General features: G+C 68.1%; 361 protein-coding genes, 2 pseudogenes and 1 riboswitch. Of the genes and pseudogenes, 214 read left to right on the forward strand and 149 right to left on the reverse strand.

All coding sequences use genetic code 11. The features are described from left to right. The first annotated feature begins 18 nt into the window (after window positions 1-18). The 5 genes from IAI58_RS18780 to IAI58_RS18800 are packed head-to-tail and all read left to right on the forward strand — an operon-like array spanning window position 19 to window position 5849. Window positions 19-612, forward strand: a complete 594-nt coding sequence (locus IAI58_RS18780; RefSeq protein ID WP_207447687.1) for a QcrA and Rieske domain-containing protein — start codon at window positions 19-21, stop codon at window positions 610-612. A 60-nt stretch (window positions 613-672) separates the two neighbouring features. Beyond that, entirely contained in the window at window positions 673-2487 is a 1815-nt protein-coding gene (locus tag IAI58_RS18785; protein ID WP_207447688.1) for a methanol/ethanol family PQQ-dependent dehydrogenase, read from the forward strand. Window positions 2488-2534: 47 nt separating this feature from the next. Continuing rightward, complete coding sequence (locus tag IAI58_RS18790; protein WP_207447689.1) at window positions 2535-2990, forward strand: (2Fe-2S)-binding protein; 456 nt, start codon at window positions 2535-2537, stop codon at window positions 2988-2990. Between the two features lies 1 nt (window position 2991). Then, window positions 2992-5280: a xanthine dehydrogenase family protein molybdopterin-binding subunit gene (locus IAI58_RS18795; protein ID WP_207447690.1), complete on the forward strand. Its 2289-nt coding sequence runs from the start codon at window positions 2992-2994 to the stop codon at window positions 5278-5280. An 11-nt stretch (window positions 5281-5291) separates the two neighbouring features. Continuing rightward, window positions 5292-5849 (forward strand): LolA-like protein, encoded by a 558-nt coding sequence (locus tag IAI58_RS18800; RefSeq protein WP_207447691.1) that lies wholly within the window; start codon window positions 5292-5294, stop codon window positions 5847-5849. 192 nt (window positions 5850-6041) lie between these two features. Here the strand turns inward: IAI58_RS18800 and IAI58_RS18805 are convergent, their stop codons facing one another. Beyond that, entirely contained in the window at window positions 6042-6632 is a 591-nt protein-coding gene (locus tag IAI58_RS18805; RefSeq protein WP_207447692.1) for a TetR/AcrR family transcriptional regulator, read from the reverse strand. Window positions 6633-6706: 74 nt separating this feature from the next. Here IAI58_RS18805 and bdcA point away from each other — a divergent pair, with 74 nt between their 5' ends. Beyond that, complete coding sequence (gene bdcA / locus IAI58_RS18810) at window positions 6707-7420, forward strand: SDR family oxidoreductase (protein WP_207447694.1); 714 nt, start codon at window positions 6707-6709, stop codon at window positions 7418-7420. Between the two features lie 260 nt (window positions 7421-7680). Here bdcA and IAI58_RS18815 read toward each other — a convergent pair whose 3' ends face one another. Then, the gene (locus IAI58_RS18815) at window positions 7681-8688 is read right to left on the reverse strand and encodes a hypothetical protein (RefSeq protein WP_207447696.1); all 1008 of its coding nucleotides are present in this window, start codon (window positions 8686-8688) and stop codon (window positions 7681-7683) included. Window positions 8689-8778: 90 nt separating this feature from the next. Here IAI58_RS18815 and IAI58_RS18820 point away from each other — a divergent pair, with 90 nt between their 5' ends. Continuing rightward, window positions 8779-9396 carry a TetR/AcrR family transcriptional regulator gene (locus IAI58_RS18820; RefSeq protein WP_207447698.1) on the forward strand — a complete coding sequence of 206 codons (618 nt, stop codon included), beginning with the start codon at window positions 8779-8781 and terminating at the stop codon, window positions 9394-9396. Between the two features lie 50 nt (window positions 9397-9446). Here the strand turns inward: IAI58_RS18820 and IAI58_RS18825 are convergent, their stop codons facing one another. Continuing rightward, window positions 9447-10196 (reverse strand): SDR family oxidoreductase, encoded by a 750-nt coding sequence (locus IAI58_RS18825; RefSeq protein WP_207447700.1) that lies wholly within the window; start codon window positions 10194-10196, stop codon window positions 9447-9449. 96 nt (window positions 10197-10292) lie between these two features. Between IAI58_RS18825 and IAI58_RS18830 the strand changes: the two genes are divergently transcribed. Further along, complete coding sequence (locus tag IAI58_RS18830) at window positions 10293-11192, forward strand: AraC family transcriptional regulator (RefSeq protein ID WP_207447701.1); 900 nt, start codon at window positions 10293-10295, stop codon at window positions 11190-11192. Window positions 11193-11235: 43 nt separating this feature from the next. Here the strand turns inward: IAI58_RS18830 and IAI58_RS18835 are convergent, their stop codons facing one another. From IAI58_RS18835 to IAI58_RS18880, 10 genes are all read right to left on the reverse strand, one after another. Continuing rightward, entirely contained in the window at window positions 11236-11652 is a 417-nt protein-coding gene (locus tag IAI58_RS18835; protein WP_207447703.1) for a Rieske (2Fe-2S) protein, read from the reverse strand. Beyond that, window positions 11652-12758 carry an amidohydrolase family protein gene (locus IAI58_RS18840; protein ID WP_207447705.1) on the reverse strand — a complete coding sequence of 369 codons (1107 nt, stop codon included), beginning with the start codon at window positions 12756-12758 and terminating at the stop codon, window positions 11652-11654. The genes IAI58_RS18835 and IAI58_RS18840 overlap by 1 nt, the downstream gene beginning before the upstream one ends. Then, window positions 12755-13831: an amidohydrolase family protein gene (locus IAI58_RS18845; RefSeq protein WP_207447707.1), complete on the reverse strand. Its 1077-nt coding sequence runs from the start codon at window positions 13829-13831 to the stop codon at window positions 12755-12757. Before IAI58_RS18845 ends, IAI58_RS18840 begins: the two co-directional genes overlap by 4 nt. Beyond that, window positions 13828-15090 (reverse strand): MGH1-like glycoside hydrolase domain-containing protein, encoded by a 1263-nt coding sequence (locus IAI58_RS18850; RefSeq protein ID WP_207447708.1) that lies wholly within the window; start codon window positions 15088-15090, stop codon window positions 13828-13830. The genes IAI58_RS18845 and IAI58_RS18850 overlap by 4 nt, the downstream gene beginning before the upstream one ends. Further along, on the reverse strand, window positions 15087-16145 hold the full coding sequence (locus IAI58_RS18855) for an ABC transporter ATP-binding protein (RefSeq protein ID WP_207447709.1): 1059 nt from the start codon (window positions 16143-16145) through the stop codon (window positions 15087-15089). The genes IAI58_RS18850 and IAI58_RS18855 overlap by 4 nt, the downstream gene beginning before the upstream one ends. Window positions 16146-16154: 9 nt before the next feature. Next, the gene (locus tag IAI58_RS18860; protein WP_207447710.1) at window positions 16155-16964 is read right to left on the reverse strand and encodes a carbohydrate ABC transporter permease; all 810 of its coding nucleotides are present in this window, start codon (window positions 16962-16964) and stop codon (window positions 16155-16157) included. Continuing rightward, window positions 16961-17809, reverse strand: a complete 849-nt coding sequence (locus tag IAI58_RS18865) for a carbohydrate ABC transporter permease (protein WP_207447711.1) — start codon at window positions 17807-17809, stop codon at window positions 16961-16963. The genes IAI58_RS18860 and IAI58_RS18865 overlap by 4 nt, the downstream gene beginning before the upstream one ends. Before the next feature lie 6 nt (window positions 17810-17815). Beyond that, a complete protein-coding gene (locus IAI58_RS18870) occupies window positions 17816-19126 on the reverse strand; it encodes an ABC transporter substrate-binding protein (protein WP_207447712.1) in 1311 nt (436 codons plus the stop codon). Further along, complete coding sequence (locus IAI58_RS18875; protein WP_207447713.1) at window positions 19101-20183, reverse strand: substrate-binding domain-containing protein; 1083 nt, start codon at window positions 20181-20183, stop codon at window positions 19101-19103. The genes IAI58_RS18870 and IAI58_RS18875 overlap by 26 nt, the downstream gene beginning before the upstream one ends. Window positions 20184-20410: 227 nt before the next feature. Continuing rightward, entirely contained in the window at window positions 20411-21349 is a 939-nt protein-coding gene (locus IAI58_RS18880; RefSeq protein ID WP_207447714.1) for a LysR family transcriptional regulator, read from the reverse strand. Between the two features lie 214 nt (window positions 21350-21563). On the opposite strand from IAI58_RS18880, the gene IAI58_RS18885 reads away from it, so the two are divergent. The 9 genes from IAI58_RS18885 to IAI58_RS18925 all read left to right on the forward strand — a co-directional run bounded on the left by IAI58_RS18885 (window position 21564) and on the right by IAI58_RS18925 (window position 34282). Next, window positions 21564-22415, forward strand: coding sequence for an alpha/beta fold hydrolase (locus IAI58_RS18885; protein WP_207447858.1), 852 nt, complete (start codon window positions 21564-21566; stop codon window positions 22413-22415). 541 nt (window positions 22416-22956) lie between these two features. Then, on the forward strand, window positions 22957-24120 hold the full coding sequence (locus IAI58_RS18890) for a glycosyltransferase family 4 protein (protein WP_208776189.1): 1164 nt from the start codon (window positions 22957-22959) through the stop codon (window positions 24118-24120). Window positions 24121-24167: 47 nt separating this feature from the next. Further along, window positions 24168-25802: a glycosyltransferase family 2 protein gene (locus IAI58_RS18895; protein WP_207447717.1), complete on the forward strand. Its 1635-nt coding sequence runs from the start codon at window positions 24168-24170 to the stop codon at window positions 25800-25802. 191 nt (window positions 25803-25993) lie between these two features. Next, the gene (locus IAI58_RS18900; RefSeq protein ID WP_207447719.1) at window positions 25994-26974 is read left to right on the forward strand and encodes a UDP-glucuronic acid decarboxylase family protein; all 981 of its coding nucleotides are present in this window, start codon (window positions 25994-25996) and stop codon (window positions 26972-26974) included. A 344-nt stretch (window positions 26975-27318) separates the two neighbouring features. Further along, complete coding sequence (locus IAI58_RS18905) at window positions 27319-29841, forward strand: heavy metal translocating P-type ATPase (protein ID WP_207447721.1); 2523 nt, start codon at window positions 27319-27321, stop codon at window positions 29839-29841. A gap of 127 nt (window positions 29842-29968) precedes the next feature. After that, entirely contained in the window at window positions 29969-31471 is a 1503-nt protein-coding gene (locus tag IAI58_RS18910; RefSeq protein WP_207447723.1) for a UbiA family prenyltransferase, read from the forward strand. A 12-nt stretch (window positions 31472-31483) separates the two neighbouring features. Continuing rightward, window positions 31484-31855 (forward strand): DMT family transporter, encoded by a 372-nt coding sequence (locus tag IAI58_RS18915; protein WP_207447725.1) that lies wholly within the window; start codon window positions 31484-31486, stop codon window positions 31853-31855. After that, window positions 31839-33533, forward strand: a complete 1695-nt coding sequence (locus IAI58_RS18920) for a DUF6798 domain-containing protein (protein WP_207447727.1) — start codon at window positions 31839-31841, stop codon at window positions 33531-33533. Before IAI58_RS18915 ends, IAI58_RS18920 begins: the two co-directional genes overlap by 17 nt. Before the next feature lie 23 nt (window positions 33534-33556). Next, window positions 33557-34282: an FkbM family methyltransferase gene (locus IAI58_RS18925; RefSeq protein ID WP_207447729.1), complete on the forward strand. Its 726-nt coding sequence runs from the start codon at window positions 33557-33559 to the stop codon at window positions 34280-34282. A gap of 11 nt (window positions 34283-34293) precedes the next feature. Here IAI58_RS18925 and IAI58_RS18930 read toward each other — a convergent pair whose 3' ends face one another. Then, on the reverse strand, window positions 34294-35202 hold the full coding sequence (locus IAI58_RS18930) for an acetamidase/formamidase family protein (protein ID WP_207447731.1): 909 nt from the start codon (window positions 35200-35202) through the stop codon (window positions 34294-34296). Between the two features lie 196 nt (window positions 35203-35398). On the opposite strand from IAI58_RS18930, the gene IAI58_RS18935 reads away from it, so the two are divergent. Next, entirely contained in the window at window positions 35399-36397 is a 999-nt protein-coding gene (locus IAI58_RS18935) for a Bug family tripartite tricarboxylate transporter substrate binding protein (RefSeq protein ID WP_207447732.1), read from the forward strand. Window positions 36398-36421: 24 nt separating this feature from the next. Here the strand turns inward: IAI58_RS18935 and IAI58_RS18940 are convergent, their stop codons facing one another. The 3 genes from IAI58_RS18940 to IAI58_RS18950 all read right to left on the reverse strand — a co-directional run bounded on the left by IAI58_RS18940 (window position 36422) and on the right by IAI58_RS18950 (window position 37985). Beyond that, on the reverse strand, window positions 36422-36820 hold the full coding sequence (locus IAI58_RS18940) for a septal ring lytic transglycosylase RlpA family protein (protein WP_237182445.1): 399 nt from the start codon (window positions 36818-36820) through the stop codon (window positions 36422-36424). Window positions 36821-36982: 162 nt separating this feature from the next. Next, on the reverse strand, window positions 36983-37231 hold the full coding sequence (locus IAI58_RS18945) for a hypothetical protein (protein WP_207447733.1): 249 nt from the start codon (window positions 37229-37231) through the stop codon (window positions 36983-36985). Window positions 37232-37319: 88 nt separating this feature from the next. Further along, window positions 37320-37985, reverse strand: a complete 666-nt coding sequence (locus tag IAI58_RS18950) for a GntR family transcriptional regulator (protein ID WP_237182458.1) — start codon at window positions 37983-37985, stop codon at window positions 37320-37322. A 225-nt stretch (window positions 37986-38210) separates the two neighbouring features. Here IAI58_RS18950 and IAI58_RS18955 point away from each other — a divergent pair, with 225 nt between their 5' ends. The 3 genes from IAI58_RS18955 to IAI58_RS18965 all read left to right on the forward strand — a co-directional run bounded on the left by IAI58_RS18955 (window position 38211) and on the right by IAI58_RS18965 (window position 42707). Then, window positions 38211-39824 carry an ABC transporter substrate-binding protein gene (locus IAI58_RS18955; protein WP_207447735.1) on the forward strand — a complete coding sequence of 538 codons (1614 nt, stop codon included), beginning with the start codon at window positions 38211-38213 and terminating at the stop codon, window positions 39822-39824. Then, a complete protein-coding gene (locus IAI58_RS18960) occupies window positions 39821-41521 on the forward strand; it encodes a gamma-glutamyltransferase family protein (protein ID WP_207447736.1) in 1701 nt (566 codons plus the stop codon). Before IAI58_RS18955 ends, IAI58_RS18960 begins: the two co-directional genes overlap by 4 nt. Before the next feature lie 67 nt (window positions 41522-41588). Continuing rightward, the gene (locus IAI58_RS18965) at window positions 41589-42707 is read left to right on the forward strand and encodes a glycosyltransferase (RefSeq protein ID WP_207447737.1); all 1119 of its coding nucleotides are present in this window, start codon (window positions 41589-41591) and stop codon (window positions 42705-42707) included. Here IAI58_RS18965 and IAI58_RS18970 read toward each other — a convergent pair. Then, complete coding sequence (locus IAI58_RS18970) at window positions 42662-43756, reverse strand: radical SAM/SPASM domain-containing protein (RefSeq protein ID WP_207447739.1); 1095 nt, start codon at window positions 43754-43756, stop codon at window positions 42662-42664. The two genes, IAI58_RS18965 and IAI58_RS18970, sit on opposite strands and share 46 nt — an antisense overlap. On the opposite strand from IAI58_RS18970, the gene IAI58_RS23345 reads away from it, so the two are divergent. Together IAI58_RS23345 and IAI58_RS18975 are read left to right on the forward strand one after the other, a co-directional pair. Continuing rightward, complete coding sequence (locus IAI58_RS23345) at window positions 43743-43877, forward strand: hypothetical protein (protein WP_272874845.1); 135 nt, start codon at window positions 43743-43745, stop codon at window positions 43875-43877. The two genes, IAI58_RS18970 and IAI58_RS23345, sit on opposite strands and share 14 nt — an antisense overlap. A 245-nt stretch (window positions 43878-44122) precedes the next feature. Then, the gene (locus IAI58_RS18975) at window positions 44123-44797 is read left to right on the forward strand and encodes an MBL fold metallo-hydrolase (protein ID WP_207447741.1); all 675 of its coding nucleotides are present in this window, start codon (window positions 44123-44125) and stop codon (window positions 44795-44797) included. A gap of 56 nt (window positions 44798-44853) precedes the next feature. On the opposite strand, the gene IAI58_RS18980 is transcribed toward IAI58_RS18975, so the two are convergent. The 5 genes from IAI58_RS18980 to IAI58_RS19000 all read right to left on the reverse strand — a co-directional run bounded on the left by IAI58_RS18980 (window position 44854) and on the right by IAI58_RS19000 (window position 51459). Continuing rightward, the gene (locus IAI58_RS18980) at window positions 44854-45303 is read right to left on the reverse strand and encodes a GNAT family N-acetyltransferase (RefSeq protein ID WP_207447744.1); all 450 of its coding nucleotides are present in this window, start codon (window positions 45301-45303) and stop codon (window positions 44854-44856) included. A 155-nt stretch (window positions 45304-45458) separates the two neighbouring features. Continuing rightward, complete coding sequence (locus IAI58_RS18985; protein WP_207447745.1) at window positions 45459-46175, reverse strand: metal-dependent hydrolase; 717 nt, start codon at window positions 46173-46175, stop codon at window positions 45459-45461. A 107-nt stretch (window positions 46176-46282) separates the two neighbouring features. Continuing rightward, window positions 46283-48463 (reverse strand): N,N-dimethylformamidase beta subunit family domain-containing protein, encoded by a 2181-nt coding sequence (locus IAI58_RS18990; RefSeq protein ID WP_237182446.1) that lies wholly within the window; start codon window positions 48461-48463, stop codon window positions 46283-46285. After that, window positions 48460-50052 carry an ABC transporter substrate-binding protein gene (locus IAI58_RS18995; protein ID WP_207447746.1) on the reverse strand — a complete coding sequence of 531 codons (1593 nt, stop codon included), beginning with the start codon at window positions 50050-50052 and terminating at the stop codon, window positions 48460-48462. The genes IAI58_RS18990 and IAI58_RS18995 overlap by 4 nt, the downstream gene beginning before the upstream one ends. 24 nt (window positions 50053-50076) lie before the next feature. Next, window positions 50077-51459 (reverse strand): aminotransferase family protein, encoded by a 1383-nt coding sequence (locus IAI58_RS19000; RefSeq protein WP_207447747.1) that lies wholly within the window; start codon window positions 51457-51459, stop codon window positions 50077-50079. 138 nt (window positions 51460-51597) lie between these two features. Between IAI58_RS19000 and IAI58_RS19005 the strand changes: the two genes are divergently transcribed. The 7 genes from IAI58_RS19005 to IAI58_RS19035 all read left to right on the forward strand — a co-directional run bounded on the left by IAI58_RS19005 (window position 51598) and on the right by IAI58_RS19035 (window position 57272). Next, window positions 51598-52362 carry a TetR/AcrR family transcriptional regulator C-terminal domain-containing protein gene (locus IAI58_RS19005; RefSeq protein WP_207447748.1) on the forward strand — a complete coding sequence of 255 codons (765 nt, stop codon included), beginning with the start codon at window positions 51598-51600 and terminating at the stop codon, window positions 52360-52362. A gap of 37 nt (window positions 52363-52399) precedes the next feature. Next, window positions 52400-52930 (forward strand): MbcA/ParS/Xre antitoxin family protein, encoded by a 531-nt coding sequence (locus IAI58_RS19010; RefSeq protein WP_207447749.1) that lies wholly within the window; start codon window positions 52400-52402, stop codon window positions 52928-52930. After that, window positions 52927-53601: an RES family NAD+ phosphorylase gene (locus IAI58_RS19015; RefSeq protein WP_207447750.1), complete on the forward strand. Its 675-nt coding sequence runs from the start codon at window positions 52927-52929 to the stop codon at window positions 53599-53601. The genes IAI58_RS19010 and IAI58_RS19015 overlap by 4 nt, the downstream gene beginning before the upstream one ends. A 69-nt stretch (window positions 53602-53670) precedes the next feature. Further along, window positions 53671-53869, forward strand: a riboswitch (cobalamin riboswitch). A gap of 149 nt (window positions 53870-54018) precedes the next feature. Beyond that, window positions 54019-55029 (forward strand): ABC transporter substrate-binding protein, encoded by a 1011-nt coding sequence (locus IAI58_RS19020; protein ID WP_208776272.1) that lies wholly within the window; start codon window positions 54019-54021, stop codon window positions 55027-55029. A gap of 17 nt (window positions 55030-55046) precedes the next feature. Further along, on the forward strand, window positions 55047-56075 hold the full coding sequence (locus IAI58_RS19025) for a FecCD family ABC transporter permease (RefSeq protein ID WP_208776271.1): 1029 nt from the start codon (window positions 55047-55049) through the stop codon (window positions 56073-56075). Continuing rightward, window positions 56072-56836 (forward strand): ABC transporter ATP-binding protein, encoded by a 765-nt coding sequence (locus tag IAI58_RS19030; protein WP_207447755.1) that lies wholly within the window; start codon window positions 56072-56074, stop codon window positions 56834-56836. Before IAI58_RS19025 ends, IAI58_RS19030 begins: the two co-directional genes overlap by 4 nt. Window positions 56837-56840: 4 nt before the next feature. After that, the gene (locus tag IAI58_RS19035) at window positions 56841-57272 is read left to right on the forward strand and encodes a pseudoazurin (RefSeq protein ID WP_208776190.1); all 432 of its coding nucleotides are present in this window, start codon (window positions 56841-56843) and stop codon (window positions 57270-57272) included. A gap of 5 nt (window positions 57273-57277) precedes the next feature. On the opposite strand, the gene IAI58_RS19040 is transcribed toward IAI58_RS19035, so the two are convergent. Beyond that, entirely contained in the window at window positions 57278-58057 is a 780-nt protein-coding gene (locus tag IAI58_RS19040) for a class I SAM-dependent methyltransferase (RefSeq protein WP_207447760.1), read from the reverse strand. 160 nt (window positions 58058-58217) lie between these two features. Between IAI58_RS19040 and IAI58_RS19045 the strand changes: the two genes are divergently transcribed. Then, the gene (locus IAI58_RS19045; protein WP_207447762.1) at window positions 58218-58889 is read left to right on the forward strand and encodes a hypothetical protein; all 672 of its coding nucleotides are present in this window, start codon (window positions 58218-58220) and stop codon (window positions 58887-58889) included. 272 nt (window positions 58890-59161) lie between these two features. On the opposite strand, the gene IAI58_RS19050 is transcribed toward IAI58_RS19045, so the two are convergent. The 4 genes from IAI58_RS19050 to IAI58_RS19065 all read right to left on the reverse strand — a co-directional run bounded on the left by IAI58_RS19050 (window position 59162) and on the right by IAI58_RS19065 (window position 63540). Then, on the reverse strand, window positions 59162-60286 hold the full coding sequence (locus tag IAI58_RS19050) for a ShET2/EspL2 family type III secretion system effector toxin (protein WP_208776273.1): 1125 nt from the start codon (window positions 60284-60286) through the stop codon (window positions 59162-59164). Window positions 60287-60328: 42 nt separating this feature from the next. Then, complete coding sequence (locus IAI58_RS19055; RefSeq protein ID WP_208775912.1) at window positions 60329-61135, reverse strand: IS5 family transposase; 807 nt, start codon at window positions 61133-61135, stop codon at window positions 60329-60331. A 522-nt stretch (window positions 61136-61657) separates the two neighbouring features. After that, window positions 61658-62872: an MFS transporter gene (locus IAI58_RS19060; RefSeq protein ID WP_207447766.1), complete on the reverse strand. Its 1215-nt coding sequence runs from the start codon at window positions 62870-62872 to the stop codon at window positions 61658-61660. After that, entirely contained in the window at window positions 62869-63540 is a 672-nt protein-coding gene (locus tag IAI58_RS19065) for a nitroreductase (protein ID WP_208776191.1), read from the reverse strand. The genes IAI58_RS19060 and IAI58_RS19065 overlap by 4 nt, the downstream gene beginning before the upstream one ends. A gap of 359 nt (window positions 63541-63899) precedes the next feature. Here IAI58_RS19065 and IAI58_RS19070 point away from each other — a divergent pair, with 359 nt between their 5' ends. The 8 genes from IAI58_RS19070 to IAI58_RS19105 all read left to right on the forward strand — a co-directional run bounded on the left by IAI58_RS19070 (window position 63900) and on the right by IAI58_RS19105 (window position 71373). Further along, the gene (locus IAI58_RS19070; RefSeq protein ID WP_207447768.1) at window positions 63900-65594 is read left to right on the forward strand and encodes an outer membrane protein assembly factor BamB family protein; all 1695 of its coding nucleotides are present in this window, start codon (window positions 63900-63902) and stop codon (window positions 65592-65594) included. Next, entirely contained in the window at window positions 65591-66127 is a 537-nt protein-coding gene (locus IAI58_RS19075; RefSeq protein WP_207447770.1) for a c-type cytochrome, read from the forward strand. Before IAI58_RS19070 ends, IAI58_RS19075 begins: the two co-directional genes overlap by 4 nt. Next, the gene (coxB, locus tag IAI58_RS19080) at window positions 66124-67122 is read left to right on the forward strand and encodes a cytochrome c oxidase subunit II (RefSeq protein ID WP_207447772.1); all 999 of its coding nucleotides are present in this window, start codon (window positions 66124-66126) and stop codon (window positions 67120-67122) included. The genes IAI58_RS19075 and coxB overlap by 4 nt, the downstream gene beginning before the upstream one ends. Beyond that, window positions 67119-69032, forward strand: coding sequence for a cytochrome c oxidase subunit I (gene ctaD, locus IAI58_RS19085; RefSeq protein ID WP_207447774.1), 1914 nt, complete (start codon window positions 67119-67121; stop codon window positions 69030-69032). Before coxB ends, ctaD begins: the two co-directional genes overlap by 4 nt. Beyond that, window positions 69029-69631, forward strand: a complete 603-nt coding sequence (locus IAI58_RS19090) for a cytochrome c oxidase subunit 3 (protein ID WP_208776192.1) — start codon at window positions 69029-69031, stop codon at window positions 69629-69631. The genes ctaD and IAI58_RS19090 overlap by 4 nt, the downstream gene beginning before the upstream one ends. Continuing rightward, on the forward strand, window positions 69628-69951 hold the full coding sequence (locus IAI58_RS19095; protein WP_207447776.1) for a hypothetical protein: 324 nt from the start codon (window positions 69628-69630) through the stop codon (window positions 69949-69951). Before IAI58_RS19090 ends, IAI58_RS19095 begins: the two co-directional genes overlap by 4 nt. Beyond that, window positions 69939-70844 (forward strand): cytochrome c oxidase assembly protein, encoded by a 906-nt coding sequence (locus IAI58_RS19100; protein ID WP_207447778.1) that lies wholly within the window; start codon window positions 69939-69941, stop codon window positions 70842-70844. The genes IAI58_RS19095 and IAI58_RS19100 overlap by 13 nt, the downstream gene beginning before the upstream one ends. A gap of 199 nt (window positions 70845-71043) precedes the next feature. Continuing rightward, the gene (locus tag IAI58_RS19105; RefSeq protein ID WP_419555862.1) at window positions 71044-71373 is read left to right on the forward strand and encodes a c-type cytochrome; all 330 of its coding nucleotides are present in this window, start codon (window positions 71044-71046) and stop codon (window positions 71371-71373) included. 281 nt (window positions 71374-71654) lie between these two features. Here IAI58_RS19105 and IAI58_RS19110 read toward each other — a convergent pair whose 3' ends face one another. The 4 genes from IAI58_RS19110 to IAI58_RS19125 form a co-directional block, all read right to left on the reverse strand. Beyond that, the gene (locus IAI58_RS19110) at window positions 71655-72692 is read right to left on the reverse strand and encodes an IS110 family RNA-guided transposase (RefSeq protein ID WP_207447782.1); all 1038 of its coding nucleotides are present in this window, start codon (window positions 72690-72692) and stop codon (window positions 71655-71657) included. Between the two features lie 276 nt (window positions 72693-72968). After that, the gene (gene alaE, locus IAI58_RS19115) at window positions 72969-73412 is read right to left on the reverse strand and encodes an L-alanine exporter AlaE (RefSeq protein ID WP_207447784.1); all 444 of its coding nucleotides are present in this window, start codon (window positions 73410-73412) and stop codon (window positions 72969-72971) included. A gap of 7 nt (window positions 73413-73419) precedes the next feature. After that, window positions 73420-74346, reverse strand: coding sequence for a cytochrome c (locus tag IAI58_RS19120; protein WP_208776193.1), 927 nt, complete (start codon window positions 74344-74346; stop codon window positions 73420-73422). Window positions 74347-75410: 1064 nt separating this feature from the next. Beyond that, window positions 75411-75770, reverse strand: coding sequence for an SDR family oxidoreductase (locus IAI58_RS19125; RefSeq protein WP_237182957.1), 360 nt, complete (start codon window positions 75768-75770; stop codon window positions 75411-75413). A 158-nt stretch (window positions 75771-75928) separates the two neighbouring features. Here IAI58_RS19125 and IAI58_RS19130 point away from each other — a divergent pair, with 158 nt between their 5' ends. Continuing rightward, the gene (locus IAI58_RS19130) at window positions 75929-77062 is read left to right on the forward strand and encodes a site-specific integrase (protein ID WP_208776194.1); all 1134 of its coding nucleotides are present in this window, start codon (window positions 75929-75931) and stop codon (window positions 77060-77062) included. Here IAI58_RS19130 and IAI58_RS19135 read toward each other — a convergent pair. The 4 genes from IAI58_RS19135 to IAI58_RS19150 are packed head-to-tail and all read right to left on the reverse strand — an operon-like array spanning window position 77041 to window position 79398. Further along, window positions 77041-77376: a hypothetical protein gene (locus IAI58_RS19135; protein WP_208776195.1), complete on the reverse strand. Its 336-nt coding sequence runs from the start codon at window positions 77374-77376 to the stop codon at window positions 77041-77043. The genes IAI58_RS19130 and IAI58_RS19135 overlap by 22 nt on opposite strands. Further along, a complete protein-coding gene (locus IAI58_RS19140; protein WP_237182958.1) occupies window positions 77354-77581 on the reverse strand; it encodes a hypothetical protein in 228 nt (75 codons plus the stop codon). Before IAI58_RS19140 ends, IAI58_RS19135 begins: the two co-directional genes overlap by 23 nt. Before the next feature lie 2 nt (window positions 77582-77583). Beyond that, window positions 77584-78537, reverse strand: coding sequence for an AAA family ATPase (locus IAI58_RS19145; RefSeq protein WP_208776196.1), 954 nt, complete (start codon window positions 78535-78537; stop codon window positions 77584-77586). A gap of 9 nt (window positions 78538-78546) precedes the next feature. After that, complete coding sequence (locus IAI58_RS19150; protein WP_208776197.1) at window positions 78547-79398, reverse strand: PD-(D/E)XK nuclease-like domain-containing protein; 852 nt, start codon at window positions 79396-79398, stop codon at window positions 78547-78549. A gap of 141 nt (window positions 79399-79539) precedes the next feature. Here IAI58_RS19150 and IAI58_RS19155 point away from each other — a divergent pair, with 141 nt between their 5' ends. Both IAI58_RS19155 and IAI58_RS19160 read left to right on the forward strand, forming a co-directional pair. Further along, entirely contained in the window at window positions 79540-80949 is a 1410-nt protein-coding gene (locus IAI58_RS19155; RefSeq protein WP_272877195.1) for a DEAD/DEAH box helicase, read from the forward strand. A gap of 84 nt (window positions 80950-81033) precedes the next feature. After that, complete coding sequence (locus IAI58_RS19160; protein ID WP_208776199.1) at window positions 81034-81417, forward strand: VRR-NUC domain-containing protein; 384 nt, start codon at window positions 81034-81036, stop codon at window positions 81415-81417. Window positions 81418-81544: 127 nt separating this feature from the next. Here IAI58_RS19160 and IAI58_RS19165 read toward each other — a convergent pair whose 3' ends face one another. The 12 genes from IAI58_RS19165 to IAI58_RS19220 all read right to left on the reverse strand — a co-directional run bounded on the left by IAI58_RS19165 (window position 81545) and on the right by IAI58_RS19220 (window position 85820). Beyond that, window positions 81545-81889 carry a hypothetical protein gene (locus IAI58_RS19165; RefSeq protein ID WP_208776200.1) on the reverse strand — a complete coding sequence of 115 codons (345 nt, stop codon included), beginning with the start codon at window positions 81887-81889 and terminating at the stop codon, window positions 81545-81547. Window positions 81890-81912: 23 nt separating this feature from the next. Then, window positions 81913-82146 carry a hypothetical protein gene (locus IAI58_RS19170; protein WP_208776201.1) on the reverse strand — a complete coding sequence of 78 codons (234 nt, stop codon included), beginning with the start codon at window positions 82144-82146 and terminating at the stop codon, window positions 81913-81915. Between the two features lie 3 nt (window positions 82147-82149). After that, window positions 82150-82479 carry a hypothetical protein gene (locus IAI58_RS19175; RefSeq protein ID WP_208776202.1) on the reverse strand — a complete coding sequence of 110 codons (330 nt, stop codon included), beginning with the start codon at window positions 82477-82479 and terminating at the stop codon, window positions 82150-82152. Between the two features lie 10 nt (window positions 82480-82489). Continuing rightward, window positions 82490-82789: a hypothetical protein gene (locus tag IAI58_RS19180; RefSeq protein ID WP_208776203.1), complete on the reverse strand. Its 300-nt coding sequence runs from the start codon at window positions 82787-82789 to the stop codon at window positions 82490-82492. A 14-nt stretch (window positions 82790-82803) separates the two neighbouring features. Then, complete coding sequence (locus IAI58_RS19185) at window positions 82804-83022, reverse strand: hypothetical protein (protein WP_208776204.1); 219 nt, start codon at window positions 83020-83022, stop codon at window positions 82804-82806. Window positions 83023-83133: 111 nt separating this feature from the next. Continuing rightward, window positions 83134-83670 carry a hypothetical protein gene (locus IAI58_RS19190; RefSeq protein ID WP_208776205.1) on the reverse strand — a complete coding sequence of 179 codons (537 nt, stop codon included), beginning with the start codon at window positions 83668-83670 and terminating at the stop codon, window positions 83134-83136. Between the two features lie 240 nt (window positions 83671-83910). Continuing rightward, window positions 83911-84141 (reverse strand): hypothetical protein, encoded by a 231-nt coding sequence (locus tag IAI58_RS19195; RefSeq protein ID WP_208776206.1) that lies wholly within the window; start codon window positions 84139-84141, stop codon window positions 83911-83913. A gap of 297 nt (window positions 84142-84438) precedes the next feature. Further along, the gene (locus tag IAI58_RS19200; protein ID WP_208776207.1) at window positions 84439-84777 is read right to left on the reverse strand and encodes a hypothetical protein; all 339 of its coding nucleotides are present in this window, start codon (window positions 84775-84777) and stop codon (window positions 84439-84441) included. Beyond that, window positions 84774-85067, reverse strand: coding sequence for a hypothetical protein (locus tag IAI58_RS19205; protein WP_208776208.1), 294 nt, complete (start codon window positions 85065-85067; stop codon window positions 84774-84776). The genes IAI58_RS19200 and IAI58_RS19205 overlap by 4 nt, the downstream gene beginning before the upstream one ends. Further along, a complete protein-coding gene (locus IAI58_RS19210; RefSeq protein ID WP_208776209.1) occupies window positions 85064-85348 on the reverse strand; it encodes a hypothetical protein in 285 nt (94 codons plus the stop codon). The genes IAI58_RS19205 and IAI58_RS19210 overlap by 4 nt, the downstream gene beginning before the upstream one ends. Before the next feature lie 8 nt (window positions 85349-85356). Further along, window positions 85357-85530 (reverse strand): hypothetical protein, encoded by a 174-nt coding sequence (locus IAI58_RS19215; protein ID WP_208776210.1) that lies wholly within the window; start codon window positions 85528-85530, stop codon window positions 85357-85359. Then, window positions 85527-85820 (reverse strand): hypothetical protein, encoded by a 294-nt coding sequence (locus IAI58_RS19220; RefSeq protein WP_208776211.1) that lies wholly within the window; start codon window positions 85818-85820, stop codon window positions 85527-85529. Before IAI58_RS19220 ends, IAI58_RS19215 begins: the two co-directional genes overlap by 4 nt. A gap of 128 nt (window positions 85821-85948) precedes the next feature. Here IAI58_RS19220 and IAI58_RS19225 point away from each other — a divergent pair, with 128 nt between their 5' ends. The 36 genes and pseudogenes from IAI58_RS19225 to IAI58_RS19395 all read left to right on the forward strand — a co-directional run bounded on the left by IAI58_RS19225 (window position 85949) and on the right by IAI58_RS19395 (window position 114153). Then, on the forward strand, window positions 85949-86161 hold the full coding sequence (locus IAI58_RS19225) for a hypothetical protein (RefSeq protein WP_208776212.1): 213 nt from the start codon (window positions 85949-85951) through the stop codon (window positions 86159-86161). After that, window positions 86158-88446, forward strand: a complete 2289-nt coding sequence (locus IAI58_RS19230; protein WP_208776213.1) for a VapE domain-containing protein — start codon at window positions 86158-86160, stop codon at window positions 88444-88446. Before IAI58_RS19225 ends, IAI58_RS19230 begins: the two co-directional genes overlap by 4 nt. Window positions 88447-88777: 331 nt before the next feature. After that, complete coding sequence (locus IAI58_RS19235) at window positions 88778-89155, forward strand: Mor transcription activator family protein (protein ID WP_208776214.1); 378 nt, start codon at window positions 88778-88780, stop codon at window positions 89153-89155. Window positions 89156-89268: 113 nt separating this feature from the next. Beyond that, window positions 89269-89559 (forward strand): hypothetical protein, encoded by a 291-nt coding sequence (locus IAI58_RS19240; protein WP_208776215.1) that lies wholly within the window; start codon window positions 89269-89271, stop codon window positions 89557-89559. Beyond that, window positions 89556-90008: a lysozyme gene (locus IAI58_RS19245; protein ID WP_208776216.1), complete on the forward strand. Its 453-nt coding sequence runs from the start codon at window positions 89556-89558 to the stop codon at window positions 90006-90008. Before IAI58_RS19240 ends, IAI58_RS19245 begins: the two co-directional genes overlap by 4 nt. Continuing rightward, the gene (locus tag IAI58_RS19250) at window positions 90005-90415 is read left to right on the forward strand and encodes a hypothetical protein (protein WP_208776217.1); all 411 of its coding nucleotides are present in this window, start codon (window positions 90005-90007) and stop codon (window positions 90413-90415) included. Before IAI58_RS19245 ends, IAI58_RS19250 begins: the two co-directional genes overlap by 4 nt. Further along, on the forward strand, window positions 90345-90590 hold the full coding sequence (locus IAI58_RS23550) for a hypothetical protein (protein WP_419555863.1): 246 nt from the start codon (window positions 90345-90347) through the stop codon (window positions 90588-90590). The genes IAI58_RS19250 and IAI58_RS23550 overlap by 71 nt, the downstream gene beginning before the upstream one ends. A gap of 98 nt (window positions 90591-90688) precedes the next feature. Beyond that, window positions 90689-91934, forward strand: a pseudogene (locus tag IAI58_RS19255) (site-specific DNA-methyltransferase). A gap of 85 nt (window positions 91935-92019) precedes the next feature. After that, window positions 92020-92550, forward strand: a complete 531-nt coding sequence (locus IAI58_RS19260) for a terminase small subunit (protein WP_208776218.1) — start codon at window positions 92020-92022, stop codon at window positions 92548-92550. After that, window positions 92516-94477: a phage terminase large subunit family protein gene (locus tag IAI58_RS19265; protein ID WP_208776219.1), complete on the forward strand. Its 1962-nt coding sequence runs from the start codon at window positions 92516-92518 to the stop codon at window positions 94475-94477. Before IAI58_RS19260 ends, IAI58_RS19265 begins: the two co-directional genes overlap by 35 nt. Window positions 94478-94520: 43 nt before the next feature. Next, window positions 94521-95015, forward strand: a complete 495-nt coding sequence (locus IAI58_RS19270) for a hypothetical protein (RefSeq protein ID WP_237182959.1) — start codon at window positions 94521-94523, stop codon at window positions 95013-95015. Continuing rightward, window positions 95015-96571, forward strand: coding sequence for a phage portal protein (locus tag IAI58_RS19275; RefSeq protein WP_208776221.1), 1557 nt, complete (start codon window positions 95015-95017; stop codon window positions 96569-96571). The genes IAI58_RS19270 and IAI58_RS19275 overlap by 1 nt, the downstream gene beginning before the upstream one ends. Further along, window positions 96571-96960, forward strand: coding sequence for a hypothetical protein (locus IAI58_RS19280; RefSeq protein WP_208776222.1), 390 nt, complete (start codon window positions 96571-96573; stop codon window positions 96958-96960). The genes IAI58_RS19275 and IAI58_RS19280 overlap by 1 nt, the downstream gene beginning before the upstream one ends. Next, window positions 96957-97202 carry a hypothetical protein gene (locus tag IAI58_RS19285; RefSeq protein WP_208776223.1) on the forward strand — a complete coding sequence of 82 codons (246 nt, stop codon included), beginning with the start codon at window positions 96957-96959 and terminating at the stop codon, window positions 97200-97202. The genes IAI58_RS19280 and IAI58_RS19285 overlap by 4 nt, the downstream gene beginning before the upstream one ends. Beyond that, a complete protein-coding gene (locus IAI58_RS19290; RefSeq protein WP_208776224.1) occupies window positions 97202-98377 on the forward strand; it encodes a hypothetical protein in 1176 nt (391 codons plus the stop codon). Before IAI58_RS19285 ends, IAI58_RS19290 begins: the two co-directional genes overlap by 1 nt. Before the next feature lie 62 nt (window positions 98378-98439). After that, on the forward strand, window positions 98440-99123 hold the full coding sequence (locus IAI58_RS19295; RefSeq protein ID WP_208776225.1) for a phage tail protein: 684 nt from the start codon (window positions 98440-98442) through the stop codon (window positions 99121-99123). A gap of 26 nt (window positions 99124-99149) precedes the next feature. After that, entirely contained in the window at window positions 99150-99656 is a 507-nt protein-coding gene (locus IAI58_RS19300; protein WP_208776226.1) for a hypothetical protein, read from the forward strand. Then, entirely contained in the window at window positions 99653-100138 is a 486-nt protein-coding gene (locus IAI58_RS19305; RefSeq protein WP_208776227.1) for a DUF7338 family protein, read from the forward strand. Before IAI58_RS19300 ends, IAI58_RS19305 begins: the two co-directional genes overlap by 4 nt. A gap of 132 nt (window positions 100139-100270) precedes the next feature. Next, complete coding sequence (locus tag IAI58_RS19310) at window positions 100271-102136, forward strand: phage major capsid protein (protein WP_208776228.1); 1866 nt, start codon at window positions 100271-100273, stop codon at window positions 102134-102136. Between the two features lie 62 nt (window positions 102137-102198). Then, a complete protein-coding gene (locus IAI58_RS19315) occupies window positions 102199-102534 on the forward strand; it encodes a hypothetical protein (RefSeq protein WP_208776229.1) in 336 nt (111 codons plus the stop codon). A 1-nt stretch (window position 102535) separates the two neighbouring features. Then, window positions 102536-102853: a head-tail joining protein gene (locus IAI58_RS19320; RefSeq protein WP_208776230.1), complete on the forward strand. Its 318-nt coding sequence runs from the start codon at window positions 102536-102538 to the stop codon at window positions 102851-102853. A 1-nt stretch (window position 102854) separates the two neighbouring features. Further along, a complete protein-coding gene (locus tag IAI58_RS19325; RefSeq protein WP_208776231.1) occupies window positions 102855-103424 on the forward strand; it encodes a hypothetical protein in 570 nt (189 codons plus the stop codon). Beyond that, window positions 103421-103987 (forward strand): hypothetical protein, encoded by a 567-nt coding sequence (locus IAI58_RS19330; RefSeq protein WP_208776232.1) that lies wholly within the window; start codon window positions 103421-103423, stop codon window positions 103985-103987. Before IAI58_RS19325 ends, IAI58_RS19330 begins: the two co-directional genes overlap by 4 nt. Continuing rightward, window positions 103959-104588 carry a phage baseplate assembly protein V gene (locus IAI58_RS19335; RefSeq protein WP_208776233.1) on the forward strand — a complete coding sequence of 210 codons (630 nt, stop codon included), beginning with the start codon at window positions 103959-103961 and terminating at the stop codon, window positions 104586-104588. Before IAI58_RS19330 ends, IAI58_RS19335 begins: the two co-directional genes overlap by 29 nt. 49 nt (window positions 104589-104637) lie before the next feature. Beyond that, window positions 104638-104976, forward strand: coding sequence for a GPW/gp25 family protein (locus IAI58_RS19340; protein WP_208776234.1), 339 nt, complete (start codon window positions 104638-104640; stop codon window positions 104974-104976). Beyond that, the gene (locus IAI58_RS19345; RefSeq protein WP_208776235.1) at window positions 104977-105876 is read left to right on the forward strand and encodes a baseplate assembly protein; all 900 of its coding nucleotides are present in this window, start codon (window positions 104977-104979) and stop codon (window positions 105874-105876) included. Continuing rightward, window positions 105869-106414 (forward strand): phage tail protein I, encoded by a 546-nt coding sequence (locus tag IAI58_RS19350; RefSeq protein ID WP_208776236.1) that lies wholly within the window; start codon window positions 105869-105871, stop codon window positions 106412-106414. Before IAI58_RS19345 ends, IAI58_RS19350 begins: the two co-directional genes overlap by 8 nt. 2 nt (window positions 106415-106416) lie before the next feature. Beyond that, the gene (locus tag IAI58_RS19355) at window positions 106417-107277 is read left to right on the forward strand and encodes a hypothetical protein (protein WP_208776237.1); all 861 of its coding nucleotides are present in this window, start codon (window positions 106417-106419) and stop codon (window positions 107275-107277) included. Next, window positions 107268-107660: a tail fiber assembly protein gene (locus IAI58_RS19360; protein ID WP_208776238.1), complete on the forward strand. Its 393-nt coding sequence runs from the start codon at window positions 107268-107270 to the stop codon at window positions 107658-107660. Before IAI58_RS19355 ends, IAI58_RS19360 begins: the two co-directional genes overlap by 10 nt. Before the next feature lie 69 nt (window positions 107661-107729). Continuing rightward, a complete protein-coding gene (locus IAI58_RS19365) occupies window positions 107730-108941 on the forward strand; it encodes a phage tail sheath C-terminal domain-containing protein (RefSeq protein ID WP_208776239.1) in 1212 nt (403 codons plus the stop codon). Beyond that, window positions 108941-109447, forward strand: a complete 507-nt coding sequence (locus tag IAI58_RS19370; RefSeq protein ID WP_208776240.1) for a phage major tail tube protein — start codon at window positions 108941-108943, stop codon at window positions 109445-109447. The genes IAI58_RS19365 and IAI58_RS19370 overlap by 1 nt, the downstream gene beginning before the upstream one ends. 67 nt (window positions 109448-109514) lie before the next feature. Then, window positions 109515-109766 (forward strand): phage tail assembly protein, encoded by a 252-nt coding sequence (locus tag IAI58_RS19375; protein WP_208776241.1) that lies wholly within the window; start codon window positions 109515-109517, stop codon window positions 109764-109766. A gap of 120 nt (window positions 109767-109886) precedes the next feature. Continuing rightward, on the forward strand, window positions 109887-111977 hold the full coding sequence (locus IAI58_RS19380) for a phage tail tape measure protein (protein WP_208776242.1): 2091 nt from the start codon (window positions 109887-109889) through the stop codon (window positions 111975-111977). Window positions 111978-111986: 9 nt separating this feature from the next. Then, window positions 111987-112922: a phage tail protein gene (locus tag IAI58_RS19385; protein WP_237182960.1), complete on the forward strand. Its 936-nt coding sequence runs from the start codon at window positions 111987-111989 to the stop codon at window positions 112920-112922. Beyond that, window positions 112919-113131, forward strand: a complete 213-nt coding sequence (locus IAI58_RS19390) for a tail protein X (RefSeq protein ID WP_208776243.1) — start codon at window positions 112919-112921, stop codon at window positions 113129-113131. Before IAI58_RS19385 ends, IAI58_RS19390 begins: the two co-directional genes overlap by 4 nt. After that, window positions 113122-114153: a phage late control D family protein gene (locus IAI58_RS19395; protein WP_208776244.1), complete on the forward strand. Its 1032-nt coding sequence runs from the start codon at window positions 113122-113124 to the stop codon at window positions 114151-114153. Before IAI58_RS19390 ends, IAI58_RS19395 begins: the two co-directional genes overlap by 10 nt. Here the strand turns inward: IAI58_RS19395 and IAI58_RS19400 are convergent. From IAI58_RS19400 to IAI58_RS19410, 3 genes are all read right to left on the reverse strand, one after another. Then, on the reverse strand, window positions 114146-114661 hold the full coding sequence (locus IAI58_RS19400) for an SDR family NAD(P)-dependent oxidoreductase (RefSeq protein ID WP_237182961.1): 516 nt from the start codon (window positions 114659-114661) through the stop codon (window positions 114146-114148). The genes IAI58_RS19395 and IAI58_RS19400 overlap by 8 nt on opposite strands. 126 nt (window positions 114662-114787) lie before the next feature. Next, the gene (locus IAI58_RS19405) at window positions 114788-115795 is read right to left on the reverse strand and encodes a replication protein RepA (protein WP_207447786.1); all 1008 of its coding nucleotides are present in this window, start codon (window positions 115793-115795) and stop codon (window positions 114788-114790) included. Between the two features lie 727 nt (window positions 115796-116522). Then, entirely contained in the window at window positions 116523-117587 is a 1065-nt protein-coding gene (locus IAI58_RS19410) for an FUSC family protein (RefSeq protein ID WP_207447787.1), read from the reverse strand. 900 nt (window positions 117588-118487) lie between these two features. On the opposite strand from IAI58_RS19410, the gene IAI58_RS19415 reads away from it, so the two are divergent. From IAI58_RS19415 to IAI58_RS19470, 12 genes are all read left to right on the forward strand, one after another. Beyond that, a complete protein-coding gene (locus tag IAI58_RS19415; protein WP_207447788.1) occupies window positions 118488-118790 on the forward strand; it encodes an urease subunit gamma in 303 nt (100 codons plus the stop codon). A gap of 20 nt (window positions 118791-118810) precedes the next feature. Continuing rightward, window positions 118811-119263 (forward strand): urease subunit beta, encoded by a 453-nt coding sequence (locus tag IAI58_RS19420; protein WP_207447789.1) that lies wholly within the window; start codon window positions 118811-118813, stop codon window positions 119261-119263. Window positions 119264-119296: 33 nt separating this feature from the next. Next, on the forward strand, window positions 119297-121015 hold the full coding sequence (locus IAI58_RS19425; RefSeq protein ID WP_207447790.1) for an urease subunit alpha: 1719 nt from the start codon (window positions 119297-119299) through the stop codon (window positions 121013-121015). A 62-nt stretch (window positions 121016-121077) separates the two neighbouring features. Further along, entirely contained in the window at window positions 121078-121461 is a 384-nt protein-coding gene (locus tag IAI58_RS19430; RefSeq protein WP_207447791.1) for a fluoride efflux transporter FluC, read from the forward strand. Between the two features lie 9 nt (window positions 121462-121470). Beyond that, window positions 121471-121854 (forward strand): CrcB family protein, encoded by a 384-nt coding sequence (locus IAI58_RS19435; protein ID WP_207447793.1) that lies wholly within the window; start codon window positions 121471-121473, stop codon window positions 121852-121854. Between the two features lie 22 nt (window positions 121855-121876). After that, window positions 121877-122533: an urease accessory protein UreE gene (locus IAI58_RS19440; protein WP_207447795.1), complete on the forward strand. Its 657-nt coding sequence runs from the start codon at window positions 121877-121879 to the stop codon at window positions 122531-122533. A gap of 41 nt (window positions 122534-122574) precedes the next feature. Further along, window positions 122575-123255 (forward strand): urease accessory protein UreF, encoded by a 681-nt coding sequence (locus tag IAI58_RS19445; protein WP_208776245.1) that lies wholly within the window; start codon window positions 122575-122577, stop codon window positions 123253-123255. A gap of 27 nt (window positions 123256-123282) precedes the next feature. Next, entirely contained in the window at window positions 123283-123930 is a 648-nt protein-coding gene (gene ureG / locus IAI58_RS19450; protein WP_207447799.1) for an urease accessory protein UreG, read from the forward strand. A gap of 4 nt (window positions 123931-123934) precedes the next feature. Continuing rightward, entirely contained in the window at window positions 123935-124870 is a 936-nt protein-coding gene (locus tag IAI58_RS19455) for an urease accessory protein UreD (protein ID WP_207447801.1), read from the forward strand. Between the two features lie 15 nt (window positions 124871-124885). Continuing rightward, complete coding sequence (yut, locus tag IAI58_RS19460; RefSeq protein WP_207447803.1) at window positions 124886-125908, forward strand: urea transporter; 1023 nt, start codon at window positions 124886-124888, stop codon at window positions 125906-125908. A gap of 163 nt (window positions 125909-126071) precedes the next feature. After that, window positions 126072-127313: an ammonium transporter gene (locus tag IAI58_RS19465; RefSeq protein ID WP_207447805.1), complete on the forward strand. Its 1242-nt coding sequence runs from the start codon at window positions 126072-126074 to the stop codon at window positions 127311-127313. Window positions 127314-127433: 120 nt separating this feature from the next. Then, window positions 127434-128672 (forward strand): ArsB/NhaD family transporter, encoded by a 1239-nt coding sequence (locus tag IAI58_RS19470; protein ID WP_207447807.1) that lies wholly within the window; start codon window positions 127434-127436, stop codon window positions 128670-128672. 60 nt (window positions 128673-128732) lie between these two features. Here the strand turns inward: IAI58_RS19470 and nikR are convergent, their stop codons facing one another. Further along, window positions 128733-129206, reverse strand: a complete 474-nt coding sequence (gene nikR / locus IAI58_RS19475; RefSeq protein ID WP_208776246.1) for a nickel-responsive transcriptional regulator NikR — start codon at window positions 129204-129206, stop codon at window positions 128733-128735. 173 nt (window positions 129207-129379) lie between these two features. On the opposite strand from nikR, the gene IAI58_RS19480 reads away from it, so the two are divergent. From IAI58_RS19480 to IAI58_RS19500, 5 genes are read left to right on the forward strand one after another with little or no spacing between them, the layout of a single operon-like run. Continuing rightward, window positions 129380-130132 (forward strand): DUF4198 domain-containing protein, encoded by a 753-nt coding sequence (locus IAI58_RS19480; RefSeq protein WP_419555864.1) that lies wholly within the window; start codon window positions 129380-129382, stop codon window positions 130130-130132. A gap of 6 nt (window positions 130133-130138) precedes the next feature. Next, the gene (gene cbiM / locus IAI58_RS19485) at window positions 130139-130753 is read left to right on the forward strand and encodes a cobalt transporter CbiM (protein WP_207447812.1); all 615 of its coding nucleotides are present in this window, start codon (window positions 130139-130141) and stop codon (window positions 130751-130753) included. Then, window positions 130750-131301 carry a hypothetical protein gene (locus IAI58_RS19490; protein WP_207447814.1) on the forward strand — a complete coding sequence of 184 codons (552 nt, stop codon included), beginning with the start codon at window positions 130750-130752 and terminating at the stop codon, window positions 131299-131301. The genes cbiM and IAI58_RS19490 overlap by 4 nt, the downstream gene beginning before the upstream one ends. Then, window positions 131298-132011 (forward strand): cobalt ECF transporter T component CbiQ, encoded by a 714-nt coding sequence (gene cbiQ, locus IAI58_RS19495; RefSeq protein WP_207447816.1) that lies wholly within the window; start codon window positions 131298-131300, stop codon window positions 132009-132011. Before IAI58_RS19490 ends, cbiQ begins: the two co-directional genes overlap by 4 nt. Further along, entirely contained in the window at window positions 132008-132709 is a 702-nt protein-coding gene (locus IAI58_RS19500; protein WP_207447818.1) for an energy-coupling factor ABC transporter ATP-binding protein, read from the forward strand. Before cbiQ ends, IAI58_RS19500 begins: the two co-directional genes overlap by 4 nt. A gap of 16 nt (window positions 132710-132725) precedes the next feature. On the opposite strand, the gene IAI58_RS19505 is transcribed toward IAI58_RS19500, so the two are convergent. Genes IAI58_RS19505 through IAI58_RS19515 form a run of 3 tightly spaced genes read right to left on the reverse strand, consistent with a single transcriptional unit; the run spans window position 132726 to window position 136520 of the window. Beyond that, a complete protein-coding gene (locus tag IAI58_RS19505; RefSeq protein WP_207447820.1) occupies window positions 132726-134975 on the reverse strand; it encodes a xanthine dehydrogenase family protein molybdopterin-binding subunit in 2250 nt (749 codons plus the stop codon). Then, window positions 134968-136026 carry an FAD binding domain-containing protein gene (locus tag IAI58_RS19510; protein ID WP_207447822.1) on the reverse strand — a complete coding sequence of 353 codons (1059 nt, stop codon included), beginning with the start codon at window positions 136024-136026 and terminating at the stop codon, window positions 134968-134970. The genes IAI58_RS19505 and IAI58_RS19510 overlap by 8 nt, the downstream gene beginning before the upstream one ends. Then, window positions 136023-136520, reverse strand: a complete 498-nt coding sequence (locus IAI58_RS19515) for a (2Fe-2S)-binding protein (protein ID WP_207447824.1) — start codon at window positions 136518-136520, stop codon at window positions 136023-136025. Before IAI58_RS19515 ends, IAI58_RS19510 begins: the two co-directional genes overlap by 4 nt. A gap of 242 nt (window positions 136521-136762) precedes the next feature. On the opposite strand from IAI58_RS19515, the gene IAI58_RS19520 reads away from it, so the two are divergent. Next, complete coding sequence (locus IAI58_RS19520; protein ID WP_207447826.1) at window positions 136763-137320, forward strand: TetR/AcrR family transcriptional regulator; 558 nt, start codon at window positions 136763-136765, stop codon at window positions 137318-137320. 24 nt (window positions 137321-137344) lie between these two features. On the opposite strand, the gene IAI58_RS19525 is transcribed toward IAI58_RS19520, so the two are convergent. Next, entirely contained in the window at window positions 137345-138913 is a 1569-nt protein-coding gene (locus tag IAI58_RS19525) for a hypothetical protein (RefSeq protein ID WP_207447828.1), read from the reverse strand. Window positions 138914-139285: 372 nt separating this feature from the next. On the opposite strand from IAI58_RS19525, the gene pqqA reads away from it, so the two are divergent. The 4 genes from pqqA to IAI58_RS19545 all read left to right on the forward strand — a co-directional run bounded on the left by pqqA (window position 139286) and on the right by IAI58_RS19545 (window position 142337). Continuing rightward, window positions 139286-139363, forward strand: coding sequence for a pyrroloquinoline quinone precursor peptide PqqA (pqqA, locus tag IAI58_RS23555; protein WP_408906205.1), 78 nt, complete (start codon window positions 139286-139288; stop codon window positions 139361-139363). A gap of 100 nt (window positions 139364-139463) precedes the next feature. Beyond that, on the forward strand, window positions 139464-140570 hold the full coding sequence (pqqE, locus tag IAI58_RS19535; RefSeq protein WP_207447833.1) for a pyrroloquinoline quinone biosynthesis protein PqqE: 1107 nt from the start codon (window positions 139464-139466) through the stop codon (window positions 140568-140570). Between the two features lie 25 nt (window positions 140571-140595). Then, entirely contained in the window at window positions 140596-141513 is a 918-nt protein-coding gene (locus IAI58_RS19540; RefSeq protein WP_207447835.1) for a quinoprotein relay system zinc metallohydrolase 2, read from the forward strand. 5 nt (window positions 141514-141518) lie between these two features. Then, on the forward strand, window positions 141519-142337 hold the full coding sequence (locus IAI58_RS19545; protein WP_207447836.1) for a quinoprotein dehydrogenase-associated SoxYZ-like carrier: 819 nt from the start codon (window positions 141519-141521) through the stop codon (window positions 142335-142337). Window positions 142338-142355: 18 nt separating this feature from the next. On the opposite strand, the gene IAI58_RS19550 is transcribed toward IAI58_RS19545, so the two are convergent. Next, window positions 142356-142847, reverse strand: coding sequence for a DUF3280 domain-containing protein (locus tag IAI58_RS19550; RefSeq protein ID WP_207447837.1), 492 nt, complete (start codon window positions 142845-142847; stop codon window positions 142356-142358). A gap of 116 nt (window positions 142848-142963) precedes the next feature. Between IAI58_RS19550 and IAI58_RS19555 the strand changes: the two genes are divergently transcribed. The 5 genes from IAI58_RS19555 to IAI58_RS19575 are packed head-to-tail and all read left to right on the forward strand — an operon-like array spanning window position 142964 to window position 147381. After that, window positions 142964-144154: an ABC transporter substrate-binding protein gene (locus IAI58_RS19555; RefSeq protein ID WP_237182448.1), complete on the forward strand. Its 1191-nt coding sequence runs from the start codon at window positions 142964-142966 to the stop codon at window positions 144152-144154. After that, complete coding sequence (locus IAI58_RS19560) at window positions 144139-145116, forward strand: PQQ-dependent catabolism-associated beta-propeller protein (protein WP_207447838.1); 978 nt, start codon at window positions 144139-144141, stop codon at window positions 145114-145116. The genes IAI58_RS19555 and IAI58_RS19560 overlap by 16 nt, the downstream gene beginning before the upstream one ends. Before the next feature lie 59 nt (window positions 145117-145175). Then, window positions 145176-145916: an ATP-binding cassette domain-containing protein gene (locus IAI58_RS19565; RefSeq protein WP_208776278.1), complete on the forward strand. Its 741-nt coding sequence runs from the start codon at window positions 145176-145178 to the stop codon at window positions 145914-145916. After that, window positions 145913-146734, forward strand: coding sequence for an ABC transporter permease (locus IAI58_RS19570; protein ID WP_207447839.1), 822 nt, complete (start codon window positions 145913-145915; stop codon window positions 146732-146734). The genes IAI58_RS19565 and IAI58_RS19570 overlap by 4 nt, the downstream gene beginning before the upstream one ends. After that, window positions 146731-147381 carry a hypothetical protein gene (locus tag IAI58_RS19575; RefSeq protein ID WP_208776248.1) on the forward strand — a complete coding sequence of 217 codons (651 nt, stop codon included), beginning with the start codon at window positions 146731-146733 and terminating at the stop codon, window positions 147379-147381. Before IAI58_RS19570 ends, IAI58_RS19575 begins: the two co-directional genes overlap by 4 nt. 18 nt (window positions 147382-147399) lie before the next feature. Here the strand turns inward: IAI58_RS19575 and IAI58_RS19580 are convergent, their stop codons facing one another. The 5 genes from IAI58_RS19580 to IAI58_RS19600 all read right to left on the reverse strand — a co-directional run bounded on the left by IAI58_RS19580 (window position 147400) and on the right by IAI58_RS19600 (window position 151533). Continuing rightward, on the reverse strand, window positions 147400-147945 hold the full coding sequence (locus IAI58_RS19580; protein ID WP_207447841.1) for a rhodanese-like domain-containing protein: 546 nt from the start codon (window positions 147943-147945) through the stop codon (window positions 147400-147402). Continuing rightward, window positions 147942-148769, reverse strand: a complete 828-nt coding sequence (locus IAI58_RS19585) for a substrate-binding domain-containing protein (RefSeq protein ID WP_207447842.1) — start codon at window positions 148767-148769, stop codon at window positions 147942-147944. Before IAI58_RS19585 ends, IAI58_RS19580 begins: the two co-directional genes overlap by 4 nt. 2 nt (window positions 148770-148771) lie before the next feature. After that, complete coding sequence (locus tag IAI58_RS19590; RefSeq protein ID WP_207447843.1) at window positions 148772-149182, reverse strand: c-type cytochrome; 411 nt, start codon at window positions 149180-149182, stop codon at window positions 148772-148774. Between the two features lie 104 nt (window positions 149183-149286). Further along, the gene (locus tag IAI58_RS19595) at window positions 149287-151071 is read right to left on the reverse strand and encodes a methanol/ethanol family PQQ-dependent dehydrogenase (RefSeq protein WP_207447845.1); all 1785 of its coding nucleotides are present in this window, start codon (window positions 151069-151071) and stop codon (window positions 149287-149289) included. A gap of 258 nt (window positions 151072-151329) precedes the next feature. Beyond that, window positions 151330-151533: a hypothetical protein gene (locus tag IAI58_RS19600; RefSeq protein WP_207447847.1), complete on the reverse strand. Its 204-nt coding sequence runs from the start codon at window positions 151531-151533 to the stop codon at window positions 151330-151332. Between the two features lie 160 nt (window positions 151534-151693). Here IAI58_RS19600 and IAI58_RS19605 point away from each other — a divergent pair, with 160 nt between their 5' ends. Then, on the forward strand, window positions 151694-152368 hold the full coding sequence (locus IAI58_RS19605; protein ID WP_207447849.1) for a hypothetical protein: 675 nt from the start codon (window positions 151694-151696) through the stop codon (window positions 152366-152368). Continuing rightward, complete coding sequence (locus IAI58_RS19610) at window positions 152365-152700, forward strand: hypothetical protein (protein ID WP_207447851.1); 336 nt, start codon at window positions 152365-152367, stop codon at window positions 152698-152700. Before IAI58_RS19605 ends, IAI58_RS19610 begins: the two co-directional genes overlap by 4 nt. A 60-nt stretch (window positions 152701-152760) precedes the next feature. Here IAI58_RS19610 and IAI58_RS19615 read toward each other — a convergent pair whose 3' ends face one another. From IAI58_RS19615 to IAI58_RS19640, 6 genes are all read right to left on the reverse strand, one after another. Then, entirely contained in the window at window positions 152761-153156 is a 396-nt protein-coding gene (locus IAI58_RS19615) for a c-type cytochrome (protein WP_237182450.1), read from the reverse strand. Window positions 153157-153240: 84 nt separating this feature from the next. Further along, a complete protein-coding gene (gene pqqD / locus IAI58_RS19620; protein WP_207447853.1) occupies window positions 153241-153522 on the reverse strand; it encodes a pyrroloquinoline quinone biosynthesis peptide chaperone PqqD in 282 nt (93 codons plus the stop codon). Beyond that, window positions 153519-156290 carry a formate dehydrogenase subunit alpha gene (fdhF, locus tag IAI58_RS19625; RefSeq protein ID WP_207447855.1) on the reverse strand — a complete coding sequence of 924 codons (2772 nt, stop codon included), beginning with the start codon at window positions 156288-156290 and terminating at the stop codon, window positions 153519-153521. Before fdhF ends, pqqD begins: the two co-directional genes overlap by 4 nt. Beyond that, complete coding sequence (locus tag IAI58_RS19630; RefSeq protein WP_207447857.1) at window positions 156287-157999, reverse strand: NAD(P)H-dependent oxidoreductase subunit E; 1713 nt, start codon at window positions 157997-157999, stop codon at window positions 156287-156289. The genes fdhF and IAI58_RS19630 overlap by 4 nt, the downstream gene beginning before the upstream one ends. 25 nt (window positions 158000-158024) lie before the next feature. Further along, window positions 158025-159134: an S-(hydroxymethyl)glutathione dehydrogenase/class III alcohol dehydrogenase gene (locus tag IAI58_RS19635; RefSeq protein ID WP_207451586.1), complete on the reverse strand. Its 1110-nt coding sequence runs from the start codon at window positions 159132-159134 to the stop codon at window positions 158025-158027. Between the two features lie 135 nt (window positions 159135-159269). Continuing rightward, entirely contained in the window at window positions 159270-159665 is a 396-nt protein-coding gene (locus IAI58_RS19640) for a hypothetical protein (protein WP_207446108.1), read from the reverse strand. Window positions 159666-160028: 363 nt separating this feature from the next. On the opposite strand from IAI58_RS19640, the gene gfa reads away from it, so the two are divergent. Next, on the forward strand, window positions 160029-160607 hold the full coding sequence (gene gfa / locus IAI58_RS19645; RefSeq protein WP_207446109.1) for an S-(hydroxymethyl)glutathione synthase: 579 nt from the start codon (window positions 160029-160031) through the stop codon (window positions 160605-160607). Window positions 160608-160680: 73 nt separating this feature from the next. Here gfa and IAI58_RS19650 read toward each other — a convergent pair whose 3' ends face one another. From IAI58_RS19650 to IAI58_RS19665, 4 genes are all read right to left on the reverse strand, one after another. Next, entirely contained in the window at window positions 160681-161133 is a 453-nt protein-coding gene (locus IAI58_RS19650) for a cupredoxin domain-containing protein (RefSeq protein ID WP_207446110.1), read from the reverse strand. A 68-nt stretch (window positions 161134-161201) separates the two neighbouring features. Further along, window positions 161202-161951 (reverse strand): ABC transporter ATP-binding protein, encoded by a 750-nt coding sequence (locus IAI58_RS19655; RefSeq protein WP_237182963.1) that lies wholly within the window; start codon window positions 161949-161951, stop codon window positions 161202-161204. Continuing rightward, complete coding sequence (locus tag IAI58_RS19660; protein WP_208776280.1) at window positions 161938-162672, reverse strand: ABC transporter permease; 735 nt, start codon at window positions 162670-162672, stop codon at window positions 161938-161940. Before IAI58_RS19660 ends, IAI58_RS19655 begins: the two co-directional genes overlap by 14 nt. Before the next feature lie 68 nt (window positions 162673-162740). Beyond that, a complete protein-coding gene (locus IAI58_RS19665) occupies window positions 162741-163727 on the reverse strand; it encodes an ABC transporter substrate-binding protein (protein ID WP_207446112.1) in 987 nt (328 codons plus the stop codon). 201 nt (window positions 163728-163928) lie between these two features. Between IAI58_RS19665 and pqqB the strand changes: the two genes are divergently transcribed. Continuing rightward, entirely contained in the window at window positions 163929-164858 is a 930-nt protein-coding gene (pqqB, locus tag IAI58_RS19670; protein ID WP_207446113.1) for a pyrroloquinoline quinone biosynthesis protein PqqB, read from the forward strand. Then, entirely contained in the window at window positions 164855-165598 is a 744-nt protein-coding gene (pqqC, locus tag IAI58_RS19675; protein ID WP_207446114.1) for a pyrroloquinoline-quinone synthase PqqC, read from the forward strand. Before pqqB ends, pqqC begins: the two co-directional genes overlap by 4 nt. Window positions 165599-165613: 15 nt before the next feature. On the opposite strand, the gene IAI58_RS19680 is transcribed toward pqqC, so the two are convergent. Next, a complete protein-coding gene (locus IAI58_RS19680; protein ID WP_419555861.1) occupies window positions 165614-166498 on the reverse strand; it encodes a beta-keto acid cleavage family enzyme in 885 nt (294 codons plus the stop codon). 127 nt (window positions 166499-166625) lie between these two features. On the opposite strand from IAI58_RS19680, the gene IAI58_RS19685 reads away from it, so the two are divergent. Beyond that, window positions 166626-167399 (forward strand): SDR family NAD(P)-dependent oxidoreductase, encoded by a 774-nt coding sequence (locus tag IAI58_RS19685; protein WP_207446116.1) that lies wholly within the window; start codon window positions 166626-166628, stop codon window positions 167397-167399. Window positions 167400-167418: 19 nt separating this feature from the next. Here the strand turns inward: IAI58_RS19685 and IAI58_RS19690 are convergent, their stop codons facing one another. The 6 genes from IAI58_RS19690 to IAI58_RS19715 form a co-directional block, all read right to left on the reverse strand. After that, entirely contained in the window at window positions 167419-167859 is a 441-nt protein-coding gene (locus IAI58_RS19690) for a nuclear transport factor 2 family protein (RefSeq protein ID WP_208776249.1), read from the reverse strand. Further along, the gene (locus tag IAI58_RS19695; protein ID WP_207446118.1) at window positions 167856-168833 is read right to left on the reverse strand and encodes an NAD(P)-dependent oxidoreductase; all 978 of its coding nucleotides are present in this window, start codon (window positions 168831-168833) and stop codon (window positions 167856-167858) included. Before IAI58_RS19695 ends, IAI58_RS19690 begins: the two co-directional genes overlap by 4 nt. A gap of 25 nt (window positions 168834-168858) precedes the next feature. Then, window positions 168859-169842, reverse strand: a complete 984-nt coding sequence (locus IAI58_RS19700; protein ID WP_207446119.1) for a Bug family tripartite tricarboxylate transporter substrate binding protein — start codon at window positions 169840-169842, stop codon at window positions 168859-168861. 27 nt (window positions 169843-169869) lie between these two features. Then, window positions 169870-170691: an amidohydrolase family protein gene (locus IAI58_RS19705; protein ID WP_207446120.1), complete on the reverse strand. Its 822-nt coding sequence runs from the start codon at window positions 170689-170691 to the stop codon at window positions 169870-169872. Continuing rightward, entirely contained in the window at window positions 170688-171692 is a 1005-nt protein-coding gene (locus IAI58_RS19710) for a Bug family tripartite tricarboxylate transporter substrate binding protein (protein ID WP_207446127.1), read from the reverse strand. The genes IAI58_RS19705 and IAI58_RS19710 overlap by 4 nt, the downstream gene beginning before the upstream one ends. Window positions 171693-171842: 150 nt before the next feature. Further along, a complete protein-coding gene (locus IAI58_RS19715; RefSeq protein WP_207446129.1) occupies window positions 171843-172754 on the reverse strand; it encodes a cupin domain-containing protein in 912 nt (303 codons plus the stop codon). A gap of 270 nt (window positions 172755-173024) precedes the next feature. On the opposite strand from IAI58_RS19715, the gene IAI58_RS19720 reads away from it, so the two are divergent. From IAI58_RS19720 to IAI58_RS19760, 9 genes are all read left to right on the forward strand, one after another. Then, entirely contained in the window at window positions 173025-174041 is a 1017-nt protein-coding gene (locus IAI58_RS19720) for an NAD(P)H-quinone oxidoreductase (RefSeq protein WP_208776281.1), read from the forward strand. Window positions 174042-174061: 20 nt separating this feature from the next. Next, a complete protein-coding gene (locus IAI58_RS19725; RefSeq protein WP_207446133.1) occupies window positions 174062-174826 on the forward strand; it encodes a helix-turn-helix domain-containing protein in 765 nt (254 codons plus the stop codon). 113 nt (window positions 174827-174939) lie between these two features. Next, a complete protein-coding gene (locus tag IAI58_RS19730; protein WP_208776250.1) occupies window positions 174940-175797 on the forward strand; it encodes an amidohydrolase family protein in 858 nt (285 codons plus the stop codon). A gap of 5 nt (window positions 175798-175802) precedes the next feature. Then, window positions 175803-176627 carry an amidohydrolase family protein gene (locus IAI58_RS19735; protein WP_207446135.1) on the forward strand — a complete coding sequence of 275 codons (825 nt, stop codon included), beginning with the start codon at window positions 175803-175805 and terminating at the stop codon, window positions 176625-176627. Between the two features lie 23 nt (window positions 176628-176650). After that, window positions 176651-177601 carry a tripartite tricarboxylate transporter substrate binding protein gene (locus IAI58_RS19740; protein ID WP_207446137.1) on the forward strand — a complete coding sequence of 317 codons (951 nt, stop codon included), beginning with the start codon at window positions 176651-176653 and terminating at the stop codon, window positions 177599-177601. A 38-nt stretch (window positions 177602-177639) separates the two neighbouring features. After that, window positions 177640-178425, forward strand: coding sequence for an HpcH/HpaI aldolase family protein (locus tag IAI58_RS19745; protein WP_207446139.1), 786 nt, complete (start codon window positions 177640-177642; stop codon window positions 178423-178425). Window positions 178426-178439: 14 nt separating this feature from the next. Continuing rightward, window positions 178440-179348: a DUF6282 family protein gene (locus IAI58_RS19750; RefSeq protein ID WP_207446141.1), complete on the forward strand. Its 909-nt coding sequence runs from the start codon at window positions 178440-178442 to the stop codon at window positions 179346-179348. 20 nt (window positions 179349-179368) lie between these two features. Beyond that, complete coding sequence (locus IAI58_RS19755; protein WP_208776251.1) at window positions 179369-180352, forward strand: Bug family tripartite tricarboxylate transporter substrate binding protein; 984 nt, start codon at window positions 179369-179371, stop codon at window positions 180350-180352. Continuing rightward, the gene (locus IAI58_RS19760; RefSeq protein ID WP_207446144.1) at window positions 180349-181731 is read left to right on the forward strand and encodes an MmgE/PrpD family protein; all 1383 of its coding nucleotides are present in this window, start codon (window positions 180349-180351) and stop codon (window positions 181729-181731) included. Before IAI58_RS19755 ends, IAI58_RS19760 begins: the two co-directional genes overlap by 4 nt. A 48-nt stretch (window positions 181732-181779) precedes the next feature. Here the strand turns inward: IAI58_RS19760 and IAI58_RS19765 are convergent, their stop codons facing one another. Then, on the reverse strand, window positions 181780-182844 hold the full coding sequence (locus IAI58_RS19765) for a mandelate racemase/muconate lactonizing enzyme family protein (RefSeq protein ID WP_207446146.1): 1065 nt from the start codon (window positions 182842-182844) through the stop codon (window positions 181780-181782). Window positions 182845-182860: 16 nt separating this feature from the next. Further along, window positions 182861-183820: a tripartite tricarboxylate transporter substrate binding protein gene (locus IAI58_RS19770; RefSeq protein ID WP_207446148.1), complete on the reverse strand. Its 960-nt coding sequence runs from the start codon at window positions 183818-183820 to the stop codon at window positions 182861-182863. Between the two features lie 200 nt (window positions 183821-184020). Between IAI58_RS19770 and IAI58_RS19775 the strand changes: the two genes are divergently transcribed. After that, on the forward strand, window positions 184021-184749 hold the full coding sequence (locus IAI58_RS19775; protein ID WP_208776252.1) for a 5-formyltetrahydrofolate cyclo-ligase: 729 nt from the start codon (window positions 184021-184023) through the stop codon (window positions 184747-184749). Here the strand turns inward: IAI58_RS19775 and IAI58_RS19780 are convergent. Then, window positions 184721-185722: an NAD(P)-dependent oxidoreductase gene (locus IAI58_RS19780; RefSeq protein WP_207446156.1), complete on the reverse strand. Its 1002-nt coding sequence runs from the start codon at window positions 185720-185722 to the stop codon at window positions 184721-184723. The two genes, IAI58_RS19775 and IAI58_RS19780, sit on opposite strands and share 29 nt — an antisense overlap. 137 nt (window positions 185723-185859) lie before the next feature. On the opposite strand from IAI58_RS19780, the gene IAI58_RS19785 reads away from it, so the two are divergent. From IAI58_RS19785 to IAI58_RS19805, 5 genes are all read left to right on the forward strand, one after another. Next, a complete protein-coding gene (locus IAI58_RS19785) occupies window positions 185860-186318 on the forward strand; it encodes a MarR family winged helix-turn-helix transcriptional regulator (protein ID WP_207446165.1) in 459 nt (152 codons plus the stop codon). After that, entirely contained in the window at window positions 186315-188237 is a 1923-nt protein-coding gene (locus IAI58_RS19790) for an FUSC family protein (protein ID WP_207446170.1), read from the forward strand. The genes IAI58_RS19785 and IAI58_RS19790 overlap by 4 nt, the downstream gene beginning before the upstream one ends. Window positions 188238-188325: 88 nt before the next feature. Next, on the forward strand, window positions 188326-189717 hold the full coding sequence (locus tag IAI58_RS19795) for an aminotransferase-like domain-containing protein (protein WP_207446171.1): 1392 nt from the start codon (window positions 188326-188328) through the stop codon (window positions 189715-189717). A 118-nt stretch (window positions 189718-189835) separates the two neighbouring features. Continuing rightward, on the forward strand, window positions 189836-190270 hold the full coding sequence (locus tag IAI58_RS19800; RefSeq protein WP_207446172.1) for a DUF983 domain-containing protein: 435 nt from the start codon (window positions 189836-189838) through the stop codon (window positions 190268-190270). A gap of 412 nt (window positions 190271-190682) precedes the next feature. Beyond that, on the forward strand, window positions 190683-193115 hold the full coding sequence (locus IAI58_RS19805) for a recombinase (RefSeq protein ID WP_207446173.1): 2433 nt from the start codon (window positions 190683-190685) through the stop codon (window positions 193113-193115). Window positions 193116-193158: 43 nt separating this feature from the next. Here IAI58_RS19805 and IAI58_RS19810 read toward each other — a convergent pair whose 3' ends face one another. Then, on the reverse strand, window positions 193159-193782 hold the full coding sequence (locus IAI58_RS19810; protein WP_207446174.1) for a TetR/AcrR family transcriptional regulator: 624 nt from the start codon (window positions 193780-193782) through the stop codon (window positions 193159-193161). A gap of 118 nt (window positions 193783-193900) precedes the next feature. Between IAI58_RS19810 and IAI58_RS19815 the strand changes: the two genes are divergently transcribed. Together IAI58_RS19815 and IAI58_RS19820 are read left to right on the forward strand one after the other, a co-directional pair. Continuing rightward, a complete protein-coding gene (locus tag IAI58_RS19815) occupies window positions 193901-195115 on the forward strand; it encodes an efflux RND transporter periplasmic adaptor subunit (protein ID WP_207446175.1) in 1215 nt (404 codons plus the stop codon). Window positions 195116-195121: 6 nt separating this feature from the next. After that, window positions 195122-198262: an efflux RND transporter permease subunit gene (locus IAI58_RS19820; RefSeq protein ID WP_207446177.1), complete on the forward strand. Its 3141-nt coding sequence runs from the start codon at window positions 195122-195124 to the stop codon at window positions 198260-198262. 49 nt (window positions 198263-198311) lie between these two features. Here the strand turns inward: IAI58_RS19820 and IAI58_RS19825 are convergent, their stop codons facing one another. Together IAI58_RS19825 and IAI58_RS19830 are read right to left on the reverse strand one after the other, a co-directional pair. After that, window positions 198312-198692: a rhodanese-like domain-containing protein gene (locus IAI58_RS19825; protein WP_207446178.1), complete on the reverse strand. Its 381-nt coding sequence runs from the start codon at window positions 198690-198692 to the stop codon at window positions 198312-198314. A 39-nt stretch (window positions 198693-198731) separates the two neighbouring features. Then, complete coding sequence (locus IAI58_RS19830; protein ID WP_207446179.1) at window positions 198732-198905, reverse strand: hypothetical protein; 174 nt, start codon at window positions 198903-198905, stop codon at window positions 198732-198734. A 169-nt stretch (window positions 198906-199074) separates the two neighbouring features. Here IAI58_RS19830 and IAI58_RS19835 point away from each other — a divergent pair, with 169 nt between their 5' ends. Beyond that, window positions 199075-200190 carry an ABC transporter substrate-binding protein gene (locus IAI58_RS19835; RefSeq protein WP_207446180.1) on the forward strand — a complete coding sequence of 372 codons (1116 nt, stop codon included), beginning with the start codon at window positions 199075-199077 and terminating at the stop codon, window positions 200188-200190. Window positions 200191-200239: 49 nt separating this feature from the next. Here the strand turns inward: IAI58_RS19835 and IAI58_RS19840 are convergent, their stop codons facing one another. The 11 genes from IAI58_RS19840 to IAI58_RS19890 form a co-directional block, all read right to left on the reverse strand. Next, entirely contained in the window at window positions 200240-200530 is a 291-nt protein-coding gene (locus tag IAI58_RS19840; RefSeq protein WP_207446181.1) for a DUF1330 domain-containing protein, read from the reverse strand. 77 nt (window positions 200531-200607) lie between these two features. After that, a complete protein-coding gene (locus IAI58_RS19845) occupies window positions 200608-202026 on the reverse strand; it encodes an Nramp family divalent metal transporter (protein ID WP_207446187.1) in 1419 nt (472 codons plus the stop codon). 136 nt (window positions 202027-202162) lie between these two features. Continuing rightward, complete coding sequence (locus IAI58_RS19850; RefSeq protein WP_237182964.1) at window positions 202163-202972, reverse strand: alpha/beta hydrolase; 810 nt, start codon at window positions 202970-202972, stop codon at window positions 202163-202165. Next, window positions 202965-203726 carry a 2,3-dihydro-2,3-dihydroxybenzoate dehydrogenase gene (locus tag IAI58_RS19855; protein WP_207446191.1) on the reverse strand — a complete coding sequence of 254 codons (762 nt, stop codon included), beginning with the start codon at window positions 203724-203726 and terminating at the stop codon, window positions 202965-202967. The genes IAI58_RS19850 and IAI58_RS19855 overlap by 8 nt, the downstream gene beginning before the upstream one ends. Further along, on the reverse strand, window positions 203726-207592 hold the full coding sequence (locus tag IAI58_RS19860; protein ID WP_208776282.1) for a non-ribosomal peptide synthetase: 3867 nt from the start codon (window positions 207590-207592) through the stop codon (window positions 203726-203728). Before IAI58_RS19860 ends, IAI58_RS19855 begins: the two co-directional genes overlap by 1 nt. A 22-nt stretch (window positions 207593-207614) precedes the next feature. Beyond that, the gene (locus tag IAI58_RS19865; protein ID WP_207446195.1) at window positions 207615-207851 is read right to left on the reverse strand and encodes a phosphopantetheine-binding protein; all 237 of its coding nucleotides are present in this window, start codon (window positions 207849-207851) and stop codon (window positions 207615-207617) included. Beyond that, on the reverse strand, window positions 207851-208495 hold the full coding sequence (locus tag IAI58_RS19870) for an isochorismatase family protein (protein ID WP_207446196.1): 645 nt from the start codon (window positions 208493-208495) through the stop codon (window positions 207851-207853). The genes IAI58_RS19865 and IAI58_RS19870 overlap by 1 nt, the downstream gene beginning before the upstream one ends. A 35-nt stretch (window positions 208496-208530) precedes the next feature. Next, complete coding sequence (locus IAI58_RS19875) at window positions 208531-210153, reverse strand: (2,3-dihydroxybenzoyl)adenylate synthase (protein ID WP_336512351.1); 1623 nt, start codon at window positions 210151-210153, stop codon at window positions 208531-208533. Further along, complete coding sequence (locus IAI58_RS19880) at window positions 210150-211292, reverse strand: isochorismate synthase (RefSeq protein ID WP_207446427.1); 1143 nt, start codon at window positions 211290-211292, stop codon at window positions 210150-210152. The genes IAI58_RS19875 and IAI58_RS19880 overlap by 4 nt, the downstream gene beginning before the upstream one ends. Window positions 211293-211336: 44 nt before the next feature. Then, window positions 211337-212449, reverse strand: coding sequence for a YncE family protein (locus IAI58_RS19885; RefSeq protein ID WP_207446200.1), 1113 nt, complete (start codon window positions 212447-212449; stop codon window positions 211337-211339). A gap of 257 nt (window positions 212450-212706) precedes the next feature. Next, window positions 212707-214161 (reverse strand): amino acid permease, encoded by a 1455-nt coding sequence (locus tag IAI58_RS19890; RefSeq protein WP_207446202.1) that lies wholly within the window; start codon window positions 214159-214161, stop codon window positions 212707-212709. Between the two features lie 229 nt (window positions 214162-214390). Between IAI58_RS19890 and IAI58_RS19895 the strand changes: the two genes are divergently transcribed. Then, complete coding sequence (locus IAI58_RS19895) at window positions 214391-215020, forward strand: TetR/AcrR family transcriptional regulator (RefSeq protein ID WP_207446204.1); 630 nt, start codon at window positions 214391-214393, stop codon at window positions 215018-215020. Between the two features lie 168 nt (window positions 215021-215188). Here the strand turns inward: IAI58_RS19895 and IAI58_RS19900 are convergent, their stop codons facing one another. From IAI58_RS19900 to IAI58_RS19910, 3 genes are read right to left on the reverse strand one after another with little or no spacing between them, the layout of a single operon-like run. Beyond that, window positions 215189-216019 carry a sugar phosphate isomerase/epimerase family protein gene (locus IAI58_RS19900; protein WP_207446206.1) on the reverse strand — a complete coding sequence of 277 codons (831 nt, stop codon included), beginning with the start codon at window positions 216017-216019 and terminating at the stop codon, window positions 215189-215191. Window positions 216020-216046: 27 nt separating this feature from the next. Next, on the reverse strand, window positions 216047-216847 hold the full coding sequence (locus IAI58_RS19905) for an enoyl-CoA hydratase (RefSeq protein WP_207446208.1): 801 nt from the start codon (window positions 216845-216847) through the stop codon (window positions 216047-216049). Window positions 216848-216850: 3 nt separating this feature from the next. Next, entirely contained in the window at window positions 216851-218038 is a 1188-nt protein-coding gene (locus IAI58_RS19910) for a CaiB/BaiF CoA transferase family protein (protein ID WP_207446209.1), read from the reverse strand. Window positions 218039-218145: 107 nt separating this feature from the next. Here IAI58_RS19910 and IAI58_RS19915 point away from each other — a divergent pair, with 107 nt between their 5' ends. From IAI58_RS19915 to IAI58_RS19950, 8 genes are all read left to right on the forward strand, one after another. Continuing rightward, the gene (locus IAI58_RS19915) at window positions 218146-218892 is read left to right on the forward strand and encodes a GntR family transcriptional regulator (protein WP_207446210.1); all 747 of its coding nucleotides are present in this window, start codon (window positions 218146-218148) and stop codon (window positions 218890-218892) included. A gap of 55 nt (window positions 218893-218947) precedes the next feature. Further along, on the forward strand, window positions 218948-219892 hold the full coding sequence (locus tag IAI58_RS19920; RefSeq protein WP_207446211.1) for a tripartite tricarboxylate transporter substrate binding protein: 945 nt from the start codon (window positions 218948-218950) through the stop codon (window positions 219890-219892). Further along, on the forward strand, window positions 219889-220371 hold the full coding sequence (locus tag IAI58_RS19925) for a tripartite tricarboxylate transporter TctB family protein (RefSeq protein ID WP_207446212.1): 483 nt from the start codon (window positions 219889-219891) through the stop codon (window positions 220369-220371). Before IAI58_RS19920 ends, IAI58_RS19925 begins: the two co-directional genes overlap by 4 nt. 14 nt (window positions 220372-220385) lie before the next feature. Beyond that, on the forward strand, window positions 220386-221888 hold the full coding sequence (locus IAI58_RS19930; protein WP_207446213.1) for a tripartite tricarboxylate transporter permease: 1503 nt from the start codon (window positions 220386-220388) through the stop codon (window positions 221886-221888). Window positions 221889-222021: 133 nt separating this feature from the next. After that, window positions 222022-223188: a hypothetical protein gene (locus tag IAI58_RS19935; protein WP_207446214.1), complete on the forward strand. Its 1167-nt coding sequence runs from the start codon at window positions 222022-222024 to the stop codon at window positions 223186-223188. A gap of 295 nt (window positions 223189-223483) precedes the next feature. Then, window positions 223484-224779: an MFS transporter gene (locus IAI58_RS19940; RefSeq protein ID WP_207446216.1), complete on the forward strand. Its 1296-nt coding sequence runs from the start codon at window positions 223484-223486 to the stop codon at window positions 224777-224779. A gap of 20 nt (window positions 224780-224799) precedes the next feature. Next, the gene (locus IAI58_RS19945) at window positions 224800-225714 is read left to right on the forward strand and encodes a polysaccharide deacetylase family protein (protein ID WP_207446218.1); all 915 of its coding nucleotides are present in this window, start codon (window positions 224800-224802) and stop codon (window positions 225712-225714) included. Continuing rightward, window positions 225692-226465, forward strand: coding sequence for an SDR family NAD(P)-dependent oxidoreductase (locus tag IAI58_RS19950; RefSeq protein ID WP_237182327.1), 774 nt, complete (start codon window positions 225692-225694; stop codon window positions 226463-226465). Before IAI58_RS19945 ends, IAI58_RS19950 begins: the two co-directional genes overlap by 23 nt. A gap of 236 nt (window positions 226466-226701) precedes the next feature. On the opposite strand, the gene IAI58_RS19955 is transcribed toward IAI58_RS19950, so the two are convergent. Beyond that, a complete protein-coding gene (locus tag IAI58_RS19955) occupies window positions 226702-227013 on the reverse strand; it encodes a hypothetical protein (protein ID WP_207446220.1) in 312 nt (103 codons plus the stop codon). A gap of 307 nt (window positions 227014-227320) precedes the next feature. Between IAI58_RS19955 and IAI58_RS19960 the strand changes: the two genes are divergently transcribed. The 8 genes from IAI58_RS19960 to IAI58_RS19995 all read left to right on the forward strand — a co-directional run bounded on the left by IAI58_RS19960 (window position 227321) and on the right by IAI58_RS19995 (window position 237720). Beyond that, entirely contained in the window at window positions 227321-228388 is a 1068-nt protein-coding gene (locus IAI58_RS19960; protein ID WP_208776253.1) for an ABC transporter ATP-binding protein, read from the forward strand. After that, complete coding sequence (locus IAI58_RS19965; protein ID WP_207446223.1) at window positions 228385-230463, forward strand: hydantoinase/oxoprolinase family protein; 2079 nt, start codon at window positions 228385-228387, stop codon at window positions 230461-230463. The genes IAI58_RS19960 and IAI58_RS19965 overlap by 4 nt, the downstream gene beginning before the upstream one ends. Further along, entirely contained in the window at window positions 230460-232457 is a 1998-nt protein-coding gene (locus IAI58_RS19970) for a hydantoinase B/oxoprolinase family protein (protein ID WP_207446225.1), read from the forward strand. Before IAI58_RS19965 ends, IAI58_RS19970 begins: the two co-directional genes overlap by 4 nt. 4 nt (window positions 232458-232461) lie before the next feature. Continuing rightward, on the forward strand, window positions 232462-233502 hold the full coding sequence (locus IAI58_RS19975; protein WP_207446227.1) for an extracellular solute-binding protein: 1041 nt from the start codon (window positions 232462-232464) through the stop codon (window positions 233500-233502). Next, a complete protein-coding gene (locus IAI58_RS19980; RefSeq protein ID WP_207446229.1) occupies window positions 233502-234320 on the forward strand; it encodes an ABC transporter permease in 819 nt (272 codons plus the stop codon). The genes IAI58_RS19975 and IAI58_RS19980 overlap by 1 nt, the downstream gene beginning before the upstream one ends. Next, entirely contained in the window at window positions 234320-235120 is an 801-nt protein-coding gene (locus IAI58_RS19985; protein ID WP_207446231.1) for an ABC transporter permease, read from the forward strand. The genes IAI58_RS19980 and IAI58_RS19985 overlap by 1 nt, the downstream gene beginning before the upstream one ends. Next, window positions 235117-236409, forward strand: a complete 1293-nt coding sequence (locus tag IAI58_RS19990) for an NAD(P)/FAD-dependent oxidoreductase (RefSeq protein WP_207446232.1) — start codon at window positions 235117-235119, stop codon at window positions 236407-236409. The genes IAI58_RS19985 and IAI58_RS19990 overlap by 4 nt, the downstream gene beginning before the upstream one ends. 105 nt (window positions 236410-236514) lie before the next feature. After that, window positions 236515-237720: an MFS transporter gene (locus tag IAI58_RS19995; RefSeq protein WP_237182965.1), complete on the forward strand. Its 1206-nt coding sequence runs from the start codon at window positions 236515-236517 to the stop codon at window positions 237718-237720. Window positions 237721-237761: 41 nt separating this feature from the next. On the opposite strand, the gene mnhG is transcribed toward IAI58_RS19995, so the two are convergent. The 7 genes from mnhG to IAI58_RS20030 all read right to left on the reverse strand — a co-directional run bounded on the left by mnhG (window position 237762) and on the right by IAI58_RS20030 (window position 244254). Then, entirely contained in the window at window positions 237762-238127 is a 366-nt protein-coding gene (gene mnhG / locus IAI58_RS20000) for a monovalent cation/H(+) antiporter subunit G (protein ID WP_207446233.1), read from the reverse strand. After that, window positions 238124-238405 carry a K+/H+ antiporter subunit F gene (locus tag IAI58_RS20005; protein WP_207446234.1) on the reverse strand — a complete coding sequence of 94 codons (282 nt, stop codon included), beginning with the start codon at window positions 238403-238405 and terminating at the stop codon, window positions 238124-238126. The genes mnhG and IAI58_RS20005 overlap by 4 nt, the downstream gene beginning before the upstream one ends. Beyond that, window positions 238402-238887 carry a Na+/H+ antiporter subunit E gene (locus tag IAI58_RS20010; protein WP_207446235.1) on the reverse strand — a complete coding sequence of 162 codons (486 nt, stop codon included), beginning with the start codon at window positions 238885-238887 and terminating at the stop codon, window positions 238402-238404. The genes IAI58_RS20005 and IAI58_RS20010 overlap by 4 nt, the downstream gene beginning before the upstream one ends. Then, entirely contained in the window at window positions 238884-240482 is a 1599-nt protein-coding gene (locus IAI58_RS20015) for a monovalent cation/H+ antiporter subunit D (RefSeq protein ID WP_207446433.1), read from the reverse strand. Before IAI58_RS20015 ends, IAI58_RS20010 begins: the two co-directional genes overlap by 4 nt. An 8-nt stretch (window positions 240483-240490) precedes the next feature. Beyond that, window positions 240491-240835 (reverse strand): Na+/H+ antiporter subunit C, encoded by a 345-nt coding sequence (locus tag IAI58_RS20020; RefSeq protein ID WP_207446236.1) that lies wholly within the window; start codon window positions 240833-240835, stop codon window positions 240491-240493. Continuing rightward, on the reverse strand, window positions 240835-243711 hold the full coding sequence (locus IAI58_RS20025) for a monovalent cation/H+ antiporter subunit A (RefSeq protein WP_207446237.1): 2877 nt from the start codon (window positions 243709-243711) through the stop codon (window positions 240835-240837). Before IAI58_RS20025 ends, IAI58_RS20020 begins: the two co-directional genes overlap by 1 nt. Window positions 243712-243789: 78 nt before the next feature. Next, window positions 243790-244254 (reverse strand): PTS sugar transporter subunit IIA, encoded by a 465-nt coding sequence (locus IAI58_RS20030; protein WP_207446239.1) that lies wholly within the window; start codon window positions 244252-244254, stop codon window positions 243790-243792. 559 nt (window positions 244255-244813) lie between these two features. Here IAI58_RS20030 and IAI58_RS20035 point away from each other — a divergent pair. The 6 genes from IAI58_RS20035 to IAI58_RS20060 all read left to right on the forward strand — a co-directional run bounded on the left by IAI58_RS20035 (window position 244814) and on the right by IAI58_RS20060 (window position 251352). Beyond that, window positions 244814-245884 (forward strand): ABC transporter substrate-binding protein, encoded by a 1071-nt coding sequence (locus IAI58_RS20035; protein WP_207446240.1) that lies wholly within the window; start codon window positions 244814-244816, stop codon window positions 245882-245884. A gap of 88 nt (window positions 245885-245972) precedes the next feature. Continuing rightward, window positions 245973-246812: an ABC transporter permease gene (locus IAI58_RS20040; RefSeq protein WP_207446241.1), complete on the forward strand. Its 840-nt coding sequence runs from the start codon at window positions 245973-245975 to the stop codon at window positions 246810-246812. Continuing rightward, complete coding sequence (locus IAI58_RS20045) at window positions 246809-247597, forward strand: ABC transporter permease (protein WP_207446242.1); 789 nt, start codon at window positions 246809-246811, stop codon at window positions 247595-247597. Before IAI58_RS20040 ends, IAI58_RS20045 begins: the two co-directional genes overlap by 4 nt. 3 nt (window positions 247598-247600) lie before the next feature. Beyond that, on the forward strand, window positions 247601-248671 hold the full coding sequence (locus IAI58_RS20050) for an ABC transporter ATP-binding protein (RefSeq protein WP_207446243.1): 1071 nt from the start codon (window positions 247601-247603) through the stop codon (window positions 248669-248671). 25 nt (window positions 248672-248696) lie between these two features. Further along, entirely contained in the window at window positions 248697-250055 is a 1359-nt protein-coding gene (locus IAI58_RS20055; RefSeq protein ID WP_207446244.1) for an LLM class flavin-dependent oxidoreductase, read from the forward strand. An 82-nt stretch (window positions 250056-250137) separates the two neighbouring features. After that, a complete protein-coding gene (locus IAI58_RS20060) occupies window positions 250138-251352 on the forward strand; it encodes an MFS transporter (protein ID WP_207446245.1) in 1215 nt (404 codons plus the stop codon). Window positions 251353-251364: 12 nt separating this feature from the next. Here IAI58_RS20060 and IAI58_RS20065 read toward each other — a convergent pair whose 3' ends face one another. Genes IAI58_RS20065 through IAI58_RS20080 form a run of 4 tightly spaced genes read right to left on the reverse strand, consistent with a single transcriptional unit; the run spans window position 251365 to window position 256854 of the window. Next, the gene (locus IAI58_RS20065) at window positions 251365-252291 is read right to left on the reverse strand and encodes a CobW family GTP-binding protein (RefSeq protein WP_207446247.1); all 927 of its coding nucleotides are present in this window, start codon (window positions 252289-252291) and stop codon (window positions 251365-251367) included. Then, entirely contained in the window at window positions 252291-253772 is a 1482-nt protein-coding gene (locus IAI58_RS20070) for an amidohydrolase family protein (protein WP_207446249.1), read from the reverse strand. Before IAI58_RS20070 ends, IAI58_RS20065 begins: the two co-directional genes overlap by 1 nt. 5 nt (window positions 253773-253777) lie before the next feature. Next, window positions 253778-255367 carry an ABC transporter substrate-binding protein gene (locus IAI58_RS20075; protein WP_207446251.1) on the reverse strand — a complete coding sequence of 530 codons (1590 nt, stop codon included), beginning with the start codon at window positions 255365-255367 and terminating at the stop codon, window positions 253778-253780. An 11-nt stretch (window positions 255368-255378) separates the two neighbouring features. Further along, complete coding sequence (locus IAI58_RS20080) at window positions 255379-256854, reverse strand: M81 family metallopeptidase (protein WP_208776255.1); 1476 nt, start codon at window positions 256852-256854, stop codon at window positions 255379-255381. Between the two features lie 82 nt (window positions 256855-256936). Here IAI58_RS20080 and IAI58_RS20085 point away from each other — a divergent pair, with 82 nt between their 5' ends. Then, window positions 256937-257605 carry a helix-turn-helix domain-containing protein gene (locus tag IAI58_RS20085; RefSeq protein ID WP_207446253.1) on the forward strand — a complete coding sequence of 223 codons (669 nt, stop codon included), beginning with the start codon at window positions 256937-256939 and terminating at the stop codon, window positions 257603-257605. A gap of 118 nt (window positions 257606-257723) precedes the next feature. On the opposite strand, the gene IAI58_RS20090 is transcribed toward IAI58_RS20085, so the two are convergent. Continuing rightward, complete coding sequence (locus tag IAI58_RS20090; protein WP_207446255.1) at window positions 257724-258227, reverse strand: MarR family winged helix-turn-helix transcriptional regulator; 504 nt, start codon at window positions 258225-258227, stop codon at window positions 257724-257726. A gap of 89 nt (window positions 258228-258316) precedes the next feature. Here IAI58_RS20090 and hmgA point away from each other — a divergent pair, with 89 nt between their 5' ends. From hmgA to IAI58_RS20130, 8 genes are all read left to right on the forward strand, one after another. Next, complete coding sequence (gene hmgA / locus IAI58_RS20095; RefSeq protein WP_207446257.1) at window positions 258317-259672, forward strand: homogentisate 1,2-dioxygenase; 1356 nt, start codon at window positions 258317-258319, stop codon at window positions 259670-259672. Window positions 259673-259684: 12 nt separating this feature from the next. After that, entirely contained in the window at window positions 259685-261019 is a 1335-nt protein-coding gene (fahA, locus tag IAI58_RS20100; RefSeq protein WP_237182328.1) for a fumarylacetoacetase, read from the forward strand. 60 nt (window positions 261020-261079) lie between these two features. Beyond that, window positions 261080-261712, forward strand: coding sequence for a maleylacetoacetate isomerase (gene maiA, locus IAI58_RS20105; protein WP_207446439.1), 633 nt, complete (start codon window positions 261080-261082; stop codon window positions 261710-261712). Window positions 261713-261786: 74 nt separating this feature from the next. After that, window positions 261787-263487: an FAD-dependent oxidoreductase gene (locus IAI58_RS20110; RefSeq protein WP_207446259.1), complete on the forward strand. Its 1701-nt coding sequence runs from the start codon at window positions 261787-261789 to the stop codon at window positions 263485-263487. A 7-nt stretch (window positions 263488-263494) separates the two neighbouring features. Beyond that, complete coding sequence (locus IAI58_RS20115) at window positions 263495-263722, forward strand: DUF2783 domain-containing protein (protein ID WP_207446261.1); 228 nt, start codon at window positions 263495-263497, stop codon at window positions 263720-263722. 37 nt (window positions 263723-263759) lie between these two features. Continuing rightward, window positions 263760-264740: an MBL fold metallo-hydrolase gene (locus tag IAI58_RS20120; protein ID WP_207446263.1), complete on the forward strand. Its 981-nt coding sequence runs from the start codon at window positions 263760-263762 to the stop codon at window positions 264738-264740. 202 nt (window positions 264741-264942) lie between these two features. Continuing rightward, the gene (locus IAI58_RS20125) at window positions 264943-265935 is read left to right on the forward strand and encodes a Bug family tripartite tricarboxylate transporter substrate binding protein (protein ID WP_207446264.1); all 993 of its coding nucleotides are present in this window, start codon (window positions 264943-264945) and stop codon (window positions 265933-265935) included. A gap of 107 nt (window positions 265936-266042) precedes the next feature. Continuing rightward, window positions 266043-266915 (forward strand): IclR family transcriptional regulator, encoded by an 873-nt coding sequence (locus IAI58_RS20130; RefSeq protein WP_207446265.1) that lies wholly within the window; start codon window positions 266043-266045, stop codon window positions 266913-266915. Here IAI58_RS20130 and IAI58_RS20135 read toward each other — a convergent pair. From IAI58_RS20135 to IAI58_RS20150, 4 genes are read right to left on the reverse strand one after another with little or no spacing between them, the layout of a single operon-like run. Continuing rightward, window positions 266839-267552 (reverse strand): ABC transporter ATP-binding protein, encoded by a 714-nt coding sequence (locus IAI58_RS20135; RefSeq protein WP_208776287.1) that lies wholly within the window; start codon window positions 267550-267552, stop codon window positions 266839-266841. The genes IAI58_RS20130 and IAI58_RS20135 overlap by 77 nt on opposite strands. 5 nt (window positions 267553-267557) lie before the next feature. Then, entirely contained in the window at window positions 267558-269369 is a 1812-nt protein-coding gene (locus IAI58_RS20140) for a branched-chain amino acid ABC transporter ATP-binding protein/permease (RefSeq protein ID WP_207446267.1), read from the reverse strand. A gap of 5 nt (window positions 269370-269374) precedes the next feature. Next, complete coding sequence (locus IAI58_RS20145) at window positions 269375-270304, reverse strand: branched-chain amino acid ABC transporter permease (RefSeq protein ID WP_207446268.1); 930 nt, start codon at window positions 270302-270304, stop codon at window positions 269375-269377. 60 nt (window positions 270305-270364) lie between these two features. Next, window positions 270365-271582, reverse strand: coding sequence for an ABC transporter substrate-binding protein (locus IAI58_RS20150; RefSeq protein ID WP_207446269.1), 1218 nt, complete (start codon window positions 271580-271582; stop codon window positions 270365-270367). A 316-nt stretch (window positions 271583-271898) separates the two neighbouring features. On the opposite strand from IAI58_RS20150, the gene IAI58_RS20155 reads away from it, so the two are divergent. From IAI58_RS20155 to IAI58_RS20170, 4 genes are read left to right on the forward strand one after another with little or no spacing between them, the layout of a single operon-like run. Further along, on the forward strand, window positions 271899-272648 hold the full coding sequence (locus IAI58_RS20155) for an SDR family NAD(P)-dependent oxidoreductase (RefSeq protein WP_207446270.1): 750 nt from the start codon (window positions 271899-271901) through the stop codon (window positions 272646-272648). A gap of 5 nt (window positions 272649-272653) precedes the next feature. Then, window positions 272654-273334, forward strand: coding sequence for an EthD domain-containing protein (locus IAI58_RS20160; RefSeq protein ID WP_207446272.1), 681 nt, complete (start codon window positions 272654-272656; stop codon window positions 273332-273334). Further along, complete coding sequence (locus tag IAI58_RS20165; protein WP_207446273.1) at window positions 273331-273840, forward strand: oxidoreductase; 510 nt, start codon at window positions 273331-273333, stop codon at window positions 273838-273840. The genes IAI58_RS20160 and IAI58_RS20165 overlap by 4 nt, the downstream gene beginning before the upstream one ends. Next, window positions 273837-275579, forward strand: a complete 1743-nt coding sequence (locus tag IAI58_RS20170) for an FAD-dependent oxidoreductase (protein ID WP_207446274.1) — start codon at window positions 273837-273839, stop codon at window positions 275577-275579. Before IAI58_RS20165 ends, IAI58_RS20170 begins: the two co-directional genes overlap by 4 nt. A gap of 367 nt (window positions 275580-275946) precedes the next feature. On the opposite strand, the gene IAI58_RS20175 is transcribed toward IAI58_RS20170, so the two are convergent. Next, entirely contained in the window at window positions 275947-276372 is a 426-nt protein-coding gene (locus tag IAI58_RS20175) for a hypothetical protein (RefSeq protein WP_207446275.1), read from the reverse strand. Window positions 276373-276525: 153 nt separating this feature from the next. Here IAI58_RS20175 and IAI58_RS20180 point away from each other — a divergent pair, with 153 nt between their 5' ends. The 14 genes and pseudogenes from IAI58_RS20180 to IAI58_RS20240 all read left to right on the forward strand — a co-directional run bounded on the left by IAI58_RS20180 (window position 276526) and on the right by IAI58_RS20240 (window position 288668). Continuing rightward, window positions 276526-277191: an MBL fold metallo-hydrolase gene (locus IAI58_RS20180; RefSeq protein WP_207446276.1), complete on the forward strand. Its 666-nt coding sequence runs from the start codon at window positions 276526-276528 to the stop codon at window positions 277189-277191. Window positions 277192-277816: 625 nt separating this feature from the next. Then, a pseudogene (locus IAI58_RS23560) lies at window positions 277817-278002 on the forward strand (hypothetical protein); the annotation flags it as partial. A gap of 103 nt (window positions 278003-278105) precedes the next feature. Next, complete coding sequence (locus IAI58_RS23565) at window positions 278106-278432, forward strand: hypothetical protein (RefSeq protein WP_408906194.1); 327 nt, start codon at window positions 278106-278108, stop codon at window positions 278430-278432. A gap of 132 nt (window positions 278433-278564) precedes the next feature. Beyond that, window positions 278565-279908, forward strand: a complete 1344-nt coding sequence (locus IAI58_RS20190) for an amidase (RefSeq protein ID WP_207446277.1) — start codon at window positions 278565-278567, stop codon at window positions 279906-279908. Further along, on the forward strand, window positions 279905-280129 hold the full coding sequence (locus IAI58_RS20195) for a hypothetical protein (RefSeq protein ID WP_207446282.1): 225 nt from the start codon (window positions 279905-279907) through the stop codon (window positions 280127-280129). Before IAI58_RS20190 ends, IAI58_RS20195 begins: the two co-directional genes overlap by 4 nt. Then, complete coding sequence (locus IAI58_RS20200) at window positions 280119-281693, forward strand: ABC transporter substrate-binding protein (RefSeq protein WP_207446284.1); 1575 nt, start codon at window positions 280119-280121, stop codon at window positions 281691-281693. The genes IAI58_RS20195 and IAI58_RS20200 overlap by 11 nt, the downstream gene beginning before the upstream one ends. 3 nt (window positions 281694-281696) lie before the next feature. After that, complete coding sequence (locus IAI58_RS20205; RefSeq protein WP_207446286.1) at window positions 281697-282635, forward strand: ABC transporter permease; 939 nt, start codon at window positions 281697-281699, stop codon at window positions 282633-282635. A gap of 32 nt (window positions 282636-282667) precedes the next feature. Further along, window positions 282668-283528 carry an ABC transporter permease gene (locus IAI58_RS20210; protein ID WP_237182967.1) on the forward strand — a complete coding sequence of 287 codons (861 nt, stop codon included), beginning with the start codon at window positions 282668-282670 and terminating at the stop codon, window positions 283526-283528. Next, window positions 283528-284529, forward strand: a complete 1002-nt coding sequence (locus IAI58_RS20215; RefSeq protein WP_207446290.1) for an ABC transporter ATP-binding protein — start codon at window positions 283528-283530, stop codon at window positions 284527-284529. The genes IAI58_RS20210 and IAI58_RS20215 overlap by 1 nt, the downstream gene beginning before the upstream one ends. Further along, window positions 284526-285599 (forward strand): ABC transporter ATP-binding protein, encoded by a 1074-nt coding sequence (locus tag IAI58_RS20220; protein WP_207446291.1) that lies wholly within the window; start codon window positions 284526-284528, stop codon window positions 285597-285599. Before IAI58_RS20215 ends, IAI58_RS20220 begins: the two co-directional genes overlap by 4 nt. Window position 285600: 1 nt before the next feature. After that, entirely contained in the window at window positions 285601-286251 is a 651-nt protein-coding gene (locus tag IAI58_RS20225) for an isochorismatase family protein (RefSeq protein WP_207446292.1), read from the forward strand. A gap of 2 nt (window positions 286252-286253) precedes the next feature. After that, window positions 286254-287051: a glutaredoxin domain-containing protein gene (locus IAI58_RS20230; protein ID WP_207446294.1), complete on the forward strand. Its 798-nt coding sequence runs from the start codon at window positions 286254-286256 to the stop codon at window positions 287049-287051. A 10-nt stretch (window positions 287052-287061) separates the two neighbouring features. After that, window positions 287062-287283, forward strand: coding sequence for an AtzG-like protein (locus IAI58_RS20235; protein ID WP_207446296.1), 222 nt, complete (start codon window positions 287062-287064; stop codon window positions 287281-287283). Then, window positions 287280-288668: an amidase gene (locus tag IAI58_RS20240; protein ID WP_207446297.1), complete on the forward strand. Its 1389-nt coding sequence runs from the start codon at window positions 287280-287282 to the stop codon at window positions 288666-288668. Before IAI58_RS20235 ends, IAI58_RS20240 begins: the two co-directional genes overlap by 4 nt. 292 nt (window positions 288669-288960) lie before the next feature. On the opposite strand, the gene IAI58_RS20245 is transcribed toward IAI58_RS20240, so the two are convergent. Both IAI58_RS20245 and IAI58_RS20250 read right to left on the reverse strand, forming a co-directional pair. Beyond that, entirely contained in the window at window positions 288961-289674 is a 714-nt protein-coding gene (locus IAI58_RS20245; protein ID WP_207446300.1) for an aspartate/glutamate racemase family protein, read from the reverse strand. Window positions 289675-289806: 132 nt separating this feature from the next. Continuing rightward, complete coding sequence (locus IAI58_RS20250) at window positions 289807-290277, reverse strand: cupin domain-containing protein (protein WP_237182329.1); 471 nt, start codon at window positions 290275-290277, stop codon at window positions 289807-289809. A 219-nt stretch (window positions 290278-290496) separates the two neighbouring features. Here IAI58_RS20250 and IAI58_RS20255 point away from each other — a divergent pair, with 219 nt between their 5' ends. The 13 genes from IAI58_RS20255 (at window position 290497) to IAI58_RS20315 (ending at window position 304845) form a co-directional block, all read left to right on the forward strand. Continuing rightward, window positions 290497-291735 carry an aminotransferase-like domain-containing protein gene (locus IAI58_RS20255; RefSeq protein ID WP_207446302.1) on the forward strand — a complete coding sequence of 413 codons (1239 nt, stop codon included), beginning with the start codon at window positions 290497-290499 and terminating at the stop codon, window positions 291733-291735. Between the two features lie 17 nt (window positions 291736-291752). Beyond that, window positions 291753-292880 (forward strand): MFS transporter, encoded by a 1128-nt coding sequence (locus IAI58_RS20260; protein WP_207446304.1) that lies wholly within the window; start codon window positions 291753-291755, stop codon window positions 292878-292880. 143 nt (window positions 292881-293023) lie between these two features. Next, window positions 293024-294517, forward strand: coding sequence for an aminotransferase-like domain-containing protein (locus IAI58_RS20265; protein WP_207446306.1), 1494 nt, complete (start codon window positions 293024-293026; stop codon window positions 294515-294517). A gap of 70 nt (window positions 294518-294587) precedes the next feature. After that, on the forward strand, window positions 294588-297044 hold the full coding sequence (locus IAI58_RS20270; RefSeq protein ID WP_207446308.1) for a zinc-dependent metalloprotease: 2457 nt from the start codon (window positions 294588-294590) through the stop codon (window positions 297042-297044). Window positions 297045-297288: 244 nt separating this feature from the next. Next, complete coding sequence (locus IAI58_RS20275) at window positions 297289-298167, forward strand: polysaccharide deacetylase family protein (RefSeq protein ID WP_237182968.1); 879 nt, start codon at window positions 297289-297291, stop codon at window positions 298165-298167. Continuing rightward, window positions 298164-299060, forward strand: coding sequence for a branched-chain amino acid ABC transporter permease (locus tag IAI58_RS20280; protein ID WP_207446311.1), 897 nt, complete (start codon window positions 298164-298166; stop codon window positions 299058-299060). Before IAI58_RS20275 ends, IAI58_RS20280 begins: the two co-directional genes overlap by 4 nt. Window positions 299061-299063: 3 nt before the next feature. After that, the gene (locus IAI58_RS20285; protein WP_207446313.1) at window positions 299064-299903 is read left to right on the forward strand and encodes a branched-chain amino acid ABC transporter permease; all 840 of its coding nucleotides are present in this window, start codon (window positions 299064-299066) and stop codon (window positions 299901-299903) included. Continuing rightward, window positions 299900-300679 (forward strand): ABC transporter ATP-binding protein, encoded by a 780-nt coding sequence (locus tag IAI58_RS20290; protein ID WP_237182330.1) that lies wholly within the window; start codon window positions 299900-299902, stop codon window positions 300677-300679. Before IAI58_RS20285 ends, IAI58_RS20290 begins: the two co-directional genes overlap by 4 nt. Continuing rightward, window positions 300669-301379 (forward strand): ABC transporter ATP-binding protein, encoded by a 711-nt coding sequence (locus tag IAI58_RS20295; protein ID WP_207446315.1) that lies wholly within the window; start codon window positions 300669-300671, stop codon window positions 301377-301379. The genes IAI58_RS20290 and IAI58_RS20295 overlap by 11 nt, the downstream gene beginning before the upstream one ends. Before the next feature lie 26 nt (window positions 301380-301405). Continuing rightward, window positions 301406-302602: an ABC transporter substrate-binding protein gene (locus IAI58_RS20300; RefSeq protein WP_207446317.1), complete on the forward strand. Its 1197-nt coding sequence runs from the start codon at window positions 301406-301408 to the stop codon at window positions 302600-302602. 5 nt (window positions 302603-302607) lie between these two features. Then, window positions 302608-303402 (forward strand): SDR family NAD(P)-dependent oxidoreductase, encoded by a 795-nt coding sequence (locus IAI58_RS20305; protein ID WP_207446318.1) that lies wholly within the window; start codon window positions 302608-302610, stop codon window positions 303400-303402. Between the two features lie 27 nt (window positions 303403-303429). Beyond that, a complete protein-coding gene (locus IAI58_RS20310; protein ID WP_207446319.1) occupies window positions 303430-304341 on the forward strand; it encodes an MBL fold metallo-hydrolase in 912 nt (303 codons plus the stop codon). 60 nt (window positions 304342-304401) lie between these two features. Further along, window positions 304402-304845 (forward strand): SRPBCC family protein, encoded by a 444-nt coding sequence (locus tag IAI58_RS20315; protein ID WP_207446320.1) that lies wholly within the window; start codon window positions 304402-304404, stop codon window positions 304843-304845. A gap of 9 nt (window positions 304846-304854) precedes the next feature. Here the strand turns inward: IAI58_RS20315 and IAI58_RS20320 are convergent, their stop codons facing one another. Continuing rightward, complete coding sequence (locus IAI58_RS20320; protein ID WP_207446321.1) at window positions 304855-305772, reverse strand: LysR family transcriptional regulator; 918 nt, start codon at window positions 305770-305772, stop codon at window positions 304855-304857. Between the two features lie 220 nt (window positions 305773-305992). Here IAI58_RS20320 and IAI58_RS20325 point away from each other — a divergent pair, with 220 nt between their 5' ends. After that, window positions 305993-307201, forward strand: a complete 1209-nt coding sequence (locus tag IAI58_RS20325; protein WP_237182972.1) for a CaiB/BaiF CoA transferase family protein — start codon at window positions 305993-305995, stop codon at window positions 307199-307201. Here the strand turns inward: IAI58_RS20325 and IAI58_RS20330 are convergent. Both IAI58_RS20330 and IAI58_RS20335 read right to left on the reverse strand, forming a co-directional pair. Next, on the reverse strand, window positions 307198-307965 hold the full coding sequence (locus IAI58_RS20330; protein WP_207446322.1) for an SDR family NAD(P)-dependent oxidoreductase: 768 nt from the start codon (window positions 307963-307965) through the stop codon (window positions 307198-307200). The two genes, IAI58_RS20325 and IAI58_RS20330, sit on opposite strands and share 4 nt — an antisense overlap. Window positions 307966-308048: 83 nt before the next feature. Next, on the reverse strand, window positions 308049-309629 hold the full coding sequence (locus tag IAI58_RS20335; RefSeq protein ID WP_207446323.1) for an HWE histidine kinase domain-containing protein: 1581 nt from the start codon (window positions 309627-309629) through the stop codon (window positions 308049-308051). A gap of 391 nt (window positions 309630-310020) precedes the next feature. On the opposite strand from IAI58_RS20335, the gene IAI58_RS20340 reads away from it, so the two are divergent. Next, window positions 310021-311505, forward strand: a complete 1485-nt coding sequence (locus IAI58_RS20340; RefSeq protein ID WP_207446324.1) for an ABC transporter substrate-binding protein — start codon at window positions 310021-310023, stop codon at window positions 311503-311505. Between the two features lie 99 nt (window positions 311506-311604). Beyond that, complete coding sequence (locus IAI58_RS20345) at window positions 311605-312651, forward strand: ketopantoate reductase family protein (protein WP_207446326.1); 1047 nt, start codon at window positions 311605-311607, stop codon at window positions 312649-312651. Here the strand turns inward: IAI58_RS20345 and IAI58_RS20350 are convergent. From IAI58_RS20350 to pcaDC, 4 genes are read right to left on the reverse strand one after another with little or no spacing between them, the layout of a single operon-like run. After that, window positions 312648-314012 carry a class-II fumarase/aspartase family protein gene (locus IAI58_RS20350; RefSeq protein WP_207446328.1) on the reverse strand — a complete coding sequence of 455 codons (1365 nt, stop codon included), beginning with the start codon at window positions 314010-314012 and terminating at the stop codon, window positions 312648-312650. The genes IAI58_RS20345 and IAI58_RS20350 overlap by 4 nt on opposite strands. Window positions 314013-314054: 42 nt before the next feature. Beyond that, window positions 314055-314651 carry a protocatechuate 3,4-dioxygenase subunit alpha gene (gene pcaG / locus IAI58_RS20355; protein WP_207446337.1) on the reverse strand — a complete coding sequence of 199 codons (597 nt, stop codon included), beginning with the start codon at window positions 314649-314651 and terminating at the stop codon, window positions 314055-314057. Then, window positions 314644-315357, reverse strand: coding sequence for a protocatechuate 3,4-dioxygenase subunit beta (gene pcaH, locus IAI58_RS20360; RefSeq protein WP_207446447.1), 714 nt, complete (start codon window positions 315355-315357; stop codon window positions 314644-314646). Before pcaH ends, pcaG begins: the two co-directional genes overlap by 8 nt. Before the next feature lie 5 nt (window positions 315358-315362). After that, window positions 315363-316517 (reverse strand): bifunctional 3-oxoadipate enol-lactonase/4-carboxymuconolactone decarboxylase PcaDC, encoded by a 1155-nt coding sequence (gene pcaDC / locus IAI58_RS20365; RefSeq protein ID WP_207446339.1) that lies wholly within the window; start codon window positions 316515-316517, stop codon window positions 315363-315365. A 386-nt stretch (window positions 316518-316903) separates the two neighbouring features. Here pcaDC and IAI58_RS20370 point away from each other — a divergent pair, with 386 nt between their 5' ends. Then, window positions 316904-318499, forward strand: a complete 1596-nt coding sequence (locus tag IAI58_RS20370) for a catalase (RefSeq protein ID WP_207446341.1) — start codon at window positions 316904-316906, stop codon at window positions 318497-318499. Window positions 318500-318549: 50 nt separating this feature from the next. Here IAI58_RS20370 and IAI58_RS20375 read toward each other — a convergent pair whose 3' ends face one another. The 3 genes from IAI58_RS20375 to IAI58_RS20385 are packed head-to-tail and all read right to left on the reverse strand — an operon-like array spanning window position 318550 to window position 321054. Continuing rightward, window positions 318550-319344, reverse strand: coding sequence for a segregation and condensation protein A (locus IAI58_RS20375; protein ID WP_207446342.1), 795 nt, complete (start codon window positions 319342-319344; stop codon window positions 318550-318552). Between the two features lie 5 nt (window positions 319345-319349). Beyond that, window positions 319350-320009, reverse strand: a complete 660-nt coding sequence (locus IAI58_RS20380) for a hypothetical protein (RefSeq protein WP_207446344.1) — start codon at window positions 320007-320009, stop codon at window positions 319350-319352. A 16-nt stretch (window positions 320010-320025) separates the two neighbouring features. After that, window positions 320026-321054 carry a site-specific integrase gene (locus tag IAI58_RS20385; protein WP_207446346.1) on the reverse strand — a complete coding sequence of 343 codons (1029 nt, stop codon included), beginning with the start codon at window positions 321052-321054 and terminating at the stop codon, window positions 320026-320028. Window positions 321055-321322: 268 nt separating this feature from the next. On the opposite strand from IAI58_RS20385, the gene IAI58_RS20390 reads away from it, so the two are divergent. Beyond that, entirely contained in the window at window positions 321323-322330 is a 1008-nt protein-coding gene (locus tag IAI58_RS20390; RefSeq protein WP_207446348.1) for an NAD(P)H-quinone oxidoreductase, read from the forward strand. Between the two features lie 31 nt (window positions 322331-322361). Here IAI58_RS20390 and IAI58_RS20395 read toward each other — a convergent pair whose 3' ends face one another. Together IAI58_RS20395 and IAI58_RS20400 are read right to left on the reverse strand one after the other, a co-directional pair. After that, entirely contained in the window at window positions 322362-322892 is a 531-nt protein-coding gene (locus IAI58_RS20395; RefSeq protein WP_207446349.1) for a gamma carbonic anhydrase family protein, read from the reverse strand. A 97-nt stretch (window positions 322893-322989) separates the two neighbouring features. Continuing rightward, complete coding sequence (locus IAI58_RS20400) at window positions 322990-324717, reverse strand: IlvD/Edd family dehydratase (RefSeq protein WP_207446350.1); 1728 nt, start codon at window positions 324715-324717, stop codon at window positions 322990-322992. A gap of 180 nt (window positions 324718-324897) precedes the next feature. On the opposite strand from IAI58_RS20400, the gene IAI58_RS20405 reads away from it, so the two are divergent. The 7 genes from IAI58_RS20405 to arfA all read left to right on the forward strand — a co-directional run bounded on the left by IAI58_RS20405 (window position 324898) and on the right by arfA (window position 333242). Further along, a complete protein-coding gene (locus IAI58_RS20405; RefSeq protein ID WP_207446351.1) occupies window positions 324898-325839 on the forward strand; it encodes an ArsR/SmtB family transcription factor in 942 nt (313 codons plus the stop codon). A 116-nt stretch (window positions 325840-325955) separates the two neighbouring features. After that, a complete protein-coding gene (locus IAI58_RS20410) occupies window positions 325956-327842 on the forward strand; it encodes an ABC transporter substrate-binding protein (RefSeq protein ID WP_207446352.1) in 1887 nt (628 codons plus the stop codon). 61 nt (window positions 327843-327903) lie between these two features. Next, complete coding sequence (locus tag IAI58_RS20415; protein WP_207446353.1) at window positions 327904-328908, forward strand: ABC transporter permease; 1005 nt, start codon at window positions 327904-327906, stop codon at window positions 328906-328908. Window positions 328909-328911: 3 nt separating this feature from the next. Further along, on the forward strand, window positions 328912-329772 hold the full coding sequence (locus IAI58_RS20420) for an ABC transporter permease (RefSeq protein WP_207446360.1): 861 nt from the start codon (window positions 328912-328914) through the stop codon (window positions 329770-329772). Further along, on the forward strand, window positions 329772-330809 hold the full coding sequence (locus IAI58_RS20425) for an ABC transporter ATP-binding protein (protein WP_207446362.1): 1038 nt from the start codon (window positions 329772-329774) through the stop codon (window positions 330807-330809). The genes IAI58_RS20420 and IAI58_RS20425 overlap by 1 nt, the downstream gene beginning before the upstream one ends. Then, window positions 330806-331666 carry an ABC transporter ATP-binding protein gene (locus IAI58_RS20430; protein ID WP_207446364.1) on the forward strand — a complete coding sequence of 287 codons (861 nt, stop codon included), beginning with the start codon at window positions 330806-330808 and terminating at the stop codon, window positions 331664-331666. The genes IAI58_RS20425 and IAI58_RS20430 overlap by 4 nt, the downstream gene beginning before the upstream one ends. Window positions 331667-331709: 43 nt before the next feature. Beyond that, window positions 331710-333242, forward strand: a complete 1533-nt coding sequence (gene arfA, locus IAI58_RS20435) for an arabinosylfuranosidase ArfA (protein ID WP_237182332.1) — start codon at window positions 331710-331712, stop codon at window positions 333240-333242. Window positions 333243-333257: 15 nt separating this feature from the next. Here the strand turns inward: arfA and IAI58_RS20440 are convergent, their stop codons facing one another. The 4 genes from IAI58_RS20440 to IAI58_RS20455 form a co-directional block, all read right to left on the reverse strand. Further along, the gene (locus IAI58_RS20440) at window positions 333258-334775 is read right to left on the reverse strand and encodes a tripartite tricarboxylate transporter permease (RefSeq protein WP_207446372.1); all 1518 of its coding nucleotides are present in this window, start codon (window positions 334773-334775) and stop codon (window positions 333258-333260) included. Between the two features lie 16 nt (window positions 334776-334791). Beyond that, window positions 334792-335313, reverse strand: a complete 522-nt coding sequence (locus IAI58_RS20445) for a tripartite tricarboxylate transporter TctB family protein (RefSeq protein ID WP_207446374.1) — start codon at window positions 335311-335313, stop codon at window positions 334792-334794. Window positions 335314-335347: 34 nt separating this feature from the next. After that, window positions 335348-336349 carry a Bug family tripartite tricarboxylate transporter substrate binding protein gene (locus IAI58_RS20450; RefSeq protein WP_207446376.1) on the reverse strand — a complete coding sequence of 334 codons (1002 nt, stop codon included), beginning with the start codon at window positions 336347-336349 and terminating at the stop codon, window positions 335348-335350. An 83-nt stretch (window positions 336350-336432) separates the two neighbouring features. After that, window positions 336433-337494, reverse strand: coding sequence for a 4-hydroxythreonine-4-phosphate dehydrogenase PdxA (locus IAI58_RS20455; RefSeq protein WP_208776260.1), 1062 nt, complete (start codon window positions 337492-337494; stop codon window positions 336433-336435). Window positions 337495-337622: 128 nt separating this feature from the next. On the opposite strand from IAI58_RS20455, the gene IAI58_RS20460 reads away from it, so the two are divergent. Together IAI58_RS20460 and IAI58_RS20465 are read left to right on the forward strand one after the other, a co-directional pair. Beyond that, window positions 337623-338321 (forward strand): GntR family transcriptional regulator, encoded by a 699-nt coding sequence (locus IAI58_RS20460; protein ID WP_207446378.1) that lies wholly within the window; start codon window positions 337623-337625, stop codon window positions 338319-338321. Between the two features lie 42 nt (window positions 338322-338363). Further along, window positions 338364-339743 (forward strand): homoserine dehydrogenase, encoded by a 1380-nt coding sequence (locus tag IAI58_RS20465; protein ID WP_207446380.1) that lies wholly within the window; start codon window positions 338364-338366, stop codon window positions 339741-339743. 418 nt (window positions 339744-340161) lie between these two features. Here IAI58_RS20465 and IAI58_RS20470 read toward each other — a convergent pair whose 3' ends face one another. Both IAI58_RS20470 and IAI58_RS20475 read right to left on the reverse strand, forming a co-directional pair. Continuing rightward, window positions 340162-342981 carry a cation-translocating P-type ATPase gene (locus IAI58_RS20470; RefSeq protein WP_207446382.1) on the reverse strand — a complete coding sequence of 940 codons (2820 nt, stop codon included), beginning with the start codon at window positions 342979-342981 and terminating at the stop codon, window positions 340162-340164. A 198-nt stretch (window positions 342982-343179) separates the two neighbouring features. Next, a complete protein-coding gene (locus IAI58_RS20475) occupies window positions 343180-344016 on the reverse strand; it encodes a universal stress protein (protein WP_207446384.1) in 837 nt (278 codons plus the stop codon). Window positions 344017-344504: 488 nt separating this feature from the next. On the opposite strand from IAI58_RS20475, the gene IAI58_RS20480 reads away from it, so the two are divergent. After that, on the forward strand, window positions 344505-345929 hold the full coding sequence (locus tag IAI58_RS20480) for a DASS family sodium-coupled anion symporter (RefSeq protein WP_237182969.1): 1425 nt from the start codon (window positions 344505-344507) through the stop codon (window positions 345927-345929). Continuing rightward, window positions 345929-346879, forward strand: a complete 951-nt coding sequence (locus IAI58_RS20485; protein ID WP_207446390.1) for a lactate/malate family dehydrogenase — start codon at window positions 345929-345931, stop codon at window positions 346877-346879. Before IAI58_RS20480 ends, IAI58_RS20485 begins: the two co-directional genes overlap by 1 nt. A 53-nt stretch (window positions 346880-346932) precedes the next feature. Here IAI58_RS20485 and glk read toward each other — a convergent pair whose 3' ends face one another. Next, window positions 346933-347859, reverse strand: a complete 927-nt coding sequence (gene glk / locus IAI58_RS20490; protein WP_237182334.1) for a glucokinase — start codon at window positions 347857-347859, stop codon at window positions 346933-346935. 2 nt (window positions 347860-347861) lie between these two features. Beyond that, complete coding sequence (locus IAI58_RS20495) at window positions 347862-348824, reverse strand: 1-phosphofructokinase family hexose kinase (protein WP_207446392.1); 963 nt, start codon at window positions 348822-348824, stop codon at window positions 347862-347864. A gap of 653 nt (window positions 348825-349477) precedes the next feature. On the opposite strand from IAI58_RS20495, the gene IAI58_RS20500 reads away from it, so the two are divergent. Continuing rightward, window positions 349478-352222, forward strand: coding sequence for a nitrate/nitrite transporter (locus IAI58_RS20500; RefSeq protein ID WP_207446394.1), 2745 nt, complete (start codon window positions 349478-349480; stop codon window positions 352220-352222). A 285-nt stretch (window positions 352223-352507) separates the two neighbouring features. Here IAI58_RS20500 and IAI58_RS20505 read toward each other — a convergent pair whose 3' ends face one another. The 10 genes from IAI58_RS20505 to IAI58_RS20550 all read right to left on the reverse strand — a co-directional run bounded on the left by IAI58_RS20505 (window position 352508) and on the right by IAI58_RS20550 (window position 366544). After that, window positions 352508-353386 (reverse strand): peptidylprolyl isomerase, encoded by an 879-nt coding sequence (locus IAI58_RS20505; protein WP_207446396.1) that lies wholly within the window; start codon window positions 353384-353386, stop codon window positions 352508-352510. Then, complete coding sequence (locus tag IAI58_RS20510; RefSeq protein WP_207446398.1) at window positions 353383-353943, reverse strand: fused DSP-PTPase phosphatase/NAD kinase-like protein; 561 nt, start codon at window positions 353941-353943, stop codon at window positions 353383-353385. Before IAI58_RS20510 ends, IAI58_RS20505 begins: the two co-directional genes overlap by 4 nt. Beyond that, window positions 353943-354647: a respiratory nitrate reductase subunit gamma gene (gene narI, locus IAI58_RS20515; RefSeq protein WP_207446399.1), complete on the reverse strand. Its 705-nt coding sequence runs from the start codon at window positions 354645-354647 to the stop codon at window positions 353943-353945. The genes IAI58_RS20510 and narI overlap by 1 nt, the downstream gene beginning before the upstream one ends. A gap of 11 nt (window positions 354648-354658) precedes the next feature. Beyond that, on the reverse strand, window positions 354659-355372 hold the full coding sequence (gene narJ / locus IAI58_RS20520) for a nitrate reductase molybdenum cofactor assembly chaperone (protein WP_208776261.1): 714 nt from the start codon (window positions 355370-355372) through the stop codon (window positions 354659-354661). Between the two features lie 4 nt (window positions 355373-355376). Next, window positions 355377-356906 carry a nitrate reductase subunit beta gene (narH, locus tag IAI58_RS20525; RefSeq protein ID WP_207446401.1) on the reverse strand — a complete coding sequence of 510 codons (1530 nt, stop codon included), beginning with the start codon at window positions 356904-356906 and terminating at the stop codon, window positions 355377-355379. Continuing rightward, window positions 356903-360646 carry a nitrate reductase subunit alpha gene (locus IAI58_RS20530; protein ID WP_207446402.1) on the reverse strand — a complete coding sequence of 1248 codons (3744 nt, stop codon included), beginning with the start codon at window positions 360644-360646 and terminating at the stop codon, window positions 356903-356905. Before IAI58_RS20530 ends, narH begins: the two co-directional genes overlap by 4 nt. A gap of 132 nt (window positions 360647-360778) precedes the next feature. Continuing rightward, window positions 360779-361477, reverse strand: a complete 699-nt coding sequence (locus IAI58_RS20535; RefSeq protein WP_207446403.1) for a Crp/Fnr family transcriptional regulator — start codon at window positions 361475-361477, stop codon at window positions 360779-360781. A 116-nt stretch (window positions 361478-361593) separates the two neighbouring features. Beyond that, window positions 361594-362706, reverse strand: a complete 1113-nt coding sequence (locus tag IAI58_RS20540) for an ABC transporter permease (RefSeq protein ID WP_207446404.1) — start codon at window positions 362704-362706, stop codon at window positions 361594-361596. A gap of 2 nt (window positions 362707-362708) precedes the next feature. Then, window positions 362709-365477 carry a ribosome-associated ATPase/putative transporter RbbA gene (rbbA, locus tag IAI58_RS20545; protein WP_208776262.1) on the reverse strand — a complete coding sequence of 923 codons (2769 nt, stop codon included), beginning with the start codon at window positions 365475-365477 and terminating at the stop codon, window positions 362709-362711. Next, window positions 365474-366544, reverse strand: a complete 1071-nt coding sequence (locus tag IAI58_RS20550; protein ID WP_207446406.1) for an HlyD family secretion protein — start codon at window positions 366542-366544, stop codon at window positions 365474-365476. Before IAI58_RS20550 ends, rbbA begins: the two co-directional genes overlap by 4 nt. Before the next feature lie 607 nt (window positions 366545-367151). Between IAI58_RS20550 and IAI58_RS20555 the strand changes: the two genes are divergently transcribed. From IAI58_RS20555 to repC, 5 genes are all read left to right on the forward strand, one after another. Continuing rightward, a complete protein-coding gene (locus IAI58_RS20555; protein ID WP_207446408.1) occupies window positions 367152-368069 on the forward strand; it encodes an MBL fold metallo-hydrolase in 918 nt (305 codons plus the stop codon). A 326-nt stretch (window positions 368070-368395) separates the two neighbouring features. Beyond that, on the forward strand, window positions 368396-369925 hold the full coding sequence (locus IAI58_RS20560; protein ID WP_207446409.1) for an acetyl-CoA hydrolase/transferase family protein: 1530 nt from the start codon (window positions 368396-368398) through the stop codon (window positions 369923-369925). A 283-nt stretch (window positions 369926-370208) separates the two neighbouring features. Next, entirely contained in the window at window positions 370209-370958 is a 750-nt protein-coding gene (locus IAI58_RS20565; protein ID WP_207446410.1) for an SDR family NAD(P)-dependent oxidoreductase, read from the forward strand. Window positions 370959-371624: 666 nt separating this feature from the next. Continuing rightward, the gene (locus IAI58_RS20570) at window positions 371625-372578 is read left to right on the forward strand and encodes a replication initiator protein A (protein WP_207446411.1); all 954 of its coding nucleotides are present in this window, start codon (window positions 371625-371627) and stop codon (window positions 372576-372578) included. A 108-nt stretch (window positions 372579-372686) separates the two neighbouring features. Then, window positions 372687-374085: plasmid replication protein RepC (gene repC / locus IAI58_RS20575; RefSeq protein ID WP_208776263.1), on the forward strand; the 1399-nt coding region annotated here is incomplete at its 3' end.

Raw genomic sequence — 374085 nt, forward strand, 5'->3', positions numbered from 1 at the left:
TGTGACGAAGCCGGGCCTTTGGCCGAGGAGGAGCGGGTTACGGCAGGTTATTCCAGTAAAAGGCGAGGTCTTCTCTCCGGGTCGGCCGGGCTGGTCATTGGCGGGCTGGGCCGGCGGGCGGCCGCGCAGGAGCAATCCCCCGCCGCGCGCGCGCGGCCCGAGAAGGGCGACAGGCTGGTCTTTGTCTCCGGGAAGAAGGCGGGACAGACGATCCAGCTCAGCGACATCACGCAGGGCGATCCGCAGGTGCTGGCCTGGGCGATGGAGCCCGGGACAGGCGTCATCCGCAATGCCTCGCGCCTCAACCAGGTCCTCCTGCTGAGGGTGGAGCCTTCGGAACTTCAGGAAGAGACCCGCGGGCGCTCGGCGGAGGGCGTGGTGGCCTATTCGGCCATCTGTACTCATGCGCAATGCGCGGTGACGGAGTGGCGCCAGACGAAGAGTGCGCTGCATTGCCCGTGTCACGCTTCCGAGTTCGACCCCTTCGCCGGCGGCAAGGTGGTGGGAGGGCCAGCCCTGCGAGCCCTTCCGGCCCTGCCGCTTGGTCTGGAGGGCGACCTGCTGGTCGTTGCCGGCCGGTTCACAGGGCGGGTTGGCTTCTCGCAAAGCTGAAGCCGGCCCTCCGCCTCAAACAACAAACTCGCCTGGCCAGGTGAGGAAGGAAGAAAAGTGATGAGGAAGCAGTTCAGGACGGCGTTGCTTGGCGCGGTCGCCGGCATCACGCTTTCCGCAGGCGCCTGGGCGCAGCAGTCGCAAGGCGGCGCCACGCCGGTCACGCCGGTGCCCGCGCCGTCGGAGCGGTCCGGGACGCAGCAGGCGCGGCCTGCGCGGCCCTACAACCCCGTGACCGACCAGCGCCTGCAATCTCCCGAACCGCGTAACTGGCTGATGTACCGCCGGACCTATGACGGCCAGGGTTTCAGCCCGCTCGACCAGATCAATGCCGGGAACGTGCAGGATCTGGTGCCGGTCTGGACTTATTCGACAGGCGTGCTGGAAGGGCACCAGTCGCCGCCCATCGTCAATGACGGCATCATGTTCATCACCACGCCACAGGCGCAGGTGATCGCCCTGGACGTGAAGACAGGCGACCAGATCTGGAACTACAAGCGGCAGTTGCCGGAAGACCTGACGCAGCTCCACCCGACCAATCGCGGCGTCGCGCTCTATGGCGACCGGGTCTATCTCGCGACCGTGGATGCCTATCTGGTGGCGCTGGATGCGAAGACAGGCACCGAGATCTGGGCGAAGAAGGTCGAGGATTACCAGAAAGGCCATTACATGACGCTGGCGCCGCTGGTCGCCCGCGGCAAGGTGATGGTCGGCGGCTCCGGCGGCGAGTTCGGCGTGCGCGGCTACATCGCGGCCTTTGACGCGGGTACCGGAGAGGAAGCCTGGCGCACCTACACCGTGCCCGGCCCGGGCGAGCCAGGCCATGATACCTGGCAGAGCGGGTGGGAAACCGGCGGCGCCCCGGTATGGCTGACAGGGCACTACGACCCGCAGCTCAACCTGGCCTATTGGGGCACGGGCAATGCCGCGCCCTGGATGGGCGATGCCAGGCCCGGCGACAATCTTCACACCAGTTCGGTTCTCGCCCTGAACCCCGACGATGGCAAGATCCGCGCCCATCATCAGTACCACTGGAACGACAGCTGGGACTGGGATGAGGTCAGCGCACCCATCCTGATGGATGTGGAACGCGGCGGACGCACCATTCCCGCCCTCGTGCATCCCGCGCGCAATGGCTATCTCTGGACCCTCGAACGGGCGCCGGACCGCATCGGCTTCCTCTCCGGCGTGCCCTTCGTGCAGCAGGATGTCTTCGCGAGCCTGGACCCCAAGACGGGGCGCCCGACCTATAATCAGGCGCGCAAGCCGCGCCTGGAGCAGCGCGTGGAATTCTGCCCCTCGCTCTGGGGTGGCAAGGACTGGCCGCCGGCGGCCTACAGCCCGCAGACGCGCCTGGTCTACATCCCGGCCAATGAAAATCTCTGCGGCTCGCTCAGCGGGCACCGCATGGACTACGTGCCGGGGCAGCTCTTCCTGGGGGCGGGCATCGAGGATATCGGCATGTCCCTCCGGCCGAACGCCCCTCATATCGGCGAGCTTCAGGCCTGGGACATGGCGACGAACCGCAAGGTGTGGTCGCATCCTTTCCCGAATTCCCAGCTCTGGGGACCGGTCCTGGCGACAGGCGGTGGCCTGGTCTTCACCGGCGGCACCAATGACCGGATGTTCCGCGCTTTCGACGCGAAGACGGGGCAGCAGCTCTGGCAGATCCGTACCAATTCCGGCGTCACGGGCGTGCCGACCTCCTTCGAGGTGGACGGGACCCAGTACATCGCCGTCCAGTCCGGTTGGGGCGTCGACGCGCAGCGCATGCAGGAGAAGCTCTTCGAGATCGATCCGGTGCGCTTCCGCCGGGATGTGCCGCAGGGCGGCGTCGTCTGGGTTTTCGCTCTGAAGCAGCGGGCTCAGCAATAGGCCTGTCTTCCCGTCAATGGCCAGCAGAGCAGAAGGAGTTCGCGACGATGGTGACGCTTCAAATCAACGGTGAAAGCCGCTCCTACGACGGCGATCCCGCCATGCCCCTGTTGTGGTACCTGCGCGATATCCTGGCCTTGACGGGAACCAAGTTCGGCTGCGGGCAGGCGCTGTGCGGCGCCTGTACCGTGCATGTGAATGGCGAGGCCACGCGGTCCTGCCAGACCGCGATGGGCGACCTGGAAGGCGGTGCCGTCCTCACCGTCGAGGGCCTCAGCCCCGACGGAAGCCATCCGCTGCAGCGCGCATGGCGTGCCATGGGGGTGCCGCAATGCGGCTACTGCCAGACCGGGCAGATCATGCAGGCCGCGGCGCTGCTGAAGACCACGCCCAACCCGACGGACGAGGACATCGACACCGCGATGTCCGGCAATATCTGCCGGTGCGGCACCTATCAGCGCATCCGGGCGGCCATCAAGGCCGCCGCCCAGGGGGAGGTGTGACATGGCCATCTCCATCATCGCCAAGGCCAGCCGCCGCGACATCCTCAGAGGCGCCCTGGCCGCGGGCGGGCTCGTCCTCGCCCTCCGCATCCTTCCCGCCAGGGCGGTCGAGGCGCCGGAGCCGAAATTCGGCGCCGATGCCATGCCGCATGGCACGACCAACGATCCGCTGGCCTTTGTTTCCATCGCCCCCGACGGCAGCGTGACCATCATCTGCCATCGCTCGGAGATGGGCCAGGGTGTCCGCACCAGCATGCCCATGATCGTGGCGGATGAGCTGGAAGCTGACTGGGCACGGGTGAAGGTCGCCCAGGCACCGGGCGACGAGCCGCGCTTCGGCAACCAGGACACGGATGGCTCGCGCAGCACGCGGCACTTCCTGCTGCCGATGCGCGAATGCGGCGCCGCGGCGCGCATGATGCTGGAAAGCGCGGCCGCGGCCCGCTGGGGCGTGCCCGTCGGCGAGGTCGAGGCACGCGACCACCAGGTCCTGCACCGCCCGACCGGCCGCAGCTTCGGCTATGGCGATCTGGCGCAGCAGGCCGCGGCCCTGCCGGTGCCGAAGCGGGAGGATCTGCGGCTGAAGGAGGCTTCGGCCTTCCGCTACATCGGCAAGGGCGGGCTGCCGCTGGTCGATGGCTTCGATATCACCACCGGCCGCGCCATATATGGCCAGGACATCGTCCTGCCGGAGATGCTGTTCGCCGTCATCGCGCGGCCGCCGGTCTTCGGCGGGAAAGTGACCTCGGTGGATGACAGCGAGGCGCTGAAGGTGCCTGGCGTGGTGCGGGTCGTGCAGGTGGAGGGCACGCCGCCTCCGGCGAAGTTCCAGCCTCTCGGCGGCGTCGCCGTCATCGCGCGCAACACCTGGGCGGCGATGCAGGGGCGTGAGGCGCTGAAGATCACCTGGGATGACGGGCCGAACCGCTCCTATGACAGCACCACCTATGGCGAGAACCTGCGCCAGGTCGTGCGCCAGCCGGCCCGGCGGGTACGCGACGAGGGCGAGTTCAGCGATGCCATGGAGAAGGCGGACCGCAAGATCGAGGCCGAGTATTTCTCGCCGCATCTGGCGCATGCCCCCATGGAGCCGCCCGCGGCGGTGGTCCGCATCGCCGATGGCAAGGCGGAGATCTGGGCGCCGGCGCAGAGCCCCTATTCGGTCAGGGGCGAGGTGGCGAAGCGGCTCGAACTCAAGGAGGAGGATGTCACCGTCAACGTGACGCTGCTGGGCGGCGGCTTCGGGCGCAAGTCGAAATGCGACTTCGCCATCGAGGCCGCGCTGCTGTCGAGGGAGATGGGCGGCGCGCCGGTGAAGGTGGTCTGGACCCGCGAGGACGACATCCGGAACGGCTACTACCACACGGTGCAGGCCGACCACCTGGAAGCCGGGCTGGATGCGAATGGCAAGGCCACGGCCTGGATGCAGCGCAGTGCCTTCCCCACCATTCTCTCGATCTTCGCGCCCGACCCGAAGCAGGGCGGGGCCTTCGAGATCGGCATGGGCCTGGTCGATACCCCCTTCGACATTCCCAACCTCCGGCTGGAGAATGGCGAGGCGGCGGCGCATACGCGGATCGGGTGGTTCCGCTCCGTGCTGAACATCCCGCATGTCTTCGCGATGCAGTCCTTCGCTGCCGAGTTGGCGCATGCCGTCGGCCGGGATCCGAAGGACTATCTGCTCGAACTGATCGGGCCGCCCCGCATCGTGGAATTCACGGGACAGACGCAATACTGGAACTACAACGAGGACCCGCGCCTCTACCCCGTGGATGCCGGCCGCCTCCGGCGCGTGGTGGAACTCGCGGCCAAGGAAGCCGGCTGGGGCCGCCCGCTGCCGCCACGGCATGGGCTTGGCATCGCGGTGCACCGCAGCTTCGTCACCTATGTCGCCACGGTGGTGGAGGCGGCGGTGGATGAGCGCGGCAATCTCTCCGTGCCGCGGGTGGATATGGCGGTGGATTGCGGCTTCACGGTCAATCCGGAACGCGTCCGCGCGCAGATGGAAGGTGCCTGCGTCATGGGCATGAGCCTCGCGACCAAGAGTGCCATCACCTATGCCGAGGGCCGCGTGGAGCAATCGAACTTCCACGACTACGAGGTGTCGCGCATGGACGATGCGCCGCGCGAGGTGCGTGTGCATATCGTGCCGGCGGGCCTGGAGGTGCCTCCGGGCGGGGTCGGGGAGCCGGGGCTGCCGCCTTTCGCCCCGGCCCTGTGCAACGCCATCTTCGCCGCGACCGGCAAGCGTATCCGCCAGCTGCCGATCGGCGAGCAGCTGCGCACGTGAGGAAGCAGGGAATGGGACAGCCAGGATGGATGGCCGGGATGGCGCTGCTCGCCGGCCTGGCCATGCTTCCCCCCGCGGCGGTGGCCGCGGGGGATGAAGCGGCGACGGGCGAGGCTGCCTGCGGCGCCATCGCCCGCGCCGTGCACGAGATCGGCGCGGCGCGGCAGTTCCACTCGCGCATGGTCGCGCGCACGCCCGGCCGGCGGCGCCCGGTGGAGCAGGAGCGCTTCGTGCTGGGCGACGTGGTCTATGCCAATTCGCCCGGGGCGGGCCGCTGGATCAAGCTGCCCCTCACGGAAGCTGACCGCGATGCCCTGGAGGCCAGCTTCCTGGCCCATCCGCTGCAGAATTGCCGCGAGGAAGGCCGCCAGGACCTCGATGGCACGGCGGTCCGGCTCTTCAGCTACCAGCAGACCCTGCCTCGGGACGCGGGCGAGAGCGTCGCGCTGGGCCGCATCTGGATCGCCGAGGCGGATGGCCGGCCGCGCCGCTACGAGGGCCGGCATGGCGAGGTCAGCGTTCTGATGCTGTTCGACTACGAGAACATCGCCCCGCCTTTCAGGCAGTAGGGCGATCCGCGCCGAGTTGGCCTGGCCTGCCACGGATGGCGGGCCGGGCCAGTGGTGGCCGCCTTCCTGACACAGCTACCATTCTCCGGCCATTCCAGGACCGCGACCCGGAAGAGGGTTGAGCGACCAGGCGATCGGCTTGGCGGCAACTGCCGGATGGCCATCCGGCGGGCATGCCGGCCCGCGCCGTGCTCAGCCGGGAAACGCCTGGGCGATGGCCTGGCCTGCGAGCCGCGCGGTGGCCAGGAGGCGGTTCAGGTCATGCCCGCCGCGGGCCTTGGCGGAAAGGCCGGTCATGGTGGTGCTGACGAAATCCGTCAGGCGCTCGGCCTCCTCCGGATGGCGGGCGGCGATGTAGCGGCGGATCATGTCCTCCGCCGCCGCATGGAAGGCGCGGGAGGCCTCACGCGCCTCGGGGTCGTTGCAGCGGGTGCCTTCCAGCACGAGGCAGCCGGCGGCGGCGGGATTGGCGGCGTAGCGGCGGGCGGCCTCCTCCAGCAGCGCCGCGAGGGCTTCGGCCACGGGGCGATCGGGGCGCAGGAGGTCGGAAAGGGGAATGGCCTCGGCGCCCGCATAGCGGTCGAGGACGCGGGCGTAGAGGCCGGCCTTGTTGCCAAAGGCGGCGTAGAAGCTGGGCGGATTGATGCCCAGGGCTTCGGTGACCTCCGCGACGCTGACGGCATCATAGCCGCGGGCGTGGAAGAGGCCCTGGGCGATGGCGACCGCCTGGTCCGGGTCGAAGCGACGGGGGCGGCCACGGGGCCGTGGTTTATTTGTAGTCACTGATACAAAATGCCTTGACCAAGCCTTCCTTGAGTTTATGTAGTGAATCCTAATTTAATTCTCAAGGAGGGCCTATGGCCGCGTTTCAGGGAAAATCCGTTCTGGTGCTGGGCGGCAGCCGGGGAATCGGGGCGGCGATCGTGCGGCGCTTCGCGGCGGAAGGCGCGTCGGTGAGCTTCACCTATGCCGGGTCGCGTGAGGCGGCGGAGCAGCTCGCGGCCGAGACGGGCAGCAGGGCGGTGATGACCGACAGCGCGGACCGGGACGCGGTGATCGCGCGGGTGCGCGAGAGCGGGCCGCTCGACGTGCTGGTGGTGAATGCCGGGATCGCCCTTTTCGGTGATGCCCTGGAACTCGATCCGGACGCGATGGACCGGCTGATCCGGATCAATGTCCATGCCCCCTACCATGCCTCGGTCGAGGCGGCACGGCGGATGCCGGAGGGCGGGCGGATCATCGTCATCGGCTCCGTGAACGGGGACCGGATGCCCGTCCCGGGGATGGCGGCCTATGCGCTGAGCAAATCCGCCCTGCAGGGAATGGCGCGCGGGCTGGCGCGGGATTTCGGGCCGCGCGGCATCACGATCAACATCGTGCAGCCCGGGCCGATCGACACCGATGCCAATCCGGCGGAGGGGCCGATGAAGGACCTGATGCACAGCTTCATGGCCATCAAGCGCCATGGACGCCCCGAGGAAGTGGCGGGGATGGTGGCCTGGCTGGCCGGGCCGGAAGCCGGCTTCGTGACCGGCGCGATGCACACGATCGACGGCGCATTCGGCGCCTAGCATCAGGGGCCTGAAGCCGTCGGGACCGCGGCGGTTGGAACGGGGCGGGATGCCGTGGCGGCCGCCCCGCGAGGACCGGCGCCGGCCCCCATGGGTCAAGCCGCGGCACTCCGGCCCCGGCCTGATCTCTCCCCGATCCGCCCGCCGGGGCTAATGCGAGGGAAAGCGCCTCCTCAGCCAGGAGATGGCCAGGCGGTTCAGCTCCTCCGGCTTCTCTTCGGGGGTCCCATCTGTCCTGGGCGCCGTCGGAATGAACGGCATCACCGCGCCTCCAGCTCCAGAACCTCGCCCCCGGATTCCCTGAGGCGGGCGAAATACGCGCCGGAATCGAGCAGCTGGTGCGGGAAGTAGAGCCCGGCGGGGGTCGCCGGACGGCCATCGAGCCCTGTCAGCCGTTCCAGGATCATGGCGACCCCGAGGCCGGTCAGAGGCGCCGCTCCCCCGCGATGGACGACCGCGTGGCGGGTGCGAAGGGCGCGGCCCCCATGATCCTCGCCGGCGAGTTCGATGATGATCTCGGTCGAGACCGGCTCGCCACGGCGGCGGGTGGAACTGACGCCGGTCGCGATATTGAACTGGACGTCCGGCGCGCCGGTCGCTGTCGCCAGCCCGGCGACGTCGATGGAGGAGAAGCCGCCGGCCTCCATCCTGGTGCCGTCGGCGGCGTCGAACCAGGTCTTGGCATCGTCGCCGCCGCGCCAGAGATAGCCGCCGCCACGGCGCGTCAGGGCAGCGGGCAGGGTCCTGCTCAGGCGCTCGAAATCCTCGGCGACCGCCGGGCCGCCGGTATCCTGCTCATCGACCAGCGCGCCGATGACAATGCTGTCGACACGGCGGAAGGCCCTGGCGAGTTCGAGCGCGGGAACGGTCGTGGCGCCCACGAGCCATTCATAGCCAAGGACAACCGGCGCCGCGTCCGGCTTATGCATGTAGGTCGCGATTTCCGGGGCCATCTCGTGGATGCCGGAGGAGATGCTGATATGCGGCACCCCGCGCGCATGCGCGTAGCGGAGCCCGGCGAGCCTCTCGTCCCAGAACAGGACGGCGACGGCACTGATGGGCCGCCCGCCGAGGCCGAGGTCATCGGCGGTCAGGTTGATCGCCACGCCCTCGGCGCCGCCGGCCTCTGCCGCGGCCCTGCGGGCTTTGGCGAGGTCGCGGCCGCCGATCAGCAGCGGCAGATCCGGGTGGGCGGCCCGCAGGCACCGCGTCGTCCAACGACCGATGGCGCCGGAGCCGCCCATGAGCAGGATCGGAGCGGATGACATTGCTAGGCTTCCTCGCCTGGGATTACGAACTTACTTCCGGTAGGTAAACCCATTAACCTACTTTTGGTAGGTTAAAAGGCGCACGATACAGTGAGACCCAGTGAGCGAGAGGCAGCCCGGCGTCCGGCTTCGCGCAGGCTCTCGAAGGCCGAGCGGCGGAGCCAGCTGCTCGAAACGGCGCTTCTGATCGTCCGGGAAGAGGGCGCGGACCGGCTGACGCTGGGGCACCTGGCCGCGCGGGCCGGTGTTTCCAAACCAGTGGCCTATGATCACTTCGACACGCGGTCGGGCCTGCTGATCGAGCTCTACAGATGGATTGACCTGGAGCGCGTGAACGCGTTCCGGAACGCGATGGCCAGCGGCGAGCGGAGCCTCGATGAATGCGTCAGAGCCCTGGCGGCCGCCTATATCCATTGTGCCGCCGACAAGACGGACGAGTTCCACGCCGTGGGCGCCGCCCTGGCGGGCAGCGAGGAGAAATCCGCGGTTTTTCAGGAGTTGCTCAACCACTCCGTCCAGATGTTCATAGCGGTGCTGACGCCGCACAACACCCTGCCGGCCGATGAGCTGGAGCGCCGCTGCATCGGCCTCGTCGGCGCGGGCGAGGCGCTCTCGGCCGCGCTGGTGCGTGGCCAGTTCAGCGAGGCCCAGGCGGTCGGGGTATTCGCGTCGCTGATCAAGGGCGGATTGCTCACACCCCCGGGATGACAGGCCATGGCGGCAGCTATGACGATGACCCCGGCCGCGCCGGAACCTTGTCAGCGCGCCCGGGCCAGGGCGACGGCATCGGCGCCGGCGGGGAAGCGGAGCTGGCCGGTGCTGTCATGGACGGCCGCCCATACCGCCTCGGCCACGTCGGTTTCTCGTGTCGTCATCGCCGGCATCGCGAAAGCCGCAAGGATCGGCCGCGCGAATTCGGCATAGTCACCCGGAAGGAGCGCCTCGACCGGAAGGATGGCATTCGCGCCGAACCGGGTCGTCGGCGCATAGCCGGGTTGGACGAGCTTCACCTTGACACCGAAGCAAGCAAGCTCGTGGACAAGCGAGCCGGAGAATCCCTCGACCGCCTGCTTGGACGCGGTATATGCGGCGGCGAGCGGAAATTCCCCGAGCGTCACGCTTGATGTCACGTTGACGATCATGCCCGATCCGCGCTCCCGCATCCGCGGGATGATGGCCTGGCACATCGCCATGACGCCGATCGTATTGGTCTCGAAGAGTTGCCGGACCAGCGACATCGGCATCGCCTCGAAGGCGCCTATCCCGCCCACGCCGGCATTGTTGACCAGGACATCGACGGCGCCGACGGCCTCGACCAGCGCCGCGATGCTCCCTGCCTCCGTGACGTCCAGCGGCAGCACCCGCAGCCGGCCGGTATCCTTCCCGAAGACATCGGGGTCGGGTCGCCGCATGGCGGCAATCACATCCCAGCCGTTCCGGAGGAAATGTTCCACGGTCGCCTTGCCGTAGCCTGACGAGGTGCCGGTGATGAGGATGGACTGGGCCATTGGCTTTCTCCTGCCGTCTGATGGCTGGAGCATAGACGGGCCGGAATGGACGCTACATAATCCGGAGTCCAGAACCATTGATGGATCGTCCAGAACATGGACCCCCTGAGCGACATGATCGGCTTGCTGCGCCCCACGGCCGCCGTCGCGAAGCCGATTTCCGCCCGCGGCCGCTGGGGCGTCCGGTACCAGGCCCACGACGCGCCCGGGTTCACGATCGTGATGAACGGGCAGGCCTGGCTCACGCTCGATGGAAGGGAACCTCTCCAGCTCGGACAAGGCGACTTCATCCTGCTGCCGTCCACGCCCGCCTTCACCCTCAGCCATGCGCCGGGGGCTGCCTGCGTGCCGCTGGAGCCGCGGGATGAAGCGGTCCGCCATGGCGAGCAGGACGGCGCCCCCGACTTCCTCGCTCTCGGCGGCAGCTTCGCGTTCGAACGTGTGAACTCGTCCCTGTTGCTCGCCCTGCTGCCCGATCTCATCCACATCCCGGCTTCCGAGGGGCGGGCCACGCGGCTTGGCCGCCTCATCGAGCTGCTTTCCGAGGAATGCGCCGGCGATCATCCGGGCCGGGAGCTGATCATCGGCCGCATGCTCGAAGTGCTGCTTGTCGAGGCGCTGCGATGGCGGGGCAGCGAAACCCGATCGGCACCGACCGGCCTTTTCACCGGCCTGCGGGACCCCGCGCTCGCCCGGGCCCTTCAGGCTCTGCATGCCGATGTGCGCGCGAACTGGACTGTCGCCGGTCTCGCCAGGATCGCCGGTATGTCCAGATCCGGTTTCTCCGCGCGTTTCACCGAGAGCTTGGGATGCGCGCCGATCGAGTATCTGGCGCGATGGTGGATGGCGATCGCGAAGGATGCCCTCTCGAGCGGGAGGAAATCGCTGGACCAGATCGCGGAGGAGATCGGCTACGAATCCGCGAGCGCATTCAGCACCGCCTTCCGGAAGCGCCTTGGCTGCCCGCCCGGCCGCTTCGCGCGCGACAGGGCCTGACCTTCCGGCCGCGATGTCGGAAGCCGTGGCGCGGCAGCGGCGCCTAGAGATCGATGACGATGTAATCCTGCTCGACGGCCACAGGGAAGGTTTCCGCCCGCAGCACGGGCTCCTCCACCAGGGCCGCGCCGCTGACGGCGCCGACCGGATAGGCCCTGGTGCGGATGCGCTGCGGCTCGGCGCGGGACTGGCCGGTGCGGATGTCGAATTCCCAGCCATGCCAGGGGCAGCGCAGGATCTCGCCCGGGCGGGTATAGCGGTATTCGCCGGGCGCGGTGGCTTCCACCAGCCCGGAGGTGGTGCCCCGGCACAATTCGCCGCCCTGATGCGGGCAGCGGTTCAGCAGCCCGAAGAATTCGCCGCCCAGATTGAAGATGGCGATCTTCTTGCCCGCCACCTCCGCCAGCATCCGCCCGCCCGGCGGCACCGCCGAGACCGGCGCCACGACATGCCGCGGCATCAGCCTTGCCCGTAGAGCTTGAGGGCATTGCGGAGGAAGAGATCCTGCCGCGCATCCTCGCCCAGCCGTACCGGCAGGCTCCATTCCGGGTCGTCGTAATCCCAGTGCGGATAATCGGTGGCGAAGAGCAGGCGGTCGATGCCGATCCATTCGATCACGTCATGCAGGTGGCGGCGCTTCTCCGGCTCCTCCATCGGCTGGGTGGTGAGCCAGACATGCTGGCGGATCACCTCCGAGGGCGGCCGCGTCAGATGCGGCACTTCCTCCCGCAGCCGGGCCCAGGTCTTGTCCAGCCGCCAGGCGAGGGAGGGCAGCCAGGCGAAGCCGGCCTCGATCAGCACCAGCTTCAGGCCGGGGAAGCGCTCGAAGACGCCCTCGACCACCATGCTGGTCAGCAACGCCTGGCAGCACTGCGCATGGCCGACCATTTCCTCGATATAGTAGGAAGGCCAGCCGCCGGCGGTGACGGGGTAGCCGCCATAGCCGAAGGCATGCACGCCGATGGGCAGTCCCGCGCGTTCTGCGGCGGCATAGAGCGGCCAGTAGCGCCGCTGCCCCAGCGGCTCGGCGGTGCGGCTGAGCAGCATGACCTGCACGAAATCCTTGTGCCCGGCCCAGTGTTCGATCTCGGCCGCCGCCGCGTGCCCGTCCTCATAGGGGACGAGGATGGAGCCTTTCAGGCGGGAATCCCTGCTCGTCCATTCATCCACCTGCCACTGGTTCAGCGCGCGGCAGAGGGCGGCGCTGAAATCCAGGTTCTGCGCCGCGCCGGCGGCGGGGGCGATGACGTTCAGGATGCCCAGGGCAACGTTGTTGGGGTCGAGATGCTGTCGCTGCATGAAGCCGAGATCGCTGCCCGGCCGCCCGCCCGGTGGCCAGGCATCGATGCGCGCCGCATCCGGCTGGCCCTTGGGATAGGCCGGGCCGGACTGGTAGCCATGGCGCGGCAGCATGCCGAACTGCTCCATGTGCCGCTGCCAGCGCCGCGGCAGCCAGGGCAGGATATCCTTCGCCTGCATCAGGCAGGGATGGATGTCGCAATCGGCGATGGCGGGCCTGGTGGCACCCGGCGCGGCGCTGCCGGCCTCTTGCAGGTCCAGGCTCATGACGCGATGGCCTCCCTCAGCCGTGGATAGGTCGCCAGCGGATTCTCCACGGTGATCCGGCGTATCAGCTCCGGCGGCAGCGTGGCGGGCAGCGCGGCGTTTCCATCAAACTGCCAATGTGGGTAATCGGTCGAGAACAACAGCAGTTCCTCCGATCCCATATGCTCGATCACCTTCAGCAGGTCGGCGGCCTCGGGCGGGCCATCCACGGGCTGAAGGGTGAAGCGCGCCTGCTCCCGGATGATGGCGCTGGGGGAGCGGTCCACCCAGGGGATCTCCATCCGCAGGCCGCGCCAGTATTTTTCGAGGCGCCACAGGAAGGCCGGCAGCCAGGTGAAGCCGGATTCGATCATCACCACGCGCAGCGCGGGGAATTTCGAAAAGACCCCCTCGCAGACCAGGCTGGTCAGCTGCGTCTGCATGCCCTGCGCCTGATCGACGTAATCCTCCGTGTGATAGGAGGGCCAGCCGACCGGCGTGATGGGATGGCGGTAGGAACCGCCGGCATGGATGCCGATGGGCAGGCCATGGCGCTCGGCGGCGGCATAGATGGGCCAGAGGCTGCGCCTGCCCAGCGGCACGTCGCCCTGCGCCGGCAGCAGCACCTGCACGAAGCGGCGGTCGGCGGCGCGGCGCTCGATCTCGGCCGCCGCCATCTCCGGGTTCTGCACCGGCACGAGGATGGAGGCGCGCAGGCGCGGCTCCTGGTCCAGCCATTCCGCCGCAAGCCAGTCATTGACGGCGGTGGCATAGGCGGCGGCCATATCCTCGCTGAACAGCACCTGCACGCCGTAGAGGCAGTTGCAGATGGCGAGGCGCAGCCCGAAGCCATCCAGCGCCTGCGCCCGCAACTGCCCGAGGTCGCTGCCGGGCTTGCGGCCTTCCGGCAGCCGCCAGTCCGGCCGCGCGGTCAGCGGCGAGTTGCGGGGGTAGGTGATCGTCTCCAGGTCATGCACGCCGCGTTGCACCACCATGTCCCGCCATTGCGGCGGCAGGTAGGGCAGCAGCGCCGCCGGGCCTGGCACGGCGGGGTGGATGTCGCAGTCGATGGCGCCGGCGGTCATGGCATTCATGGCGCCTCCTCCGCCAGCAGCAGGTCGATGGCGGCGGTCCAGGAGAAGGTGCCGCCGCCGATGCCCTGGCCGGTGGTGGGGTCGAAATACTCGCTGAAGCCCTCGCGCCCGATCAGCGCGCGGGTATCGGCGCGGATGCGCGCGGCCTGGGCCGCCCGGCCCGCATCGGCAAAGCCCTCGGCGATCATCCAGTTCACCACGGCCCAGATCGGGCCGCGCCAGTAGCGCAGCGGCTCGAACATCGGATGCGCCGGGTCGGTGGAGGGCACGGCGAAGCGCACCCGCGCCAGCCAGTCCTCCAGCGTCGCAGCGAGTTGCTCCGCATGGCGATGGACGCCGCCAAACAGCGGCAGAAAGCCGGCGGAGGTGCTGGCGGGCAGGATCTCCCCACCGACCAGGTCGCGGGAGCGGTAGATGCCCGCGGCTTTCTGCCACAGGGTCTCGATGGCGGGTTCGGCGCGGGCGAGGCGGGTCTCAATGGCGGCGCGGTCGGCGGCGCTGCCGAAGCGGGCGGCGAGGGCCAGCAGGTCGCGCTCGGCGCGGGCCAGGATGGCATTGGTGCCGACATCCGCCACCCGGAAGGGCGAGGCCCGCAGCATCCGCGCCGCATCCCATCCCTCGGCCCGGAAGAGGTCCACGAGATGAATGAAGCGCTGGTAGTCGATGGCGCGCGGGCGGAAGGCGGGGTCAATATGCGCGGTGTCCCGGCGGCGGATCTCCGAGGTGGTCTCGGTCGGCACCCGGTCCAGGATGCTGTCCCAGGCCGGGCTGTTGTCCATGCCGGTTTCCCAGGGATGCAGGGTGGCGACCAGCCCGGTGCGACCGGGGTCGCGCGCCTCGGCCCACCAGCGATGGCTGGCCAGCAGCCTGGGGTAGATGGCGGCGGCCTCCGCCTCAGCCGCCGCGCGGTCGCTGGCGCGGTCCAGCAGGCGGCGGGTGGCGGTGGCCAGCACCGGCGGCTGGGTGATGCCGGAGGTCGGCGGATCGCGGCGCACGCCCCAGACCTCGGGGCCGGGGAAGTAATCGTCTGACGGCGCGTGGAAGACGATCTGCGGCACCAGCCCGTCCTCCCACTGGCCTTCCAGCAGCCGGTGGATCTCCCGCCAGGCGCGCGGCTCGTCGAAGATCCCCCAGCCCATGGCGACGAAGGCGGAGTCCCAGTTCCACTGGAAGGGGTAGAGCCGGTCGGTCGGCACGGTATAGCCGCCGCGGTCATTGGTCCGCAGCACGGCCTGTGCTGCCTGCAGGCGCTCGCTCATGCGCGACTCTCCAGCGCCACACCCTTGGCGGCGTCCATCCAGTTGAGGCGGTCCAGGTTGGGCCGCAGGTGCAGCACCTGCCCGGGCTGGGGCAGGGCGCCATCGGCGTAGGGCACCACCACGCGCATCAGCTGGCCCTCGGTGGTGCCGGTCAGCAGCAGGTGGGAACCCAGCGGCTCGGCCACGCGCAGCTCGAAGGCGAATCCATCCCGCGGCGTGGCGGGCTGCAGGTCCTCGGCGCGCAGGCCCAGCACCACCTCGGCGGCAGGGGCGGGCGCCGGCAGCGTCAGGCCACCCAGCGCGACCTGCCCGCCGCGCACCGGCAGACGCAGGAAGTTCATCGGCGGGCTGCCGACGAAGCCGCCGACAAAGCGGGTGCGCGGGCGGTGATAGATCTCGGAAGCGCCGCCGATCTGCTCGATCACGCCGCCATGCATCACGGCGATGCGGTCGGCCAGGCCCATGGCCTCGGTCTGGTCATGCGTCACGTAGATGGTGGTGGTGCCGGAGGCCGCCAGCACCGCCTTCAGCTCCGCCCGCATCTCCAGCCGCAGCAGGGCATCGAGGTTGGAGAGCGGCTCGTCCATCAGCAGCACCGCCGGCTCCACCGCCAGGGCGCGGGCCACCGCCACGCGCTGCCGCTGGCCGCCGGAAAGCTGCGCCGGGTAGCGGGCCAGCAGCGGTTCGATATGCAGCAGCGATGCCGCGCGCTCCACCTGCCGCTGCATGCGCGCCTTGTCGGCGCCCGCCATCCGCAGGCCGAAGGCGATGTTCTCGGCCACCGTCAGGTGCGGAAAGACCGCGTAGTTCTGGAAGACCATGGCGAGGCCCCGCTTGCGCGGCGGCAGGGCCGAGACATCGCGCCCGCCGATCAGCACGCGCCCGCCGCTCTGCGCCTCGAGCCCCGCGATGATGCGCAGCAGGGTGGTCTTGCCGCAGCCGGAAGGGCCGAGCAGCGCCAGGAACTCGCCGTCATGCACTTCGAGGCTGATTTCCTCCAGCGCGCGGGTGGCGCCGAAGGCTTTCTGGATTCGGTCGATGGTGATGTTTGCCACGCGGCCAGCCTATCGGTTGCCGATGCCCCACATCGCGAAAAGGCGACGCCGGACCAGGAAGATGAAGATGACGGAAGGAACGATCAGGATCATCCCGCCCGCGAACTGCACATGCAGCGGCGATTCCGAGAGCACCGAGAGCAGATAGGCCGTCAGTGTCCGGTGCCGCACCGTGAGGACCGAGGCCGCGAAGACCTCGTTCCAGGAGAGCACGAAGGCAAAGATGCTGGCGGCGGCGATGCCCGGCAGCGCCAGCGGCAGCACCACGCGCAGGAAGCCGGTGAAGCGGGAGCAGCCGAAGACCCAGGCCGCTTCCTCCAGTTCCGCCGGGATGCCCTGGAAGAGGCTGGCGCAGACCAGCGTGGCGAAGGGCACCGCCAGCACCGCATGCAGCAGCGCGACGCCGAAGGGCGTGTCGTAGAGGCCGAGACGAATAAAACTGACCGTCAGCGGCAGGGCCAGGATGGCCACGGGAAAGGCCCGCGTCATCAGGATCAGCAGCCGGTAGCTGCCGGCGCCCGGAAAGCGGAAGCGCGCCAGGGCATAGCCGGCGGGCACGCCCAGCAGCAGGGCCAGCACCATGCACATGGCCGCCGCCTGCACGCTGACCCATGTGGCGCGCCAGACGCCGTCGATGGCCAGGAAGGCGCCGACCGTATCCAGCGAAAGCCCGAGCGGCAGGAAGGGCTTCGGCCATTGCGAGACGATCTCCCGCCCGCCGAAGGCGCCCAGCGCCAGCAGGTAGATCGGCACCAGCGTCCAGGCGCAGAGCACGGCCACGCCGCACCAGAGCAGCCCGCGCCGCCAGACGGGGGTCATGCCCGCTGCTCCGCCGGCACGCGCAGCGCCACCAGATAGAGCAGCGTCGCCGCGACCGAGATCACCATGACCAGCACCGCATAGCTGGCGGCCACGCCATAATCCTGGTTGCCGTACTGCCAGTTGAAGGCCTCGCTGACCAGCACGGGGAAGTTGCGGCCGCCGAGGGCGAGGGCCATGGCGAACATCTCGAAGGCCAGCACGGTGCGCAGGATCAGCGCGGTCTGCAGGCTGGGCCGCAGAAGCGGCAGGGTGATGCGCCAGAAGCGCTGCCAGGGGGAGGCGCCGAAGACCTCCGCCGCTTCCTCGTATTCCTTCGGCAGCAGCTGCACTCCGGCCAGCAGGATGACGAAGACGATGGCGGTCGCGCGCCACAATTCGGCGACGATGATGCCGGCCAGCAGCACCATCGGCGTCTCATAGGTCAGCCAGGCCTCCGGGCCGCTGATCACGCCGAGCTTGAAGAGCAGCGTGTTCAGCCAGCCCTGGTCGGTCAGGATGGCCAGCCAGACCAGCCCCGCCGCGAGGTCGGAGATGCCGAGCGGGATGGACCAGACCCAGAGGATGATATCCCGCCCCTTCCTCACATGCCGCAGCATCATGGTCATGCCGAGCGCCAGCATGCATTGCAGCGGCACGACGATCAGCACCACCGAGAAGGTATTGACCACGGCGTCCTGGAAATTCAGGTCATCCGCCATGCGGTGCCAGTTGCCGAGGGACCAGGTGCCGCCCTCCTGGAAGGCCAGCAGGGCGGTCTGCGCCAGCGGCACCACGAAGAGCACGCCGAGGAACAGCACGGAAGGCAGGACCAGCAGATAGGGCAGGGCCCCGGCGCGGCGCATGGGCTGTCACTCGACCGGGCAGGGACCGTCGCTGCGGGCATCCGGTGCCCAGCAGGAAGCCTTGGTATCCGCGATGATGCGCTTCATGGCCCCGGCCTGGCGGTCCAGCACGGCCCGCGGCGGCTCGCCCCGCAGCACCACGCGCTGGAAGGTATCCATGAAGAGCTTGTCGAACTCACCCCCGCGCTGGTCGAGCCCGACCGGCAGGGCACTGACCAGGGAATCCGGCGCCGCGCCCATCTTCGCGACGGCATCGGCGGCCAGCCGCAGGCCGGGGTCGAGGTCAGCGGGCATCTCCACCTGCACGACCGGGAAGAAGGCCACGGCCTTCAGCGTCTCGATCTGCACGGCCGGGCGCGTGAGGTATTCGATTAGCTTCGCGGCCTCGGCGGCGGCTGGCGCGCCATTGGCGATGGAAAGTCCGGCCACCACGGGCATCCAGCCCCGCCCCTTCGGACCGGCGGGGGCGGGGAAGGCCACGAAGTCATCGGGCTTGCGGCTCAGCGCATCCATCAGCCGCGCCACATGGTCGAAGGCGATCCAGACATCGCCGGAGAGCAGCGGCTCCTGCATGAAGCCGTAATTGGTGGAATTCGGGTTCACGAACTTCCAGAGTTCGCGGAACTGCGTCCACATCTGCTCGGCCTCCGGCGAACGGAAGCTGCGCACCACGCCGCCGGTGAAGGAGGGATAGAGATAGCCCTCGAAGAAGCGCGGCATCAGCCCGGTGGGGCCGGCGGGGAAGCCCAGCATGCGCCGGCCGGTCTTCTCCTGGACATTGGCGGCCCATTGCCGGAGCTGATCATAGGTCAGCGCATTGATGTCGGCGCCGGCGGGCAGGAAGGGCAGCGCCTGCTTATTGGCCACCATGATGTAGGTGGCCTGCATCCACGGGATATAGAGCTGCTGGCCGCCGCCCAGCTTGCCCGCCTCCAGCATCGACGGGTTGATCTGGCGGTTGGTCAGGCTGCCCAGCACGTCATCCAGCGGCGCCAGATTTTTGGTGCCGGCCAGCGGCAGCAATTCCCCATGCAGGCCGCCGATCAGGCTGCTGACGACCTTGCCGCCCTGCGCCTCGGCCCGCACATGCACGCCGAGCTGCGGTGGCTGCTCGGTCACGAAACTGGTCGGCACGGGCGCGCCCGCCAGGATCTGCGTCCGCATCTTCTGCGCCGATTCGATCGGGCGCAGCTGCGTGGACAGGAAGACCAGTTCCTGCGCGCTGGCGGGCGCGGGCGCCCATGCGGCGGCGGTGCCGAGCAGGAGGCCGGCGAGCGCGGTGGCAAAACCTCTACGGGATGATGGGACCTTTGCCATGCAGGGTTTCCTCCGGTTGATGCCGGCTTGGTCGCCGGTCCTTGGATACGGGTTCAGGCGCCGGGCCGTCGGAGGCCCGGACGATCAGCCGCGCCTGCCGCAGCTCGGCCATGCCGGCCGGGCTGGCGCCGCGCAGCAGTTCCAGAAGCATTTCCACCATCCGCAGCGCGCTGCGCTCGACATCGGGGTCGAAGGTGGTCAGGGGCGGGTCGGTATAGGTGGCGACCGGCAGGTTGTCGTAGCCGATGACGGCAAGGTCGTGGCCCACCTTCAGGCCGGCCCGTGCCGCCGCCCGCAGCGCGCCCACGGCCAGCCGGTCGGTGGCGCAGAGCAGCGCGCTGGGGGCGCGGCCGGCGTCGATCATGCCCTGCAGCAGGCGGAAGCCGTTCTCCTCCGTCGGTTCGGCCTCGGCCACGGGGCCGGGGGAGAGGCCTGCCTCGGCCATCGCATTCTCGAAGCCACGGGCGCGGTGATGCCCGAAGCTGTAGAGACGGGGCGCGCCCAGCAGCCCGATGCGGCGATGGCCCGCGGCGATCAGCCGCCGCGTGGCCAGCCGGAAGGCACCTTCGCCATCGACATCGACATGGGCATGCGGCCGCGCTTCCTCCGTGCGGCCATGCAGCACGAAAGGCATGCGGGAATCCAGCAGGTAGCCGACGCGAGGGTCCTGGCGGCGGGCCCGGGCCAGGATCACGGCATCGACGCGGCGGTTCTCCACCAGCTGGCGGTAGAAGGCCTGCTCCTCCTCACCGACGCGGGCGGTGCCGACGATCAGGTCGAGCCCGGCGGCAGCCAGCTTGGGCCCGATGGCGCCCAGCAGGCGCAGGAAGAAGGCATCCTCCAGCTGCCCTGGCCCGGTGGGCAGCACGACGCCCACGGCATCGCTGGTGCCGCCGCGCAGCCGGCGGGCGGCGGCATTGGGGCGGTAGCCCAGCCGGTCCGCCTCCGCGCGCACCCGCTCCCGCGTCTCGGCCGAGACATCGCTGAAGCCGCCCAGGGCACGGGAGACCGTGGTGACCGAGATATTCAGGCCCTGGGCGATCCGGCGCAGCGACATGGCCGAAACCGTGATCCAAAACGTTTCGGGTGTCAAAGCCCGAAATCTCGCGCCGGGCCTGCCCCTTGCGGCAGCGCGACGCCGGGCCCGCGCATGATCGCACGGGCGGCCGAAATCTGATCGAGAGGCAGGAAAGCCTCTTACCCGCCGGGCAATGGACCGGCATCCAGGCGCATGCAGTGGGCTTCCCGGCAGCGGAGCCCGGCCATCCTGCGGTCCGGCTGCGCCTATTCCTCAGCCGTGGGCAGCCAGTCCACGACCGCCGCGACCTGCGTCAGTTCCCGTCGCAGGATGGGCACGGCATGGTCCACGAAACCGCGCACCGGCGACCAGGGCCGCGGGTTCGGCCGGAAGATCATGTTCACCGGGACCGCTTCCGGCTCATACGGGGTGAGCACGCGCCGCAGCCGGTCCGCCGACAACAGCTCCGCCACCTGATAGGACAGCGCGCGCATCAGGCCCTGCCCCCGGAGCGCCGCGTCGAGCCCCGCGCCGACACTCGTGATGGAGAGCCGCGTGTGCACCTGTATCGACCGCGTCCGCGCGCCGCCGGGCTTCTGCCGGAACGTCCAGAGTTCGCGGTTCCCGTCCGGGTTCACCCCGATGCAGCGATGGCCGGAAAGCTCCGCCGGCTCCCGGGGCGGACCATGACGGGCGAGATAGGCGGGCGAGGCACATACGACCTGCCGCACCTCGCCGAGCCTCACCGCGACCAGGCCGCTGTCGTGCAGATGCGCCAGCCGGATGGCGAGGTCGATGCCTTCGCCCATCATGTCGACCATGCGGTTCAGCAGCAGTGCCCGCGCCTGCACCTCGGGATGCCGTTCGAGGAATGATTCCAGCACCGGCGCCACCTTCAGCCGGCCGAAGAGCTCCGGCGCGGTCAATACCAGCGTGCCGCCGATGGCCTTCGCCGCCTGTCCCTCCCGGGCCTCGGCGAGCCGGGCCAGGACGTCACGCCAGATCGCGGCGTGCCGCTCGCCGGCCTCGGTCAGGCGCAGGCCGCGCGTGGAGCGCAGCAGCAGCGTCTCCCCCGCAGATGCCTCCAGGAGGGCGATGGCGCGCGTGGCCGCCGCCGCCGACCGGCCGAGCCGCCGCGCGGCGGCGGCGAGTGAGCCTTCGTCGATGGCGGCGACCGCCAGCTCCATCGCGTCAAGCCGGTCCATGGTTTCAGATCCTGAAATCGAGCAGGTCATCCAACGCGCATTCAGCCGTCTCGTGCAAGTCACTACCCTGGCTCAACAGCAACGAGGTGACGCCATGAACCAGACGAGTTCAGCGCTTCAGCGCCGCAGGCTGTTGCTCTCCCTGGCGGCGGCCCCGGCCCTGGCGCCTTTCGCGCCGGCTGCCGCCCGCCCGGCATCAACAACGGAGACAAGCATGTTCGACATCCACTACCGCACCCGACAGATCGGCCCCGTGGAAGTCTTCTACCGCGAGGCGGGAGCGGCCGATGCGCCGGTCATCCTGCTGCTGCACGGCTTCCCGACGAGCAGCCACATGTTCCGCGATCTGATCCCGCTGCTCGCCGACCGCTACCGGGTGATCGCGCCGGACCTGCCCGGCTTCGGCCTGACCAGGGCGCCGGGACGTGAAAGCTTCGACTACAGCTTCGACAACCTGGCCAAGGTCATCGGCCAGTTCACCGACGCGATGGGCCTGGGGCGCTATGCGCTCTATGTCTTCGATTACGGCGCGCCGACCGGATTGCGGCTGGCGATGGCGCGGCCCGAGCGGGTGAGCGCGATCATCTCTCAGAACGGCAACGCCTATCTTGAGGGGCTGAGCACGGAGTGGGATGCCTGGCAGGCTTATTGGCGCGAGCCGACGGAGGACAACCGCGCCCGCTGCCGTGCCGCGCTGACCGACGAATTCATCCGCTCCCAGTATGAGCAGGGCGCGCCGGCGGGGCGTGTCGCTCCCGATGGCTACACGCTCGACCAGTTCTTCATGCACCGCGCCGCAGCAGCCGATATCCAGCTCGACCTCATCCTGAGCTACCGGACGAATGTGGCGCTCTATCCCGCCTTCCAGGGCTACTTCCGGCAGCACCAGCCGCCGCTGCTGGCGGTCTGGGGCAAGAACGATCCGTACTTCCTCCCCGCGGGGGCAGAAGCGTTCAGGCGGGACCTGCCGAAGGCGGAGGTGCATCTGCTCGACACCGGGCACTTCGCCCTGGAAACGCATCACCGGGAGATCGCCGGCATCATCCGCCGCTTCCTGCCAGCCTGACGAACGGCCTCCTCGTCGCCCGGCGGCGAGGACAGGCACCGGCGTCGCGCGGCTCACGGCCCCGAAGGCGTGCAGGCCGGTACAGCCGTGTTCCGGAACGGAACAGATCCACTCGGCAGGCATGTCGGCGCTCCCGGCCCTCTGGGTGGATCAGCAGATTCTCCGTTCCGGCGCGCAGCTTCCCGGACCCTGCCGCATGCCGCGCCGGTCCCCGTCCTTCCCAGGACAACCAGCCGATCCAGCCGGGCATCGCTCCGGTGCGGAATGGCCCGACGGCCGCAGCCCCGGCCGCCAGGCGCCGCACGGAGAGCGCAGGTCGTGCATCCAGCGATACCCGGATCAGAGAGAACCTCACGACTACGTTATTCAACGATCGCAATTTCGTGTTGAGTTCGAAACTAACTCCACTATAAAAACCACAAGAGTATCTTTTTCCGAGAATATTCACGGTGCGAAGAACGCCGCCGGGAAAGTTGCGGGCAATGAATCGTTATTAAGACGGCTGGCGCGAAGCGTCAGCCAGAGCGTATGCGGGGGAAATGTGGAGCAGCCGGAGCAGCGTATCAGGGTCGCGGTTGCCTGCTCCGGGCTAGGGCATGTCCAGCGTGGTATCGAGTCCTGGGCACGGGATCTGGGCGCCGCGCTGGATCAGCGCCGCGCTTCCGTCGAAGCGACCCTTTTCGCCGGTGCTCCGCTGGAGCGGGCACTCGATGTCTTCTGCTGGCGCCGCTCGGGCCACGCGGCAAGGCTCGCGGCGCATACACTGGCTTCGCTCGGCGGCTGGCGCTTCGGCATGGGCTCCACCTACGAGGTCGAGCAGACATCATTCGCCCTTGGCCTCATCCGGCACATCCGCACCGGGTTCGACATTCTCCATGTGCAGGACGTGGCCGTCGCGAAGTTCTTCGACCGCGCCCACGCGCTTGGCCTGTCCCGCCCGCGGGTCCTGTTCGCGAATGGAACCGGCGAAGGCCCGGAGGTGCTAGGCCGGTTCCGCTATCTCCAGCATCTCACGCCCCGGGCATTCGAATCCTGGGCCCCCGCGAAGCCTGCCCCGCAGCGCAGCTACATGGTCCCGAATTTCGTGAAGGTGGCGCAATTCGCCTCCGGCAGCCGGCAGCAGGCGCGCGAGCGGCTTGGCATCGATCCGGATGCCACCGTGGTCCTGTGCTGCGCGGCCATCCGGAAGAAGCATAAACGCATCGACTGCCTGATCCGGGAATTCGCCGATGCCCGCCGCCTCACAAACGAGAAGCTGGTCCTCGTCATGGCCGGCGGGCGCGAGACGGATACTCCCGAACTGATCAGCCTCGCAAAAGAGCTTCTGGACGATTCCGTCAGGATCTTCGTCAGCCTCCCAAGAGAAGAGATGGGCGGCCTCTACGCCGCATCCGACATCTTCGTCCTGCCATCGCTGTTCGAACTCTTCGGCATCGTGCTGATCGAGGCCATGGCAAGCGGGCTTCCCATCCTGTGCCATGATACGCCGGATTTCCGTTACGTGGCCGGTGAGGGGGCGCTTTACAGGGACCTCTCGGTGCCGGGGGGAATCAGGGACGGAATCCTGGACATGCTGCGGCCGGAGTATCGCGCGGCCCTGGCCGACCGGGCAAAGCGGCACATACGGCAGACTTTCGACGAGGAGGTCGTCGTGCCCCAGATCATCCAGATGTACCAGGATGTCGTCAGAGAAAGGCAGGAATGATGCCCGGCGCGCCCCATTCCATGGATGAACCCGCCGGGGATATGAGCGTGAGCGTCGTCATCCCCGCCTTCAACAGCGCGAATACGCTGGGACGGACAATCAGAAGCGTATTGTCCCAGACGGTGCCGCCGCTCGAAATCATCGTTGTCGATGACGGCTCCGCCGATGACACCGCCGCCGTCGCAGCGGCTTTCGGGCCTTGCGTACGTGTCATCCGAAAGCTGAATGGGGGGCCGGCATCGGCCAGGAACCTTGGCGTAAGCCATGCGCGCGGCCGTTGGATCGCCTTTCTTGACGCTGACGACCAATGGGGGCCGGCGAAACTCGAGAGGCAGCTGCCGTATACGATCCCGGACGATGTCGGTCTGGTGCACACGCTGATTGACGACCGCGCGGATGTCCCGGAAGTCCTGGACTTCGATCTTCTGTGGAGGCGGAACTGGATCGCGAACTCGACGGTCCTCATCCGCCGGGACGTGTTCCTGGCGCTGGGGGGGTTCGATGAGGCGCGGGAGCTCATCTCTGTTGAAGATTATAACCTCTGGGTCCGGCTGGCCGCATCCGGCTGGAAGATCGTGCTGTGCCCTGAGATCCTGACGGATTACACGCGCGGCGTCGGAATCTCTTCCAACATGCTGCGGTTCTTCGATGCGTCTCTCTATAACGCCAGAGCCCTGTCGGACAGGCTTTCGCTTTCCCCAACCACGCTGAAGCACAAACTGGCGGAGATATGCCTCGACTTTGGCAAAGGCGCGATCTACCGGCGCGATATGCCTATGGCAAGAAAGTTCATCATTCGTTCGATGAAGTTCTACTGCACGAAATCCGCTGTTTTCCATTTCGGCGCGGCGCTGATGCCCGCCGTCGTCCTCGACCTCCGCAGAGTCATGTTACGTCTCGTGCAGGGTGACCGACCTGTCCAGAAGATCAGGATCGTCCAGGTCACGGCGACCGCCGCATACGGGACGGGCTGCCGTTCCCTTTCGCCTGAGAATCAGGATGATGTCGTGGCGCTGTTCAACGAGCTGGCGCAGCATCTGGTCAGATCCCGCCCCTCCTTGTTCGGGCAGGATGTCAGGATCCGCGATGCGATCTCCAGGATAGCCTGGGACGGGTATCTGGACCCCAGGAAGCTGAGGCGGAAGCTACGCTATTCCGACCGCAGCGCCTGGCTGTCCCTCGAATCGACGGAGATTGGCTATCTCTGCCTGAGATTGCTTTCCGCCGTCGTCAGGGAGTCTGCTTCCGTGGCAGATCAGCCCATAGGGGTGGGCGCATTGCAGATGACGGTTGCCGAGAGGTCCCGCCTCATGGTGCTGAGGGAGCGCCTGGGGACTTCCGATGAGGCAGAGAAAGCGTATCAGCTGGCGGTCATGATCTGCCAACGCCGCGCATCGGCTCGCATCTCCTCCTCCGTCAGCATCAACGATGCCTCTGCCGCGTTGCTCAGGGACATCATCCGCGATATCCGCCATGCGCTGAAGGATATCCGCTTTGATTTCGGCAATGCGGATGCACTTTATCTGTGGAAGCTCGCAGAGGAAATTTCCCAGAAGAAGGCCTATCTGTGGATTGATGCTCTTCTCCTCGCCGATCAGCTGGGCCGGGCAGGTCTGCAGAACGAAGTTCCCGCGAAGCTCGTTCCCGACAGGGCCATCCACGCCGCCCAGGCCGCCGGCTAGTGCATAAGCCACCAGCGCGGGCAGGCCCGGAATCCCGGTTGTCCGGGCAGTTCATGATCCCGTGGAACCGGGGAACCCCGAAGGCTGCCGGAGCATGCCGGCAGGGCCTGAGTCGCGCTAGCGCAGAGCATCGGCCGGAACTCGAGTTGGTTTGATGAAGTCTGCTGGTTCTCTTCAAACAGGAGACGACAATGCATCTTGAAAAGCGGGTTCTGGTGACGGGCGGCGCCGGTTTCCTGGGCTCCCATTTATGCGAACGGCTGATCGCGGACGGCGCCCATGTCATCTGCGCGGATAATTTCTTCACCGGGGCGCATCACAATATCGAAGCCATTCGAGACCATCCCCGTTTCGAGCTGATCCGGCACGATGTCTGCTTTCCGCTCTATGTGGAATGCGATGAGATCTACAATCTCGCTTGCCCCGCCTCGCCGATCCATTACCAGCGTGATCCGGTACAGACGACCAAGACCAGCGTCTCCGGCGCCATCAATATGCTGGGCCTGGCCAAGCGCGTGAAGGCCAGGATCTTCCAGGCTTCAACTTCGGAAGTCTATGGAGATCCGCATGTGCATCCGCAGCCCGAGAACTACTGGGGTAACGTCAACCCCATCGGGTTCCGGTCCTGTTACGACGAGGGCAAGCGATGCGCCGAGACATTGTTCTTCGACTACCGGCGCCAGCACAATCTCCGCATCAAGGTGGCCCGGATCTTCAATACCTATGGCCCCCGCATGCACCCGAATGACGGGCGCGTGGTCTCCAGCTTCATTGTCCAGGCGCTGATCGGCAAGGACATCACCGTCTTCGGCGATGGCAGCCAGACACGTTCCTTCTGCTACGTGGACGACCTGATCGAAGGCTTCGTTCGCCTGATGCAAACGCCGGACGATGTCACGGGGCCCATCAACATGGGAAATCCCGGGGAGTTCACCATCACTGAACTGGCCCAGGAGGTCATCAGGATGACCAATTCCTCTTCGAGGATCGTGTATCAGTCCTTGCCCCATGACGACCCGAAGCAGCGCCGCCCGGACATCGAGAAGGCGCAGCGGGTGCTGGGATGGGAGCCCGAGGTCGACCTGCGGGCGGGCCTGGAGAAGACGATCGCCTATTTCGAGAAGTTGCTGACCAGCGGCCGGGTCAAGGAGATCATCGGCTACCCAATGTGACGGGGGCTTCCCTGACCCGGTTCTTCGCGCCGGGCCCTGTCTTTCAGGCCAGGAGCCGGTGTGGAAGGCCAGGGCGGCGACCGCCGGATGGTCGTCGCCCGTTGCCGCCACGCTACGCATGCCGGGCCCGGCCATATCCTCCAGCCCGATCGCCGGGATGCCTGAGACAGGCTGGAATTGCGCGGGCATATCCTTGAACGTGGCGATACGCACCAACGCATCGGCGCGCCTTCGGCATCCGCGGAGCAAGGACCGTTCCGGTGCCGCACCTTCCTTTCAGGGAGGGCCGTCCCTATCTGCGAATGCGGTCACAGGACCACGACAGCCGCAGAGGAGTGTCGCGGATGGACGAGCATCACCCTGGCGTGCGTCCCGGTGAGCGCCCGCCGGCCGGGGGAGAGCAGGCCCTGGTTCACGATCCCGTCTGCGGCATGACGGTCGATCCTGCCAGGACGCCGCACCATGCCCGGTATCACGACACCACCTTCCATTTCTGCTCGGCGGGCTGCAAGGCGAAGTTCGAGGCCGACCCGGACCGGTACCTCACGGCAAAGGAACCGGCCGCGCCCGGGGCGCCGCAAAGCGCGACGGTTTATACCTGCCCCATGCATCCGGAGGTCCGCCAGCAGGGGCCGGGCAAATGCCCCATCTGCGGCATGACCCTGAAGCCGCTGGCGGCGGGCGCCGGGGCCGTGCCGGTCCGGCAGCCAGCGGCGCAGGCCGCCGCCCCGCCCAGGGCCGCGCGGGCGGGGGCGGTCTACACCTGCCCCATGCATCCGGAGATCCGCCAGCAGGGGCCGGGCAGCTGCCCCATCTGCGGCATGGCGCTGGAGCCGCTGGAGGTCACGGCCGAGGCCGCCCCCAACGAGGAACTCGCCGATATGAGCCGGCGGTTCTGGATCGGCCTCGTGCTGACCGTGCCGATCGTCATCCTGGACATGGGCGCGCATATCCCCGGCCTCGGCCTGGACCATCTGGTGCCGCCTCGGGTCTCCGCCTGGGTCCAGTTCCTGCTCGGCACGCCGGTCGTGCTCTGGGCGGGCTGGCCATTCTTCGTGCGGGGATGGCAGTCGTTCAGGAACCGCAGCCTGAACATGTTCAGCCTGATCTCCCTCGGCGCCGGCGCGGCTTATTTCTACAGCCTGGTCGCGATCTTCGCGCCCGGTATCTTCCCGGAGGGATTCCGCGGTCGCGACGGCACCGTCGCCGTCTATTTCGAGGCGGCGGCCGTCATCACCGTGCTGGTCCTGTTCGGGCAGGTCCTGGAACTCCGGGCCCGCGAGCGGACCGGGGGCGCCATCCGCGCCCTGCTGAACATGGCGCCCAAGACGGCGCGGCGCATCCGCGCCGACGGCTCCGACGAGGAAGTCCCGCTGGGCGAGGTACATGCCGGCGACCGGCTGCGAATCCGGCCGGGAGACAGCGTGCCCGTGGATGGCGAGGTGCTGGAGGGAAGCGGCGCCGTGGATGAATCCATGGTCACCGGCGAATCCCTGCCCGTGGAGAAGGGGCCCGGCTCCCGCGTCGTCGGCGGCACCGTGAACGGCACGGGCGCGCTGGTGATGCGGGCGGATAAGGTCGGCTCCGACACCATGCTCTCGCGCATCGTGGCGATGGTGGCCGAGGCGCAGCGCAGCCGGGCGCCGATCCAGCGCCTGGCCGATACGGTGGCCGGCTACTTCGTCCCCGCCATCATCGCCGTCGCGGTCCTGGCCTTCGTCGCCTGGGCCATCTGGGGCCCGCCGCCCGCGCTCTCCTACGGGCTGATCGCGGCCGTCTCGGTGCTCATCATCGCCTGCCCCTGCGCGCTCGGCCTCGCCACGCCCATGAGCATCATGGTGGGCGTCGGCAAGGGCGCGACGGGCGGCGTGCTCATCAAGAACGCCGAGGCGCTCGAACACATGGAGAAGGTGGACACGCTGGTCGTGGACAAGACCGGCACCCTGACCGAGGGCAGGCCCAAGGTCACGGCCGTGGTCCCGGCGCCCGGCTTCACAGAGGCCGAGGTGCTGCCGCTCGCCGCCATGCTGGAACGCTCCAGCGAGCACCCGCTGGCCGCCGCGGTCGTGGCCGCCGCCAAGGAGCGCGGCATGGCCCTCGGCGAGCCCGCCGGCTTCGCCTCCGCCACGGGCAAGGGCGTGACCGGCACGGTGGAGGGCCGCCGGGTGGCGCTGGGCAATGCGCGGCTGATGCAGGAGCTGGGGGTGGAGCCCGGCGACCTCGCCACCCGGGCCGAGGAGTTCCGGCGCGAGGGCGGCACGGCGCTGTTCCTGGCCGTGGACGGCAGGCCGGGCGGGCTCATCGTCGTGGCGGACCCCGTCAAGCAGACCACGCCGGCCGCGCTGGAGAGCCTGCGCGCCAGCGGCATCCATATCGTCATGCTGACAGGCGACAACAGCACGACGGCGGAGGCCGTGGCCCGCAGGCTCGGCATCGCGGAGTTCCACGGGGATGTCCTGCCCGAGGACAAGCACCGCATCGTCCGGGAGCTTCGCGCCAGGGGCAAGGTCGTCGCCATGGCCGGGGATGGCGTGAACGACGCCCCGGCGCTGGCGGAGGCCGATGTCGGCATCGCCATGGGCACCGGGACGGATGTCGCCATGCAGAGCGCGGGCGTGACGCTGGTGAAGGGCGACCTCGCGGGCATCGCCCGGGCGCGGACCCTGTCGCATGCGGTGATGCGGAACATCCGGCAGAACCTGTTCTTCGCCTTCATCTACAACGCCGCCGGGGTGCCGCTGGCGGCGGGGGTGCTCTATCCCGTTCTGGGCATCCTGCTCAGCCCCGTCGTCGCGGCCATGGCCATGGCCTTGAGCTCGGTCTCCGTGATCGGCAACGCGCTGCGGCTGAGGGCCATCCGCCTCTAGGATCGGCCGCGGCAGGCGGGGCTCCCGCCGGCCGGCCCCTGGCAGGCCGGAGCAAAGGCTCGGCCGAAAATTGCGCTGTCAGAAGAAACATGGTCACATCGAGGCTCAGGAGTAGAATGAGGATAGCGTGCAGAGCCGCCATGCAGACGCCGAGACGCCAGTCGCTTCCGCCCCACAGGACCTGGCCGATATCGCGCCGTCCTGCCCGCTCTGTGTGGATCTCGACGGGACGCTGACGCCATCCGACACGCTGGTGGAGGGCCTGCTGGCGCTACTGGCCAGCAGGCACCTGCCCTGGGCCCTGCATGGCCTGCTGACGGGCGGGCGCGCGCTGCTGAAGCAGCGGGTGGCGGAAGCCACGCTGATGGATGCCACCCTGCTGCCCTACAACACCAGCCTGCTTACCTACCTGCAGGAGGAGAAGCGGCGGGGCCGCCAGCTCGTGCTGGTGACCGCCGCCGATATCAGCGTGGCACGCGGCGTGGCCGAGCATCACGCCGGGCTGTTCGACGAGGTCATGGCTTCAGACGGCCGGCGCAACCTCAAGGGGGAGGCCAAGGCTCAGGCGCTGGTCGAGCGGTTCGGCGCCGGGAACTTCGCCTATATCGGCAATGACGCGACGGATGTGGCCATCTGGCGCGTCGCCCAGGCCGGCATCCTGGTCAATGCCAGCCGCCGCACCGCCGCCGCCGCGCGGCGGGCGACGCGGGTGGAGGCCGAGTTCAAGCGGGACATGCCGGTGCCGCTGGCGCTGCTGCGGGCCATGCGGCCGCACCAATGGGCCAAGAACCTGCTGGTCATCGTGCCGGTCTTCACCGCCCATGCCGCCCTGGACCCCGCGAGCTGGATGGCCGCGCTGCTGGCCTTCGTGGCCTTCTGCGCGACGGCCTCCGGCATCTACCTCTTCAACGACCTGACCGACCTGGCCGCCGACCGGCGTCACCCGCGCAAGCGGATGCGCCCCTTCGCCAGCGGCGCGGTGCCGCTGACCACCGGCTTCCTGACGGGGGCCGCGCTGCTGGCCATCGGGCTGCTGCTGGCCGCGGCGGCGGGGGCATTGCTGGTGCTGCTGCTCTATGCGGTGCTCTCGGTCGCCTATTCCATGAAGCTGAAGGAGCTGCCGCTGGTGGACGTCTTCGTCCTGGCGGCGCTCTATACCCTGCGTATCGTGGCGGGCGGCGAGGCCACCGGCCACATCATCTCCCTCTGGCTGATCTGCTTCTCCAGCTTCCTGTTCCTGAGCCTGGCCCTGGTGAAGCGGGTGGAGGAGCTGCAATCGGCGGCGGAACGCGGCAAGGGCGCGCTCTCGCGCCGCGGCTACACGCCGGCCGACCTGCCCATCCTCCGTGGCTTCGGCTGTGCCTCCGCCTTCTCGGCCAGCCTCGTCCTGGCGTTGTTCGTGCAGGCGGAGGCGATGCAGGCGCAGCGCTACGCCTCCCCCGCGCTGCTCTGGGCCCTGGTGCCGCTGATGCTGTTCTGGCAGTGCCGGCTCTGGCTGTCAGCCGCGCGCGGCTACATGCATGACGACCCCATCATCTACGCGGCGCGGGACTGGGTCTCCTGGCTGGTCGCGCTCTGCGTCTTCCTGGTGCTCACCGCCGCCAAGTCGGTCACTTGGTTCGCGCCCTAGCGGTCGGCCGGCATGACCCCATCCACCCTGGCGCTCATCCTGGTGAGCGTCACGATGTCCGCGGCGGCGCAGGTGCTGCTCAAGTTCGGCGTGCAGGCGGCCCGGCCGGCGCCGGGGATGGAGCTGCCCATGCTGGCGGCGCTGTTCCGCACGCTCTTCCATCCCCTGGTACTGGGGGGCCTCGCGCTCTACGGCCTCGGGGCCGTGCTCTGGATCGGGGCGCTGGGCCGCACGGAACTGTCCAAGGCCTATCCCTTCGTCAGCCTCGGCTTCGTGCTGACCGCCGCCGCCGGCGCGCTGCTCTTCCATGAGACGCTGAGCATGCTCCGGGTCTCCGGCATCGCCCTCATCGTGATCGGAGTGATTCTTGTCGCCCAAAGCTGAGAGCGCCACCGGGTCCTGGCTCCTGGCGCATCCGTTGCTGCTGGCGGTCCTGGCGGCGGCGGTGTCAGTCGGCCTGCAAGGCTTCGCCTTCGGCATCAACAACAACGTCTTCCACATCCCCATCGTGCTGGGATACGGCCAGCTCGGCCAGTTCGCCGGCGACCCCTTCATCCAGTCGCTGGGCCGCTTCGTCTCGCCCGTCTACCTCGCCCTGGGGCTGGTGGCGGATGAGCGGAACATCCAGGGCCTCTTCCTGGCCTGCCACGTCCTGACGCGCGTGCTGACCTTCCTGGCGCTCATCCTCATCGTCACTGCATCGGGCGTGCGGGGTGGCTGGCGCCTGCTGCTGGCCGTCGCCGCGCTGGTGCTGGCCAGGGGGCTCTACGGCGTCTCCCCGATGGGGGAGGGCGGGATGCTGCCGGACTACTTCACCCATAGCGAGCTGTCCGGCGCCTTCGCCCTGCTGACGGTCGCCGCGCTGCTGCGGGGGCGGCTGGTGCTGGCCGCCGGACTGGCCGGCATCGCCTTTGCGCTGAATGCCTTCATCGGCGTCTGGATGCTGGTGCCGGTGGGGCTGGGCCTGCTGGCGCCCTGGGCGGGGTGGGACGGGCCGCGCCCGCAGCCGCGCCCCTGGCTGCGGCAGCTTCTCCTGGCCGCCCTGGCCTTTTCCGTGCCGGCCCTCCCGGTCGCGGTCTGGGTGCTCCGCTCCACCGCCGGGGACGCGGCCGTCGCGCCCTTCGACTACCGCGAATATCTCTACTTCTACTTCGGCAAGCATTTCTTCATGCAGGCATCGAGCACCAGGGAGATCCTGCAGTCCGGCACCGCCGTGCTGGCGGGCCTCGCCGCGCTGCTGGTGCTGCCGAACTGGCGCAGGGCCCTGCTGCCCCTGGCCGGGCTGCTGCTGGTGCTGGGGGCGGGGGCAGTGGCCGGTATCTTCGCCAACTCGCGCTTCATCCTCAACCTGCACCTCATCCGCGCCGACAGCCTGCTCATCATGCTGTCCGGGGCCTATGTGGCCGCCGCCACGGCCCGGCTGGCGCAGCCCGCCTGGAACTGGCGCGGCATCGCCGCCCTGCTGTCCCTGGCCGGGCTGCTCAGCGGCCTCTGGGCCCTCAGCGCGGTGGCCCTGGCGAACGCCTGGCTGGCCGGGGCACGGGCGGCGGCGCCGGGCGCCCCGGCGGGGCGGGCCATCCCGGCGCTTTGCCTCGCCTTGCTGGCGGCAGCGGCGATCCTGAACGGCGCCGCCCTGCGGAAGGAGCTCGCCGCCGATGCCATCCCGCGCGAGGCGGATCTAGAGGGCATGATGCCCCGGGCCCCGGAATGGCTGGAGATGCAACTCTGGGCCCGGCAGAATACCCCGGCCGAGGCGCGCTTCCTGGTGCCGTCCTGGCCCAGCGGCTTCCGCATCGGTGCCCAACGGTCGGTCTGGGTGGACTTCAAGCAGGGTGCCACCGCCATGTGGGCACCCGACACCTATGCCGGCTGGCGCCAGCGCGTGGACGAGATCAACCGCCTGCGGAGCCTGCCGGAGCGCTGCGCCTATGCCCGCACCCGTGGCCTCGACTACGTCATCATCGACCTTCGCCCGGGCCGGGCACCGGCGCTGGAGGGAAGCCCGGCGGTGCCGCTGCACGCGAACCGCCTCTTCCGCGCCTATGCCGCGGCCTCCTGCTAGTGGCGGGGCAGGGGGCGGCCGGCATGGATGAACTCGGCTTCCTGACGGCGCTGCACCGTCCCGGCACCCTGGTCGATGCCGGCGCGCATGACGGGTTGCTGGCCCTGCCGCTGGCCCGGCTCCCCGGCGCCTCCGTCCTGGCCTTCGAGCCGCTTCCCGCCGCCTTCGCCCGCCTCGCCGCCGCCTGCGCGGGCATCGACGCCATCACGCCCATCCCCCAGGCGCTGGGCGATGCGCCCGGCCGGCTGGCCCTCTCCGTGCCGGTCGTGGAGGGGGAGCGGCAGGAGCAATGGGCCTCCCTCGTCAAGACCTTCCAGGGCCATGGCCCACATGTCCGGGCCGAGACGATCGAGGTGCCGGTCGTCACGCTGGACAGTTTCGGGCTGGCGGACCTGACGGCCATGAAGATCGACGCGGAAGGCGCGGAATACGAGGTGCTGCGGGGCGCGCGCGACACGCTGCGGCGCTGCCGCCCCGTCCTGACGCTGGAGCTGGAGGAGCGGCACCGGGAAGGCTCCACCTGGGCGGTGCCCGCCTTCCTGGACGCGCTGGACTATGCCACCTGCTTCGTGCTGGACGGGCAGTGGTGGCCGGCCACGGCGCTGGACCGCGCGACGATGCAGCGGGCCAGCCCCGATCCCTCGGACTACGCGGCCTCCGACCCCTATGTCTTCAATTTCTTCGCCTGGCCGCGGGAGCGGGAGGCGGAGGTCCGCCAGGCCCTGCCGATGATCCGGCCGAGGGCCTGAGCGCCCGGCGCCTACCGCTTCGTCAGCCAGCGCTTGGCGATGCGGCAGGCGACGGTATAGGCGGGGTTGAAGACATTGCCGACATCGTAGCGGACGACCTGTCCCATCAGGTGGCTGGCGGCCCGCGCGTCCAGGCCGTAATCCTCGCCCAGCCAGTGCATCATCTCGGTGGTGGCGTGCTGCAGGGCCTGGTCCAGCGGCCGGGCATTGCCGATGGTGAAGATGTCCTCCGCCGTCTCGCCGCGCGGCCAGGTGATCTTCCGCTTCAGCACCCGGAAGGTGACCTCCATCTCGAAGGAGGTCTCGATGCCCGTGCCGACGATCTCGCCGTCGCCCTGGCAGGCATGGCCGTCGCCCAGGTAGAAGAGCGCGCCCGGCACCGAGACCGGGAACCAGGCCGTCGTCCCAGGCGCGAAGAGCCGGTAGTCCATGTTGCCGCCATTCTGCGCGCTGGTGGCCGTGGACAGCGCCTGGCCACCCGCCGGGGCCACCCCGAAGCAGCCGATCATGGGCTGCAGCGGCGGCGCGAAATCCTCCAGCCCCGGCGCGGGCTCCTGCAACCGCACGACGCCGGCCCCGGTGTCGATGTCCCAGACGGAACGCTGCGAGGGCGGGCGCTCCAGGATCGCCGCGGGGTCCAGCACCGTGAGGGCGAGGGGCGAATAGGTCCAGCCGGTCGAGCGGCTCGGCGTCAGGCGGTTGATCTCCACGGCCAGGGTATCGCCGGGCTCGGCGCCCTCGATGAAGAAGGGGCCGGTCATCGGGTTCGGGCGGCTGGCGACGGCGACCTCCCGCGCATCGAGGCCCGAGGCGTCGATGGTGTCGGTCACGACCGTATCCCCGTCGGCGACGCGCAGGCACGGTTCGGCGGTGCCGATGGCGTTGTGGTAGCGGGTGGGGCGGAAACGATGCGTGGCCATGGGCGCTCTCCGGGACATCTCAGTGCCGCCGGTGGGCCGTCCGATGAGCCACGCCGCAGCTGCCGGTCACGCTAGGAAGCGCGTCGATCAGGGTCAAGCCCGCCCATGGTGGCCGCCGGTGCCGGGCGATGCAGCAATGAATTGACCCCGCAACAGAACACTCGCGATACTGCCGCGACAAAAGGGAGGAGCGCCAATGAAGCGCCGAGGTATCATCGCGTCAGCCGCGGGGCTGATGCTGAGCCCGCTTGTCACCGCCCCGCGCCCGGCCGGCGCGCAGCAGGCTTCATCCTGGCCGAACCAGCCCCTGCGCCTGATCGTTCCCTTCGCCGCCGGCGGGCCCACGGATGTCGCGGCGCGCTTCCTCGCCGAGGACCTCGGCAAGGTCCTGCCCCAGCGCAGCCTCGTGGAGAACCGCACCGGCGCGGGCGTGGTCGTCGGCACCGAATTCGTCGCCAAGGCGCCGAAGGACGGCCACACGCTGCTCTACACCACCATCGCGCATTCCGTGCTCCGCCCGCTCTTCCCGCAATTGCCCTTCGACCCCGTGAAGGACTTCGCGCCCGCCGCGCTGATCGGCCAGGTGCCGATGGTCCTCTTCGTCAACAAGGACCTGCCGGCCAGGAACCTCCAGGAACTGATCGCGCTGTTCCGCGACAATCCCGGCAAGTATTCCTACGCCTCATCCGGCATCGGCGGCGCCGTGCACCTGGCCTCGGAACTCTTCCTCAGCATGGCCGGCGACCTGAAGGTGCAGCACGTCCCCTATCGCGGCAGCTCGGCGGCCATGCCGGACCTGCTGAGCGGCAATGTCGCCATGCTGATCGATGTCGGCACGGGCGCCATGCCCTATGCCGAGCGGGGCGAGCTGCGGGTTCTCGGTCTCGGCGCGCCGGAGCGCTCCCCGGTGGCCCCGGACGTGCCGACGATCCACGAGGCCGGGGTGCCGGGCTACGAGGCCTATAGCTGGCACATGCTGATGGCCCCGGCCGGCACGCCGCAGCCGGTCGTCGCGGCCCTGAACGCGGCGGTGAACAAGGTGACGGGGCAGGAGGCCTTCCAGCGGCGCCTGCTGGACATGGCGCTCCAGGTGCGGCCGAGCAGCACGCCGGCGGAATGCAGTGCCTTCCTGGACACCGAGACGCAGAAATGGGAGCCCGTCCTCCGCCGCGTCGGGATGTCGGGCCAGGGCTGAGGGGGAGGGGACCGGCGGGCCCCCTTATCCGGGTTCGCCGCGCGGAATCCGCAGCGGCGTGATCTCGACCATGGCGGTCCCCTGCTCGCGCATGCCGAGCTGGGACGCCGTGTGCGGGCTGACATCGAGCACGCGGCTGCGCGTGCGGGGGCCGCGATCCTGGATCACCACGAGCGCCGTGCGGCCATTCTCCAGGTTCCTCACCCTGGCCTCGGTCCCCAGGGGCAGGGTGCGGCTGGCCGCCGAATTGGAGAAGCGGTTGAAGGGCTTGCCATTGGCCATCCGGCGCCCATGGAACTGCCTGCCGTAGAAGGAAGCGCGGCCGCGCTGTGGCCGCAGGTGATGGCCTGGTGCTTCCTGCGCCCGGACGGCCTGGCCCTGGCGCGGCTCCTTCGTTGCGGCCGGTGTACTGAATGCGCTCATGCCGATCATGAGGCAGAATGCGGCGGTAAAAGCCATTCGCATCGCGCTGTCCCCCATCGCTCAGGCCATGGCGTGAGATCTGCGGCAGATGACCACCATGGCCGAGGCGCCGCGCGGCCGGTCCGGCCCGCGTCGCCCTCGTGAAATGCCGGGCCGCCGGAACTAGGCCTGCGGCCTCTGCATGCCCGGCGTCCGGGATGTCGCGGCGGAAGCCGCCGCGGCCTGCCATTGCCGCTGCACCTCCTCATTGACGGAGGCGGCGGACTGGCCGGGCTGCACCACCACCGTCGCGCCGTTCAGGCTGAAGCGGTAGGGCCGCTGATGCCGGTCAGCCTTGTCGACACAGCGGGCAATGACGTGCGGAAGATAATCGTCGAGTCGGGTAGGATAGTCCTCAATCTCGTCCGCCATCTCGGCACTCCCCCAAAGAATGGTGTCATGGAGATGGAACATATGGCCGCGGGTGTCCCATCACATCCTCCGGCGCGCCGGCCTGGCTTCAGGGCGGCGCGGCCCAGCCCGCCGGGCGCAGCGCGATGACGCTGCGGATGTGGTAGCGCATCTCCGCCGCGGCGATGGCGGCATCGCCACGGCCGATGGCATCGACGATGCGCCCGTGCTCCTCCGCCACCCGCCCGCTCCAGTAGGGGCGGCGCTGCTCCATGCCGCGCACCAGGCAGGCCTTGTCGTGCAGGGTCTCCAGCTGCCGCAGCAGGGCACGGTTGCCCGCCGCGTGGCCGATGCGGAGGTGGAACGCACCATCGAGGTCGTTGAAGGCATCGAGGTCCCCGCGCGCCAGCGCCGCCCGCTGCGCGCGGATCAGCGCCTCCAGATCGGCGGCGCAGCCGGGCTCGCGCCGCACCGCCAGGGTCACGGCCATGCATTCCAGCGCCTCGCGCAGCTCGCAGAATTCGCGCACCTCCTCCCCGGTCAGGCGGATGACGCGGTAGAAACGGCCGAAGCGCTCCACCAGCCCGTCCCGCAGCAGGCGCTGCAAGGCCTCCCGCACCGGGGTGCGGCTGACACCGAAACGATGCCCCAGAGCGACCTCCTGCAACTGGGTGCCGGGGGGCAGGCGCAGGGAGGTGATCTCCGCCCGGATGGCGGCGTGGAGGTCCGGGCAGCGCGTGGCCGTGACATCCGGGAAGGCAGCCTCGTCATCCATGGTGGTCACCGGTTTCGGTATGCTGAAATAGAAGGCAGGCGATTGCCGGGGATAGAGGCATCGCGGGTTTCCGGAAGCTATTTGCCGGAGATTGCCGCCTTGCGCCAGCGCCGCAATCGCGATGTATACTGAACCCTAAATCAACGAATTGATGTAGGGGGGCTCCGCATGATCAAGGCTTGGTCTGGCACCGGAATATCCGGTCAGGGTGGCACGGCCACGGGCATGGCCCTTCCCGCACCCCGCCGGCGGGCGGTCCGCCGCCTGGCCCTGATGGCGGCCACCTGCCTGGGCCTCCTGGCCGGGGCGGGCGCCCAGGCGCAGAACCTGCGGGTGGGCGTGCAGGCGCCCTTCGGCATCGACCCGCATTTCCTCTTCGTCGGCCCCAACATGGCGGCGGCGCGCCATATCTATGACAGCCTGATCAACCGCGACCCGGAAAGCCGCTTCGTGCCGGGCATCGTGGAAAGCTGGAAGCCGCTGGACGAGACCACCTGGGAGCTGAAGCTGCGGCAGGGCGTCACCTTCCATGACGGCAGCCCCTTCACCGCCGAGGACGTGGCCTTCAGCATCGCCCGCGTGCCGGAGGTGCCGAACAACCCCGGCCCCTACAGCTCCAATCTCCGCACCATCACCGGCGTGCAGGTGGTGGACCCCTATACCGTCCGCATCAGCACCGACCGCCCCAACCCGACGCTGATGGGGCAGCTGACCAATATCTTCATCGTCTCGAAGAAGGCGGCGGAAGGGGCCAGCACAACGGATTTCACCTCTGGCAAGGCCGCCATCGGCACCGGCCCCTTCCGGCTGGAGCAGTTCCGGAACTCGGAGGGCATGTCCCTCGCGCGCAACGAGAAGTTCTGGGGCGAGAAGGCCGCTTATGCCAAGGTGGACCTCCGCGTCATCGGCAATGACGCCGCGCGGATCGCAGCCCTCCTCTCCGGCGATGTCGATCTCATCGAGGATGTCTCTCCCACCGATGCCGCGCGGCTGGAGAAGGACAGCCGGGTGCGCGTGTTCAAGCGCAATTCCGACCGCATCATGTTCCTGATCCCGCATGTGGGGGCGGAGAAGCTGGCGCTGCTGACGAAGCCCGACGGCAGCCCGCTCGACGTCAATCCGCTGCGCGACCTGCGGGTGCGGCGGGCGCTCTCCCTGGCGCTGGACCGGCAGGCCCTGGCCGAGCGCGGCATGGACGGGCAGGCGATCGCGACCCTGCAGATGGTGCCGGAGCAGTTCGGCGCCTATGACCCCAGCCTGGCCGTGCCGGCCGCCGACCCGGAGGGCGCGCGCCGCCTGCTGGCGGAGGCCGGCTACCCCGAGGGCTTCGGCCTGACCGTCGGCTGCACCAACAACCGCTTCGTCAATGACGCGCGGGTCTGCCAGGTGGTCGGCCAGATGCTGGCCCGCGCCGGCTTGCAGGCCAAGGTGGAAACCCAGCCCAGCAGCGTCTTCTTCCCGCGCACGGTCTACGGCAAGAACGACCTGCCGCTGATGCTCTACGGCCTCTCGCTCTCCTCCTCGCGCGATGCCAGCTACATCCTCTCCACCGCCGTCCACAGCCGGAATGTCGAGCAGGCCTTCGGCCAGGGCAACCGTGGCAGCTTCAGCGATGCCGAGATGGACCGCATCATCAACGACGCCATCACCCGCATGGATGACGGGCGGGAGGAGGCGCTGCGCCAGGCCATGCGCGCGGCGCTGGAGAAGATGCCGATCATCCCGCTCTACAACCAGGTGACCATCGCCGCGGCCGCGCCGGGCGTGGTCTATACCCCCCGCATGGATGAGCAATTGGTCGCCTATCACGCGCGCCCGGCGAAGGGGGCGGGCCAGTGAGCACCCGCCCGCTCATCTCCGGTCCCCGCCATGCCGTCAGCGCCGGGCACTACCTCGCGGCCAGCGCGGGGCTGGCGATTCTGGAAGCCGGCGGCAATGCCATCGATGCCGGCGTCGCGGCCGGCATGGTGCTGGGCGTCGTGCAGCCGGATATCGTCAATATCGGCGGCGTCGCGCCCATCCTGATCCGCCGCGCGGATGGGCGAATGGAAAGCATCGCTGGCCTCGGCCACTGGCCGAAGTCGCTGCCGCCCGACCTCTTCATGCGCGAGCATGGCGGGAAGATGCCGCGCGGCGTGCTGCGCACCGTGGTGCCCGCCGCGCTGGATGCCTGGATCACGGCGCTGGAGCGGCATGGGCGGCTGGGCTTCGCGCAGGTGGCGGAACCCGCCATCCGCTTCGCGCGGGAGGGCTACCGCGTCTACAAGCTGCTGGCCGACAGCATCGCCGAGCATGCGAAGGACTATGCGAGCTGGCCGAGCAATGCCGCGATCTTCCTGCCAGGCGGCCAGCCGCCGCCGGAAGGGGCGCTGTTCCGCCAGCCCGACCTGGCGGCCATGCTGCAGTTCATGGCCGACGAGGACCGGCGCGCCGCCGCGACCGGCGGGCGGGAGGCGGGCCTCGCCGCCGCGCATGACGCCTTCTACAAGGGCGATATCGCCAGGGTCATCGTGGACTTCATCCAGGGCGAGGGCGGCTTCCTCTCGGCCGAGGACATGGCCGGCTTCCGCTCCCGGCTGGAGCCGGTGGTGATGCGGGAATGGCGCGGCCACCAGGTCTGCACCTCCGGCCCCTGGTGCCAGGGCCCGGCGCTGCTGGAGGCGCTGCTGCTGATGGAGCGCGCGGGCTTCGACGGCCTCGCGCATAACAGCGCGGACTACCTGCACCTGACGGCCGAATGCCTGAAGGTCGCCATGGCCGACCGCGAATACCATTTCGCCGACCCCGCCTTCACCGATGTGCCGCTGGAGGCCCTGCTGGGCGAGGCGCATCTCGCCGCCCGCCTCGCCGGCATCGACCGGCAGCGCGCCCATCCCGGCATGCCGGAGCCGCTGCTGGGCCCCGGCACCATCCTGCCGCCGCCCAGCCAGCGGCCGCTGCCGGCCATCGAGCCCGATACCTCCTACGTCGCCGTGGTGGATGCAGAGGGGAATGCCTTCTCCGCCACGCCCTCCGACGGCACCTATAACGGCCCGATCATCCCGGGGCTCGGCATCATCGCCTCCGGCCGCGGCACGCAGTCCCGCCCGGACCCCGCGCATCCCTGCGGCGTCGGGCCGGGTAAGCGGCCCCGGCTGACGCCCAACCCGGCCATGGTGGTGAAGCGCGACGGCGGCGTCATGCCCTTCGGCACGCCGGGCGGCGATGTGCAGGTGCAGGCGATGCTGCAGGTGCTGCTGAACCACCTGCATTTCGGCATGGACCTGCAGGAGGCGATCGAGGCGCCGCGCGTCGCCACCTATTCCTTCCCCTCCTCCTTCGCGCCCTATGACTATTTCCCGGCGCGGCTGGCGGTGGAATCCCGCATCCCCGCCACGGTGCGGGAGGCACTCCGCGCGCGGGGTCATGACATCAAGGACTGGCCGGACTGGACCTGGCTGGCCGGCAGCGTGGAGGCCGTGAGCAGCGACCCCGCGACGGGCCTGCGCCTCGCGGGCGCCGACCCGCGCCGCCCGGCCTATGCCGTGGCGATGTGAGGCGGGGCCGTGTGCGGGCGGGAGGCCGCCCGGCCCCCAGTGACGCCCGGCGGGCGGATATGGCGCCATGACCGCGGTGACGCATCTGCTGAGCGGATTGCAGATCGGCGGGCTGGAGCGGGCCGCGCTGCGCCTGGCCGGCGCCGGCCTCCGGCGCGCGCAGCGGCACGAGATGCTGCTCTACGACACGGGCTTCCGCTCCGCCGCGCTCGACTTCGACCCGGGGCCCGTGCCCACGCATCTCCTGCCCCGTGGTCCCGGCGTCGACCTGCGCTTCGCATGGCGCCTTGCGCGGCATCTGCGGGCACGGGGCAGCGAGGTGGTGCACGCGCATAATGATACCGCGCTGTTCTACGCCGTCCTGGCCACGCGGCTTCTCGCGGGTCGCCGCCCACGCGTCGTCGGGACCTTCCATTCCTGGCCCGCGCGCGGGTCGTGGAAGGCCCGCGCGCTGAACCGCGCCGTCGCGCCGGCCGCGTCGGTGGTGGCCGTCTCCCGGGAACTGGCCAGCCGCCTGACCCGCACGGGATGGCTGCGCCGCTGCGGCGTCATCCGCAACGGCATCGCACTGGAGCAGCGGAGCGGAACGCAGGCGGAGCGGATGTGGCGGCGGGAACTCGGTATCCCCGATCAGGCCGTCCTGGTCGGCCATGTCGGCCGCATGGACCCGGTCAAGCGCCATGCCGACCTGCTCCGGGCCGCCGAACTTCTGCGGCCGGGCCACCCGGAGGTCATGTTCCTGCTGGTGGGGCGCGGCGCCCTGGAGGGGGAGATCCATGCCAGGGCGGCGGGCCTGCCGAATATCCGCATCCTGCCCCAGGTCACGGATATTCCCGGCCTGCTGCGGAGCCTCGACATCTTCGTGCTCTGCTCCGCGCATGAAGGCGCGCCGCTCGCGCTGCTGGAAGCCATGGCGGCCGGGCTGCCCCTGGTCGCCACCCGCGTCGGCGGCATCCCGGAGATGCTGGGGGAGGCGGCGCCCGCCGGCCTGCTCGTGCCGCCCGCCGATCCCGCCACGCTGGCGCGGGAGATCGCCGCCCTGGCCCGAAGCCCGGAGCGGCGCGCGGCGCTCGGCCGCGCCGCCGCCGGGCGCGCGGCGGAGTTCTCCTTCGAGGCCGAGTGGTCGGCCTATGCCGCGCTCTATGCCGGGGCGCCGGCCGGCGCCGATCCGGGCGGGTTGGCATAATTCAGACGGCTGGGCAGGTGCTTCTGGATGCGCCCGTCCCGCTCGCAATGGCAATTCGGGCAGTTGAGCTTGAAGGCATCCCGCGCGGCGGATTTGTGCTCCGGCGTGAAGAGCATCTCGCGCAGCGGCCGCTCCCGGATATTCCCGAGCCTGAAGGTCACGTAGCAGAGCTGCACCGTGCCATCGGCGCCGATCCAGAGGAGGTTCTTCACATCGCAGGGGATCCGCATATCCGGGCCCTTCAGCAGCCAGTCCGGGATGGAATGGATGCTTGGCAGGCTTTCACGGACGCGGCGGGGATGCTGCTGCTTGAGCCGGCTGAGCTCGCGCACGAAATCCTCCAGCATCTCCCGGTGCTCGGGCATGAAGTTCAGCCCGCCCTCGTTGCCATCGGTGAAATAGGGCAGGGAGTAGTGCACGAGGTCCGTGTGGAAGCTCATGTCGAAGCGCTGCGCGAAATCCCAGGCCGCATGCAGCGCCGGCAGGTTGCAGGTCGGCCGCATCACCAGGTAGTTCAATTGCAGGGACAGGGCCGATCCGTAGCGCGCCCGCGCATAGGAGAGGCCTTCCTCAAGCCGCCGGAAGCGGTCCTTGCGGTTGACGTAGTTGTCGTAATCCTCCCCGGTGCCATAGAAGCCGATGGTGATGTTGCGCAGCCCCGCCTCGAACAGGGCGTCGATCTTCTGGCGGAGCAGGGTGCCGTTGGTGGTGACATAGGTCGCCATCCCCAGCTGGAGGGAATGGCGCACCATTTCCGGCAGGTCGCGGTGCAGCAGGGGCTCGCCGCCATAGAGGCGGACCAGCTCCACGCCGCTGTCCCTGGCATCCGACAGCGTCTGCCGCACTTCCTCCAGCGTCAGGTGCTCGCCGGGCATGAAGTCACGCCCATAGCGGCAGCCGGTGCAGCGGAGGTTGCAATGGGCGGTGACGGCGATGGTGAGGCGGCGGGGGCGGGGCTGGATGACGGAAGGCAGGACCTGCCCGACGGTGTGTTCCAGCAGCCCCAGCCCCTGTTCCGCCTGGCGGAGCCCTTGCTTGACGGCGGGCATGGAGGCGGCGCCCGACCGCGCCGCCGAACGCATTCTGTCGATGACCTGCCTGAAGGGCGCGATCCGCCCCTGGGCCAGTGTGGTGTCGCCCGCCATTATTCCGGTATTCCCCTATCAGTAGGCATAAGACCGTTGCATATTGCCAACGATAAGGGTGCGCGAAACCAACCTGGGGTTGAGTAACGGTTACGTTAACACTCCTTCTGCGTTTCCTGGAGCCATTGTCCGGCCGGTGTAAGGCCTGGAGCCGCGGCGGCGGCATCCTCCCCCGGCGCCGCTGGCGGATGATCCTGTCGCCAGGCCAGGGAAAATCGGGATAATGGCGGCCGCGTTCCTCGATGAGAGGGCGCCGGAGAATCACGCCGCATGAACATCACCTTCTACGCCCATGCGAGCTTCCGGCTGGAGACGCCGGAGGTGAGCATCGTCACCGACCCCTATACGCCCGGGGTTTCCGGCTTCTCCCCCATCGATGAGGCGGCCGACCTCGTCATCATGAGTTCCGCGACCGACCGCTTCCACTCGGACCCCAGCCATGTGCGGGGCGAGCCCCTCGTGGTGAATGCGCTGCTGGACGTGCCGGAGGAGGGGACCACCATACGCGGCGTGCCCATCCGCGCCTTCCCCACCAGCGAGAGCCTGACCTTCGACTACGGCCGGGACCCCGATGCCAATGCGATGTATCTCCTCACGGTCGGCGGCGTGCGGGTGCTGCACATGGGCGATGTCGGCAATCCCGTCGCCCCCGCCGTGCTGAAATCCCTGGCCGGGCAGGTGGATGTGCTGCTGGCCCTGGCCGGCGCCCATGCCACCATCGCGCTGGAGGATCTGGACGAGATGATCGCGGCCATCGATCCGCGCATCGTCATCCCCATGCATTACTGGCATCCGCGCGGCGTGCTGGGGATCGAGCCGGTGGAACGGTTCCTGGAGCGGCAGCCGGAGGAGGCGGTCATCCGCCACGGCGCCACCACCCTGACGGTCGAGCCCGGCCAACTGCCGGAGAGCCGGCGGATCATCGTGCTGGACCAGGCCCGCTAGGGTGACGATCCAATAAGGGCTGGAATGGGTGGAGAGCGGACATCGCTGCGTCGCCTCTATGAGATCACCCAGCGATACAGGACGTCCGGCTCACCTTCCTCATTCCTGGAACCATCAGTTTCCCTCACGGCAACGAAGCCGCGCCGTTCATAGAACCGGCGTGCAGCGTTGTTGCGCTGGAATGTCCAGAGTAGCAGGCTGTCAGCCTTTGACTTCGCGACTTCGAGAAGAGCGGTACCGATGCCCTTACCCTGCGCACCTGGCAGAACGTAGAACTGGTCAATCCAGTCTTGGCGGAACGCGATTATGCCCACCAGAGTGTCGTTCTCGAGTGCGCCCCAGACCGAGCATCCCGGGAACACGCGTTGTCGATAAAACCATCGATCTTCAGCAGGAGTGTGAAGCCCTGTCAGCCAAGGCAAGCGTTCGTCGAACGATGCTCGGTGGACATTGGCAGCGGCGTCCATCTCGTCCAATCCGAGTTGCCGCAACTGGACCCGTTTCATAGGCAGGTTCCCTGAGCGCAGGATCTACTCCCTACGTACGTCAGTGAATGACCGCAAAGGGTCGATAGCAGTCGCCGCCAATCGGGTTTTCACCCAATGGCATCGCCGTCATCCGGTCAGGCGTTTCCACCTGACCGGCGCCGGCCCTGGTCCGCTCAGCCCGGCAGGGTCACGGGCTGGTTCTTCTCCGGCAGCAGCACGCGGGCGCGCTGGTCGCCCATGGCTTCCATGAAGGCGTCGGGCGACTGCTGCAGCGGCGGGAAGGTGCCGAAGTGGCAGGGGATGACGGTCCGCGCCTGCGGCAGGAAGCGGTTCACCGCCATCGCCGCCACACGGGGTCCCATGGTGAAGCGGTCGCCGATCGGGGTGATGACGACGTCGGGCGCGTAGATCTCACCGATCAGCGCCATGTCGGAGAAGATGTCGGTATCGCCCATGTGATAGACGGTGGGCTCCCCCGCCGCCTTGGGCGTCACCACCACGCCGTTCGGCAGGCCCAGCGCCTGCGACACGCCCGCCTCGTCGATCTGGCCGGAGGAATGGAAGGCGATGGTGAGGGCCACGGAGAATTCCCCCAGGTCCACGGCGCCGCCGGTATTCAGGGCCTCCATCCGCTCCAGCCCGTGGCGGGCCAGCCACATGCAGAGGTCGAAATTCGCCACCACCGGCGCGCCGGTGCGGCGGGAGATGGCGACGGCATCCCCCACATGGTCCGCATGCCCATGCGTCAGCACGACATGCGTCACGCCGGCGGCGGCAGCTTCCGCATCGCCGGTGAAGGACGGGTTCCCGGTGAGGAAAGGGTCGATCAGCACGACGGACTGGCCGAATTCCAGGCGATAGGCCGAATGGCCGAACCAGGTCAGTTTCATGGGCTGGCTGCTCCAGATCGTGGGCGGCGCGGGCGGCGCCACGCGCGGCGTCCGATACTAGCCGATATGGCGGCCGCCTTCAGCCCCGGCGTCCCCGCCCCGCCCGGTCAGAGCCCGGCGAAGCGGCGCACCACATTCTCCAGCATCCGGGAGACGGGGCCGTCGAAGGCCGTGCCGTTCCACAGGCTGCCGCAGAAGGTGATGGAGCCGACGGCGAAGACCGCGCCGCCGCCCGGAAGCTCGAAGATGATGATCTCCGCCCGCTTCAGCGCCTCCGGGCTTTCCCCCGTGACGGTCGCGATATGGGAGAGCAGCTCCTCCGGCACCGTGACGAAGGAGGCCGGCGGCTGCTCGGACCGCGCCAGGATCACGGTTCCCGGCGGTGTGCCCAGGCGCGGGTCGGCGCGGTCCAGCTCGAACCCCGCCGCGCCGCCGCCGGAGAGCCCGTAATCGCCGATGACCTCGGGCACGCCTTCGAAGATCCAGGCATGGCGGGGGTCCTCGGAGGCTGGCAGGCGGCGGTAGAAGGTGCCCTCGAACAATCCCTGCGCGCTGAAGCCGAGGCCGACCAGCGCCTGGGGCGGCCGGCGGTTGCGCCGCCACAGCCCGCCCAGCGCGCCGTCGAGCTGGTGGTAGTATTCGCCGGCCTCCGCCGCCCAGGCGCGGATTCCGCCCTCGGCGCGGCGGATCTCGATGACATGCGGACGGGCGGGGTCGCGCGCGATGCGCCAGTAGAAGCCGTTGCCGCCGAGGTAGCACAGCTTGCCGCCATGGTCCCGGTAGTCCGTCAGCGCATCCAGCATCCGCCCCGTGTGATACTCGGGGTGGGAGCCGGTCAGGACGGTGCGGTAGGGGGAGAGCAGGGCCTCGCCCTCGTCGTCCAGATCCTCGTCGGTGACGATGTCGAATGGGATGCCGCGCGCTTCCAGCCAGGCGAGCAGGTGGGAATCGGCGGGATAGTGCCGCAGGCCCGAGCCCTTCGCGTCGTTGAAGGTCAGAAAGCCCGGCCGCATCGTCAGGATCGGCCGCAGCCGGGAGGAGAGCGAGATGCCGCTGCCATCGGGGTGGCAGTTATAGGTGGAATGGCCGAATGCCGTAACGTCGTCGGGATTGTAGGGATAGGCGCCCCAGGCGGCGACGCGCTCCCTGTAGGCGGCATCGGCATTGCCGCGCGCGTGGTTGGCATAGGCCTGGTAGGTGAAGGTGGAGGCCAGGAAGGCGACCGGCGCATGCGGCCCCTCGCGGCGCGGCAGGATGTAGAAGGGCAGCCAGTCCTCGCCATCCTCGCAGGTGAGGTGGAAGGCATAGGCGCCGCTGCGCATCTCCTCCGGCACCTCGAAGGCGAAGGAGGGCGCCCAGCCGCAGTCGCTGAGGTCATCCGCGTGGAAATGGATGGCCGCATATTCGGCGGGGGCGTGGCGCCAGCAGGTTTCCGCCCCCGTCCAGGTGGCGCCGACCACCCCGCGCGTGGGGAGGTTGACCAGGCTGCCATGCAGCGCATCGGGGCCGGTATCCGTGACCTGCTCGGTCATGATGCCGATCGAGAAGTCCCAGCGGGCGCGCAGGCTTTCCGCCGGGGCGGGAAGGCGGAGGGGGTCTGGCCAGGCCTCGATGAAACCCGCCACCACCAGCGGGTCCTCGATCTTGCCGGTGAAATGGTCCCGGGGCGGCGCCGCATCGCGCGCGGCGAAGCTGATGGCGGCGACGGGCGCGGCCTTCCCCGCCGGGGTCTGTGCCGTGACGGCCGCGCCGCCCGGCTCGCCCAGCGGCGCCTGCCCCAGCACCGCCCGCCCCGTGGCCGGGTCATGCGACAGCCAGAGGCGGTACCAGACGGCCGCCCGCAAGGGGGCCTCCGTCCGCAGCCGGGTGACGGTGCCGCCGAAGGCGATCTCGGCCTCGGCCCCTTCCGCCCCGGCACGGATCACGATGCCATCCGCCCCGCCCCCGGCGGCCAGGACGGTGGCCGCGGGCAGTTCCGCCAGCAACTGCACCAGCACGGCCCAGCAGCGGGCCTGCCCGGCCTCCAGATGCGGACCACCCCGCACCAGCCCCCAGGAGCCCAGCCGCACGGGCTGGTGCCGGCCTTCGAAGCGGTGGTCGAAGGCCCCGGGCACGGGCCGCAGGTCCAGGCCCGGCCCCGCCGGGTTGGGATCGGCCGAGACCACCCGCACCACCCGCGCGCGGCAGGGGCCGGGGCGGCGCAGGCTGACATGCGCGGTGATCTTCTCGCCCGGGCGGCGGGAGAGACGGTCGAGATAGCCCGTGACGGGCGGCAGCATCCCCGTCATGCCCGGCGCAGGTTCCAGGGCACGGGGCGCGGTCCTTCCAGCACCCCCGTCAGCGACTTGCGATAGGCGGTGCGGATGAAGAACTGCCCGAGCGGCACGGTGGGCACGTCGCGGAAGGCAAGCTGCTGCATCTCGTCGCCGATCCGCATGCGCTCCTCCTCCGTCGGGACGGAGAGCCAGCGTTCGTTCATGGCTTCCATCTCCTTGCTCTCATACCAGCCGGTCCAGCCGCCATCGCCCTGGCCGCGGATCAGCGGGTTCTGGCCGGGCGTGACGATGCCCATGCCGCTCCACCAGACCGGGAAGATGTTCCATCCGCCCTCCGTGGGCGGCTTGCGCTGGACGATGCGGCCGAGGACGCTGCCCCAGTCCATCGAGACCAGCTCGGTATCGAAGCCGATGCGGGTCAGCAGGTCATGCGCGATCAGCCCGAAGGGCGCGATGGAGGCGAAGTCGGATGGGTTGAGGAGGATCACCTTCTCCCCCGCATAGCCGCTTTCCTTCAGCAGCGCGCGGGCACGGTCCAGATTCGCCTCCGCCATCGGGTTGGGCGAGGAGGCGCGGCCATAGGGCGTGGTGCAGGGGAAGAAGGAGTGGCAGACGTTGTAGGCCGTCTCGTCGCTGTTCGTCACCGCGCCCATGAAGTCGGGCTGGTCGATGGCGGCGAGCACGGCCTGCCGCGCCTTCACGTTGTTGAAGGGCGGATGCAGATGGTTGAAGCGCAGCACGCCCATGTAGCCGGCCGGGTCGCCATTCGCGATGGCGATGTCGCGGTTGCGGCGCAGCAGCGGGATCAGGTCGGCGCCCACCTGCTCCCACCAGTCCACCTCGCCGGCCTGGAGGGCGGCGGCGGCGGTCGCCTGGTCCGGCATCATCACCCATTCGACGCGGTCGAAATGCACGACCTTGCCGCCGGAGGTCCATTCCGGCGCCTCCTGCCGGGGCACATAGCGGTCGAACTTCCGGTAGGCGGCGCGGCTGCCGGGGACGAATTCATCGGCGGCGAAGCGATAGGGGCCGGAGCCGATGATCTCGGTGAAGGGCTTCGTGGCTTCGGTATTGCCGATGCGCTCCGGCATGATGAAGGCCGGGCATGTGCCGGCCTTGGCCAGCGCGTCCAGCAGCAGCGGGAAGGGGCGGGAGAGCTGGATGACCAGCGTGCGGTCGTCCGGCGTCTTCCATTCGGCGACGGCATTGCCCAGCGTGCGGCCGAAGGTGTCGCGGCTGCACCAGCGGCGCAGGCTGGCGGCGCAGTCGCGGGAGCGCACCGGCTCCCCGTCATGGAAGAACAGGCCCTCGCGCAGGCGGATGGTCCAGGTCAGGCCGTCGTCGGAGGTCGTGTGCCCCTCGGCCATCTGCGGCTTCACGCGCATCTGCGCGTCGATGCCGTAGAGCGTGTCATAGACATAGTAGCTGTGGTTCACGGCTACGCCGGCGAGCGAGGCGACGGGGTCCGTGATGGAGAGCGCGGCCTGCGGCACGAAGCGCAGCACGCGCGGGTCGGTGCGCTGGGCGCGCGAGAGGGATGGCGCCGCGAGCGTGGCACCCCCGAGCAGGAGCGCGCCGCGGCGCGTGATCGTCTGACGCATAGCCTGTTCCCTTGTCTGGTTGGACTAGCGGATTACGCCGTCGGCGCGCAGCTCGGATGCATAGTCATCCAGAACGGCGCTGAGTTTCCCTGCGAGAATGTCGACCTCTTCCGCCGTGATGGTCAATGGCGGAGACACCATCAGCCAGTCGCCATAGGCCCCGCGCGAGGTGCGGCGGCAGTAGAGCGCCAGCCCGCGCCGCAGGGCGAGCTGTTTCACCCGCTCCGGCGCCACCTTCTCCAGCGGGATCATCTGCCTGGTCTGCCGGTCCGCGACCAGCTCCACGGCCATCAGCAGGCCCTGGCCGCGCACATCGCCGATGATGGGGCTTTCCGCTGCCAGCGCATCCAGCCGCTGCCGCAGCAATGCGCCCATCCGGGCGGCATTGCCGACCAGGTCGGCCTCCTCGATCTCCCGCAGCACCGCCGCGCCCACGGCGCAGCTCATCACATGCGCGTTGTAGGTGAAGCCATGCATGAAGCCGCCGGATTCGGCCAGCACCCGCACCATCTCGGCGGAGACCAGGGCGGCGCCCAGCGGCGCGTAGCCGGCGGAAAGTCCCTTGGCCAGCACGGCGATGTCGGGCCGCGCATCCGGCCAGTGGTCGGCGGCCAGGAAGCGGCCGGTGCGCCCGGCGCCGCTCATCACCTCGTCGAAGATCAGCTTCACGCCATGGCGCGTGCAGATCTCCCGCACCGCTGCGTAATAGGAATCCGGTGCCACCAGCGCGCCGGTCGCGAGGCCGCCGACCGGCTCCATGATGAAGGCCAGCACCGTCTCAGGCCCCTCGCGCAGGATGGCTTCCTCCAGCGCGGCGGCACAGGCGCGGGCATGGCTTTCCACGGTGTGGTTGGGCGGCAGGCGGTAGCTCAGCGGCGCCGGCACGCGCGGCACCGCACGCATCATCGGCCCGAAGACCTCATGCGCGTGCTCATCGCCGGAGACGGAGAGGGCGCCGAGCGTATTGCCGTGATAGCCCGGCTGCCGCCCGATCACCTTCCAGCGCGAGGCCTCGCCGGTCGCGACGGCATATTGGCGCGCGAATTTGATGGCGCTTTCCACCGCCTCCGACCCGCCGGAGACGATGAAGGCGCGGTCGAGGCCCGGCCCCGCGAGGCGGCCGAGGCGCTCGGCGAATTCCAGGTTGGCCTCGCTCTCGAACTGGCTGGGATAGGCGAAGACCGCCTTGCGAGCCTGCGCCTCCATCGCCGCGAGGATGCGCGGATGGCCGTGGCCGAGATTGCTCGCGACCGGGCCGGAGGAGGCGTCGAGATAGCGGTTGCCATCGGTGTCGATCAGCCAGATGCCCTCGCCCCGCGCGATGCGTGGCAGGCGGGGCGCGCCGGGCGGCCGCGTGAAGGCCTGCAGGCCGAAGCCGATCTCTGGAGAAGTCCGCGCGGCGTCCATGGAAGTCCGTCCCCCAATCCTGCTCCGGTCCACGTTGAGTTGATCGCAGTCTTGAGCACCGCGCAAGAGACTTCCTCGCGGGCTGTGCTTTTGATATGAACCCGTCAGCGCGTGGGACTTCGGAAGGTCAGGAACCGCTTGGCACAGAAGCCTGGACCACGGTCCCGCCCCGCCCGCGCGGCGCCGGTTGCCGTGGGGCTGAGCCGCGAGGCGATCCTGGCCGCGGCCCTCGACGAGATCGACAGCAAGGGCCTGGCCGGCTTCAGCCTCCGTGGCCTGGCGCGGTCGCTCGGCGTCAATGGCAGCGTGATCGTCTGGCATGTCGGCAACCGCGACACCGTAATCGCGGAAGTCGTCAGGCTGGTGCTGCGGGACAGCGTGCCGCCCCGCCTGCCCGGACAATCCTGGCAGGACTGGCTGCGGAGCCTCTTCTCCCGCTTTCGCGACGCGGTGCGGCGCCACCCCAACACGGCGCCGCTGATCGGGGCCGATACCGTCGCCAACCTCCGCCCCGACCTCGCCCTGGTCGAGGCCGTGCTCTCCGTGCTGGTGGAGGCGGGGGTGCCGGATGAGCGCCTCTGCGAGACCTACAACGCGATCCAGGCGGCGCTCGTCGGCTTCGTGACGCAGGAGCTGGCGCGGATGCCGACGGAGGACCTGCCCTCCTGGCAGTCCAGCATCCAGGCCAATCTGGCGACGGTGGACACCGCGCGCTTTCCCCATGTCGCCCGGCTCCTGCCGCGCCTGACGAACCGTGCCTTCGTCCTGCGCTGGCAGAATGGCGCGGCCGCGCCGATGGACAGCAGCTTCGAGACCTTCGTGGACCTCATCCTGGCGGGGCTGGAGGCGTCGCTCCCCCGCGCGGGCAACCGGGGCGCCACGGGGGCGTTGACAAAGTCCTGATTTGGGCATAGTCCAGATGCGGATGAAGGAGGCAGTCATGCCGAGGGCTCTCGATGCCGTGCGCCGGCCCGTCGACCAGGGGCCCGGCCGCCTGGACCGGAGCCGCTTCCTGCCGGAGAACCGGCGGCGCCTGAGCGCGCCGGCGATGCGGACCTTCCTGGCCATCGCCGATCTCTGGGGGCTCGATGAGGCCCATCGCCTCCTGATCCTCGGCTGCCCCGCCCGCTCGACCTTCCATAAATGGGCCAAGACGGCGCGGGAGCATGGCGACCTCACCCTGGATGTGGACACCCTGACCCGCATCTCCGCGATCTTCGGCATCCACCAGGCCCTGGGCGTCCTGCACGGCACGGAGCGGGACGGGATCGCCTGGCTGCGGACCCCCCACCGCGCCACCCTCTTCGGCGGCAGGCCGCCGATCGACCTCGTCACCAGCGGCACGCAGGACGGGCTCATGGCCGTCCGGCGCTTCCTCGACGCCGCGCGGGGCGGCATCTACATGGAGCCGGTGGAGGCCCTGGACCGGAATTTCCGCCCCTACCGGGACGAGGACCTCGTCATCTCTTGAGCGACGTCTTCTCGGCGGCGCCGTCCCCCTCCCACCGGCTGATCCCCTCCCGCTTCCCGCCCATCGGGCTCTTCGACACCGTGGCCACGGCCGCCGATGCCGAGGCGGTCATGGAACTCGCGGGCTGGACCAATGACCGCCTGGTGGAGGAGCGCCTGTGGCGGCTCCCTCAGGAGGAATGGGTCTATGGGCGGGCGAATTCCAGCGTCGTGATGGCGTCCTTCCTGCACGTCCCGCCCGGGGGGGCGCGCTTCAACGGCCCGGATCTCGGCGCCTGGTATGCCGCGGCCGCACTGCCGACGGCGGCCTTCGAGGTCGCCCACCACCTGCGCCGCGAGGCCGTGGCGACCGGCGCCGCCGTGCTGGAGCGCGACTACCGCGCCTATACGGCCGGGCTCGCGGGCTCCTACCTCGATATCCGTGGCCAGCAGGCGGAGCGGGCCGGCGCCTACGACCCCGCCAGCTACGCCGCCTCGCAGGCGCTGGGGGAGGGCATCCGCGCCTCCGGCGGCGCGGGCATCATCTATAACAGTGTGCGGCACGCCGGCGGCGTCAACATCGCCGCCCTCCGGCCGCGCAACATCCTCCGCGTCACCCAGGCCGACCACTGGCGCCTGAGCGTCGAGGCCGCGTCCCCCCGCATCCGGCTCGCGAGGCTGGGCGGGCGGTGAGGCGATGCGGCCGCGTGACGGCTGCCTGAAACCCGCATGCCCCAGGCGCTTGCCACCTCTCCACCGCTCCTCTAGAGGATGGGCGCCGGTTTCCGAGAGGAACTAACAGGGAATCCGCCCGAGGCCCGTGAGGGCCGAGGAAACGGAACTGCCCCCGCAACTGTAGGCGGCGAGCCCGATCCGAACACGCCACTGGGAGCCATCCCGGGAAGGCCGGATGGAGCGTTGACCCGCCAGTCAGGAGACCTGCCGGCTTGTGCAACTGACTGACCGGCGGGGTGTCCGGGGAGGATGTCGATGTTCTGTTCGCACCGCATGTCATGGCGGTCCGCTTTCGCGCGCCAGCGCCGCCGCAGGCCTGCGCCATGGCCTCTCCATCTCCGGCCGTCATCCCTGGCCGGACATGGAAGAATGACCATGATGCTGTCGCGCCTCGCCCTCCTGGTGGCGGGCCTCGGCCTGCCGCTCTCCGCCGCCTGGGCGGAGCCCACGCGCTATCCCCTGACGGTGGAGAATTGCGGCCACACGCTGCGCTTCGAGGCCGCGCCGCACAACGTCGTCACCATCGGCCAGTCCGCGACCGAGATCCTCTATGCCCTGGGCGCGGGCGACCGCATGGCCGGCACGGCGCTGTGGTTCAACGACGTGCTGCCGGAGTTCCGCGCGCAGAACGACAGGGTTCCGCGCCTGGACAACAACGCCCCCAGCTTCGAATCCGTCATCAACAAGCGCCCGGGTCTGGTGGCCACGCAGTTCGAGTGGATGATCGGCCCGCAGGGCGTGGTCGGCACGCGCGAGCAGTTCCATGAGCTCGGCGCGGCCACCTACATCATGCCCGCCGACTGCGAGGGCAAGAACAACCTGGTGGGCGCCGACGGCACCCGCACCGCGCCCTTCAGCACGGAGGCGCTCTACAAGGGCATCGCGCAGCTCGCGGAGATCTTCGACCGGCAGGACCGGGGCGCGGCGCTGGTGGCCGGGCTGCGGAAGCGGGAGGAAGCGGCGGTCGCGCGCGCGAAGTCGCTGAACCTGCCGGATGCCTCGGCGGTCTTCTGGTTCTCCTCCGCCGACCTGGACCTGGACCCCTATATGGCGGGCCAGAAGGGCATCCCGGGCTACATGATGCGCACGCTCGGCCTGCGGAACGTGGTGCAGTCGGATGAGGAATGGCCGACCGTGGGGTGGGAGACCATCGCCCGCGCCAACCCCTCCGTCATCGTCATCGCCCGCATGGACCGCCGCCGCTTCCCGGCCGATGACTTCGAGAAGAAGCTGGCCTTCCTGAAGTCCGACCCGGTGACGCGGGAGATGGAGGCGGTGAGGAACAACCGCATCGTCATCATCGACGCCCATGCCATGCAGGCCACCATCCGCCTGGTGGACGGGCTGGAGGCGCTGACCGAAGCCATGGCCAAGCTGCGCCCGTGACTGCCGGGCTCGCTCGCCTGCTGGGCAGGCTGGCATTGCACGGCGCCTGGATCGCGGCGGTGCTCGCCGCCGCCATCCTCGCCGGCATCTGCATCGGCGAGACGGCGATCCCCCCCGGCGTGGTCTTCCAGGCACTGGCCAACAAGCTGTTCGGCGCCGGCTATCCCCTCGACCGGATCGACGAGGGCATCGTCTGGAACTACCGGCTGACGCGCGCCATCGTCGCGGCCTGCTGCGGCGCGGGGCTGGCGGTCTCGGGCGTCATCCTGCAGGCGCTGCTGCGGAACGCGCTGGCCGATCCCTATCTGCTGGGCATCTCCGCCGGCGCCTCCACCGGCGCGGTGCTGGTGACGGTGGCAGGGCTGGGGGCGGGGGCGGTGTCGCTTTCCCTCGGCGCCTTCGGCGGCTCGCTGGCCGCCTTCCTGCTGGTGGCCCTGCTGGCCCATGCCTCGGGCGGCGGGGTGGGGCTGCGCGGGGCCGGGCAGATCGTGCTGGCGGGCATCGCCGGTTCCCAGCTCTTCAACGCATTGACGGCCTTCATCATCACCCGCTCCGCCAGTGCCGAGCAGGCGCGCGGCATCATGTTCTGGCTGCTCGGCAACCTCAGCGGCGCGCGCTGGGACAATGTGGGCATGGCGGTGCCGGTGGCACTGGCTGTCACGCTCATCTGCCTGTGGCAGGCGCGGGCGCTGGATGCCTTCACCTTCGGCACGGATTCCGCCATCTCCCTCGGCGTGCCGGTGCGGCGGGTACAGGCGCTGCTGATCCTCGCCGCCTCCCTGGCCACGGCGGTGATGGTCAGCATCGTCGGCTCCATCGGCTTCGTCGGGCTGGTGGTGCCGCATGCGGCGCGCTTCATCACGGGCGTGCGGCATGTCCGGCTGGTGCCGGCGGCGGCGCTGATGGGCGCCATCTTCCTGATCGCGGCGGATGTCATCTCGCGCATCGCCGTGAAGGGGCAGGTGCTGCCGATCGGCGTCATCACCGCGCTGGTGGGCGCGCCGGTCTTCGCGCTGATCCTGGTGCGGCGGAGGCCGGCCCGATGAGGCTCCGCGCGGAGAATCTCAGCTCGTCGGCGCGCGGCGTGCCCATCCTGCGCGGGGTCAGCCTGGAGGTGGCGGCGGGAGAGACGCTGGGGCTGATCGGCCCCAACGGCTCCGGCAAGTCCACGCTGATGCGCCTGCTCTCCGGCGTGCTGAAGCCCGATGGCGGCGAGGTGCATCTGGACGCCCAGCCCATGGCGCGGATGACCCGGCGGCGGGTGGCGCAACTGCTGGCCCTGGTGGAGCAGCAGGCGGAGACCGCCGACCGCATCACGGTGCGCGACGCGGTGGAGCTGGGGCGCACGCCCTGGCTGTCCGCGCTGCGGCCCTGGTCGGCCGAGGACGACGCCATCGTGGCGGAGGCCCTGGCGGTGGTGGAGATGTCCGGCTTCGCCGGGCGCGACTGGGCGACGCTCTCGGGCGGGGAACGCCAGCGCGTGCATATCGCCCGCGCGCTGGCGCAGCGCCCGCGCATCCTGCTGCTGGACGAGCCGACCAACCACCTCGACATCCACCACCAGCTCGCCATCCTGCGGCTGGTCGCGGAACTGCCGGTGACCACCGTCATCGCGCTGCACGACCTCAACCAGGCCATGGGCTGCGACCGGCTGGGCGTGCTGCACCGTGGCCGGCTGGTCGCGGCCGGCCTGCCGCGCGAGGTGCTGACGCCGGACCTGCTGCGCGACGTCTTCGGCGTCCGCGCCTCCTTCCTCACCGATCCCGCCGATGGCGCGCGGATCATCCGCTTCCACGCGGTATCCTGAAAGAATGCCGATGCGACTGCTGCTTCTGCCCCTGCTGCTCCTCGCCACGACCGCGCATGCCGAGGTGCATGAGGTGAGGATGCTGAACCGCAATGCCACCGGCGGGATGGTCTACGAGCCGGACTACCTGCGCCTGCAACCCGGCGACCGCGTGAAGTTCGTCGCCACGCATGTGACGCATAACGCCGCCACCATCCCGGCGATGCTGCCGGAGGGCGCCGCGCCCTTCAAAACCCGCATCAACGAGGAAATCGAGATCGCCTTCGATGCCCCCGGCTTCTATGGCATCCAGTGCATCCCGCACTACGCCATGGGCATGGTGATGCTGGTGCAGGTGGGGGACCGGCCCGCCGATGCCGCCGTCATCCCCGCGACGCTGCCGGCGCGCGTGAAGCAGCGCTTTGGCGAGATCATCGCCCGCGCCATGGCGGAGTAGCGCCCTCAGCCACCGCCCGCGGGCCTGGCGCAGGACAGCACGAAGCTGTTCCAGATGCCGACGCGCAGCTTCTGCCGCAGCGGCGCGCCCCGCCGCTGTGCCGCGTGCGGGCCGCGCGGGCGCTCCAGACGGAAATCGGTGAAGCCTGCTTCCTCCAGCATCCGGCGCAGCGGCTCCGGCCGCAGGCCGTCGCGGAAGAAGACCTGCCGCTGGATGGCCTCATGCGCCGCCATGTCCACCGCCGGCCCCGTGGCGCCCTGGCGCGCGGCCAGCCAGTCGGACAGCATGAGCCGGAGGCGCCCGGTGCGGGAGAGCCGTACATAGTCGCCATCCGCGATCACCACGCGCCCGCCGGGGCGCAGCACCCGGTACCAGTCCCGGAAGGCCGCCGCCGGGTCCACCAATGTCCAGACCAGATGGCGGCTGACCACGGCGTCGTAATGGTTGTCCGGCTCTCGCGTCTCCTCGGCATCGCCCAGGAAGAGGCGCAGCCCCGGCGCGCCGGCATGCTTGGCGCGGGCGCGCAGCAGCATGGCCTCGGTCAGATCCAGACCCGTCACCTCGCAGCCCATGCCCAGCAGCACGCGGGTGACTTCCCCGGTGCCGAAGGCGAGTTCCAGCACGCGCCGGGCATCGGCGCCCATATGGGCGCGCAGCAGCGCGGCCCAGGCATCGCGCTCCCCGGCGGTCTTCATGCCGTGGCCGGGGGAGAGGTCGAAGGTCTCGGCGCGGCGGGTCCAGTATTCCCGGATCTCGTCCTTCAGGGTGAAGTTGGCGCCTTGCATGGGGCAGGACATCCCCTGGTGGCCGGCGCCTGTCAATCCACAGCCCGCGCCTGCGCTTCTATCGCGGAATGCAACTTACATGACTTGATTTTGCGTTACGCGTTAAATACGACTGGAGGGGCGCTCCTCGCTTATGAGGCGTAGAACGGATACCTCTCCCATGAAGAAGCTGGCTGGTGCAGCCCTCGCGGTTCTCTCACTTGGCGCGGCCATGCCGGCCCAGGCGCAGAATCCGCTGTCGGGCGTGAATCTGGAACTGGGCGTGACGGGCGGCACGCTGGGCATCGGCCCGGAACTGAACATCAAGCCGCAGTCATGGCCCCTGGGCCTCCGCCTGAACTACACCACCTTCGATTTCGACCGTGACTTCAGCGTCAACGGGGTCAACTACAACGGCACGCTGGACCTCTCCTCCTTCGGCGCCACGCTGGACTTCTATCCTTTCCGGACCGGCTTCCGGGTGAGCGCGGGCCTTCGCTACAGCGATGACTCGGTCGACCTGACGGGCCACACGGAACGGAACTTCCGCTACAAGGGCACCACCATCGCGGGCTCCGATCTCGGCACGCTGTATGGCGATGTCACCTACAACAAGATCAAGCCCTATCTCGGCCTGGGCTACACCTATGCCTTCCTGGGCGGCCGCCTGCCGGTGTCGCTCGATGTCGGCGCCACCTATCTCGGCAACCCGGATGTCAATCTGCGTGCCGATGCCGGTGCTCCGGCGATTGCCGCCGCCTATGTGGAGAGCAAGCGCCACGACCTGGAGCGCAAGATGGACAACTACAAGTTCTATCCGGTAATCCAGCTTTCCATCGCCTACCGCTTCTGACATACCGCTTCTGACACGGGGCACGGGAAAGCCTGGCGGGTCATCCTGGCGGGCCTTCCGCGCGTCATCCTCACCTGCCGCCGGCTTCCCCGGCCTCGGGCTGTCCCGGCGCCGCCGGAGGTCGCATATTGCCCGGCATGCTTCCTGACTGGACGAACCCCTTGCCGTGACCACCACCGCGCGGCACCCGCGCATGGCGAACCGGATGATCACCGAGGCACCAGCCGCCTTGCCTATCCGGCTGTTCAGCGAGGGCTGTCAGCCTACACAGATTAGTGTGCCAAATCCAAAATCGCGCTTGCTATGTGGAACCTCGGGTCGGACGAGTTTTGCGCGTGCCGATTTGCCTTGGGAAATGCCGTTTCTATCCCGTCCTTGATACTTTCCGGCCACGCATTGAAAATCGCCTTGACCACTTCGACATATGCGATGTCCGCTGTATCGAGTGCTTTCAACAAAAGATTACCCGGTGTTGCGTGCGCAGCTGTCAAGAGGGTAATTTTTTCTTCGTCGTTGAAGCCTAGATTTTTCAAAGCCTTTAGATATTCCACAAAAACTTTAGAATTCCCTGACTGCGCGGCAAAACTCAGTCCTGAGGAAGATCGGTTCATCAGCCGGTCGACCGTGGTACGAGGGACTTCAAGTTCCGCCAGGATCTTGGCACAGGCGGCCACGGCTTCAGCCTGATTATGTACCAGTGCCTCGTAAAGCATCTCTCGTTCTGCCAGATCAGCGAATTTTCCGTTGCGATCATTCTCATCGAGGGTTCTCCAGCGCCCGCCGATGTCCTGGATCAGGGATGGATAGCCGTCGGACAGGGCACGCGCGAAGATCGTTTCGTCGCTCTCTTCGAGAAGGTATTTTTTGTCCGGGCATTCCAGGGCAACATCGCTGATCGCGTTGATAAGCTTGCACCCGACATTGGGGTCTGTTGCAGTCAGGTTTGCCCAATCGGGAAAGAAGCTGCTGAGATTCTTCTTCAGCAGCACATCTGCGGTCTTTACTTTGATAAAATTATCATCGTTGGTGATGTTCGGATCGTAAGTGGTGATGAAGATCGGCCCGCCGGCATTGCTGATGTCCACCGAGACGGCCATGACGTGCGTCCCGGTGGTCAACAGGATCTTGGTGTATAGGTGTCCTTTCTTTTGCATCGTGTGGACCAGATCACACATGTAGTCCCCGATGCGATCTTCCGACATGAGTTTCCTCAGTGGATGCGCCGATCGAGCCATGTACTGGTAGAATTCCTTTTCGTCTTTATCGAAGGTGGATTCACCATCGGCGCTCTGTCCGTTGAAGTGCTTCGCAATCGATTCGGTGGATGACGCGACGTTCTTGAGGAATTCTTCTGCGCCTAAATTCAGGTAGGATACAGCAAGAGTCCTGCAAGTAATTGCTTCACCATCTGTTGTTTCAGCCTTGCCATTTAGAGGTTGTTATGGACCTGCGGCCAGTTGAGCAGCCTGCTTGAGCATGATGCACGTGAAGGCGACGAGGTGCAGGTCGGCAAGGGTGCTGGCATAGCGCTCATAGTCCTTCACCAAACGGCGGAAGCGAGTAGCCCAAGCAAAGGAGCGTTCCACCACCCAGCGTCGCGGCAGCAGCACAAAGCCGCGCTTGGCCTCCGGCAGCTTGATCACCTCCAACTCGATGCCATGCGCCTTGGCAGCGTCGGCCGCCTTCTGGCCGGTATAGCCCTGGTCGACATAGGCCAGATCGACGCTCTGGCCCGTCGAGGCCTGCACGGCTTGGGCAAGCCGCCCAACCTCAGCGCGGTCGTCGGCACTGGCAGGCGTAACGTGCAGCGCCAGCAGATGCCCCAGCGTGTCCACCGCCAGGTGCAGCTTGGAACCCTTCTTGCGCTTGGCGCCATCGTAGCCCGCCCGCTCGCCGCTCTCTGGCGTGGAGCGCAAGGTCCGGCTGTCCAGGATGGCAGCGGTGGGCTGCGCCTTCCGTCCGGCAGCTAGCCGCAGCACGGTGCGGAGGTCCTCGGCCAGTGCCTCGAAGCAGCCTGCCGTCAGCCAGCGCTGCGTCTGCTGGTACACCGCCGCCCAGGGTGGCAGGTCATTCGGCATCCAGCGCCAGGGCGCGCCGGTCTTCACCACGTAGCGCAAGCCGTTGAACACTTCGCGCAGGGGATGCTCCCGCTGCCCAGCCTGCTCCGGCAAGAGCGTCAGATAGGGCGCGACCAGCGCCCATTCTTCATCAGATACATCGGATGGATACGGCTTGCGGGAACTCATGCCCCGCAACCTGGTCGTTACCAGCCCAGAGGTCCATAACAACCTCTAGGTTTACCATCTCCGCCGGGCTCCATCCACTCCTCCATTTATGCCGGTCGCTGTTATCCCGGGCGGCGCCCCGGCCCTCAGGCTGGGCCGACTGCCCGCCGTCGGCTGGAGCATGATCCGGCCCGGTATCGTGATCCGCGGATGGGCCTGGCTGTAAATCTGCTGGATGCGCCGGCGGTGCGTCCCTGTGCGTGACATCATCCGGATCAGCGGCGTCATCCACCGTTCCCGGAATTTCCATCGGCTGGGTTGCAAGCGGCTGCAAATCGATCAACGGCTGCGATTCCCCTGAATCTCCGGCATCATCCGGCCCTTTTTTGCCGATGCAGCAGGCTTCCTGAAACCAGGCGGCAAAAGGGATACCCAGAATCTCACTGATCCTCGTTTGTCGAGGACCCAGCTAGCAGACCATCCGCGGCGGGCGGGTATGCGGAATGGTGATGCCGCGAATGCCTCCCCGCGCGCCGCCTGCTCTCAGGCCGGGACGAGGCGCGCGCGGCTGCGCAGCAGCAGCATCGCCACGATCAGCACATTCGCCGCGTTCCAGACCATGCCGTTCAGGAAGGCGGCGGCATAGCTGCCCGTGGCGTCGAAGATGACGCCGGAGAGCCAGCCGCCCAGCGCCATGCCAACCAGCGTCGCCGTCAGCACGATGCCCACCCGCGTCCCGATCTCGGAGGCCGGGAAGTTCTCCCGCACGATAACGGCATAGGAGGGCACGATGCCGCCCTGCACCAGCCCGAAGAGCGCCGAGAGCATGTAGAGCGAGGCCAGCCCGTCGAAGAACAGGAACAGCGACAGCGACATCCCCTGCAGCACCGCCCCCAGCATCAGCGTCCGCAGCCCGCCGATGCGGTCGGCAAGCAGGCCCGAGGCGAGGCGGGAGACGATGCCGCAGGCCAGCATCAGGGACAGCATCTCCGCCCCCCGCGCCACGCCGTAGCCGAGGTCGCCGCAATAGGCGACGATATGCACCTGCGGCATCGCCATGGCGACGCAGCAGGCCACCCCGGCCGTGGAGAGGATGAGCGTCAGCCCGTTGCGCGAGAGGCCGAGCGGCCTGGCCTGGCCCTCGTCGCCCGCCAGCCTGCCGCCCTGCGAGCCTGGCGCCCGCGCGCGCAGCAACAGTGCCAGCGGCAGCATCGTCACCAGCAGGATGGCGCCGATGGCGACATGGGCCATGCGCCATCCATAGGCTCCCATCAGCCAGGTCAGGATGGGCGGCCAGACGGCGCCCGCCAGGTAGTTGCCGGAGGCCGCCAGGGCCACCGCGATCCCGCGCCGCCGCCGGAACCAGAGCGATGCATCGGCCACCAGCGGCGAGAAGGAGGCGGAGGCGCCGAACATGCCGATCAACAGCCCCTGCGCCAGGGTGAAGACGGTGAGGCTCGGCGCCATCCCCGCCAGCACATAGCCGGCGCAGAGCACCAGGATCGCGCCGAGCAGCGGCTTCATGACGCCGAAGCGGTCCGTGAGGCGCCCCATCAGGATTCCGCCCGCGCCGAAGCCGAGCATGGTGATCGTATAGGGCAGGGACGCCGCGCCGCGCGTGACGCCGAATTCGGCCTGCACGGCCGGCAGCGCCACGATGACGGACCACATCCCCGCCCCGCCGAGCGTGGAGAGCGCGACGATGGCGCAGAGGCGGATCCAGGCGGCGCGGGAATCCAGCAGCTGCTCGCCGGTCATGCCGCGGACCCGAAGCGCACGAAATCGGACAAGGGCGCGCGTTCCGTCTCCAGGCGGTTGGCAGGCTCCTCCGGGTCCGCCCGGCCGAGCGCCATGCCGCAGACGAGGACCTCGCCCTCCGGGATGCCGAGATGGGCACGCAGCACGTCATGGTGCTCGCAGAAGGCCGCCTGCGGGCAGGTATCCAGCCCGAAGCCACGGGCCGCGAGCATGATGGATTGCAGGAACATCCCGTAGTCGAGCCAGGAGCCCTGTTCCAGGTCGCGGTCGATGGTGAAGACCAGCCCGACCGGCGCGCCGAAGAAGTCGAAGTTGCGCGCGCGCTGCGCCTGCCCGGCGGCATGGTCGCCCCTGGCGACGCCGGCCAGCGCATAGAGGTCCCAGCCCACCTTGCGGCGGCGCGAGAGGTAGGGCTCACGCCAGTTGCGGGGGTAGTACTGGTATTCGCGCGGCGGCATGGCGCCCGCGGCATTGGCCGCGCGCAGGGCGGCGGAAAGCCGCGCCTTCTCCTCGCCCTGCGTGACCCGCACCTTCCAGGGCTGGATATTGGAGCCGGAGGGCGCCCGCGCCGCGATGGTCAGGATGGCCTCGATGGTGGCGCGCGGCACGGGGTCGGGCAGGAAGCCGCGCAGGCTGCGGCGCGTGGCCATCGCCTCGAATACGTCCATGCCCGGCGTTCCCCTCCAGAGATGAGCGTCCCGTCACAGGCACGCGGTAGCAGTCTGGCCCAGGGATGGGGGGCGCGCCAGATGGGGGCGGCGGGCCGGGCGCGGTAATTCCTGCGCGACCCGTATGCAGCCATGGCCAAGCCTGCGCGTTGACTCCGCGCAACCGGACTGAGGGGGGACGCTGTGGGGGTGCTGATCGAGCAAGCCGGCGGCTGCATCCGCGGCGGCGTTCTGGAGCCTCCAGAGCACGCCATTCCACCCGCCTGACGGAAGCGGATGCCCCGCCGCCGTCAATTCCGGCCGGGACGGCCATGAACCTCCCGGCCGCACCGCCGGCCTCCGGGGCTGGAAGGCCCGGCGTGGCGCGCCGGGACCTGCTCGGCTGCCTCGGCCTCGCGCTGGCGGCGCGGGGCGGGACGGCGGCGGGCCAGGGCCTGCCCGGTGCGACTGCCATGCTGACGCCGGAGAATGTCGGCGCCCTCCGGCCCGCCTTCACCTTCCGCACGGACCAGCCCGGCAGGCCCGTTGCCGCGCCGCTGGTCGCCGGGAACCGGCTGTTCCTGCTGACGCCCTTCCCGCACAGCCTCTATGCCATCGACCTCGCGCCCGGCGACCCCGTGGCCTGGCAGTACAGGCCGGAGGTGGATGGCCGTGCCGCCGGTCTGGCGGAAGGGGCCGGGCAGGGCGGCATGACCCTGATCGATGGCATGCTCTACCTGAACACGCTCGACGGCCGCAGCATCGCCCTCGACGCGGCGAGCGGCGCGGTGGCCTGGACGGCGCGGGTGGCCGACCCGGCGCGGGGCGAGACCCTCGCCGCCGCGCCGCTGGTGGCCGGCGGGCGCGTGTTCCTGGGCAATGCGGGGGACCGCTTCGGCGCGCGCGGATGGATCGCGGCGCTGGACCGGGCCACCGGGCGATTGCTCTGGCGGCGCCACAGCACCGGGCCGGACGCGGAGGTCGGCATCGGCCCGGATTTCCGCCCCACCGACCCGGCGGATGCGGCGGCGGAGCGGGGCACCGCCACCTGGCCGCCCGCTGCTTGGCAGCATGGCGGCGGCGGCGTCTCCGGCCCCATCCTCTGGGACGCGGATTCCGGCCTGATCTTCCATGGCACCGGCGCCCCGGCCCCCTGGAACCCCGAGCAGCGCCAGGGCGACAACCGCTGGACCTCCGGCCTCTTCGCGCGGGACGCCGCGACCGGCGCCGCCCGCTGGTTCGTGCCGCTGAACCCGCATGACCTCTACGGGCTGGGCGGGCAGGCGCCGGCCCTGCTGCTGGACCGTCCCTGGCAGGGCACCCCGCGCCGCCTGCTGGCGCATCCCGGCGCCAATGGCCATCTCTATGTGCTGGACCGGGAGAAAGGGGAGATCCTCTCCGCCGAACCCTTCGTGCCGGTGAATGCCACGGCGGGCGTGGAGCTGCGGACCGGCGCGCTGTCCCGCAACCCGGAGAAGGGAATCCGGCGCGGCGGCACCACGCGGCACATCTGCCCGGCCAGCCCCGGCGCGGTCACGGGCGCCTCCGCCTTCCTGGCCTCCACCGGCCTCCTCTACATCCCGGCCCGCCGCCTCTGCATGGACATGGAGGCGCGGAACGCCAACTTCATGCCGGGCACAGGCTTCACTGGCGCCAATCTGCGCGCCCGGCCCGATGGCGAGGCCCCTCCCGGCCTGCTGGTGGCCTGGGAGCCGGAAGGCGCGCGCCCGGCCTGGACGGCGCAGGAACCCTTTCCGCTGGAGGCGGATGTGCTGGCCACCGAGGGCGGGCTGGTCTTCCACGGCACGCCGGACGGGCTGCTGAAGGCGCGCGATGCCCGGACCGGCGCGGAGCTCTGGCGCTTCCAGGCGGATGCACCGGTCACCAGCCGGCCGCTGGCCTTCACCGGGCCGGACGGGCGGCCCTGGCTGGCGGTGCTGGCGGGGTCGGACCAGCCGGCGGCGGAGACCGACATGCGCGACGCGACGGCGGCGGGCGGCCTGGCCAATGTGCTGCAGCGCCTGCCGCCGCCGCGCGACCCGGCCGTCACCCTGCATGTGTTCCGGCTGCCATGACGCGGCATCTCGCCTGGGCGCTGGCCCTGCTCTCCCTGGCCGGCTGCAAGCGGGAGGCACGGCAGACGCGGCTGGACCCGCCGGTGGCCGAGGCGCTGGACCAGGTGCGCGTCATGCCCAATGGCATCAGCGGCCGGCCCGCCCCGGTGATCGCGGCCATGGGCGAGCCCTATGACGGCAATGCCTACCAGATCGCGCAGGGCAAGCGGCTCTATGAATGGTTCAACTGCCAGGGCTGCCACGCCGATGGCGGCGGCGCCTCCGGCCCCGCGCTGATGAATGGCTGGTGGCGCTATGGGCCGGACCCCGTCTCCGTCTTCCTCTCCATCCGCGACGGGCGGCCCAACGGCATGCCCGCCTTCCGGGACCGGCTGACCACGGAGCAGATCTGGCAGCTCACCGGTTATGTCCGGATGCTCGGCACCACCTCCATCAGCCTCGCGGCCCCAGGCCGCAACGACGCCATGCAGTCCCGCCCGGCCGAGAACCGCGCCCCCGCCATGCTGCCGCCCGGCCCGCCCCCGAGCCGATGACGACGCACCGCATCCCGCGCGCGATCGCCTCCCTGGCGCCGCTCCTGTCCTGCGCCGGCTGCTCGGGCTGGCAATCCGTCCTGGCGCCCGGGGCCGATGCGGCGCAGCGGCTGGACGGGCTTTTCTGGCTCTTCACCATCACCTGCGCCGCCGTCTGGGCAGCCGTCATGCTGGTGCTGGCCGCGGCCCTCTGGCGCCGCCGCAGGCAGGAGGACCGGCGGGCGGAAGGGCGCGCGGGATTCTTCGTCGGCGCGGCGGTCGCGGCCACGGTCCTGATCGTCTCGGGCCTGACGCTGGCGAGCTACTTCACCACGCGTGGCATCGCGGCGGACCCGCCCGATGCGCTGGTGGTGCGCCTGCGCGGCTACCAGTGGTGGTGGGAAGTCACCTATGCGGACCCCGCGCCGGACCGTGCCTTCGTCACGGCCAACGAGCTGCGCCTGCCGCTGGGCCGCCCGGTGCGGCTGGAACTGGCGGCGGCGGATGTCATCCATTCCTTCTGGGTGCCCAACCTGGCCGGCAAGCAGGACATGATTCCCGGACGCGACAATACGCTGGTCTTCACGCCGCACCAGGCTGGCACCTTCCGCGCCCAATGCGCCGAGTTCTGCGGCCTGCAGCATGCCCGGATGGCGCTGCGCGTGGTGGTCGAGCCGCCCGAGGCCTTCGAGCGCTGGCGCGAGACCCAGCTCGCCGAGGCCACACCGCCCCGCACGCCCGAGGAAGAGGCCGGCCGGCGCGTGCTGGAGGAGAAGGCCTGCGCCGCCTGCCATACCGTGCGCGGCACCGCCGCCGCCGGCACGCTGGGGCCCGACCTGACGCATGTGGGCGGGCGGCAGACCATCGCGGCGGGCATGCTGCCCACCACGCGCGGCAGCCTGGCGGCCTGGATCGCCGACCCGCAGACCATCAAGCCCGGCAACAACATGCCGATGGTGCCGCTGACGGCCGGGGAGCTGCATGCCGTCTCCGCCTATCTGACGAGCCTGAAATGACGGCGGTGGAGGAGGACCGCGACCTGCGCGACAGCGCCATCGGCCCGGCGCAGCTGGAGGAGCGGCTGGCGCATACCTGGCGCACGCCCGGCGGGCTGCGGGGCATCTTCTCCGCCGTCGATCACAAGATCATCGGCCGCCGCTACATCATCACCGCCTTCGCCTTCCTGGTGCTGGGCGGCGTGCTGGCCCTGCTGATGCGCCTGCAACTGGCGCGGCCCGAGGCGCGTGTGCTCTCGCCCGACCTGTACAACCAGATCTTCACCATCCACGGCGCGAACATGATGTTCCTCTTCGCCGTGCCGGTGATGGAGGCCATGGCCGTCTACCTGCTGCCGCTGATGATCGGCACGCGCAACATCGCCTTCCCCCGCCTCGGCGCCTTCTCCTACTGGGTCTATCTCTTCGGCGGCATCATGCTCTGGGGCGCCTTCATCCTGCAGGCGGGGCCGGATGTCGGGTGGTTCGCCTATGTGCCGCTCTCCGGCCCGCAATTCGCCGCCGGCAAGCGCGCCGATATCTGGGCGCAGATGATCACCTTCACCGAGATCTCGGCGCTGGCCGTGGCGGTGGAGATCGTGGTGACCGTGCTGAAGCAGCGCGCGCCGGGCATGTCGCTGGACCGCATCCCGCTGCTGGTCTGGGCGCTGCTGGTGACGGCCTTCATGATCATCATGGCCATGCCGGCGGTGGTGACGGCCAGCTCCATGCTGATCCTGGACCGGCTGGTGGGCACGCATTTCTTCAACCCGGCCGAGGGCGGGGACGTGCTGCTGTGGCAGCACCTCTTCTGGTTCTTCGGCCATCCGGAGGTCTACATCATCTTCATCCCGGCGGTGGGCATGATCTCCTCCATGCTGCCGGCCTTCGTGCGGCGGCCGGTCTTCGGCTACTTGCCGCTGGTGATGGCGCTGCTGTCGATGGGGCTGCTCGCCTTCGGGCTCTGGGTGCACCACATGTTCACCACCGGCCTGCCGCGGCTGGGGGAGAGCTTCTTCACCGCCTCCTCCATGGCCATCGCCGTGCCGGCGGGGGTGCAGGTCTTCTGCTGGCTGGCCACCATCTGGCTCGGGCGCCCGGTCTTCCGCGTGCCTTTCCTGTTCATCCTGGCCTTCTTCTTCACCTTCGTGCTGGGTGGGCTGACCGGCGTGATGGTGGCCTCCGTGCCGCTCGATACCCAGGTGCACGACACCTATTTCGTCGTCGCCCATTTCCACTACGTGCTGGTGGGCGGCGCCGTCTTCCCGCTGCTGGGCGGCGTCTACTACTGGTTCCCCAAGATCACGGGCCGGATGATGAGCGAGCGCATCGGCCGCTGGGTGGTGGCGCTGCTGTTCCTGGGCTTCAACTTCACCTTCTTCCCCATGCATATCCTGGGGCTGCAGGGCATGACGCGGCGCATCTACACCTACCCGGCCGAGATGGGCTGGGGCGGCATGAACCTCTTCGTCAGCCTGATGTCGGTGGTGCTGGCGGCGGGCTTCCTGTTGTTCTTCATCGATGCCTTCCGCGCGGCCCGCCACGGCCCGCCGGCCGGCGACAACCCCTGGGACGCGCCGACGCTGGAATGGGCCACCTCCTCCCCCCCGCCGCCCTACAACTTCGCCCGCATCCCCGTCGTCACCGGCCCCAGCCCCCTCTGGGACGAGCGGGAGGCGCTGCCGGTGGCCGAGGGCCTCAGCATCCACCGGCGGGAGCTGCTGATCACCAGCATGGGAGAGGCGAGGCCCGAGGCGCGGGAGACCTCGCCGCAGAATTCGGTCTGGCCCTTCTGGGCCGCCGTGGCCACCAGCCTGCTGCTGGTCGGTTCCATCTTCACGCCCTGGGCGGTGGTCTGGGGCGCCATCCCCGTGGCCGTGGCGCTGATCGGCTGGTTCTGGCCGCGCGGCACGCCGGAGGATGATGCATGAGGCACAGGGTCGTCGCCGATCTCTCCGCCCTGCCGCTGCACGGCTCCGGCAGCGCCAGCGTGACATGGTGGGGCACGCTGGCCTTCATGCTGATCGAGGGCACGGGCTTCGCGCTCGTCATCGCCGTCTATCTCTACCTCGCCAGCATCGCGCCGCACTGGCCCATCGGCGCGCCGCCGCCGGACCCCTGGCCCGGCACCATCCTCCTGCTGATCCTGTTGGCCAGCGTTGTGCCGAACCGGATGGTCTCCCGCTGGGCGGAGCGGGAAGACCTGCGGCGCGTGCGGATCGGGATGGTCGTCATGTCAGTGGTCGGGCTGCTGCCGCTGGTGGTCCGCATCTATGAATTCGGCGCGCTGAACGTCTCCTGGGACAGCAATGCCTATGGCTCCATCCTCTGGGTGCTGCTGGGGCTGCATACCGCGCATATCCTGACCGACGTGGCCGATACGCTGGTGCTCTGCGCCGTCATGTTCACCCGCCATGGCGACAACAAGCGCCGCTTCGGCGATGTGCGGGACAATGCGCTCTACTGGTATTTCGTGGTGCTGACCTGGCTGCCGATCTATGCCTGCATCTACCTGGTGCCACGGCTATGAACGACCAGGCCCGCCTGCCGCGCCGCCTGCTGCCCTGGGCGGGCTTCCTCCCGGGGCCGGTGGCCTGGCTGGTGAACACGCAGCTCGGCCAGATCCTGCCCTATGCGGAATGCGGCGGCGGCTTCCGCGCCAGCATCCTGGTCTCCTTCCTCGGCGCCGGGCTTTCCCTGCTGGGCGCCTTCCTCTCCTGGCGCGGCGCGCAGCCGCCGGGCGCCTCCCGCTTCGTCGGCGGGGTGGGGGCATGCTTCGGCCTCGTCATCGCCTTCGCGCTGCTGTTGCAGGGGGCCGCCGCCATGGTGCTGAGCGGATGCGAGCGCTGACGCGCCTCCTCCCCACGCTGCTGCTGCTGTCGCTGCCCGCGTCCGCATGGGCGCATGGTGGCCATGACCATGGCGAGGTGCCGCGCTGGACCTTCGACCCCTGGGTTTCCGGGCCGCTGCTGGCCTCGCTGCTGCTCTATCTCGGCGGCACGCTGCGGCTGTGGCGCCATGCCGGCTTCGGCCGAGGCATCGGCCTGGCGCGGCTGGCCGCCTATCTGGCGGGGTGGCTCTCCCTGGCCGGGGCGCTGCTGTCGCCGCTGCACTGGTTCGGGGAGCGCCTCTTCACCCTGCACATGGTGGAGCATGAGATCGTCATGGCCGTGGCGGCGCCGCTGCTGGTCCTGGCGCGGCCGGGCGGCGCCTTTGCCTGGGCGCTGCCGGCGCGGCTGCGGCGGCCGGTCTGGCGGGCGGGACGGGCATGGCCGCTGCGCCACGCCTGGCTGCTGCTCTCCGCCCCGCTGGCGGCGACGGTGCTGCACGGCCTGGCCATCTGGGTCTGGCATGTGCCGGTGCTGTTCGACGCGACGGTGCAGCATGTGGGCGTGCACCGGCTGCAACACCTCAGCTTCCTCCTCTCCGCCCTGCTGTTCTGGTGGGCGCTGCTGCGGCGGTGCCAGCCCGGCGAGGCCGCCATCCACACCGTGCTGACCATGATGCATACGGGGCTGCTCGGCACCATCATGACCTTCGCGCCCCGCGTGCTCTACAGCGCGCAGACCGCCCGCTCCGGCCTCTGGGGGCTGACGCCGCTGGAGGACCAGCAACTGGCCGGGCTGATCATGTGGGTGCCGGCGGGCACCGTCTATGCCGGCGCCGCGCTGGCCTTCCTGGCATTGTGGATCCGCCGCTCGGGCCGGGCATGGAGGGCAGGCGATGCGCCCGGTGCCCTCTAGGCGCGCGTTGCGGGGATTGCTGGCGCTGCTGCTGGGCTGGGCGGCCTGGCGGGCGGACGGGGTGTCGCGCGCCGTCCGGGGCAAGGATGGGGCCGGGGTTGCGGCGGAGCCCCGGCCCGCCCCGCCGCGCCTGCCGCTGCGGGGCATGGTGGCGGCGGCGGCCCTGCTCCTGGTCCTCGGCCTGCTGGGCCTGGGCGGCATGGCGCTGCAGCAGCAGCGGGAGCGCGAGGAGGTGGCGAAGGCCATGACGGGCGGCGACCCGGCCCGCGCGCCCGCGCTGCTGACGCGCTATGGCTGCGGCGGCTGCCACGCCATTCCCGGCGTGCCGGGCGCCGATGGCCGCGTCGCCGCGCCGCTGGCGGGGCTGCGGGAGCGTGTCTTCATCGGCGGCGTGCTGCGCAACACGCCGGAGAACCTGGTGCGCTGGATCGTCGACCCCCGCGCCGCCTCGCCCCGCACCGCCATGCCGGCCACCGGCATCACCGGGGCCGAGGCACGGGATGTCGCGGCCTATCTCTATGCCCGCTGATGTCCTAACTCCGTAGTTCCTCCCGATCCCTACCTGAACCATTTGGACCCCTTCTGTCATTGGGCGGTGGATGGTCAACGCAGATGTCGTCCGGTCGCGGATCTTGCTTCTGTTCGTGGTCTGCGCGGTGGCAGCCACAGGAGGCGGTCCGATGCGAGGGAAGGGCCAATCTCGAATGCGGCGTCACCCAGGAGGTGCAGCCAGGTGTCCAGCGGCCTGCTTCCACCGTCGTCCGCGAACGGACGAACTCTGCGTTTCAATGAGCTGGGTTTCCGGGTTGATCAGCCCTCCATGGCCGCAGCCGGGGCGCCGGAGCGGAAGTCGCTTTCGCTGACCCACATCCGGTGCAGGATGCCAGCCAGCTTGCGAGCCAGCGCCACCTTGGCCCGCTTGGTGCCGCGGCGTTGTGCCAGCCGCATGCCCCAGGCCTTCAGCGCCGACCAGCGGGCAACCCGCGTCAGCAGCACATGCGCTGCCTCGAACAGGGCCACCCTGGCGGCAGGGTCACCTGCTTTGCTGATGGCACCGACCCGATCTGTTTCACCAGACTGGTAGCGTCTTGGCGTCAGCCCGAGAAAGGCACCCACCGAGCGGGAGGAGCGGAACCGTCCCGGATCGTCGATGGTGCTGCGATAGGTCAACGCCACAATGGCGCCCACCCCCGGCACGGTCATCAGCCGCCGGCAGACCGGATCCTCCCGCGCGGCGTTACGGACCTGCCGGTCCAGGCTGGCCAGCTGCTCACGCAGCGCCTCCCGCGCCTGCAGCAGCGGAGCAAAGATCGTGGGCAGGCTCGGATGTCCCTCGATCAAGGCTCTGACCGCATCGGCCCAGCGGGCCCGCAGGAGGGGCGGCATGCGCAAGCCAAAGCCTCGCAGCAGGCCGCGCACACTGTTCTCCAGGTCCCGCAGCTGGCGGATCAGGGTTTCCCGGGCGCTGATCCGCGCCCGCTGCTCGCGCGCGCTCACCGCCTTTACATGCACCGGGCGGAACCAGCCCATCCGCAGCAGATGCGCCAGGCCACGCGCATCGTTGCGGTCAGTCTTCACCGTCATGGCCGAGAGCGCCTTGTGCGCTTGCCTGGTCTCCATCAGCACGGCCTCGATGCCGTGCCCGGCCAGGCCGCGGACCAGCCATTCCGACATTGGGCCTGCCTCCAGGCCCACCCGCTCGAGCCCATCGGCGTAGCCGCGCAGGAACTCCGCCAAAGCATCGGGGCAGGTCGCCACCTCGACCTCGCGAAGCAGATGGCCCTCATGGTCCATCACGCAAACCGCGGTCTTGTTCAGTGACACATCCAGTGCAGCATAGAGCCTCATGGTGCGATCTCCTTTGGACGGGTAGGGCCGATATCTTGGCCCAGGAAGCTGCCCAATGACCGCATCTCTAAAGACCCTCCCCAACGGCCTTTCCACAAATCCTGAGCCTCTGATCCTACTGGAATCACGATTTACGCCCGGGAGGTTTTTAGAGGCGTCCAGATGGCGCGAAGCTGGCCGCAGGCGCAGGCCGCGATGCGGGTCCGCATGGCACATTCCCCTGGCTGGCATCCGCCGGGAGGTTAGCACAGGATCGCCGGGGAATGGCCACCGCCGCTATCCGACCCGGTCCACGCCGAGGAACTTCCTGCACCACATCAGGAAGACTCCATAGGGGCGCCCGGTCAGGGCCAGGAGAAGCAGGATGGAGCCGGCGGCCATGGATATCTGCTGGAGGCTGGCCCCGTTCCAGGCGAGGATCGCCGCATACAGCGGAACCTGGAACGACAGGTTGGCCAGGGTGTCTATCAGGACGGCCCTGCACGGCTCTGTGCCATTCCGGGCCAGGAGCCTGAAGAGCCAGTCCCGGTAGATCCCGTAGGGCCGTCCCGTCAGCAGCGCCACGGGTATCGCGGCGGCGCGGACCCTGGCGCTCTGCTCGAATGTCAGCCCGGCGATGACGATCTCCACGAAGGCGCCGACGGCGACCGAGAACACCACCAGGGCGAAGGTATCCGCGAGGTAGCGCCTCACCTCCCGTCGTGCCCCGGCGGCCGGCATGGTGCCCTTAGCCTTCCGGGCCGGGTGTGGGGCGCGACGGGAGGCTGCGGATGAAGCGGGTGATGGCGCGCCGGTCCTCCTCCGGCAGGGCCGACATGTTCCGCACCACATCCTCCATGGAGGAGCGCACCACGCGCAGGTCCGGCGTGCGGCCGGTGGTCAGCAGCTCGACGAGCTGATCCTCGGACCAGCCGCCGATGGCATGGGGCGTGATATTGGGCACGAAGCCCGTGCCTTCCTGGTCCGGCCCGCCCGCGAAGCGCCGGGAGGATTTGACGGCATAGAGCAGGTTCCGGGTGGAATGGCACTCCGCGCAATGCGCCAGTGTCTCGACCAGATACCGCCCGCGGTTCCAGAGGGCATCGCGCGACGGGTCATCCGCGACCGGGCCCTGCTCCAGGAAGAGCAGCTTCCAGAAGCCGACGCCGCGGCGGATGGTCAGCGGGAAGGGCAGGTCATGCGCGGGCGTCCGCCCGGCGACCGGCGGCAGGCTTCGCAGATAGGCCATGAGGTCGCGCAGATCCTCCGGCCGCATATGCGCGTAGCCGACATAGGGAAGGGCGGGATAGTAGTGCTGGCCGTCTGGCGAGACGCCGGATACCAGGGCATTCGCGAGGTCGAGGCCCCGCCAGCGGCCGATGCCGTCCTCAGGATCGGGCGAGATGTTCGGCGGGTAGAAATTGCCGAAGGGCGAGCCGAGCGCCAGGCCGCCACCCAGGCGCAGCCGGTCCGGCTGGCCCGGCGTGGCATGGCAGGAGGCGCATTGCCCGGCATCGAAGACCAGCTTGCCGCGCGCCGCGTCGCCATTCTCGAAGCGCGGCGCATCCGCCCCGCTGAAGGCCGGGCGGGGCGCGGAGAGGATCCAGGCCAGCCCGGCGGCGGCGACCATGCCCAGGAGGGCGAGCCAGCGGATGCCATGCCGTGACCAGCGCATTCTCCCTCTCGTGCTCCTCCGGTTGCGGGCTCCCCGGCCGGGAAGCAACAGCTCCGCCGTTGGGGTAACTCGGCCAAGGGCGTCGCGATGCGGGCGCGAGGGAAAGTGGACCATTGTTGATCTGCGGAGCGTCACGCCCCCCTCTGGCCCGGGCCGTTGGCTGCTATCCCCGTTTCACGTGTAAGCCATGACAATGGTGCGGCCATATCGTCCTCGAAGGACCAACCGGAGAAACCGCGCCGGATGCAACAGAGAATGGCCAGTGGGGCGCTTCCCTTGCCGAAAAGCGGTCAGCCCTTGGCGGAGTTCAACATCGCGCCGCCCCTGGCTACAGCCTTCCTGCCATAGTCATCCGGCGACAAACGCCTTGATGAGCACGGCTGCCGTCAGCGCGCAGACAACGGAGGTTAGCGCAAGGGAAACTGCCGTCATCCACTTCAAGGCGGCTATCTTCAATTGCAGGTTTGCCAGCCTAGACTCCGATCTGCCTGATGTCAGCGCCATGATTCATGCTCCCTCTTCCGATCCAGGAATGCGCCAGTATCGGCTGGAGGGTCAGACACACGGCGCTGCTCTCTCCGGGAGCGCCGCCTTCCCGAAGGCCGCCTCGCCGCAGCATTGCTGCCCCGCAAGCATATTATCTAAGCCTCATATCCTTGCGGAGATGTATCGGACGCATAATCGGCAGGCCGCCCGCGATCACGCAAGCCGGGGTGACATAGCCGCTGCGGGAGCGATCGAGAGCTGCGCGCAGATTTCGCTCCCCGTGACCTCGCTCTTTTCTGGGCCCGCCACCTCGTGGGCAGCGCGAATATGGGTGCCGTTGGGAAAGGCTGTGGCGGGCGCCATGCCACTGCACCAGATCCAGCAGCCGCTCCGGGTTCGGCCAGGATGCTGCGCCACCTCATGCCGTTCTGGTGCCGGCAAAGGATGCCCTCATAGCCAGGCACGGTCCTTTGGCGGCACCTCCCGATCAGCGGCTCCCACACTGCCCGGGCCGCATCCACAGGACGCTGACCGTCATTGCCCAGGAGATGGCAGCAGCCGTTAAGCTCTGCCGGGCCTCAGACCACCGGGCTGCGGCCGCCATCGACATTGATGGCCGTGCCGGCGATGTAGCCGCCTGCATCGCTGGCCAGGAACAGGGCCGTCGCGGCGAATTCCTCCGGCCGGCCGATGCGGCCGAGCGGCACGGGCCTGCCGGCCTCGGCCTTCCATTCCTCGAAGCTCAGCCCGCGCGGATCGGCGGCATGGCGCCGCACCCACTGGTCGCTCTCGATGATGCCGACCAGCAGCGCATTGACCAGGATGCCGTGGGGCGCGCCCTCATTGGCCATGACCTTGGTCAGCGCCATGCCGGCGGCACGCGAGACCGCCGTCGGCGCGCCCTCGGCCGGCGGTGCCTTCGCCCCGGTGTTCAGCACGTTGATGATGCGCCCATATCGTCGCTACCGTCACGAGACATCACGGCAGACCACTTCGCATAGCAAAATCAATCATTTAGTTGACAGGCGGTCGTGTCGGCATCACACCAAACCACCCCCGATCACGCGACAATCAGCCACAGGACGGTCATAAGTTCATGAAGATCAGGATCACGCGCAAGGCCATCGCCGCCATGCAGTCACCGGAATCCGGGCAGGCATGGCTGTTCGATTCGGAACTCCCCGGCTTCGCTGTTCTCTGCCAAGCGTCCGGGCGAAAGTCCTACATCTGCCGCTACAGAGCGCCGTCCGGGGCGGTGCGCAAAAAGACCATCGCGCTCTGCGTGGAGATGACGCCGGACGAGGCTCGGGAGATGGCGCGGGAAATGATGGTAACTGCTCGGCGCGGGCACGACCCCGTGCAAGAGCGCAGCATCGTCACTGTCGCCCATCTGGCCGAGCGGTTCATGGCCGAGCAAGAGAAGAGGCTCAAGCCGAACTCGCTCAGGATGTACCGAACGCAATTGAAGATCATCCTCGCGCGCCTCGGCTCCATGCGCGTCGTGGATGTCCGGCGCGGGGATATCCAGCGGCTCCAGTCAAGCATGGCGCACACGCCATACAGCGCAAACCGTGCGCTGGAGATACTCCGCCAGGCATTCGCGCTCGCGGAACAATGGAGCATCAAAAGCGAGGGCACGAACCCGTGCAAGGGTGTCAGCCCGTTTCAGGAAAAGCCGCGCAACAGAACGCTGACAAGGGAGGAAGTCACGCGACTATGGGACGTTCTCGGGAAAGGCTACTCCGGCTCTAACCTCTTCAAGCTCCTGCTGCTGACCGGATGCAGAGTGAACGAAATCCGGCTCGCAAAGTGGAGCTGTGTTGATTTTGAAAACTGTCTGCTGCGCCTTCCTGACAGCAAGACAGGCTCGCGCACAGTCGTTCTCACGCCGCCAGCCATGGAGCTGATCCGCAGCCTGCCGCGCCGATCCGATTACGTCGTCTGCGGCGTCATAGGGGAAAAAGTCGGGGACATTTTCTTGCAATGGTCAAGGATCAGGAAGGCCGCCGCGCTGGATGATGTGCGCGTGCACGATCTGCGCCACACGGTCGGGAGCCTCGCACACCGTGCCGGGCTGAGCGTTCGGGAAATTGCTGACCTTCTGGGGCACAGGCGGCTTTCAACGACCGACAGGTACATAAATAGCGCGGACGCGCACAAGGCGGCATCCGCGCGGGTGTGGGGTGATGCACTTATCGAGATGATCGGTCAGAAGGGCGGATCGTCGTAACTGCCTTGCTGAGCGGGCGCCGGGTGCGGTGCAGGCCGTGCCTGAGCCTGCTGGGGCGCGGCGCGGCGCGGGGACTCAAAGCCGTCCCCGCTCTGCTTCGGCTCAAACAGCGCCAAAAAGGCATTCTCGTTGATCTTCCCCGAGTAGTCCGGCACGCCTGCCGGATTGAACCACCGGGCGATAGAGAGGAACTGGCGACCGTCATCTGTCTGGAAGACCGCGCCCACGTTCTGGTAGCGGCGCTTCTCGTTGCCGTCCCTGTCGGTGTATTTGCTGACGACGGCGCACACATCAAAAATTTTTCTGCTGGTCATTTTTTCCCTTTTGCTGTTGCGAATTGAAGAGCGTCTGCTCGTATTCCTTGACCTTCTCGAGCGGGTAGATCACCCGCCCGCCGAGCTTCATGTATGCGGGGCCTTGCCCTTTGAAGCGCCAGTTATTAAGCGTCTCCACGGTGATGGCCTCGCCCCAGCGCTCGGCAAGCTGTGCCGGTGTCAAAAATTCCTGAGTTTTTTCCAAAGTTACACTCCTAGAACTTGCTTATTCAAATCGTCTACCTGCGCGTCGGTGCTCTGGGCGCGCTGCGCATCATATGCTGCGGCGGCTTCCTTCAGCTCCTCGATGAAGGCCGCATCGAGCCGGGCCGTGATCGACTGCGGGATCTCGCGCCAGGCTTGCCGCATCCCCTCGACGCCTCGCTCGGTGCTCGTGCGCAAGACGTTCTTCGCGTGCTCTACTTCGGGATCGAGCGCCTTTGCGCCGTCAACCCATGCGCGGAGCGCTGCGCCGTCTGCGGGCGTGAGATAGCCCTTCTCACGTCCGAGGATGCCCCGGATCTCTGCGGGGCACTTGAGCACCTGCTGCTCTTTGCCTTCGGCCCACATCATGAGGCTGGCCGTCATCTCGAACATGAAGTTTTTTTCGCAAATCGGCTGCACGCCGAGCGGCACCACGACCTGCTTGCCATGCTCGTCTTTCTGGATGCTGACTTTCTCGCGGGCGCGGATGCACACGATGACGTGCATGTCGCACTGGAGCAGTGCCGTGAGGAAGCGCTTGTGCTCGGCCTTTGCGCGTTTCCAATCGGGGAAACGGGAGCTCGTATTCGTGGCGATCTCTTCGCATCCACCCGGCCCTTCCCATTCATGCGTCACGCTGTCGATGACCAGCACCTCGACCCCGGCCTTCTGGAACTCGAGGATGGCGTCGATGTACCGCTGCGGGCTGAAAGGCGCGTACAGGTCGCCAATGAGGAAGCGCTGGATCTCGCCCTGGTCGTTCCTCAGGCAGTCGGCATAGAGGCTTCCGCGCCGGTTCTCGGTGTCGATGAAGCCGATCTTGGAGGCATCGTAATTCGCGAGGCCGTAGGCCATCTGGAGCGCTGTGTAGGTTTTGCCCGAGCCGGAAATGCCCGAGATGCCGATGACGAGGCGCGCACCTTCGCGCTCTGCTTTTCTGATCGTAAGAACTGACATATTTTCTCCTTAAGCTGCCTGCCGATTAGTGAACCACGCCGGGAGCGCCAGCGGCGCAATCGCGTCGCCATAGCCCGGCCACCGGTCCTCGCGCTTGCACTGCGCGAACTTGTCCAGATCCGCGCGGGCTTCATGTGCTCCCGTCTCATAGGCGGCCTGTTCGAGGACATAGACGCCGACCGCGAACGGCGGCTTTTTCTCCACGGCCACGAAGACAAATCCCTTCGGGCGCTCGTACCCTTCTGGAGCAAGGCCCGCATCGAAGACGTGCCGCAGTCCCTCGAGGTACCAAGGCGCCTGCACGTAATACCGATAGTTCACGACCGACCGCGCGAAGCCTTCCGGGCTCGCGTCCTCGGTTGTCTTCAGGTCAACGATGATGCCGTCCCTACGCCAGAAGTCTGGGCGGCACTTGCACAGCTCCCCTGAGATCGTGTCCTGCCAGTAGGCTGACATCTCGGCCTTACCCTCCGCACTCAGCAGGGCATGGGCGGCGGGGTGCGCGTGGACGCTGGCGGCGATCGCACGCACAAGCTCGGCGGTGTCCTCGGTGATGATCTCGGCGCCCGCGTGCTCCTCGCAGAACTGCGCCCATGCTTCCTTGCCCGCCTTCGTGCGACGATCGACGTGCGGCGCGACCGCGTACAGGCGCTCGTATTCCTTCGGCTCGAGCACCAGAGCGTGGACGGCAGTGCCGACCTTCATGGCTTCCGTGGGCGCTTCCGGTTCGCCCACGAGTGCGGCCTTGGCGTGCAGCGGCGACTTATGGATGAGGTCGAGCAGCCCCTTATTGATTCCGGGACCGTGGTGGTATTCCGGATTTGAGAGCGTTGTATAGACGCCCGGTTTAATTTCCTGCATGGTTTCTCCTGAGTAATGTCATCGAAGCGCGATGACTGGTAACGCTAACAAGTTACCGCAGACGATTATACAACATTCCGAATGCGTTAGAATTACCGCCAGTGATTTAGAATTACTTGGTTCAATTTACAGGGTGAAATAATGACACTTACACTTCGACCATATCAGGAGGATGTGATCGAGCGCACACGGGCGGCGATGCGCCACGCGCGGCGCGTCCTGCTCCAGATGCCGACCGGAGCAGGCAAGACCGCAGTGGCGGCTTTTATGACGGGAGAATCAGCTCGTCGCGGGCATCGCGTCTGGTTCGTCTGCCACCGGCAGGAGCTCGTCGCTCAAACATCCGGAACCTTTGACGCAGTGGGCATTCCGCACTCGCTCGTTACGCCCGCCGCCCCGCTCGATGCAAGCGCGGCAGTTCAGGTGTGCAGCGTCCAAACGCTCAAGAACCGGCTCGACCGACTGCCCGCGCCCGAGCTCATCGTCTGGGACGAATGCCACCACCTCGGCGCAGCCGGATGGGCGGCCATTCAGGCGGCTTACCCGCAGGCGTGGCATGTCGGGCTGTCGGCCACGCCATGCCGCCTCGACGGCAAGGGCCTGCGCGACCACTTCGATGATCTGGTGCTCGGGCCGTCGTGTGCCTGGCTGATCGAGCACGGCTACCTGTCGCAGTACCGCGCCTACGCGCCTTCGGCTCCAGACATGACAGGCGTCAAGCGGATCCACGGCGACTATGCACGCGGCGAGACCGAGGCAGCCATGTCGCACTCGCATCTGACGGGCGACGCCATCACGCATTGGCTCAAGCTCGCAGGCGGGCGCCGGTCGGTCGGGTTCGCTGTGACTGTGAAGCACTCGCAGGCGCTCGCCGAAGCCTTCTGTGCGCAAGGCATCCCGGCGGCGCATCTGGACGGTGGAACTCCGCGCGAAGAGCGAGCGCGTATCATTCGCGACTTCGCGGACGGGAAGATTCAGGTGCTCTTCAACGTGGATCTGTTCGGCGAGGGCTTCGATCTGTCGGCCATCGCAGGGCGCCCCGTCACGATCGACTGCGTGCTCCTGCTCCGGCCCACGCAATCTCTGGCGCTCCACCTCCAGCAGGTCGGGCGGGCGCTGCGCCCGGCTGAAGGCAAGACAGCCATCATCCTCGACCATGCCGGGAACATCCAGCGCCACGGCCTTCCGGACGATCCTCAGGAATGGAGCCTAGATGGAGCAAAGAAACGCGCGAAGGCCGCGAACGACAACGACCCGCAGGCTCCAGTGACCTGCGAGCAGTGCTTCGGACAGATCAAACGCCCGGCTCCAGAGCGCTGCCCATACTGCGGCGCGGAGCTGCCGCGACAGGTGCGCGAGATCGAAGTGCAGGCTGGCGAGCTCAAAGAGATCACAGAAGCAGATCGCAAGCGGATGCGCCAGCAGCGCGCCTGGGAGCAGGCTCAATGCGAGAGTCTGCAAGACCTCATCAACCTCGCCCGAAAGCGCGGATACAAGAGCCCGCAGGGCTGGGCGTGGCACGTTTTCTCGCAGCGGAGGCGGGCGGCATGATCGAGCTGGCGCGGGCGGTTTTTATAATGCTCGGCATCGTAGCCTTCGCCTACTGGCTGGCGGGGCTGATTCTCCTTTGAGGACATGATGAAAGAGCACGGCATTCAAAACGCCATCCGCAACGCGCTCGCAGGGCACTGCCTGGCCTTCCGCGCGAATGTCGGGCAGGCGTGGACTGGCGAGCCGCACCGGCTGCCGAATGGGGACTTGCTTCTGAAAAACCCCCGCCCATTCAGCACGGGACTGCCGACCGGATTCTCTGACCTTTTCGGGCTGGTGCCGGTGCAGGTGCGGCCTGAGCACATCGGGCAAGTCTGGGCGCGGTTCTTCGCGCTTGAAGTTAAGAGTCCGACCGGACGGCTGCGCGATCAGCAGGAAGCCTTCCTGCGCGCGGTGCGCCAGAACGGCGGGCTGGCGGGCGTCGCGCGGTCGGAAGATGACGCGCGGAAGATCGTGCTAGACTCATGAGTGATGCCAGTGCAAGTGGCGGATAACCCCCCGCGCAGTCTCCCCCCGTGCGGGTTTTTTGTTATCCAAATAAAAAGCCCCGCAAGGTTCACACCATGCGGGGCGGTCTTTTTTTGTCTGCGATTTGTCACTCCGGCAGATATGCCCATTCCTTCGCGTGTTTAGCCTGGTCGAAGAAAAAGTCGAAAGAAACATCTCCACAGATAATTCCGCAATGTGGAGAGTTGTCATATCTTGTGATAAGTGGCTTTCTCTCCAAAGGTCTTTCCGTTACAGGATGCCATTCCAAAACGCTGAAGCGCATTTGCCCTTGCTTTGCTTCAAAAAATTTCGCTTTCACAATCCGCCGAAGGTTGTCTATTTCAGTCAATTGAGGTAAACGATTTGCTAAAGCAAGCGACGAAAGAAGAAAAAGCGCCCCCTTGATCTTTTCGACTGTTTCAATGTCGAATACAACTACTTCTTTGCTCATACTGTTTGCTCCTACAATATCTGCTACACGTTGAACTTCGCCAGAGCCTCAAAGAGCTTCTGATTCTCCGGGGTGGCGTCCTCGAGCATAACCCGTTGCTGCCACTTCTGGAGCTGCTCGATCGGCAGCACGCGCAGCTCATACCGCGCGCGGGCGTCGATGCACCGCTGGATGAACTTCGACCCTCCAAACTCATCGAGCTGGCGCTTCTGCTCGGGCGTCATGCTGACTGTGACTCTGATCGCCTTTGCCGTCATTTCCTAGTCCTCCCAACCGTTCCGCTCGAAATCCTCCTCACGCTGCGCGTCGCTCGTGGCGGTAATCACGAAGCCGGCGGCCTGCCCCTTCGGCGTGCCCAGCTCGCGGCAGTCATCCATGAGCCGCGAGAAAAAAGGCATCGTGACGGCCAGCTCTTCGTACTGCTTGAGCGCTTCGGAATAGGCCTGCAATTCATCGCAATAGCGCTTCTGGTGGCTGCTCAGGCAAGCGCGGTAAATGCCGACTCGGATCATCTCGCTGTCCATCGGATGACGCTCGATGCGCTCGATCTCTGCGGCGATGCGCTTGCGGATGCTTTCTGTTCTTGCCATGTCTGTCCCCTCAGTTTGCATAAGCGTCGAGAATCTTGCTGATCTTTGCCGCATCCTGCTTGCGTGCCAGGCGGACGAAATCGCCGGTCTTGCCGCCGCGCGGAGCGTCGTTCCCGGTAACGGTCGGGATGCCGAAGTACGCGCAGATTTCAGGAGCGAGAGCACCGTATGTGCTGGTCGAATTCTGAATGTAGCGGCCTCTGCCGATAACGTGCGTCGGGCGGATTTCGCCACACTTGGCGAGAACGATCAGGGCGGTGCGGACGGTGGCCGTGAGTTTGCCGTTCTTAGTGAAGATAGTCAGTGTCATTTCGTTTCTCCTGGTTAGAGCGCCTTGTCCAGCGCCTCCTCGATGGCCGTATACGCCTCCTCGATGGCGGGAATGTCATCATCGCCCAGCCCCATATACTTGAGCGCTTCGCCGTCCTGCAGTGCGTAGATCGCTTGCTGGAGCTGTTCGGCGGTTGCCTCTTCGAGGTGGTGCGACGGCAGGCAGTCGATGTTCTCAAGAATCATCTGAGCGTTGATGCTGAGCTTCGTCATTTTTGTTTCTCCTCGGGTGGACCCCGTTGTTTATCTATGAGCGTATTTTACATAAAAATGGCGCGGATTACATAAAACCGCGCTCGAATTACATAAAACTCTTGATGCCGATCAAAGCCTTGCCGACCGGACCTGCAAGACCTTCCGCTCCAGCGCGTCCATGTCCACGCTCATGCGCTGATAGCCCTTTCCATCCGTGACGATCTTCACGCCGTGGAAAACATCCAGCAGCCAGGCGGGCTCGTGCTCGAACTCGAAGCGGATCACCTCGCCGATTTGCGCGAAGCCGTCCCGCAGCGTGACGATCTCGGATGCGTAGGCCGTGTAGCAGCCTGTCTCTCTGGAGCGCCGGTAGAGCGCACCGAATGCGTCCTGCGTCTCGCGCCAGACCTTATCGACCTCAAGGATGAACTCCTGCGGGATGTGATGCCCCAGATGCAGCAGTGCCGTCCCGAGGTTCAGGTAGTCCCGCATCATCGCCACGTCCTGCTGGCACAGCGTTCCGCGAGGAAGTTTCACCTCAACGATGAGCTCGATGTTCGTGAAAATCTCGGTCAGGTCGTCCTTTGTCCGCTGGGGCAGGAATTGCGCGTACTGAGGGCGATGGCGGGGCACGTATCGCTTGCGGGGTTTCTTACTGGTCGGCATTAGTTTCTCCTCATTTTGCCTTCTAAAAAATCTCGAAAATACTTGAGCTTTTCGAGCTGCTCATTTTTGTTCGCGCCAGATAACTGGCTCTTCTTCGGGCAGTCGTGGTGCAGGTAGAGCGGCCACTGCTGGAGCGTCGGGCATCCGCACTTCGTGGGCGTCATCCCCGCCGCGCATACCGCATAGCCCACAGCCGCCCATCGCCGATTGAGCTTTGTGCTCAGATCGAGGTGTCTGCACTCAGCGCACTTCATGATGCTCCACTGCCCTGGCTGCGTTGTTCGGGTTGTCGTATTTCAGGCCGACACCAATCCCGAAAATAATTGTCAGCGCCACAAGGAAGACCTGCCAGCCGGGCGAGATGCTCGACTTGAGCACGAGCCAAACCACCGCGACCGTCGCCGCGAACCGCGCGACCACGAAGACGATAATCATCACCAGCTCAAGGGCATTCACCATGTCGCTGTTCATCGGTACACCTCCCCGGCAATAGGCCGCCACGCGATGACAGGTGTACCCTCTGGTGCGGCGGCGGTCGTGAATGTTTTGCCGTTCCAGATTGCGGTTGCAACCCTGATCCGGCGGTTCTCGTCGCGGAACTTCACGAAAAAGCGACCGCGCTTTGCTGGCAGGCAGTCCGTAATCCACTCGCTTGCCATGCTCACCACTCCGTCACCAAAATGATCGCGCCCAGCACACGATCAAGGCAGAGCAGGATGAACAGGCAGGCCAGCAGCGTGCCGCCCCATGGTTCTGTGTTATGCGTCCTCATGGGGTTGCCTCCTCCTCCGCCTTTGCGATCCGCGCGAGCTGGCGGTCGGCCTTCGCGATCATCACGCGCGAGAACTCGCGCCCGACGGCTGTCGGCATCTCGTCAACGATCTGCTGGAGCACGAGCGCGATGTCGGCCATCTCTTCGAGCATCTGCGCCTTGCGTTCATCTGACGGAAGGGCGGCGAAACGCGCGTAGGCGGCAGCGTACTCTGCCGATTCCTCCGCGAGCTTCAAAAGCTGAAAATCGCGCCCGTAGTAGTCCATGATCTTCCCGGCCTTGAGCGTGAGGTCTACGTCCTCCTCGCGCGTCAGAAATTTGTAAACGATGGTCATTTGGTGCTTCCTACAAAAAGGTCATTCGGAACGGGGATGTCGAACGCCCACGCGATGACCTCTTCGAACGCATAGCTATGGTTGTTAGAGTCCGTGAACCTATTGAACAGACGGCTAAACCACAGGTGCTTGATGACGTGGCCGCCGTCCGCATCCTCGAGGATGACCATGACGTCGCAGGACTTGGTCGGCACGTTTTCCCACACGACGTCGATGTCCTCCGGTCCCGTACGAATGCGTCTCGGCTTGTGCCAGATCACGTAGATCGGCTGCACAAAATCGTTTGTCATTTCACAGTCTCCCTGAAATCGTCGATGATGAGCGTCTCTGCTTCATCTTGCACCAGTGCGTCGAATGCCTCTTTGGCGCGGAGCTTGCGCTCTGCGATCTGCATGATCTGATCGGCGGCGAGCTGCGTGAACTCGCGCAGCAGCAGTGCGTCTGCGTATTTCCGAAGGTAGCTGCGGCGTTCGATGTCTCCGATTGCGTTGCTGAGGCCAACCTTAAGAATCTCGTCGCTGATGTTCTTTTTTGCCTGATCCATGATCCTGGCTACAAATTGCTGATCCATAATTCCCCCTATTTCATGAGCACAGTGCCGTCTGGCAGTCCTGCCCGCTCGATGAAGAGCACCGTCTCCAGCTCGTCGCGCTGGGACTCAGACAGCCACCAGAGCGCTGGTGCCGTGGCGATCATGTAGATTGCCGTTGCGGTCGCGATGATGATCGCGGCCAGTCGGATGAGGTTCGTCATTTCATTTCCTCCAGCAAAAGCTCTGTCACGACCCGGCTGCCGTAGTCGCCGAGCTCGGCCTTCTTGAAAAAATCGCCGAGGCCGGAGCCGCAGACCCACGCCACGCTCACGCGGTCGTAGCCACAGCGCTCCAGCCTGTCGGCGGCGTTGTAAAGTGCGCATGCCGCATCGACCTGCGCGGAGGAGAGCTCGCGCTTCGCGCCGTGGCGCTTGGACTCACCGGAATGCCCGAGCTTGCGCATCTTCGCGCGCAGTGCCGCGACGAGCATCTTTGTTTCAAAGGTTTTCATACTGACTCCTGTGTACTCCCGAATGTAAACGGGCAGTTACTCAGGATTATACACAGTTATTTGGTTTTTGCTTACCAAGGTAAAGCAAACATGGTACACTGCGCTCATCTGTACTCAAGGGACAAGTCATGTCAGGAAAGGAACGACGCGAAGAATTGCGGCGGCTCATGCGCCTGTACGGCCTCACGCCGTGCGATGTCGCCCGCATTCTCGATGCCACAGAGACCTCGGTACGCATCTGGCTCTGCAACAACCCGGCGCGGGACATCACGCCCCGCAATCTTCGACTGCTCCAGGCCGAGCTGCGGCTGCGGGAGATCGAAAAAAGGGAGGCCGCATGACTCCCATCAAACGAATGTACGACGCCGCCGAAGTGCGGAATATTCTCCGATACCTCGATCCCAACTGCGACCGCGAGACATGGGCGCGCGTGGCGATGGCGGTGAAATCTGAGCTCGGACAGGCTGGCCTCGACGTCTTTGACGACTGGAGCCAGATGGGCAGCAACTACAGCCGCGCCGATTGCCGCGACACATATAAGAGCGTCAAAGAGTCCGGCGGCGTCACCATTGGCACGCTGATCTTCGAGGCCAAGCGCAACGGCTACCAGATCGACGGCGATAGTGTCCCAGAAATCGACCCTAATGAGGCATTCCGCAGGGAGCAGGAGCGCCTTGCTGCCGAGGCCGCACGCAAGCGCGCCCAGCACGCCGCAGAGGGCCTTGCCGCCCGCTTCTGGGACGCTGGTGTGCCTTGCGACGTGCACCCCTACCTGACATCCAAGGCCGTCCGCTCCCACGGCCTGCGTGCCGGTGCATTTCCGCACGTGGGCGATGACGGCGAGATCTACGCCACGGAGCCCGGCGCTCTTCTGGTGCCCATCTGCGACGCAAAGACCGACCGCGTGACGAGCCTTCAGGGCATCTACGTGCGCGACGGCTCGATCCAGAAGCGCTACCTCAAGGACGGGCGCAAGAAGGGCGGCTGCTACATCATCGGCCAGCCGCCGAGCGATGCGGGCGGCATCCTCGCCTTTGCCGAAGGCTACGCCACGGGCGCGACCGTGCACGAGCTGACCGGCTGGTGCGTCTGCGTGTGCTTCGACGCGGCGAATGTTCCTACTGTCGCGGATGCCATGCGCAAGCGCTTCCCCTCGGCGTCCCTGATCTTCTGCGCCGACAACGACCGCGCCAACCCGAAGAACCCCGGCGTCACCTACGCCAGCCAGGCCGCAGGCAAGACGCGCGGGTGCGTCGTCGTCCCCGAGTTTCCTGAGACGGATAAGGCCGGATCGGACTTCAACGACCTCGCGGCCAGCGTCAGCCCGGACGAGGCCAAGCGCCAGCTCCTCGACAATCCGATCACATCCCCGGCGCCCGCAAACGACAACATCGACTACTTCACGCCGCTGCCATTCATCAACGGCAAGGGCAAGCCGCTCAACACGATCGAAAATCTCGAGGAAATATGCCGCAGGCTCGGCTACCAGATCCGCTACAACCTCATCACGAAAGAGGAAGAGATCCTCATCGCGGGCGAGCGCTACTCCGTGGACAACGCCTCGAATGCGTCCTACGCCAAGCTCGAGAGCCAGTGCGCGCGGTTCGAATTCTCGACCGACAAGCTGACCTCATTCCTTACCTACCTCGCCGATCGCAACCCCTACAACCCGGTGGCCGAGTGGATCGAGAGCAAGCCCTGGGACGGCCAGAGCCGCCTCCAAGACCTCTACGACACCATCCAGCCCGTGCACCCGACTATGCTGTCGGATGGCCGCAAGCTCCATGAAGTCCTGATCCTGCGCTGGCTGATCTCTGCCGTGGCGGCGGCCTTCTCGCCCACTGGCGTATCAGCGCACGGCATTCTGGTGCTTCAAGGCGCGCAGTACATGGGCAAGACGATGTGGTTCAAGCGCCTCGCGCCGGAGAGCATGGGCGTGGTGCAGGACGGCCTCATGCTGCGGCCCGACGACCGCGACAGCATCAAGCAAGTCTGTTCCTTCTGGCTCGTTGAGCTGGGCGAGCTCGATGCCACCTTCCGCAAGGCCGACATTGCCGCACTCAAGAGCTTCATCACCCGCAAGCAGGACGTGCTGCGCCTTGCCTACGCCCGGCGCGAGTCCAAATTCCCGCGTCGCACGGTGTTCTTCGGATCGGTGAACCCGCACGAGTTCCTGCGCGATGCGACCGGCAACAGGCGCTACTGGACGATCGAGTGCGCTTCGATCGACTGCAACCACAACGTAGAGATGCAGCAGCTCTGGGCCGAGGTGCTGACGCTCTACCGCAAGGGCGTCCCCTACTACCTCCTGCCGGAAGAGATGGAAGCGCTCAACGCATATAACGAGTCCTTCCAAGTGATCGACCCGATCGAGCAGCGCCTCCAGTCGCTCGACTGGAAGGCACCCTCTGAGTCGTGGCAGTGGCATTCCGCGACGGAGATCCTCGACGCGCTCGGCGTGGTTCACTACGGCATCCCCGAGGCGACCAAGGCCGCGACCATCATCCGGCGCATGAATGGCAACCGGGGCAAGAAGTCAAACGGGCGCCGGGTGCTCCTGTGCCCGCCGCTGGACCGGGCTTCAACGTCCCAGCCGGAGGGCTCGGGCGAGGATGAACCGTTCTGAAATCGACACGGCAGGGACACCTCAGGGACACCTCAGGGACACCTTCGGATAGGGGGTGTCCCTATTTTTTATCCTGCAAGCCTTTGATTTTTCGGGGCTTTTGTACCAGCAGGGACACCTAGGGACACCTATTAGTATGAAATGGATAAAAAAAGGAAAAGACGGCTGTAGGGGAATATAGGGGAGCTATATGGGATTTTGCGTCCCTGACGGCCCTAGGTGTCCCTGTCCCTGCCGGTTTTGCGACCTAAACATCTGATATGATTCAACAAATTCGCAAAAGGGACGCAGGGACACCTACCGCAGGGTGTCCCTGTCTGGAGCAAGGGACATGCAAAACCATCCGCTGCCGCGATCGGCTCAGGACATCGCGGACATTATCGGGCGCCATGCGGCGCTCTACCTGATCGGTCGGCTGCCGACCTGTTTCTCTGGAGCGCCACGGCACAAGAGCCATCGGGTGATCCTGTACGTGCCGAAAAAGCTCCGGCCCGATCATCCGCTCGTTCGCATCCTCGGCTGGAACCTCGCGACCAAGCTGGTGCGCGCTTACGGCGGCGAGATGAAGTACGTCGCAAACTGCCGTGATGTCTATCTGGCGTACCGCAATACTCAGATACGCAGAATGATCCGCGAGGGTGATCCGGTGCCCGAAGTGGCAAAGCTCTTCGGCATCACGGCCAATCAGATCCAGAACATAATCCACTAGGGGATATTGCTCTGGCTCGTGGGCATACTGACCTCACGAGCAACACAAACAAAAACACGGAAATGGAACCAGCAGTTACCGCAGCGGCATCCGCGAGCGCCTTGCAGGACTTCATGACGCTCATCGGCGTCGGCGGCCTTGGCGGCTTGGGGATCAGCCTTCTCTATCGCTTCATGGTGCGGAAGATGTCCGAGGAGAGTACGGCGCAGTCAAAGACCGAAGCCGAGCGCGACATCATCGACCACATGAGGCAGGAGATTGACCGCCTACAGGAACAGAACACGAAGTTTTTGGACAAGATCACGTCGCTGCAATCGCAAATCATCGAAGTGCAGCGTGAGAACGCCGACCTGCGGAGGCAGATCAGTGATCTGAAGATCCAAGTCAAAGGTGCATCAAAATGAAAATCAGTTCTGACGGGCTCGACCTGATCGAGCGTTTTGAAGGCTTCCGATCGCACCCCTACCGCGACGCTGTTGGCGTCTGGACGATCGGCTACGGCTGCACGCAGTACCTCGATGGCCGTAAGGTGACCGGGAATGACAGGCCGATCACGCACACGCAGGCCGAGGAACTACTCGAGGATCTGTGCAATCGCGTCTACGGTCCGGGCGTCGAGCGGCTCGTGAAGATCGAGATCGATCAGGATAAATTCGATGCGCTCGTGTCGTTCGCCTACAACCTCGGCCTTGCCAACCTCGCCACCAGCACCCTGCTACGCAAGCTCAACAGCGGCGACATCGTGGGCGCGTCGTATGAGTTCCCGAAGTGGAGCCGCGCTGGCGGGAAGGTGCTCCTCGGCCTCGTGCGCAGGCGTAACGCCGAGATGCTACGCTTTCTGGGGCAAGCATGATCCCGATCCCAAAGACCCCCGCCCTCGCCCTCGCTGGCGCGCTGGCGGCAGTTTCCATACTCGCGGGCACGTACTGGGCGGGCTCGCGCTCCGGAGCTGAGGACGCTCACGCGAAATGCCAGGCGCTCATCGCCGAGCGAGACCGGGCGGCGGCGCACGCCCTCGAGGCCGCCATAGCCGACCGCGATGCCCGCACCAGTGAAGCCCTCGCAATAGAGCGCAAGCATCTGGACGAGCAAACCGCGATTGCGAGGCGTTATGAGCAGTTATCTAAAAAGGCCGCAACTGTTGGCGGCTCTATGTGTCGCGTTGATCCTGAGCTCGTGCGCGTCTGGCGTGAAGCCAATCGCAGAGCCATTGACGCTCAAACCAATCGTGCCGGAAGCGCTGCTGAAAAGCTGCGATGACTTGCCAGAGCTCGAGGGCGATACGCTCGGGGCTATGGTGCAAAACCACATCGAGAGCGCAAGGCGCTTCTACGAGTGCAAAGACAGACACGAGAAGCTGAGCGAGGCAGTCAGAACGTGGACGCAAGGCCCCCGTGGGGGCAGCGGAAGCAAGCCCGGTACCCCCGGTATCTAGGTACTTTCTCGGGGGTCATGACGGCGGGGCGCAAAGCCTCGCGGCGATTGCGTTCTGCGTGGCCTAAAATTTCAGTTTCACTTCACGGAGATCCAAGCATGGAAACGCCCGATATTGGGGCTCTGGAGCAAGTAAAACCCTCCGACCTCATCCCCTATGCCCGCAACGCCAGAACTCACACAGAAGAGCAAGTCGCGCAGATTGCAGCCAGCATCCGCGAGTTTGGGTTCACGAACCCCATCCTGATCGACAACGACAACCGGATCATCGCAGGGCATGGCCGCGTGAAGGCTGCTCTACTTCTGGGGTTGGCCGAGGTTCCTTGCCTCCGGCTATCGCATCTCACTGAAACGCAGATCAAGGCTTACGTGATCGCCGACAACCGTCTGGCACTCAATGCCGGATGGGATGAGGAATTGCTGGCGCTCGAAATTGGCGAGCTGAAGGCTGCCGGGTTTGATCTTGAGCTGACCGGTTTCACGGACGAAGAGCTCGAGGAGCTGACGCTTGGCGATGATCCAGAAGGTGGACTGACCGACCCGGACGAAGTGCCCGAGCAACCGAAATACCCGAAGTCGAAAAGGGGGGACGTCTGGACGCTCGGGAACCATCGGCTGATGTGTGGGGACAGCACATCGCAGGAAGATATGAAGAGGCTGTCGGAAGAAGGGGAGGGGGGGGGCAATGACCCTGGTTGACCTCTATCTATCCGACCCGCCCTACAACGTGAACTACACAGGAAAAACAAAGGATGCACTCACGATCGAAAACGACCTCCAGAGCGACGATGCTTTTCGGCGTTTCTTGGTTGATGCGTTTTCGGCAGCCGATTCAGTGCTGAAACCAGGCGCGGCGTTTTACATCTGGCACGCCGACACGGAAGGTTTCAATTTCAGAGGCGCGTGCCGCGATGTGGGCTGGCAGGTGCGCGAGTGCCTCGTCTGGGCGAAAGACTCTTTCGTTCTGGGGCGGCAGGACTACCACTGGCGGCATGAGCCGTGCCTGTACGGATGGAAGGACGGAGCGTCGCACTCGTGGTACTCGGATCGCAAACAATCAACCGTGCTCGAGTTCGCAAGGCCCCAAAGGAACGGGGAGCACCCGACCATGAAACCGGTCGAGCTGTTCCGCTACATTATGGGCAACAGCTCGAAGAAGGGCGATACCGTTCTGGATTCTTTTGGGGGTTCAGGCACAACGCTGATCGCCGCTGAGGAACTCGGTCGCAAGGCTCTGGTGATGGAACTTGACCCGATCTACTGCGATGTAATCATTCAGCGTTGGCAGAACTTCACTGGAAAAAAAGCTGTTCGCCACGACGGCGCGACATTTGATTCGGTGTAGAATGCTTTTGCGGGCGTGACCCAGCATCCGAGAGCTGTCCCGCAGCTCGGCGAATGAACGGAACTGCCCCGGAGCCCGCACCACAATGCAAGGTAAGATCGTCACCTATCCAGTAAGCACCATCGCCAAGCTGCTCATGCTGAGCGAGCGGCAGGTGTACAACCTCGTCAATGAAAACGTCATCCCGCGAGCAGAAACGGGGCGATACGAACTTGCTCCAGCGGTGCAAGGCTATATCCGGTACCTACGCGACCGGAGCATCCGCAATCTTGAAAATGCAGACGAAGGCGCAACCGACTACCGCTCAGAGAAGGCCCGGCTGACGAAGGCGCAGGCTGATCTTGCAGAGATCCAGCTTGCCAAGGCTCGCGGCGATGTCGCTCCAGTGGATCAGGTCGAGCGTGCTGTGTCGAAGGCGTTTGCCGAGGTGCGCGCTGGCATGAGGAACGTGCCGAGCCGTGTGGTGTCCCAGCTCATCGGCGAGACTGACGAGCGCCGGTTCAAGGCAGTGCTGCTGAGCGAAATCGACGGGGCATTGGCGGCACTGGCCGAGGCGAACGTGCTGGCACCCGAAGACGATCATGACGACGACGCAGACGACGCAGCAGACGAGTGAGCTGCATGAGGGGCTGATCCGCGCGATACAGCGGAGCTTTCAACTGCTGCGCCCGCCGCCGGACATGCTGCCGAGCGAGTGGGCCGAGCAGAATGTCAGCATTCCATTGGGCAACGCTGTGCCCGGCCCTTACCGGCTGGCGAATGCTCCCTACCAGCGCGAGCCGATGGACATGTTCGCCGACCCGGACTGCTACCGGGTGACGCTGCAATGGGGCGCGCAGGTCGGCAAGACTCTTCTGGCGCTCTGCGTGCAGGCGTACAGCATCGCGGTCTCGCCGCGCTCCCAGATCATGATGCAGCCGAGCCAGGGCGACGTGCAGACGTGGCTCGAGACGAAATTCAGCCCACTGGTGGACGCGAATGAAGGCTTACGGAACCTGATCGCGAAGCCTCGCGGCAGGGACGGCGTGAACAATCAGCGCATGAAGTCCTATCCGGGCGGCTTCATGATGCTGAGCTGGTCCGGCAGTCCGAAGACCATGCGCGGACGCTCTGCGCCCCTGATCGTGGTCGATGAGGTGGACGGGTACGAGGCCACGCAGGAAGGCCATCCGGTGCAACTGCTCTGGCAGCGTGCGGCGACCTTCGGCGACCAGAGGATGCTCTACGAGATCAGCACGCCGACCATCAAGGGCGAGAGCTACATCGAGAGGGCATTCGAGGCCGGGGATCAGCGGCGCTTCTATGTCGTGTGTCCTCACTGCGGCCACCACCAGACGCTCAGATGGGAGCAGGTCGTCTGGGACGGCAAGGCAAAGCCCGAGGGCGAGCAGAGGCCGGAAACTGCCGCGTACGTTTGCGAAGAGTGCGGCGTGCTGCTGAACGACGGCGAACGCATTGCGATGATCCGCGATGCGGAACGGCAGGGCGCCGGGTGGAAGGCGGCAAAGCCATTCAAGGGCCATGCGTCCTACCACCTGAACGAGCTCTATAGCACATTCAGGCGGCTCCGCGACATCGTGCAGAGCTACCTCGACAAGCTGGCGCAGAACGACCTGCAAACATTCGTCAATGTGAGCCTCGCGGAGACCTACGAGGAACAGGGCGAGCAGGCCGACCCAGACAAGCTGGCGACGCGCGCAGAGGACTGGGGCGCTCCGGTGCCAGCGGGTGGCCTCGTGCTCACGGCTGGCGTGGACATGCAGAAAGACCGCCTCGAGGTTGAGATCGTGGCGTGGGGCATGGGCGAGGAATCTTGGAGCATCGACTATGAGGTGCTCTGGGGCGATCCCTTGCAAGGCGATGTGTGGGATGAGCTCGAGGAATTACTCAGCTCGACCTGGCTGCACGAGTCCGGGGCGCAGATGTCCGTCACGGCGGCCTGCGTGGACACGGGCGGCACGGGCGGCGACACGCAGGCGGCATACGACTGGCTGCGCGGCAAGACCGGGCGCAGGATCTTCGGCATCAAGGGCATCGCGGGCTGGGGGCGTCCGATCGTCGCCAGTCCCTCGAGGAAACAGAGCGGGAAGACCGCGCGAAAGGTCGATCTGTTCCTCGTGGGCGTGGACGAAGCGAAGCTCGTGGTGATGCGGCGGCTTGCCGTCCAGAAGCACGGGCCGGGGTTCTGCCACGTGCCTAAGAGCAGGGATGCCGAATGGTATGCGCAAATTACGGCTGAAAAGCTGGTGACGAAATACGTGAAGGGGTTTCCGGTACGCGAGTGGCACAAGACGCGCCCCAGAAACGAGGCGCTGGACTGCCGCGTGTATGCGCTGGCCGCGCTCAAGATCGTCAACCCGAGTTTCAAACGGGCGGCTCAACGTCTGGGGCAGATGGACAAACAGCCAGCGCCCGCGCCAGCGCCGGAGCCTGTCGAGCAAATGCCACTAATAGACAGGCGATCGTCGCTTGGCGAAACTCCGAAGATAAAGCGCTCCCGCGCCCTGCGTCCGAAGCGGGGCGGCTGGGTGTCGAACTGGTGATAATGACATGGGATTTCCAACGAAACTTACGGCGGGGCTGTCGATGCGCGCCGATGTGGTGCTGACGGCTTACCCCGCTCCAGATTGGACGCTCAAGGCGATCCTGCGCGGGCCGTCTGCGATCGACCTGACCGCCGATCCGAACGGCAGAGCGCATCGGTTCTCGGCGCCCGCATCCGCGACGGCAAAATGGGAGCCGGGGCGCTACGCTCTGAGCCTGCGTGCCGAGCGCGACGGCGAAGTCCTCGAGGTCGATACTGGGACGATCGAGATCCGCCCAGACATCGAGGCCGCAGCCGCCGGAGATGTGGACGCGCGCAGCCATGTGCAGCGTGTGCTCGATGCGATTGAAGCGGTGATCGAGAAACGGGCCACGCTCGACCAAGAGCGCTACACGATCAACAACCGCGAGCTGTGGCGCACTCCGATCGAGGATCTGCTCAAGCTGCGGAACTTCTACAAGTCCGAGCTGCGCCGGATCAACGCGCAGAAGAGCGGGCGGCTATTCGATCAGACTGTCAGAATCAGGTTTAGATAATGTTCGGATTCTTCAAACGGAAAAAGGAAGAGACGCCGCCGCAGCCGACGCCTGAGCCTGCAAAGCGACGCTACACGCGCATCGCGCGACGCAGCATGGACGGCGCCCGGATGGACCGGCTCACGGCTGACTGGATCAGCTCGCCGCTGACCGCCGACCAGATCATCCAGACGAAGCAGAGGGTGCTCGTGGCCCGGTCGCGCGACCAGGCATTGAACAATGATTACGCAAAAGCCTTCGTTCGGATGGCCGCGCAGAACATTGTCGGCAGCAAGGGCATCGTGCTTCAGGCGCAGAGCAAGGATCAGAACGGCCAGCTCGACACGCTTGCGAATGAGGCGATCGAAGCGGCCTTTGCCGATTGGAGCAAGCGCGAGCACTGCGACGTGTCCGGTCGGCAGTCGTTCCGCGCGATTCAGGCTTCCTGCGTGAGCAGTGCGGCGATCAATGGCGAGTTCATGGTGCGTAAGATCTTCGGCAGGGAAGCCGGGGACTATAGCTTCGCGCTCCAGATCCTCGACCCGCAGCGCTGCAATCCGGACTACAACAGATTCGACCTTGCGGGCGGCAACTACATCCGCGCGGGCATCGAGTTCAACAAGTACGGTCGCCCGGTCGCGTTCCATTTCACGGTCGGCTCGGAAGCCGATGCGTACTACGACTACGCCTATGCTGGCAATTCGTTCATGCGCATTCCTGCCGATGAGATCATCCACGGCTTCGTGCCTGAGATGGTCGGCCAGAAGCGCGGCCTGCCGTGGTTCAGCGCGGGGCTGTATAGGCTGAAGAATCTCGCGGGGTTCGAGGACGCTGCAATCGTGAATGCCCGCGTGGGCGCGTCCAAGATGGGCGTGATCCAGTGGCGTGACGGACACGGCCCGGACCTGTCCGATGACGAGCTCGCGGACTTCGAGATGACCGCCGAGCCGGGAGAGTTCCCGGTGATGCCGGAGGGCGCCGAGCTGAAGGAATGGGCGCCCACGTTCCCGTCTGGCGAGTTCGCCACGTTCTCCAAGGCGATGCTCCGGGGGATCAGCGCGGGGCTTGGCGTGCTCTACAACAACCTGGCTTCAGACCTTGAGGGCGTGAACTACTCGAGCATCCGGCAGGGGACGCTCGATGAGCGTGAGCACTGGAAAGACCTGCAAGAGTGGCTCGTGGAGTCGCTCATGCAGCCGGTTTTCGACTCGTGGATCAAGCGTGCGCTCCTTCTGGGGCGCATCACGGTCAAGGGCCGACCGCTCAAGCCCGAGCGGATCGACCGCTACAGCGTGGTGGCATGGCAGCCGAGGCGCTGGGCGTGGATCGACCCGCAGGCGGATGTGCAGGCTTCGATCAGCGCGAAGAATGCGCTGCTCCAGTCGCCCGGCCAGATCATCCGCGATCAGGGCAAAGACCCGGCGACCGTCTGGCGCGAAGTGGCGCGGGACATCGAAGAGATGCGCGCCGCAGGCATCCCGGAGGCATTCATTCAGGCCGCGATTTTCGACAAGAATTTGCAGGCCGCCGTCATGGCACAGACCGCCGATAAGATGGGCGAGACGGGGGGCAAGTAATGGCTGCTGGGCTTTATGACATCATCATCGAACAGGGCGCTGACTGGCGCCTTGCTGCCGAGTGGCGCGACAAGCACGACGATGCCGTGAACCTGTCCGGGTGTACGGCTCGGATGCAAATCCGCGAGAACTACTCTGCAAAAGGCGCTGTTCTGGAACTCTCGACCGACAATGGACTCATCACGCTCGAAGGTGCGAGCGGGATTTTCCGTGTGCGCGTCCCTGCGACCATGACCGAAGGGCTGCGCGCGCCCGCGACAAAGCTCACGTGGATGGACGGCAAGCTCATTTGGCGGCTCGTGTACGACCTCGAGATTGTGGACGACCAGGGGGCAGTAACTCGGCTCATGCAGGGCGCGTGTCTGTTCGTGCCGGAGGTGACGAGATGACAGACAAGATCATGATTTTGGAAAACTCGACCGCAGAGATCGCGATTCTGGAAGATACGACCGCCGGGAGCATCCGAGTCACCGAGGACACAGGACGCGATCCGGCTGCAATCGTGCCGGGCGGCATTGACGGTTACTCTGTGAAGATCACCGCCCCGAAGCCAGGCGATCTGATTACGTTCAACAGCGGGCAGTTCGTGAACGTTCCGCGCGAGACTATTACCGATGGAGGCAACATCTAATGGCAAACACTATCCGCATCAAGCGCCGGGCTTCTACTGGCGCTGCTGGCGCTCCGGCATCGCTGGCGAATGCCGAGCTGGCATTCAACGAACGCGACAATATTCTTTACTACGGCTGGGGCACTGGCGGCGAAGGTGGCACTGCCACGCAGGTCATTCCTATCGGCGGACACGGTTTTGCCTTCGCGATTTCCGACATTCCGCTCACGCCGATCAGCGCTTTTGCCGCGCCGAACCAAGCTGTGGACTTCGCAGGCCAGCGGCTCACAGGGCTGGGCGCGCCGGTTGCGGCAGGCGACGCGGCGACAAAGCGCTACGTAGATAGCGCTGTGCAAGGCTTGCGTCCGAAAGAGGCCGCACGCGCTGGCACCACGGAGGCGCTGAATGCGCTTGCCGGGCTCCAGACGATTGACGGCGTGACGCTGGCCGAGGGCGACAGGGTGCTCGTGATGCACCAGGCTGTCGCTTCCCAGAACGGCATCTACATCGCGAGCGCAAGCGCATGGGAGCGCACGGAAGACGCCGACACTTGGGACGATCTCGTGAGCGCCTTCATCTTCGTGGAGGAAGGCACGCAGAACGGGGACAACGGCTATCTGTGCTCCATCGACAAGGGCGGCACGCTCGGCACGGATGCCGTGACCTTCGTGCAGTTCTCGGGCGCTGGACAGATCGACGCGGGGGACGGACTTGCGAAGACCGGCAACCGCCTCGACATTCAGGTGGGCACTGGCATCGAGATCAAGAACGACGGCGTGGGACTGTCCGGGCAGGCGTACTTCCTGCACACGCTCGCATCGAACGGGTTTGTCGTGCGTCTGGAGCAGAACGGACAGGGACGCTTTGCCGCGCGCATGATTACGAAATCGGGCAATGGCATCAGCGTCGCGTGCGGGAATGGGATCGATGGCAATCCGACGATCTCGCTGGCCTCGGCCTTGCAGGCTATCGGCGCGCTCACTGCGGCGGCTGACCGCATCGCGTACTTTACCGCCGGGGACGCTGCTGCACTCGCAACCCTGACCGCCTACGGCCGCAGCCTGATCGCGGCGGCGGACGCTGCGGCGGCTCGCACTGTTCTGGGGCTCGGCACGATGGCCGTCCAGAACGCCAACAACGTGGACATCACGGGAGGCACTATCGCGGGCACGACAATCGACTGCGGCGAGTTCTGACGCGTGCAGATAAAATTCAGCCGGGGCAGATGCCTCGGCTTTTTTTTAGGGAGTAGATACTCATGGGAAATATCGTGCAGGTGAAGCGCTCCAGCGTGGCCGGGAAGGTTCCGCTGGCTGCGGATTTGGAGGTCGGCGAGATTGCAGTGAACCTCGCGGACGGAAAGATTTTCACGAAAGACGGATCAGGGAACATCCTCGAGCTGGGACTAGCGAACTGCGTCCGATTCGATACTGCTCAAGAGCTGACTGACGCTCAAAAGAAACAGGCAAGATCGAATATTGACGCGGCCTCTGACGATACAGCCCCTGTTGGCAGTTATATCTATTTTGCAGGTAGTTTCGTTCCCGACCATTATCTGCTCTGCAATGGCGCGGCAGTTTCCCGTACTGATTACGCTGATCTTTATGCCGTAATCGGGAATACTTATGGAGCAGGGGACGGCAGTACAACTTTCAATTTGCCGAATGCCATCGACAAATTCCTTGAGGGTTCGGGAACGAGCGGAACGGAAATTGCCGCCGGACTTCCCGACATTACGGGCTATATCGGCGGTGTTATGCGAGTTCATTATCCGTCTGGCGCTGTAAAGCAGGACACGACCTTTAATAATTTCGCAAACACGGGCACTCAAGGCGGTCAGGAGGTCAGTCTCAAGGCATCGAATTTAGATGCCATTTTTGGGAACTCTGCGACAGTCCAGCCCCCTGCATTGACTGCATTGCCCTGCATCCGTTATGAATAGGTGAAAATATGATTAAAACTGTTTATTTGTTCGACAAAGACGGTTTTTTTAATGGCACTTCTGTAGCCCAAACCGATCCCAAAACGGGCAAACTGTTGATGCCTGAAAATGCCACGGAAACCGCTCCAAAAAATAAGGTCGGATATTTTTCAAAATGGGACGGCGAAAAGTGGGTGTTTGTCGAAATGCCGAATACCGCCGAGGATTGCGTGAAACTCGGCGCTGTTTCTCACGCATCTCAGACTTATCACGACTACGCCCTGAGAGGGCTTTTTCAGGCGCTTACCAAGGATTCTGAAACGCACGAAATCAAGCGTGGGGACGATCTTTCTTGGAGCGTTGTCCGAAAGCCTGAAAAAAGTGCAGAAGAGGAAAAGCAAAACCGCATCGCGGAACTCAAGCAAAAACTCGCTGAGACGGACTACGTCGCCATCAAAATAGCCGAAGGCGCGGCCACGAAGGAAGGGTACGCTGATGTCATAGCTCAGCGAGAGATCTGGCGCGTGGAGATCCGCGCACTGGAGGAAGCATGATCTATCTGAAATGGTTTCTCTGCCTGCCCGTGTTCTTCGCGAGCACGCTTTTCGCATACATCATGGCGCCGATTGCCGTGCTGGCCCGTAGGGAGTACTCGCTCAAGGGCACCTGCTTCTGGTGGATCACCACACCGAACACCGACCTGCGCGGTGACCCGGATCATCAGGAACGCTGGTACCACCTCAACTGCTACCTCCAGTTCCTGACGTGGATCTGGAGGAACCCCGCTGTGAATTTCCAGCGGGAGACGCTGGGCGTTCATGTTGAGCCCACGGACAATCACGTCGTGGACGGCAACTGGCAGTACGTCAAGCGCGATGGGAAAACTACTGCGTGGATGTACTACTTGGTCAAGCCTTACGGCAAGACCGGCAAGGGCTTGCGCGTGCTTCTCGGCTGGAAGGTGTGGGATGCTCACGTTAAAGACCCCCTGCAGATGACCTGCAGGATCACGCTGTGGAAAACAGTCGAGGTATAATCCTCCTGTTTCTCCTCGCTTATCTTCGCTGATTCCTCCGGTGCCTTCGCCGGAGGTTTTTTTTAATTCCACTATTTGAATGCCGCCCGGTCCGGCGTGAGAATCGGCAAAACTTCACCGATTAAAACCGAAATGACCATCATTCAGGAAATTCGCGCCCATGACGGCGGCAGGGCTTACCGCACTGCCGAGTTTGGCGCTGTGGACGCCGACAAGCGCACGGTCGAGCTGGCCTTCTCCAGTGAGTCCGAGGTGCGCCGCTGGTTCGGCGTAGAAATTCTCTCTCACGCCCCGGAGGCGGTAGTGCTCGACCGAATGCAGGACGGCGCTGCTCTTCTTCTGGAACACGACACCGACAAGCAGATCGGCGTTGTCGAGAGCGTGAGCATTGATTCTGACCGCCGGGGGCGGGCAGTCGTGCGCTTTGGTAGAAGCGCGCTGGCCGAGGAGGTTTTTCAGGACGTTCAGGACGGCATCCGCCGCCATGTCTCCGTCGGGTATCTCATCCACGAGATTGAGAAGACCGGGGAGCGCGATGGCGAGGATATCTTCACTGTGACGCGCTGGGAGCCCTTTGAGGTCTCTCTTGTGTCGGTTCCTGCCGACACTTCCGTGGGCGTGGGCCGGAAGCTCGATGCCGAAGGAAAAAAGGAAACTCATCAACCCGAAAAAACAGAGGTTAACATGACCGAAAAAACTGAAATCCCCGCCGCCTCAGTGGATCACACCGCCGAGATCCGCAAGGCCGCCGAAGCCGAGCGCGCCCGCACCCGCTCCATCCTCGAGATGGGCGAGAAGTATCAGGCCGACGATCTGGCACGCGATGCCGTCAAGGATGGCCTGAGCGTCGCCGACTTCCAGCGCTCCCTGCTCGACCACGTGAACAGCCGCGTGCAGAAGCCGCTTGCCGACCAGGCTAAGGCCACCGACATCGGCATGACCGACAAGGAAGCTCGCAACTTCTCGCTGGTGAAGGTGATCCGCGCTCTGACCGAGCCGACCGACCGCCGTGCGCAGCAGGACGCCGCCTTCGAGTTCGAGGCTTCCCGCGCTGCCGCCGACAAGCTCGGCAAGAACACCGACCGCTTCGTGATCCCGTCCGATGTGCTGACCCGTGCGATCAACACCTCCAAGACTGGCACGAATGCCGGTGACACTGGCGGCTACAGCATCGCCACGGATCTGCTCGCGCAGAGCTTCATCGACATCCTGCGCAATCGCGCCACGATCATGCAGCTCGGCACGCCGATCGGCGGGCTGGTCGGCAACATCGACATTCCGAAGCAGGTTGCCGCTGCCCAGGGCTACTGGATCGGCGAGGACGCTGACGCGGTTGAGTCTAATTTGGAACTCGGCCAGATCAGCATGACGCCGAAGACCGTGGCCGCCTACAGCGAGATCACCCGCAAGCTGCTCAAGCAGTCCAGCCTCGACATCGAAGCGCTGGTGCGTGCCGACCTCGCAAAGGCTCTCGCCCTGACGATCGACAAGGCGGGCTACTACGGCACCGGCTCCAGCGCTCAGCCGACCGGCATTGCCAATGCCACCGGCATCAACGCCGTGGCCTTCGCTGCGGATGTTCCGACCTTCGCAGAGCTGGTGCAGATGGAAACCGAGATCGCGGTTGACAACGCCGACGTGCGCAGCATGGCCTACGTCTTCGGCGCTGGCATGCGCGGTTCCTTCAAGACCGCTCTGAAGTTCTCCGGCCTGCCCGGCACCATCTGGGAGGACGGCGGCACTGTGAACGGCTATCGCACTGAGATCACCAACCAGATCGAAGCGGGCGATGTGTTCATGGGCAACTTCAACGATTTGCTGATCGGCATGTGGGGCGGCCTCGAGCTCATGGTCGATCCCTACTCCAACAGCAAGAAGGGACGCCTCCGCGTGGTCGTCTTCCAAGACGTGGACTTCGCGCTCCGTCGCGTCGAGTCCTTCTGCCTCGGTCGCAAGCCTGCGACTCAGGCGGCTGGCGGCGAAGGCGAAGGCTCTTGAGCTGACTAGTCCGTAAAATGATGGGGCGCACTTCGCGCCCCATTTTCTTAGGAGATAGATCAATGTCTGATCCTGTTCTGCTCCGGGTGCTGCACCCGTTTGTGGTCGCTGGCGAGATCGCCGCAGAGGGCGAGATTGTCGAGGTGACGTTCAGCGAAGCCAAGGATTTGCTCTACCGAGGCAAGGCCGAGCTCGTGGACGCCGCCGAGCCGGGCTTCCTCGCGGACGAAGATCCGATCGAGCCGGTGGCCGAGGCGACCGGGGAGCGTCCCTTCGAGGTCGTGGAGCCGGGCGAGAAAACGGGCGAGACGACCATCGACGGACAACCCGCAGATGTGATCGAGCCTCAGCCTGCATCGCCTCGCGGCAAGCGCGGGCGCCGACCCAGCCGGAGGTAACATGCCGACCTACGCATGGGAAAACCTCGACGAGTTCCTGAGTGCTGGGCCGGGCGAGTTCGCAGTACCCGTGACCGTGCGCCTCCAAGGTGGTGGCGTGCGGACGTTCCTCGGGATCTTCGATGAGCCGTATTTGAACGCCGAGACGGGCGAGTATGAGCTCGATACCGAGCGGCCCCGCGTGACCTGCAAGGAGGCCGATGTACTCGGCGTCCTGCGCGGGGACAAGGTGGACATCGGCGGGCGCACCTACGATGTGCTCACGAGCGCCCAGCCGGACGGCACGGGCCTCGCCATTCTGGAACTGTCGAGGCAGTGACATGGCGGGCTACACGGTCGAGGACTTTGGCGCGGAGGACATCGAGGCGCTGGCGCTCGAGCTGGGGCTCACCGAGCGGCAGGTGCGTGCGGCATACAGCCGGGCGCTCCGGCGCACAGCCGTCACGCTGCGCACCAAGGCGCAGAGGGGACTCAAGTCCGAGTTCGGCGTGCGCAAGATCCGCTTTCTGCGCAAGCGACTCAAGTATCTCGGCTTCCGCAAGCTCGATGCCGGGGGCGGCACTGCCCGTCTCTGGTTCGGCCTGAACGATGTGCCAGTGAGCGCACTGACTGGCTCAAAGCGCAAGACTGCGCAGGGGGCGGTGTTCTCAGGCAAGGCTGGCTCCGTGGCCTTCAAGGGCGGCTTCATCCGGGACTCGCAGCGCGGCTTCGGGCGCACGATCTTCATGCGCGAGGGCAGGGCTCGCCTGCCGCTGAAAGAGGCTGAGGTGCCGATCCACGAGCGCGCCGAGCAATTCGTCGAAGATCAGATATTCACGGACATCATTGAGACTTTTTGGCACCACTTCATGAGCGACATGAAGGCGCGTGCCAAAGGATTCGGATCATGAATGCGAAGACAGAAGTGACGATCGAGCAGGTGCACAGCGCAATCGTCGAGCGCATCAAGGCGGCATTCCCTGCGCTAAAGACAGTTGAGGCGTATCGGCAGGATCGAAAATCTCTGCTCGTACCAGCATGCCTGGTTAACCTGATGGAGATGGAGGTCGAGCCGGAGGACGATCCCGGCACGGAACAGCTCGCGGTGACGGCTCACTTCGAGGCCGTGCTCGTGATCCACTTCCGGCAAGGCGACAAAAACCCGAAGCTCGAGATCCGCAAGCTGGCCGCAGCCGTGGCGCAGTTCGTGCACAAGAACCGCTGGGGGCTGCCTGTCAGTCCTGCCGAGGTCGAGGCGATCAGCGAAGACGGCTTTGATCCGGAGCTCGACCAGTTCGAGGCGTGGCGCGTCGAGTGGCGGCAAGTGCTCCATCTGGGCGAGTCGTGCTGGGACGGTGAGGGCATCGTCCCGCAGAGGATCTTCCTCGGAATCGCGCCTAACATCGGGGCGGCACATGAGCAGGACTACTTTGAGGTGACGAAGGATGAGCGACTACTTCAACGCAGAGAATGAGCGCCTGCTCGCTGGGGCGATCCGGCTGGGCGTTGTCTCAGCGCTCGATGAGGCGAATGCCCGCGTACGAGTGAAGGCCGCAGGCTATGAGACTGACTGGCTGCCGTGGCTGACCGCCAGAGCCGGGGCCACGCGCTCGTGGAGCGCCCCGAGGCCGGGCGAGCAGGTTGTTCTGCTCTGTCCCTATGGCGACCCCGCGCAGGGCGTGGTGCTGCCAGGCATCTACCAGAACGACCACCCGGCGCCCGCAGCGTCAAAGGATATCGAGGCGGTGGTGTTCCCGGACGGCACGCGGTGCGAGTACGACAGCTCCGCGAACAAGCTCCAGATTGACGTGGCAGGAGCGGCGCAGGTGATCGTCAACTGCAAACAGGCGACTCTGAACACCGAGACGGCGGCAATCAACGCATCGACCAGTGCGACGATCACGACCCCGGAAGCCAAGATCGCGGCGGCGGCAACCGAGATCACCGGCAGCCTGAAGGTCGGCAATGGCCTGACCGTGATCGGAACGTGCACGAACAACGGCGTGGACTTCGGCAGCACCCACGTCCACGGCGGCGTGGATCGCGGCACGGATCTGACAGACCCGCCACAATAAATGCCACTAAGAGACGGCCCAGCACTGCCGGGCCGATAATCCAAAGATCATGATCGGAACCAGTGCACAAAACGGCAAGCAACTCGAGGGCATCGACCACCTGCGGCAGAGCGTGCGGGACATCCTCACGACCCCGCTGGGGACGCGCGTTATGCGCCGCGAGTACGGGAGCAGGCTCTACCAGCTCGTGGACGCGCCTTTGAACAGGGCCACGATCGTGGAGCTGTACGCGGCCACAATCGAGGCTCTCGAACGCTGGGAGCCGCGAATCAAGGTCTCGCAGGTCTCGCTCGCGCGCGCGACGGCTGGCGGCGTGAGCCTGTCGATCACTGGGACTTATCTGCCGGACGGGCGCGAGATCACCCTCGACGGCATTGAGGTGCGATGAATGGCAAACGTATATGTAAATGTTGACCTCTCGCAGTTGCCGCCGCCTGCGGTTGTCGAAGAGCTCGACTATGAGCAGATTTTGGCGGCGATGCTTGCCGACCTGCAAGCGCGCGATCCGTCCTTTTCTGCGCTGGTCGAATCTGATCCGGCCTACAAGATCCTCGAGGTGGCAGCCTATCGCGAGATGCTCGTGCGCCAGCGCGTGAACGACGCAGCCAAGGCCGTGATGATTGCCTTCGCGCAGGGCGCCGACCTCGATCATCTGGGCGCAAACTACGACGTGCGGCGCCTTGTCATCACGCCCGCCGACCCGGACGCCATTCCTCCGGTCGAGGCCGTCTATGAGAGCGATGACGACTTCCGCAACAGGATCGTGCTCTCGCTCGAGGGCTACACGACCGCAGGCAGCCGAGGCTCGTACCAGTTCCACGCGCTCAGTGCCTCGGGCGACGTGAAAGACGTTGCCGTGGACTCCGACACGCCCGGCACCGTGCAGGTCGCCGTTCTCTCGCGCACTGGCACGGGCGTGGCTCCAGAAGAGACGCTCGAGGCGGTCGAGGAATCGCTCACAGGCGAGGTGCGGCGTCCGCTGTGTGATACGGTTGTCGTACAGAGCGCGACGATCGTACCCTACGCGATCACAGCAAGCCTCACGCTGTTTCCCGGCGTCGGTCAAGCCGAGGTGCTGGCGGCGGCGCAGGCGGCTGCGGAGGCTTACGCGGCAGAACAGCACCGACTGGGGCGCGACATCACGCGCTCGGGGCTGTTCGCGGCACTCCACCAAGAGGGCGTGCAGAACGTGGATTTGGCCGCTCCGGCGTCCGACATCGTGATCGCGTGGGATGAGGCTCCGAACTGCGTGGGCATTTCTCTCGAGATTGAGGGCACTGATGAGTAAGGATCTGCTTCCGTCCAGCGCATCCAGCCATGAGCGTGCGTTGTCGCTCGCGACCGCGCGGACTGGCGAGGTCGCCACGCCCCTGCGCTCTGTCTGGGACGCCGACACCTGCCCGGCTGAGCTTCTGCCGTGGCTCGCGTGGGCATTCGGAGTGGACGAATGGGATGCGGGCTGGCCAGAGGAAGCGAAACGCGAGACGATCCGCACGGCCATTCTGGTGCAGCAGCGTAAAGGCACTATCTGGTCGATCAAGCGCGCCATCTCTGCGGCAGGCTACGGCGACAGCTCGCTTGTCGAAGGCGAGGACGCGATCCCGGCAGAGCATACTGTGCCGTGGCCACAAGAGACGCACTGGGCGCTGTATGCCTTCACGCTCACTCGCCCGATCAGCAATGCTCAGGCCGCGCAGGTGCGTCGCATTCTGTCGCTGGTCGCTCCGGCGCGGTGCCATCTGGTGGCGCTCAACTTCGAGCAGGCATCTCACCTGTACAACAATCGTATTACGTATAACGGCGACTACAACCATGGGGTGGCTTAGTCATGGCATTCCTTCCTGAAACCGAAACTTACGATGAAGGCGTGTACCTCATCGAGACGACCGATCCGGTTGTCGGCGGCGTCGATGGCATCTCGAACAAGCCGCAGCGGAACCTCGCGAACCGCACGAAATACCTGAAGAAGCACGTGGACGATCTGGAGCAGCTGAAGGCTCCGCTCGACACACCGCTCTTCTCAGGCGAACCCAAAGCGCCGACGCCTGACACGGCAGACGAAACAACGAAGCTCGCCACGACGCTTTTTGTGAAGCGCCGCATTGCGCAGCAAGCGACGCCCGCAGCGCACAAGGGCTCGCGGGGCGTTGCTGAGCACGCGCTCGTGGCGCCAAACACGCTTGAGGGCGAAGGCGAAGCCGGTTTCATGTCTCCGGCAGACAAGGCGAAGCTCGACGGCATCCTTGCCGGGGCAGGTGTGATTGATGTCGAGGGAGCGCAGGGCAATGTGACCCTAGACTCGCTGGCGAGCTTCGCGCGCTCCCTTCAGGGAAACGGCTACCAGTGCTTTCCCGGCGGTCTCATGATCCAGTGGTGCACGAAAGACATCATCGTGCCGGACATCCCGGAAGGGGCTAAAAGCGCCGAAAAAGTTTTTGCTCAGGCGACGTGGCCGCTGGCCTTCAATACGCTGTTGATGGCGATGGTGTCTCACTCGGAAGTAATGCCTGCTGGATCGGATGTCACGATTGAGGCGGGCGAGATGCTTTACGGAATTCGGTCGCAATCTGTGACAACGGTTGTCGCGGCTTTCACTCGCATGGTTGGATCAAACAACGTCGCGACCAAGAGCACAGACGACAATGAAGTCACGCGCGTGCACTTCTTTGGCATTGGGAGATGGAAGTGATGAAATACGCTGCAAGCACGGGCGGGTTTTACGATCCCGCCATTCACAAGAAAATCCCTGCTGGAGCAGTGGAAATCACAGATAAAAAGTATCGGGAACTGCTCGCCGGGCAATCCGCTGGCAAGCTGATCCAGTCGGACGCTCAAGGCCGCCCTGTACTGGTCGATCCTCCCGACCCCGCGCCGACGCCAGAGCAACTGGCAGAGCTCGTCCGCACCAAGCGGAATGCACTGCTCACGGCCTGCGACTGGACATCACTGCCCGATGCTCCGCTCACCGAGGAACAGCGCGCGGCATGGCGCGCGTACCGCCAAGCGCTGCGCGACGTGACAGATCAGCCGGGCTTCCCGGCGGATGTCGTGTGGCCGACGCCTCCGGCCTGAATTCCACTATTTGAAGCACCTCCGACCTCTGGAGCAGAATCATCGAAAATCCTTTTTGAGGACTGACACATGCCTGAATCTTTCCTTCATGGCGTTGAGGTAATCGAGATCGACAGCGGCTCCCGCCCGATCGAGACTGTAGCCTCCAGCGTCATCGGTATCGTCGGCACGGCTCCCTGCGCCGATGCTGACGCCTTCCCGCTCAACACTCCCGTGCTCATCGCAGGCTCTCGCCGCGAGGCCGCCAAGCTGCTCGCTGTTCCCGGCGAGGATGACGGCACGCTCCCCGGCGCGCTGGATTCGATCTTTGACCAGGCTGGCGCCGTGGTCGTTGTCGTGCGCGTCGCAGTCGGACAGGACGACGCAGAAACGATCGCCAACGTGATCGGCGGTGTGGATAGCACGACTGGAGCCTATCAGGGCGTGCACGCTCTGCTCGCTGCCGAGTCCGTGCTGGGCGTCACGCCGCGCATCCTGCTCGCCCCCGGATTCACGCACCAGCGCCCCGCTTCCCCGACTGAGGAAGGCGCCTACACGGCCAATCCGGTCGTGGCAGAGCTGATCGGCATCGCCGAACGCCTGCGCGCCACGATCATCGCGGACGGTCCGAACACGACCGACGCCGCCGCGCTGACTTATGCAGAGGACTTCGGCTCCAGCCGCGTGTATGTGGTTGATCCGTGGGTGCTCAAGACCGACGACACGGGCGCCGTGGTGTCCGCTCCCCCGTCTCCCTGCGTCGCTGGCCTGATCGCCAAAAGCGACAACGAGCGCGGGTTCTGGTGGTCGCCGTCCAATCAGACGATCAACGGCATCGTGGGCACGACCCGCGCCGTGGACTTCGCACTCGGCGACGCAGCCTGCCGCGCGAACCTGCTCAACGCAGGGAACGTGGCGACGATCATCCGCCAGGACGGCTACCGGCTCTGGGGCAACCGCACGCTGGCATCCGATCAGAAGTGGATGTACCTCTCGGTGCGACGCACTGCCGACATCATCAACGACAGCCTGCTCCGCGCGCATCTCTGGGCGGTCGATCGCAACATCACCAAGACCTACGTCAAGGATGTGCTCGAGGGCGTGAACGCCTATCTGCGGCATCTGGTGACGATCGGCGCGATCATCGGCGGCCAGTGCTGGGCAGATCCCGAGCTCAACACTCCCGACCAGATCGCACAGGGCAAGGTGTATTTCGACTTCGATTTCTCTGCCGCCTACCCGGCTGAGCACATCACCTTCCGCTCTCATCTGGTGAACGATTATCTTGAGGAGATCTTCTGATGGCCGCTCGTGACGTAAGAAAGAACATCAACCTCTTCGTCGATGGTCGCGGATACGCAGGCCAAATCGAAGAGTTCAACCCGCCGAAGCTGACGCTCCAGACGGAGGAATTCCGTGCCGGTGGCATGGATGCCCCGATTGAGCTCACGATGGGAATGGAGAAGCTCGAGTGCGATTTTTCGCTGGTTTCCTACGACCGCGATGTGCTCTCGCTGTTCGGCGTGGCCGAAGGCGCGCAGGTTCCCTTCGTGGCCCGCGAGGCACTCGAGAGCTTCGACGGCACGGTGACGCCTGTCGTGCACACGATGCGCGGCAAGATCCGCGAAATTGATCCGGGCACCAGCAAGGCAGGCGACAAGCCGAGCCTCAAGGTGACTGTCGCACTCACCTACTACAAGCTCGAACACGGCGGCAAGGTCGTGCACGAGATCGACGTGGAAAACATGGTGCGCACCATCAACGGCACGGATGCACTCGCGGCAATTCGTGGAGCAATCGGCCTGTAGAATCTGGCCGTGTGCCAACCAACAGCCCGGCCCACACAGCCGGGCATTTTTTTAGAAGGATCAAATCATGATCGAGGGATCTGTAAGCATCGAACTGAGCCGCCCGCTCGACATCTCTGGGGCGAAGGTTTCCGTGCTCCAGATGAGGGAGCCGACCGTTGAGGATCAGCTCGTGGCTGACAAGATGGGCGGGGACAACCGGCAGACGGAAATCGTCCTGTTTGCGAACCTCTGCGGCGTCACGCCGGACGACATCAAGCACATGAGCCTGCGCGATTACCGAAAGGTCCAGCAGGCATTCATGGGTTTTATCAACTGACCAGCAACGCCGTGAGGCAGGGAGCACTAGCACTTGCCTCATACACGGGCTGGTCGGCAAAAGAGATCATGAGCATGAGCACGAGCCGCTTTATCTGGTGGCTCGAAGGACTGCCGAAAAATGGCTGACAAAAAATTCTCCGCACTAGTCACGATCGGCGGCACTGTCGCCAGTTCCTTGCTGTCTTCGATCGGGCAGACGCAGGGCAAGGTGCGCGACCTCGGCGCGGAACTGCGCGAGCTCAAAGCGCGCCAGTCAGATCTGGGGAAGGCCATGAGCCAGAACCCCGGAAGCGGCATCGAAGAAGCGACAAGGCAATACGCCGAGCTGGGGCAGCAGATCGACCGCACCCGCACCAAGATCGAGCGCCTCCGCACCGCGCAGGATCGCTTGGCGCGCGGCAAGGCCATGATGGCGAGCGGCAGCATCATGATCGGCTCGGCGATGGCAAGCGCGGCCACCCTCGGCGCCCCAGTCATGCAGGCTGCCGAATTCGAGACGGCCATGCTCGGCGTCGCCAAGCAGGTCGAGGGCGCGAGGGACGAGAACGGCAAGCTCACCGACGTGTACTACAACATGCGCGGCGAGATCCAGAAGCTCGCGCGCGAGATCCCGACCGCCACCAACGACATCGCGGACATGGTCGCGGCTGGCGCCAGAATGGGCGTGGCGCGGGATGAGCTGATCGGGTTCACGCGAACCGCCGCAATGATGAGCGCCGCATTCGAGCTCCCTGCCGGGGAACTCGCGGACCAGATGGGCAAGATCGCCGGGCTGTTCAAAATCCCGATCCCTCAGATCGGGCGGCTCGCCGACACCATCAACTACCTAGACGATAACGCGATCAGCAAGGGCGGCGACATCATCGACTTCCTGACGCGCACGGGTGGCGTCGCGGGCTCGATCAAGATCACCGGGCAGCAGATGGCCGCCCTCGGTTCGACCTTGCTGACATTGGGCGAGAAGTCCAGCACGGCATCAACAGCCACGAGCGCGATGCTCCAGAAGCTCGCCGCCGCAGACAAGGGCACCAAGAAATTCAAGCAGGCCATGAAGGACATTGGCCTCTCGGTTTCTGCGGTGCAGAAGGGGATGCAGACCGATGCGCAGGGCACGGTGCTCAAGGTGCTCGAGGCCGTCCAGAAATTGCCGAGCACCAAGCGCCTCGGCATCCTGACCGACCTCTTTGGACTGGAGCACTCCGACACCATTGCCAAGCTAGTCTCAGGCATCGGGGAGTACCGCAAGCAGATTGAATGGGCGACCAGTGACGCCTCGCGCGGCTCGATGGAAAAGGAATTCTCCGCACTGCTCCAGACGACAAACGCGCAGTGGCAGATCACGAAGAACACGATCAGCGAGCTGTCGGTTAACATCGGCAGCGTCCTCCTGCCGACCTTGAACAGCATCCTCGGCGTGATCCGGGATGTGACGACCGCGCTTGCGTCCTTCACGAAAGAGCACCCGATCCTGACCGGCGTGGTGGCAGACTTCGCGGGCGGCGCGATCGGACTGGTGGCGGCGCTCGGCGCTGCAAAACTCGCGATCGGCGCGTGCACTTATGCTGTTGGCGGCCTGACGACCGCCATGCTCGCCAATCCTGTCGGGATGATCGTGGCGGCAGTCGTTGCGCTCGGTTTCGCCGCGTATGAGGTCTACAAGCACTGGGACACCATCAAGGCGTATCTGTCCGAGACTTGGGAAACGATCAAGAAGAACGTCGGCGCGGCATGGGACTCGATCACGTCCGGCGTGACCGTTGTCGTGGATAAGGTCAAGGGCGCATGGGACGGCTTCAAGACGTGGTTCTCGTCCCTCTGGGACAGCATCGTCGCAAGCGTCCTCGAGAAGATCCAGCCCGTTATTGACTTCGTGCGCGATCCCATCGGCACGATCAAGACCGGAGTCGGCAACTTAGTCGGCGGCGCGGTTGACAAGCTGCGCAGCCTGCCCGGCTTCGGGAACATGCCGCCGCGCAAGCCCGCCGAGACGAGGCAGGCAGCCGCAGAGCGGAACGCCGCAGCCGTGCCAGCGCTGCCGGGACTCGCGAGCCGGTATGGCACGACCAACAACACTCAGAACATCAACGTCAACGTGCAGCAGCAGCCGGGACAGTCCGCGAGCGAGCTGGCCGACGCGATCGTGCGCCGGATGCAGAACGATCAGCGCCGACGCTCTGGGGCGCTCATGTTCGACCCGGCTGCGGGCTAGGAGGTTTTTATGCTTGAATACATCTTCGGGCGGCCTGTGATGATGCAGCTCGGCCCGTTCCAGTTCGGCATCTCGACCGCCGCGTACCAAGAGCTCACGCGCTCGACCGAGTGGCGCTGGGCGTCGCAGGATCGCTACCTGAGCACGCCTGTCAACCAGTACACGGGCAAGGGCGCGGACACGATGACGCTGCCGGGCGTGATCTATCCCGAGTATCGCGGAGGCTTCGGGCAGGTGGACGCGATGCGCGACGCAGCCGAGAAGCACGAGCCGCTCACGCTCATCGCAGGGGACGGCTCTGCTCTGGGGCAGTGGATCATCACGCGCGTGGAGGAGAAGCAATCGACCTTCGCAAGCGAGGGCAAGCCGCGCCGGATCGAGTTCACGCTCAACCTGCGACACTGCGAGGAGTCCAGGCAGAAGGCATCCGCGCTCGACGCTGTTGCAAGTGCCGCGTCCGGATCTGTCTCGATCCCGAGCCAGGCGACCGGGGCCGTGGCGCAGGTGAAGGGGCTCGCGTCCTCTGTGTCGTCCGCAGTGAAGTCCGTGACCGGCACGCTCCAGAGTGCGGCCAGCACGGCGCAGACGGCCCTCGCGCCCTATGTCGCGATCGCCAAGGATGTGCAGGGCGGGATCACTCGCGCGGTCGAGGTCGCTGCGGACATGAAGGCCGAGGCGAACCGGGCGCTCGCGGTGATGGGCGTCCGGCCACTCGAGGCGACCGCGCTCAGCTCCGCGCGGGCGATGGTGAACAGGGCAGGGACGTGCCTCACGCGCGTGAACAGCGCGAGCACCCTGCTGCGTGGCGCGGCTGACCGTCTGGGGCAGGACGCTCCGGCGCAGGCCGTGGCAGCCGTCCAGAAGGCCGAGGCGGCAGTGCAAAAGGTCGGCGCAATCTGCCGCGAGACTTACGCAAAGGCGACCAAGATCACGGAGGCATCATGAGCACGATCTACAAGACGAAAGAGGGGGACGTTCTCGATGCGGTGGCTTTTAAGTTTTATGGCTCGACTGATCACCGGGTGGTCGAGCAGATTCTCGAAGCAAACAGGGGGCTCGCGGACTACGGCGAAGAGCTCCCGGCTGGCCTTGAAGTCGTGCTGCCCGAAATCGAGACGCCCGCGCAGAAGGAAGGGGTGCGCTTATGGTCGTAAATGACTTTCGGCTGATCGCCAACAGCGCGGACATCACCGCGATCATTCGCGAGCGCCTGGTGTCCCTCCGGTGCTCGGACTCTGCCGGGTTCGATAGTGACTCCATTGAGATCGTCCTCGCAGACCACGACCCCGATCATCCGATCGAACTGCCGCCTACTGGCGCGGAGCTGGAGCTCTTCCTCGGGACAGGCTCCACGGCGCAACGGATGGGCCTGTACGTTGTCGATGAGGTCGAGCTGGCAGGATGGCCCGGCACTCTCACGATCCGGGCCAAGGCGGCCCCATTTGAGGAATCTAAGCAGGGCAAGAGCCAGCTCCAGACGCAGAAGACCCGCACGTGGACGGCTGGCACGAAACTCGTGGATGTGGTGCGCAAGATCGCCGCAGAGCACAGCCTAACGCCTGTCATCGCGTCCTCGCTCAACAAGATCACGCTGCCGATGATGGCTCAGACCGATGAGTCTGATATCTCGTTCCTCACGCGCGTGGCCCGCCGATACGATGCTGTGTGCAAGCCTGCGGACGGCAAGCTGATCCTGACCCGCCACGGCGAGGGCAAGACCGCATCGGGCGCCGAGATCCCGGCAGTGACGATCCGGGCGCAGGACGTGACCACATTCTCCTGCACGACCTCGAGGCGCGAGGACTCCGGCACGGTGGTGGCCTACTGGCACGAGACGAAGGCAGGCAAGCGCAACGAGGTTAAGGTCGGCTCGGGCGAGCCAGTGAAGCGCCTGAAGATGTACTTTCCGTCCCAGCAGACGGCCCTCGATGCCGCGACCTCAGAGCTGCGCCGCCGGGAGCGCGGGGGCACTCGTTTGTCCATCCGGATGCCCGGCAATCCGGCGGTGTTCGCCGAGGCCCCCATCGCCCTCGAGGGCTTCCGGGACGGTGTGGATGAGCGCTGGATCTGCTCGCGAGTGGAGCACACGCTCGACGCTGGCGGGTTCGTCACCAGCATCGAGGCAGAGCAGCCGAACGCCGAGGACGCGCCGAACGTAGAAACCGCAGTCACATAGCAGTCACAAAAAGCCAGCACCACGAAAGTGCAACGAAAAATCCCCCGCAAGCTACTGGAATCGCGGGGGGTTTTCGTTTTCGGTGGAGACATGCGCAAAGAGCGCTGGTGATGCGCCCCCAGCGCCGCTCCGCCATGCCCCCCCAGGCGAGGCGGGAGAGGCGGATGGCGGCGAAGAGCTTCAGGTCGAGGTCCTGCTGCCACATCGTGTCGGTGACGGAGGGGAAGGGGGCGCGCTGGCTGGTGCCGGCGTTGTTGACCAGGATGTCGATCCGCCCGAGCGCCGCGCCGGCCTCGCGGAAGGCGGCCTCGCAGCCCTCGGCGGTCGCGATATCGGCCTGGACCGGCACGGCCCCGGTGGCCGAGGCCGCCTGGCGCAGGGCGGCCTCCCCCCGCGCCACGATGGCGACCCTGGCGCCGGCCTCGGTGAAGGCGCGCGCCATGGCGAGGCCGAGGCCTTTGGAGCCGCCGGTGATCAGGGCGGTGCGGTTCTCGAGGGAAAGCTGCATGGGTTGTCCTTCGGGGCTGGAGAATGATGCGGCCGGCCCCCGGTAAAGATCAGTGCCATGCCGGGCTGGCGACACTGATCTTTACCGGGATCGGCGGCCAGCGCCCGCCCGGGCGCCGGCTGATCTTTATCGGGTGTGCGGGTCTGGCCGCCCTGGCTGATCTTTGTCGGGGCCGCCGGCCGCCAGGCGCGGCGCGCCCTTCACGCCGCCCGCCGCGTGCAGGCGTGGCGCGACAGGCGGGCGGGAGGGCTTGAGGACGAGGCCGTTCGGCCCCTCCGTGACCTGCGCCTCGGGGTAGACGCCCATGGCCAGTTGCAGCACACCCCGAAAATGGGCGCGGAAATGGTCCTGGCGGGCCACCGCGCGCCCGAACTGCTGGTGCAGCGCGCGCCAGGAGACAGGCGTGTCCTCCTTCAGCGCGTGAAGCCGGTAGGCCAGCCAGCAATAGACATCCAGCGCCATGCTGTTATTGGCGATCTGCCGGACTGCCGCTTCCTCGACCGGCACGGGATGCGTCCGCAGCTGGTCGTAGAAGCTCTGGGACAGCGTCGCGGTCTCGATGAACAGCGATCCCTGGCCATTCGGCGCCTCATCCTCGGCATCCACGAACATGGAGGTGTCGAGGATATTCTGGTTCACCAGCCCGGTGCGGCCGCCCTGGCGGATCTGGAAGGACATGCGGCAGCGGGAAATGCGCTCCGCCTGGTCCCGCACCACCTGCATCGCCTTGCCGCCGATCGGGATTTCCAGCCGCCGCAGCCAGGCATGCAGCGTCCGCCCCAGCTCCACCTCCCGGCTGCTCGTCCGCAGGGCCTCGGATTGCAGGTAGAGCAGGATCAGCCGCGCGCGCGAGCCATAGGGGACGCCCACCGGCACCGGCAGGCCGTCGGCCGAGGGACGGTGTCCCGGGGAGACGACCAGCGTCACCCGGTCCGTCTGCACCTGCCAGGCCTGTTCATCGGGCAGCCGGCGGTGGGGCAGGGCGCTTTGTGCCCAGCCGCTGTAGAGATAGCCGATCTCGGTATCCTCGGAGGCCAGGTATCCGGCTGCGGCTTCCACCACGTCGCGCGGCAATTCGCTGCGGAGTGCGGCTTCCTTGCCATGCTCCCGGATGAGACGATGAACTTCGCCCATAGCAGCCCGCCTGTCCTGTGCGGCCGCCGGTTCCGCGACCTGTTCCGGAACCTGCCCGATTGGCGGCGCCATCGCAGCCTGATCTCTGTCGGGCCTTGCTAGAAGGCTATTAGCATCTTGATACTATGACCCCGGCAAAGATCAGGGGAATATCATTAACCCGCTGATTTCATTTACCGTCCCCCTCCCGCCATTCTCCGGAAGAGATCAGCCGCCTCCCGGTAAAGATCAGCCTCCCTGTGGATGGGGGCAGGACCGGGAGCGGCGGCGGCGCTTGCCGGGACTCGGCGGCACCGGCGGCAACCGCATCCCGACAAAGATCAGCGCCGCCGGGAGGGCGCAGGCGATATCCGCGCCTTCGCCAACCGGAACAGGTCAGCCATCGCGGCACCTCCAGCCACCATCGGTCCAGCGGGATCAAGGCGCGGACAACGGCCCAGGCACCCTGAGCCAGAGGCCGTTATGAACCTGCGGCCTGCCTGAGCATGATGCATGCGAAGGCGACGACCCAGGCCGGCAAGAGTGCTGCCGTAACGCATTGGGGCACCCATGTCGGAAAAGGCACGACCAGCGCCCGTTCGCCGCCGGAAATGCCAGAAGGGCAGGGCTTGCAGGCACTCATGGCCCGCAGCCCGATCGTTGCCAGCTGAGAGGTCCGTAACAACCTCCGGCCTGCAGAACCTTGAACTGACGCTTGCGCGTGAGCGCTGCCGAAGCGGGCAAGACCTCAGGACAAGGCCCAACGCAGGATCCGCTGCGCGGCAGCATTCACATAGAGGGCGCCGACCGAGATTGCGCAGCCTATGGAAATGTCAATCAGGCGGTCTGCCGGGGCGTGCGAAGGATGGCCTGAGAGATGAGCAACCAACTGCAGCAGCAAGACGATGAAGACAGCCATGGCGGCGAAACCGAGCGAACCTCTTCGCTGCTGCACCGGCCAGCGGATGATCGCGGCAACCGTCATTCCAAAGAAAAGGGCGGAAGGTGATTCAAAGAGCGCTCCATAGATCCAGGCCACAGCCACGCCGAGCAGCGTCCCGGTGAACAGGTTCCTCGCCGTTCGCCGGCTTGCCTCTGCATCAGCGTGAAGGACAAGGATCACGGCAAGGATAGACCAGTTGAGGTGCTCGAGCCCCAGCGATCTTGCGAGGAGGTAGGACCCGGCGACCGTAAGCCCGGTAATGGAAGCGAACACCAGGCGCTCTGCCTGCTTCTCTCTCAGGGCGGCGGTGATTTGCTCGAGCTTCGGGCCAGCCGCGGGGCGCCATATTCCTGTTGCGGCATCCCAGGACACCGAAAGCACCCAGCCAAAGAGCGCGCATCCGCCGACCACGGTTATGTCGAACATATGCACAGGGGAATAGAGAGCGGCGATGGTGACGGCCAAGCAAAGGAAACGCGAGGCCGTGGCGACGCTGGGGTGAATCCCTTCGCCAATACCATACAACATGGCGGTGCCGCCGAGCGCGAGGGCCGTCAGCTCCGGGCTTCCATTCGCCAGCGTGCCGATGCCGGCGCCCGCGAGCACTATGAGGGCGGAAGCAATGAAGTTCGGCACGCGTTCAAGCGCTGTGCCCCCGGTGTCAAGCATGTAGCTCAGAATGCAGGTTAGAATGGCATAGGCGATCCAGCCACTGGCCCCGAGCGTGAGCCCTACGACAATGGGCGCCATCAGAGCGAGGGTAAAGCGGACAGACCTTCCGAGCATGCCGTCTCCATGCCAGAACGTCAGCGGCGGGTCGGGCGGAAGCGATGTCGTCCCTGTTTGCTTCTCGCTCAGAACAGCCTCCACTCTCGTCGGCTCGCTGCGGTCGATTACGCCGCCGCCGCCGCTGTAAGTCTTAGCACGCGAGCACAGGTAGCGCGCGTTGAACTAAGTGTATGAAGTCCATGTTTGCCGGGGCAGATGTAAAGAGGCCAGGCCGATCCATCCGGATCAGAAGGATGAGACTGCACCTTGCCGCGCCGCAATGCATCTTGAGACCGTAGGAAACTTCGCAGATCTCCACGGGAACCATAAGGTGTGCAGTTAGATACTTCTGGCTGCCGTGGTGCTGTCGCCTGGCAATCCGGCTTCCTGGTTCAGGTGTTACAGAAGGCCGTTTTCTTCACGGGTAAGATCAGGGATGTACTTTCTGCCTGAGGTGTCCTTCCGATGTCAGGAAAATCCCCGGCGGCGTTATCCAGCGCTGCACGGCCGTAGCAGAGGATCAGCTTCGATCAGATGCATGACAGTCTGATGGATCCTTGTCGTTGCCATCTGGAAGAAAGGAGAATCCTTGCCAAAGACTCTCCGGGCACGCAGAGGTGTGGCGTGACAGTCGCCCATGCCGACGGACAACAGGCCAAATTTCCTCAAGCCAGGGCTTCCTTCTTTATCCATGAAATGTGCGGCGGCATGAGAACCAGCCAGCCATGACACTTACGAAAAAGAAACAATTTATAGTTACCGCTATCAGAATGAATCTCTTGGCGCGTTCATCCATACAGATTTATATGTCGTCCAGGACGTTTACCTAAAAGGAGATTGTTCCGCAGCACCAAAAGATTCGGCAGAGGCTCTCCGGAGCGATGATGCAAGCTCGGAGCAGGCAGGTAGCACAGCTGCGTTTCTAATAAGTAAAGTCTCCGAAATCGATCGGGCACATGCTGAACGGTTGCCGCTGGTCAGCAGGCCATGAGGAGGTCGCTAATGCATTTTACACCGCGAGAAATCGATAAGCTCATGATCTACATGGTCGCCCTTATCGCGCAGAAGCGCAAGGATGCGGGGCTGAAGCTCAACCATCCGGAAACGGTATCGCTCATCTCGGCTGCCGCGCTCGACGGTGCGCGTGCCGGCAAGACCGTTGAGGAGGTCATGGAACTGGCTGGGAAGGCGCTCACGCGAAACGACGTCATGGAAGGCGTCGCGGAAATGATCCCGTATGTCCAGCTGGAGGCCGTGTTCACCGACGGCAGCCGCCTCGTCACTGTCCACAATCCCGTCAAGTAGCGGCGATCGAAGGAATCATCATGAGCAAGGACCAGAACAAGCGGCCACCAGAAGCTTCCGTGCCTGACAAGGGCGGCAGAAAGGCCCCGGTTGGCGGACTCGTCCTCGGTGACGGTGACATTGAGATCAATGCCGGCTATCCAACGACCACGCTGAAGGTCCGGAATACCGGCGACCGGCCAGTTCAGGTCGGCTCCCATTTCCATTTCTTCGAGGTGAACTCGTCCCTCGAATTCGATCGCCAGCAGGCCTTTGGCAAGCGGCTCAATATTCCCGCGACTACCGCTCTGCGCTTTGAGCCGGGCGATGAAAAGGAAGTTGTGCTCGTTCCCTATCAAGGCAAGCAGCGCGTGTTTGGCTTCAACGGCCTCGTCAATGGCTGGGCCGGTGACGAAAGCTACAATGATTACCGGCCACGCCTGACGGACGCTCTCGAGAAGGCGAAGCGCTACGGCTTCAAGAGCAAGTCGTGATGAGCCGCAACAATCAGGGAACGGGGATCTGAAATGGCCAAGCTCTCAAGGCAGCAATACTCGGATCTGTATGGTCCCACGACCGGCGATAAGATTCGTCTTGGTGACACCGACCTCTATGTGGAGATCGAGCAAGATCTCCGTGTCTATGGTGAGGAGGCTGTCTATGGCGGCGGTAAGACGCTGCGCGACGGGATGGGGTTTGACAATGAACTCACCAGCGCCGCCGGCTCACCCGATCTTATCATAACCAGTGTCACCATCATCGATGCCAAGCTCGGTATCATCAAGGCCGATGTCGGCATCAAAAACGGTCTGATCTGCGGCATTGGGAAGGCAGGCAACCCCTCGGTCATGACGGGGGTGACGAATGGCCTCGCGCTCGGGCCTGGTGTCGACGCCATATCAGGTGAGCATCTTATCCTGACGGCGGGTGGCATTGATGCACATGTCCACTTCATCTCGCCGCAGCAGGCCCAGGCCGCTTTGTCCAACGGCGTCACGACGCTGCTGGGCGGCGGCGTCGGTCCCACCGACGGCACCAACGGCACCACCATCACGCCGGGCACATGGAACATCGAGCAGATGCTGCGCTCGTTCGATGGCTGGCCAGTGAATGCAGGTGTGCTTGGCAAAGGAAACTCCTCCTCGCCTGTCCCGGTGGAAGAGCAGATCTTTGCCGGGGCGATGGGTCTCAAGATCCACGAGGACTGGGGCAGCACGCCAGCCGCCATCCGCTCGACGCTCACAGTCGCCGACATTCATGACGTCCAGGTCTGTATCCATACCGATACCCTGAATGAGTCAGGCTTCGTCGAGAACACTATCGCGGCGTTTGAAGGCCGCACGATCCACACCTACCATACCGAAGGTGCGGGCGGTGGCCATGCGCCAGACATCATCCGCGTCGCGGGTCTGTCGAACGTTATCCCCAGCTCGACCAATCCAACTCTTCCCTTCGGCATCAATTCCCAGGCCGAATTGTTCGACATGACAATGATTTGTCACAATTTGAGCCCGAAGATCCCCACCGACGTCGCCTTTGCCGAGAGCCGCGTTCGTGTCGAGACGATTGCCGCGGAGAATGTCCTGCATGACCTGGGAGCGATCTCCATCATCTCCAGCGACAGCCAGGCGATGGGACGGGTTGGTGAGAACTGGACCCGCGTTGTCCAGCTTGCCGACCTCATGAAGCAGCGTCGTGGCGCCTATCCGGGCGACACCTCTGATAACGACAATCAACGTGTCCTTCGCTTCGCCGCGAAGATTACCATCAACCCGGCCATCGCGATGGGCGTGTCGCATGTGATCGGCTCGGTGGAAGTCGGCAAGATGGCGGATCTCGTCCTCTGGGAGCCGGCCTTCTTTGGCGCCAAGCCGAAGATGGTAATAAAAGGCGGGATGATCTCCTGGGCATTGATGGGTGACCCGAATGCGTCCCTGCCCACACCGCAGCCGGTGATCTATCGTCCGATGTTCGGCGCAATGGGCTCAGCATTGCCCAGGACCCGGATGACCTTTACCTCACATGCGGCTTTCGAGCACGGCATTGTGGACCGCTACGAACTGAAATCGCAGGTGGTGCCGGTCTACGGCACGCGCACTCTTACAAAGAGTTCGATGATCCGCAACTCCGCCCTGCCAAAGATCGAGGTCAATCCCGAAACATTTGCCGTCATGGTTGATGGCACGCATGCCACGATCGAACCGGCCAAGCGTCTTCCTCTCGCTCAGCTTCATTTCTTCAGCTGAATATCCAGATAAACTTCGACTGGTGATGCGTTTTCACACAACATTCCAGCGGTCCTCAGGTGATGGAAGCAATCGATATCCTGTGGGTCGGACTAGGAGGCGGTATCGGATCGCTGCTGCGCTGGCAGATCGGTCGGGTTATCGACAAACGCATCACCACGCCGTTCAAGTTCGGCACCTTCTTTATCAATGTATCAGGCGCCTTCATCATCGCGTACATTTCCACGATGCTCGCATTGGGGTGGGAGCATCGCTATGGCAGCGTGATCTCCTCCCTTGTGCTGACAGGTGTGCTTGGTGGCTATACCACGTTCAGCACCATGCAACTCGACGCGGTACAGATGACAACCGCACACCGCCATGGGCTCGCGGTCATCTATCTCGTGACCTCCGTGTGCGCCGGCCTTTTGGCTGCCGCGGCAGGCGTGGCCCTCGCAAGAACATAGGAGGCGTCATTGTGGCAGTCAGCAGCAATCGTCTTTGCGGGCGGCGGGCTTGGCGCGATTGCCCGCGAGCTCTTCATGCTCATGCTGGGACGCTACAGCACGGCCTTTCCAGTCGATATCTTCATGGCGAATATCCTTGCCTCCTTTCTTCTGGGGATGGTTTTCGGACTTCATCGGGCACGCCGCGCGTCGGACAGTGCCAATCTGCTGATCGCGACAGGCTTCTGCGGTGGGATGTCCACATTCTCGAGCTTCGTGTTCGGGGCCTTTTCAGAGATGACCACGCCTGGTCGGCTTTTCCTGTCGATCCTCTACATCATCGCCAGTCTCGTCGTCGGCTACGGCGCCGCATGGATCGGCCTTCGCAGCGTGACGCGGAAGCGCCCTTCCTGAAGCCGATGTTCTGGAGGAACATATGATTCTTGTTGAGAGAACGCTCGGCAACCTCCGTGATTCTGTATGGCAGGAACGGGCGAAGTCTGCCGATGTCGACCTTCTGGTGCTCGAACAATGGGAAGCTCCCAAGAGCCGCCTGCGCAAGGAAAGTAAGGGTGGTGTGGAACTTGCCATCTCGCTGCCGCGATCCGAACATCTACATGATGGCGATGTGCTGTATTACGACGAGGCCGCGAAGGTTATCGTCGCTGCGCGGATTTCGCTGAAAGATGTCCTGGTGATCGAGCTCGAAGACATCGGGAAGCTGACACCGGATGAGATCCTGCGCGTCAGCTTTGAACTTGGCCATGGTCTCGGCAATCAGCACTGGCCGGCGGTGATCAAGGGAACGACCGTCTATGTTCCGCTTTCGGTGGACCAGAAGGTAATGGCCTCGGTCATGCGGACCCATGCTTTCGAACATGTAAGAACCCGCTTTGCGCCGGGTGCGGAGATCGCGGCCAAGCTGGACGCGCGGGAAGTGAGGTTGCTCTTTGCCGGAGCCGACGCGACGCCGCATCACCATCATGGCACCGGTGCGTCAGGTCATGCAGATGGCGGAGACCACCATCACGCAAACGAGCACGATGGCCATCATGACCATTCCCACGGCCACGCACATTCTTCGGTGAAATGATGGACGAGGGAGGCATGGGAAGGCACGGCATTCCATCGGGCATGGTGCATCTGGCGCGCCTGCTTCAGTTCTCGGACTCGACCTTGCCGATAGGATCTTTCGCTTTCTCAAATGGCCTTGAATCGGCGTTGCAGACACGTATCGTCACCGACCCGGAAAGCCTCTTGGACTATGTTACCCTCATCCTGCGCCAGACGGCGCGGATGGATGGGATTGCCTTGCTCCATGCTCATCGTTCTGCGCGCTCCGGCCGTTATGACGAGGTCCTCCAGGCCGATGGCGAGCTTTACTGCCGGCGCGTGGGTGAGGAGCAACAACTGATGCTCACCCGTGTCGGCAAGAAGTTCGCCGAGTTGGTGCTGAGCATCTTACCATCGCCGACGCTCGGACGCTGGCTCACCGACATCAAAGCTGGCGCAACGCCGGGCTGCCTTCCGGTCGGCCAGGGAGTCGCCCTGGCCCATATGGGCGTCGACGAGGTTGAGGCCTTCGTCATGCACCAATACGGCATCGCCTCCATGATCCTGAGCGCCGCGCTGCGGTTGATGCGGATCGACCATGTCGGCACGCAACGGATCCTCTTCGCAGCCCAGGCGCGTGTCGAAGGAGATTACCTGGCGGTGCGCGACCTTTCGCTTGATGAAATGGCGTCCTTTTCGCCGGTCTTCGATGTCCTCGTCGCACACCATACGACTACCCATGTCCGCCTGTTCATGAACTGAACAGGGCACCGGCAAAGGAAGCGGCCCATGAAAAAGATCACGCGCATCGGTATTGGCGGCCCGGTCGGCTCCGGTAAGACCGCCGTCATTGAGGCCATAACGCCACGGCTCATCGAGCTTGGAATCAAACCCTTGATCATCACCAATGACGTGGTGACGACGGAGGATGCCAAACAGGTTCGCCGCACCCTGAACGGCATCCTGATCGAGGAGAAGATCGTCGGGGTCGAGACAGGTGCCTGCCCGCATACCGCTGTTCGTGAGGACCCCTCAATGAACATCGCGGCGGTCGAGGAACTCGAGAGCAAGTATCCGGACAGCGACCTGATTCTGATCGAGTCCGGGGGCGATAACCTCACCTTGACCTTTAGCCCTGCTCTGGCGGATTTCTATATCTATGTGATCGATGTCGCGGCAGGGGACAAGATCCCGCGCAAGAACGGTGCCGGGGTTTGCCAGTCCGATATTCTCGTTATCAACAAGAAGGATCTCGCTCCTTATGTCGGCGCGAGCCTGGAGGTCATGGAGCGGGATTCGAAGCTGATGCGCGGGACGAAGCCGTTCATCTTCACGAATTGCAAGACCGGGGAAGGTATAGACGAGCTGATCCGCCTTATATTGGACATGGCGCTTTTCGACGTGAAGGTGAAGTCATCCGTGGCAGCGGGTGCCTGACACCATGGCGCTACACGAGCAACTCGATCTCCTCGACGCCGCGCGCGAATTGCGCGGCTTCAAATCCGAGCCGGCGCAGATGCGCGCCGCAGCGCCCGGAAAGGTCGGAGAGCTCCGCCTTGGCTTCTGCCTGCGTGACGGACGTTCTGTCCTGCATGACCTCTATCGCGTGACGCCGCTGCTCGTGCAGCAGGCGCTCTACTGGGATGAGGCGATGCCGGAGCTGCCGATCTGCTCGATCATATCGGTCGGCGGCGGCATTCTCCAGGGCGACCGCTACAAGATCGACATCCATCTCGGCGAGGGAGCCTGCGCTCATGTCACCTCGCAAAGCGCCAATCGTGTCCATCGGATGGACGCGAACTACGCCTCCCAGCATCAGACCGTAACGCTGGAGAGCGGGGCCTATCTCGAGTATCTGCCGGACTTCACCATCGCCTATCGTGGCTCGCGCTTCATCAACCGCACCGACATCGTTCTCGCGGAAGACGCCACCCTGCTATACGGGGAAATGATGCTGGCCGGGCGCAAGCATCATCACGCGGATGAACGCTTCGGCCTCGATCTCCTCTCCATCTCGGTCACGGTCCGCCGGCCCGACGGCCGTAAGCTCTTTGCCGAGAAGATCCTGATCGAGAAGGACGATCCGACGGTGGATTATCCGGCCGTGATGCGGGGCTACGACGCCTTCGCCAACATCATGTGCCTGACGCCGCCGGCGATCGCCAGCCGCATCAAGGAGCGGTTCGAGACCCAGTTCCCGTTCGAAGCGCCGCGGGCGATCGCGGGTGTCTGCCGTCTGCCCAACGACGCCGGACTCATGCTGCGGGCAGTGGGCATGGAAACCTATGACCTGCGGAAGGAAGTGCGTCGTTTCTGGCGCATCGTCCGTGAGGAAGCGCGTGGAAGAACCTTGCCGGATGAGTTCCTGTGGCGCTGAACCGTGGAGGCATGCATGTCCAAGGAAAAGCCAAATTTTGTGGTGGAGGCGCTGCGCGGCACGAGCCAGGTCTTCTTCATGGAGAACGCCCTGACCGGGGTGCTGTTCTTCGTGGCGATGGCCTACGCCTCCTACGCATCAGGCGTATGGGCGACGACCATCGGCGCGGCTGTCGGGGTCGTGGTGGCCACTCTCACCGCCAGGCTCTTGGAGTGTACCGATGACGCGATCCGGTCCGGCCTCTACGGTTTCAACGGCGTGCTTGTCGGCGCTGCATTGCCGACCTTCATCGCCGCCTCGCCTGAGCTTTGGGTTCTTGTTGTTGTGGGCTCGGCGGCCAGTACCGTCGTCACCGCCGCCTTCAGCGCGACACTGACGTCCAGATGGGAGATCCCCGGTTCGACCGGCCCCTTCGTCCTCACCGGCTGGTTGCTGCTGGCAGGCGCCTATTCCTTCGGTGGGCTCCGGGTCACCGGAGACTCGCCGAGGCTCGCCAGTGACTATGTGCAGGGTCTTTCCTCCATGCCGGCGCCGATCGAGCTCATGGAGATCTTCTTCCGCAACATCGGCCAGGTTTATCTCCTTGGCAGCTGGATCAGCGGCGTCATCATCCTTCTCGGTGTCTTCATAGCCTCGGTGCGAGCGGGTTTTGCCGCGGCCGCAGGGTCGATCATTGCCATGGTCGTGGCGATCGGCATGGGCGCCAATCCGTCGGCGGTGAGCCAGGGACTCTACGGCTTCAGTCCGGTCCTGACCGCGATGGCGGTCGGTGTCATCTTCCTGCAGCCGACGACGAAGGTTCTCATCTATGCGCTGCTGGCGACGGTGGTGACCGTGTTCGTTCAAGGCGCATTCGATGTCATCATGGCGCCCATGGGCCTGCCATCCTTCACGGCCCCCTATGTGCTGACGATGTACCTGTTCATTGCTCCGAAGAAGAACCTGGCTCCGCACCCGCACGAGACCGTTGCTACCCACCTGGTGCTTCATCCAGCCCATGTGGCGACGGTCCGGGGAACAGCGCGCCCTGCCGCGTGATAAAGGGCTTCCGGAACGGGGTCGGGGCCGCCGGCCGCCCCGTTCAGGGCTGGCGGGACGTGCCTCGCATCGGGTCCGCCAGCCCTGGCTTGTCTGAACGATAGCCGTTCCTGTCAACTCGGATCCGGTTGCGGTGGCACCGGCGCATGATGAGAGAGAAGCCATGCAAACTATCAATGCAGGCGACACCGCCTTCATCCTCCTGTGCACGGCGCTCGTGTGCATGATGACCCCGGCACTGGCCTTGTTCTACGGTGGCCTTGTGAAGCAGCGAGACATGCTGTCGATCATGATCCAGAACTTCGTCTGTATAGGCGTGGTCGGGCTGATCTGGGTGTTCGGCGGCTTCAGCCTGGTCTTCGGGCCTGACATCGGCGGCGTCATCGGCAGCATCGTGCCCTATTTCGGCATGTACCATGTTGGCATCGACCCGCATCCATCCATCGCGCCGAACATCCCCTTCATCATGGTATTCGCCTATCAGATGATGTTCGCCATCATCACGCCGGCACTGATGACGGGCGCATTCGTCGGAAGGTTTCGCTTCGGCGCATATCTGATCTTCATCGCCGCCTGGACCATCCTGATCTACCTGCCGGCCGCACATTGGATCTGGGGCGGCGGCTTCCTGGCCAGTCTCGGCGTTGTCGATTTTGCCGGTGGCATCGTGATCCACACGACGGCGGGCTTCTCCGCCCTCACGACGGCGGCCTTTCTCGGCAAGCGCAAGCTCGCCCCGGGCGAGAGCGAGTCCGCGCCAGCCAGCCTGCCACTGGTCGCTCTGGGCGCGGGCCTGCTGTGGTTCGGGTGGTTCGGCTTCAATGCCGGCGGTGCTTACGCCGCCGATGCGCTGGCGGCCTATGCCTTCACCAACACCATGCTGGCGGGCTCCATCGCCATGCTCGTCTGGATGTTCTGGGAATGGCGGGAGAGCGGCCGTCCGTCCTTCTCCGGTGTGCTGGTCGGCGCCGTGGCCGGCCTCGCCACCATTACCCCGGCCTCGGGTTATGTCGAACCCATGGCCGCGCTTGTCATCGGCGCGGTCGGCGCGACCGTCTGCTACTACGCCAAATACGTCCAGAGGGCGCTGCGGATTGATGATTCCCTGGAAGTCTGGAGGGCGCATGGCGTCGGTGGCATGACAGGGGCGATACTGATCGGCGTCCTTGCCAGCTCGCACATCAACCAGGTGTCGGCGGGCGCTCACCAGCTGGGCATCCAGATCCTCGCTGTGGCCATCGTCGCGGCCTACTCCTGCGTCATCACCTACGTCCTCCTGAAGGTGCTGGACGCGATGAATGTGCTTCGTGTGCCCGAGGAGATTCAGGAACGGGGCCTCGACGCCCCCCTCTACGGCGAGCACGCTTACAACCTCTGGAACATGGATCACGACGAGACGAAGTGAGTTGAAGGTGGCAAACCTGCCTTCACCGCCGGCGCCGCCTGTCCGCCCGCGCCGGCGGTGGATGGGCTCCCGCGCAGGGTTTCCTGTGCCGTCGCGCCCCTGTCTGCGGGTCGTCGGCGAATGGAGCTGACGCTCGCCATATTCTTCCTGGTCTACGTGGCCATGGGCGTGGGCCATCTGCCGGGCTTTCGCCTCCACAGGACCGGGGCGGCTTTGGTCGGCGCGATGCTGCTGATAGCGCTGGGCAGGATTTCGCCAGCGGCCGCCTGGGGGGCGATCGACTACAATGTCATCGGCCTCCTGTTCGGGCTCATGATCGTGTCCTCCGCATTCGGTGTCGCCGGCTTCTACGACTGGACGGCAAGGAAGGTCGGCGCGGTGAAGGTGGGGCCGAAGGCACTGCTCGCCATCTTCATCGCGGTTTCCGGCATCTTGTCGGCGGTGCTCACCAATGATGTGGTCTCTGCCGCCATGACGGGGGTCTTGTGCGCGATATGCCTGGCGCGGCGCCTCAATCCCATTCCATTCCTGCTGGGCTTCTGTTTCGCCGCCAATGTCGGATCGGCTGCGACCCTGATCGGCAGTCCCAAGAGCATGATCGTGGCCGAGACTCTGGAAGTCTCCTTCACAGGATTCACGGCCCTCACCGCACCCCCTTCGATCCTTGGCCTTGTTCTGGCCTGGCTTGTGCTGGTCATCATCTATCGCGGCAAGTGGAGCCTTCCGGCGGCCCCGCCGAAAGCCGCCGTGGATACCGCCGTCGTCCCGGTCGCGCTGGACCGGACCGAGACCATCAAAGCCGCCATTGTCGTTGCCGCCGTGATCATGGCTTTCGTGTTCACGGACTGGCCGCGCATGCTGATCGCGCTTCTGGCCGCAAGCTTTCTGCTCGTCAGCCGCCGTGTTGATTCGGACAAGGTCCTCGGGGCGGTCGACGGTTCCCTGCTGCTGCTGCTGATCGGCCTTTTCATCGTCAACGCCGCGCTGGGCGCCACCGGCCTGCCGGAGAAGCTGGTGAACTGGGTGGCCTCGGCCGGGCTCGATCTGCACGACCCCGTGGCTGTGCTCGTCGTCATCGCCGTGCTCTGCAACATCGTTGGGGCGACGCCCGCCGTGATGCTGGCACTGCCCTTTCTCTCCGGCGGGGAGAATCCCGAGCTCCTTGGCGCGGCCGTTGCGTTGGGTGCGAGCTTTTCCGCCAACGCTCTGCTCTTCGGCAGCCTTGCAGGGATCATTGTCGCGGAGGAGGGGCGTCGGCGCGGGGTCATCATCGGCTTCGGAGAATTCACCAGGGCAGGCGCGCTGCTTGCGTTCCTGTGCCTGCTTCTCGCGGCCGGGTGGCTCCACTATCTGCGGTGAGGCAGGCGGCGCCCCTGGCCCGGCCTGCCAGTCTGCTCACGGTGCCGGGAAGCACCTCCACTAGAACCCGCTTTTGATCCGTGGATGCGTGTGTTCATGCGCTGCCCCAGGCCCATGGCGGTGGTGGACGGCGCTCTCCGCCACCGGAATGAGGCTCAGGGCGCCGTGCATGACGCCACGCTCCAGGAAGAGTGCTTCGGCATAGGAGGAGATATCGGCGACATGGCCGCGCATGACGGTGACGTCGATCGACGTCGTATGATCCAGCGGAACAGAGAGCGCCGAAACCGTCTGGTCGTGGCGCTCCAGCCGCCCTTGCGGCACACGCGCGGCGAGGCTGCGGACCGATTGATCGATGGCGCAGCTCACGACACCGAAGCAGTGAGCCCCGGCCGGGCCCGCCGCACGGGAGGACAGGCCGCGCCGGACCAGATCGCGGATCGCCTCGGAGCGGCTGGAGGTACCGGATAACCGCATATGTGTGTCCAGCTCCCCGGCCAGGTCATCGTCCATGGATATCGTTATCCGCTGCATGCGGGTCCTCCGCTGGAACGCCTGAAACCGGACCATCATACCGGCGGCGGAAACGAGCCGTCGATGAGCATCCATTTCAGCTTGTCGGATTTCTACGGCGGGGAGTATGATTTTTCGGCACCTAATTCTTAACGGGTATTGGTATGGCCTTGGAACTTCGCGCGGCTCCTCTCGTGCTTGGGCTCTTGGCATCGCCGATTTTGGCTTCACCTTCGCAGGCACATTTCCAGGAGATCATCCCTTCCTCGGATGTTCTTCCCGAAGGTGGCGCCGTGACCGTGGACATGGTGTTCACCCACCCGGTCGAAGGCGGCCCCGTGATGGACATGGCCAGGCCCGCCCAGGCGGGCGTCCTGCTGGCCGGCAGGAAGACCGACATGACGGACCGTCTCGTCATGAAGGTGGCCGGCGGCAAGAGCGCCTGGAGCTTCACCCATGATCTGCCCGAACCGGGGGCCGCGATCTTCTACGTGGCGCCAAGGCCCTACTGGGAAGCGGCGGAGGGAAAATACATCGTCCATTATGCCAAGGTGATCGTCGACAGCTACGCTTCCGGCGAAGGCTGGGACGCGCTGGTCGGACTGCCGGTGGAAATCCGTCCGTTGACCCGGCCGACCGGTCTGTGGACGGGCAATCTGTTCTCGGGCGTCGTGCTGAAGGGCGGCAAGCCTGTTCCCTCTGCCGAGATCGAGGTGGAGTTCATCAATGACGGCACGGTGAAGACGCCGAATGATGCCTTCGTCACCCAGGTCGTGAAGGCCGATGCCAACGGCACCTTCACCTACGCCATGCCGCGCGCGGGATGGTGGGGCTTCGCGGCGCTGCTGGAGGGTGACGAGCCGATGACCTCGCCCGAGGGCAAACAGGCGCCGGTCGAGAATGGCGCGCTGATCTGGGTGAAGGCCACCGACATGGGCGGGAAGTAGTGGCCGATGGCACATATCCCGGACGGCATCCTTTCCGCGCCGGTCCTGATTGGCGGCGGGGTGGCCGCGGCCGCCGGGGTGGCGCTCGGGCTGAAGCGGCTCGATGACCGGTTGATTCCGCGCGCGGCGATCCTGGCTGCGGCTCTGTTCGCCGGGTCGCTGATCGCCATCCCCGTCGGTCCGTCCAGCGTGCACCTGCTGTTGTCGGGCCTGATGGGAATCATGCTGGGCACGGCCATCTTTCCCGCCGTGCTCGTCGCGCTGCTGCTCCAGGCGCTGCTCTTCGGGTTCGGCGGGCTGACGACGCTGGGCGTCAATACCGTGAACATCGCGCTTCCCGGCCTGCTGGCAGGCATGGTCCTGGGGCCGTTGATCCGCTCGACCGGGAGCCCCGGGCTGCGCCTCCTGGCCGGAATGCTGACGGGGATGCTGCCGGTGATCGGGACAGGGGCCCTGGTCGCGCTGGCGCTGTGGCTGTCATCGAGCGACTACACGCCGGTCGCCAGCGTCGTGGCCGCCACCTACCTGCCGCTCGCCATCGGCGAGGCTTTCGTCACGGCGGCGGCCGTCGCCTTCCTGGCCCGCGTCCAGCCGGATGCCATGAGGCCCGTCGCCCCGTGAGGCGCCTCGTCTTCCCGGCCCTGGCCTTCGTCGCGTGGATGGGGACGGCTCAGGCGCACAAGCTCAAGGTCTTCGCGACGGTCGAGGGCGGCGTGGTGAGGGGCTATGCCTTCTTCATCGGCGGTGGCCGCGCCGCGGCTACGCCATGGATCGCGCATGGTGCCACGGGTGGCGAGATCGCCAGCGGAGAGACGGATGCCGAGGGCCGGTTCGACTTCAGGGCGCCGCCGCCGGCATCGGAGGTGACCGTCACGGTCGACACGCGTGAAGGCCATATCGCCTCGGCCTCCCTGCCCGCGGCACGGTTCGGCGGGGCCGCGCCGGCCGGCGGCACCTCCGATCCTGCCGCGGACGGGCGGCCCGCCGCCGTGACGCAGCAGCCGGTCGCCGTGATGGTGGAGGAGGCCGTCCAGCACCAGCTGACCCCGCTGATGGAGCGCATCGAGCAGCTGGACGCGCGGCTGCGCTTCACCGACATGGTCTCCGGGGTCTTCCTGATCCTCGGCCTCGCGGGCATGGCGATCTGGGCCCGTGGTCGCCGCAGATGACATGGCCGCGGGATCTGCGCCTGAGGATCGTCGCGGCCTTCGCGGTGGTCGGCTGCCTCTCGCAGCTCAGGTCGCTGCCCGTCGCGGCCGGCGCGTTCGCGGCCGTCATGGTCTTCGCCTGGCTGCACCGGTCCGGCCAGCCTTCCTGGCGCCGGCTGCTGCACCTGGAGGGCTTCCTGCTGCTGCTGTTCGTGACGCTTCCCTTCAGCGTCGCGGGGCCGCCGCTCTTCAGCCTCGGCCCCTTCGCCGCGAGCCTCGAAGGCGTGTCGCGGGCGGCGCTCATCGCCTGCAAGGTCTCGGCCTCCGTGCTGGTCATTGTGACGATGCTGCGCGAGGACGAGCCGGTCCGGCTGGGGGCGGCCCTGCGCGGCCTCCATGTGCCGGAGCCAGCCGTGCGGCTTTTCATGCTGACCGCGCGCTACCTCGGCCTGATCCGTGGCGAGGCGCAGCGCCTGCATGACGCGATGCGGATGCGCGGCTTCCGGCCGGGCGGGAACCGGCATACCTGGCGCAGCTACGGCAACCTGCTCGGCATGCTGCTGGTCCGCGCGCTCGCCCGCGCGCAGAGGGTCGAGGAGGCGATGTTGTGCCGTGGCTATGACGGGCGCTTCCCCCGTGTCGCGCAGCCTCCTCCGGCTGCCGGGGACTGGATGGGCTTCACCCTCATCCTCGCCTTCGGCATCGCCGTCATCCTGACGGACCGGCTATGAGCGAGCTTCTGGCCCTTGAGGATGTGAGCGTGAGCCGGGACGGCGCAAGGGTGCTCAGCCATGCGAGCCTCAGCCTCTCATCGGGGGAGCGGCTGGCGATCATCGGCCCGAACGGGGCGGGCAAGACGACATTGCTGCGGACGCTCATGGGCCTGGAGCGCGGCGTCGAGGGGCGAGTCCGGCTGTTCGGGACGGAATGCCGCGACGAGCACGGCTTCCGTTCCCTGCGCCCGCGCATCGGCTACCTCTTCCAGGACAGCGACGACCAGCTCTTCTGCCCGACCGTGATCGAGGATGTCGCCTTCGGCCCGCTGAATCTCGGCTGCACGCAGGCGGAGGCGCTCGGCCGGGCCGCGGATGTCCTGGCCCGGCTCGGCATCGGCGCGCTCGCGCCGCGCATCAGCCACCGGTTGTCGGGCGGCGAGAAGCGCCTGGTCTGCCTCGCCGGCCTGCTGGCGATGAAGCCCGAGGTGCTGATCCTCGACGAGCCCACCAACGGCGTCGACACCGAGAACGGCCACCGGCTGCGCGCGGCGCTGCGCGGCTTTCCCGGCGCCATGCTGCTGGTGTCGCATGACGACGGCTTCATCGCGGAGCTGGCGACGCGGGCGATGGCGATCCGCGATGGCATGCTCTTCCCCGCCGCCATTCACGCGCACCGGCATCTGCACAGCCACCCGCATATCCATCCCGCCTAGGACCACGCCCGGAGAATCAGGATGGCATGCCCATCAGCGCCTCCATGGCGATCGGGAAGCGGCGCGCGCGGATGCCCGTCGCGTGCCAGACCGCATTGGCCACCGCGCCCGCCGAACCGGTGATGCCGATCTCGCCCACGCCCTTGATACCCAGCGCATTCACATGCGGGTCGTGTTCCTCCACCAGGATGGCTTCGAGGGAAGGGATGTCGGCGTTCACGGGCACATGATACTCGGCGAGGTTGGCGTTCATCACCCGGCCCGAGCGCCGGTCCGGCACGGCCTGCTCGTGCAGCGCGAAGGAGATGCCCCAGATCATGCCGCCGTAATACTGGCTGCGGACCAGGCGCGGGTTGATGATGGTGCCGGCCGCGAAGGCACCCACCAGGCGCGTCGCCCGGATCTGGCCGAGGTCGGGATCGACCTTCACCTCGGCGAAGACCGCGCCATGGGCATGGGTCGCGTAGTGCTCCTGCACGGCGGGGTCCATGGCGCCGCTGCCGCGCCCCTCGATCTCCTCCAGCCCGGCCCGGGCCAGGATGTCGGCATAGCTTTCGCCCCGGCTTTCGTCGTCGCGCCGCAGCAGCCGGCCGCCGCGCGCCAGGACACCGGCATTGCCGGCGCCGAAGAGGGGGGAGCGGCTGTCCTCCATCGCCAGTGCGGCCAGCTTCGCGACGGCATCCTCGCCGGCGGCGCGCAGGGCGGTGCCGGCCGTCGCGGTCTGGGCTGATCCGCCGGCGATGCCGGCATCCGGCTGGCTGGAGTTGCCGGCGCGGAACTCCAGTTGGCCGATCTCCAGCCCCAGGCTGTCCGCCGCGATCTGGGCGAGCGCGGTCCAGGCGCCCTGGCCCATGTCATGCGCGCCGGTCTCCGCCAGGCCGCTGCCGTCCCGCCGCAGCACGACCCTTGCCTGGCCCTGGAACATGATGGCGGGGAAGGTGGCCGTGCCCATGCCCCAGCCCACCAGCAGCCCGTTCTCGTCCCGCATCTGCCGCGGCGCGAGGGGACGGCCCTGCCAGCCGAAGCGCGCCGCGCCCTGGGCATAGCATTCCCGCAGCGCCTTGGAGGAGAAGGGCTTGCCGGAGATCGGCTCCACCTCCGCGTAGTTCCTCAGGCGGAACTCCAGCGGGTCCATGCCGAGGGCCTGCGCCATCTCGTCGATCGCGCTCTCCAGCGCGATGCTGCCGCTCGCCTCACCCGGGGCCCGCATGAAGTTCGGGGTGCCCGTATCCAGCCGCACCGCCTCGGTGGTCGTGGCGATGGCGGGGCTGGCATAGAGGGTGTGCGTGGGCTGGCCGGCGGGCTCGAAGAAGTCGTCGAAGCGGCTGCTGGCCGTGCGGACATGATGATGGATGGCGGTCAGCGCCCCCTGCCGGTCGGTGCCGAGGCGCAGCGTCTGCCGCGTCGGCCCCCGGTGCCCCACCGGGCCGTACATCTGCTCGCGGCGCAGGACCAGCTTCACGGGGCGGCCGGCCAGGCGGGCCGCCAGGATGCCGAGAACCTGCGGTCCGGACATCAGGCCCTTGGAGCCGAAGCCGCCGCCGAGGAAGGGGCTGCGGATCTCGATATTCCCGGGCGGGATGCCGAAGAGCCCGGCGATCCGCTCCTGCGCCCAGATGAGGCCCTGGCTGGGCGTGTCCAGGGAGAGGCGGTCACCATCCCAGGCCGCGACGGTGGCATGCGGCTCCATGGCGTTGTGATACTGCGCGGGGGTCTCGTAGGTCGCCTCGATCCTGGTGCCGGCCGCGGCCAGTCCGGCCTCGACATCGCCGTGCCGTGCCTCCGCCGGCATGCCGGGGCCGATAGCGGCCGGGATGAAGGCCCCGTCGCCGTCCAGCCCGGTGCGGACCGGCTCGGCCTCGTAGCGCGGCGCGAGCAGCGTGGCGCCCTCGGTCGCCGCTTCCAGCGTCTCGGCGATCACGACGGCGATGGGCTGCCCCGCGTAGCGCACCCGGTCGTTCTGCAGCAGGTCGAGCCGGAAGGCCAAAGGGCTTGTCTTCTCGTCCGGGTCCTGCGCCAGCGCGGGCCGGTTGTCCGGGGTCATCACCGCGACCACGCCGGGATGCGCGCTGGCGGCGGCGAGGTCGAGCGCGGCCACGCGCCCACGGGCGATGCTGCTGACGGCCAGCACGGCATGCAGCAGGCCGGGCGGGTTGTTGTCGGCGGCGTAGCGGGCCTGGCCGGTGACCTTCAGCGGGCCGTCGCGGCGCGTGATGGGCTGACCGATACTGGCGCCCTGCCGGGCATGGGGGATGCTCTCAGGCATGGAGCGGGCCTCCGGGAATGGGGGCGAAGGGGGAGGCGGGAAGGGCGGGCAGGCGCTCTTGCGTCCCGGCGGCGGCCAGGGCCAGCGCGCGGGCGACGATGCGGCGTGCCAGCTCGATCTTGAAGCCATTGTCGCCGGAGGGCCTCGCATCCGCGAGCGCGGCCTCCGCCGCCTGGCGGAAGGCCGCCGCATCGGGCCGGGCACCGGCCAGCACGGCCTCGGCGGCATGGGCGCGCCAGGGCTTCGCGGCGACGCCGCCGAGCGCGAGCCGCGCCTCTTCGATCACGCCGTCCCGCATCCGCAGGCAGGCGGCGGCGGAGACGACGGCGAAGGCGTAGGAGGTGCGCTCGCGCAGCTTGACGTAGCGGGCATGCGCGGCGAAGCCATCCGCCCCGGCTGGAAGGCGGAGGCCGAGGACCAGTTCACCGGAGGCGAGGATGCTCTCCCGCTCCGGCGTCTCTCCGGGCAGCAGGTGGAAATCCTCCAGCGCCACCTCCCTCCGCCCGGCCTGGCCCTCGATCTCCACGACGGCGCCGAGGGCGGCGAGAGGGACGCAGAAATCGGAGGGATGGGTGGCGATGCAGTGCTCGCTCCAGCCCAGCACGGCATGCAGGCGGTTCTCGCCCTCCCGCGCGTCGCAGCCGGCGCCGGGGTCGCGTTTGTTGCAGGCGCTGGCGGGGTCGTAGAAATAGGCGCAGCGCGTGCGTTGCAGCAGATTGCCGGCGGCGGTCGCGGCGTTGCGGAGCTGCGCGGAGGCGCCGGAGAGCAGCGCCTCGGCCACCGCCGGGAAGCGCCGGCTGAAGGAGGGGTCGTGCGCGAGGTCGGCATTGCGGACGCGCGCGCCGATGCGGAGTCCGCCATCCGGCATCGCCTCGATCCGGTCGAGGCCGGGCAGGCGGCTGACATCGACCAGCCGCGCGGGCCGGAGGATGCCGCCCTTCATCAGGTCCAGCAGGTTGGTGCCGGCGGCCAGATAGGCGCTGCCCGGCAGGGCGGCGGCTGCGACGGCTTCCGCGACCGTCGATGGCCGCACATAGTCGAAGCGGTTCATGGCGCTTCCTCCAGGCCGGACCGGCCCATGCCTCGCTGGGCTTCCAGCACGGCCTCGGTGATGCCCTTGTAGGCGCCGCAGCGGCAGAGATTGCCGCTCATGCCCTCCCGCACCCGCTCCGGCTCGTCGCCGGCCTGACCCTCGGTGATCAGGCCCAGCGCGCTCATGATCTGGCCGGGCGTGCAGAAGCCGCACTGGAAGGCGTCATGCTCCACGAAGGCGGCCTGCAGGGGATGCAGGGTGCCGTCCTGCGCCAGGCCCTCGATCGTCAGCAGCTCGGCGCCGTCATAGCTGACCGCCAGGGCCAGGCAGGAATTGACGCGCCGCCCGTCGAGCATGACCGTGCAGGCGCCGCACTGGCCGCGGTCGCAGCCCTTCTTGGTGCCCGGCAGATCCAGGCGTTCGCGCAGCAGGTCGAGCAGCGTGACCCTCGGATCATCCAGCTCGATCCTCCTCGGCACGCCGTTGACAGTGAGGGTGATGGACAGACTCATGCGGACCTCCGATGAGAGCTGTTTCAGGGAAGATCTGTCCCGCAGGGCGGCGGGTGCCGGTGACGGCCGGTGATGCCGTCTCCGGGTCGTCATGGGACAGGGTTGACGTCACTGCGTTGAGACAGCGTACACCGAGGCGGATCTGTGCCGCGCCGATGCCGTAGAGGAAAGAATATGGAGGGGGCCTCCGTTTACAAGAGAAAAATGAAGGCCTGGTTGCAATGACCGGTCAGCAGGCCAGGATGGCGCGGAAGCCGCGGGCGGATGCGCTGCGGAACCGGGGGAAGGTGCTGGAGGCCGCCAAGGCGGTCTTCAGCCAGGGTGGCGCGGATGCGAGCCTTGAGGCCGTGGCGCGGAAGGCCGGAGTCGGCATCGGCACGCTGTACCGGCACTTCCCGACCCGGGAGGCATTGTTCGAGGCGGTGTACCGGCGCGAGGTCGAGCAGCTGGTCGAACTGGCCGGGGCGCTGAAGGAAGCCGGCAACCCGACCGAGGCGCTGCGGCAATGGCTGCGGGCGAATGTGGAATTCGTCGCCACGAAGAAGGGCATGGTGGCGGCGCTCGCGCTGGCCACGAAAGGCCCCCCCGACCTCATGGCCTGTTCCTTCGACCGGCTCACGAGAGCGGTGGGCGAGCTGCTCCGGCGCGCGGCCGAGGCCGGCGAGATCCGCGCGGATATCGGCCCGGAGGAGGTGATCCGCGCCCTGATCGGCATCTGCTACGCCCAGGACCGGCCGGACTGGCAGGTGGGTGTCCTGCGCCTGGTGGATGTCCTGGTGGACGGGCTGCGCCGTCCATGAAGGCCGCGCGGTGGGCGGCGCCTTTCAGACCGGCCTGAAGTCCAGCTCGACGACGCTGACCGCCGTGGGCGGGAAGCGCCACCTGATCGTGCGCCCCGGTCCCAGCGGTCTCTCCCGCGGGGTGAACACATCCGGCTGGTCCTGCGTCACGGCCTGCCGCGGGTTCTCCGGCGCGATCTCCAGGACACGGCCGCCGCTGATGATGCCGCCATCGACTGTGAAAGCCGCTTCCGCAGCCGTGTCGAAGCTGAGATTGGCGACGTGCAGGAAGATCCTGTTCCCGGTCCGGCTGGCCACCATGTCGAGATCCGCCGGCCCTCCGCTGGCCGCGACCGCCTGATCCCCGTTGTGCCGGCCAAACAGGCGCATGACGGAGCCGGCGGGCGTCAGGTAGCTCACGCCGCGCGGCACCTGCAGCCGCACGGCGGCCACGGTCCAGCGGGTGCCGTTGAAATCGGCGGCCGTGGCGATCTTCACCCGGGCGCCGTGCCGCTGATAGGTGTTCAGCGCACGGGCATGATAGGCACCCGTGAGCCATTCCCCGAGGATCGGATTGGCGTTGTGCGGGGTGAGGCTCAGATGTCCCTCCGTCACGGCGATGCCGGTCCGCGTGCCCTGCGCGGCGATGACATCCTCGAGTTCCGCGAGCCGCGCCTCGATTCCCCCGGACATCTCGATCAGTTCCGCCCAGGCCCGCGCCGGATCATCCTGATAGGCCCGGCCGCGCAGGATCGTGTCCCGCCGGGGCGGGAGCTGCTGCATCATGTGGATGGCGATGTAATCGAGGTGCTCGCCCGCCTGGCGCAGCATGTCCCCCGCCCAGAGCGAGGGGTCGTCGCTGCGGCCGCGATCGCCCCAGCCGATCAACCGGATGGATGGATCGCGGGCCCGCATCTCCCGCGCGAAGGAAATGGTATGCGCGATGGCCTGGCTCTTCGTGAAGCCCGCGTCGCCATAGGAGGTCTCGTTGCCGATCTGCCACAGCCTGACGTCAAAGGGCGCCGCGGCGCCGTCACGGCGGCGCGCCGGGTCGTCGGGGTCATTGCAGTAGGAGACCCAGTCCGCCGCCTCGCGCGCATCGCCGGTGCGGTCGCCTTCCCGCATCCGCGCGTAGCGCTGATGCCCGTCGCTCAGGAAGTTGACGCTCAGGATGGGTGCGGCATTCACGCGCCGGCAGAGATCGACGAATTCGGCGGTGCCCACGCGGTTGGTTTCCCAGCCGCCCCATTGATAATTCCGCATCGGCCGCCGGGCCGCGACCGGACCGACCGCCTCCCGCCAGCGGTAATAGCGGCTCAGCAGGCCGCCCCAGCGGATCGCGCCCGGCGCCAGGTCCCGCACGGTCTCGATGAAGTCGCGGCGCCAGTCATCGGCATCGTCATCCCAGCTTGCCGCGACGGAGCCGTCGGTCACGCCCAGTGGCTCCATGAACTGCATGTGGAGGTAAGGCGAGATCGGGAAGAGCGGGGCGGGGTCGATGCGGACGAGGCCGGGCAGCGGCTGCGCCAGAGCCTCCCTGCCCGATGCCAGGCCCGCGCCGCCGGCCATGCCGGAAAAGGCCGCTGGAAGCTGCCGGCGCGTGATCTTCATCATCTGCCGCCCCTGTTACACGGATGAAGGCCAAAACTGGGAAGATCCCGGTGGCCGGGAAGGGATGCTCATGTCAGCCAGGAAAGGCTGGACGCCATAGTCCTCGCCGGCCGCCACCCGCCATAACGTCGTTGTGACCGCCCTGCCAAAGCTGCGCCCGCTGCCTGGAATCATGCGGAACATTGCCGAAGTTACGCCTTTCTCAGGGGCTTACAGCCGACTCAGTAACAGGATCGCTCCGCCCCGGCCGGGAGAAGGCAGGGTCCCCTGAAGGGATCGGCCGCCGGGCCGCAGGAGGGCGTTGACTTCCAGCAGGCCCAGGCCGAAATTCATCATGCCAGGAGAACGAGCTTGGCAATCAAGGAGGACGTGAAAATGGCCTGGAAAAAGCCTCGTGTCGTCGAAGTTTGCCTTGGCATGGAGATCAACTGCTACGAGGGCGCCGAGGTTTAGGACCTCCCGCCACCATGCGGACCCGTGCTGCTTCAGCGGCCACGCCGGCAGCACGGGTCAGGCCGCGGCATATCTGCTCCAGGGGTGAAGGTGAACGGCGATGACCTCGGCGCCCAGTCCTCCGCTCGGACTTCTGGCGGAGCTTACGCATCGCTGCCCCTTGCGCTGTCCCTATTGCTCCAACCCCCTCGAACTCGAACAGGCCGCGCAGGAACTGTCCACGGCCGAATGGGCCCGTGTCTTCGAGGAGGCCGCCGCGCTCGGCGTCCTGCAACTGCATCTGTCAGGGGGCGAACCGGCCACCCGGCGTGACCTTGAGGCCATTGTCGCCCATGCCGCCAGCGCCGGCCTCTATACCAACCTCATCACGTCAGGCGTGTCGCTCGATGCCCGGCGCCTGGGCGCGCTCGCGGAAGCCGGGCTGGATCACGTGCAGCTCTCGGTGCAGGCCGCCGATGCCGCCACGGCCGACCGCATCGGCGGGATGCCCGGCGGCCATGCCCGCAAGCTCGCCTTCGCGGCATTGGTGCGGCAGGCCGGCCTGCCCCTGACGGTGAATGCGGTGCTGCACCGCCAGAACCTGGATGCCATGCCGGCGATCATCGATCTCGCGCTGGAGCTCGGCGCGGGGCGGCTGGAACTGGCGCATGTGCAGTATCATGGCTGGGCCTATGAGAACCGCGCGGCGCTGCTGCCCAGCCGGGCTCAGCTCGACACCGCCAATGCCATCATCGCGGCCGCGCGCCCGGCGCTGCGGGGGCGGATGCAGATCGACGATGTCGCCCCCGACTATCACGCGCGGCGCCCGAAGGCCTGCATGGGCGGCTGGGGCAGTTCCGTTCTGGTGGTGACGCCTTCGGGGAATGTATTGCCCTGCCACGCCGCCGCCGGCCTTCCGGGCTTCGAGTTCCCCAATGTGCGGAGCACCCCGCTGCGGGCCATCTGGCAGGATTCCGAGGCCTTCAACCGCTTCCGTGGCACCGCCTGGATGCCCGAGCCCTGCCGTGGCTGCGAGCGGCGGGAGCAGGACTGGGGGGGCTGCCGCTGCCAGGCTTTCGCGCTGACGGGCGATGCGGCGGCCACGGACCCGGCCTGCGCGCTCTCGCCCCATCACGCGATGATGGAGGCCGCGCTGGAGGAAGCCGCGGCCAGTGACGACGCCTTCCGGTATCGCGAGATGCGCCGGCAGCCGGCGCCCGCCAGCTAGCCCGATGCGGTGGGACCGGCGGACCATGCTGCTCGGTCTTGCCGCCCAGGCCTTGCCCATCCGCCCGGCGGCCGCGGGACCGGCACCAGGCCCGGATGACTGCGTGGAGGTGGCGCCAGGCCTCTGGGTGATGCCGGGCCGGATGGAGGAAGCCAGTCCCGGCAACCTAAATACCATCGCCAATACCGGCTTTATCTGCGGGGCGAAGGCGACAGCCGTGATCGATCCGGGCGGCAGCCTCGCGCATGGGCAGTTGCTGCGCCAGGCCATCGAGGCGCGTGGCGCGCCGCCGGTACGCCACCTCGTGCTGACGCATGTGCATCCCGACCACATCATGGGCGCCGAGGCTTTCGCCGACCTCGCGCCGGAAGTGATCGGCCATGCACGCCTTCCCGAATCCCTGTCGCAGCGCGGCGCCTATTACACGGCGATGCTGGAGCGCGAGATGGGCAGCGGCGCGGCCGGCAGCGGCGTCCTGGTGCCGACGCGGCTGGTCGAGGATCACGTGGAACTCGATCTCGGTGGGCGCCGGCTGGAGCTGTGCGCGCATCCGCCCGCCCATACCGACCATGACCTCAGCCTCCGCGATGACGCCACCGGCACGCTGTGGCTCTCCGACCTCCTCTTCGTCGACCGCATTCCCGCGCTCGACGGGGATCTCCTGGGATGGCTGCGTGTCCTTGACGCGCTGCGAGAGGAGGCAGCGCCGCTTGCCGTGCCGGGCCATGGCCCCCCGGCGGTGCCATGGCCACAGGCCGCCGCCCCGCTTCATGGCTATCTGACCGCGCTGCGCGACGGCGTGCGCGGCGCCATCGCCGCCGGCACCGGGCTGGCCGAGGCACCGGAGCGTGTCGCCGTGGAAGCCGCGCGGCACTGGCAGCTGGCCGACCGGTATCACGGCCGCAATGTCACCGCCGCCTATCGTCAACTGGAATGGGAGTGAAGCCGATGCCGTCGCTGTCCCGCCGCCCCATCCTGGGCTTCGCCGCCGCCGCCGCCCTGGCGGGCGCATGGCCGGCCCGGGCCCAGGACGAACCCCGCCGTGCCGAACGCTGGAAGGATCTGCGCGGCCTGCTCTTCGGCGACCGCCCGGTGGAGGAAGCCGGCGAAGCCATCACGCTGACCGCGCCTTACCGCGCCCTCGATGCCGGCGCGGTGCCGGTCTCCATCGCCATGTCGCCATCCCTGGCGCCGCTGGTGAGCAGCGTCAGCCTGATCATCGACGAGAATCCCTCGCCGCTGGCGGCGGTGTTCCGCGCCAGCCAAGCCGGCGGGCTGCGTCTGGTCTCCACCCGGATCCGCGTCGATGCCTACACTTTCCTGCGCGCCGTGGCGGAAACCACGGATGGCCGCCTGCTTCTGGCGCAGCGCTTCATCAAGGCGGCTGGCGGCTGCTCCGCCCCCATGAGCAGCGACCTGCGCGCCGCGCGGGAGCGGATGGGGCGCGCCCGCTTCAGCCTGCCGGAAGGGCCGCCGGCGCCGCAGCACGCCGTGCCGGTGGAGGTGGCGCTGAGCCATCCCAATACCTCGGGCCTGCAGATCGATCAGGTCAGCCGGCTTTCGATCCCGGCCGAGTTCGTGCGGCATCTGCGCGTCAGCTACGGCGGCGCCGTCGTCCTGGATGTCGAGAGCGACATCTCCATCTCGGAGAATCCGACATTCGGCTTCATGCTCGCCGGCGAGCCGAACGGCGAATTGCTGCTGGAGGCGGAGGATAATCGCGACCGCCGCTTCACCGGCCGCTGGAAGGTGCTGCCCTCGGGCTGAGGGTATCGGCGCGCCACGCTACCTCGGCGCGCCCTCCCTGTCCGTCGCGACCAGTATCCTGTTCCGCAGCAGCCAGCGCATCGCCCTCTGCCAGCTTTCATCGGTGTTGTTGCGGAAGTCGGCGGTCCAGCTGCCGCGCACCGTGCCGGAGGGCACCTCGCGCAGTGTCAGCGTCATCTTGAGGATCAGGTTGCTGACCTTGTGCACCAGGCCGGTCATGACGAGGTCGGCACCCTGCTGCTGCGCCGCAGTCAACTCGCATCCATTGCATGGGCCATCCGGCAGTGGCGGCGCCGGAATCACCCTGTAGCGGCCGGATGCGGCGAGGCTTTCGCGCATTTCCGCCGCCAGCCAGTGCAGCCGCGCATCCTGTTCCGGCAGTGCCGGAATGCCGGAGGTGTCGTAAAGCTCAAGATCATAGACAATGACCGCAGGCGGATCGGCCGCCCGCGCCGGATGCGCCGGTGCGAGCCCGGCGAGCAGCAGCAGAAGCGTGATCCGTCGCCACATCTTGGGTCCTCCGTACAACGGAATGATTGATGACCTGGAAAGAGGAGTGCAAGATCAATCGAAAGAAGCCGGCCGCGTCGTGATGCGACGGCCGGCCGGAACCGGGAGGATCTGGCTTGACGGCAGTTCGCGCCCTTGCGGCGGTGCTTGTGCCATTGCTTGTCGCCCAGCCGGCGGCAGGCGCGGAGACAACGCTGCAGATCGGCTATCTGAGCCTGTCCATGGCGCGTCAGATGCCCAACAGCTTCCTGGACCCGCCGCCGAACGACGAAGGGGTGCAGGGCGCGCGCCTCGGCATCGCCGACAACGCCACCACCGGCCGCTTCACCGGTCAGCGCTTCGAATTGCAGGAGAAGCGCGTCAGCGATGCCGAGGCCGTCGGCCCGGCGCTGCGGGAACTGGCCGCCGCCGGCGTCAGGCTCGTCGTCGTCGATCTTCCGGCGGCGCAGCTGCTGGAAGCGGCCGACATGCCGGAAGCACGCGGCATGACCCTGTTCAATACGCGGGCACCGGATGATGCCCTGCGCAACGAGAGCTGCCGGCGCAACCTGCTGCACCTGCTGCCGTCCCGTGCGATGCTCGCGGATTCGCTGGCGCAATTCCTGTCGGCGCGCCGCTGGCGCAACATCTTCCTGATCGTCGGGCCGGCCGAGGGCGACAAGCTCTATGCCGAGGCCGTCCGCCGTTCCGCGCGCAAGTTCCAGCTGCGAATCGTCGCCGACAAGCCCTGGACTTACGATCCCGGCGCCCGGCGCGTGGATACCGGCCATTACGGCGCCGCGGCCGAGGTGGCCCGCTTCACGCAGGGCGCCGCCGCGCATGACGTGGTGGTGGTGGCGGATGAGGCCGGCGACTGGGGCGATGAGATCGTCTTCCGCACCACCGAGCCGCGCCCGGTGGCCGGCACGCAGGGGCTGACGCCGACGAACTGGGCACGGCCCCACGAGCAATGGGGCGCGACCCAGTTGCAGCGCCGCTTCCGCGCCCGCGCGGAGCGCTGGATGCTGCCGGTCGACCATTCCGCCTGGCTCGCGATGCGGGCCATCGGGGAGGGGGCCACGCGAAGCCGCTCCACCGATCCCGAGACGGTCGTGGCACGGATCCGCGCGCCCGGCTTCGATCTGGCGGGCTTCAAGGGCGTTCCGCTCTCCTTCCGCGACTGGGACGGGCAACTGCGTCAGCCGGTGCTGCTGGCGGATGAGCGCGCGCTGGTATCCGTTTCGCCACAGCCGGGGTTCCAGCACCAGTTTTCGGAACTCGATACCCTCGGAACAGACAAGCCGGAGACACAATGCCGATTTCCCTGACCCCCTGGTGCGGTGCCATCCTGACGGTGTCGCTGATGCTCGCCGCGCCCCTTCGCGCCGAGACCATCCTCGTCTCCAACGAGAAGGATAACAGCATCACGGTGATCGATGGCGCCACGCTGGAAGTGACGCGCACCGTGCCGGTGGGGGAGCGGCCCCGTGGCATCGCGCTCTCGCCCGATGGGCGGGTGCTCTATGTCTGCGTCGGCGACAGCGACCGGATCGACGTCATCGACCTCGAAACCTGGCGCGTGGTGCAGCACCTGCCGAGCGGCTCCGACCCCGAGTTGCTGGCGGTGCACCCGGATGGCCGCCGCCTCTATGTCGCCAATGAGGATGATAACCTCGTCACCGTCGTCGATGTCGAGCAGCGCGCGGTGCTGACCGAGATCCCGGTGGGGGTCGAGCCGGAGGGGATGGGGCTGAGCCCGGACGGCCGCTTCCTGGTCAATACCTCCGAGACCACCAATATGGCCCATGTCATCGACACCAACAGCGGCGAGATCATCGCCAATGTGGTGGTCGGCTCGCGCCCCCGCGCCGCGGTCTGGGAGGCGGATGGGAAGCGCTTCTGGGTCTCGGCCGAGATCGGCGGCACCCTCACCATCGTCAATGCGGCGGATCATGCGGTGGCCGGCACGGTCGAGTTCAGCGTGCCGGGCGTGCCGCGTGAGGCGGTGCAGCCGGTCGGCATGGTCTTCTCGGCCGATGGCAAGACGCTCTATGTCGCGCTCGGCCCCGCCAACCGCGTCGCCATGGTGGATGCGAAGAGCCTGGAGGTGCAGCGCTACCTGCTCGTCGGCCAGCGGGTCTGGAACCTGGCGCTGTCGCCGGACGGCAAGCGGGCCTACACCACCAACGGCGTCAGCAACGATATCTCGATCATCGATGTCGCCGCCAACCGGGTGGTGCGTTCCGTGCCGGTCGGCCGCTCGCCCTGGGGTATCGTGGCGCGGCCATGACCGTCGCCACGCCTCCCGGGCCGCCGCAACCTGCGCCCGGCTCGGGCGGCGAGATGGCGATGCCGGCGCTGGAGGTCGCCGGCCTGTCGCATGCCTATGGCAAGCGGCGCGTGCTGCATGAGGTCTCGCTGCGCGTCATGCCCGGCGAGTTCACCGTGCTGCTTGGGCCGAATGGTGCGGGCAAGAGCACGCTCTTCGCGCTGATCACCCGCCTCTTCGACGCGCGCCAGGGAGCCATCCGCATCTTCGGCGCAGAGCTCCGGCGCCAGCCTGGCCTGGCGCTCTCCCAGCTTGGCGTGGTGTTCCAGCAGCCGACGCTCGACCCCGATCTCAGCCTGCGCCAGAACCTCGCCTACAGCGCCGCGCTGCACGGCATCGGGCGGGCGGAGGCGCGGGCACGGGCGCGCGTGGAACTCGCACGGGTCGGACTCGAAGAGCGGGCGGATGACGTGGTGCGGAGCCTGTCGGGCGGGCAGCGCCGCCGGGTCGAGATCGCCCGCGCATTGCTGCCCCGGCCGCGCCTGCTGCTGCTGGACGAGCCGACGGTGGGCCTGGATGCCGCCAGCCGCGCCTTCGTGCTCGGCCATGTCAGGACATTGTGCCAGGAGGATGGGCTGGCCGTGCTCTGGGCGACCCATCTGATCGATGAGGTGGATGCGGCGTCCCGCGTGGTCGTGCTGCATGACGGCCGCGTGCGCGCCTGCGGGACGGTGCCCGAGATCCTCGCGGCCGGTGGTGCCGGCACGCTGCGCGAGGCTTTCGCGCGCCTGACGGACGAGAATGGGGAGATGGCGCCATGACCGGCCAGGTTCTGCTCCGCTACCTGCGCTGCCTCGACGGCATCGTGCGGCGGGAGGCATTGCGCTTCGTCAACCAGCGCGGGCGCTTCCTCTCGGCCCTGGTGCGCCCGCTGGTCTGGCTGGTGATCTTCGCCTCGGGCTTCCGCTTCGTCCTCGGCGTCTCGATCGTTCCTCCCTACGACACCTACGTCATGTACGAGGAATATGTGGTGCCCGGACTCTGCGCGATGATCCTGCTGTTCCAGTCGATGCAGAGCAGCCTCTCCATGGTCTATGACCGCGAGATGGGCAGCATGCGGATGTTGCTGACCAGTCCGCTGCCGCGCTGGTGGCTGCTCGGCTGTAGGCTGCTGGCCGCGGTCCTGGTCGGCGTGCTGCAGGTCTATGTGTTTCTCGCCATCGCCTGGTTCTGGGAGGTCCGGCCGCCGCCGCTCGGCTATCTGCTGGTGCTGCCGGCGCTGGTCGCGGCGGGCATGATGCTGGGCGCGCTGGGGCTGCTGCTCTCCGCGCGCATCCGGCAGCTGGAGAATTTCGCGGGCGTGATGAACTTCGTGATCTTCCCGATGTTCTTCGCCTCATCGGCGCTTTATCCATTGTGGCGCGTGAAGGAGGCTAACCTGACTCTGTGGTATATCTGCGAGGCCAATCCCTTCACCCATGCGGTGGAGCTGATCCGCTTCGCCCTCTATGGCCGCTTCGACCCCGTCTCGGCGGCGGTGGTGGGTGCGGCGCTTCTGGTATTCGGGGCTCTCGCGGTCATGGCTTACGACCCGGCGCATGGCGCCATCGCGCGCCGCGGCGCACCGGCGGCGGCATGATGGCCCGCTTCCTCACCGCAGGCGCCGTCCTGCTGGCCCTGGCCACCGGCGCCGGCACCGCGATGGCGGCAGGCCCGGGCACGGACCCGGACTGGCCCTGCGTGCAACGGCTGGTGCCGGAGCTGAGCGCGGCCGCCGTGTGGTCCGGGCCGCCGCCGCCGCAGGGCGACGGCTGGCGGCAGGTGCCCGAGGTCGCCGATCTGGTGGCCCGCATCACGCCCATGGCGGTCGGGGAAGCCGCCGGGGTGCGGTCGATCCTTGACTTCGCGGCGCCGCTCGATGCCGGGGCGCGCCGGCAGATGCTGCCGCTGGCCCTCTCGGGGACCCTGGCCGGGACCAACCAGGTGCGAAGCCAGGTGATCGAACGCATCAAGGCCTTCGCCCGGCGCCAGCGGGGGCTGGCGGAGATGGTGCAGCGCCTGACGGAGCAGCTCGACGTCTCAGATCAGGAAGGGGCGGGACAGGCGGCGGCGGGCGAGGCCAAGGCCCGCCACGCCGAGCTGGAGCAGCGCGTTTTCTTCGCCACCAAGACCTTCCAGGATACCGAACGCACCTTGCGCTACATCTGCGAGGTTCCCGTGCGGCTGGAGGCGCGCTTCGGCGCCTATGCGCGGGCGCTGGAGGGGGCCTTGCCGCCGCCGCCCTGAGCAGACGGCCGCCCCCGCTCAGGGCGCGCCGGGTGCCGGGTGCAGCGCCTCCGTGGGCAGGCCGGCGGCCTCCCAGCCATCGGTCCCCTCGGCGTACCAGTACACGGCGCGCCAGCCCCATGCCGCCACGCGCCGGGCGGCGTTCCAGCTCATCCAGCATTCCGCGAGGCAGTAGAAGACGATGGGGCTGTCCTGGTCGCCCCCGGTGGCCGCCACGACATTGTCGCGCAGCCAGGCCTCCTGCGCCGACGAGATCCGGCCCCGGCCAACCTCCGGCAACCAGATGCTGCCGGGTATCCCGAGCCTCGGCGGCGGCCGCCAGAGGGTTTCGGCGGGCAGGCCCGCCGGGCGGCGCGCGGCTGGCAGCACGTCGAACCACCTTGCCCGGCCGCTGCGCCAGAGCGCCGCCGCCGCCATGGTGTCCAGCGTGATGGCGCCGGGCGCCGAAGGCGGGGTGGGCGCCCGGTAGTCATCCATGCGGTAGCCATCGGGCACCGCCACCTCCGCGGCCCCCACCGGAAGCGCCAGGGTGAGCAGCAGCGCCGCGAGGGCCGCGTATCTCACGGCGTGACGGTGCTGATGCGCCCACTGGCGTCGAGCAGCGGCACGCCGAATTCCCGCAGCACCGCCGTGATCTCGCCCTGGCGGTCGCGAATGGCGGCATTGATGCGGCGCCGCCACTGCGGCTCGTTGCCGCGCACCCCCATGGTGATGCGGTAATCCATGCGCGACGCGCCGGGCGCGCTGGGCAGGGCCCGCATTGTCAGGGGCAGATGCTGCACATGGATCTGATAGCCGGCGATCGGCCCCCAGATCAGTGCCACGTCAAGCTCGCCCGCGGCCAGGTCGCGCAGCATCTGCGTTGCCGGCGCCTCAGCCCTGGTATCGACCATCAGGGCATAGGAACGGGTGCGGTCCAGCAATCCGGACCGCAGCAGGAGATCGACCGGCGGCGTGCGCGCGACGACCCCGAAGCGCAATGCGCGCTGCGCCGGGTCCGCGAAATCCTCCGGCGGGGGAGGGCGGTCGTTGCGGAACACGGCGACATAGGTGGTGTGGTAATAAGGATTGGTATTCTGCATCACCTCATCGCTGGCGACGGTGCCCATCACGAGGTCGCAGCGGCGCAGGCCGAGGGTATTGCGGACGAAGCCCTGCACCTGCGGAAAGAAGATGCTGCGCACGGGCAGGCCCAGCGCATCGCCCAGGATCTGCGCGATGCGGTTCTCGAATCCCTCGCCCCTGTCATTGGAGAAGGGCAGGTTCGCGGGGTCGGCGCAGACGCGCAACTCCTCCTGCGGTACAAGCTCGCCGGTCTGGGCGCGGGCCGCCATCGGCGGAAGCGCCGCCGCCAGAGCGAACAGGATGAGCCAGATGCCGGCCCGCATCCTCAATTGGCCATCCGCTGCGGCCGGCCCCGGCCCAGCGCGCCGTCGGAGCGCGCTTTCAGGTAGCCGTAGATATCTTCTATATAGAGGACCACATCCTCGACCTGACCGAAGGGCGGCATGACATTCTGCTGTGACGTGGTCACGTTCTGCCTGCCGTTGATCACCACTTCGCTGAACTGCTCATGCGTCAGGTGCTTCAGCGATTCGAGCAGGTTGGGGGCGAAGCTGCTGCCGGCGCCATCCTGGCCGTGGCAGCGCTCGCAGGAATTTCCGTAGCGGCGGTAGCCGTTATAGGTGGCCCGGTCCACGCGACCGTCCTCGATCTTGTAGGGCGCCTCCTCAGGCGCCGCGGCGGGTTGCTGTGCGGCGGCGGGAAGGCCGGCAACGCAGCAAACCGCTGCGGCGAGCACTCGTAAAAACCTCATACGTGGCGTCTCCATCCGGTTCCGGAACGCAACGGGCCGGCCCTGCTGGAGCCGGCCCGTGTCACTGTCAGGCGCTTGGCGGCCTGTTGTCAGTCTGGCAGCGCGAAGACGGTCAGCACGCCGCCGAGCTGGGTGTAGTTGGACAGCGACCTGTAGGCGCCGACGGCACCCAGGCCTTCCTGGTCGCCCTGCAGGCCGGCAGCCATACCGATGCCAGCCCAGCCACCGACGCCGGAGAGCACGCCGATGTACTGCTTGCCGTTATGGGTATAGGTATTGACGTTGCCGATGATGCCGGAGGGGGTGCGGTAGCTGAACAGCTCCTTCCCGTCGCGGCTGTCGACAGCCTTCAGGTGGCCTTCCAGCGTGCCGTAGAAGACAATGTCCCCCGCGGTAGCCAATGCGCCCGACCAGACGGAGAAGCGTTCCGGCTTGGACCAGACGATCTTTCCGGTGCCGGCGTCCCAGGCGATGAAGTTGCCCATGTGGTCCGCGCCCTTCGGCGGGAACATGGACACGGTGGCGCCGACATAGGGCTGGCCGGCGGTGTAGGACACGCGGAACGGCTCGTAATCCATGCAGACATGGTTGGTCGGCACGTAGAAGATGTTCGTGCGTGGCGAGAAGGCGGCCGGCTGCTGGTCCTTCGTGCCCAATGCTGCCGGGCAGATGTTCTGCGTGTTCTCGTCCTCGCCGCCCTGGCGGGTGGAGTATTCACGCACGACCTGCGGACGGCCGGTCGCCATATCGACCTTGGTGGCCCAGTTCACCGCCGGGTCGAACTTCTCGGCCACCAGCAGCTCACCGGTTTCCCGGTTCAGGGTATAGGCGAAGCCGTTGCGGTCGAAATGCACCAGCGCCTTCACGGGCTGGCCGCGCACCGGGATGTCGGCGAGGATCATCTCGTTGACGCCGTCATAGTCCCATTCGTCATGCGGCGTCATCTGATAGACCCAGCGCGCCATGCCGGTATCGGCATCGCGGGCGAAGATGGTCATCGACCACCGGTTGTCGCCGGGGCGCTGCACCGGGTTCCAGGTGCCGGGATTGCCGGTGCCGTAATAGACGAGGTTCAGCTCGGGGTCATAGGAATACCAGCCCCAGGTCGTGCCGCCGCCGATCTTCCACTGGTCGCCTTCCCAGCTTTGGAGCGAGCTGTTCGCGCCGATCGGCTTTCCCAGATGCGTGGTTTTCTGAGGGTCGACCAGCAGCTCGTTATCAGGGCCCACCGAGTAGCCGCGCCAGGCCATCGAGCCGTCTTTGAGGTTATAGGCCGTGATATGGCCGCGCACGCCGAACTCGCCGCCGCTGATGCCGACGAGCACCTTGTCGCCGAAGACCATCGGCGCGGCGGTCATGCTCTCGCCCTTGCCGGGATCGCCGTTGACGACGCTCCAGACCACGTTGCCGGTCTTGGCGTCCAGCGCCACCAGCTTCGCATCGGCCTGCGCCAGCAGGATCTTGCCGTCACCATAGGCGACGCCGCGGTTGACGGTGTCGCAGCACATGACAGCGATGACGCTGGGGTCCTGCGTGGGCTCGTAGCGCCAGATGACGCGGCCCGGCTCCTTCAGGTCGAGGGCGATGACGCGGTTGGGGAAGGGCGTGTTGATATACATCACGTCGCCCAGCACCAGGGGCCCGCCCTCATGCCCGCGCAGGACACCGGTGGAGAAGCTCCAGGTGGCCTGCAGCTTTCCCACGTTGTCGCGGTTGATCTGGTTGAGTTCGCTATAGCGGTGGTTGGCGTAATTGCCGGTTGGCATGACCCACTGGTTGGGATCACGCTGTAGCCTGAGCAGCTCCTCATTGGCGCTGGCACCGCCGATGCAAAGCCCAAGCAACGCTGTTGAGACAGCGATTATCCTGAACATGACCGCCCTTCCGTTCTTGCCGGCCACCAACAAGTGCCGTCCGGCTCTTCTTCTCAGGATTGGGCGATCAGTGCTCCGCGGCAGATGGCATGGTCACCCGCGCGTTGAGCCGGATTGTTCGCCCGGTAGAATGCTATTGCGGTTTTCCCCGTAGCAGCAACTATAAATTCGTGTGCTGGGCTGTTCTGACCGTTGCTTGATCTGCATCCGGATTTCGCCTCGCGTTATTCCCTCGTGGAAGCAGCGATGTCCGTCAGATCAGATGGGCGTCTGCCGTGCCTCCGCCGGCTGGCAGCGCCATTTCGCGACGCGGTAGGCGGGGTGCTGCTCGGCCCATTTCGCGACCTGGAACTGTGCCTGCGTCATGCAGGCCAGCAGGGACGGGCCGGCGAATTCCGGCCATTCCTCCCGGCAGGAGTTCGGGGAGGACAGCAGGCAGACTGTCAGTACCAGTTCGATCATCGTCGCGCGCCTTCACGGAGGAATGAGTGGCCTGGATCCGGGGCCGGGCGGGGTGGCATCCCGCAATGCCGGATTGTGCATGCCGGTCCGAAGATCCTTATAACAATAAGGCTGAGCAGGAAGATGCGGAGTCTCGGCACCGCAACGGGAGGAACACATCATGGTGCAGATCAGCCGCCGGGCGGTCATGCTGCTGGGGATGCTGCTGGGGCCGCCGCTGGCGCATGCGGCGGAGGCGCCGCCGCCGCTGAGCCCGGCCCAGATCGCCTTGTTCGAGACGCCGCATCTGGCCCGCATCACGGACCCGCTCAGGCTCGACTACACCTTCCGCCGTGAGGAGGCCGGGCACCCGGCGGTCACGGACCAGATCTCGCTGGATATCCGCCGTATCCGCGATGATGGCCGCCACGATGTCTACGCGGATTTCCTGACGGGAGAGCGGCACATCGCCTATCCTCCCGCCATGGGCTTCCTGGGAAATCCCCTGCTGATCTTCGCCCTCGACCGGGACACCCGTGAATTGTCGGCCGCGACGGGAGGATCGCGGAACTGGTTCCGCGGGCGCTTCCGCGCCGCGCTGCTGGACGGGGCCACGCTGCGGCAGGGCCCGGTGGCCGCTGCCGGGCAGCCTGCGCCGGTCGAGGCCACGACGGTGGAGGTGACGCCGTTCCAGAACGAGAAGCGCGCGGGCCGGTTCCAGTCGCTGCGCTATGTCTTCATCCTGTCCGAGGCCGTTCCGGGCGGCATCGTGGAAATACGGAGCGCGGTCCCGGACGGGCCCGATGGACCGGCCATCACGGAAAGCATCACCTTCAGCGGCGCTCGCGCGCCATGAGGGCGGCCCGCGTCATCCTCGCCGCCCTCCTGCTGCTTCCGGCGGCGGCCCTGGCCAACGACTACCCGACCGCCGTGCGCGCCGATTACGTGCTGGGCTGCATGGCCTCGAACGGCAATACGCGGCTTGCGCTGGAGAAATGCGCGTGCGCGATCGATGCCATCGCCGAGCAGCTCCCCTTCTCCCATTATGAGCAGGCCGAGACGGCGCTTCGCATGCAGGCGGTCCCGATGGGCGAGCGGGGCGCCATCTTCCGCGATCCGCCGGAGGTCCGCCGCGCCGTGGAGGCATTGCGGCAGGCCCAGGCGGAAGCGACACTCCGCTGCTTCTAGCGGACAGGGCCCGGTCAGGCCGGATCACCTGACCGGGCCGGGCGGAAGGGAGAGGCCTTCCTACTTCAAGGTGCCGAGATAGGCGATCACGTCACTCCTCTGCTTGGCATCCTTAAGCCCGGCATAGATCATGCGTGCGCCCGGGATATAGCCGCGCGGGTCCGTCAGATAGCTGTCCAGCGTGGCGGCGTCCCAGGTCTTGTCGGACTCCTTCATGGCGGGGGAGTAGTTGAACTTCGGCACTTGCGCCGCATGGCTGCCGAATACTCCCGCCAGGCTGGGGCCGACCTTGTTCTGTCCGGCCTGCGCTGAATGGCAGGCGCCGCACTGGCGGGTGAAAACGGTCTTTCCTGCCTCCGCGTCGCCGGCCTGTGCCTCCTGCGCGGAGGCCGAAGCGGCAGCCAGCAAGACGAATGTCAGCATCATCGGCCCAGTGAAGCCCAGCACACTCCGCATCCCGTCATTCTCCTCTCTTTTGTCCTGCCGTTGCAGTGGCAGGCTTGAACTTATCGTGCCGCATCCTGTTCGCCGGGCGCGGCGTCATGCCAGGACGACAACCCCCTTGTCCGAAAGCTCCTGCAGCAGGGGCAGGATATCGGCCTCGATGACCGCCTGCGGCGCGGCGTAGCGGGCGGCAAGCTCCTCGGCGATCTGCGTCACGCTGCGGGTGCCGTCGAGCAGGCGCAGCACCTCGAGCGCCGTCTGGTCCGGGACGAACATCCGCTCCGGCGCCAGGACCACCCAGCGATCGCGGGCGGTATCGTGCCGCAGCCTCGACCCACGTCCGAGGCGCAGCCGGCTCTGCGGTTCCAGGGCCGTCATGACGCGGCCTCGGCGGGGACCGGCCGGCCGACCCGCACCGCGCAGAACTTGAATTCCGGGATCTTGCCGAAGGGGTCGAGCGCCGGGTTGGTCAGCAGGTTGGCCGCCGCCTCGGCATAGCAGAAGGGCAGGAACACCATGCCCGCGGGAACGTCGCGGTCCGCGCGGATCTTCAGTTCCACCGCGCCGCGCCGCGTCTCCAGCCGCACGCGCTCGCCGGCGCCGAGATCCAGCCGGCGCAGGTCGGTGGGCGAGAGCAGCGCCACGGCCTCAGGCTCCAGCAGGTCCAGCACATCGGAGCGGCGGGTCATGGAGCCGGTGTGCCAGTGCTCCAGCACCCGCCCGGTGGAAAGAACCATGGGGTATTCGGCATCCGGCACTTCGTCGGGCGGCACGATATGCGCGGGGACCAGGCGGGCGCGCCCGCTGTCGGTCGGGAAGCCCCTGGCGAAGAGGATCTCATTGCCGGGCTTGTCGGGCGAATCAACGGGATAGGTCACCGCGCCTTCGCGCTCCAGCCGTTCCCAGGTGATATTGGCGAAGGATGGCATGATCTGCGCCATCTCCGCGAAGACCGCTGCCGGCCCCGCATAATCCCAGTCGAGGCCCAGGCGGCGGGCCATCTCCTGGATGATCCACCAGTCCTGCCGCGCCTGCCCCGGCAGCGGCACCACCGGGCGGGCAAGCTGCACGCGGCGGTCGGTATTGGTGAAGCTGCCGGACTTCTCGGCGAAGGCCGAGGCGGGCAGCACCACATCGGCATGGAAGGCGGTCTCGGTCAGGAAGAGGTCCTGCACCACGAGATGGTCGAGCTTCGCCAGGGCCTCGCGCGCATGTCGCAGGTCCGGGTCGGACATCGCGGGGTTCTCGCCCTCGATATACATGCCGCGGATGGTGCCGGCATGGATGGCGTTCATGATCTCCACCACCGTCAGCCCCGGCTCCGGGTCCAGTGTCGCGCCCCAGAAACGCTCGAAGGCGGTGCGGATCTCCGGCTTCGCCACCGGCTGGTAATCCGGCAGCACCATCGGGATCAGCCCGGCATCGGATGCGCCCTGCACGTTGTTCTGCCCGCGCAGCGGGTGCAGCCCGGTGCCGGGCCGGCCGATCTGCCCGGTGATCAGAGCCAGCGCGATCAGGCAGCGGGAATTGTCGGTGCCATGCACATGCTGGCTGATGCCCATGCCCCAGAAGATGATCGCGGTGCGCGCGCGGGCATAGAGCCGCGCCACCTCGCGCAGCGTGGCGGCGGGGACGCCGCAGACCGCCTCCATCCGCTCCGGCGGGAAATCCCGGATGCGCTCGCGCAATTCGGCGAAGCCCTCGGTATGGGCATCGACATACTGGCGGTCGTACAATTCCTCCTCGATGATTGTGTGCAGCAGCGCGTTCAGCAGCGCGACGTCGCTGCCCGGACGGAAGGCCAGATGATGGGCCGCGTGGCGGGAGAGCTGCTGGCGGCGCGGATCGATCACCACCAGCCTGGCGCCCCGCTGCTTCACCGCATTCTTGATGAAGGTGGCCGCGACCGGGTGGTTCACCGTGGGGTTGGCGCCGATCACCACGATCACCTCGGCCTCCAGCGCGGCGGCGAAGGGCGCCGTCACCGCGGCCGAGTTCAGCCCTTCCATCAGCGCGGCGACGGAGGAAGCGTGGCAAAGCCGCGTGCAGTGATCGACATTGTTGCTGCCGAAGCCCGTGCGGACCAGCTTCTGGAAGAGATAGGCTTCCTCGTTCGATCCCTTGGCCGAGCCGAATCCGGCCAGGGACTTCGGCCCATGCGTATCCCGCAGCCGGGCCAGACCGCCTGCGGCCAACTCCAGTGCTTCTTCCCAGCTCGCCTCGCGGAAATGGGTCCAGGGATTGGCGGGGTCCACCTGGTCTTCAGCGTGCTTTGGCACCTCCGCACGGCGGATCAGCGGCTTCGTCAGCCGGTGCGGGTGCTGCGCGTAGTCGAAGCCGAAGCGCCCCTTGACGCAGAGCCGGTTGTGGTTGGCCGGCCCGTCGCGGCCCTCGGCATAGACGATGCGGTCGTCCTTCACCTGATAGGTGACCTGGCAGCCGACGCCGCAATAGGGACAGAGCGAATCCACGCTGCGGTCAGGCCAGACCTTGCGAACCTGCTGCTCATCCAGATAGGCGGCGGGCATCAGCGCGCCGGTCGGGCAGGCCTGCACGCATTCGCCACAGGCGACGCAGGTGGAGGCGCCCATCGGGTCGTCGAAATCGAAGACCACCTTGGCGGCGGCATTGCGTTCCGCCATGCCGATGACGTCATTGGCCTGCACCTCGCGGCAGGCGCGGACGCAGAGGTTGCACTGGATGCAGGCGTCGAGATTGACGCGCATCGCCGGATGGCTGGCATCGGGCGCCCAGCGCGGCACGGCCGGGAAGCGGCTCTCCACCACCTCCATGCGGTCCGCCCAATCCCAGAGGCGGGAACTCGGGTCCGGCGAGGCCGAACGCGCCGGCTGGTCCGCCAGCAGCAGTTCCATCACCATCCGGCGGGCACGCCCGGCGCGTTCGCTGGCGCTGCGCACCTTCATCCCCGGCGTCGGCTTGCGCATGCAGGAAGGGGCGAGGACACGCTCCCCCTCGATCTCCACCATGCAGGCGCGGCAATTGCCGTCGGGCCGGTAGCCCGGCTCGGGCCTGTGGCAGAGATGCGGGATCTCGGTGCCGAGGCGCCGCGCCGCTTCCCAGAGCGTCTCGCCCGGCATGGCCTCGACCATCGTTCCGTCCAGTTCGAAGGCAATGGCCTCGCTCATGCGGGATGCCCCTCCTTGCCGGCGATCTCCGGGAAATGCCGCAGCAGGCTGAGCAGCGGGTTACTCGCCGCCTGGCCAAGGCCGCAGATCGAGGCCTCGCGCATCACCTCCGACAATTCCTGCAGCAGCGCGGTGTCCCATTCCTCCCGCTCCATCAACATTCGCGCCTTCTGCGTGCCGATGCGGCAGGGCGTGCACTGGCCGCAGCTTTCATCCTCGAAGAAGCGCATCACGTTCAGCGCGGCCGCCCGCAGGTCATCGGCCTGCGACAGCACGATCACCGCGGCCGAGCCGATGAAGCAGCCATGCGGCTCCAACGTGCCGAAATCCAGCGGCAGGTCGGCCAGCGAGGCCGGCAGAATGCCACCGGAGGCGCCGCCCGGCAGGAAGGCCAGGAGTTCATGCCCTTCCGCCATCCCGCCGCAATATTCCTCCACGAGTTCGCTCAGCGTGATGCCGGCGGGCGCCAGCTTCACGCCCGGTTCGCGCACGCGGCCGGAGACGGAGAAGGAGCGCAGCCCCTTGCCGCCGTGCCGTCCCTGTCCGGCCCACCAGTCCGGCCCGCGCTCCAGGATGTCGCGCACCCAGTAGAGCGTCTCGACATTGTTGATCAGCGTGGGGCGGCCGAAGAGACCGCGCTGGAAGGGGAAGGGCGGCTTGTGCCGGGGCAGGCCGCGCTTTCCTTCCAGGCTTTCCAGCAGCGCCGATTCCTCGCCGCAGATATAGGCGCCGGCACCGCGCCGCATGTGCAGCGCCGGGCCGCCCGGCGGCAGCTTCGCGATCTCACGCGCCAGGATCTCGCGCGCCAGCGGGTATTCGTCGCGCAGATAGATGAAGACCTCATCCGCCTCCACCACATGCGCGGCGATCAGCGTGCCTTCCAGGAAGCGATGCGGATCGGTGTTGAGGTAGTGGCGGTCCTTGAAGGTTCCGGGCTCCCCCTCGTCGCCATTCACCGCCATCAGGCGTGGCCCGGGTTGCTCGCGCACCGCGCGCCACTTGCGCCCGGTCGGGAAGCCAGCGCCGCCGAGGCCGCGCAGCCCGCCATGTTCCAGCGCCGCGATCACCGCCTCGGCCTCCAGCCCGCCCGCGCGCAGGCGCTCGAGCAGCCGGTAGCCGCCGGCGGCGCGATAGCGGTCCAGATCGACGTAATCGGCCATGTGTGGGTGGATATCGCCCTGGTGGATTGCCTCAAGCACCGCTTCCGGCCGGGCGTGATGCAGGAAGTGGTGGCCGACCTCCACCACCGGCGCCTGGTCGCAGAGGCCGAGGCAGGGCGCGCGCACCACCCGCGCCCCCGGTCCGACCCTGCCGTCCAGCGCCTCATGCAGCGCGGCGGCACCATGCATGGCGCAGGTGAGGCTGTCGCAGACACGGACCGTCAGCGGCGGCAAGGGCGGCATGCCTTCCTTCACCACGTCGAAATGCGCGTAGAAGGTGGCGACCTCATAGACCTCCGCGTAGGAGAGTTGCAGCGCCTCGGCCAGCGCCGCCAGCAGATCGGCCGGAATCTGTCCATGCCGGTCCTGGATGCGGTGCAGATACTCGATCAGCAGGTCGCGGTGACGCGGGCTGTCGCCCAGCAGCGCCTCGACCGCCTCCCGTGCCTCCAGCCCCGCCTGCCGCCCCTTCGGCAGGGCACGCGCCTGCCGCCGGCCGGAGCCAGGGTGCTCCGGCCGCCGCAAAGATCCTGTCACGGCCTCTCCCATCTCAGACGCTCCGTCAGTCCCAGTCTTAGTAGATGACGACGCCGCGGATGCTCTCGCCGCGGGTCATGAGGTCGAAGCCCTCGTTGATCTGCTCGAGCGGCATGGTGTGGGTGATCAGGTCGTCGATGTTGATCTTGCCGTCCATATACCAGTCGACGATCTTCGGCACGTCGGTGCGGCCGCGCGCGCCGCCGAAGGCCGAGCCGATCCAGCGCCGCCCCGTCACCAGCTGGAAGGGCCGCGTGCTGATCTCCTTGCCCGCCTCGGCCACGCCGATGATGGTCGAGACGCCCCAGCCCTTGTGGCAGCATTCCAGCGCCTGGCGCATCAGCGTGGTATTGCCGACGCATTCGAAGGAATAATCCGCGCCGCCTCCGGTCAGCTCCACCAGATGGCCGACCAGGTCGCCCTGGATCTCCTTCGGGTTGACGAAGTGGGTCATGCCGAACCTGCGCGCCATCGCCTCGCGCCCGGGGTTGATGTCGACGCCGACGATCATGTTGGCGCCCACCATCCTGGCACCCTGGATGACGTTCAGGCCGATGCCGCCCAGGCCGAACACCACCACATTGGCGCCAGCCTCCACCTTGGCCGTGAAGATCACCGCGCCGATGCCGGTGGTGACGCCGCAGCCGATGTAGCAGACTTTGTCGAAGGGCGCGTCCTCGCGGATCTTGGCCACCGCGATCTCCGGCAGCACCGTGTAGTTCGAGAAGGTGCTGGTGCCCATGTAGTGGTGCAGCGGCTTGCCGTTGCAGGAGAAGCGGCTGGTGCCGTCCGGCATCTGCCCGCGCCCCTGCGTGACGCGGATCTTCTGGCACAGGTTGGTCTTGCGGCTCAGGCAGTAGTCGCATTCCCGGCATTCCGGCGTGTAGAGCGGAATGACATGGTCGCCCTTGCGCAGGCTCTTCACGCCCGGGCCGACATCGACCACCACGCCCGCGCCCTCATGCCCGAGGATGGCCGGGAAGATCCCCTCCGGATCGGCACCCGAGAGCGTATACTTGTCGGTGTGGCACAGCCCGGTGGCCTTCACCTCCACCAGCACCTCGCCCTCCCGCGGCCCTTCCAGGTCCACTTCCTCGATCGAAAGCGGCTGGCCCGCCTCCCAGGCAACCGCGGCGCGTGTCTTCATTGCTGCGCTTCCTCCCTCTACCCGTTCTTGACCGTCAACCGGAGCCCGCCGGAATCCCGCGGACTGTATCCTTTGCCCGGGACAGGGCCCGGGGCCTCGCGGCATGGCCCCACCAGGGCCATGCCGCATGGTCGCTCATCGTGCCGGACTGCCCGTTCCCGAGGAAGGGGGCTGAGCGGTGGTGGATGGCAATTGCGGCGGCGGGGCCCCGCCTGTCGCCGCCTCGCCGGCCGAATTCCGTTGCGCGCCACTCATCGCCGCGCCGGAGCCCAGGTTGCCCTCCGGCCTTCTGGTGGCCGGCGTCTCGCTCGCGCCAGGGGGGCGGGGGCTGTGGGTCGGGGGCGCCGGCTGCGCCGCGGTGCCCGTATTCGCCGTCCCGGAGGATTGCTTCTGGGCATCGTTCATCGTGCTGCCGGATTGCAGATTGCCATCCGTCCTGCCGGGGGAGCCCTGGGGCGCCTGCGCCAGGCAGACCGCTGGCAGGGCGAGGAGCGAGACAAGCAGGGCAAGGCCCGTCGCTGTGGTCTTCATGTGCATCCTCCTGTTTATTGGAGAGCGTCCTGACGCCCTCTCTGTCAGCTTCAAGATAGAATGCCGGACAGTGGAAAGGCCAAGGTTAACGTCACGAAGGGGCGATGGATCGCGTCATGCTGATAATGCATACGGAAGATGAAGGTTAGAAAACTTTCATGTAACCTATTGCACTGCGGCAAAAGCGCTCGGCCCCGGGGGAAGTCTCCGGCCGCCGGCACGCCGCGAACCGACACGGATTACGCTTTACCGCCTCCCGGCATTTGTCCCATGCTTACGAGACAATTCCAAAACGAATCGTCAGGCGTGCCCGTTGCTGAGCGAGACTCAGAAACAGGCCGGGAAACCGGCAGGGAGAAAAGAATGTCCGAGACAATCAAGATCCACCCCTTGATAGACCAGGGGCTCAAGCCGGCTTCGCCGCAGTTTGCCGGCGGGACGCTGGTCTGTCACTGCAGGGAGCGACCGGTCAAGGTCAGGGTCTCCTGCCAGGTGGCGCATGACCATGCCTGCGGTTGCACGAAATGCTGGAAGCCGGCGGGGGCGGTTTTCTCCGTTGTCGCGGTGGTGCCGCGCGACAAACTCGAGGTCATCGAGAATGGCGACAAGCTGGCGATCGTCGACAACACAGCCGCGATCCAGCGTTATGCCTGCACCGCCTGCGGCGTCCATATGTATGGCAGGATCGAGAACAAGAACCACCCGTTCTACGGGCTCGATTTCATCCATCCCGAACTTTTCGAGGAATCCGGCTGGGCGCCGCCGGAATTCGCGGCCTTCGTCTCCTCGGTCATCGAGTCCGGCTACAAACCCGAACGCATGGGGGCGCTGCGTGCCCGCCTCAAGGAACTGGGGCTGGAGCCTTATGACTGCCTCTCGCCGCCGTTGATGGACGCCATCGCGGCGCATGGCGTCAAGGCGGCCGACGTACCGCCGCCCTGATCCACGACAGGGCCGGACGGGCGGCCCGCATGGCCGCCCGTCTTCAAAGCCACGTCTTCAAAGCTGCATGGATCTACTCGACGATCAGCGTGCCGGTCATGCCACGCTCCTCCAGCCCCCGCACGCGGAAGGTGAAGTTCCCTGTCCGCACGGGCACGAAGTAGACCTCGACCTCTCCCACATCGTCGAAATCCAGCTCCTCCAGCACGCTGGTCTTGATCTCCGTCTTGCCGACCACGACCTGGCGGATCCAGACATTGCGCCAGAATTCCGGTGCCACGAAGTTGTATTCGCGCCGGCCCGCGGCGGCGATGCGCCAGCGGTAGTAGCGGCCCGTTTCCAGCCGGTATTCGCGCTGAGAGAGAGTGAAGTCATCCTCACCCGAGCCCATCACCAGTGGCTCCAGCCGCTGCGGCCGGGTGGCCAGGTCGCCACGCGCCAGTGCAGGCTGGCTTCCCAATGTTCCCGCGCAGGCCATGGCAAGGCCCGCAGCCACCAGTGATCTGCGGTTCAGGCGTGTCGTCATTGCTGTGCTTCCTCCCGGCGCGGGTGTTTTTGTTGCATGTCCAGCATGGTGCTGTCTCATGCCCACGCTCAAGCACAAACATCCGTGTTCTGGCCGACAGGCTCCGGAAAGCGCCGCGACAGCTCGGCGCGCAGCATGTCCAGGCCGCCGGCATGGTCTTTCCGGTTCTCCAGCACTCCGCGCAGGGAATGGGGCGGGCGTCCGAGCACGGCGATTCGATCGGCCAGCGCCAGCGCATCCTCCAGTTGATGAGTCACCAGAACCGTGGTGATGCCGCGCTCCGCGATCACCTCGCCCAGCAGCGCCCGCAGCCGCACCGCCGTGGCCTCGTCCAGGGAAACCAGGGGCTCGTCCAGCACCAGCAATTCGGGGTCCACCACCAGGGCCCGCGCCAGGGCCGCGCGCCGCGCCATGCCGAGCGACAGCTCGCCGGGGAAGCGGCTGCCCCAGCCACCCAGCCCGACGCGCTCCAGCAGGGGCGCCACCTGTGCGGACGGCCGCCCCGCCGCCTCGGCCGCGAGCCGCAGATTGGCTTCGATGCTGCGCCAGGGCAGGAGGCGCGGCTCCTGGAACACCACGCCCAGGCGTTGCGGCCGCTGCCGTACCTCCCCCTCGAAAGCGGTGTCGAGGCCAAGAAGGATCCGCAGCGCCGTGGTCTTGCCGCAGCCGGAAGGGCCCAGCACGGCGGTGACGCTGCCAGCGGGGAATTCGAGGCGCAGGTCGCGCAGCGCCTCCGTGTCCGGATGCCCGGCGCGGCGATACCGCTTGCTGCGGATATCCAGGGTCAGCGGGGCGGGCTGCAAGTCAGGCAAGGCCACGCCAGGCCCGTGCTCGCCGTTCCGCCGGGCGCATCACGCCGGCCTCGATAGCCAGCATGACCGCCGCGAAAGCGAGGGCATAGGCCAGCAGCCCGGCCACGTCGAAGACCTGGAAGCGCAGGTTCATCTCGAAGCCGACCCCGCTGGGGCGGCCCAGCAGCTCGGCGACCAGCACGATCTTCCAGGCCGTGGCCAGTCCCGCCCGCGCCGCCGCCGCCAGATAGGGATGGAGCTGCGGCAGCATGACATCCCGCCAGCGGGCCATCAGGCCGAAGCGGTAGGCCTGCGCCATCTCATCCAGCCCCGGCTCCATCGCCCGCGCGCCTTCCCGCAGCGTCACGGCCACGGCCGGCAGCTTGACCAGGGCGACGGCGATCACGGTGGCCGCCTCGGTTTGGCCGAACCAGATATAGGCCAGCAGGATCACGACCAGCGCCGGAAGATTGAGGAGCAGCACGAGCCAGAAATCCCCGGCGGCATCCGCGAGGCGCGAGCGCCCCATGAGGATGCCGATCGCGCTGCCCGCCACCATGGCCAGCAGGAAGGCCGCCATGACGCGCGCCAGCGTGGCCCCGAGCGCCTGCGGCAGGCTGCCATCCGCCATGGCCGCCGCCGCGGCGCGCAGCACGGTCAGGGGGTCCGGCAGGGCGCGGTCCGCCGCCCATGCGGCAATCACCCACCACAGCAGCAGGAAACAGGCGGCGGAGCCCAGGCGGATCAGCAGCGCCCCGTGGTCCGGCGCCGATGTCCGGATGGCCGGGAGGGGCTGGACCCCCGTCGCGCCCTGCGTCATGGCGGCGCGCCGGCGGGGCGGTAGAAGCTGCCCTCCGGCAGTGTCATGGCCTGGCCGACCAGGCGCGGGCCGCCCAGTTCCGCCACGATGGCGTAGAGGCGCCTGGCATCCTCCTCCTCCGCCGCGACAGGCCGCTGCGGGATGCCGGCGCGGAAGTGGTCGCGCAGCCGCAGGAACATCGCTTCGGAATCCGCCTGCATCTGGGGCCGCAGCGCCTGCCACTCGGCATCGTCGTCGCGCATGATGGCCTTGGCCCGGGCCGAGGCACGCAGCAGGCCATCCAGCGCGGGGCGGTTGGCCGCGGCCCAGCGTTCATCGAAGACATATCCCAGCATGGCCACCGGCCCGGCGGCGCCGAGTTCCTGTTCGACCTGCTCGATCGCCAGCAATGTGCGGGCGCCCCCGGCTTCCAGCCGCGCGGCGAAGTTCCAGAAGACCAGCGCCGCATCCAGCCGCCCGCGCAGCAGCTGTTCCGCCAGCAGCGGCGGCGCGCCATAGACCGGCTCGACTTCCGCCGGCAGGTCGATCCCGTCGCGGCGGGCGCGGGCGACGAGCAGCAGCCAGGCCTTGTCGAGCGGCCCCCCGGATACGCCGACGCGGCGGCCGCGCAGGCCGGCGATATCGGTGATGGAGGAGCCGGCCGGCACCATGACGGAGCCGATGCTGCTGGAGAAGGGCGTGAATTGCAGCGGCTGATTCTCGGCGCGCTGGCGCGCGACCCAGAGCCAGTCGCTGACGATGACATCGGCCGAACCCGCCAGCAGCGCCACGCGGCCGGCCTCATTCGAGGCGAGGGGGACCTGCTGGATGCTGATACCCTCCGCCGCCGCCAGCCCATGCCGCGCGATGGTATCCAGTTCCCAGGCCAGGGTGCCGAAGCGGAGAGTGCCTACCCGCAGGGCGCCGGCGCTCTCGGCGCGGCCGGGATGCGGCGCCGCGCTGGCGAGGCCGGCCAGCGCGAGCAAAGTCCTTCGGGCCAGCACGCAAGCATCCTCCCTTTGGATCTCTTCTTGATGCCGAGACTAGCGCGTCCCGCGAGCGATCTGGAAGGGCGCTTCTTCACCAGCGGCATGCCGGCGATTTCCCCGGCGGGAATCCATTTCCGCCTTTGCGGCGCCACTCCGCCGTTGATAGCCTCGCCTGCCTCTGGCGAGCGGAGCTTCCGTCTGAATGACGTGTTTGCCATGATTCATGCGGTGGTCCTTGGCGCTGCGGCGGGCGGCGGTTTCCCGCAATGGAATTCCAACACGGCGGCATGCCGGCGCGCGCGGGCCGGGGATCCGGCGGCGGCGGCGCGCAGCCAGGCCTCGCTGGCGGTCAGTGCCGATGGCGCGTCCTGGTATCTGCTGAACGCCTCGCCGGACCTGCGCCAGCAGATCAACGCCACGCCCTGCCTGCATCCACGGGAAGGCCTCCGCTCCACGCCGATCGCCGGCGTGCTGCTGACGGGCGGCGAGGTCGATACCGTGGCGGGCCTCCTGACCCTGCGGGAGCGGCAGGCCCTGCGGCTGGTGGCCAGCGATGCGGTGCATGACCTGCTGGATGCCAATCCGATCTTCGAGGCCCTGTCCCGCGATGTGGTGCCGCGCCAGCGCGTGCCGCTGCGCCAGTGGTTTCCCCTGCTGGACGCCGGGGGCGGGCCGACGGGCCTGACGGCCATGCTCTTCCCCGTGCCCGGCAAGGTGCCGCTCTACCTGGAGCCCGCCGCCGGCGGCGCCCTGGCGCTGGAGGAAGAGGATGGCGGCACCGTGGGGGTGGCGCTGGAAGCAGGGGGACGGCGGATCTTCTACATCCCCGGCTGCGCCGCCATGACGCCGGCGCTGGAGGAACTGCTGCGCGGTGCCGAGCTGGTCTTTTTCGACGGCACCCTGTGGCGGGATGACGAGATGATCCTGGCGGGTCTCGGCCCCAAGACCGGCCAGCGCATGGGCCACATGTCCGTCAGCGGCGCCGGCGGCACGATGGCCGCCTTCGCCGGGCTGGACGTAGAACGGAAGATCCTGATCCACATGAACAATTCGAACCCCGTGCTGCTGGACGGCTCGCCCGAGCGCGCCGAGGCCGAGGCCGCCGGATGGCAGGTCGCCTTCGACGGCATGGAGGTGCGGCTGTGAGCGCGGCGCTTCTCTCCCCCGACGCGCTGGAAGCCGCCCTGCGGCAGATCGGCGCGGAGCGTTACCACAACCTGCACCCCTTCCACCGCGCGCTGCATGACGGCCGCCTGACGCGGCAGCAGGTGCAGGCCTGGGCGCTGAACCGCTACTATTACCAGAGCCGCATTCCCGCCAAGGACGCCTATCTGGTCGCGCGCCTGCCGGACCCGGCCCTGCGCCGGTTGTGGCGCAGCCGGATCGAGGACCATGACGGCGACATCCAGCCCGAAGGCGCGGAGCAGAACGGCGGCATCGCGCGCTGGCTGAAGCTGACTGATGGCCTGGGGCTGGACCGGGACTACGTGATCTCCACCGCCGGCATCCTGCCGGGCACGCGCCATGCGGTGGATGCCTATGTCAACTTCGTCCGCGACCGCCCGATCCTGGAGGCCATCGCCTCCTCCCTGACCGAGATGTTCTCGCCCAACATCATCAGCGAGAGGGTCTCCGGCATGTTGCGGCATTACGACTTCGTCACGCCGGAGACCCTCGCCTATTTCACGCCGCGCCTGACCCAGGCCCCGAAGGATGTCGCCTTCGCGCTGGACTACGTGAAGGAGCACGCCCGCACCGCCGAGCAGCAGGAGGCGGTGCTGGAGGCGCTCCGCTTCAAATGCGGGGTGCTCTGGGCGCAGCTGGACGCGCTGGACTACGCCTATGTCTCCCCAGGGAATGTCCCGCCCGGCGCCTGGAGGCCCTGACGGCGGCGCGCGCCGTCACGCCGAGGGCCGCAGGCCGAGGATGCGCCGCGCCTCGGCCGCCGTCGCCACCTGCCCGCCCAGGGAATCGATGATGGCCGCCGCCTTGGCGACCAGGGCGGCGTTGTCGGGGGCGAGCACGCCCTTCCTGATATAGACATTGTCCTCCAGCCCCACCCGAACATGCCCGCCCAGCAGCCAGGCCTGGGCCAGCATCGGATATTCCCACCGCCCCACGCCGAAGCCGCTCCACTTCGCCCCCGGCGGCAGGAGGGAGGCGAGATAGGACATCGTCGCCGGGCTGGCGGAGGCGCCGTATTTCACGCCCAGCACAAGCTGGAAGAAGGGGTCCGGTCCCAGCGTGCCATCGGCCAGCAGGTCCCTGGCCAGGTGGATGTCGCCGCTGTCGAAGCATTCCAGCTCCGGCAGCGTCCCGGCCTCGCGAATCAGCTTCGCCATGACGCGGAGGTTGTCCGGCGTGTTGATGACGACGGAGGAGCCGGAATACATCGTGTTGAAATCGAGGCTGCACATATCCGGGCGCAGCGCCACGACATGCTCCACCCGCTGCGCCGGCGGCATCAGCGTGGTTCCGGGCGCGGCGAGTTTGGGGTCCTCGGGGCTGGGGACGAAGCGCTGGCCGGGGCCGGTGGTCAGGTTGATGATCACCTCCGCATTGCTGTCGCGGATGCGCTCCACGGTTTCACGATAATGCTCCAGCTCCATGGAAGGCCGGCCATCGGGGTAGCGGACATGGATATGGACGATGGCCGCGCCGGCCTTCGCCGCATCGAGACAGGCTCTGGAAATCTCCTCTGGCGTGCAGGGAAGCTCCGGATGATGCGCGCGCGTGGTGATATTGCCGGTGACGGCGCAGGAGATGATGGTGGGCATGGTCCGCACTCTCTGTTCAATGGAAGGTTCGGCAGTGTCACGCGGCGCGTGATCCGCTATCACCGCGTGGTGATTCCGCTGCTGGTGAGCCTGGAAGAGTTCCGCATCACGCAGCAAGAAGAAAGGGGAAACGGGAATGAGCGATCTCAGGGAAGGGGGCCTCGGGCCCTATGGACTCGATGGCCGCGTCGCCGTCGTCACGGGCGGCAGCAGCGGTGTCGGCGCGGCTTCCGCCCGGCGCCTGGCGGAACTGGGTGCCACGATCGTCATCGGCTACAACAGTGGCCGTGACCGCGCGGAGGCACTGGCGGCGGAACTGCCCGGCAGCGGTCATTTCCCGCTCCACCTCCCCATGACCGACAGCGCCGCCATCCGCGCCGGTGCCGCGGAGGTGGAAGCGAGGCTTGGCCGTGCCGATATCCTCGTCAATTCCGCAGGAACCACGCGCGCCGTGCCGCATGCGGATCTCGACGCCATGGACGACGAAAGCTTCGACCGCATCCTCATCACCAATGTGCGCGGCCCTTTCTCCACCATCCGCGCCTTCGCGCCGCTGCTCAAGCGGAGCGGGGACGCGGTGGTGGTGAATATCTCCTCCCTTGCCGCCGTGAACGGGCTTGGCAGCAGCATCGCCTATTGCGCCTCCAAGGCGGCGCTCGACACCATGGCGATGTCGCTCGCGCGGGTGCTGGGGCCGGAGATCCGGGTCATCGGCATCTCGCCGGCCGGGGTGGATACCCAATTCGTCCCTGGCCGCAGCCGGGAAGCCTTGCTGAAGCAGGCATCCCTCTCGCCGCTGAAAACCGTCTGTCAGGCGGATGACGTGGCGCTCGCGGTCGTCGCGGCGGTCACGCATCTCCGCCTCTCAACCGGCTGCACGCTGCTGGTGGATGGGGGCCGCCACCTCTGAGCGGGGGCGGCCCATAGCCTCAGCCCGAGGTGGGCCGCGAACCCTTGAACAGCGGGGAGGTGGTGCGGGAGGCGTAGCGCCAGCGCCCATCCGCCCCCCGCACGCATTCATCCCTGACGGCGCCGATCAGGATCGGCGGCTCCGACATCAGCGGCGGGACGCCGTCATCCGCGTAGAGGCACATGGTCCATTCCGCCGTCGCGTGATCGGCATCCCTGACGGTGACATGGAAGTTATGGATCAGGTGCCGGGCCACGCGCGGGCCGCGCGACTCGCGTTCCGCATAGAAGCCGCGGATCTCCTCCCGGCCCCGCCGCGACTTGTGGCTGGTGGTATAAACGCCATCCTCGGTGAAGTATTCATGGGCGTGGCGCCCCCAGTCCGTATCGACGTCATGCCAGAAGGCGATGTTCAGCGCCTCCAGCTCCTGCCGGATGCGGAGTTCGTCAATGGCCATCATGCTGTCCCTGTTGCCTCAAGATAGTCCGTGAATTTCGCGGGATCGACCAGCTCGCCTTCCCGCAGCCCCCGCAATGCCGCATCCACCATGGCGATGCGGGCCTCCCGCGTGCTGGCGCCGGCATGGGGGGTGGAGAGCAGGTTGGGATGGCGCAGCAGCCGGTCGTTGTCGGGCGGTTCATGCGCGAAGACATCGAGGCAGGCCGCCACCAGCTTCCCGCTCTCCAGCCGCTCCAGCAGCGCCTCCTCGTTCACGATGCCGCCACGGCAGGTATTGACCAGCACGCAGTCCGGCCGCAGCCGCGCCAGCGTCGCGGCGTCATAGAGATCCTCCGTCGCAGGGGAGCGGGGGATGTGCAGCGACAGCACCTCCGACCGCTCCAGCAATTCGGCGAAGGAAACCGGCGTGATGTCATGTTCCCTGTAGAAATCAGGATAGTCTCGGATGTCATGGGTGATGATGGTGCAGCCGAAGGGCTGGAGCAGGCGCACCACCTCCTTGCCGATATGTCCGCAGCCATGCAGGCCGACGACGCGGCCCGTCAGGCTCCGGCCGACGCGGGTGCGCGGCCTCTCGCCATTCCGCATGGCCAGGCTGAGCGGCGCGACCCAGCGCAGCCCGGCGATCATGAAGCACAGCGCGAGTTCCGCGACCGCGAGGCGGTTGACGCCCGGCGTGAAGCCCAGCCGCACGCCGTGGCGCTGGCAGGCCGCGAGATCCACCGTGTTCAGCCCGACGCCGAAGATGCCGATGTCGCGGATATGCGGCAGGGCGCGCAGGACGCGGTCATTGACCACGTCGCCGCCCATGATGGCGCCGTCGCAATCCGCCAGGAAGGCGATGATCTCCTCCTCGGTCATCCTGTGGCGGATGTCCTCGTTGAACTTCGCCTGCGGATACTCGGCGAGGATACGTTCGCGCAGATAGGGCACGCTGCCGATCGCGCCATTCGTCACGCCGGGGCGGCGGAGCATGGCTGGCCTTGTCTCCGGCATCAGCTCACTCGACCGAGATATTGGCGGCCTTGATGACCGGCCGCCATAGCTCGACCTCCGCCGTCATGCGGCGCGTCAGGTCGGCCGCCGTGCCACCGAGCGGCGTGAGGCCGAGATTCGGCAGCAATGCCTTCGTCTCCTCCAGCGCCAGATAGGCATTGCTCTCGGCGTTCAGGCGGCTGACGATCTCCGCCGGCATCTTCGCGGGGCCGAGCAGGGAGATCCAGCCGGTGGCCTGGTAATCCGCCACGCCCTGCGCCTGCACCGGCGGCGTGTCCGGCAGCTGCGGGATCGCCTGGGTCGCCGTGACGCCGAGGGCCTTCAGCGCGCCGGTCTCGATATGCGGCAGATAGGTGGTGACGAGGTCGAGCGCCATGTCGACCGAGCCGGCCAGCAGGTCGTTGGTCAGCGGCGCCGAGCCGCGATAGGGGATGACATTGAGCTGGATGCCCGTGCGGTACATCAGCAGCTCCACCGCCAGATGCGCGACGGCGCCCAGCGGCGGCGTTCCGCAATTCACCTTGCCCGGATTCTTTTTGGCATAGGCGATCAGCTCCTGCACCGTGCTGTAGGGCATGTCCTTCCGCGCCGCGATGACGATCGGCAGTTCCGCGAGCAGGGCGACCGGCGTCAGATCCGTATTGGGATCGAAGGGCATCGAGCGGTAGAGCAGCGTGTTGTTGGTGATCGGCGCATTGGTCGTCACCATCAGCGTGTAGCCATCCGGCGCCGCGCGCGCGACCATCGCCGCGCCGATATTGCCATTGGCGCCGGAGCGGTTGTCCACGACCGCGGGATGGCCGAGGCGATCCCCGAGATAGCGCGAGAGCCCGCGCGCCAGCACGTCGGTGGAGCCGCCCGCCGGCCAGGGGACGATGACGGTCGCCGGGCGGCTGGGCCAGGTTTCCGCGCGGGCAGGGCGCGCCGCCGCCGCGAGGCCCGCGCCGATGGCGAGGCCGCCCAGGCCGCGCCGTGTGATGCTGGACATGATCCGTTTCCTTCTGGTTCTTCTTGGTCAGGCGCCGAAATACAGCCGCATCGGCGTGTCGCCGGTGATCAGCCGGCGCGTCGCCGCATCGGGCACCCAGTCATGCAGGTCGGCGATCGTCTGGGCGTAGCTCACCTGGTTCTCGAAGGCGGCGAAGGGCCAGTCGCTGCCCCAGACCAGCCGCTCCCCGCCGGAGACGCGCAGCAGCGCCCGCGCGTAATTCCGCGCCGCCTCCGGCGAGGGCATGCGGAAGCCGCCGGACAGCTTCACCCAGGTGCGCCCGCGTTCCACCGCCGCCAGCAGCGCCTTGAAGCCGGGGCAGTCGATGCCGAGGCGCTCGTCGGGCTTGCCGAAATGGTCGATCACCAGCTTCACGCCGGCATCCTCCATCGCGTTGATCACCTCCGGCAGCGCCGCGCCGCTGGCGAGCGTGTGGACATGCCAGTCCAGGTCACGCACCCGCCGCAGCAACAGCCTGTATTCGGGTGAGCGGAGGTCCGGCGGGTTCGGCACCCGGCGGAAGAACAGGCGGATGCCGACGATGCCATCGGCCTTCATGCGCTCCAGCGTGTACATATCCGTCTCCGGCAGCACGAAGGCGGTGCCGCGCAGCCGTGGATTCCGGCGCATGGAGCGGATGACATAGTCGTTGTACTGGCCATGGAGGCTGGCGGCCGCGATGACGCCGTAGCCGATGCCATGCTGGTCCATCAGGGCGATGAACTGCTCGGCCGTGGCATCCTCCGGCGGGTGGTGCCAGGCCCAGGGGGTGAGGGGCATGTCGCGGGTGTAGAGATGGAAATGCGCGTCCACGAGCGGCGTGTCGGCGGCCTGGGTCGAAACGGTCATTCGCGAGGAATTCCTGCCTGCTCCACGATGCTTTTCCACAGCGGCACCTCGGCGCGCATCCGGCTCGCCAGCGCCTCCGGCCCGTCCAGCAGCGTCTCCGCGCCCAGTTCCGTCATGCGCTCCGCCAGCACGGAATCCCGGCGCAGCGGCGCCAGCTCCCGCATCAGGCTGGCGACGACCCCGACCGGCAGGTCGCGCGGGCCGAACAGGCCGAACCAGAGCTGGATGCCGTCGTAATCCGGCACCTCCTCCACCATGGCGGCGGCATCGGGCGCGAGCGTGGCCCGCTGGCGCCCGGCATTCGCCAGCACGCGCATCCGGCCTGCCCGCAGATGCGGGATGGCCTCGACCGGGCTGAGGAAGGCGGAATCCGTCTCTCCGCTCAGCAGCGCCGTGGCCGAGGGGGCGGAGCCGCGATAGGGCACATGCAGCAGGTCCAGCCCCGCGCGCGCGCGCAGCAGCTCGCCCGCCAGGTGGACGGTGGTGCCGACGCCGGAGGAGCCGAAGCTGACCCGGCCCGGCTGGGCGCGCGCGCGGACCAGGAAACTCCGCAGGTCACGGAAGGGACTGTCGGCACGGACCAGCAGCAGGATGGGCGCGGCTGCGGTCATGGTGATGGGCGTGAGGTCCGTCAGCGGGTCGAAGCCGGGGTCGCGCTGCAGCGCGGGAAGGATGGCCACGGCCGAGGTGCTGTGCAGCAGCGTATGCCCGTCCGTGGCCTGCGCGACGGTGCGGATGCCGAGGGCGCCGCCGGCGCCCGAGCGGTTCTCCACCACGAAGGACCTGCCGAGGTGGCGCGTCAGGTGGTCCGCGATGATGCGCGCCGGGATATCGGCGGTGCCGCCGGGCGCGAAGGGAACGATGATGCGCGCGTTCTGGCCCGGCCAGCCCTGCTGCGCGGCGGCGGGCGCCGCGAGGAGGCCGAGACCCGCCGCCGCCAGGGCGTGGCGGCGCGTCAGGACAGGGGGGCGATGGATGGCTGATACGCGGCCGAGCGGCATGACTTCCCTCCGCGGCACATTGTTCCCGTGCCGTGACGGTCCAGCCTAACGGCGGCGCGGGCGCCATCCAGCATTTCGGCGCCGCGTTCCGCAGGGCGGAATGCAGCGCCGTTCCGGCGGCAGGGCGGCGGCACGCGCCGCCCGGATCGTTCAGGCCCCGTCGGGCATGGGGTAGTCGTCGGCGTTCAGCACCCAGCCCGGCTTCTTCGAGAAATCCAGGCGCGGCGGGCAGAAGATGTCGACGAGCTGGTTCAGCCCGGCGGCCTGGGCGCGGGTGGTGTGGATGGCGGGCGGCGGGATCACGGCCACGGAAGGCGAGCCGCAGAATTCATGCTCGTCCTCCCGCCAATGGTTCATGTTCGGCGTCCAGGGCCAGCGCAGGTCGTGGATGAAGTCGCCGTCCAGGGCCAGCGAGCACTGCTCGAAATCCTCGTGGTGATGCGGGGAAAGCTTCGTGGTGTCGCGCGGGCCGTGCCGGGGGTCGAGGTAGTTCACCATGAAGGTGGAGCCACGGAAGATGCGGCCGAACCGCCCTGGCTCCACCGCCACGTCCAGCCCGTAGCGCCGGATGCGGTAGCCATCCTTCGGCGCCGGCCATGCCTCCAGCGGCGGGATCAGCGGGTTCGGCGTCGCATAGGCGGCGTTGTTCGGGCAGCGGGCGACGAGATCCTCGGCCCGTGTCGTGAAGAGGCGAACGATGCGGCCCGCGCCGCGGATCTCGATGCTGCTGTCGCCGGGCGGGATGAAGACCACCGCATGGCCCGCGCAGTCCTGCCGCTCCCCGCCGGCGGTGACGATGGCGGAGGTGGCGGCATCCGGCAGCAGCAGCACATACTCATCGGGCTGGCCCTGGCGCGTGAAGCGGGCGCCGTCGCTGGCCATGGTGTAGGCGACGACGAAGTTCTGGCCCCGCGCGTGCCAGGTGCTGCCCTCCGGGCCATCCTCCTGCGGCGGCGTCTCGTAGAACTTCACGTAGCTGGATGGCGAGTAGCCGCCCGCCGGCACGGCATGGCCGGTGCGGGAGGGCGCGAGCGCGGCGCGCGGGTCCGACTTGTCATACATCGGCGGAGGTCTCCTTCATCTGCATCCTGTCCCGCGCGTCAGGCCGGCCGGCGCGGCGCCCTGGCCCACGGCGGATGCGGCCGTGGAAAGGACCCTGGTGGCCTCCCGGAAGGCCGTCTCCCCGATGTTAGCGGCGGCCCTGCCGGCGGCGCGGCAATTCTGGCCCCATTCCGCTATGCGGAACGCACGCCCGCCCCGCGCGACCCGCCCCCCGCCAGGGTGCTAGGAGGGCGGCGGATGGCCGTTGGCGGGAGCAGAGCCGGGATGCAGATGACAGTGGTGGAGATCCGCGGCCAGGGTGGACCGGAGGTGCTGCATCTCGCGCAGCGGCCGGTGCCGGACTGCGGGCCGGGGGAGGTGCTGGTGCGGGTTGCCGCGGCCGGGGTCAACCGGCCGGATGTGCAGCAGCGCAAGGGCCTCTATCCGCCCCCGGCCGGCGTGACGGATATCCCAGGGCTGGACGTGGCGGGGGTGGTCAGCGCCGTGGGGCCGGATGTCGCCTGGCCGCGTGTCGGCGACGCCGTCTGCGCGCTGGTCGCGGGCGGGGGCTATGCCGAGTTCTGCCTGGTGCCGGCGCCGCAATGCATGCCCGTCCCGCGCGGCTTCACCTTCGCCCAGGCCGCGACCCTGCCGGAAGTCTTCTTCACCGCCTGGAACAACGTCATCTGGCTGGGGCGGCTGGCGGAGGGGGAGACGCTGCTGGTGCAGGGGGGCACCAGCGGCGTCGGCCTCGCCGCCATGCAGATCGGCAGGCACCTGCGGGACGCGACGGTGCTGGCCACCAGCAGCTCCGCCGCCAAGCGGGCGGTCTGCCTGGAGATGGGCGCGGATGCCGTGGTCGACTACCGCGACGCCGACTGGCCGGAGCAGGTACGCGCGCTGACGGACGGGCGCGGCGTGGATGTCATCCTGGACGGGCAGGGGGGCGACTACACGCCGCTGGAACTGGGGCTGCTGGCGCCGGATGGGCGGCTGGTGCTGATTGCCAGCCACCGCGCGCCGAAGGCCGAGATCAGCACGCGCGAGATCTATATCCGCCGGCTGACCCTGACGGGATCGACGCTGCGCGCGCGCCCCGTGGCCTATAAGGGCCGCATCGCGCGGGAACTGGTGGAGCAGGTCTGGCCGCTGCTGGAGGCGGGGCGCATCCGCACGCATATCTGCGGCGTGCATCCGCTGGCGGAGGCCGCGGCCGCCCATGCCGTGCTTGACGCCAATGAGCAGATCGGCAAACTGGTGCTGACCGTTTCCGACCTCGCGGAAACCGTGCCGGAACCGCCCTCCTGAGCGACCCGCCTGTCCAGTCCGTGCTGCGCGCCCTGTCGATCCTGAAGGAATTGAACAGGCAGCAGAACACCACGGTCGATCAACTGCACCGCACCACCGCCCTGCCGAAGCCGACCATCATGCGGCTTCTGGGCACGCTGGCGGCGGCGGGGCTGGTGACGAAGGCGGAGCGGGGCCTCGGATACCAGGTCACCTCGGATGTGCTCTCGCTCAGCGCCGGCTTCCACGGCGGGCCGCTGGTGGCGGAGGCGGGGCGCCCCTGGGCGGTGGACCTGACGCGCCGCCTGCGCTGGCCGGCGGCGATCACGGTGCCCGTGCACGGGCGCGTCGCCGTCAGCGTCAGCACCGTGGCGGACAGCGCCGTCTCGCCCTTCCATGCCACGGTGGGCGTCAGCTTCAGCATGGTGACGCGCGCGGTGGGCCGCGCCTACCTCGCCTTCTGCCCGGATTCCGAGCGGCGCATCCTGATGCGGATGCTCGCCGCCTCCAGCGACCCGGAGGATAACCCTCCCAACCTCACCCGCGTGGTGCAGGCGATGATCACCACCGTCCGGCGCCAGGGCTATGCGGAGCGCGACCCGAATGTGGAGCCGCGTTCCTCCAATACCGTCGCGGTGCCGATCCGCCTGGGCGAGACGGTGGCCGGCACCATCGGCCTCAGCTATTTCCGCTCGGCCGTCAGCCACGCCGTGCTGGTGGGCGAGCTGGTGCCCGCGCTGAACAAGGCAAGCCAGGAAATCACCGTCTCCATGGAGCGGTTGCAGCGGGATCGCGCCGGCAACTGACGGCGCTTCGCGTGCCCCCCCCGGCGTTCCGCGATGCGGAATGGCCGCATTTATCCCTCCGGCGCCGGCCGCCCCTCCCTTACCGTCAACGGCACCAGAGGGAAGGGAATGCGATGCCCGATCAGCATCAGGCCGCGCCGCATCTGACGGGCTTCGTTCCGCCACGCCATGCCTGCGACGCGCACTGCCATGTCTTCGGGCCAGGCGAGCGTTTCCCTTATGCCGCGAGCCGCCGCTACACGCCGGAAGACAAGCCCAAGGAAGTCCTCGCCGCGCTGCACGACCGCCTGGGGCTGGAGCGCGCGGTGCTCGTGCAGGCGAGCTGCCACGGCACCGACAACCGCGCCATGATGGACGCGCTGCGTTCCGATCCCGCGCGCTATCGCGGTGTCGCCATGATCGACGACGAGACGCCGGATGCCGAGCTGATGGCGATGCACGAGGCCGGCGTGCGTGGCATCCGCTTCAACTTCATCAAGAGCCTGGGCGGCGGCCCCGGCCTGGACGTGGTGCATCGCGCCGCCGGCCGCGTGCGCGGCATGGGCTGGCATGTCGTGCTGCACCTGCAGGGCGATGGCGTGCGGGAGATGGAGGAGACCATCCGCGCGCTGCGGATGCCAGTGGTGATCGACCATATGGGCCGTGTCGATCCGGCGCAGGGGGTGGAGGGCGCATCCTTCCGCGCCCTGCTGGCGCTGCTGCGGGAGGATGAGCGGATCTGGGTGAAGCTGAGCGGCGCCGAGCGCATGGTGCCCGCCCCCTTCACCGCGGCGCTGCCCTTCGCCCATGCGCTGCTGCGGGCGGCGCCGGACCGCGTGCTCTGGGGCACCGACTTCCCGCATCCCAATCTGGCGGTGCCGGTGGAGGAGACGGAGCTGCTGGACCTGGTGCCGCTGATCGCCCCGCGCGCGGAGGACCGGCAGCGCCTGCTGGTAGAAAATCCCGCTGCTCTCTATGGCTTTGAGGACTGACCGCCATGCCGGCCGTTGACAGCCACGCCCATGCCTTCGATCTCTCGCGCCAGGGTTGGGGCGGGGACCGGGGCTTCGACATCCTGCCGAATGAACTCGGCACCGCGCCGCAGTTCCTGCATCTGCTCTCCTGCCACGGCTTCACCCATGGCGTGCTGATCAATCCGCTCGGCGGCTATGGCGCCAACAACACCTATATGCTGGAGGCCATCGCCGCCAGCGGGGGCAGGCTGAAGGGCGTGGCGCTGCTGCCGGATGGCACGCCGGAGGCGGAGATCCGCCGGATGGTGGAAGGCGGCATCACCGGCATCCGCTTCAACCTGGACTTCCCGACCAGCCCGCCGCTGCTGGGGCCCGCCGGGGAACGCGCCCTGGCCCAGGCGCGCGAGGCCGGCTGGATCGTGCAGGTCCACTACCACCACGGGGATTCCATCATCGCGGCCCTGCCGGTGCTGCGCGCCGCCCGCCTGCCGGTGGTCATCGACCATTGCGGCAGGCCGGACCTCGCGGAAGGCCCGGGGCAGGCCGGCTTCCAGGCCCTGCTGGATTTCGGCCGGAACAGCGATGCGGTGATCAAGCTCTCCGGCGCCTTCCGCCTCACCAGAACGGGATCGCCTTATACCGATACCGACCCCTATGTCGCGGCGCTGATCGAGGCCTTCACGCTGGACCGCTGCATCTGGGGTTCCGACTGGCCCTTCCTGCGGGCGAAGGAACGCACGGATTACGGCGCGCTGCTGGCCGCGCTGCACCGCGTCGTCCCGGATGCGGCGGGGCGGGAGAAGATCCTCTGGACCAATCCGTCACGGCTCTTCGGCTTCACGGCCTGAAAAGAACCACGGGGAATACGACCATGCTCATCTCCCGGCGTGGCGCCTTGATGGCCGGCGGGTCCGTCATGATGGTGCGCGCGGCGCGGGCGCAGTCCTGGCCCGACCGCCCGATCCGCGTGATCGTGCCCTATGCCGCCGGCGGCGCCGACCAGTTCATCCGGCCCTTGCAGGACGGCATGACGCAGGCCCTGGGGCAGGCCATCGTCATCGAATCCGCGCCCGGCGGGGGCGGGGCGCTGGGCGCCAACCGCGTCCGCACCGCGCCGCCCGACGGCCATACGCTGCTCTTCGCCGGCACGGGCGCGCTGACCGCGGTACCGAGGTTGCAGAAGCTGGGCTATTCCATCGCGGATTTCGCGCCGATCGCCAATCTCATCGCCATCCCCTACGTGCTGGCGGCGCGGCGGGATGCCGCCTTCACGGATATGGCCAGCTTCCTGAAGGCCGCCAAGGCGAGGCCGGAGGGGCTGACCTATGGCACGCCCGGCACCGGCAGCACGCCGCATCTGATCGCCGAGGCCATGGCCAAGGCCGCCGGCATCCGGATGCTGCATGTGCCCTATTCCGGCATCGCCACGGCCGCCGTCGCGCTGCTGGCGGGGGATATCGACCTGGTGATGGGCGCCCCCGGCAATATCATGCCGCTGATGGAGCGCGGGGTGCGCCCGCTGGCGCAGACCGGCGCCGCCCGTATCGCACCGCTGCCGGAGCTGCCGACGCTGCGCGAGGCAGGGCTGCCGGTCGAGCTGGTCACGCGCTTCGGCTTCTTCGCGCCCCGGCACACCGATGCCGCGATTCTCGACCGCCTCGCCCGGCTCGTGCTGACCGGCGCCGCCGGCCCCGCCTATGTCGAGGCCATGCACCGTGGCTTCAACGAGGTGGAGCCGCTGGACCGCGCCCGGTTCCAGGCCTTCCTGGAAGCCGAGGACAAGGCGACGGCGCAATGGCTCCAGGCACTGGACCTGGGTTGAGGCCCGATGAACCACCATTCGCTCCAGGGAGCCATGTGATGCCACCCTCGCCACCTGACGGCAGTTTCCGCGCCCGCCTCGCCCGCCGCGACGTGCTGGTCGGCAGCTTCATCAAGACGCCGACGCTGCACAGCACCGAGATCCTCGGCGCGATGGGCTTCGATTTCGTCGTGATCGACGAGGAGCATTCGCCCTTCGACCGGCAGGCGACCGATGCGGCGCTCTTCGCGGCCAGGGCCACCGGCGCCGCCGGGCTGGTGCGGGTGCCGAGCCCGGCGCCGCATCACCTGCTCTCCGTCCTCGATTGCGGGGCGACGGGCGTGCTGGTGCCGCATGTCGCCAGCGCCGCGCTGGCCGCCCAGGTCGCCGCCGCCTGCCGCTACCGTGGTGGACGGCGCGGCTATTCCGGCTCTGTCCGCGCCGCCGGCTATGGCGGCGGCAGGATGTGGGACTACGTGGACAGCGCCGATGCCGCGACCACCGTAGTCGCGCAGATCGAGGACCCGGAGGCGCTGGACGAGATCGATGCCATCGCGGCCACCGACGGGATCGACGCGCTCTTCATCGGCCGTGGCGACCTGACCGCCGCGATGGGCGCGCCGACCAACGACGCCCCGCCGATCCGCGAGGCCGTGGACCGCATCGCCGCCGCCGCGAAGCGCGCGGGCAAGCCGGTCATGGTCTTCGTCGGCGGCATGCAGGAAGCGAGCTGGCTGCACGGCATAGGCGCCAGCGCCTTCGTCTATTCATCCGACCAGGGGTTCATGAAGCAGGCCGCGTCCAAGGCGCTGGCGGAGCTGCGTGGCCTTCCTTCCCAAGCCTGACAGGACATATCCGAATGACCACCGAAGCCGATCCGGCCCTCGTGCAGTCGCTGATGCAGGGTGCGATCGACCTGCATTGCCACAGCGGCCCTTCCGTCATGGCCCGCGCGGTGAACCATGAGCAGGCGCTGGAACAGGCGGCCGAGGCCGGGATGCGCGCCGTGCTGTTCAAGGACCACTACTATCCCACCGGTCCCTTCGTGGATGTGCTGAAGGAATCCGGCAAGGCCACCAGGGCGGAGCCCGTCGGCAGCATCGTGCTGAACAACGCCGTCGGCGGCATCAATCCCTTCGCCGTGGAGCCGGCGCTGAAATGCGGTGCGAAGGTGGTGTGGATGCCCACCGTCTCCGCCGCCAATCATATCCGCGAGGGGCACCGCAAGTCGCTGTTGCCGACCAAGAGCAAGATGCTCAAGCAGGTCGGGCTCTCGGCGGTGGATGCGCGGGGCGAGCTGCTGGACAATGTGAAGCAGGTGCTGGACATCATCGCCGAGCATGATGCCGTCCTCTCCTGCGGCCACCTGCATATCAGCGAGGTCTGGCCGCTCTTCGACGAGGCGAAGAAGCGCGGCGTCACCCGCCTGCTGGTCAACCACCCCAGCTACACCGTCGGCGCCACGCTGTCCGACGTGAAGGAGCTGGTGAGCATGGGCGCATGGATCGAGCATTCGATCTGCATGTTCATCCCCAACCGCATGAAGGTCTATGACGAGGACTTCCTGAAGGCGCTGATCGAGGCGGCCGGGGTGGATCGCACCTTCTTCGGCTCCGATCTCGGCCAGACCAACGCGCCATTGCCGGTCGAGGGCTTCCGGCAGATCATCGGCCTCTGCCTCTCGCTCGGCTATAGCGAGGATGATATCCGCAAGATGGTCGGCACCAATGCCGCGCAGCTCGCGGGCATCGGCGCCAATCAGGGCTGATCCAGGATCGATAGGGAAGAATGACGATGGTCGGGTCCCGTCCTCCCAGCCGCAGGCAGGTGCTGTTTGCCGCCGGACTGCTGCCGCTCGGCTTGGCGGGGCCGGCGCGGGCCGCCTGGCCCGACAGGCCCTTGCGCCTGATCGTCGCCTATCCGCCCGGCGGCACGGGCGACCTGGTGGGACGGCTGGTCGCGGAGGGGCTTGGTGCCCGCATCGGCGGCACGGTGGTGGTGGAGAATCAGGCCGGCGCGGGGGGGGTCATCGCCGCCCGCGCGGTCAGCCGCGCGGCGCCGGACGGCTATACGCTGCTGCTGGCGGGAAATGCCATCTTCGCCATCCAGCCGCATCTCACCGATGTCGGCTTCGATCCGCTGAAGGGCTTCAGCCCCATCGCCAATGTCAGCGAATCCCAGCGCGTGCTGGCCGTCCGCAACAACCTGCCGGCCACCACCCTGGCCGAGCTGGTGGCCTTTGGGAAGCAGAACCCGGGCAAGCTCAATTTCGGTTCCGCCGGCATCGGGTCGAGCCTGCATGTGATGACGGAGATGTTCCTGCGGGAGGCCGGGGTCCAGGCGGTGCATGTGCCCTTCCGGGGTTCGGCGCCCGGCGTGCAGGCGCTGCTCTCCGGCGATATCGACTTCATGATCGACACGGCGGTCATCCAATACGTGCTGCAGGGCAAGCTGCGCGCCCTCGCTTCCGTCGCCGACCGCCGGCTGCCGCAACTGCCCGAGCTTCCGACGCTCGCGGAACAGGGATATCCCAAGGTCCGCACCTCCGGCTGGCAGGCGGTGCTGGGTCCGCCGGGTATGCCGGCGGAACTCATCGACACCCTCGCCGGGCATATCGAGGCGATGCAGAAGGACCCCACCTTCCTCGCGGGCCTCGAACGCCTCAACGCCGTGCCCAGCTTCCGTGGCCCCGCGCAGTTCAACACCGACCTCGCGGAGGATTACCGCCAGTTCGGGGAGATCATCCGCGGCACCGGAATCCGCGCGGAATGAGGTCCGATGGCCTCAACGCGGCGGCCGCCCGCTGGGCCGCCGGCCTGACGCTGGACGTCGTGCCGCCGGAGGTGGTGGAGAGCATGCGCCTCCGCATCCTCGACCTCATCGGCGTCATGCTGGCGGCGAAGCCGCTGCCGCTGGTGGCCGCCGCGACGCGCGCGGCCGTGGCGGCGGACCCCGGCGGCGGCGCGGCCATCCTGGGCGATGCCACGCCGGTCTCGCCCATGGCGGCCAGCTTCGTGAACGGCGTGATGTCGGCCGTGCTGGAATATGACGACACGCATATCGAGAGCTTCATCCACCCGAACGCGCCCGTGGTCGCCGTGGCCTTCCCGGAAGCGCAGCGCCGGCGCCTGCCGGGCCGCCTGCTGCTGGAAGCGGCGCTGGCGGGCAGCGAGCTGACCTGCCGTCTCGGCCAGATCACGCCGGTGCGGCTGCATACGCTGGGCTTCCATCCCACGGCCGTCTTCGGCGTCTTCGGCGGGGCCTATGCGCTGGGCAGGCTGCGCGGGCTGGCGGCGCCGGTGATCGCGGATGCCATCGGCGCGGCGGGCAGCCTCTCCGCCGGGCTCAATGCCTCCTTCGAGGATGGCAGTTCCACCAAGATGATGCATGTCGGCTTCGCCGCGACCGGCGCTCTGCGCGCCGTGGCCCTGGCGGAGCAGGGGATCTCCGGTCCCGCGCCGGTCTTCGAGGGCCGCTTCGGCTGGTTCCGCAGCCATGTCCAGGGCCGCGACGACCTGCGCTTCGGCGCGCTGCTCGACGGCCTGGGCGAGACCTGGGAGGTGTTGAACGTCGCCTCCAAGCTCTATCCCTGCGCCTTCACCATGATGCCGCATATCGAGGCCGCGCTGGCCCTGCGGGCGCGTCACGACATCCGGCCGGAGCAGATCGAGGGCGTGACCTGCCTGATCGGCAGGCGATCCTTCGCCACCATGTGCGAGCCGGTGGAGGACAAGCGCCGCCCCTCCACCACCTGGCACGGGCGGATCAGCCTGCAGCACACGGTGGCCGAGGCACTGGTGCGCGGCCGCATGGACAAGGACGCCTATGCTGAGGAGAGCCTGCGCGACCCCGTGATCAACGCCATCGCCGACAAGGTGGAGTATCGGGACGATCCGGCGACGGATGCGCTGCGTTCCGGCGGCACGGTGCGGCTGCGCCTGCGCGACGGGCGCAAGGTGGAGCACCGCATCGACGACATGCGCGGCACCCGCCGCAACCCGCTGACGCGCGAGGATGTGGTGGCGAAGTTCCAGGCCAATGTGCGGGACGTCCTGCGGCCGGATGTCGCGGAGCGCGCGGCCGAGCAGATCCTGCGGCTGGACCGGCTGGAGGACAGCGCCGTGCTCTTCGATGCGCTGGGCGGGCGTTAGGCCGGGGAGGGGAAACCCCGGCCTTCCGGCTGCCGCGCGGCCCCGGCCTCAGGCGTAGGCCACGCCGCAGCCTGGCCCCGGCGGCACCTCGATCACGCCATCCTGGATCGGCAGCGGCGTGAAGGGGTCGTCGAGGATGTGGTCGTGTTCCGACAGCTCGCAGGCGAAGGGAAGCTGGCGCAGCGAGGCGGCGGCATGGGCGGAGGCCGCCTGCAACAGGGCGGGACCGAAGGCCGCGCCCATGCGCGCGGTGATCTGCCCGGCCTCCAGCAGCCGTGCCGCCGTGACGAAGTTCCGCACGCCGCCGAGCTTGGTCAGCTTGAGGTTGACGACATCCGCGACGCGGCCCTCCACCACCCGCAGGGCATCGGCCACGCTCTCCACCGTCTCATCGGCCTCGATCGGCACGGGCAGGCTGCGCGTGACGAGCGCGAGCCCCGCCCAGTCCGCCGCCGGCACGGGCTGCTCGACCAGGGCGATGTCATGCCGCTCCAGCTGCCGCCAGGCCGCGATGAAGCCCTTGGCGCTGTAGGACTGGTTCGGGTCCAGGGTCAGCGTCGTCCGCTCGCCGGCGGCCGCGCGCACTTCCGCCACGCGGCGCGCATCCAGTTCCGCCTCGCCGGAGAGTTTCAGCTTCAGCGTCCGGTAGCCTTTCGCCACCAGCCCCGCCGCCGCCGCGGCCATCTCCGCCGGCTGCTTGATCGGCAGGATGCGGGACTGCGGGATGCGGTCGCGGAACCGCCCGCCCATCAGCGCCGAGAGCGGCAGGCCCGACCGGCGCGCCAGCAGGTCGTGCAGCGCCATGTCGATCGCCGCCTTGACGGAGCGGTTGCCCGCCAGGGCCGTCTCGACCAGATCGAGGATGGCGGCGAGATCCGCCGGGTCCCGCCCCAGCAGCAGCGGGCGCAGGAAATGCAGCGCCGCCTCCGCCCCCGCGCCATGGGTCGTGATGGCGGGGATGGCATGGGCATAGCCGAGGCCGGTGACGCCGTCCTCGTCGGTCAGCACCAGCACCCAGCCCCGGAGTTCCGGTACCGTGGCGCGGGCGAAGCTCCAGTTCGCATCCGCCTGCCGCTGGGTGCAGGGGCGCAGCTCGGCCGAGATGATGGGCATGGACGGTCCTCCCTCGTTACTGCGACCGGATGCCGAGTTCCTGGATCAGCCGCGCCTGCAACTGGTCCTCCTCGGCCAGGGCCTGGGCGAATTGCGCGCGGTCCATCAGCAGGACCTCGTTGTAGGAGCGTTGCATGGCCTCGGCGTATTCGGGGGAGGCGGCGGCGCGCAGGAAGACGCTGCCCAGGTGCTCCAGGATCGGCACCGGGGTCTCGCGCGGCGCGAGGAAGCCGAAGCGCGTCGCGAGATCCACGTCCAGGCCCACCTCGCGCAGCGTGACGAGGTCGGGCAGGGAGGCGATGCGCCTTCCGCCCGTCTGGGCCAGCGGCAGGATGCCATGCGCCTCGACAGCGGGCATGATGATGCCGGGCGCGCCGAAGACCAGGTCGATATCGCCGGCCAGCAGCGCCGTCATGGCCGGGGCGATGCCGGGATAGGGCACATGCAGCAGCTTCACCCCCGCCGCCCGCGCCGTCGCCTCGCCCGCCAGGTGCGGCGAGCTGCCGATGCCCGGGGTGCCGAAGGTGATGCTCTCCGGCTTCGCGCGCGCCTCGGCCAGCATCTCGGCCATGCTGCCGAAGCGCGAGCCGCGCTTCGCCGCCAGCATGATCGGGATGGAGACGAGGTTGCAGACCGGCGCGAAATCCGCCGTCGTATAGCTGAGGTTCTGCACACGCGGCACGATGGTCAGCGCGGCGGTGCCGGCGAAGAGCAGGGTATAGCCGTCCGGGGCGCTGGTGCGGACGCGGTTGGCGCCGATCCCGCCGCCGCCGCCGACCACGGAATCGATCAGGACCGGCTGGCCGAGCGCCTGGGCGAAGCTCTGCTGGAGGGAACGGATATACTGGTCCGTGCCCCCGGCGGCATAGGGCACGATCACGCGGATGGCGCGGCTGGGAAAGGATTCGGCCGCGGCGGGCCGGGCGGCCAGCGCAAGACCGCTGGCGGCCAGCGCCTGGCGACGGGTTATCGGCATCTCGGACCTCTCCCTCCCGGTGACGGCCGGGTTCCGCCCTTCCTACGCCGCCGGTACGCCGGGCGCAGCGATGCCGTGGCGGCATTCCGGCAAGCGGAATGCGACGCCACGATCCGGCGGGGGCAGCCAGTCTCCGGCACCGGAGGCAGGCCGATGGCCTTAAGATGAGGCAGGAACTCCGGGCAGCAGGAGGCGGCGCGATGGCGGGCAAGGCCGGCGGGACAGGATCGGAGCAGGGCAACGCGCCCCCGGAGGAGGCGGCCGGGAGCGCGGAATACAGCTCGCCGGCCTGCATGCTGCATGAGCTGGACCCATCCTTCCTGGCGCCTCGCGAGGCGCCCGCGGCCCAGGCCGACCCCGCGCGGGAATGGGAGGAGGTCCGGCTCTGGCGCAAGGCCAAGCGGACCGCGCTGATCGAGCGGCGGCTGGCCCTGCCGGCCGCGACGCGGGCCGCGGGGAGCGAGGCGATCACGGGCGCCCTGCACCAGATCCTGGCATCCAGCCCCGGCCGGCTGGTCGGCTTCTACTGGCCCTTCAAGGGCGAATACGACCCGCGTCCCCTGGCGCGGGCGCTGCATGCCGGCGGCGGGCGGCTGGCGCTGCCGGTGGTGGTCGGGAAGGCCCGTCCCATGATCTTCCGGGCGTGGTGGCCCGGCGCGCCGATGACGCATGGCGTCTGGAACATCCCGGTCCCGGCGGAGGGTGAGCCGGTGACGCCCGACCTGCTGCTGGTGCCGCTGGTTGGCTTCGACGCGCGGCGCTTCCGCCTGGGTTATGGCGGCGGCTATTACGACCGCACCCTGGCTTCAATGCCGGACAGGCCCCGGACGATCGGCATCGGCTTCGAACTGGTGCGGATCGCCACCATCCACCCGCAGCCGCATGACGTCGCCATGGACCTCATCGTGACGGAAGCGCGGGCGGGGTAGGGCGGCGCGACCAGCTTTCCGCGTTGACGGCGCCGGGCGGGACCTCGCCCGCCAGGATGGCGCGCAGCTGCCCGACGGTGTCGAAGGCCTGGGCCTCGACGGCCGGCGGCGTCAGGCCGCCGATATGCGGCGTGGCGATGACATTCGGCAGGCGCGCCAGACCGGGCGAGGGCATCTGGTCCGCGGCGCACCCGACATCCATGGCGGCACCGGCGATCCGCCCTTCCGTCAGCGCCCGCGCCAGGGCGGCCTCGTCCACCAGATTGCCGCGGGAGAGGTTGATGAAGAACGCATCCGGCTTCATCCGCGCCAGCGCGGCGGCATCGATCAGCTTCTCGGTGGCCTCGGTCGCGACGGCGAGGCAGACGACGTAATCGGCGCTGGCCATCAGCGTCCCGAAGCCGACCTGCCGGATATGCGGCGCATCGGCGGCGACATGGGGGTCGCTGACCAGCACCTCCATGCCCAGCCCGGCGGCGACGGCGGCGAGGTTCCGGCCGATCGCGCCATAGCCGATGATGCCGATGCTGCTGCCGGAGAGCTGCCGCCCCATCCGCGCCTCCGGCACTCGCCCGTCCCAGTAGTCCCGGGTGGCGCGGGAGATGCCGCGCGAGAGATCGACCAGGAAGCCGAGGGCCAGCTCCGTGACCGAGGCCACGAAGCCCGGTGCCGCATGTGTCACCAGCACGCCGGCGCGGCCTGCCGCCGCCGTGTCGATGTTGCGGATATCAACGGCGCAGCGGAGGAATGCGCTGAGGCGGGGGAGGCGGGTGAAGATCTCCGCCGGGCCTGTGGTCAGGCGGTCGGCGATGATGACATCCGCATCCCGCGCCGCCGCGACGAGCCCCTCGGGCGCCAGCGCCTCCTCTTGCTCGTGCAGGATCACCTCGGCCATCGCCTGGAGCGCGGCCAGGGCGCGGGGACCGTAATACCGCTCGCGCATGTGCGGCGTATGCGTCAGGAGTACTTTCATCCCGGTCCTTCCCTCCGATTCCGGTTCCGCGGCGGGATTCAGTCTAGAGGGTTTCGGAAAGGGCCGGCCGCCCGCGATCTTCTCCGGCATAAAAAATTTGAATTGCAATGCAATTTAATCCGGCGCAGGGGGCACCCATGACCGCCCGTCCTCCCTGCCCCTCCCGGGAAAGCTTCGGCTTCCAGTTCTCCGTGCTCGCGCGGCAATGGCGGCGCAGGCTGGAGCACTGCCTGGAGGCGGCGGGGCTGAGCGACGCCACCTGGGCCCCGCTGGTCCATCTTCAGGAACTGGGGGACGGCATCACCCAGAAGGAACTGGCCGCCCTGCTCGGCACCGACGGTTCCAGCCTGGTGCGGCTGCTGGATATCCTGGCCCATAAGGGCTTCATCGAGCGGCGGGTGGATGCGGCCGACCGCAGGGCGCGGCTGATCTTCCTGACCGATGCGGGGCGGGGGGCCGTGCGGGACATCCGCCGTGTCCTGCGGGGCGCGGAGGCGGAGATGCTGGCTGATCTGAGCGATGCGGAGATGGACCTGCTGACCGCCGCCCTCGGCCGCGTCGCGACCAGGCTGCGGATGATCCAGGGGGCGCCATGAACCCGGCGCACTGGCTGTCCTGGCACGCCATCGACCGGCAGCGCCTGGGCTTCTGCCTGCGCGTGGTGCTGGCCGCCTGTCTGGCCCTGCTCCTCGCCTGGATGATCGGGCTGGAGCATCCGCAGTGGTCGGCCATGACGGTCTTCGCGGCCTCCCAGCCCGCGCGCAACATGCTGGTCGAGAAGAGCTTCTTCCGCGCGGCGGGCACGCTCCTCGGCACGGCCGTGGGCGTGCTGATCGTGTTCCTCTCGGGGGGCGAGCCGGTCTGGCTGGTCGCCGGCCTCTCCGTCTGGCTCGGGGCCTGCGCCTGGCTCGGCAATGTGCTGCGGGGCCTGGTCGCCTACGGCACCCTGCTCGCCGGCTATTCCGCCACCATGGTCGCGATGCTCGACACGGCCCATCCCGGCCAGCTCTGGGCGCTCGGCGCGGACCGCCTGCTGACGGTCATGACCGGCGTCCTCGTCGCGCTGCTGGTCGGCCTGCTTTTCACGCCACGGCAGAAGGACCCGGTTCCCGACCAGGCGCGGCGGCTGACCGCCACCATGCTCCGCCACCTCGCCGGCCGGATGCGCGGCGACGGCGACAGGCTGCGGGAGGAACAGCACGCGCTGCTGCGCGAGATGGCGCTGATCGACGAGGCGCTGGACCCGCATGGCGCGGGTTCCCTCCGCCTGCGGAAATCGGCGCGGACGCTGCGTGCGCTGATCTCGGCGCAGGTCTCGGCGCTGCTCTGGCTCCGCGGCGCGGGGGATATCCCGCCCTCGCCCGAGGTGGCCGGCGCACTCGAGGCCGCGGCCAGCAAGCTGGAGGCCTCGGCCCCCGCGACCGAGGTGATCGCCGCGCTGGAGCGGGCGGAGGCGCTGGCCGCCGGCCAGCCCGCGTTGCGCGAGGCCATCCTCCGTATCGAATTCGCGCTGCGGGAACGCTTCGGCATGGCGGGCCGGGAGGCCGGCCCGGCGGATCTCCGCCATCCGCCCGCCCTGCACCGGGACTGGGTGGGCGCGACCCATGCCAGCATCCGCGCCACCAGCGTCATGCTGCTGCTGGGCGCCATCTGGGTCGTGACCGGGTGGTCGGCGGGGCCATACCTGCTGCTCGGCACCTCGGTCATGGCGACTCTCTTCTCGACCTGGGAAAATCCGGCCTGGATCATGCGCCAGGTGCTGGTCGGCCAGGTCTGCGGCGGCGTCGCCGCCCTGGCCTGCCGCTGGCTGGTCTGGCCGATGGCCGGCTCCGGGCTGGAGCTGGTGCTCATGCTGATGCCCTTCCTGCTGCTGGGCGTGCTGCCGCTGGCCCACCGGCGGATGATGTTCGGCGCGACGGACTACTTCATGGCCCTGCTGCTGCTCTCGCAGCCCAGCTATCCGCTGGGCGGCACCTTCCCCCAATCCGTCTCGCTGGTGCTCGCCGTCCTGGCCGGGCCGCTGATCGCGCTGGTCGCCTTCCGCGTCATCCTGCCCGCCGATGCGGGCCGGCGCATGGCCATGCTGATGAAGGCCATGATCGGTGAGTTGCAGAGCATGGCGGCCAGCCCGGATGCCGCCCGGCGGAAGGCCGTCTGGCGGGCGCGGCTGAACCACCGCCTGCTGCGGCTGGTGCGCTGGTCGGAGAAATCCGGGGTGCGGAGCTTCGCGCCCGACGACGGCGCGCTGGCGGTGCTGGCCGTGGGATCGGCGGTGTTGCGGATGCAGGAGATACGCGCCCGCGCGCCGCTCTCGCCCGGGCTGGGCCGCGCGATCGACACGGCCCTCCGCCGCGTCGAGGAGATTTCCAGCCGCCCCGAGAGGGTGCCCGCCGCGCTGGACATGGCGGCTGGGCGTATCGAGGAGCAGGCGCCTGACGAGGCGCGGGTCCTGCGCGCGGCCGGTGCCGCCCTCCGCGCGAATCTCGCCTTCTTCCGCCACCCCGCCATCGGGTGACAGGCTCCCGGCATGGCCGGGGCAGGCCCTTCCAATGTATGCATCCACCGGGCTAGAATGGCCCGATTGCATGGATCGGGGACAGGGCATGGCGCGCGCCGATCAGGAACTGGCCTGGGTGCCCGTGATCGACCGCGCCACCGGCCCGCTCTACCGCGCCATCGCCGAGGCGCTGGAACGCGACCTCCGGGCCGGCCGGGTCGCCCCCGGAACCCGCCTGCCGCCGCAGCGCGTCCTGGCCGCGCGGCTGGGGATCGATTTCACCACCGTCACCCGTGCCTATGCCGAGGCCGCCCGCCGCGGCCTGGTGGAAGGGCGCGTGGGGCAGGGCACCTTCGTCCGCGCCCGGCCGGCGCCGGAGCCGCGCACCGGGGCGCGGATGGCCGATCTCCGCATGAACCTGCCGCCCCTGCCGGCAGGCCGGGAGCTGCGGGATCGTATCCGCCGCGACTTCGCCGCCTTCGGCGCCGTCATGGATATGGAGCTGCTGCTCCGCTACCAGCAGGCCGGCGGCAGCGGGATCGACCGCGAGGCCGGCGTGGCCTGGCTGGCCGGCCGGCTGGCGGTGCCGCCGGAGCGGGTGCTGGTCTGCACCGGCGCGCAGGGGGCGCTGCTGGCGCTGCTCAGCCTGCTCTGCGAGCCCGGTGACCTGGTGTGCTGCGAGGCCCTGACCTATCCGGGCTTCCGCAGCCTGGCGGCGCATCTGCGGCTGCGGGTCGCGGGTCTGGCCATGGACCGCCACGGCCTGCTGCCCGACGCTTTCGAGGAAGCCTGCCAGCGCCAGCGGCCCAGGGCGCTCTACTGCATCCCGACCCTGCACAACCCCACCACCGCCACCCTGCCGCCGGAGCGGCGGGAGGCGCTGGTCGCCATCGCCCGGCGGCACGGCGTGCCGATCATCGAGGACGACGCCTATGGCGCCCTGCCGCTCCAGGCGCCGCCACCCCTGGCCGCGCTGGGGCCCGAGATCGTCCACCACATCGCCGGGCTGGCCAAATGCGTCTCGCCCTCGCTCCGCATCGCCTATCTGGCGGTGCCGGAGGCCCGGCAGGTGCCGCGCCTGATGGGGGCCATGCGCGCCACGATGGGCATGGCGCCGCCCCTGACCGCCGCCCTTGCCACGCGCTGGATCGGCAATGGCACGGCCGCCGCCATCCTGGCGGGCATCCGCGCGGAAACCGCCGCGCGCCATGCCATCGCGATGGAACTCCTGCCGGCCGGGCTGGTGGCGGCCGATCCCTCCGCCTTCCATCTCTGGCTGCGGCTGCCGGAGGAATGGACCCGCGGGGAACTGATGGCGCGCCTCGGCCCCGCCGGGATCGGCGCGGTCGGCAGCGAGACCTTCGCGGTCTCGGCGCCGCCTGAGGCCCTGCGCCTCGCGCTCGGCGCGCCGGACGGGCATGGCGCGTTGCGCGCGGGGCTGGGTGAGCTGGCGGATCTGCTGGCCGAGCCTCCGGCCATGTCGTCGCTGATTGTATGACCAGGGCGGAAGATTGCCTGCAATCATATTGACGCAGCCGTCAGGCTGAACGCATACATCCCGCCGATGCACCGAGGGCGCCGGGCAAGGCCGCCCGTCCCTCCGCGAGGAGCACGCGATGTCGTCCGAACAGGAATGGCCCCCCCTCCCGCCCCTCCGGACCGGGATACGCGGCCGCTGCCCGCGCTGTGGCGAGGGGCACCTGTTCAGCGGCTTCCTGAAGCTGCGGACCCATTGCGAGGTCTGCGGGCTGGATTACTCCTATGCGGACCCGGCGGATGGCCCGGCCTTCTTCGTCATCTGCTTCGCCTGCGTCCCCAGCGTCATCCTCGCGCTCTGGATCGAGGCGAGGTTCGAGTCGCCCTACTGGGTCCACCTCGTCACCTCGCTGCCCTTCATGCTGCTGACCTGTATCCCGCCCCTGCGCCCGCTGAAGGGATGGCTGGTGGCCAGCCAGTATTTCTTCAAGGCCGAGGAAGCGCGCTTCGGCGCGCCGGCCCGCAAGGATCAGGCGGCGCTGCGGCCGGCCGGCGGTCCCGGTCCGGACGCCTGAATCGCCCCCTGGGCGGCGACGCCATTCTCCCGTAACGCGGCCCGGCCACGCCCCGGGGCAGGCGAATCCGCCGCGCGTCCCTGGCGCGGCGGGGCCATGGATTCGCCCGCCGGTCGCGGAATCGGCACGCCGCCGCCGGTGCCTGGAGTCGGCGGCGCGCCGGCCGTCACGACTGCGTTTATGGCAGTTGAATCTGACGTCCGAACTCCGCGTTCCAAGCGCCTGAATTCGGCGGCTCAGCGAGCTGAGGCATGTCTGTTTCCACCGGCAGGACACTATATTTCGCGGGTTACAGGGTAAACCTCCACCAGATATGGTATGTTCATGGAGTGCCCCAGGGCACCTCGACAGGGGCGTTCCCGGTGTGCCCGGCCGTTTCCACGACTACCGATTTCTGACTGGAGCTTGCTGCATGGACGGCTTTACGCCCTTCCCCGATTCCCTCACGGCGCAGTCCGGGCCGCAATCCGCGCCCGGAGCGAGCTTCGGCAGCGCGCCTGAGCAGGGGCGGGCGCTGGATGCCGGCATGGGTATCGCCGTCGGGCGCCGGACCGTCTTCCGGCCGGAGGACCAGGATGATTTCGGCCGCGTGGCCGACCGGGTTGCGGCGGGCAATATGAGCCTGGCCCCGGTGCGCGACGCGCGGGAGCAGGCGCAGCTCCGCAACGCCATCGCGACCGGCGCCCTGCTGACCTCCGGCCGCCATTTGCAGCACGGCGATGCCGGGCAGGCGCGGCGGAACATGGAGGTCTTCACCAATTGCGCGACGGCCATCGCCTCCTTCGCCGAGTTCTACCTGCTGCTGAACGGCTCCGGCGTCGGCCGGGCCTATGACGACGAGCTGTGCCTGGTGGACTGGGGGCAGGCGCCGGAGCTGATGCTCCATCTCGACCCCGCGCATGCCGACTACCCGCGCGGCCGGGACGGGCTGCGCCGCTTCGGGATCGAGATGGGCATCCTGCCCTGGGGCACCGACGAGGCGGGCTTCGACGCGGCGGCCGAGGCCGGGGTGCGCGACTTCCTGGCGACGGAGCTGCTGGCGGACCTCGCCGCCGCGCCGGCCGGGGCCGTGATGCATCGCGTGGATGACAGCCGGGAAGGCTGGGCCAAGGCGGTGGAGCGGCTGGAATCCATGGCCTTCGCGCGGGAGCGCGGGGCGGTGCTGGTGCTCGACCTCTCGGCTGTCCGTCCCTCCGGCAGCCCGATCAAGGGCATGCAGGGGCGGCCTTCCTCCGGCCCGGTCTCGCTGCTGCGCGGCCTGCTGAACATCCGCCGCCACGTGCTGCGCCCGGCGCGGGAGCGCGACATGGCGGGCGAGGCGATGCAGCCCTGGGAACAGGCGCTGCTGGTGGACCATTACCTCTCCGTCGAGGTGCAGGTGGGCGGGGCGCGCCGCGCGGCGCGCATGGCCACCAAGTCCTGGCGCGACCCGGGCGTGATGCGCTTCATCCGCGCCAAGTCCGAGGGCGGGCTCTGGACGGCGAACAATTCCGTCATGGTGGATGCCGAGTTCTGGACGCGGGTGCGCGCGCCGGAATCCGACGCCGAGGCGCTGACGGCTCATGCGAAGGCGGTCTTCGCCGAGGTGACGCGCTGCGCCTATATCAATGGCGAGCCCGGCTTCATCAACGGTGACCGGCTGGAGGACCACCGTACCGGCACCGCCTGGCAGAAGGCCGTGCATGACGACGGCCGCGACTTCCGCAGCGCGCGCTATCAGGTGGATCATGCGGCGGGGCTGCTGGCCGAGGCCTCGCGCCGAGCCTCCGCCGCGCGCTTCCCGGTGACGACCAATCCCTGCGGCGAGATCACGCTGCACGTGACGGGCGGCTATTGCGTGATCGCGGATTTCGCGCCGCTGCTGGCCTGCCCGGTGGAGCTGGAGAGCGTCACCCCCGGCGCCGTGGCCGATGAGGTGGCGGCGCTGTGGGACGCGCGGGTGGAGGACAGCGTGCGCCTGGGCGTGCGCTTCCTGATCCGCGCGAACCGGATGGACGCGCTCTATGGCGAGGAGGTCGCCCGCACCAATCGCATCGGTATCGGCCCGACCGGGCTGCATGAATGGGCCTGGATGCGCTTCGGCCTGGGCTTCCACGACCTGCTGGACCAGGAGAAGTCGGCGGAGTTCTGGGCGGCGCTGGAGCGGCTCTCGACCGCGGCGAAGGATGAGGCGGATGCCTATTCCGCCAGCCTCGGCATGGCGCGCCCGGTGACGGTGACGACGGTGAAGCCCGCCGGCACCACCAGCAAGCTCTTCGGCCTGACGGAAGGCGCGCATCTGCCCGCGCGGCGGCAGTATCTGCGCTGGGTGCAGTTCAAGGGCACCAAAGACGAGCAGACCGGCCGGTGGCTGGCGGATTCCGACCCGCTGCTGGCGGAATACGAGGCGCGTGGCTATCCCGTCCGCACGCTGCGGAGCTTCCCGGGCATGAGCATCGTCGGCTTCCCCACCGTGCCCCTGGCGCTGCGCCTGGGCCTCGGCCCGAAGCTGGTGACGGCGCCGGAGGCCACGCCGGCCGAGCAATATGCCTGGCTGCGCCTGCTGGAACGGCACTGGATCGGCGAGAGCCAGGGCAACCAGGTCAGCTATACGCTCAAGGTCTATACCGACAGCGTGGACCTGGACGCCTTCCGCGCCATCATGCGGGAGGAGCAGCCGCAGGTGCGCTGCTGCTCCGTGCTGCCGAGCCGGCCGGATTCCGAGCTGGGCTACGAATACCTGCCGGAGGAGGAGGTCTCCGCCGGCAAATTCGCCGCCATCGTCGAGGGCATCCACGACGGCACCATGCAGGAGGCGGTGGACTGGGCGCATCTGCAATGCGCCAGCGGCGTCTGCCCGATCTGACCGCGGAATATGGGACGCGGCGCCGGGGAGGGATCCCGGCGCCTCAGCCCCGCGCCGTGCCGAGCAGGTAGATGCGGACGGCCTTGGCGATGCGGTTCCGCACCACCTCCGGCGGCAAGGCCGATGTGACACCCAGCAGCAGCTGATGGTGGAAGGCGCCCAGCGCCATGCCCATCAGCATCTGCGCCGCTTCCCCCGGCTCGCCGATCTCATGGCGGCCAGTTCGCTCCAGCTCGCTCAGATAGGCCTCCAGCGCCAGACGCGCCGTGCCCTCGCCGCGCCGCTCGGCCGCCGCCAGAAGGGCCGGGCTATGGGTGTATTCGGCCATGATCATCCGCCGTCGGGAGATCGAGCCGCTGCTCAGGATGATGCGGCCGATCTCCTCCAGGAACTCGACCAGGGCCGCCTCGGGCTCCTTGGACCGGTCGATCCGGACCCGGCGGACGACCTCCTTGCTCCGTTCGAGCAGGCCGAAGAAAAGATCCTCTTTCGAACTGAAGAACTTGTATATGGTCTTCTTGGAGCAGCCGGCCCGGCGGGCGATGTCGTCCATGGTGGCGACATGAAAGCCATCGGCGCCGAAGGCGGCTTCCGCCGCTGAGAAGATGCGCGCACGGGCGGCGGCCTCCGCACAGGGCTGCCGCTCCAATGTGACATCCTGTTGCATTTCATCATTTTGTTGCAATGCAATATCACCTTGACGGCCCAGCGGAAACTGTCCAGTTTCCATGATAACGGGAAGCCCCTCCGGTTTCCAACCCGCATTCCCCTGCAGGACTGTCAAGATGCCCAAGCCGAAGCCCCCTTCTGCCCGTCCGCGCTCGTGGCTCGCCTTGCCGGTGCTGCTGCTGGCCCTTCCGCTGCTCGCCGCCTGCAAGGACGAGGTGCAGGCCGCCCGGCCGGCCGCGCCGCCGCCGCCCGTCTCGGTCATCCGGCTGCAGCCGGAAAGCGTGGCCATCCGGACAGTCCTGCCCGGCCGTACCGCCCCCTATCAGGTGGCCGAGATCCGCCCGCAGGTGAGCGGCCTGTTGCAGGAGAAGCTGTTCCGTGAGGGCGCTGCGGTGGAGGCCGCCCAGCCGCTCTTCCAGATCGATCCCGCCCCCTACCGCGCGGCCCTGGCCAGCGCCGAGGCGAACCAGGCCCGCGCCGAGGCCACCCTTCAGGACGCCCGCGCCACCACCAGCCGCTACCGCCCGCTGGTCGGGCAGAACGCGGTCAGCCGCATGGCCTATGACAAGGCGATCGCGACCCAGGCGCAGGCCGAGGCCGAGGTCGCCGGCGCCAAGGCGGCCGTCCAGTCCGCCCGCATCGACCTGGAGCGCACGCGCATCACCTCGCCCATCTCCGGCCGCACCGGCCGCTCCAACCTCACGGTCGGCGCGCTGGTCACGGCGAACCAGGCGGCGGAGCTGCTGACCGTCACGCAGCTGGACCCCATCCTGGTGGATGTCACCCAGCCGGCCGAGGCGCTGCTGCGGCTGCGGCGGGAGATGCAGGAGGGGCTGATGCGGCGCGGCGAGGACGACACGGTCGAGGTCCGCCTGGCGCTGGGCGATGGCACCGAATACCCGCTCCCGGGACGCCTGCAATTCGCCGAGGCGACGGTGGACCGCGACACCGGCTCCGTCACCATGCGGGCCGTCTTCCCCAACCCCGATGGCATGCTGATGCCCGGCATGTTCGTGCGCGCGCGGCTGGAAGCCGGCGTGGCGCAGAACGCGCTTCTGGTGCCGCAGCAGGCCGTCACGCGCAACGCGCGCGGCGAGGCGACCACGCTGGTGGTCGATGAGCAGGGCGCGGTGCGCCAGCGGGTGATCGAGACGCGGCAGGCGATCGGCAACCAGTGGCTCGTCACCTCCGGCCTCTCGGCCGGGGAGCGCGTGGTCGTCCAGGGCATGCAGCGCGTGCGGGACGGGGTGAAGCCCGAGGTGCGCGAGATCACCCTGCAGGAGCTGGAGCAGGGCAGGCCCGCCCTGGCGGCCGCGCAGGCGCGGGGCTGAGCGGACATGGCGCGTTTCTTCATCGACCGTCCCGTCTTCGCCTGGGTCATCGCCATCGGCATCATGCTGATCGGCCTGATCGCCCTCCGCAGCCTGCCGGTCTCGCAGTATCCGACCATCGCCCCGCCGACCATCTCGATCCGCGCGAGCTATCCGGGCGCCTCGGCCCAGACGGTGCAGAACACCGTGGTGCAGATCATCGAGCAGCAGCTGAACGGGCTGGACGGGCTGCTCTACTTCACCTCGCAGAGCAACCGCGACGGCTCCTCGCAGATCACCCTCACCTTCGCGCAGGGCACGGACCCCGACATCGCGCAGGTGCAGGTGCAGAACAAGATCTCGCCCGCGCTCTCCCGCCTGCCGCAGACGGTGCAGCAGCAGGGCGTGCGCGTGGTGAAGTCGGCCACCTCCTACATGATGGCCATCGCCTTCGTCTCCACCGATGGCAAGCTGACCAGCAACGACCTGGCGGACTTCATCGCCTCCAACGTGCAGGACCCGCTCTCGCGCACCTCCGGCGTCGGCGACTTCAACCTCTTCGGCGCGCAATACGCGATGCGCATCTGGCTGGACCCGGACAAGCTGGTCGCCTTCGGGCTGATGCCGGCCGATATCTCTGCCGCGCTCTCCTCCCAGAACGTGCAGGTGGCCTCGGGTGAGCTGGGCGCGCGGCCCTCGCTGCCGGGGCAGCAGCTCAATGCCACGCTGATCGGCCCCTCCTTCCTCAAGAGCGCCGAGGAATTCGGCGCCATCCTGCTGAAGGTGAAGGAGGATGGCGCGCAGGTGCGGCTGCGCGACGTGGCGCGGGTGGAGCTGGGGGCCGAGAACTACGCCTTCAGCAGCGTGCATAACGGGCGGCCGACGGCCGGCATCGCGGTGCAGCTCGCGCCCGGCGCCAATGCCGTGGCGACGGCCGAGGCGGTGCGCGAGACCATCGAATCCCTGCGCCCGACCCTGCCGCCCAATGTCGAGATCGCCTATCCGCTCGACACCACGCCCTTCGTGAAGATCTCGATCCAGGAGGTGATCAAGGCACTGGTCGAGGCGATGATCCTCGTCTTCATCGTCATGTTCATCTTCCTGCAGAACTTCCGGGCGACGCTGATCCCGACGCTCGCCATCCCGGTCGTGCTGCTCGGCACCTTCGCGGTGCTCTCCATCGCCGGCTATTCGATCAATACCCTCACCATGTTCGGCATGGTGCTGGCCATCGGCCTGCTGGTGGATGACGCCATCGTGGTGGTCGAGAATGTCGAGCGCGTGATGGAGCAGGACGGGCTCTCCCCGCTCGAGGCCACGCGGGTCTCGATGGACCAGATCTCCGGCGCGCTGGTGGGCATCGGCCTGGTGCTCTCGGCCGTCTTCCTGCCGATGTTCTTCTTCGGCGGCTCGGCCGGCGTCATCTACCGGCAGTTCTCGCTGACCATCATCACGGCCATGACGCTCTCGGTGCTGGTGGCGCTGGTCTTCACCCCCGCGCTCTGCGCCACCATCCTGCGCCGCCCGAAGCACGGGGAGAGGCGCGGCTTCTTCGGCTGGTTCAACCGCAACTTCGACCGCACCAGCCGCGGCTATGTGAAGGGTGTGGGCGTGATCGCCCGCCGCCCGGCCCGCTTCCTGGTGATCTATGCGGCGCTGGCCGTCGCCATGGGCGTGCTCTATGCCCGGCTTCCCACCTCCTTCCTGCCGGACGAGGACCAGGGCGTGATGTATGCCCAGGTCGTGGCCGCGCCCGGCGCCACGGTGGAGCGGACGCAGCGCGCGCTGGACGACCTGATCGACTACCTCCTGACGGAGGAGAAGGATGTGGTGGAGTCCGTCATGGGCATCACCGGCTTCAACTTCAGCGGCCGCGGGCAGAATGCCGCCATGACCTTCATCCGGCTGAAGGACTGGTCGGTCCGGAAGGAGGCGTCGCAATCCGTGCAGGCGCTGGCGGGCCGTGTCATGGCGCGCTTCGCCCGCTACCCCGATGCCATGATCTTCGGCTTCGCGCCCCCCGCGGTGACGGAGCTGGGCAATGCCAGCGGCTTCAACATGCAGCTGCTGGACAATGCCGCGCTGGGCCGCGACGCCCTGGTGGCCGCGCGCGACCAGCTGCTGCAAAGCGCGGCGCAGAGCCAGGTCGTCAGCAACGTCCGCGCCAACGAGCAGAACGCGGAGCCGCAGTACCGGCTGGAGATCGACTGGGAGCGCGCCAGCGCCCTGGGCCTGACGATCTCCCAGGTGAACAGCACCCTCTCCGCCGCCTTCGGCACCTCCTATGCCGGGGACTTCGTGGACCGCGGCCGGGTGAAGCGGATCTACATGCAGGGCGATGCATCCGCACGCATGCAGCCGGACGACCTCTCGCGCTGGTATGTCCGCAACAGCCAGGGGGCGATGGTGCCTTTCTCCGCCTTCTCCTCGGCGCAGTGGGAGATGGGGGCGCCGCGCCTCGCGCGGTTCAACGGCATCGGCTCCATCGAGATCCAGGGCAATGCCGCCCCGGGCCATACCACCGGCGACGCCATGGCGGAGATGGAGCGCCTCGCGGCCGGGCTTCCGCAGGGCATCGGCATCTCCTGGACCGGCCTGTCCTACGAGGAGCGGGCGGCGGGCTCCCAGGCCTTCGCGCTCTACGGCATTTCGATGATCGTGGTCTTCCTCTGCCTGGCCGCGCTCTATGAAAGCTGGGCGATCCCGGCCTCGGTGATGCTGGTGGTGCCGCTCGGCGTGCTGGGCGCCGTGGCGGCGACGCTGCTGCGGGGCATGTCGAACGACGTATATTTCCAGGTCGGGCTGCTCACCACCATCGGCCTCTCGGCCAAGAATGCGATCCTGATCGTGGAATTCGCCAAGGTGCATTTCGAGGCGGGCGAGAGCCTGATCGACTCCGCGCTGCATGCGGCGAAGGAGCGGCTGCGGCCGATCCTGATGACCTCGCTGGCCTTCGTGCTGGGCGTGGTGCCGCTGGCCATTGCCACCGGCGCCGGCGCGGGTGGCCGCACCGCCATCGGCACGGGCGTGGTCGGCGGCGTGGTGACCGGCACGCTGCTGGCGGTGTTCTTCGTGCCGCTCTTCTTCGTGGTGGTGCTGCGCCTGTTCCGCACCCGGCGCGCCTCCGAGCGGAATCAGGCGGAAGCGAGGCCGGCACCGGCGGAATAGGGTCTGGAGGGGCGTGGCGCCGGCGGCGCCGCGCCCCTGGCGCCGAGGCTCAGCCCCTGTCGATCTTGCCGCCCGCCTCGACCCAGTCCTTGAAGGCGCCGAGGTTGCGGACGTCGGTATAGCCAAGCTCCTGCAAGGTCTTGCCGCTCAGCGCCGAGCGCCCGCCGGAGGCGCAGTAGAGGATCACCGGCTTGCTGCGGTCGAAGGCCGGGTCGTGGGAGGGGGAATCCGGGTCGGCCCGGAATTCCAGCATGCCCCGGGGCACATGTACCGCGCCGGCCACCTTGCCGGAGCTCTGGATCTCCGCCGTGTCCCGCACATCGACCACCAGCGCCTCACCGCGCTCGATCAGGCCGGCGGCCTCCTGCGGCGTGATCCGGGGCACCGTGGCATTGGCTGCCGCCATCATTTCCTTGACTGAACCAGGCATATCCGGCCTCCCGTTTTCACGGACCTTAGTCCTGCCCCGTCAGGACGTCGCCAGGAAAATGGTCTCCCCTCCCTCCATCGCCGGGGTCTCGTAGGCCATCTCGCCCCTGAGGCCGGCCCGGCCCTGGGCCAGCGGCAGGAGATGGTCCCTGGCCCGCCGAGCGGCCTCTTCCCGCGAACCCGCCAGCTTCGCCTTTCTGATCAACAGATACATCGCCATTCCTCCTCAGGCCCGGCGGCAGGAGGTTGGCCTGGCCGGGCCCGCAATGCTCCAACGCGCTTCCGGGGCGGCGGTTCTTCCGCCGGCAGGGAAGCCTGCCGCATGCATTGCGAGTCATTCTCATTTATGGCAGGAAGAGGGGGCCATTTCACCGAGGTTCCACATGAAGCGCCGCAGCCTGCTCGGTGCTCTCCCTGTCGCGTTGCTGGGGGCGCCGGGGCTGGTCAGGGCGCAGGCCCCTATCCAGGTGACCGACGTGCTCGGCCGCAGCGTCACGCTGCCCGGGCCGGCGCGGCGCGTGCTGCTGACCCAGGCCCGCCATGTGCTCGCGATGTCCCTGCTGCATCCCGACCCCGTCTCCCTGGTGGTCGGCTGGGGCGATGACCTCCGGCGCATGAACCCGCCCGACTACGCGGCGGTCCGCGCGCGCTTCCCGCAGGCCGACAAGGTGCCGGTCATCAGCCGTGGCCGGGCCGATGGCATCTCCTTCGAGGCCATCGTCACCTTGCAGCCGGACCTCGTGGTCTTCAGCCTCGGCGCGCTGCGCCTGGTGGGCGAGACCCTGCCCGACCAGCTCGCCGCCGTCGGCATCCCGAACATCGTCATCGACTTCTTCAACGACCCCATGAAGAACACGCGCCAGAGCATCAGGGTGCTCGGCCAGGTGCTGGGGCTGGAGGAGCGCGCGGCGGCTTTCGACGCCTTCTATGCCAGCCAGCTCGCGGCCATCGCCTCGCGGCTGGAGGGGCTGGGCGAGGCGCGGCCGCCGGTCCTCGTGCATGCCCATGCCGGCGGCACGCCCTGCTGCTCCTCCCCCGGCAAGAGCGCCTTCGATTCCATGATCCGCTTCGCTGGCGGGCATAATATCGGCGCCGATATCCTGCCGGGCGCGGTGGGCGAACTGTCGCTGGAATATATCATCGACCGCGACCCGCGCGTCTATGTGGCGACCGGCGGGCCTTACGCCGGGCGCGGCGGCATCACGCTGGGTCCGGCGGGGGTGCCGCAGACGGCGGCGCGGGAGCTGGTTGAGGTGATCCGCCGCAGCAGGCTGGATGTGCTGCCGGCGGTGCGGGAGGGGCGCGCCCATGCCATCTGGCATGGTTTCAACGACACGCCCGCCCATCTGATCATGTTGCAGGCGCTGGCCCGCTGGTTCCATCCCGACCGCTGCGGCGACCTCGACCCCGCGGCCACCATGGCGGCGCTGAACGAGCGGTTCCTCTCCATCCCCATGGAGGGCGCCCACTGGATCGATCTTCCGGCCGGCGCGCTGTGAGCCTCGCCACTGGCCCGGGAGCTCCGCGCCAGGGGCGCGGCCGTGGCGCTCAGGCGCCTTCGATGATCCGGATGTCGCGCTCGGCTCCATCGCCCAGGGCGGCCAGCGCCGCCTGATAGGCCGGGCTGTCATGGGCCGCCATGGCCTGCTCGACACTGTCGAACTCGACCAGGACGGTGCGCTGCTGAAGGCCGGCCTCATAGACATGGACCGGCATTCCGCGCGCCAGCACACGCCCGCCCGCCGCGCTGATCGCGGGGCCGCCAAGCTCGGCGTAGCGCGCGAGCGCATCGGGGTCGCGGATGGAGCGATAGGTGGTGACCCAGTAAGCCTTGGCCATCGTGGCTGTCTCCCTGACTTCGCGCCGCCGGGTTCCGCGGGGCCGGGATCACCGGCCGCGCGGGAATCCGGCCGCCGTCACACCAGCTTCAGCGCACTCAGGCCGGTATAGACGCCGAGCAGCACGATGGCGATGCTGCTGACCACCAGCAGCGCGTTGAAGACGCCGCCGCCATAGAGGCGCGGATCGGTCTCCCGCCGCCGCAGGTGCCAGACCGCCACCACCACGGCGAGCAGGAAGATGCCGGTGGCGATGCCGCCGATCTGCACCATCAGCACGGGGGAGCGGATGAAGAGATAGGCGGTGCCCCAGATCAGCGGCAGGCCGATGGTGAAGATGCGGATCCAGCGCAGCCGCGCGACGGGATCCTGCCAGTTCAGCACGCCCATCTCGGCCAGCAGGTTGACATACATGCGCGACCAGCTCGGCACCGCCGCCCAGAGGGTGGAGCCCAGCACCACCACGGCGCCCACCAGGAACATGGTGCCCGCCCATTCGCCCAGCGTGTCGGTGTACATGCGCGACAGCGAGGTGATCATCTCATTGCCCTGCGGCACCACGCCCTGCGGGTGCAGCACGGCGGCGCCCATGACGAAGAAGGCGATGGTGCCGAAGGTGTAGATGATCCAGGAGAGGAAGGCGTCCTTGTACATGACGCTGATCCAGCCCTTGGCGCGGCGCTGCCAGGCCTCGCTGCCATCGTTCGGGCCGACATAGCGGGCATAGCCCTTCTCGATGCACCAGTAGGTGTAGAAGGTCAGCTCGTCCGCGCCCACGCCGGTGATGCCGAACATGGCGATGGCGACGCCGATGGCCCCCGCCGGAATGGCGAGGGAGAGGCCGCCCGCCAGGTCGTCCAGTGAATAGGCATAGGGCGTGAAGGGCAGGCCGAGTGCGATGCCGATGGTGATGAAGGAGAAGATCACCACCAGGATGCCGGCGCCACGCTCGATGCGGCTGTATTTGTTGCTGTAGAGCAGCGCAATGCTGCCCAGCGTGACGATGACCGTCCAGATCATCAGCGAGATGCCGGCGACCGGATTATCGCCCAGCGGGAACATGATGCTGAGCGCCAGCGCCGTGCCGCCCACCACGCCGCCCATCTGCAGCACCTTGGAAAGTGCCATCAAGGCCCAGAGCAGGTTGATCCAACTCAGCCGCCCGATATGCGGCCCTACTTTGTTGTAGCCGGTGAGTGCCGGCTGGCCGGTGGAGATGCACCACCGTGCCAGCTCGATCTGCACGGCCACCTTCACGAAGGTGCTGAAGATGACCATCCACAGCAGCGCGAAGCCGACTGTCGCGCCCAGAGTGGTCGTGACGATCAGCTCGCCCGACCCGACGATGGAGGCACTGAGGATCAGCCCCGGCCCGAGATGCTTGAGGGAATGCCTCCAGCCCACCGGGGGCTCCATGATCCCTTCCTTGGTGAGGCGGTACGGATCTTCCTGGTCGATAGCCTCACGGCGCGCGATCGCCTCGGCGCTGACGCTCATCCTGAACTTCTCCCCGGTTGATTCTTAATTTTTCTTGGTTGTCTTCAGCGTCACTATGGCTGTCGTGTCCGGACCACGACAGCCCCCGGGAAGGGATGCTCGCAAATTTGTGAGTAAAGACCTTGAAGGTCCGCCGTTACTCCCGCAGCAGGAAGCGCAGGCCGCGGCTGATGCCGATGGGCACCACGGAGGCGTGGTTCTCCTCCGGGAAGCACCAGAAGCGGCTCTGGATGCCCGCCGCGGCGAAATGCGTGGTCATCCCATGCGCCTTGTCCACCATCGAGCGCCGGGCCCGGCGCTCGGCCGCGTCGCGGGCCCGGGGGTCCATGAGTTCGCGCGGGGAAAGGGCCTGCTCCCATTCGCCGACGCAGACCGCCAGCCGCTTCCCCGCATGCGCGGGGCCGGCGCGCAGCCGCGCCTCGTCCCACCAGACGGAGGGGCTGATCGCGAGGTAGTCGCTGAAGGCGGAGGCGTCCCAGGCCAGGACATCCAGCGTGAAGAAGCCGCCCAGGGAATGGCCGATCAGCATCTGCCGGGCCGGGTTGATGGCGCAGCGGCTGGCGATCAGCGGCCGCACCTGCTCCAGCAGCAGGCGCAGGAAGGCGTCGCGGCCACCGGTGGGGTGCGGGGTGCCCTCGGCCGGCGGGCCGGCGGTGAAATCCAGCGTCCGCCGCGCCCGGTCGAGCAGGGGCGCGCCGGGATAGGCGATTCCCGCCACCACGGCCGGGCCGATGCCGGTCGCGGCGTGCCGCTGCGCCCCGTTGCGCTGGATGGACAGGACCATCGGGAAATAGGCATTGCCGTCCAGCACCGTCAGCACCGGGAAGCCGCCGGGCGGCGCTTCCCCCTGCGGCACCGAGAGGAAGAGGTGGTATTCGCCGCCGGGCCCATGCAGCAGATGGGTCTCCGTCCCCGGCAGGGTGACGGGCGGCGGCGCCTCAGCCACGCAGCGTCGCCCCGCCGTCGATATAGAGGTCGGCCATGGTGATATGCCCCGCGCGGTCGGAGAGCAGGAAGACCGCCGCATCCGCGATATCCTCCGGCGTCGCCAGCTTCCTCAGCGGGATGCCGGCCTTGTAGGTGGCCGGCGAGCCTTCGATCACCCGCGCCGCGCCCTGCTCATCCGCCCACATCCCCGTCTGCATGGGCGTGAGGGTGGAGCCAGGGGCGATGATGTTGCAGCGGATGCCGGAGGGCGCGAGCTCCAGCCCCAGGCAGCGCGTGAACATGGTGGTCGCCGCCTTGGAGGCCGCATAGGCCGCCATGGCGTGGCGCGGCACGCCCGCGGCATTGGAGCTGACCACGACGATGGCGCCCCGCCCGCGCGGCTGCATCACCCGCGCCAGCGCGCGGCCCAGATGGAAGACGCCATCCGTGTTGACGGCGAAGACGCGCCGCCAGGTGGCGTCGCTGGTCTCCGTCACCAGATCGGTCGAGAGGATGCCGGCCAGGGAGACGCCGTAGTCGATCGGCCCTTCCTCCGCCTCAACCCGCGCCACCAGCGCATCCACGGCGGCGCTGTCCGCGACATCCAGCCGCTCGGCGCGCAGGCCGGGCAGGGCGGGGATGGCACCGGGGTCGAGGTCCGTCGCGACGATGCGCGCGCCTTCCTCATGCAAGGCCCGCAGCATGGCCTGGCCGATGCCGCCGGCGGCACCCGTCACCAGGGCCAGCTTTCCATTCAATCCTGTCGGGCGCATCAGCTTCGGTCTTCCTGGTCTCGGGCAAGGAGATGGGCGGAGAGGATGGGCGCGATCCGCGCCGTCGCCTCCGGCCCCGTCATGTTCGCATGGAGGCTCGGGATATCCTCCACCGCCACGGCGGCGGCATAGGGCTGCCAGAGCCGGGGGTGCAGATCCTGCCCGGCATGGTCCAGCGCCGCGCGGAAATGCAGGATGGTGCCGTCGTAGCGCGCATGCCCGTGCGCGCGCACCAGGCGGTTGTTGCCCTGCACCACCCGCACCACGCCGTTCAGCGCCGGCACCGGCAGCCGGCCCAGCGGGCTGTTGCTCCTGCGGAGGAATGCGGCGACGGAATCGCGCTCCAGCGGCACGGGTTCCGGCAGGCGGTCGGGGTCGAAGCCGCCGATGGCCAGCAGGGCGCGCAGCGGCGCCTTCTCATCCGGCTCGGGCTGGTCGCGCCAGACATCGGTGGGGTAGGAATCCAGCATCGCCAGCACGCCCACGCGCCGGCCCAGCGCGCGCAGCCGCACCGCCATGGCCTGGGCGATGATGCCGCCCACGGACCAGCCGCCGAGATGGATGGTGTCATGCGGCGTGGCCGCCAGGACGCGCGCCACGTATTCATCCGCCAGCGCCTCCAGGCTGGCGGGCGAGGCCACGCCTTCCTCCAGCGCGGGGGCTTGCAGGCCATGGACGGGGCGGCGGGGCGAGAGCGCGCGGGCCAGCCCGCCATAGCACCAGGAAATGCCGCCCGCCGGATGCACGAGGAAGAGCGGCGGCAGCGCGGCATCGCCGGGGCTGAGCCGCACCAGCGGGGAGAGGCCATGGTCGGCCCCGGCTTCCTCCGCCATCAGGGCCGCCAGTCGCGCGACCGTCGGGTGCTCGAACAGCGCGCCCAGGCCGGGGTCCCAGCCCCAGCTTTCCCGCACGCGCAGCATCAGTTCCACCGCCAGCAGGGAATGGCCGCCGAGGGCGAAGAAGTCGTCCTCCGCGCCCAGGCTCTCCAGCCCCAGCACCTCGGCGAAGAGGCCGGCCATGCGCCGCTCGTCCTCCGTGCGGGGCGGGCGGCCGGCGCCGCCGGCCAGGGCGGGGGCGGGCAGGGCTGCGCGGTCCAGCTTGCCGCTGCTGGTCACCGGCAGCGCCTCCAGCGCCACGAAGGCGGCGGGCACCATGTAGTCCGGCACGCGCGCCGCGACATGGGCGCGCAGCGCCTCGGCGTCATAGCCCTCCGCCGGCACCAGATAGGCCACCAGCCGCTTGTCGCCGGCCCGGTCCTCCCGCGCGATGACGCGTGCCTGCCGCAGCAGGGGGGAGCTGGCCAGCGCCGCCTCGATCTCCCCGAGTTCGATGCGGAGCCCGCGGATCTTCACCTGGTGGTCGGAGCGGCCGAGGAAGAGGATGGCGCCATCCTCCCGCGGCATCGCGAGGTCGCCGGTGCGGTAGATGCGCTCCCCCGCGCGGAAGGGGCTGGGCAGGAAGGCGGCGGCCGTCAGGTCCGGGCGGCCGAGATACTCCCGCGCCAGCTGCACGCCGCCGATGAAGAGATGCCCTGCCACGCCCGGCGGCACCGGGCGCATGGCATCGTCCAGCACATAGAGCTGCGTGTTCCAGACCGGGAAGCCGATGGGCACGGGGCGGGAGGCATCGCCCGGCGCGGCGGGCCAGTAGCTGACATCGACGGCCGCCTCGGTCGGGCCGTAGAGGTTGTGCAGCTCGGCCGTGCAGGTGGCGTGGAAGCGGTCGCGCAGCTCGGGCGTCAGCTCCTCGCCGCTGCAGAAGACGCGGTCCAGCCGGATGCCCCGCGCGCCGGGCTCGGCCAGGAAGGCCGCCAGCATGGAGGGGACGAAATGCGCCGTGCCGATGCGTTGGCGGCGCAGGATCTCCGCCAACGCCACGGGGTCCCGGTGCGCGCCGGGCGGCGCCAGCACCAGCGTGGCGCCGGTGGTCAGCGGCAGGAACAGCTCCCAGACCGAGACATCGAAGGTGATGGGCGTCTTCTGCAGGATGCGGTCGGCGGTGGTGAAGCCGTAGTGCTGCCGCATCCATTCCAGGCGGTTGACGATGGCGTGGTGCTGCACCACCACGCCCTTCGGCTCCCCGGTGGAGCCGGAGGTATAGAGGACATAGGCCGCATCCTCCGGGGATGGGCCATCCTCCGGCGCGCTGCCCTCGCGCGGCCATTCTCCGGGCGGCAGCAGCGGCACGTCGCCGGGCAGCGCGGCTTCCGTCAGCAGGGCCACCGGGCGGGCATTGGCCAGGATGCGGGCGATGCGCCTGGGCGGATGCGTGGGGTCCAGCGGCAGATAGGCGGCGCCGGCGCGCAGCACGGCCAGCAGCCCCACCATCAGCTCGAAGGAGCGTTCCAGCGCCACGGCGACGATGGCGCCGGGCCCCGCGCCCCGCGCCCGCAGGGCCCCGGCCAGGGCGGCGCTGCGCGCGTCCAGCTCGGCGAAGCTCATCGCGGCATCGCCCATCACCAGGGCCTCGGCGCCGGGCCGCTCCCGCAGGCGCGGCGCGATCAGCCGGACCAGCGTGGTATCGGGCAGCGGATGGTCCGTGGCATTGAGGCCGCGCAGCAGCCACTCAGCCTCCTCCGGCGTCGCCGTCGGCACCTCGGCGAGGCGCGGCGCCCGCAGCGCGGCGGCGATGAAGCCTGCCAGCCGCATGGCATGGGCGCGGGCGGCGGCATCGGAATAGAGGTTCGGGTTGGCCTCCACCTCCAGCCGCAGGCCGGCGCCGGTGGGGCCGCCGCGGAAGCTGAAGGTGATGTCGTCCACCGGCCCCGTGCCCAGGACATGCTGGCTGACGGCCAGGCCGGGAAGGTCCGGCGGCGTCCCGAAGGGCAGCAGGTTCACCAGCGGGCCGAAGAGCCGCCGCCCGCCCGCCAGCCGGCCCAGGTCGCGCCGCATCTGCTCGCTGCGGTAGCGCCCGTGGCGGCGCCCTTCCACCATCATCCGGGCCACCTCGCGCAGCGCCTCCGGCAGCGGGGCTTCCTCATCCAGCCGCAGGCGCGCGGGCAGGATGTTCATCAGCGTGCAGGGCACGCGGGCGGCGGGGCTGCCGAGCCTCCCCATGAAGGTGACGCCGATCACCGCCTCGGCCCCGCCGGCATGGCGCCGCACATAGGCGCCGGCCAGCGCCGCCAGCACATCCGGCCAGGGCTGGCCCAGCTCCGCCAGGGCGGGCGCCACATCCTCCGGCAGCGGCACCGCGCAGCGATGCGCCCGCCGTGCCGAGACCGCCGTGCCCGGCGCCATGCCCGCGACTTCCGGGCTGTCGGCCAGGGCCTGCCGCCAATAGGCCGCATCCGCCGCGCGGCGGGGGCCGGCGCGATAGGCCGCGTCTTCCGCCTGCGCCACGGCGAAGGCCGCCAGCGGGCGGCCGGGGCCGCCATGGCCGGCGCGGGCCGCGTAGAGGTCGGCCACGCGCCGCACCGTCAGGTCGGTGCCGAAGGCATCCAGCGCCAGGTGATGCGCCCGCTGGTACCAGAGGTGGCGCTGTGGCCCCAGCCGGAACAGCACCTCCCGCGCCAGGCGGTGCCGCGCCGGGTCCACGGGCGTGTCCATGTCCCGCGCCATGGCGGCGAGGGCGGCGGCTTCCGGCTCCGCCTCCGCCGAGAGGTCCACCACTTCCAGCCAGGGGCGGCGCGCTTCCTCTACGGACTGCACCGGGCCGTCGCGGCGCGGCTCGATCCGCAGCGCCAGCGCATCGGCCTCCGCCACCATGCCATCCACCGCCGCCTGGAAGGCCGGGAGATCCAGCGGCCCCCGCAGGTCCAGGTAATGGCCGGTGTTGAAGATGGGGTTGGCGGGGTCCAGCGCCTGCGCGTACCAGAGGCCGGACTGCGCCTCCGTCAGCGGCAGCGGCGCGCCGGCCGGCGGCATGGCGAGCTGGCTGGACACCGGCTCAGCCGGCCGGCTTCTGCTGGCGCTCGACGATCGCCCACCAGGCATCCAGGGTCAGCTGCTCGGCGAATTCGCTGAAATCCAGCCGCAGCCCCGTCTCGCTCCAGCGCACCAGCAGCGTCATGGCGCGCAGGGAGTCGAGGCCGAGGTCGATCAGGTTGTCGTCGCCGCCGATCTCCTCCGGGTCCTCATGGATCATGGCGGCGATATCGGCGCGCAGGCTTTCGCGGGTCAGCATCACAGGGTGGCCAGCAGCTGCTCGGTGGTCATGGGGACGGCGCAGGTGGCGGCGACATAGCCGATGGCCATGCGGTGCTTCTCCTCCGAGAAATCGGCCGTGGCATCGGCGGCGAAGAAGGGCTCGATATCCCGCATGAAGGCCTCGGCGGCCGTCAGCATGCAGCCGATATGCGCGTAGATGCCGGTGACCACCAGCTGGTCCCGCCCGCGCACGCGCATCAGTGTCTCCAGGTTGCTGCGCTGGAAGGCGCTGTAGCGGTGCTTGGTCAGCACGAAGTCGCCGGGCGCCGGGGCCAGTTCCGGCAGGATCGGCTGGTGCTCCGGCGCATCCGTCATGCCAGGGCCCCAGAGATCGGCCTGCAGGCCGCGGTCGCGCCGGTCCTGGTTGCCCTTCTGCGCGGTGTAGAAGACCGGGATCTCATGCGCCCGCGCATGGGCGATCAGCCGCGCGATATTCGCGACCGCCGGGGCCAGCGGCGCGGCGTCCCGCTGATAGGGGCGCACGAAATACTGCTGCATGTCATGCACCAGCAGCGCCACCCGGCGCCGCTCCGGCCGCCAGGGCGCGCGGGGCACCGGCAGGTCCCCGGCGCTCGGCAGGGGATAGCTGGGGATGGTGGGAAGGCCCTTGGTCGCAGTCACGCCATCAATCCTTCAGAAAGTGCCGGATGGCCCCGTCACGCCTGCTGTTCGAGGAAGGCCGCGCGCAGCCGCGCCCGCAATTCCTTCCGGCTCACCTTGCCGACGGCCGTGGTGGCGAAGGCATCGGTGAAGACGATCTGGTCCGGCACCTTGAATTCGGCGATGCCCCGCTGCCGCATCCAGGCCTTCAGCGCCGCCGCCTTCGGCTTCTCGCCATTCGGGATGATGAAGGCGCAGCTCCGCTCGCCCAGATAGTCGTCGGGGATGGAGACGATGGCGGCGTCGAAGACCTGCGGATGCGCCAGCAGATGGTCCTCGACCTCCTCGGCCGAGATCTTCTCGCCCGCGCGGTTGATATGGTCGCCCGCGCGGCCCTGCACCTCCAGATAGCCGCCCGGCAGCCGCCGGACGATATCGCCCGTGCGGTAGAAGCCGTCCTCGGTGAAGGAGCGCGCATTGGCGGCGTCGTCATTGTGGTAGCGGCGGATGGTATAGGGACCGCGCGCCAGCAGGTAGCCCGGCTCGCCCTCCGGCACGGGGTTGCCGAGGTCGTCCACCACCAGCACCTCGTCATCCGGGCTGATGGGGCGGCCCTGGGTGGTGGTGATGATCTCCTCGGGGTCGTCGAGGCGGGTGTAGTTCACCAGCCCCTCCGCCATCCCGAAGACCTGTTGCAGCGTGCAGCCCAGCGTCGGGCGCACGCGCCGCGCCACCTCGGGCGTGAACTTCGCGCCGCCCACCAGCAGGACCTCCAGGCTGGAGAGGTCATGCGACGTCTTCGGCGCCGCCTGCATCCAGAGCAGCGCCAGCGGCGGCACCAGCCCGGTGATGGTCACGCGCTCCCGCTCGATCAGCGGGAAGGCGGCATCCGGGCTGGGGGCGGGGCTGAGCACCACCCGCGCGCCCGCGTAGAGCGCGCCGATATGGCCGGGCGAGGACATGGGGAAGTTGTGCGCCGCCGGCAGGGCGACGAGGAAGACGCTCTTCTCCGTGACGCCGCAGATCTCGTTGCTGGCCCAGCAGCTGTAGAGATAGTCGTCATGCGTGCGCGGGATCAGCTTCGACAAACCCGTGCTGCCGCCGGAGATCTGCAGGAAGGCGACGTCGGAGGAGGAGACATCGGCCGGCAGCGCGACCGTCATGTCGCGTTCCGCCGGCACCGGCAGGAACCCGGCGGGATCGCCGGCGGCAACGAAGACATGCCGCACCGCCGGCACCTCGGCCTGCAGCGCGCGCGCGAGCTCCCGGTAGTCGAAATTATCGCCGCGCCCGGCGATGACATAGCCTGCCGCTTCAGAACGCCGGGCGAAATGCGCGATCTCCGTGATGCGGTGCGCGGGCAGGGCATAGACCGGGATCATGCCCGCGCGGAACAGGCCGAAGACGCAGGAGAAGAATTCGGCGACATTGCCGATCTGCACCACCACCCGGTCGCCCGGCCTCAGCCCGGCGCGCAGATAGGCCGCGGCGGCGGCCTCGGCGCGGGCCCAGAGGGTGGCGTAGCTCCAGTTGCGCTCGCCATCGGTGATGGCGATGGCATCCGGGCGCTGCTCCGCCCGCTGCCGCAGGAAGCCGGAGAAGGTCTCTCCGCGCCAGTAGCCCTTCTCGCGGTAGCGCCGCGCGAAATCCTCGGGCCAGGTCTGTTGCAGGGGAATCACGCGCGCCATTCCTCATCGATGCCGAGGGCGTTCAGGAAGGCGCCGAACTTGGCCGCCGTCTCCGCCGTTTCCGCCGCCGGGTCGCTGCCCGGGACGATGCCGGCCCCGGCATAGAGGCGCGCGCGCCGCCCGGCAATCTCGGCGCAGCGGATGGAGACATGCCATTCTCCATCGCCCCGCCCGTCGCACCAGCCGACGGCACCGGCATAGAAGCCGCGGTCATAGGGTTCCAGCCGGCTGATCAGCCGCGCCGAGGCCTCGCGCGGCACGCCGCAGACGGCGGGGGTGGGGTGCAGTGCCGCCGCCAGCTCGGCCGAGGACACGCCGGGGTCCTTCAGCTCGCCCATGATGCGCGTGCCGAGATGCCACATGGTGGCGGTGGTGGTGAGCTGGATGCCCTCCGGCGCCGCCAGGGAGCGGCAATAAGGCGCCAGCGTGTCCATGACGAATTCCGATACCAGCGCGTGCTCCCGCCGGTCCTTGTCGGAACGCTCCAGCGCGGCGGCGGCCGCGCGGTCCGCCACGGGATCGGCCTGGCGCCGGGCCGAGCCGGCCAGCGGGTGGGAGAGGACGCCACGGCCGGTCTTGCCGACCAGCAGCTCCGGCGTCGCGCCGGCGAGGACGCGCGGCGCGCCGCCGTCATCCGGCAGCGGCACCAGGAAGCCCGTCACCTTGGGGTCGCCGGCCAAGCGGCGCAGCAGGGCGGAGAGGTCGATCGGGCGGTCGGCCTCGGCCAGGAGGCTGCGCGAGAGGACGACCTTCCTCAGGTCGCCCGCCGCCATGGCCACCAGCGCCTCGGCCACCGCGCCGGCGAAGGCTTCCGGCGCCGGATCGTGGCGCAGGGTCCAGCGGGCGCGTGGCATTTCGGGCGCGGAGGGCGGCGCCCGGCGCGAGACCTCCCGCGCCTGGACCAGATGATCGCCCGCCGCGCGGTCGAAGGGCAGGGCGCCCGCCAGCACGGCATCCGGCCCCGCCTCGCGGAAGAAATCCGCGACCCGGCCGGCCAGCGTCGCCGCCGGCCCGGACGGCAGGGCGCGCGCCACGCCATGCCCGAGGATCGTCGCCCGCCCGGAGAGGAAAGCGAAGGCCGGCGGCCCGGCCGGTGCCGCCATGGCATCCGGCCGCGTCATCTCCGCCATGGGCGCCCTTTGACTCATGCTGCGCGTCTTTCGGCCAGGCTGTCTCAGGCGCGGATGATGCTGACGGTGTCACCGTCGGGATCATCCACGGGCGGCGCGCCACGGCCGCCGCTCCGGGCCTTGTTGGTGACGTAGGCCAGGCCGCTGCGGGGATCGATGGCGATGGTATTGGGATGCGTGCCCGTCTGCAGCGAGGACAGCGGGGCCAGGTCACGCGCGTTGAACAGCTCGACGGTGCCGGAGCGGCGGCAGGCCACATAGACCAGCCCCCTGGCCGGGCTGAGCGCGACGCCGAGCGGCCCCTCGCCCGTGGGCAGGCTCTTCACCAGCGCGCCGGTCGCGGCGTCCAGCACCGTGAGGGTGTTGCTCTTCTGGTTCGTGACGAAGAGGCGCTGCCCCGCCGGGTCGAAGGCCAGGTTGATCGGCCCCTCTCCGCCGGAGGGGAAGCGGCGGGTGGCGCCGCCGCCGGCGAGGCTGATCTCCACGACCTCGTTGCTCGTCAGTGCGGTCGCGAAGAGCCGGTTGCCGGCCTTGTCCAGCGTCAGGCCGGTGATGCCGCCCTCGGCCAGGCCCTCGGTGATCACGCCCGCCAGGGTATTCGTCGTGCCGTCGATCACCCAGATAGCGCTGGGCTTGCCACGGGAGCCGAAATTGCTGACGTAAACGCGGTTCGCGGCCTCATCCACCAGCAGCTGGCGGGGATGCCCACCCTCGCCGCCAGACAGGGTGGCGAGGACCTTGCCGGCCTTCAGGTCGATGGCGGAGACGGTGCCGGAGCGGGTGTTGGAGGTATAGACGACGCCCGTGACGTCATTCAGGCCGAGGCCGAAGGCCGGCTCGTCGCCCAGCTCGATCTGGCTGCGCACCTCCAGGCTCTGCGGGTCGAGGCCGAGGATGCGGGCCGCGTTGGCGCCGCGTGGGCCTGTCGCCGCGACATGCACGAGGCCGGTGGCGCGGCTGACGACCACTTCGTAGAGGCCGGGATAGACCCGGGCGCTCCGCAGCACGGCCGGGGCCTCGCCGCCAGCCGTGGCCGCGGCGGCCGCGCGGAAGCCGGCGCCGGCCGCCAGGGTCGCGGCCAGAAGGCCGAGGACGCGGCGGCGCGGGAAACCGGCACCGTTGCGCGGGCCGTTCGGCCGGGTCGGGCCAGTATCCATCGGAAGCTCCTTGTGCGAATGGGGCGTGAGCGGTTTCAGGCTGGCGGGGCGCTGCCCGGCGCCGGCTTCGGCCGTCTTCAGCGGCGGATGGCGTGGCTTGTGCGGCGGGGAGGGCTGACGGAAATCAGGGCGTGATAATGCAAATCGTTCTCAATTAAATTGTGGCCTTGCGCGCCGGAACTGTCAATCCTCCGGGGTGGAAGGTCAGCATTACAGGCTGGTAAGAGTCGCCCTGTCCGTCAGTCCGGGCGCGCCTGCTATGGACCGGCGCGCCGCAGCAGCGAATGGTGCCGGCCGTAGAGCATATAGATGCCGCATCCGATGGCGACCCAGACCACCAGGCGGAGCCAGGTGCTCGCCGGCAGGCCCACCATCAGCAGGAGGCTGAAGGCGATGCCCAGGAGCGGCACGGCGGGGACGCCGGGCGCGCGGAAGGGGCGGGCGATCCCCGGCTCATACCGGCGCAGGTAGAGCACGGCGCCGCAGACGAAGACGAAGGCGAAGAGGGTGCCGATGCTGACCATCTGCCCGAGCACGTTGATCGGCAGCGTGGCCGCCATGACCGCCACAGCGAAACCGATCAGCATCTGGCTCAACCAGGGTGTCTGCAGGCGGGGATGGATGCGGGAGAAGACCGGCGGCAGCAGGCCATCGCGGGAGATGGTCATGAAGATGCGGCTCTGCCCATAGAGCAGGACGAGGATGACCGTGGTCAGCCCGACGATGGCACCGATCTTGATGACGGCGGAAAGCCAGCCCAGGCCGATGGCGTCGATGCCGCGGGCGATGGGGTCGGCGACATCCAGCTCGGTATAGGAAACCAGCCCCGTGAGCACGCCGGCCACCAGCACATAGAGCAGGGTGCAGATAATGAGCGACCCGAGCATGCCGATGGGCATGTCACGCTGGGGCGACTTCGCCTCCTGCGCCGCAGTGGAGACGGCGTCGAAGCCGATGAAGGCGAAGAACACCACCCCCGCCCCGCGCAGCACGCCGCTCCAGCCGAAATGGCCGAACTCGCCGGTATTGGGAGGCAGGAAGGGGGTCCAGTTGGCGGGGGTCACATGGGCCGCGCCGACCAGGACGAAGAGCAGCACGACCGCGATCTTCACCGACACCATGATGTTGTTCAGCCGTGTCGATTTGGTGGTGCCGAGGATCAGCATCGTCGTCAGGGCACAGACGATCAGCGCGGCCGGCAGGTTGAGCAGGGCCGTGACCTCCCGCCCGTCGTCGAGGCGCAGGACCGTCCCGGTCGCCTGGGTAAGCGCGGGCGGCAGGTGCAGCCCGAAATTCAGGAGCAGGCTCTGCATATAGCCCGACCAGCCGACCGAGACCGTGGCCGCGCCCAGGGCATATTCCAGGACGAGGTTCCAGCCGATGATCCAGGCCGCCAGCTCCCCGAAAGTCGCGTAGGTATAGGTATATGCGCTGCCGCTGACGGGGATCATCGCCGCCAGTTCGGCATAGCAGAGGCCGACGAAAGCGCAGGCGATGCCGGCCAGTATGAAGGACAGTATCAGTGCCGGCCCCGCGAATTCCGCGGCGGCGGTGCCCGTCAGCACGAAGATGCCGGCGCCGACGATGGCGCCAATCCCCATGGCCATGATGCTGAGGGGACCGAGGGACCTCTTTAACCCGACCGCTCCCGTATTGGCCGATGCGATAATCCCGGAGATCGCCTTGCGCGCGAGATAGGGCGCCTTGTCCATCGGAGATCTTTCTGGTGCGGGCAGCCTGCCAAGGCTGGTAATGCCTTCCCCGGGGCGCTGGTTGCGGAAGGCGCTGCCTGCGCCGGCGAAGATGGCAGGCCGGAGCTGGGCATTTCGACTCGTTGGCCGGCGCGGTGGATGCTCCGTCCATCACGGCCGGGCCGTTTCCGGGCGGGGATTGCGGGCGACCGTCCGTCCGGTCAAGAATGCGGGACGAGGAGGCGCACCCATGGCCCGCATGGCGACGAAACTGCCCATCATGGAACAGCCGGAGCCATCCGAGCGGATTCTGCAGATCCTGACGGAAGCAGCGCGGCTCTTCGGCACGGCCGGCTATGATGGCACGTCGATGCGGGACATCGCGAATGCCTGCGGCATCTCGAAGTCGCTGCTCTACCACCATTTCGCTGACAAGGACGAGATCTTTGCCCGGATCGCCCTGGGCTCGACGCGCGAGCTTTACGAGTTCGTCGCCGCGCGCATCCCGGAGGATGTGCCGCCCTCCCGGCGCATCCGTGAGTTCATGGTCGCCACGGCCGAATATTTCCAGCGTTACCGCTGGGCCTGGATCGCCTCGACCTCATCCTTCTGGAGCGACCCCGAAGCGCGCCGCCAGAAGGAACGCATGATGTGGCGCGACCGCTACGAGGGCCTGCTGCGCGCCCTGCTGACCGATGCCATCAAGGCGGGCGAGGTGCGCCAGACCGATGTCTCGACCGCCGGGCGGCTGATCCTCTCCTCGCTGAACTGGATGCACCGCTGGTATAGCCCCGGAAAGGGGCTGTCCGCCGTGCAGATCGTCGAGATGTATTTCGACATCATCTTCAACGGGCTGAAGGCGGAACCCGCGCCGCGCTGAGCCGCCTCCCGCGCCGTTCCGCTATTCAAGCGTGATCTTCCGGCCGGCGATGATCCCGCCCCATCTCTCCCTCTCCCGCCGCATCTGCCCGTCCGGCAGCGCGGCGCCTGGAAGGAGAGAGGAGAGTGCATGTGGCTGACCGGGCGGTCAATGCGCCCGGCCGCCACGTCAGGCCAGCACCGCCCGCGCGCCATCCGCCATGGTGCGGCGCGCCTTCTGCATGTCGTCCAGCGTGCCGAAGGCGTTCATGTAGTGGCCACGGAAGCCGGTGGCCTCGATGCGCCGGAACATGTCGGGGAAATCGAAATCGCCCTGGCCGGGCGGCAGGTGGATCTCCTTGCCGTTGCGGAAGCAGTCCGCCAGCCGCACCTCCTTCACCCGGTCCCACGGAATGGCGTCGACGAAGCCCGCCACGCCCTCGGGCAGAAGATGCGCGTGGTTGGCGGTGAAGGAGAGCGCGAAGGCCGGGCTGTCGATCCGGTCGTAGTAATAGGCCCATTCCTCCATGGTATGCGCGAGGTAATGGACCTCGGCATCCTCGGGCTCCTTGTTCAGATTCTCCAGCAGAAGGCGGGCGCCTTTGCGTTCGGCATAGTCCACGATCCGCTTCAGCCGTTCCAGCCCGGCCTCCATGCGCGGCTTCACATCGGCGGTGAAGTGGTAGCCGGCATGGACCACGATCCAATGCGCGCCGAGCCTGGGATAGATGTCGATATAGGCCTTGAGATAATCATCCACCGCCTCCGACAGGATCGGCGAGTATTCCGCCACGTTGACGGCCGAGAGCGTGTGCAGGCCGAGCTGGATGCCGTCCCGCGCGCAGGCCTCCCGGATGGTGGCGGCGCGGGCATCGTCGAAGCGGGTGAAGGCGTTCTCGCCATAGTCGAGCTGGATGTCGACGTAGCGCACCGCGTTGCGCGCCGCCCAGGCGATGCCGTCCTCCAGCTTCGCCCGGCGCCCGATATCGACGCCGATGCGCTCATACAGGCTTTCCGCCATTGTTCTTCCTCCCCTCGGTGCAGTCGCTCAGCGGCCGCGGAACTGCGGTGGCCGCTTCTCCATGAAGGCGCGGCGGCCTTCCTTGTAGTCCTCGCTCTCGAAGCAATCCTGGTAGAGGCGGTCGCAGCGCGCCTCGTCCGGCTGCCCCTTCATCGATTCCATGATGATGTGCTTGGAGGCGCGGATGGTCAGCGGCGCATTGGCGGCGATGCCGCGCGCCGTCTCCGTGACGAAGGATTCCAGTGCCTCGGCCGGCAGCACCCGGTTCACCAGCCCCATGCCACAGGCTTCCGCCGCGCTGAAGCGGCGGCCGGTGAAGAAGATCTCCTTGGCGAAGGCCGGGCCGACGATCTGCGTCAGCTTCCGCACGCCGTCCAGCTCATAGCCCACGCCCAGCTTCGCGGCGGGGACGGCGAAATCCGCATCCTCGCTGCAGATGCGGATGTCGCAGGAGAGCGCGATGGCCAGCCCGCCGCCGATGCAATGGCCGCGGATCATGGCGATGACGGGCTTGTCCATCTGCCGCAGCCGGTCATGCACCCGCTGATTGCGCGCGCGGTGCTCGGCCACCTGCTCCAGCGTCGTGCGGCCCTCCTCGAAGCGGGAGATGTCGGAGCCGGAGGCGAAGGCGCGGTCGCCCGCGCCGGTCAGCACGATGCAGCGCACGGCCTCGTCGGCCTCGAAGGCCACCAGCGCATCGCCGAGCGCCTGCCACATCTCCGGGGAAATGGCATTGCGGCGCGGCAGGTTGTCGATGGTCAGCCAGCCGATGCCGGCCTCCTGGCGGGCCAGGATGCGGCCGGGCGGGGGGAGGGTGGTGTCGGGCATGGTTCAGATCACCTGTCGGCTGCGTAGATCGTCGATCCGAGCGGGGTTGAAACCGAGCCCGGCCAGGATCGCATCGGTATGCTCGCCCAGTCCGGGCGGATGGCTGGTGATGCCGCTGGGCGTCCGGCTCAGCGTCACGGGCTGCGCGACATAGCCGACCGGGTCGTTGGCGCCGCCGTTCAGATAGGCGGCCATGCCGAGATGCCGCACCTGCTCATCGGCGAAGACCTGGTCGATGCTGTTGATCGGCCCGCAGGGCACGCCGGCCTCGTTCAGCCTGGCGACCCAGTTGGCGCTGGTATCGCCCCGCGTCACCGCCGCGATCTCCTCGTTCAGCGCGTCGCGGTTCTGGCTGCGGGCGGCGGCGGTGGCAAAGCGCGGGTCCTCCAGCCATTCCCGGCGGTCGAGCACGGCGGCAAATCGCTGCCAGATCCGCTGGCCGGTGGCCGCGATGTTCATGTGGCCATCGGCGGTCGGGAAGACGCCGGTGGGGATGCTGGTCGGGTGGTTGTTGCCGGCCTGCTTCGGCACCTCGCCCGCCTGCAGCCAGCGCGCCGCCTGGAAGTCGAGCATGAAGATCTGTGCCTGCAACAGCGAGGTCTGCACCCACTGCCCCTTGCCCGAGACCTCCCGCTCCAGCAGCGCCACCAGCACGCCCTGGGCGGCGAAGATGCCGGCGCAGAGATCGGCGATAGGGATGCCCACGCGCACCGGTCCCTGCCCGGGCAGGCCGGTGATGGACATCAGCCCGCCCATGCCCTGCGCGATCTGGTCGAAGCCCGGCCGGTCCGCATAGGGCCCGTCCTGGCCGAAGCCGGAGATGGAGGCATAGACCAGCCGGGGATTGATCTCGGACAGCGCCTCGTAGCCGATGCCCAGGCGTTCCTTCACATCGGGGCGGAAATTCTCCACCACCACATCCGCCTGCCGCACCATCTGCATGAAGATTGCGACGCCCTCAGGATCCTTCAGGTTGAGCGTCATGCTCTGCTTGTTGCGGTGCAGGTTCTGGAAGTCCGGCCCCTGGCGCGGCCCGCCCATCGGGTCCCCCGCATCGAGCCCTTCCGGCATCTCGATCTTGATGACCTTCGCCCCCCAGTCGGCGAATTGCCGCACGCAGGTCGGGCCGGAGCGGACGCGGGTGAGGTCGAGCACGGTGAAGCGCGAGAGCGCCGTCGATGGCTGCGGCATGGCCTTTCCTCCGTTCTTGGCGACCACGCTATCCCAGGTGCTGTTGACTGTCGACAGTTGTCATCATTCAGTTGACAGAATTGCGGGGGACGGCGCACCGTGGCGTCATGTCTGCATCGCCTGTCACGCCGCTGGATATCGTCCGCACCCGCTCCCTCGCCTCGCTGGTGGCGCAGGAGATCGAACACCTGATCCTGGCCGGGGAGATCGAGCCAGGGGAACGGTTGAACGAGCAGGCGCTGGCCGCCCGGCTGGGTGTCAGCCGTGGCCCGGTGCGGGAGGCCGTGCGGGGCCTGGAGCGGTCCGGCCTGGTGGTCGCCGTGGTGAACCAGGGCTCCTATGTGCGGAAGGTCAGCGTCGAGGAGGCGCTGGACGTCTTCGACATCCGCGTGGCGCTGACAAGCCATGCGGCGGAGCGGGTCGCCGCGCGCGCCGCGCCCGCCCTGCTGGCGCCGATGGAAGACCTGCTGGCACGGTTGACGGAGGCCGAGCAGGCCAATGACGCGGCCGGCTACTACGCGCTGAACCTTGAGTTCCACGCGGCATTGTTCGAGGCCGCGGGGAATCCCCGCGCCGCGCGGCTCTACGCGGATCTCGGCAAGGAACTGCATCTGTTCCGCCGCCGCGTGCTGCTGCAGCCGGAGAATATGCGCCAGTCCAACGCGGAGCACGCCGCCATCCTGCGGGCGCTGCGCGCCGGGGACTGCGCGGCGGCCAAGGCGGCGGGGGAGGCGCATATCAAGGGTGGCCGGCAACGTTTCGCCGAAAGCCGCCCGAAGGACCAAGCAAGGCCGCAGCAAGCGGCCAGGGGAGGAAACAATGCAAGACGGAAGCCTGACGTGCCGCCCATCTGACGCGCCCGATTCCGGGGGGCAGGCCGGAGGCACTGCTCCGGGCCGGCGGGGCCTGTTGCTGGCGACCGGGCTGGGGCTCCTCGCCGCGCCCCGCATCCTGCGCGCGCAGGGCGCCGCCTTCGGCTCGCGGCCCATCGAGATCGTGACACATTCCGGTGTCGGCGGCGGCACTGACATCACGGCGCGCATGGTCATGGTCCATGCCCCGGCCGAGTTCGGCACCGAGCTCGTCGTCGTGAACAAGACCGGCGGCAGTGGTGCGGCGGCGCTGGCCTATGCGGCGCAACGGCCGAAGGACGGCCATACGCTGCTGCTGATGACGCAGACACATCTCATCACCATGCTGCGGAGCAAGACCGGCACGCAGCTCGCGGATCTCGTCGGCGTCGCCCGCGCCACGGAGGACCCGCAGGTCGTCATGGTGCGGGCCGACAGCCCGCTGCGCTCGGTGGATGAATTCCTCTCCACTGGCAAGAGCCGCGCATTGAAGTTCGGCATCACCCATGTCGGCAGCGTCGATCATGTGGCCACCGTGGGTTTCGCCAAGGCGGCCGGCATCCGCCCGCCCACAGCGGTGCCCTTCCGGGGCGGCGGCGACATCGTCATCAACCTCGTCGGCGGCAATATCGATGCCGGACTGCTGAACTTCGCCGAGGCGGAAGCGCAGATCCGCGCCGGCGAGGTGCGTCCCCTGATGGTGCTCTCCGATGAGCGGGTCAGCAGCCTGCCGGATACGCCCACGGCCAAGGAGACGAAGATCGACTATTCCTCCGCCACCACCCGCGGCTTCGCCGTGATGAAGGGCACGCCGGAGGACTGGGTCGCGCGGCTGGAGCAGGGCCTGCTGAAGTCCATGGCCAGCCCGACCTATACCGCCTACCTGAAAAGCTCCGGCCAGGCCTCCACCAGCCCGGCTGGCCGCGCGGTCTGGCAGGCGCAGCTCGAGGCCTTCTCGAATGACAGCCGCCAGGCGCTGGCTGACCTGGGCGTGGCGCAATGAGCGGCGGACTGGCGCGGCAGCTCGGCCGTGACCGCCTGGTGGCCTTGGGGGCGGCGGCAGTCGCCGCCCTCGCCCTGGCCTTCACCTTCACCTTCGACAAGGTGCCGGCGGCCCTGATGGAGGGCATGGGGGCGGCCGAGTTCCCGCAGCTGATCTGCGTCGTCATCCTGGTGCTCTGCCTCTGCCTGTTCTTCGCCCGGCCGGCGCCGGAGACGGGGGAGGCGCCGGCGCCGGTGCATGCCTGCACCTGGTGGACGCTGGCGCTGTGCGTCGGCTTCTTCGCCGTGCTGGCGCTGATCGGCATGCTGCCGGCCATGTTCCTCTTCCCGATCGTCACCGGCCTGGTCTGGGGGGAAAGGCGCCTGCCGCTGCTGATCGGCAGCGCGGCGGGGCTGACGCTGCTGGTCTGGCTGCTCTTCGTCAGCATCTTCCAGTTCACCCTGCCAGGCGGCCTGCTTGGCGACATGCTGTTCAGCTGAGGGGGTAGAGACCGATGGAAGCCTTCCTCGGTGGCATGGGCATCCTGCTGGACCCCTTCACGCTCTTCATGATCGTCGCCGGCACGGTGCTGGGCATCACGGTCGGCGCGCTGCCGGGCATCAGCGGCAGCACCACCATCGCCCTGATGCTGCCGATCACCCTGGGCCTGGACCCGGTCGTCTCGCTCGCCTTCCTCGGCTCGATCTACTGCGCCGCCAATTTCGGCGGCTCCATCACCGCCATCCTGGTCAATGCGCCGGGCGACCCATCGGCCTCCGCCACGGCGCTGGAGGGCTACAAGATGGCCGAGCGCGGCGAGGCCGGCATGGCGCTGGGCATGTCCGCCGTGGCCAGCGCCATCGGCGGCATCTTCAGCGTCGTCGCCATGATTATCGCCGCGCCGCTGCTGGCGCGCGCGGCCTATAGCTTCGGCCCGCCGGAATACCTCGCGCTGGCGCTCTTCGGCCTGTCCATGTGCGGCGCCGTGGGGGGCGACAGCGCCCTCAAGAACCTGATCGCCGCCGCCTTCGGCGTGCTGCTGGCCACGGTCGGGATCGACCTGACCACGGGGGTGGAGCGTTTCACCTTCGGCTTCTACGACCTCACGGACGGCGTCAGCTTCGTCGCGGCGCTGATCGGCCTCTTCGCGGTGGGCGAGATGCTGGACCAGGCGACGCAGCAGATGGGCAAGCCCAGCCTGCTGAAGATGGATGCCGTACGCATCCCCGGCCGCGCGGAATTCAAGAAATGCAACCGCAGCATCTGGCTGGGAAGCGGGCTCGGCACGGTGATCGGTGTCCTGCCGGCGCTGGGCGCCACCACGGCCGCCCTGATCGCCTATAACGAGACACGGCGCTGGTCCAAGCACCAGCATGAATTCGGCCACGGCTCGATCGAGGGCGTCGCGGGACCGGAGGCGGCCAACAACGCGGCGGTCGGCGGCTGCATGGTGCCGACCCTGGCGCTGGGCATCCCCGGCAGCGCGACGACCGCCATCATCCTGGCGGGGCTGATCGTGCAGGGCGTGCGGCCCGGACCGCATCTCTTCACGGAGCAACCGACGCTGCTCTACGCCGTCTTCGCCTCCATGCTGGCGGCCAACCTGCTCTATCTCGTCATCGGCCTGGGGGCGGCGAAGCTCTTCGCGCGCATCAGCCTGATCCCGCCCGCGCTGCTCTGGCCGGCGGTCTTCGTGCTCTCCGTCATCGGGGCCTATGGCGCCAACCAGTCGATGGGCGATGTCTGGCTGATGATGGGCTTCGGCGTCATCGGCTTCCTCTTCCGCCGCACCGGCTTCTCGCCCGCGCCGCTGATCATGGGGCTGGTGCTCGGCTCGATGGTGGAGGAAAGCCTGAAGCAGTCGATCCTGATCTTCGGGGACGATCTGGCCGGCGGCTTCCTGGGGCGGCCGATCGCCATGGGCCTCTTCGCCGTCACGGCGCTGGGCCTGCTGGGGCCGCCCGCGCTGCGGGCCCTGGCGCGGCTGCGCCAGCCGGCGGCGGCACCGCAGGCATGACGGCCCCGGCCCCTCCCTGGAGGGGCCGGCGGCATCATCCCGCGCAACCCTCCTCGCACCGGGCGGTTCTTCCAGCCTGCCATGGGAAGCGCCGCGGCGACGGGCATCATGGCCTTCGATCCAGGGAGTCCTGATGCTCGACTTCATCCGCCCGACGACGTTGCAGGGCAGCGCCAAGGCACACGGCGACGGTGTTACCGACGACACCGCCGCCATCCAGGCCGCGCTCGATACCAGGAAATCCGTCTATCTGGACGAGGACCGCACCTACAAGATCACGGGTCCGCTGTTCTTCCGCCGCCCCGGCCAGCAATTCGGCAGCGCGACCGCGCAGGGCTGCACCCTCGCCTGCTACGGCTCCTCCGACATCCTCGACACGCACGGGATGCATGGCGTCCGGATCAAGGGATTCCGGATGGTCGGCAAGCAGGGGGACGGGACGCGGAACCACACGGGCGGCTTCGGCATCCAGGTGGGCACGCAGGGCTCGCCGATGGCGGCGACCACCAGGCAGACCGGCGCCGTGGATATCGAGGACCTGATCTTCGATGGCATGTCCGGCGGCATCTCCATCACGGATGCGAACGGGGTCAACATCGCCGACGTGCAGATGGCGGCGATGCGGGATGCCGGCTTCGTTGTGCGGGCGCGCGACGCGAACCACCGCGTCGACAACATCCGCATCGAGAACGCGATCTACTCGGCGGCCAAGGAGGCGCGGGAGGATGGTTCAGGCGTGGGCCTGCTGATCGACGGCGAGGTGCATGGATGCGTGCTCGACTACTTCGTCACCGTCCGCCCGAGCTACGGCATCAAGGTCGTCAATACCCATGGCGCCAACACGAAGGCGCGCCCCGCCTTCCTGTTCGGCTCGCATATCGGTTGCGACTTTCCGAAGTTCGAAGGCATCTACATCGCCGAGATCGACCGCTGCCGCTTCCAGGATCTCTATTGCCACGGCTCCGAGACCAGCAATGGCATCACCTTCGAGCGTGGGGTCCGCGACGCCAAGATCATCGGCGCGAATGTCTCCGGCCACTACTGCTCCGCCATCAGCTTCGACGGCAACATCCTCGACCTTCACGCGGTGGAGGCCGACTGGTGCAGCCAGACCGCCCCCCATGCCTTCGCGGCGGTGCAGCTCGGCAGGAATGCCAGGAACGTGCGGGTGGTGGGCGGCGGCAATTCGGCCGGCGTCGGCAATGCCGCCTTCGGCATCTTCCGCGCCAGTCCGGCCACCGAGGTGGAACTCGCGGCGGCGGGCCAGTGGCGCGGCGCCTTCGGCGCGAAGAACTGGTAGCCAAGGCCCCCACTGGCACGGCGCGGAGAGCGGCAGACTGTTCCAGACTGAAGTGGCGGGTCTTCGCGCCCTTGTGAAGGCAGTCCAGCCTCGTCCCGCCGCTGCCCTCCCGCACTGCGCCGGACAGGCCGTTCTGGCTGAGCTTGCCAGGAGAGGAGCCTGGGCATCCTTCCGTTTTCCCCGGACCGCAACTTGACAGTCTTGAAGCATGCTGACGATGCTTCGCAGCTATCTCAGTGCAATACGGCGGTCGGCGGCCATGACGAGACCGGCCGGGAAAGGGGAGAGGCGCCACATGTCAGGACGCAGCACCGTCGCCGCGGAACCAGCCGACCAGATGACCGCCAGGAGGGCCGTCACAGCGGCGGTCATCGGCAATGTGCTGGAATGGTACGATTTCGCGGTCTACGGCTTCGTGGCCACCATCCTGGCGCGTCGCTTCTTCCCCAGCGAGGACCCGACCACCGCCCTGCTCGCCACCTTCGCCGCCTTCGGCGTCGGCTTCGTGGTGCGGCCGCTGGGCGGCATCATCATCGGACGCATGGGCGATACCCACGGGCGCAAGGCCGCGCTGCTGCTGACCATCTTCATGATGGCCTTCGGCACCGTCGCCATCGGGCTGCTGCCGACCTATGAGAGCATCGGCATGCTCGCCCCCATCCTGCTGGTCGTCTGCCGGCTGGCGCAGGGCTTCGCCGCCGGCGGCGAATGGGGCGGCTCCACGGCCTTCATCGTGGAATGGGCGCCGAAGAACCAGCGCGGTTTCTTCGGCAGCTTCCAGCAGGCCAGCGTGGCGGGGGGACTGCTGCTGGGTTCCGGCATCGCGGCCCTCTTCAGCACCCTGCTCGCGCCCGAGGCCATGGAGTCCTGGGGCTGGCGCATCCCCTTCCTGCTCGGCGGCGCGTTGATTCCGCTCGGCGTCTACATGCGCCGCAACATCGACGAGACGCCCGCCTACCGGGAGGCTGTGGCCGAGGCCGAGACGGCGCCAGCCGCGCAGGCGGAAGGGAACTGGACGCTGGCCGCCCGGGCCTTCGGCTTCACCATTCTCTGGACCGTCTCCTACTACATCATGCTCAACTACATGCCGACCTTCACGCAGCAGCATGCGGGGCTGAGCCGGTCGGAGGCGCTGTGGTCGAATACCATCGGCCTGGTGGTGCTGGTCGTGACCATCCCGCTGATGGGCGCGCTGTCCGACCGCTGGGGGCGCAAGCCGCTGCTGCTGGCCTGCTGCCTGGCCTTCGTGGTGCTGACCTACCCGCTTTTCATGCTGCTGCTCTCCGGCGGCGGGCTGGGGACGGTGATCCTGATCCAGATCATCTTCGCAGTGATGATCGCCGCCTTCTCCGGCCCCGGCCCGGCCGCCATCTCGGAAATCTTCCCGACCGCCTCCCGCTCCACCTATATGTCCACGGGCTACAGCCTCGCGGTCGCTGTCTTCGGCGGCTTCGCGCCCTATATCGCGACATGGCTGATCGCGAGGACGGGTTCGCCGATTTCGCCGACCTACTACCTGATCGCGGCGGCGATCCTGTCCACCCTGGTCATCCTGCGGATGCGCGAGACCGCGCATGCCGACCTGAAGTGATCCGAGCAAGGAATCCGGCCATGGCCCAGAATGATCCGAACGACGTCTCGCGGATGGAACCCTGGCAGTGGCCGGACCCGCACTGGCAGGGGCTGATCCGGCAGGTGCGCGCCGGGCGGCCGCTGCGGCCGAAGCAGTGGCAGGGCGGCGCCCGCTGCGCCGTTGCGCTCTCCTTCGACAGCGACCACGAGACCAATGAGCTGCGGGACGGCGGCAAGTCCATCGGCCGCCTGGCCTGGGGCCAGTATGGCAACCGCGTGGGCGTGCCGCGCATCGCCAAGCTGCTGGACCGGCACGGCATCCGCGCCACCTTCTATGTCCCGGCCGTGGCCGCCATGACCTATCCCGACGAGCAGCGCGCGCTGGTCGCCGCCGGGCACGAGATCGGCATCCATGGCTGGATCCATGAGCTGAATTCCGTGCTGCCCTACGAGGTCGAGCGCGACCTCATGTTCCGCGCCACGGACAAGCTGGAGGAGATCACGGGCATCCGTCCCGTCGGCCTTCGCACGCCCTCCTGGGATTTCAGCCCGAACACGCTGCGGATCGAGCGCGAACTGGGCCTGCTTTACGATTCCTCTCTGATGGCAGACGAGGATTGCTATGAGCTGGTGATGGAGGATGAGCCCACCGGCATCGTCGAGCTGCCGGTGGAATGGGTGCGCGACGATGCCGTGTATTTCATGATGCACCGCTTCCAGTCGCTGCGGCCCTATACGCCGCCCGAGGATGTGCTGAACATCTTCCGTCGCGAATTCGACGCGGCCTATGAGGATGGCGGCGTGTTCCAGCTGACCTGCCACCCGCATATCATCGGCTACCGTTCCCGCATCTGGATCCTGGAGGAGCTGATCCGCCACGCCAAGTCGAAGGGCGATGTCTGGTTCGCCACGCATGCGGAAGTCGCCGCCTATGCCCGCGACCACGCGGCCTGACGCGATGCTGATCGATTTCACGGGCCAGACGGTGCTGGTCACCGGTGCCGCGCGCGGCATCGGGCGCGGCATCGTCGAGGGCTTCGCCGCCAGCGGCGCGCGGGTGGTGGCCACCGATGTCCTCGCCGCGCCGCTGGAGCAGATGGCCGGGGAGGTGCCCGGCCAGGTGGAGCCGCATGTGCTGGATGTCACGGATGCCGCGGCGGTGGAGGCGCTGGTCCAGCGCATCCAGCCGGTCGATGTGCTCGTGCATGTCGCGGGCGGCGTGCTGGGGCAGTCGCGCAAGCCGCTGGAGGAGATCACGGATGGCGACTGGGACGCCATCATGGACGTGAACCTGCGTGGCGCCTTCCATGCCTGCCGGGCCGTCGCGCCGGGGATGAAGCAGCGCCGCGCCGGGCGGATCGTCATCATCTCCAGCGGCGCGGGGCTGCGCCCCAGCCTGACCGGCATCCATGCCTATGGCACCGCCAAGACCGCGCAGATCGGGCTGGTGCGGCAGATCTCGGTCGAGCTCGGGCCTTATGACATCACGGTGAATGCCGTGGCGCCGGGCTTCCTGCGGACCAGCCCGGACTACGAGCGGCAATGGGCCTCCTATGGCGCGGAGGGGCAGGAAGCCATGCTGAACCGCATCCCCATGCGCCGCCTGGGGGAGCCGGCGGATATCGCCAGCGCCGTGCAGTTCCTGGCCTCCGCCCAGGCTTCCTGGATCACGGGGCAGGTGCTGCCCGTCAACGGCGGCAGCTGAGGCGCCCGGCGGGCCGGGCGGCCGGAGGATTCCTCGGCATCCTCGTCCGCAGGGACCGGCTCGTCTGGCGGGGCGCCGAAATCCTCGGCTACGGCCTGGGCGAGCGCTGCCGGACGGTTCCGCTTGAAGGCCGGAAGGTCTTCCTGCCGCGCAGCCTCAGGGAAGACGGGGTTGTCGCCGCTTCCCATCCTCGCTTTCCTGCCCGGCCGTCATTCGCCGGCGCTCCCGCGTGACCGCTAGATGAACTGGCCGCGCAGGAAGCCCAGCGCCGGCAGCGGCCGCCAGCTGCGCGGCAGCTCGGCGCGGCGGATCGTCGATACGCTGTAATTGGGCACTGGCATGCTGGAACTTCGCAGGAAGCCGGCATAGGCGCGCACCTGCTGTTCCCGCCATATGCGGTCGGCATCGGCGGCGGCGCGGCTGGCATAGATCTCGGCGATCCTGGTCTTCCGGCCAACGGCGGCGACGACGGCCCAGAGCTTGTCGTCGCGTGTGCGGCTGAAATTCACCACCCGGTCGGGGGGCTGGGCATCCTCTGACTGATTCATGCCTCCGCTCTCATCAGTTCGGTTCCAGCGTAACGCCAACGGGCCTGCGCGTGCAGCGAAAGAATCCGTGCCCCGATGCCCGCGCGGCCCCCGACCCGGCGACCGTCGTTACCGTCCGCGCGAAAAGTTGAAAGACCTGGGATCATGACGTGATTTTCCGGAATATGGGGAGCGCCATGCTGGCGGGCGACACTCCCCTGGAATGGACGCGCTTGCACGGGGCGGAAAGGCACGACTAACGTTTCCCCCGGCGCAGACGCCCCATGCAAGGAAAACGGCCCTGTTATCCGCCGGCGATTCCGCGAGAGTGCCGACCGGCCTGCGGTTGGAGGGGGTGACGCGGCGCTTCGGGCAGACCGTGGCGGTGCATCCGCTCGACCTCTCCATCGGGGGGGGCGAGATGCTGGCGCTGCTCGGCCCCTCCGGCTGCGGCAAGACCACCACTCTCCGTATGGTCGCCGGCTTCGAGCAGCCCGATGCCGGTCGCGTGATCATCGGTGGAGAGGATGTGACGCCGCAACGCCCGGCCAGGCGCCGCCTCGGCATGGTGTTCCAGAACTACAGCCTGTTTCCACATATGACGGTGGCCGAGAATGTGGCCTTCGGGCTGCGGATGCAGTCGGTACCGCGCCCGGAGCGCGACAGGCGCGTGCGGGCCATGCTGGAATTGGTGCAGCTGGCGCCGCTGGAGAACCGCCGCCCGGCGCAGCTCTCGGGCGGGCAGCAGCAGCGCGTGGCGCTGGCCCGTTCGCTGATCACGGAACCCCGTGTCCTGCTGCTGGACGAACCGCTCGGCGCGCTGGACAAGAACCTGCGGGAGAGCATGCAGTTCGAGCTGCGCTCGTTGCAGCGGCGGCTCGGCATCACCACCCTGCTCGTCACGCATGACCAGGAGGAGGCGCTGTCGATGAGCGACCGTGTCGCCGTCATGCGCGCCGGGCGCGTCGTGCAGGCCGGCGCGCCGGCATCCATCTATGACCGCCCGGCCACGCGCTTCGTCGCCGCCTTCCTCGGCACCTCCAACCTCTTCTCCGGCGCCGCGCGGCAGGGCGAGATGCGGCTGGGGGCCGGCGGCACCATCCGCCTGCCCGACGCAACCGCGCAGGGCGCGGCCATCCTCTCCGTGCGGCCCGAGCGGATCGCCGTGGGGGAGCAGGCCCAAGGCCTGGACAACAGCTTCGATGCCGTGGTGCGCAGCGCCGCCTTCCGCGGCAGCTTCTTCGCCTATGAGCTGGAGGCACCGGCCCTGGGCCAGGTGCTCTATGCCTATCGTCATCCGCAGGGTTCGCTGGGCGAGGCCATGATCGCGCCCGGTGCCGGGACACGCCTGGGATGGCGCGCCGAGGATGGCGTGATCGTGGAGGAAGACCAGTGAGCCCGGAGACCACCCGCAAACCGACTTCCCTGGCGCGCGTCGGCATCGATGTCGGCGGCACCTTCACCGATTTCGTGCTCTATGACCCCGCCGCCGGGCGGCTGACGCATCACAAGCAGCCCAGCACGCCGCAGGACCCCTCCCGCGCCGTGGCCGAGGGCCTGCTGGCGCTGCTGGAAAAGGCCGCGCTGCCGCCCGCGCGCCTGGGGCTGCTGATGCATGGCACCACCATCGGGCTGAACGCCATCATCCAGCGCAAGGGCGCGCGGGTGGCGCTGGTGGTGACGGAAGGCTTCCGCGACGTGCTGGAGATCGGGCGCAGCCGCATGCCCTCCTCCCTCAACTTCCACGCGCGGAAGGAGACGCCACTGGTGCCGCGCGCCGAGGTGGTGGAGATCCACGCGCGCCTGAACGCCGCCGGCCAGCCCACGCGCCGGCCGGACGACGCCGAGCTGGACCGTGTCGCCGCCGCGCTGCGCCGGCTGGCGCCGGATGCCGTCGCGCTGATGCTCATCAACGGCTATGCCGAGCCGGAATTCGAGCAGGGGGTGGCCGAAGCGCTCATCACGCGACTGCCGGGGCTGCCCATCTCCTCGGCGGCGGTGATCTGGCCGGAGATCCGGGAATACGAGCGCACGCTCGTCGCCTGCATGAACGCGGCCATCCAGCCCCTGATGCAGAATTATTTCGACCTGCTGCAACAGCGGCTGGTGGCGCAGGGCACGGCGCCGCCGCTCTTCATCACCGCCTCCAACGGCGGCTCCCTCAGCCTCGGCACGGCACGGGCGCGACCGGTGGAGACGCTGCTCTCCGGCCCCGCATCCGGCGTCATGGCGGCGACGCGGCTGGCGCGGCAGGCGGAGGTGCCGCGCATCATCACCTTCGACATGGGCGGCACCAGCAGCGATATCGCCATCGCGGCCGAGGGGCAGCCGGAATTCGCCACGCGGACGGAGATCGGCGGCCTGCCGCTGGTGCTGCCGGTGGTGGCGGTCAGCGCCATCGGCGCCGGCGGCGGCTCCATCCTGCGCGTGGATGCGCATGGCGTTCTGAAGGTGGGGCCGGAAAGCGCCGGGGCCACCCCCGGGCCGGTGGCCTATGGCCTCGGCGGCACGCGGCCGACGGTGACGGATTGCTACCTCGTCACCGGGCTGATCGACCCTGCGCGCTTCCTCGGCGGCCGGCTGAAGCTCGACCGGGATGCCGCGCGCCGGGCCCTGGCGGAAGTGGCGGCACAGCTTGGCATCGAGGGTCCCGAAGCCGCCGAGCGGGCGGCCTGGGGCGCGCTGCGCGTCGCGACCTCCGGCATGGTGACGGAGATGTTCAAGACCATGGCGAGCCGTGGCCTGGACCCCGCCAGCTTCGCGCTGATGCCCTTCGGCGGCGCCGGCCCCACTCATGCCAGCCTGCTGGCGGAGGATGCCGGCATCGGCCAGGTGGTGGTGCCGGTCGGCGCCGCGACCTTCTGTGCCTTCGGCGCGGCCTCCGCCGACCTGCGGCGCGACTATGCCCGCAGCCTGCGCCGGCGGCTGGACGCGGCGGGCGCCGCGCTGCTGGCCCAGCGCCTCCAGGCCCTGGAGGAGGAGGCGCGGGGCTGGCTGGCGGGGGAGGGGGGGCTGGCCCGCGCCGTGACCTTCCAGCGCGCCGCCGACATGCGCTACGCCGGCCAGGCCTATGAGCTGCGGGTGGAGCTGCCGCGGGCCGAGATGGCGCCCGATGCGCTGGCCGAGGCCTTCCACCAGGTGCATGAGCGGCTCTACGGCTTCCGCGACACCACGGCCGCCATCGATATCGGCACCGCCCGCCTCGCCATCCTGGGGGAGGTCGAGCCGATCCTGCTGCCGCCGCTGCCCGCCAGCGAGGCCAGTCCCGAACCCTATGCCCGCCGGCCGGTTTTCCTCGGTGAGGTCTGGGTGGAGGCCGCGATCCATGACCGCTCCATGCTGCGCGCCGGCCAGTGGATGACCGGCCCCGCCATCATCGAGCAATCCGATACCACGACGCCGCTGCTGCCCGGCTGGGCCGCCTCGGTCGATCCGCAGGGCAACCTGCACCTGACGCGGGTGACGCCATGAAGCTCGACCCTGTCACGCTGGAGATCCTGGGCAACAAGCTGGCGGCGGCGACCGAGGAGATGTGCCTGACGCTGCAGCGCGTCGGCCGCACCCTCTACGTGAAGGAAACCGCGGATTTCGCCTGCGCCCTGGCCGGGCTGGACGGGCGCTTCTTCGCCTATCCGCGTTCCATCGGCGTCTCCGGCTTCGTGGGGCTGGACTGCCTGCCGACCATCCGCGCCGTCGGGCCGCTGGAGCCCGGCGATGTCATCCTGACCAACGACCCCTATCGCTCCCACGGGCTGGCGACGCATCTGCCGGACCTGCATGTCATCGCGCCCTGCTTCCATGAGGGCGAGATCGTCGCCTATGCCTGGGCCTTCGTGCACTGCTCGGATGTCGGCGGGCGCGTGCCCAGCAGCATCTCCCCCACCAATGACGAGATCTACCAGGAAGGCCTGCAGATCCCGCCGCTGAAGCTGGTGCGGCGCGGCGAAATCGATCCGGTGGTGGAGCTGCTCTTCCGCGCCAATACCCGCACGCCGGACGCCAATATGGGCGATATCCGCGCCATGCTGGCGGCGCTGGAGGTCGGCCGCCGCCGCGTGGAGCGCGTCATCGCGCAGCATGGCGCGCAGGCGCTGCTGCACGCGCAGCAGGACCTCTGCGACTATGCCGAGGCCCGCGCCCGCGCCGTGCTGGCCCGCCTGCCCGCGGGCGAGTACCGCTTCGCCGATTACCTCGACAGCGACGTCGTCTCCGACCTGCCGGTGCGGCTGGCGGTGACGGTGCGGCTGGGCGGCGGCGGGGTGGAGATCGACTTCACCGGCACCGACCCGCAGCTATCCGCCGCCATGAACATCCCCAGCGCCGGGCAGGTGCATCCCTGGCTGACGCTGCGCGTCATGGCCCTGGTGGCGACGCTGGACCCTGCCGTGCCGCTGAATGCCGGGTTGCAGCGCCCCATTGCCATGATCGCGCCCGAGGGCTCGGTGGTGAACCCGCTGCGCCCCGCCGCGGTGGGCGTGCGCCATGCCGCCTGCGTCCGCGTCAACGACGTGCTGAACGGGGCGCTGATCCAGGCGGCGCCCGAGGTGATGACGGCGGCCAATAGCGGCATGATCGTGCCCGTGGTGGTGGCCGAGCCCGATGGGCGCGGCGGCCGCAACGTGCAGGTGGTGGAGCCGATGACCGGCGGCACCGGCGGGCGCTTCGGGGCCGATGGCACGGACGGACGCGACCCCTCCATCTCCAACCTCGCCAACAACCCGGTGGAGACGGTGGAGGCCGAGCTTTCGGTCGAGATCTCCCGCTACGCGCTGCGCGCCGATTCCGCCGGCCCGGGCCAGTGGCGCGGCGGCGCGGGGGTGGAACTGGAATTCCGCATCGGCACCGACCACAGCATGGTGCTGGCGCGCGGCATGGAACGCGCGCTGTTCCGCCCCTGGGGCTCCCATGGCGGCCATGCCGGCGCGCCCGCCGAACTGACCGTGCTGCGGGAGGGCGAGGCGCCGGAGACGCTGCGCCGGGTCGATGTGCTCTCGCTCAGGGCAGGGGATGTGGTGCGGCTGGCGACGGCCGGCGCCGGCGGCTACGGCCATCCCTTCGCGCGCGACCCGGCGCTGGTGCTCTCCGACTGGCGGCAGGGGCTGGCCTCGGCCGGGGCCGCCATGCGCGACTATGGCGTGGTGATCCACGATGGCGCGGTGGATGACAAGGCGACCGCCGCCTGCCGCGCCGGCCCGCGCCCGGACATGGGGGAGGGCGCGGAACGCAGCCGCTGGCAGGCCGTGTTCACCCCCGACCGCATGGACCGCATGGTGGCGGCGCTGGGCCAGCATGAACTCGCCGCCCGCGAGGCGCTGCGGCGGGGTGCCTTCGCCGCCGTGCTGGGCGCGCTGCCCGGCGGCTTCCCCGCCCGCGACGCCCCGGCCGAGGCCCTGGCAGCCGCCAGCCAACGCCTGGACCACGAGATCGCCGCCCTGGCGGCCATCGGCGCAGCAGCAGGAGAGTGACGCGATGACCATCATCACACGGCGCGGCGCACTGGGCCTTGGCGCCATGGCCGGGCTGGGGCTTGCCCGGCCCCACCTGGCACGGGCGCAGGGCAGGAGCATCACCGTCACCGCCCTGGGCGGCGTCTGGGAGGAAGCGGTGCGAAGCTGCTTCGCCGAACCCTACGAGAAGCAGACCGGCAATACCGCGCGCGTGCTGATCGGCAGCCCGCCGCAATGGCTGGCGCAGATCGAGGCGAACCCGGCCCGCCCGCCGATCGACGCCATGGTCACGATCCCCGACCTCGCCATCGCCGCGGTGAAGAACGGGCTGATGGACCGCTTCACGGCCGAGAAGACGCCCAACATCGTCCATACGCCCAGGCAGTTCATCGATCCGCTGGATGACTGCGGCGTGATGTTCGACTACGGCGTGGCGGGCTTCACCTACAACAAGGATCGCATAAAGCAGCCGCCGAAATCCTTCGTGGAATTCGTCGACCGCACGGCCAGGGGCGAATGGCAGGCCTCCCTGCCCGGCATCGGCTATGCCGTGACGCCGATCATGCTGATCTGGGCCATGGCGCGCGCGCTGGGCGGCGGCGTGGACAATGTGGACCCCTTCTTCGACGCCATGAGGAAGATGCGCCGCAACGTCATCTTCTGGAACAGCCCGAACGACTTCGAAAGCGCGCTGGCGACGGGCGATGCGGAAATCGGCATCTATTTCGACGGCCGCACCTGGGCCTGGTGGGACAGCGGCGCCAAATTCGCGGGCTTCCTGAATCCCTCGGAGGGCGGCTCGATCAATGCCATCGCCGTGCAGAAGCCGAAGAATGCCAGCGAGGCCGTCTGGCCCTATCTGGACATCATGCTGAGCGCCGGGGCGCAGCTGAACTTCGCGAAGATGCTCAACTACGGCGTGACCAACAGCCAGGTGGTCTATCCGCCGGAGCTGGCGGCGCGCATCACGCCCTGGCAGGAGGCCGCGCTGCCGCCATATGCCGAGATCGCCGAGAAGCGCGCGGCCTGGGTGGACCGCTGGAATCGCGAGATCGGCCGCTGATGCGAAGGCTTCTGCTCCTGGCGCCGGCCGGACTGTTCCTGGCCGCGTTCTTCGTGCTGCCGCTGCTCGACATCGTCGGGCGCAGCGTCACGGAAGGGGATGGCAGCCTTAGCCCCGCGCGCTACGTCACGCTCTTCACCGATACCTTCTACCTGCGCTCCATGTTGCAGACCCTGCTGCTCTCGGCAGGGGTGACGCTGCTCTGCCTGCTGGCCGGCTACCCGGTGGCCTACTACCTGGTGCGGCATGCCCACCGCTGGCGCGGCGTGATCATCTTCACGCTGGTGGCGCCGCTGCTGACCTCCATCATCATGCGGACCTTCGGCTGGCAGGTGCTCTTCGCGCGGCGCGGCGTGGTGAACCTGCTGCTGGTGGACTGGCTCGGCATCCTGGATGCGCCGCTCCGCTTCACCGGCAGCCTCAGCATCACCGTGGCGGCCATGGTGCATGTGCTGCTGCCCTTCATGGTGCTCTCCATCGCGCCCGTCCTGCAGGGCATCGACCGGCGGCTGGAGGAATCGGCCGAGCTGCTGGGCGCCAGCCGCTTCCGCGCCTTCCGCGAGGTGACGCTGCCGCTCTCGGTTGATGGCATCGTCACCGGTTCCATCCTGGTCTTCATGGTGGCCAATGGCAGCTTCGTGACCCTGCTGCTGCTGGGCGGTGGATTGCAGACCCTGCCGCTGCTGATCTACCAGCAATTCAACACCACGCGGGATTTCGGCATGGTCAGCGCGATGAGCACCATCCTGCTGCTGATGGCCCTGGCCTGCCTCTGGCTGCAGCTGCGCGTGGTGCGCGGCGTGCGGGGGCTCGCCTGATGCGCCGCCCCGATCCCGCCATCTGGACGCTGCGCGCCATCGTCCTGCTCTTCACCATCTTCATGCTGGCGCCGATCGTCGTGGTGGTGGTGGTGGCCTTCACCTCCGCCGGCTATGTCGCCTTCCCCATGCCCGGCCTCTCGCTCCGCTGGTTCGAGCGGATGGTGGAATACCGGCCCTTCATGCGGAGCCTCTGGGTCAGCACGGAAGTCGCGCTGGGCGCCACGCTGCTCTCCGGCCTGCTGGGCGTTCCGGCCAGCCTGGCACTGGCGCGCAGCACGCATCCGGCGGCGCAGGCCACCATGACCTTCCTGCTCTCGCCACTGTCGATGCCGATGATCGTGCTGGGCTTCGCCTCGCTCTTCTTCCTCTCCCGCATCGGCGTCGGGCTCTCGCTGACGGCGCTGCTGATCGCGCATACCTGCGTCTGCCTGCCCTATGTCGTGCGCGTGGTGGCCTCGGTCTACCGCTCCATGCCGCCGAGCCTGGAGGAAGCGGCGGAGATCCTCGGCGCATCCCGCCTCGCCGTGCTGCGCCATGTCGTGCTGCCGCTGCTGCGGCCGGCGCTGGCGGCGGGCGGGCTGTTCTCCTTCCTCGTCTCCTTCGACAATCTGCCGCTCTCCTTCTTCTTCGGCAGCCCGGACACCAATACCCTGCCGGTGGTGATGCTGGCCTATGTGGAACAGCAGTTCGACCCCTCCATCGCCGCCATCAGCACGGCGCAACTGGCGGTGGCCGTGGTGCTGCTGGTACTGGCGGACCGCTTCTACGGGCTGGACCGCCTGGTGGTGAATTCATGAGCGGGAGCTGGCCAGGGGACGAGCCTTCCGCCCTCTATCGCCAGCTCTCGCGCGAGGGTTTCACCGCCGCGCCGCTGACCGGTGGCGCGCGGGCCGATGTCGCGGTGGTCGGCGGCGGCATCAGCGGGCTCTCGGCGGCGCTGCATCTGCGCTGGGCCGGGCTGTCCGTGGCGGTGCTGGAGGCCGCGGCCATCGGCGCCGGCGCCTCCGGCCGCAACAACGGGCAGGTGATCCCGACCCTGACACGGCACGACCCGCTGGCGGTGCGGGCTATCTTCGGTGAGGCACGGAGCGAGCGTTTCCTGCGGATGCTGCAGAGTTCGGCCGACCTGCTCTTCTCCCTGGTGGAGGAATACGGCATCGACTGCGACGCGGTGCGGAACGGCTGGTTCCAGGCAGCCCATTCCCCCGGCCGCGCCCGTGCCGCCGCCGCCCGCGCGGCCCAGTGGAAAGCACGCGGCGCCCCAGCGGAGGCGCTGGATGCCGCCGCGCTGCGCGCGCATCTGGGCGGCGGCGACTATGCCGGCGGCTGGCGTCATGGCGGCGGCGGGCACATCAATCCCCTGGCCTATACGCGGGGCCTGGCCCGGGCGGCGGTGGAGGAGGGGGCGGCCGTGCATGAGCATTCGCCCGCGCTCTCCCTGCGGCGGGAAGGGAATGACTGGCTGATCCGCTGCCCGCGGGGCGAACTGCGTGCCCGCAAGGTGGTGCTGGCGACCGCGGCCCATACCGGCGCGCTCTGGCCCGGGCTGGCGCGGACCATCGTGCCCGTCACCAGCTACCAGCTGGCCACCGACCCGCTGGGCGAGGATGGCGAGGGCGTCCTGCCATGGAACGAGGCCTGTTCCGATACCCGCAACGACCTGCGCTACTTCCGCCGGGACCGGGAGGGGCGGCTGGTCACTGGCGGCGCGCTGGCCGTCCAGGTCGATGTGCGGCGGCGGCTGACGCGGCTGGTGGCCGGCAGACTGGCCGAGACATTCCCGGCCCTGGCGGGCCGGGCGCTGCCCTGGTTCTGGGGCGGGCGCATCGCCATGACCACCGACCGCCTGCCCCGGCTGCACCGCAGCCCCGACGGGCTGGTGGCCTGGATCGGCTGCAACGGGCGCGGGCTGGCGCTCTGCACCGGCATGGGCGCGGTGGTGCGGGACGCGGTGCTGGACCGGCCGGAGGCGGAACTCGCCCTGCCGGTGACGCCGTTCCGGCCCGTGCCCTTCCACCCCCTGGTGCGCCGCACGGCACGCCTGGCGCTGCTGCACTACCGCCGCAGGGACCGCCGGGAGATCTGAGCGCGGGCCAGCCAGACGCTGGTCCCAGGTTGCCCATGCACAAGCCAGCCTGATAAGCCCCGTTTCATGCCAGTCACATGGCTGTAACAAGGACAAGTAACAATCGTGGATACACCAGTCACGCCGGAAGCGCGGAAGGCGCTCTGGGGCTCGGCCGTCGGCTACGCGATGGACGGGTTCGACCTGCTCATTCTCGGCTTCATGCTCAGCGCCATCGCCCGGGAGCTTCAGCTCGGCCAGGCCGAGGCCGCCTCGCTCGTGACCGGCACGCTGGTGGGCGCCGTCCTGGGCGGCCTGTTCTTCGGCATGCTCTCCGACCGGCTGGGCCGCGTCCGCGTGCTGACCTGGACGATCGTGCTCTTCGCCGTCTTCACCGGGCTCTGCGCCCTGGCCCAGGGCTACTGGGACCTGCTGGCCTACCGCACCATCGCCGGCCTCGGCCTGGGCGGCGAGTTCGGCATCGGCATGGCCCTGGTGGCCGAGGCCTGGCCGGCCAGCAAGCGCGCCCGCGCCTCCTCCTATGTCGGGCTGGGCTGGCAGGCGGGTGTCCTGCTCGCCGCCATCGCGACGCCGCTCCTCCTGCCGCTCATCGGCTGGCGCGGCATGTTCGCGGTGGGCGTGCTGCCCGCGCTGGTCGCCTGGGTGATCCGGCGCACGCTGCATGAGCCGGAGATCTTCACCGAGCGCAGCGCCAGGGCGGTGCGGGAGAGCTTCCCCCTGCGCCTGCTGGTGAAGGATGCCGAGACGACGAAGATCAGCCTGGGCCTGATCATCCTCTGCTCGGTCCAGAACTTCGGCTACTACGGCGTCATGATCTGGCTGCCGAACTACCTGAACAGCCGGTTCGGCTACGGCCTGACGCAGTCGGCTGTCTGGACGGCGGTGACCATCGCCGGCATGGCCGTGGGCATCTACGCCTTCGGCCAGATCGCGGACCGGATCGGGCGCCGCCCGGCCTTCCTCGGCTACATGATCGGCGCCGCGGTGATGGTGGTGGTCTATGCACAGCTGGAGAATGCCTGGGCCCTGCTCGTCGGCGGCGCCGTCATGGGCTTCTTCGTCAATGGCATGCTCGGCGGCTATGGCGCGCTGATCAGCGAGCTCTATCCCACCGCGGTCCGCGCGACGGCGCAGAACGTGTTGTTCAATATCGGCCGGGCGGTGGGCGGCTTCGGCCCGGTCGTGGTGGCCGCCATCGCCGGCACCCATGGCTTCGAGACGGCCATCGCCGCCCTGGCCGCGCTCTATGTCCTGGACCTCATCGCCCTGTGGCTGCTGATCCCGGAGCGCCGGGGCGCGCAGCTGTCCTGACGGCCGGGCAGGGGCGGCGGTGCCGCCCCCTGCCCGACCTCTTACTCCACCGGCTCGGCGGGCCGGGCGGAGACAGGCACATCGCCGCTGCCTTCCAGCCGGTCCCGGTGCAGGGCGGCGCGTGCCACCAGCATCAGCGTGACCGGCGTCGTCACGACGACGAAGATGCCGATCAGCACCTCATGCAGCACCAGCCGCGTCTGCAGCACCGAGAAGAAGATCATCGAGGCCAGCAGGACGGAGCCCATGCCGAAGGAGGTGGCGAGCGTCGGCGCGTGCAGGCGCTCATAGAAGCTCTTCAGGCGCAGCAGCCCGACGGAGCCGGCGAGCGACAGGCCGGCGCCGACCAGCAGCAGCAGGGCCACCGGCACCGCGACGAAGAGCGGAAGGTCCACGGCCTGGTTCATTCGATCACCTCCCCCCGCATCAGGAACTTGGCCAGGGCCGCCGTGCTGACGAAGCCCAGCAGGGCGATGACCAATGCCGCCTCGAAGTAGAGATCGGTGCCGGAGCGGATGCCGAAGGTCAGCAGCAGGATCATGCTGTTGACGTAGACCGTATCCAGCCCCACCACGCGGTCCTGCGCCCGGGGGCCGCGCAGCACGCGGTAGGTGGCGCAGATCATGGCGAGGCCCAGCATGACCTGGGCGATCAGCAGGGACCAGCTCAACAGGTCCTGGCTCATGGGAAGATCTCCATCAGCGGTTGCTCGTATCGCTCGCGGATGATGCTCACCCAGGTCGCCTCATCGACGAGGTCGAGCACATGCAGCAGCAGCCAGCCATCCTCCTCGTCGAACTCGACCCAGGCGGTGCCGGGCGTCGCGGTCAGGATGCAGGCCAGCAGCGCCAGCGGCCGCGGGTCCCGCAGCGCGAGCTGCACGCGGATGAAGCCGGTGCGGCGGTCCTTCCGCTGGCCGAAGATGACCCGCGCGACGCCGAGGTTGGACTGCGCCACATCCACCAGCACATGGCCGAGCAGCTTCAGCGCGATCATCGGGCGCCGTATCCGCAGGGGAGGCGGCTGCAGCAGGTCCAGCGCCCAGCCGCCCAGGGCCGCGACGACGATGCCCACCAGCGCCGGACCGGGCGAGACGGTCTGGTTGAGCAGCATCCACATCACGAAGAGCGCGCCGCTGATGAGCGGATGGGGGAAGAGGCGCCTCATGGCGTCTCTCCCAGCACGTTCTGCACATAGGCCTGCGGCGCGTGCAGCGCGGCGGCGGCGGCCTGCATGTAGCGCATCACCGAGCCGGCGCTGGCGGTCATGCCGATGCAGAGCCCCAGCAGCAGCAGGACCGGGGCGATCTCGATGACGCGGACCCGCGGCACGGCGCGGGTGGTGGCCCAGATGCTGCGGATGCCCGCGCGCGTCATGGCGATGACGGTCGCGAGCCCCGAGAGCACCAGCGCCGTCAGCAGCGCCCAGCCGCCCGGCGAGACGGTCGCCGGGCCCTCGCCCAGCCCGTTGGGGTTGAGGATGCCGGTCAGCATGGAGAACTTGGCGATGAAGCCGGAGAGCGGCGGCAGCCCGGCCAGCAGCAGGGCGCAGCAGAGGAAGCAGAGGCCCAGCACCGCCATGGTCGAAGGAATGGCCACGCCGACCTCGTCCTCCTCCTCATCCTCGTCCTCGCCATCGCCGAAGGCCTCCAGTGTCACCGCCAGCACGTCGGCGCCCACTTCGCGCCCGCGTTCCAGCAGCTCGATCAGCAGGAACAGGGCACCGATCGCCAGCGCCGAGCTGGCGAGGTAGTAGAGCGCCCCGCCCGTGACCGAGAGCTGCCCCGCCCCGATGGCCGCCAGCAGCGTGCCGGAGGAGATCAGCACGCTGGCGCCCGCGAGGCGCGAGAGGTCCTGCGTGGCCAGCACGCTGACGGCGCCGAAGGCGATGGTCATGATCCCGCCCACCAGCAGCCAGGTCTCCCCGAAGCCGGCGGAATCGCCGGCCCCGTCGCCGAACATCAGCAGCGAGACCCGCAGCAGGGCATAGACGCCGACCTTGCTCATCATGGAGAAGATGGCGGCAGCCGGGGGGCTGACCACGGAATAGGTCGGTGGCAGCCAGAAGCCGAGCGGCCACATCCCCGCCTTGACCAGGAAGGCCATGCCGAGGATGGCGGCGCCGGCCTCCAGCAGCGGCCGGTCGGCGGCCGGGATCTGCGGGATGCGGGCCGCCAGGTCCGCCATGTTCAGCGTGCCGGCGACGCCGTAGATCATGCTGACGCCGATCAGGAAGAGCACCGAGGCCGCCAGGTTGATGGCGATGTAGTGCAGCCCCGCCTTGACCCGCGCGATGCCCGAGCCATGCAGCGCCAGGCCATAGGAGGCGGCCAGCAGGACCTCGAAGAAGACGAAGAGGTTGAAGAGGTCGCCGGTCAGGAAGGCGCCGTTCAGGCCCATCAGCTGGAACTGGAACAGCGCGTGGAAATGCGCGCCCATGCGCTGCCAGCGCGTCAGGGAGTAGAGCAGCGCCGCGAGGCCCAGCACCGCCGTCAGCACCAGCAGCATGGCCGAGAGCCTGTCGACCACCAGCACGATGCCGAAGATCGCCGGCCAGTCGCCCATGCGATAGACGGTGACGAGCCCGGTGCCCGTGCCGCCCTCATGCGCCTGCACCGCCAGCGTGACGGCCACGGCCAGCAGCACGAGGGCGGAGCCGACGCCGAGCACCGGCCGCAGGCGGGAGTGCTGGTCGTCCAGCATGATCATGATGGCGCCGACGATCAGCGGCAGGGCGATCGGGACGATCGCCAGATGCATCATCCAGCCGCTCACCGGTCCTGTCCCTTTCCGTCCACATGGTCGCTGCCGGTCAGGCCGCGCGCGGCCAGCATCACCACCAGGAAGAGGGCGGTGGTGGCGAAGCCGATGACGATGGCCGTCAGCACCAGCGCCTGCGGCAGCGGATCGGCATATTGCGACGGGTCTCCGGCCGTGCCCGGCGCCAGTACCGGCGGCGCGCCCACGGGGAAGCGGCCCATGCTGAAGATGAAGAGGTTGACGGCATAGGAGAGCAGCGAGAGGCCGATGATGACCTGGAAGGTGCGTGGCCGCATCAGCAGCCACACGCCCGAGCCACCGAGCATGCCGATGGCGAGTGCGAGGATGAGTTCCATCAGTCGTCCTCCCCCGCGGTGACCAGGGCCCTGACGGGAGGCGCGGTCCGCTGGCTGCGCACCGACTGGTGGGCGATGGCGATCAGCATCAGCACCGTCGCGCCGAAGACCAGGGCGAAGACGCCGAGGTCGAAGAGCACGGCACTGGCCAGCGGCAGCTTGCCCAGCAGGCCGAGATCCGCATAGGCAAAGTAAGAAGTGAGGAAGGGCTGGCCGAAGGCGATGGCCGCCGTCCCCGTGCCCGCCGCCAGCAGGAGCCCGGTGCCCATCCAGCGCAGCGGATGGACGCGCAGGTGGTCCTCCACCCAGCGCGTGCCGCCGGCCATGTATTGCAGCAGGATGGCGATGGACATCATCAGCCCTGCCGCGAAGCCGCCGCCCGGCAGGTCATGCCCGCGCAGCAGCAGGAAGACCGCGACGACGCCGATGACGGGGAAGAGCAGGCGCATGATCACGCCCGGCACCAGCAGCCAGTTGCCGATATTGCCCTGTTGCTGTTCCGGCACCCCGATGCTTTCCGGCGCCGGCCGGAAGCGGCGCAGCAGCGCGAAGACCGTCAGCGCCACGATGCCAAGCACCGTGATCTCGCCCAGGGTGTCGAAGCCGCGGAAGTCCACCAGGATGACGTTGACCACATTGGTGCCGCCGCCCTCGGTATAGGCGCGCTCCAGGAAATGGCGGGAGATGCCATCGGGGGAGGGGCGCGTCATGGTGGCGTAGGAGAGGGCGGTGAGCCCCGCCCCGGCGCCGAGGGAGATCAGGAAGTCCCGCGCCCGGCGCAGCCGGGCCGGCAGGCGGCCCGAGCCCGCCTGCTCCGTGCGCTTGGGCAGCCAGCGCAGCCCCAGCAGCAGCAGCACGGCCGTCACCACCTCCACCAGCAGCTGCGTCACGGCGAGGTCGGGCGCGGAGAACCAGACGAAGGTCAGGCAGGTCACCAGCCCGGCGCCGCCGAGCAGGATCAGTGCCGCCAGCCGGTGGTACTTGGCCTGATAGGCGGCGCCGATGGCGCAGGCGGAACCCACCACCCACATCAGCGCCACGGCCGCGTCGGCCCCCGTCAGCGCCACGTCGCCCGGGCGGAGCCCATACTGCCAGAGTGCCCAGCCGGCGGCCAGGAAGGCCACGCAGACCATCAGCCGCAACTGCATCTGCAGCCCGCTGGTGCCCAGCAGCCGTTCCAGCCGGCGGGCGAAGCGCCAGGAGAGGAAGACCATCGTCTGGTCGAAGATGCGGCGGCCATCCAGCCCGCTGAGCAGCGGCGTGCCCTCGATCCCCGCGTTCAGGTGCCCCTGCAGCAGGCGATAGAGCAGCACGCCGCCGGCCAGCGCGATCAGGCTCATCACCAGCGGAAGGTTGACGCCGTGCCAGACGGCCAGGCTGTAGCTCGGCGCGGCCTCGCCCAGCACGGAGCGCACCGCCACGTCCAGGAATGGCCCGACGGTGGCGGCGGGCAGGATGCCCACGACCATGCAGACGAAGACCAGGACCTCCACCGGCAGCCGCATCCATTGCGGCGGCTCATGCGGGGTGCGCGGCAGGTTGTCGGTATCCGGGCCGAAGAATGCGCCGTGGATGAAGCGCAGCGAATAGGTCACGGCGAAGATGCCGGCCACCGTGGCGGCCATCGGCAGGATGCTGTGCAGGACGGTCGGCACGTTCGAGGCGGTCAGCGCCTCGGTGAAGAACATCTCCTTGGAGATGAAGCCGTTCAGCAGCGGCACCCCCGCCATGGCCGCCGCGGCCACCAGCGCCAGACGCGCGGTGAAGGGCATGGAGCGGTTGAGCCCCGAGAGCCGCCGGATATCCCGGGTGCCGGTCTCGTGGTCGATAATGCCGGCGGCCATGAAGAGCGAGGCCTTGAAGGTCGCGTGATTCATGGTGTGGAAGATGGCGGCCACCAGCGCCAGCTCGCTGTTGAGGCTGAGCAGCAGGGTGATCAGGCCCAGATGGCTGATGGTCGAATAGGCCAGCAGACCCTTCAGGTCGTGCTGGAAGATGGCGACATAGGCGCCGAGCAGCAGCGTGATGAGCCCGGCGCTGCCGAGGATCCAGAACCATTCATCGGTGCCCGCCAGCACCGGCCAGAGCCGCGTCATCAGGAAGATGCCGGCCTTCACCAGCGTCGCCGAATGCAGATAGGCCGAGACCGGAGTGGGCGCCGCCATGGCGTGCGGCAGCCAGAAGTGGAAGGGGAACTGCGCGCTCTTGGTCAGGGCACCCAGCAGGATCAGCACCAACGTGACCAGGTAGAGCGGATGGCCGCGCACGGCCTCCCCGGAGGCGAGCACGACATCCAGGTCATAGCTGCCGACGATATGGCCGAGCAGCAGCACGCCCGCGAAGAGCGCAAGGCCGCCGCTGGCGGTGACCGTCAGCGCCATGCGGGCGCCGTCCCGCGCCTGGGCGGAATGATACCAGTAGCCGATCAGCAGGAAGGAGAAGAGGCTCGTCAGCTCCCAGAAGAAGACCATCTGGATCAGGTTGCCGGAGAGCACCAGCCCCATCATCGAGCCCATGAAGGCCAGCAGGAAGGCGAAGAAGCGCGGGATCGGGTCGTCTTTCGACATGTAGTACCGCGCGTACAGCACCACGAGGAAGCCGATCCCCGTGATCATCACCGCGAAGATCGACGCGTAGCCGTCCATCCGCAGGATGAGGTTCAGCCCGAGTTCCGGCACCCAGGGGATTTCGAACCGTGCCACGCCGCCCCGGGAGATGCCGGGGTAGAGGAGCCACACCATGAGCAGGGACAGCGAGGCCGCGCCGCCGGCCAGCCAGGCTTCGAGGTTACGGGCGTTGGCAGGCAGCAGCGCGGCGATCAGCGCGGCGAGATAGGGCAGAAGGATCGCAGCCGAGAGGTAAAAGGCGTCGGGCATCGGGCGCCATGCACTCCATGAAGTCCGGGGGGCAGCGCCCGTCGGGGCGCGGCGGGGGCATCAGGGGGACAGGCAGGTTCAGATTTCCCCGGCCTCGTCGGCGGATCGCAGCAGGGAGAGCGCCTCCTCCGCCGACCTGGCGCGCCGGAGCTGGCGGGGGAGCTGGTCGTTGCGGAGCACGCGGCAGATATTGGAGAGCGCCGGCAGGAAGCCTTCCGAGGCTTCTTCCGGCCATAGCACCAGGAAGACGAGGTCCACCGGCTCGCCATCCCGGGCATCGAACTCGATGGGGCGGGTCAGGCGGGCCAGGATGGCGAGCTGCGTCCCCAGCCCTTCCAGCCGGGTATGCGGCATGGCGACGCCGCGCCCGAGGGCGGTGGAGCCCAGCTTCTCCCGCGCCAGGAGGGCATCCAGGATCTCCTCCCGGCTCCGCGACACGCGGGCGGCGGCCTCGGTGGCCAGCATCTCCATCAGGTCGGTCTTATTGGTCGGGCTGAGACTCAGGATGCCATCTGCGGCGGGGAACAGGTTGGCGATCACCATATTATTCTTCTCCAAGTGCGGCAGCTCTGCCCGAGCCAGATTAACCATTGGCCATGAATATCAGGCACCCTTACCCTTAGGCCCCCGCCCGAACCAACCCCGATAATGGAGCTGCCGCACGGAACCGGCGGACACCGGAACGGCCGGACCGGCGGCCATGAGGCCCGCGGAACGACAGGACGGCGGCTGGAATAGCCTTGGGCAGGCCCGCAGCCCCATCTGGTTTCGCCTCTGTCGTAGCACAATAGCAGGGGACTGGCTGACGGGGGCGGGAGCGGGCCGTTATCGCGCTCCACCAGTCCGTTGCAGCGCCGTCACGGCCTGGCGCGCGGGCATGACGCACATGCACGGCACCCGCGCATCCTCCCCTCCCGAAGGCGCGTATCGTGCCGGAAAACAAGGCATTTCCGGTACTGGTAGAGGAATTTCCTGCCATTTCGGGGTTGAGTTCACAGTCTCTTGTGGTCTAGGCCCCGGCAGCCGCGGCGGTTGGTGGTTTGCGGCGAAGTTCCGCGCTGCCTCGCGCAGGCGGATGGTCAGGTCAGCAGGGGTTCCCTCGATGTCTTTCTCCCGTCGCTCCGCCTTGCAGGCGTTCTCGGCCATTGGCGCCGCCGGCCTCCTGGCCCGCCCGGCCCTGGCCCAGACCCGCACCCTGACCGTCTCCACCTGGGGTGGCGTGACCGAGGAAGGCCTCAAGGCCTATGTCCAGCCGGAATTCGAGCGGCTGACCGGCGCGAAGCTGGCCTATGACATCGGCGGCCAGGGCGCGCGCTACAACAAGCTTCTGGCGCAGCGCGCCAATCCGCCGGCCGACGTCTTCTTCTCCACCGACGAGGGGGTGGTCGCCGGCCAGAAGGCGGGCGTGCTGGTGCCGGCCAGCCGCAAGGGCGTGCCCAACATCGCCGATATCGAGGACTGGGCGATGTCCGTGAAGCGCGGCACGACGGATGAGACCATCGCCGGCGCGCCCTATACCCTCATCGCCTATGGCATGGGCTACAACCCGGAGAAGGTGAAGGAGCCCGTGACCAGCTGGGCCGATCTCTGGCGCCCGGAATTCCAGGGCAAGCTGGCCTTCGCCTCCCCCGTGCACAGCCAGATGCCGGCCTTCGTCATCCTGGCGGCCGAGATGGCCGGCGGCTCCATTGATAACGTTGATCCCGGCTTCAAGAAGCTGGCGGAGCTGAAGCCCTCGAAGCTGACCGTCTTCTGGACGGACTGGGCCCCGCTGGCCAAGAGCGGCGACGTCACCCTGGGGACGGAGTTCGACTACTACATCGAGACGATGAAGGATCAGAACTATCCGATGGAATACGTGGTGCCGAAGGAGAAGGGCATCGCGGTCCCGGAATATGTCTCCGTCGTCAAGGGCAGCAAGAACCAGGAGCTGGCGGAAGCCTTCCTGAACCTGATGCTGGACCCGAAGGTGCAGGCCTCCTTCGCCGCCAGCACCTATTCCGGCACCACCAACCGCAAGGCCGTGCTGCCGGAGGCGGTGCGCGCCCGCTGCGCCTGCGGCGCCACGGTGGATCAGCTGCGCTTCTTCGACCCCGAGCTCTTCGCGGCCAAGCGCGCCCTCTGGACCGAGCGCATGAACCTCGAAGTCGTGCCGAACTGGCAGGCCCGCTGATCATCTCGCGACACCGGGGGGAGAGGCCTCCCCCCGGCCATGGACGGATTCAGGTGCTTTTCACGATGTCCCGGCCGGCTCCCCACCGATGATTGGCGCGCGCTTCACGCATTGGCTGCTGCTGCTGCCCAGCCTGCTGCTTCTCGTCCTGCTGCTCGGCCTGCCGCTGGTGGCGATGCTCGGCACCGGGCTCCAGCCCAATGTGCTGCTGGATTTCGAGGGCCCGGCCCTCGACAACTACGCCTATCTCCTCTCCCGCTCGTACTACCTGCAGGTGATCTGGCGGACCCTGCGCATGGCGGCCGAGACGACCCTCTATGCCATCCCGCTCGGCTACCTGGCGGCGATGCTGTTGCAGGGCCTTTCCGGCCGCGCCGGCAACCTGGCCATCATGGGCCTGACCTTCCCCATCCTGGCGGGGCCGCTGACGGTGGTGCTGGGCTGGATGGCGCTGCTGGCCGATGGCGGGCCCTTCATCGGCCCGCTGGTCAGCGCCGGGGTGATCCCGCCGCTGCGCCTGCTGGGCACCGAGGCAGGCGTGGTCATCAGCCTCGTGCAGTTCGTCCTGCCCTTCACGGTGCTGACCCTCTTCACCGGGCTGCGCCAGATCCAGCCGCAGATGCATGAGGCAGCGCGCAGCCTGGGCGCCGGGTCCACCGCGCGCTTCCTGCACGTCACCCTGCCGCTCAGCCTGCCCTCCGTGCTCTCGGCCAGCATCATCACCTTCTCCCTGGCCGCCAGCAGCTTCATCTCGCCGCATTACCTCGGCGGGGCGGGGCAGCTCACCCTCACCACCCTGGTCTCGCAGTTCATCATGGCGACCTTCAATGCCGAGCTGGCCGCGGCGGCCGCGGGCCTGCTGCTGCTGCTGATGCTGGCCTCCGTGGTCGCCATCACCGCCCTGCTCGGGAGGCTCATCCGCCCATGAGGACCCTCGGCAGGCTGGCGGGCGGGTTCTATCTCGTCCTGCTCTACCTCTTCGTGGCGGGGCCGCTGCTCTTCGTCATCGCCACCTCCTTCAATCCCGCCACCAGCTTCCCGGCGCAGTTCGAGGGGCTGACCCTCTCCTGGTACGCCGCCATCCTGAAGCGGCCGGAATTCCTGACGGCCACCTGGACCAGCGCCCTGGTCGCGGCGCTGGCGGCGGCGCTGGCGGTGGTGGTCTCCTTCCTCGCCGCCTATGCGCTCAGCCGGAAGGGCGGGCCGGGCGGCAATGGCGCCATGGCGACGCTGCTGGCCAGCCCGCTGCTGGTGCCGCAGGTGGTCATCAGCCTGGCCATCCTGCAACTGGCCAGCGCCTGGGGCGTCGGCACGGGCTTCTGGGGGCTGGTGGCGGCGCATGCCGTCTATGTCATGCCCTTCGCGCTGCGGCTGATCCTGACCGGCCTCGCGCGCTTCGACTTCGCGGTGGAGGAAGCCAGCCGCAGCCTGGGCGGCAGCCCGCTGGCCACCTGGCGGGAAGTGACGCTGCCGCTGCTGCGGCCCAGCATCGTGGCGGGCTTCACCTTCTGCTTCATCCTCTCCTTCGTGAACCTGCCGCTCTCGCTGTTCCTGACGGGGCCCGATACGGCGACCCTGCCGATCGTGATGTTCGCCTACATCGAGTCCCGCATCGACCCGATGATCGCCGCCGTCGCCTCCCTCATCGTGCTGGCCGCCGGCACCGCCACCATCCTGCTGGACCGCTTCCTGCACGTGCGGCTCGTGGACTGAACAATGCCTGAACTCGTCCTCTCCCACGTCACGCGCCGCTTCAGCGGACATACCGCCGTGGACGACCTCTCCCTCACCGTGCGGGACGGCGAATTCGTCTGCCTGCTCGGACCCTCGGGCTGCGGCAAGACCACCACGCTGCGGATCATCGCGGGCTTCGAGCGCGCCGATGCCGGCCGTCTGACGCTGGATGGCGCCGACATCACTCACCTGCCGCCGGAGAAGCGGGAGATCGGGCTGGTCTTCCAGAGCTATGCCCTCTTCCCGCACAAGACCATCGCCGAGAATATCGGCTTCGGCCTGAAGATGCGGGGGCGCCCGCGCGCCGAGATCGACCGCGCGGTGGAGGAGGCGCTCGCGCTGGTACGGCTGGAGGGGCTCGGCGGCCGCTATCCACGCGCGCTCTCCGGCGGGCAGCAGCAGCGCGTGGCCCTGGCCCGCGCGCTCGCCATCCACCCGCGCCTGCTGCTGATGGACGAGCCGCTCTCCAACCTCGACGCCCAGTTGCGGGAGGAGATGCGGAACGAGATCCGCCGCATCCAGCAGAGCCTCGGCATCACCGCCGTCCTGGTCACGCATGACCAGTCGGAGGCCCTGGCCATGGCCGACCGGATCGCCGTGATGGCCAAGGGGCGGCTGCAGCAGATGGCCAGTCCCGCCGAGATCTACGAGGCCCCGGCCACCGCCTTCGTCGGCGGCTTCATCGGCCAGGTGAACGCGCTGGACGGCATGATCGAGAGCGCCGATGCCCGAGGCGCCGTGCTGGCGACGGCCAATGGCCTGCGGCTGGCCGGGCAGGGGACGGATCTCGCCCCCGGCGCCGGGGCCCGCGCCATGGTGAAGCAGGAGCGCCTCTCCCTCACCCGCGCCGAGCCCGTGCAACTCCCGAACCGCTTCCCCTGCCGGGTGGCGGAACGGACCTATCTTGGCGGCAGCATCGCCTATCGCTGCGAGGCCGCCGGCCTGTCGCTGACGGCCCTCCTGCCGAACCACCCGCTCTTCGAGAGCTTCGCGCCGGGCGATGAGGGCTGGATCGGCTGGGCCGCCGCCGACTGCGCCTTCTTTCCCCGTTGAACGCCCGTCGCACGGAGTAACTGCCATGACCAGCACGCGACGCCAGGGCCAGATGAAGCTCGGCGCCTTCTTCCACCCGACCGGCCACCATGTCGCCGCCTGGCTGCACCCGGATGCGCAGATCGACGCCGGCACCAATTTCCGCCACTACGCGCGGATGACGCAGGCGGCGGAGCGGGCGAAGTTCGACCTGGTCTTCCTGGCCGATGCCGCCGCCACCCGCGCCGGCAACACAAAGGCCCTGCGCCGCTGGCCGCAATACATGGCCTATTTCGAGCCGACGACGCTGCTCTCCGGCCTCGGCGCGCTGACGGAGCGGATCGGGCTGGTGGCGACCGCCACGACCAGCTTCAACGAGCCGTACAACATCGCCCGCCGCTTCGCCTCGCTGGACCATATCAGCGGCGGCCGCGCGGGGTGGAACATCGTCACCTCCTCCAACCGGGCGGAGCCCTTCAACTACGGGCAGGAGAAGCTGCCCGCGCATGCCGACCGCTACGGCCGCGCGCGGGAATTCGTCGAGGTGGTGAAGGGCCTCTGGGACAGCTGGGAGGATGACGCCTTCCTGCGCGACCGGGAGCAGGCGCTCTATTTCGACCCGGACAAGCTGCACACCCTCGACCACCACGGGCAGTATTTCGACGTGCGCGGGCCGCTGAACGTGGCGCGCCCGCCGCAGGGCTATCCCGTGCTGGTGCAGGCCGGCTCCTCCGATGCCGGGCGGGACTTCGCGGCCGGGACGGCCGAGATCGTCTTCACCGCGCAGACCGAACTGGCGCAGGCGCTGGCCTTCCGCCAGGACCTCGATGCCCGCATGGCGCGCTTCGGCCGCGACGCGGACCAGCTGAAGGTCATGCCCGGCCTGAACCCCATCATCGGCCGCACCGAGGAAGAGGCGCGGGAGAAGCACGCCTATCTGCAATCCCTGATCCACCCGGATGTGGGCCGCGAGCTGCTCTCCCCCGAGCTGGGCGGCATCGACCTCTCCAACGTGCCGGTGGATGAGCTGCTGCCGGAGAACCTGATCGACGACAGCGTGGACAGCAGCAAGAGCACCTTCCAGCGCGTGGCCGACATGGCGCGGAAGGAGAAGCTGACCGTCCGCCAGATGTACGAACGCTACGGCGGCGCGCGCGGCCAGCGCACCGTCATCGGCACGCCCGTGCAGATCGCCGACCAGATGGAGGAGTGGTTCCGCGCCGGGGCCGTGGACGGCTTCCTGATCCAGCCGGCGGTGCTGCCGACGGGGCTCGACGAGTTCATCGCGACCGTCATCCCCGAGCTCCAGCGCCGGGGCCTGTTCCGCACGGAATACGAGGGCGCCACCCTGCGCGAGAATCTCGGCCTGCACCGGCCGGCGGGGCGCTACGCCCGGGGCCGGTAAGGCCATACGCCGGGGCGGGATATCGCCGCCCCGGCCAGTCTCGGGCATCATGCCGCCGTCACCACGGCGCGGAGTCCCGGAGTTGAACAGCAAAGCCGCCAACCTCGCCCTGATCACCGTGGCACAGGTGCTGGCGCTCTCGCTCTGGTTCGCCGGCACCGCCGCCGGGCCGGGCATCGCGCGGGAGGCCGTGAGGATCGGCCCCGGCTACCAGGCGCTGCTGACCGGCGCGGTGCAGGCCGGCTTCGTGCTGGGCACGCTGGCCAGCGCCATCCTGGCCCTGCCGGACCGCTACGACCCCCGCCGCGTCTTCGCGGCGGCAGCGTTGCTGGGCGCGCTCTCCAACGCCGCCATCCTGGCGATGCCGGCGGGGGCCGATGCCGCCATCGCCGCGCGCTTCGCCACGGGCATGGCGCTGGCGGGGGTCTATCCCGTGGGCATGAAGCTGGCCGCCGGCTGGGCGGACCGGGGCGATACCGGGCTGGTCGTCGGGCTGCTGGTGGGCGGGCTGACGCTCGGCTCGGCCTCCCCGCATCTGACCATCGCGGCGGGCGGGCTGCACTGGCCGCTGACCCTGGGCGCCGCCTCCCTGGCGGCGGTGCTGGCCGCCGGGATGATCGGGCTGACGCGGCTGGGACCGCGCCATGCCTCCACCTCCCGCTTCGATCCCGGCGCGGCGCTGCGCCTCTGGCGCAACCGGGGCACCCGGCTTGCGACCCTCGGCTATCTCGGCCACATGTGGGAGCTCTATGCCATGTGGGCCTGGGTCGGGCTCTACCTGGCCGCCAGCTTCGCGGCCTGGGACGGCGGGGCGCGGGCGGAGCCGGCCGGCGCCGCGCTCGCCACCTTCTGCGTCATCGCCATCGGCGGGCTGGGCTGCGTCGCCGCCGGGCTGCTGGCGGACCGGCTGGGCCGGGTGCGGATCACGGTCGCGGCCATGGCGGTCTCGGCCGCCTGCTGCCTGCTGGCCGGCCCCGCCTTCGGGCTGCATCCGGCGGTGACGACCACCCTCTGCCTGGTCTGGGGCATCGCCGTGGTGGCGGATTCCGCGCAGTTCTCCGCCAGCGTGGCCGAGCTGTCCGAACCCGGCCTGACCGGCACGATGCTGACGATCCAGAACTCCCTGGGCTTCGCGCTGACGCTCGTCACCATCCACGTCATGCCGATGCTGGTGGAGGGCGTGGGATGGAGCGGCGCCTTCGCCTTCCTGGCCATCGGGCCGCTGCTGGGCTGCATCGCCATGCTCCGCCTGGGGCGCAGCCCGCTGGCGGCGCGGCTGGCGGGGGGGCGCGGCTGAGGCCGCCGCCGCTCAGGCGCGGCAGGATTCCAGCAGGGCGGTGGTGGCCTCCGGTCGCAGCCGCCCGTTCTCGGCGATCAGCACCAGCCGCACCGGCGCCGCATCGGGCGAGGGGGGAGGGGCCGGGCTGAAGGTGGCGCGCTGCCCGACCATCTGGAACAGCATCGGCTGCCCCTCGCGCCCGGCGAATTGCAGGATGCCCTTGGCCCGCACCAGCCGCGGCGCCAGCCGGCTGACCGCCGCCTGGAAGCGCGGCAGCGAGAGGGGCGCGTCGGAGGTCCAGCTCATCGTCTCGAAGCGCGGCGTGCTGAAGCGGGAGGGTGCGGCGGGAATGCTGCCCCGCCAGGGGTCGCCGGTGAAGAACAGCTCCGGCGGCACCGCGCCCTGCACGGCCTCCAGGATGGTGCAGCCGGGCCGCGCTGCATCGAGGCGGGGGCGCAGCGCGGCCAGCTCCTCCGCGCTCACCTCGTCCACCTTGTTCAGCACGATGATATCGGCGGCGCGCAGCTGGGACTGGCAGAGCGGGTCCTGCAACAGCGCCGGCCGGTCCGCCAGGGCCCGCGCATCCGCCAGGCAGAGCACGGCATCCAGCGCGGCCTCCCGCCAGATCACGGGGTCCATCAGGCTGCGGACGATCTCGGCGGGGTCGGAGACGCCGCTGGTCTCGATGATGATGCCCTCCGGCACCGGGTCCTGCCGCAGCAGCAGGCCGAGGGTGCGGAGCAGGTCGCCCTGCAGGCTGCAGCAGATGCAGCCATTCTGCAGCGCCACCACGCCATCCGCACGCGCCGAGAGCAGCTCGGCATCGATATTGATGGCGCCGAAGTCGTTCACCACCGCCGCCAGCCGCCGCCCGTGCGGCTGGGTCAGCAGGTGGTTGATCAGGGTGGTCTTGCCGGCACCCAGGAAGCCGGAAACCAGCAGGACCGGGATGGCCATCAGCGCCGGACCGGACGCCCCGGCCGCGCCGCCGGGTCCAGCTCCCCGTCACGGATCACGGACTGGCCGTTGACCAGCACGTGACGCATGCCCTCGGCCGGGCGGTTCATGGCCTTGAAGTCGGCGCGGTCGATCAGGGTGCCGGCATCGAAGACGACGATATCGGCGTCGCAGCCCGGTTGCAGGCGGCCCTTGCGGCGCATCTGCGGCGTGCTCTCCTCCAGGATCTGCGCGGGGATCAGCGTGCATTTCCGCACGCCTTCCAGCAGCGACATGGTCTGCCGGTCGATCACCCATTGCCGCAGGAAGCGGGTGAAGGTGCCGGAGGACCGGGGGTGGGAGGAAGCCTCGGCCGGCAGCGGCCAGGCATCGCCCGTGTAGACGCCGCCATCCGGCATGGTCCAGGGCATGGCGTCCGAGGCGATGGCGCCGTCGGGATAGAGGATGGAGACATCCAGCAGGTCGCGGTGCTTCGGCTCCACCTCCACATCCAGGAAGTGGAAGAGCACGAGGGAGCCGGGGTTCTGCTCCTGCGCCGCCACCAGCTCCTCCCGGTCGCGGAAACGGTGGCCGCTGTCGACCATCTGCACCGCGCCGTAGTCGCGCCCCGTGCGCTCGGGGAAGGCGGGGTCGCTGAAGAAGACCGCGCCCAGCACCGTGGAGCCGGAGCCGTAGGGATAGGCCTCGACCGTGATCTTCAGCCCCTGGTCCTGCGCCTTGCGAACGAGCTGCGCGGCGCGTTCCACATCGAGCAGGCTGGTGCTGTTGAAATGGCAGATATGCATATGCGCGCCGGTCGATCCGGCATAGCCGATCAGCCGCGTATAGGCCTCGATCGAGCTCATCGGGTCGACATTCGACATATACGCGACATGCGTATAGGTCGGCACGCCCCGATCCGCCGCGAGGCTGCAGATCAGCGACATCTCCTTCACGCCCGTGCCGGGGGCATAGGCATTGGGCAGACCGATGCCGATGCCGCCCTCGTCCAGCCCTTCCCGCACGCGGCGCAGCACCTCGGCCACTTCCGCGTCGCTGGCCACGCTGTCGGCCCAGCGCTTGTCGCGCATGGCGCGGCCCATGAAGCCGAGGTCGGGTTCCGGCTCCAGCCCCGTCATGGCGGCGATGCGGGCGAAGACCCAGGCGACGGCGGTGCCGTAGTTCAGCACCCGCCCGCCCTGCGCCTGCGCCTCGTACCAGGCGCCGACCGGCAGAACGCCGACCTCCAGCTCCAGCGAGGTGGTGACGCCGTCGAAAGCCTGCATGCGGTCGGCCGGGATGGACTGGCCATGCGCGTGCAGGTCGATGAAGCCGGGCGCGACCGCCAGCCCGGCTGCCTCGATGACGCGCGCGGCCTCACCCTCCACCCGGCCGACGGCTTCGATGCGGCCGTCGCGGATGGCGACATCGCCCACCGCGTCCAGCCCGGTCTCGGGGTCCAGCAGCCGGCCGCCGCGGATGATGAGGTCGTATCGCGCCATGATGCTCACGCCTTCCGCAGGTTCCAGAAGACCGGCGCCGTGCCGGGCAGGATATCCCTGACATTGCTGCGGAAAGCCTGCTGGGACAGCGTGGTGCCCAGCGGCACATAGGGCACGCTGCGGAAGGCCTCGCGCTCCATCTCCGCCGCCATCGCCTTCTGCGCCGCCGCGTCGGGCGCGGAGAACCAGGCGGTCCGCAGCTCCTCCAGCTTCTCGCTGGTGTACCAGCCGGCCCAGCCGGCCTTGCCGTTGCCGCGCAGGGCGAGGTGCGAGGCCGGGCTCATGAACTCGGCGGCGACGGCGGTGGTGTGGAAGATGTTCCAGCCGCCTTCCTCCGGTGCCTTCTGCGAGGCGCGGCGGGCCAGCACGGTGCCCCAGTCCGTCACCACCAGCTCGACATTCATGCCGAGGCGCTGCAGCAGGTCGGCCGCCATGTCGCCGAGCGGCGCCAGCGCGGGATTGTCGCTGGGCGAGATGATGACGACCTTGCGGCCGTCATAGCTGCTGGCCTTCAGCATGGCGCGCGCGGCGTCCAGGTTGGCCTCCATCGCCTCGCCGCCCGCGCCGGTGGAGAGCGGCGTGCCGCAGGGGAAGAAGGCCTTGCACTCGCTGAAGAGTTTCGGATCGCCCACCATGGACTGCAGGAAGTCCGGCTGGTTCACCGCATGCAGCACCGCCTGCCGCACCTTCACGTCGTCGAAGGGCGGGTAGAGATGGTTGAAGCGCAGCAGCACGTAGATGCCGATCGGGTCGCGCTCGGTGATGGTGACGTCGCGCGCACGGCGCAGGATTGGCAGCAGGTCGGGCATGACGACCTCCAGCCAGTCCACCTGCCCGGTCTGCAGGGCGGAGACGGAGGTGGAGGCGTCGGGGATGACGCGCCATTCCACCCGGTCCACATGCACATGCTTGCCGCCGGCCGCACCATCGGCCGCCTCGCCGCGCGGCACATAGCCGTCGAAGCGCGCATAGGCCGCCATGCTGCCCGCCACCCACTCATCCTTCAGGAAGCGGAAGGGGCCGGAGCCCACAGCCTCGCGGATCTGCTCCTGCGGCGAGGTGCTGGCCAGGCGCTCCGGCATGATGAAGGGCACGGGGCTGGAAAGCTTGCCCAGCGCCTCGGCCAGCAGCGGGAAGGGGGCCTTCAGCCGGAAGCGCAGCCGGCGGTCGTCCAGCGCCGAAAGCTCCTCCGTCTGCGCCATCAGCGTGGCGCCGAAGCCGTCCCGCGCCGCCCAGCGGCGGATGCTGGCCACGCAGTCGCGCGCCCGCACCGGCTCCCCGTCATGGAACTTCAGGCCCTCGCGCAGCCGGATGGTCCAGGTGCGGCCGTCATCCGTGACCTCATGGCCCTCCGCCATCTGCGGCTGGATGCGGAACTGCGAATCCATCGCGTAGAGCGTGTCGTAGACCATGTAGCCGTGGTTCCGCACCACGTAGCCCGTGGTCCAGATCGGGTCGAGCGCGCTGAGATCGGCGCTCGGCACGAAGCGGAGGGTCCTGTCCCCGGATTGCGCCAGGGCGGGGCGGGCCAGGCTGGGCGCCATGACGGCGGCGGCGGTGCCGGCCAGGATGGCGCGGCGGGTCGGTGCGAACATCACGGAAGTCCTCAGGCCTGGTTGGTGAGGGCGAAGGGGTCTGCCACGCGCGGCCAGTAGGGGCGGGTACGCTTGGTGAAGGGAATTTCAGCGAATTCCGGAGGAATGGCGCCGGGCGCGGAAACATAGCGGATCTCCCGCGCCACGGGGGCGAAAGCCGCGTGGAAATGCTGCGTGGATTTCACCACGACCACCGCCTTGTCCTCCAGCGTGATGCCGAGGCCGGTGAAGGCATCCGGCGCGAAGGTCTGCTGCCGCTTGGTGACGAGCACGATGTCGATGCCGTCGGCCGAGATCCAGGCGCTGGGCCCGAAGTTGGCGCGCCCGCCGCTGAGCCCGGTCTGGCTGAAATCCGCGTCCAGCTTCCGCACCGTCACCATCAGGTCCACCGGATCGCCCGAGGCCGGGCCGCATTTGCCGCCGACGCGCAGCAGGAAGCTCGCGCCTTCGCCCGCCTCCATGCAGAACTGCACGGCGATGGGGTCCCAGAAGCAGCCGATGACGGCGCCCCTGACGCCACGGTCCACCAGCCGGCGCAGGATGGCGGTATTGTCGGACGGCGCGCCGCCGCCGGCATTATCCGCCACATCCGCCAGCACCATCGGGCCGCCGCTGCCGGAGAGGGCGTGGTCGATGCCCTCGTCGATCGTGTCGTGGCGGGTGGCGGTCGCCTCCCGCATCGCCCAGACCTCCTCGCCCAGGCGGGTGGCGAGGGCTTGCGCCTTCGCCATGTCGCCATCGGCGACCACCAGCATCTTGGCGCCGACTTCCTCGACATCGCCCCAGGGGAAGCCATGGCCGAAGGAGACGGAGAGGATGCCGTCCTTCCCCTCCAGCGCCGCCATCCGCGCCACGAAGTCGCGCATCGGCTGCTCCGGCGTGCGCCACATGCTGACCATCCGGCAGTCATGATAGGCCATCACGGGCGAGATCTCGCCGGCGGCGGCGCGGGTGCAGAGGGTGTACAGCTCCTCCGCCCGCTCCGCGATATCGGTATGCGGGTATTCCTTGAAGGTGATGATGACATCAGCGCTGGTCCGCATCAGCTCCGTCAGGTGGCAATGCAGGTCCAGCTCGATGCCGATCTTCGCCTTCGGCCCGACGATCTCGCGGATATGCGCGAGGGTGTCGCCCTCGCAGTCGTCATAGCCATGCGCGACCATGGCGCCGTGCATGAAGAGCAGCACGGCATCCACCGGCCCGGCGCGCCGCAGGTCCTCCAGCATCATGTCCCGCAAGCCTTCGTAGACATGCCGGAGCGTCGTGCCGGCGGGCTGCGCGAAGGTGCAGAGGCTTTCCACCAGCTCATGCCCATCGGCCTCGCCGCGCCGGCGCCAGGTGATCAGCGGGATATTGCCGACGGTCGGCGGATGCCGGCTGCCGTCGTCCCGGTACCAGACCCGCCCCTCCTTGAACCCGGCCCAGCCCGTGGGGATGGGGGAGAAGGTGTTGGTTTCCGTCGCCAGGGTCGCCATGAAGATCTTCAACTGTCCGTCTCCGGTCCGGTAGGGGATTTACGATGGGTCAAAATTTAGCGGATAGTGAATTGCAATGCGTGGAGACGTCAACATGGCCCGGTCTGGAATGGCGCCCCGTCCGTCCCTGGGAGAGTCCCTCCGGGCCGCGCGGCTGGCGCAGAACCTGACCCTGAAGGAGGTCAGCGCCCGCTCCGGCCTTGCCATCTCGACCCTCTCCAAGGTGGAGAACGGGCAGATGTCGCTGACCTACGACAAGCTGCTGCAACTGAGCGAGGGGATGCGCATCAGCGTCGCGGCCCTTTTCGGAACCCTGCCCGCCGCGCCGCGCCCCGTGATGGCGCGCCGCAGCATCAGCCGCGGCGGGCAGGGGCGGCGGGTGCAGACCCCGTGCTACGAATATCTCTACCAGTTCACCGATCTGGCCCGGAAGCGCATGCTGCCGGTCATGGCGCGACTGGAGGCGCGCAGCCTGGCCGAGTTCGGCGAGCTGATCCGCCATGACGGAGAGGAATATTTCTACGTCCTGCGCGGCCGCGTGATGGTGCATACCGAGTTCTACGCGCCGGATGTGCTGGAGGAAGGCGACGGCATCTACCTCGATAGCAGCATGGGCCACGCCTATCTGAACGCGGGGGACGAACCCGCGCTGGCGCTCGTCGTCTGCTCCGGCGTGGACCCCGAGCTGGACGATGCGCTGATCGCGCTGCTGGGCGGGCACCTGGAGCCGCGGGAGGACGTGGGCCCGCGCGCACGGCGCTGAGGCCGGAGGGACCAGGGGGCCGCATTATCCCGCATAATGAAGGTTATGTAAAATTCCTGGTTGCAGGTGCTTCGAGAAGGCACGTTTGCATCACGGCAAGCGGCGCCCCGGGGAAGAACTAAGCCTCTTCTTCGCCTGTCATCGAATGCTCCTTATCCGCACGGGCGATCTTTCGGGTGCGACGACCTATCTTGTCCAGGATCACGCCGAGTTGCCGCTGCTCTGCTTCGGTCAGTGCCGCGGACAGTGCCGCTTGCAGCTCCCGCGCCAAGGGCACGATCTCTCCGTAGACGGCGCGTCCCTGGCGGCTGAGCTGTAGGATCTGTGCCCGCTGGTCCTTCGGGTGGGACCGGCGCTCCAACAGCGCCTTGTCTGCCAGGCGGATCACGGCCCGGCTGACCCTCACCCGGTCCATGGCGGTATGCTCGATCACCTGCTGGGTGGACAGTGTCCCGTGCTGCCCCACCACCGCCACCACGCGCCATTCCGGGATGCTGAGCCCGAAACGCTCCTGGTAGCGTGTGGCAAAGAGGCTACTGACCTCCTCCGTCACCACGGACAGGCGATAAGGCAGGAAATCCTGCAGGATCAGCGGTTCGACAGCGGACTTGCTTCGGAACATGCTTTCAGCTTTTCATCTCATATGAGACGTTATAGAACAGGCCAACGGGACGGAGAACCAGTCCGGCGGCCCGTGGGAGGACCAACAGGATGAAGGTATCCGTAGGGCCCGGCACCGCCGCCGCGCAAGCAGCCCCACCTGGCAGCACCGGCTACCTGTCCGGCTTCGGCAACGGCTTTGAGACGGAGGCGCTGCCCGGCGCGCTGCCGATCGGCCGCAACTCGCCGCAGAAATGCGCCTATGGGCTTTATGCGGAGCAGCTTAGCGGCTCCCCCTTCACCGCGCCGCGCGCGACCAACGAGCGTTCCTGGCTCTATCGCATCCGCCCCACCGTCACGCACTGGGGGCAGTTCCGGAAGGTCGATGCCGGGCTGTGGCGCACCGCGCCCTGCGCCGAGGTGGACATGCCATTGGCCCCGCTGCGCTGGGACCCCATCCCGCTGCCGCAGGAGAGCCTGTCCTTCCTGGAGGGTATCCGCACCGTTACCACGGCGGGGGATGCCGGGGCGCAGTCGGGCATGGGCTCGCATGTCTATCTCATCACCCGCTCCATGCGGGACGAGTATTTCTACAACGCCGATGCCGAGATGATGTTCGTGCCGCAGCAGGGTTGCCTGCGGCTCTGGACCGAGTTCGGCATCATCGACCTCGAGCCCGGCGAGATCGCGGTCATCCCGCGCGGCGTGAAGCTGCGGGTGGAGCTGCGGAACGGGCAGGCGGCGCGCGGCTATCTCTGCGAGAACTACGGGGGCGCCTTCACCCTGCCGGAGCGCGGCCCGATCGGCGCCAACTGCCTGGCCAATCCGCGCGACTTCCTCACCCCCGTCGCCGCCTATGAGGACCGCGACGCGCCGTCCACCATGACGGTGAAGTGGGGCGGCAACCTCTGGCAGGCGGAGCTGCAGCACTCGCCGCTGGACGTGGTGGCGTGGCACGGCAACTACGCACCCTACAAATACGACCTGCGCCGCTACTCGCCGGTCGGGCCGATCCTGTTCGATCACACCGACCCGTCGATCTTCACCGTGCTGACCTCGCCGTCCGAGACGCCGGGCACGGCCAATATCGACTTCGTCATCTTCCCCGAGCGCTGGCTGGTGGCGGAGAATACCTTCCGCCCGCCCTGGTACCACATGAACATCATGAGCGAGTTCATGGGCCTGATCTATGGCGTCTACGATGCCAAGACCGGCGGCGGCTTCGTCCCCGGCGGCTTCAGCCTGCACAACTGCATGCTGCCCCATGGCCCGGACATGAATGCCTTCGAAGGCGCCAGCAACGCAGAGCTGAAGCCGCACAAGCTGGAAGGCACGCTGGCTTTCATGTTCGAGACCCGCTTCCCGCAGCGCGTCACCCGCTTCGCCGCCGAGGCCCCGCAGTTCCAGAAGGACTATGCCGCCTATGGCCTGGGGCTGCGCAAGCACTTCGACCCCTCGCGGCCGTAAGGATCGACAACCTTGAGCGACAGCCTGGCGCCCTCCCATCCCGCCCTCGACGCCACCCACGACCCCGCACTGCGGAGCTGGGCGCGGGGTGCGGACGGGCATGCCGATTTCCCGATCCAGAACCTGCCCTTCGGCATCTTCACTCCGACAGGCCGGGCGGCGCCGCGCGGGGGCGTCGCCATCGGCGACAGCATCCTCGATCTCGCCGCCGCCCTCGACGCCGGGCTCTTCTCCGGCGCGGCGGCAGAGGCGGCCCGCGCCGCCTCGGGCGAGAGCCTGAACGGCTTCCTGGCGCTCGGCGCCGGTCCGCGCCGCGCGCTGCGGGCCCGGCTCTCCGAGATCCTCGCGGCCGGCAGCCCGGACCAGCGGAAGGCCGAGGCCTGCCTGCATCCGGCGGCGGATTGCACGCTGCACCTTCCGGCGCGGATCGGCGACTACACCGACTTCTATGTCGGCATCCATCACGCCACCAATGTCGGCAAGGTGTTCCGGCCCGACAACCCGCTGCTGCCCAACTACAAATACGTACCCATCGGCTATCACGGCCGCGCCTCCTCCATCCGCGTCAGCGGCACCGATCTGCGGCGGCCCCGGGGCCAGCTGAAGGCGCCGGATGCCGAGACGCCGCGCTTCGCGCCCTGCGAGCGGCTGGATTACGAGCTGGAGCTGGGCATCTGGATCGGCCCCGGCAATGCACTGGGCGAGCCGGTGCCGGTGGCCAAGGCCGAGGACCACATCGCCGGCTACTGCCTGCTGAACGACTGGTCCGCGCGCGACATCCAGGCCTGGGAATATCAGCCGCTGGGGCCTTTCCTGGCGAAAAATTTCGGCTCCACCATTTCCGCCTGGGTGGTGACGCCGGAGGCGCTAGCGCCCTTCCGCATCGCCCAGCCCGCGCGGCCGCAAGGCGACCCCGCCCCCCTGCCCTACCTCCTGGACGAGGCCGACCAGCGCCGGGGTGCCTTCGACCTCGTGCTGGAAGTGCTGATCTCCACGTCGGCGATGCGCGAGAAGGGCCTGGCGCCGCACCGCGTCGCCCTGTCCAACACCCGGCACATGTATTGGACCGTGGCGCAGATGGTAGCGCACCACACCAGCGGCGGCTGCGACCTGAACTCGGGCGACCTGCTGGGCTCCGGCACCGTCTCGGCGCCCGATGCCAGCGGCTTCGGCAGCCTGCTGGAGACCACGCGCGCCGGTAAGGAGCCGGTCCAGCTGCCTTCCGGCGAGACGCGCCGCTTCCTGGAGGATGGCGATGAGGTGATCCTGCGCGCGCGCGCCGCGCGGCCGGGCGCCGCCTCCATCGGCTTCGGAGAATGCCGTGCCCGCATCCTACCCGCGGCCTGAGGAGGAAGATGCCCTCATGCGGCCAGTCAACATGTCCAGCACCGCGCCGGGATGACCATGATGCGCCTGCACGGCTATTTCCGTTCCTCTGCCGCCTGGCGGGTGCGCATCGCGCTGAACCTGAAGGGGCTGCAGGCCGAGCAGGTGTTCCACCACCTGCGCCATGGCGGGCAGCGGGCGCCGGACTACCTGGCCCTGAACCCGCAGGGGCTGGTGCCGGCGCTGGAGACCGACAGTGGCGCGGTGCTGACCCAGTCGCTCGCCATCTGCGAGTGGCTGGAGGAAGGCTGGCCGGAGCCGCCGCTGCTGCCGGCGGGGCGGGACGAGCGGGCGGCGGTGCGGGCCTTCTCCCTGGCCATCGCCTGCGACATCCACCCCGTGCAGAACCTGAAGGTGCTGGCTCGGCTGCGGCAGCAGGGCCTGCCGGAGGCCGAGGTCACGGGCTGGGCACGCTGGATCATTCAGGACGGGTTGGAAGCCTGCGAGGCCATGCTGCGCAGCCAGCCCGGCCCCTTCTGCTTCGGTGCAGCCCCGACCCTGGCGGATCTTTGCCTGGTGCCGCAGCTCGGAAATGCCCGGCGCTTCGGCTGCGACCTTTCCAGGCTGCCGCGGCTGATGGCGGCGGAAGTGGCCTGCGCCGCCCTGCCCGCCTTCGCTGAGGCGGAACCGGACAAGCAGCCCGACGCGGAGTAACATCGCCCCCGGCAGGCCCGGGGCAATCACCATAACCCAAATCCACCGCAAGAACGTGGACTGGGGAGGAAATCATGAACATCGGCCCGGAAGCGACGGTGGACTACCAGAGCCTGGTGCTGAACTACGCGCGGTCGGCGGATCAGGACGCGGCGGCGCCGGCGCATCACCCCGTGGTGGTGGTGGGCGCCGGCCCCGTCGGCTTGACGGCGGCGGTCGACCTGGCGCAGCAGGGCGTTCCTGTCCTGCTGCTCGATGACGACGACCGGCTCTCCACCGGCTCCCGCGCCATCTGCTTCGCCAAGCGCACGCTGGAGATCTGGGACCGGCTGGGCTGCGGCCAGCGGATGGTGGACAAGGGCGTCACCTGGAACCAGGGCAAGGTCATCTTCCGCGAGGACCCCGTCTACAGCTTCAACCTTCTGCCAGAGGCCGGGCATCATCGCCCGGCCTTCATCAACCTGCAGCAGTATTACGTCGAAGGCTTCCTGCTGGAGCATGCGCTGACGCTGCCCAACCTGGAGATCCGCTGGAAGAACCGGGTGGAGGCGCTGGAGGCTGAAGCGGATGGCGTCACGCTGCATATCGCCACGCCCGAGGGCAGCTATGACCTGCGCTGCGACTGGCTGGTGGCGGCGGATGGCTCGCGCAGTCCGATCCGCAAGGCCATGGGGCTGGAGAGCAAGGGACAGACGTTCCGCGACCGTTTCCTGATCGCCGATGTGCGGATGGAGGCGGATTTCCCCTCCGAGCGCTGGTTCTGGTTCGATCCGCCCTTCCACCCCAACCAGTCCGTGCTGCTGCACCGGCAGCCCGATGGCGTCTGGCGCATCGACTTCCAGCTGGGCTGGGACGCCGACCCGGTGGCCGAGCGGCAGCCGGAGCGCGTCATTCCCCGCGTGCAGGCACTGCTGGGCAAGGACACGCGCTTCGAGCTGGAATGGGTCAGCGTTTATTCCTTCTCCTGCCTGCGCATGGAGCGCTTCCGGCATGGCCGCGTGCTCTTCGCGGGGGACAGCGCGCATGGCGTCTCACCCTTTGGTGCCCGCGGCGCCAATGGCGGCGTGCAGGACGCCGAGAACCTGGCTTGGAAGCTGCGCCTGGTGGTGGAGGGACGCGCGCCGGAATCCTTGCTGGACAGCTACGACATCGAGCGCGCCTTCGCCGCTGACGAGAACATCCGCCATTCCACCCGCAGCACCGATTTCATCACACCGAAGAACGAGGCGAGCCGCGCCTTCCGCGACGCCACGCTGGAACTGGCGCGGGATTGCGGCTTCGCCCGCCGGCTGGTGAACAGCGGCCGGCTCTCGGTGCCCAGCATCTACCGCGATAGCGCGTTGAACACGCCGGATGGCGGGAATGACAGTTTCGCCGGCGCGCTGGTGCCCGGAGCCCCCGCCGCCGATGCGCCGGTGCGCGACGGTGATGGCGAGGGCTGGTTCCTCTCCAAGCTCGGCACCGGCCAGTTCATCGGCCTCTATTTCAGCGATGGCAGCGAGATGAACCCGGTGCGGCTGGAGACCCTGCGCGGCCTCACGGCCGGCAGCCTGCCGGTGCGGCTGGTGCTGGTGGAGCCACAGGGCCTGCGGCCAGGCCGGACCGATGGCCTGCCGGTGCTGGAGGATGCCGAGGGGCTTCTGGCGCAGCGTTATGACGCGCGCCCCGGCACCTTCTACCTGCTGCGCCCTGATCACCATGTCTGTGCCCGCTGGCGGCATTTCGACCAGGACCAGCTGCGACAGGCGCTGGCCCGTGCCACCGGCCATGCGTGAGGACGCCATGCTCAACACCGACCTCAACATCGCCGCGCCCGATGATTTCTACGAGGCGCTGGTGAATCTGCATCTCGACCTGGCGGCGGACCAGAGCCGGCTGGTCAATGCGAAGCTGATCCTGCTGCTGGCCAACCACATCGGCGATGCCGCTGTGCTCCGCCAAGCCATGTCCAGGGCAAGGGAGGGCGTCGTCCCGGCCGGCCGGGACCGCATCCTGCAAACGGTGGCCTGAAGCTGCCTCGCTGAGTTTCTGCAAAAGGAATACGATCATGTCAGGTTTCGCCAGCACAAAGGACCTCGCCGAGAAGAAGGTCTCGTTCGAGGAGCTCGGCCCGGGCCTCTATGGCTACACGGCGGAAGGCGACCCGAATTCCGGCATCGTGGTCGGCGATGACAGCGTGCTGGTGCTCGACGCCCAGGCCACGCCGGACATGGCGCGGGACGTGATCGGCCGTATCCGCCAGGTCACGGACAAGCCGGTCAGGCATGTCGTGCTGAGCCATTACCACGCCGTGCGCGTGCTCGGCGCTTCCGCCTATGAGGGCGCGCAGATCATCGCCTCCGACGTCACGCGCGACATGATCGTCGAGCGCGGGCAGCAGGACATGGACAGCGAGATCGGCCGCTTCCCGCGCCTGTTCCGCGGCAAGGAGAGCATCCCCGGCCTCACCTGGCCGCACATCACCTTCCACAGGAAGATGACGCTGTGGATGGGCCAGCGGGAGGTGCAGATCATCCATATCGGCCGCTCCCACACTGCCGGCGATACGGTGGTCTGGCTGCCGAAGGAGAAGGTGCTGTTCGCGGGCGATACCGTGGAATTCGGCGCGACGCCGTATTGCGGCGATGCCCATTTCGCCGACTGGCCGGCCACGCTGGAAGCCATCCGCGCGCTGAAGCCGGAGCGCCTGGTGCCCGGCCGTGGCCGTAGCCTGATGAACGCGGCCGAGGTGGAGGAGGGAATCCAGGGCACGATCAACTTCACCTCGGATCTCTTCGCCATCGCCAGGGACGGCGTGGCGAAGGGTGCCTCGCTGAAGCAGGTCTATGGCGAGGCCATGGCCAAGCTGCAGCCGAAATACGGGCACTGGGTGATCTTCGAGCACTGCATGCCCTTCGATGTCAGCCGCGCCTATGACGAGGCGAAGGGCATCGATACGCCGCGCATCTGGACCGCCGAGCGCGACGTGGAGATGTGGCGCGCGCTGGAGCACGGCACGGAGATGAAGTCCGCCGAACTGGAGCGCTAACGGCGGCATGTGCTGTCCCCGCGCCGGCAAGGCCGGCCGGGGCTGCGCCTGGAGGCAGGCTCCCGACGGCGGCCGCCCTGGCGCCGGGATGAAGGCCTGGCTCCTGGGCCAGCCCTGTCTGAGGGCGTACACATGAACACGACGGCGGGCGAAGCCGGCGCAAAGTTTCGGCCCCTTCCGTCAATCATCGGGAGAAAACGCCTTGACCAATGCTTGCCCTCCACGCCGCGCGGCCCTTGCCGCCGGACTCGCGGCCCTGCTGCCCTGGCGCGGCGCCTTCGCGCAGCAGCAGCCGTTCCCCGATCATGCGCTGAAATGGATCGTGGCCTATGCCGCTGGCGGCGGCACGGACACGCTGGCGCGCATGATCGCCGCGAGCCTCTCGCCCCGGCTGGGGCAGCCTGTGGTGGTGGATAACCGCCCGGGCGCCGCCACCAATATCGGCGCGGAAGCCGCGGCGAAGTCCCCGCCGGACGGCTATACTCTGTTCAGCGCCGACAACGGCACGCTGGTGTTCAACCCCGCGCTGTTCCGCGACCTGCCTTATGATCCGCAACGGGATTTCCGCCCCGTCGGGTTGATGGCGCGCTTCCACCTGGTGCTGACCGTCAAGCAGAACTCGCCCTTCACCAGCGCCCAGGCCATGGTCGATGCCGCCAAGGCGAAGCCGGGGGAGATCGACTACGGCTCCCCTGGCGTTGGCTCGCCGCACCACCTGACGATGGAGCGGCTCGCGAAGGAGGCCGGCGTTCGCTTCAGCCACGTGCCCTATCGCGGGGCCGCCCCGGCGCTGAACGACCTGCTGGCGGGAACCTTGGAGGCGATGGTTCTCGACCTGCCCTCCGGCCTCGAATATCTCCGCTCCGGGCGGGTGAAGCCGCTGGCCATCTGCTCCGCCACGCGCCACCCCGGCCTGCCGGAGGTGCCCACCATCCAGGAGGCCCTCGGCATCGGCCGCTTCGAGGCCTATGCCTGGCAGGGCATGGTGGTGCCCGCGCGCACGCCGGCCGCCATCGCGGACCGGCTGACGGCGGAGCTGGCACGGGCGCTGCAGGACAGCGCGGTGACGGATAAGATGCGCGGCATCGGGCTGGAGCCGCTGACCGGCGGCCCGGACGAGTTCAAGACGCTGATCGAGGCCGAGCGCGCGGTCTGGGTGCCGCTGATCAAGGAGCGCGGCATCGTGCTCGACTGAGGCCGCAGACCCTCTCCCTTCACGCACCCGGCCGTTGCGGCGATACTGCGGCCATGGGGCATGCCGGCAGTGACCAGCGGCCCCCCGGGTCGCGTGGAGGCGAGGTGATGGTTTCGGGGCGGGGTGTGCAGTCGGTCGAAGTCGGTGGCCGGCTGCTGGAAGCCCTGGTGAGGATCGGGCAACCCGCCATGCTGCGCGATCTTGCCCAGGCGGCGCAGCTGACACCCGCCCAGGCGCATGCCTATCTGCTCAGCTTCCGCAAGCTGCGGCTGGTGGAGCAGGACGAGGCGAGCGGCCGCTATTCCCTCGGCCCCTTCGCGCTGGAGGTCGGGCTGGCGCGGATGCGCAGCGCCGACCCGCTGCGCATGGCCAGCAAGGCGGCCGCCGAATTCGCCGCCGAGATGGGGCTGATGGTCACGCTGGCTGTCTGGGGCACGCATGGGCCGACCATCATCCAGGTGCAGGAGGCCAGCCAGGCCATCCATGTGAACCTGCGGGCAGGCTCCGTCTATACCATCACCGGCACGGCCACTGGGCAGCTCTTCGCCGCCTTCCTGCCGCGGGCGCAGGTGCAGCCGCTGCTGGCCGAAGAACTGCGCGGCGTCGGCGGCACCAACCGCAAGATCGGGCGCGCGACCTCCGAGGCGCGGCTGGAGCACGATATCGCCGCCATCCGCACGCTGGGCTATGCCACCACGGAAGGCGTGCCGGTGCCGGGCATCAATGCCGTCAGCGCCCCGGTCTTCGACCACATGGAACAGATGCAGCTGGCCGTCACCGCCATCGGCAATGCCGGCGTGCTGGACTGTGGGCCGGACAGCCGGCAGACCGCCGCCGTGGTGGCGCTGGCGCGGCGGCTTTCGGCTGAGCTGGGCTACCGCAGCGAAAGGCCGGCGGAGCCGGTCAGTGCCCCGCGCCGAGGTAGGCCGCGCGCACCTGCGGATGCTGCAGCAGCGCCGCGCCGGTCCCGGACAAGGTGACGCGGCCGGTTTCCAGCACATAGGCCTGGTCGGCGATGCCGAGGGCCAGGTTCGCCATCTGCTCCACCAGCAGCACCGTGATGCCCTGGGCCCGCAGGTTGCGGATGATGGTGAAGATCTCCCGGATCACCAGGGGCGCCAGGCCGAGCGAAGGCTCGTCCAGCAGCAGCACGCGCGGCTTGCTCATCAGCGCGCGGGCGATGGCCAGCATCTGCTGCTCGCCGCCCGAGAGCGTCACCGCCATCTGGTCGCACCGCTCCCGCAGGCGGGGGAAGAGAGCATATTGTTCCTCCACCGCCGCCGCCATATCGGCGGGCGAGAGGTCGCGGGACCAGGCGCCCAGCTCCAGGTTGTCCCGCACGTTCTGGTCCGGGAAGACCTGCCGCCCCTCCGGGGAGAGCGCCAGCCCCGCCGTCACCCGGCGGTGCGGCGGCATGGTGGTGATGTCCCGCCCTTCCAGCCGGACGCGGCCGCCGGAAAGCGGCAGGATGCCGGCGATGGCTTTCATCAGCGTGGTCTTGCCCGCGCCATTGGCGCCGACGATGGCGACCACCTGCCCCTGCTCCACCCGGATGGAGACCTCGGTCACGGCCTGGATGGGTCCATAGGCGACGCAGGCGCCTTCCACGTCCAGCATCGCGCTCATGCCCCCACCGCCAGCCGCGGCTCGGCCCCGGCCGGGCCGCAGGCCTCCTCCGTGCCCAGATAGGCCGCCATCACGCGTGGGTCGGCCTGCACCTGGGCTGGCGTGCCTTCGGCGATGACCGCGCCATAGTCCAGCACGATCACATGGTCGGAGATGGCCATGACGAGGTCCATGTGATGCTCCACCAGAAGCATGGTGATGCCCTGCTCGCGGATGCGCAGCAGGAGCTGGCCGAGTTCCGCCGTCTCCTGCGGATTCAGCCCCGCCGCCGGTTCGTCCAGCAGCAGCAGGTGCGGCTCGGTCGCCAGCGCACGGGCCAGCTCCACCCGGCGCTGCAAGCCATAGGGCAGCGAGCCGGCCGGCTGGTCGGCCAGCTCCGACAGGCCGAGGAAGCGCAGGATCTCCTCCACCCGCGCCGCCGCCGCCCGCTCCTCTCGCCAGGACAGCGGCAGGCCGAGCAGGGAAGGCAGGAAGCCGTTCCGCATGCGCGCGTGCTGGCCCAGCAGCGCATTGTCCCGAACCGAAAGCTCCCGGAACAGCCGCAGGTTCTGGAAGGTGCGGGCGATGCCATGCCCGCAGATGGCATGCGGCGCCGCGCGCAGGATGGATTGCCCGCGGAAGGTGACGCTGCCGCTATCCGCACGCACCACGCCGGAGAGCATGTTGATCAGCGTGCTCTTGCCGGCGCCATTGGGGCCGATCAACGCGTGGATATGCCCCGTGCGCAGCCGCAGGGACACGTCGCGCGCCGGGCGGACGCCGCCATAGGCCTTGTTCAGCCCCAGGGCTTCCAGCAGCGGCGCCTCCGCGCCGGGCCGGTCCGGCCGCCGGGGCAGCACGGCATGGGCGCTGGGGGTGCCAGCGCGCCGGGCGGCCTCGGTGCGGCCACCACGGCGGAACAGGCCGTCCAGCACGCCCGCCAGTCCCTTGGGCATGACATAGAGCGCGAAGAGCAGCAGCGCGCCCTGCACGAAATGCTCGATCCAGGCCCAGCGCGCGACCAGGGCGCTGACGACGGTGAGTGTCACCGCGCCCAGGATCGGGCCGGCGAAGGAGCCCGCGCCGCCGAACAGCACCAGCAGCAGGATGAAGATGGACAGGTGGAAGGTGATGAAGTCGGAATTGATGTATTGATTCTGCTGCGCCACCAGCGCGCCCGCCAGCCCGCAGGTGGCGGCGGCTATGACGAAGGCCAGCACCTTGGTCCGGTGCACCGGGACGCCCACGGCGGCGGAGGCCACCTCATCCGCCTGCAGCGACAGGAAGGCGCGGCCATAGCGCCCGGTCAGCAGGTTGTGCAGCAGCAGTTGCAGCACCAGGCCAAGCGCCGCGACCAGCCAGACCCATTGCACCATCTCCAGCGGCGCGCCAGCGAAGGTCAGCGGCTTGATGGCATAGATGCCCATGGCGCCGCCGAAGACCTCCGCTTCCGTCACCAGCTTCTCCGCGACGATGCCGAAGGCCAGCGTCACCATCGCCAGGCTCGGCCCCCGCACGCGGAGCGAGGGCGCCGCGATCAGCACGCCGCACCCTGCCGCGATGACGACAGAGAGCGCCAGCGCCAGCCAGGGCCCGAGGTCGAGCGAGGAGGTGGTGAGCAGCGCCGCGCCATAGGCCCCGGCGGCGAAAAGCCCTGCCTGGCCCAGCGACTTCTGCCCTGCGAAGCCCAGCAGCACGTTCATGCCGGCGGCGCAGAGGAAGTAGATGCCGATATTGAACAGGATGCGCAGGTAGAAGTCGTTTTCGATGAAGCCGGCGGCCAGGGCGGTCAGCCCGGCAATGGCGATGGAGAGCAGAGCATGGCGCATGAGCGTCACACCTTGTCCAGCGCGCGCCGGCCAAAGATCCCGTTGGGACGGACGGCCAGCACGAGGATGATGAGAAGGAACACGGCGATCTCGCGCCACTGCGCCTGCCAGAGCGCCACGCCGGATTCCAGCAGGCCCAGCGCGAAGCCGCCGAAGATGCAGCCGCGCGGATTGTCCAGCCCGCCCAGGATGGCGCCGGAGAAGGCCTTCAGCGCGATGCCCATGCCCATGAAGAGCGAGGCCGAGGCAATGGGCGCCACCAGCACGCCGCCCACGCCCGCGAGGGCAGAGGAGAGTGCGAAGGCGCCCAGCATGATAGCGGTGACGTTGATGCCCATCAGCGCTGCCACATTGGGATCGAAGGCCACGGCGCGCATCGCCTTGCCCAGACGGGTGCGGCGCATGGTGACATCCAGCGCCAGCATCAGCAGCACCGCCACCACCAGCACCGCCACTTCCTGCGGCCGCACGCCGGCGCCGCCCAGGCGGATGACATCGTCCCCGAAGGGGGATGGCATGTTGACCGGCGCAGGGCCCCAGACTGCCAGGCCAAGGGATTGGAGGATGATGCCGAAGCCGATCGTGCTCATCACCCAGGACATGCCGGGCTTGCCGGCGAAGGGCCGGATGGCCGCCAGGAACAGCAGCAGCCCGAGCGCGCCGAGCGCCGCGCCGACGGCCACGGCCGCCGCCGGGTAGCGCAGCCCCTCCGAGGCCGCCGGCGCCAGCGCCGCGAAGCTGCCGCCCTCTTCCCCCGCCTGGATCAGGTAAAGCACGGTGACGCCGAGGAAGGCGCCCACGCCGATGAATTCGCCCTGGGCGAAGTTCAGCGTGCGGGTGGTGGTGAAGGTGATGCTGAAGCTGAGCGCGATCAGTGCATAGACGCCGCCGATCGCCAGTCCGCTCACCAGGGCCTGCAGCAGGGTTGCCAACACGGCAGAATTCTCCTGGCCAGGGGAAGTCCCGGCCCCGCGCGGCCCGCGGGGCCGGGTGGATCAGCCCTTGAAGTCCTCGGGCTGCAGGCCGCGCACGACATCGTCGCTATAGGCGGCCAGCTTGCCGCCGCGCCAGCAGGTCCAGCGCTGGTCGGCGGCGGTCAGCGCCTCGTGCTCGGTCTTGCTGAAGGGCTTCTCATAGGTCTTGGCGTAGCCGTGCAACGTCTCCCGCAGGTCCTCCAGCGCTTCCCGCACGGCGGGGCCATCGGTGCGGCCCGCCTGCTGCATGGCACGCGCCAGCAGCATGGTGCCGTCATAGCCGTGCACCGCGAAGGAGAAGGCGGAATCCGCGTCGATCTTCGGCCGGATGCGGTCGAAGAAAGCCTGCTGGAAAGCTGTGCGGTCTTCCGAGACGGTGCGGAGGAAGACCGGCTTTTCCGCCAGCTGCGGGCCGGCGGCATTGATGAAGCTGAGGTTATCGGCCGCCCAGCTCGTCAGCACGGTCGGGAAGTAGTTGATCTTCTCCATGCTGCGCATGATCTGGCCGATCGGCGTGCCCTGCGCCCAGACCAGCGCCGTCTCCACCCCCGCTGAGCGCAGCTTGGACAGCTGTGAGGTCATGTCGGTGTCGTTGACATTGAACTTCTCGCTGGCGACCGCTGTCATCCCTTGCGCCGCCGCCACGTCCTGCAAATCCTTCAGCCCGCCTTGGCCATAGCCGGTGGTCTCGGTCAGGAAGCCGATCTTGCCGGTGCGCGGGTTCTTCTTCGCATAACCCATGATCGTGACGACCTGGGTGCGGTCCACGCTGCCGACACGGAACATGTAGTTGTCCGCGCCTTCCTTCATCGGCCTGGTGATGTCTGTGGCCGAGCCGATGCAGCCCATCACCGGGATGCGCTTCTGGTTCGGGATGTGCCGCCAGGCCAGGGCGTTGCCGGAATTCGTCGGCCCCAGCACGGCCACGACCTTCTCGTTGTCGATCAGGTCGCTCATGTTCTGGATGGATTTGGGTGGCTGCGACAGGTCATCGCGGATGACGAGGGCGAGCGGCCGGCCCAGCACGCCGCCTTCCTTGTTCAGGTCCTCGATCGCCGCCTCGATGCCCACCACGGCGGCGCGGCCGGACTGGGCGGATGGTGAGGCCGCCAGATCCCCGTTGAAGCCCAGCTTGACCGGCTGTGTCTGTGCGGCAGCGCGCCCGGACAGCGCCGGGGCGGCCAGCAGCGTGGCCAGGGCGCCACGCCCGAGGTCACGACGGGTGGGTCGGTAACGCATTGCTTCCTCCTGTCTCGCCTTACGGCCTTCGCCTCGGCGAAATTGATGGCCAGGAAAGGAAGCATGCCGAAGCGGCACGAACTGGCGCGCCCCCTTCCCGATGAACCAGCCGGGTCGTTGCGTGCCCGGTTCTGACGTCAGGCTATGCGTCGCCGAAACCCTACGCAACGAGCAAAACTACCACCGCGCCATTTTTTGTTCCTTGCGAACGACTTCGTCATATGATCCTCTCGCGAAGACACCGTTCCCCTCGCCGGGTCCGGTGGCCAGCAGGGCGCGCGTGAATGCCCAGCGGCATGGGAAGGAATGGTTGAGCATGCTCCTGTCAGGACAACTCGCGCTCCTCACCGGTGCAGGCCAGGGCAATGGCGCCGCCATGGCGCTAGGCCTCGCGCAGCACGGGGCGCGGGTCATCGCCACGGACCTCGATGCCGGCCTGGCCGCCGAGACCGCCGCGCGCATCGTGGCGCAGGGTGGGGCGGGTTTCTCCTATCCGCTCGACGTCACGGATATCGAGGCCTGCCGCGCGCTGGCCGGACGCGTGACGGCCGAGCTGGGCGATCTCTCCGTCCTCGTGAACAATGCCGGCATCTGCCCGCGCCACACGGTGGATGACGACGCGCTGGACCGTGCCTGGGACGCGGCCATGGACGTGAACCTGCGCGGCACCCTGAATGTCACCCGTGCCTTCCTGGCCGCCCTGCGCCGCAGCAAGGGGCGCGTGATCAATATCGGTTCCATTGCCTCCTTTGTCTCCACCAACACCTCCGTCAGCTATCCCGTCTCCAAGGCCGGCGTGCGCGCCCTGACCGGCGCCCTGGCGCAGGAGCTGGCGCCGGACGGCGTGCGTGTGAACGCCATCGCCCCCGGCACCTTCGCTACCCGCATGACCGAGGCGACGCGGCTGAACGCTGAGCGATCCGAGCGCTTCCTGGCCCGCATCCCCATGCGCCGCTACGGCGAGCCGGAGGAGTTGGTCGGCCCCGTCGTCTTTCTGGCATCCGACATGTCCAGCTACGTCACCGGCAGCACGCTGGTGGTCGATGGCGGCTACCTGGCGGTCTAAGCGCCATGATCATTCGCATGGGCCTGCTGAACCGCCGCCGCGACACCACTCCGGATGAGTTCCGCCGCTACTGGCGGGAGGTGCATGGCCCCCTGGCGGCGCGGCTGCCGGGGCTGCGCGCCTACCGGCAGAACCTCGTCACCGACCGTTCCCAACTCGCCATCGACCATGCGCGCGGCGGGATGGATCTGGACGGCATCTCGCAGCTCGTCTTCGACGACCTCGCCGCCATGGAAGCCGCCGCCTCCTCCCCGGCCATGGCGCCGGTCGGCCCGGATAACGACCGCTTCGCCATCCTCCGCGGCATCCTCGTCACCCGGCCCAACCCGGTGGTGCCGGTCGCGGAGGGGCCGCTGATCAAGCGCATGTCACTGCTGCGCCGCCGCCCGGATATCGATGCCGCCCGCTTCCGCGAGGAATGGTTCGGCTTCCATGCCGAGGCCGTCAGCAAGTTTCCCACCGTCGCCGGCTATACGCAGAACCTCGTCGTCGCGCGTCAGGCGGACGGCTCAACCGAATACGACGCCCTGCCGGTGGACGGCGTGGTGGAGCTGTGGTTTCGCAATGTCGCGGACCTGCAGGCCTCCTTCTCCTCCCCCGCGGCCGAGGTATCGCAGCTGCACGCACTGGACTTCATCGCGGAAATCACGACCTTTCTGGTCGAGGTGCACCCGGTCCTGCCATGACGCGGCGCCCCCTCCTCCTCTCGCCGCTCACGCTCCGTGGCCTGCGGCTGCGCAATCGCGTCGTCATCTCGCCCATGTGCCAGCACGCGGCGGAGGAGGAATGCGGCGTCGATGTGGTCGATGTCTCCTCCGGCGGGCTGACCGAGGAAACGCGGCGCATCACTGTGCCACGCGGGCTGGGCTTTCAGGCCGGCTTCGCCGAGGCCATCCGGCGCGGCGCCGGGGCGGCGCCCCAGGCGATCGGCATGATCGTGGACGGCCCGCAGGCCGAGGCGCTGCTCCAGGCCGGGCAGGCCGACCTCATCGCCATCGCGCGGGAGGCGCTGCGAGACCCCTACTGGACGCGCCGCGCGGCAGAGCAGCTTGGCATTCCCGATGATTACGCGGACTGGCCGGAACGGCACGGCATCTGGCTGGCGAAGCGGGAACAGCAGATGGGCGACGTGCTGCGGGCACGCCGCCGCGCCGTCTCGGATGGCGCCGAACAACGAAAGGAAACGGCATGACCGACACGGTGGAATGCGACGTTCTGGTGGTCGGCTCAGGCGCGGGCGGGCTTTCGGCGGCGGTGGCCGCGGCGGCCCGGGGCCTCTCGGTCATCGTGGCGGAGAAGGAGCCTTATGTCGGCGGCACCACGGCGGTCTCCGGCGGCTTCCTCTGGGTGCCGAACAACCCGGTCTCCCGCCAGGACGGCATCGAGGATACGGCCGAGGCCGCGCGAACCTACCTCCGGCACGAGGCGGGCAACCACTTCAACGCCGAAGCCGTCGATGCCTTCCTGGAAGCCGGTCCGCAGGCCGTGGAGTTCTTCCACCGGGAGACGGCGCTGCAGTTCGAGGCCGCTTCCGCCTTCTCCGACTACCATCCCACAGCGCCGGGCGGCCGTTCCGGCGGCCGTTCCATCAAGGCGCAGGCTTATCGCGCGCAGGGGCTGGGGCGGGAGCTGGGCCGGCTGCGCCCGCCGCTGCCGGAACTGACCTTCGTCGGGCTGATGATCGGCTCGGGGCCGGAGTTGAAGCACTTCTTCAACGTCACGCGCTCGGTCGCCTCCGCCGCCTATGTCGCGGGACGGCTGGCCTCGCACATGCGGGACCTGGCCTTCAACGGGCGGGGCATGCTGCTGACCAACGGCAATGCCCTGGCCGCCCGCCTGTTCCGCAGCGCGCTGGACCGTGGCGTGCAGGTCTGGACCGAAGCGCCCGCCATCCGGCTGGAAAAGGAGGGCCGCGCGGTGCGCGGCGCCTTCGTGCGGCATGGCGGCAGGGAGGTGCGGGTCCGCACCCGCCGTGGCGTCGTGCTGGCCGCCGGCGGCTTCCCGCAGGACAAGGAGCGCCGCCGCGCGATGTTCCCGCATGACCGGGACAATAGCGGCCACTTCTCCCCTGCCCCGGCCGGCAATACCGGCGACGGGCTGCGGCTGGGCGAGGGCGTGGGCGCGGCGGTGGAACAGGGCTACCCCAATGCTGCCGCCTGGGTGCCGGTCTCCCGCGTGCCGCGCAAGGATGGCAGTCACGGTGTCTTCCCGCACTTCATCGACCGCGCGAAGCCCGGGCTGATCGCGGTGCGGCAGGATGGCCGGCGCTTCGTGAACGAGGCGAATTCCTACCACGACTTCATCCAGGCGCTATTCGCCGCCACCCCGGCCGGGGAGCCGGTGCGCGCCTTCCTGGTGGTGGACAAGCCCTTCCTGAGCCGCTTCGGCCTGGGCTTCGTGAAGCCCTTCCCCGTGCCGGTCGGGCCGCATATCCGCTCGGGCTATCTCAGGACGGGCCTGACGGTGGCCGAGCTGGCGCGCAACACCGGCATCGACGCCAAGGGGCTGGAGGAAACCATTGCCGGGTGGAACGCTGATGTGGCCTCCGGCGAGGACCGCGCCTTCGGCAAGGGCTCCACCGCCTATAACCGCTTCAATGGCGACCCGGAGTTCCAGCCGAACCCCTGCCTGGCGCCGATTGCCGAAGGCCCCTTCTATGCCGTGGAAGTGGTGGTGGGGGATCTCGGCACCTTCGCCGGGCTGCGCTCCAACGGCCATGCGCAGGTGCTGGACGCGGAAGGCGAGCCCGTGCCCGGCCTCTACGCGGCGGGCAACGATATGGCCAGCATCATGGGCGGCAACTACCCCGGCGGTGGCATTACCCTGGGCCCGGCGCTGACCTTCGGCTGGATCGCGGCACGCCACATGGCGGCTGCTGCGCAGCATGATACGGCGGAGAAGGCGCCGGCCTTGACGGGTTCTGGGCGTTAGGCACGCTGCTCTCACGGGGCAGGACTGTGCCGGAGCCACACGTCCTACGGCGGCACGGCACAGCCTGGGCCAGGTTGCGGAGTTCATGAAGTGACCTGTGGCAGCCGGGGAGAGCGAGGCTGCCTCCTCATATGGCCGCGTCACACCCGCCGTGCGCCACTGCCGACACGCGTATTGCGCTCACGGTGAAACTGGAAGCGTCGCGGATCGGAAACAGCGCATCAGTCGTAAGAAGCCGGCCGCCTCGCCCTTCACCATGCCTGGAACATGGGACCGGTGTTCTTGCTCTGACAGAGCCTCGCCAAGCCCTCCCCCCAGGCCCTCCAAAGAACCTCTTCGCACCGGCGCCGCAATGTCATACCCGCCGTCAGCTCAACCGGAACCGGGCAGGATCCTCAATACCGAGTTCGGCGGCTTTGGTGTCAAAAGCGGTTTCGTAGATCTGCGACAAGCGGCTCTTCGGCTTCCCGCCGAGGTTCCTCTCTTCAATCAATTCCGCCAGGGCCGGCACGCCAGGTTCGATGGCGACGGCCATGAGATGGGACGCCTGCGCCTCCAGACCCGCTGAGTGCATCATCTCCACAGCCAGCTTGGCCGTGGCGACGGCGAGTTGCCGCTCCAGATCCGCAACATGCTGTTCCATGGCTTCAGCCCGCCGGGCCTGCTCCGTGACAGCAGCCTGCAATTCCTTGATCTTTGTTGTCGCCTCTAATACCGCTCGGTCCAGGCGGTCTCCAAGGGTGTCAAGAGCATCAGTCGCGGAGTAGATCGTTGCGGCTTGATGGAGAGGCATCGGAACTCGCCAGGCTAGAAAGACGCCATCCATAGTTCGCTTTAGCCGGTCAGGGAATGCCGGACGGGTCCGCAGCAGGAGCGCTAAGCTCATTGTGAACAGGACGTTATCGCGCCGATTGACCCTCCCGGCTTGATATGGCAGGCCGGTGCCATGCCTCAGCTCCAAGCCGCCCAGATCCCGGTCACGCCCTTCCAGCAGAACTGCGCCCTGATCTGGGACACGGAGAGCGGACGTGGCACGGTGATTGATCCAGGCGGCGACGTGCCACGCATCCTCGCCGCATTGGACAAGGCAAGGTGCAAGGTGGACCGCATCCTTCTCACCCACGGGCACTTGGACCACGCCGGCGGTGCCGCCGCGCTGAAGCGCGAGCTGGAGGCGCGGCAGGGCGAGGCTGTGCCCGTCGAGGGGCCGGACCGCCGCGATGCCTTCCTCCTGGAAAGCCTGGCCGATCAGGGTGCGCGCTTCGACATCGAGGGGCTGGAGAACGTGACCCCCGACAGGTGGCTGGCCGAGGGCGAGACAGTCTGCATCGCCGGACAGGACTTCGCGGTACTGCACTGCCCCGGCCACACCCCTGGCCATGTGGCTTTCGTCTCCACTTCCCTGCAGGTTGCCCTGGTGGGAGACGTGATCTTCCGCGGCTCCGTCGGGCGGACCGACTTTCCCTATGGGGATCACGCGGCGCTGATCGCGGCCATCCAGGACAAGTTGCTGCCGCTCGGCGACGAGATCCGCTTCCTCTGCGGCCATGGTCCGGGCTCCACCTTCGGCGAGGAGCGCCGCTCCAATCCCTTCGTCAAGAGTCGGGGCTGAGCTTCGGCCTCTCGGAAGGCATCCTCGACCGCTTCAGCGGTTCTGCGCCAAGCCGGTCGTGGCCGCATTCCCGGCCTCTGCGGTCCGGTATGGCGCCTGCTCATGCCAAGGCATGCCAGGGTTCTCTCCCCGCCTTAGTCCGTGGCTTCGCAGAGGTAGCGCCGCTGGTGGTAGCGGCTAGCGCGCCAGCGCGGGGCGGAAGCTGTTCACCGCCGGTTCCAGCCGCGCGAACAGCCCTTTGGCACCATCCCGGCGGCGGTGATCTGGGCCGTGAACTTCTTGTTGGTGACGGCGCGGTTGCCGCCGATTCAGGAGCCGCGGCCAGCAGCAGCCCCGGGGTCCGGCGCATGCCCGAGGTATCGACCATCTTGGCGCCCAGGGCGCCGCGGATCAGCACGGCACCGGCTCCTGTCCGGGCCATGACTTTGTCTCCCAGGAGTCGGCGAGAGCGTTGTTGCTGGTGCTGGAGCAGAGGACGAAGAGCTGCTCCAACACCGCGACGAGCTGGAAGGGCCGGATGGAGAAGCTCCGGCAGGCCGCCTCCCACAGCAGGAAGGCACCGATGAAGGCCAGGCGCAGAACCTATTAACGAGCCTCCTGCGCTTTGACCCTGCTGTGATTTCTGTTGGACGGGCGTGCCGCCGCGGCTGACCTGTTCTGGCTGACGAAGGCGCAGATCCAGCGGATCGCGCCCTGCTTTCCGCTCTCCTATGGCGTGCCGCGGGTCGATGAGCACCAGGTCGTCAGCGGCATCGTCCACGTCATCCGCAATAGCCTTCGCTGGCGCGATGCGCCTGCCGAACACGGCCCGCACAGACACTCTACAATCACTTCATCCGATGAAGTTGCATGGGCGTCTTCAACCGTATCTTCGCGGGGCTGGCCGGACGCAAGGGCCAGGCAGCGCATTCCGCATGACAGGATGCTGTATCGCCAGCGAGCACCGCATCGGGAGCATATTCGGCAGGATCAAGGGCTGGTGCCGCACCGCCACGCGCCACGACCGCTGCGCCCACACCTTCATGTCCGCCATCTGCCTCGTCGCCACCATCCTCTTCTGGATCAATGAGCCTGAGCCCAGGCAGCAGCTTGAGCTAGAAAAGCCAGCGCCGCTGATCCCGTTCCAGACCAACATTTACGACAGTGCCGATGAAGCGCCGCTCGACAGAGTCCATGACCTCCGCGAGCGGTTGAACCTGCATCGGACCATGGCTACCGAAAGTGCGCCAACGTTAGCATAAATGCGTGGACAGGACCGCCTGCCCAGCATAGCGTTCTCTCAGAAGAGGCTCACGAGAAGCCAGGGAGACGTCGTTCATGGAAGCCGCCGAGCCGAGCGTTGTACGGCCATGTCCAGATGACAGGACATCGCGATGAGTCAGGCACCCCCGACCATCGCAGAGCTTGGCTTTCAAATACGCTCGGGATCTGCAACATCTTTCAGCTTGGTGGAAGCCTGCCTGGAGCGGGCGCAGGCCCAGGACGGGCTAAATGCCTTCGTGCATCTCTGCTCCGAGGATGCTCTCAACCGCGCACGAGAGGCAGACCGGGAGATCTCTGCCGGCCGGGTGATCGGGCCGCTGCACGGCATTCCCTATGCTGTTAAGGATACCTACGACGTTGCCGGCCTGCCGACCCGAGCCGGGTCGCGCCTGACGGACTCAGCGCCGGCCCGCGCGAATGCCGCCCTGGTCGAAAGGCTGGAGCGCGCCGGAGCCATCATCCTTGGCAAGCTCAATACCTGGGAGTACGGCACCGGCAACGGAGGCGAGTATTTCGACCTCCCCTTCCCGCCAGCCCGGAATCCCTGGGACCCCGCACGCTTCACGGGTGGCTCCTCTACTGGCTGCGGAGTTGCCGTGGCCGCCGGCATGGTGCCGTTCTCGCTGGGGTCAGATACCACAGGGTCCATACGTCTCCCCGCAGCAGCGACCGGCACGGCCGGGATGATCGCGACGCCCGGGGCGCTCAGCCTGGACGGCATCCTGCCGAATTGCTGGTCGCTCGATAGCCCCGGCATTCTGGCCTGGACAGCGGAGGATGTGTCGCTCGTCCTGCAGGCTCTCACCGGCGGGATGAAGGACGACCGCAAGAAGCCTTACTCCGTCGGTGTGCTGCATGGTGGCGACAGCGGAATGCCAGCGCCCCATCCCGAGCTTCAGACGGCATTCGCCGCGGCGGTCGATCTGCTGCGCGCACAAGATGTGCAGGTTACGGATATCGAGCTTCCGTTCTCGATCGACGCCTGCTTCCAGGCGACACGGATGATCGGCCCCGCAGAAACCGGATCGCTGCACGAGAAGGAACTGCGTGAGAGGCCCGGTGAAATGGGCCGCGCGTTGCGCGATAAGATGCTAGGCGGGCACACGATCCGGGCCGTGGATTACCTCGCCGCGCTGCGCTTCCGTACCGTCGTACAGGAGAGCATCGAAGCGCTGATCGCGCCTTTCGATGCGATCGTTACCTATGGCACGCTCGGCTTGCCTCCCGTCCTGGGACGGGAGCCGGAGATGACACGCTACACCACCGACACCTTTCTGACGCCATTCAATTTGTCCGGCCATCCGGCGATGACGCAGTGCATAGGCTTCTCGGCAGATGGCCTGCCGCTGAACTGGCAGATCGTTGGAAAACGACATGACGAGCCGAGGATGCTTGGCCTCGCCGAGCGTTATGAGCGCGCGACGCCGTGGCGTATGCGGAGGCCGGGCGCATGAGCCACGAGACCCGCATGGTTCGCGACCCCGCCGAACGTTATGGCCTGCAGGCACTGACACAGGAACATCGCGCCAGACTGCTTGAGCTTGCCGTGCAGACAGCGGCGGCCGCGCTGTCCTTTCCGCGCGTTACCGACAAGCGCATCGCGCCCTGCCATCCCGCGCAGCATAGCGCCCCCCATTTCAGCACGATCCGGAAAAGAACCGACGATGTCCAATAAGCTCCATCGCCCGGCCCTGCATCTCGGCCGGCGCTCTGCCATGATGAATGCCATCGGCCTAGCCGGCGCGGCCGCACTGCCAGCAGCCATGGTGCCGCGCCAGGCGCGGGCCCAATCCCGCACGCTTCGCATCCGGATCGGCGCCGATATCTCCCAGCTTGATCCCGCCCGCATCTTTCAGGTCGAGAACCAGGCCGTCGTTGGCAACATCTACAGCGGCCTCGTGAAATACGACGAGGCGACGAATAAGATCGTCAACGATATCTCGACCGGTCACGAAGTCAGCGAGGATGGAAAGATCTGGACTTTCCGCCTGCGCCCGAATGTCACCTGGCATAAGAACTACGGCCCCTTCACGGCCGATGACGTGAAGTTCACCTTCGATCGCATCCTCGATCCGGCGACCGCCAGCGCCTATCGCGCGCAACTTAGCGGCCTGCAACAGGTGGAGGTCATTGATCCACTCACCGTGCGCTTCGTGCTCGACGAGTCGAATTCGGGCTTTCTCCACAAGCTCTGCGCCTTCAATCAGGGGTGGCTGGTATCGCGGCGCGCCGTAACGGAACTTGGCACCCGCTACGCGATGAACCCGATTGGCACCGGCCCCTTTGTCTTCGAGCGCTGGACGGCCGGCAGCGAGGTGCGAATCGTCGCGAACAAGGAGTATTTCGGCGGCCCTCCAGCCATACCGGATGTCAGCTTCCGCATCATCCGTGATGAGACCGCGGCGGCCATCGCCCTTGAGAAAGGGGAGATCGACATCTTCTTCGGCCTACAGCAGCCTGAAGTCATCGAGAGGCTGAAGCAGGCTCAATCCGTTCGGGTGCTGGATCGCGCCTCCAACAACATCCTGGGCCTTGTACTGAATACCACGGCGGGTCCTCTCAAGGATGTGCGGGTGCGGCGGGCCATTGCCCATGCGCTGAACCGCAACGGCCTGATCGAGGGCTTCTTCCGCGGCACCAAGCTCGAGGCCACAAGCGTTCTGACCTCGACCTTTCAGGAGTATTCAACCGAAGGCGTGCCGAGCTACCCGTATGATCCAGAGAAGGCGCGGGCACTGCTCAAGGATGCCGGAGTCTCGAACTTCCGCTTTGAGATCACAGCGGTCGCGCTGAGCCCCTATGACCGTATCCCCGTCCTACTGATCAACGACCTGCAACAGGTTGGCATCCAGGCCACGGTGCGGGTGCTGGAGAGGGCGGCCTTCATGCAGGCGCGGTCCTCGGGCAATGTCCAGTCCGTCACGACCGCCGTGGTCGGGCCACCGGACCCTGACAGCACACTGGTGACGCTGCTGCACTCACGCTCGGCACCGCCCGGCCTGAACACCGCCCGCTATAACGGAGTTGACGATCTGCTCGCCCGCGCCGCGAGGACCACTGATGCCGCGAGCCGCAAGGCAGCCTATGCGGCCATCCTCCGCAAGACCATGGAAGATCTGCCGGTCATCCCGCTCTATGCCGATCGCCTCTATCTCGCGCATGGCATAGGGGTGAAGGGGCTGGTGCAGAATTCGCTCTTCACTTTGCAGGTCGGCGCGGTCTCCATCGGGAGTGCGTGAAGGATGCTTGCCTATCTGGGCCGGTGCCTCTTGCAGCTTGCTGTCGGCATGCTCGGCATCGCGACCGTGACATTCTTCCTGATGCGGGCCATTCCGGGGGATCCGGCGGTCTATATGCTGGGAGACTACGCTACCGAGGAATCGCTGGCCGCGCTGCGTGAAACCCTCGGACTGAACCTCCCGGTCTGGCAGCAATATACCATGTTCATGGGGCGCGCCCTGACCGGTGACCTCGGGCAGTCAGTCGTTACCGGACAGCCTGCGATGCTCGAGATCGCCAGCAGCGTTCCGCCTTCCGCGGCGCTGGCCCTGGCGGGCATCGCCATCGCCGTGCTGGTCGGCGTGCCGCTCGGCGTGGTCGCGGCGGTCCGGCAGGGAAGCTGGATCGACGTGGCGGTGATGGTCGTGGCCCTGGCGGGCATCTCCTTCCCGGTCTTCTGGGTCGGGCTGATGGCCATTCTCTGGCTTTCCTTCGGGCTCGGCCTGTTCCCGGCTCTCGGAGCCTCCACCGAGCCGGGACTGCTCAACGGGCTCTATCACCTGGCCCTGCCCGCCCTTGTCCTGGGCCTGTCGGTCGCCGCCTATATTGCGCGGCTGACACGCTCGGCGATGCTTGAGGTCCTGCGGCAGGACTACATCCGTGTTGCGCGGGCCATGGGCGTGCCTGAACGGCGCATTGTCTGGAAGCTCGCGCTGCGTAACGCCACGATCCCGATCCTGTCCGTCATCGGCGTGACTTTCGCCTGGTCCCTGGGCAATGCAATCCTGGTGGAGGTCGTGTTCAGCCGGCCCGGACTCGGTTCCACCATCCTGAAGGCCATCATGGCGCGCGATTATCAGCTCGTGCAGAGCGGCGTCCTCCTGCTCGCGGCCGCGGTGGTGCTCGTCAATACCCTGCTCGATCTGGCCTATGCCCATATCGATCCGAGGCTTGCCACATGAGTGCTTCCATCCTGGCCGCACCACCCGCGGAGGTGAAGCAGCGCCGCAGGGCCACGCTGCGCCGCTATTTGCGTCATCCCGGCTTCATGATCGGCACCTGTCTCCTTGCGCTGATTCTCGCCATCACCCTGGCGGCCCCCTGGCTCGCGCCACATTCGCCGACCCAGACCAACCCGCTCAACGCCCTGGCCGGCCCTTCGGCCACCTATCCCCTGGGCACCGATCAGTTCGGTCGCTGCCTGCTCTCGCGCCTGATCTGGGGTGGACGGGTGTCCTTGATGGTCGCCTTCTTCGTCGTCGTCATCTCCCTGACGGTAGGGAGCATCATCGGCGCACTGGCCGGCTATTTCGGCGGCTGGATCGGGCGCATCATCGTAACCTGCAACGATATCCTGCTGGCCTTCCCAAGCTTCCTTCTGGCGCTCGCCATCGTCGCGGCACGGGGCAACTCGCTCGACTCCATCATCGTGGCCGTCTCCGTCGCCTACATCCCACGTGTTGCCGCAGTCATGCGTGCCGTGGTGCTGACCATTCGCCCGCGGCCCTTCATCGAGGCTTCGCAGGGGCTCGGCATGGGCACCACCCGCATTCTGCTGAAGCACGTCATTCCGAATGCGATGCCGCCGGTCATCGTCGTGGCCACGGTCAGCGCGGCGACAGCCATCCTGGCAGAAGCCGGGCTGAGCTTCCTGGGGCTCGGCGTGCAGCCACCTACCCCGACCTGGGGCAACGTCATCTCCGAAGGCCAGACGGCGATCGCGTCCAATCCGCTCATCTCGCTGTCCGCCGGCGCCTGCATTGCCGTGACGGTGATCGCGCTCAACCTGCTGGGCGACGGGCTGCGCGATACGCTCGACCCGCAGATGCGACGCAACACCGGGAAGATCATCTGATGGCCCAGAAGCCTGCACTGGAGATCCGCAACCTCCGCACCGCCTTTCCCGGTGAGAACGGCCCGATCCATCTTGTGAATGACGTGTCACTGAGCGTGAAGGCAGGCGAGACCCTCGCCATCGTCGGTGAGTCCGGCTCGGGCAAGACGATGACCTTCCTCTCCGCCGTCGGACTGGTCCCGCCTCCCGGACGGGTCATAGGAGGGGAGGTTCTTCTGGACGGAACTGATCTGCTCAAGCTCGATCCGGCGGCGCTGCGCCGCTTCCGTGGCCCGCGCATCGCCATGGTGTTCCAGGATCCGCTGACCGGCCTCAACCCTGTCTTTCCGATCGGCGAACAGCTTGTCGAGGTCCTGCGCGCGCACATGCCAACGGATCGGCAGACGGCACGCCGACGCGCCATCCAGTTGCTGGATCGCGTGCAGATCCCTTCCGCCAGGCAGCGCTTCGGGGAGTATCCGCACCAGTTCTCAGGCGGCATGCGCCAGCGCGTGCTGATCGCGATGGCCATCGCGCTCAACCCCTCGGTGCTCATCGCCGATGAGCCGACGACAGCGCTTGACGTCAGTGTTCAGGCTCAGGTCCTGGAATTGCTCGCCGACCTGCAGCGTGAATTCTCCATGGCACTGGTGCTGATCACGCACGACCTTGGCGTGGTGGCGCGGCATGCCACGCGCATGGCGGTCATGTATGGTGGCCGCATTGTCGAATCCGGCGCCATCGACAAGGTCTACGCCCGTAGCGCGCACCCCTATACCGAAGCGCTGTTTCGCAGCCTGCCGCGCCTCGACACTCTTGCCGGCAGCGACCTTTCCCCCATCGAGGGACAACCGCCCGATCCGGCGGCCATGCCCGCAGGCTGCGCTTTCGAACCCCGTTGCTTCCTAGGCCACGGAAGGCCCATCTGCGGATCGGAAAGGCCTCCACTCCAACCGCTTGATCCAGATGGCCTGCATCTCAGCGCTTGCCATTTCCGTGATGAATTGGAACGCGTGGCATGACCCTGTTGCAGAACGCGGAGTTGCTCCGCGTGGACCGCGTGAGCAAGGTCTTCGGTGGCCACAAGGGGATCCTTGGCGGGTCAAAGCCGCTGTTGCGGGCGGTGGACTCGGTGTCCTTCAATCTGGATCGGGGTGAGACGCTGGGCCTGGTCGGTGAGTCCGGCAGTGGCAAAAGTACCCTCGGTCGCCTGGTGTTGAGGCTGCTGGACAGCAGTGACGGCAGCATCACTTTCGAGGGTAAGGAGATCTCGACGCTGTCGCCCCGTGCCGTACGCGGGTTGCGGCAGCGGATGCAGATGGTGTTCCAGGACCCCTATGGCTCGCTGGACCCGAGGATGACGGCGGGCGATATCATCGCCGAGCCGCTGCTGGTCCACGGCACGCCGAAGCATGAAATCGGGGGCCTGGTGCGCGATGCCATGCGTCAGGTCGGCCTTTCCGTTGCCATGGCCTCTCGCTACCCTCACGAGTTCTCTGGCGGACAGCGGCAGCGGATCGGCATTGCACGGGCCATTGTGCTGCGCCCCTCCCTTCTGGTGCTGGATGAGCCTGTCTCGGCGCTCGATGTCTCGGTTCAGGCGCAAATTCTGAACCTGCTCCGGGACCTGCAACGGAAGCTCGGTCTTGCCTACTTGTTCATCGCACATGACCTCTCGGTAGTACGGCATGTCAGCGATCGCGTCGCCGTCATGTATCTCGGCCGGATCATCGAGATCGCGGCACGAGACCATCTCTATGAGAACCCGCGCCATCCCTACACTATTTCGCTGTTGTCGGCCGTTCCAGTGGCTGACCCGGTCAAGGAGCGCTCACGCACGCGCATCCTGATGCATGGCGAGATCGGCAGCGCCGCGGCCATGCCAACCGGGTGCAGCTTCCACAAACGCTGTTTCCGTGCGCGGCTGATCAGCGCACGCCCGGGCGTGGAACCCACAGTGACGTCTGACGGCGGCACTGTGCCCCGCATTTGTGCAAGTGAGGTCCCGGCGCTGCGCGCGCAGCCTGGCCGCACCCATGCCGTGGCCTGCCACTTTGCCGACGATACCCCGCCACCTTCCGTGGAGCATTGACATGAGCGCCAGTCGTGAGAGCAATTATCAGGGTGTCTTTGACAGCCGCACCGGCTTCGGCGACAGGCCAGCCGTGATCGTCATCGACTTCATCCTGGCCTATACGACGCCTCGCAGCGCCTTCTATGCACCCGGCGTGGTATCCGCTGTGGCGGAGACAGCCGCCCTGCTTCAAGCCGCCCGCGCTGCCTCGGTGCCGATCATCTACACCAAGGTCCTGTATCATCCCAACGGACAGGATGGCGGATGGTTCGTCCGCAAAGTTCCGGCTCTGCGCCAGCTCGTCGCTGGCGAACCCCTGGCTGAGATTGATCCGAAGGTGCAGCCGGCTGCTTCTGATGTCGTGCTGGTCAAGCAGTATCCAAGCCCGTTCTTCGGAACGCCTCTGGCCTCCATGCTGACAGCGATGGGTGTCGATACGCTGATCCTGACGGGCTGCTCTACAAGCGGCTGCGTGCGCGCGGGGGCCATCGACGGCATTCAGCACGGCTTCCGGGTGGTCATTCCACAGGAATGCGTGGGCGATCGGCATGATGGCCCCCATGACGCCAATCTGTTCGACATGAATGCGAAATACGCCGACGTCCTGCCGCGGGAGACGGTGATCTCCTATTTTGCCCGGCTGGGAAAGAACGGCGCCAAGGAGGATTAGCCATGAATGACATCGCGACACCGCATGACGATATGATCCGCGTCTATTGGATGACAGGCTGCTCCAGCTGTCTGCGGACGAAGGAATTCCTCACCCGCCATGGTGTGCCCTTCGTCTCGCGCAACGTGCTGGAGGATGACGGAGCCTATGACGAGCTGGCCATCTTTGGCCTGCGCCAGGTGCCTATCGTCACCCGCGGAGGGCGTTACGCCAATGGGCAGGTGCTGCGCGACGTGGCGGCCCTGGCAGGCATTCACTGGGGGGACGCCAAGATCCTGCCCGTGAAGGAGCTGCAGACCCGACAGGATATTATTCTCTCCACGGCGGAGAGATTGCTTTCGCAGCTGCCTGAGGACGCGCTGCAGCGTCATCTGCCGAACCGCCCCCGCAGCTATGCCGATCTGGCCTTCCACATCTTTAACATTCCCGATGCCTTCCTGGAGCATGAGGCAGGACAGCCGCTTACCTTCGACTCGTATATGCGGGTGCCAGGGCCTGATATGCAAAGCAGGGAGGCCCTGCTGAATTATGGGCGCGATGTCCGCCAGCGGTTGACGGAGTGGTTCGCCGCCCATGGGGACAAGCGGGATTGGTCGGCGCCGGCGGATGTCTATTACGGCGAACAGACCCTGCACGAATATCTGGAGCGCACGACCTGGCATAGCTGTCAGCATGTGCGGCAACTCGCCTGGGTGCTGAGTGGCCTGGGAATCGAGCCGTCCCGGCCACTGGGCCGCGAGATTTTCGATGGCCTGCCCATGCCAGATAAGGTTTGGGACGACGAGAATGCCAAGGTCTGAGGAACGCCGCATGCCAGACCTGGAGTGGAATGACAGGCTTGAAGGCCAGTTTCGCGCGATGCTGGCGCTCTCCGGCCTGACAGTTCCGGAAGACCGGCTGGATGCCATGCGCGGCGCTTTCGCCGGCTGCCGCGAGATGGCCACCGTATTGGCCGAGCCGCTGCCCTATGAGGTGGAGCCGGCGCCGGCCATTCCGCCCTATCCTGTCCCCGCCGCGGAGGAGCGGCGATGAGCGCGCTGGAGCCTGGCTTCACCCTGGCCGAAGCGTCCCAGGCCATCAGCGAGGGCGCCTCGCCCCTCGCGATCACCCGGCAGTGCCTGGACCGCATCGCGGCGCTGGAGCCGGAACTGCACGCTTTCATCACGGTGACGGCCGACCGTGCCCTCGCCGCAGCGGAGCAGGCAGAGCGCGAGATCCGGAACGGGCGCAGGCGTGGCCCCCTGCACGGTATTCCCTATGCGCTCAAGGATCTGTTCGACGTCGCGGGACTTCGCACCACCGCGCATTCCCGCTTGTTACTCGACAACCTCGCCAGTGAGGATTCCGAGGTCACGCGCCGCCTGGAAGCGGCCGGAATGGTGCTGCTCGGCAAGCTGTCCACCCATGAATTCGCCCGGGGTGGGCCGACGGACCAGTTGCCTTTCCCGAACGCCCGCAACCCCTGGGCGACCGACCGCTTCGCCGGCGGGTCCAGCACTGGCTCGGCGGTTTCTGTCGCGGCAGGGATGGTGCCGCTGGCGATGGGCAGCGATACGGGCGGTTCGGTGCGGCTGCCCGCTGCCTATACCAATCTGGTGGGGCTGAAGCCGACCTATGGGCGGATCAGCCGGCGCGGCATGATACCGTTGAGCTTCGGGCTGGACCATGCCGGCACCCTGACGCGCAGCGTGGAGGATGCGGCGCTGGCACTCTCGGTGCTGGCCGGGCACGATCCGGCTGATCCCGGTTCCGCGGCGGTGCGGGTGGATGACTACCTTGCCGGCCTGAAGCGTGGAATCGCCGGGCTCCGTATCGGCTATGCGCGCGCTTTCAATGAGGAGTCGCTCGTCGGCCCTGAGCAGATGGCGGCGCTCGACGAGGCGGTTCGCGTGATGCACGATCTGGGTGCCACGGTGAAGGAGGTAGCGCTTCCCTCCCGTCGCCGGCTGGATGCCTGCACCTGGACCATCCTGCATGCCGAAGGCTTCGCCGTACATCAGCAGGATCTTCGTACGAGGGCGCAGGACTATGGCCGTGTGACGCGTGAGCGCCTGATGCTCGGTGCCTTCGTTACGGGCAGCGAGTATGTACAGGCTCAACGCCTACGCAGCGTGCTGCGGCGCGAAGTAGACGACGTGCTGCGCGACGTCGATGTCATCTTCTGCGCCAGCATCGCTGCCGAAGCACCGCTGGTCGCGGCTGTCGACGAAGGGCCCTGGCGCCGGGAGCATCCGATAACCGGCCCCTTCAATGCCACCGGTCACCCCGCCATGTCATTGCCTACTGGCTTCTCTGCCAATGGCATGCCGCTTTCGGGCCAGCTTATCGGCGCTCATTTTGACGAGGCGATGCTGTTCCGCCTCGGCTACGCCTACGAGCAGCAAGCGGAATGGTGGAAGCGCCGGCCGCCGGTCTGAAAGGCAGAAGGCCACGAAGGATGCGCCGAGAACAGACTTGGCGCATCCGGTGATCGGGCAAGCATCCAACCCTTTTGGGGCAGAGCCTTGGCCGTGCTGGCTTTGGGGCCTGATAGGCCCAGGACTCATGGATTCGCAACAGGCAATGTCTCGATCCGGTTGCACCAGTCCCATTCCAGCGGCTTCCTGTGGCGTCCCGGCCTGGAAGGGTACGGTGGGCGCATCTTGGCCTCTCCGCCCAGACCTTGCCCCTGCCCCGGCGTGAGAGGCGCCTGCGCCGGGCTCACCAGTCTCAACCGGCCGCAACGGGAACGGAAGCCAGCCGCTGCCGCAACGCCATGACGGCCGATTGCGGTGTCGTCAGCACCGGCAGGCCGGCTGGCACGGCGGCCCGCACGGCCGGCGCCGCCCGCGCCATGGAAAACTGGCCGATGACGATGGAATCCACCGCCGGTAAGGCTGCCGCCGCGCGGGCGATCAGCGCGTCATGCTCCTCCGGCCGCCCGGCCTGGAGCGCCGCCAGTGCCCCTTCCACCAGGCGCGCCTCAATGGTCAGGGGCTTGCCGACAGCCTCTCCCGCCGCCTTCAGCTCATCGGCCATCGAAGCGAGGGAGGGCGCGAAGCTCACCAGCAGGCCGATGCGGCCGCCATGCCCCAGCGCCTCGGCGAAGGCGCCCTCATTCGGCTTCAGGATCGGGATGCCGTGGCTCCGCCGCGCCGCCTCGATGGCGGGCGCGAAGGCGGAACAGGTGAAGAGGATGGCGTCGCTCCCCCCGCCTTCGGGCCCCGCCATGGCGGCATAATCCGTCAGGCTCCTGAAGCGACCCATCATCTTGGCGTCCAGCACGCCGCCCGCCGCCGCGTGATCCGCCGAGAGCGAGGAATCCAGCAGGTCGTGGGTCCGCGCTTCCGGCCAGTATTCAGCGAAGGCGGCATGGATCGGCGCCACGGATTCGCGCAGGGCATGGATCAGCATGATCCGGCTCGGCCGTATGGGCTGGCGCATGGCGTTCCTCTCCCTCGAATCGCGCGGGCAGGAGAATGCCGGCCATGCCCGGGCTCCGATATCCCCTTTATGCAGCGCGCCACAACCGCGGATACCTGGAGGCGCCGCAGCCCGCCCGGTCCTGGCGGAGGCTCAGTAGGGCGGGCCGTCCTTGTGCCGGTACCGCCAGCGGCCGTCCTCGCGCAGGGCCAGGAGATCGTCCAAGGGGTAGACGACCCCGTCCCCCTCGGTGCGGTCGCCCACCTCCAGGTAACGGACGGGCCCTGCCGAGCGGTTCTCCAGGTGATGCGCCGCGCCACCGGCCGGGAAACCGGCGCAGTACCCGGCCCGCAGCACCACCACCTCCTCCTCTCCGGAGACGAGCACGGCCTCCCCTTCCAGGATGAAGACGAACTCGTCCTGCTGGCTATGGGCGTGGTGCAGGGCGGAGACGGCGCCGGGTTCCAGCACCGTCAGGTTCACGCCGAAGTTCCGCAGCCCGAAGAGATCGCCCAGCGGACGCTTGACGCGCCCCGCCATCCTGGCGGCGAAGACCGCCGGATAGCTGGAGGAAATGCCGCGCTGCGGCGCCGTATCGGCCCTGATGGCCACGCGTTCCGTCATTCCGGCCTCCTGTGACATGGCTTCGCGACGCCTGAGGATGCGCCTCCGGCCGCCCTGATGGAAAGTCCCGGCCGGCGGCTCCGCGCAGGGACTGTACCGGCCGGCGCGCGGCACAGTTCCGGGGCCGCGCGCCGTGGATCCGCTTGCGGCGCGCCTCTCCGGCTCCGATGCTCGCGAAAGCCGCCCCGCGTCACCTCCTGCCCCGACTGGATGGACATCATGGCCCCTCACGCATCCTATCCGCTGTCCAGCCGCGCCCGGCATATGCGGGCCTCGGAAATCCGGGAACTGCTGAAGCTCGTGGACCGCCCTGGCATGATCTCCTTCGCCGGCGGAATTCCCGATCCCTCCCTCCTCGACCATACGGCCTTCCGCGCCGCCTACGACGCCATGCTGGCCGATGCCGCGACGGGCGCTTCCGCGCTGCAATACTCGGCGACGGAAGGCTACCTGCCCCTGCGCGGCTGGCTCGCGGAGCGGATGACCACGCGGGGCATCGCCTGCTCCGCCGAGAATATCCTGGTCACGCATGGCTCCCAGCAGGCGCTCGACCTGATCGGCAAGCTGTTCCTGGACCCCGGCGACAGGGTGGTGACGCAGGCGCCCACCTATCTCGGCGCCCTGCAAAGCTTCAGCGCCTTCGAGCCCGCCTTCGCGAACCTCCGCCACATCGCCGCCGGCGGCCCCGTGAAGCTGATCTACCTCGTCCCCGATTTCGCCAATCCGACAGGCCGGTGCATGGAGCTTTCCGAGCGTATCGCCGCGCTCGACCTGGCGGAGCGGCATGGTGCCATCATCGCCGAGGACGCCGCCTATACCGAGCTGCGCTACGAGGGGGAGGACCTTCCCCCGATCGCCGCGCTGGACCAGGCGCGGGTCGGCGGGATCGAGGAGGCCCGCACCCTCCACTGCGGCACCTTTTCCAAGACGCTCTCGCCGGGCCTGCGCCTGGGCTGGATCTGCGGGCCCGCCGCGCTGATCCACCGGCTGACGCTCATCAAGCAGGCCTCCGACCTGCATACGGCGACGGCGAACCAGCGGGCCATGCATGCCGTCGCCCTCTCCGGCTTCGATGCGCGGGTGGCGCGGGCGCGCCGGATCTACCGGCAGCGGCGGGACTGGATGCTGGAAGCGCTGGAGCGCCACGCGCCGCCCGGCGTGACCTGGACGCGCCCGCGCGGCGGCCTGTTCATCTGGCTCACCCTGCCCGCCGGCACCGACGCGGCGGCGCTGCTGCAAAAGGCCCTGGCGCGGAACATCGCCTTCGTCCCCGGCGGCGCCTTCTTCGCGGATGGCAGCGGCGCCAATACCCTGCGCCTGAGCTTCTCCCTGGCGGATGAGGCGAAATCCGCCGCAGGGATCGCGCGGCTCTGCGAACTCATCGCCGGGGAAGGCGCGCATGCGCGGCCGGAGGCGGTGTCCGGCACCGGCCGCGCCACGACTCACCAGCATCCCTGATCACGGAAGCCCCGCCCATGTCATCCACGGCCTCCGCCCCGCCGGCCACCCGCCTCACCCGCCATGCCCTCTTCGGCGTGGTCGCGGGCGGGCTGATCGTCAGCGCCGCCATGGGCGTGCGCCAGACCTTCGGGCTTTTCGTCGCGCCCTTCTCCTTCGACCACGGGCTGCCGGTCACGCTGATCGCCTTCGCCATCGCGCTGCACAACCTCGTCTGGGGCGTGGCGCAGCCCTTCGCGGGCGCGGCGGCCGACCGCTACGGCGCAGGGCCGGTGGTCGCCTTCGGCGCGCTGCTCTTCGCCGCCGGGCTGGCCGTCGCCGCCCTCTTTCCCACCGGCCCGATGCTGGTGCTGGGCCTGGGCCTGCTGGTGGGGGCGGGCATCAGCTGCACCAGCTTCGGCGTGGTGCTGACGGCGGTCAGCCGCGCCGTGCCGGCCGAGAAGCGCAGCATGGCCCTGGGCCTGTCCAGCGCCTGCGGCTCCCTCGGCCAGATGCTGCTGGTGCCGCTGGCGCAAGGCGTGTCCCAGCATTCCGGCACGGCGGTCGCGCTGATGGTCCTGGCGGGCTGCGTGCTGGCCGTCGCGCCCTTCGGCGTGCTGCTGGACCGCAGGGACCCCGCCGGCGCGGCCCCGGCGCCGGAAGGCGCGGGCCTGCCCCTGGGCGCGGCGCTGGCCCAGGCCATGCGGCACCCCGGCTTCCGGTTGCTGACCCTCGGCTTCTTCAACATGATCGGCAGCTGGGCCTGCGGCTGGCTGGGCGGGCGCTTCCGCCAGCAATATGTCCTGGGATGGCTCTACCTCATCCGCGGCATCGCCATCGCCGCCTTCTTCCTGCTGCCGAAGAGTGAAGCCTCCGTCCTCGTCTTCGCGGCCATCATGGGGCTGATCTGGCTGGGCACGGTGCCGCTGACCAGCGGGCTGGTGGCCAAGGTCTTCGGCGTGCGGCATCTCGGCACGCTCTTCGGAATCTGCTTCCTCAGCCACCAGATCGGCTCCTTCCTGGGTTCCTGGGTGGGCGGCTATGTCTTCGACGCGACGGGCTCCTATTCCCTCATCTGGATCGCCACGGCGGGTGCCGGGCTGGTGGCGGCGCTGCTGCACTTCCCCATCAAGGACCTGCCGGTGGCCGCGCCCGCCACGGCCTGAGCCACCCCGCCGCCGGCCCTGCCGGGCGCGCGGCGGCACAGTGCCCGCGCCGTGGCGCGAAGGCGCGCTTGCGGCGCCGGATGGCGGGCCGGCATAATGTCCGCGCCCGCCCCGACCACGCCTGTTCCGGGAGCCGCGACGCCATGCCACCCGCCCCTGAGCCCTCCTCCGTCGCCGCCGCGCCCGTGGAAACAGGCGAGGCGCTGCGTGTCGTCCTCGGCGGCGCGTCCCGCCTGGTCCTCGAGCTGGACCGGCACGGCCCCCGGCCGCTGGCGGACCAGATCGCGGAGCGGCTGGCCTCGCTGATCCGCGCGGGCAGCCTAACCCAGGGCACGCGCCTGCCCTCCATCCGCGCGCTCGCGGGGCGCTCCGGCGTCAGCATCCATAGCGTGGTGGAGGCCTATGCGCGGCTGGCGGCCATGGGGCTTTCCGTCTCCCGCGCCGGCTCCGGGGTCTATGTCGTGCGTCCCGCCGCCGCGCCCGCCGCCGCCCCGCCACCGGAACCCGACCCCCTGCTGCCGGAGGGCGCGGCGGCGGCGATGATGGACGGGTGGGACGATGCCCTGGCGCCCGGCAGCGGCTTCCTGCCCGGTGCCTGGATGGAAGGCGCCTGGCAGGGCGGCGTGCTGAACCGCTTCGCCCGGCACCTGCCCGCCGCCATGCCCCGGCCCAGCCCGCCGCAGGGGGGCGAGGCGATCCGCCAGCAGATCAGCCTGAAGCTCGGCATGCGCGGCATCCTCATGCCGCCGGACGGCGTGCTGATGACGAGCGGCGCCACCCAGGCGCTGGACCTGGTGATGCAGGCCCATCTTTCCCCTGGCGATACCGTGCTGGTGGAAGATCCCGGCTTCTTCATGCTGTTCCCGATGCTGGCCCGCCGGGGCGCGCGGATGGTGCCGATCCCGCGCCGCGCGGATGGCCCGTGCCTGGAGGCCGTCGCCGCCGCCTGCCGCTCCGGCGCGCCGAAGCTCTTCTTCCTGCAATCCGTGCTGCATAACCCCACCGGCTGGACGGCGACGGCCTCCAATCTCCACCACCTGCTGCGCCTGGCCGAGACCCATGGGCTGCTGCTGGTCGAGGACGATATCTATGGCGACCTCCACCCCGGCGAGCCGGTGCGGCTGATCCAGCTCGATGGCGGGGCCTCCGTCATCTACATCTCCAGCTTCGGCAAGCTGATCGGCGGGGCCGCGCGGCTGGGCTTCCTGGCCACCAGCGCGGCCCGCGCGCGGGAGCTTCTGCGCGCGAAGGTCATGACCGCCCTCACCGGCTCCGGCATGGAGGAACTGCTGGTGCTGGAAGTGCTCTCCTCCGGCCAGTACCGCCGCCATGTCGAGACGCTGCGGGCGCGGCTCTCCTCCGCGCGCGGCCTCGTCACGCAACGCCTGCGGGAACTGGGCTTCAGCATCGAGGGCGGGGATGGCGGGCTCTTCCTCTGGGCCGAGGCGCCGGAGGGCGTGCCCGACGACCTCACCCGGCGCGCCCGGCGGCAGGGATTGTTCCTGGCCGCCGGCACGCTCTTCCGGCCCGGGGGCCGGCCCAGCCGGCATTTCCGCTTCAATGTCGGGCGCTCCACCGACCCGCGCATCCCCGCGCTGCTGCGCGGGCTCCTGCATGGCGGCGGGACGCCGGGATAGGCATGGCCCCACCGCGAAACGCGGCCACCCCCGTTGACGGCGCGCCCGGGAGGGAAAACTCTAGGGCGCCATGACGAACCGCCTCATTCCCCAGGACCTGCCCGACCGGGCCGCCTCCTCCCCCGCCCCGATGCTGCGGGAGGGCAGCGGCCCTGCCGGCCGCAGCCAACGCCTGGACGGCTTCATCCCCCTGCTCTGGGACGAGGCCGCCGGCCGCCTCTGCATCGAGGTGAACCGGCTGGACGAGGACTTCCTCTATGTCGACCGGCTCTCCCATGGCCTGGGCGACCACCGGCTGGAACGCGGCAACCTCAGCCGCCCGACCGTCGCGCGCTTCGAGCGCCGCGGGCCGCGCCTCTTCCTCGTCGCGCGCAACATGGCCTGGCGCACCTCCTCGCCCGAGCCGGCGCAGCAGCTCTCGGTGCGGCAGGCCTTCCCGGAAGCCGTGCTCTGGTCCTTCGACATCCTCTCCGAGCAGGCCGATGGCGCGCTGCTGGTGGATGGCACTGCCTTCTTCCTGCGCGACGCGCGCGGGCTGGCCGCGCAGCTCACCGGCCTGGGACAGGGCACCTACACGCTCGACCCCTCCCGCTGCGCCATCTCCGGCGAATGGCTGCGCGCCTTCCCGCGCAACAGCCAGGCCGAGGCCATCCTCACCTTCGTCAATCCCGCGGCCAAGCTGCGCCCCTTCTGGAACGGCGACGGGCTGCGCGAGGGGCTGATGTCGGTGGCCGCCGACCCGCGCGCCATCACGCTGCGGCTGCGCCACTGCTTCATCCAGCTGCCGGAGCCGGGCTTCCGCCCCCGCCGCTTCGACCCCCGCTCCTCCTTCTTCAACAGCACCATCTTCCATGACTTCGGCCAGTCGCTGGAGGAGCCGGGCGACGTGCACTACACCATCCGGCACCGGCTGGAGAAGAAGGACCCTACTGCCGCCGTCAGCGAGCCGGTGGAGCCCATCACCTACTACGTGGACCGTGGCGCGCCGGAGCCCATGCGCACGGCCCTGCTGGAAGGCGCGCTCTGGTGGAACAAGGCCTTCGAGGCGGCGGGCTTCCGCGACGCCTTCCGGGTGGAGCTGCTGCCCGAGGACGCGGACCCGCTCGACATCCGCTACAACATGATCACCTGGGTGCCGAGGGCCACGCGCGGCTTCTCCACCGGCACCATGATCTGGGACCCCCGCACGGGCGAGATCATCAAGGGCGAGGTGACGTTGACGGCGCTGCGCGACCGGCACCTCCGCATGATCGCCGAGGCGCTGCTCTCCCCCTACGAGGACGGCACGCCCTGCCCGGAGGTCGAGAAGCTGATGCTCGCCCGGCTGCGCCAGCTCTCGGCGCATGAGGTGGCGCATACGCTGGGCCTCGACCACAACCACATCGCCAGCACGCATGGCCAGGACATGTCGGTCTGCGACTATCCGGCGCCGCTGCTGACGCTGGATGCGGAAGGGCGGGTGGACCTCTCCCGCGCCTATGGCGAGAGCATCGGCCGCTGGGACGAGATCTCCATCACCTGGGGCTATTGCCAGTTCCCGCCCGGCATGACGGAGGCGGAGGAGCAGGCCGCGCTGGACGCGATCCTGGAGAAGGCGGAGCGCGAGGAGGGCCTCTACACCCTCGCGCAGCAGGACGGCATCCCGGAAAGTGGCGTGCATCCCAAGGGCCATCACTGGGATACCGGCGCCGATGCCCCGGATGAACTGCTGCGGCTGCTGAAGATCCGCGAGGCCGCGCTGGCGCGCTTCGGCGAGCGCGCCATCAAGCCCGGACGGCCGATGGCGCTGCTGGCCGATGTGCTGGTGCCGCTCTACATGCTGCACCGCTACCAGACCGAGGCGGCGGTGAAGCTGCTCGGCGGGCTGGAATTCCGCTACGCGCTGCGGGGCGACGGGCAGCTCGTCACCAAGCTGGTGCCGGGCGAGGACCAGCGGCGCGCGCTGCGGGCGGTGCTGGCGACGCTCTCCCCCAGCGTGCTGACGCTGCGCGAGGAGCTGCTGCTGCTGCTGCCGCCGCGCCCGCCGGAATGGTACCCGACGCGCGACACCTTCCGCGCCCATACCGGCCTGACCTTCGACCCGCTCGGCGCCGCCGAGGCCGCGGCCACGCATACGCTGAGCTTCCTGTTCCATCCGCACCGCGCCGCGCGCATCGCCGAGCACCACCAGCGCGATGCCAGCCTGCCGGACCTGCATGAGGTGCTGCGCGCGGCGCTGGAGGCGACCTGGCATGCTCCGGCGGAACAAGGCCTGGCCCAGGCGGTGAAGCTGCGGGTGGAGCATGTGGTGCTGCGCCACCTGCTGGCCCTGGCGGCGGCCGAGGAGGCCTCGCCCCTGGTGCAGGCCATCGCGCGCGATGTTATCGGCGAGCTGCGCGCTTGGCTGGCCGGGGCGGAACCGGCGGCGGATTCGCCGGCCCGCGCCCATCGCGCGGCGGCGCTGGCCATGATCGAGGCCTTCGCCCGCGCGCCGGAGGAGTTCCGGCGGCCCGGCACGCTGCCGCCCCCGCCGGGCATGCCGATCTGACCGGCTGACGCGGCATCCGGCCGGGTGGGAACACCCGGCCGCGACGGCCAGGAATTGTACACAATAGAAGCAGGGAAGCCCCTGCGGCGCCCGGAAAGATCGCAAACGCTCCTGTGATCATTCCGGGTTTTTTCCATTCCGGCCGATTTTTCTGCTGAACCCCCGGCGTGAACTGTACACAATAGTCCACCGAAGCAGCTTTGGGGGGCTCTCCCGGGTGCAGTACGATTTTGTGCCGATGCCGATGCGCAAGCCGCTCAAATGGCCCAACGGCGCGCGCGTCGCCTTGATGCTGACGACGAATTTCGAATACTGGGACCGCACGAAGGACACCGACAAGCCCTTCTATCCCGGCGGCCCCTCCATCATCACGGACATGCTGCCGGGCAATGTCTATGACAACCCGAACTGGACCTGGCGCGAATACGGCCAGCGCGTCGGCGTCTGGCGGATGTTCGAGTGCTTCGAGCAGGCCGGGGTGCCCACCAGTTGCACCATGAACGCCAAGATGGGCCTGGAGCGGCGCGAGGTGGTCCAGCATGCCATCGACCGGGGCTGGGAGTTGGTGGCGCATAACTACGTGCAGACCGACCTGCTCTCCAACTACCAGTTCGACATCGAGGGCGAGCGCCACGTCATCCGCGAGACGCTGCGGGTCTATGAGGAGGTCGTGGGCCGGAAGGCGCGGGGCTGGCTCTCCTGCTCGCTCCGCAGCACGCTGAACACGGCGGATATCCTGGCGGAGGAAGGGCTTTCCTTCATCACGGACCTGCTGAACGACGACCAGCCCTACCTGATCCGCACTGAATGCGGGAAGCCGATGGTCTCCATCCCCTATACTTCGGAGGTCAACGACTTCACCGTCTTCCTGCGCCAGGGCAAGGATGTCGACGGCGCCTTCCGCGTCTTCAAGGAACAGTTCGACGAGCTGTACCGGGAGGGCGCGACCAGCGGCCGGCTGATGAATATCGGCCTGCACCCGCATGTCATCGGCCAGCCCTTCCGCATCCGCGCGCTGCGAGACTTCATCGCCTATGCCAAGGGATTTCCCGATGTCTGGTGGGCGACGCGGGAGGAGATCGCGGACTGGTACCTGGAGAATCACGCCGGGCATATCGGATGATCCTTCTCCAGCAGGTCATCAACGGGCTGATGCTGGGTGGCCTCTACGCGCTGGTCGCCGTCAGCTTCACCTTCGTCATCGGCATGCTCAACTTCCTCAATTTCAGCATCCCCGGCATCTTCATGCTCGGCGGCATGCTGAGCTGGGCGCTGATGGTGCAATACGGCCTGCCCTGGTACGCGGCGGTACCGCTCGCGCTGCTGGCCGGCATCCTCGCCTCGCTGCTGGTCGAGCGATTCACCTACCGCTACATGCGGACGCGCTTCGGCGACGCCACGGAACACGCGATCCCGCTGGTCAGCTCGATCGGCTTCCTGATCCTGTTCCAGGGCCTGGTGCAGATCCGCTGGGGCGCGGAGCTGCACAGCTTCCCCTCTCCCTGGCAGGATACCAGCCTGCGGATCGGCGGGCTGCTGGTCAGCGTGCCGCAGCTCGTCTCGCTGGCGCTGGCGCTCACCCTGGTCTTCGGCCTGACCGTGCTGCTGCGCGCCACCTCGCTCGGCCGCTCCCTGCGCGCGGTCGCCGAAAGCCCGGATACGGCACAGCTCCTGGGCATCGACCTGCCGCGGCTCATCCCGGCGGTCTTCGTGGTGGCGGGGCTGCTCTCGGCCCTGGCCGGCGTGCTCTTCGCGCTGAACTACCTGCAGGTCTCGCCAGTGATGGGGGATGAGATCGCCTCCTTCGCCATGGCCGCCATGGTGGTGGGCGGGCTCGGCAATGTCTGGGGCGCGATCGCCGGCGGGCTGCTGCTGGGGCTGCTGGAGGTGATGACGATCCATCTTTTCGGCGCCAAGGTCATCAAGCTCGTGGTCTGGGGCGCGCTGCTGCTGCTGCTCCTGGTGCGGCCGCAGGGGATCTTCGGCAAGCTGTCCGTCGGCAAGGGGAAATTCTGAACGATGAGCGGATATCTCGCCGGCATCCTGGCCGTCTTTTCCATCAACCTGCTGCTGGCCTATGCGGTCTTTCTGCCGGCGGCGGCGGGGATGCTGAACCTGGGCGCGGCCGGCTTCATGGCCATCGGCGCCTATGCCTCCGCCTATCTGGACGTGGAATACGGCCTGCCGCTGCCGCTCTGCCTGCTGGCCGGCACCGCCGCCAGCACCATCATGGGCTGCCTGATCGCCTTTCCCATCCTGCGGACACGGGGCGTCTACATGGTGCTGGCGACGCTCGCCTTCGGCGAGATCGTGGCCGGCGCGCTGATCAACATGGAGGCCGTGGGCGGCGCCGCCGGCTATCCCGTCACCAGCTTCATCGACATGCCCGCCATCCTGGCGCTGGCCGCCTGCGGCGTGCTGCTGGTGGTCTATATCCTCTCCACCCGCTTCGGCCTCGCCATGCGCTCCATCCATGATGACGAGCAGGCGACGGCGCTCTTCGGCATCCATGTGCGGCGGGTGAAGGTCATGGCCTTCACCATCGGCGCCGGCTTCGCCGGGCTGGCGGGCGCGCTCTACGGCCATCACTACAACTATATCGAGGTGGCCAACTTCAACCTGATGCTCAGCACCTACACGCTTCTCTACGTGCTGATCGGCGGCACGCAGACGGCCTTCGGGCCGCTGGTGGGCGCGGCCATCTTCTCCCTGCTGCCGGAGCTGCTGCGCGGCAGCGAGCACTGGCGCTTCGTGATCTTCGCCGTGCTCATCATCGCCGTCATGGCGCTGCGGCCGGAAGGCGTGATCACCCGCCACGGGCTGGCGCGGCTCGCGGGGCGCGGGAAGGCGGCGGGATGAGAGGGTTGCCGGACCTGCTGACGCTGGACGGCGTCTCGAAATCCTTCGGCGGCCTCAAGGTCATCCAGGATTTCAGCCTCTCCGTGCCGCCCGGCGCGCGCATCGGGCTGATCGGGCCGAACGGCGCGGGCAAGACCACGGTCTTCAACCTGATCACCGGGGTCTATCCCGTCACCACCGGCCGCATCCTGATGGGGGGCGAGGATATCACGGCGCTGCCGGACTGGCGCCGCGCGCGCCACGGCATGGCGCGAAGCTTCCAGAACATCCGGCTGATGCCGCATCTCTCGGCGGTGGAGAACATCATGCTGGGCCAGCACCTGCGCGCCCGGCGCTGGTGGGACCAGCTCTCTCCGCTCGGGCTGATGCCGCGCAACCGCTGGAAGCGCGACGCCCTGGCGGCGCTGCAGGCCGCCGGCCTGTCCCGCTACGCCGATGCGCTGGTCTACAACCTGCCCTACGGCGTGCAGAAGCGGCTGGAGCTGGTGCGCGCCGCCGTGGCAGGCGCCAGGCTGCTGATGCTGGACGAGCCCGCCGCCGGGCTGAACCCGACGGAGCGCGAGGAACTGCTGGCGCATATCGAGGGCCTGACCTCCGGCGGTACGGCGCTGCTGGTGGTGGAGCATGACATGGGCTTCGTCCGCCGCCTCTGCGAACACGTGGTGGTGCTGAATTTCGGCCAGAAGATCGCCGAGGGCCGGCCGGAGGAAGTGCAGCGCGACCCGCAGGTGCTTGAAGCCTATCTCGGCACGGGGACATCCGCCCATGCTGCTTGAGGTCCGGGACCTGGATGTCCGATACGGCCGCACCCATGCGGTGGCCGCCGCCTCCCTGGCCGTGGCGGAGGGCGAGGTCGTCGCCGTGCTCGGTGCCAATGGCGCCGGCAAATCCTCCCTGCTGAAGGCCATCCTGGGCACGGTGACGCCGGCGGGCGGCGGCATCCGCTTCGATGGCGCGGATATCACCACGGCGCCCGTGCCCCGGCGCATCCGCGACGGGCTGGTGCTGGTGCCGGAGGGGCGGCGCATCCTGGTCTCCATGACGATCCAGGAGAACCTGCTGCTGGGCGCCGGGCTGCGGCGGGACCGCGCCACCATCCCGCGCGAGATCGACGCCATCTACGACCGCTTCCCCAACCTCGCGGCGCGGCGGGACATGCCGGCGGCGGTGCTCTCGGGCGGCGAGCAGCAGATGCTGGCCATCGGCCGCGCCATGCTGGCCCGCCCCCGGCTGATGATGCTGGACGAGCCCTCCCTCGGCCTCAGCCCGCTGCTGGTGGACCGCGTCTTCGCGCTGCTGCGGGAGCTGAACGCGGATGGCATGTCGCTGCTGCTGGTCGAGCAGAATACCCGCAAGACGCTGGAGCTGGCCTCCCGCGGCTATGTGCTGGAACTCGGGCGGATCGTGATGGCGGACAGCGCCACCTCGCTGCTGGCCGATGAGGGACTGCAACGCGCCTATCTCGGCGCCGGCTGAAACCGCTGGGCGAAGGAGCCTCTGCCATGGCGATTGATCGACGGACACTGATGGCGGCCACGGCGGCGGCACTGGCCGCGCCCGCGCTGCGGAACCCCGCACTGGCGGCGGCGGATGAGCTGGTGGTCGGCTTCTCCTATGTCGGCACTGGCCCGCTGCAATCCCTGCTGATCACGAACAAGGTGCCGGTGGAGATGGCGCTCGCGGACATCAACGGCGCGGGCGGGGTGAACGGCAAGAAGCTGCGCGTCTCCATCTTCGACACGGCGGGCGACCCCCGCCAGGCCCAGGTCGCGGCGCGGCGCTTCGCGGAGGATGAGGGCGCGCTCTGCATCCTCGGCCCGGCATCCTCGGGCGAGTGCCGCGTGGCCTTCCCGGCGGGCGAGCGGCTCGGCATCGTCCAGTGCAGCCACTCGGCCACCGCGCCGGGCATCACGGACAAGATGAGCTTCGCCTTCCGCAATACCTCGGACGAGCTGACGCAGTTCCGGCGCCTGCTGAAGGTGATGAAGGCCAAGGGGATGCCGGTGGCCAGCGCCTCCATCCTCTATGCCACCGACGAGTTCATCTCCAAGACGCTGGGCGAGACCATCTATCCCCAGGCCTTCAAGGATGCGGGCATTCCCGTCGCGCGGGCGGTGGGCTTCCCGATGCAGGCCTTCGACGTCTCCGCCCAGGTCGCCGAGATCGTCCGCAACCCGACCGATATCGTCGCGCTCGGCGGCACCATCGAGCCGGCGGTGAAGGTGCTGAAGGAGCTGCGCCGCCAGGGCTACAAGGGCCGCATGATCGGCAGCGGCGTGATGTCCGATCCGACGCTGCCGGAGAAGGTGGGCGCGGATGGCGAGGGCACGCTCTATCCCAGCTTCTTCTACAGCGGGCTGAACGACCGGACGAAAGCCTTCACCGAGCGCTTCGCGGCCGGCGCGAAGCAGGCCGGCTACACGCGCACCAGCCCGCACCACACCGATGCCGCGGCCTACGACATCCTGCAGATCTACGCCGAGGCCATGCGCCGCGCCCGGGTGACGGGCGAGCCCGGCAGGCGGGCGGCCGAGCGCATCGCCATCCGCGACCAGATGAAGGACATGGAAGGCTGGGGCTGGGAAGGCGTCCTGGGCAGGAGCTGGTTCTATCCCGACGGCGCGGCCCGGCTGCCCGCCCATGTCATCGAGGTGCGGGACGGCAGGCTGCAGCTTCTTGATTCGCTGTACGAGGGTTGAGGGTGATGGACCTGACACGCCTGGGCCCGGAGCCCGGAACCCGCTGCCTCGTGCTGGGCGGCTGCGGCGGCATCGGCCGCGCCTATGTGCGCGGGCTGCTGGCGGCGGAATGCCGCGTCGCCGTACTGGACCTGCCGGCCTCCATGGCGGAGCGCCCGCCGGAGGCCGGGGTCGAGGCCGTGCCGGTGGATGCGACGGATGAGGCGGCGGTGACGCGCGCCATCCAGCGGCTGGGCGATGCCTGGGGCGGGCTGGATGTCTTCGCCTTCCTGACGGGCATGAACACGAAGCTGAAGCCGCTGGCGGAGATGGACACGGCCGATATCCGCACGGTGCTGGAGATCAATCTCGTCTCTGCCTTCACCACCACGCGGGCGGCGCTGCCCTATCTCCAAGGGTCGCCGGCGGCCTCGGCGGTCTATGTCTCCTCCGGCCTGCATGCCTTCGTGGAGCCGGGCTTCTCGGCCTATAGCGCCTCCAAGGGCGGGCTGGTCTCGCTGATGAAGGTGGTGGCGAAGGAGGGCGCGCCGGGCCTGCGCGCCAATGCCGTGGCCCCCGGCGCGGTGGAGACCGCCTTCCTGACCGGCGGCCTCGGCCATGGCGGCAAGGAAGGCGAGCCCGGCGCCTTCATGAAGCAGTTCGGCGAGGCCCATGCCGAGAAGGTGCTCTCCTCCATCCCGCTGCGCCGCATCGCGCAGCCGGAGGATGTGGCGGCGCCGATGCTGTTCCTCAGCGGCCCCGCCTCCCAGTACCTGACGGGGCAGGTGATCTACGTGAATGGCGGCCGCTTCGCGCCCTAGCGGCCGGAGCGTGAGGGAGAGGTCTCCATGCGGTTCATGATCGGCGATGCGCGGGTCGATGTCGTCCCGGATATCGAATGCTTCCCCCTGCCGGCGCGGCGCCTGCTTCCCGCCGCCGACCTCGCCGCCCTGGCGGAGCACCGGGCGCTGCTGGAGCCGGACCATGTGGATTTCGGGCGGGAGACCATCCTGCTCGGCGTCCAGGCGCTGCTGCTGCGGCTGCCGGACCTCACGGTGCTGATCGATACCTGCGTGGGCGAGGACAAGCCCCGCGCCGCCCGCCCGGAATGGCACCAGCGCCGCGCCAGCGGCTTCCTGGAGCGGCTGCGGGCGCTGGATGTGGCGCCGGAAGATGTGGATGTGGTCTTCTGCACCCATCTGCATGCCGACCATGTCGGCTGGAACACCCGGCTGCTGGACGGCCGCTGGGTGCCGACCTTCCCCCGCGCGCGCTATGTGGTGGGCGAGCGGGAGCTGGCGCAGTGGCAGGCGCGCGCCGCCGCCGACCCTTCCGGCAACCACGGCAGCTTCGCCGACAGCGTGCAGCCGCTGCTGGAGGCCGGGCAGGTCGTCACGGCGCGGGAGGGCGAGGAGATCGCCCCGGGCGCCGTCCTCACCGCCCTGCCTGGCCATACCGAGGGGCAGATGGGGCTGCGGGTGACGCGGCAGGGCGCGCGGGCGATCTTCTGCGGCGACGCGATCCATAGCCCCGTGCAGATCCTGCGCCCGGAGTGGTCGAGCAGCTTCTGCGCGGATGGCGAGACCGCCGCCACCACCCGCCGCCGCCTGCTGGAATGCGCGGCGGAGGAGGATACCCTTCTGGTGCCCGCGCATTTCCGCCACTGCGGCTGCACCCGGATAAGGCGGCGGGGCGATGCCTTCCTGCCGGTCTTCGGTGACGGGGAGGATGGCGGCCGGCGGTCGTCCTCGCAGTCGTGATGCGGCGCTGCGTCCCGTGCTGCCTCACCATGGGTCCCGCGAAGGCCCAGGAGGAAACACATGGCCCGAATCTATGTGAGCGACGTGATCGAGGCGCCGGTCGAGCAGGTCTGGAGCCTCATCCGCGACTTCAACGGCATGCCGAGGTGGCACCCCGCCGTCGCCGACAGCGAGATTGAGGGCGGCCTGCCGAGCGACGCGGTGGGATGCGTGCGCTCCTTCCACTTCGTCGATGGCGCGCATCTGCGCGAGAAGCTGCTGAAACTGTCCGACCGCGAGCATGAATGCGTCTACTGCATCCTGGACAGCCCGCTGCCCATCACCGGCTATGTCGCCGGCTACCGCCTGCTGCCGGTCACGGAGACCGACCGCACCTTCATCGACTGGTGGGCGGAATACGAGATCGACCCGAAGGATCACGAGCGCGTCCTGGACATCGTGAGGAACGGCGTCTTCCGCCGCGGCTTCCAGGCCATCAACGAATACTTCCGGAACAAGGCCTGACCGGATGGGCTAGGCCGCCGCCGCCCTGTCGCCGCGCAGCAGTTCCGTCAGGAAATCGACGAAGAGCCGGACCTTGGCCGACATGTGCCGGTTCTTCTGATAGACGGCGTAGACGCCGTAGTCGAAGGTGCCGTAGCTGACCCGGAACTGCGTCAGCAGCGGCACCAGCGCGCCGGAGGCCAGATCCTCCGAGATGGACCAGTCCGGCATCATGATGACGCCCAGCCCCGCCAGCGCCATGGAGCGCAGCGACGGCCCGCTGTCGCTCTGGTAGGAGCCCTCCACCGGCACCTCGGTCACGGCGCCCTGCGGGTCCATGAAGCGCCAGGTCGTGCTGCCGTCGTTCAGCCGGTAGGTCAGGCAGTTATGCGCCACCAGCTCACCCGGCGCCGTGATGGGCCCGGCCCGCCGCAGATAGGCCGGGGAGGCGCAGAGCACGCGCTCCCCATGCAGCAGCTTCCGCGCGATCAGGGCGGAATCCTCCATCCGGCCGATACGGATATCGACGTCCACGTTATGCTCGACGATATCGACCGCCGCGTTGGACATCGTGAAGTCGACCTTGATATCCGGGTATCGTGTCAGGAATTCCGGCATCGCCGGGATGATCCTCTGCACGCCGATCAATTGCCGCGAATGCACCCGCAGGACCCCGCGCGGGGAGCGTTGCAGCTGGGAGATGGTGCTGCTCGCCTCCTCCAGCTGGCTGAGGATGCGCTCGGCGTAACGATAGTAGATCATGCCGGCCTCGGTCAGGCTGAGCTTGCGGCTGCTCCGGTTCAGCAGCCGGCTGCCGACCTCATCCTCCAGGGCATTGATGTAGCGGGAGATGGAGGCCGGGGAGAGGCCGATCTGCCGGCCGGCGGATGACAGGCTGCCGGCCTGGACCACCAGCACGAAGCTGCGCAAGGCCTTCAGGTTTTCCATCTTTTCGCCCCATCATTCCGTTTTCTGCAATCCTGACTCCTTTGCACCCATGGCTCAATCCGGCGCCCCGGCCGGCCCGACCTTGCAAAAGATGAAAAGGCGCTCCTTGCCCGGCAGAGCTTCATGGCCCCGGCCACGGGGTCTAACCTCGGCGCCGGCCAGCCAGGGCGGACGGGCCGGCCACCGACCACGGATACGAGGAAACGGACCATTGGAGAGCGTGCTCAGCGGCATCCGCGTGCTGGATTTCTCCCGCATCTTCGCGGGACCGGCGGCGACGCAGATCCTCGGCGACCTCGGGGCGGATATCATCAAGGTCGAGGAGCCCGGCCATGGCGATGATGCCCGCACCTTCGGCGTGACGCCGGAGGCGATGCGCGACTTCGGCGCCAGCCCCTCCTTCCTGGCGCTGAACCGCAACAAGCGCAGCATCGTGCTGAACCTGCGGCAGGACGCCGCGCGGCAGGCGGCGGCCGCCATGGCCGCGCGATGCGACGTCCTCATCCATAACTTCCGCCCCGGCGGCATGGAGAAGTTCGGCCTGGGATACGAGGCGCTCGCCGCCACCAATCCGCGCCTGGTCTATTGCGAATTCTCCGCCTATGGCGACCGGGGGCCCCTCTCCCACCTCGGCGCCAATGACGTGGCGCTGCAGGCGCATAGCGGGCTGATGAGCATCACCGGCGAGGCCGACCGGCCACCCGTGCGCTCCGGCACCGCCGTCATCGACCTGCATGCCAGCATGGGGCTGGTCTCCGCCATCCTGGCGGCGCTGCTGCACCGGGAGCGGACGGGCAAGGGCCAGCGCGTCGAGACCTCGCTGCTCCGCAGCGGCGCGCATCTGATGAACTACTTCTACACCGAATACTGGCTCGACGGCACGGTGCGCGGCCGCATGGGCACGGCCAACCACCTGAGCGTGCCGAACCAGGCCTTCCCGGCCACGGATGGCAGCGTCATCATCATTGCCCCAGCCGACGACATGTGGCGCCGCCTGACCGTGGCGCTGGATGCGCCGCATCTGGACCGCGAGGAATTCCGCACCGCCTTCGACCGCCGCCGCAACCGCGAGGCGCTGATCGCGGAGCTGACCGCCGTCACCAGCCGGATGAGCTGCGCCGAGCTGGTGCGGCGCCTGGGCGCGGCCAAGGTCAATGTCTCCAAGGTCAATGACGTGGCCGAGGCCGCCGACGATCCGCAGCTGGCGGCCATCGGCGCGGTCGTCGAGCAGCGGATGGGCGAGCGGGTGCTGAAATCCGTCGCCGCCCCCTTCGCCATGAGCGGAACGCCGACCCAGGCGACGCGCGCCCCGCCCCGCCACGGCGAGCATACCGACGAGATCCTGCGCGAATTCGGCTTCGACGCCGCGCGGATCGAGGCGCTGCGGGCGGAGGGCGCGCTGGGGGAGACGGCGGCCGCCGCCGGCTAGACGGGCGGCAGCCCGACGCGCTGGCGCAGGACAGCGTCGCGGACGGTCAGCTCCTCGCCCGCCAGATCGCGCGCCTCCTCGCCGCAGAGCCAGGCGATGGCGCGCGCCGGCTCCTCCGGCGGCGCCAGCTGGGACCGGTCCAGGCGGCTGATCTCATTGATGCCGGAGGCGCGGATCGCCACCTGCATCTCCGTATCCACCACGCCCGGGCGGAAGCCGTAGCAGCGGATGCCGAGTTCCGCGCATTCCAGGTGGATGCTGCGCGTCAGCATCGCCAGCCCCGCCTTGCCCGCGCAATAGGCGCTCCAGCCCTCGTTCGGCCGGGCGGCGGCGCCAGAGCTGACATTGACCACCACGCCGCCGCCCCGCGCCGTCATCGCCGGCAGGGCCGCACGGCAGCCGTTATAGGCGCCGATGAGGTTGATGGTGATGCTGCGCGCCCAGGCGGCGGGGTCGACCTCATCGACGCGGCCGATCGGCTCGATCACCCCGGCATTGTTGACCAGGATATCCAGCCGGCCGAAACGTTCCAGCACCGCCCCGACCGCCGCCTCGACCGAGGCGAAATCCGCGACATCGACGCCCAGCGCCAGCGCCTCCCCGCCTCGTCCGGCGATATCGGCCGCGACCGCCTCGCAGGCCGCCCGGTCCCGGCTGGCGATGCCGACGCGCGCGCCGGCCAGCGCCAGCTGCTCCACCGTGCTCCGGCCGATGCCCCGGCTCCCGCCCAGCACCAGGGCCACCTGTCCCGCCAGCATGCTCATCCCGCCTCTCCCGTCATGGCGCGCCCGGCGGATCGCACGGGGCGCGCGGGACGGTCTAGACGCGGAACCGCCGCACCGGAAGGTCAGGCCGCCGCGACATTGCCCTCATCCTCCAGATTACTCGACAGGCGGGAGAGCGGCACCTCGATCTCGCAGATCAGCCCGGCCGGTTCCCAGTGGTTGGTGATCTGCCCCTGCAACTGTCCCTGCACGATGGAGAGCAGCACGCGGGAGCCGAAGCTGCGCCGCCGCGGCGGGCCCGGCACCCGGGGGCCGTTGGATTCGACCCAGCGCAGACGGAGCAGGGTGCCGGACCCCTGCGGCTCCGGCACGAGCTGCCAGGTGATGGTCACCAAGCCGTTCTGCGCCGAGAGCGCGCCGTGCTTGACCGCATTGGTCGCCAGCTCATGCGCCGCCATGGCCAGGGGCTGCGCCGCGACGGGCGGCAGCACGACCGGCGGCCCGTCCAGCGTGGCGCGCGGTCCGGTCGCGCCGATGCCCTCGACGATGAAGGGCTGGAGTTCCGCCTTCAGCAGGGCATGCAGGCTGGCGCCGCGCCAGCGGTCCTCGGCCAGCAGGGTATGCGCCCGCGCCAGGGCGGTGACGCGCCCCTCCACCGCCTTGACATAGGTTTTCAGGTCGGTCTGGGGCGTCAGCCGCAGGGTGGCCAGGGCGACGGAGAGCGCGTTCTTGGCACGGTGGTCGACCTCGCGCGCCAGCAGGCGCACCCGTGCCTCGCTGGCCTGGATCTCGGCCGTCCGCTCCCGCACGCGCTCCTCCAGGCTGGAGTTGAGCAGATGCAGGTCCCGGGTGCGGCGCCGGGCCATGACCGTCAGCCAGACCAGCGCCAGGGAGGCCATGCCGGCGAAGACGCCATAGATGAAGATGTGGCGATGCCATGTCGCCATCGCCGTATCCCAGGGCACGCCGAAGCTGACCCGCACCGGGAAGGCGCCGATGCGGCGATAAGCCGTCATGCGCTCGATCCCGTCATGGGGCGATACCTCCGTGAAGATCGCGCCCTCCGGCTCCAGGGGATGGCTCTGATCCACCGCGGCCCAGGGCGCCGCCGGAGCAGCCCTTGGGTCCAGCGGCGGGCGGCGCGCCAGGATCACCCCGTCATCCCGCACCAGGGACACCTGGGCTCCGCGGTCGGGCGCCGCATTGTCCCAGTAGTCGATGAAGCTGCTCTGCAGGATGCCGACCGCGACGATGCCGAGGAAGCTTCCATCCTGCCCGGACCGCCGCGCCGTCATGAAGAAGGTTGGCCCGCCCCCGGCGCGGCTGCGGACCGGTCCCGCCACGTAGGGCTGGTTCCCCGGAGTCTCCTGATGCCGGCGGAAATATTCGCGGTCGCCGACATGGACGCCGAGCCTGGGCAGCCCTCCCTCGGAATCGACCAGGGGCATGCCATCCGCATTGAAGACCACGAGGCCGAGCGTCTCGCCCGTGTAGCGCTTCAGGCTGGCCAGGAACATCTGGTGGCTCTCGGATGCGGCCTGGATCTCCTCATCCGAATCGCCCTGCAGCCTTTCATCGATGGCCCCGAGCGCCAGGGTCTGGAACTGGAAAATCTTCTCCGCATGGGCTTCCAGCGTACCGAGCCGCGCCAGGAGGTCCTCCCGCGCGGAGGCAACCGTCCGGGTCCGGTCGTAAAGGATCACCGCGCCAAAGGTCAGTAGCGGAACACAGAAGGATGCAATCAGAAGAGTATCGACCGCCCGCAACCGCCACCATGCCCCACCCCACCTCTTTACTACTGACTGATCAGTATTGCTGCCAGGCATCGCCGCTCCTGTAGAGCGCGAGTTGGGGATTATGAATACCGCGCTTACCCACCTAACGCCCAAGCCAGTATTTGGCTTTAGATGATCGCGTTTCCATGATTTTCAGCGGGCGTCAGCAGGATGCGTCCCGGGCGAGCAGTGCGACGGAGGTGGATATCGCAGGGCGATAGAGGCATTCTCGCAGGCGATGCAGATGATGGGCACCAGCGCCCCGCGACGACTCCGCGGCGGCCCGAGCCGTCCCCATCCATGGAACGGGAGACGAGTCATGCGTCTGGCGGCCCTTGCCCTCATCGCCTCCACCCTGGCCCTGCCGTCCCTGGCGCAGACGCTCCGCGTCGGCATCGGCTCGGACCCCACGGTGCTGGACCCCGCCCAGTCCAGCGCCTTCGTGGAACGCGTGGTCTTCACCGCGCTATGCGACCGCCTGCTGGATGTCGGCCCGGACCTTTCCTTCCGGCCGGAGCTGGCGACGGCCTGGGAATGGCAGGATGGCGGCCGCGTCCTGAAGCTGACGATCCGCGAGAACGGCGTCTTCCACGACGGCACGACGCTGGATGCCGAGGCGGTGAAGATCAACCTGGACCGCTATCGCACCGCGCCGGAATCCCGCCGGAAATCCGAGCTGCGTCCGGTGGAATCCATCGAGGCGCCGGACCCCCGCACGGTGCTCATCCACCTGAAGGAGCCATACGCGCCGCTGCTCTCCGTGCTCTCGGACCGCGCGGGCATGATCATGTCGCCCACCGCCATGGCGCGGCTGCGCGAGAGGATCCGCGACGAGCCCGTCTGTTCCGGCCCCTTCCGCCTCATCCGCCGCGTGGCGCAGGACCGGATCGAGATGGAGCGCGTGCCCGGGCACTGGAACGCCGCCAATATCCATGTGCAGCGGCTGATCATGCTGCCCATCCCCGACAATACCGTGCGGCTGCTGAACCTGCGCGCGGGGCAGCTGGACCTGATCGAGCGGGTGGCGCCGGCGGATGTGGAAACCGCGGAGCGGGACAGGGGCATCCGCGTCGCGGAATCCACCGCCATCGCCTATCAGACCATCTATCTGAACACCGCAGGCGGCAATCTGAAGGACCCCAGGCTGCGCCAGGCGCTGGAGCTGAGCATCGACCGCGAGGTCATCAACCAGGTGGCGCTGGAAGGGCGCTTCATTCCGAACAACCAGCCGGAGGCACCGGGCACGCCCTACCACTTCGGCGACATGGCCCTGCCCGGGCGGGATGTGGGGAAGGCGAAGGCGCTGCTGCGCGAGGCCGGGCAGCCCAACCTCACCGTCAACCTGCTGACGCCCAACAGCCCGGTCGAGAGTCAGGTGGCGCAGATCATCCAGGCCATGGCGGCGGAGGCCGGCATCCAGGTGCGGATCGAGACCATGGAATCCGCCGCCCTGGTGGCGAAGTCCGAGCGCGGCGACTACGACGCCGCCTTCGGCATCTGGTCCGGCCGGCCCGACCCGGATGGGAATATCGCGCTCTGGATCGCCTCGGACGGCTTCCTGAACCGCATGGGCTACAGGAACCCGAAGGTGGACGCGGCCTTCGTCTCGGCCCGCCAGACCACCGAGCCGGCCCGGCGGCGCGCCTTCTACCAGTCCGCCGCCGAGCAGTGGCTGGCGGACCGGCCGATGCTCATCCTGTACCACTACCGCTGGTTCTGGGGCATGCGGGCGGGGCTGGAGGGCTTCGAGCCCTCGCCCGACGGCCTGATCCATTTCACCGGCCTGCGGCTGCCGCCGGGCTGAGGGAACGGGCCGCGGGCACGGGCATCCGGAGGTGGGGATACTGGACATCCGCCAGGCGGCAGTGGCAGAGGCGCGTGAGACCATGACGGAGGGCGGGACATGAGCGAGGACAGGCTGTTGATCTGGGGCGCCGGCGCGATCGGCGGGACTCTCGGCGCCTATCTGGCGCGCGCCGGAGAGGATGTGCTGCTGGTGGACCGGGCCGAGGACCATGTCCGCGCCATGAACACCAATGGCCTCATCATCGAGGGCCCGGTGGAGAGCTTCACCCAGCCCGTCTCCGCCGCCACCCCGGCCGAGGTGCGGGGCCGCTTCCGCCGCGTCATCCTGGCCGTGAAGGCACAGGACACGGTGGAGGCCGTGGAGGCGCTGCGCCCCTTCCTGGCCGATGACGGCTATATCCTCTCGGCCCAGAACGGGCTGAACGAGCTGGCCATCGCCGAGGCTGTCGGCGCGCGGCGCACCCTCGGCTGCTTCGTCAATTTCGGCGCCGACTGGCTGGAACCGGGGCGCATCCTCTTCGGCAACCGCGCCGCCGTGGTGGTGGGCGAGATCGACGGGCAGATCACCGACCGCGCCCGGCAGATGCACGCGCTGCTGCGGAAGTTCGAGCCGGACGCCGTGCTGACCGACAATATCTGGGGCTATCTCTGGGGCAAGCTGGCCTATGGCTCCATGCTCTTCGCCACGGCGCTGACCCAGGCCTCCATCGCCGACAACTTCGCCTCCGCGCGGCATGTGCCGGTCTGGCGGCGGCTGGGGAATGAGGTGATGGCCGTGGCCCGCGCCCGTGGCGTCACGCCCGTCGGCTTCAACGGCTTCGATCCCTCGGCCTTCCTGCCGGAAGCGCCGGAAGAGGCTTCCCGCCAGTCCATCGCGCAGCTTTCGGAGTTCAACCGCCCCTCCGCCAAGACCCATTCCGGCGTCTGGCGCGACCTGGCCATCCGCAAGCGCCGCACCGAGGTGGACGCGCAGATCGGCATCATCGCCCGGCTGGGCGCCGAGGCCGGCATCGACACCCCGGCCATCCGCAAGCTGGTCGAGCTGATCCACGATGTCGAGGAAGGCCGGCGCGTCCAGTCCTGGGAGACGCTGGACGCGCTGCTGGCGGTCTGCGAGAGCGCCGCGCCGGTGGTTCCGGCCTAGCGGGGCCGCAGGGCGGCGCCCACCCGCGCCGCCTCGCGCAGCACCGGCTCCACCCACTGGGCGGCGGCGGCGGTGGCATCGGTCAGCGTGAAGGCGCCGGCGATGTCCTGCCCGGCCCGCCGCACCTCCGGGTGGCGCTCCAGCACCGCCTGGAGCGTCCCGCCGCCGCGCCGGACCTCGGCGGCGGCTTCCTCCACCAGCGCATGGGCCCGCGCCCGCCCCAGCGGCCGGGCGAGCCGGCCCGCCACGGCATCGGCGAAGAGCAGGCCCTGCGTCAGGTCCAGATTGGCCCGCATGCGGGGCGGATCGACCTCCAGCCCTTCCGCCAGCGCGCGCGCCTCCCGCAGCGCGCCGGAGGCGAGGCCGAACAGCGCCGGCAGCGCGTGCCATTCGGCGTGCCACAGCCCCGCCGGGCGCTCATGCGACGCGCCCATCGCCTGCAACAGCGTGGCGGCATGGCCGGGCGCCGCCGCATGCGCCGCCAGGATCACGGTGCAGGAGACGGGGTTGCGCTTATGCGGCATGGCCGAGGAGCCGCCGCGCCCGGGCATGTAGGGCTCGGCCACCTCCCCCACCTCGGTCGAGGCCAGATTCGCGATATCGCCCGCCATCTTGCCGAGCGCACCCAGCAGCTGCGCGACCCAGCAGCCCAGCTCCGCCACGCGCCCGCGCCGGGCGTGCCAGGCGATCGGCGTGGTGCCCAGCCCCAGGGCCTTCGCGAAACCCTCCAGCACCGCCGGCCCCTGCTCCCGCAGCCCGGCCAGCGTCCCCACCGGCCCGGCGAGGGAGGCGACCAGCACCCGCTCCCGCAGCTCCGGCAGCAGGGCCGCGACCTCTGCGATGCCCGCCAGCCAGACCGCCAGCTTGTAGCCGAAGGTCAGCGGCGCGCCGTGCTGGCCATAGGTGCGGCCGATGCAAGGCGTCTGCCGGTGCGCGGCGGCGAGCGTGGAGAGGCCCGCGATCACCGCTTCCAGCTCGCCCGCGATCAGCCCCAGCGCCTCCCGCAGCTGCAGCACCAGGGCGGTGTCCAGGATGTCCTGCGTGGTGGCGCCCTTGTGGAAGGCGCCCTCCAGCTCCGGCGGCAGCAGCGCCTGCACCGCCTTGACGAAGGGAATGCTGGGCACGGCGGAGAGCATGGTCATCTGCCCCAGCGCCGCCATGTCCAGCCGCTCCGGCGCGATGGCCTCGATCGCCTCCGCCAGCCCGGCGGGCACGATGCCCAGCGCCGCCTGCGCCCGCGCCAGCGCGGCCTCGGTGGCCAGCATGGCGCGCAGCCGCGCGGTATCGGAGAAGCAGGCGCGCATCTCCGGCGTGGTGAAGAGCGGCCCGACCAGTTCGGAGTCCAGCGCGGAGAAGGTCATGCTCGTCCCATCGGCATCATCGGCGCGCAGCTTAGGCCGGGGTCAGACGGCCATCCAGACCGTCTCGCCCTCGCCCTGCAAGCGCAGGTCCAGGCTCCATTCGCCCGGGCCCGTCCGCCGCGCGACCAGGGTGCCGCGCCGCGCCGGCTCCACCGCGTTCAGCACGGGATCGCTGTCGTTCAGCGGCTCGCCCTCGAAGTAGAGGCGGGTGGAGAGGTGGTGCAGCAGCCCGCGCGCGAAGACCGCCAGCGCCACATGCGGCGCCTGCAGCCGGTTGGCGCGTTCATGCCCGCCCACCGGCACCGGCCCCGGCTTCAGCGTGGTGAAGCGGAAGCTGCCGTCCGTCCGCGTGGCGCAGCGGCCATAGCCCTGGAACTCGCCGGGCGGCCCCTCGGGGTCCGGGTATTCGCCCCTGGGGTCGGCGTGCCAGATCTCCACCATCGCATCGCCCACCGGCGCGCCGGCGCCATCGGTGACGCGGCCGGTCAGGGTGATGCGCTCCCCAGGCGGCAGCGCATCCGCGAAATGCCGTGTCGTATCCGCCCATTCCGGGAAATCGACCAGATGCCAGTAGGGGCCGGCGGTCTGGCTGGCGGAGGCGATGGCGGGCCCGGCCTCGGGCGTCGGCGCGTCAGTCATGGTGGTCATCCTCCATCGGCGTCGCGTCGCGCCCGCGCAGCACCACGTCGAAGCGGTAGCCCAGCGCCCATTCCGGCTTCGTCAGCGACAGGTCGAATGTCGCGACCAGCCGGTTGCGCGCGGCCTCGTCCGGCACGGTGTTGAAGATGGGGTCCAGCGCCAGCAGCGGGTCGCCGGGGAAATACATCTGGGTGATCAGCCGCTGCGCGAAGCCGGCGCCGAAGAGGCTGTAGTGGATGTGGTTGGGCCGCCAGGCATTGTCGTGGTTGCGCCAGGGATAGGCGCCGGGCTTGATGGTGACGTAGCGGTACCAGCCGTCCTCATCCGTGAAGACCCTGCCCTGACCACTGAAATCCGGGTCCAGCGGCGCGTCGTGCTGGTCGCCCTCGTGGTTGTAGCGGCCGGCGGCATTGGCCTGCCAGACCTCCACCATGGCGTTGCGGATGGGGCGGCCATCCTCGTCCAGCACCCGGCCACCGACGATGATGCGCTCGCCCATCGCATGGCCGCGCCCGTCGCGCAGCAGCGACAGATCCGCCGTTTCGGGATAGCGGTCCGGCGAGAAGCGGGGCGCGCTGGCCTCGGTCGGCGTATGCGGCACGCGCAGCAGCGGCTGGCTGGGGTGGCGCAGGCGCGTGCTGCCATAGGCCGGGGCGTCGTAGGGCGGCTGGGTGCCGGCGGCGGGCCGGCGATAGCCGGAGACGATCTCGCTCACGACTCTTCCTCCATCTGCTTCAGCGTCTGCTTGGCCAGTTTCAAAGCATGGTTGGCGGCGGGGACGCCGGCATAGGCGCCGACCTGTAGCAGCACCTCCGCGATCTCCTCCGGCGTCACGCCGGTGTTGCGGGTGGCGCGGACATGCAGGACGAATTCGCCCTCCCGCCCCAGCGCCGCCATCATCGCGAGCGTGAGCAGGGAGCGGGTGTGGCGGGGCAGGCCGGGCCGCGTCCAGATGCCGCCCCAGACGCTGCGGGTGATGTAGTCCTGGAACGGCGCGTCCAGCGCGGTGACGGCGGCGCTGGCGCGGGCCACATGCGCCTCGCCCAGCACCTCCTGGCGCACGGCCATGCCGGCGGCGAAGGGGTCCTCGACCGCGGGCGCCAGGAAGCGCAGCATGGCCTCCGTCACCGCCTGCGGCTGCTCCGCCATCGGGATATGCGCGGCGCCGGCGATCACCTCCAGCCGCGCGCCGGGGATGGCGTCGCGCAGCGCCTCGGCGCTGGCCAGCGGCGTGGCGACATCGCCGTCGCCCACCAGCACCAGCGTGGGCTGGCGCAGCGTCCGCGTCATTCCTGTCAGGTCCGCCGCCGCGATGGCCTCGGCGGCGCCGGCATATCCCTCGGGGTCGGTGCGGCGCAGCATGGCGCGCAGCCCCTGCGCGACCGGGCTGTTCAGGGCGGCGGGCGTGACCCAGCGGGCCACCACCGCCTCCACCAGCGGCGCCATGCCCTCCCCCCGCGCCGTGGCGGCGCGACCGCGCCAGAGTTCGGCGGGCGGGATGGCCAGGGCGGTATCGACCAGCACCAGCCCGCGCACCCTCTCCGGCGCGGCACCCGCCATGGCCTGCGCCACCATGCCGCCGATCGAGACGCCCGCCACATGCGCGCCGCGGATGTCCAGCGCATCCAGCAGCGCCAGCATGTCCTGCGCCATCTCGCCGATGAAATAGGGGCCGGGCGGCACGGAACTCAGGCCATGGCCGCGCAGGTCCGGGCGGATCACCCGGAAGCTCTGGCGCAAGGTCTCGGCGGGATCGTCCCAGATGTGGTGGTCGGTGCCGAGGGAATGCAGCAGCAGCAGCGGCGCCGCCCCCTTCGGGCCGTCGATCTGCACATGGATGTCGAGGCTGCCGGCCCTGACGAACATCAGCGGCCTCCCCCGCGCCGCGGCGCGCCGGCATCGGCGGCGCGGCGGTTCGGCGCGGCGGCCGGCGACGTGATGGCCCGTCCTGCGCGGATGGTCGGCTGCATGGCTTTCCTCCCTTTATGAGCGGGATATCGGACCATCCGGCCTCATCTTGCCATAGACGATCCGTTCAGATCCTTGGACAAATCGGTCAGGCCATCGCCGCCATGGCAGTCAGCCCGCCTTCGGTCCCTGCGGCGGGAGCCTGGGAGAGTTGGAGAATCGCGGCAGCCCGCGAAGGGTCTGCCTGTTGCGGTGCATCATCAATTGGGCGCGAAGAGCGGCTTTAGACACCTAAACCCGGCCCACATATGGCCATACCGTCAGGCACAAAGGGAGGCCGTTCCATGAGCGAAGATCGCAAGGTCCTGACGACGCGTCAGGGCCATCCCGTCTACGATAACCAGAGCCTGCGCAGCGTCGGCGAACGTGGCCCCGCCACGCTCGAGAATTACCAGTTCATCGAGAAGATCACCCATTTCGACCGGGAGCGCATCCCGGAGCGTGTGGTGCATGCCCGCGGCGTGGGCGCCCACGGCCATTTCGAGGCCTATGGCAAGATCGGCAACGAGCCCGCCAGCAAATACACCCGCGCCCGCGTGCTGACCGAGGCGGGGGTGAGGACGCCGGTCTTCGTCCGCTTCTCCACCGTCATCGGCTCGAAGGACAGCCCGGAGACGGCGCGCGACCCGCGCGGCTTCGCCGTGAAGTTCAAGACGGTCGAGGGCAACTGGGATCTCGTGGGCAACAACCTCAGGATCTTCTTCATCCGGGACGCTATCAAGTTCCCGGACATGATCCACGCCTTCAAGCCCGACCCCGTGACCAACCGCCAGGAGCCCTGGCGCTTCTACGATTTCGTGGCGCATCACCCCGAGGCACTGCACATGGTGACCTGGGTGAAGAGCCCCTGGGGCATCCCCGCCAGCTACCGGCACATGGAAGGCTCCAGCGTCAATACCTACAAGCTGGTGAACGACCAGGGCGTCGCGCATCTGGTGAAGTTCAGCTGGGTGCCCCGGCAGGGCGTCTCCAACCTGACCAGCGCGGATGCGGCCAAGATCCAGGCCCAGGATGTCGGCCACGCCACGAAGGATCTCTACGACGCCATCGAGCGCGGGGAATATCCGGAGTGGGAATTCTGCGCGCAGCTCATGTCGGACGACCCGCATGACGAGCTGGACTTCGACCCGCTGGACGACACGAAGCGCTGGCCGGAGGACAAGTTCCCGCTGCTGCCGATCGGCCGCCTGGTGCTGGACCGCGTGCCCGACAACTTCTTCGCCGAGGTCGAGCAGTCCGCATTCGGAACGGGCGTGCTGGTGGATGGCATCGACTTCTCGGACGACAAGATGCTGCAGGGCCGCACGCTCTCCTATTCGGACACGCAGCGCTACCGCGTCGGCCCCAACTACCTGCAGCTGCCGATCAACGCGCCGCAGCAGGGTGCCCAGGCCCATACCAACCAGCGGGACGGGCAGATGACTTATGTCGTCGATGGCGGCGGCCAGAACAGGCACGTCAACTACGAGCCGAGCATGATGGGCGGCCTGCAGGAGGCACCAAAGCCGCAGAAGGAACACCACCAGTGGGTGGAAGGCCATCTCGGCCGCTACCAGACCAGCCGCACGGCCGATGACTACCGCCAGGCCGGCGAGCGGTACCGTTCCTTCGAGGACTGGGAGCGCGACGACCTGATCGCGAATATGGTCGCGGACATGAAGGAATGCCCGGAGCCCATCGCGCTGCGGATGGTCTGGCACTGGTGGCATTGCGACGAGGACTACGGCCGCCGCGTGGCCGAGGGCGCGGGCATCGACCTGCAGAAGGCCCTGGCCCTGCCGCCGCTGCCCAACCGCCCGCCGCCGGGCCAGAAGCTGCAGCAGCCGACCTATACCAGCGGCCAGCCCGAGAGCGCCCAGGGGCGCGACGCCGCGAACTGACGCAACGGGCCGGAAAGTGGAAGGGGGAGGACAGACTGTCCTCCCCTTTCTCATGCGTGGCGCGGCGTCGCGTCCAGGGCGCTGAGGAAGATCGGGCCGAAGGGCGCCTCCTGCTCCAGCCGCAGGACGCCCTCCCCCGCCAGTTGCAGCCCGGCCAGGAAGGTGGATGCCACGGCGGAGCGGCGCTTCAGCGCGGCCTGGGGGTGGCCCGGCGGGATCTGTGGCAGGAAGTGCCGCAGCGGCCCGCCCGCGGGCCGGGCGGTCAGGATCTCGCGGATGCGGATCAGCGCCTCCGGCATGCGGACGAGGTCCGGCGGCGCGGGGCGATATGGGGTGACCGGAGTCACCTCCCGCCCGACGCGCCCCTCCAGCATCACCAGCACGGCTTCCAGGAAGGCCAGCACCATTTCCGAGCGGGGGCGGGTGGGCCTTTCCCGCTGGCCGCGCGCGTGGAAGTCCCGCCCCAGCTGCGGCCGCGCGCCCAGCCATTCCGCCGCCGCGCGCATCAGCGCCAGCTCTTCCAGCTGCGCCATGCGGCGCTGGGCTTCCTCCTCGGCGCGCTCGGCTTCCTCGGGGCCGGCGGGGGCCAGAAGCTGCGCCTTCAGCAGCACCAGCTGGCTGGCCAGCACCACCCAGGCGCTGCGCTGCTCCAGCGGCACATCATCGGCATGGGCCTCCAGCGCCGCCACGAACTGGTCCACCAGCGCCAGGATCGAGAGCTGGCGCAGGTCCACACGGTGCCGCCGCACCATCTCCACCAGGAAATCCAGAGGCCCCGAAAAGCCCTCGACGCTGAGCACGGGCGCGCGGCCCGCGGGCGGCGCATCCGTGGCGGGCTCTTCCATCCGCGTCACCTGCCCCGGCGCCGCACGGCCTTCGGCCGGGCCTGCGGCGCCTCCTCCTCCCCGTATTGCGGCCGCAGGTCCAGCACCAGCACCGGCCAGTCCCGCCGCAGCCGCGCCAGGGCACGCCAGGGCGACCAGTCGGCCGACCAGAATTCCACGTCCATGCGGTCCGTGCGGGTGCTGCGCCTGTCCTGCCCGCCCGGCAGCAGCCGGACCTGCCGCAGGGCGCGGGTGGTGCCCCAGTGCGACCAGAGCCAGGCGAGAGCCTGCGGATGGTCCGGCCCCAGGGCCAGCACGGTGGGCGGCACGGGCACCAGCCGGTGCAGGTCGAAGGGGCAGCGCCGGTCCTGGTCCAGCCGGGACAGTGCCCGTGCCTGGTTCGCCGCCGCCGCCTCCCGCAGCCGCCGCGCCAGGATCTTGGCGCCGGAGAGGCTGATGGCGGGCCGGTCCTCCTCGGGCGCGGCCAGTTGCAGCAGCCAGTCCTCCTCCATCCCCGCCAGGTCCAGCACCCAGGGGATGACGCCCGCGCCTGCCGCCGCCACGCGGAACCGCGCCATCTCCGCCGCCGGGCCGCTGATGGTCAGGAGATGACGCAGCCAGTCGGTATGCGGGGGCGCCTGGATTTCCTCCAGGGCCCAGGGCGCGGCTGGGGCGGCCATGTCCATGCGCGGCCCTCCCCCGTCAGAGGTTCAGCAGCCGGGCCGGGCTGTCCTGGGTGATCTTGGCGCGGCGGCGGTAGCCCTGTGTGGTCGAGTAATCGGACTGCCGGGCGTGCTGCATCACCTGCTCGTCCAGCGCGCCGTTCAGATAGGCCTCGGTGATGAAGCCGGCGCGCAGGCCATGCGGCGAGAGCCGCTCCCGCTCATCCACCACCAGCCCCGCCCTTTCGGCCCGGCGGCGCAGGATGCGCCAGACACCCTGCGGGCTCAGCCGGTCCTCCAGCGTGCCGGCGGCGGTGACGCGGCGGAAGACGGCGCCGTATTCGATGCGCGTCCGCTGCAGCCACTGTTCCACCGCCCGCACCGGGCAGGTCAGCGGGTTCAGGCCGCGCGGGATGCCGAGATCGGCCCCCTCCCCCTCCTGGTCGCGCTTGGAGCGCGGGATGTGCAGCGTCATGCCGTCGGTGGTGAAGCGCAGATGCTCGCGGTCGATGGCCACCAGCTCCGACCGCCGCAGGGCGCCGGCGAAACCGGTCAGGAAGATGGCCCTGTCCCGCAGCCCCGCCAGGTCGGTGCCGCAGGCGTTCAGCAGCAGCTTCACCTCGGTCGAGGTCAGCGCCGCCGCCGGCCGCACCGGCTTGGCATGGGTGGCGAAGATGCCGCGCAGCGTGGCGCGGATGACGGGGTTGCCGGGCTGCCAGGGATGCCCGGCCTGCCGGTGCGCATGGGCGATGGCGGCCAGCCGCCGCTTCAGCCCGCTGCGCCCCAGGCTCCTGGCCAGGCTGGCCAGATGCCCGGCGATCACCACCGGCTCGGCCGGCAGGGCGCTGACGCCGCCATCCCGGCACCATTGCGAGAAGGCCTTCCAGTCCGAGGCATAGGCGCGGCGGGTATTCTCGGACAGCGCGCGGCCGGCATAGCCGGCGGCCCGGGCCACGGCCTCCCCGATGGGGCCGGCGAGCAGCGCCAGGGCCTCCGGCGGCAATGTCCCGGCCGCCAGGCGCTGGAGGGAGGGTGGCAGGATCTCCGGTTCCGGCTTCGGCTTGGTCATGGGCCCTCCCAGGGGTTCAGCCGCGGCGGGTGGGGAAGGCGGTCACCCGCGCATCCGGCGCGCCCGCACCGGCTGCGCGTCGGCAGCGTGGCGCATCAAGAGGCCGGCCATTCCGGAACCCCCACCCCCCCGGGCGGAACGAATACTGTTACTGGCTGGACTGATAGCACGCGGGCGGCGCGCATGCACCCGCCGCCGCTGAGGCGATTTTGACTGGCATGGCGGCGCCGAGGCGCCATCTGCCGGACAGACCAGCGGAGGAACACCCATGCCACTCCCCACAACCATGCGCTTCATCGACCTCCCCGCGCCGGGGGATGCCGGGGCGCTGCGGCCCGCGACCGGCCCCCTGCCCCGGCCCGCTCCCGGGGAGGTGCTGCTGCGGGTGGAGGCCGCCGGCGTGAACCGGCCGGATGTGGAGCAGCGGCGCGGCAACTACCCGCCACCCCCCGGCGCCAGCCCCGTGCTGGGGCTGGAAGTGGCGGGCGAGGTGGTGGCGCTGGGCGAGGGCGTGGAGGCGCTGAAGCCGGGCGACCGCGTCTGCGCCCTGGCCAATGGCGGCGGCTATGCCGAATACTGCGCCGTGCCGGCCGTGCAATGCCTGCCCTGGCCCGCCGGCTATGACGCCGTGCGCGCGGCCGCCCTGCCGGAGACCTATTTCACCGTCTGGGCCAATCTCTTCCAGATCGGGCGCCTCTCGGCCGGGGAGAAGCTGCTGGTGCATGGCGGCACCAGCGGCATCGGCGTCACCGCCATCAAGCTGGCGCGCGCCTTCGGCGCCACGGTCTATGCGACGGCGGGGTCGGAGGAGAAATGCGCGGCCTGCCGGAGCTTCGGCGCCGAGGCCGCGATCAACTACCGCGACAGCGACTTCGCGGAGGAGGTCGCCCGCCTGACCGGCAAGCGCGGGGTGGATGTGGTGCTGGACATGGTGGGCGCCGACTACCTGGCCGGCAATCTCCGCAGCCTCGCCCCCGGCGGGCGCCTCGTCATCATCGGCTTCATGGGCGGGCGCTTCGCCGACAGGGTGGACCTGGCCCGCATCGTCACGCGGCGCCTGACCGTCACCGGCTCCACCATGCGGCCGCGCGGCGCGGCGGAGAAGGGCGGCATCGCGCGCGAGCTGCGGGAGAAGGTCTGGCCGCTGCTGGAGCGGGGCGAGTGCGGGCCGGAGATCTACCGGGTCCTGCCGCTGGAGGCGGCGGCGGAGGCGCACCGGCTGATGGAGGGCAGCGGCCATATCGGCAAGATCATGCTGCGCGCCGGCCAGGGCTGAGGGGCGCAGGACGCCCCCCCGGCGCGCCGGGTCAGTCGATCCGGCGCAGCCCGGCGGCGAAGCGGCGGGAATTGGCGACGTAATGGGCGGCCGAGCGCATGAGCTTCTCGGCCGCCGCCGCATCCAGGGTCCGCACCGCCCGGGCCGGCGCGCCGACGATCAGCGAGTAGTCCGGGAATTCCTTGCCCTCCGTCACCAGGGCATTGGCGCCGACGATACAATGGGCGCCGATGCGCGCGTTGTTCAGCACCGTGGCGCCCATGCCGATCAGGCTGCCGTCGCCGACGGTGCAGCCATGCAGGATGGCATGGTGGCCCACTGTGACATCGGCGCCGACGGTGAGCGGCGCGCCGGGATCGGCATGCAGCATCGCGCCTTCCTGGATATTGGTGCGGGCGCCGATGCGGATGGTCTCGTTGTCCCCCCGCGCCACGGCGCCGAACCAGAAGTTGACATCCTCCCCCAGCACCACGGCGCCGATCACATGGGCATCGGGCGCCAGCCAGTAGCGGCCGGCCTCCGGCAGGGTCGGAGTGCGGTCATCCAGGGCATAGACGGGCATGGGCGGCGTTCCTCGGCTGGGCGGCGGGCCTTGGCGCCCGCCTTCCCGCCATTCAAGGCGGAGCCCGCCCGGAGGGCAAGCGCCCCCCCCCGCGCCCCTAGTGGTTATCGCGCGGCACCGGGGAGCCGCTGCGGCCCACCAGGAAGTCGAAATCCGCGCCCTGGTCGGCCTGGAGCACATGATCGACATAGAGGCGGGTATAGCCCCGGTCGAAATGCTCCGGCGGCGGTGTCCAGGCGGCACGGCGCGCGGCCAGCTCGGCGTCATCCACATGCAGGTGCAGGCTGCCCGCCTTGACGTCCAGCGTGATGAGGTCGCCGTTCCGCACCAGGGCCAGGGGGCCGCCCGCCGCCGCCTCCGGCGCCACATGCAGCACCACCGTGCCATAGGCGGTGCCGGACATTCGGGCATCGGAAATCCGCACCATGTCCCGCACGCCCTGCTTCAGCAGCTTCTGCGGCAGCGGCATGTTGCCGACCTCGGCCATGCCCGGATAGCCCTTGGGGCCGCAGTTCTTCAGCACCATGATGCAATCGGCGTCGATATCCAGGGCGTCGTCATCGACGGCGCGGTGCAGTTCCTCGATGCTCTCGAAGACCACGGCGCGGCCGGTATGCCGCATCAGGTGCGGCGAGGCGGCCGAGGGCTTGATGACCGCGCCATCGGGCGCGAGGTTGCCGCGCAGGATGGCGATGCCGGCATCGGGCTTGAAGGGCTGCTCCGGCGTGGTGATGACCTCGCGGTTCCAGCAGCGGGCGTCCTTCACGTTGTCCCAGATGCTCTGGCCATTGACGGTCAGCGCGTCCTTGTGCAGCAGCCCCTGCTCGCCCAGGTCGCGCAGCACCACCGGCAGCCCGCCGGCATAGTAGAAATCCTCCATCAGATACTGGCCGGAGGGCATCAGGTTGACCTGGCAATGCACCCCGCGCCCGAGGCGGTCGAAATCCTCCAGCGTCAGCTCCACGCCGATGCGCCGGGCGATGGCGATCAGATGCACCACGGCATTGGTCGAGCCGCCGATGGCCGCCAGGGTGCGGATGGCGTTCTCGAAGGCCTCCCGCGTCAGGATCCTGTCCGGGGTCAGGTCCTCATGGACCATGCCGACGATGCGGCGGCCGGCCATGCGCGCCAGCTCGTTGCGCCGGGCATCCACGGCGGGGATAGCGGCATTCGCCGGCAGGCCGATGCCCAGCGCCTCCACCATCGAGGCCATGGAGGAGGCGGTGCCCATGGTCATGCAGGAGCCATGGCTGCGGTTCATGCCCGCCTCGGCCTCATGGAATTCCCGCAGCGTGATCTCGCCCGCGCGGAGCTGCTCGCTCATGGAGATGATATTGGTGCCGGAACCGATGATCTGGCCCTGGTAGACCCCGCGCAGCTGCGGACCGCCGGAGACGCCGATGGCCGGCAGGTTGGCGCTGGCGGCGCCCATCAGCAGGGCAGGCGTGGTCTTGTCGCAGCCCATCAGCAGCACGACGCCGTCCAGCGGATGGGCGCGGATGCCCTCCTCCACATCCATGGCGGCGAGGTTGCGGAAGAGCATGGCCGTCGGCCGCATGGTCACCTCGCCCAGGGAGGAGACCGGGAATTCCAGCGGAAAGCCGCCGGCCTCCAGCACGCCGTAGCGGACATGCTCGGCGATGGTGCGGAAGTGGCTGTTGCAGGGGTTCAGCTCGGACCAGGTATTGCAGATGCCGACGACCGGGCGGCCATCGAACTGATCCTGCGGAAAGCCCCGGTTCTTCAGGAAGGAGCGGTAGTAGAAGCCCATCTTGTCCTGGCGTCCGAACCAGGCCTGGCTCCGCAGAGGCTTGTCGCCTTTCATATCCGTTTCCTCATGGGGCCGGGCGCGCCGCGGTCCCCACGGCGATGCATCGCTCTCGACCCTGATGCGACCTGGTGGCGCGATGCAGCCGCGCACACCGGTGCCCAGTCTATGTCGTCCGGGCCGCGCAACATACCAAAAAGCTGGATATGGACCCGCCAAACTGACACAGTCCGGCCAATGAGCAGCCTGTCAGACCGAAGCTTCGTCATGGTGCTGGCCGAGGAAAACGGAGAGGCGGTACGCAGCCTCGCCTCCCCTGTGCGGCTCCATATCCTGCGCCTGCTGCGCGAACAGGGGCCGATGAATGTCAACGACATCGGCCGGGCGCTGGGCCTGCCGCAATCAACCGTGGCCAGCAATGTGCAGATGCTGGAGAAGACGGCGCTGATCCGCACGGAAATCGTCAAAGCCAGCAAGGGCCAGCAGAAAATCTGCTCCACGCCGTTTGACGAGATCGTGATCCGCCTGCTGCCGCCCCCGGTGGAGCGCATGCAGAACCTGGTGGAGGTCGCCATGCCGCTCGGCCTCTATACCAGTTGTAGCGTCAGTGCCCCCTGCGGGCTCTGTTCCAGTGAGGGGGTGATCGGGCTGCTGGACGTGCCGGATTTCTTCCTCGACCCCGGGCGGATGCAGGCGACGCTGATCTGGTTTTCCCGCGGCTATGTCGAATACAAGTTCCCCAACAATGCCAAGCTGATGAAGAGCGGCATCGAGGCCCTGGAATTCAGCATGGAGATGTCCTCGGAAGTGCCGGGGACGAACCTGAACTGGCCTTCCGACATCAGCCTCTGGGTCAACAATGTCAGGATCGGCACCTGGACCTCGCCCGGCGACTACGGGGACAAGCGGGGTGCCTATACGCCGCGCTGGTGGAAGCTCGAAGGTTCGCAATACGGGCGCCTGACCACCTGGCAGATCACCCGGCGCGGCACCTACCTGGATGGCGAGAAGCTCTCCAACGTCAATCTCGCGCAGCTGGATCTTCAAAGCCACCACTCGATCCGCCTGCGGGTCGGCATTGCGGAGGGCGCGAAGAATCCTGGCGGCGTGAACATCTTCGGCCGGGGCTTCGGCAATCATGACCAGGACATCATGATGCGCCTGCGCCTACAGGACTGACGATTCCGTTCCATATCGGAGTTTCAGGTATATACCACTATTTTCGTTGACCTCAGGCGAAGACGGCTCGTAGCGTCTGCTCAAGGCCCGAAAACAGGGTTTGAAGGAGACGTCGGATGGAGATCCACCGCAGAACGCTGCTGGCGGCACCGCTTGCCCTGGCTGCTGGCCCGGCCGTTTCGCAAGGCTTCGCCGGCGGCCTTCCCCGCCACGAGACGCTGATCCTGGAGAATCCGGAGGGGACCATCCGCAATGCCGGCTGGTTCAACATCTGGACCGTCAATGCCGGCGGCCAGTATACCGGCCTGCACCAGCTGGCGCTGGATACCCTGTGGTACATGGACCCCGAGCAGGGCCTCGACGGCCCCTGGGACAATTCCCTGGCCGCCGAGAAGCCGCAGTACAACAGCGACTTCACGGAAATGACGGTCAAGCTCCGGCCCGGCATCCACTGGAGCGACGGCGTCGAGTTCACCTCCGCCGACCTCGCCTATACCGTCGACACGCAGATGAAGAACCTGGCGATGCGCTGGGGCGCGCTGCTGGCGCTGAATGTCGACAGTATCCAGACACCGGACCCCTATACCGCCGTCTTCCGGCTGAAGCGCCCGAACTCGCGCTTCCATTCCCTGTTCACGGTGCGCTTCAACGGCATCTGGATGATGCCCAAGCATGTCTTCGAGAAGCAGCCGGACCCGCTGCGCTTCGACTTCAACAAGCCCGTCAGCCTCGGCGCCTATGTGCTGCACAGCTACGACCCCGATGGAAAGCGCTTCACCTGGGAACGGCGCGAGGACTGGCAGCGCACCACGCTCGGCCGCTTCGGCCAGCCCGGCCCGCGCTATGTCAGCTATGTCGATGCCGGGCCGCCGGACAAGCGCGTCATCTCCCAGTTGAACCATGACCTGGACGTGATCCATGACGTGGCGCCGGAGGGGATGTTCACCATCGCCCGGCAGTCGAAATCCTCGCACGGGTGGTTTCCACAGTTCCCCTACGCGCATCCGGACCCGACATTGCCGGCGGTGCTGTTCAACCACCAGAACCCGCTGTTCCAGGACAGGCGCGTCCGCTGGGCGCTGGCGCTGCTGATCGATATCAAGGCTGTCGCCATGGCCTCCTACCGCGGCGCCGCCACGATCTCGGCCATCGGCATCCCGCCCACCGGCAACCATCCGCGGGACTACCACGAGCCGATGCAGGAATGGCTGACGGCCTTCGAGCTTGATACAGGCAAGCGCAAGATCAAGCCCTACGACCCCACCATCGGCAAGCAGATCGCGGACCTGGTGCGCCCCACGAACGAGGGCGTGCCGACGGACCCCGAGCAGATCACCAAGGCCTTCGGCCATGGCTGGTGGAAGCCCAACCCACAGGCGGCCCAGGAACTGCTGGAGGCGGCTGGCTTCAGGAAGCAGGGCAACAGCTGGCGCACGCCGGATGGCAAGCCCTTCACCATCCGCCTGATGGTGGAAGGCGAGGCGCGGCCGGTCATGACGCGCGCCGGCACCATGATCACGCAGAACTGGCGCCAGTTCGGCATCGATTCCCGCACCGAGGTCGCGCAGGGCAATATCATCGACCGCCGCAATGCCGGCGATTTCGAGGCCATCGTCTTCTGGAGCGTGGAGACCTATGGCGGCCATCCCGACCTCGCCTATTTCCTCGATAGCTGGCACTCGCAATTCGTCGCCCCGCCGGGCAAGCCGCAGCCGCCGCGCAACTACCAACGCTGGTCCAACCCCGAACTGGATGCCCTGATCGAGCGGATCCGCGGCATCGGCTTCGAGGACCCGCAGACCGTCGATCTGGGGCGCGAATATGCCAGGCTGGCGGTGCGGGAAATGCCGACCATCCCGCTGATGGCCTATAACGTCTTCACCACCATGGACGAGACCTACTGGACGGGCTTCCCCACCGCGGAGAACCCCTATGCCAACCCGGTCCCGAACTGGGGCAATTCCCGCTACATGATGGTGCGCCTGAAGCCGCGCCAGGGCTGACCACCTGAACCGCGCGGCCCTGTCCGGGGCCGCGCATCCTGCTCGACACGGGGGGGGCGGCATGCGGTCTTACGGGCTTTATCTGCTGAGGCGTCTGGCGCAGTTCGTGCTGGTCGTCTTCGTCGGCATCAACATCACCTATCTCATCACCCATGCGACGCCGATCGACCCGGTGGAGCAGACGATCGCGGCCGCCACCTCCTTCGGCCAGAGCAGCCCCGGGGCCATCGAGACCATGCGGGAATCCCTGCGGGAGCTCTATGGCACCGGCGGCAATCCGCTCCAGCAGTACATCGCCTTCTGGAAGCGCGTGGCGGTCGCGGATTTCGGTCCCTCCCTCTCGGCCTTCCCGACCCCGGTCACGGAGCTGATCGCCCGCGCGGTGCCCTGGACGGCGGGGTTGCTCACCGTCTCCACCCTGCTCGCCTGGGTTCTGGGCAACCTGCTGGGCGGGCTCGCGGGCTATTACCGCGAGAACCGGCTGCTGAAGCTGCTCGGCGCCATCGCCATGGGCGTGCACCCGATCCCCTACTACATCGTCGCCTTCGTGCTGCTGATCACCTTCGGCTTCCTCTGGCCGGTGCTGCCGATCACCGGCGCGCATGCGGATAACGTTCAGCGCGGGCTGAACCTGCCCTTCATCCTCAGCGTGATGCAGCATGCCATCCTGCCTTCCTTCTCCCTGATCCTGGTGGGCATCGGCTCCTGGTTCATGGGGATGCGCGCCCTCGTCTCCAACATCGTGACCGAGGATTACACGACCTATGCGGAACTGGCCGGCGTCCGGCAGTCCCGCGTCATGCGCTCCTATGTCATGCGGAACGCCATCACGCCGCAGGTGACGGGGCTGGCCATGTCCCTCGGCGCCATCTTCAACGGCGCCATCATCACCGAGCAGGTCTTCGGCTATCCCGGCCTCGGCTCGCTGCTGATCTCGGCCGTGCACGCGGGCGACTACAGCCTGGTCATCGGCGTCACCTCGGTCTCCATCATCGCCGTCTCGGCGGCGGTTCTGGTCGTGGACCTCCTCTACCCGCTGCTCGATCCGCGCATCCAGGGGCACTGACGCATGATCCGCATCTTCCGCGACCTGCTGCGCTACAACTGGGAATTCGGCCTGGGCTGCGCGCTGCTGCTGGTGGTGCTGAGCATCGCCTTCATGTCCTTCTTCTCCCCCTATCCGCCGCTGGATGTCTATGTCGTGCCGCCGGACATGCCGCCCTCGGCGCAGTACATCTTCGGCACGACCTCGCGCGGGCAGGACGTCTTCTGGCAACTGACCGCCGCCATCCGCAACACGCTGGCTTTCGGCGTGGTCGTGGCGGTCCTCAGCCGGATCATCTCCCTCACGGTCGGGCTGCTGGCGGGCTATCTGGGCGGGCGGGTGGACCGGGCGCTGATGTCCATCAACGACACCTTCATCGTCATCCCGCTCTTCCCGATCCTCGTGCTCTTCTACTTCGTCATGCGGGACAACATGTCCTGGGGCCTGCTGGCCCTGGCCGCCGCATGCCTGGGCTGGTCCTATGACGCGCGCCTCATCCGCTCCGCGACCATGAGCCTGCGGACACGGGAGTTCACGCATCAGGCCGTCTTCTCCGGCATGCGCGCGCCGGAAGTGGTGCTGCGGGAGCACCTGCCCTACGTGCTGCCGATCATCTTCTCCACCACCATGAACAACCTGAACTGGTCGATCGGGCTGGAGGTGACGCTCTCCGTCCTCGGCTTCACCGACATCAACACGCCCACCATTGGCGGCATGATCTACTGGGCCAACCAGCACGCCGCGCTGGTCTCGGGCATCTGGTGGTGGATGGCCTTCCCGGTCATCCTGGTGATCTGCCTCTTCCTCGGCCTCTTCCTGCTCGCCGTCTCCATGAACGAGTATATCGACCCGCGCAGCCGCCTGGCGCGGATGGGAGGCGCGTGATGCAGCAGGACGCCATCCTGGCCAGGCCGCGCCCGGCCTCCCGGCCCGGTCCGCTGCTCTCGGTCCGCGATCTCCGCGCCTATTACCAGATGCATTTCTTCGGCGTGACGCGGGAGATCCGTGCCGTGGACGAGATCTCGCTGGAGATCAGCCGGAACGAGATCTACGGCCTCGCCGGCGAATCCAGCTCGGGCAAGAGCAGCCTGATCAAGACCATCGCCCGCGCCATCCGGCCGCCGCTGAACGTGGTCGGCGGCAGCGTCACCTTCGATTTCGGCCAGGGGCCGCAGGATATCTACGGGCTGGATGCCCGCAGCCTGCGCGCCATCCGCTGGCGCAACCTCTCCTACATCATGCAGGGTTCAATGAACGTGCTGAATCCGGTGCGCCGGATCCGCCATGCCTTCATCGACTTCGCCTTCCGCCACATGGGCCTGCCCATGCCCGAGTTCCTGCGGCGGGTGGAAGCGCATCTGGCTCGGCTGAAGCTGGACCCGCATGTGCTGGATTCCTATCCGCACGAGCTGTCCGGCGGCATGCGGCAGCGCGTGACCATCGCCCTCGCTACGGTCTGCCGGCCGGAATTCATCATCGCCGACGAGCCGACCACCGCGCTGGATGTCGTGGTGCAGAAGGACGTCCTCGCCATGATCCGCGACATCCAGCAGGAGATGGGCTCCTCCATCCTCTTCGTCACGCATGACATGGCCGTGCATGCCAACCTGACGGACCGCCTGGGCATCATGTATGCCGGGCGGCTGGTGGAGGAGGCGCCGACACGCGAGCTCTTCCGCCACCCGCTGCATCCCTATACCCGGCACCTGATCGCCAGCCTGCCGCGCATCGGTGACGACAAGCCCAAGACGGGCCTGGCCGGCACGCCGCCCAACCTGGCAAATCCGCCCTCCGGCTGCCGCTTCCATCCGCGCTGCCCGCTGGCGATGGAGATCTGCCGCCGGGAATCGCCGCCGCTGGAGATGGTGGCGCCCGGTCATCGCGTGGCCTGCCATGCCGTGATGCAGGGGATCGTGTCATGAGCGCGCCGCTGCTGGAACTGCGCCATGTCAGCAAGACCTATGGCGGCGGCGGCTTGCTGCGGCGGCGCCAGACCCATGCGGTCAAGGATGTCAGCTTCGATCTGCGGGCGGATGTGCCGGAGGTCTTCGCCATCATCGGCGAATCCGGCAGCGGCAAGTCCACCCTGGCGCGGATGATCCTGAACAGCGTGGCGCCCAGCGAAGGCGCCATCCTCTTCAAGAGCCGGGACCTCTCCACCATCAGGGGCGCGGCGGACCGGCTGGAATTCATGCGCGCGGTGCAGCCGATCTTCCAGAACCCCTTCGAATCCTTCAACCCCCTCACCCGCGTGGACCGCTACCTGCACGCCACGGCGCGGCACTTCACGGGCGCGAGGAACCTGGCGGCGCAGGAGGAGAAGGCAGATGAGGCGCTGCGCAAGGTCGGCCTCTCCATCACCGAGATCCGTGGCCGCTTCCCGCACGAGCTCTCGGGCGGGCAGTTGCAGCGCGTCGCCATCGCCCGGGCGCTGATCCCGGGTCCCTCGCTGCTGGTGGCGGATGAGCCGGTGTCGATGATCGACGCCTCGCTGCGGATGACCGTGGTCAACCTCTTCCGCGCATTGCGGGATGAGCTTGGCGTGTCGATCGTCTACATCACGCACGACCTCGCAACGGCCTATTACATCAGCAACCGCATCGTCATCATGCAGCGCGGCGTGGTGGTGGAAGCCGGCGATGCGCGCAGCGTGCTGACCACGCCCCAGCACCCCTATTCCATCCTGCTGAAGGAATCCGTGCTCTCCGTCGAGGCGCCCGATGATGGGCCCGAGGCCGGGCGCTCTTCCCGCGGCAGCGATGCGAACCTTCCGGCGTGAGCCTGATACCAGGAAACGGAGACGTCCCTTGAAAGCCCAAGTGATGATCGATCGTGACTTCGCGATCGGCGAGACTGACCGCCGGCTGTTCGGCGCCTTCATCGAGCATCTCGGCCGCTGCGTCTATGGCGGCATCTACGAGCCCGGCCACCCGACCGCGGATGAGAAGGGCTTCCGCGGCGATGTCATGGCCCTGGTGAAGGAACTGGCGCCGACCATCATGCGCTATCCCGGCGGCAATTTCGTCTCCGGCTACAACTGGGAGGACGGCGTCGGCCCGGTGGAGCAGCGCCCCCGCCGCCTGGATCTGGCCTGGATGTCGACGGAGCCGAATACCTTCGGCACCAACGAGTTCATGGATTGGTGCCGGAAGACGGGCATCGAGCCGATGCTCGCCGTCAACCTCGGCACGCGCGGCGCGGATGCGGCGCGGAACTATGTCGAATACTGCAACCACCCCGGCGGCACCGCCCTGTCCGACCTCCGCCGGCAGCATGGCTGGCAGGCGCCGCACGACGTCAAGTTCTGGTGCCTGGGCAACGAGATGGACGGCCCCTGGCAGATGGAGACCAAGACCGCCTGGCAATATGGCCGCGCGGCGGCCGAGGCGGCCAAGATGATGCTCTGGATCGACCCGAGCCTGACGCTGGCGGCCTGCGGCTCCTCCTCCCGCAACATGCCCAGCTTCGGCGCCTGGGAGCAGGAGGTGCTGGAGCACACCTTCGACCATGTGGACTTCATCTCGCTCCACACCTACCTGAACAACTACAAGGAGGACACGCGGGCCTTCCTCGCCTCGTCCGACCTGATGGACAGCTTCATCGACGAGGTGGTGGCCATCGCCGACGCGGTGGCCGCGAAGCGCCGCTCCTCCAAGCGCATCATGCTCAGCTTCGATGAGTGGAATGTCTGGTACCGCACGCGCGGCAAGCGCGAGGGGCGGACGGTGCCTGGCTGGCCCGTGGCGCCGAGCATCCTGGAGGAAGCCTATAACATGGAGGACGCGCTGGCCTTCGGCGGCGCCTGCATCTCCCTGCTCAACCATGCCGACCGCATCAAGAGCGCCTGCCTGGCGCAGCTGGTCAATGCCATCGCGCCCATCATGACGGAGACCGGCGGGCCGGCCTGGCGGCAGACCATCTTCTATCCCTTCGCGCAGATGAGCAATCTCGGGCGCGGGCGGGTGCTGCGGGCGGCGGTCGAATCCCCCACCTATTCCGCCACCTATTACGACCCGCGCGGCACGCAGGAGCTGTATTTCCCGCTGCCGGAAGTGCCCTATCTGAAGCTCTCCGCCGTGCATGACCCGGAGGGCGGGCATGTCACGCTCTTCGCCCTGAACCGCAACCTGGACGAGCCGCTGGCCCTGGAAGCCGATCTGCGGGGCTTCGAGGGGATGGCCGTCTCCCAGGCCACGGTGCTGCGGAACGACGACCTGAAGGCGGTGAACACGAAGGAGCAGCCGGACCGGGTGAACCTCGCCCCGCTGGAGGGGGTGGAATGGTCCGGCGGGCGGCTCGGTGCCCGCCTGCCGCCGGCCTCCTGGTGCGTGATCCGCCTCAGCCCAACGGGCTGAGGCGGCGGCCCCGGTTCAGGGGAGGGTCGGCGCCGGGCCGGCCCCCCGCCGCGCCGGCCGGCGCAGCAGCGAGACCAGCGGCCAGAGCAGGAAGAGGATGGCCAGCGTGGCGATGGACCCGACCAGCGGGTTCGCCCAGAAGATGCCGAAGGCGCCGTGGGAGATGATCATGGACTGGCGGAAGGCATCCTCCGCCTTGTCGCCAATCACCATGGCCAGCACCAGCGGCGCGATGGGGTAGTCCAGCTTCTTCATGCCCCATCCCACGACGCCAAAGGCCAGCATCAGCCAGAGGTCGAAGCCCGCGCTGGCGACGCTCCAGGCGCTGATGACGCAGACCACGACGATCAGCGGCGCGACGATGGTGAAGGGCAGCCGCAGGATGGCGGCGAAGACCGGCACCGTCGCCAGCACCAGCACCACCGCCACGATGTTGGAGAGATACATCGAGGCGATCATGCCCCAGACGAAGTCCCGCTGCTCGATGAACAGCATGGGGCCGGGGTTCAGCCCCCAGATCATCAGCCCGCCCAGCATGACGGCGGCGGTGGCCGAGCCGGGGATGCCCAGCGCCAGCATCGGCAGCATGGCGGCGGTGCCTGCGGCATGGTCGGCCGTCTCGGGCGAGACGACGCCTTCCGGCTCTCCCCGGCCGAAGCGGGCGCCGTTGCGGGAGAAGCGGCGGGCGATGCCGTAGGACATGAAGGAGGCCGCCGTCGGCCCGCCCGGCGTGATGCCCATCCAGACGCCGATGGCGGCGGAGCGCAGCAGGGCCACCGCGTGGCGCGGCATGCCCAGGGCCGTCAGCAGCACCCGGCGCGGGGAGAGGGTCGTGGCGACCGGGCGGAATTCCAGCGAATCCTCCATCGTCAGCAGCAGCTCGCCGATGCCGAAGAGGCCGATGACCACGACCAGGAAGCTGACGCCGCGGATCAGCTCGGACATGTCGAAGGTCAGGCGCATGCCGCCGGAGACGATATCCATGCCCACCGTCGCCAGCGCGAAGCCCGTGGCGATGGAGACGATGGTCTTCAGCGCCGAGCCGCCGCCGAAGGCGACGAAGGAGGCGAAGGCCAGGAAATAGACGGCGAAATATTCCGGCGGCCCGAAGCGCAGCGCGAAGCGGGTGACGAAGCCCGAGAGCAGGGTGATGACGACGATGCCCACCAGCGCGCCGAAGCCGGCGGAGAGGAAGGCGGTCGTCAGCGCCTCGGTCGCCTTGCCCTGGCGGGCCATCGGGTGCCCGTCGAAGGTGGTGGCGACGGAGGAGGGCTCGCCCGGGATATTGAAGAGGATGGAGGTGGTGGAGCCGCCGAAGAGCGCGCCCCAGTAGGTGCTGGTCAGCAGGATGATGGCGGAGACCGGGTCCATGCTGAAGGTCAGCGGCAGCAGCAGGGTCACGCCGTTCGGCGCCCCCAGCCCCGGCAGCACGCCGACCAGGATGCCCAGCAGCACGCCGCCGATCATCAGCAGCACATGCTGGAAGGTCAGCGCGACGGAGAAGCCGTGCATCAGGGCGTCGAGATTTTCCATGCGGCGTCTCCTCCGCTCAGGCCAGGCCGAGCCAGGCTTCGATGGGGCCCTTGGGCAGCGGCAGCATGAACCAGTATTCGAAGGCCACCCAGTTGAAGAGCACGGCGCCGGCGGCGGTGACCAGCGCCGCCTTCCAGCCATGCCCCTGCAGCAGCACCATGCCGACGAGATAGAGGCTCATGGCGAGGTAGAGGCCGAGCGGCACGGTCAGCGCCACCAGCGCCACGATGGGCAGCAGGAAGCGCGCGACCTGGATGGCGGCCTTCGCGCCCAGCACCGTCTCGCCCGACAGCGCGCGGCGCTTCAGCAGGGCCTGGATGGCGATGCCGATGCTGGCGCCCATGGCGATCAGCCCCAGCCAGAAGGGCAGCGTGCCGGCCTGCGGCCCCTGGTCGGACCAGCCGACCGGATGCTCCAGCGCGCCCATCACCACCGTGGCGCCGAAGCCGAAGACCACGGCGGCCCCGATCAGTTCCAGGACCAGCCGCGACAGCAGCGGGGCATCCGCTCCGCCATGCCCGGCGTCGAGCTTGTCCATCGCGAATCCCCCCACTGTGCCCGCGCGCCGCGCGTCAGTTCACCAGCCAGCCTTCCTCGCGGAACAGCTCGCGCGAGGTCTTCTCATCCTCCGCCATGAAGGCGCGCAGGGCGTCGGCATCCATGAAGCGGGCGGTCTGGGAGGTGCGCTGGACGAATTCCTTCCATTCCGGCGTCTCGCTGACCTTGCGCAGCATGTCCGCGTAGAAGGCCTGCACGCCCGGCGGCACATTGCCCGGCAGGAAGACGGTGCGGGGCATGCGGTATTCGGTCAGCGGGATGCCCTGCTCGGCGCAGGTCGGGATATCGCCCCAGCTCTGGCCATTGGCGATGGGCGCCGAGGCCGGCAGCCGCTGCGGCGCGAAGACGCAGAGCGGCCGCACCTGCCCGCCCCGCCAGCCGCCCAGGCTCTCGGAAGGGTTGTTCACGTTGGAATGGATATGCCCGCCGGCCAGCTGCACCCCGGCCTCGCCGCCGGAGCGGAAGGGCACATAGGTCCAGCGGATCCCGGCCGCCTTCTCGATCAGCCGCGTCAGGATCTGGTCGGTGTCCTTGGACTGCGAGCCGCCCATGCGGAACTCGCCTTCCGGCGCGGCGCGCAACGCCTTCAGGTAGTCGGCCGCCGTCTCATAGGGCGAATCCGCCTTCACCCAGAGGGCGAATTCATCGAGCGCCATGGCGGCCACCGGCGTCAGCTCGGTGTGCTTCCAGGCCACCTTGGCCACCAGCGGCAGCAGCCAGGCGTTGGAGGTGCCGAAGAGCAGCTTGTGCGGGTCCTTCTCCGCCAGCTTCGTATAGACGAAGCCCTCGGCGCCGGAGCCGCCGCCCTTGTTGGAGACGACGACCGAGGTCGGCATCAGGTCGTATTTGGCGATGATGGACTGCACCGTGCGGGCGAAGGTGTCGGTGCCGCCGCCGGGGCCGGAGGCCACCACGAATTCCACGGGCTTGCCGGGCTTCCAGCTGGTCTGCGCCATGGCCGGCAGGGTGGCCGACAGGCCGAGCACGGCGCTGAGCGCCGTCAGGATCTTGCGCATTCTCGGAGTTCCTCCTCTGGTCGTTGCGCGCGCCCTCTTGCGGGGTTTCGGCGCGGGCCGGGCGGGCGCCCGGCGGGGATGGGTCAGGCCGCCATGGCGGCCCGGGCATCGAGCAGGGAACCCGCCGCGTCCGGCCGCCGCCGGCGCTGCGCCGCGCCCATGCGGGCGGCCAGCAGCAGCGCGTTGCGGGCGGCGCCGGGATGGGCGATGCCCTTGCCCGCGATGTCATAGGCCGTGCCGTGCGCGGGCGTGCAGATCGGGAAGGGGAAGCCGCCCAGCAGCGTCACGCCCTCCTCGAAGCCGATCAGCTTCATCGCGATCTGGCCCTGGTCGTGATACATGGTCAGCACCGCGTCGAACTCGCCGCGCCGGGCGCGGACGAAGACGGTGTCGGAGGGGTAGGGGCCGTCGCAGCCGATGCCCTGGCGCTTCGCCTCCTCGACCGCCGGGCCGATCACCTCGATCTCCTCCCGCCCGAAATTGCCGTTGTCGCCGGCATGCGGGTTGAGCGCCGCCACGCCGATGCGCGGGGAGGCCAGGCCGGAATCGCGCAGCGCCGTCTCGGTCAGGCGCAGGTTCTCCAGGATCGCCTCACGCGTGATCAGCCGCGCGACGCCGGAGAGCGGCACATGCGAGGTGACGCGGGCATTCCAGAGCCCTTCCAGCACGTTGAATTCCTTCGCCGTGCCCTGGAAGCCGATGAAGCGCGCGGTGAAGGCGATCTCGTCGTCGTAATCCGGCACGTGCAGCCGCATCGCGCCCTTGTTGAAGGGCGTGAAGCTGACGGCATCGGCATGGCCGCGCATGGCCAGAGCCAGGGCGTATCGGAAATTCTCGGCGGCGAAGCGCCCGCCGGCCTCGCTGATCTGCCCGCGCTGGATCGTGGAGGGGTCGAGCGTGCCGAGATCGACCAGCACGGGCCTGGAGAGGTCCCGCGGCAGCGGCGCATCGGGCGCGATGACATGGAGGTCGAGGGGCACCCCGGCGATGCGCGCGCCCTCCTCCAGCACGCGGCGGTCGCCGATGGCGATCAGCCCCGCCGCGGCCCGCACATCCGGGTCCGCCAGCATGCGCGCGGAAAGCTCCGGGCTGATGCCGGCGGGATCGCCCATGGCGAAGGCGATCACGGGCGCTGCGTCCGTCATGCGTTCTCTCCCAGTCTTGCGGCCCGCTCGTGGACCATCGTTGCGTATTGTGTGCTCTGTATGCAGAATAACCGCAAGGGCTTTCACGCCGCGGCCATGCCAAAAAACCGCCAGCCTTGAGGGACAGGATGATGAGCAGCTCTGCCGTGACCGAATCCGTCCCTGCCTCGCTGGAGGCGATCGACAGCCCCATCGCCCGCCAGACGCTGCATGAGCAGGTGGCCAGCCGCCTCCGGGACATGGTGACCGATGGCCGCCTGCCGACGGGGCAGCGGATCAACGAGGTCGCGCTGGGCCAGGCGCTTGGCGTCTCCCGCACGCCGCTGCGGGAGGCGCTGAAGACCCTGGCCGGGGAAGGGTTGCTGGAGCTGATCCCGGCCCGTGGCGCGATCGTCCGCAGCTTCAGCGCCAAGGATGTCGCCGACAGCATGGAAGTGCTGAAGGCGCTGGAGCAGCTCGCCGCCCGCCGCGTCTGTGCTCTGGCCAGCGATGAGGGCATCGCCCGGCTGCTGGCGCTGCATGCCGCCATGCGGGAGCGCTACGAGGCGCGGGACCGGCTGCCCTATTTCAAGCTGAACCAGGCTTTCCACACGGCCATGGTGGCCCTGGCCGACAACCCGCCCCTGCTGCGGATGCACGAGATGCTGCAGGCGCAGATGAAGCGCATCCGCTTCATCGGGCATGAGGGGCCGGAGAAATGGGCGGCGGCCATGGCCGAGCATGAGGAGATGGCCGAGGCCCTGCGCCGCCGCGACGGCGAGGCGCTGGCCGGGACCATCGGCCGCCACCACGACAATGGCGTGAGGCGCATCCGCGAATTGATGTAGCCCGAGCGCCGCAACGAGAATCAGAACAAGAGGGAGGCCCGCTTGCAGTTCCAGACGCTTTTCCAACCCGCCATCGACCGCCCCGTCGCCGCCGCCCTGCTGGGGGCCGGGGAGTTCGGCCTCTCGCTGATCGCGCAGGCGCGGCGGATGCGCGGGCTCGACATCGCCGCGGTCTATGACCTGGACCCCGCGCGCGTCTCGGCCGCGCTGACGGAGATGGAGGTGCCACACCGCCGCTGCGCCAGCCACGCGGAGGCCGCGCGGGCACGGGCGGCGGGGGAGATCGCGCTCTGCGAGGGGCTGGCGGATCTGCTGGCGCTGCCGCTCGACATGGTGGTGGAGGCCACCGGCCATGCCGAGGCCGGCGCCGCGCATGCCGAGGCCGCCATCCGCGCCGGCATCGGCGTGGCCATGGTGAGCAAGGAAGCCGAGAGCGTCGTCGGCCCCATCCTGGCGCGGCGCGCCAGGGATGCTGGCGTCGCCTATACCCTGGTGGATGGCGACCAGCCCGCGCTGCTGGTGGGCCTCGTCTCCTGGGCGCGGCTGCTGGGCCTGCCCATCGTCGCCGCCGGCAAGAGCAGTGAATATGATTTCGTGCTGGACCCCGTGACGGAGGAGGTCTCCTGGCTGGAGCGCCGCGTCCATGCCGCCGGGATGATGCGCCACTGGCACCTGGGCGGCGACGTGGCGGGAACCGTGGCGGCGCGCGCGGCGCTGCTGAGCAGCCTGCCGCTGCGGACCGTGCCCGATTTCTGCGAGATGGCGCTGGCCGCCAATGCCACGGGCATCCTGCCGGACCGCGAGGATTTCCACGCGCCCCTCGCCCGCACGGTGGAACTGCCGGACATCTATGCTCCGCGCGGCGCGGGGGGGCTGCTCTCGGGCCCCGGCCGGTTGGATGTCTTCAACGTGCTGCGGCGGCCGGACGAGAGCAGCTTCGCCGGCGGCGTCTTCGTCGTCGTGGAACTGGCGGACCGGCGGACCGGCGCGCTCTTCGCCGGCAAGGGCATCCCGGTCTCGGCGGACGGGCGCCGGGCGCTGATCTACAACCCCTCCCACCTGCTGGGGGTGGAGGCGCCGATCTCCATCCTCGCAGGCGGGCGCCTCGGCCATTCGGTGCTGCAGCCCGATTATGCCCAGCGCGTGGACCTGCTGGCCCGCGCCACCCAGGACCTGCCTGCCGGCCATGTGCTGGGCATCGAGGGCAACCGCCATGCCGTGCCGGGCATCGACCCGCTGCTGCGCCCGCTGGAGCAGGCCGGGCCGGCCATGCCCCTGCCCTACTACATGGCCGTGGGCCAGCGCCTGACCCGGGCCGTGCCGACCGGCACGGTGCTGACGCGCGACATGGTGGAGGCGCCCGCCGGCAGCACCTTGTGGCGGCTGCGCGCGGAGCAGGAGGGACGGCGCGAGGCGGCCTGAGTCCGGGATCGATGGCCAGCCTGCCGAGCAACGCCACTCCACCCGGCAGGCGCCGAGCCCGCCTCCGCTGATCGCGTTCCAGGGCCGGGCCGAGGCGCAGCGGCTGCGTGCCTCGGCCTGTCCGGCCCATGGCAGGGCGCTGCGCCACGCGCTTGGCCACAGCCTCTTCAGTAGGACAGCTCGAACTACTGGCTGTTGCGGGCTTTCAGGAACAGGATTGTTGCCTCAGGTCGTGACGCGCCTCTGTTGACAGAGCTGGATGATCGGCTTGCGGCGGCCAGCGGGGCTTTCCCCAGAGCCGCCAGGTGCTGCCGAGTCTCTTACCACCATCGGCTACTGGATCCGGCGGGTCGGCACCGCCTGTGGCTTCCGCTGCCAGCGGCGGCTCCGGGCTTCATGTCCGGATGACGTCAGCCATTCAAGCGGCCGGCCGCTCTCCTGCCCCGCCGGATATCCGCGCGCGAGCCAGCTTATCCAGTTCCCGCAGCCATAGCACGGAGCTTGCGACGGTTATGCAGACCAACCAGTCCCCTCCATCGAGGGGCGCGGTGGAGAATGCCTGTTGCAGAAAAGGCGTGTATATCACGAGCACTTGCAAGAATACGGACAGCACGATTGCCGCCAGAAGCCAGCCATTAGCAAGAAGGCCGATGAAGGCGCTTCTCTCATCCGAACGGGCGTTCAGGACATTGAATATCTGGAAGAAGGTCAGTGTCGTGAAGGCCATGGTCTGTGCATGATCCAGGCTCCCCGTCCCCTCGATCATCCCGCCCGGCAGGGACAGGTCGAGCACCAGCAATGTGCCTGTCGCCATGATGATGCCGACGAAGAAGATTCCCTTCCACATCCGGCGCGTGATCACCCCCTCCCCACGCGGCCGGGGCGGCTGCGTCATGGTGCCCGCATCCACTGGATCAACGCCGAGCGCGAGGGCCGGCGCCCCATCCGTCACCAGGTTGATCCAGAGGATCTGCGTGGCGAGCAGCGGCAGCACCACGCCGGTGTCACCCGATCCCGTCAGGCCGATCTGCTCCGCCAGCAGGATGCCGAAGAACATGGTCATCACCTCGCCGATATTCGACGAGAGCATGTAGCGGAGGAATTTCCGGATATTCGAGAAGATGGCGCGGCCTTCCTCGACAGCCGCCACGATGGTGGCGAAGTTGTCGTCGGCCAGGACCATGTCGGCCGCCTCCTTCGAGACATCCGTGCCGGTGATGCCCATGGCCACACCGATATCGGCCCTTTTCAGGGCTGGCGCGTCATTGACGCCATCCCCCGTCATGGCCACCGTCGCGCCTCCACGCTGTAACGCCTTCACGATCCGCAGCTTGTGCTCGGGGTCCACGCGCGCATAGACCGAGGCCTCGCGCACCGTCCGGTCGAGCACCGCCTCCGGCATCGTCTCCAATTCGGCTCCCGCGATAGCCCGCGCGCCGCTGGAGATGCCGATCTCGGCGGCGATGGCCGATGCGGTCAGAGGGTGATCTCCGGTGATCATGATCGGGCGGATGCCGGCGCCGCGCGCCCGCGCCACAGCCTCCCGCGCTTCCTCCCGCGGCGGGTCGATCATGCCGATCAGCCCGAGGAAGACCATGTCCCGTTCGAATGTTCCGGCGAGGTCATCCTGCTCTGCCGCATCTCCTGGCAGCGCGCGGAAGGCGACGCCGAGGGTGCGCATGGCCTGCCCCGCCATCTCCTCGTTGCTCCGCAGGATGGCCGCGCGGCGTCCCTCGGTCAGGGGCACCGCCTCCTCCCCGGCGAGTTCATGCGTGCAGCGCCCGAGCAGCACGTCCGGGGCGCCCTTGGTGAAGGCCAGCAACGCTCCATGCCGCTCCGCATCCGCGTGAACCGTCGTCATGAGCTTTCGCTCGGAAGAGAAGGGAATCTCCGCGACCCGCCTGAAGCGGGCATCGAGCGCATCGCCCCGCAGCCCGGCCTTGCGCGCCGCGACGATCAGGGCGCCTTCCGTGGGGTCCCCCATGACCTTCCACTGCCCGTTCCCGCTTTCCTGCAGCACCGCGTTATTGGCACGATCGGCGGCGGACAGCGCACGGAGCATCTCGGCACGCTGGCGGCCCTCGACCGCGCCACCATTGTCGCGCGTGATCTCACCCTCGGGCGCATAGCCCGCGCCGCCGAGCTTCGCGCCGCCGCTGGCGGTGACGATACGGCGCACCGTCATCTCGTTCTTGGTCAGCGTGCCGGTCTTGTCCGAGGCGATGACGTCGGCCGAACCGAGCGTCTCGACAGCCGCGAGATGACGCACGATGGCGCGCCGCTTCGCCATGCGCCGCACACCGATGGAAAGCACCGCCGTCACCACCGCGGGAAGTCCCTCGGGAACCGCGGCGACGGCGAGCGCCACGCCCAGGATCAGGACGTCGAAGACCGCGCGCGCGCCGTGCACCTCCTCGAACAGCAGAATCGTACCGACCATGACCACGGCAATGACGATGACGACCACGCCCAGCGTCCGGCCGACGCGTTCCAGCTCCTTCTGAAGTGGCGTCACATCCTTCGGGGCCGCCTTCAGCATGCCGGCGATATGCCCCATCTCCGTGTTCATGCCGGTGGCCGTGACCAGGGCACGGCCATGCCCATAGGTCACGGCCGTGCCGCTGAAGACCATGTTGGCACGGTCCCCGAGCCCGGCTTCCGCCGCGATCGCGGCGGTATCCTTGGGCACAGGCAGGCTTTCCCCCGTCAGCGCGGCCTCAGCGACCTGGAGCGCGGCGGATTGCACCATCCGCGCATCGGCCGGGATGGTGTCGCCCTCCTCGATCACGATCAGGTCGCCGGGCACGAGATCCGCCGCGGGGATTCCCTGCTGCACGCCGTCGCGGATGACCTTCGCCTGGGCCGCGGACATCTGCCTGAGGGCCGCGAGCGCCTGCTCGGCCCTGGCCTGCTGGATATAGCCCATCAGCGCGTTGAGCAGGACGATGGCCAGGATGGCGATCGCTTCATAGGGTAGCGAAGTCTCGGGTTCGAGCCACCAGAGGCCGGCCGATACCAGGGCGGCGACGAGCAGGAGAATGACCAGAACATCCTGGAACTGCGCGAGGAACTTTCGCCAGGATGGCACGGGCTTCTCGGCGGTCAGCGCATTCCGTCCGTAGCGCCGGAGGCGGGCCTGGGCTTCCGCGGCCCGAAGGCCGGTCTGCGGATCTGCGCCTAGCGCGCTGGCGACTTCCGAAGCCGCCAGCCGGTATGCCGGTGTTTCTGCATCACTCATCGCCTTCGCCACTTCTCCACGCCGTCCGGTTTCCGCTGCCTGGAGAGTCTGACGAGACGAAGCTCGATCCCGTCAGGCTTCCCCGCGCAAGCCTGGAGGATAACGCTCCCGGGCGGCAAGGCGGGACGAGGTGACGCCATGCCCCGTCACGAATGCCTGGCCGGACCGGCGGCGGCTGCCACCTGTGGCGGCCGGCAGCTAGTGCGAGATCAGCACAGGAATCTTCGGATCCGTTAGGATTCCGCGTGTCGCGCCGCCCAGAACGAAATCCCGCATGCGGGAATGGCCGAAGCCGCCCATGACCAGCAGGCCTGCCTCCCTTTCCCGCGCGAAATCCTGCAGCCTCCCGGCGATGGCCTTGCCGTCGCTCCGCAGCTTCGCCGCCTCCGCCTGGATGCCATGGGAGGCGAGATAGGCAATCAGGCGCTCTTCCACAGCGGATTCGGGAAGGCGTTTCTCGTCGACGACCGTGGCGACGGTAACCGAACTGGCCCGCCGCAGGAACTCCCGTGCATCCGCGACCGCCCGCGCGGCAACACGGCTCCCGTCCCATGCGATCGTCACCTGCTGGAGAGAATGGGGGGGATGGCTCTCCGGGACCAGCAGGACAGGACGTCCTGAACCGAAGATGGCCGCTTCCGCCGTGATCCTCAGCGTTTCGTCGTCCGGCCGGAGCCCGGCCAGGATCAGGTCGTGGTAGTGCCCGTGATCCGCGACGACATCCCCCACACTGTATGGATAGCAGGACAGTTCCGTCGCGCGGAACGAGACACCGGCAGCGGCGGCCGTGGACTTCAGCGCCCCGGCAAGCGCGTTGCCGCGAGCATGGCATTTGGCCTTCGTCTCCGAGATCATCGTGGGGACATCGACCACGAGATTGCCGAAAGGACTGGAGACCCTGGGAAATTCGGCCCCGAGGATGAGCGCGTGGACCTGCCCCCGCAGATGCTGCGCGACCGCCGCGGCATGAAGGGCGATGCCCTCGGCGTTTCCGTCCGGGTAAGTATGGAGGGGAACCAGGATCTGAATCGGCATGACAGCTCCTCGCGTGTCGCCACACGTTTACGGATAGGTGGAGGACACTTCAAAGTTAAATTCCAGCGCATCGTTCAATCTGGTGCACATCTCTCAAACCGTGAGAGGGTACGGGGCGCAATAAGGAGCACACCGTCCGGGGGATAACGCTCCCAGTTACCGCATGGCTGCGGAACAGAGCGCGTTCCCCATCACTGCACGGGCTCTGCCTTGGCAGTGTCGAGGGCCTTCCGTGCCGGAAGAGAGTTACTGGCAAAAATTCGATCTTTGATATGCCAATCCTGAGCAACATACGTTGAGCGTTATCATCTTCGGCTTCTCTGGCCCGTTTTTGTCCGGGCGACCGGTATCCAATCGCCGGCCGAGCATCAGCTCCAGCCATCATGTGGTCGTTGCTGCGGCAGGCTCCTGTTTCTCCGTAGGAGGTTCGTATGCTGCTAATGTCGCCCGGTGAGCCAACGTCGAACCGGAAGCTAGCCTGGTTGGGAGTGGCGATTCTGGCTTACATCGCGGTGTTGATGCTGCCGACCCCAGCGGGGCTGACGCCATCCGGTCAGACGGCACTGGGGCTGCTTGTGCTGGTGATCATCGTTTGGATCAGCGAATGCATCTCGCCCGCAGCCAGCGCCGTCCTGCTGATCGGCGCGGCCGTGCTGGGATTGATGGGCAAGCCACTGACGGATGGCGCGCGGCCCATGACCTCGGGCCAGGCCCTGGGTCAGATGCTCTCGGGTTTCTCCTCCTCCGCCGTGCTGCTGGTGGCAGGCGCGCTGTTCCTGGCCGTGGCGCTGAAGCTGACCGGGCTGGACCGGCGCGTGGCATTGCTGGTGATGTCGCGGGTCGGCATTTCGCCGGCCCGGCTGACCCTCGGGGCGATGATCGTCGGCTTCGTGCTGGCGCTGTTCATCCCCTCCGCCACGGCGCGCGTCGGCGCGGTGATTCCCATCATGGTCGGCATCACCACGGCGCTCGGGCTGCCGGTGACAAGCAGCCTGGGCGCGACGCTGATGATCGTGACGGCGCAGGCCTGTTCGATCTTCAACATGGCGGTCAAGACGGGCGCGGCGCAGAACCTCATCAGCCTGAGTTTCATGGAGCAGTCTTTCGGCCGCACCATCACCTGGGGCGAATGGTTCATCACGGCCTTGCCCTTCACCCTGTCGATGTGCGTGGTGCTGTTCGTGGTGGCGCTGGTACTGCTGCGGCCACATGTGCCGCCGGTGGAGGAAGCCCGGCAGCGGCTGGCGGATGAGGTGGCCACGCTGGGCCCCGTGACGCCGGCCGAGCAGCGGCTGATGCTGGTGGCGCTGATGCTGCTGGTGCTGTGGTCCACGGAAGGCTGGCTGCATCCGCTGGACACGACCACCACGACGCAGCTCGGCATCGCGCTGCTGCTGATGCCGCGTATCGGCGTCATGACCTGGGCGCAGGCGGAGAAGCAGGTGCCCTGGGGCACCGTCGTGCTCTTCGCGGCGGGCATCTCGCTCGGCATCCTGCTGTCCCGTACCGGCGCCGCTAACTGGCTGGCCGGGGTGACGCTGGGGCAGCTGGGCCTCGGCAACATGGAGGTCTACCTGGTGGTCGGGGCGCTCTCGCTCTTCAGCATCCTGCTGCATCTGGGCTTCGCCTCGGCGACGGGCCTGGCAAGCACCCTGATCCCCATCATGATCGCCTTCACGCAGACGCTGCCATTCGGGCAGCAGACCATCTTCGGCATCGTGATGATCCAGGCCATGGTCGTGTCCTTCGGCTTCATCCTTCCGACCAACGCGCCGCAGAACATGCTCTGCTATTCGACCGGCGCCTTCTCGGTGCGGGAATTCGCGAAGGTCGGCATCGTCCTGACCATCGCGGGGCTCGCCCTGCTGGTGCTGTACTCCGCCACTATCTGGCCCATGATGGGAGTGCTGTGATGCAAGGCAAGGTCGGGATCATCGGCGCCGGTTTGGTCGGCGCCGCTGCGGGCTACCTGCTGGCGAATGTGCCAGGGGTGAGCGAGGTGGTGCTGGTGGACCTGGACCGCGCCAGGGCGGAGTCGGAGGCCGCGGATATCTCCCACGCCGCGGCCTTCGGCAGCCCGGCGCTGGTACGCGCCGGGGATTACGCGGATCTGGACGGCTCGCAGGTGGTGGTGATCACGGCGGGCACCAGCCTCAAGCCGGGGCAGACGCGGCTGGATCTGCTGGCGGCCAATATCGGCATCATCTCCTCCGTGCTGGAGCGCGTTCTGGAGGTGGTGCCGGATACGGTTCTGCTCTTCGCCACCAACCCGGTGGATGTCATGCCCGCCGTGGCGGTAAGGCGCTTCGGCGTGCCACGCGGGCGCGCCATCGGCACGGGCTGCGCGCTGGATTCCGCGCGGTTCCGGGACCGGCTGGCCCGGCACCTCGGCGTCTCCCCCAGTTCCGTCCATGCCTATGTCCTGGGGGAGCATGGCGATTCCGAGGTGATCCACTGGAGCGGCGCGCAGATCGCTGGCATGCCGCTGACCGATTTCGCGGAGAAGATGGGCAATCCGCTGCCGCCCGAGCTGAGGGAGACCATCGCCAGGGAAGTCCGCACCTCGGCCTATCGCATCAAGGAGGGAAAGGGCGTCTCGAACTTCGGTATCGGCGGCTGCATCGCGCGGCTGACCCGGGCCATCGTGAACGACGAGCATGTGGTGTTCAGCACCTGCACCGTCATGGATGAGGTGCTGGGGGTGCCGGACACCTGCATCTCCCTGCCGCATGTGCTTTCCTCCGAGGGCGCGTCGCATCCCTTCCTGCCGCGCCTGGACGGCACGGAGGAGGCTGCCCTGCGCCACAGCGCGGAGGTGCTGCGGAAGGCCATCCAGGACGGGCTGGACGCGACCATACAGTAGCGCCGCGCCGGCCCGGCGAGCACCTTCCTCGCCGGGCCGGGCGCGGTGCCGCCCTACCCGCCCGGATGCAGGGCCGCGCCGAGCAGCCCGGTATGAGGTCGCGTCACCTGGTCGATCGGCACGGTTTCCATGAGGCTCGCGAAGCGCCCCTTGGCGGTGAAGCCCCGCGCCAGCGCCTCCAGGTCCAGCAATGGGCCGAGGCCGCGGCACAGCCCGCCCATGACATGCACGCCGCCATCGGCGACCAATGTCAGCACCAGGTCTCCCGCCGTGCCACCGAGGATGGCGGAGAACATTCTCACTGCCTCCTGGCAGAGCGCGCATCCCCCCGCCGCCCGCTGGCTGACCTCGGGCGGGGTGCCGAACCGCTCCTCACGCCCCTCCATCTCCGCCAGCGCGTTCGCCATCCGCAGCAGACCCGGGCCGGAGAGCAGCCGCTCGGTTGAGACATGCCCGAATTCCCGCCGGAGCCTGGCCAGGATCCCGGCCTGCCGGTCGTCATGCGGCGCGAAGGAGGTGTGCGCCGCCTCGCTGGCCAGCACCCTCGCCTTCCCCTCTTCCCACAGCAGGAAGGCGACACCCAGCCCCGTGCCTGGCCCCATGACCACCCGGGGCCGTCCCGGCCTGGCGGTGCCCGGCTTCAGCTGGCGGAAATCCCCGGCTCCCAGCCCATGGATGGACCAGGCCTGCGCGACGAAGTCATTGATCACCGTCAGCTGCCGCAGGCCCAGCCGCTCCCGTGCCTCCGGGATGGTGAAGCGCCAGGGGTTGTTGGAGAAGGCCACCTCGTCCCCGAGGACCGGCGTCGCCACGGCGAAGACCGCGTGATCCGCGCTTCGTCCCGCCAGATAGGCCTGCGCCGCCTCGATCAGCCCGGGGTAGTCCCGCACCGGCAGCTTCCGCTCATCCCGCATGATCCCGCCGGGCTCGCAGAGCGCGAAGCGGGCATTCGTGCCGCCGATATCGCCGACCAGCCGCATGGTCAGCGCCCCTCCCCCAGCACGAGGCCGACCGGGATCTCGGTGATCCGCCGCCGCAACGCCTCCACCTCCGCGCCCGAGGGATGTGCCGTGCCGGCATTGGACACCGCGGCGGCCCCTGCCGCGACACCCCAGGCGAAGGCATCCGCCGCCGTGGCGCCCCGGCTCAGCGCCAGCGTCATCGCCGCCAGGAAGCTGTCCCCGGCCCCGACCGCGCCCCGCACCGGCACGTCCAGCGCGGGCAGCCGCAGCGCGCCCTCGGCCGTGGCCAGCACCGCCCCGTCCCCGCCCAGCGTGACGGCCAGGCGGGCCACCCGGCCGGACCGGACCAGCTCCGTGGCCGCCTGCTCCAACTCGCCATCCCCGCGCAGCGGGCGGCCGACCAGGCTCTCGAACTCGCCGCGGCTCGGCTTCATCAGCTCGATGCCGCCCTGCTCCAGCGCGAGGCGCAGCGCCTCGCCCGAGGTATCGACCACCAGGTGCAGGCCCCGCTCCCTGGCGATGACGGCGGTGCGGGCGTAGAAATCCCCGGGCACACCGGTCGGCAGGCTGCCGCTGGCGACGAGCCACCCTTCCCCGATCTCCCCGATGGCTTCGAGGGCGGCACCCCATTCCGCCCCGGAAACGGCCGGCCCTTCCGGGACGAAGCGGTATTCCTGCCCGCTGGCGCGGTCGAGCACGGTCTGGCTGATCCGGGTCCGCCCGGCGATGGGGATGCTGCGCCGGGGGACGCCGGCGCTGTCCAGCAGCTCCTCCAGCAGGCGCCCCGTCACTCCGCCGGCCAGGATGATCGCCAGGGTTTCGCCGCCCAGTTCCTGCACCACGCGCGAAACGTTAACACCACCCCCGCCCGGGTCCTGCCGCTCATTGAAGGTCCGCACCTTGCGGACCGGATGCACCGCAGCGGCCTCGCTGGCCACGTCGATGGTCGGGTTCAGCGTCAGCGTGGTAATTCGGGATGACATCGTCGAGGCAACTCCGGGAGCGGTGTTCGCAACCTCATCTAGAACATCGGGCAGCGCTCGTCCCGCGCATAAACGGTAAATTGCGGCGGGCGATCCGGCCCGGCTTCAGAGGCCGCTGCCCGCCGGCGGACCGGATCCGGCCTGACCCCGGGCATGCGCCGCAGCTCGGTGAGGGAGGAGAGGATCAGCGACACCGCAGGTCGTGCCGTCCGGCAGCAGAAAGCCACCCGGTCCCGGGCACGACGACGATGCCGGAGGCGACGGCTGTATCCGCGGGGAAACGGTCACTGATGTCCTTGAAGGTGGAGGCCATGCCGCAGGCGAACTCCGGGCAGGAGAGCAGGAACAGGCTGATCGAGACAGCCCATAGAACCCATCAGGTGACGCGGCGGGCGCCGAGTCGGTTCGACAATCACGCGGCCGGAACTGCGGCTTGCCTGATGGAGAGGCTGTAATCACTGACCGTCGCACCGCGCCACCCAGGCCGGGAACGCGTTGAACTAAGCGTGACTCCTTTCAATCTCTTTCTTATCCAAGCACGGATCTGGCAAAGAAGGTCGTGGAGCCAGCCTGCTGCGGTCGATTTCAGTCATGCGTCATGGCCGCAATTTTCCGCATCACGTTGCCGTCCCGGGAAGATGACGGAGACGCACATGTCCGAGGCACAAGCCGCAACGGGATCGGCATCGCCATCCCAGGCGCAATCTCGCGCCTTATGGCTGTCCACCCTTGCCTTTACTGTCTGTTTTGCGGCCTGGACGATATTCTCGATCATCGGGATCCAGATCAAACGCGATCTCGGCCTCACCGAGTTCCAGTTCGGCCTTCTGGTCGGCACGCCGATACTGACAGGAAGCCTGATCCGCATCGTACTCGGTGTCTGGTCCGACCAGTATGGCGGGCGCGTGGTGTACACGGCGGTGATGGTCGCCGGAGGGATCGCCACCGGGCTGCTGGTCTTCGCCTACGACTATCCCACCTTCCTGCTCGCCGCACTTGGTGTCGGCATTTCCGGTGGATCCTTCTCGGTCGGCGTGGCTTACGTCTCGAAGTGGTTCCCGAAGGAGAAGCAGGGCACCGCCCTCGGGATCTTCGGCGCCGGCAATGTCGGCGCCGCCGTCACCAAGTTCCTCGCGCCGGTCATCATGGTGGCGATGGGCTGGAAGGCCGTGGCGCTGATCTGGGCCGCCGCGCTGCTGGTGATGGCCGTGGTGTTCTTCCTGTACACGAAGGACGACCCGGACCTCGCCGCGCGCCGCGCCACGGGCACCAAGCCGGAGAGTTTCGCGGCGATGATGGAGCCGCTGAAGAATGTGCAGGTCTGGCGCTTCAGCCTGTACTACTTCTTCGTCTTCGGCGCCTTCGTCGCGCTGGCCCTCTGGCTGCCGCGCTACATCATCGACGCCTACGGCTTCTCGATCACCACCGCCGGCATGATCGGCGCGGCCTACTCAGTGCCGGCAAGCATCTTCCGTGCCTATGGGGGTGTGCTCTCCGACCGGTACGGCGCGCGACGGGTGATGTACTGGACCTTCGGCGTGTCGATCGTGGTGACCTTCCTGCTGTCCTACCCGCCAACCGATTTCGTGATCGATGGCATCAACGGCCCGATCTCCTTCCATATCGCCATCGGCGTGGTGCCCTTCATCGTGCTGGTCTTCGTGCTGGGCTTCTTCATGAGCCTGGGCAAGGCGGCGGTGTACAAGCACATCCCCGTCTACTACCCGAACCGTGTCGGCGCGGTGGGTGGCGTTGTCGGGCTGATGGGCGGGCTTGGCGGCTTCCTGCTGCCCATGGCCTTCGGCCTGCTGAACGACCTGACGGGCATCCGGCAATCCTGCTTCATGCTCCTGTTCCTGCTCAGTGCGATATCGCTGGTGTGGATGCATGTGTCGATCCTGCGCATGGAGCGCGAGGCGACGACGGCGCAACTGGAACGCCTGCCCGAACTGCCGGAGATGCAGCCGATCCACGGACCCGCGCAGGAAGGCGCGCTCCGCGGCAGAGCGATCCAGGACTGGCGGCCGGACGACCCGGTCTTCTGGGAACAGACCGGCAAGGCCATCGCGCAGCGCAACCTGTGGGCATCCATCGCCTGCCTGCTGCTGGCATTCGCGGTGTGGATGGTGTGGTCCGTCGTGGTCGCGAAACTGCCTGCCGTCGGCTTCCGCTTCACGACCGACCAGCTCTTCTGGCTCGCGGCGCTCCCGGGGCTTTCCGGGGCGACCTTCCGCATCTTCTACACCTTCATGCCGCCCATCTTCGGCGGCCGGCTGTGGACCACCCTGTCCACCTGGTCGCTGATCCTGCCCGCGCTCGGCATCGGCTTCGCGGTCCAGGACCCAACGACACCCTATTGGGTCTTCCTGCTGCTGGCGCTGCTCTGCGGCTTCGGGGGCGGCAATTTCTCCTCCTCCATGGCGAACATCGCGTTCTTCTTCCCGAAACGTGAGAAGGGGAACGCGCTCGGGCTCAATGCCGGGCTCGGCAACCTCGGCGTCAGCGTGGTGCAGCTGGCCGTGCCGCTGGTGATCACCGTCGGCGTGTTCGGATGGCTCGGCGGGGAGCCTCAGGCGGTAAGCGACGGCGGCGTCCTGTGGCTGCAGAACGCCGGCTTCATCTGGGTTCCTTTCATCATCGCGGCGGCCTTCACGGCATGGTTCCGCATGGACGACCTCGCCGAGATGAAGTCCTCCTTCGCCGACCAGGCCGTGATCTTCCGGCGCAAGCACAACTGGATCATGTGCTTCCTCTACACCGGCACCTTCGGCTCCTTCATCGGCTACTCCGCTGGCTATCCGCTGCTGTCCACTACCCAGTTCCCTGAGGTCAACGCGCTGCAATTCGCCTTTCTGGGGCCCTTGCTGGGCGCGCTCTCACGCTCATTCAGCGGCTGGGTTTCCGATCGCTGGGGGGGTGGCCGCGTGACGGTCCTCGCATTCATCGCGATGGCCATCGGCGTCTATGGAGTTATCCACTTCATCGGCATCAAGGACCAGCCGGGCGCCTTCTGGGGGTTCTTCGCGAGCTTCATGTTCCTGTTCCTCGCCAGTGGCGTCGGCAACTCCTCCACCTTCCAGATGATCCCCGCGATCATGGGCAAGGACATCGTGCGGCTGATGCCGGACGCCAATCCGGCCGAGCAGAAACTGCACGCGGAGAAGGAAAGCGCCGCGATCATCGGCTTCACCGGAGGCATCGCGGCCTATGGCGCGTTCTTCATCCCCAAGAGCTACGGCTCCTCGATCGCCATGACCGGCGGGCCGGAAGCAGCGCTATGGGGCTTCTTCGCCTTCTATCTCGTCTGCATCGCTGTCACCTGGGGCGTCTACACGCGTCGCGGCGGCCTGCTGTATGACCTCGAGCGCGGCCAGAAACGGCGCCCCGCCCCGGTCTGACCGTCCCCCCGTGAACTCCGTGCACTTGGAGCGACGGCGTCGGTCTTCCGGGAAGGAGGCTACAGGCATGGAGAAGCGCCGCACGGGGGGCGGGTCATTGGCCTGCTACGTCGGGCGGAGGTTGGACCGGTTCCGGGGCGGCTGGAAGATGGCCGCGGCCAGCACGGGCGTGGCTGTCAGCAAGCCGAGGGCGACGTTCTGACCCGGCTCCCGCCGGATCGGAACGCCCGCGCATCGCTCAGACCATGACAACCAGGGTGCCGCCGCACGGGGCGGCGGCGGCGCTCAGCCGCAGCCTCCGGCGCCCGCGAGGTCGGACCTGCGGCCCGGCTGGGGACCCGCCGGCAGATCCGTGGACGTGCAGGAGGACCCGGCGGGCCAGGCGGAAGGCCGGGGCGGCGCGTTCTCGCCCTCGAACAGGTCGAAGCCCTGGACGCGCGCCCGCGCGGCCAGCGCCGCGATATAGCCCTGCACCGCCTGGCGCCAGCTGGCTTCCTGGAGGAATTCGACGATGCGCCCGCGCATGGCGGCGAATGGCGGCACGCGCCCGACCTCCCGCGCCACGACGCGGATGACATGCATCCCATAGCGGCTCCTGACCACCCTGGGGCAGACCTGGCCGCTCTCCAGCACGGCGAGATGCGCCTCGAACTCCGGCACGGTGCTGCCGCGCTCGATGAGGCCGAGATCGCCGCCCTGCGACTTCGAGGGGCAGTCCGAGAACTGGCGGGCCAGCTCCGGCAGCCGGTCCGGGTCCTCCAGCACCTCGGCCAGCAGGGCCTCGGCCTTCGCCTGCGCCGCCTCGGCCGCCTGCGCGTCCTTCGGGTCGGCGGCCACCAGAAGATGCTGCACCTGCCAGATATCGGGCAGGCGCAGCCGCTCCTGGTTGCGGGCGAACCAGCGTTGCAGCTCGTCCTCCGTCGGCTCGGGGAGGTGCAGCTCCGTCTCCAGCAACCGGCGGATCGCGGCCTCGTCCGGCTCCTCCCCCGGTTCCGGGTCACGGTCGCTGATACCGCGCGCGGCCGCCTCGGCCAGCAGGATCTGGCGGATGACCAGGGCGCGGGCGGAGGCTTCCCAGGCCTTGGCCGGGTCCTCCGCCTCCTGCAACTGCACCTCAAGGGCGATCAGATCCTCGGGGATGACCACCCCGTCCACCTTGATCATGGCTGAGCTCCCCGCATGCGTTCCGTCTCTGCCAGCCTGGCCTGCACCGCGGGGCCGCTGGCCTGAAGCCCCGCCGTCGCGCCATCCTCGTAAGCGATGGCCACCGGCACCCCGAGCGAGGCGCGGTAGAGCGCCCACATGGCGCCGGACTGGTCGATATCCGCCCCGTGCAGCAGCAGGGGCAGGTTGCTGCGCTCCGCCACCAGTTCCGCGAACTGCCTCACCTGATCATCCGTGGGCACTCCCTGGACGGGAAGGTTGACGTAGCGGATGCGGGAGAACTCGGCATGCTGCTTCTGCGAGGCGACATCAGGATCGGGGGCCCGGAGATCCACGATCATCGCGAAGCCGACGCGCTTGGCCTCGATCACCCCGGCGTCATCGATCGGCCCCGATGTCGCGATCATGCGCGTCACCCGATGATAGAGCGGCAGGCGCTTCTCGCTGACCTGGTCGCCGAAGGGAACGACCCCGGGCGTCGGCGCGACTTCCGTGGCGGAGCCCGCCGCCATGAGCAGCACGGCCAGGGCCGGAAGCGCCGCAGTCCCGCCCCGCATCACACGCCCTCCTTGGCGATGTTCGCGTTCTTCCGGACGATCTGCCAGCCGCGCCGGCCCAGGAACCAGACCGGCGCCGACCACACATGCACCAGCCGCGTGAAGGGCACGAGCAGGAACAGGGTCATGCCGCAGACCAGGTGGAGCTTGTACACCCAGGGGACGGAGCTCACGAGTTCAGCCGAGCCAGGCTGGAACAAGAGGATGCTGCGCGACCACTCGGCAAGCACCAGCATGTAGGTGCCGTCCAGGTTCTGCGCGGATTCCGGCAGCGTCGCGACGCCGAGGCAGAGCTGAAAGAAGATGAACAGCAGGATGAAGATGTCGGTGGGCTTGCTGGTCTGCCGGATGCGCTGATCCGTCAGGCGGCGATGGATCAGCATCAATCCGCCGATGATGCCCAGCACGGCCAGCCCGCCGCCGGTGACGATCGCCAGGATCTGCTTGGCTTTCACCGTCAGTCCGAAGGCATGATAGACCTCGGGCGGTGTCAGCAGCCCTGCGGTATGGCCGACGAACAGGCCGAGGATGCTGATGTGGAACAGGTTGCTGCCCCAGACCAGCTCTTTCCGGCGCAGGAACTGGCTTGACTGGCTCCGCCAGGAGAACTGGCTCCGGTCGAAACGCGCCCAGCTTCCCAGGAAGAAGCAGATCATGCAGAGATAGGGATAGAACCCGAACAGGAATTGGTTCAGCCAATCCATGATGCGGTCTCCTAGGTGCCGGAGGGCGGGATCGACGGGGGGGAGCGGGGCGGCGGAGCGCGGCTGAACTGCGCGACAAGGGCCGCCGCCTTGGAGCAGGCGCTGTCAGCGACAGCCGGCTCCATGAAATTCACCGGAGCTTCCTCATAGCGCGCATCGATGGCCTCCGGCGTATCCTCAGGCTCCCCTTCCGCCAGGCGCGCCTCCACCACGTCACGGTTGGCCGGCCGGGCGCTCAGGGCCTCGATGGCCCGCAGCACGGCGGCATAGGCCGCGCCGCGCCGCTCCAGCCGCGCGGCCAGCAGGGACACGACCTCGGCAACCTCGCCGAGCAGGAGGCGCGCCTTTCCGGCATCATGCAGGGAAGCATATTCGAGAAAGACCGGCAGGAAATCGGGCAACTCATCCGCCGTCAGGTCGAGCCCCATGCCGCGGTAGTCTTCCACCAGATCCACCATGGCCTGCCCGCGCTCGCGGGAATCGCCGAAGACATGGCCGAACAGGTAGAGGGAGAGCGAGGGAGCGCTGTCGAACAGCGCCACGTACTCACACTGCGCCTCCATCAACTCCGCGGCGGCCAAGCCGTCGCAGAAGCGGAGAACCGCCTCCGTCTCGGCCGCCGGCAGGCCGGCCCCGCGCAGGATCTCCGCGATCTCCGGCAGGGCATCGATCAATGCCTCATTGGGATAGAGAAGCAGCCCGGCGAGAGCCTTGCAGGCGAGCATGGCGCTATTTCCTGTCCAGTGGGAAACGCTCACCTCGTGTCTTGCGGGTGTCCTGCCCCCACAACATGAACCGGCTATTGCCTTCGGATGTCATCTGGCCGAAGTGGAAGCCGGCGATGCCACGCTGGTCATAGGCATTCTCCGCGACTTCCTTATGCGCGGTCGGGATCACGAAGCGGTCCTCGTAGTTCGCGATCGCCATCACGCGGTACATCTCCTCCGCCTGACGCTCCGTCAGCCCGACCGCGTCAAGTGCGGAGGTATCCCGCACCTCCTCCACGCTGCGGCGGCGCATATAGGCCCGGAGCGCGAGGAGCTTCCGCAAGCTGTGGCGGACCGGCTCCTCCTTGCCCGCCGTCAGGAGGTTGGCGAGGTAGCGGACAGGGATGCGGAGACTGTCGATATCGGGGATGCCATCCAGCGTGCCGAGCGCCCCGGCATCCGCAGCCTCCTGGATCGGGGAGAGCGGCGGGATGTACCAGACCATCGGCACAGTCCGGTATTCCGGATGCAGCGGAAAGGCGACCTTCCAGTCACAGGCCATCTTGTAGACGGGCGAGCGCTGCGCCGCCTCGATCCAGCTATCCGGCACGCCGTCCTTCTGCGCCTGCGAGATCACGGCGGGATCGTTCGGGTCCAGGAAGATGTCGAGCTGAGCCTGATAGCAATCCTGCACATCCGGCTGGGACGCCACTTCCAGGATGCGATCGGCGTCGTAGAGCATGACGCCGAGATAGCGGATGCGGCCGACGCAGGTCTCGGAACACACCGTCGGCTGGCCGCTCTCGATGCGCGGATAGCAGAAGATGCACTTCTCCGACTTCCCGGTGTGCCAGTTGTAATAGACCTTCTTGTACGGGCATCCCGTGACGCACATGCGCCAGCCCCGGCACTTCTCCTGGTCGATGAGGACGATGCCGTCCTCCTCGCGCTTGTAGATCGCCCCGGAAGGGCAGGCCGCCACGCAGGAAGGATTCAGGCAGTGCTCGCAGAGGCGCGGCAGGAACATCAGGAAGCTGTTCTCGAACTCGCCGTAGATCGCCTTCTCGACATCCTTGAAATTGTAGTCACGGGCACGTTTGTGGAACTCGGTGCCAAGGGATTCCTCCCAGTTCGGTCCCCAGTTCACTGTCATGCGCTCGCCCGTGACGATGGAGACGGGGCGTGCCGTGGGCGCCGCCTCGCTTTCCTGCACGCCGTGGATATAGGAGTATTCGAAGTCGAAGGGCTCATAATAATCGTCGATCTGCGGAAGTTCCGGATTGGCGAAGATCTTCGACAGGATGCGCCACTTGCCGCCCGTCTTGGGCCGCAGCGAACCTCCCTTCCCCAGCACCCAGCCGCCGCGCCAGCGCTCCTGGTTCTCCCAGTCCTGCGGGTAGCCGACGCCTGGCTTGCTTTCCACATTGTTCCACCAGGCGTATTCGATGCCCTGGCGCGTGGTCCAGACCTGCTTGCAGGTGACGCTGCAGGTGTGACACCCGATGCATTTGTCGAGGTTCAGGACCTTGCCGATCTGCGCGCGGATCTTCATGCCCGGTGCCCCTCGAGACGGGAGGATTCCTCAGCCTTCATGATAGGACGCTTCTCCGACAAGGGGCGGTCCCGCCAGTCCACCTTGACCATCTTACGCAGGATAACGAATTCATCCCGGTTCGACCCGACGGTGCCGTAGTAGTTGAAGCCATAGGAAAGCTGAGCATAGCCGCCGATCATATGCGTGGGCTTCAGCACCACGCGCGTGACGGAGTTATGGACGCCGCCACGGTTCAGCGTGACTTCGCTGCCCGGCACATTCGCGCTGCGCTCGGCCGCGTGATACATGAAGGCCGCGCCCTGCGGAATGCGCTGGCTGACAACCGCACGCGCGACCAGCGCACCGTTACGGTTGAAAGCCTCGATCCAGTCATTGTCCTCGATGCCGGCCGAGGCGGCATCCCGTTCGCTGATCCAGACGATGGGTCCACCACGGGCCAGCGTCAGCATGATCAGGTTCTCGGTGAAGGTGCTGTGGATGCCCCATTTCTGGTGCGGTGTCAGGAAGTTCAGCACCAGCGGCGTGCTGCCATTGTCATGCAGCCGCGCCAGCTCATCGGATGCGGAGCGCGTGTCGATCGGCGGGCGGTAGGTCGCGAAATGTTCGCCGAAGTCACGGAGCCAGGGATGGTCCTGATAGATCTCCATCCGTCCGGTGAGCGTGCGCCAGGGAATCAGCTCATGCACATTCGTCCAGCCGGCATTGTAGCAGATCTCATGGCTTTCGATGCCGGACCAGACGGGCGAGGTCAGGATGGGCCGCGGCTGGGACGCGATGTTCCGGAACTCGATCTTCTCGTCCACGCGGCGGGCGATCAGGTGCGTATGGTCCCGCCCCGTGGCTTTGGAAAGCGCCTGCCAGGCCTTCAGCGCGACATGACCATTGGTCTCTGGCGCGAGTGACAGAACCGCCTCGATCGCATCCATGTCATCGCGCATGCGCGGGCGATCGTCCCGCTCGGGTGGGTTGACCAGACGAAGATGCGCCACCTCCTCCTTTGTATCCCACACCATCCCCTTGGTGCCGTTCCCACGCTCCTCCAGCAGCGGCCCGATGCTGATGAAGCGGTCGTAGGTGGCGGGGTAGTCGCGTGATACCAGGGTGATGGCCGGCATGGTGCGGCCTGGCACGCCCTTGACCTCGCCATGGCGCCAATCCACCGTTTCGCCATAGGGCTGCGACAATTCGGAGGGCGTGTCCTTCAGCGTCGGCGTCAGAACCAGGTCTTCCTCGACGCCGAGTTCCCCGGGCGCGAGGCGCTGGAAGGTTTTCGCGATCTCGCGGAAAATGGCCCAGTCCGTGCGCGCACCCCAGACCGGGTCCACCGCCGGTTGCAGCGGGTGGATGAAGGGGTGCATGTCCGTCGTGTTGAGGTCGGCCTTCTCGTACCATGTGGCGGTCGGCAGCACGATGTCGCTGAAGAGCGTCGTGGTATTCATGCGGAAGTCGATTGTGACCATCAGGTCGAGCTTACCCTCAGGCGCGCCATCGCGGCGCACCACCTCCTCCGGGCGCTGATCGCTCTCCTCGTTCAGCACATTGTTGCGTGCCCCCAGGAGGTGCTTCAGGAAGTATTCATGGCCCTTGCCACTGGCACCAAGGAGGTTGGAGCGCCAGACAAAGAGATTGCGCGGCCAGTTCTCCGGCGCGTCCGGGTCCTCGCAGGCCATCTGCAACCCGCCCGAGTTCAGTTCCTCCGCCACATGAGCGACAGGGTCCTTGCCCGCCGCCCGCGCCTCGCGCGCCACCTGCAGAGGGTTGCGCTTCAACTGCGGCGAACTCGGCAGCCAGCCGCTGCGTTCCGCCCGCACATTGCAGTCGATCATGGTGCCAGACCACCGCGCCGGATCGGCCAGCGGCGAGATCTGTTCCCGCAGTTCCATCCGTTCATACCGCCACTGGTCGGTATGGGCGTAGAAGTAGCTGGTGCCGTTCATCTGGCGTGGCGGCCGCACCCAGTCGGACGCGAAGGCGACGGGCAGCCACCCCGCCTGCGGGCGTAGCTTCTCCTGCCCCACATAATGGGCCCAGCCGCCGCCGGACTGGCCGATGCAGCCGCACAGGGTCAGCATGGTGATGATGGCCCGGTACGACATGTCCATGTGGTACCAGTGGTTCAGGCCAGCGCCGACGATCACCATGGAGCGGCCCTTCGTTGCCTCCGCATTGGCCGCGAAGCCACGCGCGACAGCGATGCAGCGGTCCCGCGGCACGCCGGTGATGCGCTCCTGCCAGGCGGGGGTGCCGGGCACATCGTCGTCGAAGCTGTTGGCGGCGGCGTCACCGAGCCCACGACCGATGCCGTAGCTGCCCAACATCAGGTCGAATACGGTCGCGACCCGGACCTCCTTGCCATCCTTCAGCCTCAGCAGGCGCACCGGCACGCGGCGGTGCTGGACCGGCGCATGGTCCGTCAGGCCGAAGCGGCCAGCATTGCCGAAATAGGGGAAGGAGACGGTGGCAACCTCCTCGCCCATCAGGGAAAGGCGCGGCGAGATCTCGTGCCCGTCGCCGCCGTCCTTGGGCTCGAGATTCCACTTGCCCTGCTCGCCCCAGCGGAACCCCGCCGTCCCCTGCGGAGCCACGACATCGCCTGTGGCCTCATCGATGAAGACCGGCTTCCACTCGGGATTGTTCTCCTGTCCAAGCGCATCCGCGAAGTCGGCCGCGCGCAGCATCCGGCCTGGCACCAGCCCGTCTTCCCGTGGCTCCAGCATGACCAGAAAGGGAAGGTCCGAGTATTTCCGGACATAGTCCTGGAAGTATGGGACCTGACGGTCGATGAAGAACTCCCTCAGGATGACATGGCCCATGGCGAGCGCCAGCGCGGCATCGGTTCCCTGTTTCGGGTGCAGCCAGAGATCCGCGAAGCGCGCGACCTCGACAAAATCGGGGGCGATCACCACGCTCTTGGCGCCGCGATACCGCGCTTCCGTGTAGAAATGTGCATCCGGCGTCCGTGTCATCGAGACGTTGGAGCCCCAGAGCAGGAGATAGCCGGCATTGTACCAGTCCGCGCTCTCCGGCACGTCCGTCTGCTCGCCGAATGTCTGCGGCGAGGAGGGCGGCAGGTCGCAGTACCAGTCATAGAAGGACAGGCAGGTCCCGCCGATCAGGCTGAGATAGCGTGTGCCCGCCGCATAACTGATCATCGACATGGCCGGGATCGGCGAGAACCCCACGACGCGGTCTGGTCCCCATTGCTTGACCGTGTGGATATTCGCTGCCGCGATCAATTCGTTGACCTCGTCCCAGTCGGCGCGGACGAAGCCGCCAAGGCCGCGCACCCGCTGGTATTCGTTCCGCTTCGTCGCATCCTCCTGGATGGATTTCCACGCCGCGACCGGTGCCAGTGTCTTGCGTGCCTGACGCCACATATTCAGAAGACGCCCGCGTATCAGCGGATACTTGATGCGGTTGCTGCTATAGAGATACCAGGAATAGCTCGCGCCACGTGGGCAGCCGCGAGGCTCATGATTCGGCAGATCCGGCCGTGTCCGGGGATAGTCCGTCTGCTGCGTCTCCCAGGTCACGAGCCCGTTCTTGACGTAGATCTTCCAGCTACAACTGCCGGTGCAGTTCACGCCATGCGTGGAACGGACGATCTTCTCACTTTGCCAGCGGGAACGGTAATTATCCTCCCAGGCCCGGTTCTCGTCCGTGACCACGCCATGGCCATCAGAGAAGGTTCCTTTGTACTTCCGGAAGAACAGAAGCCTGTCGACGAACTGGCTCAATGGCGCGTCCTCCCAGCATATGTCCGTTTCACGGGGCGCTGGCGTACTATGTCCGACGGAGTGCAAGTTTTCGTTGCGCCAGCGCAAATAGTATAGGTGGCTCACGTCAAGAAAAAGTGCGGGTCCACCGGGTCATTTACCATCGGTAGCAATCTGCTCGATCCTCTGCCTGTCACAGAGGACCACCCGAAGTCGTCCTGTCACGATGACGCCTCGTTCCGCCCAGTCATGCAGCACGCGGCTGACCACATAGAGGTCAGTCCCGACTATTTCGGCGATGTCCTGGCGAGAGAGGGGATAGCCGATTTCGACACCTTCGGGGGCTGCCAACCCGATCTGGTCAGCAAGGCGCAGAAGGGCCCGCGCTATCCGCTGCTCGACCCGTTCCGTGGCCATTTCACAAAGGCGCTGAGCCAGTTCCTCGGAACGCCGGCTGACATAGCCAAGCGCGTTCGCCCCGATCGTCGGATATCGCTCTATCAGTTCATGGGTTCGCGCCGCAGCCCAGGAGAGCAGGATGCAGTCCGTTATCGCCGTGGCCGTGGCTGGGAGAGGAACATGACGGAATACCGCGATATCGCCGACAAGATCGCCCGGGCCCAGAACATGAATGGTGGCGATAGCGCCGCCGTTGCGCATCTGCCAGACCTTCACGATCCCTTTGCCGAGGGCGATCAGCTCGTTCGGCGTATCCCCCTGATGGTACAGCACCGTCTTCGCTGGGATCATCCGCAGCTTGCTGGTCAGGAGCACCTCGTCGAGCGCAGTCTGCGGAAGGCCGGCGAAGAGTGGGTTCCGGACCAGCAACTCATGGACATTGGACTCGCTCATGACATTGCGGCTCCCTCGGGTGCCAACGGGAAGAGCAATCCCTACCAGCCTGGTCAGCTCGGAAGGAAATATCCGTGCGGAACGCTCCAGATTCCGGTGGCATTATTCCTGCAGCATCAGCGAAGAAATTTCCGGAAGCGCCTCAAGGACAGGACGAAGAGTACCGATCCGATGGCCAGCATCGAGAGAAGCTGTGGCCAAACCACGTCGAAACCTGCCCCCCGGAACAGAACTGCCTGCGCCAGCATGACAAAATGGGTGTTTGGCGCGGCAAGCATGATGGTCTGGATGATTTCCGGCATGCTCTCACGCGGTGAGGTAGCCCCGGATAGTACCTGCATCGGCAGCAGGACCAGCATCAACAACAGGCCGAACTGCGGCATCGATCCCGCCACGGTGGCCAGGAAGATGCCGAGCGAGGTGGTCGCGAAAAGCTGCAAGGCTCCCCCTGCCAGGAAGAGCGCGAGTGATCCTTCGATGGGAACCGCCAGAAGCCCTTTTACGACAACGATCAGGGAGAAGGTCGTGGCGATGAGCACGACGAGGCCCATCGACCAGATCTTGCTGACCATGATATCCGTTGCCGTGACCGGCATGACCAGGAGATGCTCAAGCGTGCCGTGCTCACGCTCCCGGATCAACGCCGCGCCGGTCAGGATGATCGATAACATGGTGACGGAGGAGATGACGTTGGTGACGGCGCCGAACCAACCCTTGTTGAGCTCCTGGTTGAAACGAGAGCGCAGGACGAGTTCCACCGGCACCGTGGAGCCGCCACGATAGCCATTCAGGAACTCCTCGATCTCGCTCGCGGTGATGGACTGGATGTAGCCGCCACCGGTAAAGGCCTGCGTCATCCGCGTGGCATCGACATTGAGCTGGATGGTCGGTGAGCGTCCGGCCAGGAGATCGCGTTGGAAATCCGGCGGGATGTCCAGGGCGAAGGTATCGAGACCGGCATCCATGCGCTGATCCATCTCCGACTGGGAGATGATGCGGGGCACCGCGAAGTAAGGCGGAGTGAAGGCGGTGATGATCCGCGAGGACACGGGAGACTGGTCCTCGTCCACGACCGCGATCGCCGCCTGGTTGAGTGCCTCCGGCATGGCCTTCGAGGCGGTATAGATCGAGAGCGTGAAGGCGTAGACGATCAGCACCAGGAGCATTGGCTCCCGCAACAGGCCACGGAGTTCCTTGATGCCGAGTTGAAGAACGTTCCTGACCTGCATCCTCAGCCTGCCTGCTTCTTGAGAAGGAGGGCGCCGAGCAGGAGCAGGACAGGAATGGCGATCAGCAGCGGCACGAAGTCGGTCCAGAGGTTATCGAAGCCCAGGCCCTTGGAGAAGGTTCCGCGTGAGATCGTCACGAAATAGGTAGTGGGGTAGAGGCGGCCAATCAGCGCCCCTGCTCCCTGAAGGGACGAGACGGGATCAATGATGCCGGAATACTGTATGGAGGGAATCAGGGTGATCAACGCGGTTCCGAAGATGGCCGCGATCTGGCTGTTCATGAAGGACGAGATCACCAGCCCCAGCCCCGTCGTGGCAATGACATAGAGAAATGCCGCGGCCGTCAAGGTCAGCAGGCTGCCGGTGAAGGGGACGCGGAACACGAAGATGGCGAAGGCGGTCAGCATGACGAAATTGGCCATGGCCAGGCCGATATAGGGGATCTGCTTGCCCAGCAGGAACTCCAGCCGCGTGGTAGGGGTCACATAGAAGTTGATGATGGAGCCGAGCTCCTTCTCCCGCACCACGCTGAGAACGGTCAGCATGGCCGGGATCATGATCAGAAGCAGAGGAATGACGGCCGGCACCATGGCCACCAGGCTCTGGATGTCCGGATTGTAGCGGTAGCGGATCGCCAGCTGAAAGCTGCCGGCCGTCGCGGCATCGCCATAGATCTGCCGGGCCTTCTGGGTCAGCCAGGCCTGATGCATGCCCTGGACATAACCACGTACCGTCTCCGCCCTGGTAGGCATGGCGCCGTCGATCCAGGCCCCGACCTCGACATCTCGTCCACGGGCGATGTCGCGAGCGAACCCCGGCGGGATCTCGATGGCGAGGCTGATCTCGCCGTTGCGCATGCGCCGGTCGAGATCGGCGTAGTCGGTGATGGGCGGCTTCTCCTCGAAGTAGCGCGAGCCGGCGAGTTGCAGCGTGTAGTCACGGCTTACCGTCGTGTCATCGCGGTCGAGCACCGCGAAGGACAGGTTCTCGACATCCAGGTTGATGCCGTAGCCGATCACGAAAATCAGAATGACGCTGCCGAGGAGCGCGAGGCTCGCCCGGATAGGGTCACGGCGAAGCTCCAGGGTTTCACTCCGCGTATAGGCGAACATCCGGCGCGGATCGAAGAAGCGGTGCTGCCTGACGGGCGGGATGGGGTCCGGGGCGACGACCTCCGCCGGTCCAGCTTCCGGCCTGGTGGCTTCGCCGCTCGCGGAGCCACGGATGGCATCTTCCAGATAGCCGATGAAGGCTTCCTCCAACGTTGCCGCTCCACGTTTCCTGATGATGGTGGCGGGGGCTTCGCTGACCAGAACCTTCCCCGCATGCATGAGGGAGATGCGATCACAGAGCTGCGCCTCATTCATGAAGTGGGTGGAGACAAAGATCGTGACATTGTCCTTGCGGGACAGGTCGGAAAGGATGCGCCAGAAGCCATCACGGGCGATCGGGTCCACGCCGGATGTCGGTTCGTCGAGGATCAGGATCTCTGGCGAATGAACCATCGCCACGGCCAGCGAGAGCCGCTGCCGGATGCCCAGCGGCAAAGCATCGGGCCAGGCGTCCAGCACCTCGTCGAGGCCGAAGCGGGCGACCATCTCCTCGATCCGCGCGGGGATCGCCGCCGGCTCCATGCCGAAGAGCCGGGCGTGAAGCTGCAGGTTCTGCCGCACCGTCAGTTCGGTATAGAGCGAGAAGGATTGCGACATGTAGCCCACGCGGCGGCGGACGGCCATGTCGCCCGGCTCGATCTCCCTGCCGAAGAGGCGTGCCCGGCCTTCGCTCGGGACCAGCAGTCCCGTGAGCATCTTCATGGTGGTGGTCTTGCCGCAGCCATTGGAGCCGAGGAAGCCGAAGATCTCTCCCCGGCCAATCCGGAAGCTGACGTCGTCGACGGCGGTGAAATTGCCGAAGCGCATCGTCAGGTGCTCGGCCTCGATGGCGGCCTCGCCCTCGGTATCATGCCGCGGGGGAATGACAACCTCCTGGTGCCCCCGGCGCCCTTCCTCCGGCAGCAGCGCGATGAAGGCGGCATCGAGCGTGGAGGTCCCGGTCCGGCGGCGCAGCTCGTCAGGCGTCCCGGTCGCGAGCACCCGGCCGCCGTCCATGGCGACGAGCCAGTCGAAGCGCTCGGCTTCCTCCATATAGGCTGTCGCGACGATGACGCTCATGCCGGGCCGCTGCCGGCGGATATCGTCGATCAATTCCCAGAACTGGCGGCGGGAGAGAGGATCTACGCCCGTGGTGGGCTCATCGAGGATGAGCAGGTCAGGATCGTGAATCAGCGCGCAGCAGAGACCGAGCTTCTGCTTCATGCCCCCCGAAAGCTTGCCGGCCGGGCGTTCCGCGAAAGGGAAGAGGCCGGTGCTGCGGAGCAGTTCGGCGATCCGCCGCTCGCGCTCATGTTTCTCATGGCCGAACAGCCGGCCGAAGAAGTCCACATTCTCGAAGACCGACAAGGTCGGATAGAGGTTCCTGCCCAGGCCCTGCGGCATATAGGCAACGCGGGAATAGATGCTCTCCCGGTGCGCCTTGTCGGCGATATCGCCGCCCAGCACTTCCACCCGACCCTGCTGGATGGCGCGCGCGCCCGAGACGAGGGACAGCAGGCTGGACTTGCCGACGCCGTCGGGCCCGATCAGCCCGACCATGATGCCCGAGGGAAGGTCGAGGTCCATATTCTCCAGCGCCACGGTTCTGCCGTAGCGCAAGGTCACCGCCTTGATCCGTACCACAGCCTGGCTTTCGCCGGCAGTCCCGGGCGCGTTCATTGCACCAGCGTGCCGCGCAGTTCTGCCGGCCATTCGGCCTGCGGGTCGATCCGGACATAGGCCATCCCGGGAAGTCCTGTCTTCACCTGGCGGATATGCCGCTCGAGCAATTCGGGCGGAATCTGCGCCCGGATCCGGAACATCAGCTTCTGTCGCTCTTCGGCGGTCTCCACGGTCTTGGGCGTGAACTGAGCCACATCCGCGACAAAAGACACCTTGGCGGGAATGACGTACTGGGGTGCCGCATCCAGCACGAGGCGGACATCCGTGCCCATCTCCACCTTCCCTGCCTGCTCGGTCGGCAGGAAGAAGGTCATGTAGACATCACCCAGGTCCACCAGGTTGAGCACCCGGCCACCAGCGGCGAGCACCTCTCCCGGCTCGGCGATACGATACTGGATGCGGCCGGGTCGCGGCGCGACGAGGGTGCTGTCCTTGATATCGGCATCAATGCTCTCGATGCTTGCCTTCGCGGCCTCGACCGAGGCCTCCGCATCGACCACCTGCGCCTTGGCCGCGCTGATGGCGGCATCCGCCGCCGCCAGCTGCGCCTGTGCCGCGCCGACCGCGGCCCGCGCGCCCTCATGCGCCGCCCGGTTGTCATCGAGGGTCTGGACGGAGACTGTGTTGCTCGTTACCAGCCGCTCGGATCGCGCCAGCCGCCGGGCCGCGGCATCGAGTTCCGCCTGCCGCTGCGCCACGACGGCAACGGCTGCCGTCCTCTCGGCTTCACGCTGCTGGACAAGGCTCCGTGCCGTCCCGACGGCGATGGTGGCGCGCTGCAGCTGTGCCTCGGCCTCACGCTTGCGGGCCTCGAGCTGCGCGGTATCCATGCGGGCGAGGACCTGGCCTGCCTCGACGAAGTCGCCTTCGCGGACCAGGATCTCCCTCACCCGCCCCGCAGCCTTGGTCGAGACATCGATCTCCACCGCCTCGATGCGGCCGTTTCCGCTGGCGATTCCCTCGGGAAGGCCGCTACCGCCGAATTCTCTCCAGGCATAGAATCCGAAAGCTGCGATCAGCACCACAAGGGCCAGAAGGAGCAGTCGTCCGCGGCTTGCTGTCATTGCCATCCAGGCTTGGCCTTATCGTCCAGCCGATTGGGCAATGAAACCGGCCCACCGCGCCCCGTTGTTACGGGAGTTTCCGGCAGCCGCCTTAACCTCTGCGACATGCGTCCCGAATTCCATCAGCGGGGGCTCGAACTCCGATCGGATGTTGCGGCCCACCATGCCTTCCCGGCAAGCCGTTTCAGTGTGCTCTAGCGGTTGTTATGGCTATCAGGCCTGTCAACGAGCGGTAGGAATGCCGGGCATCCGCCGCGCAGGCGCCATTCGGTCGCCCGCATCGTGTTGCGGGAATTGCCAAGCCCTGGGTGGTGCGGTGCGCCAACCTCCACCCTCCATGGGTTCGGATCTGCCTCGCAGGGTCAGGCTTCACCGGGCTGAGGCGATCGCGGATGGCTACCGCCCTCCCCCAACCGGAGGTTACGCGAAACGCAAGGTTCCTGCTTGCACCATGATGCTGTTCCTCTGCCGGGAATAACGAAAGGCTGTCGGCGATGCCGGGACCGGACCCGGTTTCTGGAGGACACGCATGCCATTTCCACCAAAGGCTCCGGGTGTCGGTCGCCGGCACCTCCTGACAACGGCTGCGATTGGCGCCACGGCGTTGATGCACCCCGCCCCGGTCCTGGCACGCGCGCCGCAGGCCACGGCGCAGGTTCCCGGCCTCTATCGTCTCCGCATCGGCGGGATCGAGGTGACGGCGCTGCTCGATGGACACATATCCTTTCAGGACCAGGCGCTTCCCGGCCTCTTTCCCGGCTATGACGCCGCTACGGCCGACCGTCTGCGGCAGCAGGCCTTCGTCCCGGCCGGCGGCATTCCGCTGGCCGTCAATGCCTATCTGGTCAATACCGGCGCGCAGTTGATCCTGATTGACGCCGGGGCCGCCGGGGCCCTGGGCCCGACGCTCGGGCAGATCCCGCGCAATCTGGCGGCGGCCGGGCTGGACCCGTCGCAGATCGACGCCGTCATCGTCACGCATGTCCATCGTGACCACGCGGCCGGCCTGCTGGACCAGGATGGCCGGGCCCTCTTCCCGAATGCCGAGCTGGTGGTGGCGGAGGCGGAGGTCGCCTACTGGGACGACGATGCCGCCATGGCGGCCGCCCGCCCCGCCGTCCGCAGCTTCTTCGAGCCGGCGCGGCGGTCGCTGGCGCCCTACCGCCCTCGCCTGCGCCGCATCACCCCGGGACAGGAGGTCGCGCCGGGTGTGGTCACGCTGCCGCTGCCAGGGCATACGCCCGGGCATATGGGTGTGCGGATCCATGGCGGGGCCGATCAACTGGTCATCTGGGGCGACGTGGTGCACACCCAGTCCTTGCAGATGCCGCGCCCGGAGTGGTCCATCGCTTTCGATTCAGACCCCGCGCTGGCGGCGGAGACGCGCCGCGGCATCTTTGACCAGGCGGCTACGGACCGGCTGCTGGTCGCGGGCATGCATCTCGATTTCCCGGGCATCGGCTATGTGGTTCGCCGGCAGGAAGGCTATGGCTTCGAACCGATGGCGTGGCGGTCGACACTGTGATCGCGGGGCGCTTCCCGCCTGCGGAGGGCTGGGTGCCGCTTCTTCTCACACGGGCCTGACGGAGGACCGCGTCGCCGAGGCTCCGCTGAAGATCCCGCCTTGCGTCGGAAGGGGAAGCCGCGGCGTCCGACTGTACAGCCGACGGTATCGTTCCCGCCCTACGCGATCCGGGCCGGCTCCGCGATGATCTTTCACGTCGCGAAGGGGGAGGTTGGCGCGTAGGGTGAGCAGCGACCGGAGGAACTCCGCTTGCTCATGCCATGCGGAGCAGGCGCTTCCTCCCATCGGGGCCACAGCGCCGCCTTCGCCCGGAGTTGAACAGTTCCATGCACGACACCAGATTGCGCCGGCCTTCGCTTCTCGACCGGGTTTGCACGGCCGAGCACGCGGCATCGCTCATCAAGGACGGCATGACAGTAGGCATGAGCGGCTTTACCCGGGCGGGGGAAGCCAAGGCGGTGCCGCTCGCCATGGCGGAGCGTGCGATCCGCGACCCGTTCAAGATCACCCTCATGACCGGGGCGTCGCTCGGGAATGACATCGACCGGCGACTGACGGAAGCGGGCGTGCTCTCCCGCCGCCTGCCCTTCCAGGTTGACCCGGTCCTGCGCCGGGCCATCAATGATGGGGAAGTGCTCTTCATCGACCAGCATCTTTCCGAAACCGTGGAAATGCTGCGGTCCCGCCAGCTCGGGCCGATCGACTACGCCATCGTCGAGGCCGTGGCGATCCGTGAGGATGGCAGCATCGTGCCAACCACTTCGGTCGGCAACAGCGCCACCTTTGCCATCCTCGCGGAGAAGGTGATCGTGGAGATCAATCTCTCCCAGCCCCTGGCACTGGAAGGGCTGCATGACATCTATATCCCGAACCGGCGGCCCCATCGCGATGCGGTGCCGATCACGGCCTGCGAGAGCCGGCCGGGCCTGCCATATATTCCGATCGAGCCCACCAAGATCGCGGCCATCGTCTTCACCGAGCAAAGCGACAGTCCCTCGGCCAATGAGCCGCCGGACGAGGTGACCGAGACGATCGCCAGCCACCTCATCGAGTTTCTGTGGCAGGAGGTGAAGCTCGGCCGGCTGGGCATGAACCTCGCCCCCTTGCAGGCCGGTATCGGGACCATCGCGAATGCCGTGATGCACGGATTGATCGACAGCCCCTTCCGGGACCTGCGCATGTACAGCGAGGTGCTTCAGGACAGCACCATCGCGCTATTCGACGCGGGGAAGCTTGCCTTTGCCTCGGGCTCCTCGATCACCCTGGGGCCGGAGATGACGCGGCGCTTCAACGCGAACCTGGAGAGCTACAAGCATCGCATGGTGCTGCGCCCGCAGGAGATCAGCAACCACCCGGAAGTGATCCGCCGGCTGGGCATCATCGGCATCAACACGGCGCTGGAGTGCGACATCTACGGCAATGTCAATTCCACGCATGTGGATGGCACACACATCATGAACGGAATCGGCGGCTCCGGCGACTTCGCGCGAAACGCCTACATGGCGATCTTCGTGGCGCGCTCCACCGCGAAGGGCGGCGATATCTCCACGGTCGTTCCGATGGTGACGCATGTGGACCACAACGAGCATGATGTGGACATCATCGTGACGGAACACGGCCTGGCCGACCTGCGTGGCCTGGCGCCGCGGGAGCGGGCGATGCTCATCATCGACCACTGCGCCCATCCCGATTACCGCGATGCCCTGCGCGACTACGCCGTACGGGCAGCCCGGGAGCGGGGCGGGCAGACGCCTCACCTGCTGGAGGAAGCCTTCTCCTGGCACCTGCAGCGCCGCAGGACGGGAAGCATGCGGGGCGTCAATTCCCCTTCCCTCCCAGGCGACCGGAACGGCTAGACCGGCCCATTCCGAAGAATCGCCGGAACAGGTGTCCAGCCGCTGACGCGCCATGAGCACGACCTCCACTCCCCGCGACAGCCAGCCCTGACGGCCCTTGGGCCAGAGCCATTCCAGGCAAGCGGCGGCGCCCCCGATGCAACGCGGTCCCCGGCACATTCCCTGATCCGCTGCATACGGGCTTGGCAGGGCTGGCCGCAGCCTCCCGTCCATCGCCAGGATCTCCACTGGTCAAGCCGATGGGGCGTGATAGCGTCGCGGTAAAGGTGAGGAGGTCTGAGACATGGTTTTTCCCGGGCGTTTTCAGGGCCGCACGGCCATCGTGACCGGCGGCGCCTCCGGCATCGGCCTCGGCATCGCCACGCGGCTGGCCGCCGAGGGGGCCAGGCTGTGCCTGTGGGACCTGGGGGAGGAGGCGCTCTCGGCCGCCCGGCGCCAGACCGGTGCCTGCGCGGTCCAGGCGCTGGATATCGCCGATCCGGCCCAGGTCACGCAGGCCATGGAGGAAAGCCTGGCCGCGCTTGACGGCAGGCTGGATGTGCTGGTCTGCAGCGCCGGCATCACCGGACCGAATGTGACCGTGCGCGACTATCCGGTCGAGGCCTGGCAGCGTGTCATCGACGTCAATCTCAACGGCCTCTTCTACTGCAACCGGGCGGCCGTGCCGGCGATGGAGCGGAACGGCTACGGGCGCATCGTCAATATCGCCTCGGTCGCGGGCAAGGAAGGCAACCCGAATGCCTCCGCCTACAGCACCTCCAAGGCCGGTGTGATCGGCTTCACCAAGTCGCTTGGCAAGGAACTGGCGAAGTCGGAGATCCGGGTGAACTGCGTCACGCCGGCCGCCGTGCGGACGGCGATCTTCGACCAGATGACGCAGGAGCATATCGACTTCATGCTCTCCAAGATCCCCATCGGCCGTTTCGGCGGGATCGACGAGGTCACCTCCCTCGTCTGCTGGTTGGCCAGCGAGGAGTGTTCCTTCAGCACAGGCGCCGCCTTCGATGTCTCCGGTGGCCGCGCCACCTATTGACGGCATGGAGGCGCCGTAAGGGCCAGGGGGCCGCGACAGTAATAGGAATTTATTGACATTATTTAGCGGACCCTCTAGGTCTCCATCGTCACCGCCACAGCTCCGCCTCCTCCCAAGGTGCGGCTTGCCCACCTGGCGGGATTATCGGAGGCGAAACCCCGAATCCGGATCGCCAAGCTGCTGCCAGTGCCCTGCCGGGTCGCATCGAAGGGCGCTTCTGCCAAGCGGCGGCGAGTATGGGCCGCTCAAGAAGCGGTGAGAACGCCCTTTCCCAGGCAAAAGCGCATCTAAGGCGGGCCTGCACCCGCAAATCCCGGCCGCGAGTCGGCCGGCTCCTGGACTGGCGGCCATTTTCGGAGCCATGCCACGGAGTCGCGGCACATCACATGGGAGGCGCAAATGCGCTTTCAGCCGCTCCCGCCGGGTCAATTCGCTCCTCAGAGTGCTTTTCGGAGACGAAACCCCGAATCATGGCGCCTATTTCGGAGGTGAAAACCCGAACCTTCCCCCTCGCCGCGCCGCTGAGGTTGTGCATGCTGTGCCATCAGACAGCACAGATCCATCATTCCTCCCGTCATGCCACGCCAGACACCCCCACGGCAGAAGGCCCCAGAGGCCGCCGAAGAGGCCCCTCCCCTGCCCCGGCAGGGCAAGGCTGCGCCGGCCGTGCGGGCGCGCCGTGGCCGCGACCCGGCGCCTGATCTGTTCGACAGCCCGCTCCGCGGCAAGGTGCGCGGCCAGCGCGGTGTCATGGCCTATCCGTTCTTCCACCTCGGCAAGACCGCTCCGGGGCGAGAGGTGCTGCGCTACGACGACGGGCAGGTGCGGATCGAGGTGGCGCCCGGCCCGGCCGGCATCGCGACCATCTATGACAAGGACCTCATCCTCTACCTCGCCTCCCTGATGGCGGAGAAGCTCCGGCGTGGCGAGCTGCGGCCGGATGACCCCAAGCCCGACCGCGAATTCACCTTCACGGCGCATGACTTCTTCCGGGTCGCCGGGCGGGACACGGCGGGCAAGGCCTATGACCGGCTGCTGCAGATGCTGCAGCGGCTGCAGGGCACCCAGGTACGGACGAATATCGAGATGGCGGGGGAAGGCACCGACGGCGTCTTCTCCTGGATCGATGCCGTCAACACGCGCTACCGCCGCAATGCCCGGAAGGAAAAGGAGCTGGTCAGCGTCTCCGTCACCCTTTGCGCCTGGCTCTACCGGGGCATCCTGAACGATACGCGCCTGCTCACCTTCGCCGACGCCTATTTCGACCTCGCGCCGATGGAACGGCGCCTCTACGAAATCGCCAAGTCCGAGGATGTGGACGAGGCCGGCTGGTCCATCGGCATCGAGGACCTGCATGCGCGCGTGGGCACTCGTGGCCTGTTGCGGCATTTCGGCCAGTTCCTGACGGATCTGGAGCAGAATCAGCGGCTGATCGAGTTCGATATCGGACTTCATCGCCCGCCTCAGGAGACCCAGCGGCGTGGCCGGCCGGGCTATGAAGGCACCATCGTGACCTTCACCGCCCGGGCCAGGTCGCCGCTGCCCCGCCGCCCCCTGGTGGCGAATGCCGGCGAAGCCCGGCCGGAGATGGAGGACGCAGCCCCGGACAACGAAGCCTGAACACGCAAAACCCCGCTCTGCAAAGCGGGGCTTGCTGAACATACCGGGACGGCCGTGGTGGCCTGGCGGATGCCCTGAACAATCATCCTCTAGGTTCTCACCATAGCTTTGGTCAAGCGCGAAACCTGTTTCGCCGCTGACGAGGGCGTGTGCCCGCCCCGGTTTACCTTTACCGAAGGAATGGGCAACGTGGAAATTCAAGCATTTCCGCGACGGGCGAGTTGTGGGCTGCGGAAGCTGACCACCAACCATCTCGCCGCGGCGCGGCTCGCGGAGCAGGCACCCGGACTTCCCCCGGGCGTCAAGCATCCGAACCAGCTGCTGGCGGCGATGCGCCGCGCGGCACCCTATCTCGGCCAGATCCGGCTGCTGCCGCTGATGGAGGCCCTGTTCCGCTGGACCCAGCCGCAGGACTGGGCGCCCGGCGCCGAGCCGATCGTCTGGCCGAGCAATGAGGAACTGGCGACGGCGCTGGATTGCAGCGAGCGGCATGTCAGCCGGCTGATCGCCATGGCGATCGAAGCGCGTCTGATCTCGGCCAGGGACGGCACTGACCGCAAACGGCGCGGCATCCGGCAGGAGGGTCGCATCCTCTGGGCCTGGGGGCTCAATCTGCGCCCCATGGCCGCGCGGCATGCCGAATTCGTGCAGGCCGCAGAAGAAGGCGAGCAGGCCCGCCGGACCTGCCGCGAACTGCGCCGACAGGCCTCCGTGGCACGCCAGTTCCTGGCGCAACTGCTCGCGCTTGGGCGGGAATCCGGCCTGGAGACCAGCGCATTGGAGGACAAGGCCGTGGAAGCGCGGCACCTGGCTTCCACGCTGCGACGGGCCGAGGACCCGGCGAAACTGGGGGCGCTCGTGGCCGCGCTTCAGGATCTGGTGGACGAGGCCCGGAGGTCTGTGGAAGACGCGGAAATGTCAGGCTCGCGTGACATCGGAGTCAGGCCCATAATACCTACAAACACACCCACTGAACCCAAAGGGTCTACAGTAGAGGCTCGGGAAGAAGCGGTTCCGGCGAAGAGCGCGCCGCTGGAGGCGGAAGCCGAGTTGCGGATTTCCCCCATCGAACTGGCACGGCTGGCTCCGCGGCTGGAGAGCTGCCTTGCCACCGCCAGGCCGGGCTGGGGCGACATATCCGATGCCGCTGCACTGCTGGCCCAGCAACTTGGAATACCCCCTTCCCTCTACGGAGAAGCCTGTCTTGCACTTGGCCGGCAGCCAGCCGCTGTCGCCATTGCCGTCATTTCCACCAAACGGCCGGAGCATTTCCACAGCACCGGCCCTGGTGGATATCTTCGTGGGATGCTCCGCCGAGCCAGCCGGGGAGAGCTGTTCCTGAACCGCAGCATCCATGGACTGCGCGAAGCGGCTGGTTACCGCCGCCAGAACCAGTTGACGGCCGTCAACTCGCGAAATTGCTCCGCTTTAGCTTTCGACAGGCTCCACAACATGCGGCCTTTCGGTGTAAGTGCTTTGAAAGCCGCATCTGCGAGTGAATACCATG

Origin of the sequence: Roseomonas marmotae (genome assembly GCF_017654485.1) — a bacterium.
Lineage (GTDB): Bacteria > Pseudomonadota > Alphaproteobacteria > Acetobacterales > Acetobacteraceae > Pseudoroseomonas > Pseudoroseomonas marmotae.

Coding starts and splice junctions, on each gene's coding strand:
- IAI58_RS18785 (WP_207447688.1), top strand. CDS start 673: ATGAGGAAGCAGTTCAGGACGGCGTTGCTTGGCGCGGTCGCCGGCATC.
- IAI58_RS18790 (WP_207447689.1), top strand. CDS start 2,535: ATGGTGACGCTTCAAATCAACGGTGAAAGCCGCTCCTACGACGGCGAT.
- IAI58_RS18795 (WP_207447690.1), top strand. CDS start 2,992: ATGGCCATCTCCATCATCGCCAAGGCCAGCCGCCGCGACATCCTCAGA.
- IAI58_RS18800 (WP_207447691.1), top strand. CDS start 5,292: ATGGGACAGCCAGGATGGATGGCCGGGATGGCGCTGCTCGCCGGCCTG.
- bdcA (WP_207447694.1), top strand. CDS start 6,707: ATGGCCGCGTTTCAGGGAAAATCCGTTCTGGTGCTGGGCGGCAGCCGG.
- IAI58_RS18815 (WP_207447696.1), bottom strand. CDS start 8,688: ATGTCATCCGCTCCGATCCTGCTCATGGGCGGCTCCGGCGCCATCGGT.
- IAI58_RS18825 (WP_207447700.1), bottom strand. CDS start 10,196: ATGGCCCAGTCCATCCTCATCACCGGCACCTCGTCAGGCTACGGCAAG.
- IAI58_RS18830 (WP_207447701.1), top strand. CDS start 10,293: ATGGACCCCCTGAGCGACATGATCGGCTTGCTGCGCCCCACGGCCGCC.
- IAI58_RS18835 (WP_207447703.1), bottom strand. CDS start 11,652: ATGCCGCGGCATGTCGTGGCGCCGGTCTCGGCGGTGCCGCCGGGCGGG.
- IAI58_RS18840 (WP_207447705.1), bottom strand. CDS start 12,758: ATGAGCCTGGACCTGCAAGAGGCCGGCAGCGCCGCGCCGGGTGCCACC.
- IAI58_RS18845 (WP_207447707.1), bottom strand. CDS start 13,831: ATGAATGCCATGACCGCCGGCGCCATCGACTGCGACATCCACCCCGCC.
- IAI58_RS18850 (WP_207447708.1), bottom strand. CDS start 15,090: ATGAGCGAGCGCCTGCAGGCAGCACAGGCCGTGCTGCGGACCAATGAC.
- IAI58_RS18860 (WP_207447710.1), bottom strand. CDS start 16,964: ATGACCCCCGTCTGGCGGCGCGGGCTGCTCTGGTGCGGCGTGGCCGTG.
- IAI58_RS18865 (WP_207447711.1), bottom strand. CDS start 17,809: ATGCGCCGCGCCGGGGCCCTGCCCTATCTGCTGGTCCTGCCTTCCGTG.
- IAI58_RS18870 (WP_207447712.1), bottom strand. CDS start 19,126: ATGGCAAAGGTCCCATCATCCCGTAGAGGTTTTGCCACCGCGCTCGCC.
- IAI58_RS18875 (WP_207447713.1), bottom strand. CDS start 20,183: ATGTCGCTGCGCCGGATCGCCCAGGGCCTGAATATCTCGGTCACCACG.
- IAI58_RS18880 (WP_207447714.1), bottom strand. CDS start 21,349: ATGGACCGGCTTGACGCGATGGAGCTGGCGGTCGCCGCCATCGACGAA.
- IAI58_RS18885 (WP_207447858.1), top strand. CDS start 21,564: ATGTTCGACATCCACTACCGCACCCGACAGATCGGCCCCGTGGAAGTC.
- IAI58_RS18900 (WP_207447719.1), top strand. CDS start 25,994: ATGCATCTTGAAAAGCGGGTTCTGGTGACGGGCGGCGCCGGTTTCCTG.
- IAI58_RS18905 (WP_207447721.1), top strand. CDS start 27,319: ATGGACGAGCATCACCCTGGCGTGCGTCCCGGTGAGCGCCCGCCGGCC.
- IAI58_RS18915 (WP_207447725.1), top strand. CDS start 31,484: ATGACCCCATCCACCCTGGCGCTCATCCTGGTGAGCGTCACGATGTCC.
- IAI58_RS18925 (WP_207447729.1), top strand. CDS start 33,557: ATGGATGAACTCGGCTTCCTGACGGCGCTGCACCGTCCCGGCACCCTG.
- IAI58_RS18930 (WP_207447731.1), bottom strand. CDS start 35,202: ATGGCCACGCATCGTTTCCGCCCCACCCGCTACCACAACGCCATCGGC.
- IAI58_RS18935 (WP_207447732.1), top strand. CDS start 35,399: ATGAAGCGCCGAGGTATCATCGCGTCAGCCGCGGGGCTGATGCTGAGC.
- IAI58_RS18940 (WP_237182445.1), bottom strand. CDS start 36,820: ATGAGCGCATTCAGTACACCGGCCGCAACGAAGGAGCCGCGCCAGGGC.
- IAI58_RS18945 (WP_207447733.1), bottom strand. CDS start 37,231: ATGGCGGACGAGATTGAGGACTATCCTACCCGACTCGACGATTATCTT.
- IAI58_RS18950 (WP_237182458.1), bottom strand. CDS start 37,985: ATGGATGACGAGGCTGCCTTCCCGGATGTCACGGCCACGCGCTGCCCG.
- IAI58_RS18955 (WP_207447735.1), top strand. CDS start 38,211: ATGGCCCTTCCCGCACCCCGCCGGCGGGCGGTCCGCCGCCTGGCCCTG.
- IAI58_RS18965 (WP_207447737.1), top strand. CDS start 41,589: ATGACCGCGGTGACGCATCTGCTGAGCGGATTGCAGATCGGCGGGCTG.
- IAI58_RS18970 (WP_207447739.1), bottom strand. CDS start 43,756: ATGCCCGCCGTCAAGCAAGGGCTCCGCCAGGCGGAACAGGGGCTGGGG.
- IAI58_RS18975 (WP_207447741.1), top strand. CDS start 44,123: ATGAACATCACCTTCTACGCCCATGCGAGCTTCCGGCTGGAGACGCCG.
- IAI58_RS18980 (WP_207447744.1), bottom strand. CDS start 45,303: ATGAAACGGGTCCAGTTGCGGCAACTCGGATTGGACGAGATGGACGCC.
- IAI58_RS18985 (WP_207447745.1), bottom strand. CDS start 46,175: ATGAAACTGACCTGGTTCGGCCATTCGGCCTATCGCCTGGAATTCGGC.
- IAI58_RS18990 (WP_237182446.1), bottom strand. CDS start 48,463: ATGACGGGGATGCTGCCGCCCGTCACGGGCTATCTCGACCGTCTCTCC.
- IAI58_RS18995 (WP_207447746.1), bottom strand. CDS start 50,052: ATGCGTCAGACGATCACGCGCCGCGGCGCGCTCCTGCTCGGGGGTGCC.
- IAI58_RS19000 (WP_207447747.1), bottom strand. CDS start 51,459: ATGGACGCCGCGCGGACTTCTCCAGAGATCGGCTTCGGCCTGCAGGCC.
- IAI58_RS19010 (WP_207447749.1), top strand. CDS start 52,400: ATGCCGAGGGCTCTCGATGCCGTGCGCCGGCCCGTCGACCAGGGGCCC.
- IAI58_RS19020 (WP_208776272.1), top strand. CDS start 54,019: ATGATGCTGTCGCGCCTCGCCCTCCTGGTGGCGGGCCTCGGCCTGCCG.
- IAI58_RS19030 (WP_207447755.1), top strand. CDS start 56,072: ATGAGGCTCCGCGCGGAGAATCTCAGCTCGTCGGCGCGCGGCGTGCCC.
- IAI58_RS19035 (WP_208776190.1), top strand. CDS start 56,841: ATGCCGATGCGACTGCTGCTTCTGCCCCTGCTGCTCCTCGCCACGACC.
- IAI58_RS19040 (WP_207447760.1), bottom strand. CDS start 58,057: ATGCAAGGCGCCAACTTCACCCTGAAGGACGAGATCCGGGAATACTGG.
- IAI58_RS19045 (WP_207447762.1), top strand. CDS start 58,218: ATGAAGAAGCTGGCTGGTGCAGCCCTCGCGGTTCTCTCACTTGGCGCG.
- IAI58_RS19055 (WP_208775912.1), bottom strand. CDS start 61,135: ATGAGTTCCCGCAAGCCGTATCCATCCGATGTATCTGATGAAGAATGG.
- IAI58_RS19060 (WP_207447766.1), bottom strand. CDS start 62,872: ATGACCGGCGAGCAGCTGCTGGATTCCCGCGCCGCCTGGATCCGCCTC.
- IAI58_RS19065 (WP_208776191.1), bottom strand. CDS start 63,540: ATGGACGTATTCGAGGCGATGGCCACGCGCCGCAGCCTGCGCGGCTTC.
- IAI58_RS19075 (WP_207447770.1), top strand. CDS start 65,591: ATGACGCGGCATCTCGCCTGGGCGCTGGCCCTGCTCTCCCTGGCCGGC.
- coxB (WP_207447772.1), top strand. CDS start 66,124: ATGACGACGCACCGCATCCCGCGCGCGATCGCCTCCCTGGCGCCGCTC.
- ctaD (WP_207447774.1), top strand. CDS start 67,119: ATGACGGCGGTGGAGGAGGACCGCGACCTGCGCGACAGCGCCATCGGC.
- IAI58_RS19090 (WP_208776192.1), top strand. CDS start 69,029: ATGAGGCACAGGGTCGTCGCCGATCTCTCCGCCCTGCCGCTGCACGGC.
- IAI58_RS19095 (WP_207447776.1), top strand. CDS start 69,628: ATGAACGACCAGGCCCGCCTGCCGCGCCGCCTGCTGCCCTGGGCGGGC.
- IAI58_RS19100 (WP_207447778.1), top strand. CDS start 69,939: ATGCGAGCGCTGACGCGCCTCCTCCCCACGCTGCTGCTGCTGTCGCTG.
- IAI58_RS19105 (WP_419555862.1), top strand. CDS start 71,044: ATGGCGCTGCAGCAGCAGCGGGAGCGCGAGGAGGTGGCGAAGGCCATG.
- IAI58_RS19110 (WP_207447782.1), bottom strand. CDS start 72,692: ATGAGGCTCTATGCTGCACTGGATGTGTCACTGAACAAGACCGCGGTT.
- alaE (WP_207447784.1), bottom strand. CDS start 73,412: ATGCCGGCCGCCGGGGCACGACGGGAGGTGAGGCGCTACCTCGCGGAT.
- IAI58_RS19120 (WP_208776193.1), bottom strand. CDS start 74,346: ATGCGCTGGTCACGGCATGGCATCCGCTGGCTCGCCCTCCTGGGCATG.
- IAI58_RS19130 (WP_208776194.1), top strand. CDS start 75,929: ATGAAGATCAGGATCACGCGCAAGGCCATCGCCGCCATGCAGTCACCG.
- IAI58_RS19135 (WP_208776195.1), bottom strand. CDS start 77,376: ATGACCAGCAGAAAAATTTTTGATGTGTGCGCCGTCGTCAGCAAATAC.
- IAI58_RS19145 (WP_208776196.1), bottom strand. CDS start 78,537: ATGTCAGTTCTTACGATCAGAAAAGCAGAGCGCGAAGGTGCGCGCCTC.
- IAI58_RS19150 (WP_208776197.1), bottom strand. CDS start 79,398: ATGCAGGAAATTAAACCGGGCGTCTATACAACGCTCTCAAATCCGGAA.
- IAI58_RS19155 (WP_272877195.1), top strand. CDS start 79,540: ATGACACTTACACTTCGACCATATCAGGAGGATGTGATCGAGCGCACA.
- IAI58_RS19160 (WP_208776199.1), top strand. CDS start 81,034: ATGATGAAAGAGCACGGCATTCAAAACGCCATCCGCAACGCGCTCGCA.
- IAI58_RS19165 (WP_208776200.1), bottom strand. CDS start 81,889: ATGAGCAAAGAAGTAGTTGTATTCGACATTGAAACAGTCGAAAAGATC.
- IAI58_RS19170 (WP_208776201.1), bottom strand. CDS start 82,146: ATGACGGCAAAGGCGATCAGAGTCACAGTCAGCATGACGCCCGAGCAG.
- IAI58_RS19175 (WP_208776202.1), bottom strand. CDS start 82,479: ATGGCAAGAACAGAAAGCATCCGCAAGCGCATCGCCGCAGAGATCGAG.
- IAI58_RS19180 (WP_208776203.1), bottom strand. CDS start 82,789: ATGACACTGACTATCTTCACTAAGAACGGCAAACTCACGGCCACCGTC.
- IAI58_RS19185 (WP_208776204.1), bottom strand. CDS start 83,022: ATGACGAAGCTCAGCATCAACGCTCAGATGATTCTTGAGAACATCGAC.
- IAI58_RS19190 (WP_208776205.1), bottom strand. CDS start 83,670: ATGCCGACCAGTAAGAAACCCCGCAAGCGATACGTGCCCCGCCATCGC.
- IAI58_RS19195 (WP_208776206.1), bottom strand. CDS start 84,141: ATGAACAGCGACATGGTGAATGCCCTTGAGCTGGTGATGATTATCGTC.
- IAI58_RS19200 (WP_208776207.1), bottom strand. CDS start 84,777: ATGACCATCGTTTACAAATTTCTGACGCGCGAGGAGGACGTAGACCTC.
- IAI58_RS19205 (WP_208776208.1), bottom strand. CDS start 85,067: ATGACAAACGATTTTGTGCAGCCGATCTACGTGATCTGGCACAAGCCG.
- IAI58_RS19210 (WP_208776209.1), bottom strand. CDS start 85,348: ATGGATCAGCAATTTGTAGCCAGGATCATGGATCAGGCAAAAAAGAAC.
- IAI58_RS19215 (WP_208776210.1), bottom strand. CDS start 85,530: ATGACGAACCTCATCCGACTGGCCGCGATCATCATCGCGACCGCAACG.
- IAI58_RS19220 (WP_208776211.1), bottom strand. CDS start 85,820: ATGAAAACCTTTGAAACAAAGATGCTCGTCGCGGCACTGCGCGCGAAG.
- IAI58_RS19225 (WP_208776212.1), top strand. CDS start 85,949: ATGTCAGGAAAGGAACGACGCGAAGAATTGCGGCGGCTCATGCGCCTG.
- IAI58_RS19230 (WP_208776213.1), top strand. CDS start 86,158: ATGACTCCCATCAAACGAATGTACGACGCCGCCGAAGTGCGGAATATT.
- IAI58_RS19235 (WP_208776214.1), top strand. CDS start 88,778: ATGCAAAACCATCCGCTGCCGCGATCGGCTCAGGACATCGCGGACATT.
- IAI58_RS19240 (WP_208776215.1), top strand. CDS start 89,269: ATGACGCTCATCGGCGTCGGCGGCCTTGGCGGCTTGGGGATCAGCCTT.
- IAI58_RS19245 (WP_208776216.1), top strand. CDS start 89,556: ATGAAAATCAGTTCTGACGGGCTCGACCTGATCGAGCGTTTTGAAGGC.
- IAI58_RS19250 (WP_208776217.1), top strand. CDS start 90,005: ATGATCCCGATCCCAAAGACCCCCGCCCTCGCCCTCGCTGGCGCGCTG.
- IAI58_RS19260 (WP_208776218.1), top strand. CDS start 92,020: ATGCAAGGTAAGATCGTCACCTATCCAGTAAGCACCATCGCCAAGCTG.
- IAI58_RS19265 (WP_208776219.1), top strand. CDS start 92,516: ATGACGACGACGCAGACGACGCAGCAGACGAGTGAGCTGCATGAGGGG.
- IAI58_RS19270 (WP_237182959.1), top strand. CDS start 94,521: ATGCGCGCCGATGTGGTGCTGACGGCTTACCCCGCTCCAGATTGGACG.
- IAI58_RS19275 (WP_208776221.1), top strand. CDS start 95,015: ATGTTCGGATTCTTCAAACGGAAAAAGGAAGAGACGCCGCCGCAGCCG.
- IAI58_RS19280 (WP_208776222.1), top strand. CDS start 96,571: ATGGCTGCTGGGCTTTATGACATCATCATCGAACAGGGCGCTGACTGG.
- IAI58_RS19285 (WP_208776223.1), top strand. CDS start 96,957: ATGACAGACAAGATCATGATTTTGGAAAACTCGACCGCAGAGATCGCG.
- IAI58_RS19290 (WP_208776224.1), top strand. CDS start 97,202: ATGGCAAACACTATCCGCATCAAGCGCCGGGCTTCTACTGGCGCTGCT.
- IAI58_RS19295 (WP_208776225.1), top strand. CDS start 98,440: ATGGGAAATATCGTGCAGGTGAAGCGCTCCAGCGTGGCCGGGAAGGTT.
- IAI58_RS19305 (WP_208776227.1), top strand. CDS start 99,653: ATGATCTATCTGAAATGGTTTCTCTGCCTGCCCGTGTTCTTCGCGAGC.
- IAI58_RS19310 (WP_208776228.1), top strand. CDS start 100,271: ATGACCATCATTCAGGAAATTCGCGCCCATGACGGCGGCAGGGCTTAC.
- IAI58_RS19315 (WP_208776229.1), top strand. CDS start 102,199: ATGTCTGATCCTGTTCTGCTCCGGGTGCTGCACCCGTTTGTGGTCGCT.
- IAI58_RS19320 (WP_208776230.1), top strand. CDS start 102,536: ATGCCGACCTACGCATGGGAAAACCTCGACGAGTTCCTGAGTGCTGGG.
- IAI58_RS19325 (WP_208776231.1), top strand. CDS start 102,855: ATGGCGGGCTACACGGTCGAGGACTTTGGCGCGGAGGACATCGAGGCG.
- IAI58_RS19330 (WP_208776232.1), top strand. CDS start 103,421: ATGAATGCGAAGACAGAAGTGACGATCGAGCAGGTGCACAGCGCAATC.
- IAI58_RS19335 (WP_208776233.1), top strand. CDS start 103,959: ATGAGCGACTACTTCAACGCAGAGAATGAGCGCCTGCTCGCTGGGGCG.
- IAI58_RS19340 (WP_208776234.1), top strand. CDS start 104,638: ATGATCGGAACCAGTGCACAAAACGGCAAGCAACTCGAGGGCATCGAC.
- IAI58_RS19345 (WP_208776235.1), top strand. CDS start 104,977: ATGGCAAACGTATATGTAAATGTTGACCTCTCGCAGTTGCCGCCGCCT.
- IAI58_RS19350 (WP_208776236.1), top strand. CDS start 105,869: ATGAGTAAGGATCTGCTTCCGTCCAGCGCATCCAGCCATGAGCGTGCG.
- IAI58_RS19355 (WP_208776237.1), top strand. CDS start 106,417: ATGGCATTCCTTCCTGAAACCGAAACTTACGATGAAGGCGTGTACCTC.
- IAI58_RS19360 (WP_208776238.1), top strand. CDS start 107,268: ATGGAAGTGATGAAATACGCTGCAAGCACGGGCGGGTTTTACGATCCC.
- IAI58_RS19365 (WP_208776239.1), top strand. CDS start 107,730: ATGCCTGAATCTTTCCTTCATGGCGTTGAGGTAATCGAGATCGACAGC.
- IAI58_RS19370 (WP_208776240.1), top strand. CDS start 108,941: ATGGCCGCTCGTGACGTAAGAAAGAACATCAACCTCTTCGTCGATGGT.
- IAI58_RS19375 (WP_208776241.1), top strand. CDS start 109,515: ATGATCGAGGGATCTGTAAGCATCGAACTGAGCCGCCCGCTCGACATC.
- IAI58_RS19380 (WP_208776242.1), top strand. CDS start 109,887: ATGGCTGACAAAAAATTCTCCGCACTAGTCACGATCGGCGGCACTGTC.
- IAI58_RS19385 (WP_237182960.1), top strand. CDS start 111,987: ATGCTTGAATACATCTTCGGGCGGCCTGTGATGATGCAGCTCGGCCCG.
- IAI58_RS19390 (WP_208776243.1), top strand. CDS start 112,919: ATGAGCACGATCTACAAGACGAAAGAGGGGGACGTTCTCGATGCGGTG.
- IAI58_RS19395 (WP_208776244.1), top strand. CDS start 113,122: ATGGTCGTAAATGACTTTCGGCTGATCGCCAACAGCGCGGACATCACC.
- IAI58_RS19400 (WP_237182961.1), bottom strand. CDS start 114,661: ATGCAGCTTTCCCTCGAGAACCGCACCGCCCTGATCACCGGCGGCTCC.
- IAI58_RS19405 (WP_207447786.1), bottom strand. CDS start 115,795: ATGGGCGAAGTTCATCGTCTCATCCGGGAGCATGGCAAGGAAGCCGCA.
- IAI58_RS19415 (WP_207447788.1), top strand. CDS start 118,488: ATGCATTTTACACCGCGAGAAATCGATAAGCTCATGATCTACATGGTC.
- IAI58_RS19420 (WP_207447789.1), top strand. CDS start 118,811: ATGAGCAAGGACCAGAACAAGCGGCCACCAGAAGCTTCCGTGCCTGAC.
- IAI58_RS19425 (WP_207447790.1), top strand. CDS start 119,297: ATGGCCAAGCTCTCAAGGCAGCAATACTCGGATCTGTATGGTCCCACG.
- IAI58_RS19430 (WP_207447791.1), top strand. CDS start 121,078: ATGGAAGCAATCGATATCCTGTGGGTCGGACTAGGAGGCGGTATCGGA.
- IAI58_RS19440 (WP_207447795.1), top strand. CDS start 121,877: ATGATTCTTGTTGAGAGAACGCTCGGCAACCTCCGTGATTCTGTATGG.
- IAI58_RS19445 (WP_208776245.1), top strand. CDS start 122,575: ATGGTGCATCTGGCGCGCCTGCTTCAGTTCTCGGACTCGACCTTGCCG.
- ureG (WP_207447799.1), top strand. CDS start 123,283: ATGAAAAAGATCACGCGCATCGGTATTGGCGGCCCGGTCGGCTCCGGT.
- IAI58_RS19455 (WP_207447801.1), top strand. CDS start 123,935: ATGGCGCTACACGAGCAACTCGATCTCCTCGACGCCGCGCGCGAATTG.
- yut (WP_207447803.1), top strand. CDS start 124,886: ATGTCCAAGGAAAAGCCAAATTTTGTGGTGGAGGCGCTGCGCGGCACG.
- IAI58_RS19465 (WP_207447805.1), top strand. CDS start 126,072: ATGCAAACTATCAATGCAGGCGACACCGCCTTCATCCTCCTGTGCACG.
- IAI58_RS19470 (WP_207447807.1), top strand. CDS start 127,434: ATGGAGCTGACGCTCGCCATATTCTTCCTGGTCTACGTGGCCATGGGC.
- nikR (WP_208776246.1), bottom strand. CDS start 129,206: ATGCAGCGGATAACGATATCCATGGACGATGACCTGGCCGGGGAGCTG.
- cbiM (WP_207447812.1), top strand. CDS start 130,139: ATGGCACATATCCCGGACGGCATCCTTTCCGCGCCGGTCCTGATTGGC.
- cbiQ (WP_207447816.1), top strand. CDS start 131,298: ATGACATGGCCGCGGGATCTGCGCCTGAGGATCGTCGCGGCCTTCGCG.
- IAI58_RS19500 (WP_207447818.1), top strand. CDS start 132,008: ATGAGCGAGCTTCTGGCCCTTGAGGATGTGAGCGTGAGCCGGGACGGC.
- IAI58_RS19505 (WP_207447820.1), bottom strand. CDS start 134,975: ATGCCTGAGAGCATCCCCCATGCCCGGCAGGGCGCCAGTATCGGTCAG.
- IAI58_RS19510 (WP_207447822.1), bottom strand. CDS start 136,026: ATGAACCGCTTCGACTATGTGCGGCCATCGACGGTCGCGGAAGCCGTC.
- IAI58_RS19515 (WP_207447824.1), bottom strand. CDS start 136,520: ATGAGTCTGTCCATCACCCTCACTGTCAACGGCGTGCCGAGGAGGATC.
- IAI58_RS19520 (WP_207447826.1), top strand. CDS start 136,763: ATGGCGCGGAAGCCGCGGGCGGATGCGCTGCGGAACCGGGGGAAGGTG.
- IAI58_RS19525 (WP_207447828.1), bottom strand. CDS start 138,913: ATGATGAAGATCACGCGCCGGCAGCTTCCAGCGGCCTTTTCCGGCATG.
- pqqA (WP_408906205.1), top strand. CDS start 139,286: ATGGCCTGGAAAAAGCCTCGTGTCGTCGAAGTTTGCCTTGGCATGGAG.
- pqqE (WP_207447833.1), top strand. CDS start 139,464: ATGACCTCGGCGCCCAGTCCTCCGCTCGGACTTCTGGCGGAGCTTACG.
- IAI58_RS19540 (WP_207447835.1), top strand. CDS start 140,596: ATGCTGCTCGGTCTTGCCGCCCAGGCCTTGCCCATCCGCCCGGCGGCC.
- IAI58_RS19545 (WP_207447836.1), top strand. CDS start 141,519: ATGCCGTCGCTGTCCCGCCGCCCCATCCTGGGCTTCGCCGCCGCCGCC.
- IAI58_RS19550 (WP_207447837.1), bottom strand. CDS start 142,847: ATGTGGCGACGGATCACGCTTCTGCTGCTGCTCGCCGGGCTCGCACCG.
- IAI58_RS19560 (WP_207447838.1), top strand. CDS start 144,139: ATGCCGATTTCCCTGACCCCCTGGTGCGGTGCCATCCTGACGGTGTCG.
- IAI58_RS19565 (WP_208776278.1), top strand. CDS start 145,176: ATGCCGGCGCTGGAGGTCGCCGGCCTGTCGCATGCCTATGGCAAGCGG.
- IAI58_RS19570 (WP_207447839.1), top strand. CDS start 145,913: ATGACCGGCCAGGTTCTGCTCCGCTACCTGCGCTGCCTCGACGGCATC.
- IAI58_RS19575 (WP_208776248.1), top strand. CDS start 146,731: ATGATGGCCCGCTTCCTCACCGCAGGCGCCGTCCTGCTGGCCCTGGCC.
- IAI58_RS19585 (WP_207447842.1), bottom strand. CDS start 148,769: ATGCGGGCCGGCATCTGGCTCATCCTGTTCGCTCTGGCGGCGGCGCTT.
- IAI58_RS19595 (WP_207447845.1), bottom strand. CDS start 151,071: ATGTTCAGGATAATCGCTGTCTCAACAGCGTTGCTTGGGCTTTGCATC.
- IAI58_RS19600 (WP_207447847.1), bottom strand. CDS start 151,533: ATGATCGAACTGGTACTGACAGTCTGCCTGCTGTCCTCCCCGAACTCC.
- IAI58_RS19605 (WP_207447849.1), top strand. CDS start 151,694: ATGGTGCAGATCAGCCGCCGGGCGGTCATGCTGCTGGGGATGCTGCTG.
- IAI58_RS19610 (WP_207447851.1), top strand. CDS start 152,365: ATGAGGGCGGCCCGCGTCATCCTCGCCGCCCTCCTGCTGCTTCCGGCG.
- IAI58_RS19615 (WP_237182450.1), bottom strand. CDS start 153,156: ATGCGGAGTGTGCTGGGCTTCACTGGGCCGATGATGCTGACATTCGTC.
- pqqD (WP_207447853.1), bottom strand. CDS start 153,522: ATGACGGCCCTGGAACCGCAGAGCCGGCTGCGCCTCGGACGTGGGTCG.
- fdhF (WP_207447855.1), bottom strand. CDS start 156,290: ATGAGCGAGGCCATTGCCTTCGAACTGGACGGAACGATGGTCGAGGCC.
- IAI58_RS19630 (WP_207447857.1), bottom strand. CDS start 157,999: ATGGGAGAGGCCGTGACAGGATCTTTGCGGCGGCCGGAGCACCCTGGC.
- IAI58_RS19635 (WP_207451586.1), bottom strand. CDS start 159,134: ATGAAGACACGCGCCGCGGTTGCCTGGGAGGCGGGCCAGCCGCTTTCG.
- IAI58_RS19640 (WP_207446108.1), bottom strand. CDS start 159,665: ATGAAGACCACAGCGACGGGCCTTGCCCTGCTTGTCTCGCTCCTCGCC.
- gfa (WP_207446109.1), top strand. CDS start 160,029: ATGTCCGAGACAATCAAGATCCACCCCTTGATAGACCAGGGGCTCAAG.
- IAI58_RS19650 (WP_207446110.1), bottom strand. CDS start 161,133: ATGACGACACGCCTGAACCGCAGATCACTGGTGGCTGCGGGCCTTGCC.
- pqqB (WP_207446113.1), top strand. CDS start 163,929: ATGATTCATGCGGTGGTCCTTGGCGCTGCGGCGGGCGGCGGTTTCCCG.
- IAI58_RS19685 (WP_207446116.1), top strand. CDS start 166,626: ATGAGCGATCTCAGGGAAGGGGGCCTCGGGCCCTATGGACTCGATGGC.
- IAI58_RS19690 (WP_208776249.1), bottom strand. CDS start 167,859: ATGATGGCCATTGACGAACTCCGCATCCGGCAGGAGCTGGAGGCGCTG.
- IAI58_RS19695 (WP_207446118.1), bottom strand. CDS start 168,833: ATGCTCCGCCGCCCCGGCGTGACGAATGGCGCGATCGGCAGCGTGCCC.
- IAI58_RS19700 (WP_207446119.1), bottom strand. CDS start 169,842: ATGTCCAGCATCACACGGCGCGGCCTGGGCGGCCTCGCCATCGGCGCG.
- IAI58_RS19705 (WP_207446120.1), bottom strand. CDS start 170,691: ATGACCGTTTCGACCCAGGCCGCCGACACGCCGCTCGTGGACGCGCAT.
- IAI58_RS19710 (WP_207446127.1), bottom strand. CDS start 171,692: ATGCCGCTCGGCCGCGTATCAGCCATCCATCGCCCCCCTGTCCTGACG.
- IAI58_RS19715 (WP_207446129.1), bottom strand. CDS start 172,754: ATGTATGACAAGTCGGACCCGCGCGCCGCGCTCGCGCCCTCCCGCACC.
- IAI58_RS19720 (WP_208776281.1), top strand. CDS start 173,025: ATGACAGTGGTGGAGATCCGCGGCCAGGGTGGACCGGAGGTGCTGCAT.
- IAI58_RS19730 (WP_208776250.1), top strand. CDS start 174,940: ATGCCCGATCAGCATCAGGCCGCGCCGCATCTGACGGGCTTCGTTCCG.
- IAI58_RS19735 (WP_207446135.1), top strand. CDS start 175,803: ATGCCGGCCGTTGACAGCCACGCCCATGCCTTCGATCTCTCGCGCCAG.
- IAI58_RS19740 (WP_207446137.1), top strand. CDS start 176,651: ATGCTCATCTCCCGGCGTGGCGCCTTGATGGCCGGCGGGTCCGTCATG.
- IAI58_RS19745 (WP_207446139.1), top strand. CDS start 177,640: ATGCCACCCTCGCCACCTGACGGCAGTTTCCGCGCCCGCCTCGCCCGC.
- IAI58_RS19750 (WP_207446141.1), top strand. CDS start 178,440: ATGACCACCGAAGCCGATCCGGCCCTCGTGCAGTCGCTGATGCAGGGT.
- IAI58_RS19755 (WP_208776251.1), top strand. CDS start 179,369: ATGACGATGGTCGGGTCCCGTCCTCCCAGCCGCAGGCAGGTGCTGTTT.
- IAI58_RS19760 (WP_207446144.1), top strand. CDS start 180,349: ATGAGGTCCGATGGCCTCAACGCGGCGGCCGCCCGCTGGGCCGCCGGC.
- IAI58_RS19765 (WP_207446146.1), bottom strand. CDS start 182,844: ATGCCCATCATCTCGGCCGAGCTGCGCCCCTGCACCCAGCGGCAGGCG.
- IAI58_RS19770 (WP_207446148.1), bottom strand. CDS start 183,820: ATGCCGATAACCCGTCGCCAGGCGCTGGCCGCCAGCGGTCTTGCGCTG.
- IAI58_RS19775 (WP_208776252.1), top strand. CDS start 184,021: ATGGCGGGCAAGGCCGGCGGGACAGGATCGGAGCAGGGCAACGCGCCC.
- IAI58_RS19780 (WP_207446156.1), bottom strand. CDS start 185,722: ATGAAAGTACTCCTGACGCATACGCCGCACATGCGCGAGCGGTATTAC.
- IAI58_RS19785 (WP_207446165.1), top strand. CDS start 185,860: ATGACCGCCCGTCCTCCCTGCCCCTCCCGGGAAAGCTTCGGCTTCCAG.
- IAI58_RS19790 (WP_207446170.1), top strand. CDS start 186,315: ATGAACCCGGCGCACTGGCTGTCCTGGCACGCCATCGACCGGCAGCGC.
- IAI58_RS19795 (WP_207446171.1), top strand. CDS start 188,326: ATGGCGCGCGCCGATCAGGAACTGGCCTGGGTGCCCGTGATCGACCGC.
- IAI58_RS19800 (WP_207446172.1), top strand. CDS start 189,836: ATGTCGTCCGAACAGGAATGGCCCCCCCTCCCGCCCCTCCGGACCGGG.
- IAI58_RS19805 (WP_207446173.1), top strand. CDS start 190,683: ATGGACGGCTTTACGCCCTTCCCCGATTCCCTCACGGCGCAGTCCGGG.
- IAI58_RS19810 (WP_207446174.1), bottom strand. CDS start 193,782: ATGCAACAGGATGTCACATTGGAGCGGCAGCCCTGTGCGGAGGCCGCC.
- IAI58_RS19815 (WP_207446175.1), top strand. CDS start 193,901: ATGCCCAAGCCGAAGCCCCCTTCTGCCCGTCCGCGCTCGTGGCTCGCC.
- IAI58_RS19820 (WP_207446177.1), top strand. CDS start 195,122: ATGGCGCGTTTCTTCATCGACCGTCCCGTCTTCGCCTGGGTCATCGCC.
- IAI58_RS19825 (WP_207446178.1), bottom strand. CDS start 198,692: ATGCCTGGTTCAGTCAAGGAAATGATGGCGGCAGCCAATGCCACGGTG.
- IAI58_RS19830 (WP_207446179.1), bottom strand. CDS start 198,905: ATGTATCTGTTGATCAGAAAGGCGAAGCTGGCGGGTTCGCGGGAAGAG.
- IAI58_RS19835 (WP_207446180.1), top strand. CDS start 199,075: ATGAAGCGCCGCAGCCTGCTCGGTGCTCTCCCTGTCGCGTTGCTGGGG.
- IAI58_RS19840 (WP_207446181.1), bottom strand. CDS start 200,530: ATGGCCAAGGCTTACTGGGTCACCACCTATCGCTCCATCCGCGACCCC.
- IAI58_RS19845 (WP_207446187.1), bottom strand. CDS start 202,026: ATGAGCGTCAGCGCCGAGGCGATCGCGCGCCGTGAGGCTATCGACCAG.
- IAI58_RS19855 (WP_207446191.1), bottom strand. CDS start 203,726: ATGCGCCCGACAGGATTGAATGGAAAGCTGGCCCTGGTGACGGGTGCC.
- IAI58_RS19860 (WP_208776282.1), bottom strand. CDS start 207,592: ATGCCGCCGGCCGGCGCGCCGCTGCCGCTGACGGAGGCGCAGTCCGGC.
- IAI58_RS19865 (WP_207446195.1), bottom strand. CDS start 207,851: ATGCTGACCCGCGAAAGCCTGCGCGCCGATATCGCCGCCATGATCCAT.
- IAI58_RS19880 (WP_207446427.1), bottom strand. CDS start 211,292: ATGGCGGAGATGACGCGGCCGGATGCCATGGCGGCACCGGCCGGGCCG.
- IAI58_RS19885 (WP_207446200.1), bottom strand. CDS start 212,449: ATGGATACTGGCCCGACCCGGCCGAACGGCCCGCGCAACGGTGCCGGT.
- IAI58_RS19890 (WP_207446202.1), bottom strand. CDS start 214,161: ATGGACAAGGCGCCCTATCTCGCGCGCAAGGCGATCTCCGGGATTATC.
- IAI58_RS19895 (WP_207446204.1), top strand. CDS start 214,391: ATGGCCCGCATGGCGACGAAACTGCCCATCATGGAACAGCCGGAGCCA.
- IAI58_RS19900 (WP_207446206.1), bottom strand. CDS start 216,019: ATGGCGGAAAGCCTGTATGAGCGCATCGGCGTCGATATCGGGCGCCGG.
- IAI58_RS19905 (WP_207446208.1), bottom strand. CDS start 216,847: ATGCCCGACACCACCCTCCCCCCGCCCGGCCGCATCCTGGCCCGCCAG.
- IAI58_RS19910 (WP_207446209.1), bottom strand. CDS start 218,038: ATGCCGCAGCCATCGACGGCGCTCTCGCGCTTCACCGTGCTCGACCTC.
- IAI58_RS19915 (WP_207446210.1), top strand. CDS start 218,146: ATGTCTGCATCGCCTGTCACGCCGCTGGATATCGTCCGCACCCGCTCC.
- IAI58_RS19925 (WP_207446212.1), top strand. CDS start 219,889: ATGAGCGGCGGACTGGCGCGGCAGCTCGGCCGTGACCGCCTGGTGGCC.
- IAI58_RS19930 (WP_207446213.1), top strand. CDS start 220,386: ATGGAAGCCTTCCTCGGTGGCATGGGCATCCTGCTGGACCCCTTCACG.
- IAI58_RS19935 (WP_207446214.1), top strand. CDS start 222,022: ATGCTCGACTTCATCCGCCCGACGACGTTGCAGGGCAGCGCCAAGGCA.
- IAI58_RS19940 (WP_207446216.1), top strand. CDS start 223,484: ATGTCAGGACGCAGCACCGTCGCCGCGGAACCAGCCGACCAGATGACC.
- IAI58_RS19945 (WP_207446218.1), top strand. CDS start 224,800: ATGGCCCAGAATGATCCGAACGACGTCTCGCGGATGGAACCCTGGCAG.
- IAI58_RS19950 (WP_237182327.1), top strand. CDS start 225,692: ATGCCCGCGACCACGCGGCCTGACGCGATGCTGATCGATTTCACGGGC.
- IAI58_RS19955 (WP_207446220.1), bottom strand. CDS start 227,013: ATGAATCAGTCAGAGGATGCCCAGCCCCCCGACCGGGTGGTGAATTTC.
- IAI58_RS19970 (WP_207446225.1), top strand. CDS start 230,460: ATGAAGCTCGACCCTGTCACGCTGGAGATCCTGGGCAACAAGCTGGCG.
- IAI58_RS19975 (WP_207446227.1), top strand. CDS start 232,462: ATGACCATCATCACACGGCGCGGCGCACTGGGCCTTGGCGCCATGGCC.
- IAI58_RS19980 (WP_207446229.1), top strand. CDS start 233,502: ATGCGAAGGCTTCTGCTCCTGGCGCCGGCCGGACTGTTCCTGGCCGCG.
- IAI58_RS19985 (WP_207446231.1), top strand. CDS start 234,320: ATGCGCCGCCCCGATCCCGCCATCTGGACGCTGCGCGCCATCGTCCTG.
- IAI58_RS19990 (WP_207446232.1), top strand. CDS start 235,117: ATGAGCGGGAGCTGGCCAGGGGACGAGCCTTCCGCCCTCTATCGCCAG.
- mnhG (WP_207446233.1), bottom strand. CDS start 238,127: ATGAACCAGGCCGTGGACCTTCCGCTCTTCGTCGCGGTGCCGGTGGCC.
- IAI58_RS20005 (WP_207446234.1), bottom strand. CDS start 238,405: ATGAGCCAGGACCTGTTGAGCTGGTCCCTGCTGATCGCCCAGGTCATG.
- IAI58_RS20010 (WP_207446235.1), bottom strand. CDS start 238,887: ATGAGGCGCCTCTTCCCCCATCCGCTCATCAGCGGCGCGCTCTTCGTG.
- IAI58_RS20015 (WP_207446433.1), bottom strand. CDS start 240,482: ATGATGCATCTGGCGATCGTCCCGATCGCCCTGCCGCTGATCGTCGGC.
- IAI58_RS20020 (WP_207446236.1), bottom strand. CDS start 240,835: ATGGAACTCATCCTCGCACTCGCCATCGGCATGCTCGGTGGCTCGGGC.
- IAI58_RS20025 (WP_207446237.1), bottom strand. CDS start 243,711: ATGCCCGACGCCTTTTACCTCTCGGCTGCGATCCTTCTGCCCTATCTC.
- IAI58_RS20030 (WP_207446239.1), bottom strand. CDS start 244,254: ATGGTGATCGCCAACCTGTTCCCCGCCGCAGATGGCATCCTGAGTCTC.
- IAI58_RS20035 (WP_207446240.1), top strand. CDS start 244,814: ATGTCTTTCTCCCGTCGCTCCGCCTTGCAGGCGTTCTCGGCCATTGGC.
- IAI58_RS20040 (WP_207446241.1), top strand. CDS start 245,973: ATGATTGGCGCGCGCTTCACGCATTGGCTGCTGCTGCTGCCCAGCCTG.
- IAI58_RS20045 (WP_207446242.1), top strand. CDS start 246,809: ATGAGGACCCTCGGCAGGCTGGCGGGCGGGTTCTATCTCGTCCTGCTC.
- IAI58_RS20050 (WP_207446243.1), top strand. CDS start 247,601: ATGCCTGAACTCGTCCTCTCCCACGTCACGCGCCGCTTCAGCGGACAT.
- IAI58_RS20055 (WP_207446244.1), top strand. CDS start 248,697: ATGACCAGCACGCGACGCCAGGGCCAGATGAAGCTCGGCGCCTTCTTC.
- IAI58_RS20065 (WP_207446247.1), bottom strand. CDS start 252,291: ATGGCCATCCCGGTCCTGCTGGTTTCCGGCTTCCTGGGTGCCGGCAAG.
- IAI58_RS20070 (WP_207446249.1), bottom strand. CDS start 253,772: ATGGCGCGATACGACCTCATCATCCGCGGCGGCCGGCTGCTGGACCCC.
- IAI58_RS20075 (WP_207446251.1), bottom strand. CDS start 255,367: ATGTTCGCACCGACCCGCCGCGCCATCCTGGCCGGCACCGCCGCCGCC.
- IAI58_RS20085 (WP_207446253.1), top strand. CDS start 256,937: ATGGCCCGGTCTGGAATGGCGCCCCGTCCGTCCCTGGGAGAGTCCCTC.
- IAI58_RS20090 (WP_207446255.1), bottom strand. CDS start 258,227: ATGTTCCGAAGCAAGTCCGCTGTCGAACCGCTGATCCTGCAGGATTTC.
- hmgA (WP_207446257.1), top strand. CDS start 258,317: ATGAAGGTATCCGTAGGGCCCGGCACCGCCGCCGCGCAAGCAGCCCCA.
- maiA (WP_207446439.1), top strand. CDS start 261,080: ATGCGCCTGCACGGCTATTTCCGTTCCTCTGCCGCCTGGCGGGTGCGC.
- IAI58_RS20110 (WP_207446259.1), top strand. CDS start 261,787: ATGAACATCGGCCCGGAAGCGACGGTGGACTACCAGAGCCTGGTGCTG.
- IAI58_RS20115 (WP_207446261.1), top strand. CDS start 263,495: ATGCTCAACACCGACCTCAACATCGCCGCGCCCGATGATTTCTACGAG.
- IAI58_RS20120 (WP_207446263.1), top strand. CDS start 263,760: ATGTCAGGTTTCGCCAGCACAAAGGACCTCGCCGAGAAGAAGGTCTCG.
- IAI58_RS20130 (WP_207446265.1), top strand. CDS start 266,043: ATGGTTTCGGGGCGGGGTGTGCAGTCGGTCGAAGTCGGTGGCCGGCTG.
- IAI58_RS20135 (WP_208776287.1), bottom strand. CDS start 267,552: ATGCTGGACGTGGAAGGCGCCTGCGTCGCCTATGGACCCATCCAGGCC.
- IAI58_RS20140 (WP_207446267.1), bottom strand. CDS start 269,369: ATGCGCCATGCTCTGCTCTCCATCGCCATTGCCGGGCTGACCGCCCTG.
- IAI58_RS20150 (WP_207446269.1), bottom strand. CDS start 271,582: ATGCGTTACCGACCCACCCGTCGTGACCTCGGGCGTGGCGCCCTGGCC.
- IAI58_RS20155 (WP_207446270.1), top strand. CDS start 271,899: ATGCTCCTGTCAGGACAACTCGCGCTCCTCACCGGTGCAGGCCAGGGC.
- IAI58_RS20160 (WP_207446272.1), top strand. CDS start 272,654: ATGATCATTCGCATGGGCCTGCTGAACCGCCGCCGCGACACCACTCCG.
- IAI58_RS20165 (WP_207446273.1), top strand. CDS start 273,331: ATGACGCGGCGCCCCCTCCTCCTCTCGCCGCTCACGCTCCGTGGCCTG.
- IAI58_RS20170 (WP_207446274.1), top strand. CDS start 273,837: ATGACCGACACGGTGGAATGCGACGTTCTGGTGGTCGGCTCAGGCGCG.
- IAI58_RS20175 (WP_207446275.1), bottom strand. CDS start 276,372: ATGCCTCTCCATCAAGCCGCAACGATCTACTCCGCGACTGATGCTCTT.
- IAI58_RS20180 (WP_207446276.1), top strand. CDS start 276,526: ATGCCTCAGCTCCAAGCCGCCCAGATCCCGGTCACGCCCTTCCAGCAG.
- IAI58_RS23565 (WP_408906194.1), top strand. CDS start 278,106: ATGACAGGATGCTGTATCGCCAGCGAGCACCGCATCGGGAGCATATTC.
- IAI58_RS20190 (WP_207446277.1), top strand. CDS start 278,565: ATGAGTCAGGCACCCCCGACCATCGCAGAGCTTGGCTTTCAAATACGC.
- IAI58_RS20195 (WP_207446282.1), top strand. CDS start 279,905: ATGAGCCACGAGACCCGCATGGTTCGCGACCCCGCCGAACGTTATGGC.
- IAI58_RS20200 (WP_207446284.1), top strand. CDS start 280,119: ATGTCCAATAAGCTCCATCGCCCGGCCCTGCATCTCGGCCGGCGCTCT.
- IAI58_RS20205 (WP_207446286.1), top strand. CDS start 281,697: ATGCTTGCCTATCTGGGCCGGTGCCTCTTGCAGCTTGCTGTCGGCATG.
- IAI58_RS20215 (WP_207446290.1), top strand. CDS start 283,528: ATGGCCCAGAAGCCTGCACTGGAGATCCGCAACCTCCGCACCGCCTTT.
- IAI58_RS20220 (WP_207446291.1), top strand. CDS start 284,526: ATGACCCTGTTGCAGAACGCGGAGTTGCTCCGCGTGGACCGCGTGAGC.
- IAI58_RS20225 (WP_207446292.1), top strand. CDS start 285,601: ATGAGCGCCAGTCGTGAGAGCAATTATCAGGGTGTCTTTGACAGCCGC.
- IAI58_RS20230 (WP_207446294.1), top strand. CDS start 286,254: ATGAATGACATCGCGACACCGCATGACGATATGATCCGCGTCTATTGG.
- IAI58_RS20235 (WP_207446296.1), top strand. CDS start 287,062: ATGCCAGACCTGGAGTGGAATGACAGGCTTGAAGGCCAGTTTCGCGCG.
- IAI58_RS20240 (WP_207446297.1), top strand. CDS start 287,280: ATGAGCGCGCTGGAGCCTGGCTTCACCCTGGCCGAAGCGTCCCAGGCC.
- IAI58_RS20245 (WP_207446300.1), bottom strand. CDS start 289,674: ATGCGCCAGCCCATACGGCCGAGCCGGATCATGCTGATCCATGCCCTG.
- IAI58_RS20250 (WP_237182329.1), bottom strand. CDS start 290,277: ATGACGGAACGCGTGGCCATCAGGGCCGATACGGCGCCGCAGCGCGGC.
- IAI58_RS20255 (WP_207446302.1), top strand. CDS start 290,497: ATGGCCCCTCACGCATCCTATCCGCTGTCCAGCCGCGCCCGGCATATG.
- IAI58_RS20260 (WP_207446304.1), top strand. CDS start 291,753: ATGTCATCCACGGCCTCCGCCCCGCCGGCCACCCGCCTCACCCGCCAT.
- IAI58_RS20265 (WP_207446306.1), top strand. CDS start 293,024: ATGCCACCCGCCCCTGAGCCCTCCTCCGTCGCCGCCGCGCCCGTGGAA.
- IAI58_RS20270 (WP_207446308.1), top strand. CDS start 294,588: ATGACGAACCGCCTCATTCCCCAGGACCTGCCCGACCGGGCCGCCTCC.
- IAI58_RS20275 (WP_237182968.1), top strand. CDS start 297,289: ATGCGCAAGCCGCTCAAATGGCCCAACGGCGCGCGCGTCGCCTTGATG.
- IAI58_RS20280 (WP_207446311.1), top strand. CDS start 298,164: ATGATCCTTCTCCAGCAGGTCATCAACGGGCTGATGCTGGGTGGCCTC.
- IAI58_RS20285 (WP_207446313.1), top strand. CDS start 299,064: ATGAGCGGATATCTCGCCGGCATCCTGGCCGTCTTTTCCATCAACCTG.
- IAI58_RS20290 (WP_237182330.1), top strand. CDS start 299,900: ATGAGAGGGTTGCCGGACCTGCTGACGCTGGACGGCGTCTCGAAATCC.
- IAI58_RS20295 (WP_207446315.1), top strand. CDS start 300,669: ATGCTGCTTGAGGTCCGGGACCTGGATGTCCGATACGGCCGCACCCAT.
- IAI58_RS20300 (WP_207446317.1), top strand. CDS start 301,406: ATGGCGATTGATCGACGGACACTGATGGCGGCCACGGCGGCGGCACTG.
- IAI58_RS20305 (WP_207446318.1), top strand. CDS start 302,608: ATGGACCTGACACGCCTGGGCCCGGAGCCCGGAACCCGCTGCCTCGTG.
- IAI58_RS20310 (WP_207446319.1), top strand. CDS start 303,430: ATGCGGTTCATGATCGGCGATGCGCGGGTCGATGTCGTCCCGGATATC.
- IAI58_RS20315 (WP_207446320.1), top strand. CDS start 304,402: ATGGCCCGAATCTATGTGAGCGACGTGATCGAGGCGCCGGTCGAGCAG.
- IAI58_RS20320 (WP_207446321.1), bottom strand. CDS start 305,772: ATGGAAAACCTGAAGGCCTTGCGCAGCTTCGTGCTGGTGGTCCAGGCC.
- IAI58_RS20330 (WP_207446322.1), bottom strand. CDS start 307,965: ATGAGCATGCTGGCGGGACAGGTGGCCCTGGTGCTGGGCGGGAGCCGG.
- IAI58_RS20340 (WP_207446324.1), top strand. CDS start 310,021: ATGCGTCTGGCGGCCCTTGCCCTCATCGCCTCCACCCTGGCCCTGCCG.
- IAI58_RS20345 (WP_207446326.1), top strand. CDS start 311,605: ATGAGCGAGGACAGGCTGTTGATCTGGGGCGCCGGCGCGATCGGCGGG.
- IAI58_RS20350 (WP_207446328.1), bottom strand. CDS start 314,012: ATGACCTTCTCCGCGCTGGACTCCGAACTGGTCGGGCCGCTCTTCACC.
- pcaG (WP_207446337.1), bottom strand. CDS start 314,651: ATGACTGACGCGCCGACGCCCGAGGCCGGGCCCGCCATCGCCTCCGCC.
- pcaDC (WP_207446339.1), bottom strand. CDS start 316,517: ATGTTCGTCAGGGCCGGCAGCCTCGACATCCATGTGCAGATCGACGGC.
- IAI58_RS20370 (WP_207446341.1), top strand. CDS start 316,904: ATGAGCGAAGATCGCAAGGTCCTGACGACGCGTCAGGGCCATCCCGTC.
- IAI58_RS20375 (WP_207446342.1), bottom strand. CDS start 319,344: ATGGAAGAGCCCGCCACGGATGCGCCGCCCGCGGGCCGCGCGCCCGTG.
- IAI58_RS20380 (WP_207446344.1), bottom strand. CDS start 320,009: ATGGACATGGCCGCCCCAGCCGCGCCCTGGGCCCTGGAGGAAATCCAG.
- IAI58_RS20385 (WP_207446346.1), bottom strand. CDS start 321,054: ATGACCAAGCCGAAGCCGGAACCGGAGATCCTGCCACCCTCCCTCCAG.
- IAI58_RS20390 (WP_207446348.1), top strand. CDS start 321,323: ATGCCACTCCCCACAACCATGCGCTTCATCGACCTCCCCGCGCCGGGG.
- IAI58_RS20395 (WP_207446349.1), bottom strand. CDS start 322,892: ATGCCCGTCTATGCCCTGGATGACCGCACTCCGACCCTGCCGGAGGCC.
- IAI58_RS20400 (WP_207446350.1), bottom strand. CDS start 324,717: ATGAAAGGCGACAAGCCTCTGCGGAGCCAGGCCTGGTTCGGACGCCAG.
- IAI58_RS20405 (WP_207446351.1), top strand. CDS start 324,898: ATGAGCAGCCTGTCAGACCGAAGCTTCGTCATGGTGCTGGCCGAGGAA.
- IAI58_RS20410 (WP_207446352.1), top strand. CDS start 325,956: ATGGAGATCCACCGCAGAACGCTGCTGGCGGCACCGCTTGCCCTGGCT.
- IAI58_RS20415 (WP_207446353.1), top strand. CDS start 327,904: ATGCGGTCTTACGGGCTTTATCTGCTGAGGCGTCTGGCGCAGTTCGTG.
- IAI58_RS20420 (WP_207446360.1), top strand. CDS start 328,912: ATGATCCGCATCTTCCGCGACCTGCTGCGCTACAACTGGGAATTCGGC.
- IAI58_RS20425 (WP_207446362.1), top strand. CDS start 329,772: ATGCAGCAGGACGCCATCCTGGCCAGGCCGCGCCCGGCCTCCCGGCCC.
- IAI58_RS20430 (WP_207446364.1), top strand. CDS start 330,806: ATGAGCGCGCCGCTGCTGGAACTGCGCCATGTCAGCAAGACCTATGGC.
- arfA (WP_237182332.1), top strand. CDS start 331,710: ATGATCGATCGTGACTTCGCGATCGGCGAGACTGACCGCCGGCTGTTC.
- IAI58_RS20440 (WP_207446372.1), bottom strand. CDS start 334,775: ATGGAAAATCTCGACGCCCTGATGCACGGCTTCTCCGTCGCGCTGACC.
- IAI58_RS20445 (WP_207446374.1), bottom strand. CDS start 335,313: ATGGACAAGCTCGACGCCGGGCATGGCGGAGCGGATGCCCCGCTGCTG.
- IAI58_RS20450 (WP_207446376.1), bottom strand. CDS start 336,349: ATGCGCAAGATCCTGACGGCGCTCAGCGCCGTGCTCGGCCTGTCGGCC.
- IAI58_RS20455 (WP_208776260.1), bottom strand. CDS start 337,494: ATGACGGACGCAGCGCCCGTGATCGCCTTCGCCATGGGCGATCCCGCC.
- IAI58_RS20460 (WP_207446378.1), top strand. CDS start 337,623: ATGATGAGCAGCTCTGCCGTGACCGAATCCGTCCCTGCCTCGCTGGAG.
- IAI58_RS20470 (WP_207446382.1), bottom strand. CDS start 342,981: ATGAGTGATGCAGAAACACCGGCATACCGGCTGGCGGCTTCGGAAGTC.
- IAI58_RS20475 (WP_207446384.1), bottom strand. CDS start 344,016: ATGCCGATTCAGATCCTGGTTCCCCTCCATACTTACCCGGACGGAAAC.
- IAI58_RS20485 (WP_207446390.1), top strand. CDS start 345,929: ATGCAAGGCAAGGTCGGGATCATCGGCGCCGGTTTGGTCGGCGCCGCT.
- glk (WP_237182334.1), bottom strand. CDS start 347,859: ATGCGGCTGGTCGGCGATATCGGCGGCACGAATGCCCGCTTCGCGCTC.
- IAI58_RS20495 (WP_207446392.1), bottom strand. CDS start 348,824: ATGTCATCCCGAATTACCACGCTGACGCTGAACCCGACCATCGACGTG.
- IAI58_RS20500 (WP_207446394.1), top strand. CDS start 349,478: ATGTCCGAGGCACAAGCCGCAACGGGATCGGCATCGCCATCCCAGGCG.
- IAI58_RS20505 (WP_207446396.1), bottom strand. CDS start 353,386: ATGATCAAGGTGGACGGGGTGGTCATCCCCGAGGATCTGATCGCCCTT.
- IAI58_RS20510 (WP_207446398.1), bottom strand. CDS start 353,943: ATGCGGGGCGGGACTGCGGCGCTTCCGGCCCTGGCCGTGCTGCTCATG.
- narI (WP_207446399.1), bottom strand. CDS start 354,647: ATGGATTGGCTGAACCAATTCCTGTTCGGGTTCTATCCCTATCTCTGC.
- narJ (WP_208776261.1), bottom strand. CDS start 355,372: ATGCTCGCCTGCAAGGCTCTCGCCGGGCTGCTTCTCTATCCCAATGAG.
- narH (WP_207446401.1), bottom strand. CDS start 356,906: ATGAAGATCCGCGCGCAGATCGGCAAGGTCCTGAACCTCGACAAATGC.
- IAI58_RS20535 (WP_207446403.1), bottom strand. CDS start 361,477: ATGAGCGAGTCCAATGTCCATGAGTTGCTGGTCCGGAACCCACTCTTC.
- IAI58_RS20540 (WP_207446404.1), bottom strand. CDS start 362,706: ATGCAGGTCAGGAACGTTCTTCAACTCGGCATCAAGGAACTCCGTGGC.
- rbbA (WP_208776262.1), bottom strand. CDS start 365,477: ATGAACGCGCCCGGGACTGCCGGCGAAAGCCAGGCTGTGGTACGGATC.
- IAI58_RS20550 (WP_207446406.1), bottom strand. CDS start 366,544: ATGACAGCAAGCCGCGGACGACTGCTCCTTCTGGCCCTTGTGGTGCTG.
- IAI58_RS20555 (WP_207446408.1), top strand. CDS start 367,152: ATGCACCCCGCCCCGGTCCTGGCACGCGCGCCGCAGGCCACGGCGCAG.
- IAI58_RS20560 (WP_207446409.1), top strand. CDS start 368,396: ATGCACGACACCAGATTGCGCCGGCCTTCGCTTCTCGACCGGGTTTGC.
- IAI58_RS20565 (WP_207446410.1), top strand. CDS start 370,209: ATGGTTTTTCCCGGGCGTTTTCAGGGCCGCACGGCCATCGTGACCGGC.